General features: G+C 73.5%; 333 protein-coding genes, 1 tRNA gene and 1 pseudogene (1 of these 335 only partly in view). 171 read left to right on the top strand and 164 right to left on the bottom strand.

All coding sequences use genetic code 11. The annotated features are described in order from the left end of the window. Nucleotides 1-1,517 (bottom strand): HAMP domain-containing protein (locus AB0H75_RS08145; RefSeq protein ID WP_367792321.1); only part of this gene is annotated, 1,517 nt, incomplete at its 3' end. Nucleotides 1,518-1,748: 231 nt separating this feature from the next. Continuing rightward, a complete protein-coding gene (locus AB0H75_RS08140; protein WP_367792318.1) occupies nt 1,749-2,639 on the bottom strand; it encodes a PhzF family phenazine biosynthesis protein in 891 nt (296 codons plus the stop codon). Between the two features lie 142 nt (nt 2,640-2,781). Here AB0H75_RS08140 and AB0H75_RS08135 point away from each other — a divergent pair, with 142 nt between their 5' ends. Genes AB0H75_RS08135 through AB0H75_RS08125 form a run of 3 tightly spaced genes read left to right on the top strand, consistent with a single transcriptional unit; the run spans nt 2,782 to nt 6,547 of the window. Then, a complete protein-coding gene (locus AB0H75_RS08135; RefSeq protein WP_367792316.1) occupies nt 2,782-3,594 on the top strand; it encodes a carotenoid biosynthesis protein in 813 nt (270 codons plus the stop codon). After that, nucleotides 3,582-5,117, top strand: a complete 1,536-nt coding sequence (locus AB0H75_RS08130) for a phytoene desaturase family protein (protein WP_367792313.1) — start codon at nt 3,582-3,584, stop codon at nt 5,115-5,117. Before AB0H75_RS08135 ends, AB0H75_RS08130 begins: the two co-directional genes overlap by 13 nt. Beyond that, a complete protein-coding gene (locus tag AB0H75_RS08125; RefSeq protein WP_367792310.1) occupies nt 5,114-6,547 on the top strand; it encodes a glycosyltransferase family 2 protein in 1,434 nt (477 codons plus the stop codon). The genes AB0H75_RS08130 and AB0H75_RS08125 overlap by 4 nt, the downstream gene beginning before the upstream one ends. On the opposite strand, the gene AB0H75_RS08120 is transcribed toward AB0H75_RS08125, so the two are convergent. After that, complete coding sequence (locus tag AB0H75_RS08120; RefSeq protein ID WP_367792307.1) at nt 6,486-7,094, bottom strand: glycerol-3-phosphate acyltransferase; 609 nt, start codon at nt 7,092-7,094, stop codon at nt 6,486-6,488. The two genes, AB0H75_RS08125 and AB0H75_RS08120, sit on opposite strands and share 62 nt — an antisense overlap. Between AB0H75_RS08120 and AB0H75_RS08115 the strand changes: the two genes are divergently transcribed. Then, nucleotides 7,069-7,860: a spheroidene monooxygenase gene (locus AB0H75_RS08115; RefSeq protein ID WP_367792304.1), complete on the top strand. Its 792-nt coding sequence runs from the start codon at nt 7,069-7,071 to the stop codon at nt 7,858-7,860. The genes AB0H75_RS08120 and AB0H75_RS08115 overlap by 26 nt on opposite strands. Before the next feature lie 11 nt (nt 7,861-7,871). Here the strand turns inward: AB0H75_RS08115 and AB0H75_RS08110 are convergent, their stop codons facing one another. Genes AB0H75_RS08110 through AB0H75_RS08095 form a run of 4 tightly spaced genes read right to left on the bottom strand, consistent with a single transcriptional unit; the run spans nt 7,872 to nt 12,415 of the window. After that, nucleotides 7,872-8,960, bottom strand: a complete 1,089-nt coding sequence (locus AB0H75_RS08110; protein ID WP_367792301.1) for a phosphate acyltransferase — start codon at nt 8,958-8,960, stop codon at nt 7,872-7,874. Further along, entirely contained in the window at nt 8,957-9,856 is a 900-nt protein-coding gene (locus AB0H75_RS08105; protein ID WP_367792298.1) for a phytoene/squalene synthase family protein, read from the bottom strand. The genes AB0H75_RS08110 and AB0H75_RS08105 overlap by 4 nt, the downstream gene beginning before the upstream one ends. Nucleotides 9,857-9,866: 10 nt before the next feature. Next, nucleotides 9,867-11,348: a phytoene desaturase family protein gene (gene crtI / locus AB0H75_RS08100; protein WP_367792295.1), complete on the bottom strand. Its 1,482-nt coding sequence runs from the start codon at nt 11,346-11,348 to the stop codon at nt 9,867-9,869. Next, nucleotides 11,348-12,415 carry a polyprenyl synthetase family protein gene (locus AB0H75_RS08095; RefSeq protein WP_367792292.1) on the bottom strand — a complete coding sequence of 356 codons (1,068 nt, stop codon included), beginning with the start codon at nt 12,413-12,415 and terminating at the stop codon, nt 11,348-11,350. The genes crtI and AB0H75_RS08095 overlap by 1 nt, the downstream gene beginning before the upstream one ends. A gap of 150 nt (nt 12,416-12,565) precedes the next feature. Between AB0H75_RS08095 and AB0H75_RS08090 the strand changes: the two genes are divergently transcribed. Then, entirely contained in the window at nt 12,566-13,561 is a 996-nt protein-coding gene (locus tag AB0H75_RS08090; protein WP_367792289.1) for a MerR family transcriptional regulator, read from the top strand. A 91-nt stretch (nt 13,562-13,652) separates the two neighbouring features. Next, the gene (locus AB0H75_RS08085) at nt 13,653-14,222 is read left to right on the top strand and encodes an RNA polymerase sigma factor (RefSeq protein WP_367792286.1); all 570 of its coding nucleotides are present in this window, start codon (nt 13,653-13,655) and stop codon (nt 14,220-14,222) included. A 7-nt stretch (nt 14,223-14,229) separates the two neighbouring features. Here AB0H75_RS08085 and AB0H75_RS08080 read toward each other — a convergent pair whose 3' ends face one another. Continuing rightward, nucleotides 14,230-14,925, bottom strand: coding sequence for a TetR/AcrR family transcriptional regulator (locus AB0H75_RS08080; RefSeq protein ID WP_367792283.1), 696 nt, complete (start codon nt 14,923-14,925; stop codon nt 14,230-14,232). Between the two features lie 76 nt (nt 14,926-15,001). On the opposite strand from AB0H75_RS08080, the gene AB0H75_RS08075 reads away from it, so the two are divergent. Next, the gene (locus AB0H75_RS08075; RefSeq protein ID WP_367792280.1) at nt 15,002-16,147 is read left to right on the top strand and encodes an FAD-dependent monooxygenase; all 1,146 of its coding nucleotides are present in this window, start codon (nt 15,002-15,004) and stop codon (nt 16,145-16,147) included. A 21-nt stretch (nt 16,148-16,168) separates the two neighbouring features. Here the strand turns inward: AB0H75_RS08075 and AB0H75_RS08070 are convergent, their stop codons facing one another. Then, a complete protein-coding gene (locus AB0H75_RS08070) occupies nt 16,169-16,633 on the bottom strand; it encodes a hypothetical protein (protein WP_367792277.1) in 465 nt (154 codons plus the stop codon). 336 nt (nt 16,634-16,969) lie between these two features. Between AB0H75_RS08070 and AB0H75_RS08065 the strand changes: the two genes are divergently transcribed. The 7 genes from AB0H75_RS08065 (at nt 16,970) to AB0H75_RS08035 (ending at nt 23,593) form a co-directional block, all read left to right on the top strand. Then, nucleotides 16,970-19,405 carry a nitrate- and nitrite sensing domain-containing protein gene (locus tag AB0H75_RS08065; protein WP_367792275.1) on the top strand — a complete coding sequence of 812 codons (2,436 nt, stop codon included), beginning with the start codon at nt 16,970-16,972 and terminating at the stop codon, nt 19,403-19,405. Then, nucleotides 19,386-19,811, top strand: a complete 426-nt coding sequence (locus AB0H75_RS08060) for a roadblock/LC7 domain-containing protein (RefSeq protein WP_367792273.1) — start codon at nt 19,386-19,388, stop codon at nt 19,809-19,811. The genes AB0H75_RS08065 and AB0H75_RS08060 overlap by 20 nt, the downstream gene beginning before the upstream one ends. Continuing rightward, nucleotides 19,808-20,158: a DUF742 domain-containing protein gene (locus AB0H75_RS08055; protein WP_367792270.1), complete on the top strand. Its 351-nt coding sequence runs from the start codon at nt 19,808-19,810 to the stop codon at nt 20,156-20,158. The genes AB0H75_RS08060 and AB0H75_RS08055 overlap by 4 nt, the downstream gene beginning before the upstream one ends. Further along, nucleotides 20,139-20,738 carry an ATP/GTP-binding protein gene (locus AB0H75_RS08050; protein ID WP_367792267.1) on the top strand — a complete coding sequence of 200 codons (600 nt, stop codon included), beginning with the start codon at nt 20,139-20,141 and terminating at the stop codon, nt 20,736-20,738. Before AB0H75_RS08055 ends, AB0H75_RS08050 begins: the two co-directional genes overlap by 20 nt. A 62-nt stretch (nt 20,739-20,800) precedes the next feature. Continuing rightward, entirely contained in the window at nt 20,801-21,661 is an 861-nt protein-coding gene (locus AB0H75_RS08045) for an alpha/beta fold hydrolase (protein ID WP_367792264.1), read from the top strand. Between the two features lie 73 nt (nt 21,662-21,734). After that, nucleotides 21,735-23,108 carry a GntP family permease gene (locus AB0H75_RS08040; RefSeq protein ID WP_367792261.1) on the top strand — a complete coding sequence of 458 codons (1,374 nt, stop codon included), beginning with the start codon at nt 21,735-21,737 and terminating at the stop codon, nt 23,106-23,108. A gap of 65 nt (nt 23,109-23,173) precedes the next feature. After that, nucleotides 23,174-23,593: a CoA-binding protein gene (locus tag AB0H75_RS08035; RefSeq protein ID WP_367792258.1), complete on the top strand. Its 420-nt coding sequence runs from the start codon at nt 23,174-23,176 to the stop codon at nt 23,591-23,593. A gap of 53 nt (nt 23,594-23,646) precedes the next feature. On the opposite strand, the gene AB0H75_RS08030 is transcribed toward AB0H75_RS08035, so the two are convergent. Further along, nucleotides 23,647-25,659, bottom strand: a complete 2,013-nt coding sequence (locus AB0H75_RS08030; protein ID WP_367792255.1) for an FHA domain-containing protein — start codon at nt 25,657-25,659, stop codon at nt 23,647-23,649. 157 nt (nt 25,660-25,816) lie between these two features. On the opposite strand from AB0H75_RS08030, the gene AB0H75_RS08025 reads away from it, so the two are divergent. Then, nucleotides 25,817-25,948: a hypothetical protein gene (locus tag AB0H75_RS08025; RefSeq protein WP_367792252.1), complete on the top strand. Its 132-nt coding sequence runs from the start codon at nt 25,817-25,819 to the stop codon at nt 25,946-25,948. A gap of 9 nt (nt 25,949-25,957) precedes the next feature. Here the strand turns inward: AB0H75_RS08025 and AB0H75_RS08020 are convergent, their stop codons facing one another. Further along, nucleotides 25,958-26,563, bottom strand: coding sequence for a hypothetical protein (locus AB0H75_RS08020; protein ID WP_367792250.1), 606 nt, complete (start codon nt 26,561-26,563; stop codon nt 25,958-25,960). Between the two features lie 174 nt (nt 26,564-26,737). On the opposite strand from AB0H75_RS08020, the gene AB0H75_RS08015 reads away from it, so the two are divergent. From AB0H75_RS08015 to AB0H75_RS08005, 3 genes are all read left to right on the top strand, one after another. Beyond that, nucleotides 26,738-27,493, top strand: coding sequence for a GntR family transcriptional regulator (locus AB0H75_RS08015; protein WP_367792247.1), 756 nt, complete (start codon nt 26,738-26,740; stop codon nt 27,491-27,493). A 61-nt stretch (nt 27,494-27,554) separates the two neighbouring features. Further along, the gene (locus tag AB0H75_RS08010) at nt 27,555-30,449 is read left to right on the top strand and encodes an FAD-binding and (Fe-S)-binding domain-containing protein (protein ID WP_367792244.1); all 2,895 of its coding nucleotides are present in this window, start codon (nt 27,555-27,557) and stop codon (nt 30,447-30,449) included. A 3-nt stretch (nt 30,450-30,452) separates the two neighbouring features. Further along, nucleotides 30,453-31,607 carry an NAD(P)/FAD-dependent oxidoreductase gene (locus AB0H75_RS08005; RefSeq protein WP_367792241.1) on the top strand — a complete coding sequence of 385 codons (1,155 nt, stop codon included), beginning with the start codon at nt 30,453-30,455 and terminating at the stop codon, nt 31,605-31,607. Nucleotides 31,608-31,628: 21 nt separating this feature from the next. Here AB0H75_RS08005 and AB0H75_RS08000 read toward each other — a convergent pair whose 3' ends face one another. The 5 genes from AB0H75_RS08000 to AB0H75_RS07980 all read right to left on the bottom strand — a co-directional run bounded on the left by AB0H75_RS08000 (nt 31,629) and on the right by AB0H75_RS07980 (nt 36,222). After that, the gene (locus tag AB0H75_RS08000) at nt 31,629-32,513 is read right to left on the bottom strand and encodes a transposase (protein WP_367792238.1); all 885 of its coding nucleotides are present in this window, start codon (nt 32,511-32,513) and stop codon (nt 31,629-31,631) included. A 74-nt stretch (nt 32,514-32,587) separates the two neighbouring features. After that, nucleotides 32,588-33,844, bottom strand: a complete 1,257-nt coding sequence (locus tag AB0H75_RS07995; RefSeq protein ID WP_367792234.1) for an MFS transporter — start codon at nt 33,842-33,844, stop codon at nt 32,588-32,590. A 138-nt stretch (nt 33,845-33,982) separates the two neighbouring features. Further along, nucleotides 33,983-34,537 carry a calcium-binding protein gene (locus AB0H75_RS07990; protein ID WP_367792232.1) on the bottom strand — a complete coding sequence of 185 codons (555 nt, stop codon included), beginning with the start codon at nt 34,535-34,537 and terminating at the stop codon, nt 33,983-33,985. Between the two features lie 270 nt (nt 34,538-34,807). Then, nucleotides 34,808-35,539: a maleylpyruvate isomerase family mycothiol-dependent enzyme gene (locus AB0H75_RS07985; RefSeq protein ID WP_367792230.1), complete on the bottom strand. Its 732-nt coding sequence runs from the start codon at nt 35,537-35,539 to the stop codon at nt 34,808-34,810. Nucleotides 35,540-35,586: 47 nt separating this feature from the next. Beyond that, entirely contained in the window at nt 35,587-36,222 is a 636-nt protein-coding gene (locus AB0H75_RS07980; RefSeq protein ID WP_367792228.1) for a LysE family translocator, read from the bottom strand. A 121-nt stretch (nt 36,223-36,343) separates the two neighbouring features. Between AB0H75_RS07980 and AB0H75_RS07975 the strand changes: the two genes are divergently transcribed. After that, complete coding sequence (locus tag AB0H75_RS07975; RefSeq protein ID WP_367792227.1) at nt 36,344-37,435, top strand: serine protease; 1,092 nt, start codon at nt 36,344-36,346, stop codon at nt 37,433-37,435. 53 nt (nt 37,436-37,488) lie between these two features. Here the strand turns inward: AB0H75_RS07975 and AB0H75_RS07970 are convergent, their stop codons facing one another. After that, on the bottom strand, nt 37,489-38,112 hold the full coding sequence (locus tag AB0H75_RS07970; protein WP_367792225.1) for a flavin reductase family protein: 624 nt from the start codon (nt 38,110-38,112) through the stop codon (nt 37,489-37,491). 113 nt (nt 38,113-38,225) lie between these two features. On the opposite strand from AB0H75_RS07970, the gene AB0H75_RS07965 reads away from it, so the two are divergent. The 3 genes from AB0H75_RS07965 to AB0H75_RS07955 all read left to right on the top strand — a co-directional run bounded on the left by AB0H75_RS07965 (nt 38,226) and on the right by AB0H75_RS07955 (nt 41,124). Beyond that, nucleotides 38,226-39,023, top strand: a complete 798-nt coding sequence (locus tag AB0H75_RS07965; RefSeq protein ID WP_367792223.1) for a TetR family transcriptional regulator — start codon at nt 38,226-38,228, stop codon at nt 39,021-39,023. Further along, nucleotides 39,020-40,222, top strand: coding sequence for a cytochrome P450 (locus AB0H75_RS07960; RefSeq protein ID WP_367792221.1), 1,203 nt, complete (start codon nt 39,020-39,022; stop codon nt 40,220-40,222). Before AB0H75_RS07965 ends, AB0H75_RS07960 begins: the two co-directional genes overlap by 4 nt. Nucleotides 40,223-40,323: 101 nt before the next feature. After that, nucleotides 40,324-41,124, top strand: coding sequence for an SDR family oxidoreductase (locus AB0H75_RS07955; protein ID WP_367792219.1), 801 nt, complete (start codon nt 40,324-40,326; stop codon nt 41,122-41,124). A 125-nt stretch (nt 41,125-41,249) separates the two neighbouring features. Here AB0H75_RS07955 and AB0H75_RS07950 read toward each other — a convergent pair whose 3' ends face one another. Continuing rightward, a complete protein-coding gene (locus AB0H75_RS07950; protein WP_367792217.1) occupies nt 41,250-42,020 on the bottom strand; it encodes a SigB/SigF/SigG family RNA polymerase sigma factor in 771 nt (256 codons plus the stop codon). Between the two features lie 259 nt (nt 42,021-42,279). Here AB0H75_RS07950 and AB0H75_RS07945 point away from each other — a divergent pair, with 259 nt between their 5' ends. Further along, nucleotides 42,280-43,398: a 5-methyltetrahydropteroyltriglutamate--homocysteine S-methyltransferase gene (locus tag AB0H75_RS07945; RefSeq protein WP_367792215.1), complete on the top strand. Its 1,119-nt coding sequence runs from the start codon at nt 42,280-42,282 to the stop codon at nt 43,396-43,398. A 47-nt stretch (nt 43,399-43,445) separates the two neighbouring features. Here the strand turns inward: AB0H75_RS07945 and AB0H75_RS07940 are convergent, their stop codons facing one another. After that, on the bottom strand, nt 43,446-43,769 hold the full coding sequence (locus AB0H75_RS07940) for a helix-turn-helix transcriptional regulator (RefSeq protein ID WP_367792213.1): 324 nt from the start codon (nt 43,767-43,769) through the stop codon (nt 43,446-43,448). Nucleotides 43,770-43,965: 196 nt separating this feature from the next. Between AB0H75_RS07940 and AB0H75_RS07935 the strand changes: the two genes are divergently transcribed. Continuing rightward, nucleotides 43,966-44,238, top strand: coding sequence for a hypothetical protein (locus AB0H75_RS07935; RefSeq protein WP_367792211.1), 273 nt, complete (start codon nt 43,966-43,968; stop codon nt 44,236-44,238). Here AB0H75_RS07935 and AB0H75_RS07930 read toward each other — a convergent pair. Both AB0H75_RS07930 and AB0H75_RS07925 read right to left on the bottom strand, forming a co-directional pair. Continuing rightward, nucleotides 44,235-45,011, bottom strand: coding sequence for a cytochrome c oxidase assembly protein (locus AB0H75_RS07930; protein ID WP_367792209.1), 777 nt, complete (start codon nt 45,009-45,011; stop codon nt 44,235-44,237). The two genes, AB0H75_RS07935 and AB0H75_RS07930, sit on opposite strands and share 4 nt — an antisense overlap. Continuing rightward, entirely contained in the window at nt 44,993-45,529 is a 537-nt protein-coding gene (locus AB0H75_RS07925; protein ID WP_367792207.1) for a DUF2243 domain-containing protein, read from the bottom strand. Before AB0H75_RS07925 ends, AB0H75_RS07930 begins: the two co-directional genes overlap by 19 nt. A gap of 154 nt (nt 45,530-45,683) precedes the next feature. Between AB0H75_RS07925 and AB0H75_RS07920 the strand changes: the two genes are divergently transcribed. Next, the gene (locus tag AB0H75_RS07920) at nt 45,684-46,874 is read left to right on the top strand and encodes a CoA transferase (protein ID WP_367792204.1); all 1,191 of its coding nucleotides are present in this window, start codon (nt 45,684-45,686) and stop codon (nt 46,872-46,874) included. 10 nt (nt 46,875-46,884) lie between these two features. Here AB0H75_RS07920 and AB0H75_RS07915 read toward each other — a convergent pair whose 3' ends face one another. Further along, nucleotides 46,885-47,361, bottom strand: a complete 477-nt coding sequence (locus tag AB0H75_RS07915) for a cyclase (protein ID WP_367792201.1) — start codon at nt 47,359-47,361, stop codon at nt 46,885-46,887. 86 nt (nt 47,362-47,447) lie between these two features. Between AB0H75_RS07915 and AB0H75_RS07910 the strand changes: the two genes are divergently transcribed. From AB0H75_RS07910 to AB0H75_RS07875, 8 genes are all read left to right on the top strand, one after another. Further along, nucleotides 47,448-48,290, top strand: a complete 843-nt coding sequence (locus AB0H75_RS07910) for an alpha/beta hydrolase family protein (RefSeq protein WP_367792199.1) — start codon at nt 47,448-47,450, stop codon at nt 48,288-48,290. Nucleotides 48,291-48,431: 141 nt separating this feature from the next. Beyond that, nucleotides 48,432-48,992: a hypothetical protein gene (locus tag AB0H75_RS07905; RefSeq protein ID WP_367792197.1), complete on the top strand. Its 561-nt coding sequence runs from the start codon at nt 48,432-48,434 to the stop codon at nt 48,990-48,992. 127 nt (nt 48,993-49,119) lie between these two features. Further along, nucleotides 49,120-49,746 (top strand): TetR/AcrR family transcriptional regulator, encoded by a 627-nt coding sequence (locus AB0H75_RS07900; RefSeq protein ID WP_367792194.1) that lies wholly within the window; start codon nt 49,120-49,122, stop codon nt 49,744-49,746. 42 nt (nt 49,747-49,788) lie between these two features. Beyond that, on the top strand, nt 49,789-50,871 hold the full coding sequence (locus AB0H75_RS07895) for a dihydrodipicolinate reductase (RefSeq protein WP_367792190.1): 1,083 nt from the start codon (nt 49,789-49,791) through the stop codon (nt 50,869-50,871). Next, the gene (locus AB0H75_RS07890; protein WP_367792187.1) at nt 50,868-51,395 is read left to right on the top strand and encodes a carboxymuconolactone decarboxylase family protein; all 528 of its coding nucleotides are present in this window, start codon (nt 50,868-50,870) and stop codon (nt 51,393-51,395) included. Before AB0H75_RS07895 ends, AB0H75_RS07890 begins: the two co-directional genes overlap by 4 nt. 10 nt (nt 51,396-51,405) lie before the next feature. Further along, entirely contained in the window at nt 51,406-53,046 is a 1,641-nt protein-coding gene (locus tag AB0H75_RS07885) for a GMC oxidoreductase (RefSeq protein ID WP_367792184.1), read from the top strand. A 179-nt stretch (nt 53,047-53,225) separates the two neighbouring features. Beyond that, nucleotides 53,226-54,029, top strand: a complete 804-nt coding sequence (locus AB0H75_RS07880) for an IclR family transcriptional regulator C-terminal domain-containing protein (RefSeq protein ID WP_367792180.1) — start codon at nt 53,226-53,228, stop codon at nt 54,027-54,029. Continuing rightward, complete coding sequence (locus AB0H75_RS07875) at nt 54,026-54,862, top strand: nucleotidyltransferase domain-containing protein (protein WP_367792177.1); 837 nt, start codon at nt 54,026-54,028, stop codon at nt 54,860-54,862. The genes AB0H75_RS07880 and AB0H75_RS07875 overlap by 4 nt, the downstream gene beginning before the upstream one ends. Nucleotides 54,863-54,874: 12 nt before the next feature. Here AB0H75_RS07875 and AB0H75_RS07870 read toward each other — a convergent pair whose 3' ends face one another. From AB0H75_RS07870 to AB0H75_RS07850, 5 genes are all read right to left on the bottom strand, one after another. Continuing rightward, nucleotides 54,875-55,237, bottom strand: coding sequence for a hypothetical protein (locus AB0H75_RS07870; protein WP_367792174.1), 363 nt, complete (start codon nt 55,235-55,237; stop codon nt 54,875-54,877). Further along, nucleotides 55,234-56,100 carry an extradiol ring-cleavage dioxygenase gene (locus AB0H75_RS07865; protein ID WP_367792171.1) on the bottom strand — a complete coding sequence of 289 codons (867 nt, stop codon included), beginning with the start codon at nt 56,098-56,100 and terminating at the stop codon, nt 55,234-55,236. The genes AB0H75_RS07870 and AB0H75_RS07865 overlap by 4 nt, the downstream gene beginning before the upstream one ends. After that, nucleotides 56,093-56,908 carry a citryl-CoA lyase gene (locus AB0H75_RS07860; RefSeq protein ID WP_367792168.1) on the bottom strand — a complete coding sequence of 272 codons (816 nt, stop codon included), beginning with the start codon at nt 56,906-56,908 and terminating at the stop codon, nt 56,093-56,095. Before AB0H75_RS07860 ends, AB0H75_RS07865 begins: the two co-directional genes overlap by 8 nt. Further along, a complete protein-coding gene (locus tag AB0H75_RS07855; RefSeq protein WP_367792165.1) occupies nt 56,905-58,074 on the bottom strand; it encodes a CaiB/BaiF CoA transferase family protein in 1,170 nt (389 codons plus the stop codon). Before AB0H75_RS07855 ends, AB0H75_RS07860 begins: the two co-directional genes overlap by 4 nt. A gap of 225 nt (nt 58,075-58,299) precedes the next feature. Then, on the bottom strand, nt 58,300-59,343 hold the full coding sequence (locus AB0H75_RS07850; protein WP_367792162.1) for a LacI family DNA-binding transcriptional regulator: 1,044 nt from the start codon (nt 59,341-59,343) through the stop codon (nt 58,300-58,302). Nucleotides 59,344-59,537: 194 nt separating this feature from the next. Between AB0H75_RS07850 and AB0H75_RS07845 the strand changes: the two genes are divergently transcribed. From AB0H75_RS07845 to AB0H75_RS07825, 5 genes are all read left to right on the top strand, one after another. Next, nucleotides 59,538-60,851: an ABC transporter substrate-binding protein gene (locus AB0H75_RS07845; protein ID WP_367792159.1), complete on the top strand. Its 1,314-nt coding sequence runs from the start codon at nt 59,538-59,540 to the stop codon at nt 60,849-60,851. Then, nucleotides 60,845-61,780 carry a carbohydrate ABC transporter permease gene (locus tag AB0H75_RS07840; protein ID WP_367792156.1) on the top strand — a complete coding sequence of 312 codons (936 nt, stop codon included), beginning with the start codon at nt 60,845-60,847 and terminating at the stop codon, nt 61,778-61,780. The genes AB0H75_RS07845 and AB0H75_RS07840 overlap by 7 nt, the downstream gene beginning before the upstream one ends. Continuing rightward, nucleotides 61,777-62,604, top strand: coding sequence for a carbohydrate ABC transporter permease (locus tag AB0H75_RS07835; protein WP_367792153.1), 828 nt, complete (start codon nt 61,777-61,779; stop codon nt 62,602-62,604). Before AB0H75_RS07840 ends, AB0H75_RS07835 begins: the two co-directional genes overlap by 4 nt. 1 nt (nt 62,605) lies before the next feature. Next, entirely contained in the window at nt 62,606-65,242 is a 2,637-nt protein-coding gene (locus tag AB0H75_RS07830) for a family 78 glycoside hydrolase catalytic domain (protein ID WP_367792149.1), read from the top strand. Nucleotides 65,243-65,333: 91 nt separating this feature from the next. Beyond that, complete coding sequence (locus AB0H75_RS07825; RefSeq protein WP_367792145.1) at nt 65,334-66,353, top strand: endonuclease/exonuclease/phosphatase family protein; 1,020 nt, start codon at nt 65,334-65,336, stop codon at nt 66,351-66,353. Nucleotides 66,354-66,358: 5 nt separating this feature from the next. Here the strand turns inward: AB0H75_RS07825 and AB0H75_RS07820 are convergent, their stop codons facing one another. Continuing rightward, the gene (locus AB0H75_RS07820; protein WP_367792141.1) at nt 66,359-66,754 is read right to left on the bottom strand and encodes a hypothetical protein; all 396 of its coding nucleotides are present in this window, start codon (nt 66,752-66,754) and stop codon (nt 66,359-66,361) included. A gap of 124 nt (nt 66,755-66,878) precedes the next feature. On the opposite strand from AB0H75_RS07820, the gene AB0H75_RS07815 reads away from it, so the two are divergent. Then, nucleotides 66,879-68,237 carry a xylan 1,4-beta-xylosidase gene (locus tag AB0H75_RS07815; protein ID WP_367792138.1) on the top strand — a complete coding sequence of 453 codons (1,359 nt, stop codon included), beginning with the start codon at nt 66,879-66,881 and terminating at the stop codon, nt 68,235-68,237. Between the two features lie 38 nt (nt 68,238-68,275). On the opposite strand, the gene AB0H75_RS07810 is transcribed toward AB0H75_RS07815, so the two are convergent. Genes AB0H75_RS07810 through AB0H75_RS07800 form a run of 3 tightly spaced genes read right to left on the bottom strand, consistent with a single transcriptional unit; the run spans nt 68,276 to nt 71,288 of the window. Further along, nucleotides 68,276-69,370 (bottom strand): LacI family DNA-binding transcriptional regulator, encoded by a 1,095-nt coding sequence (locus AB0H75_RS07810; protein ID WP_367792135.1) that lies wholly within the window; start codon nt 69,368-69,370, stop codon nt 68,276-68,278. Between the two features lie 30 nt (nt 69,371-69,400). Beyond that, nucleotides 69,401-70,279, bottom strand: coding sequence for a PfkB family carbohydrate kinase (locus AB0H75_RS07805; RefSeq protein ID WP_367792132.1), 879 nt, complete (start codon nt 70,277-70,279; stop codon nt 69,401-69,403). A 7-nt stretch (nt 70,280-70,286) separates the two neighbouring features. Beyond that, nucleotides 70,287-71,288 carry an SIS domain-containing protein gene (locus tag AB0H75_RS07800; RefSeq protein ID WP_367792129.1) on the bottom strand — a complete coding sequence of 334 codons (1,002 nt, stop codon included), beginning with the start codon at nt 71,286-71,288 and terminating at the stop codon, nt 70,287-70,289. Nucleotides 71,289-71,518: 230 nt separating this feature from the next. Between AB0H75_RS07800 and AB0H75_RS07795 the strand changes: the two genes are divergently transcribed. Genes AB0H75_RS07795 through AB0H75_RS07780 form a run of 4 tightly spaced genes read left to right on the top strand, consistent with a single transcriptional unit; the run spans nt 71,519 to nt 75,409 of the window. Further along, complete coding sequence (locus AB0H75_RS07795) at nt 71,519-72,835, top strand: ABC transporter substrate-binding protein (RefSeq protein WP_367792126.1); 1,317 nt, start codon at nt 71,519-71,521, stop codon at nt 72,833-72,835. 9 nt (nt 72,836-72,844) lie between these two features. Continuing rightward, nucleotides 72,845-73,735, top strand: a complete 891-nt coding sequence (locus AB0H75_RS07790; protein WP_367792123.1) for a carbohydrate ABC transporter permease — start codon at nt 72,845-72,847, stop codon at nt 73,733-73,735. Further along, the gene (locus AB0H75_RS07785; RefSeq protein ID WP_367792119.1) at nt 73,732-74,565 is read left to right on the top strand and encodes a carbohydrate ABC transporter permease; all 834 of its coding nucleotides are present in this window, start codon (nt 73,732-73,734) and stop codon (nt 74,563-74,565) included. Before AB0H75_RS07790 ends, AB0H75_RS07785 begins: the two co-directional genes overlap by 4 nt. Nucleotides 74,566-74,578: 13 nt before the next feature. Beyond that, nucleotides 74,579-75,409, top strand: a complete 831-nt coding sequence (locus AB0H75_RS07780; protein ID WP_367792116.1) for a sugar phosphate isomerase/epimerase family protein — start codon at nt 74,579-74,581, stop codon at nt 75,407-75,409. 54 nt (nt 75,410-75,463) lie between these two features. On the opposite strand, the gene AB0H75_RS07775 is transcribed toward AB0H75_RS07780, so the two are convergent. The 3 genes from AB0H75_RS07775 to AB0H75_RS07765 are packed head-to-tail and all read right to left on the bottom strand — an operon-like array spanning nt 75,464 to nt 79,578. Further along, nucleotides 75,464-75,991 (bottom strand): GNAT family N-acetyltransferase, encoded by a 528-nt coding sequence (locus AB0H75_RS07775; RefSeq protein ID WP_367792113.1) that lies wholly within the window; start codon nt 75,989-75,991, stop codon nt 75,464-75,466. 22 nt (nt 75,992-76,013) lie between these two features. Beyond that, a complete protein-coding gene (locus tag AB0H75_RS07770) occupies nt 76,014-77,045 on the bottom strand; it encodes a LacI family DNA-binding transcriptional regulator (protein ID WP_367792110.1) in 1,032 nt (343 codons plus the stop codon). Continuing rightward, nucleotides 77,029-79,578 carry a glycoside hydrolase family 3 N-terminal domain-containing protein gene (locus AB0H75_RS07765; protein WP_367792107.1) on the bottom strand — a complete coding sequence of 850 codons (2,550 nt, stop codon included), beginning with the start codon at nt 79,576-79,578 and terminating at the stop codon, nt 77,029-77,031. The genes AB0H75_RS07770 and AB0H75_RS07765 overlap by 17 nt, the downstream gene beginning before the upstream one ends. A gap of 298 nt (nt 79,579-79,876) precedes the next feature. On the opposite strand from AB0H75_RS07765, the gene AB0H75_RS07760 reads away from it, so the two are divergent. The 4 genes from AB0H75_RS07760 to AB0H75_RS07745 are packed head-to-tail and all read left to right on the top strand — an operon-like array spanning nt 79,877 to nt 84,472. Next, nucleotides 79,877-81,229, top strand: a complete 1,353-nt coding sequence (locus tag AB0H75_RS07760) for an extracellular solute-binding protein (protein WP_367792104.1) — start codon at nt 79,877-79,879, stop codon at nt 81,227-81,229. Further along, nucleotides 81,226-82,152: a carbohydrate ABC transporter permease gene (locus AB0H75_RS07755; RefSeq protein ID WP_367792101.1), complete on the top strand. Its 927-nt coding sequence runs from the start codon at nt 81,226-81,228 to the stop codon at nt 82,150-82,152. The genes AB0H75_RS07760 and AB0H75_RS07755 overlap by 4 nt, the downstream gene beginning before the upstream one ends. A 1-nt stretch (nt 82,153) precedes the next feature. Further along, nucleotides 82,154-83,044, top strand: coding sequence for a carbohydrate ABC transporter permease (locus AB0H75_RS07750; RefSeq protein WP_367792098.1), 891 nt, complete (start codon nt 82,154-82,156; stop codon nt 83,042-83,044). Nucleotides 83,045-83,050: 6 nt separating this feature from the next. After that, nucleotides 83,051-84,472: an erythromycin esterase family protein gene (locus AB0H75_RS07745; RefSeq protein ID WP_367792095.1), complete on the top strand. Its 1,422-nt coding sequence runs from the start codon at nt 83,051-83,053 to the stop codon at nt 84,470-84,472. Nucleotides 84,473-84,482: 10 nt separating this feature from the next. Here AB0H75_RS07745 and AB0H75_RS07740 read toward each other — a convergent pair whose 3' ends face one another. Next, nucleotides 84,483-86,345 (bottom strand): ABC transporter ATP-binding protein, encoded by a 1,863-nt coding sequence (locus AB0H75_RS07740; RefSeq protein WP_367792092.1) that lies wholly within the window; start codon nt 86,343-86,345, stop codon nt 84,483-84,485. Nucleotides 86,346-86,485: 140 nt separating this feature from the next. Between AB0H75_RS07740 and AB0H75_RS07735 the strand changes: the two genes are divergently transcribed. Then, nucleotides 86,486-87,010 (top strand): snapalysin family zinc-dependent metalloprotease, encoded by a 525-nt coding sequence (locus AB0H75_RS07735; protein WP_367792089.1) that lies wholly within the window; start codon nt 86,486-86,488, stop codon nt 87,008-87,010. A gap of 6 nt (nt 87,011-87,016) precedes the next feature. Here AB0H75_RS07735 and AB0H75_RS07730 read toward each other — a convergent pair whose 3' ends face one another. After that, nucleotides 87,017-89,461 (bottom strand): glycoside hydrolase family 3 N-terminal domain-containing protein, encoded by a 2,445-nt coding sequence (locus AB0H75_RS07730; RefSeq protein WP_367792086.1) that lies wholly within the window; start codon nt 89,459-89,461, stop codon nt 87,017-87,019. A 221-nt stretch (nt 89,462-89,682) separates the two neighbouring features. On the opposite strand from AB0H75_RS07730, the gene AB0H75_RS07725 reads away from it, so the two are divergent. Beyond that, complete coding sequence (locus tag AB0H75_RS07725) at nt 89,683-90,690, top strand: polysaccharide lyase family 1 protein (RefSeq protein ID WP_367792083.1); 1,008 nt, start codon at nt 89,683-89,685, stop codon at nt 90,688-90,690. A gap of 30 nt (nt 90,691-90,720) precedes the next feature. Here AB0H75_RS07725 and AB0H75_RS07720 read toward each other — a convergent pair whose 3' ends face one another. After that, entirely contained in the window at nt 90,721-90,909 is a 189-nt protein-coding gene (locus AB0H75_RS07720; protein WP_367792081.1) for a hypothetical protein, read from the bottom strand. A gap of 150 nt (nt 90,910-91,059) precedes the next feature. Between AB0H75_RS07720 and AB0H75_RS07715 the strand changes: the two genes are divergently transcribed. Further along, the gene (locus AB0H75_RS07715) at nt 91,060-91,221 is read left to right on the top strand and encodes a hypothetical protein (RefSeq protein ID WP_367792078.1); all 162 of its coding nucleotides are present in this window, start codon (nt 91,060-91,062) and stop codon (nt 91,219-91,221) included. A 28-nt stretch (nt 91,222-91,249) separates the two neighbouring features. Next, a complete protein-coding gene (locus tag AB0H75_RS07710; protein ID WP_367792075.1) occupies nt 91,250-92,626 on the top strand; it encodes a glycosyltransferase in 1,377 nt (458 codons plus the stop codon). Nucleotides 92,627-92,690: 64 nt separating this feature from the next. On the opposite strand, the gene AB0H75_RS07705 is transcribed toward AB0H75_RS07710, so the two are convergent. Then, on the bottom strand, nt 92,691-93,371 hold the full coding sequence (locus AB0H75_RS07705; RefSeq protein ID WP_367792072.1) for a TetR/AcrR family transcriptional regulator: 681 nt from the start codon (nt 93,369-93,371) through the stop codon (nt 92,691-92,693). 83 nt (nt 93,372-93,454) lie between these two features. Between AB0H75_RS07705 and AB0H75_RS07700 the strand changes: the two genes are divergently transcribed. Together AB0H75_RS07700 and AB0H75_RS07695 are read left to right on the top strand one after the other, a co-directional pair. Further along, on the top strand, nt 93,455-94,489 hold the full coding sequence (locus tag AB0H75_RS07700; RefSeq protein ID WP_367792069.1) for a saccharopine dehydrogenase NADP-binding domain-containing protein: 1,035 nt from the start codon (nt 93,455-93,457) through the stop codon (nt 94,487-94,489). Next, on the top strand, nt 94,486-95,352 hold the full coding sequence (locus AB0H75_RS07695; RefSeq protein ID WP_367792066.1) for an NAD(P)H-binding protein: 867 nt from the start codon (nt 94,486-94,488) through the stop codon (nt 95,350-95,352). Before AB0H75_RS07700 ends, AB0H75_RS07695 begins: the two co-directional genes overlap by 4 nt. On the opposite strand, the gene AB0H75_RS07690 is transcribed toward AB0H75_RS07695, so the two are convergent. The 5 genes from AB0H75_RS07690 to AB0H75_RS07670 all read right to left on the bottom strand — a co-directional run bounded on the left by AB0H75_RS07690 (nt 95,325) and on the right by AB0H75_RS07670 (nt 103,140). Further along, the gene (locus AB0H75_RS07690; protein ID WP_367792063.1) at nt 95,325-97,391 is read right to left on the bottom strand and encodes a M14 family zinc carboxypeptidase; all 2,067 of its coding nucleotides are present in this window, start codon (nt 97,389-97,391) and stop codon (nt 95,325-95,327) included. The two genes, AB0H75_RS07695 and AB0H75_RS07690, sit on opposite strands and share 28 nt — an antisense overlap. Nucleotides 97,392-97,513: 122 nt before the next feature. After that, nucleotides 97,514-99,223, bottom strand: coding sequence for an ABC transporter family substrate-binding protein (locus tag AB0H75_RS07685; RefSeq protein ID WP_367792060.1), 1,710 nt, complete (start codon nt 99,221-99,223; stop codon nt 97,514-97,516). After that, nucleotides 99,220-101,322: a dipeptide ABC transporter ATP-binding protein gene (locus AB0H75_RS07680; RefSeq protein ID WP_367792057.1), complete on the bottom strand. Its 2,103-nt coding sequence runs from the start codon at nt 101,320-101,322 to the stop codon at nt 99,220-99,222. Before AB0H75_RS07680 ends, AB0H75_RS07685 begins: the two co-directional genes overlap by 4 nt. Continuing rightward, nucleotides 101,319-102,161, bottom strand: a complete 843-nt coding sequence (locus tag AB0H75_RS07675) for an ABC transporter permease (RefSeq protein ID WP_367792054.1) — start codon at nt 102,159-102,161, stop codon at nt 101,319-101,321. Before AB0H75_RS07675 ends, AB0H75_RS07680 begins: the two co-directional genes overlap by 4 nt. Nucleotide 102,162: 1 nt before the next feature. Continuing rightward, complete coding sequence (locus AB0H75_RS07670) at nt 102,163-103,140, bottom strand: ABC transporter permease (protein ID WP_367792051.1); 978 nt, start codon at nt 103,138-103,140, stop codon at nt 102,163-102,165. Nucleotides 103,141-103,679: 539 nt separating this feature from the next. Between AB0H75_RS07670 and AB0H75_RS07665 the strand changes: the two genes are divergently transcribed. Beyond that, complete coding sequence (locus AB0H75_RS07665) at nt 103,680-104,102, top strand: pyridoxamine 5'-phosphate oxidase family protein (protein ID WP_367792048.1); 423 nt, start codon at nt 103,680-103,682, stop codon at nt 104,100-104,102. A gap of 26 nt (nt 104,103-104,128) precedes the next feature. Here AB0H75_RS07665 and AB0H75_RS07660 read toward each other — a convergent pair whose 3' ends face one another. Both AB0H75_RS07660 and AB0H75_RS07655 read right to left on the bottom strand, forming a co-directional pair. Beyond that, a complete protein-coding gene (locus AB0H75_RS07660) occupies nt 104,129-104,914 on the bottom strand; it encodes an SDR family NAD(P)-dependent oxidoreductase (RefSeq protein ID WP_367792045.1) in 786 nt (261 codons plus the stop codon). A 159-nt stretch (nt 104,915-105,073) separates the two neighbouring features. Further along, on the bottom strand, nt 105,074-105,904 hold the full coding sequence (locus AB0H75_RS07655) for an amidohydrolase (protein ID WP_367792042.1): 831 nt from the start codon (nt 105,902-105,904) through the stop codon (nt 105,074-105,076). Between the two features lie 314 nt (nt 105,905-106,218). On the opposite strand from AB0H75_RS07655, the gene AB0H75_RS07650 reads away from it, so the two are divergent. Further along, nucleotides 106,219-107,850, top strand: a complete 1,632-nt coding sequence (locus tag AB0H75_RS07650; RefSeq protein WP_367792040.1) for an integrase — start codon at nt 106,219-106,221, stop codon at nt 107,848-107,850. Nucleotides 107,851-107,859: 9 nt separating this feature from the next. On the opposite strand, the gene egtE is transcribed toward AB0H75_RS07650, so the two are convergent. The 8 genes from egtE to AB0H75_RS07610 form a co-directional block, all read right to left on the bottom strand. Beyond that, the gene (egtE, locus tag AB0H75_RS07645) at nt 107,860-109,113 is read right to left on the bottom strand and encodes an ergothioneine biosynthesis PLP-dependent enzyme EgtE (protein WP_367792037.1); all 1,254 of its coding nucleotides are present in this window, start codon (nt 109,111-109,113) and stop codon (nt 107,860-107,862) included. After that, complete coding sequence (gene egtD / locus AB0H75_RS07640) at nt 109,110-110,063, bottom strand: L-histidine N(alpha)-methyltransferase (protein WP_367792390.1); 954 nt, start codon at nt 110,061-110,063, stop codon at nt 109,110-109,112. The genes egtE and egtD overlap by 4 nt, the downstream gene beginning before the upstream one ends. A 58-nt stretch (nt 110,064-110,121) precedes the next feature. Further along, complete coding sequence (gene egtC, locus AB0H75_RS07635; RefSeq protein WP_367792034.1) at nt 110,122-110,859, bottom strand: ergothioneine biosynthesis protein EgtC; 738 nt, start codon at nt 110,857-110,859, stop codon at nt 110,122-110,124. After that, nucleotides 110,859-112,163 carry an ergothioneine biosynthesis protein EgtB gene (egtB, locus tag AB0H75_RS07630; RefSeq protein WP_367792031.1) on the bottom strand — a complete coding sequence of 435 codons (1,305 nt, stop codon included), beginning with the start codon at nt 112,161-112,163 and terminating at the stop codon, nt 110,859-110,861. The genes egtC and egtB overlap by 1 nt, the downstream gene beginning before the upstream one ends. Further along, entirely contained in the window at nt 112,160-113,392 is a 1,233-nt protein-coding gene (gene egtA / locus AB0H75_RS07625; RefSeq protein ID WP_367792028.1) for an ergothioneine biosynthesis glutamate--cysteine ligase EgtA, read from the bottom strand. The genes egtB and egtA overlap by 4 nt, the downstream gene beginning before the upstream one ends. Before the next feature lie 67 nt (nt 113,393-113,459). Next, nucleotides 113,460-113,726, bottom strand: coding sequence for an anti-sigma factor (locus AB0H75_RS07620; RefSeq protein WP_367792025.1), 267 nt, complete (start codon nt 113,724-113,726; stop codon nt 113,460-113,462). A 12-nt stretch (nt 113,727-113,738) separates the two neighbouring features. Continuing rightward, complete coding sequence (locus AB0H75_RS07615; protein WP_367792022.1) at nt 113,739-114,389, bottom strand: RNA polymerase sigma factor; 651 nt, start codon at nt 114,387-114,389, stop codon at nt 113,739-113,741. A 305-nt stretch (nt 114,390-114,694) separates the two neighbouring features. Beyond that, complete coding sequence (locus AB0H75_RS07610) at nt 114,695-115,651, bottom strand: ABC transporter substrate-binding protein (RefSeq protein ID WP_367792019.1); 957 nt, start codon at nt 115,649-115,651, stop codon at nt 114,695-114,697. Nucleotides 115,652-115,802: 151 nt separating this feature from the next. Here AB0H75_RS07610 and AB0H75_RS07605 point away from each other — a divergent pair, with 151 nt between their 5' ends. Beyond that, a complete protein-coding gene (locus AB0H75_RS07605; RefSeq protein WP_367792016.1) occupies nt 115,803-116,342 on the top strand; it encodes a hypothetical protein in 540 nt (179 codons plus the stop codon). A gap of 115 nt (nt 116,343-116,457) precedes the next feature. Here AB0H75_RS07605 and AB0H75_RS07600 read toward each other — a convergent pair whose 3' ends face one another. After that, nucleotides 116,458-117,342 (bottom strand): MurR/RpiR family transcriptional regulator, encoded by an 885-nt coding sequence (locus AB0H75_RS07600; RefSeq protein WP_367792013.1) that lies wholly within the window; start codon nt 117,340-117,342, stop codon nt 116,458-116,460. A 157-nt stretch (nt 117,343-117,499) separates the two neighbouring features. Between AB0H75_RS07600 and AB0H75_RS07595 the strand changes: the two genes are divergently transcribed. The 5 genes from AB0H75_RS07595 (at nt 117,500) to AB0H75_RS07575 (ending at nt 123,633) form a co-directional block, all read left to right on the top strand. Further along, nucleotides 117,500-118,882 (top strand): MFS transporter, encoded by a 1,383-nt coding sequence (locus AB0H75_RS07595; RefSeq protein WP_367792010.1) that lies wholly within the window; start codon nt 117,500-117,502, stop codon nt 118,880-118,882. Further along, nucleotides 118,879-119,313 (top strand): GAF domain-containing protein, encoded by a 435-nt coding sequence (locus AB0H75_RS07590; protein ID WP_367792007.1) that lies wholly within the window; start codon nt 118,879-118,881, stop codon nt 119,311-119,313. The genes AB0H75_RS07595 and AB0H75_RS07590 overlap by 4 nt, the downstream gene beginning before the upstream one ends. Next, nucleotides 119,310-120,521 carry an amidohydrolase family protein gene (locus AB0H75_RS07585; protein ID WP_367792004.1) on the top strand — a complete coding sequence of 404 codons (1,212 nt, stop codon included), beginning with the start codon at nt 119,310-119,312 and terminating at the stop codon, nt 120,519-120,521. The genes AB0H75_RS07590 and AB0H75_RS07585 overlap by 4 nt, the downstream gene beginning before the upstream one ends. A 123-nt stretch (nt 120,522-120,644) precedes the next feature. Continuing rightward, nucleotides 120,645-122,192 carry a carboxylesterase/lipase family protein gene (locus tag AB0H75_RS07580; protein WP_367792001.1) on the top strand — a complete coding sequence of 516 codons (1,548 nt, stop codon included), beginning with the start codon at nt 120,645-120,647 and terminating at the stop codon, nt 122,190-122,192. Between the two features lie 118 nt (nt 122,193-122,310). Continuing rightward, nucleotides 122,311-123,633: a hypothetical protein gene (locus AB0H75_RS07575; RefSeq protein ID WP_367791998.1), complete on the top strand. Its 1,323-nt coding sequence runs from the start codon at nt 122,311-122,313 to the stop codon at nt 123,631-123,633. Between the two features lie 158 nt (nt 123,634-123,791). On the opposite strand, the gene AB0H75_RS07570 is transcribed toward AB0H75_RS07575, so the two are convergent. The 5 genes from AB0H75_RS07570 to AB0H75_RS07550 form a co-directional block, all read right to left on the bottom strand. Further along, nucleotides 123,792-124,859 carry a C45 family autoproteolytic acyltransferase/hydolase gene (locus tag AB0H75_RS07570; RefSeq protein WP_367791995.1) on the bottom strand — a complete coding sequence of 356 codons (1,068 nt, stop codon included), beginning with the start codon at nt 124,857-124,859 and terminating at the stop codon, nt 123,792-123,794. Nucleotides 124,860-125,015: 156 nt separating this feature from the next. Then, nucleotides 125,016-125,681: a lytic polysaccharide monooxygenase gene (locus tag AB0H75_RS07565; protein ID WP_367791992.1), complete on the bottom strand. Its 666-nt coding sequence runs from the start codon at nt 125,679-125,681 to the stop codon at nt 125,016-125,018. 370 nt (nt 125,682-126,051) lie between these two features. Then, a complete protein-coding gene (locus AB0H75_RS07560) occupies nt 126,052-126,726 on the bottom strand; it encodes a response regulator (protein ID WP_367791988.1) in 675 nt (224 codons plus the stop codon). After that, entirely contained in the window at nt 126,723-127,853 is a 1,131-nt protein-coding gene (locus tag AB0H75_RS07555; protein ID WP_367791984.1) for a hypothetical protein, read from the bottom strand. Before AB0H75_RS07555 ends, AB0H75_RS07560 begins: the two co-directional genes overlap by 4 nt. Then, the gene (locus AB0H75_RS07550; RefSeq protein WP_367791981.1) at nt 127,850-129,004 is read right to left on the bottom strand and encodes a sensor histidine kinase; all 1,155 of its coding nucleotides are present in this window, start codon (nt 129,002-129,004) and stop codon (nt 127,850-127,852) included. The genes AB0H75_RS07555 and AB0H75_RS07550 overlap by 4 nt, the downstream gene beginning before the upstream one ends. A gap of 310 nt (nt 129,005-129,314) precedes the next feature. Here AB0H75_RS07550 and AB0H75_RS07545 point away from each other — a divergent pair, with 310 nt between their 5' ends. The 4 genes from AB0H75_RS07545 (at nt 129,315) to AB0H75_RS07530 (ending at nt 132,640) form a co-directional block, all read left to right on the top strand. After that, nucleotides 129,315-130,151 (top strand): PP2C family serine/threonine-protein phosphatase, encoded by an 837-nt coding sequence (locus AB0H75_RS07545; protein ID WP_367791978.1) that lies wholly within the window; start codon nt 129,315-129,317, stop codon nt 130,149-130,151. Between the two features lie 61 nt (nt 130,152-130,212). After that, nucleotides 130,213-131,004, top strand: a complete 792-nt coding sequence (locus AB0H75_RS07540; protein ID WP_367791975.1) for an SAM-dependent methyltransferase — start codon at nt 130,213-130,215, stop codon at nt 131,002-131,004. A 34-nt stretch (nt 131,005-131,038) separates the two neighbouring features. Further along, entirely contained in the window at nt 131,039-131,425 is a 387-nt protein-coding gene (locus AB0H75_RS07535) for a hypothetical protein (protein WP_367791972.1), read from the top strand. A gap of 186 nt (nt 131,426-131,611) precedes the next feature. Next, nucleotides 131,612-132,640: an endonuclease/exonuclease/phosphatase family protein gene (locus tag AB0H75_RS07530; RefSeq protein ID WP_367791969.1), complete on the top strand. Its 1,029-nt coding sequence runs from the start codon at nt 131,612-131,614 to the stop codon at nt 132,638-132,640. Nucleotides 132,641-132,807: 167 nt separating this feature from the next. Here AB0H75_RS07530 and AB0H75_RS07525 read toward each other — a convergent pair whose 3' ends face one another. Then, entirely contained in the window at nt 132,808-132,996 is a 189-nt protein-coding gene (locus AB0H75_RS07525; protein WP_367791966.1) for a hypothetical protein, read from the bottom strand. A 192-nt stretch (nt 132,997-133,188) separates the two neighbouring features. After that, nucleotides 133,189-133,932, bottom strand: coding sequence for a class I SAM-dependent methyltransferase (locus AB0H75_RS07520; protein ID WP_367791963.1), 744 nt, complete (start codon nt 133,930-133,932; stop codon nt 133,189-133,191). Nucleotides 133,933-134,098: 166 nt separating this feature from the next. On the opposite strand from AB0H75_RS07520, the gene AB0H75_RS07515 reads away from it, so the two are divergent. Continuing rightward, nucleotides 134,099-135,373, top strand: a complete 1,275-nt coding sequence (locus AB0H75_RS07515; protein ID WP_367791960.1) for a serine hydrolase domain-containing protein — start codon at nt 134,099-134,101, stop codon at nt 135,371-135,373. A 130-nt stretch (nt 135,374-135,503) separates the two neighbouring features. Further along, nucleotides 135,504-135,923 (top strand): hypothetical protein, encoded by a 420-nt coding sequence (locus AB0H75_RS07510; protein ID WP_367791957.1) that lies wholly within the window; start codon nt 135,504-135,506, stop codon nt 135,921-135,923. A gap of 59 nt (nt 135,924-135,982) precedes the next feature. On the opposite strand, the gene AB0H75_RS07505 is transcribed toward AB0H75_RS07510, so the two are convergent. The 6 genes from AB0H75_RS07505 to AB0H75_RS07480 form a co-directional block, all read right to left on the bottom strand. Further along, nucleotides 135,983-138,883 (bottom strand): M36 family metallopeptidase, encoded by a 2,901-nt coding sequence (locus AB0H75_RS07505; RefSeq protein WP_367791954.1) that lies wholly within the window; start codon nt 138,881-138,883, stop codon nt 135,983-135,985. Nucleotides 138,884-138,981: 98 nt separating this feature from the next. Then, complete coding sequence (locus tag AB0H75_RS07500) at nt 138,982-139,491, bottom strand: NADPH-dependent FMN reductase (RefSeq protein ID WP_367791951.1); 510 nt, start codon at nt 139,489-139,491, stop codon at nt 138,982-138,984. Further along, nucleotides 139,488-140,816, bottom strand: a complete 1,329-nt coding sequence (locus AB0H75_RS07495) for an LLM class flavin-dependent oxidoreductase (protein ID WP_367791948.1) — start codon at nt 140,814-140,816, stop codon at nt 139,488-139,490. Before AB0H75_RS07495 ends, AB0H75_RS07500 begins: the two co-directional genes overlap by 4 nt. Next, nucleotides 140,813-141,712: an ABC transporter permease gene (locus AB0H75_RS07490; RefSeq protein ID WP_367791945.1), complete on the bottom strand. Its 900-nt coding sequence runs from the start codon at nt 141,710-141,712 to the stop codon at nt 140,813-140,815. Before AB0H75_RS07490 ends, AB0H75_RS07495 begins: the two co-directional genes overlap by 4 nt. Further along, nucleotides 141,705-142,511 (bottom strand): ABC transporter ATP-binding protein, encoded by an 807-nt coding sequence (locus AB0H75_RS07485; protein ID WP_367791942.1) that lies wholly within the window; start codon nt 142,509-142,511, stop codon nt 141,705-141,707. The genes AB0H75_RS07490 and AB0H75_RS07485 overlap by 8 nt, the downstream gene beginning before the upstream one ends. Continuing rightward, nucleotides 142,508-143,521, bottom strand: a complete 1,014-nt coding sequence (locus tag AB0H75_RS07480; RefSeq protein WP_367791939.1) for an ABC transporter substrate-binding protein — start codon at nt 143,519-143,521, stop codon at nt 142,508-142,510. Before AB0H75_RS07480 ends, AB0H75_RS07485 begins: the two co-directional genes overlap by 4 nt. Before the next feature lie 222 nt (nt 143,522-143,743). On the opposite strand from AB0H75_RS07480, the gene AB0H75_RS07475 reads away from it, so the two are divergent. From AB0H75_RS07475 to AB0H75_RS07460, 4 genes are all read left to right on the top strand, one after another. Then, nucleotides 143,744-144,070, top strand: coding sequence for a putative quinol monooxygenase (locus AB0H75_RS07475; protein WP_367791935.1), 327 nt, complete (start codon nt 143,744-143,746; stop codon nt 144,068-144,070). Between the two features lie 274 nt (nt 144,071-144,344). After that, a complete protein-coding gene (locus AB0H75_RS07470; protein ID WP_367791932.1) occupies nt 144,345-145,649 on the top strand; it encodes a hypothetical protein in 1,305 nt (434 codons plus the stop codon). After that, nucleotides 145,646-145,981 (top strand): hypothetical protein, encoded by a 336-nt coding sequence (locus AB0H75_RS07465; RefSeq protein WP_367791928.1) that lies wholly within the window; start codon nt 145,646-145,648, stop codon nt 145,979-145,981. Before AB0H75_RS07470 ends, AB0H75_RS07465 begins: the two co-directional genes overlap by 4 nt. 144 nt (nt 145,982-146,125) lie before the next feature. Further along, nucleotides 146,126-148,114, top strand: a complete 1,989-nt coding sequence (locus AB0H75_RS07460; RefSeq protein ID WP_367791925.1) for a glycosyl hydrolase family 28-related protein — start codon at nt 146,126-146,128, stop codon at nt 148,112-148,114. A 24-nt stretch (nt 148,115-148,138) separates the two neighbouring features. Here the strand turns inward: AB0H75_RS07460 and AB0H75_RS07455 are convergent, their stop codons facing one another. Next, nucleotides 148,139-149,008: a fumarylacetoacetate hydrolase family protein gene (locus AB0H75_RS07455; protein WP_367791923.1), complete on the bottom strand. Its 870-nt coding sequence runs from the start codon at nt 149,006-149,008 to the stop codon at nt 148,139-148,141. A gap of 167 nt (nt 149,009-149,175) precedes the next feature. On the opposite strand from AB0H75_RS07455, the gene AB0H75_RS07450 reads away from it, so the two are divergent. After that, a complete protein-coding gene (locus AB0H75_RS07450; RefSeq protein ID WP_367791920.1) occupies nt 149,176-150,135 on the top strand; it encodes a hypothetical protein in 960 nt (319 codons plus the stop codon). A gap of 168 nt (nt 150,136-150,303) precedes the next feature. Here AB0H75_RS07450 and AB0H75_RS07445 read toward each other — a convergent pair whose 3' ends face one another. After that, nucleotides 150,304-151,518, bottom strand: coding sequence for an Ig-like domain-containing protein (locus tag AB0H75_RS07445; protein ID WP_367791916.1), 1,215 nt, complete (start codon nt 151,516-151,518; stop codon nt 150,304-150,306). 159 nt (nt 151,519-151,677) lie between these two features. Here AB0H75_RS07445 and AB0H75_RS07440 point away from each other — a divergent pair, with 159 nt between their 5' ends. Continuing rightward, nucleotides 151,678-154,983 (top strand): glucodextranase DOMON-like domain-containing protein, encoded by a 3,306-nt coding sequence (locus AB0H75_RS07440; RefSeq protein ID WP_367791913.1) that lies wholly within the window; start codon nt 151,678-151,680, stop codon nt 154,981-154,983. Between the two features lie 132 nt (nt 154,984-155,115). Here the strand turns inward: AB0H75_RS07440 and AB0H75_RS07435 are convergent, their stop codons facing one another. Continuing rightward, nucleotides 155,116-155,772 carry a hypothetical protein gene (locus AB0H75_RS07435; RefSeq protein ID WP_367791910.1) on the bottom strand — a complete coding sequence of 219 codons (657 nt, stop codon included), beginning with the start codon at nt 155,770-155,772 and terminating at the stop codon, nt 155,116-155,118. Nucleotides 155,773-156,195: 423 nt separating this feature from the next. Here AB0H75_RS07435 and AB0H75_RS07430 point away from each other — a divergent pair, with 423 nt between their 5' ends. Continuing rightward, complete coding sequence (locus tag AB0H75_RS07430; RefSeq protein ID WP_367791907.1) at nt 156,196-157,044, top strand: polysaccharide deacetylase family protein; 849 nt, start codon at nt 156,196-156,198, stop codon at nt 157,042-157,044. A gap of 33 nt (nt 157,045-157,077) precedes the next feature. Here AB0H75_RS07430 and AB0H75_RS07425 read toward each other — a convergent pair whose 3' ends face one another. Beyond that, nucleotides 157,078-159,861 (bottom strand): AAA family ATPase, encoded by a 2,784-nt coding sequence (locus tag AB0H75_RS07425; RefSeq protein WP_367791904.1) that lies wholly within the window; start codon nt 159,859-159,861, stop codon nt 157,078-157,080. A gap of 143 nt (nt 159,862-160,004) precedes the next feature. Here AB0H75_RS07425 and AB0H75_RS07420 point away from each other — a divergent pair, with 143 nt between their 5' ends. The 4 genes from AB0H75_RS07420 to AB0H75_RS07405 all read left to right on the top strand — a co-directional run bounded on the left by AB0H75_RS07420 (nt 160,005) and on the right by AB0H75_RS07405 (nt 164,272). Then, a complete protein-coding gene (locus AB0H75_RS07420) occupies nt 160,005-160,607 on the top strand; it encodes a hypothetical protein (RefSeq protein ID WP_367791900.1) in 603 nt (200 codons plus the stop codon). 28 nt (nt 160,608-160,635) lie between these two features. Next, nucleotides 160,636-161,682, top strand: a complete 1,047-nt coding sequence (locus tag AB0H75_RS07415; protein WP_367791897.1) for an MBL fold metallo-hydrolase — start codon at nt 160,636-160,638, stop codon at nt 161,680-161,682. An 89-nt stretch (nt 161,683-161,771) separates the two neighbouring features. Continuing rightward, nucleotides 161,772-162,431: a hypothetical protein gene (locus AB0H75_RS07410; RefSeq protein ID WP_367791894.1), complete on the top strand. Its 660-nt coding sequence runs from the start codon at nt 161,772-161,774 to the stop codon at nt 162,429-162,431. A gap of 317 nt (nt 162,432-162,748) precedes the next feature. Continuing rightward, nucleotides 162,749-164,272: a PepSY-associated TM helix domain-containing protein gene (locus AB0H75_RS07405; RefSeq protein ID WP_367791891.1), complete on the top strand. Its 1,524-nt coding sequence runs from the start codon at nt 162,749-162,751 to the stop codon at nt 164,270-164,272. A gap of 44 nt (nt 164,273-164,316) precedes the next feature. Here the strand turns inward: AB0H75_RS07405 and AB0H75_RS07400 are convergent, their stop codons facing one another. The 3 genes and pseudogenes from AB0H75_RS07400 to AB0H75_RS07390 all read right to left on the bottom strand — a co-directional run bounded on the left by AB0H75_RS07400 (nt 164,317) and on the right by AB0H75_RS07390 (nt 165,729). Continuing rightward, nucleotides 164,317-164,751, bottom strand: a complete 435-nt coding sequence (locus AB0H75_RS07400) for a VOC family protein (RefSeq protein ID WP_367791888.1) — start codon at nt 164,749-164,751, stop codon at nt 164,317-164,319. Nucleotides 164,752-165,041: 290 nt separating this feature from the next. After that, nucleotides 165,042-165,122: pseudogene (locus AB0H75_RS07395) on the bottom strand (hypothetical protein); the annotation flags it as partial. A 139-nt stretch (nt 165,123-165,261) separates the two neighbouring features. Further along, the gene (locus AB0H75_RS07390) at nt 165,262-165,729 is read right to left on the bottom strand and encodes a MarR family winged helix-turn-helix transcriptional regulator (RefSeq protein ID WP_367791885.1); all 468 of its coding nucleotides are present in this window, start codon (nt 165,727-165,729) and stop codon (nt 165,262-165,264) included. Between the two features lie 61 nt (nt 165,730-165,790). On the opposite strand from AB0H75_RS07390, the gene AB0H75_RS07385 reads away from it, so the two are divergent. Continuing rightward, nucleotides 165,791-166,222, top strand: a complete 432-nt coding sequence (locus AB0H75_RS07385) for a 4-oxalocrotonate tautomerase family protein (protein WP_367791882.1) — start codon at nt 165,791-165,793, stop codon at nt 166,220-166,222. A gap of 14 nt (nt 166,223-166,236) precedes the next feature. On the opposite strand, the gene AB0H75_RS07380 is transcribed toward AB0H75_RS07385, so the two are convergent. Next, the gene (locus AB0H75_RS07380) at nt 166,237-166,644 is read right to left on the bottom strand and encodes a RidA family protein (RefSeq protein ID WP_367791879.1); all 408 of its coding nucleotides are present in this window, start codon (nt 166,642-166,644) and stop codon (nt 166,237-166,239) included. A 171-nt stretch (nt 166,645-166,815) separates the two neighbouring features. Here AB0H75_RS07380 and AB0H75_RS07375 point away from each other — a divergent pair, with 171 nt between their 5' ends. Continuing rightward, on the top strand, nt 166,816-168,753 hold the full coding sequence (locus AB0H75_RS07375; protein ID WP_367791876.1) for a glycosyl hydrolase family 18 protein: 1,938 nt from the start codon (nt 166,816-166,818) through the stop codon (nt 168,751-168,753). Between the two features lie 65 nt (nt 168,754-168,818). Here AB0H75_RS07375 and AB0H75_RS07370 read toward each other — a convergent pair whose 3' ends face one another. From AB0H75_RS07370 to AB0H75_RS07345, 6 genes are all read right to left on the bottom strand, one after another. Next, nucleotides 168,819-169,667 carry an aldo/keto reductase gene (locus tag AB0H75_RS07370; RefSeq protein WP_367791873.1) on the bottom strand — a complete coding sequence of 283 codons (849 nt, stop codon included), beginning with the start codon at nt 169,665-169,667 and terminating at the stop codon, nt 168,819-168,821. A 110-nt stretch (nt 169,668-169,777) separates the two neighbouring features. After that, nucleotides 169,778-171,139: a sulfatase-like hydrolase/transferase gene (locus AB0H75_RS07365; protein WP_367791870.1), complete on the bottom strand. Its 1,362-nt coding sequence runs from the start codon at nt 171,137-171,139 to the stop codon at nt 169,778-169,780. Nucleotides 171,140-171,149: 10 nt separating this feature from the next. Then, nucleotides 171,150-171,956 (bottom strand): carbohydrate ABC transporter permease, encoded by an 807-nt coding sequence (locus AB0H75_RS07360; RefSeq protein WP_367791867.1) that lies wholly within the window; start codon nt 171,954-171,956, stop codon nt 171,150-171,152. Further along, nucleotides 171,956-172,828 carry a carbohydrate ABC transporter permease gene (locus AB0H75_RS07355; protein WP_367791864.1) on the bottom strand — a complete coding sequence of 291 codons (873 nt, stop codon included), beginning with the start codon at nt 172,826-172,828 and terminating at the stop codon, nt 171,956-171,958. The genes AB0H75_RS07360 and AB0H75_RS07355 overlap by 1 nt, the downstream gene beginning before the upstream one ends. Beyond that, nucleotides 172,825-174,102, bottom strand: coding sequence for a sugar ABC transporter substrate-binding protein (locus tag AB0H75_RS07350; protein WP_367791861.1), 1,278 nt, complete (start codon nt 174,100-174,102; stop codon nt 172,825-172,827). The genes AB0H75_RS07355 and AB0H75_RS07350 overlap by 4 nt, the downstream gene beginning before the upstream one ends. 15 nt (nt 174,103-174,117) lie before the next feature. Continuing rightward, nucleotides 174,118-175,125 (bottom strand): LacI family DNA-binding transcriptional regulator, encoded by a 1,008-nt coding sequence (locus AB0H75_RS07345; protein ID WP_367791858.1) that lies wholly within the window; start codon nt 175,123-175,125, stop codon nt 174,118-174,120. A gap of 254 nt (nt 175,126-175,379) precedes the next feature. Here AB0H75_RS07345 and AB0H75_RS07340 point away from each other — a divergent pair, with 254 nt between their 5' ends. From AB0H75_RS07340 to AB0H75_RS07310, 7 genes are all read left to right on the top strand, one after another. Next, nucleotides 175,380-176,837 (top strand): multicopper oxidase family protein, encoded by a 1,458-nt coding sequence (locus tag AB0H75_RS07340; RefSeq protein WP_367791855.1) that lies wholly within the window; start codon nt 175,380-175,382, stop codon nt 176,835-176,837. A gap of 217 nt (nt 176,838-177,054) precedes the next feature. Continuing rightward, nucleotides 177,055-178,443 (top strand): APC family permease, encoded by a 1,389-nt coding sequence (locus AB0H75_RS07335; RefSeq protein WP_367791852.1) that lies wholly within the window; start codon nt 177,055-177,057, stop codon nt 178,441-178,443. A 10-nt stretch (nt 178,444-178,453) separates the two neighbouring features. Continuing rightward, complete coding sequence (locus tag AB0H75_RS07330; RefSeq protein WP_367791849.1) at nt 178,454-179,089, top strand: GPP34 family phosphoprotein; 636 nt, start codon at nt 178,454-178,456, stop codon at nt 179,087-179,089. Between the two features lie 73 nt (nt 179,090-179,162). Further along, a complete protein-coding gene (locus AB0H75_RS07325; RefSeq protein WP_367791846.1) occupies nt 179,163-180,428 on the top strand; it encodes a lamin tail domain-containing protein in 1,266 nt (421 codons plus the stop codon). A 906-nt stretch (nt 180,429-181,334) separates the two neighbouring features. Beyond that, the gene (locus tag AB0H75_RS07320; protein WP_367791843.1) at nt 181,335-181,832 is read left to right on the top strand and encodes a hypothetical protein; all 498 of its coding nucleotides are present in this window, start codon (nt 181,335-181,337) and stop codon (nt 181,830-181,832) included. Between the two features lie 108 nt (nt 181,833-181,940). Continuing rightward, a complete protein-coding gene (locus AB0H75_RS07315) occupies nt 181,941-182,534 on the top strand; it encodes an SRPBCC family protein (protein WP_367791840.1) in 594 nt (197 codons plus the stop codon). Between the two features lie 168 nt (nt 182,535-182,702). Then, complete coding sequence (locus AB0H75_RS07310) at nt 182,703-184,064, top strand: glycoside hydrolase (RefSeq protein WP_367791837.1); 1,362 nt, start codon at nt 182,703-182,705, stop codon at nt 184,062-184,064. Nucleotides 184,065-184,241: 177 nt separating this feature from the next. Here the strand turns inward: AB0H75_RS07310 and AB0H75_RS07305 are convergent, their stop codons facing one another. The 6 genes from AB0H75_RS07305 to AB0H75_RS07280 all read right to left on the bottom strand — a co-directional run bounded on the left by AB0H75_RS07305 (nt 184,242) and on the right by AB0H75_RS07280 (nt 199,687). After that, nucleotides 184,242-185,768: a nitrous oxide reductase family maturation protein NosD gene (locus AB0H75_RS07305; protein ID WP_367791834.1), complete on the bottom strand. Its 1,527-nt coding sequence runs from the start codon at nt 185,766-185,768 to the stop codon at nt 184,242-184,244. Nucleotides 185,769-185,917: 149 nt separating this feature from the next. Continuing rightward, nucleotides 185,918-192,502 (bottom strand): RHS repeat-associated core domain-containing protein, encoded by a 6,585-nt coding sequence (locus tag AB0H75_RS07300; RefSeq protein WP_367791831.1) that lies wholly within the window; start codon nt 192,500-192,502, stop codon nt 185,918-185,920. 32 nt (nt 192,503-192,534) lie between these two features. Continuing rightward, complete coding sequence (locus AB0H75_RS07295; RefSeq protein ID WP_367791828.1) at nt 192,535-195,972, bottom strand: LamG-like jellyroll fold domain-containing protein; 3,438 nt, start codon at nt 195,970-195,972, stop codon at nt 192,535-192,537. A gap of 239 nt (nt 195,973-196,211) precedes the next feature. Further along, nucleotides 196,212-197,318: a 5-methyltetrahydropteroyltriglutamate--homocysteine S-methyltransferase gene (locus tag AB0H75_RS07290; protein WP_367791825.1), complete on the bottom strand. Its 1,107-nt coding sequence runs from the start codon at nt 197,316-197,318 to the stop codon at nt 196,212-196,214. A gap of 33 nt (nt 197,319-197,351) precedes the next feature. Then, entirely contained in the window at nt 197,352-198,818 is a 1,467-nt protein-coding gene (locus AB0H75_RS07285; RefSeq protein WP_367791822.1) for a long-chain fatty acid--CoA ligase, read from the bottom strand. A gap of 89 nt (nt 198,819-198,907) precedes the next feature. Beyond that, on the bottom strand, nt 198,908-199,687 hold the full coding sequence (locus AB0H75_RS07280; RefSeq protein WP_367791819.1) for a PaaX family transcriptional regulator C-terminal domain-containing protein: 780 nt from the start codon (nt 199,685-199,687) through the stop codon (nt 198,908-198,910). A 118-nt stretch (nt 199,688-199,805) separates the two neighbouring features. On the opposite strand from AB0H75_RS07280, the gene AB0H75_RS07275 reads away from it, so the two are divergent. The 7 genes from AB0H75_RS07275 (at nt 199,806) to AB0H75_RS07245 (ending at nt 205,081) form a co-directional block, all read left to right on the top strand. Next, nucleotides 199,806-201,017, top strand: a complete 1,212-nt coding sequence (locus AB0H75_RS07275; protein WP_367791816.1) for an ABC transporter substrate-binding protein — start codon at nt 199,806-199,808, stop codon at nt 201,015-201,017. Between the two features lie 3 nt (nt 201,018-201,020). Beyond that, nucleotides 201,021-201,776: an ABC transporter ATP-binding protein gene (locus tag AB0H75_RS07270; protein ID WP_367791813.1), complete on the top strand. Its 756-nt coding sequence runs from the start codon at nt 201,021-201,023 to the stop codon at nt 201,774-201,776. Then, nucleotides 201,773-202,456, top strand: coding sequence for an ABC transporter ATP-binding protein (locus AB0H75_RS07265; protein WP_367791810.1), 684 nt, complete (start codon nt 201,773-201,775; stop codon nt 202,454-202,456). The genes AB0H75_RS07270 and AB0H75_RS07265 overlap by 4 nt, the downstream gene beginning before the upstream one ends. After that, nucleotides 202,453-203,313: a branched-chain amino acid ABC transporter permease gene (locus AB0H75_RS07260; protein ID WP_367791806.1), complete on the top strand. Its 861-nt coding sequence runs from the start codon at nt 202,453-202,455 to the stop codon at nt 203,311-203,313. Before AB0H75_RS07265 ends, AB0H75_RS07260 begins: the two co-directional genes overlap by 4 nt. After that, nucleotides 203,310-204,341 carry a branched-chain amino acid ABC transporter permease gene (locus AB0H75_RS07255; protein ID WP_367791803.1) on the top strand — a complete coding sequence of 344 codons (1,032 nt, stop codon included), beginning with the start codon at nt 203,310-203,312 and terminating at the stop codon, nt 204,339-204,341. The genes AB0H75_RS07260 and AB0H75_RS07255 overlap by 4 nt, the downstream gene beginning before the upstream one ends. 66 nt (nt 204,342-204,407) lie before the next feature. Continuing rightward, nucleotides 204,408-204,662 carry a hypothetical protein gene (locus AB0H75_RS07250; RefSeq protein ID WP_367791800.1) on the top strand — a complete coding sequence of 85 codons (255 nt, stop codon included), beginning with the start codon at nt 204,408-204,410 and terminating at the stop codon, nt 204,660-204,662. Beyond that, entirely contained in the window at nt 204,659-205,081 is a 423-nt protein-coding gene (locus AB0H75_RS07245) for a hypothetical protein (RefSeq protein WP_367791797.1), read from the top strand. The genes AB0H75_RS07250 and AB0H75_RS07245 overlap by 4 nt, the downstream gene beginning before the upstream one ends. Before the next feature lie 137 nt (nt 205,082-205,218). On the opposite strand, the gene AB0H75_RS07240 is transcribed toward AB0H75_RS07245, so the two are convergent. Then, nucleotides 205,219-205,716 (bottom strand): UTRA domain-containing protein, encoded by a 498-nt coding sequence (locus AB0H75_RS07240; protein WP_367791794.1) that lies wholly within the window; start codon nt 205,714-205,716, stop codon nt 205,219-205,221. Between the two features lie 177 nt (nt 205,717-205,893). Continuing rightward, entirely contained in the window at nt 205,894-206,706 is an 813-nt protein-coding gene (locus AB0H75_RS07235) for a GntR family transcriptional regulator (protein WP_367791791.1), read from the bottom strand. A gap of 74 nt (nt 206,707-206,780) precedes the next feature. Between AB0H75_RS07235 and AB0H75_RS07230 the strand changes: the two genes are divergently transcribed. The 4 genes from AB0H75_RS07230 to AB0H75_RS07215 all read left to right on the top strand — a co-directional run bounded on the left by AB0H75_RS07230 (nt 206,781) and on the right by AB0H75_RS07215 (nt 210,294). After that, complete coding sequence (locus AB0H75_RS07230) at nt 206,781-207,149, top strand: hypothetical protein (RefSeq protein WP_367791788.1); 369 nt, start codon at nt 206,781-206,783, stop codon at nt 207,147-207,149. Next, on the top strand, nt 207,146-207,676 hold the full coding sequence (locus AB0H75_RS07225; RefSeq protein ID WP_367791785.1) for an ATP-binding protein: 531 nt from the start codon (nt 207,146-207,148) through the stop codon (nt 207,674-207,676). Before AB0H75_RS07230 ends, AB0H75_RS07225 begins: the two co-directional genes overlap by 4 nt. A gap of 373 nt (nt 207,677-208,049) precedes the next feature. Then, nucleotides 208,050-209,423 carry a hypothetical protein gene (locus AB0H75_RS07220; protein ID WP_367791782.1) on the top strand — a complete coding sequence of 458 codons (1,374 nt, stop codon included), beginning with the start codon at nt 208,050-208,052 and terminating at the stop codon, nt 209,421-209,423. 25 nt (nt 209,424-209,448) lie between these two features. Next, nucleotides 209,449-210,294 (top strand): FkbM family methyltransferase, encoded by an 846-nt coding sequence (locus tag AB0H75_RS07215; RefSeq protein WP_367791779.1) that lies wholly within the window; start codon nt 209,449-209,451, stop codon nt 210,292-210,294. Here AB0H75_RS07215 and AB0H75_RS07210 read toward each other — a convergent pair. The 3 genes from AB0H75_RS07210 to AB0H75_RS07200 form a co-directional block, all read right to left on the bottom strand. Continuing rightward, nucleotides 210,271-210,540: a type II toxin-antitoxin system RelE/ParE family toxin gene (locus tag AB0H75_RS07210; RefSeq protein ID WP_367791776.1), complete on the bottom strand. Its 270-nt coding sequence runs from the start codon at nt 210,538-210,540 to the stop codon at nt 210,271-210,273. The two genes, AB0H75_RS07215 and AB0H75_RS07210, sit on opposite strands and share 24 nt — an antisense overlap. Next, the gene (locus AB0H75_RS07205) at nt 210,537-210,809 is read right to left on the bottom strand and encodes a hypothetical protein (RefSeq protein WP_367791773.1); all 273 of its coding nucleotides are present in this window, start codon (nt 210,807-210,809) and stop codon (nt 210,537-210,539) included. The genes AB0H75_RS07210 and AB0H75_RS07205 overlap by 4 nt, the downstream gene beginning before the upstream one ends. Nucleotides 210,810-210,925: 116 nt before the next feature. Then, nucleotides 210,926-212,173 (bottom strand): MFS transporter, encoded by a 1,248-nt coding sequence (locus AB0H75_RS07200; RefSeq protein WP_367791770.1) that lies wholly within the window; start codon nt 212,171-212,173, stop codon nt 210,926-210,928. A 59-nt stretch (nt 212,174-212,232) separates the two neighbouring features. Here AB0H75_RS07200 and AB0H75_RS07195 point away from each other — a divergent pair, with 59 nt between their 5' ends. The 3 genes from AB0H75_RS07195 (at nt 212,233) to AB0H75_RS07185 (ending at nt 217,243) form a co-directional block, all read left to right on the top strand. Then, nucleotides 212,233-213,231, top strand: a complete 999-nt coding sequence (locus AB0H75_RS07195) for a DUF5937 family protein (RefSeq protein WP_367791767.1) — start codon at nt 212,233-212,235, stop codon at nt 213,229-213,231. A 210-nt stretch (nt 213,232-213,441) separates the two neighbouring features. Further along, nucleotides 213,442-216,255 carry an AAA family ATPase gene (locus AB0H75_RS07190; RefSeq protein ID WP_367791764.1) on the top strand — a complete coding sequence of 938 codons (2,814 nt, stop codon included), beginning with the start codon at nt 213,442-213,444 and terminating at the stop codon, nt 216,253-216,255. A gap of 76 nt (nt 216,256-216,331) precedes the next feature. Further along, nucleotides 216,332-217,243 (top strand): alpha/beta hydrolase family protein, encoded by a 912-nt coding sequence (locus AB0H75_RS07185; protein WP_367791761.1) that lies wholly within the window; start codon nt 216,332-216,334, stop codon nt 217,241-217,243. A gap of 49 nt (nt 217,244-217,292) precedes the next feature. Here AB0H75_RS07185 and AB0H75_RS07180 read toward each other — a convergent pair whose 3' ends face one another. From AB0H75_RS07180 to AB0H75_RS07165, 4 genes are all read right to left on the bottom strand, one after another. Further along, a complete protein-coding gene (locus AB0H75_RS07180) occupies nt 217,293-217,496 on the bottom strand; it encodes a DUF397 domain-containing protein (protein ID WP_367791758.1) in 204 nt (67 codons plus the stop codon). A gap of 298 nt (nt 217,497-217,794) precedes the next feature. Continuing rightward, on the bottom strand, nt 217,795-218,667 hold the full coding sequence (locus AB0H75_RS07175; protein WP_367791755.1) for a helix-turn-helix domain-containing protein: 873 nt from the start codon (nt 218,665-218,667) through the stop codon (nt 217,795-217,797). A 485-nt stretch (nt 218,668-219,152) separates the two neighbouring features. Continuing rightward, nucleotides 219,153-219,938, bottom strand: a complete 786-nt coding sequence (locus tag AB0H75_RS07170) for a class I SAM-dependent methyltransferase (RefSeq protein WP_367791752.1) — start codon at nt 219,936-219,938, stop codon at nt 219,153-219,155. A gap of 10 nt (nt 219,939-219,948) precedes the next feature. Next, nucleotides 219,949-220,494: an AAA family ATPase gene (locus AB0H75_RS07165; RefSeq protein ID WP_367791749.1), complete on the bottom strand. Its 546-nt coding sequence runs from the start codon at nt 220,492-220,494 to the stop codon at nt 219,949-219,951. A 425-nt stretch (nt 220,495-220,919) separates the two neighbouring features. On the opposite strand from AB0H75_RS07165, the gene AB0H75_RS07160 reads away from it, so the two are divergent. Further along, complete coding sequence (locus AB0H75_RS07160) at nt 220,920-222,254, top strand: hypothetical protein (RefSeq protein WP_367792387.1); 1,335 nt, start codon at nt 220,920-220,922, stop codon at nt 222,252-222,254. Between the two features lie 65 nt (nt 222,255-222,319). Here AB0H75_RS07160 and AB0H75_RS07155 read toward each other — a convergent pair whose 3' ends face one another. Beyond that, the gene (locus tag AB0H75_RS07155; protein WP_367791746.1) at nt 222,320-222,805 is read right to left on the bottom strand and encodes an Lrp/AsnC family transcriptional regulator; all 486 of its coding nucleotides are present in this window, start codon (nt 222,803-222,805) and stop codon (nt 222,320-222,322) included. A 151-nt stretch (nt 222,806-222,956) separates the two neighbouring features. On the opposite strand from AB0H75_RS07155, the gene AB0H75_RS07150 reads away from it, so the two are divergent. Together AB0H75_RS07150 and AB0H75_RS07145 are read left to right on the top strand one after the other, a co-directional pair. Then, nucleotides 222,957-226,352 (top strand): indolepyruvate ferredoxin oxidoreductase family protein, encoded by a 3,396-nt coding sequence (locus tag AB0H75_RS07150; protein WP_367791744.1) that lies wholly within the window; start codon nt 222,957-222,959, stop codon nt 226,350-226,352. Continuing rightward, entirely contained in the window at nt 226,349-227,488 is a 1,140-nt protein-coding gene (locus AB0H75_RS07145) for an acyl-CoA dehydrogenase family protein (protein ID WP_367791741.1), read from the top strand. The genes AB0H75_RS07150 and AB0H75_RS07145 overlap by 4 nt, the downstream gene beginning before the upstream one ends. Here the strand turns inward: AB0H75_RS07145 and AB0H75_RS07140 are convergent. After that, nucleotides 227,466-227,924 (bottom strand): MerR family transcriptional regulator, encoded by a 459-nt coding sequence (locus AB0H75_RS07140; protein WP_367791738.1) that lies wholly within the window; start codon nt 227,922-227,924, stop codon nt 227,466-227,468. The genes AB0H75_RS07145 and AB0H75_RS07140 overlap by 23 nt on opposite strands. 27 nt (nt 227,925-227,951) lie before the next feature. Between AB0H75_RS07140 and AB0H75_RS07135 the strand changes: the two genes are divergently transcribed. Beyond that, entirely contained in the window at nt 227,952-228,704 is a 753-nt protein-coding gene (locus tag AB0H75_RS07135) for an MBL fold metallo-hydrolase (RefSeq protein ID WP_367791735.1), read from the top strand. Nucleotides 228,705-228,814: 110 nt separating this feature from the next. Here AB0H75_RS07135 and AB0H75_RS07130 read toward each other — a convergent pair whose 3' ends face one another. From AB0H75_RS07130 to AB0H75_RS07115, 4 genes are all read right to left on the bottom strand, one after another. Beyond that, nucleotides 228,815-229,750, bottom strand: a complete 936-nt coding sequence (locus AB0H75_RS07130) for an alpha/beta hydrolase (protein WP_367791732.1) — start codon at nt 229,748-229,750, stop codon at nt 228,815-228,817. Nucleotides 229,751-229,794: 44 nt separating this feature from the next. Next, nucleotides 229,795-230,355: a hypothetical protein gene (locus AB0H75_RS07125; RefSeq protein WP_367791729.1), complete on the bottom strand. Its 561-nt coding sequence runs from the start codon at nt 230,353-230,355 to the stop codon at nt 229,795-229,797. Between the two features lie 178 nt (nt 230,356-230,533). Beyond that, nucleotides 230,534-231,217 (bottom strand): hypothetical protein, encoded by a 684-nt coding sequence (locus tag AB0H75_RS07120; RefSeq protein ID WP_367791726.1) that lies wholly within the window; start codon nt 231,215-231,217, stop codon nt 230,534-230,536. A 301-nt stretch (nt 231,218-231,518) separates the two neighbouring features. After that, nucleotides 231,519-232,202 carry an adenylate kinase family protein gene (locus AB0H75_RS07115; RefSeq protein WP_367791723.1) on the bottom strand — a complete coding sequence of 228 codons (684 nt, stop codon included), beginning with the start codon at nt 232,200-232,202 and terminating at the stop codon, nt 231,519-231,521. A 115-nt stretch (nt 232,203-232,317) separates the two neighbouring features. Between AB0H75_RS07115 and AB0H75_RS07110 the strand changes: the two genes are divergently transcribed. Further along, nucleotides 232,318-233,565 carry a C39 family peptidase gene (locus AB0H75_RS07110; RefSeq protein ID WP_367791720.1) on the top strand — a complete coding sequence of 416 codons (1,248 nt, stop codon included), beginning with the start codon at nt 232,318-232,320 and terminating at the stop codon, nt 233,563-233,565. Nucleotides 233,566-233,605: 40 nt separating this feature from the next. Here AB0H75_RS07110 and AB0H75_RS07105 read toward each other — a convergent pair whose 3' ends face one another. Beyond that, nucleotides 233,606-236,521: an endo-1,4-beta-xylanase gene (locus tag AB0H75_RS07105; RefSeq protein ID WP_367791717.1), complete on the bottom strand. Its 2,916-nt coding sequence runs from the start codon at nt 236,519-236,521 to the stop codon at nt 233,606-233,608. Between the two features lie 194 nt (nt 236,522-236,715). Between AB0H75_RS07105 and AB0H75_RS07100 the strand changes: the two genes are divergently transcribed. Continuing rightward, nucleotides 236,716-238,998 (top strand): pectinesterase family protein, encoded by a 2,283-nt coding sequence (locus AB0H75_RS07100; protein WP_367791714.1) that lies wholly within the window; start codon nt 236,716-236,718, stop codon nt 238,996-238,998. A gap of 12 nt (nt 238,999-239,010) precedes the next feature. Here the strand turns inward: AB0H75_RS07100 and AB0H75_RS07095 are convergent, their stop codons facing one another. The 3 genes from AB0H75_RS07095 to AB0H75_RS07085 form a co-directional block, all read right to left on the bottom strand. After that, on the bottom strand, nt 239,011-241,128 hold the full coding sequence (locus tag AB0H75_RS07095) for an ATPase (RefSeq protein WP_367791711.1): 2,118 nt from the start codon (nt 241,126-241,128) through the stop codon (nt 239,011-239,013). A gap of 147 nt (nt 241,129-241,275) precedes the next feature. Continuing rightward, nucleotides 241,276-244,509: a discoidin domain-containing protein gene (locus tag AB0H75_RS07090; protein ID WP_367791707.1), complete on the bottom strand. Its 3,234-nt coding sequence runs from the start codon at nt 244,507-244,509 to the stop codon at nt 241,276-241,278. Then, nucleotides 244,506-245,897, bottom strand: coding sequence for a glycoside hydrolase family 43 protein (locus AB0H75_RS07085; RefSeq protein ID WP_367791704.1), 1,392 nt, complete (start codon nt 245,895-245,897; stop codon nt 244,506-244,508). Before AB0H75_RS07085 ends, AB0H75_RS07090 begins: the two co-directional genes overlap by 4 nt. A 306-nt stretch (nt 245,898-246,203) precedes the next feature. Between AB0H75_RS07085 and AB0H75_RS07080 the strand changes: the two genes are divergently transcribed. Next, nucleotides 246,204-246,773, top strand: a complete 570-nt coding sequence (locus AB0H75_RS07080; protein ID WP_367791701.1) for a hypothetical protein — start codon at nt 246,204-246,206, stop codon at nt 246,771-246,773. Nucleotides 246,774-246,782: 9 nt separating this feature from the next. On the opposite strand, the gene AB0H75_RS07075 is transcribed toward AB0H75_RS07080, so the two are convergent. After that, a complete protein-coding gene (locus tag AB0H75_RS07075) occupies nt 246,783-248,864 on the bottom strand; it encodes a GTP-binding protein (protein ID WP_367791698.1) in 2,082 nt (693 codons plus the stop codon). A gap of 191 nt (nt 248,865-249,055) precedes the next feature. On the opposite strand from AB0H75_RS07075, the gene AB0H75_RS07070 reads away from it, so the two are divergent. Continuing rightward, nucleotides 249,056-251,038: an amino acid transporter gene (locus AB0H75_RS07070; RefSeq protein ID WP_367791695.1), complete on the top strand. Its 1,983-nt coding sequence runs from the start codon at nt 249,056-249,058 to the stop codon at nt 251,036-251,038. Here AB0H75_RS07070 and AB0H75_RS07065 read toward each other — a convergent pair. From AB0H75_RS07065 to AB0H75_RS07045, 5 genes are all read right to left on the bottom strand, one after another. Further along, on the bottom strand, nt 251,035-251,634 hold the full coding sequence (locus AB0H75_RS07065) for a TetR/AcrR family transcriptional regulator (RefSeq protein WP_367791692.1): 600 nt from the start codon (nt 251,632-251,634) through the stop codon (nt 251,035-251,037). The genes AB0H75_RS07070 and AB0H75_RS07065 overlap by 4 nt on opposite strands. A 1-nt stretch (nt 251,635) precedes the next feature. Next, complete coding sequence (locus tag AB0H75_RS07060; RefSeq protein WP_367791689.1) at nt 251,636-252,019, bottom strand: hypothetical protein; 384 nt, start codon at nt 252,017-252,019, stop codon at nt 251,636-251,638. Nucleotides 252,020-252,061: 42 nt separating this feature from the next. Next, nucleotides 252,062-254,545 carry a PEP/pyruvate-binding domain-containing protein gene (locus AB0H75_RS07055; protein WP_367791686.1) on the bottom strand — a complete coding sequence of 828 codons (2,484 nt, stop codon included), beginning with the start codon at nt 254,543-254,545 and terminating at the stop codon, nt 252,062-252,064. Between the two features lies 1 nt (nt 254,546). Next, nucleotides 254,547-255,266: a TetR/AcrR family transcriptional regulator gene (locus AB0H75_RS07050; protein ID WP_367791683.1), complete on the bottom strand. Its 720-nt coding sequence runs from the start codon at nt 255,264-255,266 to the stop codon at nt 254,547-254,549. A gap of 63 nt (nt 255,267-255,329) precedes the next feature. Next, nucleotides 255,330-260,621, bottom strand: a complete 5,292-nt coding sequence (locus tag AB0H75_RS07045; RefSeq protein WP_367791680.1) for a tetratricopeptide repeat protein — start codon at nt 260,619-260,621, stop codon at nt 255,330-255,332. Between the two features lie 122 nt (nt 260,622-260,743). Here AB0H75_RS07045 and AB0H75_RS07040 point away from each other — a divergent pair, with 122 nt between their 5' ends. The 3 genes from AB0H75_RS07040 to AB0H75_RS07030 all read left to right on the top strand — a co-directional run bounded on the left by AB0H75_RS07040 (nt 260,744) and on the right by AB0H75_RS07030 (nt 262,499). Beyond that, nucleotides 260,744-261,292, top strand: coding sequence for a hypothetical protein (locus AB0H75_RS07040; RefSeq protein WP_367791677.1), 549 nt, complete (start codon nt 260,744-260,746; stop codon nt 261,290-261,292). A gap of 69 nt (nt 261,293-261,361) precedes the next feature. Next, complete coding sequence (locus AB0H75_RS07035; protein ID WP_367791674.1) at nt 261,362-261,748, top strand: hypothetical protein; 387 nt, start codon at nt 261,362-261,364, stop codon at nt 261,746-261,748. A 79-nt stretch (nt 261,749-261,827) separates the two neighbouring features. Next, entirely contained in the window at nt 261,828-262,499 is a 672-nt protein-coding gene (locus AB0H75_RS07030; RefSeq protein ID WP_367791671.1) for a DUF6766 family protein, read from the top strand. Between the two features lie 16 nt (nt 262,500-262,515). Here the strand turns inward: AB0H75_RS07030 and AB0H75_RS07025 are convergent, their stop codons facing one another. Beyond that, complete coding sequence (locus AB0H75_RS07025) at nt 262,516-263,307, bottom strand: 1-aminocyclopropane-1-carboxylate deaminase/D-cysteine desulfhydrase (RefSeq protein WP_367791668.1); 792 nt, start codon at nt 263,305-263,307, stop codon at nt 262,516-262,518. A 43-nt stretch (nt 263,308-263,350) separates the two neighbouring features. Here AB0H75_RS07025 and galK point away from each other — a divergent pair, with 43 nt between their 5' ends. Continuing rightward, nucleotides 263,351-264,463: a galactokinase gene (gene galK, locus AB0H75_RS07020; protein ID WP_367791665.1), complete on the top strand. Its 1,113-nt coding sequence runs from the start codon at nt 263,351-263,353 to the stop codon at nt 264,461-264,463. A gap of 10 nt (nt 264,464-264,473) precedes the next feature. On the opposite strand, the gene AB0H75_RS07015 is transcribed toward galK, so the two are convergent. From AB0H75_RS07015 to AB0H75_RS06995, 5 genes are all read right to left on the bottom strand, one after another. Then, nucleotides 264,474-265,247 (bottom strand): enoyl-CoA hydratase-related protein, encoded by a 774-nt coding sequence (locus AB0H75_RS07015; RefSeq protein ID WP_367791662.1) that lies wholly within the window; start codon nt 265,245-265,247, stop codon nt 264,474-264,476. Between the two features lie 174 nt (nt 265,248-265,421). Then, entirely contained in the window at nt 265,422-266,531 is a 1,110-nt protein-coding gene (locus AB0H75_RS07010; protein WP_367791659.1) for a nitric oxide synthase oxygenase, read from the bottom strand. A 262-nt stretch (nt 266,532-266,793) separates the two neighbouring features. After that, complete coding sequence (locus AB0H75_RS07005) at nt 266,794-267,273, bottom strand: hypothetical protein (RefSeq protein ID WP_367791656.1); 480 nt, start codon at nt 267,271-267,273, stop codon at nt 266,794-266,796. An 86-nt stretch (nt 267,274-267,359) separates the two neighbouring features. Next, nucleotides 267,360-267,629, bottom strand: a complete 270-nt coding sequence (locus tag AB0H75_RS07000; RefSeq protein WP_367791653.1) for a hypothetical protein — start codon at nt 267,627-267,629, stop codon at nt 267,360-267,362. A 381-nt stretch (nt 267,630-268,010) separates the two neighbouring features. Further along, nucleotides 268,011-268,082: transfer RNA gene (locus AB0H75_RS06995), tRNA-Asn, on the bottom strand. Nucleotides 268,083-268,209: 127 nt separating this feature from the next. Here AB0H75_RS06995 and AB0H75_RS06990 point away from each other — a divergent pair. Next, entirely contained in the window at nt 268,210-268,542 is a 333-nt protein-coding gene (locus AB0H75_RS06990; protein WP_367791650.1) for a YtxH domain-containing protein, read from the top strand. A gap of 197 nt (nt 268,543-268,739) precedes the next feature. Here AB0H75_RS06990 and AB0H75_RS06985 read toward each other — a convergent pair whose 3' ends face one another. The 3 genes from AB0H75_RS06985 to AB0H75_RS06975 are packed head-to-tail and all read right to left on the bottom strand — an operon-like array spanning nt 268,740 to nt 270,675. Beyond that, nucleotides 268,740-269,213: a hypothetical protein gene (locus AB0H75_RS06985; RefSeq protein WP_367791647.1), complete on the bottom strand. Its 474-nt coding sequence runs from the start codon at nt 269,211-269,213 to the stop codon at nt 268,740-268,742. Further along, on the bottom strand, nt 269,210-270,484 hold the full coding sequence (locus AB0H75_RS06980; protein WP_367791644.1) for an amylo-alpha-1,6-glucosidase: 1,275 nt from the start codon (nt 270,482-270,484) through the stop codon (nt 269,210-269,212). The genes AB0H75_RS06985 and AB0H75_RS06980 overlap by 4 nt, the downstream gene beginning before the upstream one ends. Before the next feature lie 32 nt (nt 270,485-270,516). Continuing rightward, nucleotides 270,517-270,675 (bottom strand): hypothetical protein, encoded by a 159-nt coding sequence (locus AB0H75_RS06975; RefSeq protein WP_367791641.1) that lies wholly within the window; start codon nt 270,673-270,675, stop codon nt 270,517-270,519. 186 nt (nt 270,676-270,861) lie between these two features. On the opposite strand from AB0H75_RS06975, the gene AB0H75_RS06970 reads away from it, so the two are divergent. The 7 genes from AB0H75_RS06970 to AB0H75_RS06940 are packed head-to-tail and all read left to right on the top strand — an operon-like array spanning nt 270,862 to nt 279,203. Beyond that, a complete protein-coding gene (locus AB0H75_RS06970; RefSeq protein ID WP_367791638.1) occupies nt 270,862-272,034 on the top strand; it encodes a hypothetical protein in 1,173 nt (390 codons plus the stop codon). Then, on the top strand, nt 272,031-274,169 hold the full coding sequence (locus AB0H75_RS06965; RefSeq protein ID WP_367791635.1) for a tetratricopeptide repeat protein: 2,139 nt from the start codon (nt 272,031-272,033) through the stop codon (nt 274,167-274,169). The genes AB0H75_RS06970 and AB0H75_RS06965 overlap by 4 nt, the downstream gene beginning before the upstream one ends. After that, nucleotides 274,166-275,110, top strand: a complete 945-nt coding sequence (locus tag AB0H75_RS06960) for a PP2C family serine/threonine-protein phosphatase (protein ID WP_367791632.1) — start codon at nt 274,166-274,168, stop codon at nt 275,108-275,110. The genes AB0H75_RS06965 and AB0H75_RS06960 overlap by 4 nt, the downstream gene beginning before the upstream one ends. Further along, nucleotides 275,103-276,392, top strand: a complete 1,290-nt coding sequence (locus tag AB0H75_RS06955) for a VWA domain-containing protein (protein WP_367791629.1) — start codon at nt 275,103-275,105, stop codon at nt 276,390-276,392. Before AB0H75_RS06960 ends, AB0H75_RS06955 begins: the two co-directional genes overlap by 8 nt. Beyond that, entirely contained in the window at nt 276,392-277,039 is a 648-nt protein-coding gene (locus AB0H75_RS06950) for an FHA domain-containing protein (RefSeq protein ID WP_367791626.1), read from the top strand. The genes AB0H75_RS06955 and AB0H75_RS06950 overlap by 1 nt, the downstream gene beginning before the upstream one ends. Next, complete coding sequence (locus AB0H75_RS06945; protein ID WP_367791623.1) at nt 277,036-278,397, top strand: hypothetical protein; 1,362 nt, start codon at nt 277,036-277,038, stop codon at nt 278,395-278,397. Before AB0H75_RS06950 ends, AB0H75_RS06945 begins: the two co-directional genes overlap by 4 nt. Continuing rightward, nucleotides 278,394-279,203, top strand: a complete 810-nt coding sequence (locus AB0H75_RS06940) for a transporter substrate-binding domain-containing protein (protein ID WP_367791620.1) — start codon at nt 278,394-278,396, stop codon at nt 279,201-279,203. Before AB0H75_RS06945 ends, AB0H75_RS06940 begins: the two co-directional genes overlap by 4 nt. Before the next feature lie 117 nt (nt 279,204-279,320). Here the strand turns inward: AB0H75_RS06940 and rpoD are convergent, their stop codons facing one another. Further along, a complete protein-coding gene (gene rpoD, locus AB0H75_RS06935; RefSeq protein ID WP_043627522.1) occupies nt 279,321-280,457 on the bottom strand; it encodes an RNA polymerase sigma factor RpoD in 1,137 nt (378 codons plus the stop codon). A 323-nt stretch (nt 280,458-280,780) separates the two neighbouring features. Continuing rightward, on the bottom strand, nt 280,781-282,622 hold the full coding sequence (dnaG, locus tag AB0H75_RS06930) for a DNA primase (protein WP_367791616.1): 1,842 nt from the start codon (nt 282,620-282,622) through the stop codon (nt 280,781-280,783). Nucleotides 282,623-282,778: 156 nt separating this feature from the next. Between dnaG and AB0H75_RS06925 the strand changes: the two genes are divergently transcribed. Beyond that, entirely contained in the window at nt 282,779-283,684 is a 906-nt protein-coding gene (locus tag AB0H75_RS06925; protein WP_367792384.1) for a M23 family metallopeptidase, read from the top strand. Here AB0H75_RS06925 and AB0H75_RS06920 read toward each other — a convergent pair. Beyond that, nucleotides 283,659-284,819 (bottom strand): NAD(P)/FAD-dependent oxidoreductase, encoded by a 1,161-nt coding sequence (locus AB0H75_RS06920; protein ID WP_367791613.1) that lies wholly within the window; start codon nt 284,817-284,819, stop codon nt 283,659-283,661. The two genes, AB0H75_RS06925 and AB0H75_RS06920, sit on opposite strands and share 26 nt — an antisense overlap. A 61-nt stretch (nt 284,820-284,880) precedes the next feature. Beyond that, nucleotides 284,881-286,101, bottom strand: coding sequence for a deoxyguanosinetriphosphate triphosphohydrolase (locus AB0H75_RS06915; protein WP_367791610.1), 1,221 nt, complete (start codon nt 286,099-286,101; stop codon nt 284,881-284,883). Between the two features lie 80 nt (nt 286,102-286,181). Here AB0H75_RS06915 and AB0H75_RS06910 point away from each other — a divergent pair, with 80 nt between their 5' ends. After that, on the top strand, nt 286,182-287,732 hold the full coding sequence (locus AB0H75_RS06910; RefSeq protein WP_367791607.1) for a M48 family metallopeptidase: 1,551 nt from the start codon (nt 286,182-286,184) through the stop codon (nt 287,730-287,732). Between the two features lie 42 nt (nt 287,733-287,774). Here AB0H75_RS06910 and AB0H75_RS06905 read toward each other — a convergent pair whose 3' ends face one another. Next, complete coding sequence (locus AB0H75_RS06905; RefSeq protein ID WP_367791604.1) at nt 287,775-287,957, bottom strand: hypothetical protein; 183 nt, start codon at nt 287,955-287,957, stop codon at nt 287,775-287,777. Nucleotides 287,958-288,054: 97 nt separating this feature from the next. Next, a complete protein-coding gene (ppdK, locus tag AB0H75_RS06900; protein WP_367791602.1) occupies nt 288,055-290,691 on the bottom strand; it encodes a pyruvate, phosphate dikinase in 2,637 nt (878 codons plus the stop codon). A 232-nt stretch (nt 290,692-290,923) separates the two neighbouring features. On the opposite strand from ppdK, the gene AB0H75_RS06895 reads away from it, so the two are divergent. After that, a complete protein-coding gene (locus AB0H75_RS06895) occupies nt 290,924-292,273 on the top strand; it encodes a cytochrome bc complex cytochrome b subunit (protein ID WP_367791599.1) in 1,350 nt (449 codons plus the stop codon). 52 nt (nt 292,274-292,325) lie between these two features. Here AB0H75_RS06895 and AB0H75_RS06890 read toward each other — a convergent pair whose 3' ends face one another. The 3 genes from AB0H75_RS06890 to AB0H75_RS06880 form a co-directional block, all read right to left on the bottom strand. Continuing rightward, nucleotides 292,326-295,436: a M14 family zinc carboxypeptidase gene (locus tag AB0H75_RS06890; RefSeq protein WP_367791596.1), complete on the bottom strand. Its 3,111-nt coding sequence runs from the start codon at nt 295,434-295,436 to the stop codon at nt 292,326-292,328. 212 nt (nt 295,437-295,648) lie between these two features. Next, nucleotides 295,649-297,034: a glycine--tRNA ligase gene (locus AB0H75_RS06885; RefSeq protein WP_367791593.1), complete on the bottom strand. Its 1,386-nt coding sequence runs from the start codon at nt 297,032-297,034 to the stop codon at nt 295,649-295,651. 96 nt (nt 297,035-297,130) lie between these two features. Further along, the gene (locus AB0H75_RS06880) at nt 297,131-297,439 is read right to left on the bottom strand and encodes an antibiotic biosynthesis monooxygenase (RefSeq protein WP_367791590.1); all 309 of its coding nucleotides are present in this window, start codon (nt 297,437-297,439) and stop codon (nt 297,131-297,133) included. A 67-nt stretch (nt 297,440-297,506) separates the two neighbouring features. Between AB0H75_RS06880 and AB0H75_RS06875 the strand changes: the two genes are divergently transcribed. Next, on the top strand, nt 297,507-297,857 hold the full coding sequence (locus AB0H75_RS06875; RefSeq protein ID WP_367791587.1) for a DUF6703 family protein: 351 nt from the start codon (nt 297,507-297,509) through the stop codon (nt 297,855-297,857). Here AB0H75_RS06875 and AB0H75_RS06870 read toward each other — a convergent pair. Genes AB0H75_RS06870 through sucC form a run of 6 tightly spaced genes read right to left on the bottom strand, consistent with a single transcriptional unit; the run spans nt 297,854 to nt 304,801 of the window. Further along, the gene (locus tag AB0H75_RS06870) at nt 297,854-299,383 is read right to left on the bottom strand and encodes an aldehyde dehydrogenase family protein (RefSeq protein ID WP_367791585.1); all 1,530 of its coding nucleotides are present in this window, start codon (nt 299,381-299,383) and stop codon (nt 297,854-297,856) included. The two genes, AB0H75_RS06875 and AB0H75_RS06870, sit on opposite strands and share 4 nt — an antisense overlap. Nucleotides 299,384-299,396: 13 nt before the next feature. Beyond that, on the bottom strand, nt 299,397-301,118 hold the full coding sequence (gene gcl, locus AB0H75_RS06865) for a glyoxylate carboligase (RefSeq protein WP_367791582.1): 1,722 nt from the start codon (nt 301,116-301,118) through the stop codon (nt 299,397-299,399). Then, on the bottom strand, nt 301,115-301,975 hold the full coding sequence (locus AB0H75_RS06860) for a 2-hydroxy-3-oxopropionate reductase (protein ID WP_367791580.1): 861 nt from the start codon (nt 301,973-301,975) through the stop codon (nt 301,115-301,117). Before AB0H75_RS06860 ends, gcl begins: the two co-directional genes overlap by 4 nt. Further along, nucleotides 301,972-302,736, bottom strand: coding sequence for a hydroxypyruvate isomerase family protein (locus AB0H75_RS06855; protein WP_367791577.1), 765 nt, complete (start codon nt 302,734-302,736; stop codon nt 301,972-301,974). The genes AB0H75_RS06860 and AB0H75_RS06855 overlap by 4 nt, the downstream gene beginning before the upstream one ends. Beyond that, the gene (sucD, locus tag AB0H75_RS06850; protein WP_367791574.1) at nt 302,733-303,617 is read right to left on the bottom strand and encodes a succinate--CoA ligase subunit alpha; all 885 of its coding nucleotides are present in this window, start codon (nt 303,615-303,617) and stop codon (nt 302,733-302,735) included. Before sucD ends, AB0H75_RS06855 begins: the two co-directional genes overlap by 4 nt. Before the next feature lie 2 nt (nt 303,618-303,619). Then, nucleotides 303,620-304,801 carry an ADP-forming succinate--CoA ligase subunit beta gene (gene sucC / locus AB0H75_RS06845; RefSeq protein ID WP_367791571.1) on the bottom strand — a complete coding sequence of 394 codons (1,182 nt, stop codon included), beginning with the start codon at nt 304,799-304,801 and terminating at the stop codon, nt 303,620-303,622. Nucleotides 304,802-304,891: 90 nt separating this feature from the next. Between sucC and AB0H75_RS06840 the strand changes: the two genes are divergently transcribed. Both AB0H75_RS06840 and AB0H75_RS06835 read left to right on the top strand, forming a co-directional pair. Then, nucleotides 304,892-306,202: an MFS transporter gene (locus tag AB0H75_RS06840; protein ID WP_367791569.1), complete on the top strand. Its 1,311-nt coding sequence runs from the start codon at nt 304,892-304,894 to the stop codon at nt 306,200-306,202. Nucleotides 306,203-306,322: 120 nt separating this feature from the next. Then, nucleotides 306,323-307,057, top strand: coding sequence for a GntR family transcriptional regulator (locus tag AB0H75_RS06835; protein WP_367792381.1), 735 nt, complete (start codon nt 306,323-306,325; stop codon nt 307,055-307,057). Between the two features lie 70 nt (nt 307,058-307,127). On the opposite strand, the gene AB0H75_RS06830 is transcribed toward AB0H75_RS06835, so the two are convergent. From AB0H75_RS06830 to AB0H75_RS06800, 7 genes are all read right to left on the bottom strand, one after another. Further along, the gene (locus tag AB0H75_RS06830) at nt 307,128-308,099 is read right to left on the bottom strand and encodes a TerC family protein (protein WP_367791566.1); all 972 of its coding nucleotides are present in this window, start codon (nt 308,097-308,099) and stop codon (nt 307,128-307,130) included. Next, on the bottom strand, nt 308,096-308,587 hold the full coding sequence (locus AB0H75_RS06825) for a hypothetical protein (protein WP_367791563.1): 492 nt from the start codon (nt 308,585-308,587) through the stop codon (nt 308,096-308,098). Before AB0H75_RS06825 ends, AB0H75_RS06830 begins: the two co-directional genes overlap by 4 nt. Beyond that, the gene (locus AB0H75_RS06820; protein ID WP_367791560.1) at nt 308,587-310,077 is read right to left on the bottom strand and encodes an Nramp family divalent metal transporter; all 1,491 of its coding nucleotides are present in this window, start codon (nt 310,075-310,077) and stop codon (nt 308,587-308,589) included. Before AB0H75_RS06820 ends, AB0H75_RS06825 begins: the two co-directional genes overlap by 1 nt. Before the next feature lie 80 nt (nt 310,078-310,157). Beyond that, complete coding sequence (locus tag AB0H75_RS06815; protein ID WP_367791558.1) at nt 310,158-312,284, bottom strand: acetate--CoA ligase family protein; 2,127 nt, start codon at nt 312,282-312,284, stop codon at nt 310,158-310,160. Next, on the bottom strand, nt 312,285-313,511 hold the full coding sequence (gene frc / locus AB0H75_RS06810; RefSeq protein ID WP_367792378.1) for a formyl-CoA transferase: 1,227 nt from the start codon (nt 313,509-313,511) through the stop codon (nt 312,285-312,287). A gap of 25 nt (nt 313,512-313,536) precedes the next feature. Then, nucleotides 313,537-315,207, bottom strand: a complete 1,671-nt coding sequence (locus AB0H75_RS06805) for a thiamine pyrophosphate-binding protein (RefSeq protein WP_367791556.1) — start codon at nt 315,205-315,207, stop codon at nt 313,537-313,539. Between the two features lie 84 nt (nt 315,208-315,291). Next, complete coding sequence (locus AB0H75_RS06800) at nt 315,292-316,539, bottom strand: molybdopterin molybdotransferase MoeA (protein ID WP_367791552.1); 1,248 nt, start codon at nt 316,537-316,539, stop codon at nt 315,292-315,294. Between the two features lie 76 nt (nt 316,540-316,615). Here AB0H75_RS06800 and AB0H75_RS06795 point away from each other — a divergent pair, with 76 nt between their 5' ends. The 9 genes from AB0H75_RS06795 (at nt 316,616) to AB0H75_RS06755 (ending at nt 326,268) form a co-directional block, all read left to right on the top strand. Beyond that, entirely contained in the window at nt 316,616-317,593 is a 978-nt protein-coding gene (locus tag AB0H75_RS06795) for a 2-dehydropantoate 2-reductase (protein ID WP_367791549.1), read from the top strand. A 38-nt stretch (nt 317,594-317,631) separates the two neighbouring features. Continuing rightward, on the top strand, nt 317,632-319,533 hold the full coding sequence (locus AB0H75_RS06790) for a molybdopterin oxidoreductase family protein (protein WP_367791546.1): 1,902 nt from the start codon (nt 317,632-317,634) through the stop codon (nt 319,531-319,533). Nucleotides 319,534-319,536: 3 nt separating this feature from the next. Then, nucleotides 319,537-321,435 carry an NAD(P)H-dependent oxidoreductase subunit E gene (locus tag AB0H75_RS06785; RefSeq protein WP_367791543.1) on the top strand — a complete coding sequence of 633 codons (1,899 nt, stop codon included), beginning with the start codon at nt 319,537-319,539 and terminating at the stop codon, nt 321,433-321,435. After that, nucleotides 321,432-322,274: a 2Fe-2S iron-sulfur cluster-binding protein gene (locus AB0H75_RS06780; protein ID WP_367791540.1), complete on the top strand. Its 843-nt coding sequence runs from the start codon at nt 321,432-321,434 to the stop codon at nt 322,272-322,274. The genes AB0H75_RS06785 and AB0H75_RS06780 overlap by 4 nt, the downstream gene beginning before the upstream one ends. Before the next feature lie 11 nt (nt 322,275-322,285). Beyond that, a complete protein-coding gene (gene fdhD / locus AB0H75_RS06775) occupies nt 322,286-323,161 on the top strand; it encodes a formate dehydrogenase accessory sulfurtransferase FdhD (protein WP_367791537.1) in 876 nt (291 codons plus the stop codon). A 143-nt stretch (nt 323,162-323,304) separates the two neighbouring features. Next, nucleotides 323,305-324,228: a metal ABC transporter substrate-binding protein gene (locus AB0H75_RS06770; RefSeq protein WP_367791534.1), complete on the top strand. Its 924-nt coding sequence runs from the start codon at nt 323,305-323,307 to the stop codon at nt 324,226-324,228. Beyond that, nucleotides 324,228-325,007: a metal ABC transporter ATP-binding protein gene (locus AB0H75_RS06765; RefSeq protein WP_367791532.1), complete on the top strand. Its 780-nt coding sequence runs from the start codon at nt 324,228-324,230 to the stop codon at nt 325,005-325,007. Before AB0H75_RS06770 ends, AB0H75_RS06765 begins: the two co-directional genes overlap by 1 nt. Then, nucleotides 325,007-325,876 (top strand): metal ABC transporter permease, encoded by an 870-nt coding sequence (locus AB0H75_RS06760; protein WP_367792375.1) that lies wholly within the window; start codon nt 325,007-325,009, stop codon nt 325,874-325,876. The genes AB0H75_RS06765 and AB0H75_RS06760 overlap by 1 nt, the downstream gene beginning before the upstream one ends. Beyond that, on the top strand, nt 325,873-326,268 hold the full coding sequence (locus AB0H75_RS06755; protein ID WP_367791529.1) for a Fur family transcriptional regulator: 396 nt from the start codon (nt 325,873-325,875) through the stop codon (nt 326,266-326,268). The genes AB0H75_RS06760 and AB0H75_RS06755 overlap by 4 nt, the downstream gene beginning before the upstream one ends. On the opposite strand, the gene AB0H75_RS06750 is transcribed toward AB0H75_RS06755, so the two are convergent. After that, nucleotides 326,202-327,128, bottom strand: coding sequence for a DMT family transporter (locus AB0H75_RS06750; RefSeq protein WP_367791527.1), 927 nt, complete (start codon nt 327,126-327,128; stop codon nt 326,202-326,204). The genes AB0H75_RS06755 and AB0H75_RS06750 overlap by 67 nt on opposite strands. A 71-nt stretch (nt 327,129-327,199) precedes the next feature. Here AB0H75_RS06750 and AB0H75_RS06745 point away from each other — a divergent pair, with 71 nt between their 5' ends. The 4 genes from AB0H75_RS06745 to AB0H75_RS06730 all read left to right on the top strand — a co-directional run bounded on the left by AB0H75_RS06745 (nt 327,200) and on the right by AB0H75_RS06730 (nt 330,471). Continuing rightward, complete coding sequence (locus AB0H75_RS06745; protein ID WP_367791525.1) at nt 327,200-327,748, top strand: CGNR zinc finger domain-containing protein; 549 nt, start codon at nt 327,200-327,202, stop codon at nt 327,746-327,748. 15 nt (nt 327,749-327,763) lie between these two features. Continuing rightward, on the top strand, nt 327,764-328,501 hold the full coding sequence (locus AB0H75_RS06740; protein WP_367791522.1) for a phosphotransferase: 738 nt from the start codon (nt 327,764-327,766) through the stop codon (nt 328,499-328,501). A 228-nt stretch (nt 328,502-328,729) separates the two neighbouring features. Then, complete coding sequence (locus tag AB0H75_RS06735) at nt 328,730-329,581, top strand: LLM class flavin-dependent oxidoreductase (RefSeq protein WP_367791519.1); 852 nt, start codon at nt 328,730-328,732, stop codon at nt 329,579-329,581. A 224-nt stretch (nt 329,582-329,805) separates the two neighbouring features. Continuing rightward, nucleotides 329,806-330,471: a multiprotein-bridging factor 1 family protein gene (locus AB0H75_RS06730; protein WP_367791516.1), complete on the top strand. Its 666-nt coding sequence runs from the start codon at nt 329,806-329,808 to the stop codon at nt 330,469-330,471. A 67-nt stretch (nt 330,472-330,538) separates the two neighbouring features. Here the strand turns inward: AB0H75_RS06730 and AB0H75_RS06725 are convergent, their stop codons facing one another. Both AB0H75_RS06725 and recO read right to left on the bottom strand, forming a co-directional pair. After that, nucleotides 330,539-331,366, bottom strand: a complete 828-nt coding sequence (locus AB0H75_RS06725) for an isoprenyl transferase (protein WP_367791513.1) — start codon at nt 331,364-331,366, stop codon at nt 330,539-330,541. Further along, nucleotides 331,309-332,043, bottom strand: coding sequence for a DNA repair protein RecO (recO, locus tag AB0H75_RS06720; protein WP_367791510.1), 735 nt, complete (start codon nt 332,041-332,043; stop codon nt 331,309-331,311). The genes AB0H75_RS06725 and recO overlap by 58 nt, the downstream gene beginning before the upstream one ends. Nucleotides 332,044-332,194: 151 nt before the next feature. Here recO and AB0H75_RS06715 point away from each other — a divergent pair, with 151 nt between their 5' ends. From AB0H75_RS06715 to AB0H75_RS06695, 5 genes are all read left to right on the top strand, one after another. Continuing rightward, nucleotides 332,195-333,736 (top strand): CDP-alcohol phosphatidyltransferase family protein, encoded by a 1,542-nt coding sequence (locus tag AB0H75_RS06715; RefSeq protein WP_367791507.1) that lies wholly within the window; start codon nt 332,195-332,197, stop codon nt 333,734-333,736. After that, nucleotides 333,733-334,452: a DUF5941 domain-containing protein gene (locus tag AB0H75_RS06710; protein ID WP_367791504.1), complete on the top strand. Its 720-nt coding sequence runs from the start codon at nt 333,733-333,735 to the stop codon at nt 334,450-334,452. The genes AB0H75_RS06715 and AB0H75_RS06710 overlap by 4 nt, the downstream gene beginning before the upstream one ends. Nucleotides 334,453-334,623: 171 nt before the next feature. After that, nucleotides 334,624-335,484: a hypothetical protein gene (locus tag AB0H75_RS06705; RefSeq protein WP_367791501.1), complete on the top strand. Its 861-nt coding sequence runs from the start codon at nt 334,624-334,626 to the stop codon at nt 335,482-335,484. After that, nucleotides 335,481-336,437, top strand: a complete 957-nt coding sequence (locus tag AB0H75_RS06700; RefSeq protein ID WP_367791498.1) for a hypothetical protein — start codon at nt 335,481-335,483, stop codon at nt 336,435-336,437. The genes AB0H75_RS06705 and AB0H75_RS06700 overlap by 4 nt, the downstream gene beginning before the upstream one ends. 67 nt (nt 336,438-336,504) lie before the next feature. After that, the gene (locus AB0H75_RS06695) at nt 336,505-337,917 is read left to right on the top strand and encodes a glycoside hydrolase family 16 protein (RefSeq protein ID WP_367791495.1); all 1,413 of its coding nucleotides are present in this window, start codon (nt 336,505-336,507) and stop codon (nt 337,915-337,917) included. 22 nt (nt 337,918-337,939) lie between these two features. Here AB0H75_RS06695 and AB0H75_RS06690 read toward each other — a convergent pair whose 3' ends face one another. Continuing rightward, nucleotides 337,940-339,115, bottom strand: a complete 1,176-nt coding sequence (locus AB0H75_RS06690; protein ID WP_367791492.1) for a hypothetical protein — start codon at nt 339,113-339,115, stop codon at nt 337,940-337,942. A gap of 89 nt (nt 339,116-339,204) precedes the next feature. Continuing rightward, nucleotides 339,205-341,553, bottom strand: coding sequence for a GH1 family beta-glucosidase (locus AB0H75_RS06685; RefSeq protein WP_367791489.1), 2,349 nt, complete (start codon nt 341,551-341,553; stop codon nt 339,205-339,207). Between the two features lie 93 nt (nt 341,554-341,646). On the opposite strand from AB0H75_RS06685, the gene AB0H75_RS06680 reads away from it, so the two are divergent. The 3 genes from AB0H75_RS06680 to rocD all read left to right on the top strand — a co-directional run bounded on the left by AB0H75_RS06680 (nt 341,647) and on the right by rocD (nt 344,250). Beyond that, nucleotides 341,647-342,120 carry an Lrp/AsnC family transcriptional regulator gene (locus AB0H75_RS06680; protein WP_367791486.1) on the top strand — a complete coding sequence of 158 codons (474 nt, stop codon included), beginning with the start codon at nt 341,647-341,649 and terminating at the stop codon, nt 342,118-342,120. 113 nt (nt 342,121-342,233) lie between these two features. After that, nucleotides 342,234-343,031 carry a dimethylargininase gene (gene ddaH, locus AB0H75_RS06675; protein ID WP_367791483.1) on the top strand — a complete coding sequence of 266 codons (798 nt, stop codon included), beginning with the start codon at nt 342,234-342,236 and terminating at the stop codon, nt 343,029-343,031. Between the two features lies 1 nt (nt 343,032). After that, nucleotides 343,033-344,250 (top strand): ornithine--oxo-acid transaminase, encoded by a 1,218-nt coding sequence (gene rocD / locus AB0H75_RS06670; RefSeq protein WP_367791480.1) that lies wholly within the window; start codon nt 343,033-343,035, stop codon nt 344,248-344,250. A gap of 30 nt (nt 344,251-344,280) precedes the next feature. Here rocD and AB0H75_RS06665 read toward each other — a convergent pair whose 3' ends face one another. After that, nucleotides 344,281-345,837: an alkaline phosphatase D family protein gene (locus AB0H75_RS06665; RefSeq protein ID WP_367791477.1), complete on the bottom strand. Its 1,557-nt coding sequence runs from the start codon at nt 345,835-345,837 to the stop codon at nt 344,281-344,283. A 244-nt stretch (nt 345,838-346,081) separates the two neighbouring features. On the opposite strand from AB0H75_RS06665, the gene AB0H75_RS06660 reads away from it, so the two are divergent. Continuing rightward, a complete protein-coding gene (locus AB0H75_RS06660; protein WP_367791474.1) occupies nt 346,082-347,359 on the top strand; it encodes a Glu/Leu/Phe/Val dehydrogenase in 1,278 nt (425 codons plus the stop codon). A 65-nt stretch (nt 347,360-347,424) separates the two neighbouring features. Here the strand turns inward: AB0H75_RS06660 and AB0H75_RS06655 are convergent, their stop codons facing one another. After that, complete coding sequence (locus AB0H75_RS06655) at nt 347,425-347,871, bottom strand: MarR family winged helix-turn-helix transcriptional regulator (protein WP_367791471.1); 447 nt, start codon at nt 347,869-347,871, stop codon at nt 347,425-347,427. Between the two features lie 48 nt (nt 347,872-347,919). On the opposite strand from AB0H75_RS06655, the gene AB0H75_RS06650 reads away from it, so the two are divergent. Genes AB0H75_RS06650 through AB0H75_RS06635 form a run of 4 tightly spaced genes read left to right on the top strand, consistent with a single transcriptional unit; the run spans nt 347,920 to nt 352,308 of the window. After that, on the top strand, nt 347,920-348,999 hold the full coding sequence (locus AB0H75_RS06650; protein WP_367791468.1) for a substrate-binding domain-containing protein: 1,080 nt from the start codon (nt 347,920-347,922) through the stop codon (nt 348,997-348,999). Between the two features lie 54 nt (nt 349,000-349,053). Further along, entirely contained in the window at nt 349,054-350,421 is a 1,368-nt protein-coding gene (locus tag AB0H75_RS06645) for an APC family permease (protein WP_367791466.1), read from the top strand. Further along, nucleotides 350,418-351,428, top strand: a complete 1,011-nt coding sequence (locus AB0H75_RS06640; RefSeq protein ID WP_367791463.1) for an acetamidase/formamidase family protein — start codon at nt 350,418-350,420, stop codon at nt 351,426-351,428. Before AB0H75_RS06645 ends, AB0H75_RS06640 begins: the two co-directional genes overlap by 4 nt. A gap of 55 nt (nt 351,429-351,483) precedes the next feature. Further along, a complete protein-coding gene (locus tag AB0H75_RS06635) occupies nt 351,484-352,308 on the top strand; it encodes a serine protease (RefSeq protein WP_367791460.1) in 825 nt (274 codons plus the stop codon). Here AB0H75_RS06635 and AB0H75_RS06630 read toward each other — a convergent pair. Genes AB0H75_RS06630 through AB0H75_RS06620 form a run of 3 tightly spaced genes read right to left on the bottom strand, consistent with a single transcriptional unit; the run spans nt 352,292 to nt 354,443 of the window. Then, nucleotides 352,292-353,179: a Gfo/Idh/MocA family protein gene (locus AB0H75_RS06630; protein ID WP_367791458.1), complete on the bottom strand. Its 888-nt coding sequence runs from the start codon at nt 353,177-353,179 to the stop codon at nt 352,292-352,294. The two genes, AB0H75_RS06635 and AB0H75_RS06630, sit on opposite strands and share 17 nt — an antisense overlap. Beyond that, nucleotides 353,176-354,087 (bottom strand): NAD-dependent epimerase/dehydratase family protein, encoded by a 912-nt coding sequence (locus AB0H75_RS06625; RefSeq protein WP_367791455.1) that lies wholly within the window; start codon nt 354,085-354,087, stop codon nt 353,176-353,178. Before AB0H75_RS06625 ends, AB0H75_RS06630 begins: the two co-directional genes overlap by 4 nt. A 2-nt stretch (nt 354,088-354,089) precedes the next feature. Further along, nucleotides 354,090-354,443 carry a YrdB family protein gene (locus AB0H75_RS06620; protein ID WP_367791452.1) on the bottom strand — a complete coding sequence of 118 codons (354 nt, stop codon included), beginning with the start codon at nt 354,441-354,443 and terminating at the stop codon, nt 354,090-354,092. A 120-nt stretch (nt 354,444-354,563) separates the two neighbouring features. Here AB0H75_RS06620 and AB0H75_RS06615 point away from each other — a divergent pair, with 120 nt between their 5' ends. After that, the gene (locus AB0H75_RS06615; protein WP_367791449.1) at nt 354,564-355,262 is read left to right on the top strand and encodes a TetR/AcrR family transcriptional regulator; all 699 of its coding nucleotides are present in this window, start codon (nt 354,564-354,566) and stop codon (nt 355,260-355,262) included. A 48-nt stretch (nt 355,263-355,310) separates the two neighbouring features. Here AB0H75_RS06615 and AB0H75_RS06610 read toward each other — a convergent pair whose 3' ends face one another. Further along, the gene (locus AB0H75_RS06610; protein WP_367791446.1) at nt 355,311-355,910 is read right to left on the bottom strand and encodes a TetR/AcrR family transcriptional regulator; all 600 of its coding nucleotides are present in this window, start codon (nt 355,908-355,910) and stop codon (nt 355,311-355,313) included. Nucleotides 355,911-355,975: 65 nt separating this feature from the next. Beyond that, complete coding sequence (locus tag AB0H75_RS06605; protein ID WP_367791443.1) at nt 355,976-357,376, bottom strand: MFS transporter; 1,401 nt, start codon at nt 357,374-357,376, stop codon at nt 355,976-355,978. Nucleotides 357,377-357,717: 341 nt separating this feature from the next. Between AB0H75_RS06605 and AB0H75_RS06600 the strand changes: the two genes are divergently transcribed. From AB0H75_RS06600 to AB0H75_RS06590, 3 genes are all read left to right on the top strand, one after another. Beyond that, nucleotides 357,718-357,936 carry a hypothetical protein gene (locus tag AB0H75_RS06600; protein ID WP_367791440.1) on the top strand — a complete coding sequence of 73 codons (219 nt, stop codon included), beginning with the start codon at nt 357,718-357,720 and terminating at the stop codon, nt 357,934-357,936. Beyond that, a complete protein-coding gene (locus tag AB0H75_RS06595; RefSeq protein ID WP_367791434.1) occupies nt 357,933-360,143 on the top strand; it encodes a hypothetical protein in 2,211 nt (736 codons plus the stop codon). The genes AB0H75_RS06600 and AB0H75_RS06595 overlap by 4 nt, the downstream gene beginning before the upstream one ends. A 251-nt stretch (nt 360,144-360,394) precedes the next feature. Continuing rightward, entirely contained in the window at nt 360,395-360,715 is a 321-nt protein-coding gene (locus tag AB0H75_RS06590; RefSeq protein ID WP_367791431.1) for a hypothetical protein, read from the top strand. Between the two features lie 38 nt (nt 360,716-360,753). On the opposite strand, the gene leuA is transcribed toward AB0H75_RS06590, so the two are convergent. After that, the gene (gene leuA / locus AB0H75_RS06585; protein WP_367791429.1) at nt 360,754-362,484 is read right to left on the bottom strand and encodes a 2-isopropylmalate synthase; all 1,731 of its coding nucleotides are present in this window, start codon (nt 362,482-362,484) and stop codon (nt 360,754-360,756) included. 249 nt (nt 362,485-362,733) lie between these two features. On the opposite strand from leuA, the gene AB0H75_RS06580 reads away from it, so the two are divergent. The 6 genes from AB0H75_RS06580 (at nt 362,734) to AB0H75_RS06555 (ending at nt 369,847) form a co-directional block, all read left to right on the top strand. Further along, nucleotides 362,734-362,979 carry a DUF2630 family protein gene (locus AB0H75_RS06580; RefSeq protein WP_367791427.1) on the top strand — a complete coding sequence of 82 codons (246 nt, stop codon included), beginning with the start codon at nt 362,734-362,736 and terminating at the stop codon, nt 362,977-362,979. Between the two features lie 78 nt (nt 362,980-363,057). Then, the gene (locus AB0H75_RS06575) at nt 363,058-364,035 is read left to right on the top strand and encodes a GNAT family N-acetyltransferase (protein WP_367791425.1); all 978 of its coding nucleotides are present in this window, start codon (nt 363,058-363,060) and stop codon (nt 364,033-364,035) included. Between the two features lie 80 nt (nt 364,036-364,115). Beyond that, entirely contained in the window at nt 364,116-366,377 is a 2,262-nt protein-coding gene (locus tag AB0H75_RS06570) for a glycoside hydrolase family 6 protein (RefSeq protein ID WP_367791422.1), read from the top strand. Between the two features lie 138 nt (nt 366,378-366,515). Beyond that, nucleotides 366,516-367,826 (top strand): MFS transporter, encoded by a 1,311-nt coding sequence (locus AB0H75_RS06565; RefSeq protein ID WP_367791419.1) that lies wholly within the window; start codon nt 366,516-366,518, stop codon nt 367,824-367,826. Between the two features lie 30 nt (nt 367,827-367,856). Next, nucleotides 367,857-368,522 (top strand): response regulator transcription factor, encoded by a 666-nt coding sequence (locus tag AB0H75_RS06560; RefSeq protein ID WP_367791416.1) that lies wholly within the window; start codon nt 367,857-367,859, stop codon nt 368,520-368,522. Beyond that, complete coding sequence (locus AB0H75_RS06555) at nt 368,519-369,847, top strand: sensor histidine kinase (RefSeq protein ID WP_367791413.1); 1,329 nt, start codon at nt 368,519-368,521, stop codon at nt 369,845-369,847. The genes AB0H75_RS06560 and AB0H75_RS06555 overlap by 4 nt, the downstream gene beginning before the upstream one ends. On the opposite strand, the gene AB0H75_RS06550 is transcribed toward AB0H75_RS06555, so the two are convergent. Further along, nucleotides 369,838-370,740, bottom strand: coding sequence for a TAXI family TRAP transporter solute-binding subunit (locus AB0H75_RS06550; protein WP_367792372.1), 903 nt, complete (start codon nt 370,738-370,740; stop codon nt 369,838-369,840). The genes AB0H75_RS06555 and AB0H75_RS06550 overlap by 10 nt on opposite strands. 32 nt (nt 370,741-370,772) lie before the next feature. Here AB0H75_RS06550 and AB0H75_RS06545 point away from each other — a divergent pair, with 32 nt between their 5' ends. The 3 genes from AB0H75_RS06545 to AB0H75_RS06535 all read left to right on the top strand — a co-directional run bounded on the left by AB0H75_RS06545 (nt 370,773) and on the right by AB0H75_RS06535 (nt 372,927). Continuing rightward, a complete protein-coding gene (locus AB0H75_RS06545) occupies nt 370,773-371,510 on the top strand; it encodes a Mut7-C RNAse domain-containing protein (protein WP_367791410.1) in 738 nt (245 codons plus the stop codon). 114 nt (nt 371,511-371,624) lie between these two features. Then, on the top strand, nt 371,625-372,002 hold the full coding sequence (locus AB0H75_RS06540; protein ID WP_367791407.1) for a VOC family protein: 378 nt from the start codon (nt 371,625-371,627) through the stop codon (nt 372,000-372,002). 34 nt (nt 372,003-372,036) lie between these two features. Then, the gene (locus AB0H75_RS06535; protein WP_367791404.1) at nt 372,037-372,927 is read left to right on the top strand and encodes a sigma-70 family RNA polymerase sigma factor; all 891 of its coding nucleotides are present in this window, start codon (nt 372,037-372,039) and stop codon (nt 372,925-372,927) included. Here the strand turns inward: AB0H75_RS06535 and AB0H75_RS06530 are convergent. Both AB0H75_RS06530 and AB0H75_RS06525 read right to left on the bottom strand, forming a co-directional pair. Then, nucleotides 372,890-373,090 carry a DUF397 domain-containing protein gene (locus AB0H75_RS06530; protein WP_367791401.1) on the bottom strand — a complete coding sequence of 67 codons (201 nt, stop codon included), beginning with the start codon at nt 373,088-373,090 and terminating at the stop codon, nt 372,890-372,892. The genes AB0H75_RS06535 and AB0H75_RS06530 overlap by 38 nt on opposite strands. Then, nucleotides 373,081-373,830 (bottom strand): helix-turn-helix domain-containing protein, encoded by a 750-nt coding sequence (locus AB0H75_RS06525; RefSeq protein WP_367792369.1) that lies wholly within the window; start codon nt 373,828-373,830, stop codon nt 373,081-373,083. Before AB0H75_RS06525 ends, AB0H75_RS06530 begins: the two co-directional genes overlap by 10 nt. Before the next feature lie 115 nt (nt 373,831-373,945). Here AB0H75_RS06525 and AB0H75_RS06520 point away from each other — a divergent pair, with 115 nt between their 5' ends. Both AB0H75_RS06520 and AB0H75_RS06515 read left to right on the top strand, forming a co-directional pair. After that, nucleotides 373,946-374,377, top strand: coding sequence for an ATP-binding protein (locus AB0H75_RS06520; RefSeq protein ID WP_367791398.1), 432 nt, complete (start codon nt 373,946-373,948; stop codon nt 374,375-374,377). A gap of 92 nt (nt 374,378-374,469) precedes the next feature. Beyond that, nucleotides 374,470-377,067 carry a BTAD domain-containing putative transcriptional regulator gene (locus AB0H75_RS06515; RefSeq protein ID WP_367791395.1) on the top strand — a complete coding sequence of 866 codons (2,598 nt, stop codon included), beginning with the start codon at nt 374,470-374,472 and terminating at the stop codon, nt 377,065-377,067. A gap of 62 nt (nt 377,068-377,129) precedes the next feature. On the opposite strand, the gene urtE is transcribed toward AB0H75_RS06515, so the two are convergent. From urtE to urtA, 5 genes are read right to left on the bottom strand one after another with little or no spacing between them, the layout of a single operon-like run. Then, on the bottom strand, nt 377,130-377,822 hold the full coding sequence (gene urtE / locus AB0H75_RS06510) for an urea ABC transporter ATP-binding subunit UrtE (RefSeq protein WP_367791392.1): 693 nt from the start codon (nt 377,820-377,822) through the stop codon (nt 377,130-377,132). Continuing rightward, nucleotides 377,797-378,549, bottom strand: coding sequence for an urea ABC transporter ATP-binding protein UrtD (gene urtD / locus AB0H75_RS06505; RefSeq protein ID WP_367791389.1), 753 nt, complete (start codon nt 378,547-378,549; stop codon nt 377,797-377,799). The genes urtE and urtD overlap by 26 nt, the downstream gene beginning before the upstream one ends. Beyond that, nucleotides 378,533-379,585 carry an urea ABC transporter permease subunit UrtC gene (gene urtC, locus AB0H75_RS06500; RefSeq protein WP_367791386.1) on the bottom strand — a complete coding sequence of 351 codons (1,053 nt, stop codon included), beginning with the start codon at nt 379,583-379,585 and terminating at the stop codon, nt 378,533-378,535. Before urtC ends, urtD begins: the two co-directional genes overlap by 17 nt. Further along, nucleotides 379,582-380,430: an urea ABC transporter permease subunit UrtB gene (urtB, locus tag AB0H75_RS06495; protein WP_367791383.1), complete on the bottom strand. Its 849-nt coding sequence runs from the start codon at nt 380,428-380,430 to the stop codon at nt 379,582-379,584. The genes urtC and urtB overlap by 4 nt, the downstream gene beginning before the upstream one ends. Then, complete coding sequence (gene urtA / locus AB0H75_RS06490; RefSeq protein WP_367791380.1) at nt 380,430-381,647, bottom strand: urea ABC transporter substrate-binding protein; 1,218 nt, start codon at nt 381,645-381,647, stop codon at nt 380,430-380,432. The genes urtB and urtA overlap by 1 nt, the downstream gene beginning before the upstream one ends. Before the next feature lie 198 nt (nt 381,648-381,845). Between urtA and AB0H75_RS06485 the strand changes: the two genes are divergently transcribed. The 3 genes in view from AB0H75_RS06485 to AB0H75_RS06475 are tightly spaced (each overlapping or abutting the next) and all read left to right on the top strand, a layout consistent with a single transcriptional unit that may run on beyond the window. Continuing rightward, a complete protein-coding gene (locus AB0H75_RS06485; RefSeq protein ID WP_367791377.1) occupies nt 381,846-382,148 on the top strand; it encodes an urease subunit gamma in 303 nt (100 codons plus the stop codon). Next, nucleotides 382,145-382,456 (top strand): urease subunit beta, encoded by a 312-nt coding sequence (locus tag AB0H75_RS06480; RefSeq protein ID WP_367791374.1) that lies wholly within the window; start codon nt 382,145-382,147, stop codon nt 382,454-382,456. The genes AB0H75_RS06485 and AB0H75_RS06480 overlap by 4 nt, the downstream gene beginning before the upstream one ends. After that, nucleotides 382,449-382,486: the 5' portion of an urease subunit alpha gene (locus AB0H75_RS06475; protein WP_367791371.1), read on the top strand. 1,675 nt of this gene lie beyond the right edge of the window; 38 of the gene's 1,713 nt are visible here — the first part of the coding sequence; the start codon lies at nt 382,449-382,451; its stop codon lies off the right edge, out of view. Before AB0H75_RS06480 ends, AB0H75_RS06475 begins: the two co-directional genes overlap by 8 nt.

The following is a 382,486-nucleotide window of genomic DNA, read 5'->3' as shown; positions in this document are numbered from 1 at the left end:
TCCACGTCGATCTTGCGGGTCAGATCGCCCCGGGCCACCGCCGTGGTCACCTGCGCGATCGAACGCACCTGGTTGGTCAGGTTGTCGGCCATCGAGTTGACGTTGTCGGTCAGGTTCTTCCAGGTGCCGGCCACGTTCGGCACCCGCGCCTGGCCGCCGAGCTGGCCCTCGGTGCCCACCTCGCGCGCCACCCGGGTCACCTCGTCGGCGAAGGCGCCCAGCGTGTCGACCATCGTGTTGATGGTCTGCGCCAGCGCGGCCACCTCGCCCTTGGCCTCCACCGTGATCTTCTGCGACAGGTCGCCCCGCGCCACCGCCGTGGCCACCTGCGCGATCGAGCGCACCTGGTTGGTCAGGTTGGACGCCATCACGTTGACGTTGTCGGTGAGGTCCTTCCAGGTGCCGGAGACGCCGCGCACGGTGGCCTGGCCGCCGAGGTTGCCCTCGGTGCCGACCTCGCGGGCGACGCGGGTCACCTCGTCGGCGAAGGCCGAGAGCTGGTCGACCATCGTGTTGATGGTCTCCTTCAGCTCCAGGATCTCGCCGCGCGCGTCCACGCGGATCTTCTGCGTCAGGTCGCCCTTGGCGACCGCGGTGGTGACCTCGGCGATGCTGCGGACCTGGGCGGTGAGGTTGTCGGCCATGACGTTGACCGACTCGGTGAGTGCCTTCCAGGTGCCGGAGACGCCCTTGACGTCGGCCTGGCCGCCGAGGCGTCCGTCGGTGCCGACCTCGCGGGCCACGCGGGTCACCTCGTCGGCGAAGGAGGAGAGCTGGTCGACCATCGTGTTGAGGGTGTTCTTCAGCTCCAGGATCTCGCCGCGCGCCGAGACGGTGATGCGCTGTGACAGGTCGCCGCGCGCCACCGCCGTGGCCACCTGCGAGATGTTGCGGACCTGGTCGGTGAGGTTGCCGGCCATGAAGTTGACCGAGTCGGTGAGGTCGCGCCAGGTGCCGGCCACGCCCTTGACGTCGGCCTGGCCGCCGAGCTGGCCCTCGGTGCCGACCTCGCGGGCCACCCGGGTGACCTCGTCGGCGAAGGAGGAGAGCTGGTCGACCATCGTGTTGACGGTGTTCTTCAGCTCCAGGATCTCGCCCCGGGCGTGCACGGTGATCTTCTGTGACAGGTCGCCGCGCGCCACCGCCGTGGTGACCTGGGCGATGGAGCGCACCTGGTCGGTGAGGTTGCCGGCCATCGCGTTGACCGACTCGGTCAGGTCCTTCCAGGTGCCCGAGACCGCCGGCACCTCGGCCTGGCCGCCCAGCCGCCCTTCGGTGCCGACCTCGCGGGCCACCCGGGTGACCTCGGAGGTGAACAGCGACAGCTGGTCCACCATGCCGTTGAAGACCGAGGCGATCTCCCCGAGCAGGCCGTCGGCGTCCTCGGGGAGCCGGGTGCGGAAGTCGCCGTCCCTGACGGCCGTCAGGCCCGCGAGGAGCAGGCGCAGCTCGGACTCGCCGACCTCGGCGCCGGCGCGGGCGGTCGTGCCCGTGCCGGCGGCTGTCGTGTCACTCATGTCCGCCCTCGTCGTCTCGATTCACTGACCAAGCGCGCTTTTGATGACACGACGCGGGCCGACCCAACCCATGATCTCGCCCGTGCGCGATCATCATCGCTTGAACAGGACACACAGGCTTGTCGTCTCCGTGGATCCATAGGTGAGGTTACTAGATCAACCCTACTGATGCGTTCGCATCATTTGCTATCGGGCAATTTGTTCAGGATTGTGATTGTCGCGCCTGGCGGGTCACAGATGCAGCACCCCTTCGGCCACGATTACGCAGGCACCGGCGATCTCCATCGCCGGGCCGTCCGTACGCACGGTGATCAGGCTGGGCCGTCCCAGGGCGTGACCCTGCTCGACGAGCACCGGCTTTCCCGCCCCCGCCCTCCCGTTCTCGATCAGGTAGGCGGCCAGTGGCCCCGCCGCCGTGCCGGTCGCCGGATCCTCCGGGATACCCACCGTCGGATTGAAGAAACGCGCGTACGCCGTCGAGCCCGGCAACGTGGGATCGAGGCTGAAGACGTAGCAGCCCTCCCCGCCCGCGGCCTCCAGCAGCCGGCGCAGGCGCGGCGCGTCCGGCTCGGCCCGGTCCACCGCCGCCCGCCCGGTCACGGGCACCATCAGATGGTCCGCGCCCGTCCCCACCACCTGGACCGGCAGCCCGGCGTCGAGGTCACCGGGCGCCAGCCCGAGGGCCGCCGCCAGGCCGGGAAGGTCGCCGGGCCGCCCCAGGAAGCGCGCCGGCCGCTGCGTCTGCCGGATCGCGGCCGGCCGCCCGTCGGCCATGTCCACGCGCAGCGGCAGCACCTCGTCGCCGACCTCCTGGCTCAGCGTCGCGCCCGCCGGGCCGACCTCCACCCGGCCGGTGGCCACCAGCAGCCACCACGCGCCGAGGGTGTTGTGCCCGGCGCCGTACACCTCGGCGCCGATGGGCGTGAACGAGCGCAGCCGCCGGGTCGCGCCCGGCGCGGACGGCTCCAGCACGAACGTCGTCTCCGACTGGTTGAACTCGCGCGCCACGCGCCGCATCGTCTCCTCCGGCAGGGCGTCCGCGTCCGGCACCACCGCCACCGGATTGCCCGTCAAGGGCTCGTCGGCGAACACGTCCACCCACGCGAAAGGCACCCGCATCATTTCCTGGCTCCCGTCCGGACCGTCGATCGGCAGCAGGCACTCTACAAGGCCCGCCGGCGGGCCGGCCGGGGGCGGAGCACCGGCGGGCGCCCGGGTCCGGCCCGGTGCATCCGATCGGGCGCGGGCGGCCGAAAGACAGGGTGTGGGTGAGACGCGAAGCGTGGGGGTGACGCCGGAGGCGGCGGGCGGGACGGCCCGGGCGGGCGGGGCGGCGCGGGTGGCCGGGCTCGCCGTGGGGCTGGCCGCGCTGGCCGCCGTGGTGGCGTTCCAGGTCATGTCCGGGCTCAGCCCGGAGCCGGTGCGGTTCACCGGGCTCATCGTGGCGGTGCTGGCGGTCAGCGTGATCGGGTTCGCGGCCGCCTCCTGGGGCGCCGGGCGGTCCGTGGCCGGGTTCGGGGCGGCGGTGCTGGCCGGGTACGCGGCCGAGGCGGTCGGCGTGCGCACCGGGTTCCCGTTCGGGGACTACCGCTACACCGACCTGCTGTGGCCGCAGCCCGGCGGCGTGCCGGTCGTGGTGGCGCTGGCGTGGGGCGGCATGGGGCTGGCCGCGTACGCGGTGGCCACCGCGATCGTGCCGGCGCCCGGCCCGGCGCGGGTGGCCGTGGGGGCGCTCGCGCTGACGGCCTGGGACCTCTTCCTCGATCCGCAGATGGTCGGGCTCGGCCTGTGGACGTGGGCCGCGCCGGGCCCGTACCGGGGCATCCCGCTGAGCAACTACGCCGGATGGCTGCTGGTGTCCGCGCTGGTGATGCTGCTGCTGCAACGGATCACGGGCGGCGCGGCGCGACCGGGGCGCGGCCGGGGGCTGGCGGGCGTCTACACCACGATGGCGGTCATGGAGACGGTCGGGTTCGCGGTGGTGTTCCAGCCGCCGGACCCGCTGGTCGCCGTGGCCGGAGGGATCTCGATGGGCGCGTTCGCCGCGCTGGCGTGGAGGCGGCTGTGGCAGAGGTGATCGTGATCGGCGGCGGCGTCGGCGGCATGGCGTGCGCGCTGCTGCTGGCCCGGCGGGGGCACCAGGTGCGGCTGTACGAGCAACTGCCGCGGCTCGGCGGCAAGCTGGCCGAGCACCGGCGCGACGGGTTCACGTTCTCGACGGGCCCTTCGCTGCTCACCATGCCGGAGCTCTTCCGCGAGCTGGGGCTGCGCCGCGAGCTGGTCGAGCCGGCCGAGCTGTGCCGCTACCGGTTCGCCGACGGGAGCGTACTGACCGCGCGGCGCGACCCGGAGCGCATGGCGGCCGAGGTCGAGCGGCTCGCGCCCGGCGAGGGCGCGGCCTGGCGGGCCTTCCACGACTGGGCGCGCGGCTGCCTGGACGCCGCCGGCCGCACCTTCTTCACCGGGCCGCTGAACCGCCCGCCGCGCGCCGCCCGGCCGCGCGACCTGCTGGCCGTGGCGCCCGCGGCCACCCTGGACGGGCTGGCCCGCCGCTACTTCCGCGACCCGCGCCTGCGCCAGTACGTCGGCCGCTACGCCACCTACGCCGGGTCCAGCCCGTACCGGGCGCCGGCCGCGCTGGGCTGCGTGCCCGCGCTGGAGCACGGCCAGGGCGGCTGGTACGTGCCCGGCGGCCTGCCCCGGCTGGCCGAGGACCTGGCGACGCTGCTGAAGGAGGCCGGCGTGCTGGTCCACCTGTCCGCGCCGGTCGAGGCCGTCACCGCGAGCGGCGACCGGGTCACCGGGGTGCGCCTGGCGGGCGGCGGGCACGAGCGGGCCGACGCCGTGGTGGCCGGCGTGGACGCCGCCGCCCTGTACGGCCGCCTGCTGCCGGACCGGCGCCGGTTCCGGCGGCTGGCCAGGCTGGGGCTGTCGTCGTCGGCGTTCCTGCTGATGGCGGGGGTCGAGGGGCGCACGCCGGGGCTGGCGCACCACACGGTGCTGTTCTCCGGCGACTACGAGCGGGAGTTCGCCGACATCTTCGACCGGCGCGAGCCGCCGTCCGACCCGACCGTCTACGTCGGCTGCTCGGCCGTGGACGACCCCGGCCAGGCGCCGGACGGGGCAGAGAACTGGACGATGCTGGTCAACGTGCCCGCCCGCGACCCCGCCCGGTGGCGGATCGGCGTGGACGCCTACCGGGACCTGGTGCTGGAACGGCTCGCCGGCCACGGCCTCGACCTGGCCGGGCGGCTGCGCTTCGTGGACGTGCTCACCCCCGCCGACCTGCGCGACCGGTACGGCGCCTGGGCGGGGGCCATCTACGGCAGCGCCTACCGGGGACGGCTGGCACCGTTCCTGCGGCCGGGCAACCGGGGCCCGCGGCGCGGCCTGTACCTGGTCGGCGGCACCACGCACCCGGGGGGCGGGCTGCCGATGGTGACGCTGGGAGCCCGCATCGTCGCCGGCCTCCTCGCCGAGGACTTCGGCGACGGCCCCGGCGACGGCTTCGGTGACAGTCCTGGGGGTGGCTCCGGTGGCGGTCCCGGCGATGATCCCGGGGGCGGCTCCGGGGGGTCACGCGCGGGGGTCGTCCGATGAGGGCCCGGCTGCTCACGGCGGCCCAGGCCGTGGCCGGTGCGGTCGTCCTCACCCGGCTGGCCCGCGGCCGGCACCGCCTGCCTCCGCTACGGGCCACGCCGGAGGACGGAAGTCCGCTGCGGGCCGCGTTGGAGGACGGAGGTCCGCTGCGGGCCACGCCGGAGGACCGGGCCCGCGCGTCTGCGGGCGGCGGCGGGCGGATCTCCGTCGTGGTGCCGGCGCGGGACGAGGCGGCCAGGATCGGGCCGTGCCTGCGGGCGGCGCTCAAGGACCCGGCCGTCGCCGAGGTCGTCGTCGTGGACGACGGCTCCACGGACGACACCGCGGCCGTGGCCGCCGCGCTCGGCGCGACCGTCGTGACCGGCGAGCCGCTGCCGCCGGGATGGGTCGGCAAGCAGTGGGCGCTGCGGCAGGGCGTGGCCGCCGCCCGGGGCGACATCGTGGTGACGCTGGACGCCGACACGCGCCCCGAGCCCGGCCTGTTCACCGCACTGGCCCGCGCCCTGAACGGCCACCCCGGCAACGGCGATGACCATCTCCACGGCCACCACGACCACGACCACGGTCACGGCCACGACCACGACCACGACCACGGCCACGGTCGCGGCGCCGGTTACGGCCACGATCACGGCCACGATCACGGCCACGGTCGCGGCGCCGGTTACGACCTGGTGAGCGCCGCGCCCCGTTTCGCCTGTGACGGCGCGCTCGAACAGGCCCTGCACGCCTCGATGCTGGCCACCCTGGTCTACCGGTACGGCCCCGTCGGCCCGGCCGTCCCGCCCCCGCCCCACCGCACCCTCGCCAACGGCCAGTGCCTGGCCTTCCGCCGGGCCGCGATGATCGAGATCGACGGGTTCGCAGCGGTACGCGGGAACATGACCGACGACGTGGCCCTCGCCCGCTTCCTGGCCGGGCGCGGCTGGCGGGTCGGCTTCCTCGACGGCGGCGCGCTGCTGGAGGTCGACATGCACGACTCGACGGCCGAGCTGTGGCGCGAGTGGGGCCGGTCGCTGCCGCTGCGGGACGTCACCGGCGCGGGCCGGCTGACCGCCGACCTGGCCGTGGTGTGGCTGACGGCGGCGCTGCCGGTGCTCCGCCTGGCCGCCGGCCGCCCCACCGGGCTGGACGCGGCGCTGCTCGGCGTACGCCTGCTGCTGACCGGCGCCCTGCGCGGCAGCTACAGCCGGCCGGGCTTCGGGCTGCTGCTGTCCCCGCTGCTGGACCCGGCCGCCGCCGCCCGCCTCACCCAGGCGACGCTCCGCCCGGTACGCCGGTGGCGCGGCCGCACCTACCACCCGGCGCAACCACCGCCCGGCCCCGGGACGCCGCCCGGCCCCGGGACGCCGTTCAGCGCCGGGACGCCGCTCAGCCCCGGGAAGCCTCCGTCCGCGACGACAGGGCGGCCTGCCCAAACCGGAGCCCGATGAGACACATCAGCGCCCCCGTCCCCGCCACCAGCTCGACCGGCGCGAACAGCAGTTGCAGCGCGGGCACGGCGAACACCCCCGCCCGCGCCCCCGCCGCGAACGACCGCGTCACCAGGGCCACGGCCACCAGCACCACCACGGCCAGCCCGAACGCGGGCGGGCAGACGACCGCCGCCCCGCCCGCGAAGGCCAGGACGGACCGCCCGCCCCTGAACCCGGCGAACACCGGCCAGGCGTGCCCCGCCATCGCCGCCGCCACCGCCACGTACACCGGCACCACGCTGTCGCCCGCCACCACGCCGGGAGCGCTCATGTGCCCGCCGCCGGCCAGCAGCCCGGCCAGCCCGGCGAGCGTGCCCTTCAGCGTGTCACCGGCGAACACCGGCACGGCCGCCCGCCAGCCGAGCCGCTCCTTGACGTTCCAGAAGCCGGGATTGCGGTCGCCCACCGCGCGCGGGTCGAACCCGTGGCCGCGCGCCAGCAGCACCGCGACCGGGATCGACCCCAGCAGGTAGCCGACGATGACCGACACCAGCACTGCACCCATAGCCTCGTTCCACCTCATCCGGTACGGCTCCGCGGACGCCATGCGTCACATGGCCTTCGACCGCCCGCTGCTGCGGCGCACCGGCGGGCTCACGTTCTGGCGGCTGCTCGGGACCGGGCGCGGCCGGTCGATGTCGCTCGGCGCGGACCTGCGCCGCTGGGCGCTGTTCGCGGTCTGGCGCGGGGAGGACGACCTGGAGGCGTTCCTGGGCGGGTCTCCGATCGCGGCGCGGTGGCGGGCGGAGGCGAGCGAGCACTGGCAGGTCCGCCTCGCCCCCGTGACCGCGCGCGGCACCTGGGGCGGACGCTCCCCCTTCGACCCGCCAGGGGAGAACGGCGAGGGCCCCCGTCCCGCACGGCCGGGCGGTGGCGAGGAGCTTCGGCGCGTGCGGCCCGGAGACGGCGAAGGTTCCTGTCCCTCGCGGCCGGGCGGTGGCGGGCCGGTCGCGGTGCTCACCCGGGCCTCGATCAGGGCGCGGCGGCTGGCGGCCTTCTACCGGTCGGTGCCGGCCGTGGACCGGCTGCTGGCCCGGCAGGACGGCTGCCTGGCCTCGGTCGGGATCGGCGAGTGGCCGCTGGCCCGGCAGGCGACGTTCTCCCTGTGGCGGGACGCGGCGGCGGTGCGCCGCTTCGCCTACGGCGACGACGCGCACCGGCGGGTGGTGGCGCGGGTACGGGCGGACGGCTGGTACAGCGAGGAGCTGTTCGCCCGGTTCGTCCCGTACGGCAGCGAGGGCACGTGGGACGGGGCCGACCCCCTGGTGTGACCCCCGGCCCCTCACCCCGGCCCCGCCCCCGCCCGAGCGGCCCCCGCGCCGGCCCCGGCACCCGCACCGGCACCCGCGTCCGCATCGACACCCGTACCGGCACCGGCACCCGCACCCGCACCGGCACCCGCACCGGCACCGGCACCGGCACCGGCACCGGCCAGAGCGTGGGCGACCACGCAGGCCCGGGTGACGGTGGCGGCGGTCGAGGAGCCGTGGGCGACGACCACCGTGCCACGCAGCCCCAGCAGCGCGGCCCCGCCGTGGGTCTGCGGGTCGTAGCGGCGGGCCACCCGCGCCAGCTCGCCCGGCTCGGCGATGCCCGCCCGCGCCACCATGGCGAGCGCGGTGCGTACGCAGCCCTCGACGTTCTTCAGCACGACGTTGCCGGTGAAGCCGTCGGTGACGATGACGTCCACGGCGCCGGACAGCACGTCGTGACCCTCGATGTTGCCGTGGAAGCGCACCGGAAGCCGCCGCAGCAGCTCCTCGGCCCGCCGCGCCAGCCGGTTGCCCTTGCCGGGCTCGGAGCCGATCGACAGCAGCCCGGCCACGGGGTCGGGCACGTCCAGCACGGCGCGGGCGTACCCGGCGCCGAGCAGCGCGAACTGGGCCATCATCTCCGGCGTCGGGTCGGCCGTCGCGCCCGCGTCCACGAGCACGCTCGCGCCGCCCGCCAGCGTCGGCAGCGCGACCGCGAGCGCGGGCCGCAGGACGCCCCCGGCGCGGCCGACCAGCCGCACGGCCTGGGCGACCACCGCGCCGGTCGGGCCCGCCGACACGAAGGCCGCGCCCTCCCCCCGCCCGATCAGGCCGCAGCCCACGGCGAGGCTGGAGCCGGGCAGGCTCGGGCCGCTCGCGCCCCGCTCGGCCATCGGGACCACGTCGGGGGCGTGCGCGACGGGCAGCTCGCCGAGGGCGTCGTGGCGGGCCAGCTCGCGGGCCAGCTCCGGCTCGCGGCCGACCAGGACGACGGGCACCCCGTGCGCCCGCCACGCGGCCACCGCCCCGGCCACCGTCTCGGCGGGCCCGTGGTCCCCGCCCATGGCGTCCAGCACCACGGCCCCGCGCCACTCCCCGTCCGGGCTCGGGCTCGTCATGGCAGCTCCACGCGGACGCGGCGCTCGACGCGGCCGGCCTCGGCGGAGGCCAGCAGGTGGCGGGCGAAGGCGGCGGCCTTGCGGCGGCGCGGCACCCGTACCCGCTGCTCCAGCACCGCGAACCCGCCGCGCTCGATCTCGACGAGGATCCCGCCGTACAGCTCGACGGCGGCCCGCACGCACGGCCGCGACGAGGCCACCAGCAGGTCGATGCCCGGCACGGCGGCCCGGTAGTGCTCGCGGGCCCGCCCGGCCTCGAAGGCCAGCAGCTCGCGCACGGCCCGCCCGGTACGCGGCCGTCCCAGGTCGGCGGGCTGGACGCCGAACCTGGCCAGGTCCTCCGCCGGCAGGTAGACCCGCCCGCGGGCGTGGTCCTCGGCCACGTCGCGCAGGAAGTTGGTGAGCTGGAAGGCCAGGCCGAGCTGGCGGGCCGGCTCGCGGGCGGCCTCCTCCTCGCCGGGCAACGCCTCCAGCACCGGCAGCATCATGGTGCCGATGACCGCCGCCGAGCCCTCCATGTAGCCGAGCAGGTCGTCGTAGGTGGCGTACCCGGTGACCGACAGGTCGGCGCGCATCGAGGCGAGGAAGGCGTCCACGTCGCGGCGCGCGACCCCGAACGAGCGCACGGTGTGCAGGAACGCGGGCAGCACCGGATCGGCGACGGGCTCGCCCGCCAGCCCGCGCGCGGTCCGCACGCACAGGTCATCGAGCGCCAGCCCGCGGTCGGCGGTCATGGTGAAGGAGTCGACGATCTCGTCGGCGTAGCGGGCGAACCCGTACAGGGCGTGGACGTGCCGGCGTTTCCACGCGGGCAGCAGCAGCGTGGCCAGGTAGTAGGAGCGGCCGTAGCGGGCGTGCAGGCGGCGGCAGCGTTCGTAGCTCGCGGTGAGAGTCAACGGGTCTCCTTCACGAGGTGAGGATGCGTTCGGCGGCGAGCCGGCCGGAGATGAGCACCGGGGGCACCCCGACGCCCGGCGCGGTGTGCATGCCGGCGAAGTGCAGCCCCGGCACGCGCCTGGCGACGCCGGACGGTCGCAGCCACGCCGTCTGCGTGAAGCGGTGGTCGAGCGCGAACGGGGTGCCCGCGGTGTGCCCGAGCGCGGCCCAGGCCGGCGGGTCGAGCACCAGCCGGGGCGCGCGGGACAGGTCGCCGTAGCCGAGCGCGGCCAGGCGGCCGAGCAGGCGCTCCTCCAGCCGGGGACGGAGCCGCGCCCAGTCGGCGGCCTCCAGGTTGGGCGCGGGCTCCAGGACGCTGAGCGTGGCGTGGCCGGGCGGCGCGGCGTCCCGGTCGCCCGCCGGCCGGGTGACGAGCAGGCTCGGGTCGGGCTGCGGCCGGCCCGCCTCCAGGGCGGCGAACGTCTCCCGCCAGTCCCGCCCGAAGTGCAGGGTGTGGTGCGCCTGCCCCGCCGGCGGCCGGCCCGCGCCGGGGTTCGAGCCGGGGTCCAGGCCGAGGTGCAGGACCAGGCAGGAGGGCGAGTGGCGGGGACGGCGCAGCCGCCAGTCGGCGGCCCGGGCGGGCAGCAGCCGGCGCGCCGCGAACCGGTCGCAGGCGACGACCACGTGCGCGGCGGGCAGGCGCTCGCCGTCCTCCAGCAGGACGCCGGTGACGCCGTCGTGGCCGGTCTGGACCCGGCGGGCCGGCACGCCGTACCGGATGGGCGCGCCCAGCTTCTCCAGCAGGGCGGCCAGCGCGGACGGGATGGCGTGCATGCCGCCGCGCTCCGGGAAGTACACGCCGCCGACGGTGTCCATGTGCGCGACGACGGCGTAGATGCCGAGGGCGCGCTGCGGGGACAGGCCGACGTACAGGGACTGGAAGGTGTGCGCCTTGATCAGCCGCTCGTCGGTGAGGTGGCGGGCGGCGAGCCGGTCCAGGCGGCGGAAGCCGCCCAGCGCCGCCAGCCTGGCCAGCGCGAGCGGGCGGACGAGCGCGCCGAGCCGGGTCATGTCCGCGTCGATGAACGCGGGCCACTCCGCCGCGAACAGCCTGCCGAGCAGCCGCCGGTACCGCAGGTAGCGGGCGGCCTCGGCGGGTCCGCACAGCTCCCGCACCCGTTCGGCCATCGCCTCGCCGTCGGGGGTGACGTCCAGGTGGGAGCCGTCGTGGAAGGCCAGGCGGTAGGCCGGTTCGAGGCGGCGCAGCGGCAGCCAGTCGCGCAGTTCCTCCCCCGCCGCGCCGAAGGTGTCGGCGAGCACGCCGGGCATGGTCAGCACGGACGGCCCGGTGTCGAACCGGTACGGGCCGAGCCGGGCGGTCCCGCAACATCCGCCCGGCTCGTCCCGCGCCTCGACGACGGTCACCTCCCGCCCGGCCGCCGCCAGCCGCACGGCGGCGGCCAGCCCGGCCAGCCCGGCGCCGATCACCACCGTGGGGCCGTGCCGGGACATCAGCGGCTCCTGTCGGTGGCCAGGACGGACAGCTCGGTGAGCGCCCGGCGGGCGTCGCCGGGCAGGCCGGGCACCTGGCCGAGGGCCGCGACGGCCTGCCCGGCCAGGTCCGCGATGCGCCGCTCGGCCGCCTCCAGCGCGCCGCAGGAGACGATCAGCTCCCGGGCGGCGGCGGCCTCCTCCTCGGTGGCGACGGCGTCCAGGAGCGCGGCGCCGGGCGGGCCGCAGCGCTCCCTGGCGCGGGCGACCAGGTGGTTCGGCTTGCCCGCGAGCAGGTCGCCGGCGGGCTTGCCGGTGCGGTCCGGGTCGCCGAAGACGCCGAGGACGTCGTCGCGGAGCTGGAACGCCTCGCCCAGCGGCAGCGCGTACGCGCTCAGCGCCCGCCGCGCCTCCCGGTCGCCGCCCGCCACCGCGTGCCCGAGGTGCAGGGGGCGCTCGACGGTGTACTTGGCCGACTTGTAGAGCGCGATCGTGCGGGTCCGGGCGACGTCCGCGCCGCCCGCCGCCGTGGCGGCCAGGTCGAGCTGCTGGCCGGCGGTGACCTCCACGCGCAGCCGGGTGAGGACGTCGAGCGCGTCGGCCAGGTTCGGCCCGGCGCCGAGCAGCGCGGCGTCGGCCCAGGCCAGGGCCAGGAGGGCGAGCAGGGTCGTCTGCGACTCGCCGTAGCGGGCGGCGGCGCCGCGCAGGCCCGCCCGCCGGTGCTCGGCGGCCAGCGCGACGTGCGCCGCCGGGCGGCCCCGGCGTTCGGGGGCCTCGTCCATGACGTCGTCCAGCAGCAGCGCCGCGACGTGCACCAGCTCGACGGCGCAAGCGGCGCCCAGCACCGGCTCCAGGTGCTCGCTCGCGCCGCCGGCCGCCCGGTGCCCCCAGTACACGAACGCGGGCCGCAGCCGCTTGCCGCCGTCGCGGGCGAACTCGGCCAGGTGGCGGCGTACCAGCTCGACCCCCGGCGCGCCCAGGAAGCCCAGCCGGGCCAGCTCCTCGTCGAGCAGGTCGCCCAGTCGCCGGTCGACCAGGCCGTGCACCTGGTCGGTCAGCGTGCCGGTCTGAGAGGTCACGGTTGTCATGCGTCCTGTCTCCTTGTCGGTATATAGGTCTTCGCGAAGGCATCCCCCGCCGGTTGCATCCGGTGGTCGGCGGATCGCGAAAGGATGGTCACGGGAGTGCCGGAAAACGGTCCGGACCAGGGGAGCCACCACGGGAGCGGGGACACGGCGGTGAGTGAGGAAGAGGCCGGGTACGGCATCGGGGCCGTCTCGCGGCTGCTCGGCGTGCCGGCGCCGACGTTGCGTACCTGGAATCTGCGCTACGGTCTGGGCCCGAGCCGCCGCAGCGCGGGCGGTCACCGCCGTTACGACGCCGCCGACCTGCGGCGCCTGCGGGAGATGAAACGCCTGATCGCCGAGGGCCTGCCCCCGGCGGAGGCCGCCCGGCTCGCCCTCGCCGCCCCCCACCCGGCCCTTCCCGCCCCCCCGGCGGCCGAGCCCGCGCCGGCGTCCGAGGAGCGCGAGGGCCCAGAGGGACGCGACGGCGCGGAGAGGCACGAGGGCGCGGAGAGGCGCGACGGCGCGGAGAGGCGCGACGGCGCGGAGAGGCGCGGGCCGGGGGGTTCCAGTGCGTCCGCGCTCGCCAGGGCCGCGTTCGCGCTCGACAGCCACGCCGTCACCGGGCTGCTGGAGTCCGCGCTGGCGGCGCACGGCGTCCAGCGGACGTGGGAGCGCCTGGTCCTGCCCGCCTTCGACGCCGTCTGCCGCCGCCAGGACGGCAGCGGCGCGGGCATCGACGTCGAGCACCTGCTCTCCGACCGCGTTCACGCGGCCCTGCACCGGCACGCCCTCCAGCACGCCCCCGGCCCCGGCGGGCGCCGCCCGGTGCTGCTGGCCTGCGCCGAGGAGGAGCAGCACACCCTGCCGGTGCACGCGCTGTCCGCCGCGCTGGCCGAGGAGGGCGTGGAGACCCGCGTCCTCGGCGCCCGCACGCCCTACGCCGCGCTGGCGCACGCGATGCGCCGCCTGCACCCGGTGGCGGTGTTCGTGTGGTCGCAGCAGGAGGCCACGGGCGCGACCGCGCCGCTCGCCACCCTGCCGAGGCTGCGCCCCGCCGCCGGCCTGATCGTGGGCGGCCGAGGCTGGCAGGACGCTCTTCCACCGGGCGTGATCAGGGTAGATACCTTCCGCGAGGCGCTGTCCCAAATCCGGCGGACCTTGCCTTGAGCATGTCTTGCCCCCGATGGCGTTGTCCTGTCCCACCCCATCCGCTATGAATAGGTTTTGAATAAGTTTTTCCAAGAGGGCGGGACGAGCCATGGGGAAGACGCCGACGACCAGCCACCAGACGGCCCCAGATGGGGAGACGCTGGACGGGGAGACGCTGGACGGAGAGACGCTGGACGGAGAGACGCTGAGCGACAGCTACCGCGCGCACGCCCCGGCTCTCCGCTCCTACCTGCGGCGCTTCATCTCACCCCAGGACGTGGAGGACCTGCTGCAGGTCGTCTTCGCCGACGCCTGGCGCTCCCGCGAGCGCTACGACCCGGCCAGGAGCCAGGCCGCCTGGCTCTACGTGATCGCCCACCGCCGCGCCGTGGACCACCTCCGCGCCCGCCGCCCGTCCACGGTCCCGCTGGACGCCGCGGCCGAGGCCGCCGCGCCCGCCCAGCGCCCGGTGGACGACGAGCTGGCCGACCGGGACCGGGTCCGCCGCGCCCTGGCCGAGCTGTCCCACGCCCAGCGCGAGGTCATCGAGCTCGCCTACTACGGCGAGCTGACCCAGCAGGAGATCGCCGAACGGCTGCGCGTGCCCCTGGGCACGGTCAAGGCCCGGACCTCCCGCGGCCTCCACAAGTTGTCGGCCCTGCTCTCCGAGGCCGCCTGACCGCGCGCTACTCCCCCTCCCCCCGGACGGCCGTGTAGCGGCGCAGGTCGTCGGGGGTGGAGCGGGAGCCGGGCAACGCGGCGGCCCGGTCGGCCCGACCGGCCCGACCGGCACCGTCAGCCCCGCCGGCCCGGTCGGCGCGCAGGCCGTCGAGGACGATCTCGATGACGCGGGGCATCCCCTGCCCGCCCGGCAGCCCCGGCGGCGCGTAGACGTGCAACGTCATGATCAGGGCGAGATCGACGGGGCCGACGTCGGGACGCAGGGCACCGTCGGCCTGAGCCTGCCCGATCAGCGCGAGCAGCCCGGACGCCACCCGCTCCCGCACCGCCTGCTGCTCCTCGCCGCCGCGGATGCGCTGGTGCAGGACGGGGTCGAGCTTGGCCGACAGCTCCCCCAGGCGCAGCTCGGTGCAGGAGCGCAGGAAGCGGCACAGCGCGTGCCAGGCGTCGGGCTCCTCGCGGCGGGCGGTCTCGACCAGGTCGGCCATGCGGCGCAGCCCGGCCTCGCTGACGCCGCGCAGCAGCGCTTCCCGGTCGGGGAAGCGCCGGTAGAGCGTGCCGATGCCGACGCCGGCCCGCCGGGCCACCTCCTCCAGCGCCACGTCGAGGCCCTGCTCCAGGAACAGCTCGTGGGCGGCGGTGAGGATCAGGTCCCGGTTGCGGCGGGCGTCCGCGCGCAGCTCCTGCTTTTTCTCGGCCATCTGGACGATTTTCCTCCACTTGAGGTACCGTCGCAAACAAGCGGAGGAAATTCATCCATTTACCGAGGAGACGGGCATGAGCGAGCGATCGGCACTGATCTCCGGGGCGGGCGTCGGCGGCCCCGTCCTGGCCTACTGGCTGGCCCGGCACGGCTTCCGGGTGACGGTCGTCGAGCGCGCCGGCGCGCCGCGCTCCAGCGGCAACCCGGTGGACGTCAGGGGCCCGGCCATGGACGTCGTCACCCGCATGGGCGTCCTGCCGCGCCTGCGCCGGGCCGCCACCGGCAACACCGGGCTCGCCTTCGTCGACGCGGCGGGCCGCCGGGTGGCCCGCGTGGACCTGGCCGCCGCGCGCCGCGGCGAGGAGATCGAGCTGCCCCGCGGCGACCTCGCCGCGATCCTGTACGAGGCGGCCCGCGAGCACGCCGAGTTCGTCTTCGACGACAGCATGACGGCCCTCGCGCAGGACGGGCACGGGGTCGAGGTGACCTTCGAGCGGGCCGCGCCCCGCCGCTTCGACCTGGTGGTCGGGGCCGACGGCCTGCACTCCGTGACGCGGCGGCTGGCGTTCGGGCAGGAGAGCGGGCTGGTGCGGCACATGGGCCTGTACGTCGCCACCACCCCGCTGGGCGGCGGGCCCGGCGCGGGCCGGGACGTGGTCATGCACAACGCGCCGGGCCGGGCGGTCGCGGTCTGCCCCACGCCCGCCGGCGACCTGGCCTTCTTCCTCTACCGCGCCCCGGCCGAGCCGGGCTTCGACCACCGCGACGCCGGGCAGCACCAGCGGATGCTGGCCGCGGCGTTCGCGGGGGTGGGCTGGCGGGCGCCGGAGCTGCTGGAGCGGGCGCGGGCCGCCGGCGACCTCTACTTCGACTCGGTGAGCCAGGTGCGGATGCCCCGCTGGTGGGCGGGCCGGGTGGCGCTGCTCGGGGACGCCGCGTCGTGCGTGTCGCTGTTCGGGGACGGCTCGACGCTGGCCGTGGCGGGGGCGTACACGCTGGCGCGCGAGCTGGCCGCCACGCCCGGCGACCCCCAGGCCGCCTTCCGCCGCTACGAGAGCGCGCACCGCCGGCTGGTCGATCCCAAGCAGGCCGGCGTCGCCACCGCCGCGGCCCTCCTGGCGCCCGCGACGCGGGCCGGGATCGCGGCACGCAACCTCGCCGCCCGCGCCTGGCCGCTCGTCTCGGCCGCCGCCACCCGGCTCCGCCCCCGCCCGGCCTGACCGGCCTGACCTGCGGGGGGCTCAGGCGGGCAGGCCGTTGCCCACGAACGCCTTGTAGTGGACGGGCGTGCGCGAGCCGGTGCTCAGGCAGACCCAGAAGTCGCCCGGCATCCACTTGTTGGGCGCCTGCACGGAGGTGACGAAGAAGTCCGTGTGCTCGGTCTGGACGACCTCGGCGTCGGCGAAGAAGTCGTCCGCCGGGTCGGCCCGCCGGAGCTGCCAGTCCACGGCCACCCCGACGGGCACGCCGAACTCGTTGAGGGTGAACGCGGTGCCGCTGCCGGCGACGGCGTCGGCGGCCTCGGCCGCGAACGGCCCCGCGCACGCGAGGCTGCCCTTCGCCAGGTCGCCCTGGGCGGCCATCTGGGTGATGGTGGCGCCGCCGGCGGCCGGCGGCGCCAGGGCGAGCCCGGCGGTGAGGGCGGCGGCGAGCCCCGCTCCGGCGAACGCGAGCCGGCGGCCCCCGCGGGTGATGGTGCTGAACAAGGCGGTCTCCTCGGATCCGGGCACCGGTCCCGATGGCCGGCGCCTCTGCCCGGGAGGCGTGACATCCCGTTCCGGGACGTTCCACGACACGGAACACTGTTCGAAAAAGGGCCTCCATCCATCACTAACGGTGACATGATCACCATGACGAACACGATCGGTGTGTTGACAAAGAGTCAACCCGTCATTCGTCGGGTTTCTTCGCATCCGTACCTTGAAGTACATCTGGCCCATCGGCATAGTGGACGAACCTGTAAAGCGAAAACCCAGTCGTGGCGGGCATCATCGGGGGGCGGTACCGGCTCGCGGCTGCTCGGCGGAATTGGACATGATCGTATGAGCGCGCCCCCTCCGATCCGTGCCAAGCTGCTCAGGATCCTCTTACTTCCGCTGGTGTCGATGGCGGCCCTGTGGGGGTTCATCGCGTACTCCAGCGTCCAGGAGATCATCGACGTCTCGCGGGCGCAGGACCGCTGGGAGGCCATCGGCTCGCCGGTGCAGCAGCTCATCGTCGAGCTGCAACGCGAGCGCCAGCTGTCGGCCGAGGCGCCGCGCAGCACCGCGTCGTACGCGCCGCTCCTCGACCAGCGCCGCAACACCGACGTCAAGGTGGAGCGGCTGCGCGAGATCATCAGCACTCTCGACTCCGACGAGGAGACCCCGGCCCAGGTACGCGCGATGGTGCAGGCCCTCGACGGGCTGCAGTCGCTGCGCGCCTCCGCCGACGGCGGCGTGCTGGCCCCGCCGCTGACCATCATCGAGGCGTACAACAACCTCATCTCGGTGGCCAACCGGCAGTTCAACGACCGCGACGCGCTGAGCGACGTCTCCTCCTTCCGCTCGGTGCGCGGCATGGCGGCGTACGCGGCCTCGGCCGAGTACCTGGGTCGCGAGCACGCCGTGCTCACCACCACCATCGTCCACCGCCGGATGACGCCCACCGACCGGGCCGCGTTCGTGGCCGCGATGAGCGCCCGCCGGCTGGTCTTCGCCAACGCCGAGCGCGACGCCGGCCCCGAGCTGAAGGCCGGCTACGACGCGCTCGTGGCCAGCCCGCAGTACCGGCGGGTGGCGGCCGTCGAGGACGAGCTGTTCACCTTCGACACCGGCGGCGCCCCTCCGGTGTCGGCCGCCGAGTGGAAGGGCGACGCCGAGGCGCTGCTCGGCATGATCAACCGGGGCACCCAGGCCGAGCTGGCCCGCGTCGCCGAGGAGGGGGAGGGGCGGAAGACCGGCGCGTACTGGCGGGTCGGGGTCGTCCTGCTCCTGGGGCTGGCCGCGATCCTGCTGTCGCTGGGGCTGTCGTACCGGTTCGGCCGCTCGCTCATCGGCGAGCTGCGGCGGCTGCAGGCGTCGGCGGTGGAACTGGCCGAGGAGCGGCTGCCCCGCCTGGTGGAGCGGCTGCGCCGCGGCGACGACGTGGACCCCGCCATCGAGGCCCCCGGCCTGGACCCGGCCGACACGGCCGAGGTGGACCGCGTGGTGGACGCCTTCTCCGCGGTGCGCCGCACGGCCGTCGAGGCCGCGGTCGGGCAGGCGACCCTGCGCAAGGGCGTCGGCCAGGTGTTCCTCAACCTGGCCCGGCGCAACCAGGCGCTGCTGCACCGGCAGCTCTCGCTGCTCGACACCATGGAGCGCCGGGTGGACGAGCCCGAGCTCCTGGAGGACCTGTTCAAGCTCGACCACCTGACCACCCGCATGCGGCGGCACGCGGAGAACCTCATCATCCTGTCCGACTCGGTCCCGGCCCGCCGCTGGCGCGACCCGGTGCCGCTGTTCGACGTCGTGCGGGCGGGCGTGCTGGAGGTCGAGGACTACACCAGGGTCACCGTCTCGCCGATGCCGCAGGCCCCGATGCTGGTCGGCGCGGCCGTCACCGACGTGATCCACCTGGTGGCCGAGCTGGTGGAGAACGCCACCGTCTTCTCGCCGCCGGACACCAGCGTGCAGGTCCGCGGCATGACCGCGGCCAACGGCTTCGCGCTGGAGGTCGAGGACCGCGGGCTCGGGCTGAACGAGGCCACGCTGAACGAGCTGAACGCGCGCCTGGCCGAACCGCCCGAGTTCGACCTGGCCGACAGCGACCGGCTCGGGCTGTTCGTGGTGTCCCGGCTGGCGGCCCGGCACGGCATCAAGATCGTGCTGCGGCGGTCGCCGTACGACGGGACGACGGCGATCGTGCTGCTGCCCTCCGGCCTGCTGGCCGGGCCTGAGGGGCCCGCCAAGCCCGTGCCCGCGGGCCGGGCCATGCGGGCGCTCGACACGGGCTCCGGCGGGCCCCAGGTGCCCGAACCGCTCGCCCCCGAGCCCCGCCCGCCGCTCGCCCCCGAGCCCCGCCCGCCGCTCGACGCCGAGGTCCTGAACGGGCACCGGGTGCTCGACGGGCCGGAGGAGCCCGAGCCGTCCGGGCGCGGGACCTGGTTCGAGGCCGCTTCCCCGCCACGAGCGGGCAGCGGCAACGGCAACGGGAACGGCACCAGCAACGGCACCGGCCCGCCCGCCGGGTGGAGCGTCACGGTGCCGCCCCAGGACGCCGACGAGGACCTCGACGGGCTGCCCATGCGGGTCCCGCAGGCCAGCCTCGCCCCTCAGCTCCGTACCGCCCGGCGCACCCCGGCCAACGGCCTGGCCGTGCGCTCGCCGGAGGAGCTCGCACAGCTCATGTCGTCCATGCAGCAGGGCTGGCAGCAAGGACGCCGCCAAGCCGACGAGCAAGGACAAGACGTGTGGAACCGAAAGGACGACCATCCCGATGCCCGACCCCAGAAATGAACTGAGCTGGCTCCTCGACGACCTCACCCAGCGCGTCCCCGGCATCAGGCACGCCATCGTGCTGTCCGCCGACGGGCTGGCCATGGGCGGTTCGCGTGACCTGACCCGGGAGGACGCCGAGCACCTGTCCGCCATCTCCGCCGGCAGCCACAGCCTCGCCATGGGCGCCGGCCGGCACTTCGGCCTGGGCGGCGTACGTCAGACGATCATCGAGATGGAAGGGGGCTTCCTGTTCGTCACGGCCGCGGGCCAGGGAGCCCGGCTGGCGGTGCTCGCCGCGGCCGACGCCGAGCTGGGCATGGTCACCTACGAGATGGCGCTGATGGTCAAGAGGGTCGGCGAGCACCTCTCCGCGCAGCCGAGGGGAGCGGCACCGGCACCCGCCTGGAACGGCGCGAGGCGGTGACCGGCGAGGATCCCGGGCCCCTGATCCGGCTGTTCGGGCTGACAGGGGGCCGGGCGCGCCCGCAGGGCGAGACGTTCGACCTGGTGGCCATCGTCTCGACGGCCGCCGGGTCGCACGAGTTCGCGGAGCTGTTGCCCGAGCACCGCGCCGTGCTGGCGCTGTGCCGCCGGCCGACGCCGGTGGCCGACGTCGCGGCGCACCTCAGGCTGCCGTTGAACATCACCCGGGTGATCCTGGCCGACCTGCGGCGCGAGGGCCTGGTGACCATCTCGCGCCCGCGCCCGGCCGCGCAGACGATCGACGAACGCATCTACAGGGAAGTGCTGCATGGGCTACGCAGCCTCTGAGCCGGGGACGACGGCCGTCGCCCCGGCCTTGGCCATCAAGATCCTCATCGCGGGCGGTTTCGGCGTCGGCAAGACCACCATGGTCGGCACGATCAGCGAGATCCGCCCGCTGCACACCGAGGAGCTGCTGAGCGAGCGCGGCGTCGGGGTGGACGACCTGTCGGGCGTGGAGTCCAAGACCACCACCACCGTGGCGCTGGACTTCGGCCGCATCACCATCCGCGACGGCCTGTGGCTGTACCTGTTCGGGACGCCCGGCCAGGACCGGTTCTGGTTCATGTGGGACGAGCTGGCGCTCGGCGCGCTCGGCGCCGTGGTGCTGGCCGACACCCGCAGGTTGCAGGACTGCTTCCCGGCCGTGGACTACTTCGAGCAGCGCGGCATCCCGTTCGTCGTGGGGGTGAACTGCTTCGACGGGGCCCGCCGCTACGACCCGGCCAAGGTCCGGCGGGCGCTCGGGCTGTCCGGGACGACCCCGATCGTGCTGTGCGACGTGCGGCGGCGCGAGTCGGTCAAGGAGGTGCTGACGACGCTCGTCACGTACGCGGTGAAGGGGCTGCAACCGGCCGAGCGGGCCTGATCCGGGCGGACCTGATCCCCGCGGGCCTGCCCACCGGGCCTCCGTGTGGGTAGGGGCCGCGGATGTTCGACGATTTCGCGACCGACATGATCGACGTGGGCGAGACGGAGCTGTTCGTCCGGCACGGCGGCTCCGGCACGCCGCTCCTGCTCCTGCACGGGCACCCGCGCACGCACGCGACCTGGCACCGCGTCGCTCCCCTCCTGTCCCCCAGCCACTACGTGGTCTGCCCCGACCTGCGCGGTTACGGCCGCTCCGGCAAGCCGGCCACCACCCCCGACCACGCTCCCTACGGCAAGCGCGCCATGGCCCGCGACATGGTGGCCCTCATGCGGGCGCTCGGCCACGACCGCTTCGCCGTGGCCGGGCACGACCGCGGCGCGTACGTCGCCCACCGCCTCGCCGTCGACCACCCCGGCGCCGTGACCCGCCTGGTCGTGATGGACGCGATCCCCGTCGGCGAGGCGCTGGCCCGCGCCGACGCGCGCTTCGCGGCGGCCTGGTGGCACTGGTTCTTCCTCGGCCAGACCGACAAGCCCGCCGAGCGGGTCATCAACGCCGACCCGGACGCCTGGTACCAGGCCACCGCCGAGCAGATGGGCCAGGAGGCGTACGAGGACTACCGCCGCGCCATCCACGACCCGGCCACCGTCCACGCGATGTGCGAGGACTACCGCGCCGGCCTGACCGTGGACCGCGCCGCCGACGACGCCGACCGCGCCGCGGGCCGCCGCGTCACCTGCCCCACCCTGTTCCTGTGGTCCACCAAGGACGACATGGAGGACCTCTACGGCGATCCGCTGGCCATCTGGCGCACCTGGGCCGACGACGTGACCGGCCACCCGATCGACAGCGGCCATCACGTCGCCGAGGAGGCCCCGCGGGAGCTGGCCGCGTCCCTGCTGGAGTTCCTGAAGCCCTGATCCCCGCAGCCGGTCACGCCACTGATCACGCCGCCGGTCATGCCGCCGCCCGCCCCGGGTAGGGAGGATCACCATGCACACGCACGTCCTGATCGCCCAGGGGCAGGCGGCGGTCGCCGGCGACCGGCTCGTCCCGGCCGCGCTCGTCGGCATCGCGCTGATCGTGGTGCTGATCACCTTCCTCAAGGTCAACCCCTTCCTCAGCCTGACCGTGGGGTCGCTCGCGGTCGCGGCGGTGGCCGGGCTGCCCATGGCCGACGCCATCGAGAGCTTCTCCAACGGGTTCGGCGCCACCGCGGCCGGCGTGGGCATCCTCATCGCGCTGGGCGCGATGTTCGGCAAGCTGCTGGCCGACTCCGGCGGGGCCGACGAGATCGTGGACACCATCGTCGGCCGGTCGTCGCCGCGCACGCTGCCGTGGGCCATGGGCGTGGTGGGCGCGCTGATCGGGCTGCCGATGTTCTTCGAGATCGGGCTGGTCCTGCTCATGCCGGTGATCTTCCTGGTGGCCCGCCGCTCGGGGCTGTCGCTGGTGCGCGTCGGCATCCCGGCGCTGGCGGGCCTGTCGGTCATGCACGGCCTGGTGCCGCCGCACCCCGGACCGCTGGTCGCCGTGGACGCGCTCAAGGCCGACCTGGGCCTCACGCTCGGCCTCGGCGTGCTCGTCGCCATCCCGACGCTGATCATCTCCGGCCCGGTCCTCGCCCGCTACGCCGCCCGCTGGGTGGACGCCCCCGCCCCCGAGATGTACGAGACCCGCCCGGCCGCCGAGGGTCAGCGCCGCCCGGGTTTCCCGGTCACCCTCGCCACCGTGCTGCTGCCGGTCGTGCTCATGATGGGCAGGGCCGTGGCCGACATCCTCGCCCCCGAGACCCACCCCGTCCGCGCCGTGCTGGACTTCCTCGGCACGCCGCTGGTCGCGCTGTTCATCGCGGTGGTGGTCGCCATGTTCACGCTGGGGCGCGGCGCCGGGATGGACCGGCAGGCCCTGGCGAAGTCCGTGGAGCAGGCGCTGCCGCCCATCGCCGGGATCCTGCTCATCGTGTCGGCGGGCGGCGGCTTCAAGCAGACCCTCGTGGACACCGGCATCGGCAAGCTGGTCGCCGACTGGGTGCAGAACAGCGGGCTGTCGGTGCTGCTGCTGGCCTGGCTGGTGGCCGTGCTGATCCGGCTGGCCACCGGCTCGGCCACCGTGGCCACGGTCACCGCGTCCGGCATCCTCGCCCCGCTGGTCGGCTCGCTCGACGCCGGGCGGACCTCGCTGCTGGTGCTCGCGATCGGCGCCGGGTCGGTGTTCTTCTCGCACGTCAACGACGCCGGGTTCTGGCTGGTCAAGGAGTACTTCGGGCTGTCGGTCGGCCAGACCGTCAGGAGCTGGTCGCTGATGGAGACGGTCCTGTCGGTCTGCGGCCTGCTCCTCACCCTGGCGCTCAGCGCCTTCCTGTAGGGGGCGCGGGCGCGTACTTCTGCACAGGGGGAAATTCCCGGCCCGGCCGCCGCGTTGCCCCGGGCATGAGCAATGCTTTCGCTGACGAGAACGTCATCCGCCGGCTCCTGTCCGAGACCCGCACCTGGGCCTTCGTCGGGCTGTCGGACAACCCCGAGCGCACGGCGTACGACCAGGCGGGCCTGCTCAAGGCGCGCGGCAAGCGGATCGTTCCCGTCCACCCGGCCGCCGAGAGCGTGCTCGGCGAGCCGGGGTACGCCTCCCTCGCCGAGGTGCCGGGCGAGGTGGACGTCGTCGCGGTCTACCGCCGCGCCGAGCACGCGGGACAGGTCGTGGACGAGGCCATCGCGATCGGCGCCGGAGCGGTGTGGCTGCCGCTCGGCGTCGTCGACGAGGCGGCGGCCCGGCGGGCACTGGACGCCGGGCTCGACGTCGTGATGGACCGCTGTCCCGGCGTCGAGTGGGCCCTGCGCCGCACGGCCTGACCGGCCTGACCGGCCCGCCCGATCTGACCGGCCCGCCCGGGCCGGTCAGGGGGTCACACCATCTGGCCGCTCGGGCCCCGGCGGATCGCCCTGGTGCGCTGCTGCCGGTCGTCGGCGGGCGGCGGAGCCGGGACGGACACCAGCACGTCCGCCGGGTCCTGCCGGTAGAAGATGTCGATGTCCACCTCCTCGCCGCCCATGACCAGCGTGTCCCACGCCCCGCCGGCCAGGAAGGCACGCAGCGTCTCGGGCCGCAGGCCGCCCAGGTGGGCGCGGAGCGTCGCGTCGTCCGGCAGGCCGGGGATGCGCGGGGCCAGCCGGTCGCGGATCTGCCGCAGCCGGTCCACGAACGCGTCCAGGTCGGCGTCCCTGGCGCTCTCCCCGGCCCTCTCGCCGGTTCTCTCGCCGGTTCTCTCTCTGGCGCTCTCCCCCGCCTTCTCCCCCGCTCCGGCGGAGCCGGCGATGCCCTCCGCGATCAGGTCCTTGATGGCCCGGGTGACGCCGTGCCCGTCCGTGGCCACCATCGCCTTCCAGGCGCGGCTCTTGTGCCGGTACTGGAGCATCGACATGGCGGCCTCGTGGCGGATGAAGTCCGCGTCGCGGAACGGCCGGCCGCGCCAGCTCTGGCTGAGGGTGCGCGCCAGCGAGATGGCCGAGGCCAGGCCGCTGTTGAGGCCGCGCCCCGGCCAGAAGTGGATGGCGTTGGCGGCGTCGCCGAGCAGGAACCCGTACGTGCCGGGCGTGGCCGAGGTCGGCGGGTGGAGCTGGGCAGTGAAGCGCGGCCGCTGCACCATATCGAGCCGGAACGCGGTCACCGCGCTCAGGTTCTCCTCCGTCACGCCGAAGAAGCGCAGCCCCTCCAGCACCCGCCCCCACAGCGGCGAGCCCTTGACCAGCGCGGGCAGGAACAACGTGCCGTGGGTGGAGCAGTGGAACTCGCCGTGCTCGGTCCGGTCCATCAGGCACGGGCTGGCGGCGACGCACTGCTCGAAGACGTGCCGGACCGGGTCGATGCCGATGACCTCCCTGGCCTCCTCGTCGGTCAGGCGCATGTTGAGGAAGCCCTCGCCGCGCAGCGCGTTCAGCAGGAAGCGGTTCTGGGCCACGGTGAGCAGCACCGTCATCGGGTCGGCCAGGTCGGACCTGACCCGCAGGCCCAGCACGACGTCCCGCAGGTGGTGGCCGTCGAGCGAGTAGATCGAGGTGTCGGCGTTGCCGAACTTGGCGGCGAAGTGCTCGCGGGTGCGCGAGCGCCCGCCCTCGCAGATCGCCAGCACATGGTCCCGGGCGGCGGCCTCGCCGTGCTCGGCGGGCGAGAAGCGCTCGGGGACCAGGCGGATCCGGCCGGGACGCTCGCGGGCCAGCTCCAGCAGCGTGTCCTCGATGTAGGCGATGCGGATGTTGCGCGGGCCCTGGCCGCGGATGGAGTCGGGGCCGGTCGGCCACATCTCGGTGAACGCGCCGGGCGCGAACAGCCGGGCCTGCGCCTTCTCGGGCAGGTTCAGGTACTGGCGGCTCTGGACGGTGACGACCTGCTGCCGCCGGACGTTGCCCTCCGCCTTGCCCTTCCACACGACCCGGTCGCCGTCGCGCCGCCAGCGGCCGTCGTAGACGGTGATCGCGACGCGCTCGCCCATGAGCTGGTCGAGGAGCAGGGCGAGGCTCAGCCCGACCGGGCCGCCGCCGCTGATCGTCACGCGCAGCACCTGCCCAGGGTCCACCCGCCGGGCGACGGCCCGCAGCAGCGTCGCGTCCATGATCGTGTCGGTGTCGTCGGCCGCGGTCTCGAAGCCGAAGACCTCGTCGCCGATGGTGATCTGGTCGCCGGGCCGGAGCACGTGGGTGGCGACGCGGGCGCCGTTCACCAGGGTGCCGTTGCGGCTGCCCAGGTCGTGCAGGACGTAGCGGCCCGCCTCCGGCCGCACCTCGGCGTGCGCGCGCGAGGCGCGGCCGGAGGCGATCACCACGTCGCTGTCGCTGCGGCGGCCGAACGTCATCGGCCGCTCATCGAGCGGGAACCGTCTTCCGGACAGAGGACCCTCACGTCCCACGATCACCGGCGGCATAGGTCACTCCCATTTCCCTGCCATCGAGCTGAAGAATGCGCCGCTACATCGTGGGACGGCTCGCGCGGATTTACCGCTCAAAATTACTCAGATAAGAGACTTTTCGTTGTGACGAGGGGTATGTCCGGTTCTGGATATTCGGGAGGGGTGCAGCACCATGGCCGTCTCACGCCGATCCACGGCCGTCCGGGCCTGCCTGGCCCTGGCGAGCCTGCCCGGGCCGTCACCGGCCTCGAACAACGACGCGGCCGACCAGAGCCGCAGGCGCCGCCGCCGCAGGCGCCGGTGAGCCGCCCGGTCACTTCCAGGGAAGCCGGTGCCCCCTGAACACGGGATGCCTGGTCTCCCAGTACTTCCAGCCTTCGATGCGAGCCGGCACGTTGGCGATGCCCGTGGCGATCTTGACGTGCCGGCACGTGCTCAGCACGGACCACGCCGACCAGCCGATGCGGTAGCCGAAGACCCGGTACCACATGTTGCCGTACATGCCCTTGCTGATCTCCCGGGTGTACTCGTGCCCGGAGAAGACCATGTGCCGCTCCTCCAGGTGCGGGATGCCGTTCTTGCGCAGCGCGCGGATCACGTCGCCGGGGGTGATGACGGAGGTGGTCTCCACCCGCTCGCGCTCCGTCTCCAGGAACGCGAGCACCTCGTGCTCCCGGGTCACGCTGACCGTCATCGAGCCGCCGGGGCCGTCGGTGAAGCGGGTGCGGGGCAGGAAGAAGTTGCGCGGCGAGACGTGCCCGCGCTTGTAGAAGATCCGCGGCGTGCAGCCACCGTGGTGGTCACCGTGGTGGCGGTCGCCGTGGTGGTCGCCGTCGTGCCGGCCGTTCGCGCTCGCCGCGGGTGCCAGGGCGGCGGCCAGGACGACCGCGAGCGGGCCGCAGACGGCGGTTCTCCGCATTCCGCGACGAAGTTTAATGGGCACGAACATGTACCGTCCTTTCCGAAATACCTGCCGGACGATCGTCGCAGGACGCCCGAATCACACCCCATCGCCACACCGCACCTGAATTTCCCCTACCAGGAAAGAATTGGTGAAGAACGCGTGACGGAACCGCGCGGGTACCATGCCACCATGCCGCCCGCCCGCGAACCCGCCGAGCTGAAGCTGCAGCCGCTGCCGCAGGCGGGCCGGTCGCTGGCCGAGCAGGTGATCTCGGAGGTGCGCCGGGCGGTGCACACCGGCGCGATGGTCCCCGGCCGGCTCTACTCCGTCTATCAGGTCGCCGAGCAGCTCAACGTCTCCAGGAGCCCGGTGCGCGAGGCCATGCTGCGCCTGGCCGACGCCGGGCTGGTGCAGGTCGAGCGCAACCGCGGCTTCCGGATCGTGCTGCCGCACCCCCGCGAGATCGTGGAGATCTTCGGGGTGCGGCTGGCGCTGGAGCCGCCCGCCGCGCGGCGCGCCGCCGCGACCGGCCCCGCCGGGCTGGGCGAGGCGCTGCGGGCCACGATGGCGGAGATGGCGGCGGCGGTCCGCGCCGGCGACGAGAGCCTGTTCTTCCACCTCGACCAGGCGCTGCACGACCGCATCCTGGCCGCCGCGGGCAACGGCCGGGCCCGCGCCATCGTGGGCGGCCTGCGCGACACCATGCGCATCCTCGGCACCTCCACCGACGACGCCTCGCGCACGCTGCGGCAGGTGCACGAGGAGCACGAGCCGATCGTGGCGGCGGTCGCGGCGGGCGACGCCGGGGGCGCGGCGCGGGCGATGCGCGCCCACCTGACCGGCACCGGGCTCATCCTGGCCCGGCAGGCGGCCCGGGCGCAGGGCGAGCCGGTGGACGTCGAGGCGCTGTGGGCCGCGGTGGTCGAGGAGCCCCCGGCCGGCTGACCCCGCCGGGCCGGTCGCGGGCGGCTGGCCTGGCCCCAAAGTCGCATGTAACATGCTACACATGGACCGGGCAGCCGCTCTCGCCCGCGACCTCCGCCGGCGCGGGGTCGCCGACGTGCTGACCGACTCCACCACGCGCTCCGTCCACTCCTCCGACGCCTCCCTCTACCGGGTGCCGCCGCTGCTGGTGGCCCGGCCGCGCTCCGCCGAGGACGTTCAGGCGGCCGTCGAGCTGTGCGCGCGGCACGGCGTCCCGCTGACCGCCCGCGGCGCCGGCACCTCGATCGCCGGCAACGCGGTCGGCCCCGGCCTGGTGCTCGACTTCAGCCGCCACATGAACCGGGTGCTGGAGCTCGACCCCGAGGCCCGCACCGCGACGGTCCAGCCCGGCCTGGTGCAGGCGGCGCTGCAACGCGCGGCGGCCCCGTACGGGCTGCGCTTCGGCCCCGACCCCTCCAGCCACACCCGCTGCACCATCGGCGGGATGATCGGCAACAACGCCTGCGGCTCCCGCGCGCTCGGCTACGGCCGCACCAGCGACAACGTCGCCGGGCTGAAGGCCGTGGCCGGCGACGGCACGCCGCTGGACCTGCCCCGGCAGCCCGGCCCGCCCGCGCTGCGCGAGCTGGCGCTGGCCAACCTGGCCACGATCCGCACCCGGTTCGGCAGGTTCGGCCGGCAGGTGTCCGGCTACGCGCTGGAGCACCTGCTGCCCGAGAACGGCTTCGACGTGGCCAGGCTGCTGGTCGGCAGCGAGGGCACCCTCGCCGTGCTGACCGAGGCGACCGTGAAGCTGGTCGCCGATCCGGCGCACCGCGTGCTGGTGGTGCTCGGCTACGGCGACATCGCCGAGGCCGGCGACGCCGCGCCCGGCCTGCTGGAGCACCGGCCCACCGCGTGCGAGGGCCTCGACGCCCGCATCGTGGACGTGGTACGCGCCCGCCGCGGCCCCTCGGCGGTGCCGCCGCTGCCCGGCGGTGCCGCCTGGCTGTTCGCCGAGGTCGCCGGCGACGACCCGGCCGAGGTGCGGGAGCGGGCCGCCCGGCTGGCCGCCGGGCACGCCGGCGCGCTCGTCGTCACCGACCCGGCCCAGGCCGCGGCGCTCTGGCGGATCAGGGAGGACGGCGCGGGCCTGTCCGGCCGCAGCCCCGCCGGGCGGCCGGCGCACGCGGGCTGGGAGGACGCCGCGGTGCCGCCCGCCGTGCTCGGCCGCTACCTGCGCGACTTCGAGGAGCTGCTGGCCGGGTACGAGCTGAGCGGCCTGCCGTACGGGCACTTCGGCGACGGCTGCCTGCACATCAGGATCGACCTGCCGCTGGAGCGGCCGGGCGGGCGCAAGGTCTTCCGCGAGTTCCTGCTCGCCGCGGCGCGGCTGGTGGCCGGGTACGGCGGCTCGCTGTCCGGCGAGCACGGCGACGGCCGGGCCCGCGGCGAGCTGCTGCCGCTCATGTACCCGGAAGCGGCGATCGACCTGTTCGCGCAGGTCAAGGGCATCTTCGATCCCGGTGACACGCTCAACCCCGGCGTGCTGGTGCGGCCCCGTCCGTTCGACGCCGACCTGCGCGTCCCGGCCGCCCGCCCGGCCCCGGGCCGGCTCGCCCTGGCCTACCGGCACGACGGCGGCGACTTCGGCCAGGCCGTGCACCGCTGCACCGGCGTGGGCAAGTGCCGCGCCGACAACACCGCGACCGGCGGCGTCATGTGCCCCTCCTACCTGGCCACGAAGGAGGAGAAGGACTCCACGCGGGGCCGCGCGCGGGCGTTGCAGGAGATGCTCAACGGCGGCCTGGTCGCGGGCGGCTGGCGCTCGCCCGAGGTGCACGAGGCCCTGGAGCTGTGCCTGGCGTGCAAGGGCTGCGCCTCCGACTGCCCGACCGGCGTGGACATGGCGGCGTACAAGGCCGAGGTGCTGCACCAGAGCTATCGCGGCCGGCCGCGACCGGCCGCGCACTACGCGCTGGGCCGGCTGCCGCTGTGGGCGCGGCTGGCGTCCCGGATGCCGGGCGCGGTCCACGCGGTCAACACGGTCCTGCGCGTGCCCGCGCTGCGGCGCCCCGCGCTGGCGCTGGCCGGGGTGGACGCGCGCCGCACGCTGCCCGCGTTCGCGCCGCGCACCTTCCGCTCCTGGTTCGCCCGGAGGCCGCGGCCGGCGGGGGGCCGGCCGGTGCTGCTGTTCGTGGACACCTTCACCGACCACTTCGCGCCCGAGGTCGGGCGGGCCGCCGTCGCCGTGCTGGAGGCGGCCGGTTACGCGCCGCGCCTCACCGCGCGCCGCGGCTGCTGCGCGCTGACCTGGATCTCGACCGGCCAGCTCGACCAGGCCAGGCGCATCCTCGGCCGCACGGTCCGCGACCTGTCCGCAGCGAGCACGACCCTGGCCGGCGCGGGCGCGGCTCCGGCCGGGGAGAGCACGGCCCTGGCCGGCGCGGGCGCGGCTCCGGTCGAGACGGGCGCGACCCCGGCCGGCGGGGAGGGCGTGCCGATCGTCGGCCTGGAGCCGTCCTGCACGGCGGTCCTGCGCTCGGACGCGCTGGAGCTGCTGGACGAGGCGGTGGCCGCGCCGGTCGCCCGCGCCACCAGGACCCTGGCCGAGCTGCTGGCCGAGACCCCCGGCTGGCGGCCGCCGCCGCTGGAGGGCCTGGAGGTGGTCGCCCAGCCGCACTGCCACCACCACGCCGTCATGAGCTGGGAGCCGGACCTGCGCCTGCTGCGGCAGGCCGGCGCGCGGGTGCGCAGGCTCGGCGGCTGCTGCGGCCTGGCCGGCAACTTCGGCGTCGAGAAGGGCCACTACGAGGTGTCGGTGGCGGTCGCCGGGCAGCAGCTCCTGCCGGCGCTGCGGGAGGCCGGCCCTGACGTGCCCGTGCTCGCCGACGGCTTCTCCTGCCGGACGCAGATCGCCGACCTGTCCCCCAGGCGCGGCGTGCACCTGGCCCAGCTCCTCGCGGAAAGGATCTGATCGATGGGACGGGACCTGCCCCGGCGCGCCTCGGTGGTCGTCATCGGCGGCGGCGCCGTGGGCGTCAGCACCGCCTACGAGCTGGCCGCCGCCGGGGTACGCGACGTGGTGCTGCTCGACAAGGGACCGCTCGGCTCCGGCTCCACCTCCAAGGCGGCCGGCGGGGTGCGGGCGCAGTTCTCCGACCGGGTCAACATCGCGCTGGCCGCGCGCAGCCTGGAGACGTTCGGGAGCTTCGCCGAGCGCTTCGGGCAGGAGATCGACCTGCACAGGTCCGGCTACCTGTTCCTGCTGGACGCGCCGGAGGCGGTCGCCGAGTTCGAGCGGAACGTCGCCGTCCAGAACGAGCTCGGCGTGCCCAGCCGGATGATCACGGTGCGGGAGGCGGCGGCGCTGTCGCCGCTCATCGACACCGGCGGCCTGCTGGCCGCCGCCTACTCCCCCGCCGACGGCCACTGCACGCCCGAGTCGGTGGTGCTCGGGTACGCGGGCGCGGCCCGGCGGCTCGGCGCGCGGCTGCTGCCCGGCTGCGCGGCGACCGGCATCGAGCTCACGGACGGGCGCGTCACCGCCGTGCTGACCGAGGGCGGCCGGATCGCCACCGACACCGTGATCTGCGCCGCCGGGGCCTGGTCGCGGGAGGTGGGCGCGTGGGCCGGCGTGGACCTGCCGGTGACGCCGCTGCGCCGGCAGGTCCTGGTGACCGAGCCGGTGCCCGGCCTGCCGCCGACGGCGTTCACCATCGACTTCGGGACGACCTTCTACTTCCATCGGGAGGGGCCGGGGCTGCTGCTCGGCATGTCCGACCCCGAGGAGACGCCCGGCTTCAAGCTCGACCGGTCCGACGCCTGGCTGCCGCGTCTCGGCGCGGTCATGGCCCGCCGGGCCCCCGCGCTCATGGAGACCGGCATCGCCACCGGCTGGGCCGGCCTGTACGAGGTGACGCCCGACCACAACGCCCTCATCGGCGCCGCGCCGGGCGTCGAGCGTTTCCTCTACGCCACCGGCTTCTCCGGCCACGGCTTCCTCATGAGCCCGGCGGTCGGCGAAGTGATGCGCGACCTCTACCTGGGACGGGAGCCGTTCACGGACGTCTCCGGCCTCGACGCCGGCCGGTTCGCGCTGTCCGGCGCCCGGCCGGAACGCAACATCGTCTAGATCGCTGATGTGAAATTCGGGTTAGTGATCGTAGGCGATCAGGGATCGTTTCACGGGTGCGCCGATGGTCCAGTTGTGCCAGATGACCGCGTTGAGGGCGAGGATGCGCTGGCTGATGCGTGCCCAGAGGCCGTCGGTGTGGCGGGCGTTGTGGCGTTCGAGGCCGAGCTGGTTCTTCAAGGTCCAGATGATCGCTTCGATGCGCTGGCGTAGCCAGCCGGGGAAGGGCAGGGCGGGTCCGGGCTCGTCTTCGCGGGCCGGCCGGATCAGCGGGTGGCCCAGGTCGGCGGCGGCTTTTGCGATGCCGGCGCCGGCGAATCCCTTGTCGCACACGATCGGGCACGGCCCGGGTGCGATCGGGGTGACGTGCAGCAGGTGCAGTGCCTGCTTGCGTTCGTCGAGTTCCTTGGGGCAGGCCAGGCTGAAGGCGGTCACCGCGCCGTCGGCGGTGGTGATCAGCATCAGCTTGGCGCCCCAGTAGAAGGCGTGATGGGACTTGTCCATGCCGTATCCGGCGATCTCGCCCAGGCTGGAGCGGTTGACCGTCACCCGCGAGGCGCCGCACCGGACCGGGGTGCCGTCCATCAGTCGCAGTGGTTCGTGCCAGGTGGGGATCTGGCGGGCGATCCACAAGGCCGCCGCCGACATCTGCGGGCCCAGATCGCGCAGCTGCCGGTTGTAGACGGCCTGGGAGGGCAAGCGCGGGAACAGATGACCGATCCGGGCTGCGGCGATCCGTAGCCAGTAGCGCTCCTGATCACAGCGCAGCAGTACCTGGGCCACCGCCACGACCACTGCCTCGGCCGAGGTCAGCACCGGGGGCCGGCCTCGTCCGCGAGGCCGTGCCCGTGAAGGCATCACGTGATCGTCCAGATAGACATAGAGTGCGGTCAGAAGGGCGTCCAAGTCTGTCTTCACACACCGACCATGGACGCCCTTCGTCACGTCCGCAGCCGATCACCGAATTTCACATCAGCGATCTAGCCGGCCGCCGGATCGGGCACGTCCTCGGCGTCGCGCACGCCGCGCAGGGCCCGGAGGACCGGCAGCGGCGACAGGACGATGAGCAGCCCGGCCGGCCAGAGCGTGGCACGCGGCCCGGCGAGCTCGCCGAGCGCCCCGCCCGCCAGGGCGCCCACCGGGAACAGCCCCATGAGCAGGACGCGCATGGTGGCGTTGACCCGGCCCAGCAGCCCGTCCGGGCACAGCCGCTGGCGCAGGCTGACGCTCGTCACGGCGTACACGATCTGGCCCAGCTCGCCGACCGCGCCGCCGGCCGCGACGAGCAGCGCGCCCCAGCCCGGCTGCGCGAGCGGCGTGAGCAGCGCGGCCGGGCCGGTCACCGCCAGGGACAGCCAGATGATCCGGGCGGAGCCGAGCCGCCGGGCCAGCCAGGGTGTGAGCGCCGCGCCCGCCAGGGCGGCCAGTGACGCGGCGGCGACCACGGCGCCGACGGCGGCGGGCGTCAGGCCGAGCACGCGGACCATGAAGACGACGTTCACCGCCGAGGCCATTGCGAAGGCCAGGTTCCCGGCCGCGCCGGTGAGCGCCAGCGCGCGCAGCAGCGGATGCTCCGCCACGAACCGCAGCCCCTCGCCGATCCGCCGGCCCAGCCGGCCGTCGTCGCGGGACCGGGCGGCGGCGTCCCGGGCGGGTTCGCGGGTGCGTACGGCCAGGAGCGACACCGCCGAGACGGCGAACGTGACGGCCTGGGCCAGCACGACGTTCGCCGCGCCGAGCGCGCCCACGGCCCAGCCGCCGAGCCCCGGCCCCGCCACCTGGCCGCAGGCGCGTACGGTCTCCATCGCGGAGTTGCCGGCCAGCAGGTCGCCCCGGCCGACGACGGACGGCAGGTAGCTCTGGTAGCCGACGTCGAAGAACACCCGGGCCACGCCCGCCAGCAGGGACACCACGATCAGGTGGGTGACGGTGAGCGTCCCGAGGAGCGCGGCCGCCGGGATCGTGGCCAGCAGGACCGCGCGGGCCAGGTCGGCGGCGACGAGCACGGGACGGCGGCGGCACCGGTCGAGCCACGCCCCTGCGGGCAGCCCGACCAGCGCGAACGCGATCGTGCCCGACGCCGTGACGAGGCCGAGCTGGAACGGCGAGGCGCCGAGGGTGACGACGGCCAGCAGCGGCACCGCCACGCCGCTGACCTGGGTGCCGAGCTGAGCGGTGGTCTGCCCGAGGAGCAGCAGGCGGAAGTCGCGCCGCCGCGAGGGCGAGCCGGTGGGCATCGGGATCCTCCAGAGAGCCGGTGGGGTAGGACCCCCACCCGCGGCTCCGAAGGCGTCGCCAGGGGGTGGGGACACTACCGGCCGCTCCACCCCCCGTCAAGCCACGCAGGTCACTTCTCGCGGGTCACTTCTCGCAGGTCACTTCTCGCAGGTGTCCTCGGTCTCGGCGGTGCAGGTGTCGGTGCCGGTGCCGCCCGAGGCGGTGTCGGAGCCGAGGCCGCCGAGGAGCGTGTCGTCGCCTCCGTTGCCGGTCATGCGGTCGTTGCCGCCGCCGGCGTTGACGAGGTCCTGGTTCGAGCCGCCCTGGAAGATGTCCCCTCCGTTGCCGAGGAAGACCAGCGACGGCAGCGAGGTGTTGTTGATGAACAGGTCCGTGCCGGAGCTGAGGTTGGCGCTCATGTCGCTCACGCTCGCCGCCGGGCACTGCACGGTATTGGCGTTGACCTGCGTACACGTGCCGCCCGGCGAGAGCGTGGTGAGCGTGTTGACGACCCTGACGTTCGAGCCGGACACGCTCACCGTGATGGCGTTGTTCGTCGTGGTCGAGCTGATGGCCAGCCGGCCGCCCGTATTGCTGACGGTGCCGGCGGCGTGCGCCGGCCCGGCCACGGCGAGCAGCGGCACGGCCGCCGCCGCGCCGACGAGGAGCGTGCGCAACCCGATGGTACGCGCGGCTCTGATGCGGTTCCTCATGTCGATCCCCCTGCGGATACGGATGGGCGGCCTCTTCCGGCGTCGCCCGCACCAGCCGATTAGAGCGCGCCGGATGCCCTCGTTTCTGTGGCGCATTACTCGGTGGGAAGTGCGATGCGGCACAGCCGGAACCGCCTCGGGCCGTTACGCCGGGCAGGACCGCCACGGCGGCCGGCGGCCGGTGGTCGATGGCCCGGGATCGGGGGGTCGGGATCAGGGGGTCGGGATCGGGGGGGCGCGGAGGGCCGGGGTCGCGGAGGGCCGGGGGGCTCAGGCGGCGTAGGTGCGCAGGACGCGCAGGGCGTCCTGGCCGTGCGGGCCCTCGGCGGCCAGGCTCGTCCGCCCGGGGTCGAGGCGCCGGGCGCCCACCCGGCAGAACTCGGCGGCCGGGCCGGTGATCCGGCTCGGCGCGTCCGGGTCACCGTAGGTCCAGCGCGTCCCGTCCGTGCCGGTGAGATCGCAGAAGACCGGCGCGGCGGCGAGCCCGGCGACGGCGAAGGCGTACGGCAGCGTGCGGTGCGCCAACCAGGCGACGTGCCGGAGCCGGGCGGTGTCGGGGTAGTCGAGGCCGAGCGGACCGGCGACGTCGAGGGCGTGCGCCCAGTGCTCGGCGAGCCTGGTGGTGGCGAGGGTGGCGGCCGACAGCGGGGTGCGTACCCAGGGCAGGCGGGTCCCGGGCGGCTGGGCGCGCAGGTGCTCCGGGACGGCGAGGGCGGCCGCGCGCCAGCGGGCCAGCAGGGCGTCCGGCGGCAGGCCGCGCTCGGCGGCGACCAGCTCGTCCACCGCGCCGTCCACCGTGGTCCCGGTGTCCACGAACGCCTTCGCCTGCGCGCCGGCGGGGTCGGTGATCACCTCTGAGGTCTGGGCCAGGTGCAGCACGACGTCGGCGACGCTCCAGCCCGGGGCGGCGGAGGGGGCGGCCCACTGGTCGGGGGTGAGACCCGCGAGCAACTCGTCGAAACGGCGGCACTCGGCGGCCAGGTCGTCGAAGATGTCCGTCATCACCCCATCGTACAGAGCTTTGTTCTGGACGCCAGGGAGACGCTGGATCAGCGTTCGACCGCGAGGCGCACGCCGAGGCCGATGAAGATGCCGCCGGTGGCGACGTCCACCTTGCGGCGGGCGGCGGCGCGGCGGCGCAGCCAGCCGCCGATGCGCCCGGCGAGCACGCCCACGGCCCCGTCCACCACGAACTCCAGCGCGATGAGGATGACGCCGAGCACGGCGAACTGCAGCCAGACCTGGCCGAGCGCCGGGTTCACGAACTGCGGCAGGAACGCGATGGTGAAGGTCACCATCTTGGGGTTGAGCAGGTTGGTGAGCAGCCCGCTGGTGAAGGCGCGGCGGCCGGAGACCGTGCCGCGCCCCTCGTCCGGCAGCGTGCCGCCCAGCCCCTTGCGGTTGCGGAGCAGCTGCACGCCGAGGTAGATCAGGTACGCGGCGCCCGCGATCCGCACCACGGTGAACGCCACCGGCACCGCCTCGAACAGCGCCGCCAGCCCGGCCGCCGCCACGGCGACGTGGACCGCCTCGCTCGTGGCCACCCCCGCCGTGGCCAGCAGCCCGGCGCGGGGGCCGCCGCGCATGCCGCAGCCGAGGACGAACAACATGTCAGGTCCCGGGGTGATCATGGCGACGAGCGTCGTGAGGGTGAAGAGGGCGAGCAGGTGCGGATCGATCGGCATTCCAGCATCCTTACACATCCCGAAGTCCGCAGTTTTCCCGCTATATCGGCATGCCTTGAGGAACTTGGACACCCCCGTACGTACCTCCATGCGGCACCTACTCGGTTTCAGGAGGTACGTCATGCACCGCAGAGTCGCCCTGCTCTCCGCCGCCGCCGTCGCCGTGGCCGGCGCCCTGGTCCCGGCGGCGGCAACGGCCCAGGCGAGCGGCCCCGCGACCCGCCTCACCGCGACCGGCCCCGCCGCGACCGGTCCCGCCGCGACCGGCCTCGACCACGGCCCCGTCGGCTGGGCGGGCGCGGACACCTGGTCGGAGCGCAGGACCGTCCTGTCGTACTGGACACCGCAGCGCATGCTGGCGGCGCGGCCCCTGGACACCCCCGCGCCCCGCCGCTCCTCGCGCTCGGGGCCGACCCAGGGGACCCCGTGGGCGACCCGGGGCGCGGCCCTCACCACGACCTCCGGCCGCCCGTACGCGGTGCGTCCGGTGTCGGCGGCCCGCCGTCCGGCCGAGGTGGTGCGGAACAGCCCCGGCCTGCGCTGGGTCGACGGCGGCGCGGTGACCCGCACCGTCGGCAGGGTGTTCTTCACCACGGCCGACGGGCGCAACTCCGCCTGCTCCGGCACGGCGGTGACCAGCGCCAACGAGAGCGTCGTGATGACCGCCGGGCACTGCGTGAAGCTGAACGGCGCCGCGCACCGCAACTGGGTGTTCGTCCCCGGCTTCGACAACGGCCGCCGCCCGTTCGGCACGTGGGCGGCCACCACGCTGCTGACCACCCGGCAGTGGAACGCCGACGAGGACATCAACTTCGACGTGGCCGCCGCCGTGGTCGCGCCGTTGCAGGGCCGCACGCTCACGGACGTCGTGGGCGGGCAGGGGGTGGCGTTCAACCAGCCGAGGAGGCGGCAGATGTTCTCCTTCGGCTATCCGGCGGCGGCCCCGTTCGACGGGTCGCGGCTGATCTACTGCAGCGGGCGCGCCATCGACGACACCGTGCAGACCAGGGACCTGGGGCTGCGCTGCACCATGACCGGCGGGTCCAGCGGCGGGCCGTGGTTCCAGGGCTTCGACGGCTCCACCGGGCAGGGCTGGCTCAACTCGGTCAACAGCTTCAAGTACGACTTCGCCCCGAACTTCATGTTCGGCCCCTTCTTCGGCGACGAGGCGATGGCCGTCTACCGGGCCGCGCAGAGCGTCGGGGCCCAGTGATCAGAGACCAGCGGCCAGAGACCAGAGACCGGTGACCAGCGACCGGTGAGCCGTCACCCCGCCGCGGCGGCCCGCGCGGTCCGGCTGCGGTAGGAGTGGCCCAGCTCCGGGCCGAGCCCGAAGTAGTGGCGGAAGTTGTAGATGAGCGGGCTCCACGCGGCCGGGTCCACGTGGTGCGTGCCGGGCACGACCAGGCGCGGGTCGGCGTGCACCCTGCCGACGACGGCCTCGGCGATGACGAACGCGCCCGACACGCCCGGATGCACCCGCTCGGCCCGCGCCTCCAACTGGATGGGGCACTCGGCCACGCGCGGCGGCCGTACGGTGTCGGAGGGCTGGGCCCGCAGCCCGGCCGCGCCGAACTTGTCGGGCTCGAAGCGGCAACCGTGCGGCTTGCCCGCCGGCACCGGGTGGCGGCCGGTGAGCGGGGCCAGCCGCTCCACCGCCGCCCACTGGTCCGGCGCGGGCAGGTTGATCACCACGTCCGGGCGCCTTCTGAGGTTGTACGCGGTCTGGCCCTCCTCGCCCAGCCCGAGCACCACCACCTGGCCGAGGGCCCACGCCGAGGAGATCGGCGCGAGGTTGGCCGAGCCGTCGTCGTTCTCGGTCGACAGGAGCACGACGGGGGTGCCGAAGTACAGGATGGGCGGCTCGATGGTCACATGATCGGTGTTCACGGGACGGAGCCTAGGGAGACGACGTTCAACGCCCGGTCGAAGCGTCGATTAAAGCAGTCGCTTGACTTGTCCTGACCGGCTGACTTAACTGATCGTCGGACGAGGAGGTGGCCATGCCCCGGGAGACGCGCTCCGCACGCGCCTGCGCCACCCGCGAGCAGATCCTCGCGACGGCCGAGCGGCTGTTCGCCGAGCACGGGGTGTTCGCCGTCTCCAACCGCCAGGTCAGCGAGGCCGCCGGCCAGGGCAACAACGCCGCCGTCGGCTACCACTTCGGCACCAAGGCCGACCTGGTAAGGGCGATCGTGCGCCGGCACGCCGCGGGCATCGAGCGCATCCGCCGCGCGATGCTGGCGGACGCGCGCCGCGCGATGCTGGCGGACGCGGCCGGCTCCGGCGAGGTACGCGACTGGGTGGCCTGCGTGGTGCGCCCGCTCACCGGGCACCTGGAGTCCCTGGGCACGCCCACCTGGTTCGCCCGCTTCGGCGCGCAGCTCATGACCGACCCGGCGCTGCGCGACGTCATGATCGAGCACGCGCTGACCTCGCCCACGCTCGTCGAGGTCCTCGGCGGCCTCGACCGTTGCCTGCCCGGCCTGCCGCCCGAGGTGCGGGCCGAGCGGCGCCAGATGACCAGCCACCTCATGGTGCACGTGTGCGCCGAGCGCGAGCGCGCCCTGGCCGAGGGCCTTCCCACGCCGCGCGCCACCTGGGACGGCACCGCGAGCGGGCTGATCGACGCGATCACCGCGCTGTGGGCCGCCCCCGCCACCCCGCAACCCGTCACCCCGCAACCCGTCACTCCGCAACCCGTCACTCCGCAACCCGTCACTCCGCAACCCACCACCCGACAGCCCGCCACTCCCCAGCCCGCCACCACCCCTCAGCACGCGAAAGGGAGCCGAGCATGACCGAGATCCAGGAGTTCCCCATGGCCAGAGCGGCGGCCTGCCCGTTCGACCCGCCGCCCGCCCTGCGCGAGCTGCGGGAGGAGGGCCCGCTGGCCAGGGTCAGGCTGTGGGACGGCAGCACGCCGTGGCTGGTCACCCGCTACGCCGAGCAGCGGGCGCTGCTGGCCGACCCGCGGGTCAGCTCCGACGTCAACCACCCCGGCTACCCGCTGCAGGCCCCCCGCATCGCCGTTGGTGGCGGCCTCAGCTTCATCCTCATGGACGACCCCGAGCACCACCGGCTGCGGCGCATGGTGCAGGCCCCGTTCACGGTGCGGCGGGTGGAGGGCATGCGCCTGGCCGTGCAGCGCATCGTGGACGGCCTCATCGACGACCTGCTGGCCGGGCCGAAGCCGGTGGACCTGGTGGAGGCGTTCGCGCTGCCGGTGCCGTCGCTGGTGATCTGCGAGCTGCTCGGCGTGCCGTACACGGAGCACGACTTCTTCCAGGACAACAGCAAGACCGTCATCAGGCGGTCCACCCCGCCGGAGGAGCGGGCGGCGGCCGGCGGGCGGCTGTTCGCGTACCTGGACGAGCTGGTGGGGCGCAAGCTCGCCGAGCCCGCCGACGACCTGCTGTCCACGCTGGCCGCCCGCGTCGAGGCGGGCGAGCTGACCCGGCAGGAGGCGGCGCAGATGGGCGTGCTGCTGCTCGTCGCCGGGCACGAGACCACCGCGAACATGATCGCCCTCGGCACGCTCGCCCTGCTGGAGAACCCCACCCAGCTCGCCCTGCTGCGCGACGGCGGCGACCCGGAGCTGGTGGCGGGGGCGGTGGAGGAACTGCTGCGCTACCTCAACATCACCCACAGCGGCCGCCGCCGGGTGGCGCTGGCGGACATCGAGATCGCCGGCCAGGTCATCCGGGCCGGCGAGGGCATGATCATGGCCAACGACATCGCCAACCGCGACCCTGACGCCTTCCCCGGCAACCCCGACGAGCTGGACCTGCGCCGCGACGACGCCCGCCGGCACGTGGCCTTCGGCTTCGGCGTGCACCAGTGCCTGGGCCAGCCGCTGGCCCGCATGGAGCTCCAGGTCGTCTACGGCACCCTCTACCGCCGCATCCCGACCCTGCGGCCGGCGGCCGACCTCGGGAGCATCCCGTTCAAGCACGACGGCGCGATCTACGGCGTCTACGAGCTGCCCGTCACCTGGTGACCCGTCACCCGGTGACGCCTCCCGCCCCGTGTGAGGCGGGGCGCGGCGGGTAGCGGGAGCCGGGAACGATCCGGCGTCCCCGCAGGAAGGCACATGACTGTATGAGCGACAGGTACGACCAGGTGGCGATCGTCACCGGCGCCGACTCCGGGATCGGCAAGGCCACCGCCGTGCTGCTGGCCGAGCAGGGGTTCGAGGTCGGCATCACCTACCACGGCGACCGGGACGGCGCCGAGGAGACCGCGGAGCTGATCCGCGGCCTCGGCAGGGCCCCGGCGGTCCGGCAGCACGACCTCACCGACCCCGTGGCCGCCGCGGCGGTCGTGGACGAGCTGGCCGAGGAGCTGGGCGGCCTGGGCGTGCTGGTCAACAACGCGGGCACCGGCAGCGCCGAGCCGCTGGTGGACATGAGCTACGAGCGCTGGCGGTCGGTCGTCGCGGTGGACCTCGACGGGCCGTTCCTGTGCGCGCAGCGGGCCGCCCGCCGCATGATCGCCTCGGGCCGCGGCGGGCGCATCGTCAACGTCACCAGCGTCCACGAGGAGCACCCGCGGGTCGGGTCGGGGCCGTACTGCGCGGCCAAGGGCGGGCTGCGGATGATGTCCCGGGTGCTGGCGCTGGAGCTGGCCGAGCACGGCATCACCGTCAACACCGTCGCGCCCGGCGAGATCGCGACCCCGATGACCGGGCAGGAGGACGTGCCGCCGCGCACCGGCAGCCGCCCCGGCTACCCGATCCCGCGCCCGGGTGACGCGCGGGAGGTCGCCGCGGTCGTGGCCTTCCTGGCGAGCCCGGCGGCGTCGTACGTCACCGGGTCGTCGGTGTTCGTGGACGGCGGGCTCGGGCTGATGGGCCCGCAGGCCGCGGGCGCCCTCGACAGCGGCGACTGGCGCTCCGGCTGAGACGCCGCCACCGCCGACCGCACGGCGGTGGCGTGGCCGAAGCCGCGCCACCGCCGCCGTCCGCTCGTCCTTCCGCCGAAAGGCCGGGTCGTCAGTCCTGCCGGGTCGTCAGTCCTGTCAGGTCGTCAGTCCTGCAGGGCCTTGCGCAGCTTGGCCAGCACGGCGCGCAGGATGCGGGAGACGTGCATCTGGGAGATGCCGAACTCGGCGGCGATCTCGGACTGGGTCATGTTGCCGTAGAAGCGCATGAGCAGGATGTTGCGCTCCCGCTCGGGCAGCGCGTCGATGAGCGGCTTGACGGCGTGCGCGCCCAGCATGTTGTCCAGCGCGTCGTCCTGGGCGGGGATGAAGTCACCCAGGTCGGCCGCGTCCTCCTCGCCGCCGACCGGCGCGTCCAGCGACAGCGTGTTGTACGCCGAGGACGCGTCGAGCGTGAGCAGCACGTCCTCCTCCGAGATGCCCATCTTGGCGGCCAGCTCGGCGACGGTCGGCGCGTGGCCGAGGGTCTGGGTCAGCTCGGCGGTGGCCTTGTTCAGCTCAAGGCGGCGCTCCTGGTAGACGCGCGGCACCCGGATGGCCCAGGTGCGGTCGCGGAAGTGCCGCTTGACCTCGCCGACCATGGTGATCATGGCGTAACCGCGGAACTCGTGCCCGAGCTCCGGGTCGAAGCCGTTGATGGCCTTCATCAAACCGACGTACGCGGCCTGGCGCAGGTCCTCCATGGGCTCGCCGCGGTGGTAGTAACGCCGGGTGACCTCGTTCACCAGGCTGTTGTACATGTCCACCAGGCGCTCACGGATCCGCACCTTCTGCAGGTCCGAGGCTTCGGGCCGGTTCATCTCGACCAGGAGCTGCTCGGCCGTCATGTCTTCGAGTGCGATGTCCAGGACTGCCATCTGATACTCCGAGAGTAGATCTGAGGCGCCCCTGCGGACGGCAAAAAAGCCCAGGCAGAGGCACGCCACGTTCTTCGCGTGAGATGAAGCCCTCTGCTGGACTTCGACATGGGAGATTCCCAACTGGTTCTGTTTTACCACGAAACCTGGTCACGGAAACATCACAACTGATCTATCCGTCCGATAAATCTGGACGGCCCCGCCAGGCGGGCGGAAAGTAGCGATGAGATCTTCCCCAGCCGCACGCCAAGGAGGAACCATGCCCGCGACCCCCCACGCCGAGCACGTCGGCAGCCTCCTGCGACCGCCCGGGCTGCTGGAGGCCAGGCGGGCCCGCGAGCGGGGCGAGCTCGGCGGCGAGGAGCTGGCCAAGCTGGAGGACGACGCCGTGCTGGCCGCGATCGAGCTCCAGCGCGAGGCCGGCCTTGAGATCCTCACCGACGGCGAGATGCGGCGCGCCACCTGGATGGCGGGCCTGCTGGAGTCGCTGGGCGGGGTGGTGCCGGTGGAGGTGCCCACCTCGGCCTGGTTCCGCGAGGACGGGCCGCCACCGCCCGAGGAGACCGCGTTCCGGATGGTGGCGGCCAAGGACCGGCTCACCCAACGGGCGCACCTGACCGCCGTCGAGGCGGACTTCATGGCCCGGCACGCGCCCGGCCCGTTCAAGATCACGATGATGAGCGCGTCGATGGGCAGCCTGCTGTGGCGGCCCGGGATCAGCGAGGAGACCTATCCGACGCCCGCCGACCTGCTGCGCGACCTCGTCGTGCTGCGTACCGAGGAGATCGCGGAGCTGGTGCGGCGGGGCGTGCGCTGGATTCAGCTCGACTCGCTCGCCTACAACTTCGTCTTCGACCCCGGCTTCCGCGCCCGCATGCTGGGCCCCGACGCGCCCGGCACCGAGGCGCTGCTGGACATGGCGGTGACGATCGACGCCGAGCAGGTGCGCGCCGCCAAGGCGATCGATCCCGGCGTCACCGTCGGCATGCACATCTGCCGGGGCAACAACCGCAGCGCCTGGATGTCCTCGGGCGGTTACGAGCCGGTCGCCGAGCGGTTGTTCGGCGAGGTGCCGGTGGACCGGTTCCTGCTGGAGTACGACACCGAGCGGGCCGGCGGCTTCGAGCCGCTGCGTTTCGTGCCCCGGGGCACCACGGTGGTCCTGGGGCTGGTCTCGTCCAAGGTGCCACTGCTGGAGCCGCGCGACGAGCTGCGCCGCCGCATCGACGAGGCCGCCGCGTACGTCCCGCCGGAGGGCCTGGCGATCAGCCCGCAGTGCGGCTTCGCCTCGACCGAGCGGGGCAACCTGCTGACCGTGGACGAGCAGCGGCGCAAGCTCGAACTCGTCGTGGAGACCGCCAGGGAGGTGTGGGGCTGAGCACCGGGCCGAAAGCCGGGGCCAGGAGGCGGGATCAGGAGGCCGGGTCAGGAGGCGGGCCGGCGCGTCAGGTCGTCGTGCTGGGTGAACATGTCGATGAGCAGGCGCACCGGCAGGTTGGCCTCGGTCGGGTAGCGGAACGACTGGTCGAGGTTGAGGCTGTAGTGGTTGCGCCGCCCCACCCGCTCCCGCGCCAGGTAACCGGCCTCGTGCAGGTCGGACACGATGCCCTGCACGGCCCGCTCGGTGATGCCGATGCTGGCGGCCAGGTCGCGCAGCCGCGCCTCCGGGTTACGCGCGATCTCCAGCAGCACCCGGGCGTGATGGGTGAGGAAGGTCCAGGAGGATGGGCGCTCGTGCGCGGTGGCCACCGATTCTCACGCTCCTGGCTCGGACGACGGCCCCGGCCCTGATCACCAGGCATGAGGCTCTTTACGGAAGATCCTATAACGAACTCTCTTTCCGGTATCCAGCGCCGGTCGGCGTGTCCCCGATCATGGAGGTTCGCCGGATGTTTCCGGGGCCGCAGCCGGGTATCACCAAGTGCGGGACCGAAAGGAGCGCCATATGGAGCGACCGGATATCGGCGTGGGCGCCGGGCACATCTCCTGCACCCCGGCTCCGGCCGACCAGCTCTTCGAGATCGCCGTGCTCGACCCCTCCGGCGAGGACGGCCAGGGCGGCTGGCACACGATCGGCTGGGGCGTCGACCGCAGGCACGCCGACAGCATCGCCGAGTCGTTCGTCACCCGTCCCCTCCGCCCCTACCAGGCCGCGCGCATCCGGCACAACGGCCACCTGGTGGGCGAGCACCGCCGCCCCGACCAGCCGCTCGGCTAGCCACGGGCGTAGGCGACCCGCCGTCCCGGCCGCCAGGTGGCGATCAGGGCGACCGCCAGCAGCAGCTCGGCCAGGTCACCGCCGTAGTACATGATCTCGGCCGCGCCCGTGCGCTGCCCGGCGGGGACGGGCAGGTCCACCCAGAGCCCGGCGTACATGAGCTGCGACAGCCCGGCGTGCGCCGCGATCGCCACGCCCAGCACCACCAGCCGCGCCGGCACCGGGGGGCGGCGCGGCGCCGGGTCCGGGCCGGCGATCGCCCAGGCGAACAGGCACCCCGACAGCAGGAAGTGCGCGTGCGTCAGCTCGTGCAGCCACGGCACGGCGGTGACCGCGCGGTAGAGCGGCGTGCCGTAGAGGACGACCATCCCGCCGGTGCTCAGCACGAGCGCGGTGACCGGATGGGCGATCAGGTGCGCCGGACGGGTACGCAGCAGGCCGCCGAGGCGGCGCGCGTACGGGCGCGGCAGCGTGCGCAGCAGCAGGGTCACCGGGGCGGCGAGGACCAGCCCCGTCGGCGCGAGCATGCCGACCAGCAAGTGCTGCGCCATGTGCCCGCGGAAGTCGGTCATGGCCGCCGCGGCCACCGGCCCGGTCAGGGCGAGCGCGGCCAGCGCGGTCCCGGCCGCGAACGAGGCCGTCCGCCACCGGCTCCAGCCCGGCGTGCGCGCCGCCGCCACCAGGTAGCACGCGGCGGCGGCCACCAGGACGACCAGCAGCACCGGGACGGCGGAGGCGGCGTGGTGGTGGTGCGTCACCGGCGCGGCTCGCACAGGTCGAGCACCTGCCCGCCGCGCTGCAACGCCCAGCCGCCCGCCACGAGCAGCGCGCCGAGCAGCAGGAAGGCGAGGTCCCACCAGAGCTGGTACGGCCCGGTCCGCACGTGGTGGATGCCCAGCAGGTGATGGTCGATGACGCCCTCGACCAGGTTGAACACCCCCCATCCCGCGAGGATCCAGCCCCACAGCGCCCGCGAGCGCCACACCCGCCCGCGCGAGGCGGTGACGCGGGAGTAGAGCAGCCCGAGGCCGGTCAGCACCGCGAGCCAGGTGACGGCGTGGAAGAGCCCGTCCCAGAGCGTGTTCATCTGCAGCCCGGGCACGGTGGTCACCGGGTAGGGGCGCACGCCGATGTTGTCGGTGCCGGTGCTGCTCAGCATGTGGTGCCACTGCAGGATCTGGTGCAGCAGGATCCCGTCCACGAACCCGCCCAGCCCGATCCCGAGGACCACTCCGGGCAGCGCGATCCCCTGCCGCCCACGGGCACGCGCGGCTTCCGTCTTCTCGGTCATGGGCCCCGCCTACCCGGGGGACCGCGGCTCACGCGGGTCCCCGGGCGGGCGCCATGAGCCCGGCCCCCCTGACGGCGCGGACGAGGGACGGCGGATGAGGGACGGTGGGTGAGGGACGGTGGCCGGGGAGGGCGCCCCGGCGTAGGGTCGGGGCATGATCGATGATCAGGCGCCGCCGCTGGCCGGGCTGCGGGTCGTCGAGCTGTCGAGCTTCGTCGCCGCCCCGCTCGGCGGGATGACGCTGGCCCAGCTCGGCGCGGACGTCGTCCGGGTGGACCCGATCGGCGGCGGCCCGGACGCCGGGCGCTGGCCGCTCGCCCCCTCGGGCCGCAGCCTCTACTGGACCGGGCTCAACAAGGGCAAGCGCTCGCTCACCGTGGACCTGCGCTCGGCCCGGGGCCGCGAGCTGGTCGCCCGGCTGGCCGCCGCGGCGGGCACGCTGGTCACCAACGCGCCGCCGCGGCCCGGCCTGGCGTACGAGGAGCTGCTGGCCCGGCGGCCCGACCTGGTGTACGCGCGGCTCCTCGGCCACCGCGACGGGCGTAGCGCGGTCGACTACACGGTCAACGCCGAGGTGGGCTTCCCGTACGTGACCGGCCCCGGGGAGCACGCGGGCCCGGTCAACCACGCGCTGCCGGTGTGGGACGTGGCGTGCGGCCTCTACCTGGCCGTCGGCCTGCTGGCGGCCGACCGGCAGCGGGCCGCGACCGGCCGGGGCCGCCGCGTCGAGGTGGCCCTGCACGACGTGGCCCTGGCCACCGCCGGCAACCTCGGCTACCTGGCGCAGGCCCAGTTCGGCGAGTCCCGCCCGCGCATCGGCAACGACCTGTACGGCGACTTCGGCCGCGACTTCGCCACCGCCGACGGGCGGCGCATGATGATCGTCGTGCTCACCGAGCGGCACTGGCGCGACCTGGTGTCGGCGACCGGGCTGACCCGGGTGACGGCGGCGCTGGAGCAGGCGCTGCCGGCCGACTTCCGCCGCGACCGCGACCGCTACGCGCACCGGGAGGCGCTGGCCGGGCTGCTCGCGCCCTGGTTCGCCGCGCGGACGGCGGCCGAGGTGGAGAAGGCGCTGGCGGGCACGTCGGTGCTGCGCTCGCGCTACCGGACGTTCGCCGAGGCCGCCGCCGACCTGGGGCGGCATCCGCTCATGGCGGAGCTGACGCAGCCGGGCGTCGGCCCGCACCTCGCCCCCGGGTCGCCGCTGGTGCTGGACGGCCGCCCGTTCCCGCCCGCGCCCGCCCCGGAGCTGGGCGGGGACGCCGAGGCGGTGCTGGGCGAGCTGCTGGAGCTCCCGGCGGCGGAGGTGGCCGCGCTGCGCGCGGACGGCGTGGTCGGCTGAGCCCGTCCCGTCACTCCGCCGAGCGGGCGGCGGCCTCGGTGGTCCGCTTGAGGTGCGCGTTGCGGGCCAGGATGAGCCGGGTCATGTAGCGGCGCAGCACCAGGGCCTCCACCGCGGCGCCGAGCGGCCCGGCGGGCGCGGCGAACTCCACCACGTCCCGCATGATCGTGCTCTGGCCGTCGGGCGCCAGGACGAAGTGGTGGGCGTGCCGCCAGTGCCGGAACGGGCCCGCGACCTGCTCGTCCACGAAGTACCCCGGCCGTTCGCAGACGCTGATCACCGAGGTCAGCCGCCACGGCAGGCCGAAGTGCCGGGCCTGCCAGGTGACCTGGTCGTCGGCGCCGAGCCGGCCGGAGGTGACCCCGGCGACCGCCCGCTCGCGGGAGGCGGCCATCGAGGTGGTGTGGGCCTCGACCGACAGCGAGGTGTCGAAGACGAGGCCGGGCGGGGCGTGGACGAGGGTCACGACTTCAAAGGACGTGGGCACGTCCCAGATGTTACGTTTCGCCGCCTCGCCGGGGACCGGCTGCTACGCTCTCGTACGAACCGATCGGTACTATCTCGGGGAGTTCCATGACGGACCCGCTCATCACCGACCCTCCCGGCGGGCCGGGCCCGCGCGCGGCCACCGTCCCGCTGACGTTCGACAGCGCCGGGACGCGGCTGCTGGGCATCCTGCACGTCCCCGCCGGCCCCGGGCCGCACCCCGTGCTGATCCTGCTGCACGGCTTCCCCGGCAACGAGCGCAACTTCGACCTCGCGCACGCCGCGAGCCGCGCCGGGTACGCCACCCTGGTCTTCCACTACCGGGGCTCGTGGGGCATGGGCGGGTCGTGGTCCTGGGCGCACCTGATGGAGGACGCCGCGGCGGCCGTGGCGGCCGTGCGCGACCCGGCGACCGCCGCCGCCCACGGCCTGGACCCCGGCCGGCTCGACCCCGGCCGGCTGGCGCTGATCGGGCACAGCGCGGGCGGGTTCACCGCGCTCATGACCGCGGCGGCGCTGCCGGAGGTGGCGGCGGCCGGCTCGCTGGCCGGGTTCGACTTCGGCGCCGCGGCCGCCGCCTGCCGCGCCGACCCCGCCGCGGCCACCGCCTACGAGCAGGCGTGGCGCGAGGAGCTGCTGCCCCTGTCGGGCACCAGTGCCGCCGCGCTGGTCGCCGAGATGCTGGAGGCGGGCGAGGCGTGGCGGCTGAGCGGGCTGGCCGGGCCCCTGGCCGGGCGGCCGGTGCTGCTGGTCGGCGCCGGCCGGGACACGGTCGCCCCGCCGGACGTGCACCACCGGCCGCTGGTCGAGGCGTACGGGCGCTCGTCCCTGCTCGACCACCACCTCCTCGACACCGACCACGCGCTGGCCGACCACCGGGTGGCGCTGGCCCGCACCGTGATCGGCTTCCTCGACCGGCGGCTCAGGTGACCTCGTCGTACGGGTGATTTCCGCGAAAGAGCAGGTCAGCGTGACCGTCGGAGCAGGAAGGGCGGAGCGCCCGCTGGGTTCAACGACATGTGCGCGGGTAGTGGCGTGGCGTTGACCGAGGACCCGGAGGAGGGCCTAGCGATGCGTCCCATCGCCTCTGCCGTGATCGCTGTGGCCTTGGCGGCGCTCGCCGCCGGCTGCGCGAAGACGACCATCGACACCGCGCAGAACCAGCCGCAGAACGAGGGCGGCAACGGTGACGCGAGCGAGACGCTGCACGTCCGCAACGCCTTCCTGCTGGGCAGCGCCGATCCGGCCTCGCCCGCGCCGCAGGACGCCCTGTACGTGGTGCTGATCAACAACGGCCACCAGCCGGCCCGGCTCCAGAGCGTCACCGTCGAGGGGGGCGGGCAGGTGCAGATCCCCCTGCCGATGGAGGTGCCGCCGAACCGGGCCGTCGGCGTCGGGGAGAAGCCCATCGGCACGGTGAGCGGCGTGCGCGGCGGGGTGGTGCCGATGACGTTCACCTTCGCCGGGGCTCCGCCGGTGCGGGTGATGGCGCCGGTCAAGCCGAAGACCGGCTACTGGGCGACCCTTCCGGCGGCGCCGTCCGGCTCGCCCACGCCCACGACGAAGCCGAGCTCCACGCCCACGACCGCGTCCTCGCCGGCGCCCGTGCAGTCACCCTCGCCGAACTCGTGACACCCCGGGCCGCCTTCGCCCGGCGCTGACTCGCTTCGCCCGGCGCTGACTTCACGCGGCGCTGACTTCGCGCGGCGCGGGCCCGTTCGGCCGGGGCGGCGGGGCCGGGCCGGTAGAGTGCGGAGTCATGCCATCACGCGGCGTGTCCGCCCCCGAAGTCCGCCGGCGGCTCTTCGACGCGGCCGAACGGGTGTTGCTGCGGGAGGGGCCGGCCGGGCTGAGCGGGCGCGCCATCACCCGGGAGGCGGGGGTGGCCACCGGGCTGCTCCACAACCACTTCCCCGACCTGGACGGCTTCCTGGCCGCGCTCATCGTGGACCGCGCGGGCACGGCGAGCGGGCGGCTGCGCGACCTGCCGGTACGCGCCGGTTCCGGCACGGTGACCGGCAACCTGACGGCGGCCGCCGACGCGCTGCTGGCCGGCAACCTGACGGCGCTGGCGGGGCTGGCCCTGGCCCGGCCGGCGGTGGTGCCGCGGCTGGGGAAGGCGCTCGGCGCGGGCACGCTGGAGCCGGACGCGGGCGAGCGCCTGTTCACCGCCTACCTGGAGGCCGAGCAGCGCCTCGGCCGCCTCCCGGCCGGCACCGACCCGGCCTCGCTGGCGCTGGCCCTGGTGGGCGCGGCACACCAGCTCGTCCTCACCCGCGGCCCCCGGTCCCCGGGCCTCCACGACCGTATGCACCGCCTCGTCCGCGCCCTCCTCCCCTGCCCCTCCTCCGCTCCCTCTCCCGGCACCTTCCCGGCCGGACAGTGATCGCATCTATACAGTTAACCAAGCGCTTGCTACGCTCCGGCCATGGTGTCCACGGTGATCTGGGGGACCGGCAACGTCGGCCGCGCCGCCATCCGCGCCGTCGAGGCGCACCCCGCCCTGGAGCTGGCCGCCGTCCTGACGCACGACCCCGCCAAGGCCGGCCGCGACGCCGGCGTCCTGGCCGGCCTCGGCCGCGGGCTCGGCGTGCCGGCCAGCGCCGACGTGGCCGCCGTCCTCGCCGCCGCCCCCCGGGCGGTCGTCTACGCCGCCTCCGGCGACGTCCGCCCCGACGACGCCCTCGCCGACGTGCTGCGCGCGATCCGGGCCGGCGCCGTGGTCGTCACCCCCTCCCTCTACGCCCTGTACGACCCGCGCGGCGCCCCGCCCGAGCTGCGCGCCCGGGTGCTGGCCGCGATCGCCGAGGGCGGCGGCTCGCTGTTCGTGTCGGGGGTGGACCCCGGGTGGGGCAACGACGTCCTGCCCCTGCTGATCAGCGGTCTCGGCACCACCGTGGACGCGGTCCGCTGCCAGGAGATCTTCGACTACACCGCCTACGACCAGCCCGACTCGGTCCGCTACCTGGTCGGCATGGGGCAGCCGATGGAGTACGAGCCGCCGATGATCGCCCCCACGGTCCCGTCGATGGTGTGGGGCGGCCAGGTGCGCCTGATGGCCCGCGCCCTCGGCGTCGAGCTGGACGAGGTCCGCGAGAGCGTGTGGCGCCGCCCCCTCGACGCGGCGGTGAGCACGCCGGCGATGGGCGTGTTCGAGGCGGGCACGCAGGGCGCGGTGCGGTTCGAGGTGCAGGGCGTGGTGGAGGGCGAGCCGCGCATCGTGGTCGAGCACGTCACCCGCATCCACCCCTCCTGCGCCCCCGACTGGCCCTCGCCCCCGGACGGCGGCGACGGCGCGCACCGAGTGATCATCGAGGGCAGCCCGCGCATCGAGGTCACGGTCGAGGCCACCGACGAGGGCGGCAACCGCGCGGCGGGCGGCAACGCCACCGCCGCCGGCCGCCTGGTCAACGCCATCGACTGGCTGGCGGAGGCGCCGCCCGGCCTGTACGACGCGCTCGACGTGCCGCTGCGCCCGGCGACGGGCCGACTCGGAAGGAAGCACCCGTGATCGTCGACGTTCCGGAGGGCAAGGACCCGATCGCGTACGTGTGGGGGGAGATGGTCCCCGGCATCGGCCCCGCCGCCGCCGGCTTCTCGCTGGCGGTGTACGAGCACACCACGCTGGGCCTGCGCGAGTTCGAGGCGGCCCGGCTGCGGATCGCCCAGCTCAACGGCTGCGCGTTCTGCCTCGACTGGCGCACCGAGCGGGACGGCGAGAAGGTCGAGGACGGCTTCCTGGAGACGCTGGCCGAGTGGCGCACCACAGACGCCCTCGACGAGCGCACCCGCCTGGCCGCCGAGTACGCCGAGCGCTACGCCCTCGACCACCACGGCCTGGACGAGGCGTTCTGGGCCCGGATGACCGCGTCCTACAGCCAGGCCGAGATCGTCGAGCTGAGCATGTGCATCGGCTCCTGGTGGGCCTTCGGCCGGCTCAACCGGGTGCTGGGCCTGGACACCGCGTGCGTGCTGCCCGGCGCCGGCCGGTCCCCCGCCGGCGCGCGCCCGCCCGAGCGTCGCCGAGAGAAGTGAGGCAACCACCATGAGCGACACCACCTCCTTACGCTCCGCCGCGGGCCGGCCGCCCCTGTCGCGCCGCGGGTTCATCGCCGGCGCGGGCGCCGCGGTCGTCCTGGGCGGGACGGCCCCGGCGCGGGCGGCCGCGGCGGCACCCGCCGCGGGGCCGATCGCGGACGGCGCGCACGTCCCGGTGCTGGTCATCGGCACCGGCTACGGCGGCTCGGTCGCCGCGCTGCGCCTGGCCCAGGCGGGCGTGGACGTGCACATGGTGGAGATGGGCATGGCCTGGGACACACCGGGCCCGGACGGCAAGATCTTCTGCAACACCCGGGAGCCGGACTACCGCTCGTACTGGCTGCGCACCCGCACCAAGGCCCCGCTCAACTACTTCCTCGGCTTCCCCATCGATCGCGACATCCCGCGCCACACGGGCGTCCTGGACGCCGAGGAGTTCGCCGGCATCACGGTCTACCAGGGCCGGGGCGTCGGCGGCGGCTCGCTGGTGAACGGCGGCATGGCGGTCACCCCCAGGCGGGAGAACTTCGCCTCCGTGCTGCCCACGGTGAACGCCGCCGAGATGTACGACGTCTACTACCCGCGCGCCAACGCCGGCCTCGGGGTGGGCACCATCGACCCGGCCTGGTTCGAGGCGACCGCCTACTACCAGTACGCCAGGGTCGGGCGGAAGCACGCCCAGCGCTCCGGCTTCCCGTTCGTCTTCGTCCCCGACGTCTACGACTGGGACTACATGAAGCAGGAGGAGGCCGGCACCGTCCCCCAGTCGGCGCTGGCCGCCGAGATCCTCTACGGCAACAACCACGGCAAGAAGTCGTTGCAGAAGACCTACCTCGCGCAGGCGAGGGCGACCGGCAGGGTGGCGATCTCGCCGCTGCACCGCGTCACCTCGGTCGCCCCCGCGGGCACCGGCCGGTACGCGGTGGTGATCGAGCAGCTCGGCACGACCGGCGAGGTGACGGCGACCAAGACGGTGACCGCCGAGCGGGTCTTCTTCGCCGCCGGCAGCGTCGGCACCAGCAAGCTGCTGGTCAAGCTCAAGGCCACCGGCGCGCTGCCGGACCTGAACGGCGAGGTCGGCAAGGGCTGGGGCGACAACGGCAACGTCATGTGCGGCCGCGCCAACCACCTGTGGGACCCGACCGGCGCCAAGCAGTCGGCCATCCCGTGCGCCGGCATCGACAACTGGGCCGCCGGGGGCGCGTTCGCCGAGGTCGCGCCGCTGCCCACCGGGATCGAGACGTTCGCCTCCTTCTACCTGTCGATCACCCGCAACCCCAACCGCGCCCAGTTCTCCTGGAACGCGGCGGCCGGGCGGGTGGAGCTGAGCTGGCAGACGGCGTGGAAGCAGCCGTCCATCGACATGGCGAAGACGATCTTCGACAAGATCAACTCCAAGGAGGGGACGATCTACCGTACCGACCTGTTCGGCGTCTACAAGATCTGGGGCGACCACCTGACCTACCACCCGCTCGGCGGCGCGGTCCTCGGCAAGGCCACCGACAACTACGGCCGCCTGTCCGGCTACAGCGGCCTGTACGTCATCGACGGCGCGCTGATCCCGGGCAACACGACCGTGAACCCGTTCGTCACCATCACCGCGCTGGCCGAGCGCAACATCGAGCGCGTCATCGCCACCGACCTGTGAGCCGCGTCCGGACGGCCGTCCGTACAACGACCGTCCGGGAACGCCTCCCTCCCGCGCCCCGCCCGCCCGCCCCCGGGACGGGCGGGTCCGCGCCCGGCACCGGCCGCCGCTCTGCGGACACCACCTCCGCCGCGACGGTCTAGAGTCGGAGCGGCGGGATCCGAGCAGGGAGGCGTTCCATGGCACGTGCTGACACCGGCCCCGATTTCATCGAGGCGCTGGCCCGCGGCCTCGACGTCATCAAGGCGTTCCGGCCGGGCCGGCCGGTCATGTCCCTGACCGAGGTGGCCACCGCCACCGGGCTGGCCCGGCCCACGGCCCGCCGCATCCTGCTCACGCTCCAGGAGCTGGGCTACGCCAGGAGCGAGCGGGGCGGCTACGCGCTCACCCCCCGCGTGCTGGAGCTGGGGGTCTCGTACGTACGCTCGACGGGCCTGTGGGAGGTGGCCCGCCCGCACATGGAGCGGCTGGTGGCGCAGACCCGCGAGTCGTGCTCGATCGCCCAGCTCGACGGGTCCGACATCGTGTACGTCGCCCGCGTCGCCGTCCCCAAGATCGTCACCCTGTCGGTGCAGATCGGCACCCGCTTCCCGGCCCTGCAGACCTCCCTGGGCAAGGTGCTGCTGGCCGCGCTGCCGCCCGACCAGGTCGACCGGGTGCTGGCCGAGCCGAGCCGGTCGGGGGTCGAGCCGCGCCGGCGGCCGGACGTGCCCGAGCGCGACGCCGCGCTGCGCGAGGTCCGGGCCAGGGGGTGGGCGATCACCGACGAGGAGCTGGCCCTCGGCATCCGCAGCGTCGCCGCGCCGCTGCGCGACGGCCTCGGCCGGGTGATCGCCGCGATCAACGTCAACGCGCACGCCGCCGAGACCACGGTGGAGCGGCTGGCCGACGAGCACCTGCCGCTGCTGCTGCGCACGGCGAGCGCGATCAGCGCCGACTGGGCCGCGTACGAGACCGTCCCGCACGTCACGGTCACCTCGTGACGGCGCCGGCCGAGCTGTCGCGGGCGGTCGCCCGCTACCTCGCCGTGGCCGACCGGCTGGTCCCGGGGCTGGTCACCGGCTGCTACGTCACCGGCTCGGCGGCGCTGGGCGCCTGGCGGCCGGACGTGAGCGACATCGACGTGGTGATCGTGGTGGGCGGCCCGCCCGGGGAGCGCGAGCTGCGCCGGCTGTCGCTGCTGCACAAGCTCGCCAACCTGCCCGCCGCCGGGCACGCCCTCGCCCGCCGCCGCCCGCACCTGCCGGGCACGGTCAACGCCGTCTTCGTCGCGGCGGCCGACCTGGGCCGGCCGGTCACCCGGATCCGGCCGGTCGCCTCGCACAGCGGGCCGGCGTTCCGGCGGGGGCGGGCGTTCGACGTCAACCCGGTGGCGTGGAAGGTGCTGCGCGAACGCGGCCTTCCCGTACGCGGCCCGTCCCCGGCCGGGCTGGGCCTCGACCCGGAGCCGGGCCTGCTGCGGGCGTGGACCCTCGACCAGCTCCGCGGCCACTGGGCCCGCCACGCCGAGCGGGCGCGCTCGGCCCGGCCGCCCCGCAAGCGGCTGCAGTCGCCCTACCGGGTGGCGCTGGCCGCCGTGCTGTCACCGCCCCGGCTGCACCGTACGGTGGCGACCGGCGAGGTGGTCACGAAGGAGGCGGCGGTCGCGTACGCGCTGGACGTCTTCGACGCGCGCTGGCACCCCCTGCTCCGCCTCGCCCTGTCCCACCGGCTCGGCGTCCCCGCCCCTTCGCCCGTGGACCCGCGCCGGGTGCCGCGCCTGGCGGGCGAGTTCATCGGCGAGGTGGTCGCCGACGCCGAGCGCCTCCCCGCGTAGGCGAGGGGACGGTCAGGTGGCGATGTCCGGATAGGGCAGGCTGAAGTGCGACAACCGCTGGGCGTACTCGCGCTGGAACCCCAGCGGCTCGGCGTAGTCCCGCTCGAACATCGCGATGAACAACGTCAGCGTCAGGAAGGGATGCGCCCCCAGCTCGAACAGCTTCGGGTGGTCGTGCGTGGCCAGCGCCTCCCGCTCGGCGTCGTCGAAGCGCGGCCAGGTGGAGCGCTCGGCGGTGTGGCAGCCGAGCAGGCGGCCGGCGTACTCGGCCTCCCACCACTCGACGGTGGCCCGCGGCTCCTCCCGGTAGCGTTCGACCAGCTCGGGGTCGCGGTCCACGGTGAACAGGAACTTGTCCAGCAGGTACTTGCTCATGCGCGGCCGCCTCCGTCCGGGTACCAGGTGAAGTACGCCTCCATCGTGTGGAACAGGTCGTACGAATCGGTGTAGTCGGCTTTGCGGTCCTCGCCCGCGACGCCCATCATCAGCATGAAGTCCATGAAGCCGTGGGTGGCGTTGCCGGGGCGCCACAGGCTGTCCAGGGTGACCTCCGCCAGGCAGCCCTCCAGGTCGCCGGTGGAGATCCACTCGACGGCCCTGCGGTCGAACTCGGGGTCGGGGCCGTGCGGCCCGAACTGGCGCGGCCCGCCGAGCTCCAGCGACAGGTGCCCGGTGCCGATGACGGCCACCCGCCGCCCGTCCGGCCACGACTCGACCAGCTCGCGGATGGCCCGCCCGAGTTGCACGAACCGCTCCGGGCGCGGCAGCGGCGGGGCGAAGATGTTGGTGTAGACGGGCACGATCGGCAGGTCGTTCTGCGGGCGCAGGGTGAGGATCGGGCAGGTGATCGAGTGGTCGATCCGCAGCTCGTTGGAGAAGGCCAGGTCGAAGCCCAGGTCGAGGCCGCCGCGCAGAAGGTGGGCGGACAGGTCCTCGGCGCCGCTGAACACCATCCGGGGCAGGCCGAACTCGCGTTCCTCGTTGTACCAGTTCGCGTCGTAGAAGGGCGCCTTGCCGACGAGGAACTGCGGCATGTTGTCCAGCCAGAGCTGGTGGAAGTGGTCGGCGCCCACCATGACGAGGACGTCGGGGTCCGCCCTGGTCAGGGTCTCGCGGAAGGCGGTGACCTTGCGCACCCACTCGTCGGCGAACGGCGGCCGGTCCGCGCCGGTCGCCGTGGCGGCCCGGTAGTAGAAGGGATGGTGGGTGGACGCGATGACCGCGACGAGCTCAGCCATGCGGGCCTCCGTCGGCGAGCGGCTCCGGGGGGACGGACCGGTTGTTGAGGTCCACGGACAGGAAGATGTCGTTCGCCACCGGGCGGCGCAGCTCCTCGGCGAGCTGGCCGATGAGCCCGGCGGTCCTGGCCAGCAGCGCGAAGGCACGCAGCAGCTCCAGCGGCAGGCCGAGGTCGGCGAGCGCGGCCCCGCACGCCCCGGCGCCGTTGAGCGGCAGCGCCCGGCCGAGCACCCGCGGGTGGACCCGGCCGACGGCGGCCAGCAGCGCCAGGTGCGGCCCGGACAGGCCCTCCTCGGCGGCGATCTCGAACAGCCGGGCAGTACGCGGGTCGCCGTCCTTGTGGACGTGGTGGCCCAGGCCGGGGATCAGCTCGCGCCGCTCGCGGCGGGCCCGGACGGCCTCCAGGGCGAGGGCGTCCCAGCCGGCGTCGTCGGCCGGCAGCGGCTCGCCGTGGGCGCGCAGCACGTCGTGGAGGAAGCGGCCGCAGTCCTCGGTGACGCCGAGGAAACGCGAGCCGCCGCCGAGCAGCCCGGCCGCCAGCGCCCCCTGCACGGAGTCCGGCGCCGACAGGTACGTCAGCCGCGTCACGATCGCGGTCGGCGTGAACCCGTGGTCGGCCAGCGCGGCGAGCACCGCCTCGAACACCCGCACCTCGCCCGCCGCGGGCCGGCGCTGGGTCGCCAGCCAGAACGCCAGCTCGCCGAAGCCCACCCGCCCCATCACGTCCTGGGCCAGGTCCTGCCCGAGCAGCGTGATCGTCGCCGGCGACGACGCCCCGAGCGCCGTCGGGTAGTCGCGCCCGCTCACTCCGGCTCCCCTCCCAGCGGGCGGGCGAGCCAGGCGCGCAGCTCCGCGCCGTGCTCGTCCAGCTCGGGCGGCGGCAGCGGGTAGCGGACCGGCGTCTCGGAGAAGCGGACGGGATGGCGGGTGGTCGGCATCGCCCGCTCCCCCTCCCCCGCCTCGACCACCGGGTCCAGCCCGAACCGCTCGGCCATGGCGAAGCCGCCGTCGATCGTCTGGATCGGCCCGCTCGGCACCCCCGCCTCGACCAGCAGCTCGAACCACTCGACCGCGCCCTTGGCGGCCAGCCGCTCGACCAGGAGGGGGCGCAGCTCGTCGCGGCGGGCGGTGCGGTCGGCGTTGCGGGCGTAGCGCGGGTCGGCGGCGACCTCGGGGATGCCGAGCACCTCGCACAGCTTGCGGAACTGGCCGTCGTTGGCGGCGGCGACGATGAGGTCGTCGTCGGCGGTGGGCAGCGGCTCGTACGGGAACACGCTCGGGTGCGCGTTGCCCATCCGGTACGGCACCACCCCGCCCGCCACGTACGCGGAGCTGTGGTTGACCAGCCCGGTGAGCGCCGACGACAACAGGTTGACCTCGACGTGCTGCCCCCGCCCTGTCCGGTCGCGGTGGCGCAGCGCGGCGAGGATGCCGATCACCGCGTGGTTGCCGGCCATGACGTCGAACACCGAGATCCCGGCCCGGTACGGCGGCCCGTCCGGATCGCCGGTGAGGCTCATCAGCCCGGAGACGGCCTGCACCATAAGATCGTAGCCGGGCACCCGGGCGCCGGGGCCGGAGCCGAAGCCGCTGATGGAGGCGTAGACGACGCCGGGGTTGGCGGCGCGGACGGCGGCGTGGTCGAGGCCGTACCTGGCCAGGCCGCCCGGCCGGAAGTTCTCGATCATGACGTCGGCGCGCCGGGCCAGCTCCCTGGCCGCCGCCGCGTCGCCGGGGTCGCGCAGGTCGAGCACGATCGAGTGCTTGCCCCGGTTGACGCCCAGGTAGTACGTGGAGGTCCCGCCCCGCGCCGGCGGCGTCCAGCCGCGGGTGTCGTCGCCCGCGGGGCTCTCCACCTTCACCACGTCGGCGCCCAGGTCCGCCAGCACCATCGTGGCGTAGGGCCCGGCCAGGACCCGGGAGAAGTCGGCCACGAGCACACCCACCAGCGGCCCGGCCCCGTCGTCCGCCATCCCGCCTCCTACCGTTTTACGGACAATTGTCCGTAACCGGGATGGTGGCACACCCTCCTCCGCCTGAGGAGGCCCTTGACAGCAGGCGGCCCGCTCTTGGAATTACGGCGGACAGAGTGACCGTATAGCGGACAACCGTTCGGAATGCCGAGGAGTCCAGGGTGAGCGGGCGGATCGAGTACGAGCTGGTGGGCGTCGATCCCGCGGCCGCTCACGTCCCCGCGATCACGCGGCGTCCTGGGGCGGCCCGGTCGAGCGGCGGACGACCAGGCTCGGCGTGACCGAGAAGCGCACCGAGGACGCGCGGCCCCCCGCGACGCGCTCCAGCAGCAGCCGGGCGGCCGTCCTGCCCATGAGGGTGCCGTCCTGGTCGACGGTGGTCAGCGCCAGGTGCGCGAGCCCGGCCGCGCGGGTGTTGTCGTAGCCGGCCAGGGAGACGTCGGCGGGCACGGACAGGCCCGCCTCGTGCAGCGCGGCCAGCGCGCCGAAGGCCGCCAGGTCGGCGCCGGCGAAGATGGCCGTGGGGCGCGGGTCGCGGGCCAGCAGCTCGTGGGCGCCGCGCCGGCCGCCCTCCTCGGTGTAGGCGGTGGCGGCGACGGCGATCTCGTCGGCCAGGCCGTGCTCGGCCATGACCCGCCGGTAGGTGCGCTCCCTGATGGCGTGCAGCATCGTCGCGGGACGGCCGTGGCCGAGGTCCTGCTGGCCCAGGTGCGCGACGCGGCGGTGGCCGAGCGCGATCAGGTGCCCGACGGCCAGCTCGGCTCCCGCCTCGTCGTCGCCGTGGACGGAGTCGTAGAGGGCCGAGCGCTCGTGCGGGCCGAGCACGACGGTGGGGGTGCCCGCGGCCACCTCCTCCAGGCGGGCCTTGGAGCTGAGCGGGACGACCATGAGGATGCCGTCCACCTGCCGGTCCACCAGGGCGTCGATGGCGCGGCGCTCGGAGGTGTCGTCCCGGCCGCCCTGGACGATGATGGCCTGGTAGTCGGTGCCGCCGAGCTGCTCCATGAGCCCGTCCAGGATCTCGGCGAAGAACGGGTTGTTGATGTGCGGCAGGAGCACGCCGATGGTGAACGTGCGCCCGCGCATGGCGCGTGCCGCGTGGTGCGGGCGGTAGCCGAGCTCGTCGATGGCGGCCCGCACGCGCTCGCGCATGGCGGTGCTGACGCCGTAGGCGTTGCGCAGCACCTTCGACACCGCCGTGGTGGAGACCTGGGCGTGGCTCGCCACGTCGGCGATCGTCACGCGCCGCCCGCGACCGGCCCCGCCCATGCGCCCGACCTCCCCTTCCAGGTGTGGGTAACGTTACCCATTTTTTCTCTCATCAGTGCACGCAGTTCGGCACTTCGCAGCATCACGATTGGGGATCGTTCCCCAAATTCGCTATTGACGTGTCCGGCGTGCGACGCCTACGTTAACTCGCATCGGGGACGCTTAAAACGTTTCAACGAACCCGGAGGGGCGTTGTGAAGACCTCTCACCGCGCGGCGGGAGCGGCACTGGCCGTTCTCACGATCGCGGCTCTGACCTCCTGCGGCTCGGGCTCGGGCTCGGGCACGGCGTCGTCCGGCGGCGGCGCGGTCACCCTGAAGTTCCTCGTCGACAACAGCCAGGCCACCCTGGACACCGCCAAGGCCCTCGCGGACGCCTTCACGAAGGCGAACCCCACCATCAAGGTCGAGACCGAGACCCGGCCGGGAGGCAGCGAAGGCGACAACATCATCAAGACCCGGCTGTCCACGGGCGACATGTCGGATGTGTTCTGGTACAACTCCGGCTCGCTGCTCCAGGCGCTCAACCCCGCCCAGACCCTGGTCGACCTGACCGGCGACCCGGTGCTGGCCAACGTGCAGAAGGACTTCCTGCCCGTGGTCAGCCAGAACGGCAAGGCGTACGGCGTGCCCGCCGGCACCGCGATGGGCGGCGGCATCCTCTACAACCGCAAGGTGTACGAGCGGCTGAAGCTGGAGGTGCCCAAGACCTGGACCGAGTTCATGGCCAACAACGACAAGATCAAGGCGGCCGGGATCGCGCCGGTGATCGGCACGTTCAAGGACACCTGGACCTCGCAGCTCTTCGTGCTCGGCGACTACTACAACGTGCAGGCCGCGGTGCCGGGCTTCGCGCGGGACTACACGGCCAACAAGGCCAAGTTCGCCACCACCCCGGCCGCGCTGGCGGGCTTCCAGCACCTGGCCGACGTGCACGCCAAGGGCTACCTGCAGGAGGGCTTCGGCTCGGCCACCAACGACCAGGGCATGAAGATGCTGGTCGAGGGCAAGGGCGCGCACTACCCGATGCTCAGCGCCCAGCTCCCGCCGCTGGTGGCCAGCATGCCGCAGGCCGCCACCGACGTCGGCTTCTTCGGCATCCCCGGCACCGACGCGGCCAGGAGCGGCGCGACCATCTGGGAGCCGCCCGGCATCTACATCCCCAAGACCACCGAGAACCTGGACGCGGCAAAGAAGTTCCTGGCCTTCGTCGCCTCGCCGGCGGGCGCCGAGGCGACCAACAAGGCCGTGCAGCCCGCCGGGCCGTACCGGATCGCCGGGGCCGAGCTGCCGGAGGACGCCATCCAGGTGGCCAAGGACCTCCAGGTCTACGTGGACGAGGGCCGCACCGCGCCCGCGCTGGAGTTCGTCTCCCCGGTCAAGGGCCCGTCGCTGGAGCAGATCACCGTCGCCGTCGGCTCCGGGCTGACCCCGCCCGCCGAGGGCGCCGCCCAGTACGACAAGGACGTGGAGAAGCAGGCCAAGCAGCTGGGGCTGGCCGGGTGGTGACCGAGCAGGCCGCCGGGCCCCGCGCGGGGTCCGGCCCGGCACGCGGGCCGGCCCGCTCCCGCCCGCCGGCCAGGCGCCGCTCAGCCTACCCCTACGCGCTGTACGCGCCGGCCGCCGTCGTCTTCCTGGTGATCTTCCTGGTGCCGACGGTGATGGCGTTCTACTTCGCGCTGACCCGCTGGACGCTGTTCGACAGCGAGTTCGTCGGGCTGGACAACTTCCGCGACTTCCTGGCCGAGCAGAACCTGCGCATCGGCTTCCAGAACACCATCGTCTACGCGGTCCTCACCAGCGGACTGAAGGTCGTGCTCGGGCTGCTGCTCGGCGTGCTGCTCACCTCGCGGCTGCGGCTGCGCGGCTTCCTGCGCTCGGTGGTGTTCTTCCCGACCCTGGTCTCCACGGTCGCCGTCGGCATCACCTTCAGCATGCTGCTCAAGCCGCAGACCGGCCTGGTCGACCAGGCCCTGGCCCTGGTCGGCGTGGACGGCCGCGACTGGCTCGGCGACGCCACCACCGCGCTGCTGTCGGTCGCGCTGGTCGACGTCTGGAAGGGCGTCGGCCTGGCCACCGTCATCTACATCGCCGGCATCATGTCCATCCCGCAGGAGTACCACCAGGCGGTCGCCGTGGACGGCGGCGGCGCCTGGCACCGCTTCCGGCACATCATCCTGCCGCTGAGCTGGCCGGCGACCTACTCGGTGATCATTCTGTCGTTCATCGGCGGGCTGCGCTCCTTCGACCTCATCTGGACGATGACCCGCGGCGGCCCCGGCTTCACCAGCGACACCATCGCCTCGATCATCTACAAGCAGTACCAGGCCGGCTTCTTCGGGCTGTCCACCGCCGGCAACGTCATCCTCTTCCTCGTCGTCACGGCCATCGCCGTGCCGCTCAACCACTACCTCGGCAAGAGGCAGGTCGCCGCATGAGGACACTTCGCAGGCTCGGCGCCGAGACGGTCGCGCTGGTGCTGGCCACCGTGATCTTCCTGGTGCCGTTCGCGCTCATGCTGCTGACCGCCGTCAAGGACCAGACGCAGGCCGTGGACCTCGACTTCGCCTGGCCGACGAGCTGGCCCGTCGTGCAGAACCTCATGGCGGTGGTCGAGGCCCGCGACTACGTGCTGCTGCGCGCCTACGTCAACTCCACGATCATCACCGTCGCCTCCGTCGCGCTGCTCGTGGTCTTCGCCGCGATGGCCGCGTTCGTGCTGCAACGCCGGCCCGGCCGGGCCGCCAGGCTGGCCGACTTCCTGGTGCTGTCGGGGCTGATCATCCCGCCCGCAGTGGTGCCGACGATCTGGCTGCTCCAGGCGCTCGGCCTGTTCAAGACGCTGCCCGGGCTGATCCTGGCCGAGGTGGCCTTCAACCTGTCCTTCGCGATGTTGTTGTTCCGGGCGTTCATCGCGGCCATCCCCCGCGAGCTGGACGAGGCCGCCCAGATCGACGGCTGCACCGGCCTGCGGCTGTTCTTCCGGGTGATCTTCCCGCTGCTGCGGCCGGTGACCATCACCGTCGTGCTGGTCAGCTCGGTCAACATCTTCAACGACTTCGTCAACCCGCTCTACCTGCTGCCCGGTGACGACAACGCCACCGTGCAGGTCACCCTCTACAACTTCCAGAGCCAGTACAACACCCAGTGGAACCTGCTGTTCATGGACATCGTCCTGATCACGATCCCGCCGCTGCTGCTGTTCGTCTTCTTCAACCGCAAGATCGTCGCCGGGATGACCGCCGGCGCCATCAAGGGATGACATGACCACTCTGCACGTCAACGCCCCCACCTTCGAGCACCACCGCGACCCCCTCGGCATCGGCGAGCCCGAGCCGCGCCTGTCCTGGACCGTCACCACCGGCATCCCGGGCTGGGTCCAGCGGGCGTACGAGATCGACCTCGGCGACGGCCTCACCACCGGCCGCGTCGAGTCCGCCGAGTCGGTGCTGGTGCCGTGGCCGGGCCCGGCGCTCGGCTCGCGGCAGCGGCGCGGCGCGCGGGTGCGCGTCCACGGCGCCGACGGCTCGGCCAGCGACTGGAGCCCCTGGTCGGCGGTCGAGACCGGGCTGCTGGAGCCCGCCGACTGGCGGGCCTCGGCCGCCGCGCCGCCGCTGGACCTGCTGGGCGCGCCCGACGGGCCCGCGCTGCTGCTGCGCCGCGACTTCACCACCCGCGCCCCGGTCGAGCACGCGCGGCTGTACGTCACCGCGCACGGCACGTACGAGATCGAGCTGAACGGCCGCGTGGTCGGCGACGATGTGCTCGCCCCCGGCTGGAGCAGCTACGGCCACCGGCTGCGCTACCGCACCCACGACGTCACCGCCCTGCTGCGCGAGGGCCCCAACACGGTCGGCGCGACCCTGGCCGACGGCTGGTACCGGGGCCGCGTCGGCTTCCAGGCCGGCAAGACCGACCTGTACGGCGACCGCACCGCCCTCATCGCCCAACTGGAGATCACCTACGCCGACGGCACCACCGACGTGGTCGTCACCGACGGGCAGTGGCGCTGCGCGAGCGGCCCGGTCACCGCCGCCGGCCTCTACGACGGCGAGAAGCACGACGCCCGCCTGGAGCCGCGCGGCTGGTCCGAGCCCGGCTTCGACGACTCGGCCTGGACGCCCGCCGACGCCCTCCCCCACGACCCGGCCCTGCTGGTCGCGCCGACCGGCCCGCCCGTGCGCCGCACCGAGATCCTGCGCCCGGCCGGCGTCCTGACCGGCCCGGCCGGTGAGACCATCCTCGACTTCGGCCAGAACATCGCCGGCCGGCTGCGCATCCGCGTCCAGGGCCCGGCCGGGCACACCGTCACCCTCCGGCACGCCGAGGTCCTGGAGAACGGCGCGCTGGCCCTGCGGCCCCTGCGCAACGCCGCCGCCCTCGACCAGTACACGCTGCGCGGCGACGCCGGACCCGAGACCTGGGAGCCGCGCTTCACCACGCACGGCTTCCGCTACGCCCAGATCGACGGCTGGCCCGGCGCCTTCGACCCGGCCGACGTCGTGGCCGTGGTCTGCCACACCGACATGCGGCCCACCGGCGACTTCGACTGCTCCGAGCCGCTGCTCAACCGGCTGCACGACAACGTGCGCTGGAGCATGCGCGGCAACTACGTGGACCTGCCCACCGACTGCCCGCAGCGCGACGAGCGGCTGGGCTGGACCGGTGACCTCCAGGTCTTCGCCCCGGCCGCCGCCTTCCTGTACGACTGCGCCGGGCCGCTGGCGTCCTGGCTCGCCGACCTCGCCGCCGAGCAGCGCGAGCTGGGCACGGTGCCGCCGTACGTGCCATGGGTGCCGCTGCTGTTCCCGCCCGTGGCGACGGCGGCCTGGGGGGACGCGGCGGTGCTCGTCCCGTGGCTGCTCCACCAGCGCACCGGCGACCTCGGGCTGCTGCGCGCCCAGTACCCGAGCATGACGGCCTGGGTGGACCAGGTGGCCGGGCTCGCCGGCGAGGACCACCTGTGGGACGAGGGCTTCCAGTTCGGCGACTGGCTCGACCCGGCCGCGCCCCCGGACGACCCCGGCCGGGCGCGTACCGACCACGCGCTGGTCGCGACCGCGTACCACGCCTGGTCGGCCCGCGTCGTGGCGGACACGGCCGCGCTGCTCGGCCACTCCGCCGACGCCGCCCGCTACGGGGAGCTGGCCGAGGCGGTGCGGGCGGCCTTCCGCCGCGAGTTCGTCACCCCGTCGGGGCGGCTGGCCTGCGACACCCAGACCGCCTACGCCCTGGCGCTGCACCTGGACCTGCTGGACGGGGACGGGCAGCGGGAGCGGGCCGGGCGGCGGCTGGCCGAGCTGGTCGCCGAGGACGGCCACCGCATCGGCACCGGGTTCGTGGGCACGCCGCTGATCTGCGACGCGCTGGCCTCGGCGGGCGCGTACGACACCGCGTACGCGCTGCTCACCCAGCGCGCCTGCCCGTCGTGGTTGTACCCGGTGACGATGGGGGCGACCACGATCTGGGAGCGCTGGGACAGCATGCTGCCCGACGGGTCGGTCAACCCGGGCGAGATGACGTCCTTCAACCACTACGCGCTGGGCGCCGTGGCCGACTTCCTGCACCGGACCGTCGCCGGGCTCGCGCCGGGCGCGCCCGGTTACCGGGAGCTGCTGGTCCGGCCGCGGCCGGGCGGCGGGCTGTCACGGGCGCGGGCCACGCTCGACACGCCGTACGGGCGGGCCGAGGCCGGCTGGTCCCGCTCGGGCGGGAGCCTGGAGCTGCGGGTGGTCGTCCCGCCGAACACGACGGCCACCGTCCACCTGCCGCCCGACCCGGCCGACGGGCCCGTGGCGGCCCCGGTCACGGTCGGCTCCGGGGAGCACGTCTTCACCTGCGCCTTCCGCGACCCCGCCGACGACCCGGCCCCGGCCCCGAGACGTTCCCGCCTGCCGTGACCGGGGCGGCTCTTACCCCAATCTCGCGCCGAACGCCAGCTCTCATCCAGTAATCATAGAAATCTCATACTGACCGCCTAGGGTGCGGCACGTGCTAGTGGAAGAGGTCGCGGGCGTGCCGGCATCCGGCCCCCGGCCGCGCGACCGGCGCGGCCGGCGCGGCCGGCGCGGCCGCCGATGGCCGGCCCGGCTCGCGGTGGCGGTCGCCGTGCCGTTCGCCGCGGGGACGGCCGTGCGGCTCGGCGGGCTGGAGTCCGGCCCGCTGCTGGTGCCCCTGGTCTCCTTCACGCCGTACTTCGCGACGGCCGCGCTGCTCGCGCTCGCGGTGGCGGGGCTCGCCCGGAGCAGGGCCGCGGTCGCGGTCATGCTGGCCGTGTGCGCGTGCCTGGCGTGGTGCGTCGTGCCGCGCGCGGTCGCCGACGGCGAGCCGGCGCCGGGTCGGCCGCTGCGGCTGCTGACCGCCAACCTCAACGGCGGCCGCGGCGACGCCGCGACCGTCGTCGGCCTGGTCCGCGGTCTCGGCGTGGACGTGCTCAGCCTCCAGGAGCTCACCTACGCCGAACGCGACCGGCTCAGGGCGGCCGGGCTGGAGGAGCTGCTGCCGTACCAGGTGACCAGGCCGGAGACGTGGGGGCCGGTGGGCAGCGGCCTGTACGCGCGCTATCGGCTGCGCGAGCGCACCGGGCTGTTCCGGCCGGTCGGGCACCACATGCCGGTGGCGGAGGTGGCGCTGCCCGGCGGGCGGCCGGTCGAGGTGGTGGTCGTCCACCCGGTCGCGCCGGTGCCCTCGACCGTGTCCGAGTGGCACGACGGCGTGGCCACGCTGCCGCCCGCCCCCGCGTCGGGGCCGGCGCGGATCCTGGCCGGCGACTTCAACGCGACGCTGGACCACGCGGTGCTGCGCGGCCTGCTGGACACCGGCTACACCGACGCGGCCGCCGCCACCGGGCAGGGGCTCGTCCCGACCTGGCCGATGCGCCGGTTCCCGCCGCTGGTCGCCATCGACCACGTCCTGACCGACGGGCGCGCCGGCGCCGTCGCCGTGCGGATCCACGACGTCCCCGGCTCCGACCACCGTGCCCTCTTCGCGGACCTGCGAGTCCGCCCGTGAGCCGGTCAGCGGTACGCGCCGCCCGGGGAGACGTACCGCTCGGCGCCGGCGGGCGGGCCGCCGATGGAGTCGCCGGACGGCAGGAGCGTCACCAGCACGACCACGACCGCGGCCGCGGCGACGCGGCCCGCCCGCCCGAGCGCCGGGCGGCCGGCGCGCAGGCCGAGCCGGTGCGCCCACAACGCCACCACCACCGCGGCCGCCGGCGAGCCCGGAGGAGGCAGCCACCCGGTCAGGGTCCACAGGAGCTGTCGCGGCTCGGGCGACAGCTTCTCGCCGGGGCAATCCAGGAACAGCGCGGGCCCGTAGAAGAAATACTCACGTTCCTGGAACGACAGCAGCAGGCCGCCGGCGGCGAGCAGCAGCGCGGCGGCCCACCATAACCGTGATCTCGCGGACATGGTTCGCCAACCTATCGGGGGTAACGTCGGCGGGCGAACGGTTCCAGGTCCCGGCACGGGCGTCCACCCGTGCCATCCTCATAACCAGACAAAACATCAGAGCGGGTGGGTTTCAGTGTCTCCGGTGAGCAGGAAGACGATGTGGCGGCGGCCGGTCCGGGCCGTCGCCGCCGCCGTGCTGGCGGTGGTCATGGCCGGATGTGCCGGAGGACCCGGCGACGGCCCGGACGGCGGCGCCGAGCCCACCTCCAGCGCCAGTGCCGAGCAGCGGCAGCCGTCCACCGCGGCCAAGCCGCCCGCCGTGGACCCCGGCTGGCCGCGCTGGGGGTTCACGCACACCGGCATCAGCGCCAACAACATCAACCCGCGCTTCGAGCGGACCGTCGCCCAGGCGCTCTCGCGGACCCCGATGTTGCAGAACCAGCACATCATGGGCTTCGGCGCGCTCAACCCGCAGCCCCGCCGCGACGAGTACTTCTGGGAGGACCTGGACAGCCGCACCACGTTCACGAAGGAGTCCGGCGGCACCCAGATCATCACCCTGTGCTGCGCCCCCGACTGGATGAAGGGCGGCCCCGAGGGCCAGCCCTCCCTGGAGGGCTGGGGCCACCTGGAGGACGCCCCCTACCCCGAGCACTTCGACGACTACGCCAAGCTGGCCGCCACGGTCGCCGAGCGTTACCCCGACGTCGAGTACTTCATGGTGTGGAACGAGTTCAAGGGCTTCTGGCCGAACCACTCCAGGCCCGCCGACTACAAGGGCTACACGCAGCTCTACAACAAGGTCTACGACGCGGTGAAGGCGGTCCGCCCCGACGCCAAGGTCGGCGGCCCGTACCTCGGCTTCGACAGCAACAAGGGCGGCCACTCGGAGCTGCGCGGCGACTGGGGCGTGATCAACCAGAACGTGCTGGACGCCTTCACCTACTGGTTCGAGAACAAGAAGGGCGCCGACTTCATCGTCGTGGACGGCGCCTCCCCGACCGACGCGCACGAGCTGCTGCCCGACGAGTTCGGCGCGCTGGGCAAGTTCAGCGCGGTCACCCAGTGGTTGCGGAAGAAGACCGGGAACATGCCGATCTGGTGGTCGGAGTGGTACTTCGAGCCCGAGGACGGCACCGTCTGGCCCGAGAACAAGCGGCTCGCCGTGCAGGCCGCCTCGATGATGGAGTTCGTCAGGAGCGGCGCCGCCACCGCGCTGTACTGGAACCCGCAGGCGAAGAGCGGCCCCTGCAAGGGCTGCATGTGGGACCCGCGCACCGGCGAGCCGCTGGGGACCCAGCGGCTCATCGGCGACTTCGCCACGTGGTTCCCGGCGGGGGCGGAGCTGGACGACGTCTCCTCCTCCGACCCGGAGGTGCGGGTGCTGGCCCAGCCGGAGCGGCTGCTGCTGGTCAACACCGCCGACAAGCGGGTCACCACCGAGGTGGACGGCAAGGAGTACGACCTGAAGCCGTACGAGGTCAAGTGGAGCCCCCGCTGACCCCCCGCTGACCTCCGGCCCCGCCACCGCCGCCGGCGCTACGGCAGGGCCGGGGGCGGGGCCACCGAGGAGCGCCGGATCAGCCGGGAGCGCAGGGTGTGCATGTCGCGGGCGGGCTCGGCCCCGGCCAGGATGTCGAGCAGCACCTCGGCCGCCTTGGCGCCGAGCTGGTGCACCGGCTGCTCGATCATCGTCAGCGGCGGGTCCATGACCGCCGCCCACGCGCTGTCGTCGAAGCCGACCAGCGACACGTCGTGCGGGTAGGACAGCCCGGCCGCCCGCAGGGCGCGCAGCGAGCCGGTCATGCCGTCGGTCTCGGTGCAGAAGACGGCGGTGACCCGGTCGGGCAGCGCCAGCATGCGGCCGACCTCGTGCACCACCCGCTCCTCCGTCTTCGGCCCCACCATGACCAGCTCGGGGTCGAAGGGGATGTGCGCGTCGTCGAGCGCGTCGAGGTAGCCGCGCAGCCGCTCGCCGTCGGTCCACAGGTTGCGGGAGGCGGCCGCCAGCAGCTCGCGCCGGGTCGCGGGCGGCTCGCCGACCGGCGGCCCCCACACGAACCCGATGCGCCGGTGGCCCGCCGCGATCAGCATCTCGACGGCCTGGCGCGCGGCGTCGCGGTTGTCGATGACGACGGCGTCGAGGTCGAGCGCCGCGACCGCGCGGTCGACCAGCACGACCGGGATGCCGCGGTCGAGGGCGGCCTTCAGGTGGGCGACCTGGTCGCGCTGGAGGGCGGCCGAGGCCACGATGACGCCGTCCACGCGCTTGTCGATGAGCACGTTCGCGGCCGCGACCTCCTCCCTCAGGTTCTCGTACGTGCTGAGCACGATCACGTCGAACCCGCGCGCCCGCGAGGTGTCGGAGACGCCCCGCAGCAGCCCGGCGAAGAACGGGTTGCCGATGTCGGCGACGATCACCCCCAGCGTGTGGCTCACGCCGGTGGACATGCTGCGGGCCAGCGCGTTGGCGCGGTAGCCGAGCTTCTCGGCCGCCGCGAGCACCCGCGCCCGCAGCTCGGGGCTGACGTAGCCGTAGCCGCCGAGGGTGCGGGCGGCCGTGGCGCGCCCCACCCTCGCCTCGGCCGCGACCTCCGAGATCGTCGGCCCCGCCTGGCCCCGCTCAGTCGGCATGGATCCCGTCCCTCGTTCCCGATCGGCCCATCACATGCTAGTCACGGGGCTCGGCCGGCCGTGCCCGAAGGCGCCTTCCACGAAGCACTGCTCGTGGGCGGCCAGCGCGCCGCCGCGCAGCGCCTCCTCGATCAGGCCGCGGCCGGGCCGCTCGCCCCTGGCCCAGCCGCCGCGCAGCAGCGCGACCGCGAATCCGGCGAGGAAGGCGTCGCCGCAGCCCATCGTGTCGACCAGGGCGTCCTCGGCCACCGGCCGCGCCGGGCCGGAGACCGTCACCCGCCCGTCGCAGGCGATCGCGCCCTGCGTCCCGCGGGTGCCGAGCGCGAGGCCGGCGCCGCGCCGCACCGCCTCGGCCAGCAGCTCCTCGGTCTCGGCCGGGCCGAGGTGGGAGCAGGACAGCAGCACGAGGTCGGCGTGCGGGCAGATCCGGTCGAGGTAGGCGGGGTCGCGGAAGTCGTCCTCGCTGGACAGGTCGAAGCTGACCAGCGGGCCGCCGGGCGCGGCCAGCTTGGGCAGCTCCGGCTCGCTGCGGCTGTAGACGCTCGAATGGACGAGGTCGAAGCCGGCCGCGTAGCCGAGCAGGTCGTCGTCCAGCACGAGAGGCTCGCGCACGGTGACGCCGCCGCCGTTCCAGCCGAGGAAGACCCGCTCGCCGTCGTCCACCCGCAGGTGGGACACGCCGCTCTCCCCGGCCCGGACGACGCAGCGGCCGGTGTCCACGCCCTCGGCGGCGACGGCGGCGCCGAGGAAGCGCCCGAGGTCGTCGTCGCCGAAGACCCCCAGGTAGGCGGCCTCGGCGCCGAGGCGGCGGGCGTAGACGGCGACGTTGACGCTGTTGCCGCCCGGGTAGTCGACCCCCCGGTCGACGAATCGGTCGACGATGTTGTCGCCGAAGCCGAGCACTCTCATCGTTTCCTCAGTAGTCCATGACGCGGTAGTAGCGGCGCAGGTCGAGGGAGTGGCCGGTGACGCGCTCCAGGTGCTTGCTGACCCGGCTCATGACGGTGTCGAGCACGAGCGGCGCGAGCAGGCCGCGGAACTCCGGGCTGATGCCGGTCAGCGGGTAGTCGCGGGTGTCGAAGACCGTGACGTCCTTGGAGACGCGCCGGGCGAACGCCTCGGCGCGGTCGGTGAGCGGGCGGGTCTCGTCCTCGCCCTGGAAGATGACGACGCTGGTGTCCTCCTCCAGCAGCTCAAGGGAGCCGTGGAAGAACTCGGCGCTGTGCACGCGGGTGGTGCGCAGCCACTGCATCTCCTCCAGGATGCACATCGAGTACAGGTACGTGAAGCCCCACAGGTTCCCGCCGCCGATGAGGAAGTGGTAGCCGGTGTCCTTGTGGGCCTCGGCGAAGGCGGCGGCCGCGGGCTCGGCCTGCCGGGCGACCTCGACGAGGATCTCCGGGATGCCGGCCAGCTCGCCGGCGAGCTTGTCGTAGCCGTCGAACTCGCCCCGGCGGGCCAGCAGGCGGCCCACGAACAGCAGGAGCTGGAAGTCGAACGGCCAGGTCTTGGGCTGCGAGATGAGCGCGTGGTCCACCATCGTGGCGATGGGCGAGTCGGCGTGCCCGGTGAAGGAGACCGTGCGGGCGCCCTTCGCCTTGCAGAACTCGATGGCCCGCACGCAGTCCTCGGTGGTGCCGGAGACCGAGGTGAACAGGGCCACCGTGCGCTCGCCGAGGCGGGCGTCGCCGGAGACCACCAGCTCGGCGGCGATGGCCGAGCGCACGTCGAAGGTGGAGGAGCGCCGGGCCCAGTGCTCGTAGGGCCACATCTGCGCGTAGGTGCCGCCGGCGCCGACGAGGAGCAGGGTGTCGAAGCCCTCGTCCACGAGCCGGTCCACCAGCTCCTCGATCTGGGGCCGCAGGCCCACGGCGCTCGCCGACTGGGCGAGGAATTCCGGCTCGTTGAATCCGAGCATGAGGGTGTCCTTTCACGACTCTGATACCGGTATCAGGCGGTGGTCACGTTGGCACAGGGCTCCCTGCGGCGTCAACCTCGGGCTCGGTAAAGAAGCTTATGAGCTGGGGTTACTTGCGGTTTTTCAGATCACGCCGTGCTAACGAAGAAAAGATCTTCCCTCTGGGTCTGGTACCGGTATCAGAACGTCTGTAAGGTCGGCCAACAACCAAGGCGGGAGAAAGGAAGCCCATGCGCTCTCGCGCACTCTCGACGTTCGCGGCACTCCTCGGGACGGCGCTCGCGCTGACCGCCTGCTCCGGCGGGCAGCCGCAGGCGGCCCCCGCGGCCGACGCCGCCGCCACGCCGGACTTCTCCGGCACCCTGAGCATCCTCACCAAGTTCGCCGGCGACCCGACCGCGCCCTACTTCGAGAACCTCGCGGCCGCGTACAGCAAGCAGCACCCGCAGGTGAAGGTCGAGCTGATCCAGGAGACCGACCAGAGCGTCAAGGACAAGCTCAAGACGCTCACCGCCTCCGACGCGCTGCCGGACATCTACTTCACCTGGACCGGCAACTGGGCGGACAACTACATCCGCGGCGGCCGGGCGGCCGACCTCACCAAGGTGATCGGCCCCGACACCGAGTGGGGCAAAACGTTCAGCCCCGGCTCGCTGGCCGCCTTCGCCCGCGACGGCAAGTACTACGGCATCCCGCTGTACGGCAACGGCAAGTTCATGGGCTACAGCAAGGCCGCCTTCGAGAAGGCCAGCGTCCAGGTGCCGAAGACGTTCGAGGAGCTGATCGCCTCCTGCGGGCCGCTGCGCAAGGCCGGCTACGAGCCCATCGCCTTCGGCAACAAGGACGGCTGGCCCGCGCTGCACTACCTGCAGCAGCTCTTCGCGTACAACGTGCCGTCCGCCACCCTGGAGGCCGACTTCGCCCCCGAGACCGCCAAGCTGACCGACCCCGGCTACGTGACCGCGCTCAACCAGTTCAAGACGCTGGTCGACCAGTGCACCGACACCAAGAGCGGCACCAACGGCGTGCTCTACAGCTCGGCGCAGGAGGCGTTCGCCAACGGCAAGGCCGCCATGTACTTCCAGGAGATCCTGGAGTTCGACAACGCCACCTCGGGCACGCTCAAGCCGGCCGACTTCGGCATCTTCCAGCTCCCGGTCCCGGCGAACGCGGCCGGTGACCCCGCCATGCTGGAGGGCTCGCCCGAGGGATACCTGATCAACGCCAAGTCGCCCCGGGTGGCGCTCGCGGTGGACTTCATGAAGTTCGCCACCAGCCTGGAGAACGCCAAGACGCTGTCGGCGCCGCCGTACGGGCAGCCCAGCACGGTCGTCGGCGCGGTCACGGCCGACAACTCCAGCAAGGCCGTCTACGAGGGCATCCAGCTCGTCAACAAGGCGCCCAAGCTGGCCATCTGGCTCGACACCGTCACCGTGCCCGAGGTCGCCGACGCCTGGCTGTCCGGCGGCGAGGCCATCGTGAGCGGCGGCATGACGGCGGACAAGGTGCTCGAAAGCGTGCGCCAGGCCTCCGACGCGGCCAAGTAGGAGCTCCCGTTGCGCGCCACCCTGCTGCGAAGGACGCTCGGGCTCGCGTGGGTCGTCCCCGCCCTCGTACTGGTCGGAGTGTTCGTCTACCTGCCGCTCGTGCAGAACCTCCAGTTCAGCACGCTCAAGTGGGACATCTACAGCGGCAGCCAGGAGTACGTCGGCCTGGACAACTACGTCAAGCTGGCCGACGACCCGATCTTCTGGTCCTCGCTCGGCAACAACGTCCTGTACGCCGTCGTCTCCATCGTGTTCCAGGTGTTCGGCGCGCTGCTGCTGGCCGCGCTCATCGAGAGCGTGCGCTCGCAGCGCTGGCAGCGGGTGCTGCGGGCGGTCTACTTCGTGCCGTGCGCGATCTCGCTGACCGTCGCGGGCCTGCTGTTCTACTTCATCTACGAGCCCAACCTCGGCCCGCTCAACCACGCGCTCGCCGCCGTCGGCCTGCCGGAGCTGGCGCAGGCGTGGCTGGGCCAGGAGAGCACGGCGATGCCGGCGATCATCGCGATGAGCCAGTGGCAGGGCTTCGGCTACTCGACGCTGCTGTTCGCCGTCGCCATCCAGCGCATCCCCAGGGAGATCTACGGGGCCGCCGCCATCGACGGCGTCGGCCCGGTCGGCCGCTTCGTGCACGTCACGCTGCCGCTGGTGCGCGAGATGACCGGGATCATGATCATCCTCACGATCTCGGGAGCGTTCCAGGTGTTCAACGAGGTCATGGTGATGACGGCCGGCGGGCCCAACAACTCCACGCAGGTGCTGGGCACGTGGCTGTACCGCAGCGGCTTCGTCCGCAACAACTTCGGCTACGCCGCCGCGATCGCGACCGTGCTGTTCGTGATCACGCTCGGCATCGCGATCGCCCAGCTCTGGGCCTCGCGCAGGAGAAGGGTGGAGTGGTGACGCGGCTGAGCTTCCTCGGGTCGGTCGCCCGCGTGTTCATGTGGGCGTTCCTGCTGGCCCTCGCGGTCGTGGTGCTCTACCCGCTGCTGTGGATGACGCTCAACGGGTTCAAGACCAACGCCGAGCTGTTCGGGGACCCGTTCGCGCTGCCCCTGGACTGGAGCTTCGACAACTACGCCAAGGCGTGGAACCGGGGCGTCAGCGGCTACCTGTCCACCAGCGTCCTGGTCACGCTCACCTCGACCGTGGCCACCGTGCTGGTCAGCGCGTGGGCCGCGTACGGGCTGACCCGCGCGGACCTGCCGTTCGGCCGGGGGCTGACCGGGCTCATCCTGGGCGGGCTCATGCTCGCGCCGACCGTGGCGCTGGTGCCGCTGGTCAAGATGTTCCAGGCGATGGGGCTGTACAACACCTTCTGGGCGCTGCTCATCCTCTACACCGCCTTCCGCGTGCCGTTCACGACGTTCCTCATCCGGGCGTACATGATCGACCTGCCGCGCTCGGTGGACGAGGCCGCCTCGATGGACGGCGCGAGCCGCTGGACCTGCTTCTGGCGGATCACGCTGCCGATGTGCAAGCCGATCCTCATCTCGGCGGTGCTGCTGCACATCCTGTTCACCTGGAACGAGTACCTGTTCGCGATGGTCTTCACCAGCGGCACCGGGGTGCAGACGCTGCCGGTCGGGCTGATGAGCCTGATGAGCAAGCACGGCACCGAGTACCCGGTGGTGTTCGCCGGGATGGTGATCGCGGCGCTGCCGGTCGTGCTGCTGTTCTTCTTCGGCCAGCGCTACATCGTCAAGGGCCTCGCCGACGGCGTGGGCAAGTGAAGGAGCCTCCCCCGTGTCCCTGTCGATCACGCAGTTCACCGGCTCGAACTTCTCCTACCAGCACCTGCCGTTCGAGCGTTTCCTCGACGACGCCGCCGACCTCGGCCGCGAGCACCTGGAGCTGTGGGGCGTCGCGCCGCAGCTGCACGTCCCCGAGCTGAGCGACGCCGAGGCGCGGGCGGTGCGGCGCGCGGCCGAGACGCGCGGGCTGTCGGTCCGCTGCCTGACGCCCGAGCAGGTGATGTACCCGGTCAACGTGGCCTCGCCGGTGCCGTGGCTGCGGGAGGGCAGCGTCGCCCTGTTCCGGCGGGCCGCCGAGCTCTGCGCCGAGCTGGGCGCCGGGCTGCTGCTGCTCACGCCGGGACGCGGCTTCGAGGACGAGCCCGTCGAGGCCGCCTGGCGGCGCTCGGCCGACGCGATCGGCGAGATCGCCGGCTACGCCGCGACGCTCGGGGTGACGTGCGTGCTGGAGGCGTTGCAGCGGGTGGAGTCGAACCTGGTCAACGACGCGGCGGGCCTGGCCCGCATGATCGGCGAGATCGGCGCGCCCAACCTGGGCGCCGTCCTGGACACCGTCGCCATGGCCACCGCCGGCGACACGGTGGACGGCTACTTCGACGCGCTCGGCGACCGGGTCAGGCACGTGCACCTGGTCGACGGGCGGCCCGCCGGGCACCTGGCGTGGGGGGACGGCGAGCTGCCGCTGGCGGAGTACCTGGAGGCGCTGGACCGGCGGGGGTACGCGGGGTGCCTGACGTTCGAGCTGTTCGGGCCCGGCACGTACGCCTTCGACCCGCGCCCGGCCGTCGAGCGCTGCCTGTCGGCCGTCCGGCCCCTGCTCTGACCGGCCCGCGCCCCTTCCTCGGCCTCCTCGGCCTCCTCGGCTTCCTCGGCCTCCTCAGCCGCCGAACGGCGGCGCGTAGCGGATCACGCCCCGGGGCGGCGGCGTGCCGTCCAGCGACAGGGCCATCAGCGCGTCCGCGGGGGCGTCGAACGGGGCGGTGATGCCGTGCCGGGCGGCCGGGGTGAAACCGAAGCGCGGGTAGTAGGCGGGGTGGCCGAGCACGACCACGGCGCGCTCGCCGAGGCCGCGGGCCGTCGCCAGGGCGTCCTCGACCACCAGGGTGCCCAGCCCGCGGCGCTGCTCGGCGGGCACGACGGCCACCGGGGCCAGCGCGAGCGCCGGGACGTCCCCGATGTGGCAGCGGGTCAGCAACGCGTGCGCCACGACGCGCCCCCGGCCCGCGATCCGGCCCTCGATCGGATACGCGGCCACCCTGGACAGGGCGGGAATCCATGCGGGGTCGGCGCGCAGCGCGTCCACCAGGTCGGCCTCCAGCGGCGTGGGGAACGCCGCGAGGAGCACGCCCCTGACCGCGGCCTCCTCGCCCGCCGCCGCCACCCGCACGACCACGTCCCTCTCCATCCGCTCCGCTCCTTCCCGCCGGTCAGGGCCGCCGCGCGCGGCTCACCGGCGCGGTCGAGCCGCGCACGATCAGCTCGGTGGCCAGCTCCACGTGGTGGGAGTCGATGGGCTCGCCGGCCGCCAGCCGCAGCGCGGTGCGCAGGGCGACGGCGCCCATCTCGCGCAGCGGCTGGCGGACGGTGGTCAGCGGCGGCGAGGCCATCCGCGCGATCTGGGTGTCGTCGAAGCCGACGATGCTGAGGTCCTCGGGGATGCGCAGGCCGCGCGCGCGGGCGGCCTCCATGACGCCGAGCGCGCTCTCGTCGCAGCCGACGAAGATCGCGGTGGGTGGTTCGGGCAGGTCGAGCACGGCGGCCCCGTACTTCAGCCCGTCCTGGTAGCGGAACTGCCCGAAGAAGGTGTGGCAGGGCGGCGCGGAGGCGCCCTCGGCCTCCATCGCGGCCCGGTAGCCGTGCAGCCGCGCCTGGTTGCAGGCGGCGGTGGCCGGGCCGCCGATGTAGGCGATGCGCCGGTGGCCGAGCGAGAGCAGATGCTGGGTGGCGGCCAGCCCGCCGGCGAAGTTGGTCGAGCCGACGCTGGTCACGCGGGCGCGCGGCAGGTTGAGCGGGTCGATGACGACCAGCGGCAGGTGGACGCGGGACAGCGCGGTGAGCTGCCCGCTGGTCAGCTCGCTGGTGACGGCGATCAGCGCGCGCCGCCCGGTGGCGGCCAGCTCCCGCGCCCACGTGCCGGGGCGGGCGGCGTCCTTCTTGAGGCTGACCACGACCCCGACGCCCAGCTCGGCCCCGGCGTCCACCAGGCCCTGGATGAGCTCGGTCGAGTACGCGTTGATGTAGGAGTCGAACTGCACCTCGACCGTGTCCGTCGCGACGGCCTCGCTCCGGCGCGGCACCGGGGCCACGTAGTCGTGCTGCCGCAGCAGCGACTCGACCAGTGAGCGGGTCGCCGGGGCGACGTCGCTGCGCCCGTTGAGCACCTTGGACACGGTCGCGACCGACACGCCGGCCGAGGCCGCGACCGTGGCCAGGGTGGCGCGCCTAGGACTGGCCGGCATCGATCCCCTCCCGAGGCTGCACGGACACGGGAGTGTCCCGGGGCTGCACGGACACGGGAGTGTCCCCCGGCTCCACCGACACGGGGGTGTCGAGGCGCCGGTCGTGGCCGACGACCCGGACGGGGCCGGTCAGCCGGACCGTCGCGCGGCACGGCAGGTCGGCGGCGGAGGTGCCCACGAGCACCTCGACGTCCCCGGGCTCCACGATGCGCTTCAGGTCGCGTCCGGTGAAGGCGGTGCGGTCGGCGTGGACGCGGAAGGTCACCCGGGCCTCCGCCCCCGGCTCCAGCCGGACCTTGGCGAACCCGGCGAGCTGCCGCACCGGCCGGGTGACCTGGGCGAGGACGTCGCGCAGGTAGAGCTGGACGACCTCGTCACCGGCCCGGCCGCCGGTGTTGCGCACCCGCACGCTCACGGTGAACTCACCGTCGGTGGGCACCTCGGTGTCGCTGACCCGCAGGTCGCCGAGGTCGAAGGTGGTGTAGGAGGTGCCGTACCCGAACGGGAACAGCGGCGTCGGGTCGAGGTTGCTGATGCCGTGGCTGTCGGCGCCCAGTGGCGGTTGGAGGTAGGTGCCGGGTTGCCCGCCGTGCCCGCGCGGGATCTGCACCGGCAGCCGTCCCGACGGCTGGACCCGGCCGGACAGCACGCCGGCGATGGCCGCGCCGCCTTCCTCGCCCGGCATGAACGCCTGGACGAGCCCGGCGGCCGCGTCGTGCACCGCGCCCAGCGCGTACGGCCGCCCGGAGACGACCACCACGACGACCGGCGTCCCAGTGGCGGCCAGCTCGGTCACCAGTTGCTCCTGCACGCCGGGCAGCCGCAGGTCGTCGGCGTCGCAGCCCTCCCCCGACGTGCCGTGCCCGAACAGGCCGGCCAGGTCGCCCACGGCCACGACGCACAGGTCGGCGTCGCGGGCGGCGGCGGTGGCGGCGGCGAAGCCGGAGCGGTCCTCGCCCCGCACCTCACAGCCCCGCTCGTGGACCAGCTCGGCGCCGGGCAGCTCGGCGCGCAGCGCGTCGAGCAGGCTCGGGGCCTCGACGCCGAGCCCGAGCCCGGGGTGGCGGGGCAGCACGTGGTTGGGGAAGGCGTAGCAGCCCATGAACGTGCGCGGGTCGTCGGCGCAGGGCCCGACGACGGCGATCCGGCGCGGCGCGGCGCGGCCCTCGCCGAGCAGCGGCAGCGCGTCACCGGCCGCCAGCAGCACGATCGAGCGCTCGGCCAGCTCGCGGGCGAGCGCCCGGTTGCCCGGCGAGTCCAGGTCGAGGGCGGCCGCCCCGGCCACGGACCGCTCCGGCGTCCATTCGGGGTCGAGCAGGCCGAGCTGCGCCTTCTGCAGGAGCAGGCGGCGCGCGGCCCGGTCGATCAGCTCCTCGGGCAGCTCGCCGCTGCGGACCCGCTCGGCCAGGTTCTGGCCGAAGCCGAGGGTGTCGGGCAGCTCGACGTCGATCCCGGCGGCCAGGGCCAGCGCGCCGGCCTCGTCGGTGTCGGCGGCCACGCGGTGCATGGTGGCCAGGAACGGGACCGACCAGTAGTCGGAGACGACGGTGCCGGTGAAGCCCCACTCCTCGCGCAGCACCTCGGTGAGCAGCCAGGGGTCGGCGCCGGCGGGCATGCCGTCCACGTCGGAGTAGGAGTTCATGACCGAGCGGGCCCCGCCCAGCGCGATCGCGGTCTCGAACGCCGGCAGGATCATGTCGGCCAGCTCGCGCCGCCCCATCGGCACCGGGCCGTGGTTGCGGGCGGCGCGGGAGGCGGAGTAGCCGGCGAAGTGCTTGAGCGTGGCGATGATCCCGGCGCTCTCCAGGCCGCGCACGTAGGCGGCGCCGAGCATGGAGACGAGGTACGGGTCCTCCCCCATCGTCTCCTCGACCCGCCCCCACCGGTAGTCGCGCACCACGTCGAGCACGGGCGACAGGCCCTGGTGGACGCCCACGGCCGCCATGTCCCGCCCGATCGCCGCGGCCATCCGCTCGATCAGGCCGGGGTCGAAGGTCGCGCCCCACGCGATGGCGGCCGGGTAGACCGTGGCCCCGTACGCCGTGAACCCCGTCAGGCACTCCTCGTGCACGATCGCCGGAATGCCGAACCTGGAGGCGGCCATCACCTGGCGCTGCAGCCTGATCACCTCGGCGGCGCCCTCGGCGGGCGTGACCGGGGCGCTGCCGTGGACGCGGGTGAGGTGGCCGAGGCCGTACCGGATCGCCTCGTCGAAGGGGACCGTGCCGGAGGCGGCGAAGACGTCCTGCATGGGAGCGACGTTGAGCGCGGCCTCGCCGTCGTGGCCGTCCCCGGCGCCGGCGTCGGCCTCGGGGTCGGCGTCGGGGTCGGCGTCGGCGTCGGCGTCGGCGTCCTGGGCGGAGGGCTCGGCCTGCATGTCGTTGCCGAGCCAGCGGCTGCCGAGCTGGCCGATCTTCTCCTCCAGGGTCATCTCCGCGAGGATGGCCTCGACCCGGTCGGCCACGGAGAGGCCCGGGTCCTGCCACGGACGCAGAGCACCGTCCACCGCGGGCGTCCGATCTACAGCCGTCATCTGATGCTCCCCCTAAAAGGCGATTCGCAGCGCGTTTTTTCGAAATGTTTCGACGTCGTTAGCGATCTGTGAGCAGAGACCTCCTCGGCACCAGATGAGCAGCTAAGCGCCGCGCCAGCGTACTTTACACTCACCCGATTGGAACAGAGAGAAGTGTGATTGCGGCGGTCTTGACAGCCACATATCCGAAACCTAGATTGGCGTGCCACGCGGCATGTCGAAAATGTTTCGACAAGCTCACCCATAGTCCAACGAGCCGCCCGCTCTAACCCCCCGGCGTTCGAGTACGGAGATCAGCGTGGAACCCAGGACAACCTCTCGCCGCACCTTCCTCAGCCTCTCCATGGGCCTGCCCTTGGGAGCCGCACTGGCCGCCTGCGGCAGTTCCGGTCCGACCAAGCCCGGCACCGCCGCCAGCAGCGGCGGCGGAGGGGGTGGCACCAGCGCGACCTACTGGTACCTGTCCACGCAGCCGCAGGAGGGCGTGCGCACCAGGACCATGGAGCGTTTCAACAAGGCCAACCCCAACGGCACGATCCAGGGCACGACGTTCCAGAACGACGCCTTCAAGACGAAGATCAAGACGGCCATCGGCGCCGGCCAGGCACCCACGCTGATCTGGGGCTGGGGCGGCGGCACGCTGCGCAGCTACGTGCAGGCCGGCCAGGTGGACGACCTCACCCCGTTCTTCGAGGAGAACAAGGCGCTGAAGGACCGGCTGTTCCCCTCCTCCTTCGGCGCGGCCACCATCGACGGCAAGATCTACGCGATGCCGTGCGAGACGATGCAGCCGATCGTCCTCTACTACGACAAGCGGGCCTTCGAGAAGATCGGCGCCCAGCCGCCCCAGACGTGGGGCGACATCATGGACCTGGTGCCGAAGTTCAACGCCAAGGGCATCGCGCCGTTCTCGCTGGGCGGGCAGTCGCGCTGGACGAACATGATGTGGCTGGAGTTCCTGTTCGACCGCATCGGCGGCCCCGAGGTCTTCCAGGCCGTCTTCGACGGCGAGAAGGACGCCTGGTCCAACCCGGCCGCGCTCGACGCCCTGGGCAAGGTGCAGGAGCTGGTCAAGGCCAACGGCTTCATCAAGGGCTTCTCCTCCATCACCGCCGACTCCAACGCCGACCAGGCGCTGCTCTACACCGGCAAGGCCGCGATGATGCTGCACGGCGGCTGGACGTACGGCAGCATGAAGACCGACGGCGGCGACTTCGTCTCCGGCGGCCACCTCGGCTACATGAACTTCCCGCCCGTCGACGGCGGCAAGGGCGACCCCGGCAACACCGTCGGCAACCCCGGCCAGTACATGTCGATCTCCTCCAAGGCCACGCCCGAGCAGAAGGAGATCGCCAAGAAGTTCTTCGCCACCGAGCTGATGAGCGACGCCTCGGTCAAGGAGTGGGTGGCCACCGGCGCGGTGCCGATCGTCAAGGGCGCCGACGCGGCGTTCGGCTCCTCCCCCGACGCCGAGTTCCTCAACTTCGTCTACGGCATCGCCAGCAACGCCAAGGCCTTCGGCCAGTCGTGGGACCAGGCGCTCAGCCCGACCGCGGCCGAGGTCCTGCTGGACAACATCGCCAAGCTGTTCCAGCTGTCGATCTCGCCGCAGCAGTTCGTCTCCAACATGAACGCGGTCATCGGCAAGTGAGCGTCGTCCCCATCCCGGCCCGGCGGGAGACCTCCCCGGCCGCCGCGCAGGGCGGCCGGGGGGCCGGGCTCTCCTGGCTGGCGGTGCCGGCCCTGGTGTTCTTCGTCGGCTTCGGCGTGATCCCGCTGGTCGGCGTCCTGCTGCTCAGCTTCACCTCGTGGGACGGGCTCGGCGACATCCACGTCACCGGCCTGGACAGCTGGCGGGCCGTGCTCAGCGATCCGGGGCTGCCGCACGCGCTCTGGGTGACGTTCCTGGTCATGCTCCTGTCGTGGGCGGTGCAGACGCCGGCGAGCATCCTCATCGGCGTGTTCCTCGCCGGGCAGCAGCGCTACCGCGCCGTGCTGGCGGTGCTGTACTTCATCCCGCTGCTGCTCAGCTCGGCGGCCATCGCGATCACGTACAAGGCGCTGCTGGACCCGAACTTCGGGCTCGGCGCCGGGCTGCAGATCCCGCTCCTGGTGCAGGACTGGCTGGGCAGGCCCGGCCTGGCGCTCGGCGTGGTGATCTTCGTGGTGTCGTGGCAGTTCATCCCGTTCCACTCGCTGATCTACCAGGGCGGCGTGCGGCAGATCCCCCGCACGATGTACGAGGCGGCGGAGCTGGACGGCGCGGGCCGGGTGCGCAAGTTCTTCAGCATCACGCTGCCGCAGCTCAAGTACACGATCATCACGTCCTCGACGCTCATGGTCGTCGGCTCGCTGACGTTCTTCGACCTGATCTTCGTCCTGACCGCGGGCGGCCCGGGCGACGCCACCAGGGTGCTCGCCCTCGACATGTACAAGCGCGGCTTCCAGGCCAACCTCATGGGCCCGGCCAGCGCGATCGCCGTCATCCTGGTCCTGGTGGGGCTGGCCCTGGCGCTGCTGCTGCGCCGGCTCGGCGGCCGGGACGCGAGCGCGAGCCAGCTGGAAGGGGCCTGACATGGCGACGACGCTGACCGAGGGCAAGCCGCAGGTGTCGGCCCAGCACGCCCGCCCGCGCAGGCGCGGCACCAGCGAGCGGCCCAACTGGCTGGGCGGCGCGATCAGCTGGTTCTGGCTGCTGGTCGTGATCGTGCCGATCTACTGGATCGTCATCACCAGCTTCAAGTCGCAGAGCAACTACTACATCGAGAACCCGCTGGCGCCGCCGTCTGAGCCGACCCTGGCCAACTACGGGATGGTCATCGAGGCGGGCTTCATCCGCTACTTCCTCAACAGCCTGGTGGTGACGCTCGGCGCGGTGGTGCCGGCGGTCGCGGTGTCGTTCATGGCGGCGTACGCGATCGTGCGCGGCAGCGGGGGCCGCTTCCTGCGCTACACCAACTCGTTGTTCCTCATGGGGCTGGCCATCCCGCTCCAGGCCACGGTCATCCCGATCTACCTGATCATCATCAGGCTGCACCTGTACGACACGCTGCTGGCCATGATCCTGCCGTCGATCGCGTTCGCGATCCCGCTGTCGGTGCTGGTGCTGTCGAACTTCATCAGGGACGTCCCCAAGGAGCTGTTCGAGTCGATGCGGCTGGACGGCGCCAGCGAGTGGGGCACGCTGTGGCACCTGGCGCTGCCGCTGACCCGCCCGGCCGTGGTGACGGTGTTCGTCTACAACGCGCTGACGGTCTGGAACAACTTCCTGCTGCCGCTGATCCTCACCCAGAGCCCGGAGCAGCGCACGCTGCCGCTGGCGCTGTGGAGCTTCCAGGGCCAGTACAGCATCAACGTGCCCGCCGTCCTCGCCTCGGTCGTGCTGACCACCCTGCCGATCCTCATCCTGTACGTGGTGGGCCGCCGCCAGCTCCTCGCGGGCCTGACCGCCGGCTTCAGCAAGTAGGGCGGCGTGCCGCACGGCGACGAGGTGACCCGCTGGCTCGCCGGGCGGGCCGTCCCGCTCGGCGACCTGGCGCCGGGCGGTGACCTGGCCTGCCTGGCGCCGCTGCGGCCCGCGCTGGACGGGGTCCGCCTCGTGGGGCTGGGCGAGGCCACGCACGGCAGCGCCGAGTTCTTCCCGCTGCGCCGGCGGCTGACCGAGCTGCTGGTGCGCGAGCTGGGCTTCACCACGCTGGCCGTCGAGGCCAGCGCGGCGGCGGCGCGGGCCGTGGACGCCTACGTGCGCGGCGGGCGCGGCGACGCGCGGGGGGCGCTGGCCGGGCTGGGCTTCTGGACGCTCGACACGGCCGAGATGCTGGACGTGCTGGAGTGGCTGCGCGAGCACAACCGCACCGCCGACCGGCCCGTCCGCTTCGTCGGGATCGATCCGCAACACCCGGGCGCGGCGCTGCGCCTGCTGCGCGAGCACCTGGGCGGGGCGGCGGACGAGCTGCTCGCCCCGCTGGACGTCCTGGCCCGCTCCCGGTGGGGCCAGGACGACCCGCTCGATCCCGGCGTCGAGGCCGCGGCACGGCGCCTGGAGGAGCACGTGGCCGACGCGGCCCCACGAGCCGACACGGCCACGCGAGCCGACACGGCCGCGCACGGCCGGGACGAGGAGCACGCGGCCCCGGGCGGCCGGGAGGAGCTCCGCGAGGCCGCGAGGATCGTGCGCCAGGCCGCCGACCTGTCGAGTCGGCCCTTCACGCACGCCGACGCCGAGCTGACGCTGGGCGTGGCCCGCGACCGGTACATGGCCGAGAACGCGAGCCTGCTGCTGGCCGATCCGGACGCGAAGGTCGTGTTGTGGGCGCACAACGGCCACATCAGCAAGGGCCGCCACAGCGGCGGCGCGGTCACCGCCATGGGCCGGCACCTGGCGCGGGCGCACGGCCCGGCGTACTACGCGCTGGCCGGGCTGTTCGGCGCCGGCGAGTTCCGCGCCATCCCCCGGGGCCGCTTCCGGCGCGCGGCCGCCATGCGCGCCCTCCGCGCCCGCCTCACCCGCCTGCTCCCTTCCCTCCGTCCCCCCTCCGCCCGTCCCCCTTCCACGCCCCAGGACACCGGAGGGGCCCGCGCCGGTGAAGGGGCGGCGGGCCGGCGGCCGGGGACGGTGCGGTTCAAGGTGCCGCTAGCCGGCACGCCGCTCGCCGTGGAGGCCCGGCTGGCCGCCGCCTGCCCCGACGACCACGTGGTGGACCTGCGGGCCGGTGAGCGGCCGGCGGCCGTGGCCGAGTGGCTGGCGGCCGCCAACCACGTCCGCGCGTTCGGCGCGATGGCCGGCCGGCTCACCGCCCCGCTCGCGTTCATGCCGGCGGTGCTGGCCGAGGAGTTCGACGGGCTGGCCTTCGTCCACACCTCCACCGCCTCCACGCCGCTGCCACCGCCGTAGCCGGTTACCGTCACCGGTAGGCGGCGGCCTGCAGGGAGTACAGCTCGGCGTAGAGCCCGTCGTCCGCCATCAGCGTGTCGTGGTCGCCCGCCTCGACGACCTCGCCGTGCTCCAGGACGTAGATGCGGTCGGCATGCCGGACGCTGGCCAGGCGGTGGGTGATGAGCAGCACGGTGCGGCCGTCGGCGTGGGTGCGGATGCGCTCGAACAGGGCGTGCTCGGCGCGGGCGTCGAGGGCGGCGGTGGGCTCGTCGCAGATGAGCAGGTCGGCGTCGCGGTGGAAGCCGCGGGCCACGGCGATGCGCTGCCACTGGCCGCCGGACAGCTCCTGGCCGTCCTTGAAACGGCGGTCCAGCAGGGTGCGGTAGCCGTGCGGCAGGCCGGCGACCACCTCGTCGGCGCCGGCGACGGCGGCGGCCGCGTGCAGGGCGGGCTCGCCCTTGTCGGTGCCCATCGTGATGTTGTAGCGGGCGGTCAGCGGCCAGCGGGTGTGGTCCTGGGCGATGACGGCGGTGCGGGTACGCAGCTCCTCGGGGGCGACCTGGCGCAGGTCGGTGTCGTCCCAGCGGACGGTGCCCGCGTCGGGCTCGTACAGGCCGGCCAGGATCTTGGACAGGGTGGTCTTGCCGGAGCCGTTCTCGCCGACGAAGGCCACGATCTCGCCCCGCTTCAGCTCGATCGACACCCCGCGCAGCGCGGGCTTCTTCGAACCCGGGTAGGTGAAGGTCAGGCCGTCGGCGGTGATGCGGTCGAAGCCCTCGGGGGCCGGCAGCGGGCGCGGGGGGACCATGCGGCGCTCGGCCTCGGCGCAGAACTCCAGGAAGTCGGTGAAGTACAGCCCCTGCTCGTAGAGGCTGTTGGTGGCGTAGAGCAGGCTGGTGAGCGAGCCCTGGGCCGACCGGATGGCCAGCACCGCGGTGCCCGCCACCGCCAGCGGGATCGCGCCGAGCGCGAGCAGCACGCCCAGGGCCACGTAGACCACCCCGGCGCCGAGGCCGCTCAGCGCCTCGCCGGCGAGCATGGTGAACGTCTGCCGCCTGACCAGCCTGAGCATGGCCTCCTGCTCGGCGCGGGCCACGGCGTCGTACACGCGCAGCAGGAAGCCGCGCATGGTGAACGCGCGGACCTCCGCCGCCGGCTCGCGGTCGGCCAGCAGCTCGCTGATGATCCACTTGCGGCGGCGGGCCGGGACCAGGCCGTACAGCGTGGAGTAACGCTGGCGGGCGCTGCGGCCCGCGGCCCAGGCCTCGGGCAGCACGGCCAGCAGGAGCAGCGGGAGCAGCACGGGGTGCAGGATGCCGAGGACGCCCGCGGCGGCCAGCAGCCCGACGCCGGCCGTGACGACGCTGACGCCCGCGTCCACGACCCGGCCGGCGGCGTGCGCGCCGGGGCCCTTGGCGCGTTCGAGGGCGTCGTGGAACGCGGGGTCGTCGAAGGCGACCAGCTCGACACCGCTGGTCAGGCTGTAGAGCCGCTGCTCGGAGGCGCGCTCGATCTGCGGGCCGAGCCGCGACTCGGCCCAGCTCGCGCCCGCCCGCAACAGCGCGCGGGCCACCCCGGCGGCGCCGACCAGCAGCAGGCTCGGCAGCGCCGCCAGCACCCGCTCGGGCGTCGGGCCCTCGCTGAACAGGGCGGTGAGCACTCCGGTGGTGGCCAGCAACCCGAACGCGGAGACGACCCCGCCGAGCAGGTTGAGCGAGATGGTGATCACGGTGTCGCGCGGGCCCGCCGTCCAGGCCATGCGCAGCGCCTGGCCGATCAGCGTGGGCAGCCGCCTGGCGATGGTGAGGAAACCGGTCGCGGTGATCTTGCCGTCGTGGGCGTCGAATTCGGAGGGCGCGATCTCGCCGAGTTCGAGGGGATCTTCAGGCATGCCGGAAGTGTGCCCCGGGGGGCCGGCATTCCAGGGCGCCGCGGGGTCATAACACGGTGATAGGGGGAATCTGACAGGGTGCCGGGCCGCGGGGAGGCGCATACCGTGACAGCCACCTCTCACCTCCCCGGAGGATCCTCATGCCAAGACGCCTTCGTCTCGCGCTCTCCCTCGTCCTCGGCCTCGCCCTGCTCCTGGTCACCTCCCCGGCCCGGGCGAGCGCCCTGGTCACGGTGCTCCGTTACGACGCGAGCCGGGCGGCCGAGTTCGTCTCCGCCGTGAACCAGGCCGCGCAGATCTGGAACGCCAGCGTCACGAACGTCCGGCTCGTCGCGGGCACGCCCGCCCACTTCGTGGTGACCGCCGACAACGGCTGGCCCCGGACCCAGCCCACGAGCCTGGGCCGGGGCACGATCTGGATGGGCCGCCAGGCCACCTCCCAGGGCTACAACCCGGTCCGCATCGCCGCCCACGAGATCGGCCACATCCTCGGCCTGCCCGACCGGCGCACCGGCCTGTGCTCCGACCTCATGTCCGGCTCCAGCGCCCCGGTGAGCTGCACGAACGCCAACCCGAGCGCCGCCGAGCGGGCCGCGGTGGAGCGTAACTTCGCCGGGACGGCGGCGCCTCAGGTCGAGTTCGGCCGGCTCTACGTGAACCGCTGACGGCCCTCACCCGCACCGGTAGCCGGAGGGCAGCGCGGTGTCGCCCGCCGGGCGGCTGCCCTGGAAGCCGAAGGACGTGCTCGCGCCCGGCCCCAGCGACCCGTTGTGCGCCGCGTTCCGGGCGGTGACGCTCTGGCCGCTCACTGTCAGGGACGCGTTCCACGAGCCGGTGACCTGGTGCCCGGAGGGCAGCGTGAACGTCACGCCCCAGCCGGACAGGGCGGCCGTGCCGGTGTTGGTGACGGTGAGCTGGACCACGTACCCGGTGCTCCACTGGCTCTGCACGGTCGCGGTGACCGAGCAGCCGCCCGTCCCCTCGCCGGGGCGGGTGGTCACGGCGACCGTGGCGGAGCGGGGCGAGCGGTTGCCGGCCGCGTCCCTGGCGTACACGGCGAAGGTGTAGGCGGTGCTCGCGCTCAGGCCGCTTACCGTGGCGGAGGCCGTCGCGGACGTGGCCACCGTGCTCTCGCCCGTGTCCGTCACCCGCACCACGTCATAGCCGGTCACCCCCACGTCGTCGGTGGCGGCGGCCCAGGACAGCCGCACCGACGAGGAGGTGACGTCGGCGGCCGAGGGCGTGCCGGGCGCGGTGGGCGGGGTGGTGTCGACCGGCGTGCCGCCGTAGGTCAGGCCGAAGCCGAGCGGGAACAGCGGCGTCTTGCCGTCGCCGTCGTTGATCGGCTGCTGGGAGGCGCTGCTCATCCACGTCACCGGCAGCTTGCCGGTGGGCTGGACGGCGCCGAACAGCACGTCGGCCACCCCCTGGCCCTCGGTGCCCGGCAGCCAGGCGGCCACCAGCGCGTTCCAGCCGGGGAGCTGGGCGGCGATGTCGAGCGGCCGGCCGGAGACCAGTACGACCACGACCGGGACGCCGGCGGCGCGCAGGGTGGCGAGGGTGGCGAGGTCGGTGGAGTCCAGGCCCATCGCGCCGGGCCGGTCGCCCTGGCCCTCGGCGTACGGGGTCTCGCCCACGACGGCGACCGCCACCTTGTAGGAGCCGTCGATCCCGCTGCCGTCGCGGCTGTAGGTGACGGTGGTGCCGGAGCCGGCGGCGCTCCTGATGCCCTGCAGGATGGTGGTGCCGGGGGTGGTCGCGCCGGCCGAGCCCTGCCAGGAGATCGTCCAGCCGCCGCTCTGCAGGCCGATGTCGTCGGCGCTCTTGCCGGCCACGAAGATCTTGCCGCCGGGCGCGAGCGGCAGCACGCCGCCGCTGTTCTTCAGCACGACCTGCGACTTGGCCACGGCCTCGCGGGCGAGCGCCCGGTGCGCGGAGCCGCCGACGGTCGCGGTGTAGGACCGGTCGGTGAGCGGCTTCTCGAACAGGCCGAGCTCGAACTTCTTGGTCAGGATCCTGCGGACGGCGTCGTCGATCCTGGCGTTGCTCACCCGGCCGGCCTGGACCTCGGCGCGCAGCAGGTCGATGAACTGCCGCCAGGCGGTCGGCACCATGACCATGTCGATGCCGGCGTTGACGGCGGTGCGCACGTCGAGCGCGGATGTGCCGGTGGCGCCGTCGATCTGGTCGATGCCGTTCCAGTCGGAGACCACGAAGCCGCCGAAGCCCAGCTCGCCCTTGAGCACGGTGGTGATGAGGTACTGGGAGCCGTGCAGCTTGGCGCCGTTCCACGAGCTGAAGGAGACCATCACCGAGCCGACGCCGCGCTCGACGGCGGCGCGGAACGGCGGCAGGTGGATCGCCCGCAGGTCGGCCTCGGAGAGCTGGGTGTCACCCTGGTCGACGCCGTTCGTGGTGCCGCCGTCGCCGAGGTAGTGCTTGGCGGTGGCCAGCACGGAGGCGGGGCCGTTCAGCGCGGTGCCCTGGAGGCCGGTGATGATCGTGGCCATCGAGGAGGGCAGGGCGGGCACCTCGCCGAAGGACTCGTACGTGCGGCCCCACCGGTCGTTGCGGGCCACGCACAGGCAGGGGGCGAAGTCCCAGTCCACGCCGGTGCCGGAGACCTCCTCGGCCACCGCCCGGCCGATGCGCTGGACCAGCTCCGGGTCGCGGGTGGCGCCGAGGCCGATGTTGTGCGGGAAGAGGGTGGCGCCGACGACGTTGTTGTGGCCGTGGACGGCGTCCACGCCGTACAGGATGGGGATGCCGAGAGGGGTGGCCAGGGCCGCGTTCTGGAACCTGTCGTACATGTCGGCCCAGGAAGCGGCCGTGTTCGGGGAGGGCGCCGAGCCGCCGCCGGACAGCACCGAGCCGAGCCGGTAGGTGGTGACGTCGGCGGTGCTCGCCGACGCGCGCTCGGCCTGCGTCATCTGGCCGAGCTTGTCGTCCAGCGACATGCGGGACATCAGGTCGGTCACCCGGGTCGCCACCGGCAGCGACGGGTCCTGGTACGGCAGCACCGCCGCCGCGTGCGCCCGCCGGCCGCCGACCGGCACGCCCGCCACTGCGAGGACGAGCAGCGCCACCGCCACCCATGTCATGATCGTGCTTCTCATGTCCCTCCGCCCCTGGCGCCGACTTTTTGGGAGCGCTCCCAAGCGGAACTGTAGGTCACCTCCCCCGCCCCGCCCACCGGGCCGGCCCGCCCGCCCGCCGCCATCAGCGCGAACGGCCGGAATCACGTGAAACTTTCAACGGGCCCTTTACCGCCGGTACGGAAGCCCGGATAATGCGTGGAAAGCGCTTTCCCACCGTTCCCCGACCGTGTGGAGAGATCATGCTCCTGCCGCCGTCACGCGCCTCACGCTGGGCGTCCGCCGCCGCCGCGACCGTGCTCGCCCTGGCCTCCCTGTCCGCCGCCCCCGCGGTCGCGGTGACGGCGGCGGACGGCCCCACCGGCTTCGCCGCCGTCAACGCCCTCGGCCGCGCCGGCACCACAGGAGGCGCCGGCGGCCGGATCGTCACCGCGACCAGCTCCGAGCAGTTCCTCGACTACATCGACAGCCTGGAGACCCTGGTCATCCAGGTGCCCGGCACGATCGCGATCACCAGCAAGCAGGGGGTGCGGCCCAACAAGACCATCGTGGGCGTGGGCTCCTCGGGCCACATCACCGGCGGCGGGCTGGACTTCTACCGGTCGTCCAACGTGATCGTACGCAACCTCCGCTTCACCGACGCCGAGGACGACGCGATCAACATCGGCCAGAACTCCCACCACATCTGGATCGACCACAACACCTTCTCGGGCGCGGCGGACGGCTCGGTGGACATCGTGCGCGGCGCGGACTACGTCACGGTCTCGTGGAACCACTTCGACCACTCCGACAAGTCCATGCTGATCAGCCACTCCGACGGCGCGGCCGGCACGGACGTCAGCCACCTCAAGGTGACCATCCACCACAACTTCTTCGACCACAGCCGCCAGCGCCACCCGCGCATCAGGTTCGGCGAGCCGGTGCACATCTACAACAACTACTACCTGGGCAACGAGCTGTACGGCATCGCCTCCACCGAGAACGCCGGCGCGGTCGTCGAGGGCAACTACTTCGAGAACGTGGCGCACCCGCTCTACTCGGCCAGCGGCTACGCCGACAGCGGCCCCGGCCGGGCGGTGCAGCGCGACAACGTCTTCGTCGGCTCCGGCGCCCCGGAGACCGCCGGGACCGTGGTCGAGCCCGGCACCTACTACAGCTACACGCTCGACGCCCCGCAGGGCGTGCCGGCGGCGGTCCGGGCGGGAGCGGGCCACGGCAGGATCAACCCGCTCGCCACGCCCACCGGCTGACGAGCGCCCCGCCCCCCCGTCACGGGCTCGTCAGCTCCTGGGGAAGATCTCGGTCCCGGGGCGCTGCACGTACGCCGTCGCCGCGGTGAACCCCGGGTCGCCGAGACGCCGCTCCAGCTCCTCGGGCGTCACGTCCTCGATACGGGTCTGGATCCACGATGGCGCGGGGTGCCTCGGCGAGCCCAGGCGGCGGGCCGGTGCAGCGTCAACCAAGCGCATTTATCGGTCATAGCTCGACCAACGGCGCGCATGCCTCCCCTACCGCCCGCCGGAATGCGGCGTACCGTGCCGGATGTCCGCACTGCGACGGTCTCGGGAACCGGTCCTGGGCGATCCCATCACACCGCTCTCGTCTGCAAGGAACGCGTCATGCCCTACGGTTCTCTCGCCGGCTACGGCGGCGGGGTCGCCCTGGCCGCCCTGGCGGGTGGCCACCTCTGGCTGGTCGGGCTCTGCGTGGCCGTCGTGCTGACCGCCGCGCTGCTCGTCCGCGCCAGGTTCCGGCGCGGACGCTGCCCCATGAGCCGGTGAAGGGACGACCGTGGTCACCGCCCGGTGCGTGAGCCACCGCACGCTCCTGCTCCTCAGCGCCCTGCCCATCGCCGGCTTCGCGGCCTGGGGGCTCGCCCACCTGGTCGCGCTGGCCGGGATGGCGGAAGGCCGGCCGCACGACCTGTCCGCCGCCTGGATGGTGTCCTTCCTGCTGCTGTGGTGGGTGCCGCTGGCCTGGTTCGAGCGGCCGGTCCGGGCGCCGCGGGCGCGGCAGGCCGAGCTGGACGCCCTGACGGTCACCGTCCAGATCCCCGTCTACAACGAGGACCCCGAGGCCCTGCGCGCGTGCCTGCGCTCGGTACTGGCCCAGAGCCGCCCGGTCACCCGCGTCCGGGTGGTGGACGACGGCTCGGCCGACCGGGTCACCGGCGAGCCCGTGCGCTACGACGACGTGCGCCGCGAGTTCGAGGCGGAGGCCGCCCGGCTCGGCATCGCGACCACCTGGGACCGCACCGGGAACCGGGGCAAGCGCTTCGCCCAGATGCACGTGCTCGCCCACGACGACGCCGACGTCTTCATGACGCTGGACAGCGACTCCGTACTGGACCGGCACGCGGTGCGGGAGGGGTTGCAGCCGTTCGCCGATCCGCGGGTGCAGTCGGTGGCCGGGCACGTGCTCGTGCTCAACCGGGCGGCGACCGTGCTGACCCGGCTGACCTGCGTGTTGTACCTGCCGTTCACCCGCGGGCTGCGCAGCGCCCAGTCGGTGCTGCGGCGGGTGACGATCAACTCGGGCACGCTGGCCTTCTACCGGGCCGCCGTGGTCCGGCAGTGCGCGGGGGCGTACGAGAACGAGCACTTCCGCGGCCGTCCGATGCAGATGAACGACGACTCCATGCTGACCTTCTACGCGCTGCTCGCCGGGGACACCGTGCACCAGCCGTCGTCGATCGTGTTCACGCTGGTGCCGGAGCGGCTGGGCCACTACGTGAACCAGCAGTTGCGCTGGATGCGCGGCACCACGGTCCGGCACCTGTGGTGGCTGCGGTACATGCCGCTGACCGGGGTGGTGTTCTGGGCGACGGTGGCCGAGTACCTGCACCTGCTGCTGGCCCTGGCGATCTCGGCCGTGCTGGTGGCCGATCCGGCCTGCCGGGCGCACCTGGAGGAGTTCTCGGTGGTGGCGGCGCAGGTCGGGTTGTCCATGTGCTATCTGATGGCGCTGCGGCTGTTCACGATCGAGCGCAGCGACGAGCCGCTGCGGGCGCGGCTGCTCATGTTCGCGCTGGCGCCGGTGGCGTCGTTGTGGCGGCTGGTGGTGCTGCGCCCGCTGTACCTCTACGCGCTGGTCACCTGCTGGCGGGTCAACCGGTGGGGCACCCGCGGCTCGGTGGAGGTGGCCCTGCCCGACGCACTGCCCGACGCCGGGCCCGCCCAGCTCTGAGCACACGGCCCGAACACGGCCCGAGCACGGCCCGAGCACGGTCAGGGGCGCGGTCCGAGGGCGGTCAGGGGCGCAGGGACTCCAGCAGGCGGCCGGCCTCGGCGGCCAGCCGGGGCAGGTCGGCCGCCGGGTCCGGGGAGCGGGCCAGCAACATGCCGCCCTCGCACAGCGCCCCGAAGACGAGCCGCGCCCGGACGGCCAGGCCGCCCCGCTCCACCTCGCCCCCGGCCAGGCCCTCCCGCCCCGTCCCGCCCCCGGCCGGGCCCTCCCGCTCCGTCCCGCCCCTGGCGGCCGGCTCGTCCCGGGCGGGCCCGCTCGTGGCGGCCAGCTCGAACCCGGCGTGCAGGACGCGCAGCAGGTGCGCGTGCTCCATCTCCCGCACCGTCTCCCAGCCGAGCACGGACGGCGCGTCCAGCAGCACGATCCGCCGGAAGCCGGGGTCGAGGCAGTGCTCCAGGAAGGCGTGGGCGCCCCGCCGCACCGCCGCCCACGGCTCGCCCTCCTCGGCCGCCACCCGCTCCAGCCGGGCCGACACCGCCACCAGCTCCTCCTCGACCGCCGCGCGGAACAGCGGCGCCTTGCCGCCGAAGTGGTGGTAGGCGGCCCCCTTGGTGACCCCGGCCGCGGCGGCGACCGCGTCGATCGAGGTGGCGGCGTAGCCGTGCCGGCCGAACAGCTCCCGGGCGGCGCGGGTCAGCGCCGCCGTCGTCCCGTCCGACCGCTCTGCCTGGGTACGGCGGATCATCGTGCCCCCATTGACTTACATACTCGCGGTACGTAACTTCGGAGCCAGTTACGTACCGACAGTATGAATCATGGAGGTCCGCCATGCCCCCACCCGTCGCCGTCTACGGGGCCACCGGCCACACCGGCCGCCTGACCGCCGCCGAGCTGCTGGCCAGGGGCCACGAGGTCGTCCTGGCCGGCCGGGACGAGAAGGCGCTGCACGCCCTCGCCGACGAGCTGGGCGGCAGGGCCCGGGTGCGGCACGCCCCGCTGGACGACCCCGCCGCCTTACGCGCCCTCGCCGGGCAGGCCGCCGTGCTGGTCCATTGCGCCGGCCCGTTCACCGACACCGGCCGGCCGGTCGCCCTGGCCGCCGCCGAGGCCGGCTGCCACTACGTGGACCACGCGCTGGAGCAGCACCACACCAAGTGGCTGTTCGACGAGCTGGCCGGGCCCGCCCGCCGGGCCGGCGTCACGATGATCACCGCCATGAGCTTCTACGGCGGCATGGGCGACCTGCTCGCGGGGGCGGCGGGCGCGGGCCTGAGCGACGTCGAGCGGGTGGTCACGGCCTACGCGGTGTCCGGTTGGCGCCTGACCACGGGGGCCAGGCGCACCGCCGAGCTGCTGTTCGCCGACACCCGCCGCATCACCCACGACGGCGGCGAGCAGCACGTCGGCTACGTCGAGCCGCGCAACGCCGTCTTCCCGTTCCCGCCGCCGCTCGGCCCGCGCACGATGATCGCGCCGGTGCCGTTCCCCGAGGTCGTGACCGTGCCCCGGCACGTGCCGGCCCGCCGGGTGGAGGCCCAGCTCACCGCGCGCACCTTCGAGGAGGAGCAGGCGTTCACCTCCGAGCACGCGGACGCGGCCACCCGGGCCGGCTCGGAGTTCACCGTCGCCTGCCAGGTGATCACGGCGGACGGCGGCGGCGGCGCGGGCCAGGTCAGCGGGCGCGACCTGTGGCGGCTGAGCGCCCTGGCCGCCGTGGAGGCCGCCGTCCGCGTCGCCGCCGGCGACGGCCCCGGCCCCGGCGTCCACGGCCCGGCCGAGGCGTTCCCCCCGGCCGCGTTCCTGCGTGACCTGGAACGCCTGGGCCTGCTCACCCTCACCCTCCCAGGAAAGGCGGAACGATGATCCTCGTGACGGGCGCGGCCGGCGGGCCGCAGGGCGGCACCGGCCGGCAGGTCGCGGAGCTGCTGCTGGCGCGCGGCGAGCGGGTGCGGGCCTTCGTCCGCGCCGACGACCACCGGGCCGCCGAGCTGCGCGAGCTGGGCGCCGAGGTGGTGGTCGGCGACCTGCGCGAGATCCGGTCGGTACGCCCCGCGCTGCGCGGCGTGCGCCGGGCCTACTTCACCTACCCGGTGACGGCCGGGCTGCTGGACGCCACGGCCGCGTTCGCCGCCGCCGCGCGGGAGGAGGGCGTCGAGCGGGTCGTCGAGGTCTCGCAGCTCGACGCCTCCCCCGAGGCGGGCACCCCGCGCATGCGCCGCCACTGGCTGTCGGAGCAGTTCTTCGACTGGGCCGGGGTGGGCGCGGTGCACCTGCGCGCGGGGGTGTTCTTCGAGAACCTGGCGGTGGTCGCGGCGGCGTCCGGCCACCGGGAGCTGGCGCTGCCGCTCGGCGGCCCGGACACGCTGGTCCCGCTGGTGGCCGCCGCCGACGTGGCCAGGGTGGGAGCCGGGCTGCTGCTGGAGCCCGGCCCCGTCGATGCGGTGGTGCCGCTGACCGGGCAGACGGCCGCGATCGGCGAGGTGGCCGGCGCCTTCGGCCTGCCCTACGTGGACGTGCCGCCCGAGGAGTGGGCGGCACGGGCCGCGGAGGTCTACCGCGACCCGTACGCGGTCGAGCACCTCACCCACCTGTGGGCGATCTTCCGCTTCGTCGGCGCCGGCCACCACCCGCTCTACGCCGTCACCGGGAGCATCGAGCGGTTCGGCGGCCGGCCACCGGTGACGCTCGCCGAGTTCGCTCAGGGCCTGCCGGAGCCGTCCCGGTAGTCGGCGGCGATCCCGATCAGCGAGATCAGTCCGGCGGCGAACTCCAGCGCCTCCTGGTGCCCCTCGCTGAACGGCGGCTGGAAGCCGACGCCCTCCCACGCGCCGGCCTGCGGGTTCCACAGGTCGGCGCCGACCTCGAAGTCCCAGCCGTAGACGCCGTGGTCGTACCACAGCTCGTCGGCGGAGTTGCCGGCCGCCGAGTAGAGCACGTCCGTCACCGGCCCGGTCTGCTGCGGCCAGACGACCGTGCCCCGCTCGGCGGCGATGGCCGTCTCGATCGTGCGGGCGGACTCCAGGAAGTACGCCTCCTGCCGCGGCGCCGGCCGGGGCAGGGTGACGCGGCCGTCGAGCTTGTACGCCCCCGGCGGCCACATGAAGTACCCGCCGTAGCTGTGGATGTTCATCGCGAACCGGATGTTGGGGTAGTGCTCGGCCAGCCACATCACGTTGCGGCTCTCCGGCTCGGAGTGCTCGGCGGGGCCGGCGTAGGTGCCGCTCTGGCAGTTGGCCGAGGCGCCGAAGTAGCCGTCGTGCAGCGAGCCGGCGGCGTAGTTGCGGTTGACGTCCACGCCCCAGGTGTTGCGCAGCGCCGGGTCGGACTGGCCCGGCGGGCAGTGGTTGGTCAGGTTCTTCCGCTGGCCCTCGAAGTCGTAGAAGCTGTAGTTCGCGCCGTCGGGGTTGACGGTCGGCACGATGAACACGTCGGTGCGCTCCAGCAGGCGGCGAGTGGCCCGGTCGCGGGCGTGGTTGCGCAGCAGGCGCTCGGCCGCCTCGACGGCGACCAGCGGCGTCACCCACTCGCGGGCGTGCTCCTGGGCGTAGGCGAGCACGCCGGTGCGCGAGCCGTCGCGGTGCGCGCCGATGCGCAGCGCCAGCACCTTCGCCGGCGCCCTGGAGACGCCGGCCGGCGCCCGCAGGAAGTCGCTGAGCTGGGTGAGCGGCACGGGCGCCACGATCCCCGCGCCGGGGTCGGCGCGATAGGCCGAGGCGCGGACGGGGATGCCCGGCGTGGCGTTGATCGCGGCCACGACCTGCGCGGCGGTGCTGGTGAGCGCGCCGGAGGCGTCGGTGGCCAGGGCGACGGTGATCAGCTTGCCGTTGACCGTGACCTGGAGGGCACGGCCGGGCGCGCCGGGATCGACCAGCTCGACGGCCAGGTCGTTGCCGCCCTCGGAGCCGTAGGCGGTGGAGGTGACCACGACGGCCGACCCGGGCGGGGTGCCGAGCACGGCCTGGGCGTGGCGGCGGTAGCCGTTGGTCTCGTACGGCAGCGTGATCAGCTCGGTCAGCCGGGGGAACTCCTCGTGCAGCGCCTTGATCCGCTCGTCGAGCTGGGCGGGCGGCATGTACTGGGTGACGAAGTCGCTGCGGTAGCCCCTGTCCCGCCGGTCGGGCCGGTCGCCGCCGGGCCACTCCCCGACCCGGGCCTCGGCCCTGCCGCCGCCCGCCGAGGTCACGGTGATCCACTCGGGGCGGGCGGCCGCCGGGACGGGGGCGCTGAGCTGGTGGCCGAGGTAGGCGCCCGCGTCCACGTACGCGACCATCGCGGCCTGGCCGGTCGAGCCCTGCCGCCCGCGCCAGCTCACGGTGAGCGAGGCGGCCGCGGCGAGGCTGCTGGACGCCTCGACCGACAGGAAGTACCCGTCACGCGACCTGAACCACACCGCCCGCTCGATCACGATCCGGTCCCGCGCGGTGGCGGGCGGGGCCGCGGAGCGGGCCTGGGACGGGGCCCGCGGAGCCGGGGTGGCGCCGAGCGCGCGCAGCCCGGCCAGCTCGCCCGGGGTGAGCACGGCGTCCACCTGGACGCTGCCGTCGGGCTGCGGGCGGACCCGGTGGGTGAGGTCGGCGCCGGAGGCGACCAGGCGCTCCATCGTGGCCCGGTCCGGGACGGAGAGCGTGACCAGCGAGGCGGGCTCGGGGTCGGCGGGCCCGGCGGCGACGGCGGCCAGGGCGGAGGGCTGGTCAGGGGGCTGGGCGACGGTCAGGGTCGCCAGGGCGAGGATCACGGCGGCGGCGGACGCTGGTAAGCGACGCATCTGCTCCTCCTGGGGGTGCTGAGGCCCACTCATTGAAGAACGCCCCCAAAAGCCGCACAAGGCCCACCCAGCGCGGAACCCCCGCCCGGCGCGCGGCCGGACGGGGGTTCGCGAGGGGATGATCAGCCGGTGAAGCCGACGATCGAGTAGTCCAGGGACCGGTAGCCCTTCGCGCCCCAGTTCGCGAGGGTCTTCTTGGTGGCCTGGATGTCGGGACGCTGGTACAGCGGGATGGTGTGCACCATGTCCCAGATCAGCTTGTCGGCGGCGTTGGCCTTCTCGATGGCCTTGGCCGGGTCCATCTCGCCCACGGCCGCCTCGATGGCCGCGTCGAGCGCCGGGTCGCTGCCCTTCGGGAAGTTGCTCTCGGAGCCGGTCTTGTAGATCTGCGCCAGCGAGCCGATCGGCAGCGGCGTGCCGATCCAGGAGAACGGCACCAGGTCGAAGTCGCCCTTGATGATGTAGTCGTTGAAGAACTTGTCCAGCGGCACCGGCCGGATGCTGACCTTGGCCCCGGCCTCCTTCAGCATGGCCTGGACCAGCTCACCCTCGGTCTGCGCGACCGGCGTGCCCGTCGGGATGACGAAGCTCAGGTCGAGCTCCTTGCCGTCCTTCTTGCGGTACTCGCCCTCCTGCTTCCAGCCGGCCTGGTCGAGGAGCTGCTTGGCCTTCTCCAGGTTGTACTTGCCGAGGTCGCCGGAGTTGTCGACGTAGCCCTTGTGGTTGTTCATGAAGACGTGGTTGCCGAGCGTCTGCAGCGGCCAGTCCATGTCCTTCAGGTCGGACTGCGTGATCACGTCACGGTTGATCGCGTACGCGATCGCGTGGCGGACGTTCTTGTCCTTCAGGTTGGCGCTGACGTTGTTGACGGTGATGTGCCGCCAGTTGGGGCTGAGCGCCTTGCGGATGTCCACGTTCGGGACCTCCTTGGCGCGCTTGAGCTCGGCCGGCGCGCCGGAGGGGATCTCGACCGCGTCGAGCTCGCCGTTGGCGAAGGCGTTCACCTGCGCCTCGGGGGACTCGATGGCCCGGAAGATGATCTTGTCCAGCTTGGCCTTCTTGCCCCACCAGTTCTCGTCACGCACGAGCGTGAGGGTCTTGGTGCCCTCGTCGATCTTCTCGACCTTGAACGGGCCGGCGGTGACGGGGATGGCCTGGTTGTACGACTTCTCGTACTTGTCCGTGTCCACCATGTACTTCGCCGGGTAGAGGTGCGGCGAGCGGGAGTACAGGCCCATCCACTCGGGGTAGGGCTTGCTGAAGGTGACGACGGCGACCTTGTCCGAGTCACCCTTGGTGACCGACGCGATCCGGTCCCAGCCGTCCGTGGAGGCCGGCTTGTACTTCTTGTTCTTGCCGTTGTTGATCTTCCAGGCGGCCTCGAAGTCCTCCCAGGTGATCGGCGTGCCGTCGGACCACTTGGCCTTGTCGTTGATCGTGTAGGTGACGACCTGCTTGTCCCCGTTCACCTCGTTCTTGACGTCGGTGAGGAAGTCGGGGTTGGCCTTCCACTGGGCCTGCTCGTCGAACACGATCGGCTGCGGCATGATCACGTCGAGCATGTCCGCGGTGTCGGCCTGGTTGCCGTCCACGTGGTTACCGTTCCACTGCGTCGGCCACTGGCCCACCGCGAGGGTCAGCGTGCCGCCGTCCTTGACCTGCTCGTACGCGACGTCGTTCATGCTGACCGCAGGCGTCTGCGACATCTGCTGCTGCGCCTGCTGCGACTGCTCGGCACTCGGCTTCTTGGCGTCTCCGCCACCTCCGCCGCAGGCCGCGACCGCCATGGCGAGGACCGCGACGCCCGCGGCCGCCCGGTAACGAACCTTCACTTTTCCTCCTGATCGTCCGAGGCCGTGATGACCTCGATCTCCTCCGCGTAGTGGCAGGCGGCGCCGTGATCGACGGCGTTCGCGAGCCGGGCAACCGAGGGTTCTTGATCCACACATCGCTGCCGCTCCGCCTCGCTGAGCTGCGTGGCGAACTTGGGGCAACGAGTGCGGAACCGGCAACCCGTGGGCGGGTCGGCCGGGCTGGGCAGGTCGCCTTCGAGCAGGATCCGCTTCCGAGTACGTTCCATCTCCGGGTCCGGCAGCGGGATCGCCGACAGCAGCGCCTGCGTGTAGGGGTGCGCGGGACGGTCGTAGACCTCCTTGACCGTGCCGATCTCGGCGATCTTGCCGAGGTACATCACGGCCACCCGGTCGGCCAGGTGCCTGACCACGGCCAGGTCGTGGGCGACGAACAGGTACGACAACCCCAGGGTGTTCTTCAGCTCCTCCAGCAGGTTGATCACACCGGCCTGGATGGAGACGTCGAGTGCCGAGACCGGCTCGTCCAGCACGAGCAGCTTCGGCTCCAGCGCGAGCGCGCGGGCGATGCCGATGCGCTGGCGCTGGCCGCCGGAGAACTGGCTCGGGTAGCGCTCGGCGTGCTCCGGCGACAGCCCGACCAGCTCCAGCAGCTCCGCGACCCGCTCGCGCACGTTCTTGCGGCCGTGGGCGCGCAGCGGCTCGGCGATGATGTCCTGGACCGGCATGCGCGGGTCGAGCGCGGCCATCGGGTCCTGGAAGACGATCTGCAGGTCGCGGCGCAGCGCCCGGCGCAGCCCCGCGTCGATCTTGGCGCTGTCCCTGCCGAGCACCACCACCCGGCCGCCCTGCGGCGGCGCGAGCTGCATGATCTGCTGGAGCGTGGTGGTCTTGCCGCAGCCCGACTCGCCGACCAGGGCCAGCGTCTCGCCCTCGGCGATGTCGAAGCTGATGCCGTCCACCGCGTACACCGTGCCGACGCGGCGCTTGAACACCGCGCCCTTCATCAGCGGGTAGTGCCGGATCATGTTGTCCAGCTCCAGCACGGTGCCACGCTCGGCGCGCGGCACCCGCACCACCTCGCTCGGCGGGATCACCGGCACGGGGAACACGTCGGCGCCGGTCAGGCCCTTGTGCTCGATCTCGTGCGAGCGGATGCAGGCCACGCTGCGCCGGCCGGCGGTCCCCGTGGCGGTCCCGACGGCGGGCCCGAAGGGGATCAGCGGCGGCTCCTCGTCGTCGCACATGTCCACCCGCATGGGGCAGCGCGGCGCGAACGGGCAGCCGGGCGGCAGCGCCGACGGCGAGGGCGGGTTGCCCTCGATCGGCACCAGCGGCCCCTCCTCGCCGTCGATGCGCGGGATCGAGGCGAGCAGGCCCATCGTGTACGGCATGCGCGGCCGGTAGTAGATGTCGTCCACCGACCCCTGCTCGACCGGCCGGCCGGCGTACATGACGAGCACCCGGTCGGCCATGCCGGCGATGACGCCGAGGTCATGGGTGATCATGACGATGCCGGCGCCGGTCTCCTGCTGCGCGGTCTTGAGCACCTCCAGCACCTGGGCCTGGATGGTCACGTCCAGCGCGGTGGTGGGCTCGTCGCAGATGAGCAGGTCGGGGTCGTTGGCGATGGCCATCGCGATCATCGCGCGCTGCCGCATGCCGCCGGAGAACTCGTGCGGGAACGCCTTGGCGCGCACGTCCGGGTGCGGGATGCCGACCAGGTCGAGCAGCTCGACGGCCCGCCTGGCGGCCTTGTCGCGGGGCATCCGCTGGTGGATGCGCACGGCCTCGGCGATCTGGTCGCCGATGGTGTAGACGGGCGTGAACGCCGACAGCGGATCCTGGAAGATCATGCTGATGGCCTTGCCGCGGATCTTGACCAGCTCGGCCTCGTTCATGCCCAGCAGCTCGCGCCCGTGCAGCTTGACCGAGCCGCTGACCTGCGCGCCGGGCGGCAGCAGGCCCATGACGGCCAGCGAGGTGACCGACTTGCCGGAGCCGGACTCGCCCACGATGCCGAGCACCTCGCCGCGCTCGACCTCGTACGACACCCCGCGCACGGCCTGGACGCCGCCGGGGAAGGTGACGGTGAGGTCCTGGACCTCCAAGATGCTCACGAGTTGCTCCCGGGGTCGAGGGCGTCGCGCAGGCCGTCGCCGATGAGGTTCACGCTGAGCACGAGGAGCACCAGCAGGCCGGCGGGGAAGGCGAACAGCCAGGGGTAACCGGTGGCGTTGCCGGAGCCGGAGGCGATCAGCGTGCCGAGCGAGACGTCCGGCGGCTGGATGCCGAAGCCGAAGAAGGACAGCGCCGCCTCGCCGATGATCGCCGCCGAGACGTTGAGCGTCGCGTCGATGATCAGCAGGGAGGACAGGTTCGGCACGATGTGCCGGAAGATGATCTTCCAGCGCGGGATGCCCATGTAGACGGCGGCCTGGACGTACTCGCGCTCGCGCAGCGAGATCGTCATGCTCCGCACCACTCTGGAGGTGACCATCCAGGAGAACGCCGCCAGCAGCACCACGAACCACAGCCAGGACGAGCCCGCCTTCAGCCGCGGCGAGATGATGGCGATGATGAGGAAGCTGGGCAGGACGAGCAGCAGGTCCACGCCCCACATGAGGACGCGGTCCACCCAGCCGCGGAAGTACCCGGCGAACGCGCCCACGACCGCGGCGAGCCCGGTCGAGATCAGCGCGACCAGCAGGCCGATGACGATCGACTTCTGCATGCCGCGCAGCGTGACCGCGTACATGTCCTGGCCGATGGAGGTGGTGCCCCACCAGTGGTCGCCGTCGGGCGGCGACAGGAAGGCCAGGAAGTCCTTCTCGGTCCAGTCGTAGGAGCCGAAGTACGGGCCGATGTAGGCCAGCGCGATCAGCAGGAACAGCGCGAGGAAACCGTAACGGGCCTGCTGGTTGCGCACCAGGCGCCGCAGGACGACCTTCGAACGCATCTCAGCTCACCCGCACCCTCGGGTCGAGCGCCGCCACCAGCAGGTCCGACAGGAACGCGGCGAACAGGACGCAGACGGCGGTGAAAGCGGTCACCGCGGCGACGGAGTTGACGTCGTTGGCGTTGATCGAGTCGACCAGCCAGGCGCCCATGCCGTGCCAGGCGAAGATCTTCTCGGTGAAGATGGCTCCGGTGAACATCGTTCCGAACGCGAAGGCGAAGTAGGTGGCGGACGGGATCAGCGCGGTGCGCAGCGCGTGCTTGGTCAGCGCGGTCCTGCGGCGCAGGCCCTTGGCCATCGCCGTGCGGACGAAGTCCTGGCCGAGCACGTCGAGCATCATGTTGCGCTGGATGCGGCTGTAGAAGGCGATCGAGCCGAGGCTGAGCGAGATCGTGGGCAGGATCAGGTGGTTCAGCCGGTTGAGGAACTGGTCCCAGCCCGACAGCCGCGGGTTGTACTCGCCGGTGTACTCGATGAGCGTGAACCCGAGCCCGCGATTGACGTTGTACGTCGCGATCGCCAGCAGGGTGGCCAGCACGAAGACGGGGATCGCCATGACCACGAAGGAGGAGACCCCGATTAACCGGTCACTGAGCTTGTACTGCTTCACCGCCGAGGCCGCCCCGAGCGCCACCCCGACGGCGAAGCCGACCAGCGTGCCGATGAGCAGCAGCCGAAGGCTGACCATGACCCGCCGGCCCATCTCCGCGTTGACGGAGCCGCCGTTCCAGGTCTTGCCGAAGTCACCGTGCAGGACGCCCGTGGCCCAGGTCGCGTAGCGCTGGAGCACGGGGGTCTTGTCGTTGAGGTTGTAGGCGTCGAGCGTGCGGTCGATCGTCTCTTCGGGGATCGGAGGCTGGCGGCCCTGGTACGTGGCCCGCGGGCTCATGGTGGTGGCGGCGAGCATGTACGCGAGACTGGCCGCGATGGCGACCAGGACCACATTTATTGCCAACCTGCGAAGCAGGTACTTGCCCATTACTCTCCGTTCGCGCTGACCGGGGGCGCATCTCGGGGTGGAGAGGCGCCTCCGCAACGTAAAGCCGCCCTCCATCGGGAAATCCAGCTGACCGTGAGGACGGCGATCAAGGCGCAGAATATGGCCAAAAATATAACAGTCAGAAACAGAGCCACATAACAGTCAGATCACTCACAATAGATCGCGACAGGCGATAGCGCGCCCTCCCGCGACCCATCTGACCTGCGGGAACATCGCTATTTACCGGCAGCTAACAGCACGCGGACAAGGCGTGTGTCACAGAATCCGGACATAAAATTAGCGGTGCGGCAAAGTGATCCACAGCATGATCCGCGACCCGTGAATGCGGCCACTCCCGTCGCCCGCGCCCGTCCCGCCGTCACGAGCCCCACGGGCGCCACCCGCCCGGCGGCCGGGACGCCATCGCCGCGCCCGATCACCCCGGCTCCCGGCCAACTTAGGGCCTTTGGTCCCTACCTGCGGTCATGACCCGGACGGGACGATGGCGGGGTGAAGTGGAGCTTGATGGGCGGTTCCGGATGACGGGATCGCGCGACCTGAAAGAGCTGTCCGAGGCCGAGGCCCTGCGGCGGCTGGCGAGCGTCCCGTTCGGCCGGATCGTCTTCACCCTCCGCGCGCTGCCCGCGGTGCGGCCGGTGAACCACCTCGTGATGGACGGGCAAGTGATCATCCGCAGCGATCCCGGCACGGTGCTGAGCGGGGAGGTGGCTCCCGCCGAGGCCGTGGTCGCCTTCGAGGCCGACGAGCTGGACCCGTACGAGCGGCTGGGCTGGAGCGTCATCGTCACCGGCGTGGCCCGGCTGGTGAGCGACCCGGCCGAGGCCGCGCGCCTCAAGGACCTGCTCCACCCGTGGGTCAAGGGCGGCATGGACCACGTGATCCGCATCCAGCCGGAGATCGTCGACGGCTTCGAGCTGGTCCCGGTCGGCGACGGCCCCTGACCGGCCGGCGCGCCGGAGAAACGGGGTCAGGGCATCCACTTGCCGCCGGCCACGTCGATGGTGAGGCCGGTCAGCCAGGACGAGGCGTCGGAGGCGAGGAAGGCGGTCACGTTGGCCACGTCGAGCGGCGTGCCGAGCCGCCCCAGCGGATGCTCGGCCAGCAGGCGCCGCTCGAACTCGGCCGGCATCCGCCCGGCCAGCCGCTCGGTCATGATCGTGGACGGGGACACGCAGTTGACCCGGACGCCGAGCGGGCCGAGCTCGTGCGCGAGCTGGCGGGTCAGCGCGATCACCCCGGCCTTCGCGGCCGTGTAGGCGATCGAGGCGCCGGTCGGCAGGCGCGCGGCCAGCGACGCCATGGTGACGATCGAGCCGGCGCGGCGCTCGCGCATGCCCGGCAGGAAGCTCTTGAGCACGAGGAACGTCGAGGTGAGATTGGCGTCCAGGGTGGCGTGCCAGTCGTCCTCGGCGAGCCGGTCGAGGGGCACGGGCCGCCCGGTGCCGCCCCCGGCGAAGACCGCCAGCACGTCCACCGGGCCGAGCCGCCGCTCGACCTCGGCGCGCATCGCCTCGACGGCGGCGAAGTCGGTGCCGTCGGCGGCCACCCCGATCACGGCGTCGCAGGCGCGCTCCCCGGCGTCCCAGGCGTGCTCCTGGACGTCCTTGACGGCGGCCTCGATGGCCGCGGGGTCACGGCCGTTGACGGCGACGCGCATGCCCTGCCCGGCCAGGACCTTCGCGGTCTCCCGCCCGATCCCGCCCGAGCCGCCGGTGACCAGCGCGACCCTGCCCCGCAGATCCGGATACCTCATGACGCCCTCCCGCTGTGTCCAGGACTCCACCATGCCCCGCGCGGCGGGCGGCGGTCGTCGTGCGGGGGAAGGCCGTCCGGCTACTCCTCGCGTCGTACGCGCGCCGCCCGCCGCCTGCTCCGCCGGGGCCTTCGGGTGCCCAGGGGGCGTTCGGGCGTCCTAGGGGAGGCGGTAGGCGCGGCGGGCGGTGCCGGCGAAGACGTCGGCCCGCTCGCCCTCCGTCAGGCCCGCGCACAGCTCCTCGGCGGCGCCGGCGACCTCGGCGTACCCGGCGGCCAGCAGGCAGACCGGCCAGTCGGAGCCGAACATCACCCGCTCCGGGCCGAACGCCTCCAGGGCGGTCTCCGCGTACGGCCGCAGGTCGTCCACCGTCCACGCCGCCCAGTCGGCCTCGGTGACCAGGCCGGACAGCTTGCAGAAGACGTTGGGCAGCGCGGCCAGCTCGCGGATCCGGCCGCGCCAGGGCTCCAGCTCGCCGGCGGCGACCGGCGGCTTGGACAGGTGGTCGAGCACGAACGTCAGCCCCGGCAGGGCACGGCAGGCGTCGATGGCGGCGGGTAACTGGTGGGGCAGCGTGAGCAGGTCGTAGGCGAGGCCCGCGGCCTCCACCGCGGCCAGGCCGCGCCGCACGTCCGGCCGGGCGAGCCAGGCGGGGTCGGGCTCGGACTGCACGCCGTGCCGCACGCCCACCAGGCCGGGCGGCAGCGCGGCCAGGGTGCCGGCGGCGTCGGGCGCGGTGAGGTCGATCCAGCCGACGACGCCCGCCACCAGCTCGGAGGCGGCGGCCAGGGCCAGGAACTCGCGGGTCTCGGCCAGGTCGGGCAGCACCTGGACGAGCACCGTACGGCTCACCCCGGCCGCGGCGGCGTGCGGGGCCAGGTCGTCCAGCGTGTACGTGCGCCGCACGGGCGCCATCGGCTCCGGGTCCAGCCAGGCGTGCGGGCGGGCGGAGAGGTCCCACACGTGGTGGTGCGCGTCGATGCGATTCATGGGCGCAAGGTAACAGGCATCCCATGTATAAGCCACCACGACGGGGGTCAGAACCGGGATGGGACGATTTGGGCGGGGATACGTCCTACGTTCTTCCCAATCCCCGATCGACCGGCAACAAAAACAGAGGGCGTGATCGCCATGATCACGCCCTCTGGGGGGCCGTTAGCCCCGGACTAGTCTTTCGGCCGATCTCCCGACCGGCGTTTTGATAGTACAACGAACACGGAGTGTGCCGCTACCTTATGCTCACAGTAGTCATCCGGCCATCCCGCCGCCTGACTCCCCCGCTCATCACCCCCCAAGGTCGCAGCATGCACAAGACGCCTCCCGGGCGAGACGCCTCCTCCGCCTACTCGCAGCATGTCGCCGCCCGCGTCATGAACTTCTGCGACACGGCGACCCCCTGGCCCCGCCGCCTCTGGGACGTCAGCGCCTTCCTGGCCCTGCAGGAGCTGTACGAGGCGGGCGCCTGGGTCGAGCGGCGGGTGCTGTCGCAGGGCTCGCTCGACTGGCAGCGGCACGAGCTCGAACGCCTGCTCGGCGACGATCCGGCGCTCGGCACCAGGTGCTTCCGGCGCGGGCTCCAGGACTGCCTGCGCACGACGCTCACCGTGGCCAGCGACGGCCGCAGGAAGCTGCGCCACCTCATCGACGTGGGCCGCCCCGGCTACCTCGACCGCTGGGCGGCGTGCGTGTCCGATCCCAACCCGCCGCCGCCGGAGAGGGTCGCCCGCGCGGTCGCCTCCCACCTGCTCGACAACGGCCACAGCATGGACGGCCTCAACCGCTGGGTCCGCGACGGCCGGCTCGGCCTGTCCGCCACGGATCTGATCACCGAGGCCGCCGCGCTGCTGACGCTGCCGCCGACGTCCTGGAGGGTCATCGTCCCCTTCGCCGACCTCAACCACCGCGAGAAGCTGGCCGCCGACCTGCCCCACTGGATCGACGTCCGCGAGACCGAAGACCTGCTGGCCGCCACCGGCACGAAGACCACCACGCCCGTGGCCGGCGCCCTGTCCTACGAAGTGGAGGCGCGGGACCCGGAACGTGCCCTCGAAATCGTCTCGGACGTCGTCGAGCGTCTCCAGGCCCGCGCCCGCTTCACCGCGACCGGCCTGGTGACGCCGTTCGACACGGCCGTCGTGCTGAACCAGAGCAGGTCGATGCCGCTCAGGATGCCCGCGCGCGGCGCCCGCGTCCTGTCCCTGGCCGCCGAACGCCAGCTCTACGTGGTCGGCGCCGAGCCGCAACGCCTCGGCGACCGCCGCCGCAGCGCCGTGGACGACGCGCTGGAGCTGGCCTCGGCGCTCAACCACGGCCCGCTCGCCCCGGCCGTCGCCGGCGGGTGGAGCGCGCTGGAGTCGCTGCTGACCGAGGCCCGCGACCCCGACGAGCGCGAGCGCGTCATCGCCGCCTCCCGCGCGGCCGCCCTGGTCGCCTGCTCCTGGCCCCGCGCCGAGCTGACCGCCCTGTCCCACCGCATCCGGCACGTGCACGGCCACGACCTGGCCGAGCGCCTGGACCGCTGCGCCTCCAACCGCGAACGCGCCGTGCTGATCGCCGCCGAGCTGGCCGAGGGCCGTTCCCTTCCGTTGGAACGTTCCTGGCGCCGCAGGAGCGACATCGCGGCGATCACCCGCATGCGCGCGCTCCTGGCCGATCCCGCCCCGGTCCTCGGCCGGGTGCGCCGCTACGTCGAGGTCTCCCTGCGCCGCCTCTACCGCAGCCGCAACATCGTCCTGCACGGCGGCTCCACGGGCGGCATCGCCCTGCAGCCGGCCCTCCGGGTCACGGCGCCCCTGGTGGGGGCCGCCCTGGACCGCCTGGCCCACGCCGACCTGGTGACCGGCGTCCCGCCCCTGGCGCTGGCCTCCCGCGCCGAGACCGCGCTGCGCATGGTCGGCGACACCATGGGCCCGTCCCTGTGCGACCTGATCGAGTGAGCCGTACGGTCACCGGTGCGCGGCGGGTCGCGCGTTCACGGCGAGGACGCCGGCGAGCGCGCGCAGGGTCGCCGGCGGGGTGCCGGGTGGCGGCGAGACGCGCAGGACCGGCGCGGACAGGTCGAGCGGTGCCCGGGCCGGAGGGACGACGCCCACCAGGAGGCCGGCGCGGGCGGCGCGGGCTCCGGCGTCCTCGGCGGAGTCGGCGGGCGGCGGGCGCAGGGTGACGAGGGCGGAGGGCTCGTCCAGCGGCTCGATCACCCGCCAGCCGCCCGCCCCGTCGAGGATCTCGCGGGCGGCGCGGCCCAGGGCCGCCAGGTGGGCGTGGACGGCGGCCGGGCCGAGCGCCAGGTGCTCCAGGACGGCGGCGCCGAGCCCCGCGCGGGCGGCGATCGCCCCTTCGGCCCCCTCGTACCGGACGGCGCCCGGCAGCGGCGTCGCGCCGGGCCAGGTGTGGCCGCGCAGGGTCGGGGCGGGGGCGTCCATGGTCGGGGTGGGGCCGGGGACGATGAGGAAACCGGTGCCGCGCGGGCCCGCGAGCCACTTGCGGGACGTCCCCACGTAGGCGGTGGCACCCACGCCGGTGACGTCCACGTGGCCGAAGGACTGGCAGGCGTCCAGCACCAGCGGGACCCCGGCGGCCCGGCACAGCGCGCCGATCCCGGCGGCGGGCTGGACGACCCCGCGGTGCGAGGCGAGGTGCGCGAGCGTGACCAGGTGCAGGCCCGCCGACAGGTGGTCGTGGAGGCCGGCCAGGTCCAGGCGGCCGTCCGGGTCGGTGGGCAGCTCGACGAGGGTCCAGTCGCGGTCGGCGGCCAGGCGGCGCAGGAGCATGAGGGTGCTGCCGTACTCCGTGCGGGTGTGGCCGACGCGGCTGCCCGGCGGCAGGCGCCAGCCGCCGAGCAGGGCCGCCATCGCCGAGGTGCCGCTCTCGGTGAAGGCGACGTCGCCGGGGGCGGCACCGGCCAGGGCGGCCAGCGCCGCGCGGGCGTCGGTGAGGGCGGGTTCCGCCGGGTAGCCGCCGTGCCGACGTTCCCGGTGCAGGTGGGCGATGACGGCGTCCAGGGTGCGGTCGCTGGGGACGTTGCAGCCCGCCGCGTCCAGCAGGCCCGGCGGCATGACGCCGCGGGCCGCCCGCCACGCCGCCCCGACGTCGCCGCCCGGCCCGGTGCTCGCCGGGCCGGTGCTCGCCGGGCCGACGCTTACCGGGCCGACGCTTGCCGAACCGGTGCCGGTCGGGTCTGGGGGCGGGGTTCGGGTCATGCTTCGGAGAGGGTCAGGGCGAAGTCGCCGGCCGGGTCGGTGTGCCAGGCGCGGACCGTGAAACCGGCCGCCGCCAGCTCGGCACGCAGGCCGTCCGGGCGGAACTTGGCGCTGATCTCCGTACGCATCTCCTCGCCCTCGGCGAACGCGGCGGTCAGGCCGAGGGCGCCGACGCGGACCCGCATCGCGCGGGTGGCGCGCAGGCGCATCTCGATCCAGTCCCGGCGCTCGTCGTAGAGGGCGACGTGAACGAAGGCGTCCGGGTCGAAGGCGGCGTCCAGCTCGCGGTTGAGCACGCGCAGGACGTTGCGGTTGAACGCGGCCGTCACCCCGGCCGCGTCGTCGTAGGCGGCGACCAGGCGCCTCCGGTCCTTGACCAGGTCGGCGCCGAGCAGGAACGTGTCGCCGGGGCGGAGGTTGCCGCGCAGCTCCTTGAGGAAGGCGCGGCGGGCGTCCGGATCGAGGTTGCCGATGGTGCCGCCGAGGAAGGCGACCATCCGGCGGCCGGTACGCGGCAGGAGGGCGAGGTGGCGCTCGAAGTCGGCGCACACCGCGCGGACTTCGAGCCCGGGGTAGCGCCCGGCCAGCCGGTGGGCCGCCGCGGTGAGGGTGACGGCGTCCACGTCCACGGGCGTGTAGGTGCGCAGGGTGCCCGCCGCGGTCAGGGCGTCCAGGAGGAGCACGGTCTTCTCGCTGGTGCCCGAGCCCAGCTCGACCAGCGTGTCCGCGCCGCTCGCCGCCGCGAGGCCGGCCGCGCGGGCGCGGAGGATGGCCAGCTCGCGGCGGGTCGGGTAGTACTCGGGCAGCCGGGTGATCCGGGTGAACAGGTCGCTGCCGGTCTCGTCGTAGAACCACTTGGGCGGCAGCCACTTGGGGGTGGCGGTCAGGCCGGTGCGGACGTCCTGTTCGAGGGCCAGGCGCAGGTAGTCGCGGTCGAGGTGGTTGATCAGGCGCACGGTGGGGTGGTCGACGGGCACGAGGTCTCCAGGTGGTGGTGGGGTGGGGCGGTCAGAGCGGCTGGACGCGCGAGCCGTCGGGGGTGACGACCAGGAGGCTGCGGTCGGGGACGGGCCGCCAGCCGGGGTCGTCGCAGAGCGGTTCGCTGGCCACCAGGACGCCGTCCGGGCAGGGCCGGTGGAAGAGGGTGTCGCCCCAGGCGGTGGCGGCGAGCTGCGTGCCGTCGCAGGCCAGGAGGTTGAGCCGGGCCTCCGGGTCCCTGGCCGCGGCGCTGGTCACGACCTCGGCCAGCGCGGCGCCGAGCCCGGCGGCGGAGGGAGTGGAAGAGGGGGCGGCGGTGCGGAGGCGGTGGAAGACGGCGGCCGCCAGCCCGGCGGAGTCGCAGGTGCTCTCGGCGGCGTCGGCGCCGGCCAGGTCGCGGACGGCGTCCCTGGCCACCCGGCCGTTGTGGCTGAGCAGCCAGCGGCCCGCCGCGAACGGCGCCGTGGCGCTCTCCTCGACCGGCATGCCGACCGTCGCGCACCGCACGGCGGCCAGCAGGCAGCCGCCGCGCGCGACCCGGGCGAGGCCGGGCAGGTTCGCGTCCGCCCAGACGGGGATCGCGCGCCGGTAGCGGACGGGCTCCGGCGCGGCGGGGTCGTACCAGCCCATGCCGAAGCCGTCGGCGTTGACCGTGCCGTGGCGCTGCCGCCGGGGCGCGTACGACTGCCGCATCAGCCCGTGCTCCGGCTCGTGGATCAGCGACGTCAGCGGGCGGGGCGCGCCGAGCCACGCCGCGTGCCGGCACACTAGCCCTCCTCCGGCGCGGCGGTCCTGGCGCAGCGGAAGCCGGTGAAGATCTGCCGCCGGACCGGGTAGTCCCAGTTCCGGAACGTGGTGCGCACGGCGGCGGGGTCGGCCGCCCAGGAGCCGCCGCGCAGCACCCGGTACTCCCGGCCGAAGAACACCTCGCTGTACTCCCGGTAGGGGAAGGCGCGGAAGCCGGGGTAGCCCTGGAACCAGGTGGCGGTCCACTCCCACACGTCCCCGAGCATCTGCTCGGCCCCGTACGGGCCGGCCCCGCCCGGGTACGCGCCGAGCGGCGCGGGCCGTGCCGCCCGGTGGCCGAGGTTGGCCAGCTCGGGGGTCGGGTCCTGGTCGCCCCACGGGTACCGGCGGGCCCGGCCCGCTGCGGCGTCCCAGCCGCACGCCTTCTCCCACTCGGCCTCCGTGGGCAGCCGCTTGCCGGCCCAGCGGGCGTAGGCGTCGGCCTCGTACCAGCACACGTGCTGCACCGGCTCGTCCATCGGCACCGGCTCGGTCCGGCCGAAGCGGGTGCGCCACCACGTCCCGCCGTCCCTGGTCCAGAAGAGCGGGGCGAACACGCCGCTCTCCTGCCGCCAGCGCCAGCCCTCGGGCGTCCACCAGCGGGGGTCGTGGTAGCCGCCGTCCTCGATGAACGCGGCGTAGGCGGCGTTGCCGACGGGCAGCCGGTCGATCCAGTACGCGGGCAGCTCCACGCGGTGGGCGGGCCGCTCGTTGTCGTAGGCCCACGGCAGGCTGTCGGTGCCCATGAGGAACGGCCCCGCCGGGACGTACACCTCGTCCGGGCCGGCCGGGCGGCGGCCCGGCGGCAGGGCGCCGTCGCGCACGACGCCCGGCCGGCCGGCGAGCTGGAGCGTGGCCAGCATGGTCTCGTCGTGCTGGTGCTCGTGCTGGATCACCAGGCCGAAGACGAACCCGTCGCGGCGCAGCGGGTCCGGGTCCTCCAGGTCCACGGCGTCCAGGACGTCCAGCACCCGGCCGCGCACGCCGCCGATGTAGTCGCGGGCCTCGGCGGGGCGCAGGAACGGCAGCGACGGCCGGTCCCTGCGCGGGGTCTTGAAGGCGTCGTAGATGTCGTCGATCTCCGGACGGAGCGGGGTGATCCCGGCGGCGGCCCGCAACACCCACAGCTCCTCGTAGTTACCGACGTGGGCGAGGTCCCACACCAGGGGGGACATGAGCGGCGAGTGCTGCTGGACGAGCAGGTCGTCGTCGGCGGCGGTGTAGGCCAGCGACCGGTCGCGCACCGCGATGAGCTGAGCGGCGATGCCGGCCTTGACGTCGGTCATCGGTGTCCCCCTTCGGTCAGCCAGGCCGCCAGGCGGCCCGGTCCTGTTGTCACCACGTCGATCAGGTCGGCCGCCGGCGAGCGGCCGGGGCTCACGTGCCGGTCGGCGAAGGCCGCCACCTCGCCGGTCAGGGCGGGGCCGGCGTCCAGGCAGGGCAGCGCCTCCAGCGCGGCGCGGAAGCACGCCTCGGCGGCGCGGGCCAGGCGCGGCTCCGCCAGGCCGCAGCGGGCGGCCGCCGTCCACAGGTCCCGGCACGGCTCGGCGGCGGACAGCGCGGCGCCGGCGGCCCGGTCGTCCATGACCAGCGCGTACGTGACGGCCACGCACACCGGCCAGTACGCCGGCCGCTGGGCGTCGAGGTAACGCACCTCCAGCCAGCCGCGCGGCCGGACCGGCGGGAACACGGTGGTCGCGTGGTAGGCCAGGTCGTCCAGCGTCGGCCGCCGCCCGGCGGGGCCGCCGCCGCCGAGCCAGTCGCGGAAGGTGGAGCCGTCGCGGACCGGGCGGCAGCGCTCCCCGTCCTCGCGCACCAGCATCAGGCGGGCGTCCAGCAGGTAGTCCGTCCAGTCCGCCACGGGGTCGGCGGTGGCGCGGACGGGGGCCGTCCGGGTGCGGTCGAGGTGGTCCCAGACGGCCTGGCGGCCGGACGTCCAGCCGGTCGGGCGGCCCGCGGACACCGGGGAGTGGGCGAAGGCGGCGGCCAGGACGGGGCCGAGCAGGTGCGCCCGCTCCCACCGCTCGTGAGGGCGTTCCCCCAGGTCCAGGTTGATCTGGACGGAGGCGGTCGAGCACATCATGAGCGGGCCGTACGGGGCGCCGAGGAAGCCGGCCATCGCGTCGTAGCGGGGCAGGCGGAGCTGGCGGCGGGGCGGGCGCAGCGGGTCCAGGCCCACGCCGGCCGCCGCCAGCCCGGCCGCCGCGAGCGCGTCGCGGACCAGGCCGAGGTCGGTGTCCAGCGCGGCGACGGCTCCGGGCAGGGTGCCGGCCGGTCCGCTCAGTTCGAGCTGGCCGCCCGGCTCGAACGTGACCCGGCTCCCGCCGGGCAGCGCGGGCAGGGCTCGCGCGACCTCGTCCACGGGGACGTACCGCTCCGGCTCCGCCCGGTCGTAGACGAGGAGCTCCAGCTCGACGCCCACCCGCTCCCCGCCGCTGCCGCCGCCGGACGGGCGGAAGCAGTCGCGGGCGAACGCCGCCACGTCGTCCGGGCCGATCGGCGGCCGGGCGGTCATGGGGCTTCCCTCGCGTGGCACATGGATCTACAGACCCGCGAGCCGCGCGAGCGTTACAGGGAAATTCCTACGGCGTGCGCCGGTTCCTGAAGGCGGACATCAGGCGCTCGCGCGTGCGGTCGGACAGCTTCTCGGGAGGCTGGTCGCCGAGCGCGCGGACGGTGGCACGGTACTGGTCGAGGTAGTGGCCGCACGCGGTGCAGCAGGCCAGGTGGGCCTCGACGCCGGCGTGCGACGGCTCGTCGAGGGCGTCGTCGAGGTAGGCGGTGATGGCTTCCACCAGCTCGCCGCACGTGAACCGCTTCACGACGCTGCCCGCCTTACCCTCTGACATGAACCGTTTCACCTATTCTGACGCCATGACCGACCGGAAGTAGCCCTCCAGCCGTTCCCGGACCGCCGCCCGGGCCCGGTGCAGCAGCACCCGCTGGTTGGCGGCGGAGATCTCCAGGATCTCGCAGACCTCCTCGGAGGTGCACCCCTCCACGTCGCGCAACGTGATCACGGTGCGCTGCCGCGGCGGCAGCCCGGCCAGGGCCTTGCCGATCAGGGCGCGCACCTCCGCCGCGAGGGCCTGGTTCTCCGGGGTCGGCCAGGCCGCGGGCGGCTCCTTCCAGCTTCCCGGCAGGTCGGTGTCGGGGCCGTGGAACCGCGCGGGATCGACGCTCGGCCCGCCGTCCGGCCCGAGGGCGCTCCACGGCAGTGTACGGCTCTCGCGCAGGCCGCGCTTCTTCGCGGTGTTGACCAGGATGCGGTAGACCCAGGTCTTGACCGACGAGCGGCCCTCGAAGCCGTCGATCGCGGCGATCACCGCCAGCCAGGTGTCCTGGACGACCTCCTCGGCCGACTCGTCGGTGGAGACGTAGGACCTGGCGACCCGTAACATGCCCCGCGACCAGGTGTCGAGCAACGCCGCGAACATCGTCTCGTCGCCCGCCCGCAGGGCCGAGACGACGACGTCGTCCGGGGGCAGCGCGCTGCCCGCGAAAGACCCCACGATCGTTTCCTCCCCGTCCGGCGCCTCGAACATCATCACATCCGCCCGCCGGAGCTTCCACCGCGGGTAGCGGCAGACCCCTTGACGGCCTGGAGAACGGCCGGGCAAGCCGCCGGAGCTTCCACCGCGGGTGGCGGCAGACCCCTTGACGGCCTGGAGGACGGCCGGACAAGCCGCCGGAGCTTCCACCGCGGGTGGCGGCAGACCCCTTGACGGCCTGGAGAACGGCCGGACAAGCCGCCGGAGCTTCCACCGCGGGTGGCGGCAGATCCCTTGACAGCTCGCCGGAGCTTTCCCGGGAGGGGTCAGCCGGTGGCGAGGAAGGAGGTGACGTCCAGGGGGTTCTTGAGGTAGCCGTGGCGTTCCATGAGGTCGGCCACCTGCTGCACCCGCCGCCGGTCCAGGTCGGTGGGGTAGGTGCCGAGCGAGACCTGCGCCGCCGTGTCCGCGTCGATCTTCGTGTACTTCGGCAGCGCCGCCTCGACCTCCTTGCGGTCGGCGGCGTCCCGCAGGCCCTTGGCCAGGCCGCGCTGGAAGGCGGCCAGGGTACGCGGGTAGCGCTCGCGGAACTCGTCGGTCGCCATCCACCCGCTCACCGGCTGGTCCGCGAGGCGTCCCGGGACGGGGTCGGGCAGCTCGCGCACGAGGCCGCGGCGCTCGCCGTAGGTCAGGAACGGCTCGGCCACCCACGCCGCGTCCACCTTCCCGCTGCCGATCCGCTGCGCCATGTCGGGGAAGGGCATCTCGACGAAGCGGACGTCGCGGTCGGTCAGGCCGGCGTTCTCCAGCATGGCGGTGACCATCAGCGTGCCGAGCCCGTACAGGTTGTTGACCGCGACCTTCTTGCCCTTGAGCTCCTTGACGGAGTCGATCCCCGAGTCCTTGCCGACCACCACGCCGTAGCCGTCGGCCCCCGCCTGGGACAGCGGCGCGACGACCTTGAGGTGCTTGCCCACGGCCCCGGCCATGAAGGTGGTGACGTAGTCGGTCTGGCCGAGGTCGAGCCGCCTCGCCTCCAGCATCGGCACCGCCATGGCCGCGCCGGAGATGACCTGCGGCTCGACGGTGAGGCCCTCCTGCCTGAAGTAGCCCTTCGCGATGGCGACGAACAGCGGCGCGGTGTCGGCGACGGGGAGCACGCCCACCGCGATCGTGTCCTTCTCGGGTACGAGCTTCGGCGGCGGTGGCCCATCGCTCGCGCACGCCGCCGCGGCGACGGATAACAGCAGGGCGGCCAGGGCGCGGGCGAGACGGTTCGGCACGTGCTCCTCCTCGTTCGGCGATGGCTGGAGAGCGTACCGGACCAAGATCGCGGCCGCGCGCGGCGGCGGGAAACCCGTCGCGCGGTGGCCGGGCCGCTTCGGCCGGGTTACGTTGGACGGAGGCGTCTGCCCGCGAGGGAAGGGGAGTCCGGTGCTCTACCTGTTCGGCTTCGAGCGGATCGGTGTGGCCGTGAGCGACATCTACTTCGTCGATCCCCACCCAGGACAGGGCCAGGAGGGCGCCGAGCGCGGCGTGCGCCTGGAGCTGCGCAGGCTCGAACAGGGCGAGCTCAAGGGCTCGATCTACTCGGCCCGCCCGATCACCGTCGAGCGCCCGCTGTGGCGGGTGGACCTGCTGGAGTCGGTCTCCGGGACGCCCGGCAGCTTCGACCGCACCCACCACCATCCGGGCATGGACGGCTGGGAGCCGGGCCGGCGGGTCTTCGACCACGAGCTGTCGGGCGAGCCGCTGAGGTGGCTCGGCGAGCGGCTGGCGGACCTGGAGGGCGTGCTGAAGGAGGTCGGCGCCGACCCCGGCGAGGTCTCCCCCTCCGACGTGACCGGGCTGCGCGAGCGGGCGCCGGAGATCGTCGAGACGGTGGGGCGGCTGCTGGAGCGGGTCCGCGCCGGCGCGGTCGCCGCCCCGGACGACGCCGCCACGGCGACGAGCGTCCGCGCGAGCTGGCTCTGACCGGCAGGCGTACCCAGTCCGCCCGACAGACGGGCCGACAGGCCGACAGACGGGCAGGCAGACCGACAGGCCGACAGGCCGGCAGACGGGCAGGCAGGTCGTGAGGGCGGGCCCGTCAGGCGGGTGACGGCTGGGCCGGGCGGCGGTGCAGCAGGCCGAACCTGCCCCACATGGCCTCGGCCGCCTCGATCGAGGCCCCGGTACGTGCCGGATCGACCGCGGCGAGCTGGGTGACCAGGGCCTGGGCCACGGCGATGCCGGCCGTCAGCGACGGGAAGAACGCCTCGCCCTCGGCCGGGACCAGCACCACCTCCTCGGCGGCGGCGGCCAGGGCCGGGCTGGCCGCGTCGGTCAGGGCGAACACCCGCGCGCCGCGGGCGCGGGCCTCGTTGGCGGCCAGCACGGTGCTCTCGTACAGCCGCCAGAAGCTGATGGCGATGAGCACGTCGCCCTCGCCGATGGCGGCCATGACGTTGGCCAGCTCGGAGTCACCGCCGGTCACGGCGTGGACGGGGTAGCCGGCCAGCCGGGCGTTGTGGGCCAGGGCCAGCCCGACGGCGGCGTAGCTGCCGTCGGCGACGATGGCGGTGCGCCGCGCGGCGGCGACGGCTCCGGCGATGGTGGCCAGCACCCGCTCGTCCAGCCGCCGGGTGAGCAGGGCCAGGCCGTCGAGGTCGCGGCGCAGCGAGCGCGAGCTGGGCGAGCCGTTGCCGCGGTGCTCGGCGGCGACCTGCCCGGCGCTCAGCGAGGACAGGTAGCGGGCGCGCAGCTCCTGCTGGAGGGCGGGCCAGCCGGCGTAGCCGAGCGCCTGCGCCGTGCGGGTCACGGTGGCGACGTTGACGCCGGCGAGCTGGGCCAGCTCCCCCGCCGAGCAGAACGAGGCCCTGCGCGGCTGTGACAGCAGCATCTCCAGCACCGCGGCCGCCTTGCCGCGCAGCCCGCGCTCCGACGCGCGGCTCCGTAGCCAGCCCTCGAAATCGTCGGTGGCGCGCTCGCTCACAGCTTCCTCTTCCGCCTCTCGCCGCCTCGGCCCGCCGGTCATGGTACGCGGTCACCCCCCGAAAGCCATGCAAAGACTATTGCAATTTCACGGAATTGCACTATATGTTGCTGCGCAATCGACATGCAGGGCCATGACCTGGGGAAAGGTGCGCTCGATGACCTTGTTGGCCCGTCTGGACCGGCTTCCGCTGAGCCGTCCGCACTACCTCCTGCTCCTGATCGGCGGACTCGGCTACACCTTCGACGGCATGGACTCGGCGGTGGTGGCGTTCCTGCTGCCGAGCGCCCAGGACGCCTGGAGCCTGTCCAACGGGCAGCTCGGTCTCATCGGGTCGGCGACGCCGTTCGGGTTCCTGTTCGGCGCGACCGCCGCCGGGCTGCTCGGCGACCGCATCGGCCGCAGGCGGGTCATGATGTACGCCCTCGGCTTCTACGCGATCTTCTCCGTGGTGGCGGCGTTCGCGCCCAGCTACGAGGTGTTCCTGGTCAGCCGGGTGCTGGCCGGGGCCGGCGCGGGCGCGGAGAGCGCGATCATCGCGCCGTTCCTGTCGGAGTTCGTGCCCGCGAAGCGGCGCGGCTGGTTCATCGGCGCGCTGGCCGGGTTCTTCTCCTTCGGGTTCGTGCTGGCCGCGCTCATCGGGCGGTTCGTGGTGCCGACGATGGACGACGGCTGGCGCGTCGCGCAGCTCATCACGGCGCTGCCGATCCTCATGCTGCTGTGGTGGCGGCGTTCGCTGCCGGAGTCGCCGCGTTTCCTGCTCCAGCAGGGCAAGGAGGCTGAGGCCGAGGCCGTGGTGTCCGACCTGGAGCGGCGCGTGCGGCAGGCCACCGGGCAGCCGCTGCCGCCGGTGCCCGAGACCTCCGCCGCCGTCTCGCGGCAGCCGGACACGCCGAAGGTGAACCTGCTCAGCGCGCTGCGCTTCCTGTGGAGCCCGGTCATGGCGCGGCGCACGGCGGTCATCTGGCTGATCTGGTTCGTGATCACGTTCTCGTACTACGGGTTCTTCTCGTGGATCCCGACGCTGCTCGTGCAGCGCGGCATCACCGTGACCAAGAGCTTCGAGTTCTCGATCATCATCTACCTGGCCCAGGTGCCCGGCTACTTCTCGGCGGCCTGGCTGTCGGAGCGGCTGGACCGCAAGAACACCATCGCGATCTACCTGGCCGGCTCGGCGGTCAGCGCGTTCTGGCTGTCCCAGATGGACTCCCCCGCCGCCATCACGCTCGCCGGGGCGGTGCTGTCGTTCTTCCTGAACGGCACGTACGCGGGCGTCTACTCCTACACCCCCGAGGTGTTCCCGACCTGGATCCGCGCCACCGGCACCGGCCTGTCGAGCGCCTTCGGGCGCGTCGGCAGCATCCTGGCCCCGACGATCATCGGCGTGTCAGCCGCGAGCCTCGGCTTCGCCGGGGTGTTCGGCCTGACCACGGCCGTGCTGGTGGCCGGGGTGATCTGCGTGGTCGTGTTCGGCCTGGCCACGGCCGGGCGTTCGCTGGAGGAACTGACCGAACCCGCCGACAAGGAGGCGACGAAGTGACGGACGAACTGACGTTCAAGGAGCTGGAGCAGCGCGTGCGCGCGGACGTGGGCGTGCGGCTGTTCACCGTGCTGGCCTGGCTGCCGGAGCGGCGGACGCTGCGCCGGGTGCACAGTAGCCACCCAGGGCAGTACCCCGTGGGCGGGGAGAAGAGCGTGGAGGTGGCCCAGGGCTGGCTGGCCACCTGCATCGAGGGGCGCCGGCCGTACCTCGGGGCCGACCGGGCGGCGGTGGCGGAGATCTTCGCCGACCACGCGCTGATCGAGAGCCTGGGCTGCGGCGCGGTCGTCAACGTACCCGTCGTGGACGGCGACGAGGTCCTCGGCGTGCTCAACATCCTCGACGCCGAGGGCGCCTACGACGCGGTGTCGGTCGCCGCCGCCGAGAAGCTGGCGCCCCTGGCCGTGCCGGCCCTGCGGAGCGCGCGATGAGCCTGCTGCTGAAGAACGTGCGCGTCCTGGACGTGACCACCGGCGAGTACGCCGAGGGCGACCTGCGCTGCGCCGACGGCCGCATCGCCGAGACGGGCACCGGCCTGCGCGCCCCGGACGGGACGCGGGTGATCGACGGCGCGGGCGCGTACGTGGTGCCCGGCCTCATCGACGCCCACGTCCACGTCACGGCCTCGACCGCGAACCTCGGCGCGCTGCCGTCCATGTCCCCGTCGTACGTGACCGCGCACGCCGCCCGCATCATGGGCGCGATGCTCGCGCGCGGCTTCACCACGGTCCGCGACAACTCCGGCGCCGACTTCGGGCTGGCCGACGCCCAGGCCGAAGGGCTGATCCGGGGGCCGCGGCTGCTGTTCTGCGGCAAGGGGCTGAGCCAGACCGGCGGCCACGGCGACTTCCGCGGCCGGGCCGAGCACCTGCGGGACGACCACCCGTGCTGCGCGGGCGTCGGCCGGGTGGCCGACGGCGTGGACGCGGTCCGCGCCGCCGCCCGCGACGAGCTGCGCAAGGGCGCCTGCCACATCAAGGTCATGGCCTCCGGCGGCGTGGCCTCGCCGACCGACCGCATCGACTCCACGCAGTACTCGATGGAGGAGCTGCGGGCGGTCGTCGAGGAGGCCGAGGCCGCCAACCGGTACGTGGCCGCGCACGCCTACACCGCCCGCGCCGTCAACCGGGCGCTGGAGGCCGGCGTGCGCTCCGTCGAGCACGGCAACCTCATCGACGACCGCAGCGTGGAGCTGTTCCTGGAGCGGCAGGCGTTCCTGGTGCCGACGCTGGTGACGTACTGGGCGCTGAAGGAGGAGGGCCGGGCGTTCGGCCTGCCGGAGGCGAGCTGGCGCAAGGTGGACGAGGTGCTGGAGGCCGGGCTGGTCGCGCTGGAGCGCGCCGCGAGGGCCGGGGTGAGGCTGGCGTACGGCACGGACCTGCTCGGCGGCATGCACCGGCACCAGGGCCACGAGTTCCGGCTGCGGCGCGAGGTGCAGAGCCCGCTCGACGTGCTGCGCGCGGCCACCGCGGGCGCGGCCGAGCTGGTCGGCATGGCCGGCGAGATCGGCACCACGGCCGTGGGCGCGCACGCCGACCTGCTCGTCCTCGGCGCGGACCCGCTGGAGGACGTCGGCGTGCTGGCCGAGCCCGGCGAGCGCCTGCGGCACGTGGTGCAGGCGGGCGAGGTGGCCGCCTAGGACCTCCCGCGTGCGGGTGCCACCCGGTCCGGGCAGGACGGGCCCTGGTCGTGGAGCGGTCCTGACGTGTACGGTCAGGACGCCCGCCAAGCAAGGTCAGGGCCCCCGCCGGAAGGAGACTCCGTGCGTGCCGTCACCGCAGCAGCGGCGATCCTGCTCCTCACCACCGTTCCGGCCGCCCCGGCCGCCGCCTCTGCGCAGGGGGCGGGAGCGCTGGTGCGTACCGACAAGGGCGTGGTCCGGGGGGAGGTGCTCCAGGACCACCGGGCCTTCCGCGGCATCCCGTACGCCGCGCCGCCCGTCGGCGAGCTGCGTTGGAAGGCGCCGCGACCGGCCGCGGCGTGGCAGGGCGTGCGCGACGCGACGGCGCCCGGCGAGCCGTGCGCGCAGCCCGCCAGCCCCTTCGGCAGCCCCCAGCCCGTCTACAACGAGGACTGCCTCTACCTCAACGTCACCACCCCGGCACACGGCCACAAGCTGCCCGTCATGGTGTGGGTGCACGGCGGCGGCAACCTCAACGGCGCCGGCGCGCCCTACGACGGCACCAAGCTCGCGGTGCGCGGCGGCGTCGTGGTGGTCACCCTCAACTACCGGCTCGGCGTGCTGGGCTGGCTGGCGCATCCCGCGCTGGAGGCCGGCGAGCGCTACCAGTCGGGCAACTACGGGCTGCTCGACCAGCAGGCCGCGCTGCGCTGGGTGCGGCGCAACATCGCGGCCTTCGGCGGCGACCCGGGCAACGTGACGCTGTTCGGCGAGTCGGCCGGCTCCGCCGACACCTGCGCCGGCCTGGCCTCGCCGACAGCGGCCGGGCTGTTCCACCGGGCCATCGCCCAGAGCTACAGCTGCGCCTGGCCGGCCCGGACCGAGCAGGAGGCGGAGACGAGCGGGGCCGCGTTCGCCTCCTCGCTGGGCTGCGCCGACGCCGCCTGCCTGCGCGCGCTGCCGGTCAGGACGCTCCAGGAGGCCTACCAGGAGCCGAACCCCTACCCGGTGGCCGGCGGCGACCAGGTGCTGCCGGTCCAGCCGCGCGAGGCGTTCGCGAGCGGCCGCTACAACCGGGTGCCGGTGATCCACGGCAACACCCTGGACGAGATGCGGCTGTTCCTGATCCTCCAGTACCCGCAGCCGATCACGCCGGAGCAGTACGAGGGGTACGTGCGCGGGACGTACGGCCCGGCCGCCGACGCGGTCCTGGCCCGCTACCCGGTCGCGGACTACCCCGACCTGCGCGTCGCGATCGCGACCATCCTGACCGACTTCGGCGGGCCGCTGTCCACCTGCGGGCACCTGGACGCGCTCGGCCTGTTCGCCCGCTCCGGCGTGCCGGTCTACGGCTACCAGTTCGCCGACAGGACCGCGCCGCCGTTCCAGGACATCCCGGGCTTCGAGCTGGGCGCGGCGCACGCGTCGGAGCTGCCGTACCTGTTCCCCGGCCTCTACGGCGCGCCGCTGAACGCCGAGCAGTCGCGGCTGTCGGACGTCATGGTGGACTACTGGACGTCGTTCGCCAGGACCGGCCGCCCGGCGGCGGCCCAGGCGCCGCGCTGGCCGCGCTTCCACTCCCCGGCCGACGTGCTGAGCCTGGCCCCCGGCCCGGACGGCATCCACACGGTGGACACGGCGCGGGCGAGCAACTGCGCGTTCTGGGAGTCGCTGGGCGGCGCGAGCTGATCCGCGTGCCTTGATGGACCGCGTGCCTTGATGGACCGTGTGCCCGATGGACCGTGTGCCTGATGGACCGCGTGCCGCCGATGGCGCGCGGTCCCGCGGCCCCTACAATCGCCTGTCCATGAGCAAATTACCGGTGGCCGCCGGGGTGGTGGCGGCGGCCGCGCTGGTCGCGGGGTTCCTGCTGCTCCCCGGCGACGACGACGGGCCGCGGCGGGCCGCGCGCGAGCGGTTGCCCCTCTCCCCCACGCGGCCGAGCGTGCTGGTGGACGCGCGGGGCGCCGTGCTGGAGGAGCTCGCCGGCGACTGCGCGGGCAGCCGGTACCCGTACCTCTGCGCGCGGGTCCGGGACGAGCTGCGGGCGGCCGACGAGCGGCTGCTCACGCTCGGCGGCCTGACGATCAGGACGGCGATCGACCCCGCCGTCCAGCGGGCCGCGCAGGAGGCCGTCGAGCGGCGCGTCGGCCACGACGACCGGCACGTCGCCGCCGAGGCCATGATCGTGCCGGGCACCGGCGAGATCCGCGCGCTGGCCGCGAGCCGCCCGTCCTCCGACGGGTACGCCTACCAGCAGGGCAGCACGGCCATGGTCTACCCGCTGGCCGCCGCGCTGGAGAAGGGCCTGCGCTTCGAGGACGGCTACCCCTACGCGGGCTCCTACCGGGCGCCCGGCTACGCGGCGTTCAAGAACTGCGACGGTCACCCGGTCGCCGACCCCGCCGTCACGATCGTCAACCAGCCGCCGCGCGACCACGGTCGCTTCACGACCCTCCGCGGCGGCACCCTGGCCGCGGAGAACGTCTTCTTCCTGCGGCTGACCGAGCGGACCGGGCTGTGCGAGACCGTGACGATGGCCCGCCGCCTCGGCCTGGCGCGCGCCGACGGCAAGCCGCTGAGGGAGTACGAGACCTTCGTCCTGGGCGTCAACGAGGTCGAGCCGGTGTCGGTCGCCACCACGTACGCCACCCTGGCCGCCCGCGGCCGGCGGTGCGAGCCGCGCGCGGTCACCGAGGTGGTCTCCGGCGACCGGGCCCTGGCCGCCTTCCCGCCGAGGTGCGAGCAGGCGCTGGCCCCGGAGGTCGCCGACGCGGTGACCCACGTCCTGGCCGGTGCTCTGGAGAACGGCCCGCTCAAGGGTCTCGACGGCCGCGACGCGGCGGGCATGCAGGGCACCGCCGACTCCTTCGTCTCGGCCGGGTACGCCGGCTACACCCCCGGCCTGGCCGCCGCGGTCGCCCTCGGCCTGCCGGGCACCCAGGCCCACCGGCACCGGCTGCGCGACGTCACCCTGGCCGGCCGCCACTACGACAGCGTGGACGGCCACGCCGTGCCCGGCCCCATCTGGAAGCAGTCGATGACGGCGGCCCTGGCCGGCCTGCCCGCGACCCCCTTCACCGCACCCGACGCGGACCGCTTCGGCGGCTGCCGCACCGCCTGCCCATGACACCGGCACGCGCGCTCAGCCGGCTCCGGCCCTCGTACCGGACAGCCGCTCCAGCGCGTGGCCCCGTGCGCCGTCCCGCTCCGCCGGCTGTCGGCCGAGCGGACGGCCGCCGTCGGGAGGCTCGCCGCGTCCCGCTGACGGACAGGGCCCGCCTGCCGTCAGAAGACCTGCCAGGTCGCCCCGGTGACCTGGCAGGGGCCGCCCCGGTGCACCAGGAGGCGGGCGGCGGGCAGGTCGAGGGCGATCGTGGCGAGCGTCTCCCAGCGCTGGTCGATCGGCTGGGTCAGGTCGGGGTGGGCGCAGACCGGCGCGTGCTCGGGGCCGTGGCTGAGCATGGCGCGGGCGCGGGCGGTCGGGTCCGCGGCGCTCAGCTCCGCGACGTGCTCGCCGAGGTGGTGCAGCCGCTCGTAGGTGCTGGGCCGGTCGGTGGCGTGCCGCTCCCCCTTCGCGAGGGCCGCGTCCAGGAAGTGGTTGCAGTGCTGCAGGACGCCGTCCGGTCCGTTCGGGACGACGGCGACCCCGGCCGGGGAGATCTCGATCGAGGCGGCGGCCTCCCCGGTGACGACGGTGAGGACGGTCGAGGCCGAGACCGTGGCGGAGCGGGCGAGGTCGGCGGCCTCCTCGACGGTGGCGGCCTCGTCCAGGATCCGGCGGGCGATCAGGTGCACCGGCACGCCGGGGTCGGCGTGGTCGGAGTGGTGGCGCAGGAGGTTGAAGTGCAGGCCGAGCCCGGCCGTGCTCACCCCGATCTTGGCCAGCGCCCCGGTCTCGGTGAACGTGCGCACCACGTGGCCCGGACGCGGCTCCAGCTCCCACAACATGGGCGACTGCCGCAGGTGGTCGTGCCAGTCCCAGGTCTGCACGGTGCGCGGCGCCCGTCCGGAGCCGGGCAGCACGACGGAGGTCGAGCACTCCCCCTCGCCGCTCGCGTGCACGGCGGCCAGGATCTCGGTGCGGGCGTTGACCGAGGCCACCTGCCAGGGCTCCAGCCCGGCGCCCGCGGCGATCCCGTCGATCTCCTCGGCCAGCGCCGGCGCCCAGGCGGCGGCGCGGTCGAGCGCCCGCTCGCTCCACGCGCGCACCCGTTCCGGGGACGCGCCGGCGGCGGCGAACAGGTCGTCGTAGCCCGCGACGTTGGCGGCGACAGCCGCGCGCCGGGCCGCGCCGAGCTCCTTGCCGCGGGCGTGCGGGCCGAGGCGGGTGGAGACGAGCGCGGGGAAGGTCATGGACGGTCCATCGGGTCGGCGGGCCGGAGGGGCGGCGGCGCTGGTCGGCGGGTGGTCGTGCTGGTCGGCGCCGGCCGATGGTGAACGCCTCGCGCCCGTCCCCCACATTACCCCGGGCCCCCGGCCTCGCACGGCAGGGGGCCCGGGGCAGAGTGGTCAGCCGAAGTTGACGTCGCTGCAGAAGTAGTACGTCTGGTCCATGTGCGAGGCCTTCCAGATCGTGTAGACGACGTGGCGGCCGGTGCGCGAGCCCTTGTTGATGCCGTTGATCATGTACGTGTCGCTCGGCGCGTACTTGCCCGTCTCGCGGATCAGTTCCAGGTGCCCCCAGGCGAGGGGCGTGGTCACGGCGTTGTAGCCCTGGCGCGTGATGTAGACCCGGATGTAGTCCGCGCCGTGCCGGGCCTGGTCGGTGAGGCGGATGTCGAACGTGCTGCCCAGGTTCGCCATCGTCCAGGCGCCGGGGGTGTCCATGGAGCGGTAGCGGCCGTCCTGGGTGCGGCCGGCGCTGCACAGTTGCCCGTCGGGGATGGCGGCCTGGTGGTTGCCGCCGACGTTGTCGCGGTAGAGGCCGTTCCAGTTCCACATGGCGTTGGGGTTGTCCTGCCACGCCTGCCAGCACATCGGGTCCTGCTGCTGCATGACGGGGTTCTGGAACTGGTTGCCCCAGCGCAGCCAGCAGCCGTAGTTGCGCGAGGCCGGGTCGACGACCGAGCCGTGCGCCGAGGCCGACTCGGCCAGCGGGACGGCGAAGATCATCGCCATGGACATCAGCAGGGCCAGGGCGCGCAGCGCCCAGCGGTTCGGGGCGACATGGGGCATAGTGCGGTCTCCGTGTTCCGGTCGGGGGTTGCCGGTATCGAGGAGCGCTCCCGCAGCGGGACGGTATCTGACCACATCGGTCCGGGCCAAGTGAGCGGCCTTGTCAGGAGGGAGGCGGGTCGGGATGAGCAGGGGAAAGGGCTTTCCGAGAAGGTGAAACTTTCAACGTGCCGTGGTCGCCACCCGTGGTGAGCGACCTTGAGAAGGAGCACGTGAGCGAGGGCCGGGTTCCCGACACCGGGTGGGCGGCCGCCGTGGCGACGACCGGACCGGGCACCGGACCCCGGCCGCAGGACGGCGGCGCCGCGGCGTTGACCTGGACCTCGGCCCTGCCGGCCCCCTCCTGCCGGAAGGACCGAGGCCAGGGGCTTCACCGGGGGTCGGGCGGGGTGCGGGCGGCCAGCGACGTGTAGATGGTCACCTCGTCGGGACGGATGAGCCCGTCCTGGATGGCGCAGATCAGCAGTTTCTCCTTGGTCGGCGCGGGGCGGCCGGCGGCGGCGTACTTGACGCGGGCCCGGTCGATGTACTGGCGGACGGTGCGCTCCTTGATGCCCATCCGGGCCGCCACCGACGCCTTCGACATCGACTGGAACCAGAACAGCAGCGCCTCCCGCTCCTTGTCGGACAGCTGGGGCCGGTGCGGGCGCTCGTCGGTGGCGATGGCCTGGGCCATCGGGGGCGTGACGCTGGGCCGGTCGGCGGCGACCTCCATGATGGTCTCCAGGCACGACTCGCGGGTGGCGCGGCCCTTGCCGATGAAGGCGGAGGCGCCCGCGTCCAGGACCGCCCGCACCGTCTCCGGCTCCTCGTGCTCGGAGAAGACGATGACCCGCTGCCCGCCCTGGCACAGCTCGGACACCCGGTCGATGACCATCGTGCCGTTGAGGTTGAGGTCCAGCAGCAGCACGTCGGCCTCGACGCCGAGCACCGCCTCGATGCTGGGCCCCTGGGCGACCAGCTCCACCGGGCTCGGCGGCGGGCCGAACCAGGAGCGCACCCCGTCCACCACCACCTGGTGGTCCTCCACGAGCGCCACCGTCACGGGCCCGGCACCGCGCTCTGCCAGATGCTGTTGACCCATACCTCCCCTCCCTGCCGCTGGTAGGTGACGACCACGCCGCTCGGCTCGCGCACCGGGGTGACGCTGATCGGCAGGTCGTCGTTGTCGGCCACGACGGCCACGCTCACCATCGTGGACATGGCCGACACCGTTACGCGGGCCCGCGTCCTGGCCCCGTCGAGCGCCCGGACCGGGGCGCGCAGCAGGTCCTCGCGCACGCCGTCCGGCAGGCAGGGCAGGAAGTCGCCGAACGGCGGCACCGTCACCATGACTCGCCGCCGCTCGGCCGCCTCGATGCGCTCGCGCAGCGCTGAGACCAGCGCGTCGGGGACGTCCTCGCGTTCGGTGATGAGCCGGCGCAGCCGCATGGCGCCGGCCGTGCAGTCGTCGCGGACCCGGGCGTCGCCGGGGTCGGCGCCGTGGGCGAGCTGCTCCAGCAGCTCCTCGGCGGCGTCGCGGATGGCGGCGTACCTGCGCAGCCGGTCGGTGTGGATGCGCTGGGCGGACTCGCGCAGCGCGTCGTCGGCGGCGAGCCTGCGGGCCAGCACGACGGCGTCCTCGGCGCGGGCGCGCAGCAGGTGGCAGCCCCACGCGTAACCGAGCTGCATGGTGATGCCGCCGACGATGACCACCAGGTACTTGGAGATGGACACCCGGTCGAACATGCCGGTGACCGCCATCGCGGCCAGCATGATGGCGGCGTTGCCGGCCAGGATCGCGATCAGCTCGGCGCGCCAGCGCGGCCGTCCCCACACCAGCATGACGCCGATCCAGCCGATCGAGCCCCACGCCCAGTCGCTGATGCCCAGCAGCTCGCCGGGCTCGATCGCGGCGATGGTGGCGACGTCCACGGCGAGGGTGACGGCGGCCAGCTCGCGGATCCTGGCCGGTCCGCGCGAGTGGCGGGCCAGCGAGCGCAGCGCGACCGCGAAGACGGCGGTGTAGGCGAGCCAGGCGGCGACGTTCAGCCAGGGCAGGCGGAAGGACTGCCAGCCGGTGACGGTGACGGTCAGGTCGTAGCCGAGGTGCCAGACGGCCGCGATGACGGCGGCCCCGAGGGCGGTGTAGCGGGCGTAGCGGCGGGCTACCTGCTCGATCTCCTCCGTCATGGCCGCCACCACAGGCTGACGCGGGTGCCCTGCGCGCCGGAGGAGATCTCGGCGCCGCCGTTGGGCAGCGAGCGCATCATGTCGAGGATGGAGCCGCGCACGCCGAACCGGTCCGGCGGCAGCCGCTCCTGGTCGAAGCCGCGCCCGCTGTCGGCGATCTCCACCACGATCCCGCCGTCGCGCCGGGTGGAGACGATCTCGGCCTCGTGCACGCCGGCGTGCTGGGCGACGTTGGCCAGCGCCTCGGTGACGGCGCGGGCGAAGTGCTCGGCGACGTCGCCGGGGACGGTCTCCGGGGTGAGGTCGGTGCGCACGTCCAGGCCGGCGGCGCGGCCGGCGACCTCGTCCAGCAGGGCGTCGAGGGCGATCGGGGCGAGATCGGCGCCCGGGGTGTCGCGCAGCCTCTCCAGCGCCGCGAGGTCGGTGCGCACCTGGGCGGCCAGCGTGGGCGAGGGCCGGTCGTAGGTGCCGAGGCCGACCATGGTCAGCGTGTGCAGCGCGGTCTCGTGGATGCTGCCGACCTGCTTGAGCTGGTCCTCGCGGCGCAGCCGCTCGACCATGAGCGAGATCTCGGCGCGCACGCTGCGCTCCAGGAAGGCGTCGGTCTTGGCGGACGAGCGGCGCAGCAGCGTCATCAGCATCACGATGGCGAGCAGCTGGACGAGGTGGACGCCCGTGGGGACGACGACGTCGGCGGCGGGGGAGGCCAGGCGCACCCCGGCCGCGAACGCCGCCGCCACGGCCAGCCCGGCCGCCACGCTCACCACGGGCCGCCAGGAGACCCCGGCGAGGATGATCGTCATGGTGACCAGCCCCGACACCCAGCTCGCCCCGCTGTCGAGCGTCTCCTCGGCGACCAGGCGGCGCTGGAGGAGGCACAACGTGAGCGTGACCGCCACATCAGCGGCCGCCAGCCGGCGCGGCACCAGGTCCTTGCGCCACCACACCCGCGCGAACGCCGCCGTCAGGCCGAGCTGGACCGCCAGGAACGGCACCAGCCAGGCGAGCGAGACCGGCGCGACGGCGCCGAAGGAGGCCGCGACCGCCGCCACCGCACCCACCGCGCTGCGCGCGCCCGCGGCGGTTCGGGCAGTGGCCTTCTCCAGTTGCCGGGTCGCCGAGTCGTACCTCGTGGGGCGGGGGTGAGACATGGGCCGTCCGCACACGGTGGGAGCACAAGACGGGTTTCACGATAACGCAGTTCAGGACGGGCAAAAAGGAAACGGGATGGGTTTTCCCTCGTGATCGGCGCGGGGTTCTCCCTGCCGTGACGGTGGTCGTGGTCATGGGTCGCATGGCTGTCTCGTCCTCAGGGCCGGTTCCGTGCGGCGTGCACCGCCCCTTCACACCCTGGTCCGGGCCGTTTCGCGCGGCACGACGGTCGAACGGCCGTCAGCCGTCCCGCGCCGCCCTGACGTCTACTGGTGCGATGCCGCGACGCCCGGGCTGGGAGGGGACCTCATGACGATCTTCGTGATCTCGATCCTGATCGGCTGCCTGTCCGTGATGACCGTACAGGGCAGGCGCGGGAAGTGGCCGCCGGGGATGCCGGTGACGCGGCCGCGGCTGGTGGCGGTGGGCGGCACGTACGAGGGGTCGCAGGCCCGGCAGTCCGACGGGTACGTCATCCAGGAGCGGCTGATCGCGACGGCCGACGGCACGGCCGGCCAGGCGACGGGCAGGGGCACGGGCGGCGGGGCCGGCAGCGGGGCCGGCGGCGGGATCGGCGGCGGGGCCGGTTCGGAGCTGGGGCACGTGGCCGCCGCCCTGGCGCTCGCGGCCGTGGTCGCGGCACGCCCGCAGCACGGGGGCACGCGCGAGCAGGACCTGGACGAGTGCGCCCAGGCCGCGCATCGCGCGGTGCGCAACGCCGCCCTGCGTGACCCGGCCACACCGGGGCTGTCCAGCACGCTGGACCTGATCGTCCTCGACCCCGGCGAGAGTCCGCGCCTGCGCTTCGCCCACGTCGGCGGCGGCGGCATCTGGCACTGCCCGCGCGGCGGCCGGCCCGTGCCGCTCACCACGTCCCACTGCTTCGACGACGGGCCGCCGCTGCGCGCGCTCGGCCGGGCCACGGCGCTCAACCCCGAGATCGGCTCGGTGGCCGTCGGGCCGGGCGACCGGGTCGTCGTCGTGACGGACGGCGTGCTGCGGGCGCTCGGCGCGCAGCGCCTGACGGAGCTGCTGGCCGAGGGCGTCTCCCCCGCCGCCTGCCTGGACCGGCTGTACGACGAGCTCGCCGCGGTCGAGCCGAAGGAGGACGCGACGGTCGTCATCGCCGACTTCGTGACCGTGTGACGCGGCAGGCCGTCCCGTAATTAGGACCCGCCAAAAGGCCAGATGATCTAGTATTTCGGTCATGAGTGCACCGTCGGTGATCAACCCGAACATCCCGCACTCGGCCCGCGTCTACGACTACTGGCTGGGCGGCAAGGACAACTTCGAGGCCGACCGGCGGGTGGCCGAGGCGACGATGGCGGCGGTCCCCGGCATCCGCGAGAGCGCCAGGAACAACCGGGCCTTCCTCGGCCGCGCGGTACGCCACCTCACGCGGCAGGGCGTGCGGCAGTTCCTCGACCTGGGGACGGGCATCCCCAGCCAGGGCAACACCCACGAGGTCGCCCAGGAGGAGGCGCCGGAGTCGCGGGTGGTCTACGTCGACAACGACCCCATCGTGATGACCCACGCCAGGGCGCTGCTGACCAGCACGGAGGAAGGGCGGACCGCGTACCTGGAGGCCGACGTGCGCGACCCGCGCGCCGTCCTGGAGCATCCCGAGGTAGGCGAGATCATCGACTTCACGCGGCCGGTCGCGCTCATGATGGTCGCCATCCTCATGCACATCCCGGACGCCGACGACCCGGAAAGGCTGGTCAGGACGTACGCCGACGCCCTTCCGCCGGGAAGTTACCTGGTGCTCAGCCACCTGACGCTCGACCTCGTCCCGCCGAAGGTGGCCGAGGACTACCTGGCGGCCACCGCGCACCAGGCGATGCACCGCACCCCGCGCACCGGCGCGCGGATAGCCCGCTACTTCGACGGCTTCGACCTGGTCGAGCCGGGGCTCGTCCCGGTCTCCGAGTGGCGGGACACGCCGCTGTTCCCCGACGAGACGCCCTGGATGTACGGCGGGGTGGGCCGCAAGCGCTGACCGGCTCCCGGCCGGCGCCGGCCTGCTGGCCACCGTGCACGCCGTTCCCGGCGGCCTGCCCGACGCGGACGAGCGGCTGCTGCACGGGACGATCACGCACCGGCACGGCGACTGCTCGACCGGGCCACACGGAACGGCCTCCCGACGCACGCCCCCGACCGGCCCCACACCCCGGACGGCCAGGCCCACGGCGCCGGGCCCCGGCTGGCGGCCCTGTTCACGCGGCACGACGGCCCGCGGGACCGGCTGCGGGCCGGGCAGGCGCTACAGCGGGCGCTGCTCACGGCGACCGCCCAACGGGATGGCGTCGTCGTTGTCCGGCCGCACCACGCTCTTCGACCGCCCGTCGCCGCTCGGGCGCTCGCCCGAGAGCCGCCCGCCGCGACACCGCGACGACGGCCGGAAGGCCCGGAGCGCCTGACCCCGGAACACCCCTGGAACCCCCGGAACGGGAACGGCGGCCCGTGCACCAACGCCCTGGGACGCCGTTTAAGGTGCAACCTGTGATCGCATTTCGGGACGGGACGGCGGAGTGAGCACAACGGTCGGAGCCGGTCAGGCCGCGCGTACGGAGCGCCCGGCGAAGCGGCGGCGGCGCAGGCGGTGGATGTCCTGGACACTCGTCACGCTGCTGGCCGTGTGGGCCCTGATCAGGGCCGGCGGGCTGGAGCAGGGGTCGTTGCTGACCCAGCTGATGACCGTGACGCCGTACGGGGCGGCGCTGGCGGCGCTGACCGCGCTGCTGCTGGTCCGCCGCAACCGCCCGGCCGCGCTGGTCGCGGCGACGGCCTGCGTGGTGCTGGCCGCCTGCGTCGCGCCGCGGCTGACCGCCGAGGACCAGCCGGCGGTGGCCGGCCCGCCGCTGCGGGTGCTGACGATCAACCTGTTCGGCCGGGGTGACGCGCGGACCGTGGTGGACCTGGTGCGTACCCGCCAGGTGGACGTCTTCACCGCGTTGGAGCTGCGCCCGGAGGCGGTCGAGCGGCTGGACGCGGCCGGGCTGAAGGAGCTGCTGCCCCACCGGGTGCTGCAGGCCGCCCCGGGCTCGACCGGCAGCGGCATCTACTCCCGCCATCCGCTGACCGAGCTGAAGGGCCTGGTCGCGCCGGCCGGCCACAACATGCCCGCCGCCACCCTGACACCGCCCGGCGGGCCGGTGGTGGAGGTCGTCGCCGTGCATCCCGACCCGCCGCTCGGCCGCAAGGAGGCGGGGTGGAAGGCCGCCCTGGCCGCCCTGCCCCCCGCCACCACGAACGACACGCCGGGCGACGCGGAGGACACGCCGGGCGACGCGGAGGACGCGCCGGGCGACACGGCAGGCGCGGCGGGCGACACGGCAGGCGCGGCGGGTGGCGAGACGGGCGCGGCGGACGCGATCCGGGTGCTGGCCGGCGACTTCAACGCCAGCCTCGACCACCGTGCCTTCCGCGCGCTGCTGGAACGCGGCTACGTGGACGCCGCCGCCCAGGCGGGCAAGGGCCTGGTGCCGACCTGGCCCGCCTCCCGGCCGGTGCCGTCCGTCATCGCCATCGACCACGTGGTGGCCGACGAGCGGGTGGCGGTGCGCCGGGTGGAGGTGGCCGACGTGCCCGGCACCGACCACCGGGGCGTCTTCGCCGAACTCCAGCTCCCCTGACGGCGCCCCCTGGCGGCCCCGCTGACGGCCCGCGACGACTCCCCGAACGGCCCGCGAGGGCCCCGCGACGATTCCGCGAACGGCCCGCGAGGGCTCCGGCTTCCACGAGAAGCGGCGCCCGCCCCCCTGCGCGGGCACGGGCGCCGCCGTACGGCTGGAGGAAGTGGTCAGGCCACGTTCTCCTCCGCCTCGCGCTCCAGCGTCCTGAGATCGAAGGCGCCCGACTTGACCGCCGTGACGAACGCCTCCCAGTCACGCCGGGGCACCTCTAGCACGAGGTCGGGGTTGTCGACGTGCACGAGCTCCACGTGGTCGTTGATCCGCTTGGCCGCGACGCGGCCGGCGTCATGAGTCATGCCGCATTCCTTCTTTCCGTGAACACTACGGAGGTTCCGCCCCGGCCCGCCGTTCGCGGGAGGACCGGGGCGGTTGCCGGCAGCCTCCCATCCCACCCGGCGCCTCTTCCACCGCTTCCGCCGGCACGCAGGGTGACAAATCCACCACCTGGAGTTCGGCGCCTTTGTCCCCGGAGCAAGAATCCCCACCCGTCAGACCTCCGCATCCCGGGCGACCACCACGAAGCGCCGGGCGGTGGCGCGCAGCGGCAGGCCGCGTTCCATGTCCGCGTGCAGGGCCCGCAGCCGGGCGTCGCGGGCGGCGGCGTCGAAGCCGGGCACCTGCCAGGGGACGACCCGCAGGAACAACACGAGCGCTCCCACGTCGTGGAAGACGACCGGGAAGGCCGCCTCCGCACGCCAGGTCACCTTCAGCCCGGCGGCGGCCAGCCCGGCCACCGCCGTGGCGAGGCTCCAGTCACGGCTTCCGTGCGGCGGCCCGCCGAGAGCCCGGTTGACCTCCTCCAGGTCGCGCCCGCAGACCTGCTGGGTGACGAACGTGCCCCCGGGGGCCAGCAACCGGCGGACCTCGCGCGGGTCGTACGCCTCGTGCCGGTCGACGATCAGCTCGAACGCCCCGCCGGGCAGCGACGCCGTCCCGCCCCCGACGACCTCCACGCCCAGGGGTTCCAGGCGGCGCCGGGCGACCGGGACGTTCGGCGGGTACCTCTCGGTGGCGACGGCGCGCGGCGGCAGCGGCGCGAGGGACGCCAGGAACTCGCCCCCTCCCGTCCCGAGGTCGAGCAGCGAGCCCACCCCCGCCAGGCGGTCGCGGACCAGCCCCGCGTAGCTCCAGGGCAGGCACTCGCGGGCGGTCATCCGTCCCTGGAGGACGTCGAAGTCCCAGCCCTCGAAGGGGGTGGCGGCGGCCTCGCGGATCAGCTCCTCGTAGTCCATGTACGCGATCATGGCGGGCGGCCGGGCGGTGACGCGCGTGCTTTTCCGGCCGGCTCCCCGGGCGGGGCGGGCCGGTGTGTCATCTTCTCCGGATGACCGCTGTCATGTGCGGCCGGTGACATCGCCGACTTAACCGCGGGCCCCTTCCCGGCCCATGCTGTGGGCCATGACTTCTCGCCGACTCCCCTCCATCGCCCGGCGGGCGGCCGTCGCCGCCGCGCTGGGCGCGCTGCTCGCGGCAGGCGTTCCGGCCGCTCCCGCCGGGGCCACGGCTCCCGGCGGGCCGGACCGGCGGGCGCTTCAGCAGACGCTGGACGCCGTCCGTGACGCCGGCATGTACGGCATCTACTCCGACGTCCGCGACGGGAACCGGGCGTGGCGGGGCGCGGCCGGCGTGGCCGACGTGGGCAACGGCCGGCCCGTGCGGCCGGACATGGTGCACCGGATCGGCAGCATCACCAAGACCTTCACGGCGGTGGCGATCCTGCAGCAGGTCGAGCGGGGCACCGTCGAGCTGGACGCGCCGGTGGGCCGCTACCTGCCGGACCTCGTCCCCGGCGAGCGCGGCGCGCGCATCACGGTGCGGATGGTGCTCAACCACACCAGCCACATCGCCGACTACGTGGTGGCGGCCTTCCCCTCGCTGCTGGAGGGCTCGACCCGGAGCCTGGACGACAACCGCTTCCGGCGCCTGGCCCCTGAGGAGCTGGTCCGGATGGGCCTGGCGGGCCCGCCGACCGGGGAGCCGGGCGCGGCCCCGGGGTCGTACTCGAACACCAACTACGTGCTCGCCGGCCTGCTGCTGGAGCGGGTGACCGGCACGGACGCCGAGACCTACATCACCCGCAACGTGATCAGGAAGGCGGGCCTGCGGCACACGTCGTTCCCGCGCACGCCGCGCATCCCGGGCGCGCACTCCGGCGCGTACGAGTCCTGGTACGGCCTGATCGACCCGCCGCGCGACTACAGCGTCTACGACATGTCGTGGGCGGGCACGGCGGGCGCGCTCACCGCCACCATGGACGACCTCAACCGGTTCTACCGGGCGCTGCTGCGCGGCGAGCTGGTGAGCGGGGCGCGGCTCGCCGAGATGCGCACCACGGTGCCGGTGGCGGTCGGCGGCGCCCTGATCGACTACGGCCTCGGCATCTACGCCCTCGACCTGCCGTGCGGCCGGTTCTGGGGGCACGACGGCGGCGTGTTCGGCATGGCCACGCAGTCGTTGTCCAGCGAGGACGGCGACCGGCAGATCTCGTTCGGCGTCAACCGCACCAAGTACCAGCAGGTCGAGAACGGCGCCGTCGTGCCCCACGCGATCGACTACGCCCAGGCCGAGCACCTGCTGACGGCGCTGTGCGGAGCGGGCACCGCCACGGCGAGGACGGCCGGGCCCGCGGTCCTGCCGTTCCCGGCCGACCGGGGGCCGTTCGGCGACTCGTGACGCCGGTGTGTCATCGGTCACCCCGTACCTGTGGATTTGTGCACAGAGACTTTCCCCGGGTCTCCGTAATGTCCCTGCTGCCGGACGACAGAGCCCGGCAGTAGCAGCACCCACACGGGGAGGAACCCACATGCGCAAGACTCTCGCCCTGGCGGCCGCCGCCGGCTCGATGGCCCTGACCGGCCTCGCTGTCGCCCCGGCCGCCGCCCAGGCCACGACCGCCACCACCCGGCACGCCGCCACCGCGAGCGGCCACGTCAACGACTGGGGCAGGTTCTTCTCCAGCGACCACAAGGCCTACACCTTCGGCCGGACCTGGAAGCAGGGCGGCAAGGTGTTCACGAAGTGGTACGGCGTGGACAGGCGCGGCGGCAAGAAGGGCTGGGTCTGGTTCGAGTACTACAGGAACGGCTCCTGGCACCGCTTCAACCACTCCTTCGACGGCAAGGTCGCCGGCGCGTGGAGCGGCCGGGGGATCAGGAAGATCTACACCTTCACCTGCTGGGCCGGCAAGTTCGACAACTGCGGCAAGAAGTACCGCATCTACTGACAGGGCGGAAGGCCCGGCGCGCACGGTCGCGCCGGGCCTTCCGGCGTGCGGAGGCCGGGTCAGGACGAGAACGCCTGGAACTCGGCCGCCCTCACCTGCTCCCGCTGCGGGCTGGCGGTGGCGCAGTCCGTCGAGGAGGTCGGATCGGCGTCCTGCTCGCCCGCGTACAGCGGGTTGCCGGTGCACTGGGTGGTGACCGCGCGCAGCATCAGGTGCGTCGCGCTGGTCGGCCGCACGGTGAAGGACCTGATCAGCAGGTCCGCGCCGCGCGGGCGCGGCAGCGTCGTGGCGAACGCGTCCTGCGGGCTGGTGTAGATCCTGGTGAAGCTCGCCGGGTCGGCGCAGTTCGCGGCGCAGGCCAGCACCTCGAACGAGCGCAGCGCCGAGAAGCGGTTCTGCCCGCCGGGGTCGGCCGGATCGCCCGCGTCGGGCCGCAGCATCGCGCTGACCTGGACCCGCCGGATCGTGACCGGGGCGTCGCCCGCCAGGTCCACGACCACCGACTTGCCGGCCGGGGCGCCGGTGAGCGAGGCCCAGTTCGTGGCCTCGGTCTCGTCGATGAGCCTGGCCTGGTTGACGCCGTCGCCGCTCGCCGTCGCGCCGCCCGCCGCCGCGGCGTGGTTGCGGGTCAGTGGCAGGGGCAGCGGCAGCTTCACGCCCGGCAGCACCGCGAACGTCAGCCGGCGGTGCCCGAACCCGCTGCCGGCCACCACGAAGTCGTGGACGCCGGGCGTCATCTCCACGGTGTCGCCGAGCGGGGTGGCGGGGTCGGTGTCGGCGACCGGGACCGCCCGGGCCTCGTAGTCGCCGACGTACAGGCGCAGCGCCGCGCCCTTGGCCTCGCCGAGGGGCTTGAGCTGCAGGGAGCCGTTGCGGCCGGCCGGGTCGACGAAGCTCGGCGTCGCCTGGCCGTCGTTCGGGCCGGTGCTGGCGGCGTCCCGGCCCAGGCCGTGCTCGGCGAACGCGCGCCACATGATGTCGTGGTTCCTGCCGCCGAAGCGGATGGCGTCGGCCGCCAGCAGGGCGTCGCGGTGGTCGACGTAGGTGACCGCGCCGGAGGCCATCAGCAACAGCGCGTCGTAGGAGAGCTGCACCCAGCGCCGGTTGCCGGGGCACCGCTCGACCGGTGTCTTGCCGTCGGCGCAGGAGCGCTGGAGCTTGGCCGTGCCCAGGCCGTAGCGCTTGACGAAGGCGTCGCGCACGTCGAACTGGGTGGCCGACCAGATCTCGCCGTCGGCGTGCGGCTGCTGGCCCACCAGGTCGTAGTTGAGGTCGCTGTAGTTGAGCGGCGACCTGGACATGTCGTAGTTGCGGATGCCGCGCCGCTTGTCGCCGGTGACGTAGCCGCCGGTCACGTACGGGGTCGCGCCCGGCGGGCGGAAGCCGTACTCGAAGAGGTACTCCATCGCGAACAGGTCGGAGGTGCTCTCGTTCATCGCGCCGGCCTGCGCGCCGCTCCATCCGGCGTTCGGGCCGCCGATCATGCGGCCGGAGATGGCGTGCGTGTACTCGTGGCCGATGACCGACATGTCGTAGTCACCATCCACGCAGGGGGCGTAGAAGGCGCCGGCGATCGGCTGCCACAGGTACATGTTGGTGATCGGCGCGACCCCGTCGGGCCCGGTGATCTGGTTGGCGTTGTCGCGCACGGACGCCACCCGCGCGCCCGCCTGGGCGTTGCCCTGCTCGGGGTCGCCGCCGAGGCCGCCGCGGTCGCCGTTGTCGGCCTGCATGTTCCAGGCGGTCTCGGTGAAGCCGAGCCGGTAGGACCAGTCGTGCATGCGGTTGTGCATGACGTGGAGGTTGGCGATCGCCGCCTCCAGGTCGGCCTCGCCCGGCCGGTCGAGCGCGGCGGGGTCGCACTTGGCCTCGTACCAGGCGTTGCGCCACGGGTAGACGTAGTTCCTGCTGGGGGTGAGCACGTTGGTACGGGTGCCGACGCTGAAGGGGTCGCCGTTGGCGCGGTTCTCGTACGTGCGGGCGGCGTTGCCGAGGCTGGTGTACGTCGGCTCGCCGGTGGTGTGGTCCACGTCCCAGGCCCTGCCGGTCGCCGGGTCGCCGCCGACGACGCGGTCGCAGCCGGGCGCCGCGGTGTGGCACCAGGTCTCGCGGGTGTCGGCGGAGGAGTAGTCGCCGCGCGGGCTCGCCGGGAACGCCGCCCACCGCGGGTTGTCGGGGTCGAAGTGGTCGACCAGGTTCTCGCGGGTCAGGACGGCGCCGCTGACCGCGTCCACGTGCGTCGTGTACGCCGCCGGCTCGCCGTTCCCCCCGCCGATCAGCACGACCTGGTACGCGCGGTGCACCCCGTCGGGCGCGGGCACCGCCACCGGCGTGACCTGCTTGGTGGCGGCCGTGGCCAGGTCGACGCCGCCGTCCCTGGCCGCGATCTCCAGGGCCTGCCGGTCGCTGATCGCGGCGGCCGGGGGCGCCTGCGTGGCGCGCGACAGGGAGGAGGTGACGGACCGGACGGCGCCGTCCACCACGCCGACGGCGACCAGCCCGTCCACCCCGGCGGGCAGGCCGCCGAAGCGCTGCCGCAGGAGCACGGCGTGGCCGGGGCCGATGGGGTTGACCGCGACCCGCTCCAGCGCGTCCACCGCCTCGGCGGACAGCCCGAAGACGTTCTCGTTGGCCTTGAGGTAGGCGCGCGCGGCCCGCTCGGGATCGTTCCCCAGCCCTTCGGCCAGGGGCTCGGCGCTGACCACGGCGGCGGGGGTGCCGAGGGCGTTCCAGCGGATCCGCGCCTCGGGCCCCGCCCTGCGGGCGTCGGCGCCGGACGGCGGCGCCACCCGGCCCTGCCGGTTGTCCACGTCGGGCTTGCCGTGCTGCTCGGCCTGGAAGTCGTGGACGGGAGCCTGCCCGCCGGGTTCGCCCCGGGCCGGCCCGACGGGCGACAGGGCCGCCGCGGCCAGCGCGACGGCGAGGAGGGTGCTGCTGCGTAACCAGGACTGTGACGACACGATGATCCTCTCTGCGTGCCGGAGGGCGCGCGGATCACGCGCGCCTCCGCAAGAGGTAACACCGCGCTGACTGCCTGACAAGATCCCGGCGCGGGCCGCTACGTCGCCACGCGCAGCGGGATCTGGGGGGCCAGGCGGTCGGCCCAGGCGGAGATGACCGCGTTCAGGTCCGGTAGCTGGGACTCCAGGAAGGCCAGGCCGGGGGTCGGGACCGTGGCGCCCAGCTCCACCAGGAGCGGGCGCAGGTGGACCTCGACCGCCAGCGCGTGCTTCGGGTCGCCCATGACCAGCAGCGGGACGGCGGTCTTGCCGGCCAGCGCGGCCGGGGGCAGCCGGTCCAGGAACGCCTTCAGCAGGCCGGTGTAGGTGCCCTTGTAGGTGGGGCTGGCGACGACGAGCACGCTCGCCTCGGCCACCAGGCCCAGCGCCGCCTCCACCCCCGGGGAGGCGGTGGGGGCGAGCAGGTGGGGGGCGAGGGCCGACAGGTCGGCCAGCTCGTGGGCGACGGGGCCGCCGAGCCGGGCGGCCAGCGCCTCGCCGGCCGCGATCGCCACGGTCTGGGTGCGGGAGCCGGCTCGCGGGTTGCCGACGATGGTGAGGATGCTCATCCGATGACCGCCAGTTCTGGAGTGGTGTAGCGGGAGGCGGGGCGGGGCAGGCCGTAGTTCTCGCGCAGGGTGCGCCCCTCGTAGGCGTGCCGGAACAGCCCTCTGGCCCGCAGCTCCGGCACGACGTGGTCGACGAAGTCGGACAGGCCGTCGGGCAGGATCGGCGGCATCACGTTGAAGCCGTCGGCCGCACCGCCCTCGAACCACTCCTGGATCTCGTCGGCGATCCGCTCGGGCGTGCCGGCGACGACGCGGTGGCCGCGGCCCCCGGCCAGGCGGGCGAGGAGCTGCCGCACGGTCAGGTGCTCGCGCCTGGCCAGGTCCACGACGAGCTTGCGGCGGCTCTGCGCGCCCTCGGTCTCGACCGGGATGTCGGGCAGCGGCCGGTCCAGGTCGTCCTCGGTCAGCTCGATGCCGGTCATCTGGCGTAGCTGCGCCAGCCCGTACGCCGGGATGATCAGCTCCTCCAGCTCCTTCTCCAGCCGCAGCGCCTCCCGCTCGGTCGAGCCGATGATCGGCGAGATGCCGGGCAGCACCAGCACCTCCTCGGGCCGCCGCCCCCGGGCGGCCACCCGGCGCTTGAGGTCGGTGTAGAACTCCCGGCCCTCGGCGAGGGTCTGCTGGGCGGTGAAGACGGCCTCGGCGTAGGTGGCGGCGAAGTCCTTGCCGTCCTCCGAGGATCCGGCCTGCACCAGCAGCGGGTGGCCCTGGGGCGGGCGCTGGGTGTTGAGCGGGCCGTGGACGGCGAAGTGCTCGCCCGCGTGCTCGATGGGGTGGATCTTGCCGGTGTCGGCGTAGCGGCCGGCGGTCCGGTCGCGCAGCACGGCGTCGTCCTCCCAGCTGTCCCACAGCTTGAGCACGACCTCCAGGAACTCCTGCGCGCGGGCGTAGCGGGCGGCGTGCGCGGGCCGGTCGACGCCGAAGTTGCGGGCCTCGGCCTCGCCGGCGGAGGTGACGATGTTCCAGCCGGCCCGGCCGCCGCTGATGTGGTCGAGGGAGGCGAACTTGCGCGCCACGTGGAAGGGCTCGTTGTACGTCGTGGACACGGTGGCGATGAGGCCGATGTGGTCGGTGACGGCGGCCAGGGCGGACAGCAGGGTGAGGGGTTCGAGGCCGCCGAGCGCGTTGTGCGCGACGTCGCCCTGCAGGGCCACCCCGTCGGCCAGGAACACCGAGTCGAGCGTGCCGCGCTCGGCGATCCTGGCCAGCTCCTGGTAGTGGCGCACGTCGGTGAGGCGGGCGGGCTCGGTGCGCGGGTGCCGCCAGGCGGCCTCGTGATGGCCGACGCCCATGAGGAAGGCGTTCAGGTGGAGCTTTCTCGTCACGTGGTCCTCCAGGTGGAGAAGCGGCGCTCGGCGGCGACCAGGAGCAGGTTGAGCAGCAGGCCGAGGGCGGAGATGGTGATGATGCCGGCGTACATGTCGGGGATGCGGAAGCTGGACTGGGTGTCGAGGATGAGGTAGCCGAGGCCGGCCTTGGCGCCGATCATCTCGGCGAACAGCAGCACGAGGATGGAGGTCGCCCCCGCCAGCCGCACGCCGGTGAAGATCGCGGGCACGGCGGCGGGCAGGATCACCTTCTGGAACAGCCGGACCGGGCCGAGGCCCATGGAGCGGGCCGACTTGACGAGCAGGGGCTCGACGGTCTTCACGCCGCTGATGGTGTTGAGCACGATCGGCCACGCGCAGGCGTACAGCACGAAGGTGATCTTGGCGGGCTCGCCGATGCCGAGCAGCAGCGTGAACACCGGCAGCAGCGCCACGGCCGAGGTGTTGCGGAACAGCTCCAGCACCGGGGTCAGGAAGTCGGCGACCGGCCGGTACCAGCCGATCAGCAGGCCGAGCGGGATGGCCAGCACGACGGCCAGGCCGAAACCGGCGAGGGAGCGGCCCAGGGACGCCTCCAGGTGCTCCGGGAGCTGGCCGCTGACGAGCAGGTCGTACCAGGCGGCGAGGTCGGTCGAGAGCGGGGGGACGAAGACCGGGTCCACCAGGCCGGTCCTGGGCAGCAGCTCCCAGACGGCCAGCAGGGCGAGGACGGCGGCCGTGTTCACGGCCGCCCGCCGGGTCCAGCCGAGCAGCCGCCGCCGGCGGGGCCGCCCGGTGGAAACCGCCGCCTCCCGGGTCCCGGTTTCGGTCCCGGTCCCGGCTCCGGTTTCGGTCTCGTCGTCGGGGAGGTCGTACCAGTGGACGTCGCCGGGCAGGGCGCGGGTGTCAGCCATGGGAGACCGCCACCTCCCGCTCCTGCACCTGCGCGGCCGCGACCTCGTCGCGCAGCAGCTCCCAGATGTGGTGGCGGTACGCGCCGAAGGCCGGGTCGGCCCGCAGGTCGCCCTCGCGCGAGTCGAACGCCACCTCGACGACCTCCTTGATCCGGCCGGGCCTGCTGGTCATGACGGCGACCCGCTGCCCCAGGTAGACGGCCTCGTCGATGCCGTGCGTGATGAAGATGACCGTCTTGCCGGTGTGCTGCCAGACGCGGACCAGCTCCTCCTGCAGCGACTCGCGGGTCTGCGCGTCGAGGGCGGCGAACGGCTCGTCCATGAGCAGCACGTCGGGGTCGAAGGCGAGGCTGCGGGCGATGGCCACGCGCTGGCGCATGCCGCCGGACAGCTCGTGCGGGTAGCGGTCCTCGAACCCGGTCAGGCCCACCAGCGCCAGGTGCTCGCGCGCCCGCGCCGCCCGCTCCCGGCGCGGCACGGCCTTGGCCTCCAGCCCGAACTCGACGTTGCCCTGCGCCGTGCGCCACGGGAACAGCGCGTACTGCTGGAAGACCACGCCGCGGTCGAGGCCGGGGCCGGTGACCGGTTCGCCGTTGATGAGGACCTGCCCGGAGGTCGGCTGCGTGAGCCCGGCGACCAGGTCGAGCAGGGTGGACTTGCCGCAGCCGCTGGGGCCGACGAGCGCGAGGAACTCGCCCGCCCGCACGTCGAGGTCCACGCCGGACAGGGCAGTGAACGGCTCGGCGGCGTCCCTGACGTGGAAGGTCTTGGTGACGTTGCGGATGCCGATCTCGGTCATGACGTGCTCCCGGCGGCGTAGGGGTTGAACTCGTTGGTGTAGACGTCGGCGGCCTTGACCTGGCCGGGGCGGATCTCGCCCTCGCGCTGCAGCCAGCCGATCCAGGTCTCGAACTCCTTGGGGGCGATGACGCCGCCCTTGCCGGCGATGCCGGTGCTCTTCCAGAAGCGGACGGTGTCGGCGCTCTCGTTGCGGCCGCGCTTGGCGATGATCTGCTCGAACTTGGCGACGACCTCGGCGCGGGAGTGCTCCTGCGCCCACGCGACGGCCTTGGCGAAGCCGGTGACGAACGTCTTCGTGGTGGTGGGGTTGTCGGCGATGAAGTCCTCGCGCAGCACGATCGAGCCGGCGGTGAACGGGCCGAACAGGTCCACGTCGGTGAACAGCGGCCGCAGCCCGCCCCGTTCGAGGGCCTTGTCCCTGAGCACGCCGCCGAGGGTGCCGACGTCGAGCTGGCCCTGCCGGAGGGCCTGCTCGGTGTTGACCGGCGGGATCACCACGAGCTGGACCTGCTTGACCTCCTCCGGGGTCAGGCCCTGGCGCCTGAGGTACTCCTTGATGACCGCCTCGTGGTGCGCGCCGAGCGTGTTGACGCCGATCTTCTTGCCGATGAGGTCGCGGGCGGTCCTGATGGGGCTGTCCTGCTTGACGTAGTAGCCGTTGAAGGTGTCCTTGTCGGAGCCGTAGTAGCCGATGACCGCCCTGATCGGCGCCCGGGCGGCCTTGAGCTTGATGATCGCGCCGTTGAAGGCGCCGCCGAAGTCGGTCTGGCCGGTGGCGGCGGACTGGATGTCCTGGGGTCCTGAGGTGGTGTTGCCCACCCACTTGAGCTTGAGGTCGCCGAGATAGCCGAGCTCCTCGGCCAGCTCGGCGAAGGTGACGGTGCCGGCGTTGCCCTGGTAGCGCAGCACCTTCACCTCCGACTCACCGGTGGTCGCCTCGGCGCCGCCGCAGCCTGCCAGGACGACGGGCAGGAGGGCGGCCATGAGGGCATGTCTGGTCTTGATCACGTTGGTGTCCTCGGGGAGGAGGGAGAGGGGGGTCTTCGGTGCGTGATCAGTGACACTGCGCGCTGGCGACGTGGCCGAAGTCCACGTGCGGGCGCCGGGTCAGGTAGAGGCCCTGGCTCATGCGTACGAAGCTACGGCCACGCCCGCCTAAAGTCAACTTTTCCTACTGGACATGCATGAAATTAGGCTCGACAGGTAACGACGATCCGACAGGGAGGCCCGATGATCTTCATCACCGCCAAGTTCCGCGTCAAGCCGGAGCACGCCGACCGCTGGCCCGAGATCACCAGGGAGTTCACCGAGGCGACCCGCGCCGAGCCCGGCTGCCTGTGGTTCGACTGGTCGCGCAGCCTCGACGACCCGGCCGAGTACGTCCTGGTCGAGGCGTTCCGCGACGACGCGGCCGGCGCGGCGCACGTGCAGTCGCCGCACTTCAAGCAGGCCCAGGAGGCACTGCCGCGGCACCTGGCCGAGACGCCGCGCATCGTCAACGCCACCCTCGCCCAGGACGGCTGGTCCGAGCTCGGCGAGATGGCCGTCCGGGACTGACCTGCTCAGCCCGGCCGGCCCGGCCGGCCCGTCCGGCTCGCTCAGCCCGGCCCGCTCAGCCCGTGCGCACGTCGCCGTAGGCGAACGGCTCGATGGATCGGGCTGGTGTCGATGGGCCGGGCGGGGGCGGTGGCCGGGTTCGACCGCGTGCGGGCCTGTCGCGGCCGGCATCCGGATGATTCCCGTTCCGCATGGAACGGCCAAAGCCCTGCGGCCCGGCGGCTGGTGTGCTTGACTCCCGCCCTGTAATCACACCCTCTGGGAGGGTTTCATCATGGGGGAGTTCGTGGGGATCGACCCCAGCGCGGCACATCGCCTCATCCGCCGGATGGAGGCGGGCGAAGGGCTCCTGGACGGCGTGCGTCCCCTGCTGGAGGCGGCCGTGGCGGAGGCCGGCGCGGACTGGGCCGGCCGGCGCGGCTGCGCCGCCGTGCGGCGGGCCCGCCGGTTCCTGCGCGAGGCCCGGCGGGAGCTCAGGTGGCGCATCGACACCGCCGAGCAACTGGTGCCGGTGCGCGAGCGCGGCCTGCTCACGGTCACGTTCCCGTTCGGCGGCGAGGCGGAGGCGGCCCGCACGGGCCGCTCGGCGGCCACCGCCGTCCTCGCGGCCCTGCCCTCCACCCGCACCACCGGGCCCCCGACCGGGCCCGCGACCGAGCCCCCAACCGAGTCCCCAACCGGGCCCCCAACCGGGCGCGCCGCCGGAACCAGCCGCTCCGGCGACGCGCCCACCCCCCACCAACCCCCCGCGACCAGGACCCCCACCCCAACCGAGGCCCCCACCACAGCCAAACGAGCCAACCCGACCGAGCGGGCCACCCCTACCGAGCAGTCCATCCCGACCGAGCAGGCCGGCACGGTCGAAGGTGTTGGCCCGGATCAGTGGGCCGCTTCGGGCGGGTGGGTTGCTGTGGTTGAGCGGGTGCTGGGGGGGTGTGGTGAGGTGGTCGGGGATCCGGCCTGTGCGGCGGCGTTGCTGGCCGGGCTCGGGCCGGGTGGGCTCGTTCTCGTTCTGCGCGGGTGGGTGGCGGCCGAAGCCGGTGGCGAGCGTGACGGCCTGCCGCCCGCCGTGCTCGCCCGGGCCGCCGGCGCCGCCCCCGGCCTGCTGGCGCGGGCCTTCGCCGCCGCCGAGCGCACCGCCCGGCTCGGCGAGGAGTGGCGCGAGCTGCCCGCCACGGCCCCGGCCGACGTGCTGACCACGCTGATCGCGCTGGCCCGCCCGTCGGGAGCGTTCCTCAACGTGGTCGCGGCCGAGCTGCTGAACCGCCGCCCCGACGCCGGCCCCGACTGGAACCTGCACCACCTCGCGCACGCCTACCGCACCCGCCCGGAGGCGTTGCAGGAGCTGCTGGCCGAGCACCCGAAGGAGACCGGCGTCCTGCTGGACGCCTACGCCCTCGGCACCCACCCCGCCTACGAGCGGGTCCTGACCGAGGCCCTGCGGCACGCGCTGGCGCCGGGCGCGGGCGCCGACGGGCTGCGCGAGCGGGCCTGGCTCGGCCTGGCCGGCGCCCTCGGCGGCGAGCACCGCCTCTGGCCCGCCCTGGAGAACGTCCCGCCCGCGGGGAGGCACCCATGAGCACCCGGCACCAGCTCCTGCGGCAGGCCGCCGAGAAGGAGGCCCTGGCCGGCGCCTTCACCCGTTACGCCAAGCGCCTGACCGGCGCGTTCGACGGCGTTCCCACGCGGTGGCAGGAGTGCGAGGCGTTCTGGACCGGCCCGGCCGCCGAGCGGTTCGCGGTCCGGGCCGCCCGGCTGCGGCGCGAGCTGGCCGAGCTGGAGGACTCCTGCCTGGCCACCGCCGAGAACCTGCGCCGCCGCGCCCGCCGGCTCCGCGCGGACGCCGCCGCCGCGTCCGACGGTACCGGGCCCGACGGTACTGGGCCCGACGGCAACGGCTGGGCCGGGTAGGGCGGCGTCCGTACGCAACGGCCCGCAAGCGCTTGCGCTACCACGCAACAAGTCGGCGAAAAGACGAAAGTTCTGCACAGCTCCTTGTGGACCGGTGCGCGGGGGACCTACTGTCACGTCACCCCCCGAGAGAAAGAGCACCGGATGCGCCGCCTCCTCCTGCCCGCCGTGCTGGCGTTACTCGTCACCACCGGCACGCCGGCTCCGGCCGGCGCGGCCCCCGTCACGAGCCAGGCCCCCGTCGTCACCCGGGCGGCCCTCGACCCGGCGCTGGTCGCCGGACGGGGCGCGGCCGTGCCCTTCGCCGAGCAGGAGGCGGAGAACGCCGCCACCGACGGCACGGTCATCGGCCCGGACCGCACCGCGTACACGCTGCCCGCCGAGGCCTCCGGCCGCCGGGCCGTCAAGCTGGCGCCCGGCCGGCACGTCGAGTTCACGCTCCCGGCCGCGGCCGACGCCGTCACCGTGCGCTACAGCATCCCGGACGCGCCCGGCGGCGGCGGGATCACCGCGCCGCTGGAGGTCACGGTCAACGGCGGCCACCGCAGGACCATGACGCTGACCTCGCAGTACGCCTGGCTCTACAACCAGTACCCGTTCAGCAACGACCCCGGCGCGGACCTGCTGCACCCCGACTGGTGGATCACCGAGTGCGCCTGCGTGCCGGCCGCCACCACGCCCCCGCCGGTCGTCGCCAGGCCGTTCCGCCCCGGCCACTTCTACGACGAGCAGCGGCTGCTGCTCGGCCGGACCTACCGCGCCGGCGACCGGGTACGCCTGACCGCCCCCGCCGGCCGCGCCGCGGCCTGGACGGTCATCGACCTGCTGGACTCCCAGCTCGTCGGCCCGCCGCGGGTGGAGCCGGGCGCGGCCAGTGTGCTGGCCTTCGGCGCCGACCCGTCCGGCCGGCGCGACTCGGCGGGGGCGTTCGACCGGGCGATCGCCTTCGCCAAGCGGGCCCGGCTCAAGGTGTACATCCCGCCCGGCACCTACCAGGTGAACCGGCACATCGTCGTGGACGACGTCACCATCGCCGGCGCCGGCGACTGGTACACGATCATCAAGGGCCGCGAGGTCCCGCTCGCCACCCCCGCGCCCGACGGCTCCACCCACACCGGCGTCGGCTTCTACGGCAGGCCCGCGGCCGAGGGCGGCAGCCGCAACGTGCACCTGTCGGGGTTCGCGATCGAGGGCGACGTGCGCGAGCGCATCGACACCGACCAGGTCAACGGCATCGGCGGCGCGCTCAGCGACTCCACCGTCGACGGCCTGCACATCCGCCACACCAAGGTCGGCATGTGGTTCGACGGGCCGATGACGAACCTGCGCGTCACCAACAACATGATCGTCGATCAGGTCGCCGACGCCGTCAACTTCCACACCGGCGTCACGAACTCGGTCGTGGCCGGCAACTTCATCCGCAACACCGGCGACGACGGCCTGGCCATGTGGTCGGAGAAGGCGGCCGACGCGGGCAACCGGTTCGAGCGCAACACCGTGCAGTCGCCCGTGCTGGCCAACGGCATCGCGATCTACGGCGGCCGGGACAACACGGTCTCCGGGAACCTGGTGGCCGACCCGGTGCGCGAGGGCAGCGCCCTCCAGGTCGGCTCCCGCTTCGGGGCCGAGCCGTTCGAGGGGCGGCTGACCCTCGACGGCAACACCACCGTGCGGGCGGGGACGTACGAGCTGAACTGGAACATCGGGCTCGGCGCCCTCTGGTTCTACGCGCTGGAGCGCGACATCGCCGCCGACGTGCGGGTGAGCGGCAACCACTTCCTCGACAACACCTACAACGCGATCATGCTGGTGAGCGAGTGGTCGGTGCGGGACCTCTACGCGATCACCGACGTGCACGTCCAGGACACCCGCGTGGACGGCACCGGGACCTCGGTGGTGAGCGCCCGCGCCAAGGGCTCGGCCACGTTCGAGAACGTCGACGCGCGCAACGTCGGCGCGGTCGGCGTGAACAACTGCGGCTCCTTCGGCTTCCCGCCCACCGGCTCGGAGTTCTCCCTGACCGACCTCGGCGGCAACGACGGCGGCTGGCTCGCGCCCTGGATGGTGCCGAACACCATCACCTGCGACGACCGCCCGCCGGTGGTGCCGCCTCCGCCGCCGTCCCCGTGGTGACCCCCGGGGACGGCGACCGGCGGGCTATCCGCGCATCGCGTCCAGGCCCTTGACCACGGTGGTGGTCAGGGTGCCGACCTCGCCGATGCCGATGGTGACGACGTCCCCGTCCTGGAGGGTGAACGGCAGGTCCGGCACCAGGCTGGTGCCGGTGGCCAGCACGGCCCCGTCGGGGAAGGCGTCCGCGCGGAACAGGTAGCCGGCCAGCTCGTCGAGGCGGCGGTTCAGCTCGGAGGTGGACGACTTGCCGTCCCACACGGTCTCGCCGCCGCGGGCGATGGTGAGCGCGATGTCCAGCGCGTACGGGTCGGCGACCTCCCAGGCGGGGCGGATCGCCGGGCCGACCGCGCACGCGCCCAGGTAGATCTTGGCCTGCGGCAGGTAGAGCGGGTTGACGCCCTCGATGGTGCGGGAGCTGACGTCGTCCACGACCGTGTAGCCGACGATCTCGCCGGCGGCGTTGAGCACGAGGCCCAGCTCCGGCTCCGGCACGTCGATCCCGGAGTCGGCGCGCACCGCGATGCGCCCGCCGTCGCCGCTCACCTTCCAGGCCACGGACTTGAAGAACAACTCGGGCCGCTCGGCGTCGTACACCAGCTCGTACACGTCGGCGGCCCGCTCGCTCTCCAGCACCCGCGCCTCCCGCGAGCGCCGGTAGGTGACGCCCGCCGCCCAGACCTCCATCCGCCCGTCCACCGGCGCCAGCCTGCGCGTCCCCGCGGAGGGGTGCCGGGCGCCGTCGGCGGCGGTGACCCGCTCGCGCAGCTCCCCGGCGGGCAGCCGCAGCAGCTCGCCGACGGTGGTGATCCCGGACAGCTCCACCACGTGCTCGCCGTCGTCCACGCCGACCGCGTCCGCGCCGGTCAGGGGGCTGACGAAGCGTACGATGTGCATGCCTGCTCCTCGCTTGATCTGATGAGGCGTGTCATCGAGGGAAAGTCTCCCTTATGTCGTGATATGCCGCCGCGCGGGGCGAGCCCTGTCGCCGCGATCGCCTGACGGCGCGGCCCGCGCCTTGGTGTAATCGGACGCGTACACTCAGCGACGATCCCCCTCTGGCGGTGACCCCCGTGCGCCTCGACACCCCTCCCCGGCCGGACGGCGTCACCACCTGGGACGAGTACGTCGCCGCCCTGCGCACCCTGCGCCTGTGGGCGGGCGCCCGCGGCGACGCCGAGCTGGCCGCGGCCGCGCCGGGCCTGACCGTGGCGGCCGTGCGCGGCGTGCTCGGCGACCACCGCCGGGCGGTGCCGGACCGGCGGGCGGCCGAGCTGATCGTGCGCGCGTGCCTGCTGCTGCGCGAGCGGCCCGAGGACGAGATCGCGGCCGAGCAGCGGGTGTGGCGGGCGGCCTGGGACGGCGTGCTCACGGCCACGCGCCGCCCGGCGCGGCCCGCCGGGAACGGGCGGGTCACCGCGATCGCGGCCGGCGTGCTGCTGCCCGCCGCGACCGGCGTGGTGGTCAACCTGGCCACGAGCAACACCGGCAACTGGCGGGCGTGGGGCGCCGTCGCGCTGGTGCTGGTGGCGCACGCGGCGCTGCTGGCCGTGGTGCCCGCGCGGTGGGCGCGCGAGCCGCTGCCGGCGGCGCTCGCGTCGGCGCTGGCGGTCGCGGTGACCGTCGGCCTGGTGCTGGCCCTGCCCGCCGGGCCGCCGCCGCCCGCCCCGGAGCCGGACGCGCGGGCCACCGGCCGGGCGACGCCGGCGCCCTGCCTGCGGGAGCCCGTCCGCCCGAAGATCATCCGGCCGGACGACCCGGACCTCGGCCGCACCTGGGCCGACGGCTACGTCTGCCCCAACCACCCGGCTCCGGTGCACCTCGGCCCGGACGTCACGACCGCGCGGGCCGGGCTGCTCAAGACCACGCGCAGCATCTTCCTGTGCACTGTCAGCAGGCGCGACGGCTACTGGTACCGCACCGTGGCCGACACCGACGACGCCAACAACGGATGGGGCTACGTCGCCCAGGCCTACATCACCTCCCCGCACCCCATCCCCGGCCTGCCGGCCTGCCCCGGCTAGAACGGCCTCGAAGCCGGGCACGCGCGGCCGGGCACGCCTAGAAGCCGAACAGCAGCTGGTAGGCGTTGAGCCCCCAGATCAGCGTCCACACCAGGACGGCGGCGTGCCGGCCGTCGGCCGCCCTTACCCCGTTCATCTCATCGCCTCGCTCCCCGGCAGATCCCTGCCTCACCCGTTGACCGGCTTGCCGAGCGCGCTGCCCGCCAGCCAGTCCTTCCACGACCTGGCCCACGGTGTGGGGCCGTTGCCGAACTGCAGCTTCCTGGAGGTCCCGGTGACCTCGATGATGTCGCCGCGCTGGGTGAACTCGTAGAACCAGCGGGCGTCGTCCGGGCTCGCGTTGACGCAGCCGTGGCTGACGTTGCGGTTGCCCTGCGCGCCGGTGGACCACGGGGCGGCGTGGAAGAAGGTGCCGCTGTAGGTCATCCGGACGTTCCACTTGGTGCGGATGCGGTACTCGCCGGGCTTGCCGACGGTCGCGGAGTCCATGACGGTCTCCGCGGCCTTCTCCTGGGCGATCATGACGCCGGAGTAGCTGTCGTCGCCGGGCTTGCCGAGGCTGACCGGGATGGTCCTGACGACCTTGCCGCCCGCCCGCACCACGGCCTCGTGGGCCCTGGCGTCGACCTTCGTGATGTGCGAGGGCCCGACGGTGAAGGTCAGGCTGCGGTCCTTGGTACCCCACACGTCGCGCCCGACGCGCAGCCCCGCCAGGTGCGCCACGACCGTGACCCTCTCCCCCACCGGCCAGTACTCGCGCGGCCTGAACTGCACCTCCCGGTCGCTCACCCAGCTCCAGGCGCCCTCGACCGGCTCGGACATGCGCACCGCCAGCGCCCGCTCGATCCTGGCCCGGTCGGCCTCGGCGGTCACCGGCCGCGACAGCAGGAGCTGCACGGGCATGCCGACGCCGACCTTCTCCCCGTCCAGCGGCGACATGCCGCTCTCCAGCGCCCGCTTCGGCTTGAGGGTGGTGAAGGTGGCCGTCGCCGTGACCGGCCGGCCGTCGGTGCCGGTGGCCTTCGCGGTGACGGTGTACGACGTCGAGGGCCGTAACGGCCACCGGGGCCGCCACGTGCCGTCGGAGCCGAGCGCGCCGTCCACCGCGCGGCCCTTGGCGTCGGCCACGCTCACCCCGGTGACCTTGCCGCCGTCGGCCCGGACGCCTACGCCGGTGTCCGGCGGCACCTTCTCCGTCCCGTCGGCGGGTGTGATCGACAGCTTGGCCGCCGGTTCCCGCCGCGCCGGGGTGTCCGCTCCGCCGGGGCCGCCCGGCGGCGCCGTGCCGCCGCCGGAGCTGCAACCGGCGGCCAGGAGCCCGGTGGTCATGAGCGCCGCGGCGAGGGCGCCCGCGATCGTCGTGCCGGTCCGAGCGTTCCGCATCGTCGATGCCTCCCGCGCCTGACGTGCAGGCTGATGTCCAGGTCACTTGCGCCTTGGGAACTCATGCCCCCGATGGCGGCGGGCATGCGGATCACGGGGTTGACAGGCGGCGGGGGCGGGTCTTCCCTCGACGGTACGGGGGTCCGAAGGGGAGCAGCCATGTCCGCGATCCGCCCGCCCATGATCCACCCGCCCGTGGTTCCGGCCGTCCTCGCCGCGCTGTGCGCCGCCGCGCTGTCGCTCGTGCCCCTCGGCGCGGCGCGGGCCGCCGCCGCGCCCGCCCCGGCGGGGCCGGGGGCCGCCTCGCACTTCGGCCTGGCCCGCAAGGACTGCGTGGGCACGGCCGCGAACCGGACCTCGAAGGTCTGGTACACGGTCGCGGGTGGCGTCCTGTCGGACGTGTACGAGCCCACGATCGACAATACGAACGTCGAGACGATGCAGTTCATCGTGACCGACGGCCGCACGTTCACCGAGATCCAGGCGCGCGACACCACCTATCAGGTGGCCACCGACCGCTCCGGCATGACCTGCACCGTCACCTCCGCCAGCAGGGCCGGCCGCTACCGGCTGACCACCACCTACGTCACCGACCCCGATCGCGACGCCGTCGTGGTGCGCACCCGGATCCAGCCGCCGGGGCTGCGGCTGTACGCGCGCCTCGACGCGACCGTGAACGGCAACGGCGGCGGCGCGCCCGCGAACGGCGGCGCCGACGACGCCGTGCTGGACGGCCCGACCGGCGCCCCGGTCCTGTCCGACGACGGCACCGCGACCAACGCCACCGCCCGCGACTACGCCGTCCCCACCCACCTGGCGCTGCGGGCCGAGCGGCGGCTGCCGGAGGCGAGCGTCGCGTACGCGGGCACGCCCGGCGACGGCGCGGCCCAGCTCGACACGGCCCGCGCGCTCACCCCCTACACCGAGGCGCCGGACGGCAACGTGGTGGCCACCGCGCGGCTGCCGCTCGACGCGGGCGGCGAGGTGACCTTCGCGCTCGGGTTCGGCCGCGACCGGGCCGCGGCGCTGCGGGTCGCGGGCGAGGCCGCGGCCCGGCCGTTCGCGCTCACCCGGGCCCGCTACGAGAGCGGCTGGGCCGCCTACGACGCCGGCCTGCGCCGCCCGCCGGCCGCCCACGCCGACCTCTACCGGCTGTCGGCGAACGTGCTGAAGGCGAGCGAGGACAAGACGTTCCCCGGCGCGGTCGTGGCCTCGCTGGCCAGTCCGTGGGGGCAGGCGGTGCCCGCGGGCGACCTCGCCGGCGGCAGGGCGGTGTACTTCGGCTCCTACCGGGAGGTGTTCGCCCGCGACCTGTACGAGGCGTTCACCGGCTTCCTCGCCGCCGGCGACCTGGCGACCGCCCGCGCCACGGTACGTTTCCTGCTGGAGCGCCAGCAACTGCCGGACGGGCGGCTGCCGCGCAACTCGCTGCTCAACGGGCGGCTCGCGCCCGACTCGGGCGGCGACCAGCTCGACGAGACGGCGTACCCGCTGCTCATGGCGTACCAGGCGGGGCTGGCGGGCGAGCGCGGGCTGTGGGACGACGTGCGGGCGGCGGCCGACTTCCTGCTCGCGCGCGGCCCGGCGTTCGGCGTGGAGCGGTGGGAGGAGCAGTCGGGGTACTCGCCGTCCACGATCGCGGCCGAGATCGCCGGGCTGGCGGCGGCCGGGGAGATCGCGGCCCGGCAGGGCGACGCCGCGCGGGCCCGGCTCTACCGGGCCACCGCCGACCACTTCGCGCGGTCGGTCAAGCGGTGGACGGTCACCACGACCGGCCCGTACGCGCCCCGCTACTTCCTGCGGCTGTCGCGGGACGGCGATCCGGACGCGGCGGTGCCGTACAACCTGGGCAACGGCGGCCCCACCGAGGACCAGCGGCGCGTCGTGGACGCCGGCTTCCTGGAGCTGACCAGGCTCGGCGTGCTGCCGCCCGGCGATCCCGACGTGCTGGCCGGCCTGCCCGTGGTGGACCGGGTCATCCGGCGGGACACGGCGGCCGGGCCCGGCTGGTACCGCTACGGCAGCGACCTCCAGGGCACCGAGGACGGCTACGGCGACTGCTACGAGCCCGACCCGACCTCCTGCGCGCCGTCCGGCCGGCCGTGGCCCGGCGCCAACACCGGCTCCGGGCACCTGTGGCCGGTCCTCGCCGGCGAGCGGGCCGAGCAGGCGCTCCAGACCGGCGGCCGGGCCACGGCGGCCGCCCTGCTGGGGGCGATGCGCGGCATGTCGTCCGGCACCGGGCTGGTGCCCGAGCAGGCGTGGGAGAACCCGGACCTGCCCGCCTCGCCGTACGGGAGCGACCCGGCCACCGCCTCGATCGGCTTCCGCGACGGCGGCCCGGCCGGCTCGGCCTCGCCGCTCACCTGGGCGCAGGCCCAGGCGTTGCGGCTGATCCTGTCGCTCGGCGGCACCCGGCCGGTCGAGCAGCCCGCCCTCGTCCGCGAGCGCTACGCCGCGCGGGGCGGCGCGCCGCGGGCCGCCCCGCTCACCGTGACCGCCCCCGCCGACGGGAGCACGGCGCCCGGCACGTCGGTCGCGGTCGAGGGCACGGCGGAGCCCGGCGCGCGGGTGGACGTCGCCGCCGCGCCCGTGGACACCGGCGCGCCCGCCCGGGTCGTGTCGGTGCGGGCGCGCGCGGACGGGACGTTCTCGGCGTCCGCGCCGGTCTCGTTCGGCGAGGTCGTGCTGACCGTCACGGCCACCACGGCCGACGGCCGCACCGGGTACGCCCGCCGCTCGGTGGTCGGCGACATCACCGGCGCGACGGCCGTGCTCGACGTGACCGACCCGGAGGGCGACGACCACGGGCCGGGCGGCTACGCCTACCCCACCGCCGCCGACTTCCACGACGGGGCCTTCGACCTGCGCCGGTTCCAGGTGATCACCGACGACACCACCGTGTACCTGCGGGCCGAGCTGCGGGACCTGACGCCGACGTTCGGCAATCCGCTGGGCGCCCAGCTCCTCGACGTGTACGTCCAGGACCCGGCCGTCGCGGATCGCTCGACGGAGGCGGCCTCCCCGCTGCGCGGCTACCGCGTCGCCGAGGCCGACGCCTGGACGCAGCGGGTGGAGGCGCAGGGGTTCGCCGCGCCGGTGTGGGTGGCGGCGGACGGCGCGGCGCGGGCGGGCGCGGCGGTCCGCGCCTCCGGCGCCACCAGGACGGTCACCGTCGCCCTGCCCAGGGACGTCTTCGGGACGCCGGGGCCGGGCTGGCGCTTCGCCGTCGTGCTGCACGGGCAGGACGGGTTCAGCCCCGACCAGGCCAGGGGGTTCGCGGCGACGCCGCAGCCGTACCTGTTCGGGGTGTGCGCCGAGGGCGGGACGGGGCCGCTGTGCGCGGCCGACCCGGCCACGGTGCCCAGGGCGATGGACGTGATCGTCCCGCCCGGCCGCTCCCAGGAGGACGTCCTGAACCCTCTCGCCGGCCCGGTCACGCTCCCCGCCGTCACCGTCCCCTGACCGGCGCGCAGGCGGCGCTGCGGCTGGAGCCGACCGGCACCCGCCCCGCCCGCGCCCTGACCGTCCCGACCGGCACCCGCTCCGGTCTCCCACCCGCTCCGCCCGGCCGGTCACCGGCGCCGGGCGGTCCTCCTACGCGAAGCGCTCGACCGTGACCGGGATCAGCCCCTGCTCGCGCACGGCCTGCCGGTGGTGGTGGAGCAGCGCGCCCAGGGTGTCCAGGGAGCCGGCGCCGAGCCGCGCGGTCACGTCCACGCACCAGGCGATGCCGGCCCCGATCCGGCGCAGCTCCCAGGTGAAGCCGTGCCCGCCCGCGCTGCCGGACGCCTTGCCGACCACCCGAGGGTCGCCGGTCGGCTCCAGCCGCAGGGCCGCCTGCGCGGCGGCCAGGCCGTCCGCGCCCAGCTCCCCGGCGAACAGGATGCGGTAGCGGCGCGCCCGGGCCGCGTCGGAGGAGCCCAGCCGCAGCGGCGGCGCGGCCGGCAACGGCTGCCGGCGGCGGAAGTGGCCACGCAGCTCCTCCTCCTCCGGCAGCTCGCCCCCGCCGAGCCGGGCGTAGGCGTCGCGCGCCTCGGACCGGCCCGCCGGCGTCACCCGGGAGCGCAGCGCGCCGTCGGCGCGGATGAGCCGGCTCACCTCCGGCGCGGCCAGCCACTCCCCGGTCTCCGATCCCCACTCGGCGCTGTCGATGCCGGCCGCGGTGAAGTCCTCGCAGAGGACGAACTCCTCCACGAGAACTCCCGCCGGGGACCGGTCATGTGCCGAGGTGGAGATCAGGTAGTAGTCCATTCCCCGCATGATCCCGGGCTCCGGATCGCCGGAGCAAGCCTCCGCGCCGTGCGTGCCCGGTGCGCGGCCCGGTGCGCGGTCCGGGTGCGGTCCGGGTGCGGTCCGGGTGCGGTCAGGCCCCGGTCCGGGGGGCGGGGTCCGCCGCGGGCGCGCAGGCTGAGCAGCGCGTCGAGCCGGTCGACGCCGGCGCTGGGCGATCGCGGTCAGCCTGATCGCGGCTCCCCGCGGCAGACGGAGTGCATCGTACGTCAGCCGCGCCGGTGCCTGGCCCCGGCAGGACAAAAGTGTGTCATCCGGCAAACCGTCTCTGGCGAACCAGACGCGACCCGCTGGTGTCGAATCAAGGTGGGGCGGTCCGGTACAGGCCGGGCCTTGGTTCGACGGGGAACCGCGCTCAGGGGCGGTGCGCGGAGGGGGAATCACATGAACACTGGTACGGGACGGGTGGTCGCCTCGATCATCCTGGTCGTGGCGGCGTACGGGGCGGCTCACCACGCTCCGGGGACGGGTACGGTCCAGGCGGCGGCCCGGCAGGACCCGCGTACGGACCCTCCGGCCCCGCCCGCGACCCCGGCGCCGCCGACCGGCCCCGCGACTCCCGAGGCGCGGCCGACCGCGTCCCGGGACGCCTCCAGCGGCGCCGACGCCACCACCGGCGGCCGTCCCGTGGACTGCCGCCGCGCCAAGTGCGTTGCCCTGACCTTCGACGACGGCCCCGGTCCTTACACCGGCACGCTGCTGCGCCACCTGGCGGCCCACCACGCGCACGCCACGTTCTTCGTCGTCGGCCAGAACGTCGCCGCCCGCCCCTCCGTCCTGCGCGGGATCGCCGCCGCCGGGCACGAGATCGGCAACCACACCTGGTCGCACCCCGACCTGACGAAGCTGCCGATGGCCGCCGTCCGGGCCCAGGTGGCCCGCTGCGACCGGGCGGTCAGGAGCGCGGCGGGCATCTCGCCCGCGCTGGTCCGGCCGCCGTACGGGGCCCTCGACACCACCGTGCGCGCCGCCGTCCGGCGTCCCCTGGTGTTGTGGAGCGTGGACACCCTGGACTGGCTGCACCGCGACAGCGCCAGGGTCGCCAGAGTCGCGATCAAGGGGGCCCGCCCGGGTGCCGTCATCCTCTTCCACGACATCCACCCGACGACCGTGCGCGCCATCCCCAAGGTGCTGAAGGCGCTGTCCCGCGAGGGCTACACGTTCGTCACCGTCAGCCGGCTGTTCGGCGGCCACCCGCCCCGCCTGGTCTACGGCGCCCCGCACCAGCTCTGACCCGGAGCCGCCCCCGCTCCGGGTCCGTGGCGGTCAGCCGCCCAGGTCCAGCCGGGCCAGCTCGGTCCTGGACGCCACGCCGAGCTTGGGGAACGCCTTGTGCAGGTGGTAGCCCACCGTGCGCGGGCTCAGGAAGAGCCGCGCGCCGATGTCGCGGTTGGTGTCGCCCCGGGCGGCCAGCCGGACGATCTGCAACTCCTGCGCGGTGAGCAGCCCGGCCGCGCCCGGCAGCCGGGCGCCGGGGGCCGTCTCCCCCGAGGCACGCAGCTCGGCGCGGGCACGGGCGGCCCACGGGGTGGCGCCGGCCCGTTCGAACACGTCCAGCGCCTGCCGGAGATGGATCCTGGCCTCGGCCTTGCGCCGGTTCCTGCGCAGCCGTTCCCCGAACAGCAGCCGGGTACGGGCCTCCTCGAACGGCCGCCCGCCGCTGAGGTGCAGCCCGACGGCCTCGGCGTAGCGGGCTTCCGCCTCCTCCTCGCTCGCGGCGGTCAGCGCCCGGCAGCGCAGGGCGACCGCGCGGGCCCAGGGCTGCCCGCTCGCGGCGGCCCACCGGCCGAACCTGGCCAGCGGCGCCTCCGCCCGTTCCGGCTCCCCGGACCGGACCGCCGCCTCCACCAGGTCCGGCACGAACAGGGTGGTCGAGAGCTGGTGGCGGACGGCGCCGTCCAGGCCCGTCTCCAGATGGTCCAGGGCCGCCCGCGTCCGGCCCTGCCCGAGCGCCAGCAGGCCCTGCGCCCACACCGCCCAGGCCAGGCTCGACACGTTGCCGTGATCGATGGCGTGGGCGCGGACGGCGCCGGTCAGCCGCTCGCAGGTCTCCTCGTCGCCCGAGACCGCGGCGAGCCAGGCGAGCACGCCCTGGAGGTGATCGACGCGGTGGTCCTGCCCGGTGTCCTCGGCGATGCGCACGGCCTCGGTGGCCGACACCCCGGCCTCCTGGAAGCGGCCCAGGTAGAGCTGGCTGCTGGCGAGGTTCTGCAGCGCGTGCGGCAGCCAGCCGACCAGCCCCTGGTTCCGGCAGTCGTCGGCCAGGCGGGCGGCCAGGTCCAGGGAGGTCTCGTCGTCCCCCACCATGAAGGCCATCGACGCGATGATGAGCCGCTCGCCGGGCGCGGTGGGCGGGAAGCGCCGGGCGGCGGCGAGTGCCGCGTGGATGGGCGGCAGGCCGCGCTCCGGGTCGCCCGCCAGCAGGGCGGCCAGCCCGGTCAGGGCGGAGATGACCGGCCGGAGGGGGTGGCCGGCGGGCAGGTCGAGGGCGTGCAGGCGCTCGACGGCCTGCCCGGCCAGGTCGGGCGCGCCCGCGAACCACGCGTCGCGGACGGCCTCGGTCAGCAGGGACGCGGCCATGACCGGGTCCGTGGCGGCGACCGGCTCGGCGGCGGTCACGAGGATGCCGTGCGCGGCCCGCGGCGAGCCCTGCTCGAACTCGATGGCCGCGCGGACCCCGGCCAGCCTGGCCCGCTCGCGCGGATCGCCGGTGAGCAGGGCCGAGCTGTCGGCCAGCGTACGGGAGCGCTGGAGCTGGCCGGCGTCCATCGCCGCCTCGGCCGCGCTGATCAACCGGCGCACCTGGTCGCGCTGGCCGGGGCTGAGCTGCGCGGCCCGCTGGTAGGCGGCGGCCGTGGCGGCCAAGCCGCTCCTGCGCCTGGCCCGTTCGGCCGCCCGCTCCAGCTCAGCGGCGACGGCCTCGTCGGGGCCGGTGCAGGCGGCGGCGAGATGCCAGGCCCGCGCGTCAGCCCGCGGCCCGGCTCCCGGACCGGCGTCCAGGCCGGTGGTGGCCTCGGTGAGTGTGGCGGCCAGGGCCCGGTGCGCGGCGAGGCGCGTGGTGAACGGCTCCCCCTGGTAGGCGGCCGCCCTGATCAGCGGGTGGCGGAAGGCGAGCTGCCCGTCGACCCGGATGAGCCCGGCCCGCTCCGCCGGCTCGACGGCCTCGGTGCCGACGCCCAGCCGCCGCGCGGCGGCGAGGACGACGCCGGGATCGCCGGTGCTCTCGGCGGCTGCCACGAGCAGCAGGGTCCGGGTGGGCTCCGGCAGGGCCTGGATCTGCGCCTGGAAGACCTCCTGCATCCGCTCGGTGAGCGGCAGCGGGCCCGGATGGTAGGCCAGCGGGGCGATGTGGCCGATCCGCTGCTCGGGGGTGAGCGCCGCGGGCAGCTCGATGAGCGCCAGGGGGTTGCCCTCGCTCTCGGCCAGGACCCGGTCCCTGACGTGCGGCGCCAGCGCGCCGGCGGTCTCGCTCAGCAGCGTGGCCGCGTCGGCGGGGCCGAGCCCGCCGAGCGGGAGCTCGGGCAGCCCGGCCGGCCGGAACGCGTGACCGCCGTCCCGCGTCGCCAGGATCAGCGCCACCCCTTCGGCCTCCAGCCGCCGCGCGGCGAACATCAGGGCGTCGGCCGACGACCGGTCCAGCCATTGGGCGTCGTCCACCAGGCACAGCAGCGGCCCGTCGCCGGCCAGCTCGGACAGCAGGGTCAGGGCGCCGAGTCCCACCAGGAAGCGGTCGGCCGCGGTGGCGCCGGCCAGCCCGAAGGCGCCGGCGAGCGCGTCCGCCTGCGGGGCCGGCAACCGGCCGAGCCGGTCGAGCCCGGGACGCAGGAGCTGGTGGAGGGCGGCGAACACCAGCTCGGTCTCGCTCTCGATGCCCACTCCGCGCAACGTCCGCATGCCGGTGGCCGCCGCCTCGCGCGCCGCGAGCTCCAGCAGCGCCGACTTGCCGATGCCCGCCGGTCCCCGCAGCACCAGCACGCCACTGCGGCCCTGCCTGGCCTCCGCCAGGAGCCGGTCGATCCGATCGGTCTCGGCCTCACGCCCGTACAACACCGGACGATCCTATTCAGACCGTGACGTATGCCCGCAGAGGGATGACCGGTCAGGTGACAGATGCCGCGCGGACGGTCCCGCCGTAGCGTCACGGATGGTAATCACCCCCCTTCCTCCGCCCTCCCTTTCACGAGGAGCATCCGATGACCCGTCCCCGATCCTCCGTGGCCGCAGGCGTGCTGGCCGCGGCCCTGATCGCGCTGTTCGCCTACCTGTCGCCCGGCCTGGCCCTGTGGCTGACCTTCATCCCCGCCATGGTGATCGCCTACGGTTGCCACCTCGCCACCACCGACCGCAGGCCCCCCGACCCCTCCCGGGTGCTGCCGATCTACCTCGTCGGCCTTGCCTGGCAGTTCCTGCACTTCGGCGAGGAGTTCATGAACGGGTTCAACACGCGCTGGCCGACGGAGGTGTTCGGCGCGCAGGCCATGTCGCTGCCGATGTTCGTCTGGATCAACATGGTCAGCTACGCGGCCTTCGCCATGGGCGCGCTCGCGATCTACCGGGGCTGGCGGGTGCCGCTGCTCATCGCCTGGTTCTTCGCGATCATGGGCGCGATGGGGAACGCGATCGGCCACCCGATCTACGACCTGGTCTCCGGCGACCTGGCCTTCCCCGGCATCGTCACCTCGCTCGGCTACTGGGTCATCGGCCCCGTCCTCGTGTACCGGCTCTGGACCGCCGCGCTCCCCCAGCCGTCCGGCACGCCGCTCCCCCGGCCCGCGGCCGCCTCCGCCCAGCTCTGACCGATCACCCCGCACGGAAGGACCTCTCATGCGAACGCCATTCGTTCCCGACCGCGAGATCGCCGAACGGCCCGGCGGCTACAGCGGGCCCAACCTGTCGCCCGTGGGGCTGGAGCTGGTGCCGCGCGAGCTCACCCAGGGGGTGTGGGCGCTCATGGCCAACCTGCCGCCCAAGGACAACAACGGGGTGGTCTGGGGGCGGGACGCCGCGCTGGTGATCGACGCCGGCATCACCCCGGAGGTCTCGGCCAGGATCCAGACGGCCGCCGCCGCGCTCGGCGACCGGCCGCTCCGCTACCTGGTCAACACGACGTACCACGGTGACCACACCTTCGGCAACGCCGCGTTCCCCGAGGACGTCGTGATCGTCTCCTCCACCGCCAACAAGGCGAACATGAGCGACCTGGCCTACGAGAAGCGGGTCCGGTCCGGCAACATGTACGGCGACGCCGCCCTGCTGGACGAGGTCACCCGCTGGCGTACGCCGGACCTGACGTTCGACTCCTACGCCGAGATCGACCTGGGCGGGCGGGTGGTCCAGCTCCACCACTTCGGCCCCGGCAACGGGCCCGGCGACACGATCGTCTACGTCCCGGACGCGCGCACCGCCTGGACGGGCAACTTCCTCTGCCACGCCGGCACCGCCCACATGCTGCTCCAGGGCGCCCCCGAGCCGTACGTGGACTCGCTGCGCCGGATGCGCGAGGCCCTGCCGGAGCTGGAGACCATCGTCCCCGGGCACGGCCCGATGGGGAACGGGCCGGCGGCGGTGGACACCCTCATCGGCTACCTCGAACGGCTCCGCGACGAGGTGTGGTCGAGCGTGCGGGCGGGGCACAGCCTGGAGGAGACGCTCGCGGCCTGCACCGACCCCTGGGCCGGACACCTCGACCCCGGGCTGTCGGCCGCCCTCGCCGGCTACCCGGTGCCCCAGGACCTCGCCCGGCAGGGCATGCTCACCCTCTGCCGGAATCTGCACCGGCTCAACGTCCTGGCCACGTACCGGATCTACAGCGCGAGCGGCGGCCCCGGCCCGGCTCCGGTGGCGGCGGCGGATCAGGGAGGAGCCTCCTGACGGCCCTCTGATGGCCGTGACTTCGGGGGCGGATGTCTGAACTTTTCCAGACACGCCCCCGTACCTGTCTGTGTGAGCGGTGGTCGCGCATGAAACCCGGACAGGAGGGACGACGCCTGAGCGGCACCGACAGCAGGGACGGCGCGCAGGCCGGCTCGACCGGCCTGCGCGGCCCCCGCGCGGCGGTGTTCGCCGTCGTCTGCGTGTACGCCGCCCTCGGGATGCACCTGCTGGCCGGCGGCCCCGGCGCCCGCTTGGAGCACGTCGCCGCCGCCACCGCCGCGACCGGCGCCGGAGCCTTCCTCCTGGCCCGCCGCCGCCGATCGCCCGCGACGCTGGCCGTGGCCGCGTTCGCCGCCCAGTACGGGATGCACCGGCTCTTCAGCGCGGGCGCCGCCGGGGCCCCGGCCGCCCACGAGCACGCCCTCCACCAGCCCGCCCTCCATGAGCACGTCCTCCACCATGAGCACGGGGGGCTGTCGGCGGGGCTCGGCATGGTGGCCGCGCACCTGGCCGTCGCGGTGCTGTCCGCCTGGTGGCTGGACCGGGGGGAGACGGCGCTCGGCACGTTCCTGCTGCTGCTGGCCGGCGCGGTGCGCGGCCTGTGGCACGGCCTGGCCACCCGCCTCCCGCTCCCCGAGGCCGTCGGCCGCGGGCCCGTCACGTCCCCCGGGGCGGGCGTCCGGGCGCCGCAGGTCCTGGCGGGGGCGTTGTGCCGGCGCGGCCCGCCGGCCGCCCTCGCCGAATGACGACCTGACCAGGATCCCTCCACGAGCCCGCGCGATCGCGCCGGACGCCACCCTGAACCGGACGCCACCCTGAACCGGACGCCGCTCCGAACCGGATGCCGCCCTGGATCGGACGCCGCTCCGAACCGGATGCCGCCCTGGATCGGACGCCGCTCCGAACCGGATGCCGCCCTGGATCGGACGCCGCTCCGAATCGGACGCCGCTTCGAAGGCGCCCGAGCGCCGTCCGAGCGCCGCCGCGCGACCGTTTCGCCGTGCCCGGACGCCGGGCCCGGCCGTGCCCCCCTGCCTCTCCTCCGTACCGGAACGGAGTCCGCATGACCTCTGTCGAGGCCCGCCCCGCCGGCCGTCCCCCCTCCTCCTTCCCCTCCCCCTCGCCCTCCCCCGCCTCCGCCGCCGTCCCGTCCTCGCAGCGTTACCGCGCCGTCTGGCGCTGGCACTTCTACGCGGGCCTGTTCGTGGCCCCCGTCCTGCTCGTGCTCGCCGTCACCGGCTCGATCTACCTGTTCAAGGAGCCGTTCGAGGCGTGGCGCTACCAGGACGTCCGCACGCTCGCCGGGCCGGTCGCCGCGCCGCGCCCGCTGTCGGAGCAGATCGAGGCCGCCCGGCGGGCCCGGCCCGGCGCGCCCGTCGTGTCCGTCATCCCGCCCGCCGCCCCCGACCGCACCACGCGGGTCATCCTCCAGGGCGCGGACGCCGACCCGGGAGCGCAGGGCGTCTCGGTCTACGTCCATCCCGGCACGGCCCGGGTGGTCGGGCAGATCGACGACGCGACCACGTTCATGCGCGTCGTCCGCACGATCCACGGCGAGCTGATGTCCGGCACGGTGGGCGACCGGGTGGTGGAGGTGGCCGCCTGCTGGGCGCTGATCCTCGTGGCCTCCGGCACGTACCTGTGGTGGACCGGCCGCCGCGGCCGGCGCGGGAGGGCCGCCCGGTCGCCGCGCGGCCGGCTGCGCCGCCTGCACGTGCTGGCCGGGGTCGGCGCCGGCGCGGTCGTGGTCTTCCTGGTCGTCTCTGGACTGCCGTGGTCGGGGGTGTGGGGGGACGGGTTGCAGCGCCTCCAGGAGCGTACGGGCTCGACCGCGCCCAGCGCCGCCGACTTCCCGCACACCTCGACGCCGCCGCTGTCCGGCGAGCTTTCCACGCACCCCGACGCGAAGGTGCCGTGGGCGGCCGAGCGGCTGCCCGTCCCGCAGTCCGGCACGGCCGCCCACGGCTCCGGCGATCCCGGGTCGGGCGACCCCGGCTCCGGTGGCGAGCACGCCGGGCACGGAGGCGGCGGCGGGGTGCTGCGACCCGGCGCGCTGCCCGTGGAGGCCGCGCTGGCCGCCGCCCGACCGGCCGTCGCCGCGTGCGCGGAGTGCGACGTCAAGGTGCTCCTGCCGGACGGCCCGACCGGGGTCTACACGGTCGTGGCCGAGCCGCGCCGCGACCCGTCGGCCGCGCGCACCCTCCACGTCGACCAGTACACGGGCAGGGTCCTGACCTCCTACGGCTGGGCCGAGTACGGCACGATGGCCAAGCTCGTCGAGCAGGGCATCGCGCTGCACGAGGGCCGCCGGTACGGTCCCGCCAACGTCGCCGTCATGCTCACCGCCTGCCTGGCGCTGATCACGCTCGTGGTCACCGGCGTGTGGATGTGGTGGAAGCGCCGCCCGCGCGGCCGGGCCGGCGCGCCCGCCCGCCCGACGGACCGGCGCACCGCGTACGGGGTGATCGCCATCATGGCGCTGCTCGGGCTGGTGTTCCCGCTGGCCGGGATCACGATGGCGGCGGTGCTGCTGCTGGACCGGCTGGTGCTGCGCCGCGTGCGGGCGGTGGCCCGGTTCGTGGGGTGAGGCGAGAGAGGTGAGGCCAGAGGGACGAGGCCGGCGGGATGGCGTCAGACGGGCGGCGTGCCGTGCGTGTGGAAGGAGGCGATGGTCTTCAGCCCCCACGCCTGGCCCTTGGCCCGCTCGGCCTCGGTCCAGGTCACGGTGCGCCAGTCCGGCGCCAGGATGAGCCGGGTGAGGGGGTTGCACAGCTCGATCCGGTTCCCGCCGGGCTCGTGGACGTAGAGGAAGAAGGTCTGCTGGATGGCGTGCTTGTGCGGGCCGGTCTCGATGAAGACGCCGTTCTCCAGGTGGATGTCGGCGGCGCGCAGGATGTCCTCGCGGCCGTTGGTGGCGAACGCGACGTGGTGCAGCCGCCCGGACGAGCCCGACCAGTCGTCGGTGTAGACGAGGTCGTACGACTTGCTCGCGAAGTGCAGCCACTGGGCCGAGACGCGGCCGCTGTCCAGCATGATCTGCTCGGTGACCCGGGCGCCTCGTACCACTGCGACTCCCAGTACAGGTGCAGCTCGTGGCCGTCGGGGTCGCGGAAGGCGTACGTGGGGTCGCGCCCGGCGTCGCCGTCGCGCCAGCCGATGCCGAGCCCGGCGTCCTCGATCGCCGACACCCGGCGTTCCAGCGCCTCCTGACTGGACGCGCGCAGGCCCGTCGCGCGCAGGCCGGAGGTGCGGTGGGCGGTCAGCTTGAGGCTGTGGTGCTCGTAGTCGTCGTAGGTGCGCAGGTAGGCCGAGTCGCCGTCCTCGCCGTCGCGGGTCATGCCGAGGATCCGGGTGAAGAACCACAGGCTCCGCTCCGGCTCGGGGGTGAGCAGTTCGGTGTAGCCGAGGTGGGCGACGTCGTGCAGCAGGGCGTTCATGGCGTTCCTCCGTCCGGTCGCGGGCGGGGGAAGACCGTCCCGTCGAAGAGCTTGCGCGCGGTGCGGACGCTCGCGGCCCGCACCGCCGTGGGCGGGTCGGCGGTCAGGTCCAGCTCGACCTCCTCCGCCCCGCCTCGGCTCAGCCGTGCGTCCGCTTGCCCAGGGCGGCCTCGTAGGCGCGCATCGTCCGCACGATCGTGGCGCGCTCGGCCGGCGTGAGGCCGTCCAGGACCTCGGCCCACGCCAGCGCGCTGCCCGCCAGCCACTCGCGGATCGGCTCGACGTACCGCGGCGCGATCGCGACGACCCGCCGCCGCCGGTCGGCATCGTCCTCCTCCCTCGTCAGGACACCACGGCGGGACAGGTCGCCCACCATGAGGCTGACGGTCGTCGGAGCGATCTCCAGGCGCTCCGCCAGCCGGCTCACCGTGAGGGAGCCGTCGTACTGCAGGTAGGCCAGCAGCGACAGGTGGCGGGGTGCGAGATCGAGCGTCCGCAGCGCTTCCGGGACGGGCAGCCGCTTGGCGCGCCCGACGAGCCTGGGCATCAGCAGCAGCATGGACCGGACCGCCTGGTCGGTGGTCATGCCGTCCGCGTCGTTGGCCATCTGACACCTCGTCAATTATCTTTAAGAACAAAGGTAATTTGACTGCAAACAGGAGTCCACCATGCCACATCTGACGGTCCGGGCCCTGGAGCCGCAGCTCCAGGGCAACGAAACAGCCCTCATCGCCGCGCTGACCGACGCGGTGGCCGACGTGTACGGCGAGTGGGCACGCGACGTCGCGGTCGTCCACCTCGACGGCGTACCCGCCGGGCGCTGGGGCCTGGGGGGCAAGCCGGTCGCCGAGCCGGCGCCCGCGATCACGTTCGGGATCCGCGAGGCGGCGTTCACCCGTCCCGACAGCGACAAGCTCGCCGACGAGCTCGTGCGGAACGTCACCGACGCGGCGGCCGGCGTCCTCGGGGCACACCTGCGCGACGCCATCGCCGTCGAGCTCGTCGCCACCCCGGCCGGCCGCACCGCGATCGGAGGCGTGATCGTCGATCGGCACCCGGCGGGCCCGGGCGGCGAAGCCGGAGACTCCCGTCCGAGCTGACGCGCGGAGCGGGGCTAGCGCGGCGGGAGGACGGCGACGGCCTCGACCTCGACGAGCTGGTCGGGGTAGCCGAGCACGGTGACGCCCAGCAGCGTGCTCGGCACGTCGTGGCCGTCCATGTGCTCGCGGTAGACCTGCCAGGCCGCTCCCAGGTCGGCCCGGTCGGACGAGGCGACGTACACGGTGGTCTTGACGAGGTCGGTCAGCGCGGCGCCGGCCTCGGCGAGCGCGGTGGCGAGGTTGCGCATCACCTGGTGGGTCTGGCCGGCGACGTCGCCGGGGCAGACGGTGGCGCCGGCGGGGTCCAGGGGACAGGCGCCCGCCGCCCAGACCGCGCGCACCGGCACGTCGGCGACGGCCGCGTAGGCGTACTCCACGGAGGCCAGCTCGGCGCTGCGGATCAATCGGGCGGCTTTCGTCATGCCGGTCAGGCTAGCGGGCGGCGCGCGCTCGCCGCCTCCCGATTTCGCGCGCCGAACGTGTTGACGCCCCCGCAGGTTGGGACTACCGTCGTCTCATAACTAAAAGGAAACTTTCCTAATAGTTTCCTGGCATCCCACCCCCACAAACCCCCCAACGGATGTCGGAGCGTCATGAGACACAAGATCCTCGCTTGCCTGGCGGCGCTCGCGCTGCCCCTCACCGCCGTCGCCGTGGCTCCCCCCGCCGCCTACGGCGTCGTCCTCGCCGCCGACTGGGCGCCGTGGACGGCGTACTCGGCGGGCACCCGGGTGACGTACAACGGCGTCGAGTACGAGTGCGTCCAGAGCCACACCTCGCAGCCCGGCTGGGAGCCGTCGAACGTCCCGGCCCTGTGGAAGGTCGCCTCGGGCGGCGGCACGGACACCACGGCCCCCTCGGTGCCCGGCAACCTGCGCTCGACCGGCGTCACCAGCACCAGCGTCTCCCTCGCCTGGAACGCCTCCACCGACAACGTCGCCGTCACCGGCTACGAGGTCTACCGCGGCACCACCCTGGTCACCACCGTCACCGGCACCTCCTACACCGACACCGGCCTGACCCCCGAGACCGCCTACACCTACACCGTCCGCGCCCGCGACGCCGCCGGCAACCGCTCGGCCGCCAGCACCGCCACCACCGCCACCACCACGGGCGGCGGCGGCACGGACACCACCGCTCCGTCGGTGCCCGGCAACCTGCGCTCGACCGGCGTCACCAGCACCAGCGTCTCCCTCGCCTGGAACGCCTCTACCGACAACGTCGCCGTCACCGGCTACGAGGTCTACCGCGGCACCACCCTGATCGCCACCGTCACCGAGACCTCCTACATCGACACCGGCCTGACCCCCGAGACCGCCTACACCTACACCGTCCGCGCCCGCGACGCCGCCGGCAACCGCTCGGCCGCCGGCGCCGCCACCACCGCGACCACCACGGGCGGCGGCGGGGGCGGCGGGAACAAGGTTCTCGGCTACTTCGTCCAGTGGGGCGTCTACCAGCGCGGCTACCACGTCAAGAACATCGACACCAGCGGCTCGGCGGCCAAGCTGACGCACATCAACTACGCCTTCGGCAACGTCCAGAACGGCCAGTGCACGATCGGCGACTCCTACGCCGACTACGACCGCTTCTACCAGGCGGGCGAGAGCGTGGACGGCGTCGCCGACACCTGGGACGCCGGCGCGCTGCGCGGCAGCTTCAACCAGCTGCGCAAGCTGAAGAAGAAGTACCCCAACCTGAAGGTGCTGTTCTCCTTCGGCGGCTGGACCTGGTCCGGCGGCTTCACCCAGGCCGCGCAGAACCCGGCCGCGTTCGCCGACTCCTGCTACAAGCTGGTGGAGGACCCGCGCTGGGCGGACGTCTTCGACGGCATCGACATCGACTGGGAGTACCCGAACGCCTGCGGCCTGACCTGCGACAGCAGCGGCCCGGCCGCGTTCAGGAACGTCATGTCGGCGCTGCGCTCCCGCTTCGGCTCCGGCAACCTCGTCACCGCCGCCATCACCGCCGACGGCACCGACGGCGGCAAGATCGACGCGGCCGACTACGGGGGCGCCGCCCAGTACGTCGACTGGTACAACGTCATGACCTACGACTTCTTCGGCGCGTGGGACGCGCAGGGCCCGACCGCCCCGCACTCGCCGCTCACCTCCTACCCGGGCATCCCGATCGCCGGCTTCCACTCCGACGCGGCGATCCAGAAGCTCAAGAGCAAGGGCGTGCCGGCGAGCAAGCTGCTGCTCGGCATCGGCTTCTACGGGCGCGGCTGGACCGGCGTCACGCAGGCCGCGCCGGGCGGCACCGCCACCGGGCCGGCGCCGGGCACGTACGAGCAGGGCATCGAGGACTACAAGGTCCTCAAGACCCGCTGCCCGGCCACCGGCACGGTCGCCGGCACCGCGTACGCCTTCTGCGGCAACCAGTGGTGGAGCTACGACACGCCCGCCACGATCGGCGGCAAGATGAGCTACTCGAAGAGCCAGGGCCTCGGCGGCGCGTTCTTCTGGGAGCTCAGCGGCGACACCGCCAACGCCGAGCTGCTCACCGCGATGCGGAACGGCCTGGGCTGACCGGGCCGGGCCGAGCTGGACGGGGGGCCGGCTCCGGGGAGATCCCCCGGGGCCGGCCCCCGATCTCACGCCGCGGCCGTCAGCTCGGCCACCTGCTCCTCGGTCAGCGGCACCGCCGCGGCGCCCATGTTCTCCTCCAGGTGGGCGATCGACGAGGTGCCGGGGATCGCGATCAGGACCGGCGAGCGGGCCAGCAGCCAGGCCAGGCTGACCTGGGCGGGCGTGGCGCCGGTGGCCTCGGCGACGCGGCCGACGGGCCCGCCGGGGGCGGCCAGCCGGCCCTTGGCGACGGGGCTGTAGGCGATGAAGCCGATGCCCCGCGCCTCGCAGTGCTCCAGCACGGCGTCCGAGGCGCGCAGGGTGAGGTTGTAGCGGTTCTGGACGGTGGCGATGCCGGTCACGCGGCGGGCCCGCTCCAGTTGCTCGACGGTCACCTCGGACAGGCCGATCTCGGCGATCTTGCCCTCGTCCCTGAGCGCCTTCAGCTCGCCGACCTGGTCCTCCAGGGGCACCTCGGGATCGACGCGGTGCAGCTGGAGCAGGTCGAGCCGGTCCACGCCGAGCCGGCGCAGGCTCATCTCGACCTCCTGCCGCAGGTACGCCGGCCGCCCGACGGGATGCCACTCCCCCGGCCCGGTGCGTACGAACCCGGCCTTGGTCGCGATCACGACCTGCTCCGGGTACGGGTGCAGCGCCTCGCGGATGATCTCCTCGTTGACGTAGGGGCCGTAGGAGTCGGCGGTGTCGATGAAGTCGGCCCCCAGCTCGACGGCCCGCCGCAGCACCCGGACGCACTCCGCGCGGTCCTCGGGCGGGCCCCACACGCCGGGCCCGGTGAGGCTCATGGCGCCGAACCCCAGGCGGCGCACGGCCCTGCCGCCGAGGGTGAACGTTCCGTGCTGCACCAGAGACATCTCCGATCTTCCTCGTGACCTGGCTGGTCACCACTTCTCAGGAAGCCCCCGCCCCCCGAGCCGCCCCTCCCGTACCCCGTGTACCGGCCCGCAGACCCGCCGGCCGGCCGTCACCTGCGCTGGTGGCCAAACCTGACCGGCCGCGGCCCGCGCAGCCGCACCTCCGGGTCGGTCATCGCCTGGTTCCTGGCCGGGCGCCCGGCGGCCGGCTCGATCTCCGGCTCGGCGCCCTCGGCCTCGGCGATCCGGCGCACGAGCCGCGCCCGCAGCTCCCCGGCGACCCCGGCGTGCGACGGGTGGCCCGCCAGGTTCACCAGCTCGTGCGGGTCGTTGACCACGTCGTAGAGCGCCTGCTCACGGTAGCGGGCGGCGGCGGGGTCGTCCCAGGGGTGGGCGTCCTCGGCGACCGCGTAGTACTTCCACCGGGACGTACGGATGCCCCGCCCCACCTCCGACTCGCTGACCTGGAAGAACACCTCCTCCGGCCAGTCGGCGCGGGCGTCGCGCAGCAACGGCAGGAACGAGCGGCCCTGCATCCGCGCCGGCACCGGCAGCCCGGCGGCCTCCAGCAGCGTCGGCGGCAGGTCGAGGGTGCTGACCGGGCGGGCGATCGCGCCGCCGCCGTCGAAGCCGGGGCCGCGCAGCGCCAGCGGCACCCGCAGCGAGGCGTCGTGGCAGGAGCGCTTGTACTCGCCGTTGCGGGTCTTGAAGTGGTTGCCGTGGTCGGAGGTGTAGGCCACGATCGTGTCGTCCAGCAGGCCGAGGCTGCGCAGCGCGTCGAGCAGCCGGCCCAGGCCCTCGTCCAGGCGCTTGACCTGGCCCAGGTAGCCGCCCATGTGCCGGTGGGCGGTGCCGCCGAGCGCGGCCAGGTCGCCGGGCATCCAGCGGCCCTGGTAGCGCTCCTCGTAGCCGTCGGGCGCCGGGTAGGTGTCCACCTCGTTCTGGTGGTGCGGTTCCAGCAGCGAGACGAACAGGTAGAACGGCTCGTCGTGGTGGTCGGCGGCGAAGCGGATGGCGGCGTCCAGCAGCGCGTCGGAGCGGTAGCCGGGCAGCAGGACGGGCTCGTTCGCCTCGTCGTAGACGATCGTGCGGTAGGCGTCGGAGGTGTGCTCCAGGGCGTTCGCGCCCAGCCACGACCGGTAGCCGCCGCGCTGTTCCTCCGGCACCGGCTCGCTGCCCGCCAGGTGCCACTTGCCGATGTAGCCGGTGGCGTAGCCGGCCGCGCCGAAGTGGTGGGCCAGCGTGCGCTCCCCGGGCGGCAGGACGCGGCCGTTGCGGTGGACGCCGGTCGTGGTCGGGTAGCGGCCGGTCTGCAGCGCGGCGCGGGCGGGCGCGCACACCGGCTGCGGGGTGAGCGCGACCGTGGCCTGCGTGCCGTACCTGGCCATCCGGTCGAGGTTGGGGGTGAGCGGGCCGACGGTGTCCCACCGCTGCTGGTCGGTGAGGACGACGATCACGTTCGGACGACGCACGGAGAAGCTCCTATTTGAGGCCGGTCAGGGCGATGCCCCGGACGAAGTGACGCTGGGTGAGGACGAACAGCAGGGCGGTGGGCACGAAGAGGATCACCGAGCCCGCGGCCGTCAGGTGCCACAGGGTGAAGTACTCCTGGTTGAACAGGGTGAGCCCGACCGGGATGGTCCGCATCTCGGGCGTGGTGGTGGCGACCAGCGGCCAGAGGAACTCGTTCCACTGGAAGACGAAGGTGAACAGCGCGAGCACCGCCAGCGCCGGCCGGGTCTGCGGCAGGATGACGCTGCGGTAGACGCGCAGCTCCGAGGCGCCGTCGATGCGGGCGGCGTGGAGCAGGTCGTCCGGGACGGGCTGGATGAACTGCCGCATGAGGAAGATCCCGAACGCGTCCATGAGGAACGGCGTGATCAGCCCCTGGTACGTGTTCAGCCACCCCAGGTTGGCCATGAGCACGTACAGCGGGATCATCCGCACGAAGAACGGCACCATCAGCGTGGCCAGCAGCGCCACGAACAGGGTGTTGCGCAGCGGGAAGCGGAACTTGGCGAAGACGTACCCGACGAGCGGGTCGAACACCAGGTGCGCCAGCGTGATCGCGCCCGCCACGACGAGGCTGTTGACGATGAACCCGCCGAACGGCGCCCGCGCGAACAGCTCGGCGTAGTTGCCCCACTGGGGCGAGTCCGGCACGAGCACCGCGCCGGCCGCGAGCGTCTCGGCCTCGGTCTGCAACGACAGCGACACCATGTAGAGCAGCGGCAGCACGGTGACCAGCGCGGCCGCCCCGAGCACGAGGTGGAGCAGGGCCCTGCGCATCAGTACGTGACCTCCCCGCGCCGCCCGGCCCGCAGTTGCACCAGCGTGAAGGCGACGATCACGACGAGCAGCAGCACCGACTGCGCCGAGGAGTAACCGAAGTCGCGGGAGCGGAAGGCGACGTTGAAGATGTGGAAGACCGACAGGTCGGTGGCGTCGCCCGGCCCGCCGTTGGTGATGATGTACGCCTGCCCGAACGCCTGCAGGCCCGAGATCACCGCCATGACGGAGACGAACAGCGTCGTCGGCGCCAGCAGCGGCAGCGTGATCCGCCAGAACCGCCGCCAGGCGTCCGCGCCGTCGATCCTGGCGGCCTCGTGGTAGGTCTCGGGGATGCCCTGCAGCCCGGCCAGGAACAACACCATCGTGTAGCCGACGCTCTGCCAGAGCGTGACGAGGGCGATGGTGAGCAGCGGCGCGGTGTTGAGCCACTGCTGCCCGGGCAGGCCGAGCGCGCCCAGCACCCGGTTGAGCACGCCCAGCTCGGGGTCGAGGATGTTGCGCCACAGCAGCCCGACGATCGCCACCGACGTCAGGTACGGCACCAGCAGCAGCACCCGGAACACCACCCGCCCCTTGAGCGGCTGGTCCAGGGCGAGCGCCAGGGCCAGCCCGAGCACGATCGACCCGATCACCACCAGGACCGCGAAGACCACGGTGACCCAGAACGAGTGCCGCACGGCCGGATCGCCCAGGGCGCGGGCGTAGTTGCCGAGCCCGGTCCACTGGTCGGCCTGCGGGCCGGTGCGGAAGCCGGTGGCGATCACGTTGCCGATCGGCAGGTAGAAGAAGGCCGCGAAGAACAGGACCGCCGGGAGGAGGAACAGATAGGCCGTCCGCGCCTGGCGGCCCGCCGGCGTGCGCGGCCTCACCTGAGGAAGCCCTCCGCCGCCTTGGCGAAGGCGTCCAGGGCCTCGGCGGCCGGCTGGTTCTGGATCAGCACCTGCTGGTACATGACCTTGAGCTGCTCCTCCCACTCGCCGAGCCGGCCGGTGAGCCGCACCTGCTGGGAGGAGTCCTGGGCGGTGGGCAGCGCGTCGGCGAAGACCTTGATGCCCGCGTCGCCCCGCACCTCGGGCAGCTCGGCCCAGGACCTGCGGGGCATGAGCATGCCGGTCTCCTTGGTGGCGGCCCGCTCGACCTCCAGGGTGGTGACGCGCTTGATGAAGTCCCAGGACAGCTCCGGCCGCGCGGCCCTGGCGGGCACGAACATGCTCACTCCGGCCGCCTGCGTGCCCCGCGCCCGGTGCCTCAGCGGCGGCGCCACGCCCAGCTCCAGGTCGGGGCTGGTCTTCCTGATGGGGTCGAGGTCCCACGGGCCGGTGAGGATCATGGCGGCCCGCCCGGCCGAGAACAACTTCTGCGGCCCCGAGTAGTCGGTGCTCGACACCGGCACCGGCGCGACCTTGTGCTTGTGGATCAGGTCGGCCTGGAACTGCATGGCCTCCACGGCGGCCTGCCTGGGCTCCATGATCCGGCCGCTTCCCGGGTCGTACGGGGTGACGCCGGCCTGGACCAGCCACGGCCACACGTAGCCGGGGTCCTGGTTGAGCGCGACGCCGTACACGCCGTCCTTGGTGAGCCGGCGGGCGGCGGCCAGGAACTCCTCCCAGGTCGCGGGCGCCTCCAGCCCGGCCTCGCGCAGCATGGCCCTGTTGTAGAGCAGCGTGTTGCAGGTTAGGTGCAGCTGCACCCCGTACACCTTGCCCTGGTAGGAGTTGCGCTCGACGGTCACCGGCTGCCAGTCGGCGGGGAAGCCCATGGCCTGGCCGTCGCGGTCCACGAAGTCCTGCAGCGGGCGGGCGTTGCCGGAGACGGCGAACTCCTGCACCCATCCGCCCGGCTCCTCCACCAGGTCGGGCACGGTGCCGGAGGCGAAGTCGGCCAGCAGCCGGGTGCGCAGGTCGGGCCACTGGTACTTCTGCAGGTTGACCTTGACCTTGTGGGCCTGCTCGAACGCGGCGACGACCGCCCGGTAGGCCCGGTAGTCGTGGCCGGCGTTCCAGTAGACGGTGAACGTGCCGGGCGCGGCGGCGGGCGGCGCGGGGGGCGCGCCCGCGCAGGCGGACAGGGCCGGCACGGCGGTGGCCGCGGCGGCCGTCCCGGCCAGGCGGAGCAGGTCGCGGCGGGAGAGGGTGGGGGACATCTCGCGTTTCCCTTCTTAGGAGGAGCCGCGCCGCAGGAAGGTCCAGGGGCGGACGACCTCGCGGTCGGGCAGGGCCTCCTCGGCCTGGAGGCGGTCGAACAGCAGCCGCACCACGTCGGTGTAGTCGTGCCTGAGCGGCCCGACGGTGCTGAGCTGCGGGCGGGTGATGAGACCTTCGTCGATGTTGCCGACGCCGACGATCGCGACGTCGTCGGGCACGCGCAGCCCCGCGTCCCTGGCCGCCCAGATCGCGCTGATCGCGGCCCGGTCGGAGGAGGCGAAGATCGCGTCGGGACGGGTGGCGGAGCGCAGCAGCTCGGTGGCCGTCTGGTAGGCGGCCACGCGGTCGTCGGCCCCGGTGAGGACGATCCGCTCCGACTCCGGGACGCCGTGCCGGTCGAGTGCCCTGGTGTAGCCGAGGATGCGGCCCACCGGGCGGTCCCGGTAGAGCTCGTGGCGGTGCGCCAGGAACGCGATGCGCCGCCTGCCCTCCGCCAGCAGGTGCTCGACGGCCTCCTGGCACGCCTCGGTCTCCGGCGTCCTGACGACGTCGCAGCCCGCCGGCCCGTCCTCGTTGCTCAGCACCACCGTCGGCAGGCCGGTGCCGGCCAGGTCGCCGAGGAGCGCGCGGGTCAGGTGGTCGGCGGCCACGTTGACCAGGGCGCCGTCGGCGATGCCGCCGCGCAGCACGTCGGCGGCCGCCTTCGCGCGGGCCTCGGAGTAGACGGCCAGCGTGACGACGGAGTAGCCGCGCGCGTCGGCCATCTCGTGCAGGTCGGTGGCCAGCCGCTCGTCGCTCGGCACGCCGCCGAGCGAGCTGAGCACCAGGCAGACGCGCTGGGTGCGGCGCTTGCGCAGGCTCCTGGCGGCCTGGTTGGGGGTGTAGCCGAGCCGCCTGGCGGCGTCGAGCACCCGTTGCCGGGTCTCGGCGGCGACCGGGCGGTCGCGGCCGCTGAGGACGTAGCTGACGGTCGCGACGGAGACGCCGGCGAGCTCGGCGACCTGACGTGCTGTGGGTCTCATGCTAGTCGAATAACATAGCATTTCCGACAGGTATACAAGGTAATTCTCTCCTCCGGTAGTGGGACAGGGGCGAGGGAAGCGGATGGCCGGGGGCGGTGGTGCCCTTGGTGTGTTAAACGATTAACATCAGCGGGTCCTTCGACCGTACCCCTCCACCTCGCTCCGGTTCAACCGTCGTCCTGGGACCCGCGTGGCTAACGGATTTCCGCCGTTACCCTCCGTTAGCTTGCCAGGTGAACGGGGGGAGAATGGTTGTGACACAAACGTGGTGGTCCGGGGGGACCATCTCACGCAGGGGTCTGCTGGTCACGGGCGCGTTCGCGGCGGGCACGGCACTCACGACCGGGCCGGCGACCGGGTCGGCCGGCGGGCTCGCGGCCCCGGCGGCCGCCCGGCCCCGGGCGACCGTGCTGCGGGCCCGTCCCACGACGGTCGGCCTGGGCCGCCGCCGGGTCCGCACCTGGACGTACAACGGGGAGCTGCCGGGTCCCATGATCAGCGCCTCGACCGGCGACGTGATCCGCGCACCGCTGATCAACAACCTGCCGGAGGCGACCACCGTGCACTGGCACGGCATCCAGATCGCGCACCGGATGGACGGCGCGCCGGGGTACTCCCAGGAGGCCACCCGGCCGGGCGGGACGTTCGACTACGTCTTCCGGGTGCCGATCCCGGGGACGTACTTCTACCACTCGCACGTCGGCACCCAGGCCGACCGCGGCCTGTACGGGCCGCTCGTGGTGCAGGACCCGCGCGAGCCGCTGAGCTACGACGAGGAGTACGTCGTGGTGCTCGACGACTGGCTCGACGGCATCCTCGGCACCCCTGACGACGTGCTGCGCCGGCTCAACGCCAGCACCGACCACGACGACACCCTGCGCAGCGACGTCCTCGGCGGCGTCACCGCCGAGGTCCGCCATCCGCTCTACCTGGTCAACGGCCGCCCGCCGGAGACGCCCGAGACGTTCACCGGGCGGCCGGGCCGGCGGGTCAGGTTCCGGGTGATCAACGCCGCCGCCGACACCGCCTTCCGGGTCGCGCTCGGCGGGCACCGCATGACGGTCACGCACGCCGACGGGTGCGGGGTCCAGCCGGTCACCGTGGACACCTTCCTCGTCGGGATGGGCGAGCGCTACGACTTCCTGGTCCGGCTGAAGGACGGGGTGTTCCCGCTGGTGGCGATGGCCGAGGGGAAGCGGGCGCGGGCGTTCGCCCTGGTACGCACCGCGCGCGGGCGGGCGCCGCGCCAGGACATCCGGGTGCCGCAGCTCGACGGGCGGCGGCTGGCGTACCGGGACCTCAAGGCGCGCACCCGTCCCGACCTGCCCAGGCCCGAGCGGACGGTGACCGTGACGCTCGGCATGCGCCCGTCGGGCAACGAGTGGACGATGAACGGCAAGCTGGCCGGCGACCCGTACCGGCTGCGGGTGGAGCGCGGGGAGACCCTCCGGGTGGTGCTGGACAACCAGTCGCCCATGTGGCACCCGATGCACCTGCACGGGCACACGTTCCAGGTACGCGTACCGGGCGGGGGCGGCCCGCACAAGGACACCGTGAACGTCAAGCCGCGCGAGCGCGTCGAGTTCGACGTGCAGGCCGCCAATCCCGGCGAGTGGATGTTCCACTGCCACAACCTGTACCACCAGGAGCAGGGCATGATGGGCACCTTCGGCTACGGCCGCCCGCCCGGCAGGCGGCCCATGCACCACTAGGGCGCCCGCGCCGGCCGGCCCCGCTCCGGAGGAGCCGGCCGGGCGCGGCGGCGCCGGGTGACCGGTCTCACTCCCCGGGTCCCGGCGCGGTGAGCCTCCCCGCCTCTTGCGACGTGACCCCACGCTGCGGAAGGATCACCGGAGTCGGCCCCGACCCCGCCTCCGCCCGGCGGGGGAAACCCCCGCGCTTGCCGCATGACGACATGGAGAGGCTGTCGTGCGCCCACAGGAGAGCATCGAGCAGTTCGGCTACCGCCAGGAGTTACGCCGCGGGGTCGGGCTCGCCGACCTCGTCTTCTACGGCCTGGTGTTCATGGTCCCGATCGCGCCGTTCGCGATCTTCGGACTCGTCTACGCGCGGTCCGGCGGCATGCCGGTGCTGGCCTACCTCGTCGGGATGGTCGCCCTGCTGTTCACCGCGTCCTCGTACGCGCAGATGGTCAAGGCGTTCCCGCTGTCCGGCTCGGTCTACAACTACGCCGGGCGCGGCATCGCGCCGCCGGTCGGGTTCCTGACCGGATGGATGGTGCTGCTCGACTACATCCTCGTGCCGGGCCTGCTCTACCTGGTGGCCGCCATCGCCATGCACGACATCGTGCCGGCCCTGCCCGTGTGGGCGTGGCTGGTCGGCTTCGTGGCCGTCAACATGGCGATCAACCTGCGCGGCATCCGCATGACGGTCCGGCTCACCCGCGTGATGATCATCGCCGAGCTGGTCGTGCTGGCGCTGTTCCTGCTCGTCGGCATCTGGGCGCTGCTGCAGGGCAAGGGGCAGGGGTTCAGCCTGGCACCGCTGTTCAACCCCGACACGTTCTCCTGGCCGGTGGTCTTCGCCGCGGTCTCGGTGGCGGTGCTGTCGTTCCTCGGCTTCGACGGCATCAGCATGCTGGTGGAGGAGTCCACCGGCGGCTCCGAGCAGGTCGGCCGGGCCATGCGGCTGGCGCTGGTGCTGGCCGGGGTGCTGTTCATCGCTCAGGTCTGGGTGGCCGCCCTGCTGGTGCCCGACGCCGGCGGCCTGCTGAAGGGCGGCGACACCGGCACCGCCTTCTACGACGCCGCCGCGGTCGCCGGCGGCGACTGGCTGCGCCACATCACCTCGGCCGCCACCGCGCTCTCCTGGGGGCTGGCCAACACGCTGGTGGCGCAGGTCGCCGTCTCGCGCCTGCTGTACGCGATGGCCCGCGACCGGCAGCTCCCGTCGTTCCTGGCCAGGGTGTCGGTCCGGCACTCGGTGCCGGCCAACGCGATCGTGCTGGTCTCGGCGCTGTCGGTCGGGCTCGGCGTCTGGATGGCCACCCGGGACGACGGCGTGGACCTGCTCAGCAGCCTCATCAACATGGGGGCGATGGTCGCCTTCGTGGTCCTGCACGTGTCGGTCATCGTGCACTACGTGCTGCGCAACGGCTCGGGGGCGTGGTGGCCGCACCTGGTCGCGCCGCTCGCCGGCATGGCCATCCTGATCTTCGTGGTGATCAACGCCAACGTCATGGCGCAGGTCGTCGGCCTGGTGTGGCTCGGCGTCGGGGCGCTGGTGCTGCTCGCCCTGTACGCGCTCGGCCGCCGTCCGACCCTGGGCGGCGTCCGGGCCGGCGCCGACCGGCTGTAGCGGGTGCGCCGTGGATTCCCTGCCGCTCTACCAGGACCTGTACCTCCTCGCGCACGACCAGTCCGGCAAGCTCCTCGTCCACCCGTCGTCGATGGCGCTCGGGCTGGCCGGGGCGGCGCTGCTGGAGCTGGCGCTGGACGGCCGCGTCGCGGTCGCCCGGGGCCGGGTGGCGGCCTCCGCCACGGCCCGGCGCTCGGGTGACGCCTTCACCGACGACCTGCTGGCGCTCGTCGCGGGAGAGCCGGGCGACGTGCGGGCGCCGATCAAGAAGGCGGCCGGGAACGCCTACGAGCGCACCCGCGAGGCCCTGCTCGCCTCCGGGGTGCTGGTACGCACCACCAAGCGGATGATGGGCCTGCTGCCCACCACCCGCTACCTGCTCGCGGACATCGCCTCGGTGGTACGCGCCTCGTCCGGGGCGCGCTCGGCGGTCGAGGGCTGGCGGCAGCCGGACGCGCGCTGCGCCGCGCTGTGCGGGCTGGTCGCGGTGCTGCGGCTGGAGGAGGAGCTCTACCTCGACCAGCCGTCCGCCCATCTGCTCGGCCGGCTGCGCGAGATCGCCCGCGACAGCTCCCGTGAGGTGGCCGAGCTGGTGGGGGTCGTGGAGGCGCTGGTCGGGGAAGCGGCTGTCGCCATTTATCGGTGATTGATCTGAACCCATAGACGTTGCCCCTTATGAGAGCTACGCTCCGCTCGCCGGTCCGAGGGGGGCGATCCTCATGAGCTACACCCTGTTACGCGGCTCCTTCGTCATCCGCTACCCGGACCTCCCGCGCGGAGGGCCGCAGCCGGACGGCGACACCGTCAAGTTCCGGCCGGACAATCCGGCGCTGGTCGAGCGGCTGGCGCGGCACTCGGGCCGGCCGCCGGACCTCAACCACCGCGGCGTCTCGGTGCGCCTGGAGGCCATCGACGCGCTGGAGACCCACTTCTCCGAGACCCACCAGGAGCCGGCCGGCGCCCTGGCGGCCCGGGACGAGCTGCTGCGCCTGCTCGGCTTCACCAATGTGACCTTCTGGGATGACCTGCCCAACCTTGTCCGCTCCGCCGACCAGGACGAGCTGCGCGGCCACGTGCTCAGCAACGGCATCGACGCCAACGGCCGGCTCATCGCCTTCGCCTACGCCGGCGACCACCCCGGGCCCGACGGCGCCGCCGTGTTCCTGGACGGCCCGCTGGCGGACGGCTCGGTCAACGCCCTGCTGCTGGCCGCCGGGCTGGCCTACCCCGCCTTCTACGCGACGCTGCCCGCCGGGCTGCGTACGCACCTGGCCGGTGTGTCGGCGCAGGCCCGGGAGAAGGCGCTGGCGAGCGGCCTCTGGCCGCGCTCGACCGGCGACCCCGACGGCCCCGCCACGATCACCGATCTGCGGGCGGCCGAGCAGCTCGTGATGTGGCCGAAGCTCTTCCGGCGCCTCGTGCCCTACCTCGCCGAGGGGTTCGGCGACCTCACGCACTTCGACGCCTGGCTGCGCGCCGACCCGGTGAACCGCGACGACCAGCTCTTCCTGCTCGACACGCTCGAACGCGGCAACCTGCACGACGTCGTCCGCGCCTCCGGGCGGCAGATCCAGCTCACGGCCTGGCCGGAGCGGTTCGTCATCGACCCCGACCCCGCGCCGCCCGGCGCGCCGGTCAGGCCACCGCTCGTCACCGCGGGCGACCTGCTGATCGTGGCCGCCCTGCCCGACCCGGCCGGCGCCGACCGGGGCGCGGAGTCGGTCACGCTGCTCAACCTCACCCCGGAGGCCGTGGACCTCAACGGATGGACGCTGGCGGGCTCGTCGTCCGGGGCCGGGCGGATGCGGCTCAGCGGCTCCATCGCGGGCGGCGCGACGCTGCGGGTGATGGTCGGCGGGGCGCTGCGGCTCGGCAACCGGGGCGGTGCCGTCGTGCTGGTGGACGCGGCGGGCGGCACCATCGACCAGGTGACGTACAAGGCCGGGCAGATCCGCCCGGGACGGACGATCTGCTTCGGCCGCTGACCCTCGGCACCGGGGAGGACGGACATGGCACACCAGCCGGACACCGGCCGCTCCTGCGACCACTGCGGCTCCTTCATCGGCGCCCTCCCCCGCTGCCCCCACTGCCACACCCCCCAGCCCCCTCCCGAACCCCCTTCCCCACCACCCACCCAGCCCCGCCACCACCCGTACCCCACTCAACCCGGCCACCCGTACCCCGCCCAGCCCCGTCACCCGTACCCCACCCCCTCCCACCCGCGCCCCGACCTCTCCCAGCCCCAGCGCGGCCCCTTCCAACCCCATCCCGGCCCGCTCCAGCCCCGTCCGAGCCCTCAGGACGCCGACCCATCACAGACCTGGCAACCCCCCGCAAACCAACCACCCCGACGATCGGCCGAGCCGGAGGCGCGTACGCCCCAGGAACGGCACATGCCCGAAGAACGAGGGGCATCCGAGAAGCACCGGCCACCCGGAGAACGGCACGCGCCCGGAGAGCGGCGAACGGCCGAGGGGCGGTACGCGGGCGGGGAACGGCGAACGGCCGAGGGGCGCCACGAGGGCGGGGAACGGCGAACGGCCGAAGATCGGCACGCGGGTGGGGAGCGGCACGCGAGCGAGGGGCGGGATGCGGGCGGGGAGGGGTGGGCGGGGTGGCGGTTGCCGGTGGTGGCCGGTCTGGTGGTGGCGCTTCTCGGGGCCGGGCTGGGCTGGTGGCTGGTCACCGGGCGCGGGCCCGTCCAGCCCGGGCCGACCGGCGCGGAGCAGGCCCGGCCGCCCGCCCCGACCTCCACCTCCCACCAGGGGAACGGCGCTCCCGGCCCGCAGGCGCCCCCCGCCACGGCCCCGTCGCCGGCCCCGTCGCCGGCTGTGTCGTCGGCTGTGTCGTCGGCTGTGTCGTCGGCTGTGTCGCCGGCTGTGTCGTCGGCTGTGTCGTCGGCTGTGTCGCCGTCGGCGGTTCCCGCGCCGGGCGCGTCCGGCGAGCCCGGCGCGCGTCAGGCGCGTGGCCTGAACGCCCTCCTCGCCAGCAGCAGCACCTCGCACGAGGGCCTGTCCAAGGCCATCGACAACGTGGTCCTCTGCCGCCGGCGCGGCCTGATCAGGATCCAGGAGATCACCGCCGCCCGCCGCGACCAACTGGCCGCCGCCCGCAGGCTCGCCGTGGACGCCCTGCCGCACGGGCCCGCGCTGAAGCGGTCCCTGGTGACCGCGCTGGACGCCTCCTTCGACGCCGACGCGGCGTTCCTGTCCTGGGCCCGCCGCCACGTCGAGGGCGGCTGCTCAGGCCCGGTGACCGGGGACCGCGACTACCGGCGCGGCCTGGCCCGCTCCAAGGACGCCCGGGAGGCGAAGGCCCGTTTCGCGGCGGCGTGGCGCCCGGTCGCGCGGGCCCACGACCTCCCGGCCTGGCGGCCGGACCAGATCTGATCGACACGACGCCGCGCGCCCGCCCGCCGGCCGGGCCCCCTGTTCAAGGGGCCGTCCGGCCGGGAGACTGGGCAGTCCCGAACGATCGGCGATGCGAAGGAGTACACGATGTTGTTCCTCCCGCGATTACTGCCACGCTCGATGTTCAGGCTCGCGGCGGGGGCGGCGGCGGGCTACGTGCTCGCCGTGCGCCCGTGGCATCTGCGCTGGGGTGCCGACGACAGCGAGGTCCACGGCGAGATGCCCGGGGACGACCTGGTCAGTGTCCCCCAGTACCAGGCGACCCGCGCCGTCACCGTCGAGGCGCCCCCGGCCGCGGTCTGGCCGTGGCTGGTGCGGCTCGGCGGCTACGTCCCCGGCGGCCTGCCCGGCGCCGGTGCCGCACCTGGGGAAGGGGCCGAGCAGCAGCCGGACTTCAAGGCCGGTGACCTGCTCCACGGCACCCAGGACACGGTGGTGGAGCAGTCCGAGCCGCCGCACACGCTCGTGCTGGTCCAGCGCGGCACGGACGCCACCGCCACCTGCTCGATCGCGCTGCGCGAGATCCCGGACGGCCGGACCAGGCTGGTGTTCCGCGTCCGCATCCGGGCCGAGCCCGGCCTGGGCGGCGTCGCCTACCTGGCCCGGATGGACCTGACCGACTTCCTGGCGATGCGGCGGCAGCTGCTGACCGTGAAGGAGCGCGCCGAGTCCACCCGCTGAGCGAGCGCTCCCTCTGCGGGCCCCCGGCCCCGCGACCCCCTGCGGCGCCGTTCCGGAGAAAACTCCGGGAACGGCGCCGCTCGGTGTTGACGGGGAACGTTTCCGGCATTTAACGTTCCGGCGATCGGCGAAACATATCGCCATGTTGCCGAAACTTTCGGAGGCGCCATGTTACGAGGGATTGTCGCGATCACCTTGCTCGGCCTCCCGGCGCTCACGCCCTCGGGCACCCCGGCAGGCGCCTCGGCGCACCCCGGCCCGCCCCCGGCCGTCGCGGTCGACGAGCGCGTCCGGCACCAGGAGATCGACGGCTTCGGCGTCTCCCAGGCGTTCCGCCGCAACGAGCTGCTGGAGGCCCTGACGCCGGCGCAGCAGCGGGAGATCCTCGACCTGTGGTTCGACCGGCAGAAGGGCGCCGGGATGAGCATCCTGCGCCTCGGCATCGGCTCCTCCCCCACCGGCAGCCCGTACGACCAGATGGTCTCCATCCAGCCCGACAACCCCGGCGGCCCGGACGCCCCGCCCACGTACGTGTGGGACGGCGACGACAACAGCCAGGTCTGGGTGGCCAAGGAGGCCAAGCGCTACGGCGTGAAGCGCTTCTACGCCGACGCCTGGAGCGCCCCGGGCTACATGAAGGACAACGGCGACGACAAGAACGGCGGCACCCTGCTGCCGGAGTGGCAGCGCGCCTACGCGAACTACCTGGTGGCGTACACGAAGTTCTACGCCAAGGAAGGCATCAGGATCACCGACCTGGGCTTCACCAACGAGCCCGACTGGACGGCCAGTTACGCCTCCATGCGCTTCACCCCCGAGCAGGCCGCCCAGTTCGTCAAGGTGCTGGGGCCGGTCGCCGCGCGCGCCGGGGTGAAGCTGGCCTGCTGCGACTCCTTCGGCTGGAACGAGGCCAAGGCGTACACGGCGGCCATCGAGGCCGACCCCGAGGCCCGCCGCTGGGTCAGGACGCACACCGGCCACACCTACGCCAGCCCGGTGAACGGCCCGCTGCCGACCGAGCGCAGGACCTGGATGTCGGAGTGGAACCCGAACGGCGACCGCTGGAACACCGCCTGGGACGACGGCAGCGGCTTCGACGGCTTCACCATCGCCTCGGCCATCCACGACGCGCTCACGCTGGGCGAGGTCAGCGGCTACGTCTACTGGCTGGGCGCCTCGCGCGGCGCCACCCGGGCGCTGCTGCAGATCGACGACGTGGCGAAGACCTACAGCGTGTCCAAGCGCCTGTGGGCCCTGGCCGCCTACAGCCGCTTCATCCGGCCGGGCGCGGTCCGGCTGGAGGCCACGGCGGCCGATCCGGCGCTGAAGGTGTCGGCCTTCCGCAACCCGGACGGCTCCCGGGTGATCGAGGTGCTCAACACGGGCACGGCAGCGGTCACCTGGAAGGGCGTGGCCGGCCGGGCCACCGCGTACGTGACGAACACCGACAACGACCTCACCCCGTCACCGGTGACCGGCCGCACGGTGACCCTCCAGCCGCGGACGCTGACCACGGTCGTCGTCCGCTGACCGGGCTGGCGAGAGCCCGGACAGGGTCCCCCGGGCTCTCGCCGCACCCGGCCGGCAGGGGCAGGCACTGCCTGGCTTGCGGCCAGCGACTGACACAGGCGCGCCCGAGATCCCCGACGGAGTCGAGCTCAGGGGCCATCGCCGCGCCGTCGCCGCGCCGTCGCCGGCCCGCCGTCCTCAGCCGACCGTGCCGAAGTCGATCCCGGTGGCGGCCCTGAACGCCGCGAGCGTCGCGTACGAGGTGCAGCCCGACGGGCACCAGTTGACGGTCTGGACACCCGTCACCCGGTTGCCGCCGACCGTCCCGAACATCGCCGGCGCGGCCACCTGCGTGGTCCGGTTGGTGTCCATCAGCAGCGACGTGGCCCCGGCGAAGTCGTTGCCCGTCAGGACGGTCTGCGCGGTGTCCCAGGTCAGGCCGAGCCCGGCGGAGTAGGAGTCGCTGGAGGGCAGCCGCGCGTCGTCGTAGACGCCGAGGTGGGTGGCGTTGCCGGTGAAGGTGTTGCCGGTCACCGTGGTGCGGTCCGACCCGGCGATCTTCACGCCGCGCGTGTTGCCGCTGATGGTGTTGCCCTGGATGGTCGCGACCGACGAGACCTCCCAGAAGATCCCGTTGTTGGTGTTACCGGTCACCGTGTTGCCGGTGATCTGCCCGTTCGTACAGCCCAGATCACACCAGAACCCGGTGCCGTCATTGCCGGCGAACGAGTTCTGCTCCACCACGACGTCCTTGGTGTGCGCGACCTTCATCCCGGCCATCGTGCAGTACGAGCCGCAGGTCGTCACCGCGAAGTGCTGGTTGTTGTTGCGGTCGAACGTGTTGCCGCGGAAGACCGCCCCGTCGGCCCTGTTCACCGCCCCGCCGGAACCGCCGTTGTCGTCCACCGTGTTGCCCTCGACCCGGATCCCGGCCGCGTAGATCCCGAGGGCCCGCGTGGCGCTGCGCACGAACACGTTGTTCTCGATCACGCTGTTGGGCGCGGCGTCGACCAGCATGGCGAGCTGGTCCTCGTTCCAGTGCGGCGAGTACTCGCTGAACCCGAGCCCCCGGATCACGCTCCCGGCCGCCCCGGCGTTCAGCAACATGGCCCGCCACCGGGTGGACAACTCCATCGTCGCCCCGGCCGGATCGTCCCCGACGTACAGGACCTTGCTCGACGGATCCACGTAGAACGTCCCGGCGCCGACCTCCGCCCGCGTGGCGACCTGCCTGAGCGGCCGCCCGTCACGGAACGCCTGATCCGGCTTGCCGGCCAGCGGATACGCGGGATTGATCGCCTGCGCCGGATAACAGTCCTGGCAGAACGGCGACCGCCACGTCGTCGTCCGCCAGGCCGCACCGTCCGCCGTCCAGCCGGACACCACGTCCGTGCCCTTGATCCACACCTTCTCGTGCGGGTACGGCTGCACGGTGATCCTCTTGTTGACCCCCGCGATGCTCTCCCGGTAGTTCCCGGCCCGCATCACCACGGTCCCGCCCGACGAGATCCTGGCGATGCCGGCGGCCAGCGTCCGCAACGGCTGCGCCTCGGTGCCCGCGGCGGTGTCACTCCCGCCGGGAGAGACGAACACGGCCCCGGCCGGGATCGGATAGTCGGTGTCCTTGATAAGCCCGGCCGCCGACGCCGTTTCACCGACGGCCAGCGTAAGGCTCGTCAGCAAAATGCCCGGCAACGCCACCGCCGCGATGCTGCGTAACGCCATGGATGATGTGAATCGTGCCACCCTTGGTTCCTCCCGATGCGCATGTCGCGCGTATGGCGGGCCGACGTGGATTTCGATCCAGCTGCTTTTCAGAGCGGCCCGAGCCCCTTTCCAGGCGGGAAAGGGCGCCCATAGTCCGAACGTATTTCTCAGAAAATTCGCATACCCGGCTTGAACTTCAGGCGCGGGCGGCCTGGCACTCCCAGGAAAAAGTTTATGTCGAGTTCATCTATCATCACCTTGCAACTTCCGCAGGGGTCGATCGGCCTCCCGTGCTCGGGATTGTTCGGGGTTGATCTAACCAGTACCGCGGTGGCGTCCGCTCCCGCGACCTCCTCGCCATTGGCGAGCGCGTCGGAGACGCAGATGGCCAAGCCACAATGACCGTGTCCCGACCCCCGCAGCCACGGTGGAATTCTGTGCAACATCGCCAGCACCTTCCCGGACAGTTCGGGCGCTTCACCCCGAGCGCTGAGAGCGCTGTAGACCTTTCCGCCGGGAAGGACGAGCGACTCCGCCACGCTTCCCCGCTCTCTATTGGAGAGCGTCGTGGCCCCGTCGGCGGCGGCGCGTGCCGCCGACCTGGCCACTGCGGCTCTGCCCGTCATCGTGAGGCCGTTGGCTGCGGTCCCCCCTGCCGCGGCGGCGGTCCCCGACGCCGCGCCCTCCGCGCCTGCCGCACTGCCGCCGCGCCCAAGAGCGTTCTTGACCGCGCCCGCAGCCCTGCTCATCGCTCCCGCCGCGGACCGACCGGCTGCTGTGGTGGCGAGCTTGCCGAGCAGCAGGCCTGCGCCCTTGCCCAGGCCCCAGCCTGCCGCACCGGAGACGGCGCCGACGGCCATGGTCTTCACGGCGGCGCCGACGCGCCACTCGTCGCGTGGCGTGGAGACCAGGTAGCCGGCGAGGTTGCCGACGGCTCCGCCCGCGGCGGCGCAGCCGACGCTGCCGACGCCGCCGGTCGCGGCCTCGCAGCCGACCGTGACGACGACCGAGACGGTCACGGTGACGATGGTCTTCTTGTGCTTGTTCCAGAAGTTGCCGGCCTTGCACTTCCATCCGCAGTTCGACGAGCGGGGCTTGGCGATGGGGGTGTTCGGAGCAGGGTCGGCCGCGCCGGCGCTGATCGCGCTGCTGCCGCCGCCGCTCCTGCCCCCACCGCCGTGGTGACCGCCTCCTCCGCCGCCGCTGCAGGACCAGCCACAGGACGGGGTGTCGAACATCGTGCCGGTGGCGTCGGAGCCGTTGACCGGGTTGTTGTCGGCGTAGGCGTAGCCGTTCCAGCTCTGCGGGTCTCCGGCGTCGAAGACGGGGTCCACCGAGATGAAGCGGCCCGTTTCCGCGTCGTACTCGCGGGCCCCCAGGTGGGTCAGGGCCGTGGCCTCGTCGATGACGCCGCCGACGAAGCCGCGCTGGCCCGGCCAGGACGACGGGGCCAGGCCGCGTTGCTGCCCGAAGGGGGTGAAGCGGCGGCGGGTGACCGGCTGGGCGTCGGTGTCGGCGACCGAGACGTCGGCGGTGCCGTGCGGGTCGTCGCCGAGCCAGGTCAGGCCGCTGCCGGTGCGGGCGGCGATGGTGCCGCCGGCGAAGTCGTAGTAGCGGGTGGCGGTCTTGGCGCTGGTCTTGAGGTCGAGCCGGAGCTCCATGCCGGCGACGTACAGGGTGGCGGAGTCGGGGTCGCGGCGGATGAGGCGGTCGCCGGAGGCGTCGTAGACGAAGGTGCTGACGCCGGCCGGGTCGGTGGACTTCGCGAGGTGGCCTTCGACGTCCCATTCCAGGAGGCGGCCGGAGCCGCGTTCGGTGGTGTTGCCGGCCTGGTCGTAGGCGTAGGTGTCGATGGCGCCGTCCCGCGTGCCGCCGGAGTAGGAGACGGAGGTCAGGGTGTGGGGCTGGGGCTTGCCGGGGCCGGCGTAGGTGTAGGTCTTGGTGATGTCGCCCGACGCCTGGTGGTCGGTCTCCTTGGTGCGGTTGCCGACCTTGTCGTAGGTGAAGGACTGCCAGTACGGGGCCGGTCCGCCGACGAGGCTCTGCGCGGGAGCCGCAGCGCAGTCGCCGCTCGTGGGGGTCCAGGCCTCGGTGAGGCGTTGTAAGTGGTCCTGCTGGAAGCACTGGACGTCCGGGGCCTGGCCGGACGGCGTGTCGGCGGTCCTGGTGATGTTGCCCGAGACGTCATAGGTGTAGTTGACGTCGGAGACCGAGATGGGGGCCGTCTCGCGTTCGAAGAGGGAGCGGGTGAGGCGGCCGGTGCCCTCCTCGTAGAAGTTGGTCTGCTTGACCCGCTTCAGGCCGGTGCTCATCGTCAGGTCGAGGATCTGGCCGAGCTTGCCGTAGGTGGTGGAGGTGACGTAGTTCGTCAGGCCCCGCAGGGTGGTGGGGTTGCCGAGCTCGTCGTAGTCGTACAGCAGGGTCTCGCCGAGCAGGCCGCCGGCGGCGGGCAGGACGACGCGGTGGACGGTGCCGTCCGGGTTGTAGTCGGTCGTGGTCTTGTACGTGCCCGCCAGCCCGCCCTCGGCCGCCGGGATGACGATCTGCGCGCCGGTCGGGCGGTAGGCGACGTCGAAGCCGGTGACGGAGGTGGTGTAGGCGTCCATCGCGCCGGTCGTGGCGTTCTTGACGTAGCGGGTGGAGGAGATCGGCTGGCCCTTGGCGGCGGTGCCGTCGGGCAGCGTGTCGAAGGTCCACTCGGCGAGCTTCGTGCCGGACGCGGACGTGCCCGCGTACTCGGCGGTCTTGCGCCCGAGCGCGTCGTAGGTGAAGAACAGGCTCTGGCCGCGCGCGTCGGTGATCGTGGTGAGCTGGTCGTTGCGGTCGTCGTAGGTCAGCTTGGCGACGCCCTTGTCGGGGTCGTCGAGTTTGATCAGCCGGCCGCGCAGGTCGTAGTGGTACCTCCACGAGGTGCCCGCCGCGTCGGTGATCGTGGCGGGCTGTCCGGCGCGCGTGTAGGTGTAGGTCGTGGCGTCGTAGTCGCCGCTCGGGCCGTCGCCCTTGTACTGGCGCACCTCCGTGGTCCGGCCCTCGGCGTCGACGAACGTGGTGGTGGGGGTGGAGCCGGCGGGCGGGTCGACGCTGACGCGGTCGCCGCCGTACGTCGTGGTGGTGCGCCACTGCTCGGTGCCGCGCTTGCGGAAGATGTCGGCGACCGGCCGTTCCATGCCGTCGTAGACGGTGAGGTTCTGGCCGGGCACGTCGTCGTCGCTGCCCGGCACCCACAGCGTGCTGCCGGGGTCGCCCTCGGCGTAGTAGTCCTGGTTCGTCTTGTACGCCAGGCCGCGGGTGTCGTAGAAGGTGTCGTTGACGATGCGGCCGCCGCCCGGCGCGGGCTCCTGCTTCTGCCGCGAGCGCAGCAGGCCGTCGTAGAGGGCGTAGCCGGTGGTGTAGGTGGCGCCGTCGTTGCGCAGCGTCGAGGTGGTGACGGTGGTCGGGCCGTCGGCGCGGATCTGGTAGCCGAACTTCATGCTCGGTGTGGAGGCGTAGCTGCCCTTGGCGTGGCCGGGCAGCCAGACGCCGGTCAGCCGGCCGAGCGGGTCGTAGGCCAGGTCGGCGCGCCTGCCGTTGACGTCGGTGGTCGCGGTGGCCAGGCCCCACGCGGGCTCGATCTCGGTCTTGGTGACGTGGCCGAGGGCGTTGGTCTCCTGCTTGGCGGTCAGCGGGCCGGTGGCCGGGGTGTAGGCCGTCTTCGTGGTGGTGCCGTTGGGGTCGGTGACCACCAGCGGGCGGCCGTAGGCGTCGAAGGTGGTCGCGCCGGCCAGCACGTACTGCGGGCCGCCGTCCCACGAGCCGAGCCTCTCGGTCCTAGTGACGTCGCCCTTGGACGGGGCCGCGCCGAACGCCTTGCCGTCGTAGTACTTGCGCACGTCGGACAGCACGTCGGCAGGCCGCTCCGGGGTGGCCGAGCACGCCTTGGTGACGGTCTCGACGCGGGTGGCGTAGGACAGCATCCAGCGGGAGGCGTCGCGCGCGTACGTGGTGCGCGTGCACTGGTCGTCCTCGGCTGTGGCGTCGTCGCCCAGGTCGCTGACCTGCGTGGCCAGCCCGTCGGTGTTGTACGAGGTCTCGGCCGTCGTGCGCCGCCAGCCGCCCGAGGCCAGCGCGGTACGCGTGCGCTCGGAGCCGGGACGCACCATGTGCGCCGTCGTCGTCGCCCACGAGCGCACCCGCTTGGCGGTCTGCTTGCTCCAGTAGCCGGTGATCGTGCCGGACGTCGCCGGGCCCGACGGGCCGTCGTACTGGATCTCCTCGCGGACCTGGCCCTGCAGGGCGTCGGCGTCGGTGACGGCCGTGCCCTCGGAGTCGGTGACCTTGACGTCGCGGGTGCCGCCGCCGGACAGCTCGTCGCCGTCCATGCCGCGGAAGTAGGTGAACTCCGCCTTGGACCGCTGCTCGCCAGGCGCGCCGCGGATCACCCGGACCTTGCCGTAGCCGCGCCACTGCGACCAGGTCTTGTACTTCTCCTTGGTCAGCCCGTCGTCGTCATCGTGGTGCCAGGCGCCGCCGCCCAGGTACTCGTAGGTCTCCAGCGCGTCCGGCGCGCCGCCGGTGCGGTCGATCTGCTGCACCTGCGTGACGACGTACTTGTGGAACCAGTCGAGCTTGGGCGAGGTCGCGCCCTCCGGTGACCAGAACTGCGGGTAGCAGCGGCGGGTGTTGGAGTCGGGGTCGGGGGTGTTGCCGGCGGTGCAGTCCTCGTCGGAGTAGGTGATCGACAGGGCGCCACCGGTCTCGTTGTCGATCGCCGAGACGCGCCACTTGGTCAGCGGCGGCCGCCCCTCCAGGGCGTCCACCCGGTTGGGGCGCTGCACGCCGGCGAACCTGACCGGCGGCAGCGACGCGCTCCCGCCGACCTTGCCGGTGTGCGTGATGCCGGCCAGCCACAGCGCGGGCGCCGTGCCGTCGCCGGGCGCGCGCAACTGCTGGTCGAGGGTCCAGGTGTCGACGTCCTTGTACGCGCTGCCCGACAACACCTGCGTGGTCACGGACGCCAGCCGCTTGCGCGTCCAGAACGTCGGCGCGTACCGGTCCAGGCACTTGTCGCCGGAGTCGCAGTTCTGGTCGTAGGGGACGTCCGGCCAGTACCTGGCGTTGTCCTTGCCGAACTTGTCGGCCGCGCAGTCGAACGACGACGTGGGGATGCAGCGTTCCTTGACGTCGAACACCACCCGCGCCGGGGCGGAGGAGGAGAAGATCGCGTCCGAGCGCTGGCCGTAGTCGATGCGCTTGAGGTAGCCGCCGCGGTCGTAGGAGGTGGGGGTGCCGTTGGGGACGCCGTCGGTCAGGGTGGTGACGTCGCGGCGGTAGTAGTTGGTCTCCTTGCCGTACCAGAAGGTGCTGACCGTGCCGTGCGGGTCCACGACGTAGTCCAGGTTCCACCGCCAGGCCTGCCGGCACCAGGAGTCGGAGAAGGAGCCGGCGTGGCAGGGCTCGTTGTCGTCGTCGCCGAACACCGGGACGGTCCACGTCGAGTCCGTCTCGGCCTTGTCGTCGGCCCAGCCGGGCAGGTGGTTGCGGCCGAAGTAGTACTGGGTGCCGTCGGGGGTGGTGACGCGCCAGTACTCGCCGTCGTTGTCGCCGTTGGCGGCGCCGGTGAGCTTCTCGATCTTGGAGCCGTCGTCGTCCTTCGGCTGCCAGGTGTTGGTGGCGTCGTCCAGGATCAGCTCGGTGGCCTCGCCGTTGAGCGACAGGATGGCGTTGTGGTTGCCCCAGCACTGGTCGTTGCGCTTGGGGGTGACGCCGTCGTCGGTGCACGACTTGTAGCGGCGTTCGACGAAGCCGGGCCAGTAGTCGAAGCCCTCGCCGATCCACGACGCCTGGTTGTTGGTGGCGACCGTGCGGCCGTCGATGCTGCCCGAGTTGTAGGCGAAGGAGATGTTCGGCACCGGGCCGCCGGGCGCCGGCGGCAGGCGCAGGGGGTAGGACCAGGCGAACGCGCCGCTCTGGTTGCTGACGCCCCAGGTCGCCGACGGCGACAGGGAGGTCGCCTCGTACGTGCCCGCCGGGCCGGACGGTGCCGCCTCGGCCGCCAGCGTGGTCGCGCCCGCGGCCAGCTCGACGTCGGCCGACAGGCGGCCCGCCTTGACGTCGTTGCGGGTGGGCAGCGGGGTGCGGGTCTGGCACTCGGGGCGGTCGGGGGTGGTGGCGGCGCAGGCGGGCAGCTTGACCAGGCGCAGGCGGGAGGCCCAGTCGCCGCCGTAGGCGTAGCGGAAGCCGGAGTAGTCGACCTCGACCGCGGTCCGGGTGGGGGCCTGCGGGGTGAGCTGGAGGGCGAGCCCGGCCACCCGCGACCGCGCGGCGGTGGCCGCGTCCAGGGTGCGCACCTGGACGGAGGGCGGCGCGGCCGGTTTCGCGCGGGCGGCGAGCCCGAGCCCGAGCCAGACCGGCAGGTTCCCGGCACGGACCTTGCCCGCCCCCGGCGCCGCGGCCGCCGCCGAGGGGGTGGACGGCGTGGAGGGGGTGGACGGCGCCGAGGGGGTGGACGGCGCCGTGTCCAGGCGCACCGCCGCCGTGCCCGGCTGCGGCCAGGTCACCGGCGGGGCGTCCTTCAGGTCGTAGCGCGCGCCCGGGTCCGCCAGCGGCGCACGCGCCTTGACGTCGTGCCCGGGAACGGGTCGTTCGTCCTGGACCTTGGCCCAGGCGGGGTCGTCGGTCGCCTGGGCGACGTCGAGCGGGCCGAGCAGCGTGGCGGGCACCACGACGGCCAGGGCCGCGGCGATCTTGATCAGGCCTGGCCTGGAACCGGGCACGGCTCTCCTCCGAGGGTTCGTCAGCATGCGGATCAGCTGTCGATCGGCAGGTTCATGGCGATGTTGATCACCTGGCGGTCGGTCAGCGTGCCGGTATAGGCGCGCACGTCGTCGATGTCGCCGCCGAAGTAGTCCACGGCGGCGCCCTTGTACTTGGCCCGGCCGATCGCCATCGCGCCCGCGGCCCAGGCGGCCGTGACCGGACGCTGGTCGGTGAGCTGGCCGTTGACGTAGAGCCTGATGACCTTCGCGGGCTCGTCGTACACGCCGGCCAGGTGCGTCCAGGTGTTGAGCACCGAGCAGTCGATCGGCTCGGCCGAGGTGGCGTGTGTCATGGTGGCGCCGCTGTCGGCGTCGGCGCTGATCGTCGAGAACGACCAGCGGGGCACCTTCACGCCGTTCTCGGTGACGGTGCGGTAGCCGAGGTAGAAGCCGCTGTGGCGGGAGCCGTCCTGGCTGAGCGCGGTCATCACGTGGTCGGGCAGCACGCACGTCTCGTCGCCCGCCAGGCGGACCCACGCCGCCACCGCGTAGCTGTGGTCGGTGCGGATCGGCGCCGACGGGGTGAGCGCGTGACCGGTGACGCCGTCCAGGTGCAGCGTGCCGCTGCCGTCGAAACCGTCGTCGTCCCAGGTGGCGCCGCCGGTCAGGGTGGCGGGCCAGCGGCTGTCCACCGTGTCGACCGCGGTGGTGCCGGTGCCCTCGTCCAGCTTCCACCAGCCGCGCTGGATGGGCGGCTGCTTGGCCATGGCGGCGATCTCGTTGCCCAGCGCCGGGTCGTTGACGGTGCGCGGGTCGTCCGACAGCTCCCGGTCCCAGACCTTCAGCTCGTCGATGTCGCCGGCGAAGTTCTCGACGAACTGGCCGCGCCACTTCATGCGGCCGAGCTGCAGCGGCCCGGTGGCGTCCCAGGGCGTGTAGGTGTAGGTGGCGGGGGCCGACTGCGCGATGCCGTTGACGTACAGGCGCAGCTGCCGGTGCGGGCCGTCGTACACGCCGACCAGGTGCGTCCAGATGCCGGCCACCGGCTCGGCGTCGCTCACCGCCCGCACGATGGTCTCGTTGTCGGTGTCGGCGTCGTACTTGTTGAAGATCCAGCGCTTGTAGCCGGAGGAGTAGTAGAGCTGGAAGCCCGAGGCGCGGCTGCCGGACTGGCTGACCACGGTCGAGTTCCTGCTCTTGTCGGACAGCAGCACCCACGCCGCGACGGTCAGGCTCCGGTCGGTGTGCACGACCGGGGCGGACGTGCTGCCGTAACCGGTGGTGCCGTCGAGCCGCACCCCGCCGGCCACCCGGGACGGCGTCCAGGTCGCGCCGCCGGCCAGCGTCACCGGGTGCGGGCTCGCGGCGGCGTCGGCGGCGGTGGTGCCGGAGGTCTCGTCCAGGCGCCAGTGGCCCACCGGGCCGGCGCCGGCCCTGACGTAGAAGCCGTGGACGGCCGGGGTCTTGCCGACGTTGCCCGCCCGGTCCACCGGATAGACGTACAGGGCGTTGAGCCAGTCGTGGCGCGGCGCGACCCGCACGGTGACCGAGGTCTGCCCGGCCGGGATCGTCACCTGGGTGGCCGCGGTGGCCAGCGCGGGGTCGTCCAGCGCGAACCGGAAGCCGGTCACGTCCGTCTCGCCGTCGCCGGGGGCCAGCGTGAAGCCGCCCGCCCAGCCCACGCCGCCCTTCCAGTCGTCGGGGGTGTCGGCCGGGTAGTCGGTCGAGCTGACCTTCGGCAAGGTCGCGGGATCGACGGTGTCCACGACGAACTCGCACCACTTGCTCCACGCGCTGGAGTCGGTGCCGTCGTAGGCCTTGACCCGGAAAGAGTAGATCTGCCCGGTGACCAGCTTGGCCAGCTTGAGCGAGTGGTCGGTGGCCGAGGTCGTGTACTTGTAAGCGGTCTTTCCGCCGCCCGGCAGCGATGCGGTGATGTCGTCCCACGCGCCGGTGGCGGTGTTGTACTGGTGCATGACGAACTCGGCCCGCACGCCGTCGTTGGCCTTGTCCGGGTCGTAGATACGGGCCTTGAGCTGCAACGGGCTGACCGCGTCCCCGGCGTTGACGGCCGGCCGCGCGGCCCCGGTCACGCACGGCGTGGCCGGGTAGGTGCCCACCCCCGACGGCGCGGCGGGCGGCGTGTTGTAGTCGATGACCAGCTTCGGCGCGTTGCTGAAACCCTTCCAGCCCCACACGCTGCCCGCGCCGTCGTCGTAGTCCCGCAGGCCGAACGTCGTGTTCGCCCAGCCGCCCTTGGCGGCCCTGACGACCGCGCCGGTCACGTTGAACTCGATGCCCTTGTCCGGGCAGGAGGAGCTGTAGCCGGCGTCGGAGGAGACGCTGTCCTGCCAGTCGATCCAGGACGGCTGGTGGTTCCAGTTCGTGGACTTGGAGATGCCGCCGGTCAGCCAGAGCTGCACCGCCTGCGGGTCGGAGGTGCAGCCCCACGACTTGATCTGGGTGATGCGGAAGGTGGCCTTCAGGATGTGCTTGCCGTTGACGTTGTTGGAGTCCATGCGGAAGAAGCTCCGCTTGACGCCGGGGCCGTAGTCGCCGGCCTCGGGCATGTGGCTGGAGTTCCAGTACTCCTGGTCGGGGTAGGACCTGTCCACGTACGTCCAGGCCAGCTTGGAGCCCGACCACTGCGGGTCGAGATAGACCGGGTACGTCGTGCCGGCGCCGGTCAGCAGCTCCTTGTCCGGCGTGAGCAGCACGCGGCCGCCGCTGACCTCGACCCCCATGACCGCCTCCCGCTGCCGGCCGGCCCTGAGCGCCGTGGCTCCCGTCGGCGAGGAGTCCCACATGCGGGGCGGTGGCGCGTGGAAGATCTCCTCACCCGTCGCGGTCACGGCGCTCAGGCCGCCCTCGGCCGTCCTGCGGACCGACAGGCCCTCCGCGCGCAGCCCGAAGGCGAGCCTGCCCAGCTCGGGGTTGGCGGCGGCGGCCTTGTCCTTGACCACCAGCACCTCGGAGAAGCCGAGCACCGACGCGGTCACCTTCAGGTCCACGCCCGGCAGCACCTCGGCGTAGGTGGCGGTGCCGCCCTCCAGCGTCGGCTTGGGCAGGCTCCTGTCCCAGGTCATCGCGACCGAGCGGCCGGCGGAGCCGAGCGCGGCCAGCGGGGCCGTGCCGCCGCCGGAGAACGTCAGGTCGAGAGGGGTGGCGACGGTCCGCACGCTGCCGTCCGCCGCGAACACCAGGCTCGGGTCGACGTCCGCCCAGCCGGTGCCGCGCCGGACCCGCTCGGGCAGCGAGGAGGTCTCGGAGGTGAAGGTGCCGTCGGGGTTGGCGAACACCTGGCGGGTCTCCGTCCGCAGGGCCAGCGCCTCGACGCGTTGTTTCGTGTCGCGGGCCCGCTCCAGAGCCTGCCGCTCGGTCTGCGGCGGCGGCTCGCCCGCGGCCCGCGCCTGCGGGGCGGCGATCACGGCGACGGCCGGTAAGGACAGGACGACGGCGAGCAGACCGCGGAGGATGCGGCGGCGCATGAGACCTCCAGAGAGGTGATCCAGAACGCCACAATCCTGCGGACAAATCTGACTTCGCCGCGTCAACCCGCCAGTTGGATTTCTCCGGGCCCGTGCCATACCTCCGCGGTAGCGCGGGGTAAACCTGCGCGGTAGACCGGCCCACGTCTACCGCGCGGGTAGGAACCGCCGCCGAGTCGCGGCGGCGGCCACTGTGCGCGGGATCCGGACACCGGTACGAGGACCGGCGGACCTCCGGCCTAGATGGCGCCCCAGACCTCCTCGGCGGTCTCCACGATCAGGCGGAGCTTGGCGAACTGCTGCTCGGCCGTCAGCTCGTTGCCCTCGACCGTCGAGGAGAACCCGCACTGCGGCGACAGGCAGAGCTGGTCGAGGTCGACGAACTTGGCGGCCTCGTCGATGCGCCGCTTGAGCGTGTCCTTGGACTCCAGCTCGCCGCGCTTGGTGGTGACCAGGCCGAGGACGACCATCTTGCCGGGGGGCACGTACCGCAGCGGCTCGAAGCCGCCCGAGCGCTCGTCGTCGTACTCCAGGAAGAACCCGTCCACCTTCAGCTCGCCGAACAGCGCCTCCGCCACGTGGTCGTAGCCGCCGGAGGCGGCCCAGGAGGAGCGGAAGTTGCCGCGGCACATGTGCGTGGTGACCGTCATCCCGGCGGGCTTGCCGGCCAGCGCGGCGTTGATCTGCTTGATGTAGCGCAGGTGCATGTGCTCGGCGTCGTCGCCGCGCGCGGCCAGCTCCGCGCGCTGCGCCGGATCGTTCAGGTACGCCAGGCTCGTGTCGTCGAACTGCAGGTACGTGCACCCGAGCGCGCCGATCCGGCGTACCTGCTCGGCGTAGGCGGCGCTGAGGTCGTGCCAGAACTCCTCGACGTCCGGGTAGACCCGCGGGTCGATGGCGGCCGGCCCGCCCCGGTAGTGGACCATGCTGGGCGAGGGGATGGTCAGCTTCGGCACGGCGGTCGTCACCGTGTCGCGCAGGAACGCGAAGTCGTCGGCGAAGATCGTCTCGCTGAGCCGGATCCGGTCGGTGACGCGCAGCGCGGCCGGGGTGAACTCCAGGTCGCCCGCGGCGTTGTGGAAGCGGACCGTGATCCGCTCGCCGTCGGCCTGCCCGACGCCGCCGAGGCGGTAGATGAAGTCCATGTGCCAGGACGCGCGGCGGAACTCGCCGTCCGTGGCGGCACGCAGGCCGATCTCCTCCTGCCGGCGCACGACCTCCCTGACGGCCGCGTCCTCGGCCGCGCGCAGCTCGTCGCCTTTCAGGCTCTCGCGGGCGCCCAGCAGCTCGGCGGGGCGCAGCAGGCTGCCGACGTGGTCGGCGCGAAAGGGCGGTGCGGTACGCATGCGGATCAGCTCCTATCCGTACATATGTCGTCTTTATCCGTACATCGTGCGCAGCGGGGCCTTGAGCAGCTTCCCCGCCGCGTTCTTGGGCAGCTCGGGGACGAGCTGGACGTACTTCGGGATCTTGAAGCGGGCCAGCCGGCCGTCCAGGTGCTTGAGCAGCTCCTCCGGCTCGGCGGCGGCATCCGGCCGCAGCACCACCAGGGCCTTGCCCACCTCGCCCCACCGCTCGTCGGGCACGCCGATCACCGCGCACTCGGCGACCGCCGGATGGCCGTACAGGACGCTCTCGACCTCGGCGGGGTAGACGTTCTCGCCGCCGGAGATGATGACGTCCTTGATGCGGTCGGAGATGCGCACGTAGCCGTCCTCGTCGGCGGTGCCGACGTCGCCGGAGCGGAACCAGCCGTCGCCGTCGAGCACCTTCGCGCTCTCCTCCGGGCGGCGCCAGTAGCCGGGCATGACGTTGGGGCCCTGGACGTACACCTCGCCGGGCTCGCCGGGGGCCGCGTCGGAGCCGTCCGGCGCGACCAGGCGCACGTCGGAGAAGAAGCACGGCACCCCGGCCGAGCCGGCCTTGTCCACCGAGCGCTCGGCCCCCAGGAACAGCGCGCCCGGCGCGGTCTCGGTCATGCCGTAGCCCTGCAGGAACGTCAGCCCGCGCTCCTGGTAGGCGCGGATCAGCGGCAGCGGCACCGGCGCGCCGCCGCACAGCAGGTGGCGCAGGCTCGACAGGTCGGCGCCCGCCCAGCGCGGCGAGCGCGCCAGGAAGCCGAACATCGACGGCACGCCGAACATCACCGTCACCCGCTCGCGCTCGATCAGCTCGAACGTGCGATCCACGTCGAACGACGGCTCCAGGACGCACCGGCCGCCCTTGAGCACGGTCGGGACCAGCGTCTGCGCCAGGGCGGCGATGTGGAACAGCGGCGCGCTGACCAGCGTCACCTCGTCGTGCGCGAGCGGCACGTCCACCAGCAGGTTGACGGCGTTCCAGGTGAGGTTGCCGTGGGTGAGCATGGCGCCCTTGGGACGGCCGGTGGTGCCCGAGGTGTACATGATCAGGCAGACGTCGTCCAGGCTCACCGGCTCGTCGATCGGGTCCGGGGAGCCGGCGGCGAGCAGGTCCTCGTACGCCTCGGCCGGGACGTGCCGGCCGGGCAGGCCGCCGCCGTCGTGGCCGGTGCCCAGCAGCAGCACGGCCGGGTCGGCGTCCTCCAGGATGAAGCGCAGCTCGGGGGTGGCCAGGCGGGTGTTGAGCGGGACGAACACCGCCCCCAGCAGCCCCGCGGCGAAGAACGTCTCGACCATCGCCGGCTCGTTGGGCCCGAGGTAGGCGATCCGGTCGCCGCGCCGCACCCCGAGCGCCGAGGCCAGCCGGTACGCCCGATCGCGCAGGTCACGATAGGTGTGGTCGCGCCCGCGGGCCGACAGGGCCACCCGGTCGGGCGTCATGCGGGCCCTGCGCGCCGGCCACGAGCCAATCCCCTGGTTCCGCATCGGGCCTCCTCAGCCCCCAAATTAGGCCACTATGTGACTGCTGTCACCTTTCTGCCCAAGATTCGTCGCTGCTCAAGGTTCGTCGCTGCTCAAGGTTCGTCGGGGATGGTGTCGAGGAGCCGTTCGGCCACCGCCGCCGCCTCCGGGCGGAAACGCTCGTGCAGCGTCCGGCAGACCTGCTGGGCCTTCTCCGCCGGCCAGTCGTCCGGCAGGTGGCGCAGCGGCAACCGGGGATCGGTCCTGATGATCTGCAACCAGCCGGTGAGCAGGGTCAGCGAGCGGGCCAGGTCGTCGGGGGCCTCGGGCGCGGGGTCGGCCCGGTCCCAGCGGTGCAGGAACTCCCGGTAACGCCGGCCCAGTCCCTCCAGGTCGTAGGCGTCGCGCACCAGCGCCTGCATGTCGGTGGGGTGGCGGGGCTCGGCGGCGAACACCTTGACGTTCCCGCCGAGGCCGTCGATCACCTCGGTCACGTCCACCTCGCCGGGGGCGATCCACAGGCCGTTGCGCAGCGGGCCGAAACCGGCCCAGGCCAGCCGCGAGCGCAGCTCGTGCCGCTGACGCTGCCACGACTCGGGCAGCGAGAAGCCGATGAGCGTCCAGCGGTCCTCGGCGGCGTCGTTGACCACGCCGGTGTGCCAGATGCGCCGCTCGCCGTCCCTGAGCACCTCGGCGCTGGTGGGGGTGAGGCCGAAGTACATGCGCCGGCCGGCGCGGCGGCGGCGCAGCAGGCCGCGCCCGACCATGCGGGTCAGCGTCGAGCGGGTGGCCTCCTCCGAGACGCCGACCCTGGCGAACGCCTCGATGAAGCTGCGCGAGGAGACGCAGATCCCGCGCCCGTATACGTGATCTCCGAGAAAGGTCAGAATCACCGATTGAGGCCGCACGGCCCCTCCCTCCCCGGATGCCTCCCCGGATGTTCGGCACTCTATTGACAGCCGTAATGTACCTGCCTACATTCAGGGCCTCACCGCAGTCAGGAGGTCCTGAATGCGCAAGTTGCTGGCCCCCCTGATGGGCCTGGTGCTGGCCGTGGCCGTGGCCGCGTGCGGCGGGAACGCCGGCTCCGGCGGCTCCGGATCCGGCTCCGGCGACCAGGGCCCGATCAAGGTGGGGCTGATCGTCTCGCTCACCGGCAACTACACGCCGCTCGGCAGCGAGGACAAGAAGGCCGTCGAGCTGGCGGTCGAGCAGGTCAACGCCCAGGGCGGGCTGCTGGGCCGCAAGGTGGAGCTGGTCACCCGCGACGACAAGACCGCCCCCGACCAGGGCATCGTGGCCTACAACCAGATCAAGGGCGACATCGACGCGCTGATCGGCCCGGTGTTCTCCAACTCGGCGCTGGCGGTCGAGCCGCTCGCGCAGCGCGACAAGATGCCGTACCTGTCGCTGGCCCCCGCCCAGGAGCAGGTCGAGCCGATCAAGTCGTACGTGTTCGTCACGCCCGCCCTGTCCAGCATGTACGCCGAGCGCTACCTGCAGTACATCCAGGCCGAGGGCATCAGGACGATCGCCGTCGCGTGGGACTCCAAGAGCGCGTACTCGGTCTCCGGCCACAAGGCGATGACCGCCCTCGCCGCCAAGTACGGCGTCACGATCGCCGTGGACGAGCCGTACGAGACCACGAACTCCGACTTCAGTGCCCTGTTCCAGCACGTGCGTGACTCCTCCGCGCAGGCGCTGGTGTTCTGGGGCTCCGGCGCGCCCGGCGTGACGGCCGCCAAGCAGTACGTCGCCTCCGGGCTCAAGACGCCGCTGTTCCTGACCGCGTCCCAGGCCAGCAAGCTGTGGCTGGAGCCGATGGGCGCCGCGGCCGAGGGCATGACCGTGCAGAGCGCGATCGGCGTCATCGGCGACGCCCTGCCGGCCGGCAAGCAGAAGCAGGTCATCGAGCAGATGGCGGGGCCGTACCAGCAGAAGCACGGCTACCCGCCGCCGCAGTTCGCCCAGGACGGCTACAGCGCGAGCCTGCTGCTGTTCGAGGCGATCAGGAAGGCGGGCAGCACCGACAAGGCCAAGGTGCAGCAGGCGCTGGAGAGCATGGACCTCGTCACGCCGAACGGCCGCTTCCGCTACTCCGCCACCGACCACTCCGGCCTGTCCCCCGAGTACATCTCGGTCAACACCGTCAAGAACGGCACGTTCGTGCCGACTGAGTGGGCCATGCAGCAGCTCACCAAGACCGTCAGCGCGCTGGGGTAGCGGGTGCTGGCCGTCCACGGGATCACGCGCTCCTTCGGGGGCGTCTACGCCGTCCGCGACGTCACCCTCGACGTCGCGGACGGCGAGGTCTGCGGCGTCATCGGCCCGAACGGCGCCGGCAAGTCCACCCTGTTCAACCTCATCACCGGCCACCTGAGCCCCGACCGGGGCGAGATCTCCTTCCGCGGCCACCGGGTGGACCGGCTCCCCCCGCACCGGCGGGCCCGGCTCGGCATGTCGATCGTCTTCCAGGCCGCCCGCGTCTTCCGCGGCATGACCGTGCGGGAGAACGTCATGGTCGGGATGCACGGCCGCACCTCGGCCGGGTTCGTCTCGGCGGCGCTGCGGCTGCCCCGGCACCGGCGTGACGAGCGCGCCGTCGCCGCCGAGGCCGGCGCCGCGCTGGCCCGGGTGGGCCTGGCCGACTGGGCCGACCGGCCCGCCGACCGGCTGCCGATCGGCCAGCAGCGGGCGCTCCAGCTCGCCCGCGCGCTGTGCGCCCGCCCCCGGCTGCTGCTGCTCGACGAGCCCGCCTCCGGGCTGCGCGGCGCCGAGCGCGAGCACCTGGCGGCGCTGGTGGAGGAGCTGCGCGCCGGCGGGTTGACGATCCTGCTCGTCGAGCACGACGTGGCGTTCGTGACCCGGCTCGCCGACCGGATCGTGGTGCTCGACCTCGGCCAGGTCATCGCCGACGGCCCGCCCGCCGAGGTGCGCGCCGACCCGCTCGTCCTGGCCGCCTACCTCGGGCAGAGCACATGACCTCCCTCAGGGACGGGCGCGTGATCGTCGTCGAGGACCTGGTGGTCGCGTACGGCACCGCCGTCGCCCTCGACCACGTCACCCTCCAGGTCGGCGCGGGCGAGATGGTCGCCCTGCTCGGCCCCAACGGCGCCGGCAAGTCCACCCTCGCCAACGCCCTCGCCGGGCTGGTCGAGCCCGCCTCCGGCACGGTCCGGGTGGGCGGCCGGGCGGCGCTGATCCCCGAGGGCCGCCAGCTCTTCCCGGACCTGTCGGTCGCCGACAACCTGGCGCTGGGCGGCTGGCGCTCCGGCGAGCGCGACCCGTCCGCCGTCTACGACGTGCTGCCCCGGCTGGCGGAGCTGGCCGGCCGGCGGGCGGGCGTGCTGTCGGGCGGCGAGCAGCAGATGGTCGCGTTCGGGCGGGCGCTGATGTCCCGGCCGTCGGTGCTCGTCGTGGACGAGCTGTCGCTCGGCCTGGCCCCCGGCGTGACCGCCGACCTGGCCGCGCACCTGGCCGGGCTGAACCGGTCGCGGGGCCTGACGGTGCTGCTCATCGAGCAGAACGCCCGGCTGGCCTTCGAGCTGTGCCCCCGGGCGTACGTGCTGGAGGCCGGGCGGGTGGTGGCCGAGGGCGAGTCGGCGGAGCTGGCCGGCGACCCGCGGGTGGCGGGCGCCTACCTGGGCGGGTCGGTCGCATGAGCGCGTTCCTGACGTACCTGCTGAACGGGCTGGCGGTCGGCTGCGCGATCGCGCTCATCGCCAGCGGCCTGGTCGTCATCCACCGGGTGACCGGCGTGGTGAACTTCGCGCAGGGGACGTTCGCCGTCGTGGCGGGGTTGTGCACGTCCTCGCTGCTCGGGCTCGGCCTCCCGCACGGGGCGAGCGAGGTCGCGGCGGTGCTGGCGGCGGCGGTCACCGGGCTGCTGACCGGCCTGGCCGCCGTCGGGCGGCCCGGGACCACGCCGCTGTCGTCGCTGATCGTCACGCTCGGGGTCGGCGTGCTGGCGTACGCCGTGGAGATCGTGCTCTGGGGCGACCAGCCGCGCTCGGCGCCCGGCCTGGCCGGGTCGGTCACCGTGGCCGGGGCGCGGATCCAGACCCAGCACCTGCTGGTGATCGCGGTGACCGCGCTGGCGTTCGCGGCGCTCGCGCTGTTCTTCGGCCGGACGTACCTGGGCAAGGCCCTCACCGCGTGCGCCTCCAACCCGTACGCCGCCCGCGTCGTCGGCATCGACGTGCGGCGGATGGGGCTGCTGGCGTTCGCGCTCGGCGGGCTGCTCGGCGGCATCGCCGGGGTGCTGGTGACGCCGCTGCGGCCGATCTCGTTCGACACCGACGTCACGCTCATCGTCAACGGCTTCGCCGCGGCCGTGTTCGGCGCGCTGACCCGGCCGGTGGTCACGCTGGCGGGCGCGCTGCTGCTGGGCGTGGCCGAGACCATGGCCGCCGGCTACGGCTACGGCTCCCACCAGCTGGAGATCGCCCTCGGGCTGATGCTCGTCGTCATGATCGTGCAGGCCGGGCGCCGCTCGGCGCTCTCCCAGGAGTCCGCGTGAGCACGCCGGAACGGCCCGGTCGCCGGGGCGCCGGCGCGCTCACGCTCGCCAGGTGGGCGGGCGCCAGGCGGGCGGCCGGGCTGCTGGTGGCCGCCGTCACCCTCGCCCTCCCGGCCGTGCTGGACGACAGCGCGCTCGCCGTGTACGTCCTGCTCGGCCTGGCCGCCATGGTCACGGTCGGGGTGTCGCTGCTCATGGGGTACGCCGGGCAGGTCTCCCTCGGCCAGGGCGCCTTCTACGGGGTGGGCGCGTACACCGCCGCCCTGCTCGCCCTGGGCGGCCTCCCGCCGCTGCTCGGCCTGCTCGCCGCGCCGGTCGCGGCCGCCGTGGCCGCCCTCGTCGTCGGCCTGCCGCTGCTGCGGCTGCGCGGCCACCACCTGGCCTTCGCGACGCTCGCCACGCAGCTCATCCTGCTCTCCCTGGCCGGGCAACTGGAGATCACCGGCGGCGACATCGGCCTCCAGGCCATCCCGCAGCTCTCGGCGGGGTCGTGGGAGGCGGGCGGCGCCTCGGCGTACGCGTACCTGACCTGGGCAGGGCTGGCGCTGGTCATGCTGGTCACCCGCAACGTCATCACCTCGCGCCCGGGCCGCGCCCTGCGCGCCCTGGCCACCAGCGAGACCGCCGCCGCCTCCTCCGGCATCCCGGTCGGCCGCTACAAGCTGGTCGTCTTCGCCCTGTCGGCCGCCTTCGCCGGGCTGGCCGGCGGCATCTACTGCTTCTACACCGGGTACGTGGCGCCGGGCTCGTTCCCCGTGCTCATCTCCATCCAGTACATCGTCATGGCGGTGGTGGGCGGACTCGGCACGATCTGGGGCGCCGTGGTGGGCGCCGCGGCCATCACCCTGCTCGTCCAGGGCCTGGACCGGCTCGCCAACCTGCCGGGGCTGCCGTCGTACGCGCCCAGCGTGCTGTCGTACGCGGCGTACGCCCTCGTCCTCATCGTCGTGGTGCTCTTCCTCCCGAACGGCCTCCTACCGGCCCTCAGAAGACTCCTCTCCCGCGAACACCCGGCACAGCCCCGCTGACCTGGAACTCCACACTTCTCGTCATACCGCGCGACTACCCAATAGTCTCTTGGTATGACTTCGGATATGACCACCATCAAGGTCCCCAAGGCGGTGCGCGACCGGCTCAACGCCATCGCCGACGAGCGCGGCCGGGGCACCACCCTGGCCGCCGTGCTGACCGACCTGCTCGACCAGCACGAAACCGAGAAGACGCGGGCCCGGCTCGCCTATCACGAAGTGCTCGCCCAGGCCGAGGAGGACACCGAGGCCATGGCCCGCGCCCAGCGGCAGACCGAGCAGGCGATCCGGATCCTGCATGCCCGCGAGGCCGGCCGGTGATCCCGTTCGGCTACGTGCTGGACGACACCGTGCTGATCGAGCTGGGCCGCCGGGACCTCGCCCTGCACCGGCTCATCGTCTCCTTCGACCGCGCCCACGTACGCGTCAGCGTGCCGGTCATCACCCTGGCCACCGCCGAGGCGGCGCTCTCGCCCGACCAGCGGCTGGTCCTGCGCGGCCTGACCGACGTCCTGGAGCACCTGTCCCTGGAGCCGGTCGCGGCGCACACGGAGGCCGTCCGGCTGGCCGAGGTGACGGCACGCATGGAACAACCGGCCGACATGGCCGCCGCCCATGCGGTCGCGGTCTCCCAGCACCTGGACTGGCCCGTCCTCACCACCGACGCCGGCCGCTGGGACACCATCAAGGCCCACCTGCCGTGGCGGGTCGAACTGGTCGAGATCTCCGACCTGGGCTGATCCGCGCCCGACCCGCGCCGGCCCGAGGGCCTGGCCCCGGTGCGCCTCCGGCACCGCCTCCAGGAAGCGCCGGGCCGGTCCCAGCGGCTCGGCCAGCCGCAGGCGCGACAAGGTTCGTCGCCACCTCGACGCAGTTGTCACCGCTGCCGTTGTAGCCGCTCTTGCGGGACTCGGCCCGCGAGAGATCGATCATCACGTCCGTCCTTCCCATGACGAGGAGCCCGGACGGGGATCCGGTCCACGCGGACCGCACGATCACCCGGGATCACGATCGGATCGGCCACCTCCACCACCCGGCCACCGGCGAACATCTGCCGGGTGATGGCGAACACCGGCACCCCGGCCCCGATGCCGAGCAGCCCCGCCTCCTCCGGTGTCGGCATGCGCACGGCCGTCTCCTCGACGATGTCGCCGTCCACCTCGATGCCGAGCGAGCGGAGCTGGCCGATGTTGCCGCCGGGCCAGGGCTCGTTGCCCGGGTCGGCCACGGGCGTCCCCTCGACGTCGGCGGCGAGCAGGCACGAACAGCTCAGCCGGCTCGGCACTCCCGAGGCGTAGAACACGAAGCGCCGCTCCAGCACCCGCGTGCCCACCGGCACGCCGAACAGCCCGGCCAAGCGCCCGTCCGCCCGCATCCAGTCGAACGCCCTGTCCAGCCTGTACTACGACCACCCGATGCCCTGGTCCCTGGTGAAGGACGTCCCCGGCTCTTCCTGGGGTCCCTGGTCAGCGAGGTAGCGGTCCGTCGAGATCCGGCGGACGACCGTCCGCCCAGAAGCGCGCACCCGTTCCGCCACGGCCGTTCTCCGAGATCATCGCCGGCTGGGCCGCTCGGCGGGCTCTTCCGCCGCGGCCTCGTCCCAGATGGACGTACCGTACAACACCTGGTAGCGATCGACGGGGATGACGATGTCCGCGGTCTCGACCGGGCGGCCATCGGCGTAGTAGGTGCGCTCGATCGTCAGGACGATCGCCGGCGGACGGATGTCGAGCCGCCCCGCCTCGTCCACCGTCGCGTTCCGGGCGGAGACCACCTCGGCCGCGTGCGTCACCTGGACGCCGATCTGCCGCATGCGCTCGACGACGCCCTTGCCCGCGTGCGGCCCGTCCTCCGGCAGCACCACGGGAGTCCCCCGCGTCAGCTCCAGCGGCTCCCACGCCGTCGACAACATGACCGGCCGGCCGTCCGCCCGGAAGACGTAATGAGTGCGGATGACGTCGGGATCGTCACCGGTCGCCTCCCCGAGTGCCAGGCGCCGCCTGACCTCCTCGGGGGCGAAGGCCGTACGGCTGTCGTAGTCCCACGAACCGCTCTGCCCCTGGTTCGCCATGTCGGCGGCGAACGGGCTGCCGCCCCGGGCGTTCCTGTTCCAGCTCCGGATGAGCCGCCGCACCGCCGGGCGGGCCCGTACGTAGGTGCCCGACCCCGATCGGGCTTCGGCGAGCCCTTCGGTCACGAGGATTCCCAGGGCCCGCTGGGCGGTGTTGGAGGCGATGCCGTGCTCGCGGACGAGCTCGGGTATCGAGGGAAGCCGGTCTCCTTCGGCGAGCTCGCCGCTCGTGATGCGAGCCCGCAACTGGTCGGCGATCCGCACGTAACGGGGTCGCACATCGCCTTCGTTCACCGAAGCAGCTTGACAGGCTTACTCCCTAGCTTCAACCTATGGAGTAAGCCTACTGAGCTAGCTCATTAGATCGGATGATGCCCGTGCTACGTCGAAACCTCGCCGCCACCGCCGAGGCGGCCGAAACCGCCCGTACGTGGATCAGAACCGCCATCAGCGCCGGACATCCCCGGATCTCCGTCACCGATGCCGCGTACATCACCGCCGAGATGGTGACCGCCGCCCTGGTGCACACCCCCGAAGGAGGTCTCATCGAGGTCCACCTGTTTCCGGCACGGAGCGGCGGACTCGTCATCAAGGTCACGGATCCGAACGTCCCCGTCGGTCCGCACCCGGGCGACTGGGCGCGAATCTCCTGTATCGCCAGGAACTTCGGCGCAGGAGCGACCGCGGAAGGCAGTCACGTCATGTGGTGCGAGCTTCCCGAGGTGCCTTCACCATGAGCCCTCGACCTTCCCGAGAACGCGCCGGGAGCAGCGGCACGACAACCGGCCACTTCCCCTTCCCCTTCCCCTTCCCCTTCCTCTTCCTCGCCGAGCTGGTGCTGCCGGGCGAACTGGGCTCGGTGCGGGTGGCCCGCCACTGCGTCAAGACCGTCCTGACGGCCGCGGGGCACCGGGACGTCACCGGAGTGCAGCTCGTGGTCGGTGAGCTGGTCGCCAACGCCGTGCTCCACTCCATCTCCGGCCTGGCGGGCGGCCTGATCACCCTGGACGTCCGGGCCGTGGGCGACACCCTGGCCCGCCTCGACGTCATGGACGACGGTGGCCTGACCGTCCCCCACGTCCGCCGTCCCGATGCCCTGGACTGCTCGGGACGCGGCCTGCACCTGGTCGCCGAGACGGCACTGCGCTGGGGCGTCGGCGACAACGCCCTCGGCGGGCGGGTGACCTGGGCCGAGGTCCGCACCACGGAGGACGAGCCGGTCACCGTCCCGAAGCCGCCGGATCGCGCGGCGGCGGAAGCGTGACGACGCCGGAGCGGCGGCCCGGGACCCCCGGCGGCCGGATCAGCCGGGGCGACAGGCCGCCCGCCTGCTTCAGCCCGCACGTCAGCCCGCCCGCCTCCCATTGCGAACCACTGGAATGGACTGTTCCAGAACGCTCGGCTCCGGGCGGTCGCGTCCTCGCCTGGACCTGCGCTTGCGACCCGATCACCTACGAGCTGCGCCAGGCGGGCGGCCTGCGGTTCATCCGCCGCGCCCGCCGGGACCGGCAGGGGAACGAGCGAATCGAGGACAGCAGGCTAGGGGCCGTGACGGGACACCTGCGCTGACCTGACCGGCCCGAATCCTTTCCCTGGGGCGCTCGCTTGTGCTTCTCTTGAGAGGTGAGGCTGGTTCGATGAAGCGCGGCGACGACCGCCCCATCAACGCCCTGCGTGCCACGTCGCAATTTGCCGCTCTGGAACCGATATGGGCCGGCATCAGCTCGACCATCCAATTGCGGTCGCTGCTCGTCTTCGGAGCGCTCTTCAACGAGCGCGTTTACGTGCACGACACGCAGCTCGTCGACAATCCCCGCGTGGTGGGCGACTTCAGCAGGTCGGACCTGCGGGAGAGCAGTTTCTACCGGCTCCTGAGAGAGCTCGTCGCGGCGGGCGTCGTCGCGGTCGGGCTCCGGGAGCACAACTACCTCTACCGCGAGGACCGGCTCGATCCCTGTGACTCCCTGGCCGACGTGCTGGCGAGCTGGAGGAAGAACAGCCCGGACGGCAAGGGCTGGGTCATCTCGCCGATCTCGCAGGCACGCGACCGGATGGTCGCCGAGCTCGACGGCGTTCTCGCCGGCGACGATTCCGTCGTCGTCCGCTATGACTACGCGCGGACGAAGGACGGATTCATGCGGCAGGTCCGCGACGCCGCGAACTCGCCGGACTCGGTGCTCGCGGGCCTGTTGTCCCAGCAGCCCGCCGAGCTGCGCAGGCGGTACGACGGCATCCTCGCGAGACCGCGTTTCTCGCACACGCCGATCTTCGCGTTGCTGCACGATTCCGGTTTGCCGGTGAACGACCAGTTGATCCAGATCCACGGCCTCTTCGACGAGATCGCGCACGCGCACGCGTTCAACGCCCGGCTCCTGGGGTCCGACTGGGGCTCCGGCCCTGGCACGGGCCTCGCCGAAGCCGTCCTCGCCGACGGGCCGTTCGAGCAGAGGGACGCCACCCCACGGCTGCGGGCGGAAGAGCTCGTCGAGGTGGCCTACCGGATGGTCGAAGGGCCGTCACCCGACCTGCTCGCCATGCTGCGCTTCGAAGAGATCCTGGAGCTGCGCGGGCGGGCCAGGGAGCTGTTCGAGATCCAGTCGTACTTCGAACTGCCCGACGCCCGCGACCCCGACGACGCGCTGTCCACCGCCCTGGCCGACTGCGCGGCCGACTACTGGCAGCACATCTGCGACCACATCCGAGCGACGCGCCCGCACCTGACGGTGAAACCGTCCAAGATCGGCATTTTCCTGCGCAGGAGGATGCCGAAGTTCGCCAGGGCGGCCGAACGGTTCGCCACGACCGGCCTGTCCACGCTCACCGAAGTGGCCATCAACGCCGTGCCCCTCATCGGGGGCATGGTGAGCGAGGAGTCGAAGCGCGGCCTGCTGCGGCAGGCCAACCTGGAGTTCGTGTTCTTCACGGAGTCCGCGCGGATGCGCGAGTTGCGGGACTTCTATCCGCGCCGAGGCTGGATCTCCTCCGACATGAGAGCGATCACGGGCCGATGAGGGCCGCATTCTTCTGGGGGTTCTGATGCCCACGGCAGCTCCTCTCGCCGAACGCGACGGGCTGACCTGGTCCGTCAGGGCCGGCAGCGGCGACCGCGTCGGCCCCGGCCCGCACGAGCAGGACCTCTGGCGGCTCGCCCGGTCGTTCGGCGGGCCGGGGGCGGCGTTCGTCGACGTCGGGGCGCACGTCGGGCACTACACCCTCCGGCTGGCCGCGACGTTCGCGACGGTCATCGCCATCGACCCGAATCCGGCCGCCCTGCACACGCTGCGGGCGAACCTCCGGCTCAACGGCATCGGCAACGTCGATGTCCAGCCCGTCGCGGCGCACGACCGTACGGCGCGGCTCCGGCTCTGGGACCCCTACAACGTGGTCGCCGGCCCCTGCACGCGCACCCTGGGCCTCGACGAGCCGGTCACCGTGCCCGCGGACTGCGAGCCCTCCCTGCTCCACCGCGGACCGGACGGGTACGGCGCCTTCCTGGGCGAGGTGAACGCGCTCCCGATCGATCTCATCACGTCCCGGTCCGGGGAGACGGTCCGGCTGATCAAGATCGATGTCGAGGGGCACGAGGGCAGGGCGCTGGCGGGCGCGAGCGAGACGATCCGGCGCCACCAGCCGGCGATCCTGATCGAGATGCACGACTCGATGTACGGAGAACAGATCAAACAGGACGTGATGCGGCACCTGTCACACCACGGCTACCTGTGGTGTGAGTTCTCCCTCTACCAGCGCTCCAAAATGACGCAATCGGACATGTGCCCGTACATTTACGCCGAGCCGGAAAGCACCGGCCGCCGGCGGGAATTCCGCGAATTCGCGGAGCGGGTCAACCAGGACGCGGCCTCACGCTGGCTGACGGTGCCGTGAAACGGTCAGTACCACCACGTTCATCTCCTCGGGCCGGACCCAGCACAACACCTCGACGTCGCCCACCGCCGCCTTGAACAGCCCCGCGCCCTCGTCGATCGCCCGCAGCGCGCCGGACTCCAGATCGGTGGAGAGATATTCCAGCGAGTCGATGACGTGCTTGGCGGCCACCGGGTCATGCGCGTGGATCGCTCTGATCTCCCCTACGGCGGGCGCGGCGAGCAGGATCTCGTAGTAACCCTTCACAGCGCGATCTCACGCCGCAGGTCACCGAGCCGCATCGTCTCCATTCCCGCGCGAAGCTCCGCGATCAGCCTCGCTCCCCGCAACCGGTCAGCGGCGTCCTCCGTCGCGGCCAGCGCGCTCATCCCGGCGGCGGCCACCTCGTAGGGGACCACGGCGGCCACCACCTCACGGCCGGTCTCCAGGAGAACGACCTCTCCCGTAACCGCTCGCTCGACAGCCTCCTGGACCGCGGCCGCGGTGGCGGGAAGGCGCAACGTACGGTTTCTCATACCCAGGCGGCTCTTCCTGTCCGGGAACAACGCGACTTCCCACAGCCTAAAGCCTTCACCCCGGCACGACCTCCGCAGCACAGCAGGTCAACGGCGACTTTCCTGTCACCGCGCGGTCATCGCCCGCCTGCCTGGGCGCAGGAGGCGGTGCCCTCCCACGCCGCCAGCGGCGCCAGCACACGCCAGAGGCCCAGGACGGCCAGCAGGGACGCCGCGCCCGCCGCGCCGACGGCCAGGCCGGGCGCTGTCACCTCGCCCAGGGCCCCGCCACCGGCCGCGAACAGGCCCTGTGACGTCATGGTCCCGGTCAGCGCCAGCCCGAAGGCCTGGCCCCGGTGCGCCTCCGGCACCGCCTCCAGGAAGCGCCGGGCCAGTCCCAGCTGGTACGCCACCCCGAATCCGGACACGGCGAGCAGCAGCGCCGCGGTGACCGGCCCGGGTGAGAGCACGAACCCGAGCAGCGGCGCGCCGAGCAGCAGTGCCAGCGGCCCGGCCAGCCGTTCCCGTCGTTCCGGGGTGACCAGCCGGCCGATCGTGAGGTCGCCGGCGAGCATGCCGAGCGCCACGGCGGCGAACAGCAGCCCGGCCGAGTCCGGCATGCCGATCCGGGCGGCGTACGGGACGAGCACGCCCTCGGCGCCGACCACGAGCGCGGGCGGCAGCCATTGGGCCAGCAGCAGCGAGCGGACCGCCGGCCGGCGCAGCAGCGCGCGGTTGACGCGCCAGGTCTGGCGTACCGCGTGCCCTGTGGCCGCACCGCGGCCCGGCCGCCCGGCCAGCCGCAGGCGCAGCAGCGCGGCCGACAGCAGGCAGCTCGCCACGGTGATCCAGAGCGCGCCGTACGGGCCGAGCGCCGCGATCAGCAGCCCGCCCGCGGCGAAGCCGAGCACCTGCGTGCCGCCGGCGGCCATGGAGAACACGGCCCGGCCGAGCACGTACCGGTCGCCGTCGAGCAGGTCGGGCAGCAGCGCGCTGCGTGCCGCCGCGGCGACCGCGCCGGGGACGCCGGCGACGAGCACCAGCACGAGCGTGGCGGCCGGAGGGAGCAGCCCGGCGGCGAGCACCGCGGCGACCGCGGCGCGGACCAGGTCGTAGCCGGCCATCACGGCCCGCGGCGGCCACCGGTCGGCGTACGCCAGCAGCAGCGTGCCGCCGAGGGCGTAGGGGAGGAAGCCGGCGACGTAGGCCAGCGCGGCCAGCAGGGACGAGCCGGTGCCGGCGTAGACGGTCACCGAGAGCGCGAGCATCTTCACCGTCTCGCCACCGAGGAAGAGCGTGTAGCCGGCGAACAGCACGCGGAACTCGCCCACCGCGAACACCTCGCGGTAGGCGGCCCGCGCCGGTGCGGCCTGGGGTGTCGTCATGCCGGCCAGTCTCGGGGCGGTGCGGGCAGGACCGTTAGGCTTTCGTGTGGAGGCGAAAGATGCTGGCCATCGAAGTGGGGCCGCTCGACGTGGCGCACACCCGCTACGCGATCTCGCCGCTGGGCGAAGCGATGAACGCGCTGCGGGTCGCGGCGGGCAAGCAGCCGGCCGGGCCGCTGCGGCCCTGGGCGGCGCGCATCGCGCCGCGGTACGCGCGGCTGCTCCACGAGACGCCCGCGGTCGCGGCGCTGGCGACGCTGCTGCGCCGCGGCGGCTACAACGCCGACTTCATCCAGCCCCCGCCTCCGGGCCCCGGTGGTGACCTCGCCGCCGAGCTCGCCGCGGTGCGGGCGACCCCGCTGCGCCAGGTCCGCGCGGAGATCGCCCGCAACCTGGTCGGGCTGCGTACGCCGCCGCGCCACGTCCAGCGGATCCTGGCCGCCCCGGACGTGCTCACCCGGCTCTCGGACGCGATGGAGGCGACCTGGCACGCGCTGGTCGAGCCCGACTGGCCGCGGCTGCGTACGGTGCTGGAGCGCGACCTGGTGCACCGGGCCGGTCACCTGGCCATGTACGGCTGGGCCGCGGCGCTGTCCGACCTGGATCCCCGGGTGAGCTGGCGCGCCGAGGGGGCCGACGGCGTGATCGAGGTGCGTACCGGCCCGCGCGACGCGTGGGAGCGGCACCGGCTGGGCGGCAAGGGGCTGCTGCTGATGCCGACCGTCTTCGGCACCCTCATCAGCTACGTCGAGCCGCCCTGGCCGTACGCCCTGGTGTATCCGGCCCGTGGCGTCGCGGACCTGCTCGGGCCGCCGCCCCCGCAGGGCGGTGCGGCGGCGCTGGCGCGGCTGGTCGGCCCGCACCGCGCGCAGGTGCTGCGGGCGCTCGCGGTGCCGGCGACGACCACGCAACTGGTCCGCCGGCTTGGGCTCAGCCTGGGCGCGGTCGGCGGCCACCTGGCCGTGCTGCGCGCATCCGGCCTGGTCACGCGGACGCGTACCGGCCGATCCGTACGCTACGAGCGCACTCCTCTGGGCGAGGCCCTGGCCGGCGACTGAGCGCGCCCACCCCGCGCCGAAGCCCCGCGCCGAAGCCCCGCGTCGAAGGCCCCGCCCCCGTCACGGGGCCCAGAACGGCACGCGGCCCGGAACGGCGCGGACCTGCGGAAATCGCACCTCAGGCGGCCCAAACCCACGGATATCGGGGAAATCACCGGTCTCTTGACTCCGCCTCTTTCAGTGATGACACATGCACGTAACACTGGTGGCGTGTCACCGGGTCCGGACTCCGCCCGCTCGCCCCTGCTCCGCGGGCGCGACGACGAGGAGAACGTGCTGCTGCGCCTGCTCGACGACGCCCGCGACGGGCGGGGCGGGGCGTTGTTACTGGTGGGCGCGGCGGGGATCGGCAAGACGGCGCTGCTCGACGCCGCCGCCACCCGTGCGGCGGCGGACGGTTTCCACGTGTTGCGGGTGTCGGGCGTGGCGGCGGAGTCGCGGCTGCCGTACGCGGGCCTGCACGGCCTGCTGGGACCGGTGGCCGAGGCGGCGGCCGAGCTGCCCGGCCCGCAGGCCCTCGCCCTGCGCGCGGCGCTGGAGTCCGGTGCGGTGGCTCCCGGCCTGGCCCTGCCCGCCGCCGTGCTCGGCCTGCTGTCGGCGGTCGCCACCGCCGAACGCCCCGTGCTGGCGTGCGTGGACGACGTGGACCGCCTGGACCCGGCCAGCCGGGACGCCCTCGCGTTCGCGGCCCGCCGGCTGTCCGGCACCCGCGTCGCCCTGCTGTTCACCGCCCGCGACCCCGGCCCGCCCGGCTCCGGGCCCGCCCTGCTCGAAGGGGTGCCGGTGCGCGTGCTCCAGGGCCTCGGCATGGAGGCCGCCCGGGAGCTGGCAGCGGACCTGACGCCCGAGCACCGCCCGCCCGAGGACCTGCTCGCCGCGCTCCACGCCATCGCCCAGGGCAACCCCCTGGCCCTCACCGAGCTGATCACCTCCCTCACCCCCGACCAGCTCGCCGGCATCGCCGCCCCGCCCGCGACCCTGCCCCGCTCCGGCCGTCTGTGGCGCGAGCACGCCGCCCTCCTCGCGGCCCTCCCCGAGGAGACCCGCCACCTCCTGCTCCTGGTCGCCGCCGACCCCGCCCTGGACGTGGCCACCCTGCTCCGCGCCGCCAGCCCCGCCTGCGCCCTGACCGCCCTGGAGCCGGCCGAGCGCGCCGGCGTCCTGCGCTCCACCGGCGACCGCTACGCCTTCCGCGACCCGGCCATGAGGGCGGTCGCCTACCACGGCGCCTCCCTGTCCGAGCGCCGGCAGGCCCACCGCGTCCTCGCGACCCTCCTCCGCCAGGACGGCCCCACGCCGGCCGGCGAGCCCGCCAAGCGGCTGCGCCTGGCCTGGCACCGCGCCTGGGCCCTCGACGGCCCCGCCGAGCGCCTGGCCGACGAGCTGGCCGCCGCCGCCCTGGGCGCCCGCCCGCTGGAGGACCATCCGGAGCCGTACCTGGCCATGGAACGCGCCGCCGACCTGGCCCGCCACCCCATCGTCAAGGCCGAGCGCCTGGCCGCCGCGGCCCGCCACGCCTGGACCTCGGGCCGCCCGCAGGCCGCCCGTTCCCTCCTGGCCCGGCTCCCCTCCCTCATCTCCCCCGACCTCGCCACTCCGGAGGAGCTGCGCGGCCACGTCCAGCTCCTGCACGGCAACCTGGAGCTGCTGCGCGGCGAGCCGGGCAGCGCGCGCGAGGAGCTGCTGGCCGCCGCCGGCCGGCTGCTGGACGGCGACCACCGCGTGCTCGGCATCCGGGCCCTCGTCCGGGCGGCCGACGCCAGCTACCGCGCCGGCGACAACAAGGCGTTCATCGCGATCGCCCGCCGGGCCGCCGCCCTGCGCCGCCCGGACGAGACGGCCCCGGCGGAGCTGATGTTCGAGTACCTGACCGGGATGGCCGCCACCTTCAGCGGCCTGCACCAGGAGGCCGTCGGCCCGCTGCGGCGGGTGGTCGAGCTGGCCGGGCCGGTACGGGACCCGTCCGTGCTGGTCTGGGCGTGCGTGGCCAGCATGGTGCTCGGCGAGGACGCCATAGCCCACCGCCTGTCGGCGCGCGCCGTCGAGTTCGCCCGCATCCGCGGGGCCGCCTCCGCCGTCCCGCAGCTCCTGGAGTACATGATCTACCCGGACTACTGGACGGGCCGCTACGCGGCGGTCACCGAGACGGCCACCCGCGGGCTGCGCCTGGCGCAGGAGACCGGCCAGCTCAACACCGCGGCCCTGCACCTGGCCTGGCTGGCGATCACCGCGGCCGTCGAGGGCGACCAGGAGACCTGCCGGGTACGCGCCGGCTCCGTCATCGACCTGGCCGACGCCCACGACCTCGGCCTGGCCGGCGCCCTCGGCAACTGGGCGCTGGCCTGCCTCGACCTGGCCGCGGGCCGCCCGGCCGACGCCGCCCGGCGCCTGCGGGCCCGGCGGCGCAACAACCACGTCGTCGTCCGGGTCATGGCCACGCCGCACCTGATCGAGGCGTGCGCCCGTACCGGTGACCACGAGCGGGCGGCGTCCGCGCTGCGCGTGCTCGAACGCTGGGTCGGCAGCACCCGCAGCCCCGACCTGCGCGCGCTCACGACCCGCTGCCGCGCGCTGCTCGCCCCGCCCGGCGAGGGCGAGGAGCTGTTCCGCGAGGCGCTGGACCTGCACGCGCGGGGCCTGTGCGAGTTCGAGGCGGCCCGCACCCGCCTCCTCTACGGCAGCTTCCTGCGCCGCGAGCGCCGCCCGGGCGCGGCGCGCGACCACCTCCACGCGGCGCTGGAGACCTTCGAGCGGTACGGCGCCCGCCTGTGGACCGACCAGGCCAGGACCGAGCTGCGTGCCTCCGGCGACGTGACCCGCCCCGCCGCCGCCTCGGTGACGGCCGACGCCCTCACCGCCCAGCAGCTCCAGATCGCCCGCATGGTGGCCGGCGGCGCCACCAACAAGGAGATCGCCGAGCAGCTCTTCCTGAGCCGCCGCACCGTCGAGCACCACCTGCGCAACATCTTCAGCCGCCTCGGCGTCCGCTCCCGCGTGGAGCTGACCCGCCTGTTCATTTCCTGAACGCGAACCGGTGATTTCACCGATGCACGTCTGACTGCCCGTCCCAACAATGGCGGAGTACAGCAGTAACCCCCCAATGAGCAGGGAGTATGACGACGTGCAGCTCTCCACCCCCCGCCTCGGCGCGCGAACGTTGACCAAGCTCGCCCTCGCGGCCGCCCTCGTCGCCGGCGGCCTCGCGACCGCCTCGCCGGCCCAGGCCGCCAGCCCGTACGAGCGCGGCCCGAACCCCACGGACGCCCTGCTGGAGGCGAGCCGCGGCCCGTTCGCCACCGCGCAGCAGAGCGTCTCCTCCATCAGCGTCAGCGGGTTCGGCGGCGGCGTGATCTACTACCCGACCGACACCAGCCAGGGGACGTTCGGCGCGATCGCGATCTCGCCCGGCTACACCGCCACCTGGTCCAGCCTGGCCTGGCTCGGCCCGCGGATCGCCTCGCACGGCTTCGTGGTCATCGGCATCGAGACCAACACCATCTACGACCAGCCCGCCAGCCGCGGCCGCCAGCTCCTGGCCGCCCTCGACTACCTGACGGAGCGGAGCTCGACCACGATCCGCAGCCGCATCGACGCCTCGCGGCTGGCGGTGGCCGGACACTCGATGGGCGGCGGCGGCACGCTGGAAGCCGCCAACTCCCGCCCGTCCCTGCAGGCCGCCGTCCCGCTCGCGCCGTGGAACACCGACAAGACCTGGTCCGGCATCCGCGTCCCCACCATGATCATCGGCGGCCAGGCCGACACCGTCGCCCCGGTCGCCACCCACTCGGAGCCCTTCTACTCCAGCATCCCGGCCTCGTCGGAGAAGGCGTACCTGGAGCTGGCCGGCGCCAGCCACTTCTTCCCGAACATCACGAACACCACGATGGCCAAGTCGATGGTGGCCTGGCTGAAGCGCTGGGTGGACGACGACACCCGCTACGACCAGTTCCTCTGCCCCGCCCCCCGAAGCATCGCCATCTCCGAGTACCGCGACACCTGCCCGAACGGCTGACCACCTGAGAGGGCGGCGGCCGCTCCATCGCGGCCGCCGCCCTCGCTCGCTATACGTTCCCCTGCTTGATGGCTTCGAGGAAACCCGCGTAATCTCCGGCGGACAGGACGATGACGCCACCTGACGGGTTCTTGGAGTCACGAAGCCCCACGTGGCCGTCGGCGAACAGCGCGACCTCGACACAGTCGCCGTTCACCATGCTGTGGCTGCTCTTGCGCCAGCGGCCAGCGGCAGGGTCGATCATCTGTTGCATTTCTCCACCTCTCTCATTTTGAGGCAGAGGCATCCGAGGACGCCCATTTCTTACCTTGTTTCGCAAGGGGCGCGAGGTGTCGAGTTGTATCAAGGATACACTTGCCGGACTTCCGGGGACCCAAAAGGACAAGGTCCGTTTATACCGGTCGGGCCCTCACCCGGCGTCCTCGCAGGCGGAGGACATCGAATCGCGCGCGGCCCGGCCGCGAGTTATGGCCGGGACTGCGGCACGCCGATGGACGCTTTTGCGGATTCATTCGCACCGACAGCGCCGCGGCAGGTCCGGGAGCCTGCGTTCAGACGGCCCATTTCCTTTCCCACTCCTCGATGAGACGAACGGATTCCCGCGGGTCCAGGGCCACTTTGGAGAACTTCTCGAAGACGACGAGGTAGCGATGCGCCCGCATCTCGTCCTCGTCGAGCCTCCCTCCCACCTCATCCTCCACGTACAGGACGTCGGGATAGAGCTCCCCCAGACCCTCGACCACGGGGAACCTCAGCAGGACGAAGCAGGGGACCGGCGCCGGCAGGCCCCGGCTGTGGAGGAGGACCTGCAGATCCAGCCCGTTCTCGCCGGCCAATTCCCGCAGATGCCGCATCTGCTCCCGCATAACCGCCCCGTCCCCGATTCTCCTGGACAGGACGGACTCGTCGACGATCACCCTTGAGGTCAACAGGGCGTCGTTTCTGAGCCTGTTCTTCCGCTCCATTCGCAGCTCGACGAGACGTTTGACCTGTCGGGGCGAGAGCTCACCGAAGACGCCATTACCGATGATCGCCCGGGCGTATTCCTCGGTCTGCAGCCTCCCCGGCAGCACCAGCGACTGCCACTCCCACCGCTCCTCGGCCCCGCTTTCGAATCCGAGAAGACTCGCGTAACTCTCGGCAATGGCATCCGAATACTTCTCCCACCATTCGGGGGCCGAAGCCAATGGCACCAGGCCGAGAAGTCGCGACCGGCCCGGCTCCGGCATCTCGTAGAGATCCAGCAGAGCTTGCACGTCCTTGGCGCCCGGGACGATCTGCCCTTTCTCCAACCTGGAGATCTTGGAGGTGGACCAGCCCAGCTCCTGGGCGACGCGAGGCCCGCTCAGCCCGAGCGCATCGCGTCTCCGCCGGAGCTCCGTCACCAGGCGGCGCCGAAAGACAGTGGGGCTTCCGTGAGCCATACGACGTCTCCCTAGCGGTCACCTGCACTGGTATGTGCGTAGCGACGGTATGTCACTATCTCGATAGATGTACCTGGATTCTTCCCGGCGGGATTCCCGCCGTGCATTGCACAGCATACCCTCGGGAGCACGGATGAACCTCTCGAAGAGGAGATTCCCGTTCGCGCAACGGCGGGCACGACTCACCGGTCATGGCCGTCCCTGGACGCTCTCCGATGGAGCAGCACGTCCTTCGCCACTCGACAACGACGTGAGAGCAGGACCTGGCCGTGCGGCCCGCCCGCGCTTCACGTCACCGAAGGAGAGATGTTCTTCATCATGATCCACAGTAGACACGTCCTGCACTGGCTCGCCCACGCCCTCGAGACGGCCCTCATCGCCGGACTGCTCACGTTCTCCTTGACCAGGGAGCTCGGCGCGGAGCCGCTTGCCGCCCTGGCGGCCGCGGGGGGATCCTTCATGGCCGCCCTCATGGGCTTCGCCGCTTACCTCTCCGCCACGGGAGCCGTGCGGCCACCGGACCCGCCGGCCCCCGGCGCTTCCTGAGCGGCGCCGTCGCCCGCTCTCCTCACGCAGCGCAGGACGAGGAACGCGGGATGGCAGGCGGCGTCCGGGCGGGTCGTGGACCAGGCGGCGGGCGGCTCGGGCTCGGAGAGGACGTCCAGCCACAGGTCGTGACGGCGGAGGGTGTTGAGGTAGGTGGACAGGGTGCGGTGGTTGGCGCCGACCTGGCGGCGGAGGGAGCTGAGCTCGGCGCCGGCCCGCCACCAGCCTTCGTCGTGGTAGCGGCCGTCCGGGGGCCAGGAGCCGGAGACGTCGCGTCCGCCGGGGAAGCACGGATGGAGGATCGCGCAGGTGAACGTGCCGCCGGGGCGGAGGACGTCGGCGGCGGCGGTGACCGCGGCGTCCAGGTCATCGATGTCGGACAAGCCGAAGGCGCACACCACCGCGTCGTAGGGGGCGGCGGTGGACCACGGCCGCGGCGGCGCCGTGATGTCGGCGTGGAGGTAGTCGATGCCGAGCGGGCTCTCGCGTTCCGCGGCTCGGGCCTTCTCGATGAGCGGGGCGGAGACGTCGACGCCGACGACCGTGGCGCCACGGCGGGCCAGCTCGCGGGTCACCCTGCCGTGGCCGCAGGCGATCTCCAGGACGCGGGTGCCCCGGACCGGGCCCAGGAGGGTGAGCAGGCCGGTGGTGGCGGGGTCGTCGGTGCCGGTCCAGCCGTCGGCGTAGAAGTCGGCGACGGCGTCGTAGCGGGCGGTGACCGTCATGTGATCGACACTACGCCCAGGGGCCCAGCCGGGTCTCGACCTCCGCGACGCGGGCCGGCAGCGGGCCTGGGGCGATCGGGACGCAGTCGTAGCCGAGCGAGGTGTAGGCGTCGCGGTGGACGCGCTCGAAGCGGAGCGCGTCCTCGAAGGTGATGCGGCGGGCTTCGGTCGGGGTGACGAAGCCGAGGTTCTCGACGAAGAGGACTGTCCGCTCGTAGACGCGGTGGGCGCGGACGCGGTCCAGCTCCCGGGACAGGGCCGGGGGGACGGGGTGGCCGAGGTACACGGCGAGGGCGTAGGTGCAGACGGGCGAGCGGTCGTGGACGTGGACGGTCCCCGGGACGGCTGCCGCGCGTTCCTGGCGGTGGCGCTGGAGGGCGACGATCTCCTCCAGGAAGGACGGGACCGTCCAGGGCTCGGGATCGCCCAGGGCCTGGCGCAGGGCGATGACGTCGGTGGCGGCTTCCTCGACGACCGGATAGCCGTCGCGCTCCAGCGCGCGGAGGATCGCCGTCTTGCCGGAGCCGGGGGCGCCGGTGAGGATGTAGCGCTTCATGGGTGCTCTCCTTGGCGTGGTCGCCCTGGCGGGGTCGCCGGGCAAAGAGTGGGTCATGTCGGAGGCGGGCGGGAGGCGGAGGGAGGAGGATCGGGGCCGGGCCGGGCCGGGCACTACGGCGCGTTCGCGCGAGGGGACGGGGCGGAATGGGCATGCCGGGGATCGCGGCGGTCGTCGCGTTCGCAGCGCTGGGGAGCGGGGGCGCGGCCGGTGCGGTCGGCGCGACCGGTGCGGCCGGCGGGCTGGTGGTGGACCAACCCGCGCGGAGCGGGCGTCCCGAGATGGCACGCAGGGCGGGAACGCCGGAGTCGTCGGAGAGGCCGGCTTCGGGAGCGGCGCGGAGCGGGAGCCTGGCGAAGGCCGGGAGCCTCGGGTCGGGACAGTCATCGAGCCGATCGCCGGGACGGTCGCCTGGCACGTTGCCGGTGGAGCCGTTCCCGTGGCCGGATCGCTCGCGGCCGGGCGGCCCGCGCTCCGGCGGCCCGCGTCTGGACGGCCCACGTCTGGACGGCTCGCGACCGGACGGCTCCCGCCTCGACGGCTCCCGCCTCGACGGCTCGCGGCTCGACAACTCGCGGCTCAACGGCACGGGGGCGGGTGGCCCGGGGACGGAGGAGCCGCCGCCGGGTGGCCAGCCGGCCGGTGACGGGCCCCGGCTCCGCGTGGTCCAGTCCTTCGCGCCGCAACCCCTGGTGGCCGGCGAGGGCGCCACCCTCAGGATAACCGTCACGAACACCGGCGACGCGGACGCCCAGGACGTCACCGTCACCGACGTCCTGGACCCGGCCCTCACCCCGGTCCCCCGCCTCCCCCGCGACTGCGGCCGCGCCGGCCGGACGGTCACCTGCGGCGGCCTCGGCACGACGCTCCCCGCCGGCCAGGACGTGACCTACGAGATCCCGGTCACCGTGGACCCGTCGCTGCCCGACGGCTCGGACGTCATCGCGCGCGCCGAGGCCGTCGCCGCCCGCGCCCCGGGCGACGCCTCGCTGCTCGCCGTCCCGGCCCGCGCGGTCACCGACGTGGAGCTGGTCATGGCCGCCCCGCCCGCCGTGAACGCCGGTGACGTCATCGGCTACACGCTCACGGTCACCAACCACGGCCCTTCCCAGGCCACCGGCGTCAGGGTCCGCAGCCGCGACCGCGGCCCCGGCGGCACGGTCACCGACCGTCCCGCCGCCGAGTGCCCGGGCAGCGGCCCGGTCGTCGTCTGTGAGCTCGGCGCCCTGGCCCCGGGCGAGGCCAGGACGCTCGCCCTCGCCATCGCGCCGGGCCGCGGCGCCCCGTTCGAGAACTGCGCCGTCGTCCGCGCGTCCGGCCACGACCGCGACCTCACCGACAACCGCTCCTGCGCCTCCACCAGAATCGAGCCCGCGCCGGAGCCCGCCGAGGCCCCACCGGCGCCCGGCGGCGCGCCGGCCGGGGGGCTGCCCGGCGGGCTACCCGGGGGCGAGCTGTCCGGGGGCGGGCTGCCCGCCGCCGCCCCCGCCATGCCCATGGAGGCCCCGCACGACGAGCCCCGCCGTCCGGCCGTCGCGCTGCCCGGCCCCGACCCCGGTCCCGCCCCCGAACCCGCGGCGGCCGGCGGGCCGGAGTCCCCGCAGGGGGGCGGCGCGGCACGGGGCGCCGCCGCCCTGGGCGGCCTGCCGGTGACGGGCGTCTCGTTGTGGATGATGGCGCTCGGCATCCCGGTCCTGGTCGCGGTCGGCCTGCTGATCCGCGCCCTCGGCCGGCGCGACCGCGCGGGAAGGACCTCCTGAGGACCGCGCCGGGTCCGTCACGGGAACCGTCACGGCGGCCGTCACCGGGACCGTCACCGGGATCGTCATCGGGTACGTGGCGGCGCGAGCGAGTCCCGCGTCCACGACCCGAGCACCAGCAGCGTCTTGGTGCCCGTGACGTCCCCGGCCCGCCGCAGCCGGTCGATGACCTGCTGGAGGTGGCCGAGGTCGCGCACCCGTACATGGATCAGCGCGTCCGGGTCGCCGGCGATGGTGAAGACCGCCTGCACCTCGGGCACCTCGGTCGCGGTGCGGACGATCTCGCTGACCGGCGTCGTCCCCGGATAGCGCAGCTCGGTGAACGCCTCGATGCCCCACCCCAGCTTGGCGTAGTCGATCTGCACGGTGAAGCCCTTGATCACGCCGAGGTCGCGCAGCCGGTCGACCCGCCGCTTGACCGCCGCCACCGACAGGCCGATCAGCTCCGCCATCTCGGAGAACGTCCTGCGGCCGTCCTCCCGCAGCAGCCGCAGCACGTGATGGTCGATGTCGTCCACGTCGGGCACGCCGATCACCTCCTTGAGGCGCACTTGAGCGCACGTGAGGCGCAAAGAAGACCGGCCGTCGAGCCGGGCGCCTCATATTGTTTGCGTCTTCGGCGCACCTTCTCATCTAATACTTGCGCATACCAGCCCGGATTGCTGTGCTGGGAATCACAACGGACGAAGCCAGGAGGTACGCGTGGGCGCGAGCGTGACTCCCACCCCCGTGTCGCTCGACGACAAGTACGCGGCACGGGACGGCAGGGTGCTGATCTCGGGCGTTCAGGCCCTGGTCCGCCTGACACTGGAGCAGCGCCGGCTGGACCGGGAGCGGGGGCTGGACACGCGGGCGTTCGTCTCCGGCTACCAGGGCTCGCCGCTGGGCGGCGTGGACCTGGAGATGGGGCGGGCGGCGCGGTTCCTGGAGGAGGCGGGCGTGGTGTTCCGCCCCGGCCTGAACGAGGAGCTGGCCGCCACGGCGGTGGCCGGCACCCAGCTGCTGGGCCAGGTGCCCGGCCGCCGCCACGAGGGCGTCACCGGCTTCTGGTACGGCAAGAACCCCGGCCTGGACCGCGCCGCCGACGCCATCCGGCACGCCAACGTCTCCGGCGCCGCCCCGCTCGGCGGCGCCGTGGCCTGGATCGGCGACGACCCCGGCTGCAAGTCCTCCACGCTGCCCAGCTCGTGCGAGCCGATGTGCCAGAGCCTGTCGCTGCCGCTGCTGGCGCCGGGCTCGGTCGCGGAGATCATCGAGTTCGGCCTGCACGCGGTGGCCCTGTCCCGCGCCACCGGCCTGTGGGCGGGGCTGAAGATCGTCGCCGACATCGCGGACGCCTCGGCCACCGTGGACCTCGGCCCGCTGCGCGCGGGCATCCCCGAGCCGGCGCGCGTCCCGGCCAAGCCGGCCCCGGTCCTGCTCGGCCCGGCCGCGCTGGACGCCGAGCACGACCTGTTCACCCGCCGCCTCGACCTGGCCCGCGCCTACGCCCGCGAGCACGGGCTCAACCGGGTCATGTCCGGCGCGGACGGCACCAGGCTCGGCATCGTGGCCTCCGGCACCACGTACGCGGTGCTCCTGCGCGCCCTCGCCGACCTCGGCCTGGACGAGCGGGCCCGGGACGAGCTGGGGCTGCGGCTGATCCGGCTGGCGATGCCGTTCCCGCTCGCGTACGACGACCTGGCCGCCATGACCGCCGACCTGGAGCGGGTGCTGGTGGTCGAGGACAAGGTGCCGTTCCTGGAGGGCCAGGTCAAGCAGGCACTGTACGGCGCCGAGCGCCCCCCGGCGGTCTCCGGCCGGGACCTGCTGACCGCCCGCGGCACGCTGACGGCCGAGGACGTCGCCAAGGCCGTCGCGACCTGCGTCGGCGCGGACCGGCTGCCGCGCCCGGCGGTGACCCTGACCAGCAGGAGGACGAGGTCCCTGCCGCTGGTCGCGGCCCGCACGCCGTACTTCTGCTCGGGCTGCCCCCACAACACCTCCACCCGCACCGACGACGGCACCCTGGTCGGCGTCGGCATCGGCTGCCACGCGATGATCGCGCTGGACGGGCACGGCCGCGGCACCCAGGTCGGCCTCACCCAGATGGGCGGCGAGGGCGCGCAGTGGATCGGGCTGTCGCCGTTCACCGACGACCGGCACTTCGTGCAGAACCTCGGCGACGGCACCTTCCACCACTCCGGCTCCCTGGCGATCAGGGCGGCGGTGGCGGCCGGGGTGACGATGACGTACAAGCTGCTCTACAACGACGCCGTCGCCATGACCGGCGGCCAGCGCGCCGAGGGGCGGCTGGACGTGCCCGCGCTCACGCACGAGCTGGCTCTGGAGGGCGTGCGCCGGATCGTGGTCACCACGCCGGAGCCGGAGGCGTACAAGGGCGTGCGGCTGGCGGCCAACGCGAGCGTGCGGCACCGCGACGAGCTGGCCGCGGCGGAGAGGGAGCTGGCGGCGCTCGACGGGGTGACGGTGCTCATCCACGACGACCGGTGCGCGGCCGAGGAGCGGCGGCTGCGCAAGCGCGGCAAGCTGCCCGCCCCCACGCGCAAGGTCGTGGTGAACGAGCGGGTCTGCGAGGGTTGCGGCGACTGCGGCGAGGTCTCGACCTGCCTGTCGGTGCAGCCGGTCGAGACCGAGTTCGGCCGCAAGACGCACATCCACCAGCCCTCCTGCAACTCCGACCTGAGCTGCCTCAAGGGCGACTGCCCGTCGTTCCTGCTGGTCGAGCCGGGGACGGTCAGCCGGAGGACGCCGCCGCTGCCGGTGACCCCGCCCGAGCCGGAGGCCAGGCCCCGGGGCGAGGTGCTGATCAGGATGCCCGGCATCGGCGGCACCGGCGTGGTGACCGTCTCGCAGATCCTGCAGATGGCCGCCCACCTCGACGGGCTGCACGCGGCCGGCCTGGAGCAGACGGGCCTGGCGCAGAAGGGCGGCCCGGTGGTGAGCGACGTGCGCGTCTCGCCGAGCCCGCTGGCCGGGTCGGTACGCGCCTCGCGGGGCCTGGCGGACGTGCTGATCGGCTTCGACGTGCTGGGCGCGGCCTCCGACGCCAACCTGGCGGTGGCCGCGCCGGACCGTACCGCCGCCGTGCTCAACACCTCCGTCGTGCCCACCGCCGCCATGGTGACCGGCCGCGCGCCGGTGCCGGGCCACGCCGCCGCGGTCGCCCGCGTCGAGCAGGCCGTACGCGGCGTGTTCTGCCTGGACGCGCACGAGCTGTCCGAGGCGCTGTTCGGCGACCACATGCCGGCCAACCTGCTGCTGCTCGGCGCCGCCTACCAGGAGGGGCTGCTGCCGGTGTCCGCCGCGGCGATCGAGCGGGCGATCACGCTCAACCGGGCCTCGGTCGAGCAGAACCTGGCCGCCTTCCGCTGGGGCCGGGCCGCCGTCGCCGACCCCGAGGCGGTGCGCCGGGCGGCGCTGCCCCCGTCCGAGGAGCCGGCCGAGAAGCTGGACGAGGTGGTGGCCGTCCGGGTCGCCGACCTGACCGGCTACCAGAACGCGGCCTACGCCCGCTCGTACGAGGAGGAGGTGCGCCGCGTCGGCGGCCTGGCGACCGAGCGCGCCGGCGAGGAGGCCGGCGCGGCGATCGCCCTCGCCTACGCCCGCGGCCTGCACAAGCTCATGGCCTACAAGGACGAGTACGAGGTCGCCCGCCTCCACCTCGACCCGGTCGAGCGGGCCCGGCGCGAGCGCGAGTTCGGCGCGGACGCCCGCGTGTCGGTGCTGCTGCACCCGCCGGTGCTGCGCGCGATGGGCATGAAGCGCAAGATCGAGCTGCGCCGCTCGGCGCCGGTGTTGTTCCGCGGGCTGCGCGCGGCCCGGGTGCTGCGCGGGACGTCGTTCGACGTGTTCGGCCTGGCCAGGGTGCGGCGCGTCGAGCGCGAGCTGGTGGGCGAGTACCGCGCGCTGGTGCGCGCCGCCCTGGACCGGCTCACCCCCGCCGCCGCCGGCGCGGTCGCCGAGCTGGCCGGCCTGCCGGAGCTGATCCGCGGGTACGAGGACATCAAGCTGGCCCGGGTCGCCGAGTTCCGCGAGCGCGCCGCGGCCGTGCTGGCGCGGCTGGACGAACTCGCCATGAGTCAGGAGGAAGCGTGACAGTCGAGCGGCTGCTGCCCACCCAGGACGCCCACGACCTCATCGAGCTGACCCGCGAGATCGCCGACAAGGAGCTCGCGCGCCGGGTCGACGAGCACGAGCGCGCCGAAACCTACCCCGACGGGCTGTTCGCCACGCTGGGCGAGGCGGGGCTGCTCGGGCTGCCGTACCCGGAGGAGCAGGGCGGCGGCGGGCAGCCGTACGAGGTGTACCTGCAGGTCATCGAGGAGCTGGCGATGCGGTGGGCGGCCGTGGCGGTCGCCACCAGCGTGCACACGCTGGCCTGCTTCCCGGTGGCGGCGTACGGCACGGACGAGCAGCGGGCGCGCTGGCTGCCGGACCTGCTGGCCGGGCGGCTCGTCGGCGGCTACAGCCTGTCGGAGCCGCAGGCCGGCTCCGACGCCGGAGCGCTGGCCTGCCGAGCCGAGCGGGTCGCGGACGGCTACCGGATCACCGGCAACAAGGCGTGGATCACGCACGGCGGCATCGCCGACTTCTACGCGCTGTTCGCCCGCACCGGCACCGGCTCGCGCGGCGTCTCCTGCTTCCTCGCGCCGGGCCGCGCCGAGGGCCTGACGTTCGGGCGGCCGGAGGAGAAGATGGGCCTGCACGCCGTCCCGACCACCGCCGCCCACTACGACGGCGTGCTCCTGGAGCCCGACCGGCTCATCGGCGAGGAGGGGCAGGGGTTGCAGATCGCCTTCAGCGCCCTCGACTCCGGCCGGCTCGGCATCGCCGCCTGCGCGACCGGCCTGGCCCAGGCCGCGCTGGACGAGGCGGTGGCCTACGCCAAGGAGCGGCGGACGTTCGGCAAGAAGATCATCGACCACCAGGGGCTGGGGTTCCTGCTGGCGGACATGGCCGCCGGCGTGGACAGCGCGCGGGCGACGTACCTGGACGCGGCCCGCCGCCGCGACGCCGGGCTGCCGTACAGCCGGCAGGCGAGCGTGGCCAAGCTGGTCGCCACGGACACGGCGATGAAGGTGACGACGGACGCGGTGCAGGTCTTCGGCGGGTACGGCTACACGCGCGAGTTCCGCGTCGAACGCTACATGCGCGAAGCCAAGATCATGCAGATCTTCGAGGGGACGAACCAGATCCAGCGGCTGGTGATCAGCAGGCACCTGGCCAAGTAGCGTCTGGCATCTCCTCGGCCGGCGATCCGGGCCCGTCATCCCGTTGAGGAATCCGTGAGGTGATCTGGTCGCGAGCATGCCGGCACTCGGCGAAGCTGTGCGGGCAGGCGAGCGCGTGCTCGATCAGCTCCTTGGCCGCCCGCGCCTGTGAGATGCGCTGTTCGAGCTCCTGGACGTGGCGGCGCAGCAGGTCCCGGTGGTCCATCGGGCTGGGCGCGGTCAGCAGCGTGCGCAGCTCTCCCAGGGTGAAGCCGGCTTCCTTGCCCATCAGGATCAACGCCACGCGCTCCAGGTCCGCCGGCCCGTAGCAGCGCCGGCCACCGGCACGCCGCGCGGGCTCCAGCAGGCCCATGCTCTCCCAGTGCCGCAGCACGTGCGGGGCCAAGCCGAACCGTTGGGCCAGCTCGCCGATGGCCACCCTCCCGCTTGACTTCATGTGTACATTAACCGGCACGCTGACGGCATGATCAACCCATCGATCGCGGTCACCCGCGTGGTCAACTCCTGCGTGCTGCTGGAACTGGACGGGCACGCCGTGCTCACCGACCCGTGGTTCACCGAACGGTGGTGGCTGCGCCGTGGAGAGCCGCTGGGCCTGGGGATCGGCGACCTGCCGCCGCTGGCCGCCATCGTCGTCACCAACCCGGCCACCAACCACTGGGACCTGCGCGGGTTGCGCGCCCTGCCCGCCAAGGACACCACCCCCCTGTACGTGCCCACCGCCGGCATGGCACGCCGCGCCCGCACGCTCGGCTTCCCGCTGGCACAGCGGCTGAGCTGGGGACAGACCCGCGACATCGCTCCCGGGGTGTCCATGCGGGTGGTGCCCGCGGGACGGACCCTGAGGTGGCCCAACAACGCCTACGCGTTCGACACCCCGGGTGGCCGGGTGTTCTTCGGCGGCGAGATCGCCGACGTCGCGCTCGTGGAGCGGTACCGCGCCGGGCAGCCACCGGTGGACCTGGCCCTGCTGCCGGTCAACGGGTTGCGCCCGCTGCTCGGCCCGCGCCTGGTGATGGGACCGGCGCAGGCCGTCGCCGGGTCGTCCGTCCTCGGCGCGCGGGTCCTGGTGCCGGTGCACGACGCCCACGGGCACGACCCGCTCTCGCGGCTGTTCCGCACCAGCGGCACCGCCTCGGACGCCGCACGGCTGGCCGGCCCCGGCCTGCTCGTGACCGACCTGCCGACCGGTGAGCGCTGGGAGTTGCCGTGTTGAAGGCGTTCCGGCACGGTTCGATCGTTGGACCTGCCCGGCCGGCCGGGTGTCGCCTGCCGCCCCGGCGCTGGAGGCCGGGTTCCCTGGCCGGGGGCGGCGTCCGGTTCTGCTCAGGGGTGAGCGAGCAGGTGGCGGCGCAGGAAGGACAGCTCGGCGTCGGCGGCCTGGTCGTGCATCTCCATGAACGGTGCGTAGTGCCTGCCGGGCAGGCTGACCAGCTCCGCGTGGGGTGCTCTGCGCGCGGCGCGGACGGCGGGGCCGGGTGGGGCGGTCTGGTCCTGGTCGCAGGTGAGGACGAGCAGGGGGCACCGGACGCGGGGGGTGTCGCGCCCCGGGTGGTAGAACGCGAGGCGGAGGGCGGAGCGGGCGGCGGCCTGCCGGCGCCAGTCCGGGTGCTGGTCGTCCGGGTCGAGCGCGGCCGGGCCGTCTCCGGCGTCCGGTGTGGTCAGCATCGCCACGCTGCCCGGCTCGCCGGCGAGCGGCACCAGAAGGGGTGGGCGGCCGGCGAGCCCGCCGATGGCGTCGGCGATGCCTCTGCCGGTGAGGCGCAACATGGCGAGCGGCTTCTGGTGTGCCGTGACGCGACGGGTGGCGGCCGGGCCTCCGACGTTCGGGGTCTGGGCGATCACCGCGGCGAGTCGCGGGTTGCGCGCCGCGACGCGGATGACGTGGCCGCCCGAGGCGGAGAAGCCCCACAGCGCGAGCCTGGTGGCGTCGACTCCGGGCAGGGTCGCGGCGAACCCGATCGCGGCTTCCCAGTCGGCCAGCTGGTTCCTGACGGGGAGGACCAGGCGCGGCTGCCCGCCGCTCCGGCCGAGACCGCGGTAGTCGAAGGCGAGGACGCTGAAACCGGCGTCGTTGAAGCGCTTGGCGAACAGGTCGGTGGCCGGTTCCTTGGGCACCGCGAAACCGCCGGCCATGATCACGCAGGCGCCGTTGGTCCCCGGGTAGTGCCAGGCGGCGCACCGGGTGGCGCCGCTGGTGAAGTGAACCTGTCGGCGTTCCGCGGGAGCGCGCACGCCGGCGTCCGAAGGTCCTGGTTCCATGTTGTGAGTGAACCACGTGGTTCGCAAACTGTCCATGCCGTCCGTCACCCCGGGACGGACGGCTGATCGCCGGCCGCCTCCTCGCGTTCGAGGGCCCTGATCAACGCCTCGAAGCCGGCGGCGATTCCTGCCGCGTCCCCGCTGGTCCGCCACTCCACCAGGAAGCCGCGCAGCGCCGCGAGCACCAGCTCGGCGACCTCGTGCTTGCGCCGGTCGGACCAGTCCGCCGGGCAGAGCGACACCAGCGAGGGGAGGTAGAGCCGCGACGCCTCCCGGCCGAGCCAGCCGTAGCGCTCGGGGTCGTACATCGCCAGGCCGATGGCCTGGTCGAGCACCCACAGGCCTGGATCGTCCCCGCTGAGCATCGGCCACATGGCGCGCACCCGGGTGGCCAGCGTCGGGTGGCCGGGTCCCGCGGTCGCGGCCATCGCGTTGACGGTACGCCTCTCGCGCAGCTTCGATATGGCCTGTTTGAGCAGGTCGTCGACGCCGTCGAAGTGGTAGAGCAGCACCTTGTGCGTGGCGCCGGCCGCCCGGGCGGCGCGCCGCAGCGAGAAGTCCACGAGCCCGTTCGCCGCGAGGTCGTCGGTGACGCGGTCGAGCAACTCCCGCCGCCTGGCCTCGCCCCGTGGCGAGCCCGCCGATCGCCGATAGCCTGCCCGTTCTGGTGCGCCGTCATCGTTGGAGCTGTTCATACCGAAAGCTTCCACGGTCGCGGGTCCTCACGCGGCCGTTCCGCGAGCCGGATCGCGGGCATCGGGCGCGGATCGTCCCGCGGGACGGCTAGGAGAAGGCCGCCTCCGCCTTCGCGTAGGCCGCCTGGGCGATCTGCGGCAGCAGGGCGGCGGGGTCGGTGCGCGGGCGTGGCTCCTGGTTCGGGATGCGGATCTCCAGCAGGTAGCGGGAGGTCTGGATCACCTCCGCCCAGTGCCAGACGGGGGTCTTCCCGCTGCCGGTGACGCGGTAGGCCCAGGATCGCTCGCCCAGGGGCGGGACGGGCAGCGGCTGGATCTCGCCGGAGCCGAAGTCGGGGTCGGTCAGGTGGCGGCATCGTGCGGGCAGGCTCGGGTCACCCAGGCGGTTCAGCGTCGCGGCGGGGCCGGTGATGATCCCCTCGCTGAAGACCGCGCCCTCGGGGCGTCCCTGGGGCCGGGTCTCGGGGCCGGAGAGGTCACTGATCATGGTGACGGCCAGGTGCACGCCGGGGGTGTTGTGCTCGCGCAGCACCGTGAACCACATCCCGGTGGTCCACTTGTCGCACTCCTCCGGGCCCGTGAAGGGGCCGCTGATCTGGCGCCAGGGGATGAAGGCGGACCCTCGGTCGGCGACCGGCAGCGCGACGACGGCGGCCGGCACGTACGACGACTCCCGCACGTCCCGGAAGCCGGTGAGCAGGGCCGCGGCCGGTCGCGGGTCGCCCGGGCCCGAGCCTGGGTTGGGCGTGTCGTCCTTCTGGCCCGGTCTCACGATTCTCAGGTCCAGGTACCTCGACGCGGACGCACTGGGCGAGGCGGAGGTGGGGGTGGAGGCGGAGGCAGATACGGACGCGGAGGTGGGGGCGGACGCGGACGCGGACGGTCGTGTCGTGGTGCCGGGCGGGCGGGTTCCGCATCCGGACGTGCCCGCGCCCGACGCGGTGACGACCGCCATGAGGGCCGCCGCGTACCTCGTCGCTCCGCGACCCGTCGTCACCCGCTGCCTCCCGAGGGCATGTCGATGGCCGATCAAGGCCGGAGATCGATGATGAACCTTTCCCGCCGGGCGGGTGTCAGCCGGTGGCGCGGAGGGGATCGGCGGTGGGGGACGGCGGGGTGTACGGGGGGAGGGCGAAGCGGGTGCGGATGGCCTGCTGGACGGTGAGCTTGTCGGCGCGGGCGTCCACGGTCATGACGTACTCCTTGCGCCGGAACAGCTCGATCACCGGGTCGATCTTGTCGTGGTAATCGCGCAGCCGCCGGGCCAGCGCGTCGGGGGCGTCGTCCTCGCGGGTGACCAGGTCGCCGCCGCACACGTCGCAGCGGCCCTCGGCCTCCGGGCGGTGGGCGATGAGGTTGTAGTCCATGCCGCAGCGCGAGCACAGCCGGCGGGCCAGCACGCGGCGGCGTACTTCGTCGTCGGGCAGTTCGAGGTGGATGACGCCGTCGATGTCGTAGCTCTCCAGGAAGAACTCCGCCTGCCGGCGGTTGCGCGGGAAGCCGTCGATGACGAAGCCGTAGTTCCAGTCGTGCAGTTGCAGCCGGTCGCGGACGACGGACTCGACCAGGTCGTCCCCCACCAGCTCGCCCGCCGCGACCAGGCGGCGGACCTGGGCGCCGATCTTGGTGTGGTTCTTGACGTGCCAGCGGAAGATGTCGCCGACGCTGATGTGCACCAGATCGAGGTCACCGGCGAGCAGCTTGCTCTGGGTGCCTTTGCCGCTCCCCTGCACCCCCATGATCACGTATTTGCGCATACCTCAGCACTCTACGGCGGGCGCCGCCCGGCGATACGTAGATTTCCCGATGCCCGGCCGGGCCCCTGGCGCCTAGGGTCGGGACCACTGGACGCCCCTGCGAGAAGGTGGGTACATGCGCGCGCTGACCGTGGTCCTGTCGTCCCTCCTCGTGGTGACGTCCCTCTCCCAGCCCGCGGCGGCGAAACCGGCCCCGTCCGCGCCGGCCGACGTCGTCTTCCAGCGGGCCGACTTCACGGCGGGCACGGCGGAGGGGACGAGCGCCGGTGACGGGCTGGTGTTCGGCTCGGCGGCCGGCACGGTCGCCTACACCGACGCGCTCGGCACCAAGACCTGGGAGTACGCCCGCTGGACCGGCCCCGAGCAGGTCATCGGCTTCCCCGCCACCGAGCTGGTCGCCTCCTGGACCGCCGACCTGCCGCCCGGGAGCTGGCTGCAGGTCGAGGCCCGGGCCAGGAACACCGGAGGGCTGACCAAGTGGTACTCGCTGGGCCGCTGGGCCTACGCCGAGGGCGACATCCGGCGCACCTCGGTGCCGAGCCAGGGCGACGCCGACGCCACCGTGGCCGTGGACACGCTGGTCGCGGCCGAGGGCAGGCAGATCAGCGCCTACCAGCTCCGGCTGACGCTCTACCGGACGCCGGGCTCGGCGCTCGCGCCCCGGGTGCGCACGTCGGGCGCGATGGCCTCCAACGTGCCCCAGCGCAAGACCGTGCCGGTCAGCCCGGGCGGCGGCGCGTGGGGCGTCGAGCTGGACGTGCCGCGCCGCTCCCAGAACGTCCACGTCGGCCACTACCCCGAGTGGAACGGCGGCGGCGAGGCGTGGTGCAGCCCGACCTCCACCACGATGGTGCTGGGCTACTGGGGCAAGTGGCCGAGCGCCCAGGACACCGCCTGGGTGAGCCCGTCCGACCCGGACCCCGAGGTCGACTACGCCGCCCGCTACACCTACGACCACGCCTACCAGGGCACCGGCAACTGGCCGTTCAACACTGCCTACGCGGGCCGATACGGCATGGACGGGTTCATCACCCGGCTGCGCTCGCTGACCGAGCTGGAGCAGCTCATCAAGGCGGGCGTCCCGGTCATCACCTCGCAGTCGTTCAAGAAGAGCGAGCTGCCCGGCGCCGGGTACGGCACCGACGGCCACCTCATGGTGGTGGTCGGTTTCACCGCGACCGGCGACGTCGTCGCCAACGACCCGGCCTCGCCCAGCGACGCCGCCGTCCGGCACGTCTATCCGCGCGCCGCCTTCGAGAACGTCTGGCTGCGCAGCTCCAGCAGCGGCGGCATCGCCTACGTCATCCACCCGCCGGGCCACGCCCTGCCGGCCACGACGCCGGGCCTGCCCGCCAACTGGTGACGTGACCCCGATGGCGGGCAGGGGCGGCGGAGGCCGGTAGTCAGCTCAGGCGCAGCACTCCCCAGTGGCTGGTGTCGAGGTAGCTGCGGCCGGTGGCGTCGCTCCAGGTCGCTGCGGCGGTACGGGTGGCGCCCGTCGCGTCGTTGACCTGCACGTCGAAGCCCAGCAGCGTGCCGGGCCTCAGGGGCACGGTGGGCACCTTGATCGCGGCTTCGACGACGTAGCCGCCGGGCACGACCTTGGCCACGGCCGTCAGGTTGTCCTTCACGCCGGCGGCGTCGAAGGTGCCGCCGACCGTGAGCCGGCCGGAGAAGCTGACCCGGTACTGCCCGTCGTCGTCGGTGTAGCCCTTCGTCTTGCCGTTGCCGGGGTCCACGAAGATCTCGACGGAGTCCTGCTGCCAGGCGTCGGCGGACTCCTCGCTGAGGACGGGGTCGGTGACCTCGGCGAGCACGTACAGCGTGGACCCGTTCCAGAGCGACCTGACCGCGGCGCTCGCCCCGGAGGTGCCCTGGATCCTGGTGCCGGTGCGGACCTGCGGCGCGGCCCGCCAGGCGGCGTCCACCACGCCGTCGAGGACGGGCGCGCGGTGGGCGGCGGTGGTGAGCTTGACGGCGGGCGCGGCGGTGACCTTCCCGGTCCAGGAGATGGCGGTGCCGCCGTCCCGCACGGTGACGTCCACGTCGGTGCCCTTGGGGACCAGGGCCTCGACGCGGTAGCCGGCGGCGGTCGGGCGGACCGCGGCCCTGGGGCCGCCGGCGCGGGTGACGGTGCGGGTGACGCCGCCCACGGTGATCGTCACCCGGTCGGCGGCCGAGACGGTGGGGTCGGTGACCTCGGCGAGCACGTACGTGCCGGCGGCGCCGGTGCGGGCCTGGAGACCGGCCGACACCGCGCCCACGCGGGCGATCGGCGCGTCGGGCAGCAGGTCCCACTGCAGGTCGCGCTTGCCGTCGAGCACCACCTCCGCGGCCGGGGCCTCCAGGCGGCGCACCCGCGGCGACAGCTTCGACGGGTCGGCGACCGCCCAGTACGCGGGCTTGGCCTGAAGGTCGCGGTCGAACAGCAGGGGCGCGTCGAGCCGCGTGATCGGCCAGGTGTTGAGCCAGCTCACGTCGTCGGACTCGCCCCACACGGTGACCGAGTCGAGGCGCGCGGCCTGCCGGCGGAAGACATCGAACAGCTCCTTGTAGCGGTGGCCCTGCTCGGCCAGCAGCTCGGACGCGATGGTGTCGTAGGAGGAGACGAAGTCGGTGTAGACGCTGACGTCCAGCTCGGTGACCTGCTGCCGGACGCCGAGGGTGGCGAAGCGCTCGATGGTGTCCTCGACGTTGGAGGCGGGCGGCTGCTCGATGTTGAGGTGGAGCTGGTGGCCGACGCCGTCGATCGGCACGCCCTCGGCCTTGAGCTTCTTGACCAGCGCGTACAGGGCCTCGCGCTTGCGCGGGTACTCGGTGTTGTAGTCGTTGATGAACAGCTTGGCGTCCGGGTCGGCCTCGTGGGCGACGCGGAAGGCGGTGCGGATGAAGTCGAGGCCGGTGATCTCGTACCAGGGCGAGCGGCGCAGGCCGTCGGGCTGGTTCTCGTCCACGACCTCGTTGACCACGTCCCAGACGGCGATCTTGCCCTTGTAGCGGGTGACGAGCGTGCGGACGTGGTTCTCCAGGCGGGCCAGCAGCGTCGCCTTGTCGGCGTTCTCGAACACCCAGGCCGGGGTCTGGCTGTGCCAGGCGAGGGTGTGGCCGCGGATCGTCATGCCGTGCTCCACGCCGAAGCCCACGAGGGCGTCGGCGTCGGCGAAGGCGAACTCGCCCTCGCGCGGCTCGGTGGCGTCCCACTTCATCTCGTTGCCGGGGGTGATGCCGTTGAAGTGCCGGGCCAGCAGCTCGCCGTGGACGCCGAGGCTGTCGGGCAGGGTGAGCGCGGAGCCGAGGGTGAAGGGCACGCGGTCCTTCAGTGCGGGGATGTCGGTCTGGATCGGCTTGGGCGCGACGTAGGTCATCGCGAAATCGTCCAGGTAGAAGGGGAAGGTGCCGGTGTCGGACTCCAGGTAGAGGCTGAGGAAGTCGACGTCGCGGGAGAGCGTGTACGTGCCCGCGAGCCGCACCCACTCCCCCGCCGGCACGTCGGTCGGCGGCACCACGCGCTCGTAGCTGGGCGTGCCGGCGCTGCGCCGCTCGATCGAGAGCCCGAGGCGGCCGGAGGGGGTGTCGGGGCCGAGCCGCACCCATACCGACAGGTCGTACTTGTCGCCCTTGCCCATGCGGCCGAGGACGTTGAACGCCGGGCCGTCCCAGGAGGCCGAGCGGCCGGTGACGGCGAGACTGCGGGTGCCCTCGTGGGCGGCGTCGGTGGTGGCGGCCAGCACGGCGGAGGCGCGCGGCGACCAGTCCTGGGCGGTGCCGTCCTCGAAGCCGGTGGTGACCGGCTCGCGGGTGGGGTCGCCCTGCGGGGCGAGCACCACGTCGTCGAGGAGGTAGCGGCCGGTGGCGTCGCTGCTCTCGGCGTAGAGCTGGAGGTCGGTGGAGTCGGCGGTGAACAGGTACGTGCCGGCCAGCCGTACCCAGGCGCCGTCGGTGACGGTGGCGGCGGCCACCCGCTCGTACGTGGTCTCGCCGCCCGCCGGGGTGCGCTGCACGGTGAGCGCGATCGTCGCGTCCGGCTGCCCGGTGTCCAGCCGGGCGTAGGCGCTCACCCGGTAGGTGACGCCCTTGACGAACGGCGCGGCGAGCGTGGCGCCGTGCCAGGTGGCGGTGCGGCCGGTGGTGAGCAGGGAGCCGGTCCCGCCGTGCGCGGCCCCGGCGGTGACCGTGACGGAGACGCCGTCGCCGCGCGGGGCCCAGCCCTGCGTGGTGCCGTCCTCGAAGTCGTAGACGTGGTCGGCGGCGTGTGCCGGCAGCGCCGGCGCCAGGCATAACAACGCGGCGGCCAGCAGGGCGCGGAGAAGGGTGCGCACGGTGCTCCTGAAAGTTTCAGAAATCTCCCGATAATTGGCACGCGGACTGTAGAGCGGGGTGGCCAGCGGGTCAACACTGCTGCAACCGCTTGTTGCAGCAAACATGCAGTTTTACTGCATCCATTGACGTGACCGGAGGGTTACGCGAACGTTTCATGCAACCGATTGCCGCACCATCCCTTGTGAGGTTGCGCATGCGACTTCTGTTACTCGTCCCCCTGCTGCTGCTCCCCCTCGCCACGACCCCCGCCCAGGCCCAGCCCCAGGCCCAGCCCCAGGCCCGGGCCCAGGTACGCGGCACGATCGTCGTCGCGGCGGACGGCAGCGGCGACCACACCACCGTGCAGGCCGCGGTGGACGCCGTCCCCGCCGGCAACACCCGCCCGGTCACCATCCTGGTCCGCAGGGGCACCTACCGGCAGCAGGTCGTCATCCCGGCCGACAAGCCGTACATCTCGCTGGTCGGCGACACGCGCGACCCGCGCGAGGTGGTGCTGACGTTCGGCGTCTCCGCCGCCACGCCCAGGCCGGACGGCTCCGGCACCTACGGCACCTCGGGCAGCGCCTCGTACGTCATCAGCGCCCCCGACTTCACCGCCCGCAATCTCACCTTCGAGAACTCCTACGACGAGGCCGCCGGCGGCCCCAGCCAGGCCGTCGCCGTACGCACCACCGGCGACCGCCAGGTGTACGAGAACGTGCGCTTCCTCGGCAACCAGGACACCCTGTACGCCAACACGGCCTCCGCCACCACGACCGCCCGGCAGTACTTCCGCGACTGCTACGTCGAGGGCGACGTGGACTTCATCTTCGGCCGCGCCACCGCCGTCTTCGACAACTGCGTGATCAAGTCGCTGACCCGCGGCAGCGCCGACAACAACGGCTACGTCACCGCGGCCAGCACCGAGATCACCAACCCCTACGGCTTCCTGATCTACCGCAGCCACCTGGTCAGCGACGCCCCGGCGCGCAGCGTGCACCTGGGCCGGCCGTGGCCGGCGGGCGGCTCGGCCACCGCGCGCGGCCAGGTGCTGGTGCGCGAGTCGTGGCTGGGCCAGCACGTCAAGGACGCGCCCTGGACCGACATGTCCGGGCTGAGCTGGCGCGACGCCCGCCTGTCGGAGTACCGCAACGAGGGCCCCGGCGCGTCGGTCAACGACGAGCGTCCCCAGCTCACCCCCGGTCAGGCCGCCGCCCTCACCCCGCAGAGGTACCTGGCCGGCTCCGACGGCTGGAACCCGCTGCGCCGCACGCCGCCCCGCCCCGGCCGCGACGAGCCGGGCCGCCAGGTCCTGCCCGCGAACGACGGCTGGGCCGCGGCCACCACGGGCACCACCGGCGGCTCGGCCGCCCGCCCCGAGAACGTGCACGTGGTCACCACCCGCGCCCAGCTCAAGGCCGCGCTCGGCGACCCGGCCGACAACACGCCGCGGATCGTCTACGTCAAGGGCGCCGTCGACGCCGACACCGACGACTCCGGCAACCCGCTGACCTGCGACGACTACGCGGTGAACGGCTACAGCCTTGCCGCCTACCTGGCCGCGTACGACCCGGCCGTGTGGGGCAGGACCAGCGTCCCGTCAGGGCCGCTCGAAGAGGCCCGCAAGGCGTCGTACGCGAAGATGGCCGAGCACGTCACGGTCACGATCGGCTCCAACGTCACCCTGATCGGCCTGGGCCGCGACGCCGCGCTGAAGAGCTTCGGCCTGCGGATCAGCAACGCCGACAACGTGATCGTCCGCAACCTGACCATCACCGACACCGCCGACTGCTTCCCGCAGTGGGACCCGACCGACGGCGCGGAGGGCAACTGGAACGCCTCCTTCGACAACGTCGAGGTCTCCGGCTCCACCCACGTCTGGATCGACCACAACACGCTGAACGACGGCGCCAACCCCGACTCCGGCCAGCCGCTGTACTTCGGCCGGCCGTACCAGGTGCACGACGGGCTGCTGGACGTCGTGCGCGGCGCGAACTACGTGACCCTGTCCTGGAACCACCTCGGCAACCACGACAAGGTCATGCTGATCGGCAACACCGACAACCCGGCGCGCTACGCCGAGGAGGACAAGCTCAAGGTCACGCTGCACCACAACTACTTCGAGGGCCTCGGGCAGCGCACGCCCCGGGTGCGCTTCGGGCAGGTGCACGTCTACGACAACTACTTCACCGGCGGACCGGCCCACAACTACAGCATCGGGGTGGGCGTCGGCTCCAAGGTCTACGCCGAGTCCAACGCCTTCGACGGCATCCCGGCGGCGAAGGTGCTGACCGTGTTCGGCGGCACGGCGATCACCGCGAAGGACAACCTCGTGGACGGCCGCCCGGTGGACCTGGTGGCCGCCTACAACGAGGCCGGCGGGGCCTCGCTCGGCGCCGACGCCGGCTGGACGCCGGCGCTGGTGACCCGCGTCCACCCGGCCAGGGTGCTCAAGGCCCTGGTGCCGGCGGGCGCCGGAGCCGGGCGGCGCCTGTAGGCGCGGCGCGGGTCACAGCGGCGAGCCGCCGTTCGTCAGGTCCTCCCCCTCCGGCTCCAGCGCGTAGGCGATCCCGGCGTCGATGTCGCTGTCGTGGCCGGTGCGGAAGGCCACGTGGTAGGCGTTGTCGCCGAGCGTGTCGCGGGCCTGCCGCTCGCACTCGCGCCGGGCCTCCACCCAGGCGGGGACGTTGGCCTGCGCCTGGCCGTGGATGCTCCAGATGCGCTGCGCCAGCCCGAGCAGCCGGGCCGCCCGCTGGGCCCGGCCCGCCGCGCCGGCCGCCAGCGCCAGCAGGTCGACGGTCAGCCCGATGCCGAAGCTGTCGTGCAGCCGCCGCTTGACGCGCAGCGCCTCCTGGCCGTAGAGCACCGCCGGGCCGAGCCGCCCCCGGCTCAGCTCGGCCTGGCCGCGCAGCAGGTCGCCGTGGGAACGCATCGACTGCTCGCCGCGCTGGTCGCACAGCGCGCGCAGGTCGTCGAGGACGGAGATCGCCTCGTCCACCTGGCCGTCCACGGTGAGCGCGTGGGCCCGGCACAGCAGCGCCAGCAGCCCGGCGATGGTCGGCTCCGCGCCGTCCCAGCGGGTGGTGTACGCCTCCTGCGACTCGGCCATGGCCTGCACGAGGTCGCCGCGGATGACGCCGGCCGCCGACCGCAGCGCCCTGACGTAGCGCAGCGCCTCGGCCTCGCCCGTGCCGGCGGCGATGGCCGCGCACTGCACGGCCCTGGCCTCGGCGCCGGCGGCGTCGCCCTGGGTGGCGGCCAGCAGGCCGTCGGCCCACAGCGCCCGCAGCAGCGCCGGGCCCGGCGGGCAGGGCAGGGACAGCGCCTGGCCCAGGTAGTGGCGGCCCTCCTTGGCGTAGCCGCAGCCGTACCAGAAGAAGGCCAGCGTGCCGGCCAGCTCGACCGCGGCCGGGCCGTCGGCGGCCGACAGCGCGGCGTCCAGCGCGGCGCGCAGGTTGTCGTGCTCGCCGAGCATCCGGTCGTACCAGGACATCTGGCCCGGCCCGAGCCAGCCGGCCGCGCCGTGGACGGCCAGCTTCAGGTAGTGGTCGCGGTGGCGGCGCCGGAAGCGCTCCTCCTCGCCGAGGTCGCGCAGCCAGCCGGCGCCGTACTCGCGCAGCGTGTCGAGCATGCGGTAGCGCTCGCCCGCGCCGGTGGGCAGCCAGGTGAGGATCGACTCGTCGGCCAGCGCGTCGAGCAGCAGCCCGACCTCCTCCTCGGGCAGCCGCTCGTCGGTGCAGACCTCGCGGACGGCCTCGGCGCCGAAGTCGCCGGCGAACACCGACACGCGCGCCCACAGCAGCCGCTCGGCGGGCTCGCACAGCTCGTGGCTCCAGCCGATCGCCGTGCGCAGCGCCCGGTGCCAGGGCGGGTCGGCCGGGCCGCCCTGCAGGGTGGCGAAGCGGTCGTCGAGCCGGTCGGCCAGGTGCTCGACCGGGTGGTCGCGCAGCCGGGCGGCGGCCAGCTCGATGGCCAGCGGCAGGCCCTCCAGGCGGCGGCACAGGCGCACGACGGCGGCCTCGTTGTGCTCGTTCACCTCGAAGCCGGGCAGGGCCTCGGCGGCGCGCTCGGCCAGCAGGGCGACCGCGTCCTGGGCGCCGACGCCGGTGGCGCCCTCGGCGGGCACGGGCAGCGGCTCGACGAGGTGCACCAGCTCGCCCGGCACCTCCAGCGGGCGGCGGCTGGTGGCCAGCAGGCGCAGGCCGGGCACGGCCTCCAGCAGCACCCGCGCGGTCGCGGCGCAGGCGGCCACGAGGTGCTCGCAGGTGTCGAGGACGATCAGGACCTCGCGGTCGTACAGGTGCTCGGCCAGGACCTCGGCCATCGGCCGGGTGGTCTGGTCGGTGAGCCGCAGCGCCTCGGCGATGGCGTGCGGCAGCAGCGTGCCGTCGTCCAGCGGCGACAGCTCGACCAGCCAGGCGCCGCCGCCGAAGCCCGGCCGCAGGTCGGTCGCGGCGCGCAGCGCGAGCCGGGACTTGCCGACGCCGCCCACGCCGGTGAGGGTCACCAGCCGCGAGCGGCGGCACGCCCGGCGGATCTGGTCGAGCTCGACGCGACGGCCGACCAGGCTGGTCAGCTCGGGTGGAAGGTTTCCCGCCTGCCACTTACCTGCCATCGTGATCGCCACCCATCAGATGAAGTTGTGACAGCAGCTTGCCCGACTTCCCGGGGGTCCGTCACTACTAGTGAGAAAGTAGTTACTCTTCCACCCCAGGCGAGGACGGGCAAGCGAGGGCCGGCCCCGGGCGGGGCCGGCCGGTGGGACGGGGTGGCGTCAGGGGGCGTAGGTCTTGACCTCCAGGAGGCCGACGCTGCTGGTGCCGTTGCCGGTGAGCAGCACCCTCAGTTTCGTGGTGCTGGTCGCGGTGAAGGTGACGGAGTTGTAGCCGTTCTTGGTGAGCGTGTACGCCGAGGCGCCGGGCACGTCCGTGTACGCGCTGCCGTTCCAGTACTGGAGCTTCCACGACGCCGGCATGTCGATGCCCTGCTCGTCGTCGAAGAAGTACACCTCGGCCCGGCCGAGCGTGCGGGCCGAGGGCCAGGTCAGCTCCACCCACTGCTGCCCGGTCTCCGGCCAGCAACCCCAGCGGGGGTTGGCGGTGTCGTTGGACGCGGGCGGGTCGATGCCGTCGTTGACGGCCGCCACGCTCTCCCAGGACGAGGTGTACGAGGCGGTCGGCGTGGCCGAGGTCGCGAGGTTGCCGGACGGCTGGGCCCCGCCCCGGTTGTGGACCTTGATCTCGGTGAGCCCGGTCCTGGCCCCGGAGGCGGCCGTGGCCAGCACCCGGATGCGCTGGGCGGTGACCGCCGGGAACTGGACGAGGTTGTAGTTGGCGCGCGGCGCGGACGGGGTCTTGGCCTGGCTCGGCACGCTGACCCAGGAGCTGCCGTTGTGGTACTGGATGTCGTAGGAGGCCGGTGCCCGGTAGGTGGTGGCGGCCGGGCGGCTGTCCTTGAAGTAGAGCCGCACCTCGTCGATCGTGCGGGCGGTGCCGAAGTTCAGCTCGTACCAGTCCTGGCCGGCGGTGGTGCCGCCCCAGAACGGCTCGTTGATGGGGAAGCCGTCCACGGCGCCGGCGGTGGAGCTGCCGGAGGCGGTGGTGGAGGCCGTGGCGGTGGCGCCGGCGGCCAGGTTGGCGAGGTCGGCGGTCAGGTCCACGCCGGCCTTGGCGAGCAGGTCCACCATGCGGGCGCTGCTCTGGACGACCTGGGCGGGCGCCTGGAGGCCGGGGACGGCGACGTGGTGGGTGACCGTGCCGCTGGTGGTGACCGCGCCGGTGGCGGGGTCCCAGGTGAAGGGCACCAGCGACGACACGGTGGCGGCGCGGCTGCCGTTGATGAAGATCGAGTAGCCCTCGGGCACGCCGGGGTAGCGGACCACGCCGTCGGCCGGGTCGTCCCAGACGATGGTCAGGTCCGCGTTGCGGTAACGCAGGTTGTTGACGGTGAAGTGGCTCCAGCCGATGTCGATCGGCGACAGCTCGACCTTGGCGTCGTTGCGCGGGCGCAGGCCGGCGACGTCCTCGATCACGGTCCAGTTGCTGCTGCCCAGGATGTTGTGGTGGATCCAGGAGCGGTAGGTGATGGACGAGCCGTTCCAGTCGGCCCAGAACTCGTTGGCGTCCGGCCACTGGGTGTTGCCGCCCACGTACTGCGCCCAGGCGTTCCAGTAGAGCAGCTTCTTGTACCAGGTCGGGTCGATCCACTCGTTGGGGTAGGTGCGCAGCACCGAGGAGAGCAGGCGGAACTGCACGGTGGAGTTGATGGTGGAGAAGTTGTTGCTGCCGGTGCCGGAGGCGGCCTTGTCGGCCTGGTTGGCGGTGTAGAAGGGGAAGATCGGGTACTGCGCGGGGTCGTCGAACAGGCGCAGCGCCTGCTTGTACGTGGCCGTGTCCGGGATCGCGCCGACCGCGAACGGGTAGTAGTTGTTGATCTCCTTCCACGGCACCCACTCGTTGGTGGACTTCAGGCGGTGCTCGAAGAGCTGCCTGCCGGGGTTCCAGAGCACGTTGACGATGGCGTTCTGGATCTGGGTGGCCAGGGTGCGCATCTCGGTGGCCTTGGCCGTGTTGCCGACGGCCTCGTACGCCTGGGCGGCGGCCAGGGCGCCGCTGTACTGGTAGGCGGCCTCGGCGCGGTCCATGCGGCCGGGCTTCCAGTGGAAGGAGACGGCGTCGGCGTCGTTGCCGGTCAGGGCGCCCCAGTCGTACTCGATGAGCTTGTTGTTGTCGGTGTCGTAGAAGGAGAGCTGGCCCTTGACGTCCTGCTCGGCGTAGCGGGCGAGGTTGGCGGCGATGGCGGGCTGCCCGCCGTGGATCTGGTAGCTCTTCCAGGCGGCCTCGGCGATGTACTGGGTGTAGCTGTTGGACCAGTTCTCCGGGTCGCCGGGGTTGTCGAGGAAGCGGCCGTTCTTGGAGATCTGGCCGACGCTGAGCCAGTCGCCGTAGGCGTAGATCGGGTTGCGCAGATACTTGAGGTCGTCGATGTGCATGGGCTGGGTCAGCGCGATGGCGTTGTTGTAGCCGAGCACGCCCTCCATCGACGTCGGGAACTGGAAGGTCTGGCCGGGGATGTCCGCGTCGAGGTGGTTGTAGCGCATCAGCCACCAGCGGTAGTAGATGTTCTTCTTGATGCCGGGCTCGGGCACGTCGATGTAGGGGACGTTCTCGGCCCACCAGCGGTTGTAGGCGCGCACGTGGGTGGCGAAGGCCGTGGCCGGCGAGTAGCCGGCGTAGGCGTCGTACTCGGTACGGGAGGCCGGGATCTCGCTGGTGACGAAGCCCATGACGACCTTGACGGTCACGGTGGCGCCGGCGGCGACGGTGACCGAGCGGTTGAGGCCGCCGCCGGAGGCGGTGAAACCGTCGCCGGTGAGCCGCGGGTAGATCGTGGTGAGGTTGTTGTAGGCGCTGACCTGGCCGGTCAGCTCGCTGCCGCTGCCGCTGGTCGCGTACGGGGAGGTGGCCCTGAGCTGGAGCGTCGTCGCGGCGGAGCCGCCGTTGGTGATGGCCAGGTCGGCCACGGCGACGTTGTTGTCGGTGATGAACTTGGTCTGGTCGATCGTCACCGAGCCGCTGGTGTGCCGGCTCCTCCAGTGGCTGGGCGCCTGCCGGCGGGAGCCGACCTGCTCGGTGAAGGTGCCAGGGGTGACGGCGACGGTGAAGGCGTTGTTGTCGCTGATGCTCTCCCAGTAGGCGACCTGCCCGGCGAAGCCGAGCGTGCCGGGCGTGTGGGTCTTCATGAACAACGCCCGGCCGCGGGTCATCAGCCAGGTGCCGGCGGGGTCGTTGCCGGGGCGGGCCAGCAGCCGGTCCATCCAGAAGTCGGTGCCGGAGCTCTCGGCGTCGTAGATGGCCCGCATCATGTCGCCGGTCGTGTACGAGCCGGGCGGCGACGGGACGGCCGGGCCGCTGAAGGACGGGTAGCCGATGGTCTGGTCGGCGTGCGCCGGGGCGCCCGCCACGAGCAGGGCCGCGACCAGCAGCAGGGCGGTCAGGACACGTTTCACGAGAAGGCCCTCCATTCGAGCACGCCGGTGGAGTAGCCGGTCCGCGAGGTGACGCTCAGGCGGAGCCGGGTGGTGCTGAGCGAGGGGAAGGTGGTGGTGTTGAAGCCGTTGGCGGCCGTGCCGCAGCCGGACTGGCCGGGGATGTCGGCGTAGGCGCTGCCGGTCCAGTACTGGACCCGGCAGGAGGCGGGCAGGTCGATGCCCTGGTCGTCGTCGAACCAGTAGACCTCGGAGCGGGAGACGGTCTGGGCGGCCGGCCAGCGGTACTCGATCCACTCGGTGCCCTGGTGGTCCCAGTTGCCGTAGGCGCCGTGGCTGTGGTCGGCCGAGCCGGTCGGGGTGTAGCCGTCGTTGATCGCGGCCAGGGTCTCCCAGGGCGAGACGTAGGAGGTGGACGGGGTGGCGCTCGCCGCCAGGTTGCCCGGCGTGGTGGGGCCGCCCCCGGTCTGGACGACCTTCCGCATGGTGCCGTCGGCGTTGAAGAAGAGCTTGTCGATCGTCACCGAGCGGCGGAAGTCGCCGCCGCCGGGGCTGGAGGCGTTGTGGTAGACCATGTACCACTGGCCCTTGAACTCGATGATCGCCGGGTGGTTGGTGGTCGAGGTGACCTGGTCCAGCACGACGCCGCGGTGGGTCCACGGGCCGAGCGGGTTGCTCGCCGTGGCGTAGCGGACGCAGGCGTGGCCGGGCGCGGAGCAGGCCGAGTCGTTGGCGGCGTAGGCGAGGTAGTAGACGCCGTCGCGCTTGAACATCCAGGGGGCCTCCCAGAAGTTCGTCACGCCGCTCGGGGTGATGACCGGGCCGCTGGTCGAGGTCATGTCGGGATTGAGGCGGACGGCGCGCAGGCCGTAGTAGGAGCCCCAGTACATGTAGACCTGGCCGTCGTCGTCGGTGAAGACGGTCGGGTCGATGTTGAGCGGCGCGGAGTTCGGCGTGCTGTCGCTGATCAGCGGGCCGCCCTTGGCGTCGCGGAAGGGGCCGAGCGGGGTGTCGCCGACGGCGACGCCGATGTCCATCCAGCCGGCGCCGTTGCCGTTGACGGGGACGTACCAGTAGTACTTGCCGTTCGCGCCCCGCTCGACCTCGCCGGCCCAGGCGTCGGCGCCCGCCCAGGAGAAGGTGGAGATCGACAGCTTGGCGCCCTGGTCGGTGAAGGTGGCGGCGTCGGTGGAGGTGAAGACGTGCCAGTCGCGCATGACGAAGTTGGTGCCGCCGGGCGGGGCCTCGTCGTGGCCGGTGTACAGGTACAGGGTGTCGCCGGCGACCAGCGCGGCCGGGTCGGCCGTGTAGATCGCGGTGGTGATCGGCGCGCCCGCGAGCGCCGGGCGGGCGGTGGTGAGGAGGAGCAGGAGTGCCGCGGCGAGGGCCGCCGCCCATCGTCGTCTCATGAGGGGTGTGCTCCTTGCTGTGTTAGCGCTAACATCACGCGTAACCTTAACTAAAAGGTTTTCGGGAACGTAGAACGCGCGGCCGAGGGCTGTCAATGCGGCTCTGCAACCATATGCACAGCGGGTGAGCTGGCTTTTGATGAGGAGGGCGGGCGCTGATCAGCCAACGGATGGATGGTCACAATTACGTCTCACCGAAAAGGATTTCGTAGATTCATCGTCTTCTCATCCCGCTCACGGGAGTTGCCCAGAACTCCCCCATAACCTCACAATCCGGACGACACGGACTCCGGAGAGGAAGCAGACGTGGGACATGACCACGAAGGCGAGCGGGTCAGCAGGCGGCGGCTCATCGCGGGCGTGAGCTCCATCGGGCTCGGCGGCCTGCTGGCCGCGTGCGGCGCCACGGGAGACGGCCCCCGTGCCGTCACGACCTCGACCGGCGCGACGGTGACGCCCCAGGCGACCAGCGCCACGCCCGCCGACGCGGCCTCGCTGTTCGCCGGGGCCAACACCTGTGCCCTGACCCCCACCGACGACAAGCGCTATCTGCGCGGCGCCCAGGTCGCCAACGCCGACGGCGTCGTCCGGTTCACCACCATCTGGCCGGGCTGGTACCGGGGGCGGACCATCCACATCCACGTCATGGTGCACGTCAGCGACCAGCGCGTGCTGACCACCCAGCTGATGTTCGACGAGAAGCTGAACAGCGCGGTCATGGCCAGGGCCCCGTACGCGAAGCACACCGGGCGCGACACGTTCAACGACGGCGACTCCATCTACCGGGATTCGATGCTCATGAAGGTCACCGAGGAGGACGACGGCTACCTGGGCGCCATCGTCCTGTCCGCCGACTCCGACAGGGACGGGGCCTGAGACCGCCGCTCACACCCGCCGCTGCACGCGCAGCAGGTACTCCTTGCGGTCCAGCGGGTCGGGGCCGAGGCGCGGGCGGGCGGGGGCCGGGCCGCGTACCGGGCGGTAGCGGTCGAAGGCCGTCTCCAGCACGCCCTCGCCGCGGGTCAGGCCCGGCAGGCGCTGCCCCAGCTCGTGCACCCTGGCCGCCGGGATCTCCCCCTCGATCAGGCCCCGGTCCTGCCTGCGCGGGACGGCGCCGAGCCGGGCCAGCACGGGCAGCACCTCGCCCGCCGTGTCCGCGGGCAGCTCCAGCGTGAAGCGGTGCACCGGCTCGCACACCACGGTCCCGGCCCGCCGCAGCGCCTCCAGGACGACCAGCGGCGTCAGGTTGCGGAAGTCGCCGGCCGTGCTCGACATGCTCTTGTCGAAGACGCCGCCGGAATGGCTCTGCCTGGCCCAGTAGCCGGAGTGGGTCAGCGTGACCACGCAGTCGATCACCTGCCAGCCGCGCAGGCCCTGGCGGAGGGTGTCGTGCACGGTCTCCTCGATCGTGCGCATGAACGCGTGCGGCAGCGAGCCCAGCTCCACCTCCAGCCGGAACCGCACGCCGCCGCCCGGCGGGCCGGGCTCCACCCGCAGGCCGACGGTGGCCAGGAACGGGTTGGGCGGCTTGCCGATCAGCTCGGCGGCGGCGCCGGTGCCCGCCGGGCGCTCGACGCAGATCGTGGTGCTCTCCCTGAAGGTCACCTCCAGGCCGGCCTCGTCGAGGAGCGTGGCCTGGATGACCTCCTTCTGGACCTCGCCGTAGAGGGTGAGCGAGATCTCGCCGCGCGCGTCGTCCTGGCGCAGGCCGATGAGCGGGTCCTGCTCGGCGAGCCGGGTCAGGGCGAGCAGCAGCGCGCCCCGGTCGGCGGGGCGGGCCGGGGACACGACGGTCTCCAGGGTGGGCGGGGCGAAGTGGCCCGTCCCGGCGCGGGGCGGCGGCTCGCCGAGCGGGTCGCCGACGCGGACGGCGTCCAGCCCGCGCAGCCGGGCGATCTGCCCGGCTGCGACCGCCCCCGGGGGCCGCCCCGCGTCGGACGGGCGCGAGGGCCGCCCGGCACCGGGCGGGTGCGGGGTGCGCGCGGGGCCTGGCCGGCGGTGGGCGGGGCCGCCGGGGCCACCGGGGGCGCCGGGGGCGCCGGGGGCGCCGGAGACGCTGGGCACCTCGATGGCGGTGACGCGGGCCTCGGTGCCGCCCGGCAGGCGGAGGCGGTCGCGGACGCGCAGTGTCCCCGAGAACAGGCGGGCGTAGGCCAGCTTCTCCCCCGCCGGCCCGCGCTCGATCTTGAACACCGCGCCCGAGACCGGCCCCTCCGGGTCGCCTCCGGCGGCGGGCAGCAGCTCGCGCAGGCCCGCCATCAGCTCCGCCACCCCGGCCCCGGTGATGGCCGAGCCGAAGAACACCGGATGCACCAGGGCCCGCCGGGTCTGTTCGGCGAGCGCGGCCCGCAGCCGGGCGGGCGGCACCGGCGGCCCGCCCTCGACGTACGCGGCCAGCAGCGCGTCGTCGTGCAGCGCGAGCACGTCGATCAGCTCCGGTCCGCACCCGCCGTCGAAGGGTCTGAAGGCGGCCCGCGCGGTGCCCGCGCCGGTGACCTCGCCCATCGCCGCGACGGGCAGCGCGAGCCTGGCGGCCAGCTCCGCCAGCACGCCCCGGGGCCGCGCGCCCCGCCGGTCGATCTTGTTGACGAAGAACAGCGTGGGGATGCCGAGCCGGCGCAGCGTCCGCATGAGCACGCGGGTCTGCGCCTGCACGCCCTCCACGGCGGAGACCACCAGCACCACGCCGTCGAGCACGTTGAGCACCCGCTCCACCTCGGCGATGAAGTCGGGGTGGCCGGGGGTGTCGATGAGGTTGACCGTGGTGTCGCCCACGGCGAAGGAGACCACGGCGGACTTGATGGTGATGCCGCGCCGGCGTTCGAGGTCGAGGGTGTCGGTCCGGGTGCTGCCGTCGTCGACGCTGCCGAGTTCGTCGATGGCCCCGGCGGCGAGCAGCAGCCGCTCGGTCAGGCTCGTCTTGCCGGCGTCCACATGTGCCAGGATTCCGAGGTTGAGCGTACGCAACGAGTGTCATGTCCTTCGAAGGGAACCGTTCTTACGCTGATGGACACGGCAGTCGCTCGCATTTTTCGCTCCTTTCCCGGATGTCCCCGTCAGGAGATCAGAAGTCCGGGTAAGGGGGCAACCGGTTTAACGCTCCGCCCGCGCTCGCGGCCCTAGGGTGGAGTCCGTCACTCGTCGAGAGAGGAAGTCCGGTGAGCGGTACCGGTGAGCTGGCCATCCCAGCGGTGGTGGAGAGTGCGTCGCGGCCCGCGCCCCCGTCGGGCGGGCCGGCGCGCTGGCTGCTGAAGCACCAGGTGCATCCCGTCGGCCCCGAGACGGAGGAGGGGCACGCCAAGCCGCAGCCCTGGTGGAAGGTGATGTGCCTGACCGGCGTCGACTACTTCTCGACGCTGGCCTATCTGCCGGGCATCGCCGCGCTCGCGGCCGGGGCGCTGTCGCCGCTGGCCACGCTGCTCATCGTGGCGCTGACGCTGCTGGGCATGCTGCCGATGTACCGGCGGGTGGCCCAGGAGAGCCCGAACGGGCAGGGGTCGGTGGCGATGCTGGAGCGGCTGCTGCCGTTCTGGCGGGGCAAGCTGTTCGTGCTGGTGCTGCTGGGGTTCGTGGCCACGTCGTGGATCATCACCATCACGCTGTCGGCGGCCGACGCCTCCGTGCACGTGCTGGAGAACCCGTACTTCCCGGCCTTCCTGCACGGGCACGCGGTCGCGCTGACCGTCGCGCTGCTGCTGGTGCTGGGCGGGGTGTTCCTGCTGGGCTTCACCGAGGCGGTGAGCGTGGCGATCCCGCTGGTGGCGCTCTTCCTCGGTCTCAACGCGGTCGTCGTCGCCGTCGGGATCGCCGACGTGCTCGCCACGCCCGACGCGCTGTCGCGCTGGATCGACGGGCTGGCCGGGGCGCACGGCGGGCTCGGCGGCGTGCTGGGCCCGGCGGTGCTGGCCTTCCCGCTGCTGGTGCTGGGCCTGTCGGGGTTCGAGACGGGGGTCAGCATGATGCCGCTGGTGGCCGCCCGGGGCGCCGACCCGGACGAGCGGCTGGGCTCGCGCATCGCCAACACCCGCAAGCTGCTGACCACGGCGGCGCTCATCATGAGCGTCTACCTGATCGCCACCAGCTTCGTCACCACCGTGCTCATCCCGGCCGAGCAGTTCAGGCCCGGCGGCCAGGCCAACGGGCGGGCGCTGGCCTACCTCGCGCACGCGCGGCTGGGCGAGGTGTTCGGCACGGTCTACGACGTCAGCACCATCCTCATCCTCTGGTTCGCCGGGGCGTCGGCGATGGCCGGGCTGATCAACATCGTGCCGCGCTACCTGCCCGGCTACGGCATGGCGCCCGAGTGGGGCCGGGCGGTGCGGCCCGTGGTGCTGGTCTACACCGGCATCTGCGTCGTGCTCACGATCGCGTTCGGCGCCGACGTGGACGCCCAGGCCGGCGCGTACGCCACCGGCATCCTGGCGATGATGGTCTCCGGCGCGGCCGCGGTGCTCATCTCGGCGATCCGCCGGCGGCAGCGGGCCGCGGCCGCCGGGTTCGCCGTGCTGACCCTGGTGCTGGTGTACGCGCTGGCGGAGAACATCAGGGAGAAGCCGGACGGCATCGCCATCTCCGCGCTGTTCATCCTCGGCATCATCGCCATCTCGCTGGTCTCGCGGGTGTCGCGGACGACCGAGCTGCGGGCCGACCGCATCGAGTTCGACGAGCCCGCGCGCCGGTTCGTCACCGACTCGCTGGCCTACGACGGCGCGCTCGACCTCATCGCCAACCGCCGGCAGCGCGGCGACAAGGCCGAGTACGCCGCCAAGGAGGCCGAGCAGCGCAGCATGAACCCGGTCCCGGGGCGGGCGGACGTGCTGTTCCTGGAGATCGACGTCATCGACCCGTCCAGCTTCAGCGACGTGCTGCGGGTGCGCGGCGTCGAGGTGGACGGCCACCGCGTGCTGCGCGCGGAGAGCCCGGCGGCGCCCAACGCGATCGCCGCCATCCTGCTCGCGCTGCGTGACGCGACGGGGGTGCGGCCGCACTGCTACTTCGAGTGGGCGGAGGGCTCGCCGCTGATGCACCTGTTCCGCTACCTGATCCTCGGGCGGGGCGACACGGCGCCGGTCGTCCGGGAGATCCTGCGCACCAGCGAGCCCGACCCGGCCCGCCGCCCCGGCATCCACGTGGGCGGTTAGGGCGTTCCGCGCGGCTCGGCGCGGGTCGCGCGGTCGAACAGCTCGACCAGCTCGTCCGCGCAGGCGCCGGGGTCGAGGCCGTCGGCGACCCGCTCGGCCATCGTGTCGAGGGACGCGCGCAGGGCCGCCGCCATCACGGTGCGGTCGAACTCCCGGAAGGCCCCGGTGCGCTGCCCGTCCGCGAGCAGCGCCACCAGCCTGGCGAGCGCGGCGTCCCGCTCCGGCCCGCCGACGGGGGCCTGGTTGAAGGCGATCTGCTGCACGGCGCGCACGTGCGTGGGGTGGGCGGCGACGAAGGCGAGGTTCGACCTGATGAACGCCTCCAGCTGGGCTCGGGGGCCGGTCGCGGCCTCCAGCGCCGGGCGCATGAAGGCGGCGGCGTCGGCGACGACCTGCTGGACGACGGCCTCCAGCAGGCGGTCCTTGCCGGCGAAGTGGTAGGTGATCAGTCTCTTGCTGCTGAGCCCGGCGTGCTCGCAGATGGCCTCGAACGTGGTCTCCGCGTAGCCGCGCTCGGCGAGCACGGCGATCGCGGCCGAGGCGATCTGCGCCTTGCGCGCCTCGGTGGCCGCCTGGCGGGTCCCGGAGCTTCTCATGTCACCCCAGCTTGCCACCCTTGGGGTACGCCTCCCGCACCGCACGCCGGTTGACGATCAGCGCGACGGCGGCGACCAGGACGCCGACCACCGCCTGCTCGGCCTTCATCCACGCCGGGTAGCCGTTGTCGGGCGCGAGCAGGATGAGCACGATCCCGAGGGGCGCGGCGATGCTGACGAACCGGATGCGGACGTAGGCGGCTCTCCGGCCGCGCGCGGCCTGCCCGGTCAGGGCGATGAGCCAGACCGACGCGGCGGCCACGGCCGCCCCGCGCAGCCACATGACCCAGTTGCCGCCGAGGACGGCGGTCACGCCGAGCGTGGCGATCGAGATGACGAGGACGGCGACGAAGAGCGCCCGCACGGACGTCCATTTATTATCCATGCGGATAAAGTTATCCGCATGGATAATTTCACGCAAGGCCCGTCACCCCAGGAGCTCCACCGTCCCGCGCTCGCCGTCCACCCGGAGGCGGTCGCCGTCGTGGATGCGCATGGTGGCGTTGCCGGTGCCGACCACGGCCGGGATGCCCAGCTCCCGGGCGACGATCGAGGCGTGCGACAGCGGCGCGCCCAGGTCGGTCACGACCGCGGCGGCCCGCGGGAACAGCGGCGTCCAGCCCACGTTGGTCAGCGTCGTCACCAGGATCTCGCCGGGCCGCAACCGGTCGCCCTGCTCGGGCGCGGCGATCACCCGGGCGGTGCCCTCCACGACGCCGGGCGCGCCGGGGAAGCCCGACACGGTGTCGCTGACCGGCGCCATGCCGCCGCGCGCGTCGTACAGGTCGGCCCGCCGCTCGGGGTCGGCGGCCCAGCGCACCGGGTCGAAGTGCCCGACGATCAGCACCGGGTACGGCGGCAGCGCCGCGTACCGCTCGTAGGTGGCCCGCCGCACCGGCACCCGCTCCAGCGCGGCGGCGTCCCCGCGCAGCAGGGCCGGCAGCTCGTCCATGTGGAGGAAGAAGACGTCGTCGCCGTGCCCGGTCAGCTCCCCGGCGCGCAGCGCGAAAGCCCGCAGCACCCAGAAGGCCCGGATGTTCTCCGACCTGGCGTCCTCCCGGTCGCGCACGACCGCCGCCCAGCGCCGCACCCGCTCGCGCATCCTGGCCTCCTGGCGCGGGTAGCGCGCGGCGAAGCGGGCCCACGCCTCCTCCCTGGCGCGCTCCTGCCTGGCCAGCAGCGCCGCGGTGTCGTGGCGCAGCTCGCGCAGGCCGGCGAGCTGGGCGTCGATCCAGGCCGGGTCCTCGCCGGGCCGCGGGATCGACACCTCGAACTCGTGCGGCCCGCGATGGCCGTAGGCGGCGGCGAACTCCTCGCGGGTGATCTCGCCGCGGGCCAGCCGCGACAGGCCCATGACCGGGCCGAGGCTGGCCAGCTCGCCGCCGGCGTTGACGCCCGACAGCATGGCCTCGGCGTCGAGGTCGCCCATCATCCTGCGCAGCTTGTCGCGGGTCCAGACGAGGGTGGCGCCGCCCTGGCGGCCGGCCGCCTCCAGCATCTGACAGGCGGTGATCACGTGGGGGCGGATCTCGCGTTCCCACAGGGCGGCCAGCTCGGGGCCCGACTCCGTGGCGGCGATCCTGGCGCGCAGCTCCTCGCAGCGCCGCCGGGAGCCGGCCAGGAAGGCGGGCATGGCCCTGAGGTTGGTCCGGACCCGCCGCTGGAGGCCGACCGCCATCGGCACCACCCGCCTGATGATCTCCCACCGGGAGATGGGCACCTTCGGCACGACCAGGCCGGGCGGCAGCCTGCCGAAGACGTTCTCCGTCGCGGCGGCCCGCTTGCCCATGCCCAGGGCGGCGGCGATGGTGTGGAGGACGCTGAGGTTCATGTAGAACCGGCCGCCGATGTTGCCCACCATGTCGAAGCCGGGCAGCGACGAGGCCGACATCGCCTCGTGGATGAACATCCGCACGAACGTCCAGGTGAGAGGGGTCATCACGTCGGGGATGGCCTCGCCCAGGTTGCCCGCGGTCCACAGGTACTCGCCCCTGAGGCTGTCGTTCCACTCCTCCAGGCGCGGCGGGAGGCCGGTGATCGGGCGGGCCTGGAGGAGGGCGAAGGTGCCATCGGCGCGGCGGGCCCACTCGACGTCCATCGGGACGCCGTACAGCTCCCGCACGCGCGCCCCGAGCGCGGCCAGCTCCTGCGCCTGCCCGGCGGTCAGGACGGGGGCGCGGCGCAGCTCGTCCGGGACCGGCCGCTCCCGGGTGCCGTCGCCGGTGCGGACGGTCATGACGGTCTTGTCGCCGATCCGCTCGCTGACGACCGCGCCGTCGCGCAGCACCAGGGTGTCCGGGGTGACCAGGCCGCCGACCACGGCCTCGCCGAGCCCCCAGGAGGCGTTGATCACGGTCTCGTCCAGCGCGCCGGTCACCGGGTCGGCGGTGAACAGGATGCCGGCCGCGTCCGCGTCCACCAGCTCCTGCACCACGACGGCCAGCGCCACGTCGTCGTGCGGGACGCCCTGCCGGTCGCGGTAGGCGACGGCGCGGGCGTTCCACAGCGAGGCCCAGCAGCGCCGCACCGCGTCCAGGAGGGTGTCGGCGCGGACGTCGAGATAGGTGTCCTGCTGGCCCGCGAACGACATGCCGGGCAGGTCCTCGGCGGTGGCCGAGGACCGCACGGCCACCGCGACGTCGTCGCCCAGCGCCGCGTGCGCCCGCCGGATCTCGGCGGCGATCGCCTCGGGCATCTCGTGCCGGGCGAACAGCGCGGCGGTGCCCTCCGGGTCGCGCGGGTCGATCCCGTCGCGGAAGGCCGCGACGAACTCCCGGTACGCCTCGGTGGTGACGCAGAACCCGCCCGGCACCGGCAGCCCCGCCCGGACCAGCCGCGCCAGCGACTCCCCCTTGCCGCCCACCGACGCCAGATCGGCCGCCGCGTCGTCCAGCGGCAGTACGGCCCTCATCTCATCCACGCTCCTCCGAGCCCAGGGCGGCCGCCAGCTTGCGGCGGGCGACCTCCCGCATGGCGTCCAGAATGTCCAGGGTCGCCTGCGCCACGGCCCTCCTGTCCTCCTCCGGCAGCGGGCGGCCGGTGCTCATGACCCGCTCGACGGTGTCGGTCACCAGCTCGGCGATGCGGTCGCCGGGCAGCCGCGCCTCCGCCGGCAGCAGGTCCGGCAGGGCCACGAAGCCGTACACGATGGAGCTGATCACCGTCAGGTGGTCGCCGGGCTCCTCGCGTACCGCGCCGTGCTCGACCAGCCGGGCGATGTAGTCGTCGAAGTGCCCGCCCAGCTCCAGGCCGGTCGTGCTGGACCGCTTCATGCGGACGAGCTTGCCCAGCACCTCGTCGTCGCCGAGCAGCGCCGCGCGCAGCAGCGGCCGGTCCAGCGTCGCGCGGACGAAGTGCCCGAACAGCTCGTGCGGCGTGGCCGGCTCCGCCGCCCGGATCTCGTCCAGCAGGCGCACCCGCTCGCGGCGCAGCAGCGCGGCGAAGAGCTGGTCGCGGGTCCGCCAGTGCAGGTAGATCGTGCCCTTGGCGACCCCGGCGGCGCGGGCCACGTCGTCGATCGTGGTCTTGCCGTAGCCCCAGCGCAGGACCAGCTCGGCGGCGGCGTCGAGGATCCGGTGCGCCCGTTCGAGCTGGCGCGCCGGATCCTGCGGTGGCCGTCCGGCCCTGACCATCGTCTCACCCCTCGTTTGTTTGACTGGATGAAACTATTTGGTCATTTAATTGTAAGCAAGAGTTCAGCCGAGTCTGGCGAGCAGGCTCCCGGCTCTCGGGGCGAAGGACGGGTCGCCGGAGTCCGCGGCGGCGCGCAGCAGGCGGCGGGCCGCCGCGACCTCGCCACGCTCGTAGCGGATCTCGCCGAGCCGGCACGCGGCCTCGGCCACGAGGTCGGGCTGCTCGGTCAGGCCGAGCGTCAGCTCGTAGAAGCGCAGCGCGCCGTCGCGGTCGCCGAGCCAGTAGCACAGCTCGCCCAGGTGCGCGGCGGCCGTGCCCGACTCGGCGTCGCCGGCGTCGATGACCCGCTGGTACCAGGTCAGGGCCTCGGGGAAGTCGCGCTCGCGCTTGGCCAGCGCCCCCAGGTGCATCGCGGCCAGCGCGGCGGTGTGCCCGTCGGCGGTCCAGGCGGCGCTCCCCGCGCCCCGCGCGGCGGTGGCCTCCGCCGTGGCCCGGGTGGCGCGCAGGTACCACTCGCGGGCCAGCTCAGCGTCCTCGTCGTGGTAGGTGCGGCCCAGCGCCACCATCGCCCGTGCGGCCAGGTCCGGGTCGCCCGCCTCCACCACCCGCAGGTACGCCGCCCGCCCCTCCTCCAGCAGGCCCGCGCCGGCCAGCGTCTGGGCCAGGGTGAACAGGGCGAGGGGGGTGCCGTCCGCGGCCACCTCCCGCAACATCCGCAACGACTCGGCCCGTTCACCCCCCATACCGCCTTGCCCACCCCTGCGGCGCCGGGCGCCCCTGGTGTCCCGATCGTCCCGACCGTCCCGTTCCGCCCGGCCGTCCCGCGATCTGCCGGGCACGCCCATGGCCGGAGTTCCGGTCCCGGCCTCGGCCCCGCCCTCGCCGTCGCGGTCGCCGTCCAGCAGGTCCAGCAGGCGGGCCGTGGCGGCGGAGCGTACCTCGGGGTCGTCGTGCGCGCCGAGCCGGTCGAGGATCGCCCGCGCCTCGGCCCGCTCCCCCAGGGCCGCCAGCCGGTCAGCGGCCATCAGCTCGGCGAACGGGCCCTGCCCGGAGCGGGCGAAGTACGCCCGCACGGCCGCCGGGTCGGCGCACTCCTCACCCAGCTCGCGGGCGAGCGCCGCCCCCGCCTCTCCCATCAGGTCCAGTACGCGGGCCGTGGCGTCGTGCGCACCACGCTCGAACTCCTGCCGCGCCAGTGCCCCCAGCCCCTCCAACGCCTCGGCAACCGGAGCCGCGGACCCTGCGCCCCCACCCGTGAGCCCACCCGTGAGCCCGCCCCTGAGCCCACTCATGAGCCCGCCGACGGGCGTGTCCCCGAGGCCGTCCGCGAGTGCCGCCCCGAACGCTTCGGCGGCGGCGAGCACGTCCCCCTCGTCGCGCCGCCAGCGGCCGATCAGGAGGTGGGCGACCGCCGCGGCCTCCGGCTGCCCGGCCGCCGCCGCGGCCCGCGCCTGCTCGTACGCGCCCGCCCGGTCGCCCAGCTCGCGCAGCACCTCGGCCAGCCTGGCGCGCAGCCCGGGGACGAGCGGGGCGAAGCCGCCGTCGATGCCCCGCCGGTACATCAGGGCCGCGCCCCGCAGGTCGCCCGTGTCCCGGCAGGCGTCCCCCCAGCCCCGGTAGCCGGTGGCCACCGTCTCGGGATCGCCCGTGGCCACGGCGTGGTCGGCGGCCTCGGCGGCGGCCTCGTGGTCGCGCTCGCCGATGAGGTGATCGACCAGCAGGCGCAGGCACTCCAGGTCGCCGGCCGCCGCGCCGTCCGCCAGCACCCGCCGGGCTCCGGGCGCGTCGCCACGCTCCTCCAGCGTTCCGGCGAGCATCGCGGCGGTACGGGGCATCCCGGCACGCAGGGCCTCCACCGAGCCGTCCAGGTCGCCGCGGCGGCGGCGGACGACCGCCAGGTGGCGCCAGGCGTCCGGGGCCGTGGCCGGGTGCCCGGTGGCGGGCAGGAGGCACAGCTCGGCGCGGCCGGGGTGGCCGTCCTGGGCCCAGCTCGCGCCCATCGCCAGGGACGCCCGCGCGGCCGTCTCCGGGTCGCCCATCTCGACCACCAGCCGGTACAGCCTTCTGGCGGCCGTCCCGTCGGGCGCCCGCCCGGCCGCGTCGAGGGTCCGCAGCAGGCCGTCACGCCGGTCGCCGCCGGTGAGGGCGGCCAGCAGGCGGCGGGCGGCGGGCACGTCGCCGCCGTCGAGCGCCAGCACCAGCTCGGCCGCCGTGGCCGAGCCGGTGACCTCGACGAGCGCGGTGAGGCGACCGCCGTCGGCGGCCGGCACCCGGCCCCGCTTCTCGGGCGTCGCCCGGGTCTGGTCCTCGGCTGTTGCTGTTCCGAGCTGGGTTCTGGCCACGGCGGCGGCCCACGGGTCGTCGTCCTGCGTGGCGGCGCGTTCCCAGGCGGTGCGGGCGTACTCCGCGTGCCCGGCCCGGGCGGCGAGCCGGGCGGCGGTCAGCAGCGTACGGGCGGCCGTCGCGGGATCGGCGGCCACGGCCCGCTCGAACGCCGCCTCCGCCCCGGCCATGTCCCCGGTCTCGGCCAGCAACTCTCCGAGCAACCGCGCCTCCCGGCTCCCCGTCCCGTCCGGACGCCGGCGCCGGCGCGGCGCCTCGCCGGGCTCCGGGTTCTCGGAGGGGTGGTGGGGGTGGGCGCTCTCCTTGCTGCCGGCGAGGGCGGTGAGGGTGGCGAGGGCGGCGTGAGGGTCGCCGTGGTCGCGCAGGGCCGTCGCCAGGCGGAGCCTGAGCTCCGCGCTGGGCGCCTCTTCCAGCAGCTTCCGGGCCGCGTCCGGGTCGCCGGCCTCCACCAGGGCTTCGGCCAGCAGCGCCGTCGTGCCGGGGCGGGGGTCGCCGTCGAGGGCGAGCGCGCGCCGGCAGGCGTCGGCGGCCTCGCCGGCCCGGCCGAGACGCAGCAGGACGCGAGCGAGACCGTCCAGCGCCAGCACGGCCTCCGCCCCGTCCCCAACCGGCGCGGTCCCCGGCCGGTTCCGGGTGGGGGCGGTTTCCGTCCCGTTCGTGTCCTTGGCGGCCTGTTCCCAGGCGGCGAGCGCGCCTTCCAGGTCCCCGGTCTCCTCGCGCAGCGTGCCGAGGTGCCGCCAGGCTTCCTGGCGGAAGGCCGGGTGCCCCGACCCGGCCGCCAGGGACAGGACGTCCTCGGCGGCCCCGAGGTCGCCGCGCCGCCACCGGCAGTGCGCGCTCTCCAGGGCGAGCAGCCCGGCCAGCAGCGCGTTGCCGTCCCCCGGCACCTCGGCGAGGGCCGTGGCGGCGCCGGCGAGGTCGCCGTCCAGCAGGGTACGGGCGAAGCGGCCGAGCGCCGCGGGCTCGCCGGTCGCCCGTCCGAACGCCGCCCGCGCCCCGTCCGGGTCGTCCAGCCGCATCCGGGTCAGCCCCAGCAGCCACGCGGCGCGGGCCGCCTCCTCGCCGTCCTCCCGCGCCAGGCGCAGCTCGTGCAGGCGGGCGGCGGCGACCAGGTCGCCCTGCCGCTCGTACAGCGCGCCCAGCGACCCGGCCGCCTCGGCGCGCAGCCCGCGGTGCGGGCTGTCCAGGGCCATCGCGTACGCCGCCCGCGCCTCCCCCGGATCGCTCTCCTCCACCAGCGTGCCGAGCCGGTACCCCACCCACGGGGCGAGCACCGGGTGCCCCTCGTCGCGGGCCCGCCGCAACAGGGCCACGGCCTGCTCCCGCTCCGGCAGCAGCTCCCTGGCCAGCGCCGCCGCGTACGACAGGGCCAGCGGCTCCCCGGCCCCCGCCGCCCGCTCCAGCAGCCGGGACGTCTCCGCCGGCGGGAACCCGGAGGCGGCCAGCACCTGGGCGAGCACGGCCGAGCCGAGCGCCGCCACGGCCGGGTCGGGGTGCCCGGCGACGGCGCGGTGGCGGGCCGGCCCCTCCTCCCGCCCGAGCCGGCGGTGCTCGGCCACGGCCCGCAGCACCGGGTGCGGCTCGCGGCCGGCGCAGCCGCGCAGCAGGTGCAGGAGGAGGCAGGCGGTGAGGCCCTGGCCGAGGTCGTCGCCCTCGGCCACGTACGCCAGCAGCTCGTCGGCCTGCTCCCGGTCGCCCTCGCCCAGCTCCAGCTCGGCCAGCGCCACCATGGCCCGCACGGCCTGCGGACCGGCCCCGGAGTCGGCGGCCCGGCGCAGCAGCCGCCTGGCGCCGGCCAGGTCGCCGCCGCGCAGCAGGCCGAGCGCCGCGTCCACGTCCTGGGCGGCCCGCTCGGCCACCGGGTCGGCGAGCGGACGCCGCCGGTCGTCGCGGTCGAGCAGCAGCCGCGCCTTGAACGCGGCGTCCGGGTCGGGATGCCCGGCGGCGAGCCGCGCCAGCTCCATGACCTCCGCGTACGCCCCGGGCCCCCGGTCGAGCAGCGTCCCGAGCAGCGTGACGCAGAACGCGGCCCACTCGTTCTCCCCCGCCTCCAGCACCGCCCGCGCGGCGGCCAGCGCGCCGGCGGTGTCGCCGGCCTCGGCGCGCGTGCGGGCCAGGCACGCCTGGGCCCGCACGGCGTACTCGGGGTGGCCGCTGGCGACCACCCGGCGCAGGACCGCCTCGGTCTCGTCCTGGCCGCCGAGCTGGGCGGTGACCGTGGCCAGCTCGATGAGCGACGGCAGCCGCACGTCGGGGCGGGGGTCCTCGGCGGCGATCCGGTACGCGGCGGCGGCCTCGGCGTACTCGCCCAGGCTCGCCAGGGCGGCGCCGAGCAGGTGGTGGGCGGTGGCCAGGTGGTCGGGGTGGCCGACGGCGATGGCGTGCTCGCAGACGGCGCGGGCCGCGGCGTGGTCGCCCGCCTCGGTGTGCAGCCGGTGGAGCCGGAACGCCGCGAGCGCCACCACTTCGGGGTCGCCGCAGGTGAGCAGGGCACGCAGGTCGTCCTCGTCCTCGGCGGCGGCGTAGCGGGCGCGGGCGGAGGCGGGGTCCTGGTCGAAGTCGGGCAGCTCCAGCCGGGCGGCCAGCTCGGCCACGGCGGCGCTGTCGCAGCGGCGGGCCCGTTCCAGCGCCCGCTCCGCGCCGGGCGCGTCGCCGAGCTGCGTGCAGACCAGCACCAGCGCCGTGTCGGCGAGGGCGGCCACCTCGAAGTCGGCGCCGTCCGAGGCGATCGTCAGCACCCGGTGGGCGGCCGGCCACTCCTTGGCGGCGATCAGCATCATGCCCATGGCCATGGCCGAGCGCTGCCCGAACACCGGATCGCCGGACAGGATGACCGCCCGGTGCGCGGCCTCGGCGCCGTCGAGGTCCCCCTGCTCCTGCAGCAGTCCGGCCAGCAGGTGGGACGCCTCCGGGTCGCCCGTGGCCGCGATCTGCCTGAACAGCGTCGCGGCCTGGTCGAGCTCTCCCGCTTTCCAGCAGTTCATCGCCGCGTCGAGCTGCTCTGACGCCATTCCTCACCCCAAGGTCATTCAATGATGCGAAAAAGCTACACATCTGTCCCATGCGTCACAGCGCAAACCGAGATTCCCGGTCCGCGCCTCCGGGCGGGCGTGCGCGCCGTAGCGTGGATGCCATGGCCAAGGCGTTCTGGATCGACCAGGACTTCGACAGGGATCGCGACGGGCGTTACGCCGTCCACGTGCGCAAGAACCTGGACGAGTTCGAGTGGGGGGACATCGCCCCCGTCAGGTTCGCGTGCACCGCGTGGCAGCTGGCCACGCCGCCCTCGCTCACCCCCGGCTACGTGCGGTGGGACCACCGCGTGCTGGAGGCGACCTGCCACCGCAACACCTGGGACGGAACGCTGTACGCGCGGGTGCGGCTGGCCTCGCCGCTGCCGGAGGAGCTGACCCGCTCGCGGGCCTGGTGGCGCGACCGCGGCTGGCTGGGCTGGCAGCGCACCTTCGGCCAGTACGTCGAGCCGTCCCAGCAGGACCTCGCCCGCATCCCGTTCCTGCGGGCCATGCTGCTGGTGGAGGCGCCGCTGCCGCTCGACGACCTGCCGCCGGAGCCAGAGGGCCCCTACGACGAGGTCGAGCAGCGCGCCGACCGCGCGGTCACGGTGCTCGCCCGCGAGCTCGACGCACTGGTCAGCCCCGTCCTGGACCAGCTGGGGCCCTGACCGGTCACGGCCATGACCGGTTCCGGCGGCGACAGCATTTTCGATCAACGACGGGGTAGCACTCGTCCCATGCGAATCCTGCTCATCGTGCCGGCGCTGGCGACAGCGCTGGCCCTGGCCGGCTGCGCCGTGGACACGGCCGCCCCCGCGCGGGCGGCCGAGCGGTTCCACGCCGCGCTCGCCGCGGGCCAGGACGATGCCGCGTGCGGGATGCTCGCCCCGAAGACCGCCGGCAAGCTGCCCCACCCCGGCCAGACGTGCGCGCAGGCGCTGCACGAGCTGAAGCTGGGCGCGGGCGGCGCCGTCACCGCCGTGAGCGTCTGGGGCGAGGACGCCCAGGTGCGGCTGTCCGGCGACACCCTCTTCCTGCACCGCTTCCAGAACGGGTGGCGGGTCAGGGCGGCCGGCTGCGAGCCGGTGCGCGACCTGCCCTACGAGTGCGAGGTGGAGGACTGATGCGGGTCATGTTCGCGATCACCACGGTGCTGATCGTGGTCGGGCTCGCCTGGTTCTTCGCCATGGGGTGGTCGAGACTATGAAGTGGATCAAGGAGAACTCCCTCTCTCTGGCCTTCCTGGTGATGTTCCTGCTGGCCCTCGCCGGGCAGGCGATCTCCGGGACGCTCTACTTCAACGACCAGCAGCGGGTCCTGGGCGAGCCGACGGTCTCCGTGTGGCAGTACGTGGCCTCCTCGGAGTTCGCCGTGAACGTGGCGGAGAACTGGCAGTCGGAGTACCTGCAGTTCTTCCTCTACATCATGTTCACCATCTGGCTGGTCCAGAAGGGCTCCACCGAGTCCAAGGCCCTCGACGACGCCGGCGCCGAGTCCGACGCCCAGCAGCAGATCGGCCCGCACGCCAAGGCCACCTCGCCCGCCTGGGCCAGGACCGGGGGGCTGCGGCTGTGGTTGTTCAGCAACTCCCTCGGCTTGGTGATGGGCGTCATCTTCGCGCTGTCGTGGCTGGCCCAGTCGGTCGCCGGGCAGGCCGCCTACAACTCCGAGCGCCTCGGCGACCTGCGCGACCCGGTGTCGTGGGGCGCGTACGTGACCTCGCCGGAGTTCTGGAACCGCAGCCTGCAGAACTGGCAGTCCGAGCTGCTGGCCGTGTTGTCGATGGTGGTGCTGTCGATCTACCTGCGCCAGCGGGGCTCGCCCGAGTCCAAGCCGGTCGGCGCCCCGCACGCGGCCACCGGCGTCGAGAGCTGAGCGACGGGCCGGCCGGTCACCACGGCGGCGGCTGACCGGTCACCACGGCGACGATGCGCGTGCCCGGCTCGAAGGCCCCCCGCCGGGCCAGGCCGACGACGCCGAGGAGCATCTTGGCCACGTAGATCCGCTCGACCCCGTGCCGCGCGGCGAACTCCTCCAGCTCCGGCGTCGTGCGCGCGTAGCCGCCGAAGTGGTGGTCGAGGTCGATCGACCAGTTGTCCCACGTCCGCCCGTACGCCTCCCGCTGCAGCCTGGCCACCTCCCCGGCCAGGAACCCGGCGCCCTTGAGCACCGCGAACCCCAGCGCCCGCCTGCCCTCGGGCAGCCCGGCCGCGATCCCGGCGAGCGTCCCGCCGGTGCCGACCGGGCAGCAGACCACGTCGTACGGGACGCCGATCTCGCCCGGCAGCTCGGCGCAGCCGCGCACGGCCGCCGCGTTGCTGCCGCCCTCGGGCAGGATCGTGACGTCCTCGCCCCACCGCGCGCGCAGCGCCGCCCGCACCTCCTCGGTGTGCTTGCGCCGGTAGGTCGCCCGGTCGAGGTAGGTGAGCGTCATGCCGCAGGCGGCGGCGCGGGCGAGCACCGGGTTGAGCGGCAGGTGCTCCTCGCCCCGGATGACGCCGACGGTCTCGATGCCGTGTCGCCGTCCGGCCTCGGCCACCGCCCTGATGAGATTGGAGTACGCGCCGCCGAAGGCGAGGATCCGGCGCGAGCCCAGGTTGTGCTTGAGCTTGCGCGGCTTGTTGTCGTCGTGCATCAGGAACACCCGGACCCGGCCGAGCCCTGGGTCCAGGAGCTCCTCCATGGCGCTAGTCTACGGTCGGGCCTTTGTTGAGGAGTGTTGGATTATGCGCGTTGTTGAAGCTTTCCGCGCCGCCTTCGGCGCGGATCCGCAGACCGTCTGGCACGCGCCGGGCCGGGTGAACCTGATCGGCGAGCACACCGACTACAACGACGGCTTCGTACTGCCGTTCGCGGTGCCCTGGGGCGTGAACGCGGCGGTCAGCCCGCGCGCCGACGGCACCATCCGCCTGCTGTCCCTCCAGTCCTCCGGCGAGCCGCTCACGCTGGCCACCCACGAGGAGGCCAAGGGCTGGGCCCGCTACGTCGTCGGCGTCGTGGAGATGCTCGGCGACCGCGTGGCCGGCGCCGACATCGCCGTCGACGGCGACGTCCCGCAGGGCGCGGGGCTCAGCTCCAGCGCCGCGCTGGAGGTCTCCGTCGCCGCCGCGCTCAACGACCTCCACCAGCTCGGCCTGACGCCCATGGAGCTGGCCCTGCTCGGCCAGAAGGCGGAGAACGACTTCGTCGGCATGCCCTGCGGCATCATGGACCAGGCCGCCTCCGCGCTGTGCGAGGAGGGCCACGCCCTGTTCCTCGACTGCCGCTCGCTCGCCTCCCGCTCCATCCCGCTCGACCTGGCCGCCCACGGGCTCAGCATCCTCATCATCGACACCCAGGTCCACCACGAGCACGCGGGCGGCGAGTACGCCAAGCGGCGCGCCGAGTGCGAGTCGGCCGCCCGCACGCTCGGCGTCCCGTCGCTGCGCGACGTCACCGACCTCAACGCCGCCCTGGAGCGGCTGTCCGGGGCCGAGCGCAAGCGCACGATGCACGTCGTCACCGAGAACCACCGCGTGGAGGCACTGATCGGCCTGCTGCGCGCCGGCGCGGTCACCGAGATCGGCGCCCTGCTCAACGCCTCCCACCTGTCGCTGCGCGACCAGTACGAGGTGTCCTCCCCCGAGCTGGACGTCGCCGTCGAGGCCGCGTTCAAGGGCGGGGCCAGGGGCGCCAGGATGACCGGCGGCGGCTTCGGCGGCTCGGCCATCGCGCTGGTGGCCGACAACCGGCTCCAGTCCGTCCAGGACTCCGTCTCGGCCGCCTACGCCGAGCGCGGCTTCCAGCCGCCGCGCTTCCTGCCGGCCACCCCGGCGCGCGGCGCCCACCGCGTCGCCTGACGCCCCTCCCCTACAGGGACGGGAACTCCGGGGGGCGGCGTTCGAGGAAGCTCGCCACCCCCTCGGCGAAGTCGGGACGGCCGAAGGAGGCGATCATCTCCTGCGCGGCCGTCCTGGCGGACTCCTCCAGCGTGACGTCCCAGTCCCGCCACACCTGCCGCTTGATCACGGCCATGGACGCGGGCGAGCTGTGGCGGGCCAGCTCCCGGGCGTACTCCTGCGCCTCGGCCACCACCCCGTCCCCCGGCACCACCCGGTTGGCCAGCCCCAGCTCGTACGCCTCCCGCCCGGTGAACACCCGCCCCGACAGCAGCACGTCCATGGCCCGCTGCTGCCCCATGACGCGCGGCAGCACCCACGACAGGCCGTACTCGGCGATCAGGCCCCGCCGGGGGAAGGCGGTGGTCCACTTGGCGTCCTCGGCGGTGAAGACCAGGTCGCAGACGAGGGCGTGCACCATGCCGAGCCCGGCGCAGGCGCCGTTGACGGCCGCGATGACCGGCTTGCCGATGCTCGTGGGGAAGGTGTTGGGCCGCGGGTCGGGCTTCTCGTCGTACGAGCCGGTCGTGATCGCGCTGAGGGTCTTGAAGTCCGCCCCCGAGCAGAACCCCCTGCCGGCGCCGGTGACCACCACGGCCCGCACCGCGGGGTCCCGCTCGGCCTCCTCCAGCAGGTCGAAGTAGCGCCGCCCCATCGCGTCCGTCCAGGCGTTGAGCGTGTCGGGACGGTTGAAGGTCAGCGTGAGCACGCCCTGGTCGGCGGCTGAGAGCACGAGTTCCGGCATGCCCATAACAGAACCATGTTCTGTCCCGTGGCGGCAAGTACCGTGTCCGTCATGGACTCCCGGCACCTCGCGTGGGACGGCTGCCACAACGTCCGCGACCTGGGCGGGCTGCCGGCCGCGCGCCCGCTCAGGGCCGGCCTGACGGCAGGGGAGACCGCCACGTTGCGGCGGCGGCTAACGGTGGTGGACGAAGGCCGGGGTCAGGACGCTGGTGTCGTAGTAGCGGTGGAAGACGGGGGTGACGCTGCCCGACAGCGGCGGCACGATCCATGACCAGTCGGCCGGGCAGACCCGCCCGGCCCGCTCCTCCCGCTCCAGGTGCGCGAGGAAGCGCCGGGACTCGGTGTGGTGGTCGGTCATCCGTACCCCGGCCCGCTCGAACGAGTGCAGCACCGCCACGTTCAGCTCCACCAGCGCGTGGTCGCGCCAGAGCGAGCGCTCGCTGGTGGTGTCCAGCCCCAGCCGGCCGGCGACCTCCCTGAGCCGGTCGTAGCGGTCGTGGTCGGCGAGGTTGCGGGCGCCGATCTCGGTGCCCATGTACCAGCCGTTGAACGGCGCGCACGGGTAGCAGACGCCGCCGATCTCCAGGCACATGTCCGAGATGGCGGGCACCGCGTGCCAGCGCAGCCCCAGCTCGGCGAACCACGGGTAATCGGGGTGCGTCAGCGGCACCTCCAGCACGGCGTCGCCGGGGAGGTTGCAGAGCAGCGGCTCCCCGGCCCCCGGCTGGATGATCACCGGCAGCACGTCGAACGGCCCGCCGGTGCCCCCGTGCCAGCCCAGGGTCCTGGCCAGGTCGGTGAGCCAGAGGTTCTTGGGGTCGCCGGTGACGCGGCCGTCGCCGGCGCGGTGCCCGGCGTAGCGGACGAGCTGGTCGTTGAGGATCCGCGGGCCCCGGCGGGCGGGCGTGTCGGGCGGCAGGACGGTCACCGTGGGCCTGATCCGGCCGCCGCCGGTGGCCTCGCGCAGGTGGGCGACGCACTCCAGGGCCACGCCCTCGGCGCTCTCCACCTCCCTGCGGTCGCGTACCCGCAGCGAGCGCCAGTAGAGGCGGCCGATGCAGCGGCTGCTGTTGCGCCAGGCCACGCGGGCGCCGAAGGTCAGCTCGTCGGTGGTGTGGGTGTAGGTGCCCGTCCGGGCGATCTCGCGCCCGATGTCGCGCAGCCGGGCGTACGGGCTGCCCGCCGCCGGGTTCTCGGCATGGTAGAGCCTGATGAAACGCTCCGCCTCGCGCGGGTCGGTGGGCGCGTCGAAGGGATTGAGGGACCTGATCCAGGTACGCACGCGGCAATCAGCACTTCTCCGTCATCGGATCGCCCCGCCGGATTTCCGGGTCACGGCGGCACGTCCTGCCGGCGGCGCCCTCTCCTCGCCACCTTCACAGCTTCCCGCGGCTCCGGCCCCGCGGGGACCGGCGTCCCCATCCTCGCCGCCGGGCCCGCTCTTGTCCCGAGTTTCCAAAAATCCTGCCACGACATCGTCACAAAGCGTGAAATAACCCTCGATCCCGCCCCAGCCTGCCGGGACGGGATCGGGGGCCGCGCGATCACCTGGCGGAGAATTCCGTCCAGACGCAGGTGAGATGGACGGCGCGGCCGGGGCGCCGGTGCTCACCGACGACCCTGCGAGGCAGCTCCCGGGCCGGGAGCGCGATCACCACCCGCTCGGCCGGAACGACGGTGACGCCGTCCGGGGCGAGCTCCCAGGCCTGCGCCGGATCGATGACCTTCTCCTCGACCAGCTCGGCGACCTTGGCCCTGGAGAGCTTGACGACCCCGGAGACCTTCTCGCCCTTGGCGGGCTTCACGCCCTTGGGGAGCCTCACCGCCTTGCCGCCCTCGACCCGGCACGTCATCCGCCCACCGGCGCGGACGGGCTCGCCGGGCTCGGCACGCACCGCGACCGGCCCCTTCCCGCCCGGCTCGCGCACGACGGCGGGCCCGTCGTCGGCCAGCGCGCTCCCGGCCAGCCCGGCCAGCCCGAGCACGGTCGCGATCCCGACGATCGCGAGGCGCCGCTGCAACATGGGGATCTCCTTCTGCTGGATGTCCTGACACCCAGGAGAGTCCTCCACCGCACCTGAACCGGAACTTAAGGCACCCGAAGCGATCTTCAGCGACCTACGGTCCCCATAAACGCCAGATCCTCCTCGTACCGGCCGGCGGCCCGGCGCAGGGCGTAACCGGCGGCCAGGAGCGCGAGCCCGGCCCAGACGGACGGCACCTCGTGATCCCCGAACCCCCGGCCGACGAGGAGCATGAAGAAGCCGTCGCTGTCGAGCACCTTGCCGAGGGCGTTCGCCATGACGCCCGCCACGCCGCCGGCGACCAGCACCGCGGCCACGACCCGCGGGAACCGGCCTCCGGGCCACCTGGCTGTCAACGCCACCAGCAGCGCGGGAACGGCGAAGATCAGCAGCGTGTTCTCGGCGACCGTCAGTCAGAGCGAGACATGCCCCGCGCCGGGCACCATCCCCGCGAGCGCACCGAGCCCGGCCCCGGCTCCGGAGCTTCCGATCTCGCAGAGACCGGGCTCCGTCCGGGCCCAGCCGCACGGCGAGTACATCGTCGGCGACAACGCCAGCACACCGCTGGCCGCCCGCCATGAACCAGGCCGCACATCCGGCTCCTCGAAGAGGTGTGGATCAGGACGGGGGAGAAGTATGCCACAGAGCACACGAACGCCCAGCGCCCCGACCGGCCCCGGAAACGACTCAGGCCCCCTGACCTGTCTCCAGGAAGGGGGCCTGCGCTACGAGCGAAGCTCCCGCGATAGGACTCGAACCTATAACCTGCCGGTTAACAGCCGGCTGCTCTGCCGTTGAGCTACGCGGGATCGTGCTGTTTGCGCTGCTCGATGGGGCTTTGTGGCCCCTCCGCGGTGCGCATGAATAGATTAGCGCACTCCTGGAGTGCGTGTCGCATCGTAACTGGGGTAGGCCCGGTGACAGCGGAGGTGCGAAATGCGATATCGAATGACATTCGCCGTTGGACTGGCAGTCGGGTACGTGCTGGGCAGCCGCGCGGGCCGCGAGCGCTACGAGCAGATCAAGCGCGCGGCTCAGCGGGTCGCCGACAATCCCCGGGTCCAGGAGGTCGCGGGCGTGGTCGGCGCGCAGGCGTCCAAGTACGCCGAGACGGCCAAGTCCAAGATGGGCGGGACGCTGCAGCAGCGGATCCCGTTCCTGGGCGGGGAGGGGCACAAGCACGACGGTGCCACCGGCTGGCCGGAGGAGGACGCCGTCAAGGCCGACGGCGTGGAGTCGAAGGCCACGGAGACGGGGATCCCGTACTGACGGGAGACCAGGATCCGCGCCCGCGGGATCCCGGGCCGCCCGGGGTCCCGCGCCGGCCGGGTGCCGGTGACGGGTGAGGTCCCGCGCCGGCCGGGTGCCGGTGACGGGTGAGGTCCCGCGCCGGCCGGGTGCCGGTGATGGCCGAGGTCCGGAGTCAGGCCCGGAGGGTAGCGGGCGCGGCACGGGGGTGTGGGCTTTCACACGCCCATGCTGCGCCGCAGCCCCTCCAGGGCCTGTTCGGCCTGGGCGCGCAGCCCGGGGTCGGTGGGGTCGAGGCCGTCGTCGAAGACGAGGGTCCAGCCGAGCACCTCGCCGCCGGGCCGGCGCCTGGCCACCAGGCGCACGCCGCCCCTGCCGGGCAGGCTCACGTGCTTGTTGACCACGATCGTGGAGTTGACCCGCTCCCTGAGCGTCTCGGGCAGCATGCGGGGCTCGGCGATCCGCTCGGTGTGCCGCACGCCGTCCATGGTGACCACCGCGAGCCCCTGCTCGTCCCAGGACGCCTTGTCGATCTCCTCGTACGGCACCCGCGTCCCGTCCGTCAGCAGCAGCGCGAGGTTGGTGGCGACCACGTGACCGGCGTCGGAGGCGGCGAACGTCAGGACCCGCTCCCCCGGCTGGAGATCGAGGGACCTGCGCACGTCGGCGGGCAGGCGGCGGAAGATTTTCATGCCACCACGGTATCGGCGAGCAGGTCGAGGGTGAGCGCCGCGCTCCAGGAGAAGTCCCTGCACCCGCGCCCGCTGCCGTCGAACGGGTCGAAGCACTCGCGGAAGCCGGCCTGCCTGACCAGCCGCAGGGTGCCGTTGGTGAGCTGCTGGGCCAGGTGGTCCAGGGAGTGCACGGCGGCGGCCCGGCGCAGCAGCCAGTTGGTGTTGACCCAGGAGGGGCCGCGCCAGTAGCGGGTGCGGTCGAACTGGCTCGCGCGGATCTCGCAGCTCGGCACCGGGTAGCCGGTCGCGCCCATGAACCTGGCCGACTCCAGCAGCTCGACGGCCGCCCGTAACTGCTCCTCCGGCAGCCCGGGGTCGAGCAGCGGCCCGAACGCGCCCACCGTGGACACCCTGATCAGCTTCCCGGCCCGCAGGTCGCGGGCGTAGAAGCAGCCGTCCCAGAGGCGGTCCAGCAGGGCCCGCCTGATGCGCTCGGCCTGCTCGGCGTGCGGGGCGGGGTCGGCGTGCGCGAGCGGGGCCAGCTCGGCCATGGCCTGGCAGGAGGCCAGCCAGATGCCGTTGAACATGGGGTCCTCGACCGCGAAGGGGTGCTCCTCGCGCAGGTAGGCGGCGCTGTAGCCGGCGTCGCGGTAGCGCATGGCGAGCCAGACGTAGCGGTCGTGGTCGCTGTCGGGGTGGCGCTCGGCCAGCTCGACGCCGCGGTAGCCGTACCGGATGGCGGGCAGGTTGTTGAGCGGCTCGTCCCAGGCCGGGCTGTCGTCCATGCCCGACTCCCACGGGTGCACGATGGCGGCCAGCCCGGCGCCGCCGAGGTCGCGGGCCGAGGCCAGGTAGTCGTGCTGGGCCACCAGCGCCGGGTAGGCCTTCCTGACGAAGTCCTCGTCGCCGGTGTGCCGGTAGAGCCACCACAGCGCCAGCCCGTGCAGGGGCGGCGCGGTGAGGCCCGAGGTGAGCACGTGCGGCGCGGCCTCGTTGTCCTGCGAGCGCCACACCGACGGCCCCGGGAAGTACGCCTCCCTGGTGTGGAAGACGATGTGCGGCACCATGCCGGTCGCCCATTGCCCGCGCAGCAGGCTCAGCAGCTCGTCGCGGGCCCGGTCCGGCCGGCGCCGGGCCAGACCGATGACGACGAACGCGGAGTCCCAGCTCCACTGGTGGGGATAGAGCCCCGGTGCGGGCACGGTGCCAGAGCCCGTCCAGTTCGCCTCGAGCACGGCCAACGCCTCGCGCCCGAGCGCGGCATCGTCGACCGCGGGCCGCGCCTCCATCATCCAACTATGACTGCGGATCCTCTCGGACGCTATGTCCTCTTGGCCCACTTCGACAGGAGCAGGACGCCGAAGGCGACGGCGCCGATGATGAGGCCCCACTTCAGGAGCGTGAGCGCGAGCCCCACCAGGGGGCCGAGCAGTACGAGGGCGGCGACGACGGCTGCGATGATGAGAAGTATGCGTCCCATGCCCGAAACGCTAAGAGATCGTTAAGCCGTTTGCAGGCGACACAGGGTTGAATCAGGGACAAGTCAGGGGTCCCCCCGACCTCTCACAGCAAAAGGAACTAAAGCGGTCGGACCCTCCGTTGAGCCGGTATAAACGGGGCAAGAGGGGGTCTCTTCGCGGGGAGCGTGATGAGCCTGGGACCACCCATGAGCAGGGAAGGCGTCGAGCACGCGCTGCGCGCCCGCGCCGACGAACGCGACCGCATCTCGGGCGACCTGCTCGATCTCGAATCACATACGACCTACCAACTGCTCAGGGGCGCCGGCTTACGGGGGGCGACCGGGCACCGGTGGGCGGCGGCGCAGGAGGCGCTGGCCAGGCTCTGGAGCCTGAACGACGCCTACCGCGCGGTGCTGCGCGAGGCGGAGCGGATCAGGGACGCCCGCCCCCGGCTGAGCGGCGAGCAGCTCGAACGGCTCACCGAGCTGCTGGCCGGCCCGTCCGTCGTGCTGCGGGCCGCGGCCAAGCCGGTCGAGCAGCGCTCGCTGCTGCCGCAGGCCGACGAGCGGCTGACCCTCGACCAGACCGTGTCCAGGATGGACGCCGCCTTCCGCGAGGTCACCTCCGCCCTCACCGACATCGACGAGCGGTGGAACGAGCTGCTGCCCCGCCTGGACGCCGCCGACGCCGCGCTGCGCCGCGTCCGCGAGCTGGAGACCGGGCTGGGCGAGGCCGCGCCAGGGCTGGGCACGCCGGAGGACGAGCTGAAGCGGCTGCGCGCCGGCGTGGTCCAGGACCCGCTCGGCGCGGCGGCCGTCGAGCGGGACCTCGACCGCGTGACCCGGCTGCTGGCCGCCGCCGTCACCGAGCTGGAACTGGCCGTCACGGTCAAGCAGGAGTACGCCCGCCGCCGCGAGAACCTGGTCGCCGCCCTCGACCGGGTGCGGGCCGCCGAGAGCGAGGCCCGACTGGCCCACGGCGCGGTCGTCGTCAAGATCGCGTTACCGCCCCAGGCGCGGCCGCGCAGCCGGGTGGACGCCCTGGCCGCCGCGCTGGACGCGCTCGACGTCTCGGCCGACCCGTGGGTGCTGCGCGCCAAGCGGCTGGCCGGGCTGGAGGACGAGGCCCGCGCCGCCGCCGAGCAGGCCCAGGTCACCGCCAGGGCGCTGTACGGCCTGGTGAGCCGGCGCGACGAGCTGCGCGGCCGGCTCGACGCCTGCCAGGTGATGGCGGTACGCAAGGGCATGGCGGAGGACCCGCACGCCGCCGAGCTGTTCGGACGCGCCCGCGCCCTGCTGTGGAGCGCCCCCTGCGACCTGACCAAGGCGGCGGCCGCCGTCGAGAACTACCAGCGCGCCATCCACGGAGGTAAGGCATGACCCGCTGCGCGCAACCCGGCTGCACCGGGACGATCGAGGAGGGCTACTGCGACCTGTGCGGCAACGCCGCGACCGCCGCGCCGGCCCCGCCGCCCTCGCTCCCGCTGGCCACCCAGCCGTCCTCCTCCTTCGCCACCAACCCGGTGAGCCGCCCCACGTCGGGTCCCGGCAGCAGCGGCCGGTCGCGGGCGGGGGTGCTGGCCACGCTCGCCGACCTGCCGTCGGTGCCCTACCGCGATCCGGCGAACGCCGTCATGGCCGATCCGCAGGTGCCGGAGGAGAAGCGCTTCTGCGCCAACCCCGACTGCGGCCGGCCCGTCGGCCGCTCCCGCGACGGGCGGCCTGGGCTGACCGACGGGTTCTGCCCGCACTGCCGCACGCCGTACTCCTTCGCCCCGAAGCTGGACAAGGACGACCTGGTGGCGGGCCAGTACCGGGTGCTGGGCTGCCTGGCGCACGGCGGCCTCGGCTGGATCTACCTGGCCTCCGACGAGAACCTGGACGGCCGCTGGGTGGTGCTCAAGGGCCTGCTCAACACCAACGACGCCGAGGCGCTGGCCGCGGCCGAGGCCGAGCGGCGCTTCCTGACCACGGTCGACCACCCCAACATCGTCAAGATCTTCAACTTCCAGCGCTCGGCCGGGCTCGGCTACATCGTCATGGAGTACGTCGGCGGCCAGTCGCTGCACGAGCTGCGCCGCCAGGGCCCGCTGCCGCTGCGCGAGGCCCTCATGTACGGCCGCGAGATCCTGCACGCCTTCGGCTACCTGCACGAGAACGGCATGGTCTACTGCGACCTCAAGCCGGCCAACGTGATCCGGGTGGGCCGGCAGCTCAAGCTCATCGACCTGGGCGCGGTCCAGCCCATCGGCTCGCCGCCGGGCACCTCGTGGGCCACGGTCGGCTACCACGCCCCCGAGCTGGAGACCCACCCGGCGTCGGTGGCCTCCGACCTCTACACGGTGGCCAGGACCCTCGCCGTGCTGGCGATCCCCGGGTTCAGCCCGGTGCAGAACGGCAAGGCCGCGCCGCTGCCGCAGGACTGCGGGCACCCGTCGTTCACCCGGCTGCTGCGCCGGGCCACCGCCGCCGACCCGGCCGAGCGTTTCCAGAGCGCCTGGGAGATGGAGGAGCAGCTCGTCGGGGTGCTGCGCGAGGTCTGCGCGCAGGAGGACGGGGTGCCGTACCCGCATCCCTCGACGTTGTTCGGGCCGGAGCGGGGGGCGGTGGGCACGGCGCTGGCCGAGGACGGCCAGGCGGTGCTCGCGCCGCTCGACCCGGTGGCGGCCGCCGCCGAGCTGCCGGTGCCGCTGGTGGACCCGGCCGACCCGGCGGCCGGCGCGCTGGCCGGGCTGCTCGGCCGCGACGGCAGGGAGCTGGTCGAGCAGCTCGCCGCGATGCCGCAGACGCCCGAGACCAAGCTGATGCGGGCCAGGCTGCTGGCCGAGGAGGGCGCGGCCGGGACCTCGATGGTGCTCGACCAGCTCGCGGCCGAGCTGCCCGGCGACTGGCGGGTCACCTGGTACCGGGGCGTGCTGGCGATGGCCACCCGGCAGCCCGGCGTGGCCGTGCCGCTGTTCGACGCGTGCCTGTCGCTGCTGCCCGGCGAGCCGGCGCCCAAGCTGGCGCTGGCGTTCGCGCTGGAGTGCGCGGGCCAGCACGCCGCCCCCTGGTACGACACCGTCTGGCGCACCGACCACGGGTACGTGAGCGCGGCGTTCGGCCTGGCCAGGACGGGCCGGATGGGCGTGCTGGACGAGGTGCCGGCCACGTCGAGCTACCGGGTGGCGGCGCAGGTGGCGCTGGCCATCTCGGCGGCGCGCCGCCCGGACCCGGCCGCGATCGTCCCCGCCGACCTGGTGACCGCCGCCGACCGGCTGGCCCGGCTGTCCGACCTGGACTCGCGCCGCCGCGACCTGCTCACCGCCGAGCTGCTGCACGGCGGCCTGGCCTGGCTGGAGTCCAACGCGCCGCCCCCGGGCCTGCGCCTGGCGGAGGCGGCGTTCACCGAGCCCGGGCTGCGCAGGCGGCTGGAGTCGATCTACCGGCGGCTGGCCGTGGCCGCCGCGACCCGCCAGGAGCGCCACGCCCTCATCGACCGGGCCAACGCCGTGCGTCCCAGGACGTGGCTGTGAGCGCGGCGGCGGACCCCGCGGCGGGCGCGGCGCCGGACCCGGCGGTGGACGCGGCGCCGGACCCGGCGGTGGACGCGGCGGCGGGCGCGGCGACAGGCGCGGCGCCGGGGGCGTGCCCGGTCTGCGGGACGTCCGTGTTCGCGGGCGACCTCTACTGCGAGCGGTGCGGCCACACGCTGGGCTCGCCGGTGTGCGCCTCCTGCGGGGCGGCCGCCGTGGACGCGGAGGGCTACTGCGAGCGGTGCGGGCTGCGCCAGCCGACCGGCCGCGACCACGCCGAGATCGTGCTGGAGGGCGGCGCGGCGGCGGTCACGGACAAGGGCCTGCGGCGCAGCAGGAACGAGGACGCGGTGGCGCTGCTGGGCGCGGGCCCGGCCGTGGTGAGCGTGGTCTGCGACGGCGTCGGCAGCTCCCCGCGGGCCGACGAGGCGTCGGCGGTGGCCGTCGAGGCGGCGAGCGCGGCGCTGATCAGGGGGCTGTCGCACGAGGAGGCGTTCGAGCTGGCCGGCCGGGCGGTGGCCAAGCTCGCGACCTCGGTGCACGACGCGCCCGCCTGCACCTACGTGGCGGCCGTCGTCCGGGGCGGGCGGGTGAGCCTGGCCTGGGCCGGTGACACGCGGGCGTACTGGCTGCCGGCCGCGCCCCCGCGCACGCCGGACCTGCTGACCACCGACGACGTGGTGGAGACCGGCGAGATCACCGCCTGGCTCGGCGCCGACGCCGAGGACGTGCGGCTGCACGTGCGCGACTTCGTGCCGCCCGCGCCCGGCCTGCTGCTGGTCTGCAGCGACGGCCTGTGGCGCTACCTGGACGGCCACGCCGTCCCCGCCTCCGGCGACCCGCTGGAGCTGGCCCGCGAGCTGCTGCGGCACGCGCTGGACTCCGGCGGCCAGGACAACATCACGATCGCTTTGATCCCCCTAGGAGATGCCCGTGAGTGACCAGCCCGCGTTCACGTTGACGATCGACCAGAACAAGTACCTCCCGCTCGACGGCCGCGAGGTGCACGCCATCCTCACCGTCGGCGCCACGGGCGGCGTCGCCGTGCAGGCGTCCGGGCCGGCGGAGGCCGCCGAGGTGATCATCGTGGACACGTCGGGGTCGATGAGCGGCGGCAAGATCCGCGAGGCCCGGCAGGCCGCCGCGACCGCCGTGCGGACGCTGCGCGACGGCGTGCACTTCGCGGTGATCGCCGGGACGGAGCACGCCAGGATGGTCTACCCGGGCGGCCAGCCGCACCTGGTGAAGGCCACCCCGGCCACGCGGGCCGAGGCGACGCGGGCGGTCGAGCGCCTGCTGGCCCACGGCGGCACCGCGATCGGCGAGTGGCTGAAGCTGGCCGGCCACCTGCTGACCGCGCACCCGTCGGCGATCCGGCACGCGCTGCTCATGACCGACGGCCAGAACAACGAGCGCGCCGACGTGTTCGGCGCCGTCCTGGCGGGCTGGAGCGGCAAGTTCGTGGTGGACTGCCTCGGCGTCGGCGACGACTGGGTGCCGGCCGAGCTGCGCAGGGTGGCCGAGGCGATGCTGGGCACGTTCGACTTCGTCCGCGACCAGGGCGACCTGCCGGAGTACTTCCGGCGGCTCACGCAGCAGTCGATGAGCAAGACCGTCGCCGAGCTGTCGCTGCGGGTGTGGGTGCCGCAGACGGCGCGGCTGAAGTTCGTCAAGCAGGTCTCCCCCGTGCTGCTGGACCTGACCGGCAAGCGCACCGACGTCAACCCGCTGACCGGCGACTACCCGACCGGGTCGTGGGGCGCGGAGGAGCGCGAGTACCACGTGTGCGTCGAGGTGCCGCCGGGGCAGGTCGGCCAGGAGATCAGGGCGGGCTGGGTCAAGCTCGTCCGGCCCGACACCGGCGACGTGCTGGCCAGCGGCAACGTACTGGCGCAGTGGACCGACGACCTGGCGCAGTCCACCCGCATCAACGGCAAGGTCGCCCACTACACCGGCCAGGCCGAGCTGCACGACCTCATCCAGGACGGGCTCAGCGCCCGCGCCGCCGGCGACGTGGACACCGCGACCGCCCGGCTGGCCAAGGCCCGCGAGCTCGCCGTGGAGTCGGGCCGCGAGGACACCGCCCGCCTGCTGGAGAGGGTGGTCGAGGTGGACCCGGCCACCGGCACCGCGCGCCTGCGCAGGAACGTGGACAAGGCCGACGAGATCGAGCTCGACACCGGCTCGGTGCGCACCAGCCGGCTGCGCAAGGAAGGACACTGATGGCGACCTGCCCGCAGGGGCACGCGTCGGGCTCCGACGACTACTGCGACGTGTGCGGCTCCCAGATGGGTGCCGCTCCCCCGGCCGCCCCCGCCGCACAGCCCGCCGGAGACGCCTCCGGGGGCGCGCCCGCGCAGGAGAGCTGCCCCATCTGCCGGACGCCGCGCGCCGGCCAGTTCTGCGAGGTGTGCGGCCACGACTACAGCGGGTCCGGCCCGGCCGTGCCGCTGCCGGTCACCGGGGCGCGGTACGAGGCGGTCACCGCCGCCGACCGCGCCTACTACGAGAAGGTCATCGCCGAGGGCGGCCCGGACGCCGACGCCGTGGCCTTCCCGCCGTACTGTCCCGAGCGCTCCTTCGGCCTGCACGGCGAGCAGGTACGCATCGGGCGCCGCAGCCGGGCCAGGAACCTGGCCCCCGAGATCGACCTGACCGGCCCGCCGGAGGACCCCGGCGTCTCCCACCTGCACGCCGTGCTGCTGGCCCAGCCGGACGGCTCGTGGACGGTCGTGGACCCCGGCTCCGCCAACGGCACCCAGGTCAACGGCAAGCCGCTCAAGGTCAACGTGCCGGTCAGGATCGGGCCCGGCGACCGCATCCACCTGGGCGCGTGGACCGTCATCACGATCAGGGAGGGCACCCCGTGACCGTGGTCCAGGCCCCGCCCGCCCCCGCGCCGGCGCGCCGGCGCGGCGTGCCCGGCCGGATCCGGGTCATCACCGGCGTCACCGCGGCCGCGCTGGCGCTGCTGTTCACCGCGCTGGCGGTGGGCAGCTCCAGCGCCCGCGACGGGCTGCGGGTGATCGGCCGCGACGCCGGGCCTCAGGTCGTCGCCACCGCCGGCCTCTACCTGGCGCTCAGCGACATGGACGCGCAGGTCGCCAACGCGCTGGTGATGGGCGACGGGTACGCCACCCAGCGCCGCGAGGCCCTGGCCCAATACGAGCGCCGTCGCTCGGAGGCCAACCAGGCGCTGCTGAAGGCGTTCCAGCTCTCCGGCGACGACCCGGCCGAGCGGCGCACCGTGCAGTCGGTGCTGGACGGGCTCGGCCGGTACGAGCGGCTGGCCGGGCAGGCCCTGCTGCTCGACGAGCGCTCCGGGCACGCGCCTGGGCCGCCTCCGGCGCAGGTGGTGGCGACCTACCGCCAGGCCACCGACCTCATGCGGATGGTGCTGCTGCCGCAGGCGTACAACCTGACGCTGGAGAACGGCACCATCGTGCGCCGCACCTACGACGACAAGGCGCTCGTGCTCCCGCTGCTGCGGGCCGCGGTGGCGGTGGCCGGGCTGGTGGCGCTGGGCTGTCTGCTGTGGCTGCAGGTCTTCCTGGCCCGGCGCTTCCGCCGGCTGTTCGGGCCGGCGCTGCTGGTGGCGACCGTGGCGGCCGCGGTCGCCACGGTGGCCGGGGTGAGCGTGCTGGGGCAGGACCAGGAGGCGCTGCGGGAGGCCAAGAGGTCCGGCTTCGACTCGGTGCTGACGCTGGCCAGGACGCGGGCGATCAGCAACAGCATGCAGGGCGACCAGAGCCGCTACCTGCTGGACAAGGAACGCGCCGACACCTACGAGCACACGTTCCTGGACAAGTCGCAGTCGGTCTACTACCTGGCGGCCGGCAACCTGGAGGCGTACCAGGCCAAGGTGGCGGCAGGCGACCAGCGCATCCTCGGGCTGCTCGGGCCGGAGCTGATCGGGCCGCGGGGCCAGGACGTCGTGGCGGCCTACGAGCGGTTCCAGGCCGCCGACGCCGGCTTCAGGGAGCTGGCGCTGAGCGGGCGGGCCAACGAGGCGGTGGCACAGCGGCTCGGGCAGGCCACGCGGGCGTTCGACGCCTACGACCGGGCCGTGGTGGCGCTGGCCGGCCAGCACGAGAACGCCTTCGAGCGGGCCATCGGCCACGGCGAGGGCGTCCTGGACAACCTGTGGCGGCTGCTGCCCTTCGCGATCGGCGGGATCGGCCTGCTGCTGGTCGCCGGGGTGTGGCCTCGACTCAAGGAGTACCGGTGAAGCGGGTGCTGGCGGTGGTGGCGGCCCTGGTGGCCGTGCTGGCGGCGGGTGGCTGCGGCGGCGACGGGCACGAGTCCATCGTCGACAAGGACAAGCTGGTCATCGCGGTGCGCCCGGACCTGCCCTCGGTCGGGTTCCGCAGGCCCGACGGGACGTTCGAGGGCTTCGACGTGGACGTGGCCTCCTACGTCGGCCGCAAGCTGGGCAAGCCGTTCACGTTCATCCCGGTGCTGGCGGCCGACCGGGAGAAGGTGCTGCTCGACGGGCGGGCCGACCTGGTGCTGGCGACGTACACGATCGACCAGGACCGCAAGGCCAAGGTGTTGTTCGCGGGGCCGTACCACATCTCCTACCAGGACATCCTCATGCGGCCCGACGAGACCTTCAAGAACGTGCGCGACCTCAAGGGGCACACGATCTGCCAGGTGAAGGGGACGAACGCGGCCCAGCGGGTGGTCGAGGAGCGGAAGGTGGCGGCGCGGCTGGCGCCGTTCGCCGACTACAAGGCGTGCCTGGCGGCGCTGAGGAGCCGGCAGGTGGACGCGGTCACCACCAACGACGTCATCCTGGCCGGCCTGGCCAAGCAGGACGGCTCGGGGCTGCGGCTGGCCAACGCCCAGTTCAACGAGCAGCGCACCGGGGTGGGGCTGCGCAAGGACGACGTGCCCGGCTGCGAGGAGGTCAACCGGGCGATCACCGACATGTACCAGGACGGGACGGCGGCGAGGCTGCTGCACAAGTGGTTCGGCTCGTCGGGGCTGAACCTGACCACGATCGCGGTGCCGCAGTTCGAGGGCTGCTCCTAGCCCGGCGACAGGAAGCACGTGACAGGGAGCACGCGGCAGGGAGCACGGCGGCGGGCCGGGGCGCGTGGGCCCCGGCCCGTCCACTGCCGTCTCTCCTCGGCTCAGACAGTCGTCCCGTCAGTCCAGGTAGTCCCGCAACATCTGCGCGCGCGTCGGGTGGCGGAGCTTGGCCAGGGTCTTGGACTCGATCTGGCGGATGCGCTCCCGCGTGACCCCGAACTCCCTGCCCACCTCCTCCAGCGTGCGCGGGTGCCCGTCGGCCAGGCCGAAGCGGAGCTGGATGATGCGCTGCTCGCGGTCCGACAGGGTCGCCAGGATGTCGTCGAGCTGGTCCTGCAGCATGATGAACGCCGCGGCCTCCATGGGCACGACGGCGTCGGCGTCCTCGATGAAGTCCCCCAGGTCGGAGTCCTCCTCGCCGATGGGCGACTGCAGCGACACGGGCTCCTGGGCGATGCGCTGGATCTCCACGACGCGGTCGACGGGGAGGTCCATCTCCTTGGCGATCTCCTCGGGGATGGGCTCCCGCCCGAGGTCCTGGTGGAGCTGGCGCTGGACCCTGACGAGCTTGTTGATGGTCTCCACCATGTGGACCGGGATGCGGATCGTCCGCGCCTGGTCGGCGATGGCCCGGGTGATCGCCTGGCGGATCCACCAGGTCGCGTAGGTGGAGAACTTGTAACCCTTCGTGTAGTCGAACTTCTCGACGGCCCGGATGAGGCCGAGGTTGCCCTCCTGGATCAGGTCCAGGAACAACATGCCGCGGCCCACGTACCTCTTGGCGATCGACACCACGAGCCTGAGGTTGGCTTCGATGAGCCGCTGTTTGGCCCGCGTCCCCTGCCAGACGAGCTCCCTGAACTCAGGGAAGGCCAGACGCGAGACCCCGTTGGCCAGCTTGTCCTCGGCGAACAGGCCGGCTTCGATCGACTTGGCGAGCTCCACCTCCTCCTCGGCGGTCAACAGCGGCACCCGGCCGATCTCCCTGAGGTAGATACGGACCAGATCGCTGGTCGGCGCCCGCTTGCCTACGTCTTCCTCATCGGCGCGGGTGGATTCCTCGTCGCCCTGGGGCTCGAGGACCTCCACGCCGTTCTCGGCGAGCATCCGCACGACGCGCTCCAGCGCGTCGGACGGCAGCTCGGATCGGTCAAGCGCGGCTGCGACGTCATCGACGGTTACGCTCCCGCGCTCCCTTCCCTTCGCGACGAGGTCCGCCACCTGATCAACGGATGGCGGTCCACTTGGCAGCACCGATGCACCCACGGGACACAGTCTGCAGTATTGGTTCCATCAAATGGCAGACCCATTTTTGTCACCGAAGGTAAGACCTTGGTCCTTACCGAATTGAGATCGGGACAATGTTTAGCCGGAGTTTGATCAGGAAAGTAAAGCCAATTACGCGATCACCATTCACGCGCCCGGCGGGACCGGCCGGCCGGGCGGAACTCTTTCGCTGCCCCGAACCCGTCGCCCATCCCTTTTGTCACACGATGGACCGTGCCACATTCCCTGGTCAACCGCCCTGGTTTGACAGGTGAAGTCGCGACCGAACCGTTATCGACCGGCCCGCGGGATCAGTTTCCGGCGGCGCGCTCGCGCAGCACGCGGCGCTGCTGCTCCAGCGCCACCAGCTCGCCGAACAGCCGGTTGTACTCCTGCTGCTCCTCCACCGGGTTGAGCCGCTGGATGCGCGACTTCACTTGGGCGATCGCGCGGTCGACCGCGATGGCCTCGATGGCGGCCAGCATCGCCCCGGCGTAGCGCTCCTCGGCGTGCGCGTCGGCCTGGATCGGCTCCACCGCGAAGCGGGTGACCAGCGCCCGCGCGCCCTCCTCGTGGGCGTGCTCCAGCAGGAGGTCGACCCACTCCCGCCCGCCGTGCCCGGCCGCCGCCAGGCCGCCCGCGGCCGTGACGACGCCGTGCAGCATCACATGGTCGGGCGCGGTGAACGCCTGCGGGTCGAGGGCGTCGAAGCGCGGCCCGAGCAGGGCCGGGCGCTGCACGGCCAGCTTGAGCAGCTCGGCCTCCACCCGCACGCCGGGATCGACGGGCGCGGCCCTGGGGACGCGCTGCGGGCGGCCCTGCTGCGCCCCCGCGGCGGTCGCGATGCGCTGCATGACGAAGCGCTCGTCCATGAAGCCGAGCCACCGGTCGAGGTCGATGGCGTAGCGCTTGCGCAGCCCGGCGTCCTTGATGCCGGCCACGATGGGCGCGGCGGCGTCCAGGGCGGCGATCTTGCCCTCGTTGCTGCGCAGGTCGTAGCGGGCGATCGTGCTCCTGATCGCGAACTGGAACAGCGGCTCGCGGCTCGCCACGAGGTCGCGCACGGCCGCGTCGCCCTGCTTGACCCGCAGGTCGCACGGGTCGAGCCCGTCGGGCTGCACCGCGACGTAGGTCTGCGTCACGAACTTCTGCTCGTCGGCGAAGGCCCGCAGCGCGGCCTTCTGCCCGGCCGCGTCGCCGTCGAAGGTGAAGATCACCTCGCCCCGGAACTCGGCCTGGTCGAGCAGGAAGCGGCGCAGGATCTTGATGTGCTCCTCGCCGAACGAGGTGCCGCAGGTGGCCACGGCCGTGGGCACGCCCGCGAGGTGGCAGGCCATCACGTCGGTGTAGCCCTCGACGATCACCGCCTGGGAGCGCTTGGAGATCTCCCGTTTGGCGAGATCGATCCCATAAAGCACCTGGCTCTTCTTGTAAAGCGGTGTGTCAGGCGTATTGAGGTATTTCGGCCCGTCATCGGAATCAAGCAACTTCCGTGCGCCGAAACCGATCACATCGCCCGTCGCGTCCCTGATCGGCCAGATCAGCCGCCCGCGGAACCGGTCGATCGGCCCCCGCCGGCCCTCCTTGGCCAGCCCGCCCTTGACCAGTTCCTCGGCGGTGAACCCGCGGCCCAGCAGGTGGCGGGTGAGCGCCTCCCACTCGTTGGGCGCGTAGCCCACCCCGAAGGTCTCGGCGTCGGCCCGCTCGAACCCGCGCTCGGACAGGAACCGCCGCCCGGCCGCCGCGTCGGGCCCGAACAGCTTGGCCGCGTAGAACTCGGCCGCCGCCCGGTGGGCCTCGATGAGCCTGGCCCGCTCGCCGTGGTCGCGCCTGGGAACGTAACCACCCTGCTCGTACTGGAGCTGGATGCCGGCCCGCTGCGCCAGCCGCTCGACCGCCTCGCCGAACGACAGGTGCTCGATCTTCTCGACGAACGTGATGACGTCGCCGCCCTCGGAGCAGCCGAAGCAGAAGTACATCCCGCGCTCGGGCGTGACGTTGAAGGACGGGGTCTTCTCGTCGTGGAAGGGGCACAGGCCCTTGAGGTTGCCGCCACCGGCGTTGCGCAACTGGATGTGCTCGCCGATCACGTCGGCGATGGGAGAGCGTTCGCGTACGAGAGCGATGTCGACATCACGGATCCGGCCAGCCACGCCGGGAAGTCTATGCCGCCCTGCCGGAGTTGCCCGCACCCGGCGCCAGAATGGCCTCACCCGCCGGGGCGATCGTGGCAAAGCGGCTCGGCGGGGGTCCCCGGTCGGCTACAAAGGTAAAGGTTGGTCGTGGAAACGGTGACATGGGTGGAGATCATGCGAGCGGGGCATCTCGGACGATGGGCGGCCGTCTCGGGCGCCGTGCTGCTGACCGGGCTGCTGACCGGCGCCTGCTCGCAGGCCACCGGGCTGGCCGGCGTGAGCGCCAGGTCGCCCGCCACGGCCCCGCCGTCGGGCACGCCGCTGGTCACCGCGACCATCCCCGACCCCACGCCGTCGGCCGAGCACCAGGCCGCCGCCGAGGAGCCGCCGCGCGGCGAGGACCCGGTGCGGGTGCCGCCGCCGAAGTTGTCGAAGTACACCTACACGTTCCCGGTCAAGGGCTGCGAGGTGACCTACGAGCGGCGGCTGCTGGTGCTGCCCAAGACCACGATCTGGGCCGGGCAGGGCTGCGCGTTCGTGGCGCCGGTGGACGGCGTCGTGGACGAGGTCAACATCCAGAACAGGTGGAAGTCGTCCACGGACGAGGGCTCCACGCGGGAGGGCAGGTTCGTCACGATCGTCGGCGACGACGGCGTGCGCTACCTCGGCGGCCACCTGGACTCGGTGGCCGCCGACATCAAGCCGGGCCTGCGGGTGAAGGCCGGCCACGTGCTGGGACGGGTGGGCCGCACCGGCAACGCCCGCGACACCGGCCCCAACCTGTACTTCGCGATCTCGTGGAAGACCGGCCCGGCCTACTGGTGGGTCCGGCGCGGCATGGTGGAGCCGTGGGACTACCTCGACGCCTGGGCGAAGGGCAACCGCACGCTGTCGCCGCGCGAGGAGACGCTGAAGCTGCGGGCCAAGCTCGGCGAGACGCCGGCCTGCTCCGTCCAGTGCGCCGCCAACAGGACGACGACCTCCACCCCCAGCAAGAGCCCGCGGCCCACGCCCCGCAAGACCAGGCGCGAGGAGATCCCCGACGTGGTCACGCTCAGTCCGACGACGACAATTCCTTAGGGTCGACGACGGCGCCCGAGCGGATGAGCTCCTGGATGCCGTCCACGACGTCCCACACGTTGACGTTCATGCCGGCCACCACCCGGCCCTCGCGCAGCCAGTAGGCGACGAACTCCAGGGCGTCCACGTCGCCGCGGTAGACGACCTCGTCGTAGCCCTCGGTGTGGCCGGAGAACTCCATGCCGAGGTCGTACTGGTCGGTGTAGAAGTACGGGACCGGGTCGTGGACGACCTCCTGGCCGAGCATCGAGCGGGCGGCCGCGGGGCCGCCGTGCAGGGCGTTGGCCCAGTGCTCGACGCGCAGATGGCGGCCGTACAGGGGGTGGTACGACTCGGCCACGTCGCCGGCGGCGTACACGTCGGGGTGCGAGGTGCGCAGGGCGGCGTCGGTGCGCACGCCCTGGCCGACCTCCAGGCCGGCCTCGCGGGCCAGCTCGACCTCCGGCACGACGCCGATGCCGGCCACGACGAGGTCGGCGGTCAGCCGCTCGCCCGAGCTGAGGCGCACGCCGGTCCCGGTGACCTCGGCCGCGGCGATGCCGAAGCGCAGGTCCACGCCGTTGTGGGCGTGCAGGCGGGCGAAGACGCCGCCCACCTCGGGGCCGAGCACCCGGTTGAGCGCGGTGGCCTCGGGCTCGACGACGGTGACCGCGCAGCCGGCCGCGCGGGCCGCGGCGGCGGTCTCCAGGCCGATCCACGAGGCACCGACGATCAGGACGCTCTCCGCGCGCGCGAGACGGTCCCTGATGGCCTCGCAGTCGTCCACGGTGCGCAGGTAGGCCGCGGGGCCCGGCAGGCGGCGTGGGGTGGCTCCGGTGGCGAGGAGGAGCTTGTCGAACGGCTGGCGCGAGCCGTTGGCGAGCCGGACCACGTGGGGCTCCAGCTCGACGCGGGTGACCCGCGTGCCGAGGCGCAGGTCCACCGCGTTGTCCGCGTACCACTCGGGGCCGTGGACGAAGATGGCGTCGCGCTCGCTCCTGCCGTTCAGGTAGTCCTTGGACAGGGGCGGCCGCTCGTAGGGCCGCTCGTCCTCCGCCCCGAACAGCACGATCTCGCCGTCGAAGCCCTCTTCGCGCAGCGTCTGCGCGGCCTTGGCCCCGGCCAGCCCGCCGCCGACGATCACATATGTGGCCATGGCCGCAGTATCCGCCCCGGGCGCGCGGCGGGGAAGCGGATCGGGCCCGCTCGCGCGGGCGTCAGCGGGAGAGCCGGCGGTGCCAGGCGACCGCCGAGGTGTCGGTGAGCGAGGCGATCTGGTCGATGACCACGCGGACGCGGGCGGCGTCGTCGGGCGCCGACAGGAACGCGGGCCGGAAGGCGGGCTCCAGCGTGCCGGGCGCGCCGAGCGTGATCAGGGAGGCCAGCTCGGTGATGAGGTCGCGCTGGCGGGCCTGGTTGGCGTGGTGGTCCTCGGTGGTCATCACGTAGTGGGCGGTGACGCCCTTGAGCAGCGCGCACTCCAGCCGGGTGGTGTGCGGCACGACCAGGTCGGCGCGGTGGCGCGCGCCGTGCACCTCCCCGGTGGCGGCCTGCGCGGAGCGGCAGAAGCGGCCGATGAGGCCGCTGGTCAGCGCCTTCAGCCCGGCCAGCTCGGGCAGGGTGCCGGTGAAGCGGCGCGGCCAGAGCGGGTCGGTGACGAGCTCGGCGAAGACCTCCTCCAGCTCGGCCAGGTCGGCGCCCGGGGTGTACCAGGTGCGGGTGGTCTCGCACACCAGCCTGCGCTCGGCGGGCGAGCGCAGGGCCTCGGGGACGACGTGCCCGGAGTGCAGGGCGTCCTCCAGGTCGTGGACGGAGTAGGCGACGTCGTCGGCCCAGTCCATGATCTGCGCCTCGAAGCTGACCCGGCCCTCGAGGGCGCCCTCCCTGATCCACTTGAAGACCGGCAGGTCGTCGTCGTACACGCCGAACTTGGCGCCCTTGTCGCGGGTCCACGGGTACTTGACGGCCGCGTCGAGCGCCGCCCTGGTGAGGTTGAGCCCGGCGCTGTGGCCGTCCTCGGTGAGGACCTTGGCCTCCAGCCTGGTGAGCAGGCGCAGGCTCTGCGCGTTGCCCTCGAAGCCGCCGCAGGGCTCGGCGAGCCTGTTGAGCGCCATCTCGCCGTTGTGGCCGAACGGCGGATGCCCCAGGTCGTGGGCGAGGCAGGCGGTCTCCACCAGGTCGGGGTCCACGCCGAGCGTGGCGCCCATCTCCCTGCCGACCTGGGCGCACTCCAGCGAGTGGGTCAGCCGGGTGCGGGGGATGTGCTGGCCCCCGCCGAGCGTCTCGCCGGGGCCGACGACCTGGGTCTTGGCGGCCAGCCGGCGCAGGGCGGCGCTGTGCAGGACGCGGGCGCGGTCGCGTTCGAACGCGGATCGTTCAGGATTGCCGGGAGGTTCCGGAACCCATCGTTCCTGGTCGTGCTCGTCGTAGTACGGCATTGGTTCAGCGATTTTATCCAGTTTCATGTCTCCGCTAGTGTCAAGCCTCGCGAGTACCCCTTCCCCGGGAGTCCTTCCCCATGACCACAGCGTTCCGAGCGGTGCTGGCCTTCACCCTGCTCGCCGGTTTCTACGTCCTGGTCGGCCTGGTCCTGGCGGCCGCGGTCCTCCTCGACGTCATGCTCGTCGTCGACTTCCACGCCGGCACCCTCAAGGCGGCCATCGTGCTCACGCTGGCGGCGGGCGCGCTGGTGCGGGCCCTGTTCATGGTGAGCCGCCGCCAGGGCGGCGAGCAGCCGGGCGTGGCCGTGGGCCGCGAGCACGAGCCGGTGCTCTGGCAGACGGTCGAGGACCTGGCCCGCCGGGTGCGCACCGCGCCGCCGGACGAGATCCGCCTGGTCCCGGAGGTCAACGCGGCCGTCTCCGAGGACACCCGCTGGCTCGGGCTGAAGGCGACGCGGCGGCGGATGTTCATCGGGCTGCCGCTGCTCCATCAGCTCACCGTGGACGAGCTGCGCGCGGTGCTCGGCCACGAGCTGGGCCACTACAGCGGCGCCCACACCCGGCTGGGCGCGCCGGTCTACCGGGGCCGGGTCTCGCTGATCGCGACCGTGCGGGGGCTCGACAACCACCCGTTCATCCAGAAGCTGTTCACCTGGTACGCCAAGCTCTACCTGCGCGTCTCCCAGGCCGTCTCGCGCCGCCAGGAGCTGGAGGCCGACCAGCACGCGGTGTCCATCGGCGGCCGGCAGGCCATGTCCGGGGCGCTGACCAAGATCCACGCGACCGCGCTGGGCTGGGACGTGTACGTCAACGCCTACCTGTCGCTGGCCGGCGCGGCCGGGGCGCGGCCCGCCTCGGTGTTCGGCGGCTTCCAGCGGATGATGGGCGACCCCGGCCGGCAGGCGCAGCTGGCCAGGCTGGGGGCCGAGCCCGAGGAGGTCTCGCCGTACGACTCCCATCCGAGCCTGGCCGAGCGACTGGCCGCCATCGAGCGTCTGCCGGAGCCGGAGCACGTCCCCGACCCGCGCCCGGCGCTGAGCCTGCTGGCGGACCCCGACGTGGCCACCCGGGCGGTCGAGAGCTCCATGTGGACGCCCGAGGCGCTGGCCGGGCTGCGGCCGGTGGACTGGGAGGAGCTGGTGGCGCAGGGCATGTACGCCGGCCGCAACGCCGAGGCGCTGCACGACCTGGCGGTGGCGGGGCAGCGGGTGATGGGCGCGGCGCGGCCGTACCTGGACGCGGCCTTCGAGGCCATCGCGCGGGGGCGGCAGGCCGAGCTGGAGGCGCGCCTGCTGGAGCTGGGCTGGAACCCGTCGGAGACGCTGCTGGCCGGGGTGCTGGGGCAGGCGCTGGAGGCGGTGCTGATCCAGCTCGGCCAGGCCCGCTGGACGCTGTCGTGGTCGGGGCCCGCGCGGCTGCTCTACGACGACGGCGAGGAGGTGGCGCTGTCGGAGTACGCCGCCCAGGTCGCGGCGAACCCGGACGCGGTGGCGGGGCTGCGGCGCTGGCTGGGCGACCACGGCATGCGCCACGACTACGTCCCCGTCGAGGAGCCGCAGGCCGGACCGCAGGCAGGGCCGCCCGCCGGTGCCCCGGCGTCCGGCGCGGATTCCGCTCCCGCCCGCTGACCGGGCGGGAGCCGCCGCCGGACGCCGCCCGGCGGCGTCCGGTCAGCCTCGCAGGCTCTCCAGGAAGGTGCCGACCCCGTCACCGAAGTCCAGCAGCGCGTCGGTGCTCACCGTGACCGCGTTCTGCACGGTCAGCGCCGCGCTGTCCGGCTTCTTGGCGGCGTAGACGACGAATCCCAGGACCAGCACGAGGACGATCAGTTTTCCCAAGGTCGATCTAGGCACCGCTACCGCCTTCTCGGCTCTCGGGCCCCCTCATCGCCAGGGTGCGCCGCGCGGGACCGCTTGGGAAGAGGCCGTCCGGTTCCGGACAACCCGCTGGTCAGCGGGTGTCGGAGTCGGTGTCGCTGAGCGCCGCCCGCCCCGCCTCCAGCCTCGCCACCGGGATGCGGAACGGCGAGCAGGAGACGTAGTCGAGGCCGGCCTCGTGGCAGAAGTGCACCGAGTCCGGGTCGCCGCCGTGCTCGCCGCAGATGCCGATGTGCAGGTCGGGCCGGGTGGCCCGGCCCTCCTCGACGGCGATCCGCACCAGCCGCCCGACGCCCTCCCGGTCCAGGGTCTCGAACGGCGAGACGCCGAAGATCCCGAGGTCCAGGTAGCGGGAGAAGAAGGCGGCCTCGACGTCGTCGCGGGAGAAGCCCCAGGCCATCTGGGTGAGGTCGTTGGTGCCGAAGGAGAAGAACTCGGCGGCCTCGGCGATCTGCCCGGCGGTCAGGGCCGCCCGCGGCACCTCGATCATGGTGCCGATGAGCGCCTCGACGCCGGTCTCGGCGAGGATCGCGGCGGCCTCCTCGCGTACCGACTCCAGCTCCTGCACGGCGGCGACCAGCGGGATCATGATCTCCGGACGCGCGCCGGGGACCTCCCTGGCGGCCTGGGCGATGGCCCGCACCTGCATCGCGAACAGCCCGGGGATCACCAGCCCGAGGCGGACGCCGCGCAGGCCCAGCATGGGGTTCTGCTCGTGCAGGCGCTTGACGGCGGCCAGCAGCGCGCGGTCCTTGTCGGTGACCTCCGCCGAGGTCGCGACCTTGACCGACAGCTCGGTGAGGTCGGGCAGGAACTCGTGCAGCGGCGGGTCGATCAGCCGGATGGTGACCGGCGCGCCGTCCATCGCCTGGAAGATGCCGATGAAGTCGGACTTCTGCAGCGGCTCCAGGGCGTCCAGCGCCGCCTGGCGCTCCTCGTCGGTCGAGGCGAGCACCAGGTCCTCCACGAGCTGCCGGCGCTCGCCGAGGAACATGTGCTCGGTGCGGCACAGGCCGATGCCCTGCGCGCCGAAGCGGCGGGCGCGGGCGGCGTCCTCAGGGGTGTCGGCGTTGGCCCGCACCCCGAGCCGGCGCCCGGCGTCGGCGTGGCGCATGATCCGGTCCACGGCCCGGACCAGCTCGTCGTCGGGCTCGGCGCCCTCGAAGTACTCGACCACGGCCGAGGCCACGACCGGCACCTCGCCGAGGAACACCTCCCCGGTGGTGCCGTCGATGGAGATCACGTCGCCCTCGGAGACGACCACGCCGCCCGGCGCGGTGAACCTGCGCTCGGCGGTCGAGACGTCCAGCTCCTCGGCGCCGCACACGCACGTCTTGCCCATGCCGCGCGCGACCACGGCGGCGTGGGAGGTCTTGCCGCCGCGGCTGGTCAGGATGCCCCTGGCGGCGATCATGCCGGCCAGGTCGTCGGGGTTGGTCTCGCGGCGGACGAGGATGACGTCCTCGCCCTGCCCGCTCAGCTCGACGGCCCGCTCGGAGGAGAAGACGGCCTTGCCGACGGCCGCGCCCGGGGAGGCGTTCATGCCCTTGGCTATCTTCTTCTTCTCGGCGCCGCCGTCGAAGCGGGGGAACATGAGCTGGGCGAGCTGGTCGCCGGTGACCCGGGTGACGGCCTCGTCCATGGTGATGAGGCCCTGGTCCACGAGCTGGGTGGCGATGCAGAAGGCGGCCGCGGCGGTGCGCTTGCCGACCCGGGTCTGCAACATCCAGAGCTTGCCGCGCTCGATGGTGAACTCGATGTCGCACAGGTCCTTGTAGTGCGTCTCCAGGGTCTCCATGATGCGGACGAGCTCGTCGTAGGAGGTCTTGTCGAGGCGTTCGAGCTCTTCGAGGGGGATGGTGTTGCGGATCCCGGCCACCACGTCCTCGCCCTGGGCGTTCTGCAGGTAGTCGCCGTAGATGCCCTGACGGCCGGTGCCGGGGTCGCGGGTGAAGGCCACGCCGGTGCCGGAGTCGTCGCCGTAGTTGCCGAAGACCATCGCCATCACGTTGACGGCGGTGCCGAGGTCGGCGGGGATGCGCTCCTGGCGGCGGTAGAGGATGGCGCGGGGGGCGTTCCAGGAGTCGAAGACCGCGTTGATGGCCAGGCGCATCTGCTCGCGCGGGTCGGTGGGGAACTCCTTGCCGGTCTGCTCGCGGACGATCCCCTTGTACGTCTCCACCAGCGCCTGCAGCTCGCCGGCGTCCAGGTCGGTGTCCTGGCGGCGGCCCTTGACGGCGTCGAGGGCGTGCTCGAACAGGTCGCCGTCGATGCCGAGCACGGTCTTGCCGAACATCTGGATGAGCCGGCGGTAGGAGTCCCAGGCGAAGCGCTCGTTGCCGCCGGCCTGCTTGGCCAGCCCGTGCACGGACTCGTCGTTGAGGCCGATGTTGAGGACGGTCTCCATCATGCCCGGCATGGAGAACTTCGCGCCGGAGCGGACGCTGACCAGCAGCGGGTCGTCGGCCTGGCCGAGCCGCCTGCCCATGCGCCCTTCGAGGGCCTTGAGGTGCTCGGCGACCTCCCGGTCGAGCCCGTCGTGCACGGCGCCCTCCGCCAGGTAGTGGCGGCACGCCTCGGTGGTGATCGTGAACCCGGGGGGGACGGGCAGGCCGAGGTTGGTCATCTCCGCGAGGTTCGCGCCTTTACCGCCGAGAAGATCCTTAAGATTCCGGTTGCCCTCGGTGAAGTCGTAAACGTACTTGGCCACCACAGCTCCAATCCAACGCGCCTCTGAGCCGGACTCTACCGGCGAAATTGATGATGAAACTGCACTCCTTGCTTAAGTCACCATTTGTGCAGGTGAAGGCCCCGCAAGAGGTCTAATCCAATTTTGCGGGACGATGGTGAAAAATTGGATTAGACCAATTGGTTTACACCAATTCTTGTGAAAGGAGAAGAGGGGGTGCAGAATCGGATCACACCCCCGCCAGGAGGCGCCCATGGCCACTCCTACCAAGCCGAGGCGACGGCCCGCCGTCGCCGGAGCCGCCCGCGCGGCCCGCGGCTCGGCGCTCTACCTCGACGACCGGCTGCCCTTCGCCCGCTGGCTGCGGCCGCAGCTGCGCAAGCTGTTCCCCAGCCACTGGTCGTTCCTGCTGGGCGAGCTGGCGCTCTACGCGTTCGTGTTCCTGCTGCTGACCGGCGTGTTCCTGACGCTGTTCTTCAAGCCGAACCCGGACGTGGCGTTCGCCTCGGCGCGCGAGCTGAGCCTCGACATCCGCGGCGGGCTGCTGGTGCGCCAGCTCCACCACTGGTCGGCGACCGTGTTCGTGCTGGCGATCGTGGCCCACCTATGCCGGGTCTTCTTCACCGGGGCCTTCCGCCGGCCGCGCGAGCTGACCTGGGTGCTCGGCGTCGTGCTGTTCGCGCTCGTGTTGTTCAACAGCTTCCTCGGCGTGTCGATGCTGGGCGACCGGCTCGGGTTCGGCGGGTTGCGGGAGGCTCAGGGGCTGCTGCTGTCGGTGCCGCTGGTGGGCACGTACCTGTCGGCGTTCGCGTTCGGCGGCGACTTCCCCGGGGACGCGATCCCGCGGCTGTTCGCCCTGCACGTGCTGCTCATCCCGGGCATCCTGCTGGCCGTGGTGCCGCTGCACGCGCTGATCCTCACCTGGCGCCAGAAGCACACCGAACGCAAGGCCCCCTTGAAGAACGGCGGCGCGACGGCCGAGGACAAGGTGTCCGGCGGGCCGTTCTTCCCCTACTTCGCGGTCAAGAACGGGGCGACCGCGCTGTTCACGCTGGGGGCCGTCACGCTGCTGGCCACGCTGGTGCGGGTGAACCCGGTGTGGGAGCACGGGCCGTACACGCCCGGCGCGCCGCCGCCGTCGGCGCAGCCGTTCTGGTACTTCGGGGTGCTGGACGGCGCGCTGCGCCTCACGCCGGCCTGGGAGATTCCCGTCGGCGGGTACGTGCTCCAGGTCGGGCTGTGGATCCCGATGGCGGTCCTGGCGGCGTTCTTCCTGGTGCTGCTCTGCTACCCGTTCCTGGAGCGGCGCCTCACCGGCGACACCGGCGTCCACCAGCTCCTCGACCGGCCCTCGGAGGCGCCGGTCCGGACGGCGCTGGGCGTGGCGGTCATCACCTTCTTCACCGTGGTGTGGGCCGGGACGTGGGTCTCCCCCGCGCCGCCCGCCGTGCCGGGCACGCCGCCCGCCCCGGCGGCGCTGCTGACCGTGCCGGTGGAGGCGTACCAGGTGGTGGTCGCCGTGCTGCGGGTGGCGGTGTTCGTGCTGCCGGTGCCGGCTTTCCTCCTGACCCGGGCGGTCTGCCGCAGGCGCGCGGCCGCCTGACAGCGGAACGGCCACCCCGGGGAGAGGGGTGGCCGTCCGGTCGCGGATCAGGTCAGCCGATCAGGTACTTCATCGCCTTCCCGATCGTCGCGGTGCGCTCGGCGTCGCCGGCCAGCTGCTCCAGGCCGAAGCCCACCAGGACGGTGTCCCTGGTGGTGACGGCGGCCGTGGTGTCGGCCGGGGCGCGGGCGAAGTCGCCGCCGCCCGCCGGGCTGCCGGCCGGCGGCCCGGGGACGGCCCACGGCCCGAGCCCCGACTCGAAGCCCTCGGCGCTCAGCGTGCCGCCGCTGGTGGTGACCCGGGTGTCGTCCACGAACGCGCCCACCCCGCCGGTGCCGGGGTCGGTGACGTAGCTGATCGACACCTCGACCTGCTGCCCCGCGTACGCGGACAGGTCGAAGGACACCTGCCGCCAGCCGCCCGAGTCGCCGGTGAACCGGTTCCAGGAGCCGGTGGTGCCGGTGGCGGCGCACGGGTTGCCCGGCGTCAGGTAGTGCAGCAGCCAGGGGTGCTCCTCCAGGAGGAACCCGGCCTCGCACTCCGCGGGCACGCCGGTGCCGGTGCCGCCGTTGAGGTCCGGCAGCGTCGTCCAGGTGTCCTGGCCGGCGGTGTGGGCCTCGACGATGACGTTGTCGTAGCCGGGCTCGGTGTCGTAGGAGAGCTGGAAGGACAGCTTCGGGGCCTGCGCCGCCGTCACCTGGCCGAGGTCCACGGTCCGGGTCAGCCGCATGTACGAGTCGTCGGCGTGCTGGCCCCGCACGTACCACCGGCCCTCGACCGGGTCGAACGGACCGGGCGCGCCGAGCTGGTAGTCGGCCGCGGCCGTGCCGGTGAACAGCGGGAAGCCGGTGCCCATCGGCAGCAGCACCCCGGCCTCGTTCAGCGGGTTGGCCGCCGCCGCCGGGCCGCCGAACGTGCCGGACGTGCCGGCCAGCGGGCCCTTGCCGGTGAAGCCGGCCGGGTTCGCGCGCGGCAGGCGCCCGGCGACGCCCATGTAGTACTGGGTGAAGTCGTCGGCCAGCAGCAGGCACTCGTCGAACAGGCCCTGGACGGTGGTGACCACGCAGTCGCCGTCCGGGTCGCCGTCGATGCCGTAGTAGATGCCGCCGATGATGGTGTCGAGGATGCCGTAGTACGCGGCGGTCTCGCCGGTGTAGAGCAGCTTGCCGCCCTCGTTGAGGTAGTCGCGGACGGCGACCGTCAGGTCCTGCTGCGAGCGCTTGACGTCGGCGTCGGGCAGGTCGCCGAGCGGCGTCTGGGTGACGACGTCCTGCTGGGCCTGCGAGAGCCGGTTGTCGCCCAGCTCCCACACCACGCCCTTGAAGTGCGACAGCACGCCGAGGTGGTGCGGCACGCCCTGGGCGTCCACGTCCCAGACCTCCGAGCCGTAGCCGGCGGACTGGAGCGCCCGCTGGTACGTCGCGGTGTGCTTGGGCGCGGTCGCGGTGCCGGTGGAGCCGTGGTTGAGGCCCGTGTAGTCCTCGTTGGCGAGCACCAGCACCTTGGCGCCGGAGTCCTTGGCGAGGGTGTAGGTGAAGTGCGTGCTGGACACGAGCCCGGCGCCCGGTTTGAGGCCCTGGAACCAGACCTCGACCTTGTCCCCCGGTCTCGCGCCGCTCACCGTGGCCCGGTACTCGGCGAAGTACAGGTCGTTCTCGCCGCCGTACCGCTCGCCGCCCCGCCACTCGCTCAGCGGGCGGATCTGCGCCGGGCCGCCGTTGATCCGGAAGCGCATGACCTTGGCCGGCAGCGAGCGGCGGGCGGTGACCGCCACCGGCTGCGGGTCGCCGTAGGAGACGCTGAAGGAGTCCGGCGCGAAGTCGGGCACCGTGCGCCCGACGACGGAGACCGGCCGGTCCGGCGTGTGCACGGTCTTCGCGGCGGCCAGGGCCAGCGGGACGTTCTTGAGGAACTCGTCCTGGATCAGCCGCTCGCTGTCGGGGAAGGTGAAGCCGAGGCCGCCGGCGCAGTCCTCCTCGGTCCACTCGTCGTCGGGGAAGCGGGCGGCCGCGTCCTCGCAGGTGGACATCTCAGGCGTGATCGACATGACGCCGCGCACGTTCGTCATGTGGCCGTCGAGCTCGCCGTTGGTCGTGTACAGCTCGGCGCCGATGTCGGGGTCGTAGCCGGGGACGGCCGGGTGGGCGTCGTCGCCGAGCATGGCCTCGAAGATCAGGTCGTCGGGCGAGGGCGTGGCCTGCTGCCAGCCGATGCCGTACAGCAGCAGCATGGCCGCCGAGTGGTAGTTCAGCAGGTACGTGAAACGCACCCGCTTGGCGAGGTTGTCCACCGCGACGGTCTCCGGCTCCGACTGGGCCGCGGCGCCGCGGTAGGTCTGGCTGCCGAAGGCGCTGGAGGAGCCCTCGTCGTCGTAGCGCCACTTGTAGGCGAAGTTGCGGTTGAGGTCCACGCCGTCGTTGCTGGTGAGCCTGCCGTCGCCGTCGTTGTCGCGCAGGTTCTTGCGCCACAGGCGGTTGTCGGGCGTGAAGGTGTAGTCGTAGCCGTCGGGGTTGGCCACCGGCAGGAACCACAGCTCCGTGGTGTCCACCAGCCGCGTCAGCTCGGCGTCGCTGCCGTAGCCGTCGAGGAAGCGGTGCAGCAGCCGGCGCACCATCTCGGGCGTGATCCACTCGCGGGCGTGCTGGGCGGCCATGTAGAGCATGGCCGGGCGGCTGCCGTCACGCAGCCGCCGCGCGTCCTTGGTGACCTTGACGGCGGTGATCGGCACGCCGTTGAGCGTGGTGCCGATGTCGACGACCTTGGCGATGCCGGACCTGGCGTTCGCGGCGGCGACGATCTCCTCGCGGATGCCTCCGGCGCCGGCGTAGCGCTTGAAGACGCCGTCGCCCTGCTGGGCCAGGCGCGCCCGGCCGGCGCGCTGGGCGGTGAGCGGCACGCCCTGGCGGGCCAGCGTGCCGGCGAGCGTGGCGGACAGGATCACCTCGACGGTGACCTTGCCGTCGGCCCGGCTGGCGATCCGCATCTCCTCGCGGTCCACGCCCGCGGCGACCAGCTTGGCCATCTGGGCGGAGGTGAGGTCGCCGGTGTAGACGAAGACGCCGTCGGGCCCGGCCGCCGGCTTCGGGCGCGCCGAGGCGGCGGGGGCGGTGAACGAGCCGAGTAACAGGAACGTGCAGGCGAACAGGATCAGCGTGCGCTTCATCGCGCCTCCGAACGGGATCGGCCCCCGATGACTGCTACGGATCTGCCCGCAATGTCAGCGCGCGCCGGGGCGTTGTCAATCGCCACGGCCTCATCCGGCCACGGCTCGCCCGGACGTCATCCGGACGGCCCCGCCGGGCGAATCATCCTTTCGGGCACGCGACAGGGCCGCCCGCCGGAGCGCGGCGGGCGGCCCTGTCGGGACGGGTGCCGTCAGTCGTTGAGGTGGTGGCGCAGGTAGGACTCGACGCCGTCGATCGCGATGCGCTCCTGGGTCATGCTGTCGCGCTCGCGGATCGTCACCGCCTGGTCCTCCAGGGTGTCGAAGTCGACGGTGATGCAGAACGGTGTGCCGATCTCGTCCTGGCGGCGGTAGCGGCGGCCGATCGCGCCCGCGTCGTCGAACTCGACGTTCCAGCGGCGGCGCAGCTGCGCGGCCAGGTCGCGGGCCTTCGGCGACAGGTCGGCGTTGCGCGACAGCGGCAGCACGGCGGCCTTGACCGGCGCGAGCCGGTGGTCGAGCCGCATGACCGTGCGCTTCTCCATGACGCCCTTGGCGTTGGGCGCCTCGTCCTCGGTGTAGGCGTCGAGCAGGAACGTCAGCGTGGCCCGGTCGACGCCGGCCGCCGGCTCGATGACGTAGGGGACGTAACGCTCGCCGGTGTCCTGCTCGAAGAAGCTCAGGTCGACGCCGGACGCCTTGGAGTGGGCGCTCAGGTCGAAGTCGGTGCGGTTGGCGATGCCCTCCAGCTCGCCCCACTCCGAGCCGGCGAAATTGAAGCGGTATTCGATGTCGACGGTGCGCTTGGAGTAGTGGGACAGCTTGTCCTGGGGGTGCTCGTACAGGCGCAGGTTGTCCTTGCTGATGCCCAGGTCGCTGTACCAGCGGTAGCGCTCGTCGATCCAGTACTGGTGCCACTCCTCGTCGGTGCCGGGCTTGACGAAGAACTCCATCTCCATCTGCTCGAACTCGCGGGTGCGGAAGATGAAGTTGCCGGGCGTGATCTCGTTGCGGAACGACTTGCCGATCTGGCCGATGCCGAACGGGATCTTCTTGCGCGCCGACTGCTGCACGTTGAGGTAGTTGATGAAGATGCCCTGCGCGGTCTCGGGGCGCAGCCAGGCCAGGCCCGATTCGTCCTCGACCGGGCCGAGGAAGGTCTTGAGCAGGCCGCTGAACTGGCGGGGCTCGGTGAAGGTGCCCTTGTTGCCGCAGTTGGGGCAGGTGAGGCCGGCCAGGCCGCCCTCGGGCGCGGTGCCGTTCTTCTCCTCGTACGCCTCGATCAGGTGATCGGCGCGGAAGCGCTTGTGGCAGGACAGGCACTCGGTGAGCGGGTCGGTGAAGGTCTCGACGTGGCCGCTGGCCCGCCACACCTCGGGCGCCAGGATGACCGACGAGTCGAGGCCCACGACGTCTTCACGGGCCTGGACCATCGACAGCCACCACTGCCGCTTGACGTTGTTCTTCAGCTCGACACCCAGAGGACCGTAGTCCCACGACGCGCGAAGTCCGCCGTAGATCTCGCTCGACGGGTAGACGAGCCCGCGGCGCTTGGCGAGGCTGACGATGGTGTCCATGACGTCGGTGCGTCGTGCCATGTTGGTTGATTCTCTTTCCGGCTGGAGGTCGGCGAGGGTGAATACGGTGAGATCCCAGCTTAGGGGACGGTGGCTGGCTCCCGCTCGCCGGTGACGTCAGGTGACGTTACCGGACCCGGCGCCGTCGGGGGCGCTCTCCTGGAGGTGGACGTCCTCGTACGCGCTGGGCTCGTTCAGCATGAGAATCATCAGCGGATACATCACCATCCGGGCGGCCGACAGCGCCCGGCGGTAGAACCCGGCGCCCTCCCACTCCGTGACCAGGGCCCACAGATTGGGCTCGTCCACCGAGCGGGCCAGCCGGCCGCGCCGGTAGCCGGGCTGGGCGGCGAAGGTGGCGAGGATGGTCTGGCCCTGCTTGGCGAAGTCTTGGGACTGCGACTCTGGAACGGTGTATCGGATCACAGCGAGCACCTGAACAGCCTAGAGGCGTCACGGCCCCAAGGGGTGCCGTCTCCCGTAGGCTCTGGGCGTGGCTTCCAACAGCAAGCGCCCGCTTCCCCAGGGCGAGCGGTTCTTCACGGCGGACGCGACCGGGCTGCGCAGGGCCGTGGAGCGGCGCAGCGCGGTGCCGATGGCCTATCTCTTCACGCAGGTGCCGCGCTGGGTCCCGCCCGTGGTGCTGGTGGTGCTGCTGCTGACCGGGCTCGCGGTGGCGAGCCCGGTGGGCGGCGTGGCGGCGCTGGTGGTGCTGGTGTTCCTGGTGTGGCTGGCCTACCTGTCGTGGCCGTCGCTGCGCCCCGGCGGGAAGGTGCTGCGGGTCGCCGTGGCGGTGTTCGTCGCCCTGCTGGCGGCCACCCGCTTCGGCCTGATCCCCGGCTAGGGCAGCAGCGTGCAGTGGGGGAAGTTGCCCGGCGGGCGCTCGCCGGCCGGGCCCTCGGTCACGGCTCTGACCAGCAGCTCGCCGCCGACGAACGCGCCGCGCCAGGACGCGCCCAGGCCGCCGAACAGCTCCTCGCGGTCGCCCCGGGAGCGCGGCCGGTTGTGGCCGACCTTGAAGGCGCGCACCTCGGGGGCCAGGCGGCGGAAGGTCTCCTCCTCGTCGCAGGAGAGGGTGGCGACGAGGGCGCCGTTGCCGGCGTTCATGGCGGCCAGCAGCTCGGCCTCGGTGTCCACCAGGACGATCGTGTCGACCGGGCCGAAGGGCTCGGCGTGGTGGAGGGGCGAGGAGCGGGGCGGGTTGAGGATCGCGGTCGGAGCGAAGTAAGCCGAAATATCCTGCCCCGGCAGGAAATGTCCGTCAGCCAGCGCGGCCCGGTGGATCGGCACGCCCCCGCGCGCCACCGCCTCGTCCACCTGGTCGGCCAGCTCCTTGGCCTTGGAGGCGTGGATGAGCGGCCCGAAGTCCAGCTCGGGCAGCGGGTCGCCGGGGTCGGCCACGGCCAGCGGGTGGCCGAAGCGCAGCGCGTCCACCGCCTCCAGGTACGCCCGCAGGAAGTCGTGGAAGAGCGCGCGCTGCACGACGAAGCGCGGGTAGGCGGTGCAGCGCTGCTTGCCGTAGTCGAAGGAGGCGCGGACCTGCCGGCCGAGCAGCGCCCAGTCGCCGTACTCCCACACGCCCCAGCAGTTGAGCCCCTCCTGCTCCAGCACGTGCCGCCGGCCGAGGTCGGCCAGGGAGGTGGCGACCTTGGCCCCGGCGTCCCTGCCGCCCACGAACGACACGCAGCCCAGCGCCCGCCCGCCGACCAGCACCGGTGACAGCTCCGCGCCGCCGCCGCTGACCAGGGTGATCGGCAGCCCCTCGCGGACGGCCAGCGCGCAGGCCAGGGTGAGGCAGCACAGCCCGCCGTCGGTCGGGGTCTTGGCGATGACCGCGTTGCCGGACAGCGCCTGCACGAGCACCGCGTGCATGAGCACGCTCATCGGATAGTTCCAGCTCGCGATGTTGCTGACCGGGCCGGGCAGCGGGGCGCGGCCGGCGAGCATGCGGTCGATCTCGCCGAGGTACCAGCGCACGCCGTCCAGGCAGCGGTCCACGTCGGCGCGGGCGGTCCGCCACGGCTTGCCGATCTCCCACACCAGCAGCAGGGCCAGCAGGTCGCGGTGGGCGGCCAGGGCGTCCACGGCCGCGGCGACCATGGCCTTGCGCTCGGCGAGCGGGACGTGCCGCCAGCGCCGGTGCTCCTCGACGGCCCCGGCCACCGCCCGGCCCGCGCCGGCCCGGTCCAGCCGGGGCGGCCCGGCGATGGCGGTGCCGTCGAGCGGCGAGAACCCGGGCACCGGCCGCCCGTCGCGGTGCCAGATACCGCCCCAGTGGTTGAGCACCCGGTCGTCGTGGAACGCCTCGGGGGCCGCCGCGCGGCAGCGGTCGTAGGCGTCGGGCCAGGCCGTACCCGGTTTGAGCCGCATGTCGGATCCCTCCTCAGTCGGACCAGTCGGCGGTGATGAGCTCGGGCAGCGGCTCGAACTCCTCGATCGTGTCCAGGGACGGCCCCATCGCGGCGTTGGCCTCGCGCTCGACCATCACCTCCACCAGGACCGGCAGCCGCTCGCGCGCCGCCTCGGCGCTCGCCCACGCCAGCGCGTCGCGCAGGTCGCCGGGCAGCTCCACCCGGCGCGCCGGGCAGCCGAACGCCTCCATGACCTTGACGTGGTCGATGCCGCCCTCGCCGTAGTGCAGGTCCACGGCGTAGTTCATGCCGTACGGCAGCTCGGCCTGCCGGATGAGCCCCAGGTACTCGTTGTTGATCATGACGATGACGAACGGGATCCGGTACTGGGCCGCCACCGCGACCTCCTCCATGAGGAACTGGAAGGAGTAGTCGCCCACGACGGCCACCACCTGCCGCTCCGGATGCGCGCACTTGGCGCCCATCGCGGCCGGCACCTCCCAGCCCAGCGGCCCGGCCTGCCCGCACACCAGGTAGCGGCGCGGCAGGTACGTCGTCTGGAACTGGCCCGACCAGATCTGGTAGAGCCCGATGGCGGTGACGAACGTGGTGTCCCGGCCGAAGAAGTCGTTGATCTCCCGGAACACCCGGGGCGGCTTGATCGGCACGTCGTCGAAGTCGTCGCGCCGGCCCATCGTCCTGCGAAGTTCGGCGATCCTGCGTACCCACGTGCCCGGCTCGCGGGGGCCGCCCCGGCCGCGGGCCTCCTCCAGCAGCCCGGCCAGCACCGGCCGGGCGTGCCCGACGATCCCGAGGTCGGGCTCGAAGACCTTGCCGAGCTGCGTCGGCTCGATGTCCACGTGGACGAACGTGCGCCCCCGCCGGTAGACGTCGAGGTCGCCGGTGTGCCGGTCGCCGAAGCGCGCCCCGACCGCCAGCACCAGGTCGCTGCCCAGGAACGCGGCGTTGCCCCACCGCGTCTGCGTCTGGATGCCGGCCATGCCCGCGAACAGCGGATGGTCCTCCGGGAAGGCCCCCTTGCCCATGAGCGTCACCTGCACCGGCACCTGAAGGTGCTCGGCCAGCGCCCGCAGCTCCCCGGCCGCCTCGCCGAGGATGACGCCGCCGCCCGCCAGGATCAGCGGCCTCCTGGCGGACTCCAGCAGGTCCGCCGCCCGGCGCAGCGCCCCGGGCAGCGGGCGCGGCACCTCCACCGGCAGCGGGGCGTCCAGCTCCCGGTCGTACCGGCAGGTGCCGCGCTGCACGTCGAGCGGCAGGTCGATGAGGACGGGCCCGGGCCGCCCCGAGCGGGCGACCCGGAACGCCTCCCGGAACACCCACGGCGCCTGGGCCGGCTCCTTGAGCTGCACCGCCCACTTGGTGACCGGCCGGGCGACCTCCACGATGTCGACCGCCTGGAACGCCTCCTGGTGCAGCTTCGAGGTCACGGCCTGCCCGGTGACGCAGATGATCGGGATCGAGTCGGCGAGCGCGGTGTAGAGGCCGGTGATCATGTTGGTGCCGGCCGGGCCCGAGGTGCCGACGCAGACGCCGACGTTCCCGGTGACCCTGGCCCAGCCGTCGGCCGCGTGCGTGCCGCCCTCCTCGTGGCGGACCGTGACGTGCCGGATCGAGCTGCCCCGCAGCGCGGCGTAGAGCGGCAGGACGGCGGCCCCAGGGATGCCGAAGACGGTGTCCACCCCCTCCGACTCCAGCACCGCCACCACGGCCTCCATGCACGGGATGCGCTTCACGTGTTCAGCCTTTCGACGACCTTGAGCAGGGCGGAGTGGTCGAGCGAGCCGTGGCCCTGCGCCCTGGCCGCGGCCACGAGCTGGGCGACCTGGCCGGTGAGCGGCAGCGCGACCCCGGCCTCGCGGGCGGCGGCCAGGGCGATGCCCATGTCCTTGTGGTGCAGGTCGAGGCGGAAGCCCGGGGTGAACTCGCGCTTGATCATGCTGTGCCGCTTGAGCTCCAGGATCCGGGAGCCGGCCAGGCCGCCCGCCAGCACGTCCAGCCCGGCCGCCGGGTCCACGCCGCTCGCCTCCAGCAGCACGATGGCCTCGGCGACCAGGCCGTAGATGCCGCCGACGACGAGCTGGTTGGCCGCCTTGACCGTCTGCCCGGCCCCGGCCGGGCCCACGTGCACGACCGTCGTGCCGAGCGCCGCCAGGACCGGGCGGGCGGCCTCGAACGCCTCCTGGTCGCCGCCCACCATGATCGACAGGGTGGCGTCGGCCGCGCCGCGCTCGCCGCCGCTGACCGGGGCGTCCAGGGCCCGCACGCCGGCGGCCGCGGCCTCGCGCGCCACCCGGCGGGAGGTCTCCGGCCTGATCGTGCTCATGTCGAGGTAGAGCAGGCCGGGGCGGCCGTACTCGATCACCAGCGGCGCGACCTCCTCGACCTGCGGCGAGTCGGGCAGCATGGTGATCACGACGTCCGCGCCGCCGGTCGCGTCCACCACGCCGGTGGCGGCCGTGCCGCCGAGCGCGGCCAGGCGCCCGGCGCGGTCGGGGCTGACGTCGTAGCCGCGTACCGTGTGCCCCGCCTTGAGGAGGTTGGCCGCCATCGGGCCGCCCATGATCCCCAATCCGATGAAGCCGATGTTCACGCGTGCCTCCAGTCGAACGCGCCAGGACCCTCGTGCCGGTACTCCAGGCCGACGTGCCCCTGGTAGCCCGCCGCCGCCAGCCGGGCGAAGATCTCCGGGTACGGCATGCCGCCGCTGCCCGGCCGCCCCCTGCCGGGGTCGTCGGCGACCTGCACGTGGCCGAAGCGGGAGCAGTGGCGGTCGATGAGCGCGAGCACGTCCTCGCTCATCCGGTGCAGGTGGTACAGGTCGGCCAGGAAGGCCACGTTCTCCCTGCCCACCTCGTCGATCAGCGCGAACGCCGCCTCCGACGACGTGATCGGGTAGTGCGGGTTCTCGTGGGAGTTGAGCGCCTCGACGACCACGGTCGCGCCGATGCCGGCCGCCGCGTCCGCCGCCCGGCGCAGGTTGGCCACGGCCAGCTCCCGGTCGGTGCCCGGGCCGTTGCCGTGCAGCGCGTTGAGCACCGTGCAGCCCAGCTCGCCGGCCAGGCGGACGGCGGGCTCGACGTTGGCCAGGAAGCGGGCCGAGCCGCCGGGGCGGGCCAGCAGGCCGCGCTCGCCCGCCGCCATGTCGCCGGCGTCGAAGTTCAGGCTCACCAGGCGGACCCCGGCCCGCTCGATCGCCCGGCGCAGGGCGGACCGCTCGGCCTCCGGCGGGTCCGGCCCGTCGAACGGCCACCACAGCTCGACCGCGTCGAACCCGTGCCCGGCCGCGGCGGCGGACCGTTCGAGCAGCGGCAGGCCGGTGAGGAGGATGGACAGGTTGACGGCGAACCTCATGCGGCACCCGCCAGGACCGCGCGCATGAGCCGGGCCGTCTCGGACGGGGTGTCGCCGACGCGCACGCCCGCCGCCTCCAGGGCCTCCTTCTTGGCCCGGGCGGTGCCGGAGGAGCCGGAGACGATGGCTCCCGCGTGGCCCATCGTCCTGCCCTCGGGGGCGGTGAAGCCGGCCACGTAGGCGACCACGGGCTTGGTGACGTGCTGCTCGATGTAGGCCGCGGCCCGCTCCTCGGCGTCGCCGCCGATCTCGCCGATCATGACGATCGCGTCGGTGCCCGGGTCCTCCTGGAACGCCCGCAGGCAGTCGATGTGCGTGGTGCCGACCACCGGGTCGCCGCCGATGCCGACGCAGGTGGAGAAGCCGAGGTCGCGCAGCTCGTACATGAGCTGGTAGGTCAGCGTGCCGGACTTCGAGACCAGGCCGACGCGGCCGGCCGAGGTGATGTCGGCGGGGATGATGCCGGCCGAGGACTGGCCGGGGCTGATGAGGCCGGGGCAGTTCGGGCCGACGATCCGGGTGCCGCTCCGGGCGGCGAGGGCGCGGAACCGTACCGTGTCGTGCACCGGCACGCCCTCGGTGATCACCACGCACAGCGGCACGCCGGCCGCCACCGCCTCCTCCACGGCCGCGCCCGCGAAGCGCGGCGGCACGAACACCACCGACACGTCCGCGCCGGTCTCGGCCACCGCCTCGGCCACCGAGCCGAACACCGGCACCGTGCGCTCGCCGAAGTCCACCGACCGGCCGCCCTTGCCCGGGGTCACCCCGGCCACGACGTCGGTCCCCGCGGCCAGCATGCGGGCCGTGTGCCGGGTGCCCTCCGCGCCGGTCATGCCCTGCACGAGCACCCGGCTGTCCTTGGTCAGGAAGATCGCCATGTTCACACCCCTGCCGCCGTGGCGAGGCCGGCCGCCGTCGCGGCGGCGGCGTCCATCGTGGAGACCTGGCGCACGGCCGGGTGCCGGGCCTCGTCGAGGACGCGCCGGCCCGCCTCGGCGTTGGTGCCGTCCAGCCGTACGACGATGGGCCTGGCGTGGCCCCGCTCGCCCAGCAGCTCCAGGGCGGTGACGATGCCGTCGGCCACCGCGTCGCAGGACGTGATGCCGCCGAAGACGTTGACCAGCACCGAGCGCACCCCGGGGTCGGCCAGGACGATCTCCAGCCCGTCGGCCATCACCCGGGCGGAGGCGCCGCCGCCGATGTCCAGGAAGTTCGCCGGGGCCGCGCCCGCGCCGGCGACCACGTCCAGGGTGCTCATCACCAGGCCCGCGCCGTTGCCGATCACGCCCACCGAGCCGTCGAGCTTCACGTAGTTCAGTCCCTTGGCGCGGGCGCGCTCCTCCAGGCCGGCGGCGCCGCCCGTGTCGCCGCCCGTGTCGCCGCCCGTGTCGCCGCCCGGCGGCTCGGCCAGGTCGCGCTCGTGCCTGAAGGCGGCGTTGTCGTCCAGGGTGACCTTGCCGTCGAGGGCCACGACGCGCTGGTCGGTGGTGCAGACGAGCGGGTTGACCTCGACGAGCAGCGCGTCCTCCTCCACCAGCACCCGCCACAGCCGCTCCAGCACCCCGGCCGCCTGCCCCGGCAGGCCCGCCTGGGCCGCCAGCAGCCGGGCGGCGCCGGCGTCCAGGCCGGTCAGCGGGTCCACCGGCAGCCGCACGACGGCGCCGGGGTCGCGAGCCGCCAGCTCCTCGATCTCCATCCCGCCCTGGCCGGACACCATCGCCAGGAAGCCGCCCGCGGCGCGGTCCACCAGGAAGGCCGCGTAGTACTCCTCGAACGGCACGGTCGCGGCCTCCACCAGGACGCGGCGCGCGAGGTGTCCCTTGATGTCCATTCCCAGCACGCGGGCGGCCTCCCGCTCGGCCGTGGCCGGCCCGGCCGCCGCCCTGATCCCGCCCGCCCTGCCCCGGCCGCCGGTCCTGACCTGGGCCTTGATGACGACGGGCGTGCCCAGCTCGGCCGCGATCGCGCGGGCCTGGGCCGGGGTGGACGCGACCGCGCCGGGCGGGACGGGGATGCCGTGACGCTTGAAGAGCTCCTTGGCCTGGTGTTCGTACAGGTCCATGCGCACCTCCTTTGTCTACGGTATACCGTATGGAGTATCCTCCGTCCAGGGTCTCGACATCGGCTCCATGAGCGGGATATTCCATACAGTATGCAGAATGCCATCCGAGACTGGCGCGGGCGCGCGTACCTCCCCGGCCCCGTCCCCGCCGACCGCACCCGCATGTTCCGCCTCTCCTGGGCTTCCCTGGCGGCGATCAGCCCCCTCCAGTACGGCTTCGCCGCCCTCCTCGCCCGCGAGGGCACCGGCCTCACCCTCCTCGCCGCCTGGATCGCCTGCCAGGCGGCGGGCGCGCTGCCCGCCCTCCACCTGGTACGCCGGGGCCGCCTCGGCGTGCGGCCGGCGCTGGCGGCCGGAGCGGCGCTGAGCGCGGCGGGGCTGGCCGCCGCCGCGCTCCTCGCGACCGGCGGCCCCGCCTGGCCGCCCGCCCTCGCCGGGTACGCGCTGCTCGGCGGGCTCGGCGCGGGCCTGGTCTACGGGGTGTGCGGCGAGGTCGTCGCCTCCTGGTATCCCGAGCGGGCCGCCGCCCGGGTCGGGCTGGTCACCGGGGCCTTCGGGTACGGGGCCGTGCCGCTGCTGGTGTGGGCGGGGCTCGCCCCGGACGCGGCGCCGGCCGCCTTCCTGGCCGCGGCCGCCGTGGCCGCCGCCGTCGTGGGGGCCGCCGCCGGGAGCCTGCGTACCGCGCCGGCGCTGTGGTGGCCGGCGCCGCTGGATCCGCGTACGCACGCCCTCGACGCGGCCAGGCTCCGCGTCACCCCGGACGCCGCCCGCCAGTTCCTCCTCCCTCAGGCCCTGCGTACGCGTGCCCTGCCCGCGCTGGCGCTCATCCTGACCTGCGCGGGGGCGGTGTCGGTGTTCGACGTGGTCCTGGTGGCGGGGACGGCGCCGGGCACGGGGGCGTGGGCGGCCGTGGCGCTGCTGGTCGCGCTGAACGGGGCCGGGCGTTCGCTGGCGATGCGCTGCTCGGAGCTGCTCGGCCGCCGCCGCGTGCTCGCCGCCGTCCTCGGCGCCCTCGCCCTGGGCCAGCTCCTCCTCCTGGCCGCGGTCACGGCGGGCGACCCGGGGGGCGGCCCGGGGGGCGGCCTGATGGGCGGGGCCGGGCACGAGGGGTGGTTGTGGCCGGGGGTGGTGGCGGCCGGGCTGGGCGGCGGGGCGTTCTATCCCCTGCTGGCGAGCCTCGTCCGCGAGTTCTTCGGCGTCGAGCGGCACGGCGAGATCCACGCCGTCGTCTACAGCGCCAAGGCCCTGGCCGGCGTCGGCGCGGCCGCGCTGGCCGCCGTGGCGCTGAGCGCGCCCGCCGCCGCCCTGCCGGTCGCCGCCGCCCTGGCCGCCCTCCCCGCCCTGGCCGCGCTCCGCCTGCGCCTGCGCCTGCCCGGTCTGCCCGCCACCCTGCCGGCGTGAAGAGGCTTGTGACGAGGCTCACCAGTCTTCCCACCACCACGAACGGTATGCTGTAGGCAGTCGACCAAAAACTATCGGCGTCCCGACGCCCCACGATACGCATCCCCTGGAGAGGTGACGATGTTGCTGTCGGAGCAGGCCGGTCAGCCGGCCGCCACCAAGATCCAGCGTCCCGCCACGCTCCGGGAGAGCGTCATCGAGGCCATCCAGGAGCTCATCGTCTCCGGCCAGCTCAAGCCGGGCCAGCACCTGGTCGAGAGCGAGCTGGCCGACCTCCTCGGCGTCTCCAGGCAGCCGGTGCGCGAGGCCCTGCAGCAGCTCAGCGGCGAGGGATGGGTGGACCTGCACCCCGGCCAGGGCGCGTTCGTGCACGTGCCCACCGTGGAGGAGGCCGACCAGCTCCTCGCCGTCCGCGCGCTGCTGGAGACCGAGTCGGCGCGGCTGGCCGCCCAGAACGTCAGCGAGGACGGCGTGAAGCGGCTGCGGGCGCTCTGCGCGCGCGGCATCGCCGCCGTCGAGTCCGACGACGTGGAGGCCGCCGTGGCCACCAACTCCGAGCTGCACGCCCTGGTGACGGCGCTGTCCGGCAACAGGGTGCTGGCCGAGTTGACCGCCCAGGTGGCCAGGCGGGTGCGGTGGTACCACACGCCGGTGGCCCGCCGGCGCGGCATGGCCTCCTGGGAGGAGCACACGAGCCTGATCGACGCCATCGAGGCCGGCGACGAGCGCCGCGCGGCGCGGATCATGCGCGAGCACACCGAGCACACCCGCGCGTCCTACATGGCGCAGCGGGAGAAGGAGCCCGTCCAGCCCGCGCCCAGGCCGGTGCGCCGGCGCCGCCGCACGGCGGGATGAGGGCCCTGACCTGACGTTCGCCCCGCGCGGCGCCGCGGCGAGGGCACGGGGCCCCCGCCGCGGTGTGCGGTCAGCGCTCGGCGGGCTCCGGCTCCCGCGCCCTCCTGGCGTCCCTGGCCGACTTGAGCAGGCTCAGCGCCGTGGTGGCGGCGAGGGTCCCGACGATGACGCCGAGGGAGACCAGGATCGGGATCTCCGGCGCCCAGGAGACGCCGTCGTGGTGCAGCGCCTCCAGGACGAGCTTCACCCCGATGAACGCCAGCACCACCGACAGCCCCTTGCTCAGGTAGACGAGCCGGTCGAGCAGCCCGCCGATGAGGAAGAAGAGCTGCCGCAGCCCCATGAGGGCGAAGGCGTTGACGGTGAACACCAGGTAGGGCTCCTTGGTGAGCCCGAAGACGGCCGGGATGGAGTCGAGCGCGAACAGCAGGTCGGTGGTCCCGATGGCGACCATCACGATCAGCATCGGGGTCACCATCCTGCGGCCGAGGTGCACGGTGAGGCGGGCGCCGTGGTAGGTGTCCGTGGTCGGCAGCACCCGGCGCACGGCCCGCAGCGCGAGGTTCTCGGAGAACTCCGCCTCCTCGTCCTCGTGCCCGACGAGCTTCCACGCGGTGTAGACGAGGAAGGCGCCGAACACGTAGAACAGCCAGTCGAAGCGGTGGACGGCCTCCGCGCCGGCCGCGATGAACGCCCCCCGCATGGCCAGCGCCAGCACGATGCCGATGAGCAGCACCTTCTGCCGGTACTCGCGCGGCACCTGGAACCTGCTCATGATCAACAGGAACACGAACAGGTTGTCCACGCTGAGCGAGTACTCGGTGATCCACCCGGCGAAGAACTCCCCGCCGTGCGCGGGGCCGGACAGCAGCAGCAGCCCGGCGCCGAAGGCCACGGCCAGGGCGACGTAGAACGACACCCATCCGACGCACTCGCGCATCGACGGCTCGTGCGGGTTGCGGGCCACCATCCAGAAGTCGAACGCGAGGACCAGGACGAAGCCCCCGATGGTGGCCGCCCAGATCCAGAAGGGCAGGTTCACCGCCTGCTTCCCCTCTTCCTGGCGTGCAGCGAAGTGGCGTACCGGACGTAGACGCCGAGCAGCTCCGCCGCGCGCGGGTTGGCGGCCGCGCGGCGCACCAGCCAGTACGGCATGATCCGCTCGTGCAGCCAGACGAAGCCGATGGCGAAGCCGAGGCTGACCAGGGCCTGGTAGGCCAGGAAGGCGGGCACGCCGTCGGCCGGGCCGGCCCCGGCCACGCTCTCCTGCAGCAGCCGGGAGAGCGGGAAAGCGGCCGTCCAGTACAGGCCGGCCGGTCCGAACGTGCCGGGCCGCAGCACGCCGTGGCCGACGAGGACGCCGAACAGCCCGCCGGCCAGGGCGAGCGGCGCGGCGAGCGCCAGTGCCGACAGCGTGGCCAGCCCGGTGGGCACCCCCGCGAGCAGGGTGAGCCCACCGGCCATGGCGCCGGCGACGGCTCCGACGGACGCCCCCGGCAGGGCGAGCTCGAAACTGTGCCGTCCTTCCATCAGCCCACGACCACGCCGTAGGCGAACAGGCTGTAGAACAACATGCCCAGGTAGAACACCGCGCCGAACCCGATGATCGCGTTGGTCCACCACTTGGGCCTGATCGGCCTGGGTAACATGCGGTTGTTCACCAGGAGCAGCGTCACGCAGTACGCGCCCATCGCGAACGTCGACAGGAACGCCAGCGTGTCCAGGATCCCGCTCGGCCCGTCGGCCGGCCCGAACAGCAGGATCAGGATGCCGAACAGGATCACGCCCCAGAGGAAGATCCCGTACAGCCGCGACATGCCCAGCTTCCTCGCCCCGGGGACGAAGTGGAAGCTCATGTCGGCCTGGCCGCGCGAGAACGAGTCGAACAACCCCAGCGTCGCGTTCAGCCCGATCAGCGCGATGAACCCGAGGAACACCACCCCGAGCACCGAGCTGCCCGCCGAGGAGACGGCGTTGGACATCGCGGTCAGCGCCACCTCCCGGTCGTCGCCCCGGATGACCTGCCGCACGCCCGGGTCGATGCGCACCGCCGCCTGCGCGATCACCGTGAAGGAGATCGTGACGAGCATGGTGATGCCCCAGAACAGCAGCAGCGCGTCGAAGGTGACCCAGCGCCGCCAGCCCTTCCACTTGGCCATCTCGGCCGGGTCGGAGGTGTCGAACATGAACCCGCGGGCCGGCCGGTCCTCCTCCTCGGCCGCGTGGCGCAGGCCGCGGACCTTCGGCTGGTGCACGCCCATGCCCGCCCCGGAGTCGCGCAGGTGCAGCGTGTACCACATCTGCTGCATGCCGGACGGGCCGGCGAAGGCGCAGGCGCCGACGATGACGGGGAACCAGGCGGCCGTCATGGCCTGCGGCGGCAGGTAGCCGAAGGAGAACATGCCGGTGATCGTGGCGGCCACGTCGCTCCAGGAGCCGACCATGGCGGCGACCACGGCGGTGCCGAGCACGAGGACGCCGATGAGCAGCGACAGCACGTTCTCCAGCAGGTTGTAGATCACCTTGGCGAGGGTGAAGACCACGCCGACGAGGATCAGCCCGGCGACCGCGGTCACCACCCAGGGGATGCCGGTGATCTCCTCGAACGCCGCCGCCCCGGCCGACAGGTGCCCCGGCCAGATGTAGACGGCGATCGCCACGACGAAGAAGAACCACATGATCGGCTTGAACACCCTGGCCGCGCCGGTGAAGATGCTCTCCCCGGTGGCCATGGCGTAGCGCGCCATCTCCAGCATGACCACGGCCTGCAGGCTCACGCCGATCAGGAACAGCCACCTGATCTCCGGCCCGAACAGCAGCACCAGCCGCGGCCACATGTACGACTCGCCCATGCCCACGCCCAGCGCGACCAGGAAGACCGTCGGCCCGAGCAGGTGCACCGAGGGCGGCGCGTCGGGGAGCTTCCTGATGGGCATCGGCTCCAGCCGGCCCGCTTTCCATACTCGTTGATCCTCGACCGGCGGCGTGGCCGTCGCCGGTGGTGTGTTCGATGTGTCCACCTACGGACCTCCTGGGGGGTGTGTTGCCTTCCTCGTGCGCCCCGATGAGCCCCCTTGCCCGGTTCCGCCGACGCCTGGCTCTAGCGCAGCAGTCCGGCAGCCCTGGCCCAGCGGTACTTCGCACCGAGGACCGCCACGGGCTTCTCCGTCGTGTACGGGTACGCGACCACGCCGTGCTCGAACAGGTACGCGCAGGCCTCCTCCACCTCGGTGTCGCCGGCCAGCGACGCCACGACCGGCTTGACGTTGCCCTTCTCCCGCTCCTCCGCCACCACCCGCGCGACGAGCCGGGCGAAGACCATCGGCGGCGTCACGATCGTGTGCCAGTAGCCGAGCACGAGCGCGTGGATGCGCTCGTCGGCCAGGCCGAGGCGGATCGTGCTCCCGTACGTCGCGGGCGGTTCGCCGCCGGTGATGTCGATGGGGTTGCCGGCCGCGCCGAACGGCGGGATGTGGGCGCGGAAGGCGGCGTCGAGGTCGGGCGGGATGTCCATGAGCGTCAGCCCGGCGTCCACGCAGGCGTCGGACAGCAGCACGCCGGAGCCGCCCGCCCCGGTGATGATGACGACGTTCTCGCCCCGCGGGGCGGGCAGCAGGGGCAGCGCGCGGGCGTACTCCAGCATGTCGTTGAGCCCGGGGGCGCGGACCACGCCGGCCTGGCGCAGGATGTCGTCGTAGACCTTGTCGTCGCCGGCCAGGGCGCCGGTGTGGGAGCCGGCGGCCCGCGCGCCCATCGCGGTGCGCCCGGCCTTGAGCACGATGACCGGTTTCTCCCTGACCACGCGGCGGGCGGCCTCGACGAAGCCGCGCCCGTCCTTGAGGTCCTCCAGGTGCATGGCCACGGCCCTGGTGTTGTCGTCCTGCTCGAAGAAGGTCAGCAGGTCGTCCTCGTCCACGTCGGCCTTGTTGCCGACGCCGACGATGGCGGACACGCCCATCCTGGTGGTGCGGCTGAAGCCCAGGATGGCCATGCCGATGCCGCCGCTCTGCGAGGTGAGCGCCACGCTGCCGCGCACGTCGTACGGGGTGCAGAAGGTCGCGCAGAGGTTCTCGGGGATGTAGTAGTAGCCGTAGATGTTGGGGCCGAGCACGCGTACGCCGTGCCGCCGGGCGATCTCGACGATCTCCCGCTGCCCCTCGGCGTTGCCGGTCTCGGCGAACCCGGACGGGATCATGACCGCGCCCGCCACGCCCTTCTGCCCCGCCTCCTCCAGCGCCGCGGCGACGAGCTTGGCGGGGATGGCGAAGACGGCCACGTCCACCTCGCCGGGCACGTCGGCGACGCTCTTGTACGCGGGCAGCCCCATGATCTCCTCGGCCCTGGGGTTGACCGGGTGGATGGTGCCCCGGTAGCCGCCGTCGATGAGGTTCCTCATGACCGAGTTGCCGATCTTGCCGCTCTCGGCCGAGGCGCCGATGACGGCGACCGAGCGCGGCCTGAACAGGCGCGTCATCTGCCGCAGGATCTCCTCGCGCGGCAGCCGGGGGACCTCCGCGGGCCGCTCGCCGACGATGATCCGCACGTCGGCGGCCACCGCGCCCCTGGCGTCGGCGAAGACCGGGTTGAGGTCCACCTCGACGATCTCCGGGTGGTCGGTGACCAGCCGGCCGACGCGCTCGATCAGCCCGGCCAGCGCCTCCCGGTCGGCGGGCTCGGCGCCACGGGCACCACGCAGCACCTCCGCCGCCCGGATGTCGTCCAGCATCCCGAGGGCGTCGTCGCCCGAGACCGGGGCGAGCCGGAAGGTCACGTCCTTGAGGACCTCCACCAGGACCCCGCCCAGGCCGAAGGCGACGACCTTGCCGAAGGTCGGGTCGGTGACCGCGCCCACGATGACCTCGTGGCCGCCGCCGACGAGCTGCTGCACCTGGACGCCGTCGATCCTGGCCCCGGGGTCGTGGGCGCGGGCGTTGGCCAGGATCGTGTCGTAGCCCCGCCGTACCTCCTCGGCCGTCCGCAGCCCGACCAGCACGCCGCCCGCGTCCGTCTTGTGCAGGATGTCGGGCGAGACGACCTTCAGGACGACCGGGAGCCCGATCCGCTCCGCCAGCTCCGCCGCCTCGCCCGCCGAGCCGGCCAGGCCCTCGCGGGGGGTGGCGATGCCGTACGCCTCGCACAGCAGCCGGCCCTCGGGAGCCGTCAGGGCCGTGCGCCCCTCGGCGCGGGCCCGCTCGATGACCTCCGTGGGCACTTCCCTGGGGTCCATTCAGATGACTCCGTTCGCCTTGAGCTCGGCCAGTTCCTCGGAGCCGACGCCGAGCCGACCGTAGATCTCCTCGTTGTGCTCGCCGAGCAGGGGCGGGGTGCGTACCTCCACCGGCGAGTCGGACAGTTGCAGCGGGCTGCCGACCGTCACGAACGCGCCGCGCTCGGGATGCGGGACGGCCACGACGATGCCCTCCTCGCGCAGGCTCTCGTCCTCCACCAGCTCCCTGGTGGACAGGATCGGCCCGCACGGGACGTTCTCGGCGTTGAGCCGGTCCAGCACCGTCCACTTGTCGTGGCGGATCGTCCACTCCTCGATGAGCTGGAACATCTTGTCCAGCTTGGACAGGCGGGCCTCCGGCGTCGCCCACTCCGGGTCCTCGGCCAGCTCGGGACGGCCGATGATGGCGGTGATCGGCTTCCAGCCGACCGGCTGGACGATGACGTAGATGTAGTCGTTGGGGCCGCCGGGCGCGCAGCGCACCGCCCAGCCGGGCTGGCCGCCGCCGCTGGCGTTGCCCGAGCGCGGCACCTCGGTGCCGAAGGTCCTGTTCGGGTACTCGCGCAGCGGGCCGTGCGCCAGGCGCTGCTGGTCGCGGAGCTTGACGCGGCACAGGTTCAGCACGGCGTGCTGCATGGCCACCTGCACGCGCTGCCCGCGGCCGGAGCGCTCGCGCTGGTAGAGGGCGGCCAGGATGCCGGCCACCGCGTGGACGCCGGTGCCCGAGTCGCCGATCTGGGCGCCGGTCGCCAGCGGCGGGCCCTCCTCGAAGCCGGTGGTGCTCATCGAGCCGCCCATCGCCTGGGCGATCACCTCGTACGCCTTGAACCTGGCGTACCGGCCGGGGCCGAAGCCCTTGATCGAGGCGTAGACCAGGCGCGGGTTGAGCTCCCGCAGCCGCTCCCACGGGAAGCCCATGCGGTCCACCGCGCCCGGCCCGAAGTTCTCCACCAGGACGTCGGCGTCCTTCACCAGCTCGGTGAAGATCTCCTTGCCGCGCTCGCTCTTCATGTTGAGGGTGATGCTGCGCTTGTTGCAGTTGAGCATCGTGAAGTAGAGGCTGTCCACGCCGGGCAGGTCGCGGAGCTGCTGCCGGGTGATGTCGCCGGTGGGGGCCTCCAGCTTGACCACGTCCGCGCCCAGCCAGGCGAGCAACTGGGTGCACGACGGGCCGGACTGCACGTGGGTCATGTCGAGGACGCGGACGCCGTCGAGAGCCTTCATGATCAGATCCGCCCTTGTCTGTCCGTCGTCACTTGTACATGGTCTGGTTCATGGTTCCGGGGGCGTAGACCTCCGGATCGACCCAGACGTTGATCAGCGAGGGCTTGCCCGACTCGCGGGCCCGCTCCAGCGCGGGGCGGATCTCCGCCGGGTCGCGTACCTCCTCGCCGTGGCCGCCGAGCAGCCTGGCGAACTCGCCGTAGCGGACGTCGCCGAGGGTGTTGCCGACGCGGGCGCGCTCCTCGCCGTACTTGGCGGCCTGGCCGTACCTGATCTGGTTCATCGAGGAGTTGTTGCCGACGACCCCGATGAACGGCAGGCCGAAGCGGACCATCGTCTCGAAGTCCCAGCCGGTGAGGCTGAAGGCGCCGTCGCCGAACAGGCACAGCACCTCCTTGTCGGGCCGGGCCCGCTTGGCCGCCATCGCGAAGGCCATGCCGACGCCGAGCGTGCCGAGGGGGCCGGGGTCCATCCAGTGGCCGGGCGACTTGGGCTGCACGACCTGGCCGGAGAAGGTGACGATGTCGCCGCCGTCGCCGATGTAGATGGTGTCCTCGGTGAGGAACTCGTTGATCTCGTGCACCAGCCGGTACGGGTCGATCGGCCGGGCGTCGGAGTGCCGGCGGGGCAGGCGCTGGTCGTGGGCCTGGTTCTCGACCGCGCGCAGCTCGTCCAGCCACGCCTTGCGCCTGGCGGCGGCGTCGCCGATCCGGCCGCTCGCGGCCTGGGCCGCGGCCGACAGGATCAGGCCGGCGTCGCCGACGATGCCGAGGTCGATGTCGCGGTTCTTGCCGACCGTGCGGTAGTCGAGGTCGATCTGGACGACGGTCGCCGACGGCGACAGGCGCTTGCCGTAGCCCATGCGGAAGTCGAACGGGGTGCCGACGATGATGATGAGGTCGGCCTCGGTGAAGGCGTAGCGGCGGCTGAGCTGGAAGTGGTGGGGGTCGCCGGGCGGCAGCGTGCCGCGGCCCGAGCCGTTCATGTACGCGGGCACGTTGAGCGCCCGGACGAAGTCGATGGCCGCGTCGGTGGCGCGGCAGGTCCAGACCTGGCTGCCGAGCAGCACGCAGGGTTTGTCGGCGTGCGCCAGCAGGTCGGCCAGCCGCTCGATGGCCTCGGGGTCGCCCTGCTGGCGGGTGGAGGCCCGGTAGTGGCCCGGCTTGGGGATGCGGGCCTTCTCCACGGGCACCTTCGCGTCGAGCACGTCCCGGGGGATCTCCAGGAACGACGGCCCCGGCGCGCCGTGGTAGCACTCGCGGAAGGCCATCGACACGATGTCGGCCACCCGTTCGGTGCTCGGCACCGTCGCGGCGAACTTGGTGATCGGGGTCATCAGGTCCACGTGCGGCAGGTCCTGCAACGAGCCCATCTTGTGCTGGCTCAGCGCGCCCTGGCCGCCGATGAGCAACATCGGGCTCTCCGCGCGGAAGGCGTTGGCCACGCCGGTCACCGCGTCGGTCGTGCCGGGGCCCGCGGTGACCACCGCGCAGCCGGGCTTTCCGGTGATGCGGGCGTGTCCGTCGGCGGCGTGCGCGGCGACCTGCTCGTGGCGGACGTCGATGACCTCGATGCCCTCATCGACGCAGCCGTCGTAGATGTCGATGATGTGGCCGCCGCAGAGCGTGTAGATCACGTCCACGCCCTCGGCCTTGAGCGCCTTGGCCACGAGATGACCGCCAGAGATCGTTTCCGACATTCCCTTGCCACCCTTCGGATGCGCTGTCTTCCGCATACTGCATACCGTATGAGGGCAATGGTTACCCCGTCCCGATCGCCCTGTCTAGACCCCGGGTGGCAACTCGATCAGCTCGACCCGCCCGCCGCTCCAGCCCGGCGGGACCACCGCCAGGGCGTCCGCCAGCGCCGCTCCCCACAGCGACCCCGGCCGGTCGTGGCCCACGGGCACGGCCGCGCCGGCCGAGCGCCGGACGGGCACCAGCCGGGTGTCGCGCGGATGCGCCCGCACCGGCCCGGACAGCGTGCCGGCGCCCGGCACCGGTTCCGACAGCGCGCCGGCACCCGGTACCGGCCCCAGCAGCGTGCCGGCGCCCGGCACGACCGGCGTTCCCGCCGACGCGCGCAGGATCGGGACGAGCAGCGTGAGCGCCGCGCCGAGGGCGGCGAACGGGTTGCCCGGCAGCCCGACCACGAGCGGGCCGCGCGGCAGGCGGGCCAGGGCCTGGGGGTGGCCGGGGCGCACGGCCACCCCGTCCACGAGCACGTCGGCGCCGAGGCCGCCCAGCACGGCCCGCAGGTGGTCGGCGGGCCCCTTCGACGAGGCCCCGCACACCACGACCACGTCGCTCCCCTCCCCCGGCGGGACGGCGAGGGCCGCGCGCAGCGGGGCCGGGCCGTCCGGCAGGTGCAGGACGTCGGCCACCCGGCCGCCCGCCCACTCCACCAGGCCCGGCAGGAAGGGGCCGATGGCGTCGCGGACCCGGCCCGGGCCGGGCAGCCCCTTGTGCACCACCTCGTCCCCGGTGACCAGCACCGTGACGGCGGGGCGGGGGCGTACCAGGAGGTCGTCGTGGCCGAGGGCGGCGGCCAGGCCGAGCACGACCGGCGTCACCGCCGCGCCCGCCTCCAGCACCACGGCCCCCTCGGGGATGTCCTCGCCGCGCCGCCGGATGTGCCGGCCGGGCTCCGCGGGGCCGTCCACCCGCCCCGCGCCCGCCGCGGCGCGCTCGTAGGGCAGCACCGCGGCGGCGCCCGCAGGCACCGGGGCGCCGGTGGCGATCTCCACCGCCTCCCCCGCCCGTAGCTCACCGGGGCGGCCGGCCTCCCCGGCCAGCACCCGCCCGACGAGCCGCCAGGGCCCGGCCCCCGCCACCGCGTAGCCGTCCATCGCGGAGACGTCGGCGCCGGGCACCGCCACCAGGGCCCGCAACGGCTCCGCCAGCCGGCCTCCCAGCGCCTCCGCCAGCGGCACCGGCACGGCCGCGAGCGGCCGCGCACTCCCGGCCGCCACGCGCCGCGCGGCCTCCCATGACATCGCGTCCACCTCTGGATGATGCCGTACAACGGTCATCCGCACGCTCCTTGACCGGCGATTTTCCATACTGTATACCGAATGCACAATCCGACGCGAGAACGGAGCGCGCAGCATGAAGGTCGCTGTTCTTGGCGCCGGCGCCATCGGCGCGTACGTGGGAGCCGCCCTCCACCGGGCGGGAGTCGAGGTGCACCTCATCGCCAGGGGCGAGCACCTGCGGGCGATCCGCCGCGCCGGTGTGCGGGTGCTCTCCCCCAGGGGCGACTTCACCGCCCACCCCCACGCCACCGACGACCCCACCGAGGTCGGGCCGGTGGACCACGTCTTCCTGGGTCTCAAGGCGAACAGCTACGCCTCGGCGGGCCCCATGATCGAGCCGCTGCTGCACGCGGCCACGAGCCTCATTGCCGCGCAGAACGGCATCCCGTGGTGGTACTTCCACGGGCTCAAGGGCCCCTACGAGGGCTACCGTATCGAGAGCGTCGACCCGGGCGGCGCGGTCACGGCCGCACTGCCCCTGCACCGCGCCGTCGGCTGCGTCGTCTACGCGGCCACCGAGATCGAGCGGCCTGGCGTCGTCCGCCACCTGGAGGGCACCCGCTTCTCCATCGGCGAGCCCACCGGGGAGCTCACCGAGCGGTGCCGGGCCTTCAGCGCGGCCGCGGTCGCGGGCGGCCTGAAGTGTCCCGTGGAGCGCGACCTGCGCCGCGACGTGTGGATCAAGCTCATGGGCAACATCGCCTTCAACCCGATCAGCGTGCTGGCCCGCGCCACGATGGCCGGCATCTGCCGCCACGACGGCGCGCGGGAGCTGGTGGTGGCCATGATGCGGGAGACCGTCGAGGTGGCCAGGCGCGTGGGCTGCGACCCGGGGGTCTCCATCGAGCGCCGGCTGAAGGGCGCGGAGAAGGCGGGCGAGCACAAGACCTCCACGCTCCAGGACCTGGAGAAGGGCAAGCCGCTGGAGCTGGACGTGCTCCTCGCGGCCGTGGTCGAGCTGGCCGACCTGACCGGCGCCGACGTCCCGACGCTGCGGGCGATCCACGCGGTGAGCGACCTGCTGAACGCGAACCTCGTCCGTGCGGTTTAGCTCGGAATACCGTAGTCTGTATACAGAATGGAGGGATCATGAGCTATGACCGCCTGACCCGTCCACTGGTGCGCGAGAACGGCGTGCTGCGCGAGGCCACCTGGGAAGAGGCCCTGGACCGCGCGGCCGAGGGCTTCCGCCGCAACGTCGCCGCGCACGGGCCCGACTGCTTCGCGATGTTGTCGTGCGCCCGTTCCACCAACGAGATGAACTACATCGGCCAGAAGTTCACCCGCGTGGTCATCGGCACCAACAACGTGGACTCCTGCAACCGCACCTGCCACGCCCCCAGCGTGGCGGGGCTTTCCGCCGTCTTCGGCAGCGGCGGCGGCACCTCCTCCTACCAGGAGGTGGAGGACACCGACGTGATCGTCATGTGGGGCTCGGCGGCCCGCGACGCCCATCCCATCTTCTTCCAGCACGTGCTGAAGGGCATCAGGAAGGGCGCCAGGATGTTCGCGGTGGACCCACGCCGCACCGGCACCGCCCGATGGGCCGAGCTGTGGCTGGGGCTCAACGTGGGCACCGACATCCCGCTCGCCCACGCCGTCGCCCGCGAGATCATCCACGCCGGGCTGCACAACGAGGCGTTCATCGAGCGGGCCACGATCGGCTTCGAGGAGTTCCGTGAGTGCGTGGAGCCCTGGACGCTCGGCGCCGCCGAGCAGGTCACCGGCGTGCCGGCCGCGGCGATCAGGGAGCTGGCGCACGCCTACGCCCGCGCCGACCGCGCCCAGCTCTGCTGGACGCTCGGCATCACCGAGCACCACAACGCCACCGACAACGTCCGGGCGCTGATCAACCTGGCCCTGCTGACCGGCCACGTCGGCCGCTACGGCTCCGGCCTGTCGCCGCTGCGCGGCCAGAACAACGTGCAGGGCGGCGGCGACATGGGCGCCATCCCCAACCGCCTGCCCGGCTTCCAGGACATCCTCGACCCGGAGCCGCGGGCCCGCTTCGAGAGCGCGTGGGGCGCCAGGATCCAGCCCCGCTACGGCCTCAACCTCACCCAGATGCTGGAGGCCATGGCCGAGGGCGAGGTCACCACCTGCTACCTCATCGGCGAGAACCCGGTGCAGTCCGAGGCCGACTCCCTGGCCTGCGTCAAGCGCCTGTCCATGCTCGACCACCTCGTGGTGCAGGACATCTTCCTCACCAGGACCGCGCAGCTGGCCGACGTCGTGCTGCCGGCCAGCGCCGCCTGGTGCGAGGCCGACGGCACGTTCACCAACAGCGAGCGTCGGGTGCAGCGGGTGCGCAGGGCCCTCGAACCGCCGGGCGAGGCCCGCGACGACATCTGGATCATGTGCGAGCTGGCCCGCCGCCTGGGCCACGACTGGCGCTACGACGGCGCCGAGGAGGTCTGGGACGAGCTGCGCGCCCTGTCGCCGCAGCACCGGGGCATGAGCTACCGGCGACTGGCCGAGCTGCAGGGCATCCAGTGGCCGTGCCCGTCGGAGGACTCGCTGGAGCCGCCGTACCTGCACGGGCGGCTCTGGGAGGACGACCCGGCCAGGCGGGGCGCGCCCGCGCCGTTCGCCGTGCTGCGGCACTCGCCGCCGGTGGACCTGCTGGACGAGGAGTACCCGCTGCGGCTGACCACCGGCCGCCGCCTCGACTCCTACAACACCGGCGTGCAGTCGTCCGGGTTCGCCTCGCCGCTGCGGCGGGGCGAGACGGTCGAGCTGTGCCCGGAGGACGCCGAGCGGCTCGGCGTGACCGCCGGCGAGGAGGTACGCATCACCTCGCGGCGCGGCTCGGTCGTCGCGCCGGTCTTCATCGACCCGGCGCTGCGGCCCGGCCTGGTGTTCATGACCTTCCACTTCCCTGACGAGGTGGACGTCAACTCGCTGACCATCGAGGCCACCTGCCCGATCGCGGGCACCGCGGAGTTCAAGGCGGCCGCGGTCCGCGTCGAGAAGCTCGTCAAGGCCGGGTGAGGCATGGACATCAGATTCCGGGACGCCCGGCCCACCGAGGAGGAGCGCGCGGCCGTGGACGCCCTGCTCGGGCCGCCCGCCAGCGCCTGGGAGGGCGGCGAGCGCACCGAGGCCGACCTGCGCTCCGCCGCCCGCGCCGAGCCCCGGCGGGACCTGCTGCTGCCCGCGCTGCACGCGGTCAACGACCGGGTGGGCTGGATCAGCGAGGGCGCGCTCGACTACGTCTGCCGGCGGCTCACCGTGCCGCCGGCCGAGGCGTACGGGGTGGCCACGTTCTACTCGCTGTTCTCGCTGGAGCCGCGCCCGCCGCGGGTGCTGCACGTGTGCACCGACCTGGCCTGCCAGGCCCGGGGCGCCCAGCGGGTACGCGACCAGGTCGAGGAGCGCCTGGGCCCGCCCGGCACGACCTGGCGGGAGAGCCCCTGCCTGGGCCTGTGCGAGCGGGCGCCGGCCGCGCTCGCCCTGGAGGCGGGCCACCCGCCGCGGGCCGAGGTGTACGCCCCCGCCGACCCCGACGCGATGGCGCGCGTCCCCGCCGACGCGATGCCCGGCGCGCCACGTCCCGACGCCGTGCCCGGCGCGCCGCGCCCCGGCGCCATGCCCGGCGCGCCGCGCCTCGGCGGCGGCTCCGGCCTGGACGCGGCGGGTCTCGACGCGGCGGGCCCGGACGTGCCGGGCGACGCTCCCGCCGTGGCCGCCGTGCCGCAGGCCGGGCAGGACGGCCTGATCCTGCTGCGGCGGGCCGGCCGGGCCGACCCCGCCAGCCTGGACGACTACCGCGCCACCGGCGGCTACACCGCGCTGCGCCGGGCCTTCGAGCTGGGCCCTGCCGGGGTGATCCGGGAGGTGCTGGAGTCCGGCCTGGTCGGGCGGGGCGGCGCGGCCTTCCCCACCGGCCGCAAGTGGGACGCCGCCGCCCGCCAGCCCGACCATCCCCACTACCTGGTGTGCAACGCCGACGAGAGCGAGCCGGGCACGTTCAAGGACCGGGTGCTCATGGAGAACGACCCGTACGCGCTGGTGGAGGCCATGACCGTGGCCGGGTACGCGACCGGCTGCGCCACGGGCTACCTCTACCTGCGGGGCGAGTACCCGAGGGCGGCCGCCCTGCTGCGCCACGCCATCGCCACCGCCCGCGCCCGGGGCCTGCTCGGCGCGGACGTCCTCGGCAGGGGCTTCGCCTTCGACATCGAGCTGCGCCGGGGCGCGGGGGCGTACATCTGCGGCGAGGAGACCGCGATCTTCAACTCCATCGAGGGCCACCGCGGCGAGCCGCGCAGCAAGCCGCCGTTCCCCGTGGAGAAGGGCCTGTTCGGCAAGCCGACCGTGGTCAACAACGTCGAGACGCTGGTCAACGTGCTGCCGATCCTGGAGCGCGGGGCGCGGGCGTACGCGGCGGCCGAGCCCAAGCTGTTCTGCGTCTCCGGCGCGGTGCGGCGGCCCGGCGTGTACGAGCTGACGTTCGGCGCGACCCTGCGCGAGCTGCTGGAGCTGGCCGGCCCGACCGGCACGACCCGGGCGGTGCTGCTCGGCGGGGCCGCCGGGGCGTTCGTCACGGACCTGGACGTCCCGCTCACCTTCGAGGGCACCAGGAACGCCGGCGCGACGCTCGGCTCCGGCGTGGTGCTCGTCCTCGACGACACGGCGGACCTGAGACGGCTGCTCCTGCGCATCGCGGAGTTCTTCCGCGACGAGTCGTGCGGCCAGTGCGTGCCCTGCCGGGTGGGCACCGTCCGCCAGGAGGAGGCCCTGCACCGGCTGTCCCGGCGGGTCTCCCGCGAGGACCTGGTGCTGCTGCGCGAGGTCGGGCGGACCATGCGCGACGCCTCGATCTGCGGCCTGGGACAGACCGCTTGGAACGCCGTCGAATCGGCCATCGACCGCCTGGGGGTGTTCGAATGATCCCGCTCCAGCCGCCCCGGCGGCTCATCGACGTCCAGATCGACGGCGAGACCGTACGCGTGCCGGAGGGCGCCACGATCCTGGACGCCTGCCGGGCGGCGGGCAAGGACGTGCCGACCCTCTGCCACGGCGACACGCTCACCCCCAAGAACGCCTGCCGGGTGTGCGTGGTGGAGGTCGAGGGCGCCCGCACCCTCGCCCCGGCCTGCTCCCGCGAGGCCGAGGCGGGCATGAAGGTCGGCACCGGCACCGAGCGCGCCCGGCACAGCCGCAAGGTCGTGCTGGAGCTGCTCGGCTCGTCCGTGGACCTGTCCACGACGCCGCGCGCCGCCGAGTGGACGGCGGAGTACGGCGCCGACCCGGCCCGCTTCGGCCAGGACGCGGCCACCGTCGAGCAGCCCGCCAAGGTGGACAACGACCTCTACGTGCGCGACTACGCCAAGTGCATCCTGTGCTACAAGTGCGTGGACGCCTGCGGCGAGCAGTGGCAGAACACCTTCGCCATCGCGGTCGCCGGGCGGGGCTTCGACGCGACGATCTCCACCGAGTTCGACGCCCCGCTGACCGACTCGGCCTGCGTCTACTGCGGCAACTGCGTCGAGGTCTGCCCGACGGGCGCGCTGTCGTTCAGGACCGAGTACGACATGCGGGCCGAGGGCACCTGGGACGAGTCGCGGCAGAGCGAGACCACGACCGTGTGCAGCTACTGCGGCGTGGGCTGCAACCTCACGCTGCACGTCCAGGACAACAGGATCGTCAAGGTGACCTCGCCGCACGACAACCCCGTCACGAAGGGCAACCTCTGCGTGAAGGGCCGCTTCGGGTACGGCTATGTGTAGCGGCACCGCCCATGTCTAGGGTCACCGTCAAGCGCCGCATCCTGAGGGTCAGGGACGCGGCCCGGCTGCGGGCGGTGGACGCGCTGGCCGCCGAGGAGCCGCTGGAGATCCGGCTCGGCGGCGTCCCGCTGACCGTGACGATGCGCACGCCGGGCGACGACTTCGACCTGGCCGCCGGGTTCCTGGTCAGCGAGGGGGCCGTGGGCTCGGCGGCGGACATCGCGACCATCCGCTACTGCGCGGGCGCGACGGCGGACGGGCGCAACACCTACAACGTGCTCGACGTCCGGCTCGCGCCCGGCGTGCCGGCGCCCGAGCCGCGCAACTTCTACACGACCTCCTCCTGCGGCGTCTGCGGCAAGGCGTCGCTGGAGGCCGTGCGTACCGTGGCCCGCTGGAGCGCCGCCGGCGACCCCGTCACGCTGCGGCCGGACACGGTGGCGGGCCTGCCCGACCGGCTGCGGGCGGCCCAGCGGGTCTTCGACAGGACCGGTGGCCTGCACGCCGCCGGGCTGTTCACCGCCGGCGGGGAGCCCTTGTGCGTGCGGGAGGACGTGGGGCGGCACAACGCGGTGGACAAGCTGCTCGGCTGGGCGCTGCGCGAGGGACGGCTGCCGCTGCGCGGATGCGTGCTCATGGTGTCGGGGCGGGCGTCGTTCGAGCTGGTGCAGAAGGCGGTCATGGGCGGCGTGCCGGTGCTGGCCGCCGTGTCGGCGCCGTCCTCGCTGGCGGCCGAGCTGGCCGCCGAGGAGGGGCTGACCCTGATCGGGTTCCTGCGCGGCAGCTCGATGAACGTCTACACCGGCGAGCGGCGCCTGGCCGCCACCGTTGGCGTCACCCCCAGCGTCGCCGGCACTGGCTCTGCCGGCCCGCGCTCCCCGGGGTGATGAGCGGGATGCCGCGCGGCGCCGCTCTCCGCCCCCGGGGCGCCCCCGGCATCCCCTGCTCGTCCGCGGGCCGCCGGCCACGGGTCTGTTCACCACGGGGAGGATTTTGACAACCGTTTTCATTTTGGCGCATACTGACTCACATGATGTCAGGATTTTCCCGGCTGGGTGCGTTCGGTTTGCTGACCGCCGCCACCCTGCTCGGCGTCACAGCCTGCGGTTCCGGTCCGGCCGGGGCGGGCGAAGCCGCCGACGGCAAGCCCGAGGTGGTCGCCGCGTTCTACCCGCTGCAGTGGCTGACCGAGCAGGTCGGAGGGTCCGACGTCCAGGTGACCGGCCTGACCGCCCCCGGCGTCGAGCCGCACGATCTGGAGCTGGGCATCCAGCAGGTCGGCGACCTGCGCGAGGCGGCGCTCACCGTCTACGTCAAGGGCGTCCAGCCGGCCGTGGACGACGCCGTCGACCAGGAGAAGAGCTTCGACGCCGCCACCGCCGTCACCACCCTCCCGGCCGGCGAGCACGAGGAGGAGGAAGGCGACGGGCACGGCCACGAGGAGGTCGGCTACGACCCCCACCTCTGGCTCGACCCGTCCCGCATGGCCACCGTCGCCACCAGACTGGGCGAGCGCCTGGCCGCCACCGACCCCGCGCACGCCCAGGCTTACCAGGACCGCGCCGCCCGGACGGCCGCCTCCCTGACCGCGCTCGACCAGGAGTTCACCAAGGGCCTGGCCACCTGCAGGTCCAGGACGCTGGTCACCGCGCACGAGGCGTTCGGTTACCTGGCCGACCGCTACAAGCTCAAGCAGGTCGGCATCACCCTCGACCCCGAGACCGAGCCGTCGCCCGCCCGCCTGTCGGAGGTGGCCAAGCTCGCCAAGGCCGAGGGCGTGACCACGATCTTCACCGAGGCCCTGGTCAGCCCGAAGGTGGCCGAGGTGCTGGCGAACGAGGTCGGCGCCAGGACGGCCGTGCTCGACCCGCTGGAAAGCAAGCCCTCGGGCGACTACGCCTCCGCCATGCGCGATAACCTCAGAACACTTCAAACAGCACTGGGGTGTACGTGATGAGCGAGACGGCCTTCGCGATGACCGGCGGCCGGGTCGCCTACGACGGCAGGCCGGTCCTGCGCGGGATCGACCTGACCGTCCGTCCCGGGGAGGTCGTGGCCCTCCTGGGGGCCAACGGCTCGGGCAAGTCCACGCTGGTGCGCGCCCTGCTCGGGCTCACGCCGCTGTCCGGCGGCAGCACCCTCATCTACGGCCGCCCGCCGGCGCGCTTCAGCGACTGGTGGCGCATCGGCTACGTGCCGCAGCGCCTCCAGGTCGGCGGCGGCGTGCCCGCCACCGTGCGGGAGGTCGTGGCCTCCGGCCGCATCGCCCGCCAGCGCCGCCTGCGCCGCACCAGCCCGGCCGACCGGGCCGCCGTGGCCGCGGCGCTGGAGGCCGTCCGGCTGACCGGCCGCGCGGGCGATCCGGTCCAGTCGCTGTCGGGCGGCCAGCAGCAGCGGGTGCTCATCGCCCGCGCGCTGGCCGGGGAGCCGGACACGTACGTGATGGACGAGCCCACCGCCGGCGTGGACGCCGACACCCAGCGGCTGCTCGCCGACACCCTCGCCGAGCTGGTGCTCGGCGGCAAGACGGTGGTGCTGGTCGCGCACGAGCTGGGCCCGCTGGAGCCGGTCGTCACGCGCGGCGTCGTCATCAGGGACGGCCTGGTCGCGCACGACGGCCGCCCGCCGCGCCCCGAGGGCGACTGCGCGCGGCCCGGGCACGAGCACCAGCATCCGCACGCCGCCGAGCCGGTGGCCGGGCCGCTCACCGGCTGGCAGGGAGAACCACTGTGATCGTCGAACTGCTCCAGGAGCAGCTCTTCCAGCTCGCGCTCGTCGCCGCGCTGCTGGTCGGGCTGTGCGCGCCCGCCGTCGGCACGTTCATCGTGCAGCGCCGCCTGTCGCTGCTCGGCGACGGCATCGGGCACGTGGCGCTGACCGGCGTGGCGCTGGGCTTCCTCACCGGCACGACGCCGGTGCTGACCGCCGTGATCGTGTCCGTCGCCGGCGCCGTGGCCATCGAGCTGGTCAGGGCGCGCGGGCGCACCAGCGGCGACGTGGCGCTGGCGCTGCTGTTCTACGGGGGCATCGCGGGCGGCGTCCTGCTCATGGCCGTCTCGCCGGGCGGCAGCAACGCCAAGCTCAACTCCTACCTGTTCGGCGCCATCGCCAGCGTCACGCCGGCCGACATCTGGGTCATCGCCGCGCTGGCCGTGGCCGTGATCGGCGTGGTGCTGGTCTTCGGCAGGGAGCTGTTCGTGCTCTGCCAGGACGAGGAGATGGCCCGCGCCAGCGGCCTGCCGGTGCGCTTCCTCAGCCTGCTCATCGCGGTCACGGCCGCGCTGACCGTCGTCATCGCCATGCGGGTGGTCGGGCTGCTGCTGGTCAGCGCGCTGATGGTGATCCCGGTGGCCACCAGCCAGCAGCTCACGCGCGGCTTCCGGGCCACGATGGCCTCGGCGATGGTGTTCGGGGTGCTCGCCTCGGTGGGCGGGCTGCTCGCCTCGACCGTCTCCGCCAAGGTGCCGCCGGGCGCCGCGATCGTGCTCATCGCTCTCGCCGGCTTCGTCCTGGCCCTCGTGGTCGGTAGATTCGTACGGCGAGGGCGGAGCGACGAGGAGTCGAGAGTGGGTCCAACAATGCGCGTCGAGGAGGTCGTATGACGACGAGACGCGACGCCGTGCACGACATCCTCCGCAGGAGCGCGGGGTTCCGCAGCGCGCAGGACGTCTACGCGGAGATGCGCCTGCACGGCGCCAAGATCGGCCTGACCACCGTCTACCGCGCGCTGCAGGCCCTGGCCGACAACGGCCAGGTCGACGTGTTGCGCACCGACGACGGCGAGTCCGTCTACCGGGCGTGCGCCAGCGACGTCCACCACCATCACCTGGTCTGCCGCAAGTGCGGGCGCACCGTCGAGGTGGCCGGCCCGGCGGTCGAGCGCTGGGCCGAGGCCGTGGGCAGCGAGCACGGCTTCACCGAGATCACTCACACGGTCGAGGTCTTCGGCACCTGCGCGTCCTGCTCCCCGTCCGCCGCGGCCGGCGGCCGCTGACGGGGGCGGCGGGAGCCGTACAACACGCCCAGCACGACCACCGCGCAGCCGGCGAGCTGCCACGGAGAGGGCCGCTCGCCGAGCACCGCCGCCGACAGCGCCACCGTGGTCAGCGGCTGGACGAGCAGCAACAACGCGGTGAGCGCGGCCGGCTGCCGCGGCAGCGTGAACGTGATGAGCGACCACCCCAGCACCTGCGGCCCCAGCGCGAGCAGCAGCAGCCAGCCGTGCGCCGGCCAGCCCGGCACGAGGTCCACGCCGCCGAACACGGGGCCGAGCGCCGCGATCGCCACGGTGGCGACCACCGTCGCGTGCGCGAGCGGCCCGGCCGCGTGGTCCGAGCCGCCCTTCATGAGCAGCAGGAACGCCGCGTACGACACGGACGTGGCCACCCCGGCGAGCACGCCCATGACCGGATCGCTGCCGTACGCCGCGCTGCCGAACACCCCGGAGATCAGCACCACGCCGCCGAACACCACCGGCGTCGCCACCACCAGCCGCCCCGAGGGCCGCTCCCCGAACACCGCCCAGGCGGCGAACGCCACGATGAACACCTGGAGGTTGCCCAGCACCGTGGCCAGGCCCGCGCCGACGTACCCGATGGCGTGGTGCCAGAACAGCAGGTCGAGCGCGAACGCCAGGCCGGCCGCCCAGGCCAGCAGCACCGCCCGGCGCGGCATCGGGCCGAGCCTGCGCCGCTCCAGCCAGGCCAGCAGCAGCACGGGCGGGACGGCGTACGCGCAGCGGAACAGCGCCGAGGTCGCCGGCGAGACGCCCGACAGCCGCACCAGCGGCGCGGAGGTGGAGATGACCAGAGCCCCGGCGAGCGCGACGATCACGATACGGCGGTGTGCACTCACGGAGACCCCCGTACAGGCTCGCAGGAGATACAGTGCGACCACGCTAGAACCCGGTGTGGACAGGAGTCAACATGCCCTTTGGCCATGACATGGTGCATTCTCTGGCCACCGTTGTCGAGCTGGTCAACACCTCCCCTTCGACGGGAGGCGAGGAGGGACTGGCCGGTCTGGCCGAGCTCCAGGCGTTCGTGGAGTCCCGCGAGGTCAGCGGCGTGGGCAAGCTCACGGCCCGCGACCTGAGCCAGGTCCGCATGGTCCGGGAGGCCTTCTACCGCGTCTTCACCGCCCCCGACCAGGCGACGGCCGTCCGCACCCTGAACGCCCTGCTCGCCGAGACCCGCATCACCCCGCGCCTGACCGAGCACGACGGCCACCCCCTGCACGTCCACTACTTCGCCGCCGACGCCTCGCTGGCCGAGCACGTGGCCGCCGACTGCGGGGTGGCGCTGGCGCACCTGCTGGTGGAGGGCGAGGGCGAGCGCCTGCGCACCTGCGCGGCCCCCGACTGCGAGCACGTCTTCGTGGACGAGTCCCGCAACCGGTCGCGCGTCTACTGCGACAGCCGCACCTGCGGCAACCGCATGCACGTGGCCGCGTACCGCGCCCGCCGCCGGGCCTGACCCCGCCCGCCGCCGATGGCCCATGAGGAAGGGGTCGAGGTCGTCGTCGCCCATCACGAGCGCGCCACCCTGCGCGTCGGCGACGTGTTCCTGAAGATCGACGCCGATCAGGCCCGTACCGACGCCGAGGTCGAGGCGATGGGCATGGCGCCCGTCCCGACCCCGCGGGTCCTGTGGCGCAGGCCGCCCGTGCTCGCGCTCGCCGCCCTCCCCGGCAGGGCGCTCGGCCGCCTCGGCGAGCCGTCACCGGCGTCGCCGGCGGCGTGGGCCGCGGCGGGCGCCGCCGCGCGGACGCTGCACGACGCGCCGCCGCCGCCGTGGCCCGGCCGGAGCCCCGACGCGGCCGTCCCGCTGCTCGACGGCGAGTGCCGGTGGCTCGTCGCGAACGACGTCCTCCCCGCCGACGTGGTCACGCGCAACCGCGGGGTCGCCGAGGCCGCGCTCCGGCCGTGGACCCCGGTGTTCGCGCACGGCGACCTGCAGGTCACCCACGTGTTCGTCGCCGGCGACGAGGTCACCGGCGTGCTCGACTGGTCCGAGGCGGGCCGGGGCGACGCCCTGTTCGACCTCGCCACCCTGACGCTCGGCCACGAGGAGCACCTGGACGACGTCGTCGCCGGCTACGGGGCCGACGTCGATCTCGACGTGATCCGCGCGTGGTGGTCGTTGCGCAGCCTGCTGGCGGTCCGCTGGCTGGTCGAGCACGGCTTCGACCCGTGGCCCGAGCTCGACGTCCTGAGATCCCGCCGGTGAGCCGAGAGCGCACCCCCATGACCACGGCCCCGCGGGTCGTCGTCCTCGACGATCCCCTCTGGTGATCCCGGGTGGAGGAACGTTCGCCGGGGTGCGGTAGGGTGGCGGCACTCTGATCGGGAGCTCCCCAGAAGTGCGCCGCAGAAACGGGAGTCCCTGCCTCCGGCGTGACGGAGGTCCCTGAGGGGCGGCATCGGTTCCGCATGCCCTTCTCAGGAGGTCTCACGAATGAACATCGGTCTCGGCCTGCCCATCAGCGATCCGGTGGCCCTGCTCGACTGGGCCCGCCGCGCCGACGCCGGGCCCTTCTCCACGCTCGGTCTGCTCGACCGGCTCGTCTACGGCAACCCCGAGCCGCTGGTCGCGCTGGCCGCCGTCGCCGGCGCCACCACGCGGGTGCGGGTGCAGACGGAGGTGCTGCTCGCGCCGCTGCGCGAGCCCGTGCTGCTGGCCAAGCAGGCCGCCACGCTGGACCGCATGTCCGGGGGGCGGTTCGTGCTCGGGCTCGGGGTCGGCGGGCGCGCCGACGACCATCAGGTCGCCGGGGTCGAGCTGCGTACGCGCGGGCGGCGGCTCGACGAGCAGATGGCGATCATGCGGCGGGTGTGGTCCGGCGAGCCCTACGGGGACGGCGCCGGGCCCATCGGGCCGCTGCCCGCCCGCGACGGCGGGCCCGAGGTGCTGTTCGGCGGCTTCCAGCCGGCCGCGCTGGCCCGGGTGGCGCGCTGGGGCGACGGGTTCCTGGCCGCCGCTCCCCCGTCCTGGGCCGGCGGGCTCATCGACACCGTGCGCCGCTTCTGGCGGCAGGCCGGCCGCGACGGCGCCCCGCGGATCGTCGCGCAGGTCAACGTCGCCCTCGGCGGCGACGACGTGGTGGCCGACGCGCGGGCGGCGATGGGCGCCTATTACGCGTTCACCGGGCGGGCCGAGCAGATGGTCGCCCAGTTGCTGACCACGCCGGACGCCATCCGGGGCGCCATCGCCCGCTTCGCGGATCTGGGAGCGGACGAGGTCATGCTCTACTGCTACGGGCGGGACCCCGGCCAGGTGGACCGCCTCGCCGACGTCGTCCACCCGTAGGCGCCGGGTCCCGGCGGGCGAGAGCGCGGAGGCGTACGACCGGTCCGCCCGCCGGTACCCCGGGTGACGTACGGCGGGCTCCGACCGGCAGCGGATGTGCGGGCCGGGCCGGCGCGTGAAGGTGGGGAAGGTGAGCCCGCGGCGACAGGACGCGGCGGGCCTGCCCGGACCCGGCCCTTCCCGGCACGGCCGGCCCTTACCGACGCGGCACGGAGGAGAGAGACATGCGCAGAGAAGACCCGCGTGGCGGTCACCAGGACGGCGGGCGTTCGGCGTTGGGCGTGCTGGTGCGGCGGTGGCGGGAGCGGGCGCTGCTCACGCAGGAGGAGCTGGCCGAGCGGTCAGGGCTGAACGTACGGACCGTCCGCCGGCTGGAACGCGACTCGGCGGCGCGGCCCCGCAGCGTGTCGGTGCGGCTGCTGGGCGAGGCGCTGGGCCTGGACGAGGCGGAACGCGCCCTGCTGGCCACCGCCGCCCGCACCGCCCCCTCCTCCCCCGACGGCCACCACCACCGTCCCTTCCACGACCTCCCCCGCTCCCCCACCCCGTCCCCCTCGGCCGTCCCGCCGTCATCCGGCACCTCACCTCCCGGAGAAGCCTCGCCTCCCCCCAGCGCCCCCGCCTCCCCGGACGGCCCGGCCCCGGACGGCCCGGCCTCGGGCGGCAGCCAGGTTCCGCCCGGCAGCCCGGTTCCGGCCTGTGGTCCGGTTCCGGCCTCAGGTGGTCCGGCCTGGTCTTCCGATGACGGTGGCGGGGTGCCGGAGTGGGTGGCGGTGGTGCGCCGGCGGAGGATCGCCTTCTTCGCCTGCCGGGACGCCACGACGCCCGGCCCGTTCCCCTGCCGGTCGGCAGGCGTTCCCTGCTGCGGAGAGGCGGAGGAGATCGCCTGACAGCGGCCCGCGCCGGAACGGCGGCCCGGCCGTCGCGGCGGGCGGGTGTCGGGTGGGGCCCGGCCGGTCAGACCTGGTTGGGGATGGCTCCGCCGTAGCGGCGGTCGCGTTTGGCGTACGTCTCGCACGCCTCCCACAGGTCGCGCCGGTCGAAGTCGGGCCAGAGCCGGTCGAGGAAGACCATCTCGGCGTAGGCCGACTGCCACAGCAGGAAGTTGGAGAAGCGCTGCTCCCCGGACGAGCGCAGGAACAGGTCGACCGCGGGGATCTCCGGCTCGTCGAGGTAGCGGGCGAAGACCTTCTCGTCGACCTTGCCGGGCTTGACCCGGCCGGCCGCGATGTCCTCGGCCAGCTTGAGCGCCGCCTCGACGATCTCGGCCTGCCCGCCGTAGTTGACGCAGAACTGCAACGTCAGCTTGCGGTTATGGACCGTCATCTCCTCGGCCGCCTGCAGCTCGGAGATCACGCTCTTCCACAGCCGCCCCGGCCGGCCCGCCCAGCGGACGCGCACGCCCATCGCGTTGAGCTCGTCGCGCCGCCGCCTGATGACGTCGCGGTTGAAGCCCATGAGGAAGCGCACCTCGTCGGGCGAGCGCTTCCAGTTCTCGGTGGAGAAGGCGTAGGCGCTGAGGTAGGGGATGCCCAGCTCCAGCGCCCCTTCGATGACGTCGAACAGCGAGGACTCGCCCGCCTTGTGCCCCTCGGTGCGCGGCAGGCCGCGTGCCTTGGCCCAGCGGCCGTTTCCGTCCATGACGATGGCCACGTGCCGGGGCACCAGCTCTCGCGGGATCGGCGGCGGCGTCGCCCCGGACGGGTGCGGAGACGGAGGTCGGACGTTCAAGCTGGCTCCCTTTCGACGTGTCGGAGAGAGCGTATTCCGTGTTCGAGGTGCCATTGCAGATATGCGGCGACCAGGCCGCTGCATTCGTTGCGGTGTCGCGGGTCGGAGGCGTCGGCCGTGGCCCAGTCGCCGCGCAGCAGCGCGGTCATGAGCCCGATCGTCTCCCCCGCGGGGACGGCCGCCCCGGGCGGGCGGCACGCCGCGCACACCACGCCGCCGGCGACGATGGCGAAGGCCCGGATCGCGGGGGCCTGGCACTTGGCGCACGCCTCCAGCGCGGGCGCGTAGCCGGCCACGGCCAGCGAGCGCAGGAAGTAGGCGTCGAGCACCAGCCGGGGCTCGTGCGCGCGGTCGGCGAGGGTGCGCAGCCCGCCCACGAGCAGCAGGAACTGCCGCAGGGCCGGCTCCTTCTCGCCGTGCGTCAGCCGGTCGGCGGTCTCCAGCATGGCGGTGCCGGCGGTGTAGCGCGGGTAGTCGGCGGCGAGGGTCTCGCCGTAGGGCCTGAGGGTCTCGGCCTGCGTGACGACGTCGAGCGTGCGGCCGGTGTGCAGCTGCAGGTCGACGTGGGTGAACGGCTCCAGCCTGGCGCCGAAGCGCGAGGTGGTCCTGCGCACTCCTTTGGCCACGGCGCGGATCTTGCCGGTGCGTTTGGCCAGGACGGTGACGATGCGGTCGGCCTCGCCGAGCTTCTGCGTACGCAGAACCACGCCTTCGTCACGGTAGAGACTCACTCGCACATCTTACGGCCGCTCTGTATACCGTGGCGTCCGGCGTTACGGGCATGCTCGGATGACGCGACTTTGCGTCACTCTCACTAGACTTTGACGCCTGTCCCCGCATTACCCGTTGTTCAACCCCCCGCTACCGCCTCGAAAGGGAGTCATGACCCGCGTGGTCCTGCTGGGCGCCTCGCCCGGCCCCGACACCTCTCCGACCGGCCTGAGGCTGGCCGCGCTACCTGGCGATCCCACCGTGGCCGAGCGGCTGCGCAGCCAGCTCGCTTCCTATGATCCCCGGCCCGCCGCCATCCCCTCCGGTGACGTGGCCGCCGCCCTGCGCGCGCTGGCCGACGTCGCGGAGTCGGCGACGGAGAGCCTGCTCCTCATCCCCGAGAACTCTGTCGTCCACGACGAGCTGATCTACCAGATCACCAAGACCAAGCGCGGCGCGCTGGCACTCGTCGCCAAGGAGCCGAGACAGGGCCTCACGGGCGAGGAGCCCCAGGAGGACAACGCCGAGACCGAGCAGGAGGCCGAGGCCGTCCCCATCGACGAGGCGGAGCCGGAGATCGGCCTCAACCGCGTGGAGGGGCTGCCGGTCCGGGCCCGCATCGGCAAGTCGCGGGTGGTCTCGGTGGGCACCGCGACCCACGCCGTGACCCGGCCCAACGCGGTGATGCTCGGCCCGCTGTACGTCAGCGCCCGCAACGCGCCGGTGCTGGCGCAGACCTGCCGCGACCTGGCGGCCATCGCCCACACCTTCGGCCCCGACGACGACCTGGTGCAGCTCGTCGTGTTCGGCCTGGTGCGCAACGGCGTGTCGGTCGGCGTCCGCGGCCGCCGCGACCTCTTCTACCGCCGGGTCACCACCCAGGAGGAGGTCAACGAGGCCGGCCCCGAGATGGCCGCCATGGACGAGGACCGCGCCCGGCTCAACAACGCGGTCAAGGGCGCCGACGGCTTCTTCACCACGTACTTCGTCTCCACCTACTCCCGCTTCATCGCCCGCTGGGCGGCCCGGCGGGGGCTGACGCCCAACCAGGTCACGCTGATCTCGATCGCGCTGGGCGTGGCCGCGGCCGCCTGCTTCGCCACCGGCGACCGGCCGTTCATGGTGCTGGGCGGGGTGCTCATCTACTTCGCGTTCGTCTTCGACTGCGTCGACGGGCAGGTCGCCCGGTACGCCCGCAAGTTCGGCGTGCTCGGGGCCTGGCTGGACGCCACGTTCGACCGGTTCAAGGAGTACGTGGTCTTCGCCGGGCTGGCCCTCGGCTACGTGATCGCGGGCAAGGGCGAGGACATCTGGATCCTCGCGCTGGCCGCGCTGGGCCTGCAGTCCGTACGCCACCTGCTCGACTTCTCCTTCGGCGCCGCCAACCGCCGCAAGCCGCCCGCCAAGCTGCCCACCCTGGCGCTGGACGCCCCCGACGACCGCGAGCTGCGGGCCGCGCTGTCGCGCCGTCGTGAGGAGCGCAGCCAGGGCGGCGTGCGGCGCGTGCTCAAGATGTGGACCAAGGCCGGCAAGTTCAAGGCCGTCTACTGGGCGCGCAAGATGATCGTCTTCCCCATCGGCGAGCGGTTCGCGGCCATCGCGATCACCGCCGCCTTCTTCGACGCCCGGATCACCTTCCTGACGCTGGTGATCTGGGGCTGCGTCGCCGCCGCCTACACCCTCACCGGACGCGTCATGAGGTCGCTCGTATGATCACCCAACCGCAGGCCATGGCCACCCCCACGCCGGATCCCGACGAGGAGCGCCGGCGCATCCAGACCGCCCGCCTGCTCGCCTACCGCGACGACGGCCCGCTCGCCCAGGCGCTGGCGCCCCGGCTGGGCCGGGGGCTGCCGCCCGTGCCCGCCACGCTCGTCGCGCTGCTCGCCGTGGCCGCCGTCACGGCCGCCGGGCTGCTGAAGCCCGGCCCGATCCTGCTCGTGCCCGTGGCGATCGCCCTGGTGCTCGTCCTGCCGACGGCGGCGCGCGACCATCTGGGCCGGTTCGACTGGCTGACGCCGCCGCTGCTGCGCGGCACCGAGTTCCTGGCCACGATCGTGATCGGCCTGGCCGCCGACGCGCCCAAGTGGCTGCTGTTCGTGCTGGTGTACGTGGTGGGCTACCACACCTACGACACCGTCTACCGTACGCGGCAGAGCATCTGGCCGCCCGCCTGGGTGTTCCGGGCGGGCCTCGGCTGGGAGCTGCGGCTGATCATCATCGGCGTGGGCGCGGCGTTCGGCGTGGTGACGCCCGTGCTGGCGGTGCTGACGGCCTACCTGTTCGTGTTGTTCGCGGTGGAGAGCGTGACGAGCTGGGTGCGGCTGGACAAGGCCTCCGCGCAGGCCACCGCCGACGCCGAGCAGGACCTGGAGGCGTCCCCGGAGGACGCGCTGGAGCAGGCCACCGGCGAGGCGGAGAAGGGCTGATCCCCCCGCTGTCCGGACGGCGCCGCACCACGGGTGCGGCGCCGTCCGTTTTGTTGGGGTTTATTGGGAGCCGTTGAACGATGTCCCCCGCCACATCGGGAAAGCGCCGTCTAGTCTGGGAGCAGGGCACATCCGGGCCGGCTCCGGTCCGGCCGGAGCCAGGAGACGCGGATGGCGTTCTTGTCGCGGCTGTTCAAGCGGGACTCGCGGCTGCTCGCCGGGGACGCGCGGGCGGTCATGCCGGACGGCCCGCGGGCCGAGCGCGAGGAGGCCCGGCGGCGGGGCATGCGGGACGCGCGCCTGCACCCCCTCGGCGAGTTCACCGACCCGGAGTTCCAGCCCGCGTACGTGACGGAGGTCCGCGCGCGGGCCCGCGAGCAGGTCACCGGCATCGACCGGCGGCTGGCCGCCACCCGGACGTCGCTGCTTGAGCGGGTGGTGGAGGCACGCGAGCAGATCCTGCGCGAGCTGAGCCGCGGCGGCACGCGGCCGGAGCCGCCCGCGCCCGGCGGGCACCGCCCGGCGGACGGGTTCATCTCGATCGAGGAGGCGCGGGCGCGGCGGGCCGAGGCCAGGCGGCGGGCGCTGGTCGAAGAGGCCGACGCCGGCGCGCAGCGGGCCAGGGCCCGCATCGAGCAGCTCCGGCAGGAGTGGGAGAGCGCGCTGATCGAGCGCGAGCACGAGGTCGAGGCCGTCTACGCCAGGGCCGAGCAGCTCATCGCGGCCTACAAGGGGGGCGTGCTGGAGGCGCACCCGCGCAAGGAGGAGATCCCGTCCCTGTGGAAGGGCGAGGTCGTCGCGATGGAGGCCACCGGCGGGACGGCGCTCGGGATGTCGGGGCGCGAGGAGATCGGGCGCATCCTGCGCGAGGCCGAGGAGCGCATCGAGGTGTGGCGGGCCGAGGTCATGCCGCGCGAGCTGCCCGCCGAACGCGCCCGTCCCGAGCTGTCCACCGGCACCCCGCACGGACTCAACGGCCACCAGGGCGCCAACGGCCGCACCGGGCAGGACCGCGACCAGGAGGACGCGTGACCCCGCGATCACGACCGCCAGGACGGCCCACGGCCGGGCGCGACGCCGGGGCGGCCGGACGCGGCGCCGGGACGGCCGGACGCGGCGCCGGGACGGCCGGACGCGACGCCGGGACGGCCGGACGCGACGCCGGGACGGCCGGACGCGACGCCGGGACGGCCGGACGCGACGCCGGGACGGCCGGGCGCGGTGCCACGGCAGCCGGACGCGGCGCCGGTGCGGTGGGATTGGTGCTCCTGCTGGTCGGCGGTGCCGCCGTCACGCTGGCCGGCTGCGGCACGGAGGCGCGCTCGATCTGCGGCGTGGTCGTCGACTCGACCAGCTACGCCGACCCCGCCACCTCCCGCGCCGACGTCACCTCCAAGCTGCCCGCCTTCGCCGGGAGCTGCGACTGGATGGCCTTCGCCGCCGTCACCGGCGGCTCGGAGAGCAGCACCTGCCGCCAGGACCCCCTCCCCATCGCCGCCACCAGGGCCGAGAACCCCAACGGGAACCCGGTCGTCGAGGAGCGCGTCCGGGCGCACCGCGTCCAGGAGGCGCTGCCGCGGGCGATGAAGCTGTTCGACTGCCCGACGGAAGGCGAGGGCTCGGACGTGCTGGGCGCCCTGCGGTACGTGGTCAAGCAGCTCGCCGCCCAGCGCCGCCCGGACCGGCCGCACGAGATCGCCGTCTTCAGCGACTTGATCAACAATCGCGGCGAGCTGGACGTCAACAAGCTGGACCTGAGCGAGGCCGCCCGCGAGCGGAAGATCGAGGAGCTGCGCGCCGGCCGGCTCCTGCCCGACCTGACCGGTTACGCGGTGACCGTCCACGGCTTCCTGCGCGCGAAGAGGTCGAGTCCGGACCGGTTCCCGCTGCTGGAGTCGTTCTGGCGGGAGGCGTTCGAGGCGGCGGGCGCGCCACGGTGGACCTGCTCTAGGGAGAGCGCTCACAACGTGCTTGACGCCGAGTGAGGGCGTGTGCTCAGATGCTGTGAGAGCGCTCTCTGACGTCCCCCGCACCCCCCACAGGAGAGACGCCATGCCGACCACAACACGCGGGCCCCGGCGCCGCCTGGCGCCCCTGGCCACGGTGGTGACCGCGCTCGTCGCGCTCACCGGCCTCCTGGTCAACGCCGCCGTCAGCGCCTCGGCCGCCGTCCCGCCCACCCCGTCGGGCTGGTCGCTCGTCTGGTCCGACGACTTCGACGGCTCCGCCGGCACCCTCCCGTCCTCCGGCAACTGGATCGTCGACACCGGCCACGCCTACCCCGGCGGCCCGGCCAACTGGGGCACCGGCGAGATCCAGAACTACACCTCCAGCACCTCCAACCTCAGCCTCGACGGCTCGGGCAACCTGCGCATCACCCCGCTGCGCAGCGCCTCGGGCGAGTGGACCTCGGCCCGCATCGAGACCCGCCGCGCCGACTTCAAGCCCGCCGACGGCCGCGTCCTGCGCATCGAGGCCCGCATCCAGATGCCCAACGTCACCGGCGACGCCGCGCTCGGCTACTGGCCGGCCTTCTGGGCGCTCGGCGCGCCCTACCGGGGCAACTACTGGAACTGGCCGGGCATCGGCGAGTTCGACATCATGGAGAACGTCAACGGCATCAACTCCGTCTGGGGCGTCCTGCACTGCGGCGTCAACCCGGGCGGGCCGTGCAACGAGACCACCGGCCTCGGCGCCAGCCGCGCCTGCCCCGGCTCCACCTGCCAGTCGGCCTTCCACACCTACCGCTTCGAGTGGGACCGCGCCGCCAGCCCCAACCAGCTGCGCTGGTACGTGGACGGCCAGCAGTTCCACAGCGTGAGCCAGTCCCAGTTCGACGCCACGACCTGGAGCAACATGACCGGCCACGCCGGTTACTTCCTGCTGCTGAACGTGGCGATGGGCGGCGCGTTCCCGAACGCCCTGGGCGGCTCCACCCCGACCGCCGCGACCGTCCCCGGCCGTCCCATGGTCGTGGACTACGTGGCGGTGTGGCAGAGCGGCAGCGGCGGCACCCCGAACCCGACCACCACCCCGACCTCGCCCGGCGGCGTGGACGCCCGCTCCACCATCCAGGCCGAGCGCTACCAGGCCCAGTCGGGGACCATCACCGAGACCACCACCGACACCGGCGGCGGCCAGAACGTCGGCGCGATCGCGAACGGCGACTGGCTGCGCTACGACGGGGTGAGCTTCGGCTCGCAGGCGGCCACCCAGTTCAGGGCGCGGGTGGCGTCGGGGGCGGCGGCCGGCGTCAGCGGCCTGGTGCAGGTCCGCCTCGACAGCCCCACGGCCACGCCCATCGGTGACTTCGCGATCGCGAACACCGGCGGCTGGCAGAGCTGGCGCACGGTCCCGGCCAACGTCTCCGGGGTGACCGGCACGCACACGGTCTACCTGACCTTCAGCAGCGGCCAGCCGGCCGACTTCGTCAACGTCAACTGGTTCACCTTCGCCACCTCCTGAGCGGCGGTGGCGGTCCCGGAGGTCAGGAGCGGGCCGTGCGGCGGTGGTGCACGATGCGCTCGGCCCAGCTCGCGGCCTCCGGGTCCTTCAGCCCCTCGACCACGCCGCCGAGGTAGGCCGTGGCCAGGCTGTCGAAGCCGCCGTCGAGCCGGCGCAGCCGCCCGGCCCGGCGCCGCTCGGCGGCCTGGAGGTACTGGGCGATGCTCTCGGCGTAGCCGGTGTCGCGCTGGTAGGCGGCCTGGGCGGCGGCGAACGCCCGGGCCTCGGCGTCGCGCTTGGCGCGCAGCTCCCGCAGCCGCTGGTCGTTGGGGTTGTGCATCCTGCGCCCGAGGTCGGCGGCGATGAGGGCGGTGGCGACGAGCAGGGCCAGCAGCAGGACCATCGTGGGGAGCTGGCCGACGCCCTGCGAGGTGGGGCCGATGTCCTGGCCGTCCACGATCAGGGGCTTGACGAGGGCGTCGCGGCGCAGCACGGCGACGGCGACGATGAGCCCGAGCCAGACGACGGCCACGCCGGCCAGCAGCCGGCGCCCCCGGGCCGGCGCGCCGTGCTCCTGCCAGGAGCGGAACGCCCGCCCGTACATGTGGGGCGCCACCAGCATGATGAGCGCGGCGCCCGCGGCCAGCAGGGCGGTCATCGCCACGCTGTCGCCCCAGCTCAGGATGACCTGGTAGAGGATCGGCACCTCGACGATCACCAGCAGGGACAGCAGCAGCGCGGCGGGCAGCCAGCGGCGCACGACCGGCCAGCGGCTGCCGGAGACGGCGATGGAGCTGGGCCGCCCGTCGCCGGGGCGGCGGCTGGGCTGCTCCAGCTCGGCGACCCGGCTCTGGCTGTCGTCCAGGGCCTTCCGTGCCGCCCCGAAGGCGCGCTGCGACTCGGCCAGCCGGATCTTCTGGGCCTCGAACTCGGCCCTGGCCACCTGCAGCTCCTGCTCGGTCCGCTCGTCCAGCTCGGCCAGCGCCTCCAGCCGCTCGTCCTCCAGCTCGTGGAAGCGCGGCACGCTGCCGGTCTGCAGGGTGAGGGTGTCGATCTGGCCGCCGCCGGCGTGGGCGCGGCCGAGGTCGCGCTCTTCGCGGCGGCGCTGGGCCCAGTCGGGCGGGCGGTAGAGGTCGCCGTCGTACGCGACGACGGGGGTGACCCGCGTGACCTCGCCCGGCTCGAAGGGATCGTCCTGCTTGCGGTGCTTGAAGCGCATCTGGCCTCCCAGCGGGTCCCTGCCTCCGATGCTAGGCGGGCACCGCGGCGGCCGGCGGCGAGGTAAGCCAAATGCATCAGCCGTACGACTCAGGACGACTCGCGCACCACCAGCCGGGTCGGCAGCACCACGGACTCGGTGTGGCGGCCCTCCAGCCGCGACAGCAGCAGCCGGGCCAGCGCCAGCGCCTGGTCGGCGATCGGCACCCGGACGGTGGTGAGCCCCGGCACGACGGCCGAGGCGGCGTCCACGTCGTCGAAGCCCACGATCGCCAGGTCCTCGGGCACCCGCCGCCCGGCCTGCCGAGCCGCCTGCAACGCGCCGAGGGCGAGCTGGTCGGTGGCGGCGAAGACGGCGTCGAGGGCGGGCTCGTCGCCGAGGAGCTGCCGGGTGGCGGCCGCGCCCGAGGAGCGGGTCAGCTCGGCGGTGGCCAGCAGCGGCTGCCGGCCGGCCCGGCGCAGCGCGGTACGGTGGCCGGCCAGGCGGTCCTGCATGGCGACCAGGTCCAGGGGGCCGCAGACCATGCCGACGCGGCGGCGCCCGCGGGCCAGCAGGTGCTCGGTGGCGGCCTGGGCGCCGCCGGCGTTGTCGACGTCCACGTACGGCATCAGCGAGGCGATCGCGGGCTTGCCCAGCAGCACCACCGGCACCCCGGTGCGGGCCAGCCGCTCGGCGAGGGTGTCGCCGCGATCGGGCGGCAGCAGCACGACGCCGTCCACCAGCCGGGCCTCGACGTGCTGGACGATGCGCCGGTGGCTCTCGGCGGTGTCGGCCAGCATGAGCGTGAGCTGCTTGCCGGCGCCCTCCAGGACGCTGGTGACGTACTGGACGACGGCGGCGGTGAGCTGGTCGCCGCCCTGGCGCGGCACGGACAGGACCAGCGCGACCGCGTTCGTGCTGCGGGTGACGAGGCTGCGGGCGGCGGCGTTGGGGACGTACCCCAGCTCCTTGACCGCCCGCAGCACCGTCTCGCGGACCTCGGGCCGCACCGACGCCTCGCCGTTGACGACGCGGGAGACGGTGGCGCGGGAGACGCGGGCGCGGGCGGCGACGGTCTCCAGGGTGGGCCGCCTGGGCCGGGACTCCGGCAGGCCGTTGCGCCTGATGACGTCGCGGTACCACAGCGCGCTGTCCTTGAGCCGGCGCCGCTGGGTGGCGAAGTCGACGTGCACGAGGCCGAACTTGCGCTGGTAGCCGTCGGACCATTCGAGGTTGTCCAGCAGCGTCCAGACGAAGTAGCCGCGCACCGGCACGCCCTCCTGGACGGCCGCGCGCACGGCCCGCAGGTGCTCCTCGATGAAGCTGACGCGCTCCACGTCGTGGATGCCGTCGCCGGTGACGACGTCCACGAAGTCGGCGCCGTTCTCGGTGACCATCAGGTCGGTGCCGGGGAACTCGGCGGCCAGGCGGCGCAGCATCAGCGACAGGCAGCCGGGCACGATGGGCCAGCCCATGGCGGTGACCGCCGTGGGGACGGTGCAGAACAGCACGCCCTCGCTGCCGGGGAAGGCGGGGTCGGCGGGCTCGCTGGGCTGCGCCTGCACCACGAGCGGGGTGTAGTAGTTGACGCCGAGCACGTCCATCGGCTGGGCGATGGTCTCCAGGTCGCCGTCGTGGACGTGGCCGAGGCCGGCGGTGCGCTCGATGATGGGCAGCAGCTCGGCGGGGTAGGCACCGCGCAGCATCGGGTCCAGGAACTGCCGGTTGGCCAGGGCGTCGATCCTGGCCACGGCCTCGGCGTCCTCCTCCGACAGCGCCCGGCCGGGGTCGCCGACCTGGCCGGGGGTCAGCACGGGCGACAGGTTGAGCACGCCGCCGACCTTCCTCGCGCCGGCCGCGCGCAGGGCCTGGGCGCCGAGACCGTGGGCGAGCAGCAGGTGGTGGGCGGCGCGGAAGGCGTCGGCGGGCGAGGTGCGGCCGGGGGCGTGGATGCCGGAGCCGTAGCCGAGGAAGGCCGCCACCCACGGCTCGTTCAGGGTGAACCAGGTGTCCACGCGGTCGCCGAGCCGCCGGTGGACGGCCGTGGCGTAGTCGGCGAAGCGGCGGGCGGTGTCGCGGGCGGGCCAGCCGCCGGCGTCCTCCAGCGCCTGCGGCAGGTCCCAGTGGTAGAGGGTGGCGTACGGGGTGACGCCCGCCTCCAGCAGCGCGTCGACCAGCCGGTCGTAGAAGTCGAGCCCGGCCTTGTTGGGCTCACCCGAGCCGCCGGGGAGGATCCGCGGCCAGCTCACGGAGAAGCGGTAGGCCGCCATCCCGAGGTCCTTCATCAGGCGCACGTCGTCGCGGTAGCGGTGGTAGTGGTCGCACGCCTCCGCCCGGTCGGCGGAGAAGGTGTCCCAGATCGACGGGCCGCGCCCGTCCGCCGCGGTGGCTCCCTCGATCTGGAAGGCCGAGGTGGACACTCCCCAGACGAATCCCTCGGGGAAGGCTGCGGTGCTCATTGCGGCGGAAACCCTTCTTCAACGGTCGGAAGCGAACAGTCTCCCGCGCCCGGTGCGTCGCGCGCCAGCCTGGCCAGGCGGTATACAAGGCCCGTGGAACTGGACCGGCTCGATCGTGACATCATCGCGGCGCTCGTCGAAGACGCCCGGGCGACCTACGCGGAGATCGGCCACGAGGTGGGGCTGAGCGCGTCGGCGGTGAAGCGGCGGGTGGACCGGCTGCGCGCGAGCGGGGCGATCACCGGGTTCAGCGCCAGGGTGGCGCCGCAGGCGCTCGGCTGGACCACCGAGGCGTACGTGGAGCTGTTCTGCCAGGGCAAGACCAAGCCGTCGGACATCGCGCTGGCCGTCGCCAAGTTCCCGGAGGTGGTGGGGGCGGCCACGATCACCGGCGAGGCGGACGCGCTGCTGCACATCAGGGCCACCGACGTGCGGCACGTGGAGCGGGTGATCGAGCGCATCGCGGCCGAGTCGTTCGTGGTGCGGACCAAGAGCTCGATCGTGTTGTCGCGCCTGGTGGACGCCCCGCCGGGGATCGTACGCAACGAAACGCGGCTCACCGGCTGAAACACGCAACGATCCCGCGCCAGGACGCAATGTCAAGCGCTTGGCCTGCGTAAACGCCGTTCCTAGGCTGTCCTCCGTCCCCCCTGAGCCCGCGTATCGCGACGGAGACCCGCATGCCCAAACACTTCCTGATGTGCCGCCCTGAGTACTTCACGGTCGAGTACGCCATCAACCCGTGGATGCACCCCGAGGCCGGCGCGGACCGCGACGTCGCGATCCGGCAGTGGGAGGGTCTGAAGGCCGTCTACGAGGAGCTCGGCCACCGGGTGGACCTCATCGACCCGATCGACGGGCTGCCCGACATGGTGTTCGCCGCCAACGGCGCGCTGGTCGCCGGCGGCCGCGTCTACGGCGCCCGCTTCGCCTTCCCGCAGCGCGGCCCGGAGGGCCCGGCCTACCTGCGCTGGTTCGCCGAGCGCGGCTACCCGGTGCTGGAGCCGGCGCACGTCAACGAGGGCGAGGGCGACTTCCTCACGCTGGACGAGGTGGTGCTGGCCGGCACCGGCTTCCGTACCGACGTGGTGGCCCACCGGGAGGCGCAGGAGTTCCTGGGCCGCCCGGTCGTCTCGCTGACCCTGGTGGACCCGCGCTTCTACCACCTCGACACGGCGCTGTTCCCGCTCGACGGCCGCAACGTCGCCTACTACCCGGAGGCGTTCTCGCCGGGCAGCCGCGAGGTGCTGCGCCGGATGTTCCCCGACGCCGTGCTCGCCACCGCCGAGGACGCCGAGGTGCTGGGCCTGAACGCGGTCAGCGACGGCACCCACGTGGTGATCAACTCCGAGGCGTCCGGGCTGCAGCTGGAGCTCAAGCGGCGCGGGTACGAAGTGATCCCGGTCGAGCTGTCGGAGTTGCGCAAGGCGGGTGGCGGCCCCAAGTGCTGCACACTGGAGATCAGGGGGGACAACTGACATGACCAGCAGCGCAGAGCTGATCGAGCTGAGCGAGCGCCGCAGCGCGCACAACTACCACCCGCTGCCCGTGGTGATCCACGAGGCCGACGGGGCCTGGGTCACCGACGTGGACGGCAAGCGGTACCTGGACTGCCTGTCCGGCTACTCCTCGCTCAACTTCGGCCACCGCAACGAGAAGATCATCCAAGCCGCCCAGGACCAGCTCCAGCGGCTGACCCTGACCAGCCGCGCCTTCTACCACGACCAGTTCGCGCGGTTCTGCACCGGGCTGGGCGACCTGACGGGCAAGGACCTCGTCCTGCCCATGAACACCGGCGCCGAGGCCGTGGAGACCGCCATCAAGGTGGCCCGCAAGTGGGGCTACGACGTCAAGGGCGTCGAGCCCGACCAGGCCAACATCATCGTCATGGAGAACAACTTCCACGGCCGCACCACCACGATCGTCAGCTTCTCCACCGACCCCGACGCGCACGACGGCTTCGGGCCGTACACCCCGGGCTTCCGGATCGTGCCCTACGGGTCGGCCGAGGCGATCAGGCGGGCCGCGGACGCCAACACCGTCGCCGTGCTGGTCGAGCCCATCCAGGGCGAGGCCGGGGTGCTGGTGCCGCCGGACGGCTACCTGAGCGACGTGCGCGACCTGTGCACGGCCGAGGGCATCCTCATGATCGCCGACGAGATCCAGTCGGGGCTGGGGCGCACCGGGCAGACCTTCGCCTGCGACCACGAGGGCGTCGTGCCCGACATCTACGTCCTGGGCAAGGCGCTGGGCGGCGGGGTGGTGCCGGTCTCGGCCATCGCGGCCGACCGCGACGTGCTCGGCGTCATCCACCCCGGGCAGCACGGCTCCACCTTCGGCGGCAACCCGCTGGCCTGCGCCGTGGCCAACGCCGTCATCGAGATCCTGGGCACCGGCGAGTTCCAGGCCCGCGCCGCCAAGCTCGGCGAGGTGCTGCACACCCGGCTGCGGGAGCTGCTCGGCAAGGGCGTCGTCGAGGTACGCGGGCGCGGGCTGTGGGCCGGCGTGGACCTCGACCCCGACCTCGCCACCGGGCGGGAGGTGTCGAAGGCGCTGATGAAGCGGGGCGTGCTGGCCAAGGACACGCACGGCTCCACGATCAGGCTGGCCCCGCCCATCGTGGTGAGCGAGGACGACCTGGTCTGGGCGGTCGACCAGCTCGCCGACGCCGTCTACGAGTTCCGCGGCGAGGTGTAGAGAGCCTCAGCGCAAGCGCACCTGTCCGATTCAGCGCAAGCGCACCGTGTCCATCTGGCGCAGGTCGCCGCCCCGGGACTCGTACCAGGCCACCTCGTCGGGCAGGGTGATCGTGGCGATGGCGTTCTGGAAGAACGGGCCCTTGGTGACCCGCCAGCGGAACGGCGGCCTCGGGATGCCCGCCAGCCGGGCCAGCAGGCCGCCCACCAGGGTCGCGATCGAGAACTGGGTGACCACGTTGGCCCAGCGCAGCAGCCTGCTGAGCGGGTTGCGGATGGGAGAGCAGACGATCTGGTGGATCTGGCCCTTGCTGGTCCTGGCGAGGTAGGAGTAGTGGACGTCGCCGGACAGGATCATGACCGGCTTGCCGACCCTGACCAGCAGCCGGGCCAGGTCCTCGAACGAGCGCCGGAACGCCGCCCAGTGCTCCAGGTCGATGGCCTGCCGGAAGCTCTCCGACCAGCGCCGCACCACGGGCCCCCACTTGCCGTCGCACAGGGCCTCGTTCCAGTTCTGCACGCCGTGGACGCCCTCGGGCAGCAGGAACGGGATCGACGAGCCGATGACCAGGCGCTCGGCGGGGGCGGCGACCTGCTCCTCCAGCCAGGCCCACTCGTCCGGGTCGAGCATGCGCCGGTCGCCGGGGGTGAGCTGGCGGGCGCAGCGGGTGTCGACCATGATGAGCCGGGCGCGGCCGAGGTCGCGGCTGTAGCTCCAGCGGTTGCTGCTCGGCTCGGCGTCGGCCTTCTCGGCGAAGGCGTCGAGCTCGGCCGCGCCGTCGCGGCCGCGGAGGTCGAGCAGCGTGCGCATGAGCGGGTCGGCGGCGCGCTCGGCGGGCGAGAGGTTGCCGATGTGCTGGTAGATCCAGTACGCCCCGAGCCCGGCGATCACCCGCCGCCGCCACCAGGTGGTGCGGGCCATCTGCTCGCGCCAGGGCTGGGAGGTGTTCCAGTCGTCGCGCAGGTCGTGGTCGTCGAAGATCATCGCGGTCGGGACCGTGGACAGCAGCCACTGGATGTCGGGTTCGGTCCAGGCCTGGCGGTAGAGCTCGGCGTACTCCTCGAAGTCGGCGATCTCGTCCTGCGGCTCGGTGCTGCGCCGGGCGCGGATGAAGGCCAGCATGTCCTGCGAGGGGCTGTCGGCGTAGACCTGGTCGCCGATGAGCAGCAGCAGGTCCGGCCACTCCTCGTCGGGCGCCTCGTACAGGCGGCGGCCGTAGGAGCGCAGGACGTCCTCGCCGTGGGTGCGCACGGTCGCGGCGTCGTGCGGCACGCTGGTGCGGCACGAGCCGAACGCCAGGCGGCGGGCGCCGTCGGCGGGCAGCAGCCGGATGCGGCTCGGCGGCCGGCCCGCCGGCGGCCACACCTGCTCCCCGTCGAGCGCGACGGAGTACGAGGCGATATCCTGGGAGAGCTCGACGAGATCCACGATCGCGTAGTGGTGTCCGTGCACGGTGAAGGTAGGCGACCGGTAAGTCCTGCCGTCCGCCTCGATGGCGACCGTGCAGGGTTCGGCGGTCTCCACCCAGATCGAGGCGCTATCTGAATCGACGTGTCGCAGCATCGGCCCCACCACGAGTGCGGGCATCCGATCCCCCCGTTCGATGTTTCGGCATATTGCCGTTCCGGCACTTCGGCCTTCCGGCACACTGTCGCGGCCAAGACTGCCAGAGTGGCGGTGTCAACAGCGACTCGATCAACGGCATGGTTTTTTACCAACAACTAGGCAATTTCAAACTACCCGTTCTAGGATGATCACGACAACTTTGCCCTAAGAGGAAGGCAATGGCGCTTTCCTCGCAAACGGGCGTACATCAGGAGGAATCTCTTCCATGAGCATCATGGTGCCGTCAAAGACGCCGGCCCTGATCACCCCGGGCCGCCAGGCCCTCGACTCCGCTCTCCACCAGCTCCACCAGGCCGCCGAGCACCTGGGGCTCGACGACGGGCTCCGGACGATGCTGGCGACGCCGCGCCGCTCGCTGACCGTCTCGGTCCCGGTGCGGCGGGAGGACGGGCACATCGACGTCGTGCAGGGCTTCCGCGTCCAGCACAACGTCTCCCGCGGCCCCGCCAAGGGCGGGATCCGCTTCCACCCGGCCACCGACATCCACGAGGTCACCGCCCTCGCGATGTGGATGACCTGGAAGTGCGCGCTGGTGGGCATCCCGTACGGCGGCGCCAAGGGCGGCGTCACCGTGGACCCGACCGCGCTCACCACCCGCGAGCTGGAGCGGCTGACCCGCCGCTACGTCAACGAGATCCTGCCGCTGATCGGCCCGGAGAAGGACATCCCGGCTCCCGACGTCGGCACCGACGAGCAGACCATGGCCTGGATCATGGACACCTACAGCGTCAGCGCCGGCTACTCCGTGCCCGGGGTGGTCACCGGCAAGCCGACGACGCTGGGCGGCTCGCTCGGCCGCACCGGCGCGACCTCGCGCGGCGTGCAGATCGCCACGCTGGCCGCGCTCGGCCGCTCGCCGGAGGGCGTGAGCGTGGCCGTGCAGGGCTTCGGCAAGGTGGGCGCGCCGGCCGCGCAGTACCTCGCCGACGCCGGCTGCAAGGTCGTGGCCGTCTCCGACGCCGGCGGCGCCGTGTACGCGGGCAGCGGCCTCGACGTCCCGCGCCTGCGCGCCTGGGCCGAGGAGAACGGCGGCGTGCGCGGCTACCCGCACGCCGACGACCTGCCCCTCGACGACCTGCTGGAGCTGGACGTGGACGTCCTGGTGCCGGCGGCGCTGGAGGGCGCGGTCACCGAGGCCAACGCGCCCCGGGTGCGGGCCCGCCTGATCGTCGAGGGCGCCAACGGGCCGCTGACGCCCGAGGCCGACGAGATCCTGAGCGCGAGCGGCACCACGGTGGTGCCGGACATCCTCGCCAACGCCGGCGGGGTGATCGTCTCCTACCTGGAGTGGGTGCAGAACACGCAGGCCTACTCCTGGAGCTGCGACGAGGTCGAGATCAAGCTGCGCGACCTCATGGAGAACGCGTTCGCGGAGGTCAGGGCGCTGGCCACGGCCCGCGGGCTCACGCTGCGGCAGGCCGCCCACGCCATCGGCGTCGGCCGGGTCGCCGAGGCCCACGGGATGCGCGGCCTCTACCCGTGAGCTGAGCGGCCTCTGCCCGTGAGCTGATGGGTCGCGGGTCCTCGCCCGGGTGGCGGGGGCCCGCCTCACACCCTCAGCTCGGCGTGGTCGAGGGCCGCCATCAGGCCGCCCAGGTCGCGCATCAGCCGCTCGGTCCGCTCGTGGCCGAAGGCGTCGGCGATGAGCCGGTGGTGCTCGGCGACCGCGCCGTCCACCCGGGCCAGCAGGCTCGCCCCCCGGTCCGAGACGAACACCGCCACCCGCCGCCGGTCGCCCTTCGACGGGCCGCGGTAGACCAGCGCCCGGTCGATCAGGCGGTCCACGGCCTTGGTGAGCGTCGGGTGCGGCATCAGCACGGCCTCGGCCAGCTCGCCCATCGAGTGCCCCCGGCCGTCGGCCAGCGCCCGCAGGATGCGCCACTGCTCGACGGTGACGTCCTCGCCGGCCAGCACCGCCGCGAGGCCCCGGTTGACGCTCCGCTCCGCACGGCTCAGCAGGTACGCCAGTGAGGACCCGAGACCGGAGTCGTTCATGGAAAAGGTCCTTTCGTCCGGGAGCTAATCCGGAGGATACTCGTCGGCGTGGCGGCGATCGTCGATCCTTTCGAAGCGCGGCTCCTTCCCTCGGACTCGATCAGGATCGCTCTGGTCGTGCCCGTGTCCGGAGTGCTCGGCCTGATGGGCCCGTGCGCGATCAACTGCGCCGTGCTGGCCGCCGAGGAGCTCAACGCGGCCGGCGGGGTGCTCGGCCGGCCGCTGGAGCTGGTGCTCGTGGACGGCGGGCGGGCGGCGGGCGTGGTCGCCGCCGAGGTCGCCGGGCTGGTCGGGTCGGGCACGGTCGAGGCGGTCGCCGGGTCGCACGCCAGCGACGTGCGGGTGCGGGTGGCCGGGGCGATCGCCGGGCGGGTGCCCTTCGTGTACGCGCCCCCGTACGAGGGCGGCGGCTCCGCCCCCGGCGTCTACTTCCTCGGCGAGACCCCGCGCCGCCAGCTCGAACCGGCCATCGACTGGCTGATCCGCACCCGCCGGGCCCGCCGCTGGTACCTGCTGGGCAACGACTACATCTGGCCGCGCCTGGTCCACACCGCCGCCCGGGCCCGGCTGCGCGCGGCCGGGGCGAGCGTGGTCGGCGAGGGCCTGGCCGGGTACGGTCAGGCCACGCGCTGGCTGGAGCGGGTGGCCGACGCCCGCCCCGACGCGATCCTGCTGACGCTGATCGGCAGCGACCTGGTGGCGTTCAACCGGGCCTACGCCGCCGCCGGGCTGGGCGCGGCCCGGCTGTGCGGCGCGCTGGAGGAGCACGGCCTGCTGGGCATCGGCGGCGACGGCACCGGCGAGCTGTACGCGTCCATGGGCTACTTCCGCGACCTGGCCACCGAGCCGGCCCTGGACTTCGCCGAGCGGTACGCGGCCCGCTTCGGCCCCGACGCCCCCATGCTCAACGCGCACGGCCACGGCTGCTACGAGGCCGTCGCCATGCTGGCGGCGCTCGGCGGGCGGGCGGGGACGCTGGCGGTGCCCGCGCTGGACGCGGTGGCCGACGGCACCACGATCACCAGCGGGCGCGGGCGGCTCACGCTGCGGGACCGGCAGGTGCGCCATCCCGTGCATCTCGGCAGGGCCAACGGCTTGCACTTCTTTCTGGAGAAACCTTTTCTCTAGAAAGCTTTGCCCTTAAGGTGCGAATCGCCCCTTTTACGCAGCTAGGAGCCGTGCATGAGCACCGTCGAGCAGTTCGGCTACCGCCAGGAACTCCAGCGCTCCCTGGGATTCGCCGACCTCATGATCTATGGCTTGATCTTCATGGTGCCGATCGCGCCGTTCGGCATCTTCGGCAACGTCTTCTCCGTCTCGCACGGGATGGTGGCGCTGGCGTACGTCATCGGCCTGGTGGCGATGGCGTTCACGGCGCTGTCGTACGCGCAGATGGCCCGGGCCTTCCCGATGGCCGGCTCGGTCTACACCTACGCGGGGCGCGGCATCGCCCCGCCGGTCGGGTTCATCGCGGGCTGGGCGATCCTGCTCGACTACGTGCTCGTGCCGTCCCTGCTCTACCTGGTGGCCAGCACGGCCATGAACTCCTTCGTCTCCGCCGTGCCCGTGTGGGCCTGGCTGGCCGCGTTCGTCGTGCTCAACACCGTCGTCAACTACCTGGGCATCCAGATGACGGCCCGGATCACCCGGATCATGCTGGTCGCCGAGCTGGTCGTGCTCGCGATCTTCCTGGTGGTCGGCGCCGTCGCGCTCGCCCAGGGCAAGGCCCAGACCGGGGCGCTGACGCCGCTGTTCGACTCCGCCGGGTTCGGCTGGAGCGTCGTGCTGGCCGCCGCGTCGGTCGCGGTGCTGTCGTTCCTCGGCTTCGACGGCATCTCCACGCTGGCCGAGGAGAACCGCGAGGACGCCCGGCGGCTCGGCCGCTCCATGGTGGCCGCGCTGGCCGTCGCCGCGGTGCTGTTCGTGGTGCAGACGTGGGTCGCCGCGCTGCTCACCCCCAACAGGGACGACCTGATCGCCAACGGCGACGCGGCGGGCAACGCCTTCTACGCCACGGCCGAGTTCGCCGGCGGGCACTGGCTGTCGGTGCTCACCGCCGTCGCCACCGCCGTCGCGTGGGGCTTCGCCAACTCGCTGGTCGCGCAGGCGGCCACCTCGCGCCTGCTGTTCGCGATGGGCCGCGACCGGATGTTGCCCTCCTTCCTCGGCAAGGTGCACCCCAAGCACAAGGTGCCGGTGAACGCCACGTTCGTGGTGGCGGTGATCTCGCTGGTCCTCGGCATCTACATGAGCACCCGGAAGAACGGCATCGGCGAGCTGGCCTCGCTGGTCAACTTCGGCGCCATGTTCGCCTTCCTGCTGCTGCACGTCTCCGTCGTCGTCCACTACGTGATCAGGAAGCGCAGCGGGAACCTGCTGGCGCACCTGGTCGTCCCCGTGGTCGGCTTCGCCGTCCTGGTGGCCGTCGTGATCAACCAGAACGTGGCGGCCCAGTGGGTCGGCGGCCTCTGGCTGGCGCTCGGCCTGATCATCCTCGCCATCAGCTACCTGGCGGGCCGCCGGCCCGTGCTTCCCAAGGAGGTCGTGTGAACGTCGTGTCCTACCATCCCTCGCCCGAGGAGCTGAGCTACACCTTCGGTGGCCGGGCCCCGGTGGGCAAGGTACGTCCTGGCACGATCCTGGAGCTCTACACCGAGGACTGCTTCGGCGGCCGGGTGCGCACGACCGAGGACCTGCCGTCGCAGGTGTGCGAGTTCCCCTACCTCAACCCGGTGACCGGGCCGTTCCACGTGGAGGGCGCCGAGCCCGGCGACACGCTGGCGCTGCACTTCGTCAGGATCACCCCCGCCCGCGACTGGGCGGTGTCCACGACGTTCCCCCACTTCGGGGCGCTGACCGGCACCCACACCACGGCCATGCTCCAGCCGCCGCTGGAGGAGCGGGTCTGGCGCTACGACCTCGACCTCGACAAGGGCGTGGCCGTCTACCACGCCCGCTCCAGCGACTTCAGCGTGGAGCTGCCGCTCGACCCGATGCACGGCACGGTCGGCGTGGCCCCCGGCGCGAACGAGGCCCGCATGTCGATCACCCCCGACGCGCACGGCGGCAACATGGACACCCCCGAGCTGCGCGCCGGCGTCACCGTCTACCTGGGCGTCAACGTCGAGGGCGGCCTGTTCGCGATCGGCGACGGGCACGCCAGGCAGGGCCACGGCGAGGTGTGCGGCACCGCGGTCGAGTCGGCCATGAACACGGTGGTCGCGGTCGAGCTGATCAAGGGCGTGGCCACGCCGTGGCCCCGGCTGGAGGACGACCTGCACCTGATGTCCACCGGCTCGGCCCGCCCCCTGGAGGACGCCTACCGCATCAGCCAGCACGACCTGGTCACCTGGACGTCCGAGCTGACCGGCCTGGACACGCTGGACGCCTACCAGCTCGTCAGCCAGGCCGGCGAGGCACCGGTGGGCAACGTGTGCGACACCAACTACACGATGGTGGCCAAGCTGCCCAAGACCTGCCTCGGCGGCGGCGGGAGCGGTGTCTACGAGTCGGCGCACGACCGGCTGCGGGCCCTCGGTTCCCAGTACACGAGTTAGTAAACCCGGATGTCGCGGGTCAGGGCGCTGATCATCTTCTGCTAACTGTTGGAAGGTGCTCAGGTTGGTGCTGTCCCTGGTCCTGCTCGATCCGAGCGCCGTCGCCGAGATGTCGCTCCGCGACATTCCGGGCCCGCGCGTGCTGACCCCCGACGGCGACCGCCTGGGCTACGCGCCGGTGCCGCGCCCCTTCACCGGGGCGCGGCGCCTGACCGGGGTGCTGGTGGGCCAGGACCCCGTGACGCGCCAGGACATCATGTGCGGCGGCACCGTGATCGGCTCGCGCAGCCGCAGCCTGGTGCTGACGGCCGCGCACTGCCTCTACCACCACGGGCGGCTGCTCGGGCGGCTGGCCTTCCTGCCCGGCTACGACCAGGGGCAGGCGCGGCTGGGGGTGTGGCCGGTCGTGCGTACCTGGGTGCCGGCGCGCTGGCGCGAGCGGCCGTACTCGGCGGAGCTGCTGCCGTACGACGTGGGGCTGGTCGGCGTGGTGCGGCGGCGGCGCCCGCTGGAGGAGGTCACCGGGCGCGGGCTGCGCCCGATGCCGACCGCGCGCGGCACCGCGCTGCGCGGCCTGGAGCTGCTGGGCTACCCGGCGGGCAAGGGGTATCCCGGGCTGCGGCTGTACCGGTGCCTGGGCGACACCGTCGAGGGCCTGTCCGAGGGGCCGGGGCTGATGGTCACCCGCAACTGCCACGCCGCCGCGGGCGGCAGCGGCGGACCCGCCCTGTACGGCGGCGCGGTCGCGGGCGTGGTGTCGTCCTCCAGCCCGCTCAGCGACGCCAAGGGCTACACGGTCCTGGCCCGGCTGGGCGGCCGGTCCTTCGAGCGCATGCTGGCCAGGGCCGATGAGGAGATGCGGGTCACCCGGCCTGGCTGACGATCTCCTCGCACAGGGCGTGGGTGGCCAGGGCGTCGCCCGCGTCCAGGACCCGGCCCGCGCGGACGGCGTCCAGGAACTCCAGGCAGATCTGCTCGATCCCGCGCTGCCGGGCCACCGGCACCCAGTCGGGCCGGCGCGTCAGGACCTCGCCGCCCCGGTAGTCGATCACGTCGCCGAGGTTGACCACGCGCCGCTTGACGCCGTCGCCCATGACCTCGCAGGACTCCTCGCTCGCCCCGCTCACCCTGTTCATGATCCCGATCGCGGTGCAGCCGTCGCCGTCGAGCTGCAGCACGATGTGCTCGGCGCGGCCGTCCCTGACGCGGGTCCTGATCGCGGTGCCGGTGACCGGGCCGGGCAGCAGGAACCTGAGGGTGTCGGCGACGTGGACGAAGTCGTCGAACACGGCCCTGCGCAGGTCGTCGGGGTGGTTGTCGCGGTTCTTCTCCATCACGACCAGGTGCCGGGGCAGGGCGGCCAGGGCGGCGTAGCCGGGCGCGCGGCGGCGGTTGAAGCCCACCATGAGCGAGCGGCCCTCTGCCCGGGCCAGGCGCACCAGGCGCTCGGAGTCCGCCAGCGTGTAGGCGATCGGCTTGTCCACGTAGACGTGGACCCCGGCGGCCAGCAGCGGCTCGACGATCTCCGGATGGGCCTCGGTGGCGGCGTGCACGAACGCCACCTCCACGCCGGCCTTGATGACCTCGTCCACGTGCGTGAAGCGGCGCCGGACGCGGTAGGCGTCGCCGAGCCGGTCCAGGCGGGCGGTGTCGCGGGTGCACAGGTGCAGGTCGAGAGCGGGCTGGGCGGCGAGCACGGGCAGGTAGGCCTTCTCCGCGATGTCGCCCAGGCCGATGATGGCAGTCTTCACGCGCCGAGCGTAACCTTCAGCGCCTTCTCGACCGGGGTGGGCGCGACGCCGAAGGTGCGCTGGAAGGCCGAGGAGTCGAGCACGTACGGCGCGGTGAACTGGTGGCGGACGTGCGCCAGCTCGCCGGCCATGGGCGAGAACAGCCCGGCCACCCGCAGCAGCGGCCACGGGATCCGCACCATGCGCGGCGCGGGCCGGCCGAGCAGCGCGGCCATCCGCTCCCCCATCTGCCGGAACGTCAGCGGCTCCGCGGTCGGCACGTGCCACGGCCGGCCCCAGGCCCGCTCGTCGCGGCCGGCCACGATCAGCGCGTCGGCCACGTCCGGCAGGTACGTCCAGCTGTGCGGGACGTCGGCCGGCCAGACGAGCGGGATGGTCCGCCCGGCCCGCAGCGGCTCGATGAAGCGGTCGCCGAGGTAGGACTGGTCGGTGGCGCCCGGGCCGTAGTAGTCGGAGCCGCGCACCTCGGCGACCCGGATGCGGCCGGCCCGGTGGGCGGCCAGCGCGTCCTCCCACATCCTGGCCCGCACCCGGAACTTGGGGTCGGGCGAGGCGAGCGGCAGGTCCTCGGTCATCGGGCCCTCGACCGGCCCGTACGGGTAGAGGTTGCCGAGCATCACGTACACCGCGCCGCCGGCCTCGGCGGCGGCCAGGAACGAGGCGGCCATCGGCGGCCAGTCGGTCAGCCAGCGGTGGTAGGCGGGGTTGACGCAGTTGTAGAGGACGTCGGCCCCCTTGGCGATCTCGACGAGCCTGTCCCGGTCGGCCACGTCGGCCGCGACCTTGACCGTGCCCTGCGGGCCGCGGCCGGAGCGGGTCACGACGACCACCTCGTGTCCCTCGGCGGCGAGCTTGGCGGCCAGGTGCGTGCCGACCTGGCCGGATCCGACGACGACGTGCTTACCCATGATCAAACCTGCTTCCAGACGAGGCGGAGGACCGCGTTGAGGACGAAGAGGGCCGCGAGCACGGCCGCGGGGAGCATCCGGCCGGCGGCGTACAGCGCGAGGGCGCCGCCGCCGAACCAGGCGATCTCCAGCGCGGCGCGGGCCGGGCCGGTGAGGGGGAAGGCGGCGTTCGCGCCGCCGCCCGCGGCGAACAGCGCCCACACCACCGCGAACAGCGCCGGGCCGCCGAGCCCGGCCAGCAGCTTCAGGCCCCAGTTCGAGCTGAGCGTGAAGCCCCAGTAGCCGACGGAGATCAGCACGCCGAGCTCCAGGAAGAACATCAGGGCCATGTTGGCATGCTTGGCGAGGCTGAGCATCGGGACTCCAAGGGGGATGTGATTGCCGTTCGCTTACGAGAGCAATGCTCTCTCAAAAGAGCGGCAGCCGTCAAGAGCACTGCTCTCGTTTTCTCTCACCGCTCTGGTAATCTGCCGTTCATGACAGCAAGCCGCACCGCCAGAGAACGGGTCCGGGCCGAGCTCACCAGGGAGATCACCGACATCGCGCGCCGCCAGCTCGCCACGGAAGGGGCGGGCGGCCTGTCGCTGCGGGCGGTGGCACGGGAGATGGGCATGGTCTCCTCGGCCATCTACCGCTACTTCCCGAGCCGCGACGACCTGCTCACCACCCTGATCATCGACGGCTACAACGCCCTCGGCGAGGCCGTCGAGCGGGCCGAGGCCGCCTGCCCCCGCGCCGACCACCTCGGCCGGTGGCTGGCCGCCTGCCACGCCGTGCGCGACTGGGCCGTCTCGCACCCCCACGAGTACGCCCTGCTCTACGGCTCCCCCGTGCCCGGCTACCAGGCGCCGCAGGACACGATCGCGGCCCGGGTGCGCGACGTCGCCGTGCTCGGCTCCCTCGTCTCCGACGCCTGGCGGGCCGGGGCCGTCCGCCCGCCCGCCGGCCTGCCCGCGCCGCCAACCGCGCTGGAGGGCGAGACGGCCGCGTTCCGTGAGCTGATGCCCGGGGTGCCCGACGAGACCGTCTGGGCGGCGATCTCGGGGTGGACGAACCTGTACGGATGGGTGAGCTTCGAGGTGTTCGGCCAGTTCGACAACACCCTCGGCGACCGGCGCGCCGCCTTCGACCACGCGATGCGGCTGGCCGCCGTGCCGCTGGGGCTTGCCGAGTGAGACTTACCAGGTCTTGCCGAGAGACGGCGTTGGTCACCGTACCCCTGGCTACGGCCGCCTGAACAGCGGCACCAGCACCTCGTCCACGATCTGCTCCACCAGCTCATGGGGGATCGGGGCGCCGTTGAACAGGAAGTGGTGGCGCAGTAGCGCGTGCCCCGCGTCGAGGCGGCGCGGGGTGATCGCGGCCGGATCGACCTCGCCACGGGCCACCGCGCGCCGCAACACCTCCTCCATCGTCCGCCGGCCCGTCCCCTGCGAGCTCCTGCGCATGGCGCCCAGCGGCGAGCCGCCGCTCAGCGCCTCGCCCAGCAGCCCGCGCAGCGCCTCCCCCGCCGGCCCGGACAGGACGCGGGCGACCTGGCCCAGCAGGGCGACCAGATCGCCGCGCAGGCCGCCGGTGTCGGGCGCCGACTCGGGGGTGGGCAGGACGGAGCGCACCGCGTCCGTCACCAGCTCCAGCCGGGACGGCCAGCGCCGGTACAGCGACGCCTTGCCGGCCCGGGCCCGCTCGGCCACCCGCTCCATGGTCAGCCCGGCGTAGCCGCTCTCGGCCAGCTCGTCGAGCGTCGCCCGCAGGATCGCGGCGTTGAGCGCCTCCCCCCGGCGGCGGGGCAGCTTGCGGTGGTCGGTGGCCATGGCACGCATCCTAGGCAGCGGGGACGGGCCGGACGGGCGGGCCCGCGTCCCGGTCCCCCGGTCCCCCTCTCCGGTCACGGGAGCTGCTGCTCCACGGCAGCCTCGTCGACGTGGGCCGTGGTGCGCAGCGGGCGCGCGGGCAGGGCCAGCGACAGGAGGAACGCCACGGCCAGCAGCGGCGCCATCGCCCCGAACACGGGCGGCACGGCCGCCGCGAACGCCTCACGGACCCCGTCGGGCAGCTCGGCGGGGGTCGCGGTGGCGGGGATCCCGGAGCGCAGCGTGATCAGCGCCCCCACGACCGCGACCCCGGCCGAGGCGCCGATCTGGCGGACGAACGTGACCGACGAGGTGGCCGTCCCGAGGTCCCCGTAGGAGACGGCGTTCTGCGCGGCCAGCACCATGACCTGCATGGTCATCCCGAGCCCCCACCCGGTGAGCAGCATGGCCGCGGCCAGCGCCGGCGGCGAGGCGGCGGTGAGCCCGACGAGCGCGAGCCCGGCGGTGGCGACGGCGGTCCCGGCGACGGGGAACGGCTTGTACCGGCCGGTCCTGGTGATCAGCCGGCCGGACACGACCGTGGCGAGCAGCGCGCCGCCCATGAGCGCGGTCACCAGCAGCCCGGCCCCGGTGGCGCTGGCGCGCATGGCGATCTGCAGGTAGGCGGGCATGTACGTGATCGTCCCGAACAGCGCGAACCCGATGGCCAGGCTGATCCCCACCGGCACGGCGAAGGCCCGCTCGCGGAACAGCCGCAGCGGCAGGATGGGGTCGGCCGCGTACCGGGCGCTGACCAGCCACGCCACCAGCCCGCCCGCCGCGAGCAGCAGGAAGGTCGGCCGGTGCGTCTGCCCGGCCAGCACCACGCCCACGACGGTGGCGGCCAGCGCGAGCGCTCCGGCCACGTCCAGCGGCCGCCGCGTGGCCTCCGGCCGGGGCAGCCGCAGCGCGGCGGCGAGCAGGACCAGCGTCAGCAGCCCGAGCGGCGGGTAGATCGCGAAGATCCACCGCCAGCTCAGCCGGTCGATGAGGAACCCGCCGAGCAGCGGCCCGCCGACGGCGGCCACGACGTACGCGGCGCCGAAGTAGCCGAGGTAGCGGCCCCGCTCGCGCGGGCTGACCAGCTCCCCGATGGCCGCCTGCGCCCCGATCACCAGCCCGCCGCCGCCCAGCCCCTGCACCGCGCGGAAGGCGATGAGCTGCGGCATGGACGCGGCCAGCCCGCACAGCACGGCCCCGGCCACGAACACCACCACGGCGACCTGAAGGGTGCGCTTGCGCCCGTACCGGTCGCCGAGCTTGCCGTAGACCGGCATGACGACGGTGGCGGCTACGAGGTAGGCGGTGACGACGCCGGGCATCTGGTCCAGCCCGCCCAGGTCGCCGGCCACGGCCGGCAGCGCCGGCGCCATGATCGTCTGGTCCAGTGCCCCGAGCAGCATGGCCAGGACCAGCCCCGCCAGCACCAGCGCCATGGCGCCTCCCGTTAGAGAACGAAGCGTTCTCTAACCAGCATAGACCCCCACAGCCCACCGCACCATCACCATTCGCGGCCTTTCCGCTATTCCTCGCGATCCGGAACACCGAAAACGCGAGGAACGCCTGGAGCCGGCCGCCCGCGCCATTCTCCGCCCGCCCCTTCCTCCGCTTTGCGCAAACCAGGAGAAAAACCATAACCTCCATCGAGAAACGAAGGCGCCATAACTTTCAACGACCGTGAACTTGTTTTGTCGGCGCCATATTGATTACCTTTCCGCGAAGAGGTAGGCGCGAGCCTTACGGGGGGATCACCGTGGTCGATCTCGATCGCCATGCGATGCGGGCAGTGGTGCAGCGCCTCCAGCGACTGTCGGACGAGCATTGGTGGGCACTCGATGCCTCCTGCCGGCTGATGGAGCGGAACGCCTGGGTGGGACCGATGGGGGTCCGGTTCGACCACCAGATCCGGGCCGACCAGCGCGAGCTGCGCGACCTGCTCGTCCAGGCACTCCACAGCGCCCAGCGGAAACTCGCCGCGCTCCCGGACCTGCCGTGACCGAGTTCGCCGGGGTCCGGCAACCCGAGTTCGACATGATGGCGGCCCGGCACGCCGAAGCCGCCCGGCGGCTGGAGGAGCTGGCGCGGGCCCTCCACGGCGAGCTGTGCGGCGCGGGGCTCGACACCTCCCCCGCCGTCCTGCTGCACGCCCTGGCGGGCCGGGTCACGGCCCAGGCCGACGACCTGCGACGGCGCCAGCGGCTGGTCCGCGAGCTGCAACAGCAGAAGATCACCTTCGGCGGGAGCACCCCGCTGGGCAGCTTCCTGGAGCTGCCCGACAGCCTGGAGGCCGCCACCGGCCTCCTGGACGGCACCCTGGCCGGCCGCGCCGCGCTGAAAGCCGCGGACGGGGACACGCAGGCCCTGGCCACGCTGCGGGGCTACGCCTCGCGGGCCGGCGACGCCGGCTTCGTCAGGGCGTTCCTCGGCACGCTCGGCGCGCGGGGCGTGACCCGGCTCCCCGCCGCCCTCGCCGCGCGGCTCCGCGACTCCGGGGCCCGCGCGGGCACGGCCCTGCCGGCCCGGCTCGCGCAGCAGTCCAGGCACGTCCTGCTCCTGCTCGCCCGGGCCCTGGCCGCGGGCACCTGCCCCGACAACCCCGCCTACCTCGGCGACGGCTTCCTCCGCGACCTGGTGGAGGAGGGCCGCGCCGACCACGTCACCGGCGGCCTGTCCTGCTCCGGCTACCAGGCGCAGGCCCTCGTCTGGCGTGCCCACGACGGCCGGCCCCCCTACTCGGCCGCGTTCATGGCGACGGTCGGCCGCGACGTCATCGCCTACGAGCACGACCGATGCGCGCAGGCGTGGTCGGCCGGCCGCGACGCCCTCGGCCGCCTCTTCGCCGCCCGCCCGGTCCCCCTCATGGACCTGTCGGCCGCCCTCGGCCTCGGCACCCTGCTCCGCCCCGGCACCGAAGCCCGCGCCCCGGGCGGCACCCCCGCCGCGTCCCTGCTCGACGACCTGTTCCACACCGCGGCCGCCGACCGCGAAGCCGCCCAGGCCCTCCTCGACCACACCCCGCCCGGCTCGAAGGAGCCCGTGCTGCGCCACCTGCTCACCACCCGCTGGGACCCGACCCGCCACCCGGCCGAGCACGAGCCCTTCCGCCGCCTCCTCCTGTCCGCGACCACCGGCCAGGACCCGACCTCGAAGAAGCTGGCCGCCGAGCTGATCGCCATCCTCGCCGGCGAGGTCAGGCCCGCCTTCGGCCAGGCCGCCGACGGCAACCTGGAGATCAAGGACCCGGACGCCTTCCACCGCTTCGCCGCGCTCCGCCACCCCCTGGGCCGCGCCATCGCCGCCAACATCGACGAGCTGTCCCGCCTCCTCCTCGACCACGCCACCTTCGGCCGGGTCACGGCCACGGACATGTCCTACGCCCTCGCCCTGGCCACCTCCGACGACGCCGCCTTCCACGCCCTGGTGGCGGCGCAGACCGAGCACATGCGCGCCGCCCTGGCCACCGTCCCCCCGGTCGGCCTCACCGCCGCCAACGCGGAGAGCCTCGGCTTCGCCCCGGCCGACGCCCGCGCGTTCGACTTCGACGGCGACGGCCGGGTCGGCAAGGCCGACGTCAAACAATTCCTGACGGACCGCACGGTGGCCGAGGCCCGCCCTTTCAGCCACTTGGTGGAAATCCGGCGCCAAATCCTCATCGCTCAGGGATTGAACGCCCAAAAAGCCGACGAATCCCTCAAAATCATGGTCAGCAACGCCCTCGGCCTCCTCCCGATCCCGGGCGCCAAACAAATCAGCACCCTGGCCACCGGCGCCTTCACCCCTCTGATCACCAAAACCTACGACCACCTCACCAGCACCGCCTACGACCAGCTCGCCGAACACACCGCCCGCCTGATGTCAGAACAGGGCCGAGAACTGGACAAGGCACACCGGACAGTGGCGGACAACCGCCTCGCGGTGGAACGCCTGGCCGAGCAGATGCTGGCGACAGCGATGCTGCAGAAGGGACTGCTCGACGATCTCGGACAGAAGAAGCAGTCGTTCACAGCCGGAGTGCCACCCAAGGTCAAGCCCTTCGCCCAGATGGCTCCACAGGAATACAGTCAGTTCCTCGCATGGACCCGCGAATCCGGAGGAAGCAGCGATCTGCTCGATCGCTTCACCAACACCTTTCGCGACACCACCGAGGTGGACGACTACCTCGGCCTGCAGATTCCTCCCTCTCGGGGGAGCGACAGCCGATGAGACTCCCGCACAGCGCAGCGGCGCTGCTCCTGCTGGGCACAGCTTGCGCTCCGACCGACGTTCCCGCGGCCGTTCCAGCTCCCCGGCCACTTACGGACTCCGCCCCTTACATCTGCGGGCTCATTCCCGAGCAGGCTTTCCGGCAGGTCAGCGGCATCACCGGCCCTCTTGCCGAGAGAACGGACGGCAATGAGGGAGATGGTGACTGCTGGGCACCGGACACCACGCCCCGCCCTCTCGAGGTGCGGTGGATGCGAGAAGGCCAGGGCATGTCACCGGAGCAACTGGACTTCGTCCTCGATGACAGGCGTCAGGTCTACGGCAGGCACGGCGGCGTCAAGCTCCCTGCCGGCCTCGGCGAGGGTCTCGCGGCCTATTTGCCCAGACCTCCCTTCGCCGATCAGCCGTACCGAATCGTCGCGAAGTTCTCTTGCAACGGCAAAGCGCAACTGATCACCATCTACCTGGCCGAGATCGTGAAGGGCAGGGACGGGATCAGGGATTTGATCGGGCTCATGCGGGTCGCTCAGAAGCGTTACGGGGTGTTGCACCGTTGCCGGCCCCAGGGGTGACCCCCGCGGCCCGCGGGCGGGTGCGGGGGTCGGGTGGGTCAGCGGGAGGCTCGGTTGACGGCGGAGATGATGGCCTTGAGGGAGGCCGTGGTGGTGTTGGCATCGACGCCGACGCCCCACAGCACCTGGCCGTTCACGTCGCACTCCAGGTAGGAGGCGGCCTTGGCGTCCGAGCCCGCGCTCATCGCGTGCTCCACGTAGTCGAGCACCCGCACCTCGATGCCGACTCCGGCGATGGCGTCGATGAAGGCGGAGATCGGGCCGTTGCCGGTGCCGCTGATCTCGCGGATCTCGCCGTCGAGGCGGATGTCGGCGCTGATGCGGTCCTTGTCGTCGCCGGTGGAGTCGTCCACGGTGGACTCGTGGCGGTGGGCCATGAGGCTCAGGCGGCCCCAGCGGTTGGCCGGGTTGGGGAGGTATTCGTCGCGGAAGATGTCGTACATCTCGGCGGGGCTGACCTCGCCGCCCTCGCTGTCGGTGCGGGCCTGCACGACCTTGGAGAACTCGATCTGCAGCCGGCGCGGCAGGTCGAGCTGGTGGTCGGCCTTCATGATGTAGGCCACGCCGCCCTTGCCGGACTGGCTGTTGACGCGGATGACGGCCTCGTAGGTGCGCCCGATGTCCTTGGGGTCGATCGGCAGGTACGGCACCGCCCACGCGAACTCGTCCACCGGCGTCCCGGCCGCGGCGGCATCGCGCTCCAGGTGCTCGAAGCCCTTCTTGATGGCGTCCTGGTGGGAGCCGGAGAAGGCGGTGTAGACCAGCTCGCCGCCCCACGGGTGGCGCGGGTGCACGGGCAGTTGGTTGCAGTATTCGGTGATGCGGCGGATCTCGTCGATGTCGCTGAAGTCGATCTCGGGGTCGACGCCCTGGGAGAACAGGTTCATGCCGAGGGTGACCAGGCAGACGTTGCCGGTGCGCTCGCCGTTGCCGAACAGGCAGCCCTCGATGCGGTCGGCGCCGGCCATGTAGCCCAGCTCGGCGGCGGCCACGGCGGTGCCGCGGTCGTTGTGGGGGTGCAGCGACAGCACGATCGAGTCGCGGTGCTTGAGGTGGCGGCTCATCCACTCGATCTGGTCGGCGTAGACGTTGGGGGTGGCCATCTCGACGGTGGCGGGCAGGTTGATGATGACCTTGCGGTCGGGGGTGGGCTGCCACACCTCGTTGACGGCGTCGCAGACCTCGACGGCGTACTCCAGCTCGGTGCCGGTGAACGACTCCGGCGAGTACTCGAAGTAGACGTCCACGTCGCTGGCCTCGGCCAGCTTCTTGACCAGCTTGGCGCCCTCGACGGCGATGGCGGTGATGCCGTCCTTGTCCTGACCGAAGACGACCCGGCGCTGCAGCGTGGAGGTGGAGTTGTAGAGGTGGACGATGGCCTGCTTGGCGCCCCGCAGGGACTCGAAGGTGCGCTCGATGAGCTCGGGCCGGGCCTGGGTCAGGACCTGGATGACGACGTCGTCGGGGATGCGGCCCTCTTCGATGATCTGGCGGACGAAGTCGAAGTCGGTCTGCGAGGCGGCCGGGAAGCCCACCTCGATCTCCTTGTAGCCCATGCGTACCAGCAGCTCGAACATCTGGAGCTTGCGGTGGGAGTCCATCGGGTCGATGAGGGCCTGGTTGCCGTCGCGCAGGTCCACCGCGCACCAGCGGGGCGCCTTGGTGATGACCTTGTCGGGCCAGGTGCGGTCGGTCAGCCGGACGGGTTCGAACGGCTGGTAGCGATGGATCGGCATCCGGCTGGGCTGCTGGGCGGTCGTGTCGTACATGTCGGATCGACTCCTCGTCGGACGGTTCGGAAAGAAGCGGCCGACGCGCACGACTGGCTCCGCGGCGAGGGAGCCGGCCTTACAGGCCCCCGCCGCGGCAGCTAAGAAGCAGCCCGCGCAGCATGCCTTGCACGCTACCAGACGTCTCGCGATGCGCCGCCCGGCTTCTCACATTCCGAGAAGCCGGCTCCGCGACCGGCGGGGACGGGCGCGGGGCGTGTTCCGTCGCGTGGTGACTAGAGTCTTGGCATGAGTGACGACGAGATTCTGACCAGGATCAGCGCCCTGGTGGACGAGGAGCACCGGCTGCGCGAGAAGCTGACGGCCGGCGAGGTGACGACGGACGAGGAGCACGCCCGCGTCAAGGAGCTGGAGACGGCGCTCGACCAGTGCTGGGACCTGCTCAGGCAGCGCCGGGCCCGGCGCGGCGCCGGCGAGGACCCCGAGGGGGCGGCGGTGCGCCCGGCCCGGCAGGTGGAGAACTACCGGCAGTAGGCGCCGGGTGATCGGGCCGGGTGATCGGGCCGGGTAATCGGTGGCCGGGGCCGCCGCGGGTGCGCTTTGCTGGGCCGCATGAGCATCCAGCCGATCGACCTCGACCGGGACGAGGATCTGGTCACGGGCTTGTACGACGCGTACGTGGCGGCCAGTGCCCACGAGCCCGGCCCCCGGATCGCCCTGCCCCGCTTCCGCCAGACCTTCTGCGTCGAGCGGCCGGACCAGGGGGTGGAGCTGTGGGCGGCGCCGACCGAGGACGGCGTGATCGCCGGCGGCTACGCCCTGGGGCTGCCGCGCCTGGACAACGTCCACGCCGCGGCGGTGTACCCGCTGGTGGTGCGGCCGGAGCGGCGCGGGCGCGGGCTGGGCGCCGAGCTGCTGGAGCACGCCGTGGGCCGGGTACGCGCGCACGGCCGCCGGCTGCTGCTCACCGAGACGCCCGTCACCGGGGTGGGTGCCCGGTTCGCGCGGGCGCACGACATGACGCCCTCGCTCACCGAGGCCCGCCGCACGCTCGACCTGCGCACGGCCGACTGGGCGGCGCTGGAGGCGATGGTGCCGCGGGCCGAGGGCTACTCGCTGGAGCGGTGGGTCGGCCCGACCCCTCCGGAGCTGCTGGCGGACCACGCCACGCTGCTCGGCGGCATGAACGACGCCCCGCGCGACGCCGGCGTCGAGGACAGCGCCTACACCGTGGAACGGGTCCGCGAGCGCGAGCGGAGCATCCCGGCGAGCGGCCAGACCTGCTACACGACGATCGCCCGCCGCGACGCCGACGGCGCGCCCGCCGCGTTCACCCGGATCTTCCTGCGGGCCGACCGCTCCGACGGCTGGGCCGGGCAGGTCGACACGATGGTGCTGCGCGAGCACCGGGGCCACCGCCTGGGCCTGCTCGTCAAGCTCGCCAACCTGTTGTGGCTGCGCGAGCGCGAGCCGCACCTCGAACGCGTCATCACCTGGAACGCCGTCACGAACGCGCACATGCTCGCCATCAACGAGGCCCTGGGCTACCGGCTGCTGGACGAGTGGCACACCTGGCGCCTGGAGCTGTGACCCTCCCGAGGAGCCGTCCCCGAGGAGCCGTCCCCGAGGCCCCTCCCGTAGTCCTGACAGGACGGTTAACCTGACGGTTCATGACCGTGGAAGCGTTACGCGACGGGGATCCGCGTCAGGCCGGGCCGTACGCGCTGCTGGGCCGGCTGGGCGAGGGCGGGATGGGGATCGTCTACCTGGGCCGGGCGCCGGACGGCAGCCGGGTGGCGGTCAAGCTGATCCACGCCCGGATGAGCGGGGACCCCGATTTCCGCCGCCGCTTCGCCCGCGAGGTGGCCGCCGCGCGGCGGGTCGCCCGCTTCTGCACCGCGCCCGTCCTGGACGCCGACGTGACGGGCGAGCCGGCCTACCTGGTCACCGAGTACGTCGAGGGGCCGAACCTCGGCGACGCCGTGCGCGAGGGCGGGCCGCTGAAGGGGTCGGCGCTGGACGGGCTGGCGGCGTCCGTGGCGGTGGCGCTGCGGGCCATCCACGGGGCGGGGGTGGTGCACCGGGACCTCAAGCCGTCCAACGTGCTGCTGTCCCAGGTGGGGCCCAAGGTCATCGACTTCGGCATCGCGCGGCTCGCGGAGGCGGAGGTGAGCAGCGCGGTCGTGGGGACGCCGGCGTACATGTCGCCGGAGCAGGTGTCGGGGTCGCGGGTCGGGCCGGCGTCGGACATCTTCTCGTGGGGCTGCACGGTGGCGTTCGCGGCGGGGGGCGCCTCGCCGTTCGGGTCGGGGTCGGTGCCGACGATCCTGCTGCGCATCGTGAACGAGCCGCCGGAGCTGCACGGGCTGTCCGGGGTGCTGCGGGAGCTGGTCGAGGCCGCGCTGACCAAGAACCCGGCGCGCCGGCCCACGGCACAGGAACTGCTGGACCGGCTCAGCGCCGCCAACCCGTCGGCCGTCCCCCCGGCCGCCCGGCAACCGCAGAACCCGCGACCCGCGGCACCGCCCCCCGCCGCGCCCGGCGCGCCGCCCGCGCCGCCCGCCATGCTGGGCGGGATGCGCGCGGCGGATGGGATGGCCGCAGCGGATGGGATGGCCGCAGCGGGTAGCGCGGGAAGCGGAGCGAGCCCAGCGGGCGGCCCGGGAAGCGCGGCCGGCGCGGCGGGTACCCAGCCGGCTGCCGCGCCGGGGAGGGGGCGGCGGGTCGCGGTGGTGGCGGCGGTCGTCGCCGTCGTCGGGGTGTCGGGGGTGGCCGTGTGGCAGGGCTTCGGGGGGCCGTCCGATCATGACCGGCAGGCGTCGGGGAAGGGCACGCCGGGCGTGACCACGTCCCGGGCGAGCGGCCCGACGAGCGGCCCGGTGAACGGCCGGCCCTCGGGCCAGGCGTCCGTGGCGGCCGGCAACCCGCTGCGCGCGCCGGGCCCCGTCCTCTTCTACTCCCCCGACGAGCCCGGGGCGGCCAAGCAGGCGGTCCTGTGGCGGCAGGAGCACCGCCTGAAGGACGCCGCCCTCATGGAGAAGCTGGCCAAGGTCCCGCACGCCATCCGCCTGGGCACCCCCGAGGTCCGCGACAAGGTGGCCGACGCCGTCGAGAACGCCACGCGGCGGAACGCCGTCCCCGTCTTCCTGATCAACTACATGCCCGGCAGCGAGTGCCGCCCGACCACCCCCGCCGAGATGGCGGCGTACCAGGACTGGGTGGAGGGCATCGCGGGCCAGATCGGGCAGGCGCGGGCCGTGGTGATCCTGGAGCCGGGCAGCCTGGTCAAGCTGCCCGGCACGAAGGACTGCGACCTCCAGGGCTCCGCCGAGCAGCGCTACCAGGACGTACGCACGGCCCTCCTGACCCTCAAGGCGAACCCGAACACCGCCGTCTACCTCGACGGCGGCCAGGGCCTGTACCCCGGCACCGACCTGATGGCCACGCGCCTGGTCAAGACGGGCATCGACCGGGCCGACGGCTTCTTCATCAACACCGCCGCCTACCAGCGCACCGAGAAGGCGGTCGAGTCCGGCAAGCAGCTCTCGGCCTGCATCGCCCTGCGCCGCGCCGGCCGTACGACCTGCCCGCCCGACGCGACCGTGGACCCGTCGCGGATGCCGCACTTCGTCGTCGACACCAGCAGGAACGGCCAGGGCTCCTGGTCGCCGACCAGGCACTACGCCGACCCGCAGACCTGGTGCAACCCGCTGGGCCGGGGCGTCGGCGACCGCCCCACCACGGAGACCGGCGAGGAGCTGGTGGACGCCTACCTGTGGATCGCCCGCGCCGGCACCTCCAGCGGCCGCTGCCGGCGCGGCACGACCGGTGACAAGGACCCCGAGCGCGGCGTCGTGGCCCCGGAGGCGGGCGAGTGGTGGCCCGAGCTGGCCCTGGAACGGGCGAAGCTCGCCAATCCCCCGTTGCGGTGAGCGCGGTGAGATGTCGCCCGTGAGGCGGCGATGTTAAGCGGAGGTTAGATCTCGGCCCTCCTCCCTTGCCGGAGCATCCTTCTGGGACAAGGCTCTGACCTGCACCTACTCCACCCCCCAGGTCCAGGAGGTACCGAAGTGAGCAAGGCCCGCGTGCCGTGGAAGGCGGTGGCCGGCGGCTCGATCGGCAATCTGGTCGAGTGGTACGACTGGTTCGTCTACAGCAGCTTCGCCGTCTACTTCGCCGCGTCGTTCTTCCCCGAGGGCGACGACACGGCCAAGCTGCTCAACACCGCGGCCATCTTCGCCGTCGGCTTCTTCATGCGCCCGCTGGGCGGCTGGCTGCTCGGCCGTTACGCCGACCGCCGGGGCCGCAAGGCGGCGCTCACGCTCACCGTCACGCTGATGTCGGCCAGCGCGCTGCTGATCGCGATCGCGCCCACGTACGAGTCGGTCGGCTACTTCGGCGCGCTGGTGCTGGTGGTGGCCCGCCTGTTGCAGGGGCTGTCGGTGGGCGGCGAGTACGCGGCCAGCGCCACGTACCTGACCGAGGCCACCCCGCCCGGCCGCCGCGGCCTGGCCTCCAGCTTCCAGTACGTCTCCATGACCGCCGGCCAGCTCGTCGGCCTCGGCCTGCAGATCATCCTGCAGAACACGATGTCGAAGGAGGCGCTGAGCTCCTACGGCTGGCGGGTGCCGTTCGTGGTGGGCGCGCTGGCCGCCGCGGTCGTGTTCTACCTGCGCCGCAGCCTCCTGGAGACCGAGGCGTACGACGAGGAGCGGCGCGCCGACGAGGACGCCAGCCGGGGCACCGTACGCGCGCTGATGGCCCACAAGAAGGAGGCGCTGCTGGTGATCGCCCTGACCATGGGCGGCACGGTGGCGTACTACACCTACACGACGTACCTCACCAAGTACCTGTCGAACACGGCGGGCCTGGCCAAGGAGGCCGCCACGCTGGTGAGCTTCTGCGCGTTGCTCGTCTTCATGTGCCTGCAGCCGCTGGCGGGGGCGCTGTCGGACCGGATCGGGCGGCGGCCGCTGCTGATCACGTTCGGGATCGGGTCGATGCTGGGCACGGTGCCGCTGATGACGGCGCTGGGCGGGGCGAGCGGGTTCGGCGGGGCGCTGGCGTTGTCGCTGACCGGGCTGGTGATCGTGACCGGCTACACCTCGATCAACGCGGTGGTGAAGGCCGAGCTGTTCCCGACCGGCGTGCGGGCGCTGGGCGTGGCGCTGCCGTACGCGATCGCGAACGCGCTGTTCGGCGGCACCGCCGAGTACGTGGCGCTGTGGTTCAAGAACGCGGGCATCGAGTCCGGCTTCTTCTGGTACGTCGCCGGGTGCGCCGCGGTCTCGCTCGTGGTGTACCTGTTCATGCGCGAGACCCGGGACGCGGCCCTGTCGCGGGCCGAGCGGACGGCGGGGGCCGTCCCGGAGCACGTCTAACCCGTTCCCGAGCGCGTCTAACCTGGCGGTATGCGAGTTCTGCTGGTCGAGGACGACGATCGGCTCGCCGCCGCGTTGACCACCGCCCTCGTCCGGCACGGCCACCAGGTCACCCGGGCGGGGCTGGCCGTCGACGCCCTCCGCCTGGCGGGGGGCGCCGACTTCGTCCTGCTCGACCTGGGCCTGCCCGACATGGACGGCCTGGACGTGCTGCGCCGCCTGCGCCGGGTGTCGGCGGTGCCGCTGATCGTGGTGACCGCCCGTACCGAGGAGCGCGAGGTGCTGCGCGGGCTGCGGTCGGGAGCCGACGACTACCTGGTCAAGCCGTTCCGCACCGCCGAGCTGATGGCCAGGATGGAGGCGGTGGTGCGGCGCGGCACCCGTCCCCGGCCGCGCCGCGACGACGTGGTGAGCGTCGGCGACGTGCGCATCGACCTGGAGACGCGGCAGGTCACGGTGGCCGGGGAGGCGGTGACGCTGACGCGGCGGGAGTTCGACGTGCTGGCGCTGCTGGCCAGGGAGCCGGGCGTGGTGCGCAGCCGGGAGGAGATCCTGGACGAGGTCTGGGGCGATCCGCTGCTGTCGGCGTCGCGGTCGCTGGACGTGCACGTGGCGGGGCTGCGCGCCAAGACGGGCCGGCCGGGGCTGGTGGAGACCCTGCGGGGCACGGGCTACCGGCTGGGCTCGGCCGGATGAACGGTCGGCTGGTGGTCACCTTCACCACGCTGATCGTGTTCCTGATCGTGGCGCTGGCGGTGCCGCTGGGCTGGGCGTACGCCTCCCACCGGACGAACCGGCTGCTGCTGGACCGCCGCGCCGACGCCACCCGCTTCGCCGAGCTGGCCGACCAGGCGGCGCGCGAGGGCGACTACGCGGGCCTGGTGGAGGAGGTCCGCCGCTACGCCGACCTGTACGGCGCGGCGGTCCGGCTCCGCGACCGGGACGGCTCGGTACGGGTCACCGCGGGCCGCTTCGAGGCCGATGACCGCGACGCCACCCGCCTGGCGCTGTCCGGCCGCACCACCGAGGACCTGCCGGTGACGACCCCGTTCGGCCCCTCCCGCGTGCTGCTGGCCGAGCCCGCCGGCCGCGACGCGCAGCTGTCGGGCGTGGTGCTGCTCCAGGCCCCGACCGACCGGGCCCGGCTGGACGTGGCGCTGGTGTGGGGCGCGCTGGCGCTCGGCGCGCTGGCCGCGCTCGGGCTGGGCGCGCTGGTGGCCCGGCGGCTGGCCCGCTGGATCCTGCGCCCGGTCACCGAGCTGGACCGCACCACGCGGGCCATCGCGCGGGGCCGCCTGGACGCGCGGGCGCACCCGGGGGCCGGGCCGTCGGAGCTGCGGCGGCTGGAGGAGCGTTTCAACGCGATGGCCGACGCCGTGGCCGGGGCGATGGAGCGGCAGCGGGCCTTCGTCGCCGACGCCTCGCACGAGCTGCGCACCCCGCTCACCGTGCTCGGCCTGCGGCTGGAGAACCTGGAGCCGCACCTGCGGGAGGAGGGCACGGCCGAGTACGAGGAGGCGCTGGCCGAGCTGGACCGGCTGACGCTGCTGGTGGAGGACCTGCTGACGCTGGCCCGGGTGGAGGCGGGGGCCGGGCTGGGGTCCCGGCCGGTCGCGCTGGGGCCGCGGCTGGCGGTGTGGCGGGAGGTTTACGCGGCCAAGGGCCTGACCCTGGTGGCCCTGGACGACGGCGAGGTGCCGGAGGCGGCGGCCAGGATCGCCGACATCGCGCTGGACAACGCCCAGAAGTTCGTCCCGGAGGGCGGCACGGTGACGGTCACGTTCGCCGATGGGGTGCTGCGGGTGGCCGACGACGGGCCGGGGCTGGGCGAGGAGGAGCGGGCCGAGGCGCTGGGGCGCTTCTGGCGGTCGGGCGCGCACGCCAACGTGCCGGGCAGCGGCCTCGGCCTGGCCATCGCCGCCGAGCTGGCCCGCGCCTGCGGCGGCACCCTGCGCCTGCTCCCCGCCGCCCCGCACGGCCTGACGGTCGAGCTGCGCCTCCCCGCGGGACCTCAGCCGTAGACCGACCGGTAGTAACGGACGGCGCCCGGGTGCAGCGGGACCACGCCCGTGCCGATGGCGTAGCGCGGGTCCAACCGCCCGCCGGGGGCCGACGGCGCCTGGAGCCGGTCGCGGGCGCGGAACACCGTCTCGATGACCGTATGGGCCAGCTCCTCCGGCAGCGACGCCCGGCACATGAGGTAGCTGGGCGTGCCGACGGTGGCCACCGGCAGCGCGGCCCCGTACGCGCCGGCGGGCACGGTGCCGTGCTCGTACACCGGCCCGAACCTGCGCCGCAGCACCGCCACCATCGGCTCCAGCGGCACCAGCCGGATCTCGCCGCCGAGCGCTTCGAGCGCGGGCGTCGGCACCCCGCCGGACCAGAAGAACGCCTCGATCCCGCCCGCCCGCAGCGCCGCGACGGAGGCGTCCAGCTCCAGCCGCTCCAGCGCGGGCGGCCGGTCCAGCCCCGCCACGGCCAGCACCCGGGTGGCGGTGACCGCCGTGCCCGACCCCTGCGCCCCGATCGACACCCTCCGCCCGGCCAGCCCGCCGACCCCGGTGATCGCCGACGCCGCCGGCACGACCAGGTGGACGTAGTTCATGTACACCCGGCCCAGCGCCGAGACCGCCTGGTGCCGTACCCGGATAGCGTCGTCGGCGGTGTCGGCCAGCGCGAACCCCACGTCGGCCCGCCCGTCGGCCATCATCGTCAGGTTCTGGACGCTGGCCGCGGTCGGCAGCACCCGCACGGCGAGCCCGTCCCGCCGCAGCTCCGCCGCGAGCCGGTCGCCGAGCTGCCCGTACGCGCCGCCGGGCTGCCCGGTCACCAGCCGCAGCTCCGCCGCCGGCGCCCCGCCGTCCGAGCACGCGGCCGCCGCCAGGGGGAGGCCGAGCAGCGACCGGCGGGTCATGGACACGAACTCACGCTACCGGCTGGCACAGAATGGACCCTGTGACCGCTCGCCTGCGCATCGCCCCAGAGTTGAGGATGTTCCTGCCCGTGAGCCGCCGCCAGGAGTGGCATGAGGTGACCCCGGACGGCACCTCCACCCTCGGCCACCACGTGGAGTCGGCCGGCATCCCGCTGACCGAGGTGGGCCCGCTGACCGTGAACGGCCGCCCGGCGCCCGTCTCCCACCAGCTCGCGCCGGGCGACGTAGCCGAGGTCCCGCCCGTGCCCCGCCCGCAGCGCATCCCCGGCGACCCCCGGTTCCTGCTGGACGTCCACCTCGGCACCCTGGCCCGCCGCCTGCGCCTGCTCGGCATCGACACCGCCTACCACAACGACATGGACGACCCCGCGCTGGTGGTGCAGGCCAACGAGGAGCGCCGCGTCCTGCTCACCCAGGACCGCGGGCTGCTGCGCCGCCGCGCGCTGTGGCTGGGCGCGTACGTCCGCGGCTCCGACCCCGCCGACCAGCTCCGCGACCTCCTCGACCGCTTCTCCCCGCCCCTGCGCCCGTGGACCCGCTGCACGGCCTGCAACGGCGAGCTGGAGCCGGCGGCGAAGAAGGAGGTCGCCCCGCTGCTGGAGTCGGGCACCAGGCGCCATTACGACGCCTACGGCCGCTGCCGCGACTGCGGCCAGGTCTACTGGCGCGGCGCCCACAGCGGCCGCCTGGAGGAGATCGTGGACGACGCCCTGGCCTGGGTCAACGGCGGTCGCACGGCACGCCCCTGAGAAAGGCGCCGGGCGGTTTGTTACCTTCCTGGGCCCGTTCCCGTCATAGGAGCGGCGGCCGGGTACGCGCCCGTGCCGCCGCCGTACCGACGACGACGGAACAAAGGGACCAGAATGCTGACGAACATCATGTACGTGACGGTCAACGTCACCGATCAGGACCGCGCGCTGACCTTCTACACCGAAGGGCTGGGCCTGGAAAAGCGCGCCGACTACCCGGGGCCGGAAGGGCGCTTCCTCACCGTGGGCGTCCCGGGCGGCCCGGTCGAGATCCTCCTGTGGTCGCAGGCGCCGGCCACGGGAGCCGCCGGAGCCGCCGGCCCGCTCATCCTGGAGTCGGACGACCTGAGGAAGGATGCCGAGGCGTTCCGCCGGCGGGGCGTGACCCTCGACCGGCCGGAGCCGGAGGAATACCCGTTCGGCCTGCGTATCGAGGCGCTGGACCCGGACGGCAACCAGATCTCGCTGCGCCAGCGCCGCCGCCCGTCCTGACCCCTGAGCGAACAGACCCGAGGAAGATCGCTAAATGACCGACACCAGCCCGCCGGACCTGCTGGCCGGAGCGTTCGAGGCCCACCGCGACCGGCTGGGCGCGATCGCCTACCGCGTGCTCGGCTCGCACGCCGACGCCGAGGACGTCGTCCAGGAGACCTGGATGCGGCTCGCCCGCCAGGACGCGGCGGCCATCGAGAACCTGGCGGGCTGGCTGACCACGGTGGTCGCCCGGCTCAGCCTGGACGTGCTGCGCTCGCGCCGCGAGGCGACCTACGGCGACGGGCTGCCCGAGCTCGTGGTGACGGCCGACCCCGGCGCCGAGCCCGGGGAGACCGTGGCGCTCGCCGACGCGGTGGGGCTCGCGCTGATGGTCGTCCTGGACTCGCTGGGGCCGGGCGAGCGGCTGGCGTTCGTGCTGCACGACCTGTTCGGGGTGCCGTTCGCCGAGGTCGGCCGGATCCTCGGCAAGTCCGCGGACGCCACCAAGATGATCGCCAGCCGCGCCCGCAGGAAGGTCCGGGCGGCCGAGCGGCCGGCGGCCGTCGCGCCGGAGCAGCGGCAGGTCGTCAAAGCCTTCCGCGCGGCCGCGGCCGACGGTGACTTCGAGGGGCTGCTGCGCGTGCTCGACCCGGACGTGAAGCTGACCGCCGCCACCCCGGACGGGGTGTTCGTCACCCTCGGCGCCACCGCGGTCGCCTCCGGCGCGCGGATGGTCTCCGGCACCGTGGCGCGGCACCAGGCGGTGCTGGTCAACGGCCTTCCGGGGTACGTGTCGTGGCGCGAGGACGGGACGCCGCTGTCCCTCATCTCGTTCACGGTCACCGGCGACCGGATCACCGCGATCACGATCGTCGCCGACCCCGCCAGACTCGCCTCGACCCACCTCAACGCCGGTCGAACTCCGCCCCTTTCACCCCCTTGAGAAAGGCGTCCCATTCGGAGGGGGTGAACAGCAGCTTGGGACCGTCAGGGTCCTTGGAGTCGCGTACGGCGATGACGTCGGGCAACTCGGCGACCTCCACGCAGTTGCCGCCGTTGTCGCCCGAGAAGCTCGACTTCCGCCACCGCGCCTGCGTCAGGTCCATCTTTCCTCCACGGCTTTCTTGATCAGGTCAAGGGACATGCTCAGGGGCAACGCCTCGGTTCGGATGGCCTCAAATCGTTCTATACCCATCGACACGTCCGCTCGATCGGTGGTCGTGATGCCGCGCACCGCCGTCTCCACGTAGAGCACGTCGGTTCCACCTTCGAGAGTCGCTATGGCGAATCCACCCATCAGACCTGAATGCAGCCCGTGTGGGAGGATCTGGACACTCAAGCGCTCGCTCGTCACGTCCAGCAGGCGCTGGAGTTGCTCACGCATGAGGTCCGGCGTGCCGATGGGGCGGTGGAGCACTGCCTCGTCGATGACGCACCGGAAAGTCGGCGCGAGCGGATCCTCGCGGGTGAGGATCTCCTGGCGTTGCAGACGAGCGTTGATGGCGATTTCGTCACCACGCAGGAGCGCGGCGGCGTAACGAGCCGTCTGCAGCAGGCCCGGGACCAGGAGCGGCTCGTACGTCCGCAGCGCGACCGCCACCTGCTCCTTCTCGTGCCACCGCCCGAACCAGGACGGGAACACCTGCCCCTTGCGCCAGTCGAGCAGGCGTTGCAGCGCGCCGCCCGTCTCCAGCAGCTTGTCGCAGGACTCGGCGAACTCGGGGCTGGCCGGGAGCTGGCCCGTCTCGACGCCGCTGATGAGCCCTTCGCTGAAGTGGATCCGTTCCGAGAGCTGCCCCTGCGTGAGCCCCGCGGCCTTGCGGTAGTGCCGGAGCTCTCGCCCCAGATCGCATGGGGTGCGTAGAAGTCGGCCATGTCGCCCTCCTTCGCCCGCAGTTCAATACTCGCTTTTGGCGACCACCCACCTACTCACCGTAAAGAAGGGAGGTGAGCATGGTCCCGTGAATCCCGAAACTCTCGCCTCCGCGCGTACGGCCCTCGCCGATGCCCGCCCTCCCGTCCCCGCGATCCTCGGGGAGCGGTGGATGCCGCCCGATCCCCGCTGCGTGGCGCCGATCCGCCGGTTCGTCCACGACCTGGTCGCCGACTGGGGCGCCGACGGCACCGCCTGCGGGACGGCCGAGCTGCTGGTCTCCGAACTGGCCACCAACGCCCTGCCGCACGCCCCCGCCCGGATCGTCGTGATCAGGGAGGAGCGGCTGCTGACGGTCGAGGTGCACGACCGCTGCCAGGAGCCGCCCCTCCCCCAGGCCGGGGATGTGTGGGACGACGGCGGGCGCGGGCTCGGCATCGTCGCGCGGCTCGCGTACGACTGGGGATGGACGCCCGTCCCGGCGGGGAAGGCGGTCTGGTTCCGGCTCGCCGCCTGGTGATCCCGGAGGAGGTCCCGGAGGTGTCAGGGGGAGTGAGCGTGGCCGTCAAATGTGCCATTCTGATCGGATCACCCCGTCCGAAGGAAGGCCGCGTGGACTTTCGCATCATGGGGCCGCTCGACGTCCGTGACGGTGACCGCGACCGCACGCCGACGACCCCCAAGCATCGCGACCTGCTGGCGATGTTCCTGCTCAACGCGGGCCGTCCGCTGACGGTCGAGCGGCTGCGCAGGCTCCTGTGGCCGCGCGAGGGCGGCGACCGCTCCGACTCCCTCGTCCGCGGGTACGTCGGCCAGCTCCGCCAGCTCCTCGGCAAGGACGTGATCACGACCGTCTCGGGGGCGTACCTGCTGGCGATCGGTGACGACCAGCTCGACGTGGACCGGTTCCGGCTGCTGGTGGACCGGGGCGCGTACGAGGAGGCGCTGAGCCTGTGGCGCGGCCCGGTCCTGGAGGACGTGGACCCCGACGGCGAGCGCTGGGTGGAGACCCGGCGGCTGCGCGAGGAGCTGGAGGAGCTGCGCCTGCTCGCCCTGGAGCGGCGGGTGCAGGCCGGCCTGGAGGCGGGCCGGCACCGGGAGCTGCTGGCCGAGCTGAAGCGGCTCACCAAGCAGCACCCGCTCTGGCAGCGCTTCCGCGGCCAGTACATGCTGGCGCTCTACCGCAGCGGCCGCCGGGTGGAGGCGCTGGCCGCGTACGCGGTGCTGCGCGACCAGCTCGACGGCGGCCACGCCATCGAGCCGGACCCCGAGCTGCAGCTCCTCTACCACCGCATGCTGCACGACGACGTGTCGCTGCACGTGTCGGCGGGCCCGCCGGTGCTGCTGCCGCCCGACGTCCAGGGCTTCACCGGCCGCGCCGACCTGCTCGACCGGGTGATCGCCGACCGGGCGGCCGACGGCCAGGCGATCGGCGGCCAGGTCGTGGTGCACGGCCAGGCGGGGGCGGGCAAGTCGGCGCTGGCGGTGCACGCGGCCTGGCGGGCGCGCGAGCGCTTCCCCGACGGCATCCTGTACGCCGACCTGCGCGAGACGACGGCCCCCGCGGCGGTCCTGGAGGACTTCCTGCGCTGGCTGGGCTGCCCGGCCCAGGCCGTCCCCGCCGGGCTGGAGCAGCGCGGCCGGCTGTTCCGCACCTACACGGCCGGCCGCAACCTGCTGGTGGTGCTGGACAACGCCGCCGACGAGGCCCAGGTCCGCCCGCTGCTGACGTCCTGCCCGACGGTCGTGACCAGCCGCTCGTCGTTGGGCGGCCTGACCGGCGCGAGCCGCCTGTCGGTGGGCGTGCTGGACGCGGAGGAGTCGCTGGACCTGCTGGTGGCGAGCTCGGGCCGGCCCGCTGACGACGCGTTGCGCCGCCTGGCCCGCTTCTGCGGCGGCCTGCCGATCGCGCTGCGCATCGCCGGCTCCCGCCTGGCCGCCCGGCCCAACTGGACGGTCGACTACCTGGTGGGGCTGCTGGAGGACGAGCACAAGCGGCTCGACGGGCTGCACGCGGGCGACCAGACGGTCCGCAGCGTGTTCGCCATCGGCTACGACGGCCTGCCGGAGCCGGCCAAGCTGACGCTGCGCGGCCTCGGCGCGCTGTCCGCCCCCGACTTCGGCGACTGGCTCGCCGAGCAGCTCGGCGGCGGGGCCGAGGCGCTGGTGGACGCGGGGCTGCTGGAGACGCACGGCGTGGACGTGGCGGGCCAGGTCCGCTACCGGCTGCACGACCTGACCCGGCTGTTCGCCCGCGAGCAGCCGCTGCCCGGCGTGCCGGAGAAGGTGTCGGCGATCGTGCTGGCCCGGGTGCGGGCCTCGCGGTTCTCGCTGGTGTCCGGCGATCCGGCCACGACCGTGGCCACCAGGGACATCAGGGAGTCGGTGGAGTGGCTGGAGGCCGAGCGGCCTTTCCTGGTGAGCCTGGTCGCCGACCTGCACGAGGCGGGGCTGGACGAGCCGTGCTGGCGGCTGGCGCACCTGCTGGCGCCCTTCCTGGAGCGCCACCGTTACCTCGACGACTGGCGCGCGGTGTCCGCGCGGGCGCTGGAGTCCGCCCGGCGGGCCGCCGACGACCACGGTGAGGCGCTGATCCTGCTCGACCAGGGCGACCTGCACCTGGCCGAGCGCGCCTGGGACCTCGCCCACGAGCGGCTGCGGCTGGCGCTCGGCATGTTCCTGCGCCAGGGCCGCACCCGCGAGGTCAACCAGGTCAGGCGCCGCCTCGGCCGGGTGCACCTGGAGGGCGGCCGGCTGGAGGACGCCGAGCGGGCGCTGCTGGCCTGCCTCGCGGCGGCCGACAACCAGCGGGACGCCGCCGACGCCGAGCGGGTGCTGGGTGCCGTGCTGCGCCGCGCGGGCCGTCTGGACGAGGCCGCCGCCCGCCTGCTGGACGCCGTCCAGCACCTCACCGAGCTGGGCGACCGCCACCGCCAGGCCGACGCGCTCCTCGACCTGGCCGCGGTGCGCCTGGCGCAGGGCGCCAGGCCCGAGGCCAGGGCCGCCGCCGAGCGGGCCAGGGGCATCGCGGTACGCCTCGGCGACCGCCTGCTCGACGCCCACGCCCTGCTGGCCCTGGCCAGGGTGGGCCGGGCGGAGGGCGCGGCGGGCCGCTCCCGCGAGCTGGCCCGGGCGGCGCTGGAGGTCTTCGAGCAGACCGGCGACGGCCAGGGCGCCGCGAACGCCCGCAGCCTGCTGGCCCTGCTCTGAAGGTTGCCGGCCCTCCGCCGCAGAGCCGACCGCCTCAGGCCGGCCGCCTCAGGCCGGCCGCCTCAGACGGCCAGCAGCCTGCGGACGTCCTCGCGGTGCAGCTCCTCGGCGTCGCCGGTCCGTACGACGTGCCCGGCGTCGAGGATGACGAACCGGTCGGCGAGCCGCAGCGCGAGGTCCAGGTACTGCTCGACGAGCAGCACGGCCAGCCCGGCGGCGTGCAGCCGCTCGATGGCCGCCTCGATCTCCAGGATGATCGACGGCTGGATGCCCTCGGTCGGCTCGTCCAGGATGAGCATCCGGGGCCGGGTGACCAGGGCGCGGGCCATGGCGAGCTGCTGCTGCTGGCCGCCGGACAGGTGCCCGGCGCTGCGCTTGAGCATGGGACGCAGCGCGGGGAAGAGGTCCAGGGCCTCCTCGACGGCCTCCTTGGGCTGCCGGGCGGCCTCGGCGGTGACCAGCAGGTTGCCGAGGACGGACAGCTGCGGGAAGCACTGGTGGCCCTGCGGCACGTACCCCATGCCGAGCCGCACCCGCTCGTGCGGCTTGAGCCGGGTGACGTCGCGGCCGTCGAAGGCGACGCCGCCGGCGGTCGCGGGCAGCACGCCCATCACGGTGTCGAGCAGGGTGGTCTTGCCGACGCCGTTGCGGCCCATGACGCAGACGAGCTGCCCGGGGCCGACCTCCAGCGACACCCCGAACAGGACCCGCGCCCTGCCGTACCCCGACTCAAGATCGCTCACCGACAGCAGCATCGCTCGGCCTCCTCCCCAGATAGACCTCCCGCACCCGCGGGTCGGCACTGACCTGCTCCACCGACCCCTCCACGAGCACCTTGCCCTCGTGCAGCACGGTCACCGTCGAGGCGTGCCGCCGCAGGAACTCCATGTCGTGCTCGACCACGATCACCGTGTGGTCCGCGGCGATCTCGGTGAGCAGCCGTCCGGTGCGCTCGCGTTCGTCGCCGGACATGCCGGCCACCGGCTCGTCCAGCAGCAGCAGCCGGGGCCGCTGTGCCAGCAGCATCCCTATCTCCAGCCACTGGCGCTGGCCGTGGGAGAGAACGGCGGCTGAACGTCCGGCGAGCTCTTCGAGCCCGGTCCTGGCCAGCGCCTCGGCGACGGGCCCCGAGACGCCGCGGGCGCGGCGGGCCAGCGCCCACAGCGGCCGGCGGAAGCCGGCGGCCAGGTCGAGGTTCTCCAGGACGGTCAGCTCCTCGAACACGACCGAGGTCTGGAACGTGCGCCCCACGCCGAGGCGGACGATCCGGTGCTCCTTGCGGCCCACCAGGTCGTGCCCGGCGAAGCGCACGCTGCCGGAGGACGGCCTGGTCAGGCCGGTGACGACGTCGATCAGGGTGGTCTTGCCCGCGCCGTTGGGCCCGATGAGGAAGCGCAGCTCGCCCTCGGGCACGGTGAGGTCCACGCCGTCCAGCGCCCGGTAGCCGTCGAACTCCACCCGCACGTCACGTAGTTCGAGCACGTCGCACCCTTCCGAGCCGCGTCCCTCCGGACCGCGCCCTCGCGAGCAGGCCGGCGATTCCCTGGGGCGCCAGCGTCATGACCAGGATGAACAGCGCGCCCTGGAGGTAGAGCCAGCCGTCGGCGAACCGCTCGCTGAAGGCGGTCTTGGCGTAGCCCATGACGACCGCGCCCAGCACGGCCCCGGCCAGGACGTGCCGCCCGCCGACCGCCACCGCGACCACCAACTCCAGCGACGGCACGACGCCGAGCAGCGCGGGCGAGATGATGCCGACGACGGGGACGAACAGCGCGCCCGCCAGCCCCGCCATACCCGCCGAGATCGCGAAGGTGACGGTCTTGACCAGGGCCGGGTCGTAGCCGAGGAAGCGCACCCGGTCCTCGCCGTCGCGCACGGCGACCAGCAGGCGGCCGAAGCGGCTGTGCGCGAGCTGCCGGGCGGCCAGGTACAGGACGCCGAGCACGCCGGCCGTCACCAGGTAGAGGCCGCGCTGCGCGGCGTCCTCGGCCAGGTCGTGGCCGAACAGCTCGAAGAAGTTCGTCATGCCGTTGGTGCCGCCGGTCAGCCCCTGCTGCCCGACGAGCAGGATGACCAGGGCGGCGGCCAGCGCCTGGGTGAGGATCGCGAAGTACGCGCCGCGTACCCGCTGGCGGAACACCAGCGTGCCGAGGAGCGCCGCGAGCGCCGCCGGCCCGAGCACGGCCACCGCGAGCGCCAGGACCGGGCTGGCGAACGGCGCCCACAACGCGGGCAGCTCCGTCACCCCGCTCCACACCATGAAGTCCGGCAGCCCGCCCGGCCCGGCCTCGGCGAGCTTGAGGTACATCGCCATCGCGTACCCGCCGAGCCCGAAGAAGACGCCCTGCCCGAGCGTGAGCATCCCGCCCTTGCCCCACGCCAGCCCGATGCCGAGCGCGACGATCGCATAGCACAGGTACTTGGCCAGCAGCCCCAGCCGGAACGGCTCCAGCAGCAGCGGCGCGAGGACCAGCGCGGCCACCGCCACGGCGGCGAACGGCAGATTTCTCCTGATCACGTCAGCACCCTCGATCTGAGCACGAACAACCCCTGCGGCCTGACCTGGAGGAACGCGATGACCACCGCGAACACGGCGACCTTGGCGAGCGAGGCGTCCGACCAGAACTCGGCGTAGGAGTTCAGCAGCCCCAGCGCGACGGCCGCCAGCACCGCCCCGCGCAGCTGCCCGAGCCCGCCCGCGACCACGACGAGGAAGGCGTCCACGATGTAGTACGTGCCGAGCCCCGGCCCGACCGGCCCGATGAGCGTGAGCGCCACCCCCGCCACCCCGGCCAGGCCGGAGCCGATGAAGAAGGTCAGCATGTCCACCCGCCCGGCGTCGATCCCGCTGGTGGCGGCGAGCCGCCGGTTCTGCACCACCGCCTGGGTACGCCGCCCGAGCGCGGTCCTGTTGAGGTACAGCCACACCGCGACCACGCCCGCGACGGCGAGGGCCATGATGAGCAACCGGTTGTAGGGCAGGATGCCCACGCCCCCGGCCAGCCAGGAGGGCGCGGGCACCTGCACGTTCGGCGCGCCGAACAGGTCGCGGGCGAGCTGCTGCAACACCAGGCTGACGCCCCAGGTGAGCAGCAGCGTGTCCAGCGGCCGGCCGTAGAAGTGCCGGACGGCGGCCCGCTCCAGGACCAGCCCCATGACCCCGGCGACGAGGAACGCCGCCGGGAGCGCGAGCACGAGGTCGCCGACGAGGAACGCCGTGTAGGCGCCCGCCATGATGAACTCCCCGTGCGCCATGTTGACGACGCCCATCTGCCCGAAGGTGAAGGTCAGCCCGAGCGCGACGAGCAGCAGCACCGCCCCGATGGACAGCCCGATGGGGAGCTGGTTGACGAAGGCGGACATCAGGAGGCCGCCAGCCCGGCCGCCCACGGGTAGCCCTTGAGGTACGGGTCCGGCTTGATCGGCTCGCCGGAGTCCCACACCTGCTTGATCAGGCCGTCGGGCTGGACGATGCCGATGCGGGCGGTCTTGTACAGGTGCTGGTTGTCGCCGTCGATGGTGACCCTGCCCTCGGGGCGGTCGAGGGAGATGCCGGGCGCGGCCTTCCTGACCGCCTCGACCTCGGTGGTGCCGGCCTTCCTGACGGCCTCGGCCCACAGGTAGACGGCGTTGTAGCCGGCCTCCATCGGGTCGGAGGTGACCTTGCCCGCGCCGTACCTGGCCTTGTACGCCTTGACGAACGCCTGGTTGGCCGGGGTGTCGGTGGTCTGGTAGTAGTTCCAGGCGACCGGCTGGCCGGCGATGTTGTCCACGCCGATGCCGGTGACCTCCTCCTCGGCGATGCTGATCGACAGCACGGGCATCGTCGCCGCGCTCGCGCCGGCGCTCTTGAGCTGCTTGAAGAAGGCGACGTTGCTGTCGCCGTTGAGGGTGTTGAACACGGCGTCCGGGCGGGCCTGGACGAGCTTGTTGACGAGGGTGGAGTACTCGGTGTGGCCGAGCGGGGTGTACTCCTCGCCGAGGACCTGCATGCCGTTGGCGGCCGCGTACGCCTTGATGATCTTGTTGGCGGTGCGCGGGAAGACGTAGTCGCTGCCGACCAGGAAGATCTTCTTCTTGCCCTGCTCCTTCAGGTAGTCCAGGCCGGGGATGATCTGCTGGTTGGTGGTGGCGCCGGTGTAGAAGATGTACGGCGAGCTCTCCAGGCCCTCGTACTGCACCGGATACCACAGCAGCGCCTTGTAGCGCTCGAAGACCGGGAGCATGGCCTTGCGGCTGGCGGAGGTCCAGCCGCCGAAGACGGTGGCGACCTTGTCCCGCCTGATCAGCTTGGTGGCCTTCTCGGCGAAGGTCGGCCAGTCGGAGGCGCCGTCCTCGACCACGGGGACGAGCTTCTTGCCGAGCACGCCGCCCGCCTTGTTGATCTCGTCGATGGCCAGCAGCTCGGCGTCGCGGACGGTGACCTCGCTGATCGCCATCGTGCCGCTGAGGGAGTGGAGGAGGCCGACCTTGATCTCGTCCGGTGCGGCGGCCGGCCCGCCGCCGGATCCGCAGGCGGCCAGGGACCAGGGCAGGGATAACAGGAGAGCGGCTGAGACAATCGGGCGGGAGATGCGCACGGCGGTTCCTTCCTGCCGACCGGTTCTGCCAGAAAGGTGACCCCCGCACATTTCACGTGCGGATCCCGGGCGTTAATACGCCTTTGCCGGACGTTCACCGGCGCGCCCGAACCGTCATCCGGGCCCGTGCCGCAGCGCGAAACAGACCCGACACCCGGCCGCAACAGCGCGGAAACGGCCGGTTCTTAGTGTCCGGCCATGCGGCTTACCTCACACGAGCAGGAACGGCTGCTCATCCACGTCGCCGCCGGGGTGGCGCGCGAGCGCCGGGCCAGGGGCCTGCGGCTCAACCATCCCGAGGCGACCGCCCTCATCGCGTCGTTCCTCATGGAGGGCGCCAGGGACGGGCGTACCGTGGCCGAGCTCATGGAGGCCGGCCGGTCGGTGCTCGGCCGGGCCGACGTCATGGAGGGCGTGCCCGAGATGCTGGAGAGCGTGCAGATCGAGGCCACGTTCCCCGACGGCACCAAGCTCGTCACCGTCCACAGGCCGATCCCGTGATCCCCGGCGAGTACGCCCACCCCGAGGGCGCCGTCGCGCTCAACCCCGGCCGCGAGCGGGTCACGCTGCGCGTGGTCAACACGGCCGACCGCCCGGTCCAGGTGGGCTCCCACTACCACTTCGCCGCCGCCAACCCCGGGCTGGAGTTCGACAGGAAGGCGGCGTGGGGCCTGCGGCTGGACGTGCCGGCGGGCACCGCGGTCAGGTTCGAGCCGGGCGTCGAGCGCGAGGTCACGCTCGTGCCGCTGGCCGGCCGCCGGATCGTCCCCGGCCTGCGCCCGGAGTGGGCGGGGCCGCTCGATGGCTGAGATCTCCCGCGCCCGCTACGCGGCCCTGTA

The organism is Nonomuraea sp. NPDC050783, from assembly GCF_040802095.1.
Taxonomy (GTDB): Bacteria; Actinomycetota; Actinomycetes; order Streptosporangiales; family Streptosporangiaceae; genus Nonomuraea.
The sequence above is the reverse complement of the archived record's forward strand: the minus strand, read 5'-3'. Positions and strand labels throughout refer to the sequence as shown.

Bases quoted from the DNA above. Each gene is read 5' to 3' on its own strand.
- AB0H75_RS08010 (WP_367792244.1), top strand. From the start codon at position 27,555: ATGGACCGGGCAGCCGCTCTCGCCCGCGACCTCCGCCGGCGCGGGGTC.
- AB0H75_RS07765 (WP_367792107.1), bottom strand. From the start codon at position 79,578: ATGACGGCTGTAGATCGGACGCCCGCGGTGGACGGTGCTCTGCGTCCG.
- AB0H75_RS07290 (WP_367791825.1), bottom strand. From the start codon at position 197,318: ATGCGTACCGCACCGCCCTTTCGCGCCGACCACGTCGGCAGCCTGCTG.
- AB0H75_RS07715 (WP_367792078.1), top strand. From the start codon at position 91,060: ATGCCCTACGGTTCTCTCGCCGGCTACGGCGGCGGGGTCGCCCTGGCC.
- AB0H75_RS07775 (WP_367792113.1), bottom strand. From the start codon at position 75,991: ATGGAGAGGGACGTGGTCGTGCGGGTGGCGGCGGCGGGCGAGGAGGCC.
- AB0H75_RS07025 (WP_367791668.1), bottom strand. From the start codon at position 263,307: ATGGAGGAGCTCCTGGACCCAGGGCTCGGCCGGGTCCGGGTGTTCCTG.
- AB0H75_RS07870 (WP_367792174.1), bottom strand. From the start codon at position 55,237: ATGAGCAAGTACCTGCTGGACAAGTTCCTGTTCACCGTGGACCGCGAC.
- AB0H75_RS07420 (WP_367791900.1), top strand. From the start codon at position 160,005: ATGACCCGTCCCCGATCCTCCGTGGCCGCAGGCGTGCTGGCCGCGGCC.
- AB0H75_RS06785 (WP_367791543.1), top strand. From the start codon at position 319,537: ATGGACATCAGATTCCGGGACGCCCGGCCCACCGAGGAGGAGCGCGCG.
- AB0H75_RS06485 (WP_367791377.1), top strand. From the start codon at position 381,846: ATGCGGCTTACCTCACACGAGCAGGAACGGCTGCTCATCCACGTCGCC.
- AB0H75_RS06840 (WP_367791569.1), top strand. From the start codon at position 304,892: ATGCAGAATGCCATCCGAGACTGGCGCGGGCGCGCGTACCTCCCCGGC.
- AB0H75_RS07810 (WP_367792135.1), bottom strand. From the start codon at position 69,370: ATGCCGACTGAGCGGGGCCAGGCGGGGCCGACGATCTCGGAGGTCGCG.
- AB0H75_RS07700 (WP_367792069.1), top strand. From the start codon at position 93,455: ATGCCCCCACCCGTCGCCGTCTACGGGGCCACCGGCCACACCGGCCGC.
- AB0H75_RS07570 (WP_367791995.1), bottom strand. From the start codon at position 124,859: ATGACCTTCCCCGCGCTCGTCTCCACCCGCCTCGGCCCGCACGCCCGC.
- AB0H75_RS07990 (WP_367792232.1), bottom strand. From the start codon at position 34,537: ATGAGGAACCGCATCAGAGCCGCGCGTACCATCGGGTTGCGCACGCTC.
- AB0H75_RS07490 (WP_367791945.1), bottom strand. From the start codon at position 141,712: ATGGCTGACACCCGCGCCCTGCCCGGCGACGTCCACTGGTACGACCTC.
- AB0H75_RS06575 (WP_367791425.1), top strand. From the start codon at position 363,058: ATGAGCATCCAGCCGATCGACCTCGACCGGGACGAGGATCTGGTCACG.
- AB0H75_RS08140 (WP_367792318.1), bottom strand. From the start codon at position 2,639: ATGATGCGGGTGCCTTTCGCGTGGGTGGACGTGTTCGCCGACGAGCCC.
- AB0H75_RS07230 (WP_367791788.1), top strand. From the start codon at position 206,781: ATGATGCCCGTGCTACGTCGAAACCTCGCCGCCACCGCCGAGGCGGCC.
- AB0H75_RS06755 (WP_367791529.1), top strand. From the start codon at position 325,873: ATGACGACGAGACGCGACGCCGTGCACGACATCCTCCGCAGGAGCGCG.
- AB0H75_RS07540 (WP_367791975.1), top strand. From the start codon at position 130,213: ATGAGTGCACCGTCGGTGATCAACCCGAACATCCCGCACTCGGCCCGC.
- AB0H75_RS06975 (WP_367791641.1), bottom strand. From the start codon at position 270,675: ATGGGACGCATACTTCTCATCATCGCAGCCGTCGTCGCCGCCCTCGTA.
- AB0H75_RS06740 (WP_367791522.1), top strand. From the start codon at position 327,764: ATGGCCCATGAGGAAGGGGTCGAGGTCGTCGTCGCCCATCACGAGCGC.
- AB0H75_RS07100 (WP_367791714.1), top strand. From the start codon at position 236,716: ATGCGACTTCTGTTACTCGTCCCCCTGCTGCTGCTCCCCCTCGCCACG.
- AB0H75_RS07565 (WP_367791992.1), bottom strand. From the start codon at position 125,681: ATGCCCCATGTCGCCCCGAACCGCTGGGCGCTGCGCGCCCTGGCCCTG.
- AB0H75_RS06770 (WP_367791534.1), top strand. From the start codon at position 323,305: ATGATGTCAGGATTTTCCCGGCTGGGTGCGTTCGGTTTGCTGACCGCC.
- AB0H75_RS07440 (WP_367791913.1), top strand. From the start codon at position 151,678: ATGTCCGCGATCCGCCCGCCCATGATCCACCCGCCCGTGGTTCCGGCC.
- AB0H75_RS08060 (WP_367792273.1), top strand. From the start codon at position 19,386: ATGCCCGACCCCAGAAATGAACTGAGCTGGCTCCTCGACGACCTCACC.
- leuA (WP_367791429.1), bottom strand. From the start codon at position 362,484: ATGTACGACACGACCGCCCAGCAGCCCAGCCGGATGCCGATCCATCGC.
- AB0H75_RS06735 (WP_367791519.1), top strand. From the start codon at position 328,730: ATGAACATCGGTCTCGGCCTGCCCATCAGCGATCCGGTGGCCCTGCTC.
- AB0H75_RS07975 (WP_367792227.1), top strand. From the start codon at position 36,344: ATGCACCGCAGAGTCGCCCTGCTCTCCGCCGCCGCCGTCGCCGTGGCC.
- AB0H75_RS06815 (WP_367791558.1), bottom strand. From the start codon at position 312,284: ATGGACCCCAGGGAAGTGCCCACGGAGGTCATCGAGCGGGCCCGCGCC.
- AB0H75_RS06920 (WP_367791613.1), bottom strand. From the start codon at position 284,819: ATGGCCACATATGTGATCGTCGGCGGCGGGCTGGCCGGGGCCAAGGCC.
- AB0H75_RS07885 (WP_367792184.1), top strand. From the start codon at position 51,406: ATGAGCGACACCACCTCCTTACGCTCCGCCGCGGGCCGGCCGCCCCTG.
- AB0H75_RS06950 (WP_367791626.1), top strand. From the start codon at position 276,392: ATGGCGACCTGCCCGCAGGGGCACGCGTCGGGCTCCGACGACTACTGC.
- AB0H75_RS07455 (WP_367791923.1), bottom strand. From the start codon at position 149,008: ATGCACATCGTACGCTTCGTCAGCCCCCTGACCGGCGCGGACGCGGTC.
- AB0H75_RS07005 (WP_367791656.1), bottom strand. From the start codon at position 267,273: ATGTTGCAGCGGCGCCTCGCGATCGTCGGGATCGCGACCGTGCTCGGG.
- AB0H75_RS06985 (WP_367791647.1), bottom strand. From the start codon at position 269,213: ATGAAAATCTTCCGCCGCCTGCCCGCCGACGTGCGCAGGTCCCTCGAT.
- AB0H75_RS07220 (WP_367791782.1), top strand. From the start codon at position 208,050: ATGAAGCGCGGCGACGACCGCCCCATCAACGCCCTGCGTGCCACGTCG.
- AB0H75_RS06570 (WP_367791422.1), top strand. From the start codon at position 364,116: ATGACCGTGGAAGCGTTACGCGACGGGGATCCGCGTCAGGCCGGGCCG.
- AB0H75_RS07275 (WP_367791816.1), top strand. From the start codon at position 199,806: ATGCGCAAGTTGCTGGCCCCCCTGATGGGCCTGGTGCTGGCCGTGGCC.
- AB0H75_RS07805 (WP_367792132.1), bottom strand. From the start codon at position 70,279: ATGAGAGTGCTCGGCTTCGGCGACAACATCGTCGACCGATTCGTCGAC.
- AB0H75_RS06550 (WP_367792372.1), bottom strand. From the start codon at position 370,740: ATGACCCGCCGGTCGCTGCTCGGCCTCCCCCTGGCGGCGGCCGCGTGC.
- AB0H75_RS06745 (WP_367791525.1), top strand. From the start codon at position 327,200: ATGCCCTTTGGCCATGACATGGTGCATTCTCTGGCCACCGTTGTCGAG.
- AB0H75_RS07945 (WP_367792215.1), top strand. From the start codon at position 42,280: ATGCCCGCGACCCCCCACGCCGAGCACGTCGGCAGCCTCCTGCGACCG.
- AB0H75_RS07050 (WP_367791683.1), bottom strand. From the start codon at position 255,266: ATGGTCAGGGCCGGACGGCCACCGCAGGATCCGGCGCGCCAGCTCGAA.
- urtB (WP_367791383.1), bottom strand. From the start codon at position 380,430: ATGTCCGCCTTCGTCAACCAGCTCCCCATCGGGCTGTCCATCGGGGCG.
- AB0H75_RS06870 (WP_367791585.1), bottom strand. From the start codon at position 299,383: ATGCGGCTCAAACCGGGTACGGCCTGGCCCGACGCCTACGACCGCTGC.
- AB0H75_RS07510 (WP_367791957.1), top strand. From the start codon at position 135,504: ATGCGCAAGACTCTCGCCCTGGCGGCCGCCGCCGGCTCGATGGCCCTG.
- AB0H75_RS07850 (WP_367792162.1), bottom strand. From the start codon at position 59,343: ATGGGCGGGGCCGGTCGCGGGCGGCGCGTGACGATCGCCGACGTGGCG.
- AB0H75_RS06730 (WP_367791516.1), top strand. From the start codon at position 329,806: ATGCGCAGAGAAGACCCGCGTGGCGGTCACCAGGACGGCGGGCGTTCG.
- AB0H75_RS07460 (WP_367791925.1), top strand. From the start codon at position 146,126: ATGCGCCGCCTCCTCCTGCCCGCCGTGCTGGCGTTACTCGTCACCACC.
- AB0H75_RS06890 (WP_367791596.1), bottom strand. From the start codon at position 295,436: ATGAAGCGCACGCTGATCCTGTTCGCCTGCACGTTCCTGTTACTCGGC.
- AB0H75_RS07345 (WP_367791858.1), bottom strand. From the start codon at position 175,125: ATGAGACCCACAGCACGTCAGGTCGCCGAGCTCGCCGGCGTCTCCGTC.
- AB0H75_RS08035 (WP_367792258.1), top strand. From the start codon at position 23,174: ATGAGCAATGCTTTCGCTGACGAGAACGTCATCCGCCGGCTCCTGTCC.
- rocD (WP_367791480.1), top strand. From the start codon at position 343,033: ATGACCAGCAGCGCAGAGCTGATCGAGCTGAGCGAGCGCCGCAGCGCG.
- AB0H75_RS08030 (WP_367792255.1), bottom strand. From the start codon at position 25,659: ATGCCGCCGGTGATCGTGGGACGTGAGGGTCCTCTGTCCGGAAGACGG.
- AB0H75_RS06665 (WP_367791477.1), bottom strand. From the start codon at position 345,837: ATGCCCGCACTCGTGGTGGGGCCGATGCTGCGACACGTCGATTCAGAT.
- AB0H75_RS07820 (WP_367792141.1), bottom strand. From the start codon at position 66,754: ATGTCCGCGAGATCACGGTTATGGTGGGCCGCCGCGCTGCTGCTCGCC.
- AB0H75_RS06545 (WP_367791410.1), top strand. From the start codon at position 370,773: ATGGACCCTGTGACCGCTCGCCTGCGCATCGCCCCAGAGTTGAGGATG.
- AB0H75_RS07360 (WP_367791867.1), bottom strand. From the start codon at position 171,956: ATGCGCAGGGCCCTGCTCCACCTCGTGCTCGGGGCGGCCGCGCTGGTC.
- AB0H75_RS06555 (WP_367791413.1), top strand. From the start codon at position 368,519: ATGAACGGTCGGCTGGTGGTCACCTTCACCACGCTGATCGTGTTCCTG.
- AB0H75_RS06530 (WP_367791401.1), bottom strand. From the start codon at position 373,090: ATGGACCTGACGCAGGCGCGGTGGCGGAAGTCGAGCTTCTCGGGCGAC.
- AB0H75_RS07980 (WP_367792228.1), bottom strand. From the start codon at position 36,222: ATGCCGATCGATCCGCACCTGCTCGCCCTCTTCACCCTCACGACGCTC.
- AB0H75_RS07015 (WP_367791662.1), bottom strand. From the start codon at position 265,247: ATGCCGGAACTCGTGCTCTCAGCCGCCGACCAGGGCGTGCTCACGCTG.
- AB0H75_RS07295 (WP_367791828.1), bottom strand. From the start codon at position 195,972: ATGCGCCGCCGCATCCTCCGCGGTCTGCTCGCCGTCGTCCTGTCCTTA.
- fdhD (WP_367791537.1), top strand. From the start codon at position 322,286: ATGTCTAGGGTCACCGTCAAGCGCCGCATCCTGAGGGTCAGGGACGCG.
- AB0H75_RS07525 (WP_367791966.1), bottom strand. From the start codon at position 132,996: ATGACTCATGACGCCGGCCGCGTCGCGGCCAAGCGGATCAACGACCAC.
- AB0H75_RS07225 (WP_367791785.1), top strand. From the start codon at position 207,146: ATGAGCCCTCGACCTTCCCGAGAACGCGCCGGGAGCAGCGGCACGACA.
- AB0H75_RS07650 (WP_367792040.1), top strand. From the start codon at position 106,219: ATGCACAAGACGCCTCCCGGGCGAGACGCCTCCTCCGCCTACTCGCAG.
- AB0H75_RS08095 (WP_367792292.1), bottom strand. From the start codon at position 12,415: ATGACAACCGTGACCTCTCAGACCGGCACGCTGACCGACCAGGTGCAC.
- AB0H75_RS07995 (WP_367792234.1), bottom strand. From the start codon at position 33,844: ATGCCCACCGGCTCGCCCTCGCGGCGGCGCGACTTCCGCCTGCTGCTC.
- AB0H75_RS07955 (WP_367792219.1), top strand. From the start codon at position 40,324: ATGAGCGACAGGTACGACCAGGTGGCGATCGTCACCGGCGCCGACTCC.
- AB0H75_RS07720 (WP_367792081.1), bottom strand. From the start codon at position 90,909: ATGCGCTTGGTTGACGCTGCACCGGCCCGCCGCCTGGGCTCGCCGAGG.
- AB0H75_RS07030 (WP_367791671.1), top strand. From the start codon at position 261,828: ATGAAGTGGATCAAGGAGAACTCCCTCTCTCTGGCCTTCCTGGTGATG.
- egtE (WP_367792037.1), bottom strand. From the start codon at position 109,113: ATGACCCGAACCCCGCCCCCAGACCCGACCGGCACCGGTTCGGCAAGC.
- AB0H75_RS07035 (WP_367791674.1), top strand. From the start codon at position 261,362: ATGCGAATCCTGCTCATCGTGCCGGCGCTGGCGACAGCGCTGGCCCTG.
- AB0H75_RS07205 (WP_367791773.1), bottom strand. From the start codon at position 210,809: ATGAGAAACCGTACGTTGCGCCTTCCCGCCACCGCGGCCGCGGTCCAG.
- AB0H75_RS07065 (WP_367791692.1), bottom strand. From the start codon at position 251,634: ATGAGAAGCTCCGGGACCCGCCAGGCGGCCACCGAGGCGCGCAAGGCG.
- AB0H75_RS06915 (WP_367791610.1), bottom strand. From the start codon at position 286,101: ATGCCGTACTACGACGAGCACGACCAGGAACGATGGGTTCCGGAACCT.
- AB0H75_RS08115 (WP_367792304.1), top strand. From the start codon at position 7,069: ATGACCGACACCAGCACTGCACCCATAGCCTCGTTCCACCTCATCCGG.
- AB0H75_RS07045 (WP_367791680.1), bottom strand. From the start codon at position 260,621: ATGGCGTCAGAGCAGCTCGACGCGGCGATGAACTGCTGGAAAGCGGGA.
- ddaH (WP_367791483.1), top strand. From the start codon at position 342,234: ATGCCCAAACACTTCCTGATGTGCCGCCCTGAGTACTTCACGGTCGAG.
- AB0H75_RS07730 (WP_367792086.1), bottom strand. From the start codon at position 89,461: ATGAGAAGCACGATCATGACATGGGTGGCGGTGGCGCTGCTCGTCCTC.
- AB0H75_RS07350 (WP_367791861.1), bottom strand. From the start codon at position 174,102: ATGTCCCCCACCCTCTCCCGCCGCGACCTGCTCCGCCTGGCCGGGACG.
- AB0H75_RS07130 (WP_367791732.1), bottom strand. From the start codon at position 229,750: ATGGAACCAGGACCTTCGGACGCCGGCGTGCGCGCTCCCGCGGAACGC.
- urtE (WP_367791392.1), bottom strand. From the start codon at position 377,822: ATGCTGCTGTCGGTGAGCGATCTTGAGTCGGGGTACGGCAGGGCGCGG.
- AB0H75_RS08020 (WP_367792250.1), bottom strand. From the start codon at position 26,563: ATGCGGAGAACCGCCGTCTGCGGCCCGCTCGCGGTCGTCCTGGCCGCC.
- AB0H75_RS07260 (WP_367791806.1), top strand. From the start codon at position 202,453: ATGAGCGCGTTCCTGACGTACCTGCTGAACGGGCTGGCGGTCGGCTGC.
- AB0H75_RS07670 (WP_367792051.1), bottom strand. From the start codon at position 103,140: ATGGGCAAGTACCTGCTTCGCAGGTTGGCAATAAATGTGGTCCTGGTC.
- AB0H75_RS06805 (WP_367791556.1), bottom strand. From the start codon at position 315,207: ATGTCGGAAACGATCTCTGGCGGTCATCTCGTGGCCAAGGCGCTCAAG.
- AB0H75_RS06895 (WP_367791599.1), top strand. From the start codon at position 290,924: ATGGCCACTCCTACCAAGCCGAGGCGACGGCCCGCCGTCGCCGGAGCC.
- AB0H75_RS06685 (WP_367791489.1), bottom strand. From the start codon at position 341,553: ATGAGCACCGCAGCCTTCCCCGAGGGATTCGTCTGGGGAGTGTCCACC.
- AB0H75_RS07165 (WP_367791749.1), bottom strand. From the start codon at position 220,494: ATGAAGCGCTACATCCTCACCGGCGCCCCCGGCTCCGGCAAGACGGCG.
- AB0H75_RS07880 (WP_367792180.1), top strand. From the start codon at position 53,226: ATGGCACGTGCTGACACCGGCCCCGATTTCATCGAGGCGCTGGCCCGC.
- AB0H75_RS07950 (WP_367792217.1), bottom strand. From the start codon at position 42,020: ATGGCAGTCCTGGACATCGCACTCGAAGACATGACGGCCGAGCAGCTC.
- AB0H75_RS06645 (WP_367791466.1), top strand. From the start codon at position 349,054: ATGAGCACCGTCGAGCAGTTCGGCTACCGCCAGGAACTCCAGCGCTCC.
- AB0H75_RS07265 (WP_367791810.1), top strand. From the start codon at position 201,773: ATGACCTCCCTCAGGGACGGGCGCGTGATCGTCGTCGAGGACCTGGTG.
- AB0H75_RS07240 (WP_367791794.1), bottom strand. From the start codon at position 205,716: ATGCGGGCGGACGGGCGCTTGGCCGGGCTGTTCGGCGTGCCGGTGGGC.
- AB0H75_RS07405 (WP_367791891.1), top strand. From the start codon at position 162,749: ATGACCTCTGTCGAGGCCCGCCCCGCCGGCCGTCCCCCCTCCTCCTTC.
- AB0H75_RS07695 (WP_367792066.1), top strand. From the start codon at position 94,486: ATGATCCTCGTGACGGGCGCGGCCGGCGGGCCGCAGGGCGGCACCGGC.
- AB0H75_RS07435 (WP_367791910.1), bottom strand. From the start codon at position 155,772: ATGGACTACTACCTGATCTCCACCTCGGCACATGACCGGTCCCCGGCG.
- sucC (WP_367791571.1), bottom strand. From the start codon at position 304,801: ATGGACCTGTACGAACACCAGGCCAAGGAGCTCTTCAAGCGTCACGGC.
- AB0H75_RS07430 (WP_367791907.1), top strand. From the start codon at position 156,196: ATGAACACTGGTACGGGACGGGTGGTCGCCTCGATCATCCTGGTCGTG.
- AB0H75_RS08120 (WP_367792307.1), bottom strand. From the start codon at position 7,094: ATGGGTGCAGTGCTGGTGTCGGTCATCGTCGGCTACCTGCTGGGGTCG.
- AB0H75_RS07800 (WP_367792129.1), bottom strand. From the start codon at position 71,288: ATGCTCGGATTCAACGAGCCGGAATTCCTCGCCCAGTCGGCGAGCGCC.
- AB0H75_RS07410 (WP_367791894.1), top strand. From the start codon at position 161,772: ATGAAACCCGGACAGGAGGGACGACGCCTGAGCGGCACCGACAGCAGG.
- AB0H75_RS06535 (WP_367791404.1), top strand. From the start codon at position 372,037: ATGACCGACACCAGCCCGCCGGACCTGCTGGCCGGAGCGTTCGAGGCC.
- AB0H75_RS08025 (WP_367792252.1), top strand. From the start codon at position 25,817: ATGGCCGTCTCACGCCGATCCACGGCCGTCCGGGCCTGCCTGGCCCTG.
- AB0H75_RS07935 (WP_367792211.1), top strand. From the start codon at position 43,966: ATGGAGCGACCGGATATCGGCGTGGGCGCCGGGCACATCTCCTGCACC.
- AB0H75_RS07665 (WP_367792048.1), top strand. From the start codon at position 103,680: ATGACGGGATCGCGCGACCTGAAAGAGCTGTCCGAGGCCGAGGCCCTG.
- AB0H75_RS07705 (WP_367792072.1), bottom strand. From the start codon at position 93,371: ATGATCCGCCGTACCCAGGCAGAGCGGTCGGACGGGACGACGGCGGCG.
- AB0H75_RS07830 (WP_367792149.1), top strand. From the start codon at position 62,606: ATGACCACTCTGCACGTCAACGCCCCCACCTTCGAGCACCACCGCGAC.
- AB0H75_RS06695 (WP_367791495.1), top strand. From the start codon at position 336,505: ATGCCGACCACAACACGCGGGCCCCGGCGCCGCCTGGCGCCCCTGGCC.
- AB0H75_RS06970 (WP_367791638.1), top strand. From the start codon at position 270,862: ATGAGCAGGGAAGGCGTCGAGCACGCGCTGCGCGCCCGCGCCGACGAA.
- crtI (WP_367792295.1), bottom strand. From the start codon at position 11,348: ATGTCCCGGCACGGCCCCACGGTGGTGATCGGCGCCGGGCTGGCCGGG.
- AB0H75_RS07725 (WP_367792083.1), top strand. From the start codon at position 89,683: ATGCTCCTGCCGCCGTCACGCGCCTCACGCTGGGCGTCCGCCGCCGCC.
- AB0H75_RS07175 (WP_367791755.1), bottom strand. From the start codon at position 218,667: ATGGCTCACGGAAGCCCCACTGTCTTTCGGCGCCGCCTGGTGACGGAG.
- AB0H75_RS07370 (WP_367791873.1), bottom strand. From the start codon at position 169,667: ATGTCTCTGGTGCAGCACGGAACGTTCACCCTCGGCGGCAGGGCCGTG.
- AB0H75_RS07620 (WP_367792025.1), bottom strand. From the start codon at position 113,726: ATGTCAGAGGGTAAGGCGGGCAGCGTCGTGAAGCGGTTCACGTGCGGC.
- AB0H75_RS06725 (WP_367791513.1), bottom strand. From the start codon at position 331,366: ATGGCACCTCGAACACGGAATACGCTCTCTCCGACACGTCGAAAGGGA.
- AB0H75_RS07180 (WP_367791758.1), bottom strand. From the start codon at position 217,496: ATGCAACAGATGATCGACCCTGCCGCTGGCCGCTGGCGCAAGAGCAGC.
- AB0H75_RS07985 (WP_367792230.1), bottom strand. From the start codon at position 35,539: ATGACGGACATCTTCGACGACCTGGCCGCCGAGTGCCGCCGTTTCGAC.
- AB0H75_RS07315 (WP_367791840.1), top strand. From the start codon at position 181,941: ATGTTGTTCCTCCCGCGATTACTGCCACGCTCGATGTTCAGGCTCGCG.
- AB0H75_RS08065 (WP_367792275.1), top strand. From the start codon at position 16,970: ATGAGCGCGCCCCCTCCGATCCGTGCCAAGCTGCTCAGGATCCTCTTA.
- AB0H75_RS07530 (WP_367791969.1), top strand. From the start codon at position 131,612: ATGTCCTGGACACTCGTCACGCTGCTGGCCGTGTGGGCCCTGATCAGG.
- AB0H75_RS07925 (WP_367792207.1), bottom strand. From the start codon at position 45,529: ATGACCGAGAAGACGGAAGCCGCGCGTGCCCGTGGGCGGCAGGGGATC.
- AB0H75_RS07770 (WP_367792110.1), bottom strand. From the start codon at position 77,045: ATGCCGGCCAGTCCTAGGCGCGCCACCCTGGCCACGGTCGCGGCCTCG.
- AB0H75_RS06620 (WP_367791452.1), bottom strand. From the start codon at position 354,443: ATGCTCAGCCTCGCCAAGCATGCCAACATGGCCCTGATGTTCTTCCTG.
- AB0H75_RS06600 (WP_367791440.1), top strand. From the start codon at position 357,718: ATGCGGGCAGTGGTGCAGCGCCTCCAGCGACTGTCGGACGAGCATTGG.
- AB0H75_RS07550 (WP_367791981.1), bottom strand. From the start codon at position 129,004: ATGTCTCACCCCCGCCCCACGAGGTACGACTCGGCGACCCGGCAACTG.
- AB0H75_RS06910 (WP_367791607.1), top strand. From the start codon at position 286,182: ATGACCACAGCGTTCCGAGCGGTGCTGGCCTTCACCCTGCTCGCCGGT.
- AB0H75_RS07545 (WP_367791978.1), top strand. From the start codon at position 129,315: ATGACGATCTTCGTGATCTCGATCCTGATCGGCTGCCTGTCCGTGATG.
- AB0H75_RS08040 (WP_367792261.1), top strand. From the start codon at position 21,735: ATGCACACGCACGTCCTGATCGCCCAGGGGCAGGCGGCGGTCGCCGGC.
- AB0H75_RS07475 (WP_367791935.1), top strand. From the start codon at position 143,744: ATGATCTTCATCACCGCCAAGTTCCGCGTCAAGCCGGAGCACGCCGAC.
- AB0H75_RS07735 (WP_367792089.1), top strand. From the start codon at position 86,486: ATGCCAAGACGCCTTCGTCTCGCGCTCTCCCTCGTCCTCGGCCTCGCC.
- AB0H75_RS07110 (WP_367791720.1), top strand. From the start codon at position 232,318: ATGCGCGCGCTGACCGTGGTCCTGTCGTCCCTCCTCGTGGTGACGTCC.
- AB0H75_RS07795 (WP_367792126.1), top strand. From the start codon at position 71,519: ATGCGCTCTCGCGCACTCTCGACGTTCGCGGCACTCCTCGGGACGGCG.
- AB0H75_RS07215 (WP_367791779.1), top strand. From the start codon at position 209,449: ATGCCCACGGCAGCTCCTCTCGCCGAACGCGACGGGCTGACCTGGTCC.
- AB0H75_RS06605 (WP_367791443.1), bottom strand. From the start codon at position 357,376: ATGGCGCTGGTGCTGGCGGGGCTGGTCCTGGCCATGCTGCTCGGGGCA.
- AB0H75_RS08050 (WP_367792267.1), top strand. From the start codon at position 20,139: ATGGGCTACGCAGCCTCTGAGCCGGGGACGACGGCCGTCGCCCCGGCC.
- AB0H75_RS06660 (WP_367791474.1), top strand. From the start codon at position 346,082: ATGAGCATCATGGTGCCGTCAAAGACGCCGGCCCTGATCACCCCGGGC.
- AB0H75_RS07055 (WP_367791686.1), bottom strand. From the start codon at position 254,545: ATGAGGGCCGTACTGCCGCTGGACGACGCGGCGGCCGATCTGGCGTCG.
- AB0H75_RS07595 (WP_367792010.1), top strand. From the start codon at position 117,500: ATGACCTTGTTGGCCCGTCTGGACCGGCTTCCGCTGAGCCGTCCGCAC.
- AB0H75_RS06615 (WP_367791449.1), top strand. From the start codon at position 354,564: ATGACAGCAAGCCGCACCGCCAGAGAACGGGTCCGGGCCGAGCTCACC.
- AB0H75_RS07375 (WP_367791876.1), top strand. From the start codon at position 166,816: ATGAGACACAAGATCCTCGCTTGCCTGGCGGCGCTCGCGCTGCCCCTC.
- AB0H75_RS06965 (WP_367791635.1), top strand. From the start codon at position 272,031: ATGACCCGCTGCGCGCAACCCGGCTGCACCGGGACGATCGAGGAGGGC.
- AB0H75_RS07390 (WP_367791885.1), bottom strand. From the start codon at position 165,729: ATGGCCAACGACGCGGACGGCATGACCACCGACCAGGCGGTCCGGTCC.
- AB0H75_RS06710 (WP_367791504.1), top strand. From the start codon at position 333,733: ATGATCACCCAACCGCAGGCCATGGCCACCCCCACGCCGGATCCCGAC.
- AB0H75_RS08125 (WP_367792310.1), top strand. From the start codon at position 5,114: ATGAGGGCCCGGCTGCTCACGGCGGCCCAGGCCGTGGCCGGTGCGGTC.
- AB0H75_RS08110 (WP_367792301.1), bottom strand. From the start codon at position 8,960: ATGACGAGCCCGAGCCCGGACGGGGAGTGGCGCGGGGCCGTGGTGCTG.
- AB0H75_RS07285 (WP_367791822.1), bottom strand. From the start codon at position 198,818: ATGCGGAACCAGGGGATTGGCTCGTGGCCGGCGCGCAGGGCCCGCATG.
- AB0H75_RS07585 (WP_367792004.1), top strand. From the start codon at position 119,310: ATGAGCCTGCTGCTGAAGAACGTGCGCGTCCTGGACGTGACCACCGGC.
- AB0H75_RS07520 (WP_367791963.1), bottom strand. From the start codon at position 133,932: ATGGACTACGAGGAGCTGATCCGCGAGGCCGCCGCCACCCCCTTCGAG.
- AB0H75_RS06780 (WP_367791540.1), top strand. From the start codon at position 321,432: ATGATCCCGCTCCAGCCGCCCCGGCGGCTCATCGACGTCCAGATCGAC.
- AB0H75_RS06790 (WP_367791546.1), top strand. From the start codon at position 317,632: ATGAGCTATGACCGCCTGACCCGTCCACTGGTGCGCGAGAACGGCGTG.
- AB0H75_RS07415 (WP_367791897.1), top strand. From the start codon at position 160,636: ATGCGAACGCCATTCGTTCCCGACCGCGAGATCGCCGAACGGCCCGGC.
- AB0H75_RS06560 (WP_367791416.1), top strand. From the start codon at position 367,857: ATGCGAGTTCTGCTGGTCGAGGACGACGATCGGCTCGCCGCCGCGTTG.
- AB0H75_RS07085 (WP_367791704.1), bottom strand. From the start codon at position 245,897: ATGAGACGACGATGGGCGGCGGCCCTCGCCGCGGCACTCCTGCTCCTC.
- AB0H75_RS06980 (WP_367791644.1), bottom strand. From the start codon at position 270,484: ATGGAGGCGCGGCCCGCGGTCGACGATGCCGCGCTCGGGCGCGAGGCG.
- AB0H75_RS07905 (WP_367792197.1), top strand. From the start codon at position 48,432: ATGCGTCCCATCGCCTCTGCCGTGATCGCTGTGGCCTTGGCGGCGCTC.
- AB0H75_RS07465 (WP_367791928.1), top strand. From the start codon at position 145,646: ATGAGCACCCGGCACCAGCTCCTGCGGCAGGCCGCCGAGAAGGAGGCC.
- AB0H75_RS08085 (WP_367792286.1), top strand. From the start codon at position 13,653: ATGGGGAAGACGCCGACGACCAGCCACCAGACGGCCCCAGATGGGGAG.
- AB0H75_RS07310 (WP_367791837.1), top strand. From the start codon at position 182,703: ATGTTACGAGGGATTGTCGCGATCACCTTGCTCGGCCTCCCGGCGCTC.
- AB0H75_RS08015 (WP_367792247.1), top strand. From the start codon at position 26,738: ATGCCGCCCGCCCGCGAACCCGCCGAGCTGAAGCTGCAGCCGCTGCCG.
- AB0H75_RS07910 (WP_367792199.1), top strand. From the start codon at position 47,448: ATGACGGACCCGCTCATCACCGACCCTCCCGGCGGGCCGGGCCCGCGC.
- AB0H75_RS06580 (WP_367791427.1), top strand. From the start codon at position 362,734: ATGAGTGACGACGAGATTCTGACCAGGATCAGCGCCCTGGTGGACGAG.
- AB0H75_RS07855 (WP_367792165.1), bottom strand. From the start codon at position 58,074: ATGGCGGACGACGGGGCCGGGCCGCTGGTGGGTGTGCTCGTGGCCGAC.
- AB0H75_RS07140 (WP_367791738.1), bottom strand. From the start codon at position 227,924: ATGAAGTCAAGCGGGAGGGTGGCCATCGGCGAGCTGGCCCAACGGTTC.
- AB0H75_RS07200 (WP_367791770.1), bottom strand. From the start codon at position 212,173: ATGACGACACCCCAGGCCGCACCGGCGCGGGCCGCCTACCGCGAGGTG.
- AB0H75_RS06705 (WP_367791501.1), top strand. From the start codon at position 334,624: ATGGCGTTCTTGTCGCGGCTGTTCAAGCGGGACTCGCGGCTGCTCGCC.
- AB0H75_RS07895 (WP_367792190.1), top strand. From the start codon at position 49,789: ATGGTGTCCACGGTGATCTGGGGGACCGGCAACGTCGGCCGCGCCGCC.
- AB0H75_RS06765 (WP_367791532.1), top strand. From the start codon at position 324,228: ATGAGCGAGACGGCCTTCGCGATGACCGGCGGCCGGGTCGCCTACGAC.
- AB0H75_RS06690 (WP_367791492.1), bottom strand. From the start codon at position 339,115: ATGCGCTTCAAGCACCGCAAGCAGGACGATCCCTTCGAGCCGGGCGAG.
- AB0H75_RS07920 (WP_367792204.1), top strand. From the start codon at position 45,684: ATGATCGATGATCAGGCGCCGCCGCTGGCCGGGCTGCGGGTCGTCGAG.
- egtA (WP_367792028.1), bottom strand. From the start codon at position 113,392: ATGACCGCCCGGCCGCCGATCGGCCCGGACGACGTGGCGGCGTTCGCC.
- sucD (WP_367791574.1), bottom strand. From the start codon at position 303,617: ATGGCGATCTTCCTGACCAAGGACAGCCGGGTGCTCGTGCAGGGCATG.
- AB0H75_RS08005 (WP_367792241.1), top strand. From the start codon at position 30,453: ATGGGACGGGACCTGCCCCGGCGCGCCTCGGTGGTCGTCATCGGCGGC.
- AB0H75_RS06655 (WP_367791471.1), bottom strand. From the start codon at position 347,871: ATGAACGACTCCGGTCTCGGGTCCTCACTGGCGTACCTGCTGAGCCGT.
- AB0H75_RS06925 (WP_367792384.1), top strand. From the start codon at position 282,779: ATGCGAGCGGGGCATCTCGGACGATGGGCGGCCGTCTCGGGCGCCGTG.
- AB0H75_RS07900 (WP_367792194.1), top strand. From the start codon at position 49,120: ATGCCATCACGCGGCGTGTCCGCCCCCGAAGTCCGCCGGCGGCTCTTC.
- AB0H75_RS06590 (WP_367791431.1), top strand. From the start codon at position 360,395: ATGCGAGAAGGCCAGGGCATGTCACCGGAGCAACTGGACTTCGTCCTC.
- AB0H75_RS07305 (WP_367791834.1), bottom strand. From the start codon at position 185,768: ATGGCGTTACGCAGCATCGCGGCGGTGGCGTTGCCGGGCATTTTGCTG.
- AB0H75_RS07060 (WP_367791689.1), bottom strand. From the start codon at position 252,019: ATGGATAATAAATGGACGTCCGTGCGGGCGCTCTTCGTCGCCGTCCTC.
- AB0H75_RS07250 (WP_367791800.1), top strand. From the start codon at position 204,408: ATGACCACCATCAAGGTCCCCAAGGCGGTGCGCGACCGGCTCAACGCC.
- AB0H75_RS07500 (WP_367791951.1), bottom strand. From the start codon at position 139,491: ATGAGCATCCTCACCATCGTCGGCAACCCGCGAGCCGGCTCCCGCACC.
- AB0H75_RS07470 (WP_367791932.1), top strand. From the start codon at position 144,345: ATGGGGGAGTTCGTGGGGATCGACCCCAGCGCGGCACATCGCCTCATC.
- AB0H75_RS08045 (WP_367792264.1), top strand. From the start codon at position 20,801: ATGTTCGACGATTTCGCGACCGACATGATCGACGTGGGCGAGACGGAG.
- AB0H75_RS07170 (WP_367791752.1), bottom strand. From the start codon at position 219,938: ATGACGGTCACCGCCCGCTACGACGCCGTCGCCGACTTCTACGCCGAC.
- AB0H75_RS06610 (WP_367791446.1), bottom strand. From the start codon at position 355,910: ATGCGTGCCATGGCCACCGACCACCGCAAGCTGCCCCGCCGCCGGGGG.
- AB0H75_RS06825 (WP_367791563.1), bottom strand. From the start codon at position 308,587: ATGGAAGGACGGCACAGTTTCGAGCTCGCCCTGCCGGGGGCGTCCGTC.
- AB0H75_RS07485 (WP_367791942.1), bottom strand. From the start codon at position 142,511: ATGACCGAGATCGGCATCCGCAACGTCACCAAGACCTTCCACGTCAGG.
- egtB (WP_367792031.1), bottom strand. From the start codon at position 112,163: ATGACCGACGTCAAGGCCGGCATCGCCGCTCAGCTCATCGCGGTGCGC.
- AB0H75_RS07965 (WP_367792223.1), top strand. From the start codon at position 38,226: ATGCCCCGGGAGACGCGCTCCGCACGCGCCTGCGCCACCCGCGAGCAG.
- AB0H75_RS08080 (WP_367792283.1), bottom strand. From the start codon at position 14,925: ATGGCCGAGAAAAAGCAGGAGCTGCGCGCGGACGCCCGCCGCAACCGG.
- AB0H75_RS06885 (WP_367791593.1), bottom strand. From the start codon at position 297,034: ATGGCACGACGCACCGACGTCATGGACACCATCGTCAGCCTCGCCAAG.
- AB0H75_RS07445 (WP_367791916.1), bottom strand. From the start codon at position 151,518: ATGCGGAACGCTCGGACCGGCACGACGATCGCGGGCGCCCTCGCCGCG.
- AB0H75_RS06795 (WP_367791549.1), top strand. From the start codon at position 316,616: ATGAAGGTCGCTGTTCTTGGCGCCGGCGCCATCGGCGCGTACGTGGGA.
- AB0H75_RS07750 (WP_367792098.1), top strand. From the start codon at position 82,154: ATGGCGACGACGCTGACCGAGGGCAAGCCGCAGGTGTCGGCCCAGCAC.
- AB0H75_RS07325 (WP_367791846.1), top strand. From the start codon at position 179,163: ATGAGCTACACCCTGTTACGCGGCTCCTTCGTCATCCGCTACCCGGAC.
- AB0H75_RS07655 (WP_367792042.1), bottom strand. From the start codon at position 105,904: ATGAATCGCATCGACGCGCACCACCACGTGTGGGACCTCTCCGCCCGC.
- AB0H75_RS07195 (WP_367791767.1), top strand. From the start codon at position 212,233: ATGCTGGCCATCGAAGTGGGGCCGCTCGACGTGGCGCACACCCGCTAC.
- AB0H75_RS07835 (WP_367792153.1), top strand. From the start codon at position 61,777: ATGAGGACACTTCGCAGGCTCGGCGCCGAGACGGTCGCGCTGGTGCTG.
- AB0H75_RS07690 (WP_367792063.1), bottom strand. From the start codon at position 97,391: ATGCGTCGCTTACCAGCGTCCGCCGCCGCCGTGATCCTCGCCCTGGCG.
- AB0H75_RS06625 (WP_367791455.1), bottom strand. From the start codon at position 354,087: ATGGGTAAGCACGTCGTCGTCGGATCCGGCCAGGTCGGCACGCACCTG.
- AB0H75_RS06715 (WP_367791507.1), top strand. From the start codon at position 332,195: ATGACCCGCGTGGTCCTGCTGGGCGCCTCGCCCGGCCCCGACACCTCT.
- AB0H75_RS07040 (WP_367791677.1), top strand. From the start codon at position 260,744: ATGGCCAAGGCGTTCTGGATCGACCAGGACTTCGACAGGGATCGCGAC.
- AB0H75_RS06990 (WP_367791650.1), top strand. From the start codon at position 268,210: ATGCGATATCGAATGACATTCGCCGTTGGACTGGCAGTCGGGTACGTG.
- AB0H75_RS07960 (WP_367792221.1), top strand. From the start codon at position 39,020: ATGACCGAGATCCAGGAGTTCCCCATGGCCAGAGCGGCGGCCTGCCCG.
- AB0H75_RS06835 (WP_367792381.1), top strand. From the start codon at position 306,323: ATGTTGCTGTCGGAGCAGGCCGGTCAGCCGGCCGCCACCAAGATCCAG.
- AB0H75_RS07575 (WP_367791998.1), top strand. From the start codon at position 122,311: ATGAGCAAATTACCGGTGGCCGCCGGGGTGGTGGCGGCGGCCGCGCTG.
- AB0H75_RS07555 (WP_367791984.1), bottom strand. From the start codon at position 127,853: ATGACGGAGGAGATCGAGCAGGTAGCCCGCCGCTACGCCCGCTACACC.
- AB0H75_RS07135 (WP_367791735.1), top strand. From the start codon at position 227,952: ATGATCAACCCATCGATCGCGGTCACCCGCGTGGTCAACTCCTGCGTG.
- AB0H75_RS07515 (WP_367791960.1), top strand. From the start codon at position 134,099: ATGACTTCTCGCCGACTCCCCTCCATCGCCCGGCGGGCGGCCGTCGCC.
- galK (WP_367791665.1), top strand. From the start codon at position 263,351: ATGCGCGTTGTTGAAGCTTTCCGCGCCGCCTTCGGCGCGGATCCGCAG.
- AB0H75_RS07185 (WP_367791761.1), top strand. From the start codon at position 216,332: ATGAGCAGGGAGTATGACGACGTGCAGCTCTCCACCCCCCGCCTCGGC.
- AB0H75_RS06800 (WP_367791552.1), bottom strand. From the start codon at position 316,539: ATGACCGTTGTACGGCATCATCCAGAGGTGGACGCGATGTCATGGGAG.
- AB0H75_RS07115 (WP_367791723.1), bottom strand. From the start codon at position 232,202: ATGCGCAAATACGTGATCATGGGGGTGCAGGGGAGCGGCAAAGGCACC.
- AB0H75_RS07675 (WP_367792054.1), bottom strand. From the start codon at position 102,161: ATGCGTTCGAAGGTCGTCCTGCGGCGCCTGGTGCGCAACCAGCAGGCC.
- AB0H75_RS07660 (WP_367792045.1), bottom strand. From the start codon at position 104,914: ATGAGGTATCCGGATCTGCGGGGCAGGGTCGCGCTGGTCACCGGCGGC.
- AB0H75_RS08075 (WP_367792280.1), top strand. From the start codon at position 15,002: ATGAGCGAGCGATCGGCACTGATCTCCGGGGCGGGCGTCGGCGGCCCC.
- AB0H75_RS07865 (WP_367792171.1), bottom strand. From the start codon at position 56,100: ATGGCTGAGCTCGTCGCGGTCATCGCGTCCACCCACCATCCCTTCTAC.
- AB0H75_RS07740 (WP_367792092.1), bottom strand. From the start codon at position 86,345: ATGCCTGAAGATCCCCTCGAACTCGGCGAGATCGCGCCCTCCGAATTC.
- AB0H75_RS07380 (WP_367791879.1), bottom strand. From the start codon at position 166,644: ATGACGAAAGCCGCCCGATTGATCCGCAGCGCCGAGCTGGCCTCCGTG.
- AB0H75_RS06540 (WP_367791407.1), top strand. From the start codon at position 371,625: ATGCTGACGAACATCATGTACGTGACGGTCAACGTCACCGATCAGGAC.
- AB0H75_RS07385 (WP_367791882.1), top strand. From the start codon at position 165,791: ATGCCACATCTGACGGTCCGGGCCCTGGAGCCGCAGCTCCAGGGCAAC.
- AB0H75_RS06855 (WP_367791577.1), bottom strand. From the start codon at position 302,736: ATGAGGTTCGCCGTCAACCTGTCCATCCTCCTCACCGGCCTGCCGCTG.